Annotated in this window: 380 protein-coding genes, 10 tRNA genes, 1 other RNA gene, 11 pseudogenes, 3 riboswitches and 1 other annotated feature (2 of these 406 cut by a window edge); of the genes and pseudogenes, 169 read left to right on the forward strand and 233 right to left on the reverse strand. The window is 60.1% G+C overall.

Annotation, left to right across the window (positions count from 1 at the left end):
* The 26 genes from LAD35_RS12625 to LAD35_RS12750 form a co-directional block, all read right to left on the reverse strand.
* A protein-coding gene (locus LAD35_RS12625; RefSeq protein WP_224149408.1) for an ATP phosphoribosyltransferase regulatory subunit crosses the window boundary here: on the reverse strand, positions 1 to 1,054 show its 5' portion. 95 nt of this gene lie to the left of the window's left edge; only the first 1,054 of its 1,149 coding nucleotides appear in the window; the start codon lies at positions 1,052 to 1,054; the stop codon falls past the left edge of the window.
* Between the two features lie 196 nt (positions 1,055 to 1,250).
* The gene (gene hflC / locus LAD35_RS12630) at positions 1,251 to 2,135 is read right to left on the reverse strand and encodes a protease modulator HflC (RefSeq protein ID WP_224149409.1); all 885 of its coding nucleotides are present in this window, start codon (positions 2,133 to 2,135) and stop codon (positions 1,251 to 1,253) included.
* A 9-nt stretch (positions 2,136 to 2,144) separates the two neighbouring features.
* Positions 2,145 to 3,524, reverse strand: coding sequence for an FtsH protease activity modulator HflK (gene hflK / locus LAD35_RS12635; protein ID WP_224149410.1), 1,380 nt, complete (start codon positions 3,522 to 3,524; stop codon positions 2,145 to 2,147).
* A 58-nt stretch (positions 3,525 to 3,582) separates the two neighbouring features.
* A complete protein-coding gene (gene hflX / locus LAD35_RS12640; RefSeq protein WP_224152677.1) occupies positions 3,583 to 4,740 on the reverse strand; it encodes a GTPase HflX in 1,158 nt (385 codons plus the stop codon).
* Positions 4,741 to 4,837: 97 nt separating this feature from the next.
* Positions 4,838 to 5,089 (reverse strand): RNA chaperone Hfq, encoded by a 252-nt coding sequence (gene hfq, locus LAD35_RS12645; RefSeq protein ID WP_224149411.1) that lies wholly within the window; start codon positions 5,087 to 5,089, stop codon positions 4,838 to 4,840.
* A gap of 129 nt (positions 5,090 to 5,218) precedes the next feature.
* The gene (gene der / locus LAD35_RS12650; protein WP_224149412.1) at positions 5,219 to 6,559 is read right to left on the reverse strand and encodes a ribosome biogenesis GTPase Der; all 1,341 of its coding nucleotides are present in this window, start codon (positions 6,557 to 6,559) and stop codon (positions 5,219 to 5,221) included.
* Positions 6,560 to 6,583: 24 nt separating this feature from the next.
* Positions 6,584 to 7,741 carry an outer membrane protein assembly factor BamB gene (gene bamB / locus LAD35_RS12655; RefSeq protein WP_224152679.1) on the reverse strand — a complete coding sequence of 386 codons (1,158 nt, stop codon included), beginning with the start codon at positions 7,739 to 7,741 and terminating at the stop codon, positions 6,584 to 6,586.
* 28 nt (positions 7,742 to 7,769) lie between these two features.
* The gene (locus tag LAD35_RS12660; protein ID WP_224149413.1) at positions 7,770 to 8,414 is read right to left on the reverse strand and encodes a YfgM family protein; all 645 of its coding nucleotides are present in this window, start codon (positions 8,412 to 8,414) and stop codon (positions 7,770 to 7,772) included.
* Positions 8,415 to 8,462: 48 nt separating this feature from the next.
* On the reverse strand, positions 8,463 to 9,755 hold the full coding sequence (hisS, locus tag LAD35_RS12665; RefSeq protein ID WP_224149414.1) for a histidine--tRNA ligase: 1,293 nt from the start codon (positions 9,753 to 9,755) through the stop codon (positions 8,463 to 8,465).
* A 68-nt stretch (positions 9,756 to 9,823) separates the two neighbouring features.
* Positions 9,824 to 11,095, reverse strand: coding sequence for a flavodoxin-dependent (E)-4-hydroxy-3-methylbut-2-enyl-diphosphate synthase (gene ispG, locus LAD35_RS12670; RefSeq protein ID WP_224149415.1), 1,272 nt, complete (start codon positions 11,093 to 11,095; stop codon positions 9,824 to 9,826).
* Positions 11,096 to 12,025 (reverse strand): helix-turn-helix domain-containing protein, encoded by a 930-nt coding sequence (locus tag LAD35_RS12675; RefSeq protein WP_224149416.1) that lies wholly within the window; start codon positions 12,023 to 12,025, stop codon positions 11,096 to 11,098.
* A complete protein-coding gene (pilW, locus tag LAD35_RS12680) occupies positions 12,022 to 12,846 on the reverse strand; it encodes a type IV pilus biogenesis/stability protein PilW (RefSeq protein ID WP_224149417.1) in 825 nt (274 codons plus the stop codon). Before pilW ends, LAD35_RS12675 begins: the two co-directional genes overlap by 4 nt.
* 28 nt (positions 12,847 to 12,874) lie before the next feature.
* On the reverse strand, positions 12,875 to 13,999 hold the full coding sequence (gene rlmN / locus LAD35_RS12685; protein ID WP_224149418.1) for a 23S rRNA (adenine(2503)-C(2))-methyltransferase RlmN: 1,125 nt from the start codon (positions 13,997 to 13,999) through the stop codon (positions 12,875 to 12,877).
* A gap of 57 nt (positions 14,000 to 14,056) precedes the next feature.
* Positions 14,057 to 14,482 carry a nucleoside-diphosphate kinase gene (gene ndk / locus LAD35_RS12690; RefSeq protein ID WP_224149419.1) on the reverse strand — a complete coding sequence of 142 codons (426 nt, stop codon included), beginning with the start codon at positions 14,480 to 14,482 and terminating at the stop codon, positions 14,057 to 14,059.
* 79 nt (positions 14,483 to 14,561) lie between these two features.
* The gene (locus LAD35_RS12695; protein WP_224149420.1) at positions 14,562 to 16,049 is read right to left on the reverse strand and encodes a pseudouridine synthase; all 1,488 of its coding nucleotides are present in this window, start codon (positions 16,047 to 16,049) and stop codon (positions 14,562 to 14,564) included.
* Positions 16,039 to 16,956, reverse strand: coding sequence for an SMC-Scp complex subunit ScpB (gene scpB / locus LAD35_RS12700; RefSeq protein ID WP_224149421.1), 918 nt, complete (start codon positions 16,954 to 16,956; stop codon positions 16,039 to 16,041). Before scpB ends, LAD35_RS12695 begins: the two co-directional genes overlap by 11 nt.
* 140 nt (positions 16,957 to 17,096) lie before the next feature.
* On the reverse strand, positions 17,097 to 18,173 hold the full coding sequence (locus LAD35_RS12705) for an RluA family pseudouridine synthase (protein WP_224149422.1): 1,077 nt from the start codon (positions 18,171 to 18,173) through the stop codon (positions 17,097 to 17,099).
* Entirely contained in the window at positions 18,173 to 19,024 is an 852-nt protein-coding gene (locus LAD35_RS12710) for a peptidoglycan DD-metalloendopeptidase family protein (protein ID WP_224149423.1), read from the reverse strand. The genes LAD35_RS12705 and LAD35_RS12710 overlap by 1 nt, the downstream gene beginning before the upstream one ends.
* 11 nt (positions 19,025 to 19,035) lie before the next feature.
* The gene (locus LAD35_RS12715; RefSeq protein ID WP_377780223.1) at positions 19,036 to 19,794 is read right to left on the reverse strand and encodes a protein-L-isoaspartate(D-aspartate) O-methyltransferase; all 759 of its coding nucleotides are present in this window, start codon (positions 19,792 to 19,794) and stop codon (positions 19,036 to 19,038) included.
* 35 nt (positions 19,795 to 19,829) lie between these two features.
* Positions 19,830 to 20,609, reverse strand: coding sequence for a 5'/3'-nucleotidase SurE (surE, locus tag LAD35_RS12720; RefSeq protein WP_224149424.1), 780 nt, complete (start codon positions 20,607 to 20,609; stop codon positions 19,830 to 19,832).
* A gap of 280 nt (positions 20,610 to 20,889) precedes the next feature.
* Complete coding sequence (locus LAD35_RS12725; RefSeq protein WP_224149425.1) at positions 20,890 to 21,360, reverse strand: GNAT family N-acetyltransferase; 471 nt, start codon at positions 21,358 to 21,360, stop codon at positions 20,890 to 20,892.
* 8 nt (positions 21,361 to 21,368) lie between these two features.
* Positions 21,369 to 24,467 carry an efflux RND transporter permease subunit gene (locus LAD35_RS12730; protein ID WP_224149426.1) on the reverse strand — a complete coding sequence of 1,033 codons (3,099 nt, stop codon included), beginning with the start codon at positions 24,465 to 24,467 and terminating at the stop codon, positions 21,369 to 21,371.
* A complete protein-coding gene (locus LAD35_RS12735; RefSeq protein WP_224149427.1) occupies positions 24,467 to 25,636 on the reverse strand; it encodes an efflux RND transporter periplasmic adaptor subunit in 1,170 nt (389 codons plus the stop codon). Before LAD35_RS12735 ends, LAD35_RS12730 begins: the two co-directional genes overlap by 1 nt.
* Positions 25,629 to 27,101: an efflux transporter outer membrane subunit gene (locus LAD35_RS12740; RefSeq protein WP_224149428.1), complete on the reverse strand. Its 1,473-nt coding sequence runs from the start codon at positions 27,099 to 27,101 to the stop codon at positions 25,629 to 25,631. Before LAD35_RS12740 ends, LAD35_RS12735 begins: the two co-directional genes overlap by 8 nt.
* A gap of 6 nt (positions 27,102 to 27,107) precedes the next feature.
* Complete coding sequence (locus tag LAD35_RS22425) at positions 27,108 to 27,776, reverse strand: GbsR/MarR family transcriptional regulator (protein WP_377780228.1); 669 nt, start codon at positions 27,774 to 27,776, stop codon at positions 27,108 to 27,110.
* Positions 27,777 to 27,899: 123 nt separating this feature from the next.
* Entirely contained in the window at positions 27,900 to 28,763 is an 864-nt protein-coding gene (locus tag LAD35_RS12750) for a DMT family transporter (protein WP_224152683.1), read from the reverse strand.
* Positions 28,764 to 28,877: 114 nt separating this feature from the next.
* On the opposite strand from LAD35_RS12750, the gene LAD35_RS12755 reads away from it, so the two are divergent.
* Entirely contained in the window at positions 28,878 to 30,284 is a 1,407-nt protein-coding gene (locus LAD35_RS12755; RefSeq protein WP_224149430.1) for an aminotransferase-like domain-containing protein, read from the forward strand.
* Between the two features lie 387 nt (positions 30,285 to 30,671).
* On the opposite strand, the gene LAD35_RS12760 is transcribed toward LAD35_RS12755, so the two are convergent.
* Entirely contained in the window at positions 30,672 to 31,940 is a 1,269-nt protein-coding gene (locus tag LAD35_RS12760; RefSeq protein WP_224149431.1) for a D-amino acid dehydrogenase, read from the reverse strand.
* A 56-nt stretch (positions 31,941 to 31,996) separates the two neighbouring features.
* Positions 31,997 to 32,114, reverse strand: a riboswitch (glycine riboswitch).
* Positions 32,115 to 32,214: riboswitch (glycine riboswitch) on the reverse strand.
* 436 nt (positions 32,215 to 32,650) lie between these two features.
* On the opposite strand from LAD35_RS12760, the gene LAD35_RS12765 reads away from it, so the two are divergent.
* The 7 genes from LAD35_RS12765 (at position 32,651) to LAD35_RS12795 (ending at position 41,887) form a co-directional block, all read left to right on the forward strand.
* Entirely contained in the window at positions 32,651 to 33,856 is a 1,206-nt protein-coding gene (locus tag LAD35_RS12765) for a tyrosine-type recombinase/integrase (RefSeq protein ID WP_224149432.1), read from the forward strand.
* A 21-nt stretch (positions 33,857 to 33,877) separates the two neighbouring features.
* Positions 33,878 to 34,975, forward strand: coding sequence for a hypothetical protein (locus tag LAD35_RS12770; protein ID WP_224149433.1), 1,098 nt, complete (start codon positions 33,878 to 33,880; stop codon positions 34,973 to 34,975).
* A gap of 402 nt (positions 34,976 to 35,377) precedes the next feature.
* Positions 35,378 to 35,620, forward strand: a complete 243-nt coding sequence (locus tag LAD35_RS12775) for a helix-turn-helix transcriptional regulator (protein WP_224149434.1) — start codon at positions 35,378 to 35,380, stop codon at positions 35,618 to 35,620.
* Positions 35,621 to 35,630: 10 nt separating this feature from the next.
* Entirely contained in the window at positions 35,631 to 37,181 is a 1,551-nt protein-coding gene (locus tag LAD35_RS12780; protein WP_224149435.1) for a YfjI family protein, read from the forward strand.
* A 321-nt stretch (positions 37,182 to 37,502) separates the two neighbouring features.
* Entirely contained in the window at positions 37,503 to 38,453 is a 951-nt protein-coding gene (locus LAD35_RS12785) for a YagK/YfjJ domain-containing protein (protein WP_224149436.1), read from the forward strand.
* A gap of 845 nt (positions 38,454 to 39,298) precedes the next feature.
* Positions 39,299 to 41,011, forward strand: coding sequence for a sensor histidine kinase (locus tag LAD35_RS12790; protein WP_224149437.1), 1,713 nt, complete (start codon positions 39,299 to 39,301; stop codon positions 41,009 to 41,011).
* A 507-nt stretch (positions 41,012 to 41,518) separates the two neighbouring features.
* Positions 41,519 to 41,887 carry a hypothetical protein gene (locus LAD35_RS12795; RefSeq protein ID WP_224149438.1) on the forward strand — a complete coding sequence of 123 codons (369 nt, stop codon included), beginning with the start codon at positions 41,519 to 41,521 and terminating at the stop codon, positions 41,885 to 41,887.
* Positions 41,888 to 41,915: 28 nt separating this feature from the next.
* On the opposite strand, the gene LAD35_RS12800 is transcribed toward LAD35_RS12795, so the two are convergent.
* On the reverse strand, positions 41,916 to 42,173 hold the full coding sequence (locus tag LAD35_RS12800) for a hypothetical protein (RefSeq protein WP_224152866.1): 258 nt from the start codon (positions 42,171 to 42,173) through the stop codon (positions 41,916 to 41,918).
* Between LAD35_RS12800 and LAD35_RS12805 the strand changes: the two are divergent.
* Positions 42,064 to 42,995 (forward strand): annotated as a pseudogene (locus LAD35_RS12805) (IS5 family transposase). The gene LAD35_RS12800 and the pseudogene LAD35_RS12805 overlap by 110 nt on opposite strands.
* A gap of 380 nt (positions 42,996 to 43,375) precedes the next feature.
* Here the strand turns inward: LAD35_RS12805 and LAD35_RS12810 are convergent.
* Together LAD35_RS12810 and LAD35_RS12815 are read right to left on the reverse strand one after the other, a co-directional pair.
* The gene (locus LAD35_RS12810) at positions 43,376 to 46,264 is read right to left on the reverse strand and encodes an Ig-like domain-containing protein (RefSeq protein ID WP_224149439.1); all 2,889 of its coding nucleotides are present in this window, start codon (positions 46,262 to 46,264) and stop codon (positions 43,376 to 43,378) included.
* 360 nt (positions 46,265 to 46,624) lie between these two features.
* Positions 46,625 to 46,813, reverse strand: a complete 189-nt coding sequence (locus tag LAD35_RS12815; protein WP_224149440.1) for a hypothetical protein — start codon at positions 46,811 to 46,813, stop codon at positions 46,625 to 46,627.
* Positions 46,814 to 46,887: 74 nt separating this feature from the next.
* Between LAD35_RS12815 and LAD35_RS12820 the strand changes: the two genes are divergently transcribed.
* A complete protein-coding gene (locus LAD35_RS12820) occupies positions 46,888 to 48,426 on the forward strand; it encodes an IS3 family transposase (RefSeq protein WP_224148987.1) in 1,539 nt (512 codons plus the stop codon).
* A gap of 37 nt (positions 48,427 to 48,463) precedes the next feature.
* Here LAD35_RS12820 and LAD35_RS12825 read toward each other — a convergent pair whose 3' ends face one another.
* Positions 48,464 to 49,165, reverse strand: coding sequence for a YggS family pyridoxal phosphate-dependent enzyme (locus LAD35_RS12825; protein ID WP_224149441.1), 702 nt, complete (start codon positions 49,163 to 49,165; stop codon positions 48,464 to 48,466).
* Positions 49,165 to 50,406, reverse strand: a complete 1,242-nt coding sequence (locus LAD35_RS12830) for a benzoate/H(+) symporter BenE family transporter (RefSeq protein WP_224149442.1) — start codon at positions 50,404 to 50,406, stop codon at positions 49,165 to 49,167. The genes LAD35_RS12825 and LAD35_RS12830 overlap by 1 nt, the downstream gene beginning before the upstream one ends.
* 108 nt (positions 50,407 to 50,514) lie before the next feature.
* Here LAD35_RS12830 and pdxR point away from each other — a divergent pair, with 108 nt between their 5' ends.
* The 4 genes from pdxR to LAD35_RS12850 all read left to right on the forward strand — a co-directional run bounded on the left by pdxR (position 50,515) and on the right by LAD35_RS12850 (position 54,677).
* Entirely contained in the window at positions 50,515 to 52,014 is a 1,500-nt protein-coding gene (gene pdxR / locus LAD35_RS12835) for a MocR-like pyridoxine biosynthesis transcription factor PdxR (RefSeq protein WP_224149443.1), read from the forward strand.
* A 135-nt stretch (positions 52,015 to 52,149) separates the two neighbouring features.
* A protein-coding gene (locus LAD35_RS12840) for an IS5 family transposase (protein ID WP_224149444.1) occupies positions 52,150 to 52,961 on the forward strand; the annotation gives its coding sequence in 2 pieces (ribosomal slippage) (positions 52,150 to 52,486 and positions 52,486 to 52,961; 813 coding nt in all).
* A 250-nt stretch (positions 52,962 to 53,211) separates the two neighbouring features.
* The gene (locus LAD35_RS12845; protein WP_224149445.1) at positions 53,212 to 53,823 is read left to right on the forward strand and encodes a LysE family translocator; all 612 of its coding nucleotides are present in this window, start codon (positions 53,212 to 53,214) and stop codon (positions 53,821 to 53,823) included.
* Positions 53,824 to 53,837: 14 nt separating this feature from the next.
* Positions 53,838 to 54,677 carry a helix-turn-helix domain-containing protein gene (locus LAD35_RS12850; RefSeq protein ID WP_224149446.1) on the forward strand — a complete coding sequence of 280 codons (840 nt, stop codon included), beginning with the start codon at positions 53,838 to 53,840 and terminating at the stop codon, positions 54,675 to 54,677.
* A 301-nt stretch (positions 54,678 to 54,978) separates the two neighbouring features.
* Here LAD35_RS12850 and LAD35_RS12855 read toward each other — a convergent pair whose 3' ends face one another.
* From LAD35_RS12855 to LAD35_RS12870, 4 genes are all read right to left on the reverse strand, one after another.
* Positions 54,979 to 55,812, reverse strand: a complete 834-nt coding sequence (locus tag LAD35_RS12855; protein ID WP_224149447.1) for a hypothetical protein — start codon at positions 55,810 to 55,812, stop codon at positions 54,979 to 54,981.
* Positions 55,813 to 55,904: 92 nt separating this feature from the next.
* Positions 55,905 to 56,951 carry a PASTA domain-containing protein gene (locus LAD35_RS12860; protein WP_224149448.1) on the reverse strand — a complete coding sequence of 349 codons (1,047 nt, stop codon included), beginning with the start codon at positions 56,949 to 56,951 and terminating at the stop codon, positions 55,905 to 55,907.
* Positions 56,952 to 57,095: 144 nt separating this feature from the next.
* Positions 57,096 to 58,019: a DUF2628 domain-containing protein gene (locus LAD35_RS12865; RefSeq protein WP_224149449.1), complete on the reverse strand. Its 924-nt coding sequence runs from the start codon at positions 58,017 to 58,019 to the stop codon at positions 57,096 to 57,098.
* A 284-nt stretch (positions 58,020 to 58,303) separates the two neighbouring features.
* Positions 58,304 to 58,609 carry a zinc ribbon domain-containing protein gene (locus LAD35_RS12870; RefSeq protein WP_224149450.1) on the reverse strand — a complete coding sequence of 102 codons (306 nt, stop codon included), beginning with the start codon at positions 58,607 to 58,609 and terminating at the stop codon, positions 58,304 to 58,306.
* Positions 58,610 to 58,727: 118 nt separating this feature from the next.
* Between LAD35_RS12870 and LAD35_RS12875 the strand changes: the two genes are divergently transcribed.
* Positions 58,728 to 58,991, forward strand: coding sequence for a helix-turn-helix domain-containing protein (locus LAD35_RS12875; protein ID WP_224149451.1), 264 nt, complete (start codon positions 58,728 to 58,730; stop codon positions 58,989 to 58,991).
* Positions 58,992 to 59,075: 84 nt separating this feature from the next.
* On the opposite strand, the gene LAD35_RS12880 is transcribed toward LAD35_RS12875, so the two are convergent.
* The 5 genes and pseudogenes from LAD35_RS12880 to LAD35_RS12900 all read right to left on the reverse strand — a co-directional run bounded on the left by LAD35_RS12880 (position 59,076) and on the right by LAD35_RS12900 (position 63,614).
* Entirely contained in the window at positions 59,076 to 59,435 is a 360-nt protein-coding gene (locus tag LAD35_RS12880) for a hypothetical protein (RefSeq protein ID WP_224149452.1), read from the reverse strand.
* A 316-nt stretch (positions 59,436 to 59,751) separates the two neighbouring features.
* Entirely contained in the window at positions 59,752 to 60,891 is a 1,140-nt protein-coding gene (locus LAD35_RS12885; RefSeq protein ID WP_224149453.1) for a recombination directionality factor, read from the reverse strand.
* A 135-nt stretch (positions 60,892 to 61,026) separates the two neighbouring features.
* The gene (locus tag LAD35_RS12890; RefSeq protein ID WP_224149454.1) at positions 61,027 to 62,040 is read right to left on the reverse strand and encodes a YqaJ viral recombinase family nuclease; all 1,014 of its coding nucleotides are present in this window, start codon (positions 62,038 to 62,040) and stop codon (positions 61,027 to 61,029) included.
* Between the two features lie 238 nt (positions 62,041 to 62,278).
* Positions 62,279 to 63,275 (reverse strand): annotated as a pseudogene (locus LAD35_RS12895) (DUF932 domain-containing protein).
* Between the two features lie 15 nt (positions 63,276 to 63,290).
* A complete protein-coding gene (locus LAD35_RS12900; protein WP_224149455.1) occupies positions 63,291 to 63,614 on the reverse strand; it encodes a DUF3482 domain-containing protein in 324 nt (107 codons plus the stop codon).
* Positions 63,615 to 63,966: 352 nt separating this feature from the next.
* On the opposite strand from LAD35_RS12900, the gene LAD35_RS12905 reads away from it, so the two are divergent.
* Positions 63,967 to 65,601 (forward strand): hypothetical protein, encoded by a 1,635-nt coding sequence (locus LAD35_RS12905; protein WP_224149456.1) that lies wholly within the window; start codon positions 63,967 to 63,969, stop codon positions 65,599 to 65,601.
* Positions 65,602 to 65,712: 111 nt separating this feature from the next.
* Here the strand turns inward: LAD35_RS12905 and LAD35_RS12910 are convergent.
* Positions 65,713 to 65,991: pseudogene (locus LAD35_RS12910) on the reverse strand (tyrosine-type recombinase/integrase); the annotation flags it as partial.
* Here LAD35_RS12910 and LAD35_RS12915 point away from each other — a divergent pair.
* A pseudogene (locus LAD35_RS12915) lies at positions 65,977 to 66,769 on the forward strand (IS3 family transposase); the annotation flags it as partial. The pseudogenes LAD35_RS12910 and LAD35_RS12915 sit on opposite strands and share 15 nt — an antisense overlap.
* A 204-nt stretch (positions 66,770 to 66,973) precedes the next feature.
* On the opposite strand, the gene LAD35_RS12920 reads toward LAD35_RS12915, so the two are convergent.
* The 8 genes from LAD35_RS12920 to LAD35_RS12955 form a co-directional block, all read right to left on the reverse strand.
* Entirely contained in the window at positions 66,974 to 68,248 is a 1,275-nt protein-coding gene (locus tag LAD35_RS12920; RefSeq protein ID WP_224149457.1) for a cytochrome P450, read from the reverse strand.
* A gap of 30 nt (positions 68,249 to 68,278) precedes the next feature.
* The gene (locus LAD35_RS12925) at positions 68,279 to 68,503 is read right to left on the reverse strand and encodes an acyl carrier protein (RefSeq protein WP_224149458.1); all 225 of its coding nucleotides are present in this window, start codon (positions 68,501 to 68,503) and stop codon (positions 68,279 to 68,281) included.
* Between the two features lie 12 nt (positions 68,504 to 68,515).
* Positions 68,516 to 70,333, reverse strand: a complete 1,818-nt coding sequence (locus tag LAD35_RS12930) for an AMP-binding protein (RefSeq protein ID WP_317986746.1) — start codon at positions 70,331 to 70,333, stop codon at positions 68,516 to 68,518.
* The gene (locus LAD35_RS12935) at positions 70,227 to 70,892 is read right to left on the reverse strand and encodes a hypothetical protein (RefSeq protein WP_224149459.1); all 666 of its coding nucleotides are present in this window, start codon (positions 70,890 to 70,892) and stop codon (positions 70,227 to 70,229) included. Before LAD35_RS12935 ends, LAD35_RS12930 begins: the two co-directional genes overlap by 107 nt.
* Positions 70,889 to 71,674: a SapC family protein gene (locus LAD35_RS12940; RefSeq protein WP_224149460.1), complete on the reverse strand. Its 786-nt coding sequence runs from the start codon at positions 71,672 to 71,674 to the stop codon at positions 70,889 to 70,891. The genes LAD35_RS12935 and LAD35_RS12940 overlap by 4 nt, the downstream gene beginning before the upstream one ends.
* Before the next feature lie 20 nt (positions 71,675 to 71,694).
* The gene (locus tag LAD35_RS12945) at positions 71,695 to 74,013 is read right to left on the reverse strand and encodes an IPTL-CTERM sorting domain-containing protein (protein ID WP_224149461.1); all 2,319 of its coding nucleotides are present in this window, start codon (positions 74,011 to 74,013) and stop codon (positions 71,695 to 71,697) included.
* Between the two features lie 476 nt (positions 74,014 to 74,489).
* A complete protein-coding gene (locus LAD35_RS12950) occupies positions 74,490 to 75,878 on the reverse strand; it encodes a DUF6923 family protein (RefSeq protein ID WP_224149462.1) in 1,389 nt (462 codons plus the stop codon).
* A 207-nt stretch (positions 75,879 to 76,085) separates the two neighbouring features.
* Complete coding sequence (locus LAD35_RS12955) at positions 76,086 to 77,993, reverse strand: hypothetical protein (RefSeq protein ID WP_224149463.1); 1,908 nt, start codon at positions 77,991 to 77,993, stop codon at positions 76,086 to 76,088.
* A gap of 319 nt (positions 77,994 to 78,312) precedes the next feature.
* Between LAD35_RS12955 and LAD35_RS12960 the strand changes: the two genes are divergently transcribed.
* Entirely contained in the window at positions 78,313 to 79,170 is an 858-nt protein-coding gene (locus LAD35_RS12960; RefSeq protein ID WP_224149464.1) for a response regulator transcription factor, read from the forward strand.
* A gap of 479 nt (positions 79,171 to 79,649) precedes the next feature.
* Here the strand turns inward: LAD35_RS12960 and LAD35_RS12965 are convergent.
* The 7 genes and pseudogenes from LAD35_RS12965 to LAD35_RS12995 all read right to left on the reverse strand — a co-directional run.
* Positions 79,650 to 80,111, reverse strand: a pseudogene (locus tag LAD35_RS12965) (IS110 family transposase); the annotation flags it as partial.
* Between the two features lie 47 nt (positions 80,112 to 80,158).
* A complete protein-coding gene (locus LAD35_RS12970; protein ID WP_224149465.1) occupies positions 80,159 to 81,091 on the reverse strand; it encodes an IS5 family transposase in 933 nt (310 codons plus the stop codon).
* Between the two features lie 245 nt (positions 81,092 to 81,336).
* A complete protein-coding gene (locus tag LAD35_RS12975) occupies positions 81,337 to 83,379 on the reverse strand; it encodes an IPTL-CTERM sorting domain-containing protein (RefSeq protein WP_224149466.1) in 2,043 nt (680 codons plus the stop codon).
* A gap of 396 nt (positions 83,380 to 83,775) precedes the next feature.
* Positions 83,776 to 84,894: a hypothetical protein gene (locus LAD35_RS12980; protein ID WP_224149467.1), complete on the reverse strand. Its 1,119-nt coding sequence runs from the start codon at positions 84,892 to 84,894 to the stop codon at positions 83,776 to 83,778.
* Positions 84,895 to 84,993: 99 nt separating this feature from the next.
* Entirely contained in the window at positions 84,994 to 85,533 is a 540-nt protein-coding gene (locus LAD35_RS12985; RefSeq protein ID WP_224149468.1) for a hypothetical protein, read from the reverse strand.
* Positions 85,534 to 85,903: 370 nt separating this feature from the next.
* The gene (locus tag LAD35_RS12990; RefSeq protein WP_224149469.1) at positions 85,904 to 86,068 is read right to left on the reverse strand and encodes a hypothetical protein; all 165 of its coding nucleotides are present in this window, start codon (positions 86,066 to 86,068) and stop codon (positions 85,904 to 85,906) included.
* A 269-nt stretch (positions 86,069 to 86,337) separates the two neighbouring features.
* Positions 86,338 to 86,664: an FHA domain-containing protein gene (locus LAD35_RS12995; RefSeq protein ID WP_224149470.1), complete on the reverse strand. Its 327-nt coding sequence runs from the start codon at positions 86,662 to 86,664 to the stop codon at positions 86,338 to 86,340.
* A 249-nt stretch (positions 86,665 to 86,913) separates the two neighbouring features.
* On the opposite strand from LAD35_RS12995, the pseudogene LAD35_RS22470 reads away from it, so the two are divergent.
* Positions 86,914 to 87,081: pseudogene (locus LAD35_RS22470) on the forward strand (IS110 family transposase); the annotation flags it as partial.
* Between the two features lie 340 nt (positions 87,082 to 87,421).
* Here the strand turns inward: LAD35_RS22470 and LAD35_RS13005 are convergent.
* Entirely contained in the window at positions 87,422 to 87,715 is a 294-nt protein-coding gene (locus tag LAD35_RS13005; RefSeq protein WP_224149471.1) for an H-NS histone family protein, read from the reverse strand.
* Between the two features lie 407 nt (positions 87,716 to 88,122).
* Here LAD35_RS13005 and LAD35_RS13010 point away from each other — a divergent pair, with 407 nt between their 5' ends.
* Entirely contained in the window at positions 88,123 to 91,986 is a 3,864-nt protein-coding gene (locus LAD35_RS13010; RefSeq protein WP_224149472.1) for a DUF5979 domain-containing protein, read from the forward strand.
* A gap of 60 nt (positions 91,987 to 92,046) precedes the next feature.
* Here LAD35_RS13010 and LAD35_RS13015 read toward each other — a convergent pair.
* Positions 92,047 to 93,278, reverse strand: a pseudogene (locus LAD35_RS13015) (IS3 family transposase).
* Positions 92,884 to 93,000, reverse strand: a sequence feature (AL1L pseudoknot). (Overlaps the previous pseudogene by 117 nt.)
* Before the next feature lie 45 nt (positions 93,279 to 93,323).
* Between LAD35_RS13015 and LAD35_RS13020 the strand changes: the two are divergent.
* Positions 93,324 to 93,614: pseudogene (locus tag LAD35_RS13020) on the forward strand (IS3 family transposase); the annotation flags it as partial.
* Positions 93,615 to 93,751: 137 nt separating this feature from the next.
* On the opposite strand, the gene LAD35_RS13025 reads toward LAD35_RS13020, so the two are convergent.
* The 3 genes and pseudogenes from LAD35_RS13025 to LAD35_RS13035 form a co-directional block, all read right to left on the reverse strand.
* Complete coding sequence (locus LAD35_RS13025; RefSeq protein ID WP_224149473.1) at positions 93,752 to 95,962, reverse strand: IPTL-CTERM sorting domain-containing protein; 2,211 nt, start codon at positions 95,960 to 95,962, stop codon at positions 93,752 to 93,754.
* Between the two features lie 557 nt (positions 95,963 to 96,519).
* On the reverse strand, positions 96,520 to 97,470 hold the full coding sequence (locus LAD35_RS13030) for an IS481 family transposase (RefSeq protein WP_224149474.1): 951 nt from the start codon (positions 97,468 to 97,470) through the stop codon (positions 96,520 to 96,522).
* Between the two features lie 217 nt (positions 97,471 to 97,687).
* A pseudogene (locus LAD35_RS13035) lies at positions 97,688 to 97,807 on the reverse strand (IS110 family transposase); the annotation flags it as partial.
* A gap of 352 nt (positions 97,808 to 98,159) precedes the next feature.
* Here LAD35_RS13035 and LAD35_RS22430 point away from each other — a divergent pair.
* Complete coding sequence (locus tag LAD35_RS22430; RefSeq protein ID WP_224149475.1) at positions 98,160 to 98,432, forward strand: DNA-directed RNA polymerase subunit alpha C-terminal domain-containing protein; 273 nt, start codon at positions 98,160 to 98,162, stop codon at positions 98,430 to 98,432.
* Between the two features lie 81 nt (positions 98,433 to 98,513).
* On the opposite strand, the pseudogene LAD35_RS13045 reads toward LAD35_RS22430, so the two are convergent.
* The 7 genes and pseudogenes from LAD35_RS13045 to cysS all read right to left on the reverse strand — a co-directional run.
* A pseudogene (locus tag LAD35_RS13045) lies at positions 98,514 to 98,638 on the reverse strand (amidohydrolase family protein); the annotation flags it as partial.
* 195 nt (positions 98,639 to 98,833) lie between these two features.
* Positions 98,834 to 98,926, reverse strand: a tRNA-Ser gene (locus LAD35_RS13050).
* Between the two features lie 24 nt (positions 98,927 to 98,950).
* A complete protein-coding gene (locus LAD35_RS13055) occupies positions 98,951 to 100,231 on the reverse strand; it encodes an aspartate kinase (RefSeq protein ID WP_224149476.1) in 1,281 nt (426 codons plus the stop codon).
* Positions 100,232 to 100,308: 77 nt separating this feature from the next.
* Positions 100,309 to 101,289, reverse strand: coding sequence for a tRNA lysidine(34) synthetase TilS (gene tilS / locus LAD35_RS13060; RefSeq protein WP_224149477.1), 981 nt, complete (start codon positions 101,287 to 101,289; stop codon positions 100,309 to 100,311).
* 72 nt (positions 101,290 to 101,361) lie between these two features.
* On the reverse strand, positions 101,362 to 102,336 hold the full coding sequence (locus LAD35_RS13065; RefSeq protein WP_224149478.1) for an acetyl-CoA carboxylase carboxyltransferase subunit alpha: 975 nt from the start codon (positions 102,334 to 102,336) through the stop codon (positions 101,362 to 101,364).
* A 79-nt stretch (positions 102,337 to 102,415) separates the two neighbouring features.
* Complete coding sequence (locus tag LAD35_RS13070; protein ID WP_224149479.1) at positions 102,416 to 103,066, reverse strand: DNA-3-methyladenine glycosylase family protein; 651 nt, start codon at positions 103,064 to 103,066, stop codon at positions 102,416 to 102,418.
* A 61-nt stretch (positions 103,067 to 103,127) separates the two neighbouring features.
* The gene (gene cysS / locus LAD35_RS13075) at positions 103,128 to 104,513 is read right to left on the reverse strand and encodes a cysteine--tRNA ligase (RefSeq protein WP_224149480.1); all 1,386 of its coding nucleotides are present in this window, start codon (positions 104,511 to 104,513) and stop codon (positions 103,128 to 103,130) included.
* Positions 104,514 to 104,733: 220 nt separating this feature from the next.
* Here cysS and LAD35_RS13080 point away from each other — a divergent pair, with 220 nt between their 5' ends.
* The 5 genes from LAD35_RS13080 (at position 104,734) to LAD35_RS13100 (ending at position 108,354) form a co-directional block, all read left to right on the forward strand.
* Positions 104,734 to 105,321, forward strand: a complete 588-nt coding sequence (locus tag LAD35_RS13080) for a tetratricopeptide repeat protein (protein ID WP_224149481.1) — start codon at positions 104,734 to 104,736, stop codon at positions 105,319 to 105,321.
* Positions 105,322 to 105,479: 158 nt separating this feature from the next.
* On the forward strand, positions 105,480 to 106,043 hold the full coding sequence (locus LAD35_RS13085) for a peptidylprolyl isomerase (protein ID WP_377779656.1): 564 nt from the start codon (positions 105,480 to 105,482) through the stop codon (positions 106,041 to 106,043).
* Positions 106,044 to 106,115: 72 nt separating this feature from the next.
* Positions 106,116 to 106,622, forward strand: coding sequence for a peptidylprolyl isomerase (locus LAD35_RS13090; protein ID WP_224149482.1), 507 nt, complete (start codon positions 106,116 to 106,118; stop codon positions 106,620 to 106,622).
* Positions 106,623 to 106,653: 31 nt separating this feature from the next.
* Positions 106,654 to 107,514, forward strand: coding sequence for a UDP-2,3-diacylglucosamine diphosphatase (locus tag LAD35_RS13095; protein WP_224149483.1), 861 nt, complete (start codon positions 106,654 to 106,656; stop codon positions 107,512 to 107,514).
* Positions 107,515 to 107,517: 3 nt separating this feature from the next.
* On the forward strand, positions 107,518 to 108,354 hold the full coding sequence (locus LAD35_RS13100; protein WP_224149484.1) for a M90 family metallopeptidase: 837 nt from the start codon (positions 107,518 to 107,520) through the stop codon (positions 108,352 to 108,354).
* 10 nt (positions 108,355 to 108,364) lie between these two features.
* On the opposite strand, the gene LAD35_RS13105 is transcribed toward LAD35_RS13100, so the two are convergent.
* The 5 genes from LAD35_RS13105 to LAD35_RS13125 all read right to left on the reverse strand — a co-directional run bounded on the left by LAD35_RS13105 (position 108,365) and on the right by LAD35_RS13125 (position 112,910).
* Positions 108,365 to 109,033 carry an alpha/beta hydrolase gene (locus LAD35_RS13105; protein ID WP_224149485.1) on the reverse strand — a complete coding sequence of 223 codons (669 nt, stop codon included), beginning with the start codon at positions 109,031 to 109,033 and terminating at the stop codon, positions 108,365 to 108,367.
* Between the two features lie 115 nt (positions 109,034 to 109,148).
* Positions 109,149 to 109,706, reverse strand: a complete 558-nt coding sequence (locus LAD35_RS13110) for an NADPH-dependent FMN reductase (protein WP_224149486.1) — start codon at positions 109,704 to 109,706, stop codon at positions 109,149 to 109,151.
* 105 nt (positions 109,707 to 109,811) lie between these two features.
* A complete protein-coding gene (locus LAD35_RS13115; RefSeq protein WP_224149487.1) occupies positions 109,812 to 111,461 on the reverse strand; it encodes an ArnT family glycosyltransferase in 1,650 nt (549 codons plus the stop codon).
* 3 nt (positions 111,462 to 111,464) lie between these two features.
* Entirely contained in the window at positions 111,465 to 112,061 is a 597-nt protein-coding gene (locus tag LAD35_RS13120) for a phosphatase PAP2 family protein (RefSeq protein WP_224149488.1), read from the reverse strand.
* 129 nt (positions 112,062 to 112,190) lie between these two features.
* Positions 112,191 to 112,910: an ABC transporter ATP-binding protein gene (locus tag LAD35_RS13125; protein WP_224149489.1), complete on the reverse strand. Its 720-nt coding sequence runs from the start codon at positions 112,908 to 112,910 to the stop codon at positions 112,191 to 112,193.
* A gap of 97 nt (positions 112,911 to 113,007) precedes the next feature.
* On the opposite strand from LAD35_RS13125, the gene LAD35_RS13130 reads away from it, so the two are divergent.
* Complete coding sequence (locus LAD35_RS13130; protein ID WP_224149490.1) at positions 113,008 to 113,601, forward strand: arylesterase; 594 nt, start codon at positions 113,008 to 113,010, stop codon at positions 113,599 to 113,601.
* 64 nt (positions 113,602 to 113,665) lie between these two features.
* On the opposite strand, the gene LAD35_RS13135 is transcribed toward LAD35_RS13130, so the two are convergent.
* The 3 genes from LAD35_RS13135 to LAD35_RS13145 all read right to left on the reverse strand — a co-directional run bounded on the left by LAD35_RS13135 (position 113,666) and on the right by LAD35_RS13145 (position 116,991).
* Complete coding sequence (locus tag LAD35_RS13135) at positions 113,666 to 114,913, reverse strand: PLP-dependent transferase (RefSeq protein ID WP_224149491.1); 1,248 nt, start codon at positions 114,911 to 114,913, stop codon at positions 113,666 to 113,668.
* A gap of 189 nt (positions 114,914 to 115,102) precedes the next feature.
* On the reverse strand, positions 115,103 to 116,557 hold the full coding sequence (tadA, locus tag LAD35_RS13140) for a tRNA adenosine(34) deaminase TadA (protein WP_224149492.1): 1,455 nt from the start codon (positions 116,555 to 116,557) through the stop codon (positions 115,103 to 115,105).
* A 179-nt stretch (positions 116,558 to 116,736) separates the two neighbouring features.
* On the reverse strand, positions 116,737 to 116,991 hold the full coding sequence (locus LAD35_RS13145) for a hypothetical protein (protein ID WP_224149493.1): 255 nt from the start codon (positions 116,989 to 116,991) through the stop codon (positions 116,737 to 116,739).
* A gap of 270 nt (positions 116,992 to 117,261) precedes the next feature.
* On the opposite strand from LAD35_RS13145, the gene LAD35_RS13150 reads away from it, so the two are divergent.
* Positions 117,262 to 119,274, forward strand: a complete 2,013-nt coding sequence (locus LAD35_RS13150; RefSeq protein WP_224149494.1) for a peptidase U32 family protein — start codon at positions 117,262 to 117,264, stop codon at positions 119,272 to 119,274.
* A 162-nt stretch (positions 119,275 to 119,436) separates the two neighbouring features.
* On the opposite strand, the gene LAD35_RS13155 is transcribed toward LAD35_RS13150, so the two are convergent.
* Positions 119,437 to 120,786, reverse strand: coding sequence for an MFS transporter (locus LAD35_RS13155; protein ID WP_224149495.1), 1,350 nt, complete (start codon positions 120,784 to 120,786; stop codon positions 119,437 to 119,439).
* Between the two features lie 186 nt (positions 120,787 to 120,972).
* Between LAD35_RS13155 and cyoA the strand changes: the two genes are divergently transcribed.
* The 7 genes from cyoA (at position 120,973) to LAD35_RS13190 (ending at position 128,004) form a co-directional block, all read left to right on the forward strand.
* On the forward strand, positions 120,973 to 122,028 hold the full coding sequence (cyoA, locus tag LAD35_RS13160; RefSeq protein WP_224149496.1) for a ubiquinol oxidase subunit II: 1,056 nt from the start codon (positions 120,973 to 120,975) through the stop codon (positions 122,026 to 122,028).
* Between the two features lie 29 nt (positions 122,029 to 122,057).
* Positions 122,058 to 124,061, forward strand: coding sequence for a cytochrome o ubiquinol oxidase subunit I (cyoB, locus tag LAD35_RS13165; RefSeq protein ID WP_224149497.1), 2,004 nt, complete (start codon positions 122,058 to 122,060; stop codon positions 124,059 to 124,061).
* Positions 124,054 to 124,677 carry a cytochrome o ubiquinol oxidase subunit III gene (cyoC, locus tag LAD35_RS13170; protein ID WP_224149498.1) on the forward strand — a complete coding sequence of 208 codons (624 nt, stop codon included), beginning with the start codon at positions 124,054 to 124,056 and terminating at the stop codon, positions 124,675 to 124,677. The genes cyoB and cyoC overlap by 8 nt, the downstream gene beginning before the upstream one ends.
* Complete coding sequence (cyoD, locus tag LAD35_RS13175) at positions 124,678 to 125,097, forward strand: cytochrome o ubiquinol oxidase subunit IV (protein ID WP_224149499.1); 420 nt, start codon at positions 124,678 to 124,680, stop codon at positions 125,095 to 125,097.
* Positions 125,098 to 125,166: 69 nt separating this feature from the next.
* Positions 125,167 to 125,943 carry an SURF1 family protein gene (locus LAD35_RS13180; protein ID WP_224149500.1) on the forward strand — a complete coding sequence of 259 codons (777 nt, stop codon included), beginning with the start codon at positions 125,167 to 125,169 and terminating at the stop codon, positions 125,941 to 125,943.
* Positions 125,944 to 126,122: 179 nt separating this feature from the next.
* Positions 126,123 to 127,499: an ATP-binding protein gene (locus tag LAD35_RS13185; RefSeq protein ID WP_224149501.1), complete on the forward strand. Its 1,377-nt coding sequence runs from the start codon at positions 126,123 to 126,125 to the stop codon at positions 127,497 to 127,499.
* Positions 127,462 to 128,004, forward strand: a complete 543-nt coding sequence (locus LAD35_RS13190; protein WP_224149502.1) for a response regulator transcription factor — start codon at positions 127,462 to 127,464, stop codon at positions 128,002 to 128,004. Before LAD35_RS13185 ends, LAD35_RS13190 begins: the two co-directional genes overlap by 38 nt.
* 125 nt (positions 128,005 to 128,129) lie before the next feature.
* On the opposite strand, the gene LAD35_RS13195 is transcribed toward LAD35_RS13190, so the two are convergent.
* Entirely contained in the window at positions 128,130 to 129,029 is a 900-nt protein-coding gene (locus tag LAD35_RS13195) for a LysR family transcriptional regulator (RefSeq protein WP_224149503.1), read from the reverse strand.
* Between the two features lie 218 nt (positions 129,030 to 129,247).
* On the opposite strand from LAD35_RS13195, the gene LAD35_RS13200 reads away from it, so the two are divergent.
* On the forward strand, positions 129,248 to 130,366 hold the full coding sequence (locus LAD35_RS13200) for a YeiH family protein (protein ID WP_224149504.1): 1,119 nt from the start codon (positions 129,248 to 129,250) through the stop codon (positions 130,364 to 130,366).
* A 146-nt stretch (positions 130,367 to 130,512) separates the two neighbouring features.
* On the forward strand, positions 130,513 to 131,790 hold the full coding sequence (locus LAD35_RS13205) for an O-acetylhomoserine aminocarboxypropyltransferase/cysteine synthase family protein (RefSeq protein WP_224149505.1): 1,278 nt from the start codon (positions 130,513 to 130,515) through the stop codon (positions 131,788 to 131,790).
* 408 nt (positions 131,791 to 132,198) lie between these two features.
* On the opposite strand, the gene LAD35_RS13210 is transcribed toward LAD35_RS13205, so the two are convergent.
* From LAD35_RS13210 to purL, 6 genes are all read right to left on the reverse strand, one after another.
* Entirely contained in the window at positions 132,199 to 132,810 is a 612-nt protein-coding gene (locus LAD35_RS13210; protein ID WP_224152687.1) for an OmpW/AlkL family protein, read from the reverse strand.
* A 238-nt stretch (positions 132,811 to 133,048) separates the two neighbouring features.
* Positions 133,049 to 134,050, reverse strand: a complete 1,002-nt coding sequence (locus tag LAD35_RS13215; RefSeq protein ID WP_224149506.1) for a DUF808 domain-containing protein — start codon at positions 134,048 to 134,050, stop codon at positions 133,049 to 133,051.
* A 450-nt stretch (positions 134,051 to 134,500) separates the two neighbouring features.
* Positions 134,501 to 136,723: a D-(-)-3-hydroxybutyrate oligomer hydrolase gene (locus LAD35_RS13220; RefSeq protein WP_224149507.1), complete on the reverse strand. Its 2,223-nt coding sequence runs from the start codon at positions 136,721 to 136,723 to the stop codon at positions 134,501 to 134,503.
* Positions 136,724 to 136,906: 183 nt separating this feature from the next.
* Positions 136,907 to 137,815, reverse strand: a complete 909-nt coding sequence (locus LAD35_RS13225) for a GGDEF domain-containing response regulator (protein ID WP_224149508.1) — start codon at positions 137,813 to 137,815, stop codon at positions 136,907 to 136,909.
* The gene (locus tag LAD35_RS13230) at positions 137,812 to 142,572 is read right to left on the reverse strand and encodes a PAS domain S-box protein (protein WP_224149509.1); all 4,761 of its coding nucleotides are present in this window, start codon (positions 142,570 to 142,572) and stop codon (positions 137,812 to 137,814) included. The genes LAD35_RS13225 and LAD35_RS13230 overlap by 4 nt, the downstream gene beginning before the upstream one ends.
* A gap of 984 nt (positions 142,573 to 143,556) precedes the next feature.
* Entirely contained in the window at positions 143,557 to 147,579 is a 4,023-nt protein-coding gene (purL, locus tag LAD35_RS13235) for a phosphoribosylformylglycinamidine synthase (protein ID WP_224149510.1), read from the reverse strand.
* Positions 147,580 to 147,759: 180 nt separating this feature from the next.
* On the opposite strand from purL, the gene map reads away from it, so the two are divergent.
* Both map and LAD35_RS13245 read left to right on the forward strand, forming a co-directional pair.
* Positions 147,760 to 148,575, forward strand: coding sequence for a type I methionyl aminopeptidase (gene map, locus LAD35_RS13240; protein ID WP_224149511.1), 816 nt, complete (start codon positions 147,760 to 147,762; stop codon positions 148,573 to 148,575).
* Between the two features lie 167 nt (positions 148,576 to 148,742).
* Entirely contained in the window at positions 148,743 to 151,346 is a 2,604-nt protein-coding gene (locus LAD35_RS13245) for a [protein-PII] uridylyltransferase (protein ID WP_224149512.1), read from the forward strand.
* Between the two features lie 67 nt (positions 151,347 to 151,413).
* Here the strand turns inward: LAD35_RS13245 and def are convergent, their stop codons facing one another.
* Positions 151,414 to 151,953 carry a peptide deformylase gene (gene def / locus LAD35_RS13250; protein WP_224149513.1) on the reverse strand — a complete coding sequence of 180 codons (540 nt, stop codon included), beginning with the start codon at positions 151,951 to 151,953 and terminating at the stop codon, positions 151,414 to 151,416.
* Between the two features lie 107 nt (positions 151,954 to 152,060).
* Here def and LAD35_RS13255 point away from each other — a divergent pair, with 107 nt between their 5' ends.
* The 8 genes from LAD35_RS13255 to LAD35_RS13290 all read left to right on the forward strand — a co-directional run bounded on the left by LAD35_RS13255 (position 152,061) and on the right by LAD35_RS13290 (position 155,570).
* Positions 152,061 to 152,528: a YbaN family protein gene (locus LAD35_RS13255; RefSeq protein ID WP_224149514.1), complete on the forward strand. Its 468-nt coding sequence runs from the start codon at positions 152,061 to 152,063 to the stop codon at positions 152,526 to 152,528.
* A 49-nt stretch (positions 152,529 to 152,577) separates the two neighbouring features.
* Positions 152,578 to 152,653: transfer RNA gene (locus LAD35_RS13260), tRNA-Asn, on the forward strand.
* 47 nt (positions 152,654 to 152,700) lie between these two features.
* Positions 152,701 to 152,776: transfer RNA gene (locus tag LAD35_RS13265), tRNA-Asn, on the forward strand.
* Between the two features lie 49 nt (positions 152,777 to 152,825).
* Positions 152,826 to 152,901: transfer RNA gene (locus LAD35_RS13270), tRNA-Asn, on the forward strand.
* A gap of 54 nt (positions 152,902 to 152,955) precedes the next feature.
* Positions 152,956 to 153,031: transfer RNA gene (locus LAD35_RS13275), tRNA-Asn, on the forward strand.
* A gap of 135 nt (positions 153,032 to 153,166) precedes the next feature.
* Entirely contained in the window at positions 153,167 to 153,955 is a 789-nt protein-coding gene (gene aat, locus LAD35_RS13280; RefSeq protein WP_224149515.1) for a leucyl/phenylalanyl-tRNA--protein transferase, read from the forward strand.
* Positions 153,948 to 154,709 carry an arginyltransferase gene (locus tag LAD35_RS13285; RefSeq protein WP_224149516.1) on the forward strand — a complete coding sequence of 254 codons (762 nt, stop codon included), beginning with the start codon at positions 153,948 to 153,950 and terminating at the stop codon, positions 154,707 to 154,709. Before aat ends, LAD35_RS13285 begins: the two co-directional genes overlap by 8 nt.
* 63 nt (positions 154,710 to 154,772) lie before the next feature.
* Complete coding sequence (locus LAD35_RS13290) at positions 154,773 to 155,570, forward strand: IclR family transcriptional regulator (RefSeq protein WP_224149517.1); 798 nt, start codon at positions 154,773 to 154,775, stop codon at positions 155,568 to 155,570.
* A gap of 110 nt (positions 155,571 to 155,680) precedes the next feature.
* Here LAD35_RS13290 and LAD35_RS13295 read toward each other — a convergent pair whose 3' ends face one another.
* Positions 155,681 to 156,874: a serine hydrolase gene (locus LAD35_RS13295; RefSeq protein WP_224149518.1), complete on the reverse strand. Its 1,194-nt coding sequence runs from the start codon at positions 156,872 to 156,874 to the stop codon at positions 155,681 to 155,683.
* Between LAD35_RS13295 and LAD35_RS13300 the strand changes: the two genes are divergently transcribed.
* Complete coding sequence (locus tag LAD35_RS13300; RefSeq protein WP_224152867.1) at positions 156,795 to 156,974, forward strand: hypothetical protein; 180 nt, start codon at positions 156,795 to 156,797, stop codon at positions 156,972 to 156,974. The two genes, LAD35_RS13295 and LAD35_RS13300, sit on opposite strands and share 80 nt — an antisense overlap.
* Positions 156,975 to 156,991: 17 nt before the next feature.
* On the opposite strand, the gene LAD35_RS13305 is transcribed toward LAD35_RS13300, so the two are convergent.
* The 6 genes from LAD35_RS13305 to LAD35_RS13330 form a co-directional block, all read right to left on the reverse strand.
* Positions 156,992 to 158,530 carry a 2-isopropylmalate synthase gene (locus LAD35_RS13305; protein ID WP_224149519.1) on the reverse strand — a complete coding sequence of 513 codons (1,539 nt, stop codon included), beginning with the start codon at positions 158,528 to 158,530 and terminating at the stop codon, positions 156,992 to 156,994.
* A 118-nt stretch (positions 158,531 to 158,648) separates the two neighbouring features.
* Positions 158,649 to 160,388, reverse strand: a complete 1,740-nt coding sequence (gene leuA / locus LAD35_RS13310; RefSeq protein WP_224149520.1) for a 2-isopropylmalate synthase — start codon at positions 160,386 to 160,388, stop codon at positions 158,649 to 158,651.
* Between the two features lie 223 nt (positions 160,389 to 160,611).
* Positions 160,612 to 161,499 (reverse strand): CDP-diacylglycerol--serine O-phosphatidyltransferase, encoded by an 888-nt coding sequence (gene pssA, locus LAD35_RS13315; protein ID WP_224149521.1) that lies wholly within the window; start codon positions 161,497 to 161,499, stop codon positions 160,612 to 160,614.
* Between the two features lie 315 nt (positions 161,500 to 161,814).
* Positions 161,815 to 162,831 (reverse strand): ketol-acid reductoisomerase, encoded by a 1,017-nt coding sequence (ilvC, locus tag LAD35_RS13320; protein ID WP_224149522.1) that lies wholly within the window; start codon positions 162,829 to 162,831, stop codon positions 161,815 to 161,817.
* 354 nt (positions 162,832 to 163,185) lie between these two features.
* On the reverse strand, positions 163,186 to 163,677 hold the full coding sequence (gene ilvN / locus LAD35_RS13325; RefSeq protein ID WP_184707821.1) for an acetolactate synthase small subunit: 492 nt from the start codon (positions 163,675 to 163,677) through the stop codon (positions 163,186 to 163,188).
* A 143-nt stretch (positions 163,678 to 163,820) separates the two neighbouring features.
* A complete protein-coding gene (locus LAD35_RS13330; RefSeq protein ID WP_224149523.1) occupies positions 163,821 to 165,614 on the reverse strand; it encodes an acetolactate synthase 3 catalytic subunit in 1,794 nt (597 codons plus the stop codon).
* A gap of 308 nt (positions 165,615 to 165,922) precedes the next feature.
* Here LAD35_RS13330 and LAD35_RS13335 point away from each other — a divergent pair, with 308 nt between their 5' ends.
* The 6 genes from LAD35_RS13335 (at position 165,923) to LAD35_RS13360 (ending at position 169,744) form a co-directional block, all read left to right on the forward strand.
* Entirely contained in the window at positions 165,923 to 166,489 is a 567-nt protein-coding gene (locus tag LAD35_RS13335) for an RNA polymerase sigma factor (RefSeq protein WP_224149524.1), read from the forward strand.
* Entirely contained in the window at positions 166,486 to 166,935 is a 450-nt protein-coding gene (locus LAD35_RS13340) for a DUF3619 family protein (RefSeq protein ID WP_224149525.1), read from the forward strand. Before LAD35_RS13335 ends, LAD35_RS13340 begins: the two co-directional genes overlap by 4 nt.
* On the forward strand, positions 166,932 to 167,867 hold the full coding sequence (locus tag LAD35_RS13345) for a DUF3106 domain-containing protein (RefSeq protein WP_224149526.1): 936 nt from the start codon (positions 166,932 to 166,934) through the stop codon (positions 167,865 to 167,867). Before LAD35_RS13340 ends, LAD35_RS13345 begins: the two co-directional genes overlap by 4 nt.
* 22 nt (positions 167,868 to 167,889) lie before the next feature.
* Positions 167,890 to 168,438, forward strand: a complete 549-nt coding sequence (locus LAD35_RS13350; protein WP_224149527.1) for an RDD family protein — start codon at positions 167,890 to 167,892, stop codon at positions 168,436 to 168,438.
* Between the two features lie 236 nt (positions 168,439 to 168,674).
* A complete protein-coding gene (locus tag LAD35_RS13355) occupies positions 168,675 to 169,148 on the forward strand; it encodes a diacylglycerol kinase (protein WP_317986705.1) in 474 nt (157 codons plus the stop codon).
* Between the two features lie 2 nt (positions 169,149 to 169,150).
* Positions 169,151 to 169,744, forward strand: coding sequence for an LOG family protein (locus LAD35_RS13360; RefSeq protein ID WP_224152691.1), 594 nt, complete (start codon positions 169,151 to 169,153; stop codon positions 169,742 to 169,744).
* Positions 169,745 to 169,922: 178 nt separating this feature from the next.
* Here the strand turns inward: LAD35_RS13360 and LAD35_RS13365 are convergent.
* The 3 genes from LAD35_RS13365 to LAD35_RS13375 form a co-directional block, all read right to left on the reverse strand.
* Positions 169,923 to 171,181, reverse strand: a protein-coding gene (locus LAD35_RS13365; protein ID WP_396022749.1) for an IS3 family transposase whose coding sequence is annotated in 2 segments (ribosomal slippage) — positions 169,923 to 170,833 and positions 170,833 to 171,181 — 1,260 coding nt in all. Because the reading frame shifts where the segments join, the coding sequence is not laid out codon by codon here.
* Between the two features lie 133 nt (positions 171,182 to 171,314).
* The gene (locus tag LAD35_RS13370; protein ID WP_224149529.1) at positions 171,315 to 172,610 is read right to left on the reverse strand and encodes an MFS transporter; all 1,296 of its coding nucleotides are present in this window, start codon (positions 172,608 to 172,610) and stop codon (positions 171,315 to 171,317) included.
* A 117-nt stretch (positions 172,611 to 172,727) separates the two neighbouring features.
* A complete protein-coding gene (locus LAD35_RS13375) occupies positions 172,728 to 173,675 on the reverse strand; it encodes an ornithine cyclodeaminase family protein (protein WP_224149530.1) in 948 nt (315 codons plus the stop codon).
* A 206-nt stretch (positions 173,676 to 173,881) separates the two neighbouring features.
* On the opposite strand from LAD35_RS13375, the gene LAD35_RS13380 reads away from it, so the two are divergent.
* Positions 173,882 to 174,511: a helix-turn-helix domain-containing protein gene (locus tag LAD35_RS13380; RefSeq protein WP_224149531.1), complete on the forward strand. Its 630-nt coding sequence runs from the start codon at positions 173,882 to 173,884 to the stop codon at positions 174,509 to 174,511.
* A 168-nt stretch (positions 174,512 to 174,679) separates the two neighbouring features.
* On the opposite strand, the gene glnK is transcribed toward LAD35_RS13380, so the two are convergent.
* Positions 174,680 to 175,018: a P-II family nitrogen regulator gene (gene glnK, locus LAD35_RS13385; RefSeq protein WP_224149532.1), complete on the reverse strand. Its 339-nt coding sequence runs from the start codon at positions 175,016 to 175,018 to the stop codon at positions 174,680 to 174,682.
* Between the two features lie 103 nt (positions 175,019 to 175,121).
* Positions 175,122 to 176,777 (reverse strand): NAD+ synthase, encoded by a 1,656-nt coding sequence (locus tag LAD35_RS13390; protein WP_224149533.1) that lies wholly within the window; start codon positions 176,775 to 176,777, stop codon positions 175,122 to 175,124.
* A gap of 235 nt (positions 176,778 to 177,012) precedes the next feature.
* Here LAD35_RS13390 and LAD35_RS13395 point away from each other — a divergent pair, with 235 nt between their 5' ends.
* The 3 genes from LAD35_RS13395 to LAD35_RS13405 all read left to right on the forward strand — a co-directional run bounded on the left by LAD35_RS13395 (position 177,013) and on the right by LAD35_RS13405 (position 179,696).
* On the forward strand, positions 177,013 to 178,080 hold the full coding sequence (locus LAD35_RS13395) for a threonine aldolase family protein (protein ID WP_224149534.1): 1,068 nt from the start codon (positions 177,013 to 177,015) through the stop codon (positions 178,078 to 178,080).
* A gap of 46 nt (positions 178,081 to 178,126) precedes the next feature.
* Entirely contained in the window at positions 178,127 to 179,356 is a 1,230-nt protein-coding gene (locus LAD35_RS13400; RefSeq protein ID WP_224149535.1) for a GNAT family N-acetyltransferase, read from the forward strand.
* Positions 179,357 to 179,498: 142 nt separating this feature from the next.
* Complete coding sequence (locus tag LAD35_RS13405) at positions 179,499 to 179,696, forward strand: CsbD family protein (protein WP_224149536.1); 198 nt, start codon at positions 179,499 to 179,501, stop codon at positions 179,694 to 179,696.
* A 322-nt stretch (positions 179,697 to 180,018) separates the two neighbouring features.
* On the opposite strand, the gene icd is transcribed toward LAD35_RS13405, so the two are convergent.
* Entirely contained in the window at positions 180,019 to 181,275 is a 1,257-nt protein-coding gene (gene icd, locus LAD35_RS13410; protein ID WP_224149537.1) for an NADP-dependent isocitrate dehydrogenase, read from the reverse strand.
* Between the two features lie 213 nt (positions 181,276 to 181,488).
* On the opposite strand from icd, the gene LAD35_RS13415 reads away from it, so the two are divergent.
* Positions 181,489 to 181,965 (forward strand): DUF192 domain-containing protein, encoded by a 477-nt coding sequence (locus tag LAD35_RS13415; RefSeq protein WP_224149538.1) that lies wholly within the window; start codon positions 181,489 to 181,491, stop codon positions 181,963 to 181,965.
* 234 nt (positions 181,966 to 182,199) lie between these two features.
* Here LAD35_RS13415 and LAD35_RS13420 read toward each other — a convergent pair whose 3' ends face one another.
* Complete coding sequence (locus tag LAD35_RS13420; protein ID WP_224149539.1) at positions 182,200 to 184,431, reverse strand: NADP-dependent isocitrate dehydrogenase; 2,232 nt, start codon at positions 184,429 to 184,431, stop codon at positions 182,200 to 182,202.
* 339 nt (positions 184,432 to 184,770) lie between these two features.
* On the opposite strand from LAD35_RS13420, the gene arfB reads away from it, so the two are divergent.
* Positions 184,771 to 185,187, forward strand: coding sequence for an alternative ribosome rescue aminoacyl-tRNA hydrolase ArfB (arfB, locus tag LAD35_RS13425; protein ID WP_224149540.1), 417 nt, complete (start codon positions 184,771 to 184,773; stop codon positions 185,185 to 185,187).
* A 21-nt stretch (positions 185,188 to 185,208) separates the two neighbouring features.
* On the opposite strand, the gene LAD35_RS13430 is transcribed toward arfB, so the two are convergent.
* A complete protein-coding gene (locus LAD35_RS13430; RefSeq protein ID WP_224149541.1) occupies positions 185,209 to 186,225 on the reverse strand; it encodes an aldo/keto reductase in 1,017 nt (338 codons plus the stop codon).
* A 96-nt stretch (positions 186,226 to 186,321) separates the two neighbouring features.
* On the opposite strand from LAD35_RS13430, the gene LAD35_RS13435 reads away from it, so the two are divergent.
* Positions 186,322 to 187,230 (forward strand): LysR family transcriptional regulator, encoded by a 909-nt coding sequence (locus tag LAD35_RS13435; RefSeq protein WP_224149542.1) that lies wholly within the window; start codon positions 186,322 to 186,324, stop codon positions 187,228 to 187,230.
* Between the two features lie 94 nt (positions 187,231 to 187,324).
* On the opposite strand, the gene LAD35_RS13440 is transcribed toward LAD35_RS13435, so the two are convergent.
* From LAD35_RS13440 to LAD35_RS13450, 3 genes are all read right to left on the reverse strand, one after another.
* Positions 187,325 to 187,906, reverse strand: a complete 582-nt coding sequence (locus LAD35_RS13440) for a superoxide dismutase (protein WP_224149543.1) — start codon at positions 187,904 to 187,906, stop codon at positions 187,325 to 187,327.
* Between the two features lie 271 nt (positions 187,907 to 188,177).
* Positions 188,178 to 189,515, reverse strand: coding sequence for an exodeoxyribonuclease VII large subunit (xseA, locus tag LAD35_RS13445; protein ID WP_224149544.1), 1,338 nt, complete (start codon positions 189,513 to 189,515; stop codon positions 188,178 to 188,180).
* 264 nt (positions 189,516 to 189,779) lie between these two features.
* The gene (locus tag LAD35_RS13450) at positions 189,780 to 190,082 is read right to left on the reverse strand and encodes a hypothetical protein (RefSeq protein ID WP_224149545.1); all 303 of its coding nucleotides are present in this window, start codon (positions 190,080 to 190,082) and stop codon (positions 189,780 to 189,782) included.
* Here LAD35_RS13450 and LAD35_RS13455 point away from each other — a divergent pair.
* The 8 genes from LAD35_RS13455 (at position 190,072) to LAD35_RS13490 (ending at position 195,666) form a co-directional block, all read left to right on the forward strand.
* Positions 190,072 to 190,692 carry a MotA/TolQ/ExbB proton channel family protein gene (locus tag LAD35_RS13455; RefSeq protein WP_224149546.1) on the forward strand — a complete coding sequence of 207 codons (621 nt, stop codon included), beginning with the start codon at positions 190,072 to 190,074 and terminating at the stop codon, positions 190,690 to 190,692. The genes LAD35_RS13450 and LAD35_RS13455 overlap by 11 nt on opposite strands.
* A gap of 18 nt (positions 190,693 to 190,710) precedes the next feature.
* Positions 190,711 to 191,130: an ExbD/TolR family protein gene (locus tag LAD35_RS13460; RefSeq protein WP_224149547.1), complete on the forward strand. Its 420-nt coding sequence runs from the start codon at positions 190,711 to 190,713 to the stop codon at positions 191,128 to 191,130.
* A gap of 54 nt (positions 191,131 to 191,184) precedes the next feature.
* Positions 191,185 to 192,309, forward strand: a complete 1,125-nt coding sequence (gene lpxK / locus LAD35_RS13465; protein ID WP_224149548.1) for a tetraacyldisaccharide 4'-kinase — start codon at positions 191,185 to 191,187, stop codon at positions 192,307 to 192,309.
* Between the two features lie 8 nt (positions 192,310 to 192,317).
* Complete coding sequence (locus tag LAD35_RS13470) at positions 192,318 to 192,527, forward strand: Trm112 family protein (RefSeq protein WP_224149549.1); 210 nt, start codon at positions 192,318 to 192,320, stop codon at positions 192,525 to 192,527.
* 204 nt (positions 192,528 to 192,731) lie between these two features.
* Positions 192,732 to 193,364 carry a hypothetical protein gene (locus LAD35_RS13475; RefSeq protein WP_224149550.1) on the forward strand — a complete coding sequence of 211 codons (633 nt, stop codon included), beginning with the start codon at positions 192,732 to 192,734 and terminating at the stop codon, positions 193,362 to 193,364.
* Between the two features lie 99 nt (positions 193,365 to 193,463).
* Entirely contained in the window at positions 193,464 to 194,264 is an 801-nt protein-coding gene (gene kdsB / locus LAD35_RS13480; RefSeq protein WP_224149551.1) for a 3-deoxy-manno-octulosonate cytidylyltransferase, read from the forward strand.
* Between the two features lie 251 nt (positions 194,265 to 194,515).
* Positions 194,516 to 195,172 (forward strand): adenylate kinase, encoded by a 657-nt coding sequence (gene adk / locus LAD35_RS13485; RefSeq protein ID WP_224149552.1) that lies wholly within the window; start codon positions 194,516 to 194,518, stop codon positions 195,170 to 195,172.
* Positions 195,173 to 195,423: 251 nt separating this feature from the next.
* Complete coding sequence (locus LAD35_RS13490) at positions 195,424 to 195,666, forward strand: hypothetical protein (RefSeq protein WP_224149553.1); 243 nt, start codon at positions 195,424 to 195,426, stop codon at positions 195,664 to 195,666.
* A 407-nt stretch (positions 195,667 to 196,073) separates the two neighbouring features.
* On the opposite strand, the gene LAD35_RS13495 is transcribed toward LAD35_RS13490, so the two are convergent.
* The 4 genes from LAD35_RS13495 to LAD35_RS13510 all read right to left on the reverse strand — a co-directional run bounded on the left by LAD35_RS13495 (position 196,074) and on the right by LAD35_RS13510 (position 202,934).
* A complete protein-coding gene (locus LAD35_RS13495; protein WP_224149554.1) occupies positions 196,074 to 200,618 on the reverse strand; it encodes a beta strand repeat-containing protein in 4,545 nt (1,514 codons plus the stop codon).
* Between the two features lie 487 nt (positions 200,619 to 201,105).
* Positions 201,106 to 201,294 carry a hypothetical protein gene (locus LAD35_RS13500; protein ID WP_224149555.1) on the reverse strand — a complete coding sequence of 63 codons (189 nt, stop codon included), beginning with the start codon at positions 201,292 to 201,294 and terminating at the stop codon, positions 201,106 to 201,108.
* A gap of 171 nt (positions 201,295 to 201,465) precedes the next feature.
* Entirely contained in the window at positions 201,466 to 201,924 is a 459-nt protein-coding gene (gene gloA2, locus LAD35_RS13505) for an SMU1112c/YaeR family gloxylase I-like metalloprotein (RefSeq protein WP_317986706.1), read from the reverse strand.
* 11 nt (positions 201,925 to 201,935) lie between these two features.
* Positions 201,936 to 202,934: an asparaginase gene (locus LAD35_RS13510; RefSeq protein ID WP_224149556.1), complete on the reverse strand. Its 999-nt coding sequence runs from the start codon at positions 202,932 to 202,934 to the stop codon at positions 201,936 to 201,938.
* 115 nt (positions 202,935 to 203,049) lie between these two features.
* On the opposite strand from LAD35_RS13510, the gene lexA reads away from it, so the two are divergent.
* Both lexA and LAD35_RS13520 read left to right on the forward strand, forming a co-directional pair.
* Positions 203,050 to 203,778, forward strand: coding sequence for a transcriptional repressor LexA (lexA, locus tag LAD35_RS13515; protein ID WP_224149557.1), 729 nt, complete (start codon positions 203,050 to 203,052; stop codon positions 203,776 to 203,778).
* Between the two features lie 128 nt (positions 203,779 to 203,906).
* Positions 203,907 to 204,443, forward strand: coding sequence for a hypothetical protein (locus tag LAD35_RS13520; RefSeq protein ID WP_224149558.1), 537 nt, complete (start codon positions 203,907 to 203,909; stop codon positions 204,441 to 204,443).
* A gap of 305 nt (positions 204,444 to 204,748) precedes the next feature.
* Here LAD35_RS13520 and LAD35_RS13525 read toward each other — a convergent pair whose 3' ends face one another.
* On the reverse strand, positions 204,749 to 205,543 hold the full coding sequence (locus LAD35_RS13525; RefSeq protein ID WP_184707755.1) for a crotonase/enoyl-CoA hydratase family protein: 795 nt from the start codon (positions 205,541 to 205,543) through the stop codon (positions 204,749 to 204,751).
* A gap of 235 nt (positions 205,544 to 205,778) precedes the next feature.
* Between LAD35_RS13525 and LAD35_RS13530 the strand changes: the two genes are divergently transcribed.
* Together LAD35_RS13530 and LAD35_RS13535 are read left to right on the forward strand one after the other, a co-directional pair.
* Positions 205,779 to 206,762 (forward strand): Bug family tripartite tricarboxylate transporter substrate binding protein, encoded by a 984-nt coding sequence (locus tag LAD35_RS13530; protein ID WP_377780445.1) that lies wholly within the window; start codon positions 205,779 to 205,781, stop codon positions 206,760 to 206,762.
* Between the two features lie 40 nt (positions 206,763 to 206,802).
* Positions 206,803 to 207,591 carry an enoyl-CoA hydratase/isomerase family protein gene (locus LAD35_RS13535; RefSeq protein ID WP_224149559.1) on the forward strand — a complete coding sequence of 263 codons (789 nt, stop codon included), beginning with the start codon at positions 206,803 to 206,805 and terminating at the stop codon, positions 207,589 to 207,591.
* A gap of 73 nt (positions 207,592 to 207,664) precedes the next feature.
* Here the strand turns inward: LAD35_RS13535 and LAD35_RS13540 are convergent, their stop codons facing one another.
* Positions 207,665 to 208,090, reverse strand: coding sequence for a PaaI family thioesterase (locus tag LAD35_RS13540; RefSeq protein ID WP_224149560.1), 426 nt, complete (start codon positions 208,088 to 208,090; stop codon positions 207,665 to 207,667).
* A gap of 126 nt (positions 208,091 to 208,216) precedes the next feature.
* Here LAD35_RS13540 and LAD35_RS13545 point away from each other — a divergent pair, with 126 nt between their 5' ends.
* Entirely contained in the window at positions 208,217 to 208,714 is a 498-nt protein-coding gene (locus LAD35_RS13545) for a flavodoxin family protein (protein ID WP_224149561.1), read from the forward strand.
* Positions 208,715 to 208,784: 70 nt separating this feature from the next.
* On the opposite strand, the gene LAD35_RS13550 is transcribed toward LAD35_RS13545, so the two are convergent.
* A complete protein-coding gene (locus tag LAD35_RS13550; protein ID WP_224149562.1) occupies positions 208,785 to 209,657 on the reverse strand; it encodes a FapA family protein in 873 nt (290 codons plus the stop codon).
* Positions 209,658 to 210,137: 480 nt separating this feature from the next.
* Between LAD35_RS13550 and LAD35_RS13555 the strand changes: the two genes are divergently transcribed.
* Both LAD35_RS13555 and LAD35_RS13560 read left to right on the forward strand, forming a co-directional pair.
* Positions 210,138 to 210,608: a CopD family protein gene (locus LAD35_RS13555; protein ID WP_224149563.1), complete on the forward strand. Its 471-nt coding sequence runs from the start codon at positions 210,138 to 210,140 to the stop codon at positions 210,606 to 210,608.
* A gap of 116 nt (positions 210,609 to 210,724) precedes the next feature.
* Positions 210,725 to 210,874 (forward strand): hypothetical protein, encoded by a 150-nt coding sequence (locus LAD35_RS13560; protein ID WP_224149564.1) that lies wholly within the window; start codon positions 210,725 to 210,727, stop codon positions 210,872 to 210,874.
* Positions 210,875 to 211,119: 245 nt separating this feature from the next.
* Here the strand turns inward: LAD35_RS13560 and LAD35_RS13565 are convergent, their stop codons facing one another.
* The 11 genes from LAD35_RS13565 to LAD35_RS13615 form a co-directional block, all read right to left on the reverse strand.
* Positions 211,120 to 211,479: a PRC-barrel domain-containing protein gene (locus LAD35_RS13565; protein ID WP_224149565.1), complete on the reverse strand. Its 360-nt coding sequence runs from the start codon at positions 211,477 to 211,479 to the stop codon at positions 211,120 to 211,122.
* 242 nt (positions 211,480 to 211,721) lie between these two features.
* A complete protein-coding gene (locus tag LAD35_RS13570) occupies positions 211,722 to 212,417 on the reverse strand; it encodes an EthD domain-containing protein (protein ID WP_224149566.1) in 696 nt (231 codons plus the stop codon).
* Positions 212,418 to 212,450: 33 nt separating this feature from the next.
* Complete coding sequence (locus LAD35_RS13575) at positions 212,451 to 213,605, reverse strand: NADH:flavin oxidoreductase/NADH oxidase (RefSeq protein ID WP_224149567.1); 1,155 nt, start codon at positions 213,603 to 213,605, stop codon at positions 212,451 to 212,453.
* A gap of 101 nt (positions 213,606 to 213,706) precedes the next feature.
* Complete coding sequence (locus tag LAD35_RS13580; protein ID WP_224149568.1) at positions 213,707 to 214,900, reverse strand: MFS transporter; 1,194 nt, start codon at positions 214,898 to 214,900, stop codon at positions 213,707 to 213,709.
* Positions 214,901 to 214,939: 39 nt separating this feature from the next.
* Positions 214,940 to 215,899, reverse strand: a complete 960-nt coding sequence (locus tag LAD35_RS13585; protein WP_224149569.1) for an MBL fold metallo-hydrolase — start codon at positions 215,897 to 215,899, stop codon at positions 214,940 to 214,942.
* 224 nt (positions 215,900 to 216,123) lie between these two features.
* Positions 216,124 to 216,834, reverse strand: coding sequence for an ABC transporter ATP-binding protein (locus LAD35_RS13590; RefSeq protein WP_224149570.1), 711 nt, complete (start codon positions 216,832 to 216,834; stop codon positions 216,124 to 216,126).
* An 11-nt stretch (positions 216,835 to 216,845) separates the two neighbouring features.
* Positions 216,846 to 218,654 (reverse strand): branched-chain amino acid ABC transporter ATP-binding protein/permease, encoded by a 1,809-nt coding sequence (locus LAD35_RS13595; RefSeq protein ID WP_224149571.1) that lies wholly within the window; start codon positions 218,652 to 218,654, stop codon positions 216,846 to 216,848.
* The gene (locus tag LAD35_RS13600) at positions 218,651 to 219,574 is read right to left on the reverse strand and encodes a branched-chain amino acid ABC transporter permease (RefSeq protein ID WP_224149572.1); all 924 of its coding nucleotides are present in this window, start codon (positions 219,572 to 219,574) and stop codon (positions 218,651 to 218,653) included. The genes LAD35_RS13595 and LAD35_RS13600 overlap by 4 nt, the downstream gene beginning before the upstream one ends.
* Before the next feature lie 60 nt (positions 219,575 to 219,634).
* A complete protein-coding gene (locus tag LAD35_RS13605; protein WP_224149573.1) occupies positions 219,635 to 220,831 on the reverse strand; it encodes an ABC transporter substrate-binding protein in 1,197 nt (398 codons plus the stop codon).
* Positions 220,832 to 220,897: 66 nt separating this feature from the next.
* Positions 220,898 to 221,674, reverse strand: coding sequence for an SDR family NAD(P)-dependent oxidoreductase (locus LAD35_RS13610; protein ID WP_224149574.1), 777 nt, complete (start codon positions 221,672 to 221,674; stop codon positions 220,898 to 220,900).
* 28 nt (positions 221,675 to 221,702) lie between these two features.
* A complete protein-coding gene (locus LAD35_RS13615; protein WP_224149575.1) occupies positions 221,703 to 223,451 on the reverse strand; it encodes an FAD-dependent oxidoreductase in 1,749 nt (582 codons plus the stop codon).
* Between the two features lie 133 nt (positions 223,452 to 223,584).
* Here LAD35_RS13615 and LAD35_RS13620 point away from each other — a divergent pair, with 133 nt between their 5' ends.
* Positions 223,585 to 224,412 carry an IclR family transcriptional regulator gene (locus LAD35_RS13620; protein ID WP_224149576.1) on the forward strand — a complete coding sequence of 276 codons (828 nt, stop codon included), beginning with the start codon at positions 223,585 to 223,587 and terminating at the stop codon, positions 224,410 to 224,412.
* An 85-nt stretch (positions 224,413 to 224,497) separates the two neighbouring features.
* Here LAD35_RS13620 and LAD35_RS13625 read toward each other — a convergent pair whose 3' ends face one another.
* Positions 224,498 to 224,887 (reverse strand): nuclear transport factor 2 family protein, encoded by a 390-nt coding sequence (locus LAD35_RS13625; protein WP_224149577.1) that lies wholly within the window; start codon positions 224,885 to 224,887, stop codon positions 224,498 to 224,500.
* An 88-nt stretch (positions 224,888 to 224,975) separates the two neighbouring features.
* Entirely contained in the window at positions 224,976 to 225,638 is a 663-nt protein-coding gene (locus LAD35_RS13630) for a TetR/AcrR family transcriptional regulator (protein ID WP_224149578.1), read from the reverse strand.
* Between the two features lie 219 nt (positions 225,639 to 225,857).
* Here LAD35_RS13630 and LAD35_RS13635 point away from each other — a divergent pair, with 219 nt between their 5' ends.
* A complete protein-coding gene (locus tag LAD35_RS13635; RefSeq protein WP_224149579.1) occupies positions 225,858 to 226,517 on the forward strand; it encodes a siderophore-interacting protein in 660 nt (219 codons plus the stop codon).
* Between the two features lie 29 nt (positions 226,518 to 226,546).
* On the opposite strand, the gene LAD35_RS13640 is transcribed toward LAD35_RS13635, so the two are convergent.
* The gene (locus tag LAD35_RS13640; RefSeq protein ID WP_224149580.1) at positions 226,547 to 227,332 is read right to left on the reverse strand and encodes an AraC family transcriptional regulator; all 786 of its coding nucleotides are present in this window, start codon (positions 227,330 to 227,332) and stop codon (positions 226,547 to 226,549) included.
* Between the two features lie 106 nt (positions 227,333 to 227,438).
* On the opposite strand from LAD35_RS13640, the gene LAD35_RS13645 reads away from it, so the two are divergent.
* A complete protein-coding gene (locus tag LAD35_RS13645) occupies positions 227,439 to 228,245 on the forward strand; it encodes a sulfite exporter TauE/SafE family protein (protein WP_224149581.1) in 807 nt (268 codons plus the stop codon).
* Between the two features lie 595 nt (positions 228,246 to 228,840).
* On the opposite strand, the gene LAD35_RS13650 is transcribed toward LAD35_RS13645, so the two are convergent.
* From LAD35_RS13650 to ompA, 11 genes are all read right to left on the reverse strand, one after another.
* On the reverse strand, positions 228,841 to 230,100 hold the full coding sequence (locus LAD35_RS13650) for an IS3 family transposase (protein ID WP_224149582.1): 1,260 nt from the start codon (positions 230,098 to 230,100) through the stop codon (positions 228,841 to 228,843).
* Between the two features lie 86 nt (positions 230,101 to 230,186).
* Positions 230,187 to 230,858: a hypothetical protein gene (locus tag LAD35_RS13655; protein WP_224149583.1), complete on the reverse strand. Its 672-nt coding sequence runs from the start codon at positions 230,856 to 230,858 to the stop codon at positions 230,187 to 230,189.
* Positions 230,851 to 231,954 (reverse strand): recombination directionality factor, encoded by a 1,104-nt coding sequence (locus tag LAD35_RS13660; RefSeq protein WP_224149584.1) that lies wholly within the window; start codon positions 231,952 to 231,954, stop codon positions 230,851 to 230,853. The genes LAD35_RS13655 and LAD35_RS13660 overlap by 8 nt, the downstream gene beginning before the upstream one ends.
* 118 nt (positions 231,955 to 232,072) lie before the next feature.
* Complete coding sequence (locus LAD35_RS13665; protein ID WP_224149585.1) at positions 232,073 to 232,282, reverse strand: hypothetical protein; 210 nt, start codon at positions 232,280 to 232,282, stop codon at positions 232,073 to 232,075.
* 167 nt (positions 232,283 to 232,449) lie between these two features.
* The gene (locus LAD35_RS13670) at positions 232,450 to 233,988 is read right to left on the reverse strand and encodes an IS3 family transposase (protein WP_224148987.1); all 1,539 of its coding nucleotides are present in this window, start codon (positions 233,986 to 233,988) and stop codon (positions 232,450 to 232,452) included.
* Positions 233,880 to 235,829, reverse strand: coding sequence for a CHC2 zinc finger domain-containing protein (locus tag LAD35_RS13675; RefSeq protein WP_224149586.1), 1,950 nt, complete (start codon positions 235,827 to 235,829; stop codon positions 233,880 to 233,882). The genes LAD35_RS13670 and LAD35_RS13675 overlap by 109 nt, the downstream gene beginning before the upstream one ends.
* Before the next feature lie 542 nt (positions 235,830 to 236,371).
* Positions 236,372 to 237,613, reverse strand: a complete 1,242-nt coding sequence (locus LAD35_RS13680; protein ID WP_224149587.1) for a tyrosine-type recombinase/integrase — start codon at positions 237,611 to 237,613, stop codon at positions 236,372 to 236,374.
* Between the two features lie 204 nt (positions 237,614 to 237,817).
* Positions 237,818 to 238,195, reverse strand: a transfer-messenger RNA (tmRNA) gene (ssrA, locus tag LAD35_RS13685).
* Between the two features lie 12 nt (positions 238,196 to 238,207).
* Positions 238,208 to 238,888, reverse strand: a complete 681-nt coding sequence (locus tag LAD35_RS13690; protein WP_377779493.1) for an HAD-IA family hydrolase — start codon at positions 238,886 to 238,888, stop codon at positions 238,208 to 238,210.
* The gene (ubiG, locus tag LAD35_RS13695) at positions 238,888 to 239,598 is read right to left on the reverse strand and encodes a bifunctional 2-polyprenyl-6-hydroxyphenol methylase/3-demethylubiquinol 3-O-methyltransferase UbiG (RefSeq protein WP_224149588.1); all 711 of its coding nucleotides are present in this window, start codon (positions 239,596 to 239,598) and stop codon (positions 238,888 to 238,890) included. The genes LAD35_RS13690 and ubiG overlap by 1 nt, the downstream gene beginning before the upstream one ends.
* Positions 239,599 to 239,682: 84 nt before the next feature.
* Positions 239,683 to 240,339: an outer membrane protein OmpA gene (gene ompA, locus LAD35_RS13700; protein ID WP_317986707.1), complete on the reverse strand. Its 657-nt coding sequence runs from the start codon at positions 240,337 to 240,339 to the stop codon at positions 239,683 to 239,685.
* 227 nt (positions 240,340 to 240,566) lie between these two features.
* On the opposite strand from ompA, the gene gyrA reads away from it, so the two are divergent.
* The 9 genes from gyrA (at position 240,567) to LAD35_RS13745 (ending at position 255,205) form a co-directional block, all read left to right on the forward strand.
* Positions 240,567 to 243,278: a DNA gyrase subunit A gene (gene gyrA, locus LAD35_RS13705; RefSeq protein WP_224149589.1), complete on the forward strand. Its 2,712-nt coding sequence runs from the start codon at positions 240,567 to 240,569 to the stop codon at positions 243,276 to 243,278.
* 102 nt (positions 243,279 to 243,380) lie between these two features.
* The gene (gene serC, locus LAD35_RS13710; protein ID WP_224149590.1) at positions 243,381 to 244,484 is read left to right on the forward strand and encodes a 3-phosphoserine/phosphohydroxythreonine transaminase; all 1,104 of its coding nucleotides are present in this window, start codon (positions 243,381 to 243,383) and stop codon (positions 244,482 to 244,484) included.
* A 94-nt stretch (positions 244,485 to 244,578) separates the two neighbouring features.
* Entirely contained in the window at positions 244,579 to 245,679 is a 1,101-nt protein-coding gene (gene pheA, locus LAD35_RS13715) for a prephenate dehydratase (RefSeq protein ID WP_224149591.1), read from the forward strand.
* Between the two features lie 21 nt (positions 245,680 to 245,700).
* Entirely contained in the window at positions 245,701 to 246,594 is an 894-nt protein-coding gene (locus LAD35_RS13720; protein ID WP_224152700.1) for a prephenate dehydrogenase, read from the forward strand.
* A gap of 231 nt (positions 246,595 to 246,825) precedes the next feature.
* The gene (locus LAD35_RS13725) at positions 246,826 to 248,931 is read left to right on the forward strand and encodes a bifunctional 3-phosphoshikimate 1-carboxyvinyltransferase/cytidylate kinase (protein ID WP_224149592.1); all 2,106 of its coding nucleotides are present in this window, start codon (positions 246,826 to 246,828) and stop codon (positions 248,929 to 248,931) included.
* A gap of 189 nt (positions 248,932 to 249,120) precedes the next feature.
* The gene (gene rpsA, locus LAD35_RS13730; protein ID WP_224149593.1) at positions 249,121 to 250,803 is read left to right on the forward strand and encodes a 30S ribosomal protein S1; all 1,683 of its coding nucleotides are present in this window, start codon (positions 249,121 to 249,123) and stop codon (positions 250,801 to 250,803) included.
* Between the two features lie 125 nt (positions 250,804 to 250,928).
* Complete coding sequence (locus LAD35_RS13735) at positions 250,929 to 251,267, forward strand: integration host factor subunit beta (RefSeq protein WP_224149594.1); 339 nt, start codon at positions 250,929 to 250,931, stop codon at positions 251,265 to 251,267.
* Between the two features lie 240 nt (positions 251,268 to 251,507).
* Positions 251,508 to 253,157, forward strand: coding sequence for an alkaline phosphatase D family protein (locus LAD35_RS13740; protein ID WP_377779494.1), 1,650 nt, complete (start codon positions 251,508 to 251,510; stop codon positions 253,155 to 253,157).
* Between the two features lie 122 nt (positions 253,158 to 253,279).
* On the forward strand, positions 253,280 to 255,205 hold the full coding sequence (locus LAD35_RS13745) for a gamma-glutamyltransferase family protein (RefSeq protein WP_224149595.1): 1,926 nt from the start codon (positions 253,280 to 253,282) through the stop codon (positions 255,203 to 255,205).
* A gap of 94 nt (positions 255,206 to 255,299) precedes the next feature.
* On the opposite strand, the gene LAD35_RS13750 is transcribed toward LAD35_RS13745, so the two are convergent.
* Complete coding sequence (locus tag LAD35_RS13750; protein ID WP_224149596.1) at positions 255,300 to 255,770, reverse strand: cupin domain-containing protein; 471 nt, start codon at positions 255,768 to 255,770, stop codon at positions 255,300 to 255,302.
* Between the two features lie 106 nt (positions 255,771 to 255,876).
* Entirely contained in the window at positions 255,877 to 256,830 is a 954-nt protein-coding gene (locus LAD35_RS13755; RefSeq protein WP_224149597.1) for a LysR family transcriptional regulator, read from the reverse strand.
* 127 nt (positions 256,831 to 256,957) lie between these two features.
* Between LAD35_RS13755 and LAD35_RS13760 the strand changes: the two genes are divergently transcribed.
* The 4 genes from LAD35_RS13760 to LAD35_RS13775 all read left to right on the forward strand — a co-directional run bounded on the left by LAD35_RS13760 (position 256,958) and on the right by LAD35_RS13775 (position 261,590).
* Positions 256,958 to 258,433, forward strand: a complete 1,476-nt coding sequence (locus tag LAD35_RS13760) for an N-acyl-D-amino-acid deacylase family protein (protein ID WP_224152704.1) — start codon at positions 256,958 to 256,960, stop codon at positions 258,431 to 258,433.
* Positions 258,434 to 258,508: 75 nt separating this feature from the next.
* Complete coding sequence (locus tag LAD35_RS13765; RefSeq protein WP_224149598.1) at positions 258,509 to 259,918, forward strand: gluconate:proton symporter; 1,410 nt, start codon at positions 258,509 to 258,511, stop codon at positions 259,916 to 259,918.
* An 8-nt stretch (positions 259,919 to 259,926) separates the two neighbouring features.
* A complete protein-coding gene (locus LAD35_RS13770) occupies positions 259,927 to 260,751 on the forward strand; it encodes a serine hydrolase (protein WP_224149599.1) in 825 nt (274 codons plus the stop codon).
* 23 nt (positions 260,752 to 260,774) lie between these two features.
* Positions 260,775 to 261,590 carry a carbon-nitrogen hydrolase family protein gene (locus LAD35_RS13775; protein ID WP_224149600.1) on the forward strand — a complete coding sequence of 272 codons (816 nt, stop codon included), beginning with the start codon at positions 260,775 to 260,777 and terminating at the stop codon, positions 261,588 to 261,590.
* 35 nt (positions 261,591 to 261,625) lie between these two features.
* On the opposite strand, the gene LAD35_RS13780 is transcribed toward LAD35_RS13775, so the two are convergent.
* Positions 261,626 to 263,284 (reverse strand): acyl-CoA synthetase, encoded by a 1,659-nt coding sequence (locus LAD35_RS13780; protein WP_224149601.1) that lies wholly within the window; start codon positions 263,282 to 263,284, stop codon positions 261,626 to 261,628.
* A gap of 255 nt (positions 263,285 to 263,539) precedes the next feature.
* Between LAD35_RS13780 and dnaG the strand changes: the two genes are divergently transcribed.
* The 5 genes from dnaG to LAD35_RS13805 all read left to right on the forward strand — a co-directional run bounded on the left by dnaG (position 263,540) and on the right by LAD35_RS13805 (position 270,341).
* Positions 263,540 to 265,597, forward strand: coding sequence for a DNA primase (dnaG, locus tag LAD35_RS13785; RefSeq protein WP_224149602.1), 2,058 nt, complete (start codon positions 263,540 to 263,542; stop codon positions 265,595 to 265,597).
* A gap of 305 nt (positions 265,598 to 265,902) precedes the next feature.
* Positions 265,903 to 268,368: an RNA polymerase sigma factor RpoD gene (rpoD, locus tag LAD35_RS13790; protein ID WP_224149603.1), complete on the forward strand. Its 2,466-nt coding sequence runs from the start codon at positions 265,903 to 265,905 to the stop codon at positions 268,366 to 268,368.
* Positions 268,369 to 268,502: 134 nt separating this feature from the next.
* Positions 268,503 to 269,330, forward strand: coding sequence for a formate dehydrogenase accessory sulfurtransferase FdhD (gene fdhD / locus LAD35_RS13795; RefSeq protein ID WP_224149604.1), 828 nt, complete (start codon positions 268,503 to 268,505; stop codon positions 269,328 to 269,330).
* 243 nt (positions 269,331 to 269,573) lie between these two features.
* The gene (locus tag LAD35_RS13800) at positions 269,574 to 269,882 is read left to right on the forward strand and encodes a winged helix-turn-helix transcriptional regulator (protein ID WP_224149605.1); all 309 of its coding nucleotides are present in this window, start codon (positions 269,574 to 269,576) and stop codon (positions 269,880 to 269,882) included.
* Positions 269,883 to 269,987: 105 nt separating this feature from the next.
* On the forward strand, positions 269,988 to 270,341 hold the full coding sequence (locus tag LAD35_RS13805) for an FKBP-type peptidyl-prolyl cis-trans isomerase (protein ID WP_224149606.1): 354 nt from the start codon (positions 269,988 to 269,990) through the stop codon (positions 270,339 to 270,341).
* 226 nt (positions 270,342 to 270,567) lie between these two features.
* Here LAD35_RS13805 and LAD35_RS13810 read toward each other — a convergent pair whose 3' ends face one another.
* Together LAD35_RS13810 and LAD35_RS13815 are read right to left on the reverse strand one after the other, a co-directional pair.
* On the reverse strand, positions 270,568 to 272,628 hold the full coding sequence (locus tag LAD35_RS13810; RefSeq protein WP_224149607.1) for a VC_2705 family sodium/solute symporter: 2,061 nt from the start codon (positions 272,626 to 272,628) through the stop codon (positions 270,568 to 270,570).
* 15 nt (positions 272,629 to 272,643) lie between these two features.
* Positions 272,644 to 272,922 carry a hypothetical protein gene (locus LAD35_RS13815; RefSeq protein ID WP_224149608.1) on the reverse strand — a complete coding sequence of 93 codons (279 nt, stop codon included), beginning with the start codon at positions 272,920 to 272,922 and terminating at the stop codon, positions 272,644 to 272,646.
* 271 nt (positions 272,923 to 273,193) lie between these two features.
* On the opposite strand from LAD35_RS13815, the gene LAD35_RS13820 reads away from it, so the two are divergent.
* The 4 genes from LAD35_RS13820 to LAD35_RS13835 all read left to right on the forward strand — a co-directional run bounded on the left by LAD35_RS13820 (position 273,194) and on the right by LAD35_RS13835 (position 277,456).
* The gene (locus tag LAD35_RS13820) at positions 273,194 to 274,405 is read left to right on the forward strand and encodes an ABC transporter substrate-binding protein (RefSeq protein ID WP_224149609.1); all 1,212 of its coding nucleotides are present in this window, start codon (positions 273,194 to 273,196) and stop codon (positions 274,403 to 274,405) included.
* A gap of 222 nt (positions 274,406 to 274,627) precedes the next feature.
* A complete protein-coding gene (locus LAD35_RS13825; protein WP_224149610.1) occupies positions 274,628 to 275,653 on the forward strand; it encodes a hypothetical protein in 1,026 nt (341 codons plus the stop codon).
* 112 nt (positions 275,654 to 275,765) lie between these two features.
* Complete coding sequence (locus LAD35_RS13830; RefSeq protein ID WP_224149611.1) at positions 275,766 to 276,362, forward strand: sigma-70 family RNA polymerase sigma factor; 597 nt, start codon at positions 275,766 to 275,768, stop codon at positions 276,360 to 276,362.
* Positions 276,359 to 277,456, forward strand: coding sequence for a hypothetical protein (locus LAD35_RS13835; protein WP_224149612.1), 1,098 nt, complete (start codon positions 276,359 to 276,361; stop codon positions 277,454 to 277,456). Before LAD35_RS13830 ends, LAD35_RS13835 begins: the two co-directional genes overlap by 4 nt.
* Positions 277,457 to 277,625: 169 nt before the next feature.
* Here the strand turns inward: LAD35_RS13835 and LAD35_RS13840 are convergent, their stop codons facing one another.
* From LAD35_RS13840 to LAD35_RS13855, 4 genes are all read right to left on the reverse strand, one after another.
* A complete protein-coding gene (locus LAD35_RS13840) occupies positions 277,626 to 277,970 on the reverse strand; it encodes a DUF4148 domain-containing protein (protein WP_224149613.1) in 345 nt (114 codons plus the stop codon).
* A 240-nt stretch (positions 277,971 to 278,210) separates the two neighbouring features.
* Positions 278,211 to 281,369, reverse strand: a complete 3,159-nt coding sequence (locus LAD35_RS13845; RefSeq protein WP_224149614.1) for a CusA/CzcA family heavy metal efflux RND transporter — start codon at positions 281,367 to 281,369, stop codon at positions 278,211 to 278,213.
* 14 nt (positions 281,370 to 281,383) lie between these two features.
* Positions 281,384 to 282,754, reverse strand: coding sequence for an efflux RND transporter periplasmic adaptor subunit (locus LAD35_RS13850; protein ID WP_224149615.1), 1,371 nt, complete (start codon positions 282,752 to 282,754; stop codon positions 281,384 to 281,386).
* Positions 282,755 to 282,756: 2 nt separating this feature from the next.
* A complete protein-coding gene (locus tag LAD35_RS13855; RefSeq protein WP_224149616.1) occupies positions 282,757 to 284,094 on the reverse strand; it encodes a TolC family protein in 1,338 nt (445 codons plus the stop codon).
* 264 nt (positions 284,095 to 284,358) lie between these two features.
* Between LAD35_RS13855 and LAD35_RS13860 the strand changes: the two genes are divergently transcribed.
* Both LAD35_RS13860 and LAD35_RS13865 read left to right on the forward strand, forming a co-directional pair.
* Positions 284,359 to 285,048 carry a heavy metal response regulator transcription factor gene (locus tag LAD35_RS13860; RefSeq protein ID WP_224149617.1) on the forward strand — a complete coding sequence of 230 codons (690 nt, stop codon included), beginning with the start codon at positions 284,359 to 284,361 and terminating at the stop codon, positions 285,046 to 285,048.
* Positions 285,045 to 286,397 carry a heavy metal sensor histidine kinase gene (locus tag LAD35_RS13865; protein WP_224149618.1) on the forward strand — a complete coding sequence of 451 codons (1,353 nt, stop codon included), beginning with the start codon at positions 285,045 to 285,047 and terminating at the stop codon, positions 286,395 to 286,397. Before LAD35_RS13860 ends, LAD35_RS13865 begins: the two co-directional genes overlap by 4 nt.
* 111 nt (positions 286,398 to 286,508) lie before the next feature.
* On the opposite strand, the gene ppsA is transcribed toward LAD35_RS13865, so the two are convergent.
* Positions 286,509 to 288,902 carry a phosphoenolpyruvate synthase gene (ppsA, locus tag LAD35_RS13870; protein WP_224149619.1) on the reverse strand — a complete coding sequence of 798 codons (2,394 nt, stop codon included), beginning with the start codon at positions 288,900 to 288,902 and terminating at the stop codon, positions 286,509 to 286,511.
* Between the two features lie 305 nt (positions 288,903 to 289,207).
* On the opposite strand from ppsA, the gene ppsR reads away from it, so the two are divergent.
* The gene (gene ppsR, locus LAD35_RS13875) at positions 289,208 to 290,020 is read left to right on the forward strand and encodes a posphoenolpyruvate synthetase regulatory kinase/phosphorylase PpsR (protein ID WP_224149620.1); all 813 of its coding nucleotides are present in this window, start codon (positions 289,208 to 289,210) and stop codon (positions 290,018 to 290,020) included.
* 128 nt (positions 290,021 to 290,148) lie between these two features.
* Entirely contained in the window at positions 290,149 to 290,601 is a 453-nt protein-coding gene (locus tag LAD35_RS13880) for a hypothetical protein (RefSeq protein WP_224149621.1), read from the forward strand.
* Positions 290,602 to 290,660: 59 nt separating this feature from the next.
* Here LAD35_RS13880 and LAD35_RS13885 read toward each other — a convergent pair whose 3' ends face one another.
* The 5 genes from LAD35_RS13885 to LAD35_RS13905 form a co-directional block, all read right to left on the reverse strand.
* Complete coding sequence (locus tag LAD35_RS13885) at positions 290,661 to 291,587, reverse strand: ATP-binding cassette domain-containing protein (RefSeq protein WP_224149622.1); 927 nt, start codon at positions 291,585 to 291,587, stop codon at positions 290,661 to 290,663.
* Between the two features lie 10 nt (positions 291,588 to 291,597).
* Positions 291,598 to 292,611 carry a FecCD family ABC transporter permease gene (locus tag LAD35_RS13890; protein WP_224152705.1) on the reverse strand — a complete coding sequence of 338 codons (1,014 nt, stop codon included), beginning with the start codon at positions 292,609 to 292,611 and terminating at the stop codon, positions 291,598 to 291,600.
* 203 nt (positions 292,612 to 292,814) lie between these two features.
* Positions 292,815 to 293,813, reverse strand: a complete 999-nt coding sequence (locus tag LAD35_RS13895; RefSeq protein WP_224149623.1) for a heme/hemin ABC transporter substrate-binding protein — start codon at positions 293,811 to 293,813, stop codon at positions 292,815 to 292,817.
* A 10-nt stretch (positions 293,814 to 293,823) separates the two neighbouring features.
* The gene (locus tag LAD35_RS13900; protein WP_224149624.1) at positions 293,824 to 295,005 is read right to left on the reverse strand and encodes a hemin-degrading factor; all 1,182 of its coding nucleotides are present in this window, start codon (positions 295,003 to 295,005) and stop codon (positions 293,824 to 293,826) included.
* 63 nt (positions 295,006 to 295,068) lie between these two features.
* Positions 295,069 to 297,372 (reverse strand): TonB-dependent hemoglobin/transferrin/lactoferrin family receptor, encoded by a 2,304-nt coding sequence (locus LAD35_RS13905; protein ID WP_224149625.1) that lies wholly within the window; start codon positions 297,370 to 297,372, stop codon positions 295,069 to 295,071.
* Positions 297,373 to 297,800: 428 nt separating this feature from the next.
* Here LAD35_RS13905 and LAD35_RS13910 point away from each other — a divergent pair, with 428 nt between their 5' ends.
* From LAD35_RS13910 to LAD35_RS13925, 4 genes are read left to right on the forward strand one after another with little or no spacing between them, the layout of a single operon-like run.
* Positions 297,801 to 299,015, forward strand: coding sequence for an amidohydrolase (locus tag LAD35_RS13910; protein WP_224149626.1), 1,215 nt, complete (start codon positions 297,801 to 297,803; stop codon positions 299,013 to 299,015).
* A 48-nt stretch (positions 299,016 to 299,063) separates the two neighbouring features.
* Complete coding sequence (locus tag LAD35_RS13915) at positions 299,064 to 300,704, forward strand: ABC transporter substrate-binding protein (RefSeq protein ID WP_224149627.1); 1,641 nt, start codon at positions 299,064 to 299,066, stop codon at positions 300,702 to 300,704.
* On the forward strand, positions 300,694 to 301,641 hold the full coding sequence (locus LAD35_RS13920; RefSeq protein WP_224149628.1) for a MurR/RpiR family transcriptional regulator: 948 nt from the start codon (positions 300,694 to 300,696) through the stop codon (positions 301,639 to 301,641). Before LAD35_RS13915 ends, LAD35_RS13920 begins: the two co-directional genes overlap by 11 nt.
* Before the next feature lie 32 nt (positions 301,642 to 301,673).
* The gene (locus LAD35_RS13925; RefSeq protein ID WP_224149629.1) at positions 301,674 to 303,269 is read left to right on the forward strand and encodes a gamma-glutamyltransferase family protein; all 1,596 of its coding nucleotides are present in this window, start codon (positions 301,674 to 301,676) and stop codon (positions 303,267 to 303,269) included.
* Between the two features lie 162 nt (positions 303,270 to 303,431).
* On the opposite strand, the gene LAD35_RS13930 is transcribed toward LAD35_RS13925, so the two are convergent.
* The 4 genes from LAD35_RS13930 to LAD35_RS13945 form a co-directional block, all read right to left on the reverse strand.
* Complete coding sequence (locus LAD35_RS13930; protein WP_224149630.1) at positions 303,432 to 304,190, reverse strand: transporter substrate-binding domain-containing protein; 759 nt, start codon at positions 304,188 to 304,190, stop codon at positions 303,432 to 303,434.
* 276 nt (positions 304,191 to 304,466) lie between these two features.
* On the reverse strand, positions 304,467 to 305,000 hold the full coding sequence (locus LAD35_RS13935) for a glycine zipper 2TM domain-containing protein (RefSeq protein WP_224149631.1): 534 nt from the start codon (positions 304,998 to 305,000) through the stop codon (positions 304,467 to 304,469).
* A 68-nt stretch (positions 305,001 to 305,068) separates the two neighbouring features.
* Positions 305,069 to 305,518, reverse strand: a complete 450-nt coding sequence (dut, locus tag LAD35_RS13940; protein WP_224149632.1) for a dUTP diphosphatase — start codon at positions 305,516 to 305,518, stop codon at positions 305,069 to 305,071.
* 202 nt (positions 305,519 to 305,720) lie between these two features.
* A complete protein-coding gene (locus tag LAD35_RS13945) occupies positions 305,721 to 306,215 on the reverse strand; it encodes a hypothetical protein (protein WP_224149633.1) in 495 nt (164 codons plus the stop codon).
* Positions 306,216 to 306,494: 279 nt separating this feature from the next.
* Here LAD35_RS13945 and trxA point away from each other — a divergent pair, with 279 nt between their 5' ends.
* The 5 genes from trxA to LAD35_RS13970 all read left to right on the forward strand — a co-directional run bounded on the left by trxA (position 306,495) and on the right by LAD35_RS13970 (position 312,093).
* Positions 306,495 to 306,827, forward strand: a complete 333-nt coding sequence (trxA, locus tag LAD35_RS13950) for a thioredoxin TrxA (protein WP_224149634.1) — start codon at positions 306,495 to 306,497, stop codon at positions 306,825 to 306,827.
* Positions 306,828 to 307,150: 323 nt separating this feature from the next.
* Positions 307,151 to 308,413, forward strand: coding sequence for a transcription termination factor Rho (rho, locus tag LAD35_RS13955; protein ID WP_224149635.1), 1,263 nt, complete (start codon positions 307,151 to 307,153; stop codon positions 308,411 to 308,413).
* Between the two features lie 139 nt (positions 308,414 to 308,552).
* On the forward strand, positions 308,553 to 308,798 hold the full coding sequence (locus LAD35_RS13960; protein WP_224149636.1) for a type B 50S ribosomal protein L31: 246 nt from the start codon (positions 308,553 to 308,555) through the stop codon (positions 308,796 to 308,798).
* A gap of 191 nt (positions 308,799 to 308,989) precedes the next feature.
* Positions 308,990 to 310,702, forward strand: coding sequence for a hypothetical protein (locus LAD35_RS13965; RefSeq protein WP_224149637.1), 1,713 nt, complete (start codon positions 308,990 to 308,992; stop codon positions 310,700 to 310,702).
* A gap of 8 nt (positions 310,703 to 310,710) precedes the next feature.
* On the forward strand, positions 310,711 to 312,093 hold the full coding sequence (locus LAD35_RS13970) for an MATE family efflux transporter (RefSeq protein WP_224149638.1): 1,383 nt from the start codon (positions 310,711 to 310,713) through the stop codon (positions 312,091 to 312,093).
* 25 nt (positions 312,094 to 312,118) lie between these two features.
* Here the strand turns inward: LAD35_RS13970 and phoR are convergent, their stop codons facing one another.
* From phoR to pstS, 7 genes are all read right to left on the reverse strand, one after another.
* A complete protein-coding gene (phoR, locus tag LAD35_RS13975) occupies positions 312,119 to 313,471 on the reverse strand; it encodes a phosphate regulon sensor histidine kinase PhoR (protein ID WP_224149639.1) in 1,353 nt (450 codons plus the stop codon).
* 66 nt (positions 313,472 to 313,537) lie between these two features.
* The gene (gene phoB, locus LAD35_RS13980) at positions 313,538 to 314,245 is read right to left on the reverse strand and encodes a phosphate regulon transcriptional regulator PhoB (RefSeq protein ID WP_224149640.1); all 708 of its coding nucleotides are present in this window, start codon (positions 314,243 to 314,245) and stop codon (positions 313,538 to 313,540) included.
* 10 nt (positions 314,246 to 314,255) lie between these two features.
* Positions 314,256 to 314,957: a phosphate signaling complex protein PhoU gene (gene phoU, locus LAD35_RS13985; RefSeq protein ID WP_224149641.1), complete on the reverse strand. Its 702-nt coding sequence runs from the start codon at positions 314,955 to 314,957 to the stop codon at positions 314,256 to 314,258.
* Positions 314,958 to 314,981: 24 nt separating this feature from the next.
* Positions 314,982 to 315,773, reverse strand: coding sequence for a phosphate ABC transporter ATP-binding protein PstB (gene pstB, locus LAD35_RS13990; RefSeq protein WP_184708179.1), 792 nt, complete (start codon positions 315,771 to 315,773; stop codon positions 314,982 to 314,984).
* Positions 315,774 to 315,792: 19 nt separating this feature from the next.
* The gene (pstA, locus tag LAD35_RS13995) at positions 315,793 to 316,674 is read right to left on the reverse strand and encodes a phosphate ABC transporter permease PstA (RefSeq protein WP_224149642.1); all 882 of its coding nucleotides are present in this window, start codon (positions 316,672 to 316,674) and stop codon (positions 315,793 to 315,795) included.
* Positions 316,671 to 317,642: a phosphate ABC transporter permease subunit PstC gene (gene pstC, locus LAD35_RS14000; protein ID WP_224149643.1), complete on the reverse strand. Its 972-nt coding sequence runs from the start codon at positions 317,640 to 317,642 to the stop codon at positions 316,671 to 316,673. Before pstC ends, pstA begins: the two co-directional genes overlap by 4 nt.
* A gap of 114 nt (positions 317,643 to 317,756) precedes the next feature.
* Positions 317,757 to 318,794, reverse strand: coding sequence for a phosphate ABC transporter substrate-binding protein PstS (gene pstS / locus LAD35_RS14005; protein WP_224149644.1), 1,038 nt, complete (start codon positions 318,792 to 318,794; stop codon positions 317,757 to 317,759).
* A gap of 340 nt (positions 318,795 to 319,134) precedes the next feature.
* Between pstS and LAD35_RS14010 the strand changes: the two genes are divergently transcribed.
* Complete coding sequence (locus LAD35_RS14010; RefSeq protein WP_317986708.1) at positions 319,135 to 320,655, forward strand: Ppx/GppA phosphatase family protein; 1,521 nt, start codon at positions 319,135 to 319,137, stop codon at positions 320,653 to 320,655.
* Between the two features lie 113 nt (positions 320,656 to 320,768).
* On the opposite strand, the gene LAD35_RS14015 is transcribed toward LAD35_RS14010, so the two are convergent.
* From LAD35_RS14015 to LAD35_RS14040, 6 genes are all read right to left on the reverse strand, one after another.
* Complete coding sequence (locus LAD35_RS14015; RefSeq protein WP_263434656.1) at positions 320,769 to 321,728, reverse strand: 2-hydroxyacid dehydrogenase; 960 nt, start codon at positions 321,726 to 321,728, stop codon at positions 320,769 to 320,771.
* Between the two features lie 147 nt (positions 321,729 to 321,875).
* A complete protein-coding gene (locus LAD35_RS14020; protein WP_224149645.1) occupies positions 321,876 to 322,697 on the reverse strand; it encodes a GNAT family N-acetyltransferase in 822 nt (273 codons plus the stop codon).
* Positions 322,698 to 322,917: 220 nt separating this feature from the next.
* On the reverse strand, positions 322,918 to 324,252 hold the full coding sequence (glmM, locus tag LAD35_RS14025; protein ID WP_224149646.1) for a phosphoglucosamine mutase: 1,335 nt from the start codon (positions 324,250 to 324,252) through the stop codon (positions 322,918 to 322,920).
* A 136-nt stretch (positions 324,253 to 324,388) separates the two neighbouring features.
* Positions 324,389 to 325,240, reverse strand: a complete 852-nt coding sequence (gene folP, locus LAD35_RS14030) for a dihydropteroate synthase (protein ID WP_224149647.1) — start codon at positions 325,238 to 325,240, stop codon at positions 324,389 to 324,391.
* A gap of 87 nt (positions 325,241 to 325,327) precedes the next feature.
* Complete coding sequence (ftsH, locus tag LAD35_RS14035) at positions 325,328 to 327,250, reverse strand: ATP-dependent zinc metalloprotease FtsH (RefSeq protein WP_224149648.1); 1,923 nt, start codon at positions 327,248 to 327,250, stop codon at positions 325,328 to 325,330.
* A 238-nt stretch (positions 327,251 to 327,488) separates the two neighbouring features.
* On the reverse strand, positions 327,489 to 328,145 hold the full coding sequence (locus tag LAD35_RS14040; RefSeq protein WP_224149649.1) for an RlmE family RNA methyltransferase: 657 nt from the start codon (positions 328,143 to 328,145) through the stop codon (positions 327,489 to 327,491).
* Positions 328,146 to 328,176: 31 nt separating this feature from the next.
* Between LAD35_RS14040 and LAD35_RS14045 the strand changes: the two genes are divergently transcribed.
* Together LAD35_RS14045 and LAD35_RS14050 are read left to right on the forward strand one after the other, a co-directional pair.
* A complete protein-coding gene (locus LAD35_RS14045) occupies positions 328,177 to 328,647 on the forward strand; it encodes a YhbY family RNA-binding protein (protein ID WP_224149650.1) in 471 nt (156 codons plus the stop codon).
* Between the two features lie 28 nt (positions 328,648 to 328,675).
* A complete protein-coding gene (locus LAD35_RS14050) occupies positions 328,676 to 329,395 on the forward strand; it encodes a glycosyltransferase (RefSeq protein WP_224149651.1) in 720 nt (239 codons plus the stop codon).
* Positions 329,396 to 329,628: 233 nt separating this feature from the next.
* Here the strand turns inward: LAD35_RS14050 and LAD35_RS14055 are convergent, their stop codons facing one another.
* The 22 genes from LAD35_RS14055 to rpsB all read right to left on the reverse strand — a co-directional run bounded on the left by LAD35_RS14055 (position 329,629) and on the right by rpsB (position 352,174).
* Positions 329,629 to 330,513, reverse strand: coding sequence for a Kdo hydroxylase family protein (locus LAD35_RS14055; protein ID WP_224149652.1), 885 nt, complete (start codon positions 330,511 to 330,513; stop codon positions 329,629 to 329,631).
* A gap of 46 nt (positions 330,514 to 330,559) precedes the next feature.
* On the reverse strand, positions 330,560 to 331,000 hold the full coding sequence (locus LAD35_RS14060; protein WP_224149653.1) for a DUF4149 domain-containing protein: 441 nt from the start codon (positions 330,998 to 331,000) through the stop codon (positions 330,560 to 330,562).
* 31 nt (positions 331,001 to 331,031) lie between these two features.
* The gene (gene greA / locus LAD35_RS14065) at positions 331,032 to 331,508 is read right to left on the reverse strand and encodes a transcription elongation factor GreA (RefSeq protein ID WP_184708283.1); all 477 of its coding nucleotides are present in this window, start codon (positions 331,506 to 331,508) and stop codon (positions 331,032 to 331,034) included.
* A 184-nt stretch (positions 331,509 to 331,692) separates the two neighbouring features.
* Positions 331,693 to 334,938, reverse strand: a complete 3,246-nt coding sequence (gene carB, locus LAD35_RS14070; RefSeq protein WP_224149654.1) for a carbamoyl-phosphate synthase large subunit — start codon at positions 334,936 to 334,938, stop codon at positions 331,693 to 331,695.
* Between the two features lie 63 nt (positions 334,939 to 335,001).
* Positions 335,002 to 335,361: a hypothetical protein gene (locus LAD35_RS14075; RefSeq protein ID WP_224149655.1), complete on the reverse strand. Its 360-nt coding sequence runs from the start codon at positions 335,359 to 335,361 to the stop codon at positions 335,002 to 335,004.
* 65 nt (positions 335,362 to 335,426) lie between these two features.
* Positions 335,427 to 336,614 carry a glutamine-hydrolyzing carbamoyl-phosphate synthase small subunit gene (gene carA / locus LAD35_RS14080; protein ID WP_224149656.1) on the reverse strand — a complete coding sequence of 396 codons (1,188 nt, stop codon included), beginning with the start codon at positions 336,612 to 336,614 and terminating at the stop codon, positions 335,427 to 335,429.
* Positions 336,615 to 336,892: 278 nt separating this feature from the next.
* Positions 336,893 to 337,678 carry a TrmH family RNA methyltransferase gene (locus LAD35_RS14085; RefSeq protein ID WP_377779508.1) on the reverse strand — a complete coding sequence of 262 codons (786 nt, stop codon included), beginning with the start codon at positions 337,676 to 337,678 and terminating at the stop codon, positions 336,893 to 336,895.
* Positions 337,679 to 337,726: 48 nt separating this feature from the next.
* Positions 337,727 to 338,374: a ribonuclease HII gene (gene rnhB / locus LAD35_RS14090; protein ID WP_224149657.1), complete on the reverse strand. Its 648-nt coding sequence runs from the start codon at positions 338,372 to 338,374 to the stop codon at positions 337,727 to 337,729.
* A complete protein-coding gene (gene lpxB, locus LAD35_RS14095; protein ID WP_224149658.1) occupies positions 338,346 to 339,509 on the reverse strand; it encodes a lipid-A-disaccharide synthase in 1,164 nt (387 codons plus the stop codon). The genes rnhB and lpxB overlap by 29 nt, the downstream gene beginning before the upstream one ends.
* Positions 339,510 to 339,523: 14 nt before the next feature.
* A complete protein-coding gene (gene lpxA, locus LAD35_RS14100; RefSeq protein WP_224149659.1) occupies positions 339,524 to 340,324 on the reverse strand; it encodes an acyl-ACP--UDP-N-acetylglucosamine O-acyltransferase in 801 nt (266 codons plus the stop codon).
* Between the two features lie 6 nt (positions 340,325 to 340,330).
* Positions 340,331 to 340,771 (reverse strand): 3-hydroxyacyl-ACP dehydratase FabZ, encoded by a 441-nt coding sequence (gene fabZ, locus LAD35_RS14105; RefSeq protein WP_184708138.1) that lies wholly within the window; start codon positions 340,769 to 340,771, stop codon positions 340,331 to 340,333.
* 12 nt (positions 340,772 to 340,783) lie between these two features.
* On the reverse strand, positions 340,784 to 341,770 hold the full coding sequence (lpxD, locus tag LAD35_RS14110; RefSeq protein WP_224149660.1) for a UDP-3-O-(3-hydroxymyristoyl)glucosamine N-acyltransferase: 987 nt from the start codon (positions 341,768 to 341,770) through the stop codon (positions 340,784 to 340,786).
* A 12-nt stretch (positions 341,771 to 341,782) separates the two neighbouring features.
* A complete protein-coding gene (locus tag LAD35_RS14115; protein WP_224149661.1) occupies positions 341,783 to 342,304 on the reverse strand; it encodes an OmpH family outer membrane protein in 522 nt (173 codons plus the stop codon).
* Positions 342,304 to 344,544 carry an outer membrane protein assembly factor BamA gene (gene bamA / locus LAD35_RS14120; RefSeq protein WP_377779517.1) on the reverse strand — a complete coding sequence of 747 codons (2,241 nt, stop codon included), beginning with the start codon at positions 344,542 to 344,544 and terminating at the stop codon, positions 342,304 to 342,306. The genes LAD35_RS14115 and bamA overlap by 1 nt, the downstream gene beginning before the upstream one ends.
* A gap of 104 nt (positions 344,545 to 344,648) precedes the next feature.
* Positions 344,649 to 346,034 carry an RIP metalloprotease RseP gene (gene rseP, locus LAD35_RS14125; protein WP_224149663.1) on the reverse strand — a complete coding sequence of 462 codons (1,386 nt, stop codon included), beginning with the start codon at positions 346,032 to 346,034 and terminating at the stop codon, positions 344,649 to 344,651.
* A gap of 155 nt (positions 346,035 to 346,189) precedes the next feature.
* Positions 346,190 to 347,368 carry a 1-deoxy-D-xylulose-5-phosphate reductoisomerase gene (ispC, locus tag LAD35_RS14130; protein WP_224149664.1) on the reverse strand — a complete coding sequence of 393 codons (1,179 nt, stop codon included), beginning with the start codon at positions 347,366 to 347,368 and terminating at the stop codon, positions 346,190 to 346,192.
* Positions 347,369 to 347,376: 8 nt separating this feature from the next.
* A complete protein-coding gene (locus LAD35_RS14135; protein WP_224149665.1) occupies positions 347,377 to 348,231 on the reverse strand; it encodes a phosphatidate cytidylyltransferase in 855 nt (284 codons plus the stop codon).
* 52 nt (positions 348,232 to 348,283) lie between these two features.
* Entirely contained in the window at positions 348,284 to 349,000 is a 717-nt protein-coding gene (gene uppS / locus LAD35_RS14140) for a polyprenyl diphosphate synthase (protein WP_224149666.1), read from the reverse strand.
* Positions 349,001 to 349,017: 17 nt separating this feature from the next.
* Positions 349,018 to 349,578, reverse strand: coding sequence for a ribosome recycling factor (gene frr / locus LAD35_RS14145; RefSeq protein ID WP_224149667.1), 561 nt, complete (start codon positions 349,576 to 349,578; stop codon positions 349,018 to 349,020).
* A 45-nt stretch (positions 349,579 to 349,623) separates the two neighbouring features.
* A complete protein-coding gene (gene pyrH / locus LAD35_RS14150; RefSeq protein ID WP_224149668.1) occupies positions 349,624 to 350,343 on the reverse strand; it encodes a UMP kinase in 720 nt (239 codons plus the stop codon).
* A 77-nt stretch (positions 350,344 to 350,420) separates the two neighbouring features.
* A complete protein-coding gene (tsf, locus tag LAD35_RS14155; RefSeq protein ID WP_224149669.1) occupies positions 350,421 to 351,311 on the reverse strand; it encodes a translation elongation factor Ts in 891 nt (296 codons plus the stop codon).
* A gap of 110 nt (positions 351,312 to 351,421) precedes the next feature.
* Positions 351,422 to 352,174, reverse strand: coding sequence for a 30S ribosomal protein S2 (gene rpsB, locus LAD35_RS14160; RefSeq protein WP_224149670.1), 753 nt, complete (start codon positions 352,172 to 352,174; stop codon positions 351,422 to 351,424).
* A 370-nt stretch (positions 352,175 to 352,544) separates the two neighbouring features.
* Between rpsB and LAD35_RS14165 the strand changes: the two genes are divergently transcribed.
* Positions 352,545 to 353,801 carry an NAD(P)/FAD-dependent oxidoreductase gene (locus LAD35_RS14165; RefSeq protein ID WP_224149671.1) on the forward strand — a complete coding sequence of 419 codons (1,257 nt, stop codon included), beginning with the start codon at positions 352,545 to 352,547 and terminating at the stop codon, positions 353,799 to 353,801.
* 50 nt (positions 353,802 to 353,851) lie between these two features.
* Positions 353,852 to 355,468, forward strand: coding sequence for an NAD(P)H-hydrate dehydratase (locus LAD35_RS14170; protein ID WP_224149672.1), 1,617 nt, complete (start codon positions 353,852 to 353,854; stop codon positions 355,466 to 355,468).
* Positions 355,469 to 355,627: 159 nt separating this feature from the next.
* Here LAD35_RS14170 and LAD35_RS14175 read toward each other — a convergent pair whose 3' ends face one another.
* Both LAD35_RS14175 and rnr read right to left on the reverse strand, forming a co-directional pair.
* Positions 355,628 to 356,386, reverse strand: a complete 759-nt coding sequence (locus LAD35_RS14175) for an SDR family oxidoreductase (protein ID WP_224149673.1) — start codon at positions 356,384 to 356,386, stop codon at positions 355,628 to 355,630.
* 112 nt (positions 356,387 to 356,498) lie between these two features.
* Complete coding sequence (gene rnr / locus LAD35_RS14180) at positions 356,499 to 358,832, reverse strand: ribonuclease R (protein ID WP_377779518.1); 2,334 nt, start codon at positions 358,830 to 358,832, stop codon at positions 356,499 to 356,501.
* 19 nt (positions 358,833 to 358,851) lie between these two features.
* Here rnr and LAD35_RS14185 point away from each other — a divergent pair.
* The 4 genes from LAD35_RS14185 (at position 358,852) to LAD35_RS14200 (ending at position 359,630) form a co-directional block, all read left to right on the forward strand.
* Positions 358,852 to 358,936, forward strand: a tRNA-Leu gene (locus LAD35_RS14185).
* Between the two features lie 115 nt (positions 358,937 to 359,051).
* Positions 359,052 to 359,136 (forward strand) — tRNA-Leu (locus LAD35_RS14190).
* 154 nt (positions 359,137 to 359,290) lie between these two features.
* Positions 359,291 to 359,375 (forward strand) — tRNA-Leu (locus LAD35_RS14195).
* A 170-nt stretch (positions 359,376 to 359,545) separates the two neighbouring features.
* Positions 359,546 to 359,630: transfer RNA gene (locus LAD35_RS14200), tRNA-Leu, on the forward strand.
* 218 nt (positions 359,631 to 359,848) lie between these two features.
* On the opposite strand, the gene LAD35_RS14205 is transcribed toward LAD35_RS14200, so the two are convergent.
* Both LAD35_RS14205 and LAD35_RS14210 read right to left on the reverse strand, forming a co-directional pair.
* Entirely contained in the window at positions 359,849 to 362,611 is a 2,763-nt protein-coding gene (locus tag LAD35_RS14205; protein ID WP_224149675.1) for a DUF349 domain-containing protein, read from the reverse strand.
* Between the two features lie 254 nt (positions 362,612 to 362,865).
* Positions 362,866 to 366,999 carry a DUF748 domain-containing protein gene (locus LAD35_RS14210; RefSeq protein WP_224149676.1) on the reverse strand — a complete coding sequence of 1,378 codons (4,134 nt, stop codon included), beginning with the start codon at positions 366,997 to 366,999 and terminating at the stop codon, positions 362,866 to 362,868.
* 1,186 nt (positions 367,000 to 368,185) lie between these two features.
* Between LAD35_RS14210 and LAD35_RS14215 the strand changes: the two genes are divergently transcribed.
* The 3 genes from LAD35_RS14215 (at position 368,186) to nrdR (ending at position 371,231) form a co-directional block, all read left to right on the forward strand.
* Complete coding sequence (locus tag LAD35_RS14215) at positions 368,186 to 369,136, forward strand: lytic transglycosylase domain-containing protein (protein WP_224149677.1); 951 nt, start codon at positions 368,186 to 368,188, stop codon at positions 369,134 to 369,136.
* 118 nt (positions 369,137 to 369,254) lie between these two features.
* Positions 369,255 to 369,420: riboswitch (ZMP/ZTP riboswitch) on the forward strand.
* Positions 369,421 to 369,477: 57 nt separating this feature from the next.
* Positions 369,478 to 370,722 carry a serine hydroxymethyltransferase gene (gene glyA, locus LAD35_RS14220; RefSeq protein WP_224149678.1) on the forward strand — a complete coding sequence of 415 codons (1,245 nt, stop codon included), beginning with the start codon at positions 369,478 to 369,480 and terminating at the stop codon, positions 370,720 to 370,722.
* A gap of 20 nt (positions 370,723 to 370,742) precedes the next feature.
* Positions 370,743 to 371,231, forward strand: a complete 489-nt coding sequence (gene nrdR / locus LAD35_RS14225) for a transcriptional regulator NrdR (protein WP_224149679.1) — start codon at positions 370,743 to 370,745, stop codon at positions 371,229 to 371,231.
* A gap of 100 nt (positions 371,232 to 371,331) precedes the next feature.
* Here the strand turns inward: nrdR and aroC are convergent, their stop codons facing one another.
* Together aroC and LAD35_RS14235 are read right to left on the reverse strand one after the other, a co-directional pair.
* Positions 371,332 to 372,435, reverse strand: coding sequence for a chorismate synthase (gene aroC, locus LAD35_RS14230; RefSeq protein WP_224149680.1), 1,104 nt, complete (start codon positions 372,433 to 372,435; stop codon positions 371,332 to 371,334).
* Positions 372,436 to 372,618: 183 nt separating this feature from the next.
* Positions 372,619 to 374,130, reverse strand: coding sequence for a CoA transferase (locus LAD35_RS14235; protein ID WP_224149681.1), 1,512 nt, complete (start codon positions 374,128 to 374,130; stop codon positions 372,619 to 372,621).
* A 115-nt stretch (positions 374,131 to 374,245) separates the two neighbouring features.
* Here LAD35_RS14235 and LAD35_RS14240 point away from each other — a divergent pair, with 115 nt between their 5' ends.
* Positions 374,246 to 375,559 carry a citrate synthase family protein gene (locus LAD35_RS14240; protein ID WP_224149682.1) on the forward strand — a complete coding sequence of 438 codons (1,314 nt, stop codon included), beginning with the start codon at positions 374,246 to 374,248 and terminating at the stop codon, positions 375,557 to 375,559.
* Positions 375,560 to 375,657: 98 nt separating this feature from the next.
* Here the strand turns inward: LAD35_RS14240 and LAD35_RS14245 are convergent, their stop codons facing one another.
* Entirely contained in the window at positions 375,658 to 376,107 is a 450-nt protein-coding gene (locus tag LAD35_RS14245) for a CBS domain-containing protein (RefSeq protein WP_184710644.1), read from the reverse strand.
* A gap of 160 nt (positions 376,108 to 376,267) precedes the next feature.
* On the opposite strand from LAD35_RS14245, the gene LAD35_RS14250 reads away from it, so the two are divergent.
* The 4 genes from LAD35_RS14250 (at position 376,268) to LAD35_RS14265 (ending at position 379,865) form a co-directional block, all read left to right on the forward strand.
* Positions 376,268 to 377,566: an O-acetylhomoserine aminocarboxypropyltransferase gene (locus LAD35_RS14250; RefSeq protein ID WP_224149683.1), complete on the forward strand. Its 1,299-nt coding sequence runs from the start codon at positions 376,268 to 376,270 to the stop codon at positions 377,564 to 377,566.
* A complete protein-coding gene (locus tag LAD35_RS14255) occupies positions 377,566 to 378,006 on the forward strand; it encodes a GNAT family acetyltransferase (RefSeq protein WP_224149684.1) in 441 nt (146 codons plus the stop codon). Before LAD35_RS14250 ends, LAD35_RS14255 begins: the two co-directional genes overlap by 1 nt.
* 34 nt (positions 378,007 to 378,040) lie before the next feature.
* Positions 378,041 to 378,850 (forward strand): alpha/beta fold hydrolase, encoded by an 810-nt coding sequence (locus LAD35_RS14260; RefSeq protein ID WP_224149685.1) that lies wholly within the window; start codon positions 378,041 to 378,043, stop codon positions 378,848 to 378,850.
* Positions 378,851 to 379,013: 163 nt separating this feature from the next.
* On the forward strand, positions 379,014 to 379,865 hold the full coding sequence (locus tag LAD35_RS14265) for a PoNe immunity protein domain-containing protein (RefSeq protein WP_224149686.1): 852 nt from the start codon (positions 379,014 to 379,016) through the stop codon (positions 379,863 to 379,865).
* A 21-nt stretch (positions 379,866 to 379,886) separates the two neighbouring features.
* Here the strand turns inward: LAD35_RS14265 and LAD35_RS14270 are convergent, their stop codons facing one another.
* A complete protein-coding gene (locus tag LAD35_RS14270) occupies positions 379,887 to 381,191 on the reverse strand; it encodes a YihY family inner membrane protein (RefSeq protein ID WP_224149687.1) in 1,305 nt (434 codons plus the stop codon).
* An 80-nt stretch (positions 381,192 to 381,271) separates the two neighbouring features.
* Here LAD35_RS14270 and LAD35_RS14275 point away from each other — a divergent pair, with 80 nt between their 5' ends.
* Entirely contained in the window at positions 381,272 to 381,682 is a 411-nt protein-coding gene (locus LAD35_RS14275) for a DUF2069 domain-containing protein (protein ID WP_224149688.1), read from the forward strand.
* A gap of 61 nt (positions 381,683 to 381,743) precedes the next feature.
* Positions 381,744 to 383,168 (forward strand): FAD-binding oxidoreductase, encoded by a 1,425-nt coding sequence (locus tag LAD35_RS14280; RefSeq protein ID WP_224149689.1) that lies wholly within the window; start codon positions 381,744 to 381,746, stop codon positions 383,166 to 383,168.
* An 87-nt stretch (positions 383,169 to 383,255) separates the two neighbouring features.
* On the opposite strand, the gene LAD35_RS14285 is transcribed toward LAD35_RS14280, so the two are convergent.
* On the reverse strand, positions 383,256 to 383,735 hold the full coding sequence (locus LAD35_RS14285; protein ID WP_224149690.1) for a hypothetical protein: 480 nt from the start codon (positions 383,733 to 383,735) through the stop codon (positions 383,256 to 383,258).
* Positions 383,736 to 384,090: 355 nt separating this feature from the next.
* Here LAD35_RS14285 and LAD35_RS14290 point away from each other — a divergent pair, with 355 nt between their 5' ends.
* From LAD35_RS14290 to LAD35_RS14315, 8 genes and pseudogenes are all read left to right on the forward strand, one after another.
* A complete protein-coding gene (locus LAD35_RS14290) occupies positions 384,091 to 385,071 on the forward strand; it encodes a thymidylate synthase (protein WP_224149691.1) in 981 nt (326 codons plus the stop codon).
* 249 nt (positions 385,072 to 385,320) lie between these two features.
* Positions 385,321 to 385,530, forward strand: a complete 210-nt coding sequence (locus LAD35_RS14295; RefSeq protein WP_224149692.1) for a hypothetical protein — start codon at positions 385,321 to 385,323, stop codon at positions 385,528 to 385,530.
* A 119-nt stretch (positions 385,531 to 385,649) separates the two neighbouring features.
* Positions 385,650 to 385,775 (forward strand): hypothetical protein, encoded by a 126-nt coding sequence (locus LAD35_RS22300; RefSeq protein WP_263434657.1) that lies wholly within the window; start codon positions 385,650 to 385,652, stop codon positions 385,773 to 385,775.
* Positions 385,776 to 385,945: 170 nt separating this feature from the next.
* Entirely contained in the window at positions 385,946 to 386,095 is a 150-nt protein-coding gene (locus LAD35_RS22305) for a hypothetical protein (RefSeq protein ID WP_184749485.1), read from the forward strand.
* Positions 386,096 to 386,214: 119 nt separating this feature from the next.
* Positions 386,215 to 386,517, forward strand: a complete 303-nt coding sequence (locus LAD35_RS14305; protein ID WP_224149693.1) for a DUF883 family protein — start codon at positions 386,215 to 386,217, stop codon at positions 386,515 to 386,517.
* Between the two features lie 219 nt (positions 386,518 to 386,736).
* Complete coding sequence (locus LAD35_RS14310; RefSeq protein WP_224149694.1) at positions 386,737 to 387,141, forward strand: hypothetical protein; 405 nt, start codon at positions 386,737 to 386,739, stop codon at positions 387,139 to 387,141.
* Positions 387,142 to 387,187: 46 nt separating this feature from the next.
* Positions 387,188 to 387,316 (forward strand): hypothetical protein, encoded by a 129-nt coding sequence (locus tag LAD35_RS22310; RefSeq protein ID WP_263434658.1) that lies wholly within the window; start codon positions 387,188 to 387,190, stop codon positions 387,314 to 387,316.
* 129 nt (positions 387,317 to 387,445) lie between these two features.
* Positions 387,446 to 387,744, forward strand: a pseudogene (locus LAD35_RS14315) (transposase); the annotation flags it as partial.
* Positions 387,745 to 387,810: 66 nt separating this feature from the next.
* On the opposite strand, the gene LAD35_RS14320 reads toward LAD35_RS14315, so the two are convergent.
* Together LAD35_RS14320 and LAD35_RS14325 are read right to left on the reverse strand one after the other, a co-directional pair.
* Positions 387,811 to 393,405, reverse strand: a complete 5,595-nt coding sequence (locus LAD35_RS14320) for a putative Ig domain-containing protein (RefSeq protein WP_224149695.1) — start codon at positions 393,403 to 393,405, stop codon at positions 387,811 to 387,813.
* Complete coding sequence (locus tag LAD35_RS14325; RefSeq protein WP_224149696.1) at positions 393,405 to 394,085, reverse strand: hypothetical protein; 681 nt, start codon at positions 394,083 to 394,085, stop codon at positions 393,405 to 393,407. Before LAD35_RS14325 ends, LAD35_RS14320 begins: the two co-directional genes overlap by 1 nt.
* 695 nt (positions 394,086 to 394,780) lie before the next feature.
* On the opposite strand from LAD35_RS14325, the gene LAD35_RS14330 reads away from it, so the two are divergent.
* From LAD35_RS14330 to LAD35_RS14340, 3 genes are read left to right on the forward strand one after another with little or no spacing between them, the layout of a single operon-like run.
* On the forward strand, positions 394,781 to 397,099 hold the full coding sequence (locus tag LAD35_RS14330; protein WP_317986709.1) for a type I secretion system permease/ATPase: 2,319 nt from the start codon (positions 394,781 to 394,783) through the stop codon (positions 397,097 to 397,099).
* Complete coding sequence (locus tag LAD35_RS14335) at positions 397,096 to 398,463, forward strand: HlyD family type I secretion periplasmic adaptor subunit (RefSeq protein ID WP_224149697.1); 1,368 nt, start codon at positions 397,096 to 397,098, stop codon at positions 398,461 to 398,463. The genes LAD35_RS14330 and LAD35_RS14335 overlap by 4 nt, the downstream gene beginning before the upstream one ends.
* On the forward strand, positions 398,463 to 400,115 hold the full coding sequence (locus tag LAD35_RS14340) for a TolC family protein (protein WP_224149698.1): 1,653 nt from the start codon (positions 398,463 to 398,465) through the stop codon (positions 400,113 to 400,115). The genes LAD35_RS14335 and LAD35_RS14340 overlap by 1 nt, the downstream gene beginning before the upstream one ends.
* Before the next feature lie 403 nt (positions 400,116 to 400,518).
* On the opposite strand, the gene LAD35_RS14345 is transcribed toward LAD35_RS14340, so the two are convergent.
* The 9 genes from LAD35_RS14345 to thrS form a co-directional block, all read right to left on the reverse strand.
* Positions 400,519 to 400,595: transfer RNA gene (locus LAD35_RS14345), tRNA-Pro, on the reverse strand.
* An 18-nt stretch (positions 400,596 to 400,613) separates the two neighbouring features.
* Positions 400,614 to 401,048, reverse strand: coding sequence for a MerR family transcriptional regulator (locus LAD35_RS14350; protein WP_224149699.1), 435 nt, complete (start codon positions 401,046 to 401,048; stop codon positions 400,614 to 400,616).
* Positions 401,049 to 401,170: 122 nt separating this feature from the next.
* Positions 401,171 to 401,491, reverse strand: coding sequence for an integration host factor subunit alpha (locus LAD35_RS14355; protein WP_184710700.1), 321 nt, complete (start codon positions 401,489 to 401,491; stop codon positions 401,171 to 401,173).
* Positions 401,492 to 401,511: 20 nt separating this feature from the next.
* The gene (gene pheT, locus LAD35_RS14360; RefSeq protein WP_224149700.1) at positions 401,512 to 403,965 is read right to left on the reverse strand and encodes a phenylalanine--tRNA ligase subunit beta; all 2,454 of its coding nucleotides are present in this window, start codon (positions 403,963 to 403,965) and stop codon (positions 401,512 to 401,514) included.
* 162 nt (positions 403,966 to 404,127) lie between these two features.
* Positions 404,128 to 405,180 carry a phenylalanine--tRNA ligase subunit alpha gene (gene pheS / locus LAD35_RS14365; RefSeq protein ID WP_224149701.1) on the reverse strand — a complete coding sequence of 351 codons (1,053 nt, stop codon included), beginning with the start codon at positions 405,178 to 405,180 and terminating at the stop codon, positions 404,128 to 404,130.
* 115 nt (positions 405,181 to 405,295) lie between these two features.
* A complete protein-coding gene (rplT, locus tag LAD35_RS14370) occupies positions 405,296 to 405,655 on the reverse strand; it encodes a 50S ribosomal protein L20 (protein ID WP_184710706.1) in 360 nt (119 codons plus the stop codon).
* A 26-nt stretch (positions 405,656 to 405,681) separates the two neighbouring features.
* A complete protein-coding gene (gene rpmI / locus LAD35_RS14375) occupies positions 405,682 to 405,885 on the reverse strand; it encodes a 50S ribosomal protein L35 (RefSeq protein WP_105729206.1) in 204 nt (67 codons plus the stop codon).
* 230 nt (positions 405,886 to 406,115) lie between these two features.
* Positions 406,116 to 406,730: a translation initiation factor IF-3 gene (gene infC, locus LAD35_RS14380; protein WP_224149702.1), complete on the reverse strand. Its 615-nt coding sequence runs from the start codon at positions 406,728 to 406,730 to the stop codon at positions 406,116 to 406,118.
* Between the two features lie 79 nt (positions 406,731 to 406,809).
* On the reverse strand, positions 406,810 to 408,741 hold the full coding sequence (gene thrS, locus LAD35_RS14385; protein WP_224149703.1) for a threonine--tRNA ligase: 1,932 nt from the start codon (positions 408,739 to 408,741) through the stop codon (positions 406,810 to 406,812).
* A gap of 340 nt (positions 408,742 to 409,081) precedes the next feature.
* On the opposite strand from thrS, the gene LAD35_RS14390 reads away from it, so the two are divergent.
* The 3 genes from LAD35_RS14390 to LAD35_RS14400 all read left to right on the forward strand — a co-directional run bounded on the left by LAD35_RS14390 (position 409,082) and on the right by LAD35_RS14400 (position 412,111).
* Positions 409,082 to 409,834: a hypothetical protein gene (locus LAD35_RS14390; protein WP_224149704.1), complete on the forward strand. Its 753-nt coding sequence runs from the start codon at positions 409,082 to 409,084 to the stop codon at positions 409,832 to 409,834.
* A gap of 131 nt (positions 409,835 to 409,965) precedes the next feature.
* Positions 409,966 to 411,117, forward strand: coding sequence for an acetylornithine deacetylase (argE, locus tag LAD35_RS14395; protein WP_224149705.1), 1,152 nt, complete (start codon positions 409,966 to 409,968; stop codon positions 411,115 to 411,117).
* A 205-nt stretch (positions 411,118 to 411,322) separates the two neighbouring features.
* The gene (locus LAD35_RS14400) at positions 411,323 to 412,111 is read left to right on the forward strand and encodes an SOS response-associated peptidase (RefSeq protein ID WP_224149706.1); all 789 of its coding nucleotides are present in this window, start codon (positions 411,323 to 411,325) and stop codon (positions 412,109 to 412,111) included.
* Positions 412,112 to 412,230: 119 nt separating this feature from the next.
* Here the strand turns inward: LAD35_RS14400 and xerD are convergent, their stop codons facing one another.
* Together xerD and LAD35_RS14410 are read right to left on the reverse strand one after the other, a co-directional pair.
* The gene (xerD, locus tag LAD35_RS14405) at positions 412,231 to 413,166 is read right to left on the reverse strand and encodes a site-specific tyrosine recombinase XerD (protein ID WP_224149707.1); all 936 of its coding nucleotides are present in this window, start codon (positions 413,164 to 413,166) and stop codon (positions 412,231 to 412,233) included.
* A 151-nt stretch (positions 413,167 to 413,317) separates the two neighbouring features.
* A complete protein-coding gene (locus LAD35_RS14410; RefSeq protein WP_224149708.1) occupies positions 413,318 to 414,298 on the reverse strand; it encodes a tripartite tricarboxylate transporter substrate binding protein BugE in 981 nt (326 codons plus the stop codon).
* Here LAD35_RS14410 and LAD35_RS14415 point away from each other — a divergent pair.
* Positions 414,297 to 414,461, forward strand: coding sequence for a hypothetical protein (locus LAD35_RS14415; RefSeq protein ID WP_224149709.1), 165 nt, complete (start codon positions 414,297 to 414,299; stop codon positions 414,459 to 414,461). The two genes, LAD35_RS14410 and LAD35_RS14415, sit on opposite strands and share 2 nt — an antisense overlap.
* A 134-nt stretch (positions 414,462 to 414,595) precedes the next feature.
* Here LAD35_RS14415 and LAD35_RS14420 read toward each other — a convergent pair whose 3' ends face one another.
* Complete coding sequence (locus tag LAD35_RS14420; RefSeq protein ID WP_396022750.1) at positions 414,596 to 415,573, reverse strand: tripartite tricarboxylate transporter substrate binding protein BugE; 978 nt, start codon at positions 415,571 to 415,573, stop codon at positions 414,596 to 414,598.
* Positions 415,574 to 415,841: 268 nt separating this feature from the next.
* Here LAD35_RS14420 and LAD35_RS14425 point away from each other — a divergent pair, with 268 nt between their 5' ends.
* A complete protein-coding gene (locus tag LAD35_RS14425; RefSeq protein WP_224149710.1) occupies positions 415,842 to 416,771 on the forward strand; it encodes an AEC family transporter in 930 nt (309 codons plus the stop codon).
* 169 nt (positions 416,772 to 416,940) lie between these two features.
* Entirely contained in the window at positions 416,941 to 417,615 is a 675-nt protein-coding gene (locus LAD35_RS14430; RefSeq protein WP_224149711.1) for a GDSL-type esterase/lipase family protein, read from the forward strand.
* Positions 417,616 to 417,669: 54 nt separating this feature from the next.
* Here LAD35_RS14430 and queG read toward each other — a convergent pair whose 3' ends face one another.
* Positions 417,670 to 418,746, reverse strand: coding sequence for a tRNA epoxyqueuosine(34) reductase QueG (queG, locus tag LAD35_RS14435; protein WP_377780550.1), 1,077 nt, complete (start codon positions 418,744 to 418,746; stop codon positions 417,670 to 417,672).
* Between the two features lie 147 nt (positions 418,747 to 418,893).
* On the opposite strand from queG, the gene tsaE reads away from it, so the two are divergent.
* Positions 418,894 to 419,391, forward strand: a complete 498-nt coding sequence (gene tsaE / locus LAD35_RS14440; RefSeq protein ID WP_224149712.1) for a tRNA (adenosine(37)-N6)-threonylcarbamoyltransferase complex ATPase subunit type 1 TsaE — start codon at positions 418,894 to 418,896, stop codon at positions 419,389 to 419,391.
* Positions 419,392 to 419,495: 104 nt separating this feature from the next.
* Complete coding sequence (locus LAD35_RS14445) at positions 419,496 to 421,085, forward strand: N-acetylmuramoyl-L-alanine amidase (protein ID WP_224152715.1); 1,590 nt, start codon at positions 419,496 to 419,498, stop codon at positions 421,083 to 421,085.
* A 191-nt stretch (positions 421,086 to 421,276) separates the two neighbouring features.
* Here LAD35_RS14445 and LAD35_RS14450 read toward each other — a convergent pair whose 3' ends face one another.
* Positions 421,277 to 421,924: a VTT domain-containing protein gene (locus tag LAD35_RS14450; RefSeq protein WP_224149713.1), complete on the reverse strand. Its 648-nt coding sequence runs from the start codon at positions 421,922 to 421,924 to the stop codon at positions 421,277 to 421,279.
* Between the two features lie 111 nt (positions 421,925 to 422,035).
* Here LAD35_RS14450 and mutL point away from each other — a divergent pair, with 111 nt between their 5' ends.
* The gene (gene mutL / locus LAD35_RS14455; RefSeq protein ID WP_224149714.1) at positions 422,036 to 424,093 is read left to right on the forward strand and encodes a DNA mismatch repair endonuclease MutL; all 2,058 of its coding nucleotides are present in this window, start codon (positions 422,036 to 422,038) and stop codon (positions 424,091 to 424,093) included.
* A gap of 159 nt (positions 424,094 to 424,252) precedes the next feature.
* Here mutL and LAD35_RS14460 read toward each other — a convergent pair whose 3' ends face one another.
* The 4 genes from LAD35_RS14460 to LAD35_RS14475 form a co-directional block, all read right to left on the reverse strand.
* Positions 424,253 to 425,818, reverse strand: a complete 1,566-nt coding sequence (locus LAD35_RS14460) for a DHA2 family efflux MFS transporter permease subunit (protein WP_224149715.1) — start codon at positions 425,816 to 425,818, stop codon at positions 424,253 to 424,255.
* A gap of 52 nt (positions 425,819 to 425,870) precedes the next feature.
* Positions 425,871 to 427,112: an HlyD family secretion protein gene (locus tag LAD35_RS14465; protein WP_224149716.1), complete on the reverse strand. Its 1,242-nt coding sequence runs from the start codon at positions 427,110 to 427,112 to the stop codon at positions 425,871 to 425,873.
* 92 nt (positions 427,113 to 427,204) lie between these two features.
* On the reverse strand, positions 427,205 to 428,710 hold the full coding sequence (locus tag LAD35_RS14470) for an efflux transporter outer membrane subunit (protein WP_224149717.1): 1,506 nt from the start codon (positions 428,708 to 428,710) through the stop codon (positions 427,205 to 427,207).
* Positions 428,707 to 429,318, reverse strand: a complete 612-nt coding sequence (locus LAD35_RS14475; protein WP_224149718.1) for a MarR family winged helix-turn-helix transcriptional regulator — start codon at positions 429,316 to 429,318, stop codon at positions 428,707 to 428,709. Before LAD35_RS14475 ends, LAD35_RS14470 begins: the two co-directional genes overlap by 4 nt.
* A gap of 480 nt (positions 429,319 to 429,798) precedes the next feature.
* On the opposite strand from LAD35_RS14475, the gene gdhA reads away from it, so the two are divergent.
* Positions 429,799 to 431,145: an NADP-specific glutamate dehydrogenase gene (gene gdhA, locus LAD35_RS14480; protein ID WP_224149719.1), complete on the forward strand. Its 1,347-nt coding sequence runs from the start codon at positions 429,799 to 429,801 to the stop codon at positions 431,143 to 431,145.
* Positions 431,146 to 431,373: 228 nt separating this feature from the next.
* Complete coding sequence (gene miaA / locus LAD35_RS14485; protein ID WP_224149720.1) at positions 431,374 to 432,402, forward strand: tRNA (adenosine(37)-N6)-dimethylallyltransferase MiaA; 1,029 nt, start codon at positions 431,374 to 431,376, stop codon at positions 432,400 to 432,402.
* A gap of 249 nt (positions 432,403 to 432,651) precedes the next feature.
* Here the strand turns inward: miaA and LAD35_RS14490 are convergent, their stop codons facing one another.
* Positions 432,652 to 433,851, reverse strand: a complete 1,200-nt coding sequence (locus LAD35_RS14490) for an MFS transporter (RefSeq protein ID WP_317986710.1) — start codon at positions 433,849 to 433,851, stop codon at positions 432,652 to 432,654.
* 183 nt (positions 433,852 to 434,034) lie between these two features.
* On the opposite strand from LAD35_RS14490, the gene LAD35_RS14495 reads away from it, so the two are divergent.
* Positions 434,035 to 434,481: a winged helix-turn-helix transcriptional regulator gene (locus tag LAD35_RS14495; RefSeq protein ID WP_224152719.1), complete on the forward strand. Its 447-nt coding sequence runs from the start codon at positions 434,035 to 434,037 to the stop codon at positions 434,479 to 434,481.
* Between the two features lie 54 nt (positions 434,482 to 434,535).
* On the opposite strand, the gene cysE is transcribed toward LAD35_RS14495, so the two are convergent.
* Both cysE and LAD35_RS14505 read right to left on the reverse strand, forming a co-directional pair.
* The gene (cysE, locus tag LAD35_RS14500) at positions 434,536 to 435,315 is read right to left on the reverse strand and encodes a serine O-acetyltransferase (protein ID WP_224149721.1); all 780 of its coding nucleotides are present in this window, start codon (positions 435,313 to 435,315) and stop codon (positions 434,536 to 434,538) included.
* Between the two features lie 40 nt (positions 435,316 to 435,355).
* Entirely contained in the window at positions 435,356 to 436,168 is an 813-nt protein-coding gene (locus tag LAD35_RS14505) for an RNA methyltransferase (protein WP_224149722.1), read from the reverse strand.
* A 162-nt stretch (positions 436,169 to 436,330) separates the two neighbouring features.
* Here LAD35_RS14505 and LAD35_RS14510 point away from each other — a divergent pair, with 162 nt between their 5' ends.
* The 3 genes from LAD35_RS14510 (at position 436,331) to LAD35_RS14520 (ending at position 441,078) form a co-directional block, all read left to right on the forward strand.
* Positions 436,331 to 437,248, forward strand: a complete 918-nt coding sequence (locus tag LAD35_RS14510; protein WP_224149723.1) for an inositol monophosphatase family protein — start codon at positions 436,331 to 436,333, stop codon at positions 437,246 to 437,248.
* 351 nt (positions 437,249 to 437,599) lie between these two features.
* Positions 437,600 to 440,257 carry a DNA mismatch repair protein MutS gene (mutS, locus tag LAD35_RS14515; protein ID WP_224149724.1) on the forward strand — a complete coding sequence of 886 codons (2,658 nt, stop codon included), beginning with the start codon at positions 437,600 to 437,602 and terminating at the stop codon, positions 440,255 to 440,257.
* Positions 440,254 to 441,078 (forward strand): proteasome-type protease, encoded by an 825-nt coding sequence (locus LAD35_RS14520; protein WP_184711166.1) that lies wholly within the window; start codon positions 440,254 to 440,256, stop codon positions 441,076 to 441,078. Before mutS ends, LAD35_RS14520 begins: the two co-directional genes overlap by 4 nt.
* Before the next feature lie 46 nt (positions 441,079 to 441,124).
* On the opposite strand, the gene LAD35_RS14525 is transcribed toward LAD35_RS14520, so the two are convergent.
* The 7 genes from LAD35_RS14525 to LAD35_RS14555 form a co-directional block, all read right to left on the reverse strand.
* Positions 441,125 to 441,931: an IclR family transcriptional regulator gene (locus LAD35_RS14525; RefSeq protein WP_224149725.1), complete on the reverse strand. Its 807-nt coding sequence runs from the start codon at positions 441,929 to 441,931 to the stop codon at positions 441,125 to 441,127.
* A gap of 110 nt (positions 441,932 to 442,041) precedes the next feature.
* Positions 442,042 to 442,767 (reverse strand): SDR family NAD(P)-dependent oxidoreductase, encoded by a 726-nt coding sequence (locus LAD35_RS14530; RefSeq protein WP_224149726.1) that lies wholly within the window; start codon positions 442,765 to 442,767, stop codon positions 442,042 to 442,044.
* 146 nt (positions 442,768 to 442,913) lie between these two features.
* Positions 442,914 to 443,894: a tripartite tricarboxylate transporter substrate binding protein gene (locus LAD35_RS14535; protein ID WP_224149727.1), complete on the reverse strand. Its 981-nt coding sequence runs from the start codon at positions 443,892 to 443,894 to the stop codon at positions 442,914 to 442,916.
* Between the two features lie 34 nt (positions 443,895 to 443,928).
* Positions 443,929 to 444,672, reverse strand: coding sequence for an SDR family NAD(P)-dependent oxidoreductase (locus tag LAD35_RS14540; RefSeq protein ID WP_224149728.1), 744 nt, complete (start codon positions 444,670 to 444,672; stop codon positions 443,929 to 443,931).
* A 3-nt stretch (positions 444,673 to 444,675) separates the two neighbouring features.
* Complete coding sequence (locus LAD35_RS14545) at positions 444,676 to 445,203, reverse strand: 2,4'-dihydroxyacetophenone dioxygenase family protein (protein ID WP_224149729.1); 528 nt, start codon at positions 445,201 to 445,203, stop codon at positions 444,676 to 444,678.
* A gap of 231 nt (positions 445,204 to 445,434) precedes the next feature.
* Positions 445,435 to 446,262 (reverse strand): undecaprenyl-diphosphate phosphatase, encoded by an 828-nt coding sequence (locus tag LAD35_RS14550; protein ID WP_224149730.1) that lies wholly within the window; start codon positions 446,260 to 446,262, stop codon positions 445,435 to 445,437.
* Positions 446,263 to 446,413: 151 nt separating this feature from the next.
* Complete coding sequence (locus LAD35_RS14555) at positions 446,414 to 447,046, reverse strand: ABC transporter ATP-binding protein (RefSeq protein WP_224149731.1); 633 nt, start codon at positions 447,044 to 447,046, stop codon at positions 446,414 to 446,416.
* Positions 447,047 to 447,127: 81 nt separating this feature from the next.
* Between LAD35_RS14555 and LAD35_RS14560 the strand changes: the two genes are divergently transcribed.
* Positions 447,128 to 447,493: a hypothetical protein gene (locus tag LAD35_RS14560; protein WP_224149732.1), complete on the forward strand. Its 366-nt coding sequence runs from the start codon at positions 447,128 to 447,130 to the stop codon at positions 447,491 to 447,493.
* A gap of 831 nt (positions 447,494 to 448,324) precedes the next feature.
* Here LAD35_RS14560 and LAD35_RS14565 read toward each other — a convergent pair.
* Positions 448,325 to 448,591: a hypothetical protein gene (locus LAD35_RS14565; protein WP_224149733.1), complete on the reverse strand. Its 267-nt coding sequence runs from the start codon at positions 448,589 to 448,591 to the stop codon at positions 448,325 to 448,327.
* A gap of 196 nt (positions 448,592 to 448,787) precedes the next feature.
* Here LAD35_RS14565 and LAD35_RS14570 point away from each other — a divergent pair, with 196 nt between their 5' ends.
* On the forward strand, positions 448,788 to 450,068 hold the full coding sequence (locus tag LAD35_RS14570; RefSeq protein WP_224149734.1) for an IPTL-CTERM sorting domain-containing protein: 1,281 nt from the start codon (positions 448,788 to 448,790) through the stop codon (positions 450,066 to 450,068).
* Between the two features lie 32 nt (positions 450,069 to 450,100).
* On the opposite strand, the gene LAD35_RS14575 is transcribed toward LAD35_RS14570, so the two are convergent.
* Positions 450,101 to 451,411, reverse strand: coding sequence for an IS4 family transposase (locus LAD35_RS14575; RefSeq protein ID WP_224149735.1), 1,311 nt, complete (start codon positions 451,409 to 451,411; stop codon positions 450,101 to 450,103).
* 346 nt (positions 451,412 to 451,757) lie between these two features.
* Between LAD35_RS14575 and LAD35_RS14580 the strand changes: the two genes are divergently transcribed.
* Entirely contained in the window at positions 451,758 to 452,942 is a 1,185-nt protein-coding gene (locus LAD35_RS14580; protein WP_224149736.1) for an IPTL-CTERM sorting domain-containing protein, read from the forward strand.
* Positions 452,943 to 453,138: 196 nt separating this feature from the next.
* Here the strand turns inward: LAD35_RS14580 and LAD35_RS14585 are convergent, their stop codons facing one another.
* Positions 453,139 to 453,963, reverse strand: coding sequence for a TOBE domain-containing protein (locus tag LAD35_RS14585; protein WP_224149737.1), 825 nt, complete (start codon positions 453,961 to 453,963; stop codon positions 453,139 to 453,141).
* Positions 453,964 to 454,062: 99 nt separating this feature from the next.
* Here LAD35_RS14585 and modA point away from each other — a divergent pair, with 99 nt between their 5' ends.
* The 3 genes from modA to modC all read left to right on the forward strand — a co-directional run bounded on the left by modA (position 454,063) and on the right by modC (position 456,897).
* Positions 454,063 to 454,818 (forward strand): molybdate ABC transporter substrate-binding protein, encoded by a 756-nt coding sequence (modA, locus tag LAD35_RS14590; RefSeq protein WP_224149738.1) that lies wholly within the window; start codon positions 454,063 to 454,065, stop codon positions 454,816 to 454,818.
* Positions 454,819 to 455,074: 256 nt separating this feature from the next.
* On the forward strand, positions 455,075 to 455,773 hold the full coding sequence (gene modB, locus LAD35_RS14595; RefSeq protein WP_224149739.1) for a molybdate ABC transporter permease subunit: 699 nt from the start codon (positions 455,075 to 455,077) through the stop codon (positions 455,771 to 455,773).
* Positions 455,770 to 456,897, forward strand: a complete 1,128-nt coding sequence (gene modC / locus LAD35_RS14600) for a molybdenum ABC transporter ATP-binding protein (RefSeq protein ID WP_224149740.1) — start codon at positions 455,770 to 455,772, stop codon at positions 456,895 to 456,897. The genes modB and modC overlap by 4 nt, the downstream gene beginning before the upstream one ends.
* A gap of 122 nt (positions 456,898 to 457,019) precedes the next feature.
* Here modC and LAD35_RS14605 read toward each other — a convergent pair whose 3' ends face one another.
* Entirely contained in the window at positions 457,020 to 457,670 is a 651-nt protein-coding gene (locus LAD35_RS14605; RefSeq protein WP_224149741.1) for an OmpA family protein, read from the reverse strand.
* 454 nt (positions 457,671 to 458,124) lie between these two features.
* On the opposite strand from LAD35_RS14605, the gene LAD35_RS14610 reads away from it, so the two are divergent.
* The 3 genes from LAD35_RS14610 to LAD35_RS14620 all read left to right on the forward strand — a co-directional run.
* On the forward strand, positions 458,125 to 458,754 hold the full coding sequence (locus tag LAD35_RS14610; protein WP_224149742.1) for a TRAP transporter small permease subunit: 630 nt from the start codon (positions 458,125 to 458,127) through the stop codon (positions 458,752 to 458,754).
* Between the two features lie 20 nt (positions 458,755 to 458,774).
* Complete coding sequence (locus LAD35_RS14615) at positions 458,775 to 460,649, forward strand: TRAP transporter large permease (protein ID WP_224149743.1); 1,875 nt, start codon at positions 458,775 to 458,777, stop codon at positions 460,647 to 460,649.
* A gap of 115 nt (positions 460,650 to 460,764) precedes the next feature.
* A protein-coding gene (locus tag LAD35_RS14620; protein ID WP_224149744.1) for a phytanoyl-CoA dioxygenase family protein crosses the window boundary here: on the forward strand, positions 460,765 to 461,373 show its 5' portion. Its footprint extends 93 nt past the window's final position; only the first 609 of its 702 coding nucleotides appear in the window; it begins with the start codon at positions 460,765 to 460,767; its stop codon lies off the right edge, out of view.

Genomic DNA, 461,373 nt, shown 5'->3' on the forward strand with positions numbered 1-461,373 from the left:
AAACAACGGTTTCGCCCGCTCGCCGCAAACGCTGGATCACCTGACGCATGTCTTCCCGGTCCACCCAGGGTGCACGGATGGCAGCCTTGAGTGGGCGCGGCTGCACCACGGGCACGAGTTGCTTGATGTCAAGGCTGAAACCGACCGCTGGACGGCTACGCCCGAACGCGGCCCCCACTTCGTCGTATCTGCCGCCACGCACCAGCGCATCCGTCACGCCTTGCGCATAAATGGCAAAGCGCATGCCGCTGTAGTAGGCATAACCGCGCAAATCCGCCAGATCAAAGGTGATGGAAGGACTGTCCACGCGTCCAGCCAATTGGCGCAATTCGACCAGGATGGGTGATATGCCTGGAATGGCAGCGAGTGCCTTTTCGGCTTCGTCCAGCACCGCCACATCGCCATACAGATTCAACAATGCACGCAGTCCGTCGCGTTGCGCCTGCGGAAAATCCTTGGTCAGCAGCGCAAGCTCCGATGCGTCTTTCACCGCCAAAGCGGCATGCACACGGCGCAAGGTGGGTAAATCCACCAACAAGCCCGCCAACAGACGCTGCACGATACGTACATCTGCCAGATCCACCGAAAAATCATGCAGTTGCGCTACACGCAGTGATTCGGTTGCCAAGGTGATGATTTCCACATCGGCCTCGACGCCGGCGTGGCCGTAGATTTCCGCCCCAAACTGCAGCTGCTCGCGAGTTGCATGGGGGCGATCAGGCTTGGCATGCAAGACCGGGCCGCAGTAGCACAGGCGCGTTACACCCTTGCGATTGAGCAGATGCGCGTCAATGCGTGCCACCTGCTGGGTGGTGTCGGGACGAATACCCAGGGTGCGGCCAGAGAGCTGGTCCACCAGCTTGAAGGTCAGCAGATCCAACGCCTCACCAGAGCCGGAAAGCAGAGAATCCAGATGCTCCAGCAGCGGCGGCATCACCAATTCATAGCCATAGCCACAGGCTGCATCAAGCAAGCCGCGACGAAGCTCTTCGATGTGCCGTGCTTCGGACGGCAGCACATCGGCAATGTGATCCGGAAGGATCCAAGCAGACATGGGAAATTGGAGAGGCTGTTAAAAACGCAATTCTACAGGGATGCATAAAGGCGTAAGCAATAACCTGCCCGAACCACTGCGCCATTGATGCATTTGTGCAGGCGGCGCCGGCCTGCGATGCTATAAGGAGCGCAAAAAAAGACGCCGCACGGCGATTGTCGTGCGGCGTTTCGGTTTTGATCGCAAACAGCGCTTACTACTTGGCCGTTGGCGAGCGATAGCTTTTAAAGAAATCGGAAGATGATGGGTCTACCACAATGACATCCGATTTCTTGTTGAAGCTGGACTTGTAGGCCTCGAGGCTGCGGTAGAACTGTGCAAACTGCGGGTCCTTGCCAAAGGCTTCGGCATAGACTTTCGCCGCTTCCGCATCGCCCTGCCCCTTGAGTGCCTGCGCATCGCGGTAGGCATTCGCAATCGTCACTTCGCGCTGGCGGTCCGCATCGGCGCGGATCTTTTCCCCGACTGCGCCACCAGTCGAGCGCAATTCGTTGGCCACGCGCTTGCGCTCGGCCTCCATGCGGCTGTAGACCGACTCGGTGATCGCTTCAACGTAATCGACACGCGTGATGCGCACATCGACAATGTCAATACCCCAAGGCTTGCTGCCTTTGACCGCTTCCAGCACTTCTCGCTTGACGTCAGCCATGGTCTGCTCGCGCTTGGTCGAGATCAACTCCTGAACCGTGCGACGGTTCACCTCTTCCTGGAAGGCATTGCGCACCACCCGATTGAGCTGCATGGCACCCGCTCCTTCGCTGGTGCCTACATTACGGATGTATTCCGATGGCTCCGTGATGCGCCAGCGCACGTACCAGTCGATCACCACGCGCTGCTTTTCCGCAGTCAGCATGGATTCGGTATCGGTACTGTCCAGAGTCAGCAAGCGCTTGTCCAGATAGGTCACATTCTGCAGCGGCGGAGGCAGCTTGAAGTTGAGCCCGGGCTCAGTGATCACTTCCTTGATCTGCCCCATGGCGTACTTGATGCCGAATTGGCGCTGGTCGACCACAAACACGGTGGAGCTGAGCAACGCCAGGACCACCAAAACGGTTGAAGCAAAAAATCCCATTCGATTCACAACTCACTCCTAGCGCGACTCGCGGTCACGGGTTCGGCTGGTGTCACGGGCGCGCGCGTCTGGAACAGACGGTGCAGCCACCGGCGTATTGTTGGCAGGAGCGGCCGATGGGGCTGCAGCCTCACTACCAGACGCATTGGCGCCGGCACCTTGGGTTTGCTGCATGATCTTGTCGAGCGGCAGATACAGCAGGTTGGATCCCTGCTTGGAATCCACCACTACCTTGGTCACATTGCTGTAGACATGCTGCATCGTCTCCAAGTACAGGCGGTCACGCGTCACCGCTGGAGCCTTCTGGTACTCGGTGTAAATCGACGAGAACCGCTGCGCATCACCTTGCGCCTGCGCGACGATGCGCTCCTTGTATGCGGATGCCTCTTCCATCAGACGCGATGCGGTCCCCTTGGCACGCGGCACCACATCGTTGGCATAGGCTTCAGCTTGATTCTTGGTACGCTCACGCTCCTGCGCAGCCTTGAGCACGTCGTCAAATGCCGCCTGCACCTGCTCGGGCGGACGCACGCCACCTTGCTGCAGATTGACGCCAACCACTTCGACACCGATCTTGTAGCGATCCAGAATGGTCTGCATCAACTCGCGCACACGCGGCGCGATCTGGTCGCGCTCATCGGCGAGCGCGGCGTCCATCTTCATCTTGCCAACCACTTCACGCACAGCAGTTTCTGCCACCTGGATGACGGAGTCTGCCGGGTTCTTGCTTTCAAACAACCAGGCACGCGCATCGTTCAGGCGGTACTGCACCGCAAACTTGATTTCAACGATATTCTCGTCTTCCGTCAGCATGGCTGACTCGCGCAAGCCTGTGCTCTTGACAATGCTGTCGCGCCCGACGTCTGCAGACTTGATCTGAGACACATAGACCAGCTCATGCCGCTGAATCGGATACGGCAGGCGCCAGTTGATGCCGGCATTCACAGTCTTATGGAATTTGCCAAACTGAGTGATGACCGCCTGCTGACCTTCCTGCACGATGAAAAAACCCGTGCCCATCCAGATCAGCACGGCAACACCTGCAATCAGGCCGATGCCAATGCCCGCGCCCTTGAACTCAGGCTGTGGACCGCCAGCATTGCGACCGCCTCCACCATTGCCCTTGCCACCGAACAGACCGCCCAGCTTTTTGTTCAGGTCCTGCCAAAGCTCGTCCAGATCAGGAGCTCCACCATTTCCTGGCCGCTGCGACGGACGGTTGTTATTTTCGGGAGGCGTATAAGGCGGGCGGGCCGGTGGCGGCGGCTCCTGACCACCATTGCCGCCTGCGCCATTACCGTCGTCTCCGCGCCCCCAGCGCGGGTCGTTCAGATTGAACATTCCGCGTATGCCTTGCGGTAGCAAAGCCAGGCGCGGAAAGCGTGAATGAAATTTCATTAGCGATGTCTCTATGAATCAGCGTTACAAAGCGCTTGCAGACAGCCATTGTGGCAGTCTAGTGGGCATTTCCCAATAATTCGTCATCAGCGTCTGGGGCTATCTCAACAGCCTCAACCTTTTCCAAAGCAGCCTGATGCGTAAGAACTGCCTCGGCCAAGTGTCCGCGAATAGCATCCAGCCCCATCCCTTTGGCAGCACTGACGAAGAAACGAGGAACCTGCACACCGTCCAGCTCATAGCTGTCGGCAAGCACTGTGGGCCGCTGGGCTGGATCCATTGCATCCAGTTTATTGAAGATCAACACCTGCGGCACATCGTCTGCACCAATTTCCCGAAGAACCTTTTGGACTTGTTGTATTTGTTCCGGGTGGGCAGGATTCGAGGCATCGACCACATGCAGCAGCAGATCTGCATCGACTGCTTCCTGTAGCGTTGCCTCAAAAGCATTGACCAGACCATGCGGCAGGTCACGAATAAAGCCAACGGTATCCGAGATCGACACCGATTTCTGGGCCGATTCCAGATACATCTGGCGTGTGGTGGTATCCAACGTGGCAAACAACTGGTCCGCCGCATAGGCCCGCGCCTTGACCACCGCATTGAAGAAGGTGGACTTGCCCGCATTGGTATAACCAACCAGCGAAACATTGAATGTGTCGTTGCGCTCACGCTGGCGGCGCTGCGTCGCGCGCTGCTTCTTGACCTTGCTCAAGCGCTCTTTAGTGCGCTTGATTGCGTCATTGATCATGCGGCGATCCAGCTCGATCTGCGTTTCACCAGGCCCGCCGCGCGTACCAATGCCGCCGCGTTGGCGCTCCAGGTGAGACCATCGGCGCACCAGCCGTGTGCTGAGGTACTGCAGTTTGGCCAGCTCCACCTGCAGCTTGCCTTCATGGCTGCGTGCTCGCTGGGCAAAGATCTCGAGAATCAGCAAGGTGCGGTCATTGACCGGCATCTGCAGGCTGCGCTCCAGATTGCGCTGTTGCGCGGGGCTCAGCGCCTGGTCGAACAGCACCTCCTTGGCGCCATAGGTTTGTGCCACCATGCGAATTTCGTCAGCCTTGCCACTCCCAACAAACAAGGCCGCATCAGGCACCTTGCGCTTGCAGGTAAGGCGCGCCACGGGGTCAAGCCCTGCGGTTTGTGCGAGCAAACCCAGCTCTTCCAGCTCGGAATCGAAGTGCGGAAAACCAAAATCCACCCCGACCAGCATGACCGGGGTGGATTTCTTGTCGTGATTTATTTGGTGATTACTCAATGATGTAGAGCTCTTGCCCGTGCCAAACACAGGCATATTGCTATCAAAATCGTTAGGCTGCAGCGTCGCTGTCTTGCGACTCGGACGCGGAGAAATTGACAGCGCGACCGGGAACAATGGTGGAAATGGCGTGCTTGTACACCATCTGGGTCACCGTGTTGCGCAGCAGCACAACGTACTGGTCAAAAGATTCGATCTGGCCTTGAAGCTTGATACCGTTGACCAAATAGATGGAAACGGGAACATGCTCGCGGCGCAGAGCGTTGAGGAAGGGATCTTGCAGAAGTTGGCCTTTGTTGCTCACGATATTCTCCGTGTTCAGACAATGTTGTTGTAAAACGCCACCTTACCACAGTGGCGACGTAACTGATTGATAAAAGGCTTTTTTCGTGCAATGGACCGGTTAAGCCCGCCCCATCTCACTTTTTCGCTATCAATCTTTATCAGCGTATGGGTTATGTGAGGTCTTGAATTCAATCCGCAAGGGGGTGCCCACCAAATTAAATTCCTTGCGGAAGCGACCTTCCAGAAAACGCTTGTAGGCATCGGTCACATGCTCCAGCGAATTGCCGTGGATCACGATCACCGGCGGATTCATGCCGCCTTGGTGTGCATAACGCAGCTTGGGACGATAAGGCCCCACTTTCTTGGGCGTCTGAAACTGTACCGACTCCAGCAGCAGGCGGGTGAGCACAGGCGTTGGCATCTTGCAGGTGGCAGCCTTGTGCGCCTGGATCAACGAAGTCCACAACGGCCCCAGGCCCTGGCGCTTTTTGGCCGAAATGAAGTGCATGGGAGCAAACTTCATGAACGACAGACGCATCTCAATCGAGCGCTCAAGCATCTGGCGCCCATAGTCATCCAGGGCATCCCACTTGTTGATGGCAAGCACCACCGCACGCCCGCTCTCCAGAATGTACCCGGCAATGTGCGCATCCTGATCCGTGACACCTTGCGTGGCATCCAGCAACAACAGCACCACATTGGCGCCTTCAATGGCCTGCAAGGTCTTGACGACGGAGAATTTCTCGATGGCCTCGAACACCTTGCCCTTGCGGCGCAGGCCGGCGGTGTCGATCAGCTCGAACTGCTGCCCATTCTTCTCAAAAGGCACCGAGATGGCATCACGCGTCGTGCCAGCCATGTCAAAGGCGACCAGCCGCTCTTCACCCAGCCATGTGTTGATCAAGGTCGACTTGCCCACATTGGGGCGACCAGCAACCGCCAACCGAATGGGCTGAGGGCCATCCGCATCGCCCGCGTCTTCTTCCTCATCGGGCCACTGCACTTTGTCGAGGGCCATGTCGACCAGGCTGCGAATACCCTGTCCGTGCGCTGCAGAGACGGGATAGACTTCACCGAGCCCCAGCTCATAGAACTCGGACAGTTGCGAGCCATCCTTCATTCCTTCGGCCTTGTTGCCCACCAACATGGCGGGCTTGCCCAGGCGACGCAGGTAACCTGCGATTTCGTGGTCCTGCGCAGACAGCCCCAGACGCACGTCCACCACAAATACCACGACATCCGCCTCGGCCACAGCCTGGCGGGTCTGTTTGGCCATCTCCTTGAAGATGCCGCTCGATGCATCGGGCTCAAAGCCACCCGTATCAATCACGATATATTCGCGCTTGCCCTGCCGGCCCTGGCCATAGTGGCGATCACGGGTCAAACCGGCGAAGTCGGCCACGATGGCGTCGCGCGACTTCGTCATGCGGTTGAACAAGGTGGATTTGCCCACATTGGGGCGACCCACCAAAGCAATAACTGGCTTCATTCCTGACTACTTTTTCTTTTTCTCTCAATCGGGCTGAAAGCCGTACACCGCACCGTCGTTGGTCTGCACCACCATGGTGTTCCCTGCGATGACCGGCGCGACAGAGATGCCCGAGTTGTTGGTTGCAAAACGGTTCAACGGAGAACCATCCTTTTTGGACAGCATGTGTACCACGCCATTGCCGTCACCAAAGATCACCGAGCGGCCCAGCACCAGCGGCTGGCTCAGCTTGCGGTACTTGAGGCGGCTGCTTGTCCAGGCCACACTGCCCCCATCACGTGCCCATGCGGTAATGACACCATTGCCATCGGCACCCGCCACCACCTCGTCATCGCCCGAGACTCCATTAAGGCCTTCGGCGCGCACGGTCCAGCGCAGTTGCGCGGTATCGGCATCGATGCAGCCCACGGCCATCTGGTATGCACGGGTGCACAGCACCGAACCCACGCGCGATACGCCGCCTACCAGCTCCACGAGCCGTTCCACATCATTGGTGCCACGGGGGCTGGCGATGGGAACCTCCCAGCGCAGCGAGCCGTTGTTGGGATCAATCCCCACAAAACGCCCCGATACGCCAGTGACCAAGGTGTCCTTGTAAGCCATCAGCACGCCGCTTTGGCGCAGCACCAGCGATTCACCAGTCTTCGACTGGCTCCACAGCGGGTTGCCGGTTGCTGCGTCATAGGCACTGACGGAGCGATCCGCACTTTGCACGAAGACACGGGCGCCCGCCACCAGCGGCGCCGTATAGGCGCGGTTGCTCAGGCGCTTGCGCCATTGCTCCTTGCCCTGCGACAGCACCACCAGATCACCACCTTCGGTGACCACCGCAGCCCATTTACCGTCGCTACCGACACCAGCTGAAAGCTTTTGCCCCACGTTGGCGCGCCACAGTTCAGCGCCGGTATCTGCATTCACCGCCGCCAACTGGCCATCGGCAGACCCCATGGTCACCACATTGCCACTCACATTCATGACCAGGGTCGGGTTGGCCTTGCCGATACGCTGCGTCCAGGTCTGCTTGACGCCAATCAACGCCACATTGGGCTCCAGTTCGACAGGCTTGCGCTTGTCGGACGAGAACAACGAACAGCCAGCCACAGCCAGAGCCACGGCGGATACGGTCAAGACCTTCGCTGCAGCAGTTGCTGCAGCAAATGATGGTAGTGCTTGGTGTTTCATGCTCATGCGCACAGCCTCTCGCTATCGATTACTTCACGTCCTCGCCCAGCGCATTGAGCTTGACGGAAATGACATTGCGGTATTCCACACCAGGAGCGGTCTTCTGGTAGGCCGTGCGATACGCTTCGATTGCCTTGGCCTTGTCACCCTTGGCAAGATAGGTGTCGCCTTGGTGATCCGCCACCACGGCGTCAAACTCCGTGGGCATCTTGGCATCAAGTTGCTTGAGCGCCTCGTCGTAGGACTGGCTGCCCAGCAGCACTGCTGCAAGGCGAATGCGCGCTGTGGCCTTCAAGCCATCGTCCGCCGCATTGTCAGCCACCCAGGTGAGCGCAGCCTTGGCGTCATCCATCTGCCCCTTGTCACTGGCGGCCTTGGCCACCAGCAAACCTGCATGAGCCGCCTGCAAGGTGCTGCCGTAGTTGCTGCGCAGGTCGCCAAAGGCCTGGTCAATACGCGTCTTGTCGCCGGAATTGACCGCGGCTTCCACCGCAGAGCTCAGTGCACTGGCCTGCTGGCCCTGGCGATTCTGCCAGTACTGGTAGCCATTCCAGGCGGCAAATCCGCCCAGCACGATAACCAGCACCGTGGTGATCAGCGTGCCCCACTTGTTCCAAAAATGCTTGATCTGATCAAGCTGTTCCTGTTCTTCCAAGTCCAGATGCGTTGCCATAGTTGTTCTAGTTCAGGGTTGCGAAAATTGTTTTGAATAAAAACGGCTTCAGGCGCGTAGCAGTTCTGCCCAATTTGCTACATTTTCAATAGCGTATTCTGCCTGGGCACCTGCGCCATCGCGCAATTGCTTGACGGTGATCATGCCGCGCTGCATCTCATCGCCGCCAAAAATCAGAGCGCAATGCGCGCCACTGGCATCTGCCTTCTTGAACTGCGACTTCATGCTGCCCATGCCCTCTGCCGTGGCCGCGCCGTGCATCTGCACACGGATACCTGCACTGCGCAAGACTTGCATCACGCGCATGGCCTGCGGCAGAAGCGATGCGTCCGGCAGGATAGCGTAGGCGTCAATAGACGGGCGTTGCCACTGGATATTCAGTTCCTTGATCAGCTCGAGCACGCGCTCGATCCCCATGCCCCAGCCTACGGCCGGAGCGGGCTTGCCGCCGATCTCTTCAATCAGGTAATCGTAGCGGCCGCCACCGCAGATGGTGCCCTGCGAGCCGAGCTTGTCGGTGATGAATTCGAACACCGTGAGGTTGTAGTAATCCATACCCCGCACCAGGCGTGGATTGACTGACCAGACAACACCGTTGGCATCCAGAATATCCTGCACGGTCTTGAGGTGTGCCTTGGAAGCATCGCCCAGAAAGTCGAGCAGCTGAGGCGCCGCATTGACCATCGCCTGCATCGCCGGATTCTTGGTATCGAGCACCCGCAGCGGATTGCTGTGCATACGGCGCTTGGCCTCTTCATCCATCACATCCGTGTGCTGCTCGAAGTAGGCAATCAGCGCATCGCGGTGCGCCTTGCGCTCCGCAGGTTGCCCCAGGCTGTTGAGCTCCAGGCGCACGCCGTCAATGCCCAACTCTTTCCACAACTGGTGCGCCAGCAGAATCACTTCCGCATCCAGCTCAGGGCCGGCAAAGCCCAGCGCCTCGACTCCGACCTGGTGGAACTGGCGGTAGCGACCACGCTGCGGGCGCTCATGGCGAAACATCTGGCCGATGTAGAACAGGCGCTTGCCGCCGTCATATAGCAGGTTGTTTTCCACCACGGAACGCACCACGCCGGCCGTACCTTCGGGGCGCAGGGTCAGGTGCTCGCCATTGAGCTTGTCTTCAAAGGAATACATTTCCTTCTCGACGATGTCGGTCACCTCGCCCAGACCGCGCACAAACAGCGCGGTAGGCTCGACGATCGGGGTGCGGATGTTGCGGTAGGCGAAGCGACCCATCAGATCGCGCACCTTGGACTCAAACCATTCCCACATGGCCGAATCAGGCGGCAGGATATCGTTCATGCCTTTGATGGCAACCAGCTTTTCATTCTTGCCCATGGGCTTTCAATCTCTATAGTCAAAACAAGCGCCAGCGCATACCTAACATGCGCTGACAGCTATCAATTTTATACCTTGGCAGTGCCGTAACGGCGCTCCACATAGGCCTGCACGATATCGTGAAACTCCTGCGCGATGCGGTCGCCGCGCAAGGTCATGGCCTTTTCACCGTCGATGAATACCGGTGCTGCAGGCGACTCGCCCGTGCCCGGCAGGCTGATGCCGATGTCCGCATGCTTGCTCTCGCCAGGGCCATTGACAATGCAACCCATGACCGCCACCTTCATCTTTTCGACACCAGGATATTTGACGCGCCAGACAGGCATTTGCGAACGCAGGTGTTCGTCGATATCCTTGGCCAGCTCCTGGAAGGTGGTGCTGGTGGTGCGGCCACAACCCGGGCAGGCAGTGACACTGGGCACAAAACTGCGCATGCCCAGGGCCTGCAGAATTTCGCTGGCAACCACCACTTCCTGCGTGCGCGCTTCACCCGGCTGGGGCGTGAGCGAGACGCGAATGGTGTCGCCAATCCCCTCCTGCAGCAGAATGGACAGCGCAGCGGCGGAGGCTACCGTGCCCTTGGTGCCCATGCCGGCTTCTGTCAGACCCAGGTGCAAGGCGTAATCGCAACGTGCAGACAGGCCGCGGTACACCGCGATCAGATCCTGCACACCACTCACCTTGCACGAGAGGATGATCTGATTGCCATCCAAGCCCATTTGCTCGGCGCGCTGTGCTGACGAGATGGCGGAGGTGATCAGGGCCTCATACATCACCTGACGACCATCCCAAGGTGCAGAGCGGCGGCTGTTCTCATCCATCAGCTCGGCCAGCAGTTCCTGGTCGAGGCTGCCCCAGTTGACACCGATGCGCACCGCCTTGTCATACTGGATGGCGGCCTCGATCATCTGGCCAAACTGCTTGTCCTTCTTGTCGCCTTTACCGACATTGCCGGGGTTGATGCGGTATTTGGACAGCGCCTTCGCGCAATCAGGAAACTCTGTGAGCAGCCGATGGCCGTTGTAATGAAAGTCACCCACAAGCGGCACATTCTCGCCCATGCGATCGAGTTGCTCGCGGATATAGGGCACAGCCGCAGCCGCCTCCGGAGTGTTGACAGTAATGCGCACCATCTCGGAGCCCGCCTGCGCCAACTCCTTGACCTGGATCGCAGTCTCGACGGCATCTACCGTGTCGGTATTGGTCATCGACTGGATACGTACCGGGGCATCACCTCCGACAGTCACGATACGGTCATCCCACACCACGCGGGCCTGACGGCTTTTGCGACCGGCAGGCGCCACCAATGGCACGGGAGACAGCTTGTTGTCTTCTTGCACTTAATTCACCTCGAAACGGGCCGTGCTGCCCTTGGTCACTTTTTTCAGATCAAAAGCAGCCCCGCGCAATTGCAGTTCGGCACCAAGGGCATTGCCCACCACCACCTTGAGCGGCGGCTGGGCCGTGATGCCCTGCTCACTTCCAGCCTTGAGTGTCTTTTCAAACACCACTTTGCCATCTGCTGACTTGACCTGAATCCAGCTGTCTTGCGACACCTTGAATTGCAGAATGGGAGCCTCAGCCGCAAGAGCCGCTGGTTCTGCAGCCGGCGGCGATAGGGCCGGCCCAGTTGCCGCCACGGCAGTTGCATTGGGCATGCCCGGGGATCCATTGGCTACCGCATCACCACCTTCGGCGCTCGCACCCAGGGCTACCGAATCATTGGCACCAGCCTCACCTGCAATGGTATTGGCGCGACGAGGCGCCTCCGGCTTGGAAGCCACCTGCTTTTTATACTGCTCTGCCAGTTGCGGGTAAAACAGTACTCCTGCCGTAGCCACCACCAGCAGCAGCACCACCGCCATCCAGGGAAACGGCTTGCTCGACGAGAAATCGCTACTTTTGGCAGGTACTGCGCCCCCCGAAACCTTGGTGTTGATGCCTTCACTCACCTTGCGCAGGTCCTGCCCTGGTGCCCTTGGCAGCAATGCAAGAACTGGCTCTGCATCCATCTTGAGCGCGCGGCACACCGCCGACGCCAATGCACGGGTGAACACTACATCTGGAAATGCGTTCCAGTCATTGGCTTCAAGTGCCTCCAGCTTGCCAACCGTCACCTTCAGATTGGCCGCCAACGCAGGCAGGCGCAGGCCTGCTTGCTCTCGCGCCTCGCGCAGCATACCGCCTGCGGTCAAACCAGCGTCATTGCCATTTGGCTGGAGAGCCGCAGCATTTTCCGTGCCCTGCTCATGCACATCAGACTCGATCAAAGCACGCCTCCATTGGCCACACGGGCCCATTCCTTGGAATCCGGAAAACGCTTTTGCAACTGATTGGCCAATTGGCGCGCTGCGGTGCGGTCTCCAAGCGCCTGTTCGATCTGGATACCCAGGAAGAGCGACTCCGAGTTGGCAAGCTCGCCATTGTTGAGTCGCCGGATGTAGAACTGCGCGCGCTTGTCATCACCACGCTGACGCATCAGCTTGGCCAGGTTATAGGAAACAATGGGATTGCCTGCGTCGTATTCGTAGGCCTTGATCAAGGTGGCTTCGGCTTCGGCCATTTTTCCCGCAGCTTCATAGCACAGGCCCTGCGCCATCAAGGTTCGGGACTGCTGGTAGTACTGGCGCTGCGCCAAGGCCTGATTGAAATAGCGGTCGGCTGCCTCGAATTTCTTTTCCTGACACAGCAACCATCCATGGTTGTGCATGATGTTGGCATCGCCAGGCTTGAGGGATTGCGCCTTGGTAAAGCTCTCGGCGGCAATATCGGGATCGCCCAATTGCATATAGATCAGACCGCGCATGTTGTAGGCATCGCCACTGGACGGATCAAGCGCCAGTACCTGTTTGATCTCATCCAGCGCAATGGTGGGCTTGCCAGTCTGGAAGTAATTGGCCGCCAGTTCCATGCGGATGCGAGCACGGCGCTGCACCTCGGTTTCGTCCGACTGGGTAACGATGGCGGCATCTTCGCGTGCGGCGGTATTGGTTGCGCAGCCCATCAGCACATTGCCCAAAGCCAGCCCAAGGAAAGCTGCGCCGATCAGACGGGGGAATCTTCGTTGTCCCAACCTCAAGGTCTCTGCCATGCACACCCTCCCATTCAATTTTTACCGTCTACAAAGCCTGTGTCAGCGGAATCACCCGATTCTTGGCCATGCGCTCTGCTGCACGCGTTCGGTCTTTCACGTCACCAGCCAGCTGTCCGCAAGCCGCGTCAATGTCATCGCCACGGGTTTTTCGCACCGTCGTCACCACACCGGCATCCAGCAGTTGCTTGGCAAACTCCGAAACCCGGGCAGCGGGGGATCGTAGCAGACCCGATGCAGGGAATGGATTGAACGGGATCAAATTAAATTTGCACCACGCACCGCCAGCGCCTGCAAACTCGCGCACCAGCGCTATCAATTCCTGCGCATGTTCGGGCTGATCATTGACACCGTCAAGCATGCAGTACTCAAAGGTGATGAAATCGCGCGGCGCAAACTCCAGATAGCGGCGGCAGGCAGCCATCAGTTCCTTGAGCGGGTATTTCCTGTTGAGCGGCACCAATGCATCGCGCAATGGATCATTAGGTGCGTGCAGCGAAACGGCCAGCGCAACCGCACAATCCTGCGACAGGCGATCCATCATCGGCACCACACCAGAGGTAGACACCGTGACCCGGCGGCGCGACAAGCCATAGCCATGGTCATCGAGCATGGTGCGCAGCGCTGGCACCAGCGCCGAATAGTTCTGCAGTGGCTCGCCCATGCCCATCATCACCACATTGGAGATGACGCGCTCATCCGTGCCAAAGCGCTTGCGCAGCGCGTGTTCGGCAAACCACAGTTGGGCAATGATTTCGCCCGTTGTCAGGTTGCGGCTGAAGCCCTGATGCCCTGTCGAGCAAAAGCGACACCCTACCGCGCAGCCCGCCTGTGATGATACGCACAGCGTGCCACGATCATCTTCTGGAATGAATACGGACTCCACTGCATTGCCATCACCCACGTCAAACAGCCATTTGACGGTCCCATCGGCAGATACATGCTCGGTAATCACCGGTAATGCAGTAATGTGGGTCGCACCCTTCAGTTTCTCACGCAACGACTTGGCCAGATCGGTCATCTGGTCGAAGTCGGACGCTCCGCGCTGGTGAATCCAGCGAAAAAGCTGAGTGGCCCGGAAGCGTTTTTCTCCCAGCCCTTCGCAAAAGGCGGTCAAACCAGCCAAATCAAAATCAAGCAAATTGGTGGTCATAGAAACACGCTCGGGCCACTTACACATGCTGCACGGCGGCTGCCGTGCAGAATTCCATTAACGGGAATAAACGTTCATGCCAGGGAAGAAGAATGCCACTTCCACGGCAGCCGTTTCAGCAGCGTCGGAGCCATGCACTGCATTGGCGTCGATGCTATCGGCGAAATCAGCGCGGATCGTGCCCTTGTCAGCCTTCTTGGGGTCGGTAGCGCCCATCAGTTCACGGTTCTTCAGGATGGCGTTTTCGCCTTCCAGCGCCTGGATCATCACGGGGCCGGAGATCATGAAGTCGACCAGATCCTTGAAGAAAGGACGCTCCTTGTGCACAGCGTAGAACTGTTCGGCTTCCAGGCGCGACAGGTGAGCCATCTTGGAAGCAACAATCTTCAGGCCAGCAGCCTCAAAACGGGCGTAGATTTGACCGATAACATTCTTAGCCACTGCATCGGGCTTGATGATCGAGAGGGTACGTTCGATTGCCATGTTGAATTTTCCTGTTGGTTGATTTTTGCCGTAAAAGCAAACCTTTGATTGTACGGTGTCCGGGAAGTCAGTGGCGCGACTACGACCTTCCGCCCCGCTTGAAGCCACCGTTTTTGCGCTGGCGCATCAAACTGTCGTGGCCAATGTAGCCAAGTGAAGTCTTCATCGGATCGGGCTGGCTGCTGCGCTTTTCCGGCGCACGGCGCAAGCCACCACCCCGGGTATTCTTGGCGGGCCCCGTCGAGGGACGGGGGCCGTTTTGCTGGGGGCGGTTGTCATTGCGACCACGGCCACGGCTGTCCTGGGCATTGCCGCGCGGTTGACGCACGGGCGCGCCAGCGGCAGCAGTCAAGGCCTGGATATCCCGCTGATCGAGCTCCACCCAGTTACCTCGCTTGAGCCCGCGCGGCAGCACCATGGCCCCGTAACGGATACGGATCAGCCGACTGACTGCATGACCCACGGCTTCGAACATGCGGCGCACTTCGCGATTGCGGCCTTCGGAGATGGTAACGCGGTACCACTGGTTGGCACCTTCACCGCCGCCATCGTCAATCGACCCAAAGCTGGCCATGCCATCTTCCAGGTTCACGCCCGCCAGCAGTTGCTGCTTTTCTTCGGCAGTCAACGCTCCCAGCACACGCACGGCGTATTCGCGCTCCAGGCCAAAACGGGGGTGCATCAGGCTGTTGGCAAGTTCCCCGGAACTGGTGAACAGCAGCAAGCCTTCGGTGTTCAAATCCAGGCGACCGATCGACTGCCACTTGCCATGCATCAACCTGGGCAGCTTGCGGAACACCGTCGGACGGTTTTGAGGATCGTCATGCGTCACCACTTCACCCACGGGCTTGTGGTAGGCGAGTACGCGGGCAGGCGGCGGATCAATGCGGAAATTGATCAACTTGCCGTTGACGCGGATCTTGTCGCTATATTGAATGCGCTGACCAACGTGTGCCGGCTCATTGTTGACCGAAATACGGCCCTCGAGAATCAGCCGCTCCATCTCCAGGCGCGACCCCATTCCAGCCTGCGCCAACAGCTTGTGCAGCTTGGGCGTCTCCACATGCGGCTGCAGCACGCGCTTGGGCGGCAGGTTCGCATCCGAGGCCTCGGCAGCCTCCAGAGCACCGGCAACCACATCCTCAAACGCATAACCGGCCTCATGGGTGGCATCAACATTGCGCGCAGGCGCTGCCGGGTGTGCAGCATCTGCGCGACCCTCCGCCTGCATGCCACCAGCTTCTGTACGCGGCTGACCATCCCGCTCGCGGAAGCGCCGCGCACGCGCAGGATAACGGCTTACCCGCTGCTCACCATCACGGCGGACACGCGTGGCGCCGTCACCGGACACCTGATCTGCAGGCGCCTGCCGCTCGGGCGCAACCTGTGAGCCATCGCCTTCTGGCATATCGGCAACCCCCAGTTGCGCCGATGGCTCCGCGGCATTTTCCGCGCGCGCCTCAGCCACTGCAGGCTTACGCGGCGCACGGCGTTTGGGCTTGACCGGCTCTGCCGACATACCCTCTTCACCGGGTTGCGAATTCAAATCGCCGTTTTCACTCATCATTTTTCTGCTTCTCATTGCCACTATCAGCAGCGGCGTCATCATTTCGTTGGGGCTCAGCGCCCGTCTCGCGCACATCATTGCCTGGCAGCAAATCCACATGCGCCTCATCTTTATTGTCCTGAAGGGCGACGCCTGAAGCCGATTCATCGGCTTCACCAGGCCCATCAACCCTCGGGCTGGCCGAGGACTCCAGGGTCGGATCCTGCCCCCCGTCTTCGAGGGGTACAGACTGCACCTCCAACCCGGACTCGCCAACCAGAACAAATTCCTCACCCTGCTCGACAGCAGTGCCACCCACAGGTGGGGGCACTTGTTCGGCTGCCTCACCAGCATCGTCACCAGCCGCTACCGGCTGCTCATCCAGCGGCAGGCTTTCAAATATCGTCGCCTGTTGATTGCTGTCATCCAGCGCAGGCAACTGATCCAGCGATTGCAATCCCAGGTCGTCCAAAAACTGCCGGGTGGTTGCCAGCAATGCCGGGCGGCCCACGGTTTCGCGATACCCAATCACCTCCACCCAGCCGCGATCTTCGAGCTGCTTGATGATCAAGCTGTTGACCGTCACACCACGAATGTCTTCGATATCGCCCCGCGTGACAGGCTGGCGATACGCAATGATCGCCAGCGTCTCCAAGGTTGCCCTTGTGTACTTGGGTGGCTTCTCGGGGTGCAACCGGTCCAGGAATTCACGCATCTCCGGTCGGCTTTGAAAACGCCACCCCGAGGCAACCTGCACCAATTCCACCCCTCGATGCGTCCAGTCCAGCTGCAACTCCTGCAACAGCACTTTCAAGGTGTCCGTTCCCAACTCGTCCGCAAACAAGCTGCGCAATTCACGCACGGTAATTGGCTGGGGAGCGCAGATCAGCGCAGTCTCCAACACCCGTTTCGCTTCCAAAGTCTGCATGCGAAGAATCCCTGTAAACACGTTCGCGCTATGAATGGCGACGGCTCAAAAGAAAGGATTGCAAGTCAAAGAAAGCCGCATTTCTGTCGCGCGGCATCAAGATCACGGACGAGGGAATAAGCGCCCTGCGCCGTTGGCACTCAGGCCAGTTCCTGCAAATTATACCGAATATCCCAATTTTCCATGGCTTGCACCATATCCTGGGGTGGCAAAGCAAACCACGACATGTCCTGGCCAGTGACCGGATGCACAAAAGCCAGGCGCAAAGCATGCAGGCCTTGGCGCTCCAGACCTGCCGCCATGGAGCCGCCATACAGCGCATCGGCCAGCAATGGATGACCAAGCGATGCCATATGCACACGAATCTGGTGGGTACGGCCCGTGTGCAGGCTGCAGTACACCAGACAGCCTTCGGCCGCGTTGGCCAGCAGACGGAAATCCGTTCTGGCAGCCTTTCCCGGGTGTTGCGCCAGATCCACCACAGCCATGCGCAGACGATTGCGGGGGTCTCGCCCGATTGGAAGCGCTACTGTTTTAGCGGCCGCACCACTCCATGCTCTGTGTGCCAACGCCACATAATTGCGATGCACGTCACGCGCTGCAATCAACCTGACCAGGGCATCCATGGTTTGGCGTTCACGGGCCACCACCATCAGGCCGCTGGTGTCCTTGTCCAGCCGGTGCACGATGCCCGCCCGCGGCAACTGGGCTGCCTTGGCATCGCGTGCCAGCAACGCATTGAGCATGGTACCGCTCCAGTTGCCTGGCGCAGGGTGCACCACCATGCCGGCCGGTTTGTTGATGATGCACAGATGGGCATCTTCATACACCACGTCCAGAGGAATATCCTGTGGCAAAAAGGCCTGGCTCTGCTGTGTAGGCCGCAACTCGACGGCCACTGCATCGCCCGCCTTGACCTTGGCACTCGCCTTGGCGCCCACCTTTCCGTTGACCAGCACCGCCCCCTGCTCAAGCAGGGCCTGCAGATAGCTGCGCGAAAACTCCGGCACCCACCTGGCCAGCGCCTTGTCCAGGCGCAGCCCATGGTCAGCCATGTCTGCGGTGATGGCGCGACTCTCCCATTCGCTGATGGCAATGTCGGCAGTCGTATCCTCGCCTGCATCATCGCCATCGGGCAACAAATCCTGGCGGCCATGAACAAAGCCGACGCTGCCAGCTTCAATCGGCAGCGTCGGCCCTTGGGTCTTATCGGGCATCAGCGGGAGGGTAGATAGCGAGATGGGTCCACCGGCTTGCCTTGGCGGCGCACCTCAAAGTGCAACTTGACGCGATCTGCATCGGAGCTGCCCATTTCCGCGATCTTCTGCCCCTTGCGCACGACCTGGTCATCCTTGACCAGCAAAGTCTGGTTGTGCGCATAGGCCGTCAGATAGGTGTTGTTGTGCTTGATCAAAATCAAGTTGCCGTAGCCACGCAGGCCTGCACCCGCATAGATGACGCGGCCATCAGCCGCCGCAACCACGGGATCACCCGCCTTGCCGCCAATATCCAGGCCCTTGTTGCGCGAATCGTCAAAGCCGGCGATGACCGTGCCCGACGATGGCCAGATGAAGCCCACATTGTTGTCTGCCGCTGCAGGCGCTTCCGCAGCCGCAGGGGCTGGAGAAGGCACAGGTGCCGGTGTCGCAGCAGCGGTAGACGCACTGCCAGAGACAGCAGGGGCCGCAGGGGCTGGCTGTGTCACGACCGACGAGGTTGGAGGCACCACACGCAGCACCTGCCCCACTTCGATCACATTGGGGTTTTCCAGATTGCTCCAGCGAGCAATGTCTTTCCAGCTCTGGCCATGCTCCATGGCGATGCGCATCAAAGTCTCACCAGGCTTGACGGTGTAGTAACCCGGCTTGCCTGCATTTTCCGCGCCCGGCAACGTTGCCGGATCCACCTTGGCGGTGCCAGTAGCACTGGTGGTTGCCGATGGACGACCAGCAGACGACCCCCGGTCTTCGACCGGAGCCTTGTTCAGCGATGTGCTTCCACAACCTGCCAGCACTGCCGCTGCCACCAGACTGGTTCCCCACGTCAAAAGACCACGTGAATCCAACATACCTATCCTTATTAACCTAGCCCCGATTTTAGGGGTACGAAATGAACATGCTCCAGCACCGTACGCTGAAATCCATCAGCAGTACGATCCACCACGAGCAAAACCTGTTGTCCGCCAGCGCCCAGAATCGGCGCCACCAGGCGGCCACCCTCAGCCAATTGATCACACCAAGCCTGCGGCAGTTCCTCACCACCAGCGGCCGAAATGATGCCCGCGTACGGCGCGCCACTGGCAAAACCAAGCATGCCGTCGCCCAGGATCAGGTGCACATTGGCAAGACGCAACGGGCGCAAATTCACCCGAGCCTTTTCATGCAACGCACGCAAGCGCTCAATGGTATACACCTCTTTGGCAATCAGGCTGAGCACGGCAGCCTGGTAACCGCAGCCGGTTCCGATTTCCAGCACACGCCCGAGCCCCGATTGCGCTGCCGCCGACTGCGCCAGCAACTCGCACATGCGCGCAACAATGCTGGGTTTGGAGATGGTCTGGCCCAGGCCAATCGGCAGGCTTGTATCCTGGTAGGCCTGCACCGCCAAGGCGCTGTCCACAAACTGGTGACGCAGGACCGAATTCATCGCCTTGAGCACACGCGTGTGCTCAATACCCGAAGCTGCCAGCCTCTGCACCATGCGCAAACGCGCCGAGGTGAAGTCTACCGTCTCTACGCCCAGGGTTTCGCGCACTGCCATGGGTACCGGTGCCAGGTCTGCAGGCAACCGCATCCATTCACGGTGCACATTCGACTGCACCTTGGTGGTTGCAGGCATGGCGCCACGCGCGGGGAATCCTGGTTTGCGCAAACTCACCCAGCCACCTCGGCATCTGCGCTGCGCAAGGCAGTCGCCGTTTGTGACCAGTACACCAGATTCTGGTGGTCTGTCAGATCCACCTTCAGCGGTGTGATCGAGACATGCCCTGCAGCCGTGGCGTGGAAATCAGTGCCTTCGGCATCATCCAGCACCGATCCGGCGTTGCCGATCCAGTACATCGTTTCACCCCTGGGGCTGATCTGCGTGATGACCTTTTCCGCGGCATGCCGACGTCCCAGCCGACACAGCTTGACGGGTTTGATCTGCGCGAAGGGTAAATTGGGAATATTGATGTTCAACAGCCATGGCTTGTCCGTCACCAGACGCGCCCGGTCAAACTGCTGGATCAGCTGCGCGGCTTTTTGCGCCGCAGATTCCAGCTCCCCCCAGCCTTTGTCGATCTGCGAGAACGCCATGGCTGGAATGCCGAACAGGTACCCCTCCATGGCCGCACCCACCGTGCCGGAATAGATCGTATCGTCACCCATGTTTGCACCGTTGTTGATGCCGGAGACGACCAGATCAGGCCGGTAACCCAGCAAGCCGGTCAGCGCAATGTGCACGCAATCGGCAGGCGTGCCATTGACATAGCGAAACCCATTGGCGGCCTGGTGCACATACAAAGGCGCATTCAGCGTCAGTGCATTGGATTTGGCGCTGTTGTTGTGCTCCGGGGCAACCACTTCCACATCAGCTACCGCCTTCAACGCATCATGCAGCGCCACAATGCCGGGCGCCTGATATCCATCATCGTTACAAAGCAGTATCTTCATGTAATTGAACCAGTTACACCGCATTGTAGAGGTGAAGGCGCACATCCCACCAGATGTGGCAGCAATACGACCGCAATCCTTGTTCAACAGCGGCTGACAGAATCCATGGCGAACGCATCGATTGTAGTGAGCGGAAAAAGATATCCCAGGCATCCGGCCCGCCTGCAACATTAATTTACGTCAACACCCAAACCGACCCAAACCTCTTGGAACCAAGACAGCATCCTGTCGACATGCTGCTGAAGCAGAGCAAAGCCCAACCCATCCAATCTATTAAGCACTACGTGGCGTCGGTGGACAACAGCTCCAGAACATGATCGCCCGCATCGTCGCATTCGCCGGTATGAACCCAACCCAAGTGGCGGTAAAAACCGTAAGAGCGCACGGCTGGATCGCTGGAGCAGGCCAGAAACAAGCGGCGCCAGCCCAAGCCATGCAAGGTATTGACTGTGCGCCCCAGCAGTTCTCGCCCCCAGCCCCTGCCCTCATACTGAGGCAGCAAGGCCAGCACCATGATCTCGCCGCTTTCTGCGTTGCCAAAACAGTAGCCTGCCATGCGCCCCTGCGCCCAGGCAATCCAGCCCGGCAGCAGGCCCGAGCGAATGCCATCCGCCCAGGTCTGTCCGGTAATACCCAGCTTCTGCAGGTCTGCCACAGTGAAAGCGTTCTCACGCGTCAGCCCTCGCAAGCGCAAACACTCGGCAGCGTCCTCGGGCCGTGCAACCGCCATGAAGGGGGATGACGAAGTCATGGCATTCCTCATTGTGGAGAAAGCGGATCGCCCGTCTGCAGCAAATCGCGTTGATCCTGCGCCGACGGCACGGTCACCAGTCTGACAAGCCTTGGTTTCAGCCAATTTTCCAGATCGTCCATCACCGCATACACCACCGGCACCAGAATCAGCGACAGCGCCGTTGACGAGACCAGCCCGCCAATCACTGCAACAGCCAAAGGCTGTCGGAACTCCGAGCCACTGCTGACACCCAATGCCGTAGGCAGCATCCCCATGGCCATGGCGATCGTCGTCATGACGATGGGTCGCGTGCGCTCATGCGCCGCTTCCAGCAAGGCTTCTGTCTGGCTCTTTCCCATGCGTTCGGCCTCTACGGCATGCTCCACCAGCAAGATGGAGTTCTTGGCAGCCAGCCCCATCAGCATCAGCAGACCAATCAGCACCGGCAGGTTCAACTCGCCTCCCGTAGCCAGCAGGGCCAGAAAAGCGCCAGCCAACGACAGAGGCAAGGCAGCCAGAATGATCACCGGCTTGATGAAGCTGCGAAACAGCAGAATCAGCACGCCGAAGATCAAGCCGATTCCAGCCATGATCGCCAGCCCAAAGCTGGCAAACAGCTCCTGCATGCCTTCAGCATCGCCATACAGCGGCCGCGAAACCCCAGCAGGCAGGTTCTTCAGAAATGGCAAGGCCTCCACTGCGGCATTGGCCTGGCCGAACGATGCACCATTGACCTCGGCCTCCAGCGTGATGCGGCGCTCCCGGTCAAAGCGGTCGATGTGCGATTCGCCCACCTGAAAATGCATATCAGCCACTGCAGACAGCGGAACCGTACCGCCACCGGTGGTTGGCACCCGCAGGGCGCCGATGCTGCCCACATCCTGCAACGCCCCTTGCGGCAGACGTACACGCACCGACAGGCGCTGGCGCCCGGTATTGAACTTGGAGGCGGTAGCATCGAGATCGCCCACGCTGGCCATGCGCGCCACCTCGGCCACCACATCCGGTGTCACACCCAGACGAGCGGCTTCGTCAGGCTTGAGACGGATCACCAGTTCCGGGCCAGGGTTCGGCGCCACCTGATGCACGTTCTCGAGCATCGGCAGACTGCGTAACTCCCGCTCAGCATCACTGGCCGTGCGCCGCAGCAGCGCGCCGTCATGGCCGCCCAGGATCACCTGCAGGGTCTGCGTACCCCCTCCCTCGCTTTCGCTGTAGCTCAGCCGCACATCCGGCACACGCAACAGCAGGGGGCGTACATGGTCCTGAAAAGCCTTGGTGGTCATGGACCGCTGACTCTTGAGCTGGACGATCACCGCGCCTTTGCGTGGATCTCCATCGCGCTGGCTGCTGCCCACGCTGACAAACACATCCCGGACATCGCCCTGCTCCCGCAGCAGGCGCGTCAAGGTTGCCGCAGCAACCCGCATGTCCTGCGTGGTGGAGCCGGGTGCGCCCTGCATGCTGATCTGCACCGTTCCGCTGTCGCCCTTGGGGGCAAAGCCGGTGGGAAGCAGACTCGCAAGCAGCAGTGATCCCACAAAAATCAGGACACCCGCCCCCAATGAGATCCAGCGGTGCGCCAAGGTCCACTCCAGCAGGCGGCGGTACCGCCCGGCAAATGGCTTGTGCGCCTCGGGCTGCGCCGAAGGCTTGAGCAGATAGGCGCACATCAGGGGCGACAGCAGGCGCGCCACCAGCAAGGAGAACAGAACCGATACGGCCACCGTCACACCAAACTCACGGAAATACGGCCCTGCGTAGCCACCCATGAAGGCAACCGGCAGAAACACCACCGCAATCGCCAGGGTGGTGGCGACCACTGCCAATCCAATGGCATCGGCACCCTCCATCGACGCACGCCATGGCGAAGCACCGGCCTGCACGCGCTTTTGGATGTTCTCCACCTCGACGATCGCATCGTCGACCAGCACACCAATCACCAGCGTCAAAGCCAGCAGCGACAGCATATTGAGCGAATAGCCCAGGGCATGGATCACGGCAAAGGTCGGAATCAGCGATATCGGCATCGCCACAGCGGCAATGACCGTGGCACGCCAGTCGCGCAGAAACATGAACACCACCACCGCAGCCAGCAACATGCCTTCGAGCAAGGTGTAGACCGTGGCATCAAAGCTCTCGCGCGTATTCTTGGCGCCCGACGAGACCAGTTGAAACGTCACACCGGGATATTCCTTGGCCAGCTTGGCTACTGCCTGCGCCACGGCCGACTCCACATTCACGTCGGAAGCAGCCTTGGTCTTCATCACCTGAAAGCCGACCACGGCCTCGCCATTCAGCACGGCAAAGCCACGCCGGTCGCTGGCGCCACTGGCCACGGTAGCAACGTCGCTCAAACGCAGGTGACGGCCGTCGCGGGTTGCGATCACCAGTTCCGCCAGCGACTCCACGGATGGCGCTGCGGCCAGCACACGCACCTGCTGCTCCTGGGCGCCAATCTGGGCGCGGCCGCCTGACGCATCCAGATTGTGGGAACGCAGCGCATCGTTGACCGCGACTGCAGTCAGCCCCAGCGCCTGCAGCCTTGCCGGATCCAGTGTCACCGTAATGTCGCGGCCCACGCCGCCTACCTGTGTGACCTGCCCCACGCCACCAAGCGCCACCAGCCTGCGTGCCACCACGTCCTCAATGAACCAGTTCAGCTCCACATCATCCATGCCCTGCGCCGACACCGCATAAGTCAACAGTGGCATGGCATCGAAATCCAGGCGCTCGACAATGGGCGGCTCGATGCTGGCCGGCAGGTTGGCCCGCACCCGGTCAATGGCAGCACGCACCTCATCCACCGCACGCTGCGGATCCAGGCCAATCTCGAACTCCACAAAGGTCACAGACATGCCCTGGGTCACTGTCGAGATCACATGCTTGACCCTGGCGACATTGGCAACGCCGTCCTCCACTACCCGGGTCACCTGGGTTTCGACCTCTGTGGCAGCAGCGCTGGGCAATGCCACGGCCACCTGTACGATCGGAAACGAGACATCCGGGTACAGTTTGATCGGCATCGCCCGATAGGCCAGAAGGCCAGCCACCATGATGGCCAGGAACAGCACCACCACCGGAATGGGGTTCTGTATGGACCAGGCGGATATTCGCATCTTCATTACTGACCTCCACCACTGGCAGGGGCGGACGCAGGATTCAAGCTGGATGCAGGCGCAGCAGCTTCCGCCATCGTTTGCTCCTTGACCTGAACCCTGTCGCCATCCAGCACAAAGGCCCCGCCCCCCAAGGCCAGGCGCGTCCCCACAGGCGGGCCATCACGCAACACGACCCAGCCTTGTGATCGCGCCCCCAGAGTCACCGGCAGCTTGCGAATACGGTCATCTCCATCGATGGTGGCCAGTTGCGGACCGCCTGCCTCGAAATGAATGGCTTTTTCCGGCACAGCGGCCACAGGCTCGGCCGCATGCAGAAAGTCGGCGCGCGCAAAACCGCCCGGGCGCAGATCGGTGCGTACCGGCAGGCCTATCCGCACTTGGGCCAGCTTGGTCTTTTCGTCCACCCTGCGCGACAGCAGGCGCACTTTTCCCGGCAAGGCAATACCCGAGGACAGCGTCACCTCTACCTTGTCACCCGGGTGCACACGGTCCACCTGGTCTTCCGGTACCTCGGCAGCCAACTCCACCATGCCGTCACGCGCCAGGCGGAACATGGCCTCCCCTCCCGGGCTCGCTACATCGCCCCGGCGCACATTGCGCTGCAACACCACGCCCGCAACCGGTGCGCGCAAGGTCATGCGTTCGGCCTCCTCCTTGAGGCCGGCCAGATTGGCTGCGGCCACATCGGCGTTCGCATTGGCGCTGGCAGCGGCCGTGCGGCGCTGCTGGATCTGCTCGTCGGAAAGCACCCCTTGGCCATCCAACCCGTCGACGCGTGCAGATTCTGCCTGCGCCTGCCTCGCCTGCGCGCGTGCCTGGATGAGACTCGCCTCCGCCTGCCGGACCCTGGCCTGCAGCAACCCGTCATCGAGCCTCGCCAGTGGCTGGCCAGCACGCACGCTGTCCCCCTCGTCGGCCAACAAGGCTGCAACCCGATAGCCGCTCAGCTCAGGGCCTACTGCCACCTCCTCGCGCGCCACCAGCAGGCCAGACGCCTGCTGAGCCATGCCCATCGCACGCAGCTCGACCCGCGCCATGCTGACCGCGCGCACGGCCTCGGCAGGAGCCGCCTGCGTCGTCTTGTCGGCATTACTCCTCGAACACCCCGACAGCACCACCAGTGCCACAGCCACGGCGCTCAGCGCCATCCAGTTTCCAGCGCGTTTAGCCATCGATTCCCTCGCCATTACTTTCTGCCTCCTGCGCCTTTGCGCCTCTGGCCCAGCCACCGCCCAATGATTGAAGTACCTGTACGGCATGTGTGAGCGCCTCTGCCCGGGCATTGGTCAGCGCCACACGGGCTTCCCGATAGACAAGCTCCGAATCAAGCACCACGATCAGATCAAAGAAGCCAGCGCCATAGCCCTTGACAGCAGCCTCATAGGCCGCCCGAGCCCTTTGCTGCGCCTGCTCGAGCGCCGCAATTCGCCGCTCATCAGGCGCCATGCGCAGCAAGGCTTGGTCTGCCTCGGAAAATGCCCGCTGCACCACCTGCTCATAGGCAATCACGGCCTGCTCAGCCCGTGCGCCTTGAGCACGTGCATTGGCCAGCAATCGAGGCCTGTCGAGTACAGGCAGTACCGCATTGCCTGCCAACGACCAGAAACCAGTGCCAAGCGATGCTGCTTGCTTTTGCCAGTTCAGCCCGATGCCTGGCGTGAGGGTCACACTGGGCAACAGTGCCAGCCGCGCCAGATCCAGGCCACCGGCAGCAGCCTGCATTTGCGCGCGCGCCTGTAGCACATCGGGGCGACGTGACAACAGCTCTGCGGGCATAGCCTGAGGCAAGGCCGGGGGCCGGGTCTGCTCATGGCCCAGGTCCAGGGCGGCGAGCGGCTCATCCCCCATGCCAACTAGCACCAATAACGCGCGCCGCGTTGCGTCAAGCTGAGACTGCAGCACCAGCGCGTTGGCTTGCGCCGATAAAAGGCCTGCATCTACGCGCGCAGATTCGGACACCGGCGCCAGCCCGCGCTCCACTTTGCGCGCGAGCACCTCCTGCAGCCGCGTCTGTATGGCTACCGTGGCCTGGGCATCGGCCAGCGCAGCAGTCAAGCGCTGGGCTTCGAACCATGTGCGTGCAACCTCCGCTACCAACGCTGCCCGTTCTGCATAGGCACCATAGATAGCTGAACCAAAATCACCATCTGCCTGGCGCTGCAGCGCGTCTCCCCGGCCAAATAGATCCAGTTCCCAGGACACCAGCAAATCCAGGTTGGCACTGCTCTGCGCACCCGCGCCAGCCCCTTGCATATCCAATGCAGAAGACCGATGTCCCAGATTGCGGCTGCCCCGCCTCTCACCACCGGCACGCAATCCGCCCTGCGGGCGGTATTGTGTCAGCGCCGCCTCACGCATCGCCCTTGCCTCACGCACACGCGCGATGCTCATACGCGCCTCGGTGCTCGCTTGCAGGGCCTGCGTGACCAGCCGATCCAGCAGGGGCTCATCAAACAGTTTCCACCAGGTATCCAGCGCTTGCGGCGCCGCTGTTGCACCATCACGTGCCACACCATCGGGCATGGCAGAGTACTGCTGGGCAATCAATGGAAAAGGCCTGGGTGCATCGGGTACCGAGGCGCATCCAGACAGGGCCAGCAGCCAGGCTGGAGCCGACCAAAAAAAGACGTTCTTCATGAAAACTCAGGTTTTGCGTGGCACTCTGCCGCGCGCTGAAGTTCGGGCCTGCAGACTTGCAGGTGGCTTGGCCTTGACAGGCCTTGCTGCCAAGGGCCGGGCTCCGGTCGGCTCCGGATCGGAAAGCTGTTGCGTCCGCTCTTCTGAGGACTTGCGGGCTGTTCGGCCCGCGCCTTCAGCTTCGGATTTCGCTTGTACCGTGTCTCTGGAATGCGCCCAATTGTTGCGTGTCAGCGTAGCCAACAAACCCTGCATGGTTTTGGCCGTGACCTCATGAAAAGACTGCGCCTGACGCAGCCGCTCAATCGCATCCTCGTCCAGCTCGGCGCTGACCAGCAGTTCTTCAACATACTCGGAGAAGCGCTGGCATTGCTCGATGCTTTGCTCAATGGCCAGCGCAAACGGATTGGCTCGCAGACTGAAGAAATCCTGGCGCTCTCCGCGCAAAGCCACGCGCTCGATGATTCCCAAACGCTCAAGCAAGCGCGTATTGGTACTGACGCTTGCCCGGCTGGCCTGCATGCGCTCTGCCAGATCGGAAAAACTGATCGGGCCACCGTCCAGCAAAAAGATGCCGATGAGGCGACCGGCAATCCTTGGCAATCCGCCAAGCTCTGCCTGGATCGCATTGCGCTCAATAAACAGTTCGCGCGCCTTCTCGCCAGCATCTGCCATTTCATCCACCAGAACACCTCTTCATTCAAATTGTTCAGCCATCACTGAACAATTCTAATACAGGTTCATGGATCCAGAAAATGACAAGATGGACCAGTCCTTCAGGATGGCAAAGTGGGAGGCCTAACGTGCGTACTTCTTGGCTCCCGCAACACATGTGACCGCGACCAGGGTTACCGCCAGCATGGCCCAGCTCACCTGCTCGTGCAACAGCACCGCAGCGAGCCCCAAGCCCATGAATGGCTGCAACAGCTGCAATTGACCCACTGCAGCAATGCCACCCTGCGCCAGGCCGTGATACCAGAAGACAAAGCCGATCAGCATGGAAAACACGGAAACATAGGCCAGACCTAGCCAGGCGGGCATTCCCACAGAGGCAAATGAAGGAGGCATGCTGAACCATGCCAGCGGCAGCATGACCGGCAGGGATAGCACCAATGCCCAGCAGATGACCTGCCAGCCGCCCAGGGAGCGTGACAATCGCGCGCCTTCGGCATAGCCCAGACCGCAGACAATGATGGCGGCAAGCATCAATAGATCTCCGTGCAAAGAGCCAGCTGCGCTACTAACCGCCGCATACCCTGCCACCATGACAGCCCCGAGCACCGAAAACATCCAGAACAGGGGGCGAGGACGCTCACCTCCTCTCAGCACGGCAAAGACAGCAGTGCTCAGCGGCAGCAAGCCGACGAAGACGATGGAGTGCGCCGAGGTGACGTGCTGCAATGCCATTGCCGTCAACAGCGGAAAACCCACCACACCGCCAATGGCAGTCAGAATCAAAGAGAACAGATCTTCCCTACGCGGCCTGGCTTGACGCAACAGGACCAGCAGAGCCAGCGCAAGCCCCCCCGCGATCGTCGCCCGCGCAGCTGTCAGGAAAATCGGATCGAAATCTGCAACCGCCACCCGCGTTGCAGGCAGAGAGCCTGCAAAAATCGCCACACCCATCAGGCCATTCACCCAGCCCTTTGTCATTTTGTCCATCAAACACTCCTTGCTAGGTCTCCAGTAGAGCATTGGCAAGCTAGTTGATTCCATGGACAATACAGCACAATACAAACAAACTGTACTGGTATATTTTCCGTACAGATCAGTGATATGGCACGCAACAACACCCGAATTCATGCCGTGATGCACGAGATTCAGTCGCGCATCGCAGCTCGTATCTATGTGCCGGGCACACGCCTGCCATCGGTGCGCTCCCAGGCACAGGTCATGGGTCTGTCGGTATCCACCATAGTCGAAGCCTATGAGCGACTGATGGCAGAAGGCGTCGTCACCTCTCGCCCAGGCTCGGGCTTCTATGTGGAAGGACCGGCCGCCCCTCTGGCGCTGACGGAGATCGGTCCCAAGCTGGATCGTGCCGTCGATCCACTCTGGGTATCACGACAGACACTCGAAGCTGGCGCTGCCATGCTGCGCCCCGGTTGCGGCTGGCTGCCACCCAACTGGCTTTACGAGAGCGGAATGCGGCGGGCCCTGCGCACGCTGGCTCGGGCTGATACCTTGGAGCTCTCAGAATATGCATCCCCCCAGGGACAGTTGCCGCTGCGCCAATTGCTTTCGAGGCGCATGCTGGCCCATGATATTGAAGCGCCGCCTCAGCAGATCATGCTCGCCGAATCGGGTACCCAAGCAATAGACCTCATCTGCCGCTTCCTGCTGGAACCCGGCGATACCGTGCTGGTGGATGACCCTTGCTACTTCAATTTTCACGCCCTTCTCAAGGCCCACCGGGTACACGTGGTTGGGGTGGCTTATACACCGCAAGGTCCGGACATCGAGAAGTTCGAGGCAGCACTGCAAGCGCATGCACCTCGTCTCTACATCACCAATTCCGGCATACACAATCCCACCGGAGCGACGCTGTCAGCAGTCACCGCCCACCGGCTACTCAAGCTTGCCGAACGCGCTGGCCTGATCATCATTGAGGATGACATTTTTGCGGATTTCGAGGACAGCCCTGCACCGAGGCTGGCCGCACTGGATGGCCTCGCCCGCGTCATACACATCGGCAGCTTTTCCAAAACCCTGTCGGCCTCGCTGCGCTGCGGCTTTGTGGCGGCGCGCCCCGACTGGATAGACAGCCTGGTTGACCTGAAGATCGCCACCAGCTTTGCAGGAGGCAGGCTGGCCGCCGACGTCACTCATATCGCATTGACGGACAGCGGCTACCGCAAACATATGGATACCCTGCGCACCCATTTGGCCCAGGCCATGCATGCCACACGTTCGCAGCTGGCCAAGCTCGGGATTGAGCCCTGGCATATTCCCAAAGCGGGCATGTTCATCTGGTGCCGTTTGCCCGATGGCGTAGACTCCGCGGCCCTGGCCCGCCGCTGCCTGCAAGAACAGGTTGTGCTGGCGCCTGGCAACGCCTTCAGCCCCAGCCAGAACGCAGGTAGTTTTCTACGCTTCAACGTGGCGCAATCGACGGATGAGCGCGTATTCAGCGTACTGGCACGTGCATTGCACGAAGAACAGGCAACAGCCTCTCGTCAATAAAACGCGCCAAGCAGTTGATGGAAGCGAATGCGCTCCGTATCAGCCGCCTGCAACTTCACCCACCATCGCGCAAAAAGGCATGCCAACTGGCAGGAAAGACAGCTCCGCCGCCTGGACCAAGGAAGATCGATCCATAGAAATCGAGGTATCCGTTGTCATATCAGGTCGGCAGCATAAGCTGCGTCGGCACCTGTGCACTCCGTCATCTCCCGCTGATCGCGCCCGATCCTACCTGGAGACATAGTGCCCACCCCGAATGGCACAAACACGCCCCCAAGCCAGCAGTACGGCAACGATTGCCAGTGTCTGAGCGCCGAGAAGACTAACTCATGGGAGGGCACAGAATCTGCGCCCCCGGTCTTCAGACAAGAGCCTTGCAAGCAGAAATCAAATTCCGGCCTGGGTCAAGGCCACCGGTCTGGACACAATGGGTGACTTGTCCAGAGTCTGCTGCACGATATCCCCTATCATGGTTGCGGTGACTGCAGACAGAGTCCAGCCCAGATGCCCATGGCCCGTGTTATAGAAGACACAGGGCTTCTTGCCTCGCCCTACGCGCGGCAGCATGTTCGGCATCATTGGACGCAGCCCTGCCCAGGGCACGACACTACGGGTGCTGACACCCGGAAAGCATGCCTGCACCCAATCGATCAGCGGGCGAATTCGGTCGGCGCGAATGTCTTTGTTGTATCCGTTGAACTCTGCAGTACCAGCCACACGAAAACGATCATCTCCCAATCGGCTGGTGACCAACTTGGTCTCGTCATCCAACAGGCTGACCAGCGGAGCCGAGGCCTGGCTGTCTTTATCCAGTAAATTGACCGTGATCGAATAGCCTTTGACGGGGTAGATGTTGACCCGGTCTCCCAATGAGGCCGCCAGCGCGCGACTGGCCGTGCCAGCGCAGACGACAATCCCGTCAAAAGCCGTGGTAACAGGGCCATCTGCCTGCTGCACGGTCACGCTGGCCTGACCGCCATTGGCCGCCACAGACAACACCTGCTGGCCGTACAGGCAATTCACGCCCATGCGAGAGCAGGCTGCAGCCAGACCGCTTGTGAACTTGTGGATGTCACCTGTCGAATCGCTCTCGGTGAAGTAGCCCCCATAAAAGGACCCTGACAAGGTTGGCTCGATGGCCCGCATTTCCTGCGGCGTTACCGCGCGTCGTTCCAGACCACCTTGTGCGAGCAGCCTGGAGACCTTGCCCGCATGTTCGAAGCCCGCCTGGTTGCGGTAGATATGGAGAATCCCCTTCTGTTTCAGGTCAAAATCGATGCCCTCTTCCGCAGCCCATGCAAAGAGGTGTTCCCGAGCCGCAATGGCCAGCCGCGCCGTTTCAACCGTGTTGCGCTGGTAATGCGGAATGGCCGCCAGGAACTCGCAGAACCACGAAAGCTTGTGCCAACTCGGCTTTGGATTGATCAGCAACGGAGCATCGCTCTTGAGCATCCATCGAAGACCCTTGAGAATGGTTGACGTGTGGTTCCAGACTTCTGCATTGGAAGCGGAAAGTTGTCCCCCATTGGCGAATGAGGTTTCCATCGCGGCATACCGCTGCTTCTCGAACAAGGTAACAGAAAAACCTCGTTTGGCCAGAGCGTAGGCGGTGGTCACGCCCGTAATACCGCCACCGATAACGGCGATTGTTTTCATGATGAATCAGGTCCTGAAACGTCGAGGGGTGGAGCCCGGGCGCAATATGCACACCGGACGCCCCCTCTGTTCTGGACCTGAGAGATTCACGAACCACCGCAACAGAGCGACGATCGCTTGCTCCTTCGGTATGCCCGCGGACGATGGCGCGGGACATTCTTCAGAGTGAATGAATGAGTGGTACCGATCCTTTTGCCTGAGAGTTTCCGGGGCGGTTGCTCCTTCGGCGCCGCGTGCCATCTTCGATGCACGCAGTCTCTCTCGACACCACTTGGCTGAAAGCCTGGAGACGAAATTTAGAGTTATCTCCAGGGTTTGAATATACGCGTTTTCCAGAAGGGCCCGGCCAGCTTGCCGTACAAAGCGCCTTCTTTTTCATCCGACGCGGGGACTGCTTCATTCGACACCCATGCCCTCGTTGCCGAACGCATGGATCTTTCAAACTCAGGCCATTATCCCGAAAAAAGAGCCAATCTACGAAGTAAAAGCACCCAAAAAAAACCCCTGAATGCGAACACTCAGGGGTTTGATTCTTGGCGGAAACGGAGTCCTCCAAGATAGCGTTTAATCGAGTTCAATATAGTTCAATAGCCAATTGATTTTTATTGATTTTTTTATCAGCGATTGTTCATTTCAGTCCAACAACGTTTCGTTGAATCCAGCACTCTATGTGGGCATAATGTGGGACAGATCTATTGCAAAATCTCCCCATGCCCAAGATTGCCAAACAACTCTCTGACCGTGCCGTGGCGGCCCTCAAGACAGAGGGCCGCCACGCTGTAGGCGGTGTTGCAGGTTTACACCTCCGTATCTCTGCTGGTCACCGCGGCTGGGTACTTCGTGTCAAAGTTGGAGATGCCCGAAAAGACATCGGACTTGGCGCCTATCCTATCGTGGGTCTAGCAGAAGCCAGAGAACGTGCCTGGAAGGTTCATGAGAGTATTCGCGAAGGTCGGGATCCAGTCGCGCCTCGTCGCCAGCAGCGCCAAGCACTTTTGGCACAGGCCTCAACAGAGAAGACATTCCGCTGGTGCACAGAAGAGTTTCTCAAGGCCAAATCATCAGAGTGGAAAAACGCCAAGCATCGCCAGCAATGGGAAAACACGCTGGAGAACTATGCAATGCCATACCTAGGGAAACTTTCCGTTTCCCTGATCGATCTGCCGCACGTACTCACGTGCCTCGAACCCATCTGGAGCACCAAGAACGAAACTGCCAGTCGTTTGCGTGGCCGCATTGAATCTATTCTTGATTGGGCAACAGTGCGCAAATACCGAGCGGGTGACAATCCCGCGCGTTGGAAAGGCCACCTCGACAAGGTGCTAGCCGCTCCATCGAAGATTCAGAAGGTAGAACATCATCGCGCTTTGGCTGTGGATGATATGCCCCCATTCATTGCCACGCTCAGAACTCACCCCGGCATCGCAGCAAGGGCTCTAGAATTCGCCATTTTGACAGCGGCGCGGTCCGGCGAAGTTAGAGGAGCTATTTGGGGAGAAGTCGACTTTAAGAACGCAATTTGGACTATTCCAGCTGAACGGATGAAGGCAGGAGCCGAACATCGTGTACCGCTATCTACATCTGCGCTCAAACTGCTCCAATCCCTCCCTCGTGTTGCTGATTTGGAACTATTGTTTCCCGGAACCAAAGGGCAAGTTCTCTCTGATATGACAATGACTGCGGTCATGCGACGCATGAATGTAGCGGCAGTACCTCATGGATTTCGCTCTACCTTTAGAGATTGGGCAGGGGAAAAGACCAATTTTCCAAGAGAATTGGCTGAGCAGGCTTTAGCACATACGCTGGAAAGTAAAGTTGAGGCTGCATATCGCCGAGGTGATGCGCTGGATAAACGTCGTGGCATGATGAATTCTTGGGCAGATTTTATTGAAGGCAAGCAGCCTCCAACCGCCTAAACTCTCCTTCCCAGTTGCCTCATGAGCCTTGCGAATCAATTCACGAAGCTAGAAGCTCTTGCCCAAGAGCTAGAAAACTCAGCGACTCAACTGTTGGACTTTGCCCTCCAAAACGGCATCCATCCTGTGGTAGCCATTGAACCCAACTGGCGAATAGGACTCGTGTGCTTTTCTGCGCTGTCCAACAGGGACGAACTCTCCAGCCCTTTACTGCCTAAAACAAAGATCTACCCAGTCGAAGATGTGGAGTGTATCCAGCTAAGCCACAATGACTACACAAAATTGCGAGATGATGGAATTATCCAGATCAAAGTCTTCGATATTATTCATTTAGGGGGAGTAGGTAAAAAAACCTGGGTTATACAGACAGCTCGTCAAAGGCAAAAGGCACATGGCTTAGATCATTGGCAAACCGAATCTTTTGACAAACCTCTCGCTCCTCCTATTTTATTCCCTTGCTTTACCATTATCGACAGCCAGGGTGCTCGATGGGATGACCTGACCATTGAAGATTTTCGACGTCATGCTGGTATTCTTGTTCGACTTGGCAACCTACGTTTGCAACCAGCCGATGAAGCTAGGCTCCGTGATCTGCTAAGTCAACCACAGGCCCCCACCAAAGCGCCGACACAAATGCCCGTCACCGGAGATCACATATCTCCTCAGCTAGGTCAATTGCTTCAAGTTTTCAATGAATTGCAAATCTGGATTGAAGAGAGACAGCAAGAGAATCCTCCCTTGCATTCGGATGAGGTCAAGACGTGGCTGCATCAACAGCTAAAATCCAAAAATTCAACTGACTGGAAAAGTCCAAAACTGCGTGACATCGCAATCAAGCTGATATACCCGCCCCAGGATGGTCAGAGGACCAAAAAGCGCAAGGCTTATAAAGATGGGCTGCCTGTCGTCTTGGATCACCTTGTCAAACAACTGCAGGAAGATCTTTCCCACGTTAGGCAGTTCAAGACTAGCAGCGATTATGAGAGCTGGCTTGTCAAGCTACAGATCAAGGAATCTCCAGTCGCTGGCAAACTTGGCCAATTGATTACAGAAACTGACGCAAAGTCCATCTCCACCATCATTCGCCTGACGCCGTCTCAGCGAGGCGGCCGCAGGTAAAGCCAGGTAGGCTCCCTCCCAGAACATCTTCTCCTCAATGGCTTAGTTCAAGTCATTGATAGGCCCGCTCTAGCCGCATCGCCCCCCCCCCAACCGACCGTCAGATTGCTTGTTTGTCTAGCTCTTCTTATGCCAAAAACCGCGTTTTGGGGATCGGTTGTAGCCGCTTTTGCGTGGCGACGTAGCCAAAGTAGCCAGTAGCCCGGAGAGTTCGCCACACAAAACCTCCTAGTGTTTGCCTGTTTTTGTCCTTGCACAAACCCAGCAAAAAATCACGTAGGGTCAATCACTTATCGATGACGCGCTCTCAGCCACAAGGACAACAAGCAAAGAGTGCAATCGACTGGCATTTGGAGCCCCAGCAGCATGAAGCCTTCCTCCATTCACCAAGAAAGGTTTCGTATGCAATCCCCCAATCACACCGAATTTGCGCCCAATGCGGCGTGCCGCTTAAAGGACGTCATCCGCATCACGGGTCTGAGCCGCTCCACCATCTATGGTCGTCTCAACAAAACGAGCTCGCAGTACGACCCTACCTTCCCCAAGCCTTTCCCTCTCTATGGCGGCACTCAACTCCGTGGCGCCAAGGGCTGGCGTCTGCATGACGTCGATGCGTGGCTGAACGCCCAATCGGCAAAGCAGTAAGGAGTTAGCGATGTTCAATAACTCACTTCCCGTCACTGACAGCTACCCCGCGCATCAATTGCCGCCACTCATTTTGGACGCGGTGAATGATGTGCGCCGCCTGACCCAAGCCTCCACCCCATTGATCGCAGCCTCTGCGCTTTGCGCTATGGCAACGGCATGCCAGGGCTTAGCTGATGTGAAACGCCCTAGCCTTCCCGGGGTCACGCCAATCTCCCTGTACTTTCTCACTCTCGCCGACTCGGGAGAGCGCAAGACTGCTGCCGATGGATTCTTTTTCGAGCCCATCCGGCGCTTGGAAAAAACCATGCGACAGCAGTACACCGAGGGTTCGGCCAATTTCGAATTGGATGAAAAAATCCGGCTCGCAAAAGTCCGAGGCTTGACACAGCGGCTGGAAAAAAATGCTAAGGCTGGCCGTGACAACACAGCCACGGAAGAAGAGCTGAGCCAGCTCACGCGAGCTGCTCCCCTGCTCCCCGCCCGTATGCGCTTCATGCTGTCCGACATCACCCAGGCGGCACTGTACTCGGAGCTGAGCGTCAACCCCTGCACGGCAGTTCTCCATTCGAACGAAGCGGCTGATTTGATCAAAGGCCGCACCATGAGCAACCTTCCCGTGTTCAACCGAGCCTGGGATGGTCAAACACTCGAGATGGACCGCAAGGATCCGGCCGCCAGCCAATGGGTCGAAGGCGCGCGCCTGAGCTCGGGCCTTGCTGTACAGCCCCATGCTTTGAAATTCCTTTGCGGCAAGAACCGTAACTACGCACGCGAAGTCGGCTATCTTGCTCGTACTCTCGTCGCCTTCCCCAAATCCACGGCAGGTCAGCGGTTTGTCGACGGGAGTGACAACAGCGATTCGTTGCCATCGGGTATTTTGACTTTCCAATCCCAAGTTCATCAGCTTCTGTTGAAAGCCGTTGAGCGCCATCGCAATGGCGAGGCCCGGCGTGTTCTGACTTTTGAACCTCAGGCAAAGCACCGTTGGGTGACTTTCCTCAATCAAATCGAGAAACTCCTTGATCCGCAATTCGGTCGCCTGTCCCCCATCAAGGACTTTGCCTCCAAAGCGGCGGAGCACGCAGCGCGCATGGCCGCCATTTTCGAAATGGCACAAGGCGATGCACAAACCATTTCAGAAGACTCCGTACAGCGAGCCCTTGCCATCATCGTATGGTATCTGGATGAGTTTGATCGCCTGTTTGCGAAGTCCCCCGAGGAGAAGAACATCGGAAAACATGCCGAGAAGATTCTGGCATGGATGCACAGCAAGAGCCCTTTCACCGGATTCGGCACCCGGAGAACCTTCACCCGTCGTGAAATCCAACAATCCGGCCCTCGCCCCCGTGACCCTGAATCTGTCGGCTTGGTATTGCAGTACCTTTTGACTCATGGACATATCCAGTTAGTTTTTGGCAGCGATAAAGAATTCCAATTGAGCAACACCAACAATACCTTGTCCAACTTGGAAAGCATAAATCACTCCAAGGAATTTACCAATAACCGAGGTCTCCTTAGCTCTGACACTACGGGCACCTTCAAACGTTCTCTCATTTAGCGATTTAACTTATTCAAGCAATTTATACAATCAATACAACCAAACCAACAGAAAGCTGGTCATTAATCACTCTATTTAATACAAGAAAAACATGGATTGTATATTATTGGTATTAATATTACTTAAAGATATATTAATAAATAGCCAGCATAGGCACCTATCAATATACACCTCCTTAGAGTGATAAATCACTATTCAACAAACCAATAACTACATATCAACCAATCATCGCGAACAATACAAAGCCGCACACTATTCAGAATGATTTAAATGCAAAAATCGCATACTCATCTTTCAGCACTCATTCAGGTGAGAACTTGCATGAAAGGGATTCAACATGAAATAAAGAGCACGGAGTGGAAAAAGGCTCTCACCAAGAAGAGCCTTCAAAAGCAACTTGCTCAAGTGTGTGGCTTGATGTCACCTTATGCCCACGCGCCAGTCCTGCGCAAGCTGATTGAGAGCAAGGACCCCTGGCTTTGGCTGGCAGGCCATTGTTTTATTGGCATTGACCCTTCCAACCATGAAGGGCAATTCAATGCGTTGTTTAGTGAGGATCAACACCCAGACAACTACATCGATCAGGCTCAATTCCTTGAGAGCCTAGATCAATGGGTGAAATCATCTGCTTTTCAGAAGATCTATAAAAACTATGTTCGCCAGGAGCAACAACTGGAGCATTCTCTTCTCAAGCACATCAAAGACTTGAACAAGATTTACTCCAAGTTGATGGTCATTCGACTCGACCTCTCCTACGGAGAGATTTATACCGATGACTGGGAGCCAGAGCTCAGAGTATTGAATGATTGGGAGTTATTTCATGCTTATACAGCCAATAGCTTCAAGGATAGCTTTATTGGCTACGCATCCAAGTTTGAGTACGGAGCTGACAAAGGCATCCATATTCATACGCTTCTGTTCTTTGATGGCTCTGCTGTTCGACAGGATGTGACCATAGCCAAGCATTTGGGTGAGCACTGGAAAAACATCATCACCCAGGGTGCTGGGATCTACTTCAATGCGAACACGCTGGAGTACAAGGTGCGTATGAAGCACTGTGCGGTGGGTGTTTTCAAGAGGAATGATCCGGATTTCCTGGTAGGTGCCAAGGAGATCGCCAAGTATTTCGCGAAGAAGGATCCCATCGTGCGCCTGGCAGTGCCTGGATTGACACAAACATTGCGCAGGTCATCGCTCACGCTTCAGCAGAAAGCAATGCTGGAGAAGTGGCTTGCCAGCGAGGAACGAGACGCCATGAAGTCGTCCGGCTAGAGACTATCCGTTCTACGGATACTTGGGTTCGATCAATGCCGGCTTTGCAGCGACTGCTGCCCTTCGGTCGCAGCAGTTGGCGGCACCTTGTTGGCCTCTGTCCCGTCGTTGCTCCATCCGCTCAACGCCTGAACGAACGCCCGGTCCGAGAGGTGCTGCCGTCATTCGTGGCAACATGACTCCCTCCGGGGATTGACCCTGTAGATGACTGCTGCCGACAACGGAGGGCTCACGCTACCGACCCGTTGCCGTCATGCGACGAGCTGTGATCAACGACTGGTTGGCAACGGACGCTATCTGTCGTAGTGAATTTCTGAATTCATAGTAGTGACGTACAACCTCCCTCCAGCTATCAGAAGCTTGACTTCCCTTGCGCGGCGGCTTTTCAGGATGAGCATGCTTCTGCCTCCTGATGCCTGACCGCTTCGCCGTCAAGGTAGACACGCCACGAATGAGCGTTCCTCAGCAGATATAACGGGAGTCTTGAGGTCGTGGGGCTGTCAGAGCAGACTCAATTAGGGAAATGCCCATTTAGGCAGGCTGCATCGGCCCAGCGACAATCGAACGTTGTCAGCAACCAGAACAGTCATGCCCCTCGTGATCACTGAAGCAGCCTTCCATCGAGTCATCCAAAGGGAGAAGACTCAGGGCAATGAGTTGGTCACGGTCAAGCGGCGAGCAAAGGGGCTGCCAGATGCTGAAGTCTTACGACATCTGTACGCAAGGCTCGTGACGATGTACGTTCAACCCCAAGATCAGTTCTGCGCTGGCCATGGATCCCAGCGCCACGCAATAGCCATTGGTCTTTTCGAATAAGTTGAGGGTAATCTGACAGCGAGCTCAAGATGACCACCATTAACTACAATCTATTCTTTGCTACGTCGGCCTTTGTTTCAGGGCTTGTACTGATTCCTCTGCTTCTGTCGAATCATATTCGTCAGATTGGCATCAACAGAATTGGTCTTTACACACTGGGATTTTTTATCGCCACTTTGGCTGTGTGTTTGTATGCCGGATGGTTTAATAACAACCCAACAATCTACTCCTATTCATCCATTGGGAATCATCTATTGACGCTGGGTGTGGCTGTGCAAACGCTTGGCATTAGAAAATTCTACAGTCAGCCCTTGATGCGGTATTTAATTATACCTTGCACTGTGATCTCTGAGGTTTTGGTTTTTTGGTTCATGTGGGGAAATCCAAATTATCCATATCGGCTGATGAGCTTTACCTCTTTTTTATTTGTTTTTGTATTCATTCAATTCATTACTGTCATTCGATACGGCGATAAGTCTTTCATTAATCGCCTGCTCTCGACTTCACTGGCCATCGAATGCTTGGTCTACTTGATCCGCTTCACAACCTTGTTCATCCCTGATCTGGTGCCTACCGGCCCCACAGGATCTTCTTACATTCAAATCGCTTACGTTTTTGTCTTTTCTGCAGTCATGCCCATTACCGCCATCTGTTTGATGATCAATGGGAATTATTTATTGCAGCAAAAATCGCTGGCCGATGCCAAGGTGAAAAACCAACAAAAGACAGAAACCTTGGGTTTTATCAGTCATGATCTGCGCGCACCCCTGGCGACTATCTCCGGATATGCTGAACTATTACTCAATGATGCCACTGACGCGCAAAGAAAGGCCTTGATATCAATTCAGGACAATATTAAATATCAACTAAGCTTAATAGATGAGTTGCAGGATTACTCTACGCTGGAATTGTATCCGCTTGCCCTGAAGCCCACAACAACGGAACTACTTCCTTTATTGAATGATATTTCGGGGTATGCGCTCGCTTTATGTTCAAAACAGAACAACTGCTTTCGCTGTCAACTGCCCCAGAGAATCCCCAGGTTGATGTACCTGGATGGTAATCGCCTGCGGCAGGTGCTGCTCAATCTGCTCTCCAACGCAGCAAAATTTACACGTAACGGAGCGATAAACCTGTCTGTCACTCTGGAGTCTGAAGAAAAAGGGTACTCCCTGCACTTCGCTGTGAGCGATACGGGAGTTGGAATCGACTTGAATTCCAACATCGATATATTCGGCGCCTTTCAGCAGGTTCAGGCCACAAGCGGAAGCACGGGGTTGGGCTTATTCATTGCACAGCGCATTCTTTCAGCCATGGGCAGCACCCTGCACGTCACCAGTACCGTTGGTCAAGGCTCCACCTTTTCTTTCGCGTTGTCCGTTCCTGAGTTCAGTGACGCTGATTCGAATTGGTCTATTGTCCCTCCGAGCATGGCATGCCATGGCGAACCGCCGCAAGATCTGGACTTGCCCGGGCAGGCTCTACCGGAAAAGGCGGCCTTGGATGAGCTTGCCAACCTGGCATTGCACGGTCGTCTCACGGATATCGAAAGCTGGATCGAATTTCATTGCCAACGGTCCAGTCATGCGCCGTTCACTGCCCTACTCAAAGAAATGTTGGAGAGGTTCGATTTTTCCGGCATACATACACTGGCATTGCGGAGCAAGGAGCGCGCAATGGACAGCCATAGCGCGCTCCCGATTGAAGGCCTTGGAGCATTCAGCGCGACAACAACGGGCTAAATAGAGCGCCCCGGTCCTTGATGTGGTGCAATTAGGGTCGCTTGTATGTTTACAGGTGTTGGCGTGAAGGCCTAGGGAAGGTCTGCAAAACCCCATTCGCGAGCCCAGCACAGCCCGATGTTGAACGGATGGTCGCCTGATTCCTGCGCAATCCGCTGCTTAGGCCCGATAGAGTCGAGGAGATGGTGACTGTCTTTAGGGAAAATTTTACAACCCTTCCCAAATCAGTCTAACCAGCAATTCAGGAGCCTGCAGTGTTTTTATAAAAACAAAAAAGTCAGTAGTAAGCAAAGATACATCTAGTGACGCGGATCAACCACCCTCTGGCACTCGAGCGCCATTTGACTCAACCAACCCAACATAGAACCAATAAAAAAGTATAGGCAATTTATAATTTCAATTATTTAATAACAATTCAATGAAATTAATCCTCTAGCAGATCAGAGACCACATATCACATCATGACATGAACAAAATTCAAAAAAAAAAAAAAACCGCAAAATTAAAATGAGCAAAACATTCAAACCAAAACACATAAAAAGCAATGATACACCTTCAATATCAAAAATTAGCAATTCAATAGAACAACTAGATGATTTAATTCAGGCTCTTCTTGAAATTTTGCCTCAGATTGAGCCTTGGCAGCTCGATTTAAGAATGCAACTCAATAAGGCCAAGAATGATATTAAAGCTCTCCGCTCGATGATTTTTTCACAAGAAAAAAAAGAGCAATTCAATGAGCTTTCAAATTTGCTGAACGAGAATTTATTTCTATCTTCCAGTCAGATTGAAAGGAGCTACATTGACAATACAACCAAGAGTGCAATGAGATTAGCCAGAGCACTTGCTGCAAATATTTTTCACATAAAATATTAGCCTATTCTATCTATAACTAACCTCAACCCTATTGGTCAAATATCGGCGAAAACAGCACTCTCGGCGTTACGCGTACGCGGTGGCCGCCTTTTCTTCGCATCTGCCCCACCCACTCGTTCTCGACCGGCGGGGCTTTGTTGCACAAATCCGGGCCGCAGCGGTAGTAGGCTCGGATGATGAGTGAGACGAACTGGGGTCGGCGCAAGTACCGCACCACAAACTGGAAGGCGTACAACGCAGCACTGAAGGCTAGAGGCGACTTGAGCATCTGGCTGGATAAAGACATGCAGTGGCTGGCTCCTGCGAGCGGCAAGCGTGGGCGCAACCAGACGTTCTCTGATGCCTCCATCCAGTTTTGCCTGACCATCAAATGCTTGTTTGGCCTGCCTCTGCGTCAGACATTAGGGCTGGTGCAGTCGCTGCTCAAAATGGCTGGCCTACCTTGGGCAGCACCCGACTACAGCACGGTGTGTCGCAGACAAAAGGTATACATGTTCAGGTGCACTACCGCCCAAGTGGCAACGGCTTGCACATGCTTGCCGACTCCACAGGGATCAAGTTCTTGGGTGAAGGCGAGTGGAAAACAAAGAAGCACGGCGCCGAGCGGCGCCGTCAGTGGCGCAAGGTGCACCTTGGCATAGATGCAGAAAATATGCAGATACGGGCCATGGTGGTGACCACCAATGAAGTTGGTGATTCACCAGTAGCTGCAGGGCTACTGGGCCAAATACCAAACCATGAAATAGTTGCCAGCTTTACAGGCGATGGCGCGTACGACACAAAAGACGTGCATGAAGCCTGCCACCACCGCAAAGCCATCCCCGTCATTCCTCCTCGCAAAGGCGCAAGGTTGCGGAAAGGTCTGGCATTCGCGCATCGCAACGAAGCGGTCAAAGCGTGCAAGAAGTTGGGCCGTACTATTTGGAAGCGCTGGAGCGGCTACCACCGACGGTCCTTGGTGGAGACGAAGATGAATTGCTTCAAGCGCCTAGGCGAGAAGGTGATGGCCAGGACGTTTGAGCGACAGGTGGCCGAGCTCAATATCCGGGCATCCATCCTCAATCGCTTCACCGAGCTGGGCACGCCCCAAACGGTGGCCGTGGCATAACTACATCTGGGGTTTGGGGAGACTCAGTCTCAAACCGATTTATGCAACAAGGCCCTTCCGAACTAAACCTTACGAGGCTTGGTTGGTTTTACATCAAGATTTGGCGCACACAGCCAGGGTCCGTGTCGTCGTTGAAGCTATTACATCGGCTTTCGCGAATTAAACGTCAACTGTGGGCATGTGACTGGACCGCCCCCTAGTCAGGGGCAGTCCAAAGCATCGTGCACGATGCAGGCTTGGTGCCCAGCTCTCTAATTTATCCCACAGAAATTGCATTTACTCTCATGTGAATGGTTTTAACCTCCGGCAAGTATCTGCAAGACAAAACTACAGCCCAGTTTCCCCTAGGCTGTTCTATTTTTGTAGAATTGAGTTAGGGCCTATGCTTTACCACCTACATGCCTTCGCGCAAACCATAGACCCAGCGAAGTCATAAATACAATCAGAGCAGCAAACATACCGCCACCCAGTACAGGAACAGGTGTCGCGGAGGGTTGACCAACAAAAACTGTGACGATGGCGCCCTTACATACTGCAGCATTTGGAGCAGCCAAGCAAACCTCATAGGTGTAGGTATCGGTTCCAGTGAAACCTGGGTTTGGTGTATACGTGCACGCGCCTGCAGAGCAACTGACCGTACCGTTCGCTGGTGGTTGGGTTCCTGTAGGTTTTACGCTGGCTGGATCAATGCTTCCACCTCCCAACGCCGTATCGTTCGTCACAACTGGCGTTGAGATGGGTGTCCCGACAGGTGTGGTGGCCGTATCAGGATTGGCTTGGATGCTCGGAGAGGCAGCAGTGATCGTCACAGTTACCGAGGTTTCGCCACATACCGCGGCGTTAGGAGCAGCAAGACATACCTCATAAGTGTAAGTATCGGTGCCAGTGAACCCCGGGTTTGGTGTATACGTGCACGCGCTCGCAGAACAGCTGACCGTACCGTTCGCTGGTGGCTGGGTACTCGTGGGCTTTACGCTGCCTGGGTCAATGCTTCCACCCCCCACGGGCATATCGTTTGTCACAACTGATGTTGATACGGGTGTCCCAACCGGGGTGGTAGCCGTATCAGGATTCGCCTGGATGCTCGGAGAGGCGGCAGCGATCGTCACAGTAACCGAGGTCTCTCCGCATACCGTGGCGTTAGGAGCAGCCAAGCACACCTCGTAGGTATAGGTATCGGTACCAGTGAACCCCGGGTTTGGCGTATATGTGCACGAGCCCGCAGAACAACTGACAGTACCGTTCGCTGGTGGCTGGGTGCTCGTGGGTTTTACGCTGGCTGGATCAATGCTTCCACCTCCCAACGCCGTATCGTTCGTCACAACTGGCGTTGAGATGGGTGTCCCGACAGGTGTGGTGGCCGTATCAGGATTGGCAACAACTGCTGAACTTACCACGCCGACACGATGATCCTCGATTTCGCCGTCGGCGGCAAAGCCTAAAGCTCGAGCATCCTCACCTCCCCGAATCGTCACATTGGCTGCGGGAAACAGCTCATTGTATGGACTGGATCCAGTCTTGGTCGTGATGCGCAGGCGAATGTAGCGATAACCCTCGGTCAAACCGCTGACGGCAGGCCATGTAAGCGTAGCCGACTCGCTGACTCCTGCCGCAGCCGGGGTGCTGGCGTATTCACTGGTTTCAAAAATCCCGTTGTCGTTCCAATCCACCCAAGCATGCACCACCGCGGCTGTGCCAGTCTGATTGGTATAAGCCACCTGCATTGTGTAGGTCGTCTGAGTGTTCAGAATAACTGGTAGATCGCCACCGGCCGTGGTCACGGCTGTCATAGTACCCATAGGTCCAGTGGCTTGGGTTATCCCGTCTTCTTCCAACGTGAGTGGCGAAGCAATGAAGTCTCCGTTCGCCCCCACATTGGCGGCTCCGCTTACTACATTTTTTGGTAGATCATCACTCGCCTGCGGCGGCAGAGCACCCAGGAACAGGATGTTGTTGGTATAGGCGTGCATGGCTTGGTTGCTTCCGCCACCGTTTTCATAGACGCTTGGTGCATCCCCATTGTCAAAGCCCGTTGCGCCGCAAATATTTACCACGGGAGTCTGGCTGCAGTTGAAGGCGTTTTGGGTCGCACCTGCGATTACGCCATCCCCCATGCTCCCATTGACTTGGTGACCGACATAGCAAAACTGCGCACTGTCTTTAGGGAGATAGACCATGGTATGTCCACCAACTTCGACCAACCGAGCAGGAAGCGCCCCCCCGCTGGTAACCGGTTGCCCTAAATGAAAGATCGTGTTTGCGCCCACACTAACCCCACCCGTGGTTGTCGCGCGGCCGATCATACCGTTATGGTTACTTCCCCACGTATAGACCGTGTCGTTAACTGTGATCAAAGCACCCGCCGCGCCACCACTAGAGGCAGTGGTGCCCGAATCGTGTTCCTGCACGCTGAAAGACTTTACTTTGCCGCGCCACGTGGCTTCCGCCTCCCCAAACCCATGCACCACCTGCCAGGTAGTCACCTCGGGAGTGGTTTCAGGCAGGTTAGCGCCCAATTGACGCTGGTTATTGGCGCCTACCGAATACAAGGTGCCCGTGGAGGAGAGTACGAACATCGTGTTGGAGACAGCATTGCCAGTCACACCAATCATCTTCGGACTGATATTCGTCCCTCCCTCTTGTGGCAGAGTCATCAGTGTTGCAAAGGGCGTGGGCGTGGCTGTGATGCCGTTACCGAAGTAAGGCTTGTTGCCCCAGGCATAAAGCTTGCCATCAGCCGTCTGAGCCATCATTGCACCCAAGGTTGTAGGGCTGCCTGATAATCCGCCCACTTGGCCTCGGACAGCCACTACATTGCTTAAATCGGTGACAGAGTCGATCTTGACGCGATGCCATTTGTTGTTGCTGGCCGTATCCATCGTGCCATCGCCACGCAAATTGGTAAAGCCCGCCTCAGCATGGTTGACCAGTACCCATAACTGTCCACCATGTGCTTGCTTGGTGACAACGGCCAACATGCGATAGCTGCCAAAAAGTTGGGACACGTCTGTTGGGCTGACGCCCGGTGGCAACCCATCCGCCTTGCCATCTACGGCAAAGGCTGCGGCCCGGGTGGCACTTTTAACTGAGGAGTTAAGAATTAAGGGGAAACCCCAGGAAAACAAACCTTGCGTTGTCAGTGCTACGGTTTGTTCCGTGGCGTTGGCGCTAGCCACTGTGATCAGTAGCGGTTCGCCAACTAAGCCTACTTGGCCGCTCGGCCAGTTGCCTCCGGCGGCCTCCCATGTGCTGCCCGCCTTGATATCCAAGGGGCGTGGCACCGACCGGCCATCGTAGGTAGTCCCAGTCGCTCCAGTCGAGCCTAGAGAACCCATGGTAGCGCCCCAGCCAGCCCAAGAACCGTCAGTGCGTTGGACGGCTGTTTGGTGAAAAGAACTAACGATATGGTCGTAAGACTTGTCAGGTTCGCAGGTCTGCGCAAAGGCTTGCGATCCAACTACCAATGTCACTGCAACGGCCCAATTCGTCCAGGATATATGAGACCGTTGTATCGAAGATATGTCTTTAAAGGTCATTAGATCTTTCAGAAGAAGAGGAAATGGGTAACACTCGCGTACCACGCACTGAAAATTAGCGGAGCAAAAAGCAAGCTCGAGTCACTACCTGCATCATTCTTTGCTATCTAATTTACGCTCAAACAAGACGTAAGCCCTTAGCGCCAAAGCTTGTGCGGGGCCAATACAACCACTTGCAAAGCAAATAGCCTCCAAGCTCCCTTTTAATTGAAAGCAGGAACCAATTACTTTGGTTTTTTTAAAAATTATTTGCTTAAATTGCTTTTGTGAAGAAAATTTCATATGACTGTTGATTTCCACGCAAACCTGACCCACCGGGGATGCGGACGAAAACTTGGACTACCAGGAGGTAGTTCATGTATTCCTACGAAGATCGAATCCGAGCCGTTGAGCTCTACATCAAGCTGGGCAAGCGCGTCAGGCCCACCATCCGGCAGCTGGGCTATCCGACGAAGAATTCTTTGAAGGGTTGGTACAACGAGTACCAACTCAAGCTCGACTTGTCCGCTGGCTACGCAGGCCGTGAACCGAAGTTCTCGCAGGCGCAGAAGGCCGCAGCCATCGAGCACTACCTCACCCATGACCGATGCATCGCGGCCACCATGAGGGCGCTGGGCTACCCCGGTCGTGGAACGCTTACCAAATGGGTGCGTGAGGCATTCCCTGAGGCCAGAAGGGCTCTGGTTAGCAGTGTGGGTCAACGAAGGTATCCCGAGAGCTTGAAGCAAGCGGGAGTCATGGAGCTTTGCACTCGGCAGCAAAGTGCGCAAACAGTGGCTGATAAGTTCGGCGTATGCCGGCCAACGTTGTACAACTGGAAGAACCAGCTGCTGGGACGTGAGGCACCCGCATCAATGAAACACACCGATCAATCACCGCAGGAGCGAGAGCGCGAAGAACTCGAGCGCCAGGTTGAGATACTGCGCCGCGAAGTCAGGCAACTGCGCCTTGAGCAGGACCTCTTGAACAAGGCCAATGAACTGTTAAAAAAAGGTCTGGGCGTCGATCTGCAGCTCCTGTCCAACCGGGAGAAGACACTGCTGATTGACGCCCTCAAGGAGCACTACCGCCTGCCAGAGCTCCTCGCACAGTTGGGTCTTGCACGCAGCTCGTACTTCTACCATCGGTCCCGCACAGTGGTCGGCGACAAGTACCTTGTGGTGCGCCAGTCCCTTACCGAGATCTTTGAGTCCAACCACCGCTGCTACGGCTACCGCAGGCTGCAAGCCTCTCTGGCCAGAGAGCAAGGCCCGATCTCCGAGAAAGTGGTGCAGCGGCTGATGAAGCAAGAGAATCTGGTCGTCGCAAAGCCCAAGCGGCGCAGGTTCGCGTCCTACCTCGGCGAGATCAGCCCGGCACCAGATAACATCATCAACCGTGACTTCCAGGCGGCCACCCCAAATGAAAAGTGGCTCACGGACATTACAGAATTCCAGATCCCAGCAGGCAAGGTGTACCTGTCACCCATCATCGATTGCTTCGACGGCATGGTGGTGAGCTGGACCATTGGAACGAGCCCGGACGCAGAGCTGGTCAACTCAATGCTGGATGCAGCTATTGAGACAGTGGCAGACACAAGCGATCGTCCAGTGGTCCACTCTGATCGTGGTGGCCACTACCGTTGGCCAGGCTGGCTCTCTAGGATGAGCGAGGCGAACCTCACCCGCTCGATGTCTCGCAAGGCCTGCTCTCCTGACAACGCGGCTTGCGAAGGCTTCTTCGGCCGCCTCAAGAACGAGTTGTTCTATCCTCGGGACTGGAAGGGCACGACCATCGAGCAGTTCATTGAGGTGGTCGACTCGTACATCCGCTGGTACAACGAGAAGCGGATCAAGATATCCCTTGGCTCTCTCAGCCCTGTTGAATACCGGGCGAGCCTTGGACTTGCGGCGTAAACCAGTCCAAGTTTTTATCCGCATCCCCTCCCGGGGCTTACTGGGTCATTTCTGCGTGGAAATCAACAGATAGTTCATCCAGTGTGACGCTTGCGGGTGCGCTCTGGCGCAATCGGTCACGCAAGCTGCGCAGCAGCACGAAGCACTGGCGCACTCGCTCAGCCTCGCTTGAAAACAGTGCTAGCGTCATCAGTCCGCGCACGCGCAGCGCCGAAAATGCCGGAAGCGCTCGGATGAAGGTCGGCACCTCCTCGGGAGTCAGGCCGTACTTGCTGGCCTCGCCTGAGGTATTGACCTGCACGAACACATCCAGCACGCGGCCCTCGGCCTGCAGGCGCCGCTCCAACGCCTCGGCCACACGCAGGCTGTCCAGTGCTTGAAATTCGCTGGCGAAACGGGCCACCAGTTTAGCTTTGTTAGTTTGCAGGTGACCGATTACTGACCATTGCAGATCAGGCAAATCCTGCATGGCCTCCCATTTACAGTAGGCTTCCTGCACCTTGTTTTCGCCTAGCATGTGGCAGCCCGCAGCATGTGCCAAGCGCAGGCGGGCTTCAGGTTTGGTCTTGCTGACCGGCAGGATGCGCACCGTTGCCGGATCGCGCCCTGCCCGATGGCAAGCTGAGTTGATGCGCGCTCGCACCATCGCCAGATTGCGCTGGACGTCCTCGACCGTCGAGGCCTCAGGATAGCGGCCTTGCTGCTCATGGCCGGTTTTTGTATCGAATGACGCAGGCATCAGCTCGTCCCCTTGTTGAGCGCCGTGGCGACCCTGGCAGTTGCGGCTGCGTTTTGCGGCAACCGACCATTGAGCACCGCAGAAGCGAGCAGCCCTATCACCAGGCCCCAGAACGCGCCCCCGATGCCAAGCAATGTGATGTTTGCTGCCGAGGCCAAAAAGGTGATTAAAGACGCTTCGCGCGTCTTTACATCGGTTAAGGCAGTGGCCAGGCTTCCGCCGATGGTGCCCAGCAGTGCCAATCCCGCAAGGGTGGTAATGAAGGTGGCCGGGAAAGCCATGAAGACTGCGGCGAGCGTCACGCCAAACAAGCCCACGAGGATGTAGCACACGCCTGCAGCGATGCCCGCAATCCAGCGCTTGGAAGGATCTTCGTGCGCCTCTCGGCCCGTGGCGATGGCCGCCGTGATGGCGGCAATGTTGAAGGCGTGCGAACCAAACGATGCCATCAATAACGAGCCGAGCCCTGTGATGGTCACGATGGGGTTGGCACTGGACTTGAAGCCGTCATTGCGTAGTACCAGCATGCCGGGCATGTACTGTCCGGTCAAGGTGATGAGGAACAGCGGAAGCGCCACGCTCAACAAAGCGTTGAGAGAAAAGGCGGGCATGGTGAATACTGGCGTAGCGAGCTTTAGTTGTAGCCCCGACAGATCGACTCGCTCCTGAATCAGGAGGAAGGCCAGCCCCAGCACCAGAATTCCCACTACCGCATAGCGTGCGGAGAATCGCTTGAACACAGCATAGGCAAGGATCAGCAATCCGGCTAAAAGTGGGTCTATGCTCATGCCGCCGAAAGCCCTGATGCCAAACTGCAGCAGGATGCCTGCCAACAGCCCGGCAGCAACACCTGGTGGGATCAGGCGGATGACGCGCTCGAACCAACCCGACAGCCCTAGCGCCACAAAAGCGGCTGCCGAGATTAGGTAGGCCCCCACGGCTTCGGCATACGGCGTTGCTACCAGGGCGGTTACCAGGAACGCCGCCGCAGGCGTGGACCATGCAGTAATGATCGGCTCGCGAGACATCCAGCTCAGAATGATTCCCGTCACGCCAACGCCGATAGAGATCGACCACACCCAGGAAGCCGTCAATTCTGGACTCAGGCCCGCGACCTTAGCGGCCTGAAACACCAGGATGAATGTGCCGCCGTAGTTGACGATGACCGAGATCAGGCCCGCCACAACGGGATGAGTGAGATCGTTCCAGCGAACGGAAGAATTTAGAGGTTTTGACGACATGGCTAAACAGCGGCTCCTGAAACCTGGGATGAACACGTTGAGACATGTATTTATAGTTTTAGAATGGATGGATGTTCCCTGCCACTTTTTGACAGACATACCAACCAATTGTTCAAGCACGCTCTACTTGAATCCGTTAAAGCCTGGGTCAGCGACCCGACGCAAGGCGCCTTGCCAATGCACGCTCGAGTTCAGCGAGCTATCCGACAATTGATTCTTGATGGTGCGTTGGACGTGGGCAGACCATTGCCCTCGTCTCGGGCCTTGGCGAAGTCGCTGGAGGTGTCCCGCGATACGGTTGAGTCCGCCTATAGCCAGTTGCACTCGGAAGGTTTCATCGAACGGCGTGTGGGCAGCGGCAGCTTTGTTTCTGAGCGGGTTCAGCGGCTGCCTGGGCGGAGCAGATCTCGGCGGAGCAGCGTCGAAGACAAGACAACACTGCGCCTCAGCCGACGCGGCAACGCCATATTCCAAAGTGGTGGCGTGCGTGACTTTCTGACACCACGCCCATTCGCACCTGGTGTGCCTGAGACACGCAGTTTTCCGCTGCAAACCTGGGAGCGATTGGAACGGCAGGTGCTGAAAGAATACGGCACGCTGGCATTACTCCACAGCCCGCCGCAGGGTATGGAGCCGCTGCGCCGGGCTATTGCCGCTTATGTCAATCTCGAACGGGGCGCACGCGCCACTCCTGAGAATGTGTTGGTGCTGACCAGCTCCCAGCAGGCCTTGGCTCTGTGCTCCACTGTACTGCTAGATGCTGGCGACCGAATCTTCATCGAAGACCCTGTTTATCACGGCGCCAGTAAGGCGTTCGGCGCTGCCGGGCTGGAATGCGTGCCCGTGCCCTTGGATGCAGATGGCCTACGAGCGGAGTATTTGGCTGAGGTAAACAAGATGCCGGGAGAAGGGCCTAAGGCAGTGTTCTTAACGCCTTCGCACCAGTTTCCCACAGGAGCAACACTGTCGCTGGATCGGCGCTTGGCTATCATCGAATGGGCCAGACAGCGCCAGGGCTGGATCATCGAGGATGACTACGACAGCGAATTCCACTACGCGGGTAAACCCACTGCATGTGTGCAGGGCCTCGATCCGAATGAACGGACGATCTATATCGGCACCTTCACCAAATCTCTATTTCCTGGCCTGCGCATCGGCTACATGGTGCTGCCATCACAACTTGTCGCCCCCATGACTGTGGCCCGTACCTTGTTAGATGGGCACAGCGCACCGATACCACAATTGACGTTGGCGCGTTTTATTGAAGGGGGCCACTTTGGCGCCCATGTGCGAACCATGCGTGCCGTCTATGCTGAACGGCGCGACGTATTGGCACGACTGGTGCGCCAGCATCTAGCGGAATTCGTGGAACCCCAGGTGCCTTCCGGGGGAATGCAGATGCCCTGTGTTTTCATCCGAGACATCCCCGAGCGCGAGGCCGTGGAATCCGCTCGCCGGGCCGGCATTGACTTGTTGGGGCTGACCACGCTGTATACCTCGAGCAAGCACAAAGCAGGCTTCCTCATGGGATTTGCCGCCCACGCTCCGCATGAGTTGGATGTCGCTGTCAAGGAACTAGCCAACGTGCTGCGTGCGTTGCGCCACTGATCTCGGCGCGGTTTCACACGAAAACGCTTTTTGTCAATCTAGACAGGCGTTATACATGGCCTACCAAATGAAAGGCTTTAGAGCGGCTAACAAAACCATGTCATCGTCAAACACCTGATCGGCGTTTGACGCTGCATGGGTCGAAACAAGAACAAAGAGATCGGCGCCGCGTTGTTCAAGAAGATCGCACCGCTGTTGCCGGTAGTCGCAGCCTCGGCCAAGGGAGGCCGCCCGCGGGTGAGCGATGAGATGGCTCTGAACGGCATCCTGTTCGTGCTGCGCACCGGCATTCCTTGGGAAGAGTTGCCCCAAGAACTGGGCTTCGGCAGCGGTATGACCTGCTGGCGGCGTCTGCGTGACTGGCAAGCCGCAGGCGTGTGGCATCGCCTGCATCTGCTGTTGCTAGGTGAGTTGCGCGGCGCCGGCAAGCTGGACTTCAGCCGAGCCAGCATGGATGCGGCCAGCGTGGCCAGCCCCCGGGGGGCCAATACACCGGCCCCAACCCGACGGACAGGGGCAAGCTCGGCAGCAAGCGCCACATCATTACGGACCGCCAAGGCATCCCGCTGATCTTCTGCGTCACGGGCGCCAATCGGCATGACTCGGTGGTGTTCGAGCAACTGGTCGATGCCTTGCCGACGGTGCGCGGCCGCCCTGGTCGGCCCAGACGCTGGCCGCACAAGTTGTATGCCGACAAGGGCTATGACTTTGCGCGTTGCCGCGCCCACCTGCGCAAGCTGGGCATCACGGCGCGTATTGCCCGGCGCGGCATCGAGCTCAATGATCGGCTCGGGCGTCATCGCTGGGTGGTCGAGCGCACGCACGCCTGGTTGGCCGCCTTCGGCAAGCTGCGTACTCGCTTTGAACGCCGCATCGACATTCATGTCGCGCTGCTTTCTCTGGCTTGCTGCATCATCTGCGTTCGCCATCTCACACCGTTTTGTTAGCCGCTCTTAGTGACTGACAGCTTCGGGTCGAGCAGCAACAGTCATGCGCCGCCACTTGGAGCTGCTGGTACGATCCCTCAATTCGGCCAGAAGCCGACTGTGAACCATGATTCTCCTTGGCGAACATTTGCGATACCCTGCGAGTCGATGATCGCGGCCAATTGCGATCATATTTACCGCAATTCTGTTCAATACATCATTGTGCAATCTGAGCACACTGCTGCACATCTAGCAGATGACTCAGGAAGGCATGTCCGTGATCAATCCAATCGTTGCAATGGCAATTTTCGCCTTGATTGGCTCCATCACGCCGGGTCCGGTCAATATCCTCGCCATCCGCCATGGCTCTGATGGCAAGGCCAGCGCAGCGTTGGCCTACGTGTTGGGCGCCAGTCTGAGCTACACCCTGGTCGTCTGGCTCATGGGCAAAGGCGGCGAGCACTTGCTGGGCAATCAACTTCTCATGCAGACCATGAAATGGGCTGGGGCAGCCTACCTGCTCTATCTTGCTTGGCGCATCGCAACTGCCCCCCCCACCGAATTGCAAGGATCTGATGCGCCTCAAAGGGGCACTGCCATTAGGGCGTTTGTCGATGGCTGCCTCACACAGTCCCTGAACCCTAAGGCATGGATGGTCGCCTTGTCTGGGGTGGGCTTGTTCATACTGCCCCAAGCAGATGTGCAAGCCGCGCTGTGGCTGTTTTGCAGCGTGTCGCTGTTGGCTTGCGGTTTCGGCGTGGGCTGCTGGGCTATCGCCGGCAGGCTATTGACACAATGGCTGGCCGTGTCTAAACGTCAGAAGATCTTCAGCCAAGTGATGGGCTTTTTGCTCGCAAGCAGTGTCGTCAATATGGTGCGATGATCAGGAACAGCCCTATGCCATCCAGCAGTCATCACCGCATCCACCGTCACCCCGCCGCCCCTTGGGCAGAATTGCGCATCAGCGTCAATACGCGCAACTGTTACAGGCCCCACGCACACGCGGAATATTCTGTGGGCATTGTGGACGATGGCTGCGCGACTTTTTACCATCCAAGCGGGCCAAACAGCGTCAAGGCGAGGTCGGTAGTTTTGATTGAGCCCAATGTCGTTCATTCCTGCAATCCCCTGCACGGGCACATCTGGTCCTATCGGATGATGTTTATCGAAGCGGCTTGGCTACATCATGCGGTCGCGCGTATTTGGGGGCTTGCCACACCACCGGATGATTTGGAATTGATGTCACGTTGCGTTCAAGACCCTGACATGACTTTATTGGTTGACCAGTTATGCCAGCCAGTTGCTTCAGAGGCTGCTGCAAATGCCTTGACCATGGACTTGCCGGCATGGATCGCCAGTTTGACCCGTGCGGGTCGACCCACGGATTGCGCCCATGCGCCTTCAGATCTGGCACCAGCAATGGCCATCATGCAAACTCAATCCGGGGGGCGCATCACGGTCAAGGAACTGGCCGATGTCTGCGCGATGAGCAGCTCACAATTCATCCGGCGTTTCCAGGCAGCGTTGGGTATGACGCCAGGTTGTTACTTACAAAATCTGCGCATCAATGGCGCCAGACAGCTGTTGTCGCAAGGCATGCCACTGGCTGAAGCGGCGCACACCATGGGTTTTGCCGATCAGGCGCATATGCAACGCGCTTTCAAGGCACATCATGCCATGACACCTGGTGATTATAGAAATGTGAGTTCGCGAGTACCCAAGGTGCACAACAATTGAGTTGTCTGAATCCGGCCTGATCGGGTGTCCGCTTTACAAACGGTTCAATGGCTCCAATGAGTCGAAAGCGCCACTTCATCGCTCTTGAAAGCGCACCTTGGGATGTTTCTGTTTGCAGCGGCGGCTTTAAGGTGTAGTGCAGACCTACAAGGATGACTCATTGCAGTGACTGCTCTGGGCGCCACCAGTCATCGAACTTGTTGAGTTAACGCGCTGCAATCAGCCTAAACCGCCCCCACAGCGCAGTCTGCACCTTTTTGCAGCCTTCTCAGAGAGAGTCATCGGCAGTATGGGCAGGTCACTACCTTCCCAATGCCCCTGTAAATAGAGCCAGACCAATCCCGCGCATGTAATCCAGGATCTTGCTCTCCTGCGCCTGCGCCGCCACATTGAGCATCGCCTCCGGCCGGTTGTACTTCATCAGCGTCTGCTCTCGCCCATTGGCATCCACCGCCTGGATCTCGCCATAGATGAGGGCTGCCTGCCCTTCCCCGTTCACGATCCACTGAAAGATCTCTGAAGCCTCCTTGTAAACAGGGTGCCGTGCGAAGGCCTCTTTCTTCAAGGTCTCGGAATCGTTCCTCTTCTGGGCACTCACAATGCCTTGCTCCGAGGACTCCAACTCGCGCTGAGCATCACGCCGCCTCTCGCCCAGAACCCGTTCTATTTCCTGTATCTGGAACAATCGGCCATCTATTTGCTCCTTCTCGGTCAGCCCTTGCTTAGGCATTGCCCGAAACCTCTCGATCCCCCTTTGCAAGCGCTCAATGTTTCCCCGGGAGTCGGGATAGTCTTCTTCAATTCGTCGCACGATGCTGTCACGCTCCCTCACCGCACGCCTCAAAGCAATCTCCGCATCTTTGGTTGTGCGCTCCAGATAGTCGTCTCTCCTCTCCTTCAAGAAGTCATTGCCATCTGCGATGCTGCACTTGTACTGCACCACCACACGGCCCCTGTCATCCTTGAAGCTATCCCAATGGGTACTTTTGCACAGTGGCCGCTTGTTCAGACCGTTGGCAACTGTCGTGGTACGAGCACCATCGATATAACTGGACTTGACGATGTCAACGGGGCTTTTGCTGCAAGCAGAAAGAGCAATGGTGGAGCAAGCCACAACGAGGGAGAGATTTTTCATAGGTGTGTGAAAGGTGAATGGGGCCACTGCCGCGGCCCATGAAGCGAAGCCATGGAGAGACTTCCAAGAGGAATCGCTGGCGTGCTTGAGACCTATCCAGCCTCCCAAGCACTGCGATAGGTGACCGTCGAACCAGGCAGTACCGTATTGCCTGGTGCGGGCGTGATGCGGTAGGCGCATCCATAGCCCTTGAAGTCTTCGTCCTCAGGTCCATGGATGGAGACCTCGTTCGCTTTGAGGCCTGCAGCACGTAGCCGTTTGTCGTAGTCCATGTCGCAGTCCATGTCGCACTGTCCTGATGGCTGCGGGACCACGACCATGCCGGTGGGGACAGCCGATGCTCCAGCCTTCGGTCCCCTATTTGATGCCCCCTCTGCCGCTGGACATTTGGGAAGCTCCAACTCGTCCCCAAAGCTGAAGAACTCGGGTTTGAGACTGCGCAGCGCCTGCGCTGCCACATCCCGGTATTTCTGAGGCTGGCAATTGAATCCCAAATCTCTCACCACCCAGTCTTCGGATTCCTTGGCCACCATGGCGTCAGCCCACTGCCCTACCGCCTCAATGGCCGGATCCGTTGCCAGTTCAGTTGTGAGCATTACCTGCCTGAACTGCAACGCCCTGCTCCCTTGCGCTATCAGGTAGACGTTGGGAACATAGGCATTGCCGCAGTCCCGAAGACAGTCTGCCAGGTACTGCCCTGAGCCCGTGGCTTCATCAAACGCCCCAAAGTTCAGTGCATTGAGTGGTTGCAGCCGGGACATGCCCAACAATCCACCAATATCCACATCACACCCCGGCGAGAGTGCCACCTGGACCGAGCGTATGGCTCTGTCCTGCCCATCACTCCTCAGCACCAATTGGCAGCCTTGGACCATGTAGTGATGCCGGTGGTCTTCGGACCGAATGGCGGGACCTGCCCTTTGCTGCACATATGCCAAATTCATGCCGATGGCATCCCAGGAAATCAGTCGGGTGAGCAAGTCCGGCGTCGCTGGCGCTGGCGCTGGCTCTTTGGTGTACTCGGAGCCAAGGGCCGATTGGACGCGCTCGACCAAAGAAGAGACGCGATCTCTTGCACGGTCCGTGCATCCCGCCAGGGCTACGGCCATGAGTAAGGCGGCGCATGTTGTCTGTTTCATGGAGGATTCAGAGATGGATATTGGTGGTCAAAGGAGCCCGGCGGATCCAACGCACTACGGAAGATGGGAATCGGGGAATCGGAGAACCATGGAAGTCGCATAGGTTGATCCGATCCACCAGGGCGGTTTGCTGGATCAGAGGGGTCAACCTTCCGCAATGACGCCGATCATTCCGAGCAAGACAAGCAGCGCGGCCACAAAGCCGACGGCTGCGCCAATGTTGGTGCCACCCTGCCGGGCCAGTTCGATGCGGGCCTGCTCTGGTGCGTGGGATGCCAGGATCTGGTTCACCCGTTGATTCACATACTGCTGGTACCAGGCATTGCCTTTGAGGCCAAAGCCAATCGCAATACCGAGGTTGATGCTGCTCGTAATGGAGCTGGGAACGCCAATGACAAGTTCTGCAATCAGTTCTGCAACGACTACGCCAATGAAGATCCAGGAGTAGAGATACATCTTGCGATACCCCATCCAGCCAAATCCCACCAGAAAGGCAGCCCAGTTCCAGGACAGCTGGTGCTTGCGCTGCGCTGCCTCCTTCCACTTGCGCTCGAAGTAGCCATGGTTCTTGCCAACAAAGATCTGGATGGCCTCCTGGCGGGGCAATGAAGAAGCTGAGGCAGATCGTGGTTGCACCGCCGGTGCAGAGGTCACGGCTGAAGGTGCAGCATGAGCAGATGCAGGAGTGGATACCGCTGCGGGTGCTTGTATGGCGTCAGCAGCAACTCCAGAAGCAATCTGCACTCCAACTCCACCAGCAGAAACGTATGGCGATGAAGATACCGGAGTAGGAGCAGCCGAGAGAACAGGCACCACATCAAAGTCCAACGGTGCTTCCTGAGGAGCCAGCTGGATGATGCATTGGGCGCCCGTGCTCTCAATGGCCCGCTTGTACTTGTCAGCAACATCTGCCGTCACATCCTTCTTGACCACACAGGCTGGTTGCGACAGCAAGCGCCCTGCCTGCTCGGGCGTGCACTTAAAGAGGGTCGCGAGCTTTTGCGCCACCTGGTGGGCATCTGCTGCAGGGTGTCTTCCGCTTAGGACAACGTTGTATTTCTCTTGCATGGTGTGGCTCTTCCTCTTGTCGTTATTGGTGACGCCGTAGAAGGACATATCCGGCAGCGGTCTGGCCTCTACAGCCCTAAAAGTGAAGCAAACTCATCAAACCAGAACGCACGAAGGCCAAGACTGGAGCAAGCAGTACATCCATTCAGCGGCTTATCAGGGGTGATTCAGTGGAAATGCGCCAGGGATGAAACTGGCAATGAAGCTGGGATCCGGCGACTCACAGATGGAAAGTCAAAGGCTGTTGCTGATCGCACCATCAGATCCATGACCTCATCCATGTTTCAGCTCAAATCAGAGCCGCAGTGCTTGCACTTTCTGGCCTTGGCCAGAATGGGTTCTGCGCAATAGGGACAGTCCTTGGTCGCTTGCGCCATGGACTGGAAGACAGGGTGCGAGCCGCCTTGCTGGGGCTGCGCACGACCCAGGCCTCCAAAGATCATCTGGAACCAGAACTTCCAAAGCTTGATGAAGCCCCATACCAGGATGGGCAGAAAGATGATCAGACCCAGGACGATGCCTCCCCCGCCACCACCTGCCATGGCGATATTGGGCATCAACACCAAAGGCAACAGACGCTCCAAGCGCATGCGCGCACTCCTTTTCTTGGTATTCGGCACGGGGAGATGCCAGATTGGGTTTCTTCCTGCATCAATATGTGAAGCAAACTCCGTAGATGTAAATGTATCAGAAACGGATGCTGGGAGGGTGTCTGCCAAACCCACTCCCCCTACTCATCTTCCCGATCCCGACAACCTGCGCGATGTGTTTGCGTACTGGGTGCGTCTCAAACGCGTGGAGAAAGGCTGGTCGCAGGAGCGCCTGGCCCTGGAATGCGAATTGGACAGGACGTACGTGTCAGCTGTGGAACGGTCCCGCTGGAATGTGTCGCTGGCCAATATCGAGCGCATAGCGCAAGCGCTGGATGTGAAGGCCTGGACATTGATCAAGCCACCCGACACCCACCGGTAGCATCGGCATTGCCATCTCCGCCAAAGAAAAAAGAGAATCAGAAAGGATGAACCCGGCGCTAGCCGGGTTCATCCTTTTCTTTTCTCACGTCGCATGTTGCGAATGCTTGGGCACGATGGTCACAACCTCCGCACATCGGCCTTGCAAGCGCACTCCGTCCACGGAGCAGAGAATGCATTGCCCAAGTGCATCCCATGACACGCGAGCACCAAACCCGCTGCCCCACGGCGCGCTCCATGCATGGCTGACGACCAGTGCCGCCCTGATGGCATGGCTTGACCGAGGCTTGCTTCCATCTACCGTTTCAGGCAGCGCCTGCGTCTCCACACCCACCACCCAGACCCAGCTGACGGAGTCCTCCAACTGGCCATATTGCCTGCGATGCAATACCAGCTTGAGCAGTGCGCAGCCACCATGCTCCAGAACAGTTCCTAGACAGTTCATCGACTCGGTTCCGATGGCATTGAAACTCCGGATCTCGCATCCCGGAAACAGTGCGATCCACCCATGGTGGTCATCTATGGGTGAGCTCAATGACCGAGAGACAGCAATGCCGCGAAGAGGCCGTTGCGTCATCACTGCCGCACTGCGCCTCAGGCACCATTCCAGTCCTTCCGGATCCGATACCCTGCCGCGATCTGTATCTGGAAACATGTAGCTCCAGCGCCTGCGCCCCGATGGGCTGACCACCCGGTATTCACACGGGCCATCAAACCGGATGCCATGCATGTAGCGGTGGATGAGTCCCTTGTCTGCAGAGTCAGCCATGTTGCCTGCCCCCCCCTCTTTCGGGTTGACGCATCTCCTGCATATGCATCCCCTGCCCCGTGGGCTCTGCTGCCTGCGGATAGAACTCCTGCACGATCTCCGTCGCCTCCTGCTCCAGTTCCTCAAACAGGCCCAGCGCATAACCATCTCTCGCAGCTTGCTCCAGCGCTTCCTGGTCGTGGCCGACCTTCTGCGCATATTCCGCAGCCTGCGCTGCCTGGCTGATGGCTGCGTCGAGCGGCATGCCATTGCGGATACCCAGGTCCACGTAGTAGATGGGTGTACGGTGCGACATGGCCGTGGACTTGGCGCGCAGGCGCAGCTCCAGTGGGAGATATGCCAGCAATCCACCACTGGCCGCTTGCAGGTATTGCATACGGGTCATCAAGGTGCGCAGGGAGTTGATCCCGGTGGTGCGCAGCACAAAGGTGCTCATGGCGTCTGCCTGGTTGTCCGGATGGTCAATGCGCATGTGGAATCGGCCAAACGGTTTGCACCCGCCTTCAATGGCGAGCGCGCACAGGTCCGGGCCTTCGCAGGGGCGTGCCTCAACGCCCTTGGCGGTCATGCGTTTGCAGGTCTGTCCATCTCCCACACAGAGGGGCCGGGCTGTGGCCCGGTCGAACAAGGTGTAGTTAGCCCGCAGGTTCAGCGCCGGGTCGGTAAAGAGCAAACGGATGGGGATGCTGCGCAGCTTGGGTCTGGCAGCGTGGGCATTGGCTGGAGCATCGTTCCCGGCTGGATTGACAGCCTCCGCTATCGTTTTCTGCGCCGGGTTGACGCCCTGCTCGCCATCTCCCTTCGTGGTCCGCGATGAATTTGCCGTCCTCGCCCGCCTGGCAAGCTTGTCCTGCAAGGTCTGCTTCGGTTGTTGCGCTGCACCTTCGAATTCTGGCGGTAGTGTCTGCAACTCTGTCACTTCCACGCCTGTTGTCATCAATGCTCGGTCGGTGATCTCTGCGCGCAGGATGGCATCCATCGGATGCAGCACCCAGCCCCTGCGGCTTTGGACCTGGGTGGTGATGGTGAATTCGTCATCTTTCTCCGGCAATCGCTTGCCATTGCGTTCGATGACCTTGCCGATGGAGATGCGCCCAACCACAGGGGGCGTCATCATCAGTCCTTTGATCATGGTGTTTCTCCAGAAATGCAAAAGCCCCTTGCTCCAAAGAAGAGGCAAGGGGCGAATGGGTTGAATTGCTGACCGCTGATTGGCGATCGGATATTGGTGGCCAGTGATTACGGGGCGTTGAGCTGAACTGCAAGCTCAGCCCGACTCCTGCAGCAGGAACCGCCGTGATCCGGCTTTGGCGCTCGTATAGGCCTTGGCCAGGTCCGGATGGTCTTTCTCGAATGCAATGGTGTTGAAGGCCTTGCCATCCTTGGAGCGTTTCCAGCTCACCGAGCCGCCGGGGAAGTTCGCGTACGATGCCGCCCCCATGCGCTGCTGGATCTGGTGTTTCAGCAATGCCTCCTGAGCTTCCCAGTCCTGCAGGAGCTTTCGAACGTGAAGCAGTTTGTTGAATGCGCTGCAAGCACTCCCGTCCTCGGACAGGTCCACGGTGTCGCCACTGTCCTGTGAATACAGGCTGCGTAGCGCGGTTGCTGTACTGTCCGACGCATCGGCTTCAGGCGGCTGCCCGGATTGCACCCTCTCCCAGAACTGCGCCTCCAGGGCCATCAATTGGGTGATCATGGTCTCGTCGCGCTCGATCCGATGGATTTGCAACTCCTGTCCGCAGATCAGGACAGCCACATCGGCTGCCTGCTTGCCCGTCACTGCCAGTTGGTGCATGACCTGCAGTTGGATGTATTCCGGAACGCCCTCTCTCCAGAGCCTGGCGCCATTGATACCTGCAGTCTTGCATTCCAGGATCTGGACATCAGAAGCTCCCACCACCTCCCGGTCGATATTGGCAAGCATCCAGGGAATCTGGGGATGGCCCAGGACCGCATTGACCCGGCGCACCTTGTTGCCAGTGCGTTTGGTGTAGTGGGCGGCGACGATGGGTTCGAGCAAAGTGCCCCAATACATGAGGCTGGTCTCGTCGTTGGGGTCTGTTGCAGGCAAGAGATGGCCTTTGCCGGTCTTGTGCATCCATAGCTCGAGTTGGGACTGGTAGGGATTGAGCCCTACGGCAGCGGCCGCATCTGAGCTGCCGATGCCTTGGCGGCGCACATCCAGCCAGGTCTCACGCGGCATGTCCCGGGTGGAAACCAGGCGCAGCGCGGGGCGTCTGGACTGTGAGGGTGGTGCAGGTATTGAAACAGGTGTCGGCATGGTGCCTCCAGTGAAATGGGTTAAAGAAATAGACAAAGAAACAGGCAAGGAAAGACCCATACAGGGGACTGCCTTCCTTCTCCAGTCCCCTCCCTCAAAATCTCGAAAGCCCAAAGCACAAAGCCCTCACTGCAGTGGTGAGGGCCTATGCCGTTGAAACGCTTTAAATGAGAACGAAAGGGGCAGAGGAAGAAGACCGAGGGCCGAAGGGCGAAGGACGCGCCGCAAGCCCGTGGATTCAAGCCACCAGTTGCAAGGCATGCTCCAGTGCCCGCTGCTTGACCGCAGCCCCCACACCGAACCAGGCACTATCCAGTCGGTTGTCCTGGCTGCGGGCCCGGCGTTCGTGGTCCACGTACTCGGTGATGGAACAGAGCAAGCCCCAGGCCGTGCCCTGGGCTGCGGACAAGGTGGCACCGCGCCCATGGCCGTCAAAGAGCATCTGCGCCTTCTGCAAGGCCCGCTCATTGGTCAAACCTGTGGACTGCCCTGCTCCGCCGATACCGGGTTTGTCCGATGTGCACAGCACCTTCAGGAAGAAGTTCATGGCCTCGTGGCTCTTGACCTTGCGTTCTGCCAGGGTGCGCATCTGGTACATGAAGGAATCCCATTGGCCGACGGCAATGCCCAATTGGCGCTTGACGGCCTGGGCATCGAAACGGGTGGAGTGGGAGACCTTCACGGCATTGGTTGCTCCCTGCAGGGCAATCGCCAGGGTGTTGTTGCAAACTACCCGCACGGTGGTGGGCATGGCGACCGTGGCCAGGGTGCCATCACAGGATGGTTGCCAAGAGCAGGTAACCGTTGACGACGTCATCGCCCTTGAGGGCCGCTGATTTGCCAGTCCGGGCCAAGGCCCAGAACTTGCGACCTGCCTTGAGCACACCGGCCGTCTCGAGCTCATAACCCGCGACCTCCGTAAGATCCCGGTAGAACTCCAGCACATCCCGTGGCTGCACCACCTGGTAGCGGTTGCTGACGACCGACAGCAGTGCCTTGGTGTCACTGCGGTAGAGCACCTTCTGGTCCGGGAACTCCATGGGCTCGGCATACATGGCAGAAGACGCTTCCGAGCTGTCAGCCGCCAGATAGCGCACGGGCGTTTCGAGGATCTGCCACTGCATGCCTGCGGCCTGCGCCCAGACATCGAGGGACTGTTTGCGAGGCAGATTGTTGCCCAGTTGGTGCCAGGGGGTCTGACCTGCATAGGCCATGGTTTCAACGAGATGGGACATGGTGATCTCCTTGCATCAAGCCTTGAACGAATTGCCACAGCTTTGGCACTCGTAGTTGTCCAGATAGGTCTCGTCGATCTGCTCGCCGATACGACCACCGACTTCGTGACCCACGGTGCCGCCGAGCACACCACCGATGATGGCGCCGAGCAGGGAACCGAGGACGCCACCTACGGGGCCAGCAACGAACCCAACAGATGCACCGGTCGTGGCGCCTTGCATGGCGCCGGCAATGCCCGTGGCCGTACCAGCGGCAGAGCCAACACGCTGGCCCAGTTCCTTGGCGACGCCCTTGGCGCGCACATTCAGAGAGTGGCAATGGGGACATTGGATAGACATAGAAACTCCTGACGTAAAGAAAAGCGCCCCGGGCTCGAAAGCCAGGGGCGCTGAATAGATGGAAGATAGACGAAATCAATGCGAAAAAGCTCGCTTCGCAGCAAACCGCTACCGCATCACGTCAGGGATATATGACTGAAAAGATTTGGGATCGTAAGGATGAGCTACCGCTTCAGGCTGATCTGCGTAATTCGCGCCCAGGTTTCTGAGCGACAGCAATCACCAGCACCAGCCGTTGGGTGCGCTGCTTCATCCTCAAGACCGGTCGCCCGATTGCGTGGATCGTCGTGCCTCTAGACGAAGGACCGCTTCCGCGTGCCCCGACAGGCTTGTGTCGACCCATAGCAGACACTTGGGTTATAAAAAGACTTCAATCTATACTGATAAAAAATCGGGAGAGAAAATGCAAATCTCAAGTGGAATTCGTTTTTTACGCTCCGCTATCGTAGTCTCGTTAGCAGTTTTTTCTTGCACCGCCAGTTGGGCAGCTCGCGACTTCACTCCACAAGCTGGCACCTGGGTCGTCTCCGAAGAGCTGGACGGCAAACCCGGTCGCGGCCTGGCCATTGATGTGCAAGGCAATACCCTCTTCATGCAAGTGTTTGGCTACGAGAAGAATGGCGATGCGACGTTCTACACCGCAACGGGTCAGATGAAGGGCAACACTGTCACGGCGCCGTTGATGCAGTACCAAGGCGGGCGCAGCTTTGGTGGAGACGCACGGGATGCTGTGGAACTAGGATCGCCGGGCAACGTGACGGTGAGTTTTGCCAACGGACTGCAGGGTACGGTGCAGTTTCCGGGAGAGGGGCCTGTAGCAATGGAGCGATTCATTGCAATGAGCGAACAGTTCGTGGTTGGTGAGTTATCCCCTCGAAAGGTAGGACGTCAGCTGAAATTGGTTGGCTTGGACGAGGCCGGGCAACCGGCAATTGCCTGGGATGCCATGTTAGGACGTGAGAATTTGGGTCTGTTCCAGATAACCGGAAAACCCAGTAGCCGGCGATTGGAATGCTCAGAACTCCCCCAACTGGAGGCCTACATCTGCCAAGGGCAAGAGCCTGAGGACGGAAGCGCCTGGGTTGCTTCGGCACAACTGCGTGTTGTAGGCATTGATATACAAGGCCAGATCGAGATGCGTGAAGGTGAAACCAGCCGCCGCTATGCGTTGATAGGTATGGGAATCTCCGCCGGGGGAGCTGGCATACCGGAATGCCTTCAATACCAGCAGATCTATGTGCAAACCGGGCCACGATACTGCAGCGGCCCTCCGGTTATTACGCCGTCCAACGGCACCTGGATCATCACAGATGAGCTGTCGGGTAAACCAGGGCGCGGTATAGCCGTGGATGTGCAGAACGGCCTGGCAATTGCCCAGGTCTTTAATTACCTGGCTGATGGTCGCTCTAGCTTCCACATGGGTAGTAACGACTATGCAGGCATTACCACTACGATGGCGCTTACTCGGTATGCGGATGGCCGCTATTTTGGTGGGCCACAGCGCTCGGCTCGAGCGGTAGAGCCAGTGGGTGAAATGCAATTGCAGTTTGCCGAACTCAATCAGCAGCGCCTGGATGCAAACCGCGTGGCTGGCACGGTGCAGCTCCCTGGGGAGCTGCCCCAACGCATGCAGCGCCTAGCGCTGGAGCCCGAGACCAGTAGCCACCAAGGCTTGCTAGGCCAATGGATGCTGCTTTTTTTAGGCCCGGATCACACCAAACCATCATGGCAGGAAACCCGCTTCATTACGCTAAGCCGCGATCTTGGGGATGCGGCGGCCAGTGAAGACGGCTCAGTGCAATGCAAACGCCAATCTCTGGAAGGGCACTGGCTTCAGGGAGTAGTCTGTGAATGGTGGCGGAACGACCGCTCCGAGTTGTGGAAGAGCAGCTTCGCGCAGCAAACCAATAACCGTAGCGCAAGCGCCATGCAGATCCGCGACCGCCACGGCAATCTACTGGGCTTGGGCGACATCCCCCTAGATTGAGACTTAAGACAGCTCTTGGCCGGGAGCGTGAGCGAAGCCGGGTGCCAGACAGCAGCCTGTCGTGTCCTGCAGCCACAGCGCTCGGGCCGGGGCTGCAGGACCTTCACTATGTCAGATTTCCGTCTGCTCGGAGATCTCAAGGGCCTCATCTACCTCAATGCCGAGATACCTCACGGTCGATTCCAGCTTGGAGTGTCCCAGGAGCAGTTGCACGGCACGCAGGTTTTTGGTGCGCCGATAGATCAGCGTCGCCTTGGTCCTTCGTATCGAGTGCGTCCCATAGTCGGCGCGGTCCAGACCGAGTTCATCGACCCAGTGGCCGAGGATCCGTGCGTATTGCCGCGTACCAAGGTGTGGTGAGCCGTGAAGCCGACTCGGGAAGAGGAAGTCTACCATCGGTCCCGCACAGCGGTCGGCGACAAGTACCTTGTGGTGCCGCCAGTCCTTTACCGAGATCTTTGAGTCCAACCACCGCTGCTACGGCTACCGCAGGCTGCAAGCCTCTGTGGCCAGAGAGCAAGGCCCGATCTCCGAGAAAGTGGTGCAGCGGCTGATGAAGCAAGAGAATCTGGTCGTCGCAAAGCCTAAGCGGCGCAGGTTCGCGTCCTACCTCGGCGAGATCAGCCCGGCACCAGATAACATCATCAACCGTGACTTCCAGGCGGCCACCCCAAATGAAAAGTGGCTCACGGACATTACAGAATTCCAGATTCCAGCAGGCAAGGTGTACCTGTCACCCATCATCGATTGCTTCGACGGCATGGTGGTGAGCTGGACCATTGGAACGAGCCCGGACGCAGAGCTGGTCAACTCAATGCTGGATGCAGCTATTGAGACAGAGGCAGACACAACCGATCGTCCAGTGGTCCACTCTGATCGTGGTGGCCACTACCGTTGGCCAGGCTGGCTCTCTAGGATGAGCGAGGCGAACCTCACCCGCTCGATGTCTCGCAAGGCCTGCTCTCCTGACAACGCGGCTTGCGAAGGCTTCTTCGGCCGCCTCAAGAACGAGTTGTTCTATCCTCGGGACTGGAAGGGCACGACCATCGAGCAGTTCATTGAGGTGGTCGACTCGTACATCCGCTGGTACAACGAGAAGCGGATCAAGATATCCCTTGGCTCTCTCAGCCCTGTTGAATACCGGGCGAGCCTTGGACTTGCGGCGTAAACCAGTCCAAGTTTTTATCCGCATCCCCACTGGGTCATTTCTGTGTGGAAATCAACAGTCTGTTCCTCGTTTCAAGCACCTGGATCGTCTTGGCAGACAGGCCAGTCAAAAGTTAATGACCAGCGCTTGCATTGACGGGAAGTCCCTGTAATGCAACAAAGCCCTCCCTCTCTATTGATGAAATAGTGAATAATTTTTCTCAATTCATTTTCTGACAGACGAGGTAATACGATGGCCTCCCTTCCTCCGCATTTGGCCTACCCATTCACACTCTATAGGTAGATTCTCGGACAATCCGAAATGCAATTCAGCGATCAGAAAACTCAATATGGTCGTCAATTCCAGCAGGGCAAAGCTCCGCCCCCCACATACTCTCGCGCCCCATGTGAAACTAGAGTTGATGCCGGTTCCCATTCCCACGCCCTCGCGCGCTGCAGCATCGATATCCGGAACCCACGGATCCGGTCGTGCCATCGCCTTACGGTTCACTCCGATGAGGGAGACGATCACGACATCGCGCGCATGCACGTCGATGTTTGATAGGCGGTCATCAGCCTTCGCCACGCGGGTCACGAAGGGCAACGGCGAATGCAAGCGCAGCAATTCAGAGATAAAGGCCTTCAAGTCCTGATCGGCAAGGATTGCCCTGCAACGCTCAGTACCATCAGGCAAGGACGTATGGATGGCTCGCTGCCCCGTGTGCAGACGCTCCTGCAATTCAGGGTAGCTCGCCAGCAAATGCAACGCCCAACCAGTGGAGTTCGAAGCAGTGTCGGCCCCGGCGACGAAAAGTGTCGTCATTTCCTTTTCAAACCGGAAGTCATACCCTGGCACTGCCTCGGCCGCCAGCATCCTGCGCATCATGGCGCTGTCGTAGGCATTTCCGTCGCGCAGGCATTGCATGCTGCCAAAAACCTGCCGACGTGATTCGAGGATCTGTCGGATATGGTCCTTGGTGTGTGCATCCTGGCCTTGCCCGCGATGGATGCAGGTGTACTTGGATGCAAGCTCGATCAATCGCGAAGGGCCATCATGCGCTATGGGTATTTTGTCGAGCTCCACGTCCAGGAACATCTCGGTGAAAATGGACAAGATACAGTGATGAATCACATCCTCATCCAGTAGAGGCACCTTGGTGTTGGCCGCAAGAAGGCCGGCCATTCGCCGCGTCTGCTTGGCGCTGATCGCGTAACCTCGGTCATGGTCGTATCGACTGAACGAGGGCTGCGACAGCTCTGAACGAAAGCGCCACTGATCTCCATCCTCGGTCAACCGCGACTGTCCTCCCACCTGGGCAAACCATTGCAGATTCTTAGGATAATTGGCGAGGCGCTTGCGCAGCACGATATCAGCATCGTCGAGGTCCTGCACGACTACTACCCGGAGACCGTCATGGATCACCTCGGCGTTCCGGCCGGGCTCCTCACGCGCCAATTCGTACATACGGGCCCAGAAATCATCGGAAAACGGCTGGCTCATGGGTAGCGCCTACTCCTGTCATTCCATCGCTCACAGCAACTTTGCAAGGTCACCCACCGTCCGGAGATCGAACATGTGCATGGGTTCGATAAGCTTTCCAGTCTCGGTTTCGATAGCGACAATGATCATCTCAAACGACAGACTGTCGATGTTTTTTAGCTGTGCTATTTCGCTATCCACATGGATGTCGCTCTGTGGAATCAGCAGGGTTTCTGCAATCAGCCGACGGGTGATTTCTAAGGAATCTTGGCTCATAGTTCGTAATCTTCAGTGAAACAATGCTGGCAACTTCATAATCGTCCCGTTTAAGAATTGTTCGCGCGTAGCAGCTCGGGCTTTTTTCCCAGACGAGGTCCGCTCAATACTGCCATTGGTGACCACATGCACTACAGGAATAGCACCCAACAAACTTGCAGCCCTCGAAGCGATGGCCTCATGCGCATTTTGCTGAGCAGATTGGCGCACGGCCTTCTCGTGCACCAGCAGAAACAGGTCTGATTCCGGCGGTGCCTCCTGATCCTGGAACAACAAAATATCGTCCACCTGTGAGTTAAGAATCTCCGCAACGGCCTGCTCGACGTCCTGTGGCCAGACGTTCCTACCTCGCACGATCATGACGTCCTTGCGGCGGCCAGTGATGAACAAGTCTCCATCTACGCTGAGAAAACCTACATCACCCGTGGCAACTCCATCGGCGGGCTCCACGAGTTGCAGATGGCCCTGCTCGAAGGTGCCAGACATCTGTGCAGAGCCGCGGACCACGACATCACCCATGGCGCCGTGAGGAAGCGACTCACCATGTGCATCTCGCACCAACACTTCCCAGCTAGGCAGGGGCTTGCCGCAATTGACGAATTCCCGAGCTACATCGCCCTTCCCAGCCTCTGCATATGTCACCAGGCCCGCATAGTCCACAAGGAAATGTCTGTGTGCCTGAGCCCACGGAAGATCGCACACAGTTACGGCGAGAGTCGCTTCCGCGAGTCCGTAGCTGGGCCTGAACGCATCGGAATGAAAGCCTGCTTTGGCATACCGGAGAGCAAAGGCCTGCAATTGAGACGGGATGATCCGGTCCCCCCCGACTCCAGCAACGCGTAAGAACTGCAAATTGAGGGAAGCATCATCCTCGACGGCAGAGCGACTGGCCGCGAGCGCGTATCCGAAAGCGGGGGCATAGGTGATGGTGCTGGCCCGGCGCCCCATCAGTCGCGGCCAAAGATATGGCCTGCGCACGAAAGCTGACGGGGCAAGGTAATCCACACAGACCTGAGCGCATAGTGGTGCCAGCAGCATGCCAACCAGCCCCATGTCGTGATAGAAAGGCAACCACGAGAATGCCCGGTCGGATGTGTGCAACTGCATGCCGGCACGCAGAATGTCGTCAATATTTATCATCAACGCACGATGGGAAATAGCGATTCCCTTGGGTTGCGCCGTAGATCCCGAGGAAAACTGCACGTAAGCAATGTCACGTGGAGACGGCGCTACAGATGGAAATTCATATATCTGATCAGTGAGCCCCTCAATGGCTTCAATTGCCGCCTCATACGCTAGACATGGAAAGAGTGTCTGCAGGGCATCCATCTTCAACAATGCAAGCATCGACTGAGGTGCCATCAAAAGCGACATGCCAGCCGCATCCAGCATACCCTGCAGCACCCGTTGGTAGCGCGCGTTGCCTTGCAGCGCAAATGGCAAAGGGAGCGGGCACGGTATCCAGCCCAGAAGCTGACAGGCCAAGAAATGCGCTATGAAGTCCGGTCCAGTCTGTGCAATGAGACCAATCCTCGCACCCGCCGGCAAGGGCTTGCTGCGCCGCAAATATTCTGCCAACTGCCGGGCCATCTGCCATAGCCGTGCATAGCTAAGGAACACATGCTGCTGACCGACTCCATCGAAGAAAGTCATGCCCCGATCGGGAAAGCATGCCGCGTACGCGGCGGCCTCCTGCAGGCTTGCGAATCCGCCAATTAGTCGATCAGGCATCGGATGCATGGCTTGCCGAAGCGATGCCTTCTGGACGCCGAAGCGGGCGTTTAGGCGGACGTAGTGCTGGATCCTTGAAGCATGCAATGGCGAGCACATCCAGGCGCTTGCCATTCACGCCAAGGCACTCCTGCCGCAAGAGGGCCTCTGGTACGAAGTGCTCGTTGTTGGCCAAGGCAAAAAGTACCCTGCGGTTGCTAGCCAGCACACGCGCGGAAATCTTCTCGATGTCGGAGCGAGAGAACATCTCGTCGAACAGTGGCTCCGAGACCTCCCATAATATCTGCCGTGCCATCTGCGTATGAGGCGCCATGCCCATGGTGAGCGTGGCCACGCGGTGCGTGCGATTGACCGAAAAATTGTAGAACCCCTGGAGGTTTTGGCTGCGCTTGTCCAGCACACCGATAAAGTAATTGTCCAGATTGTTGAAGCTGGCAACAAAGGCCCTGAGCCCTTCCACGGAAAAATGCAGCGCGGGCAGGTTGAGGCCCTGCAGCATCAGCGCGTCGTCGAACCATCGCGCAAATCCGGGCGTCACATCGGCTGCCGTGAGACTGCGCACCACGAAGTTGCTGGTTTCCACGCGCACCGGACCGCCCTGCAGCGCTTTCTGCACAGGTTGCATGGGTTGCTGCAGTGAGATTGAGAATGCACTCATGCAGGCTCCGTCTGTGTCAGCGGTGATGACGTCTGCTGCTGATGCAGCGCTAGCAGGTGCTGCCAATTGTGCGTCATCGACCATTGGTGCACCGCGATTAGCGCCGCGTAGCCCTGCCGCACCCAGTCGGCAAGTGTGGCATCGGGTAGCCGGTGGTAAGCATCCATGTCCACCACACGAAAGCCGCCGAGTTCGTAGTACTGCCCAGGCGCAAGTTCGATGTGTGCCTGTCGTTGCACCAGCAAGCGTTCACGCTCCAGGGCCGCCATGAAGCGCTGCGTCATCTGCTCATCCTGCAGACACTGTCGGCAGAAGTTCACGATCTCGCCGAGCGCAGTGTTGGGCTGCCCCCGGAAGTCGAATAAAGGCCGTGCCGTGGCATCGCACTCGAGGGGCACAATTTTTTCCGCATACGGATCGAAGAAAAAGCTGGCACTACGCCCCTCGTCGTCCACACGCATCCAGAACGGATAGCGGCGTAAATAGCCCGGGATATAGGTCTCGGGCAACCACTGGCCATCGGCATCCACGAATAGGTTTTGCCCCTCCACCAATGCAGTCACCGCCACGGGAATTCCTGCGCTCACCGCAGGCCCGAAAACGATCGGATAGCTGCGCGCGGCCAATGCGAATTCGCTAATCCCCAGGGGCACGGCATTCGCTTTGGCCACTGCACTGAAATTCGACACGCCTCGCACGCCAAAGCCCCAGTGTCGCTTGGGCTCCAGCGACTGCAGCCCGCGATAGAACATAGGGAGAGATGGCATGGAAAGCGTGTTCATGTACCTTTACCTGCCAGGGGTCAAGCCTGTTCGCGCCGACGGCCCATAAATCCCGCTGCAGCCACCATCAGGCCCACGAGTGCTCCCAGTCCTGCGGCACCCAGCGTGGGGACCGGCGTCACATTGTCCGGGTTGGTGCCGCCATTCCCTCCAGTGCTGCCGACCTTGATCAAATTGTTGTGCATCGTGAGCGTCTGTGACCCGCCGACCGGCATGGGGGTGCCCGCAGGGCCGTAGGCAGGCGCTTCCCACTTGTATCCTGTCACACTAGGCATGGCCGTGCCTTGGACAACGGAGCACTGACTACCGGCCGCGACGGTGATGGGGCTTGACGTGCCCGTATTGTTGGTCACCGTGATGTTGCCACTGTATTGGTAGCTGGGTGTCGTGCAATTCAGCGTGAAGGGAATGTTGCCGCTAAATGCTGGGGTACCTCCCGGGGGAGTCACCGTCTGCTGGATGACGATCGTCCCCGGAGTTTCAGTGGATTTGAGATACCAGTTGCCATTGCCCGCCCTCACCAATTGATACTGGTATCCACCTTGGGCAATGGGACCGCCATCAAGCACAAATGTGCCTGCACCGCTAGCTGCCGACGCGTCCACGACGAGAATGCCGTCACAACCACTGGTTGCTGCACCGGGTCCGTTCGCATTGCTGATCTTTAGCCGGGTCTCACCTGAAATGGCACCGGTGATGACCAGCTTGTCACTCGCGCTACCGCAAGCACCTAGCACCGTGTCGAGCATTACGGTTCCGCCACCGCTCCAGTTACTCGCCTTGCTCATATCGCTGGTACTCTGGCCGTTGTCGGTCAGCTGCAAGATGCCGTTGGCACTCAAAGTCACCTGGTTCAAGGTCTGATCCGTGCCGCCTTGCATCAAGGTTCCGCCCGTCACCGTGAAGGACTGTGCATTGCTCAGTACATCGTTTGCCGGCAATACCAAGGTGCCACCTCGAACCTCTACCGGGCCCGTAAAGGCCAGCTGATCGCTGGGGTGCTCGATAGCAGGAGCGCAACCGCTGTTCACAGGAAAAGCAGGTAGCGGGCTTGGCTGTGCCATGCTCGTCGTACCAGCTTGCTGCACCAATTGCCCCATCCCTTTCAATGGAACATTGAAGCTGAGATTTCCGGTGTGGTTCAAGTACAGCCCACTCACGGAGTCAGACAGAAATATGAGCGAAGCATCAATGCTGCCGGGTGCCGTAGGGGTTGAGGTCTCGGAGCCGTAATAGACCGACCCGCCTCCTTCAACATTGACAGGTCCGATACCGTAGGTCCCGTACGTAAGCGGAATGCCGCCACCATACCCTCCTTGAAAATTCCAGATTTGTGCAGTCCCGACCTTGACCGAAGCTTGCTCACCTGCCACCAGTTTTCCATTACCGCCGATCTGAATCTTCCCAATGTGATAGTCGTGAATATCAAGCTGCGAGCTCTGCGACTGGCTTGTGTCCATGACATAGTTGCCATTCACGAACAGATCCGCACCAACGCCGCTTAGTTTGACCAAACCCACACCTGAACCGCCAATTTGTAATGACGCCGGCGCTTGTGCTGCATTCCGACAAGCCGAGGATACCGCCCCATGGCTTACCGAAACCTTACCAGCGCCCAATACGTCCAGGTTGCCCTGCCCGCCTGCGGATCCCACCGCCAAACCATTGGAAAAGTGTGCAATGTTACGAGCGCCAGCCGCAGGGTCGTGCAAAGTGACGACACCAATGCCCCCGTCTTTGCCAATAAAGCCACGCGTCAATGCAGAGAAAGTTGGGTCGGCCTCGGAGCCATCAGCAGCCCCCAGCTTGCCTCCGTGAAGAATATCGACCTTTCCAATGCCCCCACTTACTCCAATAGCGAGACTGGGAACGCTATCGATCGTGTCCGAAGGGTTCGCCGGAGAGTACGCATAAGCCAGCCCTGCACCATCCAGATTCAATGTTCCTTTACCCCCCTGACCTCGGCCAACAACTCCATTCCGTGGAACCTGTAAGAATCCAACCAGATTAGGGTCATCGCCGGTGAGCGGATTGGAGACAATACCCGCACCTTTTGCAGTCAAGACACCCGTACCCTCTGTTCCGACACCCAGCCCTGCGGAAGTGATAAAAACTCGCGGGTATACCTGAGGATTCAGGGGCTGAACCATTAAGTCAATATCTACCGCACCGACTCCTCCTTGATCGCCAACACGCACCAATGGCTCCAAACCGCCGAGTGCGCTGTAAATTGACATATTCAATCGGTCCTGCGCAGGATCGACTTTGACGCCAAGGCTGCCCGTGGTACCGCTGCCATTTCCTACCAGCAACTCACCGCTGAAGTTGAGCCAGTTCATGGCCGCAGAACCTTCCAGGAGCGGTGGAGTTCCTGCACCGTTGATATACACGGAGTCATTGAAATTTGGTCCTGTGTGGGCAGGATTCCAATTGTTCGAGGCTCCAAAGTCCGCTGAATCCGCCCCAGTCCATGTGATTCCTGCGGCATTTGCACCGCCTGCGAGTGCCACACCCAATGCAAGGGCCAATGTGTTCTTTCTGAAAGAACGCAGTTCTCTTCGCAGCACACCACGCTGCAAGGTAGCGGATTTTGATGAACAAATGGATGACAGACTTAACGGCATAGTTCTGCTCTCGTAGGCTGAAAACATGAAAAACTAAACACTCAGCAACTCTTTCTTAGCCAGTACGATCCGCAGCAGCACTACCTTTTATCCTGCAATGCATACAAAACCGGCCACAAAAAGAATCAGTGCCCCAACGCAACTGGCGCCTTGGGATACTGCCCAACCAAACAGCGCTAAAGCAAGTCCGGCTAAGCAGCAGCCCTAATAAATTTGCTTCTGCAAACGCCGCGCAGTCGTAACGCGACAAATCCGGCCAGCACTGCAGAAAGCACCATCGAGGTCCATTCGCCTAACGTAGGGACAGGCGTTGCTCCCACACCACCAGGAGTTGTTGGCACCTTCGGGGTATCAGTGTCTGTAGCGGAGTTGTTGTTAGGTACCGGGTCTGTATTAATAACGCTGGCACCGGTACTTGCATCGCCAAACGCCACAGTAGCAATGTTTGCAAGGTTCCCGGTAAGACCACTCGGTACGCTCATGGTCAGCGTATAGATTGCGACAGCACCCTTAGGTAAGTCGATGGTGTCGGAGATGCCTCCCGTGCCACTGGCGGTGCAAGTTCCACCGTTTGAGGCTGTGCAAGACCAGCTAGCAGTGGTGATGCCACTAGGCAAGGCATCCACAATCTTTGCGCTCTGCGCTGCGAAGGGCCCGTTGTTAGTGACCTGAATGGTGTAGGTTACATCGGTCCCCGGCGTGTAGATGCTCTGATTGTTGGTCTTGGCGATGCTCAGGTCTGCGGGAAATGTAATGGGTGCATGCGGATTGTTGGCGCCGTCATTAGTGCTCGATCCTGGGGCTCCGGATATCAGCGTCTTCTTGCCTGTGGTGAGATCGATCTTGTAGAACCCGCTGCCATCGTTGGCAGATCCAAACAGCCCATTGGTGCCTCCAAATTGCGCGCCTAGCACGCCGCCCGTGGGATCGGATGTACCAATGGGGGTGACGTGGCCATCCAATCCAATGGAATAGAGCTGCCCATCGTCGTCAACCGCGTACAGTCCGCCCGTCGGGCCGCCCACCCAGGCCATGTCAGAAATAGAAATTAATGGATTGTCGAGGAAGATCCATGTGGCGGTTCTTTTTATCGTGTCGATGACATAGATCATGTTGCCATAACCAGACGACCTGACGTAATACATGCCATCGCTGCCCACGGTGCCGGCGTTGTAGTCGAGAGTCCCCAGGACGAAGAAGTCGGGATAGTCGTCATGGGTGACAGCGCTCTCACCAATAACGGCCCCAGTGGCTGGATCAATTGTCAGCAGGCTGTTTGTGCTAGATATTGCATACAGCATGCAAGTATTCGGTGAATACGCCAAGGCGTTGTATGTTCTGCCAGCCACAGTTCCTCCGATGGGCGAGAATGTCAACGGAGTGGTAGCTGTGGAGATGCTACTAAGCTGCGTCGGCCCATTTTGCGACAGAAACATTCTGTCATCACATGACGCTGCCATGGCTAAAACCGGCGCTACTGCTGCCAGCATGGTCAGCGTCCGCAACACGCCGCCGATGTTTTTGGCAGATTGACGCAGCCAAATAAAGAACTCAGAAAGAGCGCAAACATGCGATGTCATAGAAGCTACCTTGTGATGTTGTAATGGAAAGTTCTCGACAAAGCACAGAGGCTAGCCAAGTCGAAGAAAGCCCATCGCCCACAACAAGAAAACAAATGGATAAGGGAAGAAAGCTCTTTGCGGCTAAGGTTTAGCGCTGTAGGCGCTTTGCCCAAAAAAGGGAATTGCTTGATCTTGCAACTCCCTTTTTCACTAAGCCTTATTCCATCAAGACCGCTGACGGCGGCGCAGTGCAAAGCCACCGAGGCCAGCGCTCAGCAGGCCCAGCAAACCCAGACCGACAGCTCCCAGCGCTGGCACAGGGGTTGCAGAGGAGGCAACTGGAGCGTTTTGCAACATCACGCTTCGCACTACACGCGCTGCGGCGTTATAAACAGTCGTACCAACCGTGCCACCAGCCTGGTCAGCTGCAATCTGACACTCACCAACGGCCACCGGAGTAACCGTGGTGCCTGATACCGTGCACACATCAGGCGTCAGGCTGGTGTAAGTAACGGGTAGCGTCGAGCTGGCGGTGGCAATCGGGCTAAGGGCGAACACTCCATCAGCCACCTTGCGCGGGCTGGTCTGCGCAGGGAAAGTAATGGTCTGGTCCGAAGGAAGAGCCGGGGCCTCACCTGTGCACGCTGCCGTCACATAGAAGTCAGCAATGGCAGCCATCGCGCATGTCCCCCCGGCGCAATCATTAGTAGATTGCAGCCCGTCCAGCATCAACCCAATGGTGTTCTGGCCACGCGCGAAACCTGGAATAGCAGGTGTCGTGGCGGTCTGGAACGAGCCATACCCATTAGGCATATATAGGCCAGAGTTGTCGAAAACCGGCGCTCCACTCGCAGGCTGCACAAAAACGGAATTACCGTAGTCGTCAAACCCAAATCGTCCATCCAGCTTGATGGAAGCCAGATCAACGTTGTTGCCCACAGTAATAGGCTGATTCATCACAAATACAGAGGCGTGGTAACCCGCTTTCGCCTGACCAGTAGCCGCTGGATATGGAACCCCTGGGATATCGCCTGCGCTCGGATCGGTTGTGCCAGGGCTGATCCAGCGGGCGGTGGTTTCTTGGCCAGCCGGCAATGTGGCGGGATTGAAGTAACTGCGGTACAAGTAACTATCAAACAAGGGCTGCTCAACATTCTCCAGCGCATTACCTGCCGCATTGGTGCGCCAGAGCCACTTCCAATCACGAGCGTTGGTGGTGAATGGGCCAACACGAACGATATCACCAGCCACGTTACCAGCGGGGCACATCAGGCTGGCTGTGGGCGGCGGTGGCGTATCCAAGCAATCTGCCGTGATGGTGAAATCAGCGGTTAGCCCCGTTGGGTTTCCTGAACTGGTCGTCGATGCATGGAAGGCGTTCTCCACCGCAAAACTAATGGTGTTGTCACCATAGTAAAAACCCAGACCATTGGCCCCGCCATTGATCGACAGCGTCTGCAGGGCACCCCAGCCAGAGCCGGCATTCTGAGTCTGGATCCAGTTGGTTGCACCCGATGGAGTGGTTGCAGGCCGCACCACGAATAATGCGTTGTCATCAAGGCCGCCTGACCCTTGAATCTTGATGGTCGAAAGATTGACGTTGGAGCCGATGGTGATCGGCTCGTTGTAGGTGTAGGACACACGATGAGACACCAGTGCGCCGTTGGCGGTATCGCCATCAGTGATCACTGCCGGATAGGGCTGAGTACCCGTCGCATAAGAGCCCGACGTGGTATTACCCGCGTTGGTCTGACCGACAGTGAAACTCGAATCGCCAAAGGACAGCCAGTCACCGGCATAGGGCTGACCGTTCAAAGAACCCGCGCTGGCTCCATGTACAGCAGTCGTCTTGTTAAACCAGCCACTCCATTGGTAATCATCAACGATCGCAGCGGGGCTCCCCGCAGGGGCGCTCACGTAGCGCGCATCCGTAGACCAAGTGGCTTTCGCGGTAGTAATACGCAATGGCGAACTGGCTGGCCCGCACACAAGTTGGGCTGCCTGCGCGCCGCTGACTGCACCTAGGCCCATAACTGCGGATGAAAGAACCAGCGCCCTATTCAAACCAACCGAACGTAATGCCGCTGTAGACAAATACTTCACAAACACCTCCGATATAAAAAAGCTATCCAAAATTAGAATCGATATAGACTGATAAACAATAGATCTTCTATTGCATTTCTATATAAAAGCCAATTGCGAAAAGGAGGAATCAATCTCCAAGACTGTCAGTACATTTTTTATATCACCTACCCCGGCCATTTATTTGGTTAATTTAAAATATTTTTGGTTAATTTAAATTTGTATGTTTTTTTTCAAAAACGTTACATGAAAACAACAAGCGAGATGCACAAGACTTCTCTATAAATTTAATTGATCATAAAATAAGTTACGCAAAAATCTCCATAAGATACATATAAAGATCACCATTTTTTAAAATTATGGAAAAACCGTGCCAGAAACAAACAGCGAGAACAATAATTATCCCGCACCTCATATACTGATAGTAGATGATGACCCGGATCAGCTTCGTCTTTTGATTTCTGCTCTGCGAAATACGTCATACCGTGTAAGCGTAGCTCTTAATGGTGATCAAGGATATGCGCGAGCAAGCATACTTATTCCCGACTTAATTCTATTGGATGTTCGCATGCCCGGGCGAAATGGGATTATGATTGCCCGTCTGCTGAAGAAAAATCCCCTCACCCAGCATATCCCCATTATTTTTCTTTCTGCCATGGCAGAAAAGGATGAGCGACTAGAAGGCCTAAGAGCAGGAGGCGTAGACTATATCGGGAAACCATTTCATCTTGAAGAGGTATTGGAAAGGATCCGAATTCACCTAGAAATTTCTCAAAGCAAAAATACATCGAAAACGAGCTCAATTGATGTCAATGACCCTCTTGTCAATGACAGCAATTCACAGAGCTCATCATCGGTTAATCTAGCACTGAAGCAGGTGGCAATCGAATATATATTTAATCATATTCAAGAACCATCTTTAAAAAGCACAGACATCGCCCTCCACCTCAAAATATCACTGCACCGCCTAAATGCAGTTTTCGAGGCTTTCAATCACATATCAGCATTTGAATTCATCCGACAGGAACGAATGCACAGAGCCGCTTTACTGCTCGGTCAAAGCACATTGAACATTGCGAAAGTGGCGATGGAGGTAGGCTATCCTAATCCGGCCAATTTTTCCACGGAATTTAAAAAATATTGGAAAAAATCTCCAACACAGCTGAGAACAGAATATCAAGCCAATCCTGATACCATGCAGAAATTCATTTCATCCAAGCTTAAATAAAAGAAATTCGTGAGAACTGGATAGTCTTCACTTCTTAATCAGAATTAATTTGAACTCATTTTCATTAGCCAATTCTCTACTGTTGGCTATGAACATCATTAATTACAAGATTTCCCGCACCTAGGTCATCAAGCGAAGACTTCGAAATGGATTTGAGTTTAGTCACCACTGCAGTTCGGCTTTGTTGCATTACAGGGACTTCCCATGAATGCAAGCACTGGCCGGAATTCTTTTGACAAACAGGCATGTCCCGTCAGTCAAGACGATCAAAGCGCGTAAAACGAGGAACAGACTGCACATCTACAGACGGGGTTCAGCACAGATGTGCGCCCCAAGAAACAAACCGCGCAGCAAGGCTCCATTCAAATCCCGTGATGTCTTGCGACTCACAATGCAACAATCGAGCTTGCTTGCTGCTGGTCTGACCTGTTCATTGCATCTTTGATTTCACGTCTGGCATGTTGAATCCATCGTTTGGCTTATGCGCCAGCAAATAGGGGTTGCGTTGGGCGCGTGCTGATATGTGCAGCCTCGTAAGGGCGCTCATGGACCATGAGAGCCCACAGGATACGAGCATTCTTGTTGGCCAATGCAACGACGGCCTTTTGCCAGCCGCTGCGCTGCCTCAGGGCAATAGCCCATTGTGAGATGGGGTCCTGATTGTGTTTGCCCGTGAGCACTGCAGCCTTTGCGCCTTGCACCAGCAAAGAGCGTAGATAACTGTCGCCGCGCTTGGTAACGCCTCCCAGGTTGGATTTCCCGCCACTGGAATGTTGGCGGGGAGTCAACCCCAGCCAGGCCGCAAACTGTGCACCATTTTTGAACTGCTTGAAGTCACCAACGGTTGCGACAATGGCTGATGCCGTGAGTGGTCCCAAGCCTTTGATGGAAGCAGCGCGCTGCACCTGCTCATCTTGTTTGTTGTGCGCGGTAAGTCCTTCGTATTCAAATCGGTTCGAGGCTGAGCCTCCCCAAACCCCAGACGTAGTTATGCCAGGGCCACCGTCTGGGGCGTGCCCAGCTCGGTGAAGCGATTGAGGATGGATGCCCGAATGTTGAGCTCGACTACTTGTCGCTCAAACGTCCTGGACATCACCTTCTCACCCAAGCGCTTGAAGCAATTCATCTTCGTCTCCACCAGTGATCTGCGGTGGTAGCCGCTCCAGCGTTTCCAGATGGCACGACCCAATCGCTTGCATGCCTTGACTGCCTCATTGCGATGGGTGAATGCCAGTCCTTTGCGCAGCCTTGCTCCTTTGCGCGGCGGGATGACGGGGATGACTCCCCGCCTGTGACAAGCCTCATGTACGTCCTGCGTGTCATACGCTCCATCACCCGTAAGGCTGACCACAGTTTCATGGCTGGGGATTTGATTCAGTAACTCGGCACCCACTGGCGAGTCACCGACTTCATTGGTGGTCACAACGATGGCCCGGATCTGCATAGTGTCGGCATCAATACCCAGATGCACCTTGCGCCATTGACGGCGCCGCTCTGCACCATGCTTCTTGGTTTTCCACTCGCCTTCGCCCAGGAACTTGATGCCCGTGGAGTCAGCAAGCATGTGCAAGCCCTGGCTGCTTGGACGGTAGTGCACCAGCGCATTCTGACTCTTTTGCCTACGGCACACCGTGCTGTAGTCGGGCGCAGCCCAAGGCAGGCCCATCAATTTGAGTAACGACTGCACCAAGCCCAAGGTTTGCCGCAGAGGCAAGCCGAACAGACATTTGATGGTCAGGCAAAACTGGATAGCAGTATCTGAGAAGGTGCGATTGCGGCCACGCTTGCCGCTTGAAGGGGCCAACCACTGCAGTCCAAAGTCCAGCCAGATGGTCAAGTCGCCTCGGGCCTTCAATGCTGCGTTGTACGCCTTCCAGTTTGTGGTGCGGTAACGCTTGCGCCCCCAGCTCGATTCACTCATCTGGCGAGCCTACCGCACTGCAGAGCTGGAGTTGTGCAACAACGCCCCGCCGCGATGCTGCTGGGTGTAGGCCGAATCCAATGGTTCCATAACCCCTTCATCAAAGTCAGGGCGTAGAGCACGCTCACATAAAGCCTACGCATCCCGAGACAATTCCTATCGTTGGCACGATTCGAACTCCTGCAGATATGCATAAAAAGGCCAGCGCACGGCTCGCCCGAGGTTGAGAGACAGTGAACACATTCCTAGCGGCGATCAGCTACCTGTGCCTTGCGGCGGCGCGTGGCAATCGCCAATGCGCCCAGGGCGACAGACAGCGCTGCCAGCGCACCGGCGCCCAGGGTGGGTACGGGCGCGGCGCCATTGACGGGCGGCACTGACCCCTGCGCGGTGATGCTGGTTTGCGCGGTGTTGTTGAGCAGCGCAGCGTCCACCTCACCGGTCACGCCCGTTACGACTGCATCCACGCTGTAGGTGCCAGGCGCTGAAACGGTCACGGGGATGTTCAATGGCCCCAGGCTGGCGCCGGGTGCAACCGGGCCGCCCGCAAGCGCCAGGTTACAGGCAATCTGCTGGGGCGTTGTCGCCGTGCAGCCAGCAGGCAGGCTGGCGCCTCCGGTCACCTGCACATTGGCGGGTAGCGTGACGGTAAGCGTGCCATCAGTCACATCGCCAGCAGCGCCGTTGTTGGCGACCTGTACCGCCAGCACCTGGGGTGTGCCCACGCCAAAGGGCGCTGCAGGCCCGCTGATGGCAGGGACGGCGTCCGGCGCCAGGGCCAGCGCGGTGATGCTGGTCTGGGCCGTGTTGTTGAGCAAGGCAGCGCCGGTCTCGCCGGTCACGCCCGCCACGGTCACATCCACGTTGTAGGTGCCGGGGGCCGAAACAGTGACGGGAATGCTCAGCGGTCCCAGGTTGGCGCCAGGGGCAACCGGGCCCATGCCTGCGGCAGCCAGGTCGCAATTGATCTGCTGTGGTGATACGGCGGTACAGGCGGCTGGCAGGCCGCTGCCCGCCTGCACATTGGCAGGCAGGTTGATGGTGAGCGTGCCGTCGGCCACATTGCCGCTGCCGCCCTGGTTGGCCAGGTTGACGGCCAGTGTCTGCGGGGTGCCTACATAGAAGGGGGCGGCCGGTCCGCTGACGGCGGGAACGGCATCAGGCGCCAGCGGCTTGGGGCAGCCTGCGACGGTCTGCGGCAGGCCCCAGCGGCTGGTTACGCCCGCGGGCAATGCGATATTGCCCCGTGCAAATCCAATGTTGGCAACCAGCGCTTCGTCTGGATTGGCAATGCGGGTGAGCGATGGGTTGTTTGCCTCGTGAGCGATCCACATGGCACCATCCGGCCCACGCCGCACATGGCCGCCGCCCCGAATATCCCCGGTAACGCCGACGGATTCTTCACTGGCCTTGATCGTCGCAGCATCCCCGGAGCTCACGTCATAACGGTACAACTGGCCCGGGTAGATGTTCGATACGTACAGGTATTTGCCGCTGGGCGAAAAATCGGCTGCATACGCCGAGCCTGTGGTGCCTGCGTGCCAGCTGGCGATTTCGGTGGCCTGACCGGTTTGCGCATTGAAGCGCATGGTCCGGACGATGTTGCTGGAGTTTGAACCCTGAACACTGGTTGCAACAGCGAACTGTGTCAGATCCTTGTTGAAATAGATGCTACCAAAGAGGTTGCCAACGTCTTCCGACAATGTGGAGACCACTGGAGCGCCCACAGGCCCGTTGCTGTCAAACAGTTGCGCAACCAGGTTTCGGGTGCCATAGCTGGTCGTCAGCACCCAATAGCCGGTGCCGTCGCTGTTGGGCACGGCAGAAAGGGTTTCGTTGCTAGAAATGCCGCCGGGAACGGTGATGTTCTTGCTGGTAACCGCGCCCAGGCCGCCATTGGCGGTCATATCCACTATCGAGTACAGCAGGGTGCCAGGAATGCCAGCAGCCGCCCCCGAAGTAGCGACCACGAAGTATTTGCCCGGTACATCTGGCGCGGCAAAGGCCACCACCACCTGTACAGCGCTCAGGTTGCCAGTGATGCCGCTGCCATTGGCCATGACTACCTGGTTGCGGTTGTAGACACTGCCTTCACCGACCCAGAACTGCAAGGTGCCATTGGCATCAGTTACGACGGTGGAGCCTTCCTGCACGTTGGACACGGTAGCTGGGCTGGCCGTGATGGTAGGCAGCGCAGTGCCGGACACACCAAAATCCATTGCGATCTTGTTGCCGGCAAACCAGTAGCGCTCTGTTGCGCGTACCTGTGTGGGTGTGCAGCTCTGCAAGGGGTTAGTGCTAGTCTGGGCCAAGGCTTGGTTAGCCGCCAATGCTAGTAGGGCGAGTGGCAGGGCTTTGCGCAATAGTGTCATGAATCCTCTCCAATTGAAGCGACTGGCCGATCTGAATACCCAGATTGGCAGCGCCCAAGTCGTTGAAATAGTTGCAACCAAAGGTATTAGGCTGAAATAATATACTTATATATTTGAACAATACAAACGGGCGCACCTTCGAATAGAAAGTTAAAGGTTGTTTACACAAAGCACGGAGACGTGACAATACACAACATACTCCGCAACGATCTCAGGACTGACCTCCACAGCGCCGCCACGGCTTAATCCCTAGACGAAAAAACAGCCTCCCGGGCGTAAATGACACCTGGGAGGCTTTCTTGCCTTGGCGATCTATGCTGAGCGCCTGCGGCTTCTAATGAGACCAAGCGCAGCTAAGAGTAAAGACAGTCCGGTCAGGCCCCATGTGCTCAACATAGGAACGGGCGTTGGCGTTACCGACGAAACTACAGCAGGTCCTGCTGCACGAGAACATACCTCCAATCCCGGCGTGGCGCCTGTTTGCGCAGCGGGCGTTACACAGAAATAGAGGTATTGATTCAAATCTGCGGGTTGCAAAGTGTAGGAAACTGTCTTGGTGTCGCCACCTGTCGAACCGCTGGCGACCACGGTCCCTTCGTTTGAATGAGCAATGGTTGGACTGGGGCTGGTGACGAATCGATAGGTCGTGCCGCTTGGGTCTTCGACATCTGCGTCGTTGTCTGCATAGGTATAACTACCGGTCACAGGAGATCCGACTCGGGGCGTGCCCGTGATAGCAGGCTCAGCAAGCGGTACGGTATTGGGCGGGGCTTTCTCTATCAGTGCGACCATATGTTGATATTTCGGATCGCGGTTGCGGAACAGATCCATGGTGTATTTACTGGAGCGATACGTTGTGCGTAGAGTGGGTAGATTTGCTCGCATTGCCGCATACAGAGTTGTGTAAGCATCGACAAACGCTGCTTGGTCGCTACCTCCATACTGCGTGACATCCTCTAAGCTGGGACGAGATGAGCCTCGTGCAATGTCGATGCTGGCGGCAGTGCCGTCATAGTCGTTGCCAATCTCCCATAACGCATATTGCAGGGCGCGTCGCTTCTCTACGCTGCTTTTGTAGTACTCCTCGTAGTATTGGTCGAGCAGCCAGTAGATAGCTGCTTCACCAGCTGCGCCGGACGAGCCTTTGATGGCACTGGCGCCCGCCTGAGTATCGAATTGAGCAGCAGGGGTTTCATAGGTGAAGGGGGGATTTGTCCCATGATCGATACAGATCAGCAATACCGATAAATCGCTATAGGGTGACCCGTCGGCGTCATAGGTCAGGTCTTTCGATGTGCCTGAATAGATCGAGCTGAATTCGTAAGTTACTGGGCCAGATACGAAAGCGGCCATCGATAGGCCGGGAATCATCAAGCAGAACGCAAACAGGAGGCCAGAGATTGCTTTCTTCATCGCATCGTCCTTTTTCATTTGTAGTAACTTGATACTAAATATTTTGACGTGAATCAAGAATTTAGACAAGGGTAGCGCTACGTTATTCCCAGCGCTGTAGCGCCGGGAAGGCTCGTTCTATTTGGAGCAGCAGGCCCGATCGCCCACATCAGCGTTCAATCCGCACTCGATGTTCACCTGGTCGCACAGCGCTGCTACTTCAGCGTCTCGCTGCTTAAGAGCGCCTCCGAGTTCCGCGACCACTCCGATGCCTTCTGCAAGCTGGCGATCGAGGGCTGAGGCTTTATCTGCAAGAGCGCTGCAGGCAATGGCGTCGGATTCGGCTTGCGCGCGATAAGTGGCGGCTCGACTGTCGGCGCTGAGCTGCAGCCGGTGAGCGCGCTCAAGCTCGCCGCGCACATCAACAGCAATGCCAGTCTTGAGGCTGGCCAGCTTGTCAGCGTTATAGATCGTGTTTTGTGCATGTTTGCTCTCCAGTTTTGCAGTGTTGGATTCATCGGCTCGGGCGGCTTCGGCGCGGGTGGCTACACCCTGGGCCTGCTCGGTCTTGCAGTCGGCCACTTTCGATGCGCCACCCCAGCCGTTGACTATCCAGCCACCGCCAAATGACAAGGCGGCCACCAGGGCCGCTATCGCTAGTTGAATCTGCAGGGTCATGGCTCACCTCATGAGGAAATGCAGGAAGACATGCTGAGCACAGCAGGCGTGATCGCCTCTGGCTTGGTTGCATAGATCGCTCGCAGCAGCGCCTGGGAATTTGGCGATTGGCCTTGCTTCATGGTTCCGCTCATGGCTTTCTCCCGCAGCAGTGGAACAGGCAGGGCTTGATGCCTCCGCCATAGATAGGGTGAATTGCATTGAAGTGGATGGTCTCCCGATCTACCGAACCCTTGTGATTCAGTCGCAGCGGCTGCTTGGCAACCACTACCGATCTAGTCTCTGTGTTCACCATGAGCACCTGCTTGAGCTGCTTTGGTGTCCACGTCATAGACCGTTGCGCGGTCAACATTGCATGGAGTGAATTTCATCAGGCCTCGCGCACGTCAACCCGGAGCGCCTTGCTCACCAGCCAGTCGATAGCTCCCAGATTCGGAGGTTGACCAGCCAGCCAGCAGGCGAAGCCCACCAGGTACACAGCCGGGACCATCCACCAGGCAAACTGCGCTGATAGCCGCACATTGATATTGGTCATGGCTTGCTCCAAAAGAAAAGGCCAGCACTTGGCTGGCCTTGTGGGAATGCATAGTTGCGAGATCTACTATTCGAGTAGTCGTTTTCACCTATAAAAACGTGACATTCAACAGATGATAGTTACATAGGCATGGGGGCAAACATGAAAAGACGCTTGCAAATGGGGCTGAGCACACTTGGCCTTGCTATCGGGCTCTCGGCGGTCTGTGTAGTTCTTGCGCTTGCTGTCTACTTCAGAGGGGGACACTAGCCTGGTAATGCTGTACAGAATTAGGCAGCGCGCAGTAACTCTTCACCAAAGTCCGATCCGATCTTGATTGCAATATCGAACTCACCAACCTTCACCGCGTCGCCTGAGTACAGCACCTGACGCTTGACCCGAATGCCGTTGACAAACGTGCCATTCGTACTGCTGTGGTCCTCAATCACCAAGACGCCCAGGTGGTAAACGAATGCACCATGATCACGGCTGATGCTGAGATCATCCAAGCAGATTCCGCATTCTTTTGCTCTGCCAATGAGGGTTGCACCCTTCTCCAGAACAATGGTGTAGGGTGTTGATTTTGATGGCGATTTAACAAAAATTTCCGGCTGCATACTCACCTCCAAATTTTAGAAGGCAAACTCTCAATCGCTAAGAGGTAGTTGAGCGGATGCGGATTATCCAGTCTTTGAGCTACGTCAAAATTCAACAATTGACAAAAGTAAAGTTACCGTGGTTCGCTCTTCCAGTTTGTGGTGCGGTAACGCTTGCGCCCCCAGCTCGATTCACTCATCTGGCGAGCCTACCGCACTGCAGAGCTGGAGTTGTGCAACAACGCCGTGCTCACCGGTAACTACAACCTAGACCCCATCTCGCAGTGGGCCATATCCCTGAGGCAGCGCGCTGGATGGCAAAAGGCCGTCGTGGCCTTGGCCAACAAAAATGCGCGAATCCTTTGGGCACTAATGACACACCAGCGCCGCTATGAAGCGAGCCACATTAGCTCAAGGCCATTAGCGGTCTTGGCTTAAAAATTCTCTGAACTTGCCATACGTGAAATCAAAGATGCAATGAACAGGTCAGACCAGCAGCAGGCGAGCTCGATTGATGCACTGTGAGTCGCAAAACATCACGGGATTTGAAAGGAGCCCTGCTGCGCGGTTTGTTTCTTGGGGCGCACACCAGGTGCACAACCTCGTCTGTAGATGTGCAGTCTGTTCCTCGTTTTACGCCTCTTGAACACCACGGCATTCAGGTCTATCAAAAAGAAAACCATCAGCGCTTGCTTTTATGGGAAGTCTCTGTAGTGCAACAAAGCCTCTCTATTGCATACTTTAAAAAGCCTGCCGAAGCAGGTTGCCTTTATTAAATTCATTCCTTGATTGCAAACTTCTCCCGATCCTGTCCCTCGATCCATTTAGGTGCTTTTCCCCTGCCAGTCCATGTTGATCCTGATACAGGGTCGCGATATTTGGCGGCGACTTTAGTTCTGGTCGTAGCTAAACGGTGACGGGTCGGCGGAAAAACATCTGCGCTGCTCAAGCCATATTCAACGACCAGCGAGCGAATTTTACCAATTACGCTCTTTAACTCGTTTTTCCGAATCTCTTCACGTTGTGCTAGCAGAGCATCCAACTGGGCATCGATCTCCTTCAAAGTAGCCATTTCTATCTTTCTAAAAACAAGAAGAGGATAGTATATCGAGCACGGCGATTGATAGATACCTGAATGACTACTTTGCCAGGGGTGGCCCCGGAAATCTGAGCTAGCCGACAAGTGTGGAAACTGCTCCCAAGGGGAGGTCATCGCCAGTGGCGATAGAAGTGGAGATAAGCAGAAGATCTCAGCTGGACTGCCCCGGGTCAGGTTTGCGTGGAAATCAACATGACGACTAATAAGCGCCTTTGTTGTAATTTCGAGACATTTGAACTCATTGAAACTTTGCTAAATTTAAATTATTTTTGATTAGATTCACAACAATATTTAATCCACTCAGACATGTAAAAAAAATCTCACTAATACATATTTTTAATGAAAATATCGGCACAACAACTAACCATCATGGAGGTAATGTGTTTGTTGATCGATTTGCCGTTATTAGGGCTACCAGAAACAACTCACCTAACAAAATCAAGCTCTTATGTGCGAGCTTGCTTCTAGCTTCCACACCAGCATTGAGCTGGGCACAGTCCGCAGATTTGGTTGCTAACAATGCGGGGCCGACGACCTCAGCAGCTGGCGCGCAGTTCACCTATGTGGTAAAGCTCTCCAACAATGGACTTGGAGGGGCGGACGGTGCAACCTTCATAGACACTCTGCCCACGGGCGCCACTGGAGTAAGTGCCACATGTACGGCTGCTACCGGCGGAGCCCAATGCCCCAGCGGAGCAAATCTGGTCGCTACCAATACGCAAATCAGCGGCAATATTCCTAATTTTCCGAATCAAGGTGCAGTGGAAATCACCATTACTGGTAACTATGGCGTGCCCAGCCCCACGTCCGTCTCCAGCACCGTCAACCTCACACCGCCTGCGGGCCTGACGGAGACACATCCAGAAACTAACGCCAGCACAGTCAACACTACGCTGATCACCGATGCAAAGCTGATTGTCAACAAGACACAGTCTACGGTGGGTGGGACGACCATCTACACTATCACGCTCAAAAATGAAGGAAATGCGGCAGCGGACGGTGCAATATTTCGTGATTACCTGGGAACCTCAGTAACCGGTACCAACGCCGGTTATCGTGCTAGTGTTGACATTAACTATGAGTCGTGCAGCGCAACTGGCGGCGCTCAGTGTCCAGCCGCTGGGGCCTTTACTAGTTTTACTGGGGCTACCAACAATTACCAGCGTAGTTTGTTCAACACTTCCGTACCTAAGTTGCCATCGGGCAGCAGCGTCACCGTTGTCTATAGCGCCTCCATCACACCTAGTGCGCAATGTGGCTTGACGACGGCGAACCTTAGCAATGTTGCAACAATCACGCCGCCCAATGGTATTACTAATCAGTTTGGCACTGCATCTTCTACTGCAAACGTTTCCGTGCCCGGCACTGACGCCTGCCCACCCACTCCTGCGTGGAACTATGACTTGACCAAGACTCAGGCCAAGGTTTTACCCGATGGAACGATCATCCCCATTGGTTTGGGCACCAGCTACGCCTACACCTACGGCGATACCATTCGCTACACTGTTACCGTTGTCAACAATGGTTTGGTGGCTGCAGATGGCGCTAAGCTGCGTGATTGGACTAATTCAGTTAGTGGCAGCGCCCAATATGCCAATCTGAAAGCGCACTATGTACCATCCTGCATAGCTGAAAACGGTGCGGAATGTCCGCTAGATAGCAGTTTTCCCACCGTCGATCGCGGGGGAGCTACTAGCGGAAGCAGTGGAAACGTCCTAAACGATGGTGATCTGTTCAATGTTGCAATCCCCAAATTTCCGGTAGGTGGCAAGATCACTGTTGTTTACGATGCGGTATTGACTCCTAGCGCATTCTGCGGATTGGCTGCGAGTACTTTCCGCAACTCCGCGAGCATCCAAGCGCCGCCCGGTAGTACCGGCTTTACGGGTAAAGAAACCGGCTACGTAAATATGTCCGTACCCGCGACCTCTGCTTGCCCGGATATCCGGGTGACCAAAACCCAAAGTACGGCCTCTCCGCAGCCAGGCGTACCCTTCACGTATGAAGTGGTCATCACCAATCCTGGGCCAGATGCAGTAGATGGCGCTCAGTGGCATGACTATATGCACACCTCCGGGTTCGCGCAAAACTTGAAGGCCAAGATCGCATATGACGGGTGCGTCGCTGAAGGCGGTGCTCAATGTCCTGCAGATAGCCAGTTTGCAGCATGGGATTCTCAGTCACTGTCTTCCTTCAACTATTTGGTCAAATCCGGAACCACCATTCCCAAGCTTCCTGTGCAGGGAAAGATCATCTTGCGCTACCGGGTAACGCTGGAGGAGCTGAGTGCCGCTAGTTGCTCCAGCGCTAGCGGAACGATCACTAACTTCACCCAAGTCACACCGCCCAATGGGAGGTTGGGCAAATCGGCCTCTGTATCCATGCCGATCATCTGCGCAGACGTAGGTATCACTAAGACTGTAACCCCTATCTTTGTGAAGGCAGGCGAGCCTATGACCTACACGGTGGTGGTATCCAACGCTGGCCTGGGTGCAGCGCCCAATGTGTTGTTCTCCGACCCGCTGCCCAGTATTTTTGAGTACGAAAGTGCCGCATGCGAAATGATCAAGGAGTCGGCCCCTCCTTTACCTCATCCTCGTACCGAATGCGGCGCGAGCGTTGATTACGACTCGGCAACCCGCACACTGAGCAGCACCATCAAATCGATTGGGCAATTAGGTGAGATCAAGTTCACCATTAAGGGTAAAGCCGGGGTGATACCTGGCACCTACAAGAATGAAGCCCTGGCAACTTTACCTCCTGGCTTGTTCGATCCAATCATGGCGACTAACAAGACCGATGTGAACGTCCAGATTGCCAACACCCAATCGGCCATCACGGTCAAAAAGCTGGTGACAGGTCTTGAAGCAGCGGGACTGCCAGCGCCGATGACTTTTACGGGCAATGTGACCTGTGGTGTGCAACCTTCGCAGTCTTGGTCCATCATGGTGCCAGCGGGGGCGAGCAGCGGTACCAGCGCGCCACTGACGTTCTACGATACCGAGGCCTGCACGGTCACAGAAGACACCCCTCCTCTAGCCCCTCCTGGTTACGAGTGGGTGGGGTCGCCTACTATCGTCAACTCCACAGATCCATTGGGTCCTCAAACGCCCCGCGAGGTTCCCGTGACCAACACTCTTAATAGGCAGACCGCAAGCCTCGCACTCACCAAGGTGGTGACCGGCACAGCCGCAGCAGTGGCCAAGGTCAACGGCAGCTTTGAGTTCGCTCTCAACTGCGGGACCGATGGTAGCTTTTCTACAAGCGTGGTAATAGCCAACGGAGCCAGCAACAGCAACACGATCAGTGGCATCCCCACCGGTGCAACTTGCGTGGTCAGTGAAACGAAGAAAGCAGATGCCCCTGCTGGATACCAATGGTTGGCACCCGTCTTCGAGACGAATCCTGTTGTCATTCCTGGCGTGGGTGGTACGGTTACGTTCAAAGCTACCAACCCCCTTGAGCGCAACGTGGCGGGCTTGACCATCACCAAGCGCATCACTGGACCAGATGCGGGAATCAAGGCCGTCAATGGCAGCTTCGCGTTTGCTGTCAACTGCGGTGCTGACGGCGTGTTCAATACCACGGTAGCGATTATCAATGGTGCAAGTGGCAGTGTAACCATCAGCGGTTTACCTGCTGGAGCTACCTGCCAGGTCAGCGAAACCAGTAAGGCCACTGCACCCACAGGCTATGAGTGGGATGCCCCTGTTATCAGCCCTGACTCCATAGTGATTCCTAGTGCTGGCGGCTCAGTAACCGTAGGAGCCAACAACCCGCTCAAGCGACAGGCCGCAAGCCTGACGTTGACAAAGCTGATCTCTGGCCCGGACGCAGTGGTACAGAAGACAAGCGGTAAGTTTGCCTTCGCCATTGACTGCGGTGTTGATGGCAAATTCGACACGGAGGTTGAGATCGCCAATGGTGCGAGCAACAGCGTAACGATGGACAATCTGCCGTCTGGCGCTAGCTGCCAGATCAGCGAGACCTTGGCCGCTAACAGCCCTTCCGGCTATACCTGGGACAAGCCGGTGTATGAAACGAACCCGGTGCTGGTTCCAGCAAAGGGCGCAATGGCAACCTTCAAGGTCACCAATGTGCTCAAATCGGGAACTCCCACCACGATTGAGCCGGTGCCAGCGCTGGGCGGCCCGCTCTTGAGTGCGCTGGTCACTTTAATGTCTATGTTGGGAGTCTGGCTTACCCACAAAAGACTGACTTCTACGGCAGATGCGTCGCGGTAAAGCGGATTCTCGAGTAAGGTCTGAATCGCCCCGGGATTCGCGGAGGCTGTTTGGTTTAAGTCAGGCCACCACCTCGGTGTTATGGCTGGCGAGTTGCCGGTAGTAGTTTGCCTCGGCTTCTGCTGGCGGGATATACCCGATGGGTTCGAGCAGGCGATGGTGGTTGAATCACGACACCCATTCGAGCGTTGCGAACTCCACGGTCTCCTTGGTTTTCCAGGGTGCTCGGCGATGAATGAGTTCGGCCTTGTAGAGTCCGTTTATGGTCTCGGCCAAGGCGTTGTCATAGCTGTCGCCCTTGCTTCCCACTGACGGTTCGATGCCCGCTTCTGCCAGTCGTTCGGTGTAGCGAATGCTGACGTACTGCGAGCCCCTGTCGGAGTGACAGACCAGGCTTCCATCGCGTTCAGGCTGCCGGGCGTAGAGAGCTTGCTCCAGCGCATCAAGTACGAAGTCCGTTCGCATTGAGCTGCTCACCCGCCAGCCGACGATGCGCCTGGCAAACACATCGATGACGAAGGCCACGTACAGCCAGCCCTGCCAGGTCGAGACGTACGTGAAGTCGCTGACCCACAACTGGTTGGGCCGCTCGGCACGGAACTGCCGGTTCACCCGGTCCAACGGGCATGGCGCCTTCGCATCGCCGACCGTGGTGCGCACGACCTTGCCGCGCATCACGCCACGCAGTCCGAGCCTGCGCATCAATCGCTCGACCGTACAGCGGGCCACGACAACACCTTCGCGTGCCAGTTGCCGCCACACCTTGTCGGCGCCGTAGACCTGCATGTTGGCCTGCCAGACACGTTCAATCTGTGGCATCAGCATCTCGTCGCGATGAGCCCGGGCACAGCGCTTGTGGGGCTCGCGCAGCAGCGCCGCATGCCTTCGATATGCCGACGGGGCGACCTGCAAGACCTTGCAGAGCGGCTCGACCCCGAAGGCATCGCGATGTTTGTCGATGAAGTCCTTCAGGACTTGAGCCGGCGGCCCGTCTCCGCCTGCGCGAAAAACGCGCTGGCCAGCTTCAATATCTCATTGGCCCGGCGCAGTTCCTTGACCTTTCGCTCCAGTTCCTTCATCCGCTGGGCCTCACTGGTCGTGACGCCTTCGCGCACGCCGGTGTCGACTTCGGCACACTTGACCCATTCGTTCAAGGTCTGCGGCACACATCCAATCTTCGGTGCGATGGACTCGATGGCCGCCCACAGCGACGGGTACTCCCCTCGGTGCTCCTGCACCATCCTCACCGCACGCTCACGCTCCTCGGGTGAGAACTTGTTCGACTTGCTCATGACTCAATCCTCTCAGAGTGTTGAGCCTCCTCAAAACCCGGGGCGATTCATTCCGATCAAGGGAGCCAATACGGCAGTGATGACTTCAAGCGATTTTGCAAAACCCATGGACTGCTACCGAGCATGAGCCGCAGAGGGAACTGCTGGGACAATGCGGTCATGGAATCGTTCTTTAGCAGCCTGAAAAAAGAGCGTATCCGCAAACGTATCTACAAGACCCGGGAGATGGCTCGGGCCGATGTCTTTGACTACATCGAAGTGTTCTACAACCGGTCGCGTCGCCACAGCCACCTGGGCGGAGTCAGCCCCGAGGCGTTTGAGCGCGCCCGGGAGTGAGGCTGGGGTTTGTCTACTAGAGCGGGGGCAGTCCACGCCAGAGACTCGCATGCCACATCTATGCCGATATACCGAAATCGCGGGCATGAAGAAAAAGCCCGCCGGGCTATGGGCGGGCTTTACATATCGAGAGCCAATTAGCTGGTACGTCTTAGGCTTCGCGCGAGCCCGAACATCCCGAGTAGCGATGACAGAGCGATCAGGCCCCATTCGCCGAGTGTTGGCACGGGAGTGGCAGCAGGAGCAGGCGACGCAGTGACTGATACAGATTGGCTCACAGGAGTTGCTGCAGTGAAGTAGTCATTGCCGAGCTGATTTGCCTCAATGATGCAGGAGCCAGTGGCTAAGACTCGCACAGCACTTCCTGCCACCGTACATATGTCAGGAGTGAGGCTTGTATAAGTAACTGCTAAGCCAGAAGTGGCAGTGGCCACGGGAGCCAAATTAAATGAGCTTCCAGTGACTACGCTTTGCGCGGTTTGAGCCGGAAAGCTAATGGTTTGTGCACTTTGCACTGTCACGTTCTGGGAAACCTGGGGTGCGGCATTGAATGCTACGGCGCCCACCGTGCCTCCAGACTGATTGGCTGCGATCGTGCAGAGACCTCCAGCTACTGGGGTTACGGTGGTACCCGACACTGTGCAGACGGAAGGGGAAAGACTAGAATAAGTTACGGGTAATGTCGAGCTTGCAGTAGCAAGAGGATTGATGCTGAATGTTCCACTTGCCACGTTCCGTGGCGTAGTTTGTACTGGGAAGGTGATGCTCTGATCTGGCGGCGCATCGATTTGCATGCTTTGCCGCACGGGAGTTGCTGCGTTGACGTTATAGGTAGTTCCGCCGATCACTTGCGTTCCCGCGACTGCATTTGCCTCAATCGTACACAAACCAGAAATTGCTGGGGTGACTAGAGTTACTACACCGGTCGATGCGTTTACGGTGCAGACAGATGCTGTCAAGCTACTATACGTGACCGGTAGACCAGCACTGCTGCTGGTAGGTGGAGCAGTTGTCCAGGTTACAGTGGCGCCGTTCATTGCTGAATAGACGGCTGGATCTGGTTGAACAAAGTTGATGACTTGAGTCGTGGGATCAAGCTCCTTCAGGCGCGCAATGCCATTGCGCGCCATGCCAGCCACGCTGGTAAACGCGCCACCTAAATAGACCGTCCCATCACTATTGGGCAGCACGGCCCATACTGGTAAATTGGTGCCATTGGACGTATCGAAATCCGCGTCCACAGTCCCATCGGCATTGAAGCGGGCAATGCCGTATCGCACAACGTCCGTGCCGACAGTAGCATCGGTCGCAACATCACGCTGACCCACTACGGTGAAGCGGCCGCCAGCGAGAATCTTCTCCTCACTCCCTACCGTTTGCAGTGCAATAGAGTAGCCCCAATCATTGATGAATGGATTGAAGGCGGTATCGGGTGTTCCATTGGCGTTCAGCCGCACCACGCCGCGATGCCACTCGTCGGCAAATTTAAGTGGTCCCCCGTTGACCACAATTTTGTTGTCCGCCTGGATTGCGATTTGGTACACGGGGAACAATCCACCAGAAGAACCATTAGGGGCCGATGGTGCGTTTGCATTTGGCACAAAGGTTGTATCCAGCGTGCCATCGGCGTTCAAGCGCGCTACTCCGCGAATGGTGGTGCCTTGCACCTGCGTGAACGATCCGGCAATCACGACCTTGCCATCAGCTTGCAGCTTTACATCCTCAACGCCGTCGTTCGCCCCAGGCCCTACATTGAAACTTGTGTCTAATGTGCCATTGGCGTTTAGACGGGCAATACGGTTGATAGGGGTACCGTCGATGGCGTTGAAATAGCCTACGATGACAATCTTGCCATCTGGCTGCACAGCGATACTGCGCACGTTGCCATTGGCCTTGACTTTCCCTGCCGGCGCATTTTGAAAGCTTGGGTCCAGCGTGCCATCAGCATTTAGACGAACAATTCCCCAAAAGGGAGTCCAGGTCGAAGCCCCTGTCGGGATAACGGCGGTAAAAGCGCCGCCGATCAAGATCTTCCCATCAGCCTGCACCGCGATAGTTTTTACAAATAAATTGGTGGCCACCTTGAGAGAGGTATCCAGCGAGTCATCTGTATTGAATCGCGCCAACCCCTGATAGCCCGCCTGACCTTGTACTGTTGTGAAGGCTCCGCCCACAACCACTCGGCCCGAGTTATCCTTGACCATTGCGTAGGTTTCAAGATTGGTGCCACCTGCAGAAGCAAAATTATCCGGAGTGTAAACAGCACCATATGCTATGCCTAGCGAGCACGCCATGGCGGTCGCTGCCAAATTCTTAAGGACAGTTTTGGTTTGGCGTACGTGCGTCAAACAAGCATGCATAGAATTACTCCAATTTGTAGGGATGAGACTTTTCCAAAGAAATTATGTTCAATCTTGGCTTTATGTGAATTTGCTTTATGTATATTTATTTTGGTTTTTTACCGTGATAAAAAGAGAACTTATGAAGATATATCATTACTAAAAACTAATTAAATGATTGCAATGATAGAATTAGCCAAGAGTGCACTAGGTTTTTCAATTGACGCAACTACATTTGCGATAGGTCGGCTCCGCGGGAGGCGCTTGCAGCGAGAAGTTCCAAAGTTGATGGGATGCATAATGTGGCCAGGGGCGCTTCCGGAAGCCACCGAGAAATATCTGGGAACCTACCTACTTGCTCGAGTTAAATATCTCGCTTCTCCAGCCAGTAAGTTTTGGGTCCGTACGCCTCATTGCCTGCATCCAGGATGATGTAAAGTGCGTATCGGTTCTCTTCGGTATCTGGATGCCAGAGGCCCGTCTGAATCGATTGAGGCAAGAGATGCGCCTCTGACCGTACGATCTATGAGACGCAGATTTCCTGGAGCTGTTTTATTGCAGGTTGACTAGGTGTTCAGTCCCGGCATTTGATGGATCGGATCTATCCTGAACCGTTCAGGTTCGGATGTCCACTGTTTGCAGATGAATTCGTAGGGTGTCAGGCCTTTGAGGGTCTTGAGCCTGCGGCCGAAGTTGTATGCATCGATGAAGTTGGCGAGGTGCTGCCGCAACTGCGCGTGATCGTCATAGTGGAAGCGCTTGACGGTGGCTTCCTTGATGGTCCGGTTCATTCGCTCGACCTGCCCATTGGTCCACGGATGCTTGACCTTTGTGAGGCGATGTTCGATACCGTGTTCCTCGCAGACTCGACCAAAGATGTGCTGGAAGGCGTACCGGTCTGAACTGCGGTTGGCAAACTGAATGCCGTTATCGGTGAGCACCGTATGGAGGGTGTACGGCACCGCTGCGATCACATTGCGCAAGAACTGCGCCGCAGTCATCTTGTCAGCCGAGGGATGGAGTTCGGTGAGTGCGAACTTGGACGTCCTGTCGATGGCCACGAAGAGATAGAGCTTGCCCTCGGCTGTTTGCACTTCAGCAATGTCGATATGGAAATAGCCAATGGGGTAGCTCTTGAACCGCTTCTTGGCTGGCTTATCGCCCTGCACCTCGGGCAGCCGCGAGATACCGTGCCGCTGCAAGCAGCGGTGCAGAGACGAGCGCGTCAGATGCGGGATAGTCGGCTGCAGCGCGTAGAGACAGTCGTCCAGCGGCAGCATGGTATGCCTGCGATAGGCGACGATCGCTGCCTCATCCTCAACGGACAAAACGGTGGAGCGCGGCTGCCTGGGCCCTGTCGGCAGATCGGTGACCGAAGGCCGATTCTTCCACTTCGCCACCGTCTTCTGATTGATGCCATAGCGTGCAGAAAGCGCTCTCAGGCTCTCTTGACTATGTTGTATCGCTCGACTAATCGCCTCTGTCATTGTGGCGCTGCCGTGCAAAACCTGGCCCATAGTGCCTCCTTCCATTCATGAGAAAAGATTGCACAATCAAAATCTGGGACCATACACCTAGAGGCGAAAACCACGATACGACCCATGGGCACGTGATGAGGGGAAGCACAAAAGCCGTCAGTTACGGCGGCCAAGTGCGGGACAGATCTGTCGAGGATGAGCGAACGAATGTTTGCAGCGATAAGGGGTCTACCCAAATGACTACCAGTCGCGACGTAGTGCTCACGTCCACGCTGTGAAGCTGGAACACGCTCTTGGCAATGTCTAGCCCAATGACCTGAAGGCCTCCCATCTGGCCGATGATTTGCCCCGCAATTTGTGCAGTATGACGATGCATGATGAATCCTCGCTGGTATTGTGAAGACCTTGGTCTATCACGTAATGGGCGTAATTTGATGCCGTATCAGTCGAGGATTCAGCTCGCCTAATGGACGAGCCACACTCCCACAACGGTCACGCGGTTCATCTCTGCACTCCAGCGGCGTTTGTGCTGCCCGTAAGCAGGGAGGAGGTATCCATTACATCTCCGGTTTCATTTTCCACCTTAACAAGGTGTCTTTGAAACCGGCAGCAGCCCAGTCTTAGGTTTTCTATTCCATGATTGGCCTAAGGCAGCCCCTATTGCGGGACTTAATGAACTACGAAATACTTGTTACAAGTATTGATCAATCAGCCTTGATAGCTATCCCATGACCGAAGTTTCCGACCTTAAAAAGTTATCAACTCGCACTTTGAATGCACTGGCACAGAATGGTATTCATTCGGTTGACGAGATCATGGCGAACTATCCCATAAGACTTTTGCGCCTAACAGGATTTGGAATACATGCCCTTCGAGAGGTGGAGGCTGCATTCTTTCCAGGATTCAAGTACGAACCACGTTCCCGCAAAACGAAGAGGCAGTCTAGTGTGGAACTGCTTAATTACCTGCGATCCACTCTACCGCCTCCCTCAAAAAAGTAGCTCGGCATTCATAACGTTTTCGCCGGTTAAAGCGTGTCCTTCTGCTCGGTCGGTTCAGGTTTCATCTAAGCTGCGTACTTCTTAAATACCCAGCAGGCGCACCGCGTTGCCTTGAGGATGCCGGGCATGACCTCGGGCTTGAAGCCCGCCTCCTCGAAGTCCTTCATCCAGCGCTCGGGGGTGATCAACGGGTAGTCACTGCCGAACCCCGAACAGGTCAGCCTCACATGCGAGCGGCAGCAACCGCTGCATAGACGACATGTGTCCACTCAATATCTCACATAGGCCAAGCTGGAAAAACAAAAGGCTGCAAACCAAAGTTTGCAGCCTTTGCTCTTTGTGGTACTTTAAGTGGTACAAAAATCAAATAATCTCGCAAGTCATTGATTTTTAAGCCATCTTGGCGGAAACGGAGGGATTCGAACCCTCGATGAGGCTCTACACCCCATACTCCCTTAGCAGGGGAGCACCTTCGGCCACTCGGTCACGTTTCCAATACAGCTATTGTAACCTGAAAATCAGGCCATTTTGGAAACTTCGGCAGAATCCAAACCGAAAGCGGTATGCAGTGCGCGCACAGCCAGCTCGAGGTACTTCTCATCGATCACGACCGAGGTCTTGATTTCGGAGGTGGAGATCATCTGGATGTTGATGCCCTCTTCGCTCAGTGCGCGGAACATGGTCGATGCCACACCCACGTGGCTGCGCATGCCGATGCCGACGATGCTTACCTTGCAGATGTTGGAGTTGCCGATGACTTCGTCGGCACCCAGCTTGGGCAGAACCACTTCACGCAGCAGCTCCATCGTGCGGTTGTAATCACCCTGGCTCACGGTGAAGCTGAAGTCGGTCTTGCCGTCTTTGCCGATGTTCTGCAGGATCACGTCCACATCGATGTTGGCCTCGGCGACAGGCCCCAGGATCTGGTAGGCGATACCAGGGGTGTCGGGTACACCGCGTACAGAGATTTTGGCTTCGCTGCGGTTGAAAGCGATGCCGGATACGACGGCCTTTTCCATCTTTTCGTCTTCCTCAAAAGTGATCAGAGTGCCCGACTTGGCCTCTTCGTCCAATGCAATATCCCAGGGCGTGAAGCTTGACAGCACACGCATGGGCACTTTGTACTTGCCAGCAAATTCCACCGAACGGATCTGCAGCACCTTGGAGCCCAGGCTCGCCATCTCGAGCATTTCTTCAAAGCTGACGGTCTTGAGGCGCTGTGCCGCAGGCACTACGCGAGGATCGGTCGTGTAGACGCCATCAACGTCGGTATAGATCAGGCATTCGGCCGCTTTCAGGGCGGCGGCCACTGCCACGGCAGACGTATCGGAGCCGCCGCGCCCCAGTGTGGTGATGTTGCCAGTAGGATCGATCCCCTGGAAACCTGTGACGATCACTACACGGCCAGCGTCGAGGTCGGCCCGCACACGCTTGTCGTCAATCGACTCAATGCGCGCCTTGGTGTAGCTGTCGTCGGTACGCACAGGTACTTGCCAGCCGGTGTAGCTGACAGAAGGCACGCCTTCGGCCTGCAGCGCAATGGCCAGCAAGGCGGACGATGCCTGCTCACCAGTCGCCGCCAGCATATCGAGCTCGCGATAATAGGATTTGTCCGCTCGGCTGGGGGCCAGTTCACTGGCCAGGCCCAGCAGGCGGTTGGTTTCGCCACTCATGGCGCTAGGCACCACCACCATCTGGTGGCCAGCCCGAGCCCACTTGGCGACGCGTTTGGCGACATTGCGGATACGCTCCGTGGAGCCCATCGATGTGCCGCCGTACTTATGAACGATCAGTGCCATTGAATATCACGATGACGAAACACGAAACTCGGCGTTGATGCAAAGTGTTTTGGCACGCCGTCGGATTCGTACATTAGTCAGACCAAAACCGACGGATTGTACCAATCGATCACCCCACCCCGGCGTTCTACGGTTCCACGCCCCACTTTTAGATGGATTTGGTGGCCACGTGTGGTGCAATGCTGCAACTGCTGCACCAGTTGCGCAAGCTGCGCCGCACTCGGGGTTTGGCCATACACAGTACGCAGCCAGTAACGCAGCACATTGCCCATGCGCGCCACAGACAAGGCCTGCAGCACCTTGATGGCTGGCGGGCTGCCTGTTGCCTGCAAATCCATGTGCGCCAATTCATCCAGCAACTCTGCCGCCTGCGCGGCATTGGCAGCGCTTCGCGCCAAGGTACTGGCAAACTGCGGAAACGCCTGTGCCAATGCGGGCGACACCTGGGCGCGGATGCGATTGCGGGTCAGATCCTGATCGGTGTTGGTCGGGTCCTCCACCCAGGCGATGCCAAGCGCCCGCAGATCGGCACGGATTTGCGCGGCGCCTATTTGCGCCCCCCCTGCTGCCAGATAAGGCCGCTCCCAGCTCAAGCCGTTCCGCTCCCAGGCTGGCCGCATGCCTGCCAGCCCGGCAACACCGGCACCACGCGACAGCGCCAGCACCACGGTTTCCACCTGGTCGTCCGCATGCTGCGCCAGCACTATTGTTTTGATAGCAATTTGCGCAATAGCCGCCTGCGCCAGCCGCTCCAAAGCCTTGTAGCGTGCAATCCGGGCCGCATCCTCCGGGCTCTGCCCGGGGGCATGGTGCGCTGCCACCTTGGCGATATGCAGTGGAATGCCCCAGGCCGCACACTGTTGCTGGCAGTGCGCTTCAAAATCAGTAGCCGCAGCCTGCAACCCATGGTTGATGTGAAAGGCGACCACCTGGCCTGGAAATCGCTGCGCACATGCCCACAGCAGCGCGGTTGAATCTGCACCACCGCTGTAGGCAACTGCCAGTGGCAAAGCAGGCTGCCAGCCCCTCAACACCGACAGGATGCGCGCCTCAGCCATGGCTGGCCTCCCATAGCAAAAAGCCTCCACATCGGGAGGCTTTTTGCATGCTGTACGTACGCGCGGGCAGCATCAATTCTCTGCCTTGGTGTCTGTGAATCGGCCATAGCTTTGCAGGCGTTCATAGCGGCGATCCAGCAGATCCTTGGTCTTCAGATCGGCCAGTTGGCGGTATGCATCGCTCAGGCCACGCTTGAGCAAGGCTGCCATCTGCTTGTGGTCGCGGTGCGCGCCACCCACGGGTTCATGGATGATCTTGTCCACCAGACCCAAAGCCTTGAGGCGGTGTGCGGTAATGCCCATGGCATCGGCAGCTTCCTGGGCTTTTTCGCTGGTCTTCCACAGAATGGATGCACAGCCTTCGGGGCTGATGGTCGAATACACCGAGTACTGCAGCATCAGCACTTGATCGGCCACCGAAATTCCCAGGGCACCACCCGAGCCACCTTCACCGATGATGGTGGAGATGATCGGAACTTCCAGTTGCGCCATCTCAAAGATGTTGCGGCCAATGGCTTCGGACTGGCCGCGTTCTTCAGCGTCAATCCCGGGATAAGCGCCAGGCGTGTCGACAAAGGTGAACACCGGCAGCTTGAACTTCTCGGCGGTCTTCATCAGACGCAGCGCCTTGCGGTAGCCCTCGGGTTTGCTCATGCCGAAGTTGCGCAGGGTGCGCTCCTTGGTGTCGCGCCCCTTCTGGTGGCCCACCACCATGCAGGGGTTGCCATTGAAGCGCGCGAGCCCTCCCACAATGGACTGATCGTCCGCAAAGTGGCGGTCACCATGCATTTCGATGAAATCGGTGAAGATTTCACCGACGTAATCCAGCGTATAGGGGCGCTCGGGGTGGCGGGCAATCTTGGTGATCTGCCACGGCGAGAGCTCGCTGTAGATGTCCTTGGTCAGTTGCTGGCTTTTCTTGCTCAGCTGGTCGATTTCTTCCGAGATATCGACTGCGCTCTCACTCTGCACATAGCGCAGTTCATCAATTTTGGTTTCCAGCTCCGCAATCGGTTGCTCGAAATCCAGGAATGTTCTTTTCGCCAAAATGATTCTCCTCGAGGGCAACTGCCAGGCAGCCAGCCTCTAAACGACCGACAGTGTAACCGCACGCGGCCACCGCCAGTCAATCCGTATTCAAGGCCATCGGCATGGCATTCTGAGAGCGCCAGATCAACCAGGCACCCACGCTGCTCCACGGCTGCCAGGCTTGCGCCACCTCGCGCACATCGCTACGACTGACCGGGTCTCCCGAAAAATAATGTGTACTGATTCCCGCCTGAAGGGCCGCATCATCCAGCGGCAGCACATTCGGCCGACCCAGGTGAAAGATCAGGAACATCTCCGCATTCCAGCGCCCGATACCCCGCAGCCCCAGCAAGGTGCCAGCCACGGCATCGTCGTCATCCCCCACCCAGCTCAAGGCATCCTTGGGAGAGGCTGCAAACCATTGCGCCAGGTCTTTCAGGTAGCTGATCTTGCGCTGCGGCAAGCAAATGGCCTTGAGCGCCTCGTCGCTAGTGGAGAGCAGCCCGTGCGCAGTGCAAGCGCCCGGTAGCGCCAGATAACGCTTCCACAGCTGCTGCGCGGCCGATTCGGACAGCTGCTGCCACACTACGCTGCGCACCAGCAGGGCAAAACCGTCTGCATCGCGGCGCAGCAGTTGGCCCGCGTACTCGGGAATCAACCGCCGCAACACCCGGTCCTTGCGCGCCAGATGTTTGCAGGCAGCCGACCAGTCATCCGCCGACAGCGGCTTGTTTGCTATACCAGCCATAGCTACCAGCGCTCTTCAGCCGTTGGCAAACCGAAGTTTTCAGTCAAATTGCGGCAGCTCATCAAGACACTGCCTGCACCACGGTCCAGGTCGTACCCTGGGCAGAATCCTTCAACTCCACGCCTTTGGCAAGCAGGTCTGCCCGGATGCGGTCCGATTCTGCGTAGTTTTTGGAGGCCTTGGCAGCCGCGCGCAATGCGATCTGCTCTTCAACATAGGCCGCATCCACCATAGCGCCAGCCTGCAAAAATGCCGCAGGATCCGCCTGCAACAAGCCCAGGGTGCCTCCCAATGCCTTGAGCAGGCCAGCCACCTCGGGGGACTTGCTGCGGTTGACCTCGGCGGCCAACTCAAACAGCACGGCAACGGCCTCTGGCGTGCCAAAGTCCTCATTCATGGCGGCCTGAAAGCGCGCCGCATGGGTATTGGCCCAATCGATCTGCGCCTCTACCGCAGGCACCAGACTCAGCGCCGTGTAAAGCCGCTTCAAGGCACTGCGGGCATCATCCAAGTGCACATCGCTGTAGTTGAGCGGGCTACGATAGTGGCTGCGCACGATGAAGAAACGCACTGTCTCGGCGTCATATTCCTTGAGCACATCACGAATGGTGAAGAAATTGCCCAGCGACTTGGACATCTTCTCGTTGTCCACGTTGATGAAGCCGTTATGCATCCACAACCGCGCCAACTGCTTGCCATGCGCCCCTTCGCTCTGGGCAATTTCGTTTTCGTGGTGGGGGAACTGCAGATCCGCCCCGCCCCCGTGAATGTCAAAGGTCTCGCCCAGCAGTGCGCAGCTCATGGCAGAGCATTCGATATGCCAGCCCGGGCGGCCCACGCCGTAGCTGCTGGGCCACTTGGCCTCGTCGGGCTCGGTGGGCTTGGCGCTTTTCCACAGTACAAAATCCAGCGGGTCGTCCTTGCCGTCCTGCACCGCGACGCGCTCGCCCGCCTGCAGCTCGTCCAGCGACTTGCCCGACAGCTTGCCGTAGCCGGGAAACTTGCGCACGGAATAGTTCACATCGCCATTGCCTGCACGGTAGGCCAGCCCCTTGTCCTCCAGCTGATTGATGATGGTGAGCATCTGCGGTACATACTCAGTGGCACGCGGCTCATGCGTGGGGCGCTCGATGCCCAGCGCATCCGCATCCTGGTGCAGCGCGTCGATCATGCGATCAGTCAGGCTTCGGATGGTTTCGCCATTCTCGATCGCACGCTTGATGATCTTGTCCTCAATATCAGTGACGTTGCGCACATAGGTCACCTGGTAGCCACTGGCCCGCAACCAGCGCTGCACCACATCAAACGCCACCATCGAGCGAGCATGCCCCAGATGGCACAGGTCATACACGGTCATTCCGCAGACATACATGCGGACATGGCCCGGCTCCATCGGGATAAAGGACTCCAGCGCACGCGATAGCGTGTTATAGATACGCAGACTCATGAAAAACTAGCGTGATAATGGTTGGAAAGATTGCCAGGCGGCAATCCGTGGCGCCTCAGGAAACGCCCCTGGCCCGGCATTTTATGGTAGCCGATACCCATGTCTGCGCGGCAGCAAACCGTTGCCAGCGGCGGGCCGGAGGCGCGGCGCCCCTCAGCTACAATGCGCTGCAGTATAAGCCTGCAGGCTCCAGATTGCGCGTGCTCCGCGCTTGAAACCTATGAAGTTAGTCAGTTGCATTCCCTCCTTCGTGTTGCCCCGCGCTGCGGTTCTGGCGCTGGCCCTGTGCGCCGGCGTGGCCCATGCCGACCAGTATTCAGCCGTGGAAAAGCTGATCCAGTCCGGCCAGTCGGCACTTGCGCTGGAACAACTGGACGCCAAGATCAAGGATGCGCCGCGTGATCCACAATGGCGCTTTCTACAAGGTGTGGCCCATATGAATGAAGGTCATGCCGCGCAGGCGACCGCCACCTTTGAAAAGCTGGTGCAGGAATACCCCGAACTGCCCGAGCCCTATAACAACCTGGCCGTGCTCTACGCACAGGGCAACGAACTGGAAAAGGCGAGCCGCGCGCTGCAAGACGCCATCCGCGCCAATCCCGGTTACGCTACAGCCTATGAAAATCTGGGCGATATCTACATCCGACTTGCAGAAAAAGCGCTGAGCCAGGCTGGAACCCTGGCTCCAGTAGAGCAGACGCGGCTGCAGCCCAAGATCAGCGCATTGCGCCTTCTGGTAACGCGCGCTCAACCGGCCAATGCCGCTGGAGCCATCGCGCCCACGACGGCGCCCGCAACAAAAAAATAGCTGTTCCAGCTTGAATCCTGCGGACATTGCCCTTATGTCGATGCAACGCAGGCCTGTTCAACCATGTTTGCATGGTGCTGCGCTGTCGGCGCCTGTAGCGTTCTTCACTGACCCTTGAAAGGATACAGATGCCCAACAAACGGCAAACCCTCTCCATCATGGCCCGCGCAGGCGGCATGGTGTTGGCAAGCACCTTGTTCCTGGCCAGCCATGCGCAGGCTGCAGACAATCCCAAGGTAAAGATCGCGACCTCCATGGGAGACATCGTGGTCGAGCTGAATGCGGAAAAGGCCCCCAAGACCGTGGCCAACTTTGTGCAGTACGTCAATGACAAGTTCTATGACGGTACCGTCTTTCACCGGGTCATCAACGGCTTCATGATCCAAGGCGGCGGTTTCACGCCGGAGATGCAGCAAAAGCCCACACGCGCACCGATTCCGCTCGAAGCATCGAATGGTCTGAAGAACGACACCTACACCATTGCCATGGCGCGCACCGGCAATCCGGATTCAGCCACCTCGCAGTTCTTCATCAACGTGAAGAACAATGACATGCTCAATGCACCCAGCCCCGACGGCCATGGCTACGCTGTATTTGGCAAGGTGATCAGCGGCACCGACGTGGTGGACAAGATCAAGGCAGTGGAGACAGGCAACGCGGGCCCGCACCAGAATGTACCCAAGGCTCCGGTCGTCATCAAATCGGCCACCATCGTCAAGTAACGTACAGGTTTGCACAGGTTGCATCCTGCGGCCTGCCCCCTCCCCTCTTTCTCTCTTATAGGAAACCATACCATGAGCAATCCCCAAGTCGAACTGCACATCAAGGACTACGGCGTGATCACGCTGGAGTTGGACGCAGACAAGGCCCCAAAATCTGCCGAGAACTTTCTGGCCTACGTCAAGAGCGGTCACTATGACGGCACGATCTTTCACCGTGTGATCAACGGTTTCATGATTCAGGGCGGCGGCTTTGCCTCCGGCATGGACCAAAAGCCTACGCAAGCTCCCATCCAGAACGAAGCCCAGAACGGCCTCAAGAACGACCAGTACACCATCGCCATGGCCCGCACCAGCGATCCGCACTCGGCTACTGCCCAGTTCTTCATCAACGTGGCCAAGAACGATTTCCTGAACCACACCTCGCCCACGCCCAGCGGCTGGGGCTACGCCGTTTTCGGCAAGGTGGTCAAGGGCAACGACCTGGTTGACAAGATGAAGGGCGTGAAGACCGGCTCCAAGGGCATGCACCAAGACGTGCCCAAGGACGAAATCGTGATCGAAAAGGCTGTTGCCCTGTAAACCAGGCTCCAGGTCACACCGCCAGGCCCGCATGGATAGTTCCCCCCCCTCGCCCTCCGCAAGCGCTGCCGCCGTGCGTGCTGCGCTGGCGCAAACGGCTATCGGGGACCTGGTGGCGCCTTCTTCATGGTGCAGTATCGAGTTCATCTCCGACCTGCATCTGCAGCCCCAGCTCCCAGCGACGAATGCCAGTTGGCAGCAGTATCTGCAAGCCAGCACGGCAGACGCGATCTTCATGCTGGGCGATCTCTTTGAGGCTTGGGTGGGCGATGACGCACTGGATGAGCCGGGCAGTTTTGAAGCCCGGTGTGCCTCAATCCTCCACCAGGCAAGCGCCAAGCGCTCTCTTTTTTTTATTCACGGGAACCGTGATTTTCTGGTGGACTCGCATTTTTCCCAGCGCAGCGGCATGCAATTGCTGGCCGACCCCACTTGCCTGGACTTTGCGGGCCAACGCTGGCTGCTGAGCCACGGCGACGCGCTGTGCGTGGAAGATGCTGATTACCAGCGCTTTCGCACGCTGGCCCGCAGCCCTGCCTGGCAGCAGCAACTGCTGGCCCAGCCCCTGGCGCAGCGGCGCCTGTTGGCCGGCAGCATGCGCAGCGAGAGCGAGGCGCGAAAAATGCGTGAAGTCATCACCGCCGATGTCGACCATGCTGCAGCATTGGAGTGGCTGCAGCGTGCAAACGCCTCGACCCTCATCCACGGCCATACGCACCGCCCAGCCATTCACGCACTGGATGCGGCCCACCAGCGAGTGGTTCTGACCGATTGGGACACGGATCTGGAGCCGGCGCAGGCACGCGCCGAGGTGCTGCGTATTGATGCATCCGGCCTGCAACGCCTGCCTCTGGCAGACTATCTGGCGCACCCGCCAGGGCGCCCGAACTAAGCGATGGGCTGGTGGCGACGCACCTGGTTGAAGCTGCGCGCACGGGTGCGCCCCGTGCCCGAGATTCCCTCATCCCTCTGGCTGCATGTGCTGCAGCGCCATCCTTTCTTGCAGGCCCTGTCGCTGGAAGAGAAGTCCAAACTGCGGGCGCTCAGCGCCTTGTTTCTGCACAACAAACGATTTTCGGGTGCGAATGGCCTGGTGGTGGACGACCGCATGGCCTTGACCATTGCAGCGCAGGCCTGTGTGCCTTTGCTGTACCGTGGTGACGCCAGCCGGGCCATCGCGCTTTATGACGATTTTGTCGGCATCGTGGTACACCCCGGCACCATGGTGGCAACCCGCGACGTGCATGAAGACGCAGGACTGGTATCGCAGCGCCGCATGATGCTCGAAGGTGAAGCCATGGAACGCGGCCCCGTCACCCTCAGCTGGGCGGCCATCGACCAAAACCCTGCCATGCAGGCAGAGCGTGGCACCAGTGTCGTGATTCACGAGTTCTGCCACAAGATCGACATGCGCAATGGTGGCGCGGATGGCTATCCGGCCCTGCCTGCCGGTTTTTTGGGCATCCCCGCGGCAGCAGAGGCGCGCAAGGCCTGGGAGCTGACCTGGACCCAGGCCTTTGAGCATTTTCGCCAAGCCATCACCAAGGCCGAGCGTTTTGGCGAACCAGCCCCCTGGCTCGACGCCTATGGCGCCACGGCTCCTGCCGAATTTTTTGCAGTGGCCTGCGAGGCATTCTTTGTCAACCGCGTACGCTTTGGTCAGGAGTGGCCGCAGCTCGATCGCATGCTCGCAGGCCTCTTTCACTGGCCCGAGCCACCACGTCCCTCATAGGCGCCTCACCTCAAGGTGCTACCCCTTCCGCCAGCGAGCGGAGCCACTGCATGCTGTCCTGCAGTTCCGCTGGGTGCAGATTGTGCTGGCAAGGGTACTCACGGTAGACCAGATCCACCGGTGTGGCCTGCAGATGTGCGCGAATGGCATGGGCCTGCTGCAAGGGGATAACGTTGTCGGCACTGCCATGGCTCACCCATGCATGGTGCCCGGCCAGTGCGGCTGCGGCAACCTCCTCACCGGCAATCTCCGGCAACAGGCGGCTGTGCCATACCAGAACCGCTTTGAGCAACGCGGGCTGCGTCAGCAGCACGGACAGGGACATGATGCCCCCCTGGCTGAAGCCTCCCACGACCACCCGCTCCGCAGGCACCTGCAGCTGAGCACAGGCTTCACGGCAGGTCTGCTCCACCAGCGCACGGCTGGCGCGCTCCTGCGCTGCATCAATGGTGCGACTGCCATCAGGATTGACGCCGAACTGGAACCAGGCGTACATTTGCTCAGCCATCGTGTAGGGCGCGCGCAGGCTGAGTACGTGGAAGGCCTGCGGCACGAAGTCTGCCAGGCCAAACAGGTCCTGCTCATTGCTGCCCACACCGTGCATCAGCACCAGCAGCCATGGTTGAGGTACCGAAGGATCGGCCGCGCGGTACAGGTGGGAGAGTGGCAAGTTCAGCATGACAGGTATCCAGCAATCGCAAAGTTCCCGGGAAGGCACCGCGTCAAAGCAGTGACGCAGACGCAAAAAAGTGGCTGCATGGTATCAGCAGCTACCGCTCATCCATTGCAGGCGCTTATTTTTTCTGGTGCAGCGCCACCCAGGCCAAGAACTTGTCCATGTAGCTGCCCAGAAAATCCCTGCTCGCAGCTGCGACCTGCCCCTGCGCATCCACCAGGCCGTCCGTCCAGCGGATGAAGCCCTCTGGCTGCGCCATGGCTGGCATATCGAGAAAAACCAGGATATTGCGCAAATGCTGCTGCGCCATCGCAGTACCAGGGCCGCCAGGCGATGTACCGATAACGCCCGCAGGAATGCCTGCCCAGGCGCTGGCACCATAGGGACGGCTTGCGCCATCGAGCGCGTTCTTCAGATATGCCGGCACAGAACGATTGTGTTCCGGCGTTACCAACAAGATGCCGTTCTTGCTGCGGACCTTGTCTTTGAATGCCGTGAACGCAGCCGGGTAGCTATCAGCATCGCTGTCCCGGTTGTAGAAAGGCAAAGCACTCAGATCGAGAAACTCGAAATCCGCTTTGTCTTTTGACAGATTCACAAGGCCATGCGCCAGTTGCTGGTTGATCGATGCCTTGCTGTTGCTGCCAACGATCACGCCGATTTTCAGTTTTTCCACGGTCATTCTCACTTTCCAGACATGCAGAGGGTGAAGTCTTGTGGTTATACCCCTTGTTTGTGACCCGCCGTGTAGGCAAAAGCGAGCAGAGCGACCGGCTTCACCTCAGCCGCTGATGCCCCCTCTCTGCAGACCGGTGCATGCCCTGCCACCGTCCATCCGCCACACCTGCGTGCCGCCCAGGACCAGGGCCGCCGACTCATCATGCAAGGATCGCCACTGCCGCTGCACAGCCTCTGCCGTGCCGAAGACCCACAGACGCTGCTGCGGATGGGCGCATGCGTAGGCCTGCAATGCCCGTGCATCCAGCAGCACCGTGCTGCCATGCTGCGGATCGAATTCAGCAGCATCCGTCAACTCCTTCTTCCAGTTGTCTGCCTGACTACCCTCGCCAACCTTCCAATCGTCGATCACCAGAGGCGGCTGCATGGCAGGCAGGTAAAAGGGAACCTCGTAATACAGGTGCTCCAGCATCACCAACCGGTCTGCCGCCTGCACCGGCAAGGCGCCCAGGGTGTGCCACCGGGCTTTGGCAGGAACAGCCACGGTTCCCAAAACCAGGCTCAGCGCCACACAGAGCACGGCAGCCAAGCCAGCAACAGGCCGTGCATGCCGCTGCCAGCCAGCAGCCTGCACCACACGTACCACGGCGTAGGCCAAGGGCGGCAATGCTGGAAGCACATACCCCACAATCTTGCTGTTCGGCACGGAGAAAAACACCACCACGACGGCAAACCACACCAGCATGAGCCTATCCAGGCTACGGACAGCAGCGGATGGAGACATGGCGGGCTGGGTACCGTGCACCGCTGCAGAAAGACCCACGAGGCGGCTCCGGGCCATCCCGCGTCCGCGCCTCCAGCAGCGCCAGCCGGCAGTCAGCGCCCACCCAGTCCAGGGCAAGGCGGCCAATGCAATCACGGCACCATAAAACCACCAGGGCTGCGGGTTGTTGAAGGTGGTACCGGTGTAGCGCTGGAAGTGCTGCGTGACAAAAAAGTAGTGAAAAAAGCCACCATGGCGCTGCTGTGCCAACCACACCCAGGGCCCTGCAATCAACAGTACCGGCAACCATGCAGCCGCATGCAGTGGCAGCCACCATTGGCGCCAGCGCCTCTCCCATACGAGCCAAATGGCCCATACCATGCCCGGCAGCACCAGGGCAATGAGACCTTTGGCCAGAAAACCCAATGCAGCCCAGATACCGGCGCCCATCAACCAGCCCATCCAGAGCCGCCGACCGGCTCCGTTGCGCGCTTGCAGCGTGGCAACGGCTGCGCAGCCTATGCATGCCGTCATGCATCCCGCCAGCAGCATGTCCATGTTGGCGTATTGCGCCGCCAGATAGGCATAAGGCATGGTGACCAGCACCACAGTCGCTGCAATAGCAACAGACTGGTTTGCGCAGCGCTTGAGCAAGGTAAACAAGGCCATGGCAGCCACCCAGGCACCAAGCAAGGAAGGCAGGCGTGCCACCCATTCATGCACGCCTGCAACCTGAAAGCCCAGCGCTGCAAGCCAATAGTAAAGCGGAGGCTTGTGAAAGAAAGGCAAGCCATTGAGCGAAGGCGTTATCCAATCACCTCTGCGGAGCATCTCCAAAGCAGCTACGGCATAACGCCCTTCATCCGGATCGCTGAGCGGCCGCACCCAGGCCAGAGCAAACAGCCAGACGCCGATCCACAAGCCCATCCTGGTCTCAGTGGTCCATGCAAAGCGGGCAGGCACCGCCCGCGTCGTAAAGAGGCTGTCCATGGCCTATTCCGCAGAGGCTGGCATCGAAGATTGCACAAGTGGCGCATGGCTCTGCAGCCCCTCGCCTCCCTGCCCCAGCAGCGCAGGATTTGCATGTCGCCACACCCATCCGTAAATGCCAGCCAATGTGAAACCGAGCACCGCTCCAGCGGCAATGTCCAGTGGAAAATGCACACCGCAGTACACCCTGCCCCAGCTCACAGCCAGGCCGGTTATCAGGATTGCCGCACCTGCAAGGCGCAACTGCCGCAGTCCCAACAGACAAAAACCGATGGTAAAGAGCGCACTTGCATGGGCACTGGGCAGGGAACCACGGGCTGCATGGTCAATATAGGCAGGGCTGAGCCCCATGACAAATGGGCGAGGATGGCCGATCCATAGCGCCAGGCGGTGCGCCAGCAATACGGCGGCGGCGCAGCATACCAGGCTACCCACCACGTAAAGGCGATTTGCTGGGTACTTCCACCAATCCCATACCAACACAGCGGCTGCCAGCAGCACGCCATAGGTGCCCAGCCATCTGGCAACCACCAGCACCCAGGCTGTTGGCGCAACACCTCCTGCCATCCACGCAAACCAGTGCAGATTCATCTCTTCCATTGCAGCCCTCTGAGGCAGAAGGCCGCCCTGGATGGGCATTCACCCGGCAGCAGCGCTTTCCGCAGGAAGGCACTGTGGCGTCATGAACTTACCGATGTCTTAATGCAAGAAATATCCAGTGGAAAGCGGTTAGAGAACCGTACTGCTGTCCTGCACCACAGCACCCGCAGCAATCGTGATGGCGCGGTTGCATTGCGCGGCGATGCTGCGGTCGTGCGTGACCATCATCAAGGTAGTGCCGAACTCCCGATTCAGATCCATGATCAGCCGCATCACGGACTCGCCAGTGGCAAAATCAAGGCTACCCGTCGGTTCGTCGGCCAGCAAGACCGCAGGCTCCACCACAAATGCCCGCGCCAGCGCCACACGCTGCTGTTCGCCGCCCGAAAGCAGCTTGGGATAATGCGACAGGCGCTGGCCCAGACCTACGCGCTCCAGCATCTGCGCGGCCAGTTTGCGCGCATCGCGCCTGCCCGCCAACTCCAGTGGCAGCATCACATTCTCGATGGCCGTCAGGTTGCCCATCAGCTGGAAGTTCTGAAACACAAAGCCCATACTGCGTGCGCGCAGCGCCGCCCGCTCGTCTTCATCCAGCGCGAACAGGTCTTCTCCGCCCACCATCACCGTGCCCGTCGTCGGTGTATCGAGGCCGGCCAGCAAGGACAGCAAGGTGCTCTTGCCCGAGCCCGATGCACCCACGATGGCGACGGTTTCACCCCGTGCGATACTAAAGTCCACATCGTGCAGGATCGTCAAGGTGCCGGTGGAATCGGTGACCGATTTACCCAATCGGCGGGCCTCAAGCACCGTGGCGACTCCCTGTGTCTGCGAAAGCAATGCGTCATTCATGAAAAACAGCTTTTCTCCATCCAGTTTCGGCACGCGCCTTGGCAGGCGGCGCTTCGTTCGTACCATCGTAACGGTACCCCTGATGTCCTGGGCTGCTATGGGTTTTACAATCGCAGGCGCCCAGCCATCTGCGCCAGCGACGATTCTGGTCGTCGGAGACTCCATCAGTGCAGAGTACGGCATCGCCCGCGGAAGCGGCTGGGTGGCGCTGCTGCAGAGCCGGCTCGCACAGCAGAAAAACCCGGCCTACCAGGTGGTGAACGCCAGCATCAGCGGAGATACAAGCTCTGGTGGCCGCGCTCGCCTGGCAGGCCTTCTCAAGCAGCACCGGCCGAAGATCGTAGTGATTGAACTGGGTGCCAACGACGCCCTGCGCGGCCTGCCCCTGACCAGCACGCAGGCCAATCTGGCTGCGATGGTGGACGGCGCGCAGCAATCGGGCGCCAAGGTGCTGTTGCTGGGCATGCAGGTGCCGCCCAACTACGGTGCACGGTATACCGCCGATTTCGCCAAGGTCTTCACCACACTGGCTGCAGACAAAAAGACCGGCCTCGTTCCCTTCTTGCTGCAAGGCGTGGCCGATGTACCCGATGCCGGCAAGAACTTTCAGGCCGACCGCATCCACCCACTCGCGAGCGCCCACCCGACCTTGCTGGCCAATGTGTGGCCTCAGCTGCAAAAGCTGATGTAGCGCGCAGAACAGGTTTTCACTTCAAAAACCTGAACAACGGGCGCTACACCGCTTCACGCTTCGCTCAGCCGAACGCCTTCTGCAGCGCCTGCGCCAGGTCTGCCTGCAGGTCTGCCGCGTCTTCCAGCCCAATCGAGAAGCGCACAACCGTGCCTGGCTTCAAGCTCTCTTCCGGCAGCGAGCGCATGCTGCCGATCTTGTAGGGCACTACCAGGCTGATGGGGCCACCCCAGCTGTACGCCAGCTTGAACCAGCGCAGGCTTTCGCAGAACAGATCAATCTGCTGTTGGGTGTAGCGCGGATCGATCACCACGCTGAAAAGACCCGCCGCAGCGCCTTCGAGCCCATGCGGACCGTTTTTTCCGCCGCACTGCGCCTTCCAGTACGCGTGACCGGGCGAGCCCTCCAAGGCAGGGTGCAACACCTGCACCACTGCCGTCTGCTGCGCCATGAAGCTGGCCAACTGGCGCGCCGCCGCATCGTGCGCGTAGTAGCGCAGGGACATGCTGGGCAGGCTGCGCAGAATCGTTTCCACATCGTTGACGCCCACACCAAAACCCATGTGCATATGCGTGGCCTGCAGGCGGCGATGGATGGCCGGATCGCGCGAGGTGATGGAGCCCATCAGCACATCGCCGCCGCCACTGGGGTATTTGGTGAGGGCGTGCGCTGAGATATCGACACCCAGGCGGTGAGAGCCATCGCCGTCCAGATCAAACACATTGAAGGCGAGGCCAGCACCCCAGGTGTTGTCGATAGCAGTAGGAATACCTTTGTCTCTGCACAGCTGCACCAGGGCACGGAGGTCAGGAAACTCCATGCTCACCGAGCCTGCGGCTTCGAGCCAGACCAGGCGGGTATTGGGCTGGATCTGGCTGGCACAGTGCGCCACATTGAGCGGCTGGTAATAGCCCACGCTCACGCCGTAACGCGCCAACTCGCTTTCGGCAAAGCCCTTGCTCGGGCCATAGACGTTGTCGGGCAACAGCACATGGTCGCCCGCACGGAGCATGGCAAGGCCCACCACAGAAATCGCTGCGAGGCCGCTTGTCACCAGCAGGCAGTGCTTGCCGCCTTCCAGCGCGGCAATGCGCTCTTCCAGAATGTAGGCAGTGGGCGTGCCATGCAGACCATAGGTGAAGGCACTCTTGTCTTTCCAGTCCCAGCTGCGCATGGCCTGCACATTGGGGAAAAAGATGCTCGATGCCTTGAACACACCCGGCTGGGGCGCAGAAAAAGGCGCGGTCGGCGCGTAAGGATGGTGAATCAGGTCGGTCAGTGCCGATGGGGCTGGTGTACGAGGCTCGGTCATGGCAAAACGTGTGGAAGCAAAAACAATGAGGGCCTGCGCGGACAAGGGACGACAACGGGCATCTTCATGCGAACCATGCCGGGCCCGAGCACCATCTGCGCAAAACGCTACAACTTCTGGTCAGCAGCCATTGTGCAGCAGGGCAGACGCGATGGCACGCCCAGGCGGGCAAGCACAGTCACATTGTCATCACTGCTGCAGTGTGGAACGGAAAAAAGCGGCGTGCTCCAGCAATGCCTGCGGATTTTGCAACGGCAGCCAATCTCCACCTGAACACAGGCGCGGAACTGTCTCCAACGACGCCAGCACAGGCCACGGCCACCATTGGGCGCTCTCGCCTGCGCTCACCAGACTGGCGTCCGGCAGCTCCAGCGGAGCATTCATGCTGCCCGCCTCCGCATCCACCCATGCCTGGGCATCACGCGCCCAGGCACGCAGCCCGGCACGATGCCCCCGGTCAGGGAACTGCGCCTGCCATTGCGCGATATCTGCAGCAGGCAGCCCATCCAATGCACTGCTCTGTAGTGCTTGCGCTACATCCAACGCAGGTTTGCGCTGCACCTGCTCCAGCCATTGGCGGTAGGCCGGTGTGGCATGGCGCGGCAGTGCGGGGTTGATGAGCCACAGCCCCATGCGCGCAAGCGGCACGCCTGCCTGCGCGAGCAGCCGGTACAGCGCCAGGCCCAGACGGGACGCATCTCCGTGTGCGGCAATCACCAGCTTTGCCGGAGCTTCTGGCTGCGCATCTGGCCGCGCGTCCGGCAGCATATCGGGCTGCAGTTGCAAGTGCTCGGCCAGCGCCTGCAGCGTCGCCAGGTGCAAGGCGTCATTCACTCCCGCATCCTTTTTGGGCCTGTCGCTGCGGCCCAGGCCAATCCAGTCCGGCACCACCACGCGGTCACCCAAAGCTGCCAGGGCCTGAGCCAGTGGGCGAAAAAGCCCCTGGTGGGCCGGGCTGGCGGACAGCATCAGCCAGCGCATGGCGGCCGGTGCGTCAGCGCCATTCGCATGGCTGTCCTTGACATGCAGGCGCAAACCCGCCAGTGGCGGCCAATCACTATAAAAACAGGAGCTACTTGCGCAGTCACAATCGGCGTGGAAGATCTTTTCATCCACACGAAGCGCATCGTCGCGCAAGGGGTGTGCAGCCCGGGCTGCCACTTGCTGTGCCTGCCGGCGTTCCGCGAAAAATCCGGTCAGCAAGGCAGCCGCGTCTTCGGCCAGCACCCCCGCAGTGGTTTGCGTATGGTGGTTGAGCTGGGCATTGGCAAACAGGTTGATCACCGAGCCAGCCGCCCCGGTGCGGGGCTCCGCAGCGCCCCACACCACTCGGGCCATGCGTGCGTTCAGGATGGCGCCGGCGCACATGGCACAGGGCTCCAGCGTCACATAGAGCGTGCAATCTTCGAGCCGGTAGTTGCCCGCATGCTGCGCCGCATCGCGCAGCGCCTGGATTTCTGCATGGGCGCTGGGGTCGTGCAGACCGACAGGCCGATTGCACCCACGGCCGATGATGACCCCACCTTGCACCACCACAGCGCCCACCGGCACTTCGCCAGCCTGCGCAGCCGCCTGCGCCTGCTGCAGCGCTGCACGCATCCAGTGCGCATCGTCTTCAAAAGGGGGAATGGAGTCCGCTGTCATGGGTTGGAGGCAGTTGGATAGGGGTGCACCATGCCCATCATCTGAAATGGACATCGCACCGATTGCAGTTGAACAAACTTTCAGACGCCGAAGTTATGACAGAAACGCTTCAAAGCCCGCTGCACGCACTCACAAAAAATAGCGATCATCAATTTAAGGGAAAACGCAGAAGGCCATTTTCATTCCGCATCCTTTGCGCGGTCTGCGCCCTGCTGCAAGGCCTGGTTCAGCTCCGTCTGCACCTGCTGCTGAATCTGCTGGCTCTGCTCCCGCACATTCTTGCTGGTATCGACCTGCGGCACCTTGACACCCTCCACCGTCGCCGGAGCACTCGCTCCACTGGTGCTTCGGGTGGCCTGCAGATTCTGCTTCATCAGGATGGCAACAATGGCCATGACCACCAGGATACCGACGAGACCAAAAACAGCGCGCATACGTCCCTCTACAACCGGTTGTGATGGCGCGATTATCGCGCGGCAAGGCCGAGCATCCTCAGACCGGCACCTGCGCGCACCACCAGTGAAGCGCACGCCCCGCGAAGCCACTGAACCTGAATCAGGCGTCAATCCGGTTAAAATTGACAAAAATCAACCACTTGCTTCTCCCGGATATCGCAGACGCCCTGCCGTCAATGGCAGAAGGATCGCTGCGGCATTGGGCTGCAGGCCATCCTGCAGACACGAAGCAAGCACCACCGCGCCCCTATGTCCCTCCTGCCCCACCAGCTCGAACTGCTTTCCCCGGCCCGCGACGCCGATATCGGTATTGAAGCCGTCAACCATGGCGCCGATGCCGTCTACATCGGCGGCCCCGCCTTTGGCGCGCGCGCAACTGCCGGCAACGATATCCGTGAGCTGGAACGGCTGATCACCCACGCCCATCGCTTTGGCAGCCGCATCTTCATCACGCTCAACACCATTTTGCGCGACGACGAACTGGAAGCAGCCCGTCAGATGGCCTGGCAGATCTACAACGCTGGAGCCGACGCGCTCATCATCCAGGACATGGGACTGCTGGAGCTCGATTTGCCGCCTATTCAGCTACATGCGTCCACGCAGTCGGACATCCGCACCCCAGAGAAAGCCCGATTTCTGCAGGACGCAGGCCTGTCGCAGATCGTGGTGGCGCGCGAGCTGGATCTGCGACAGATTGCCGCCGTGCGTGCGGCCACTGATCCGGCACGCACCACCATTGAATTCTTTGTGCACGGCGCGCTGTGCGTGGCCTATTCGGGCCAGTGCTTCATCAGCCACGCCCATACGGGCCGCAGCGCCAACCGTGGCGACTGCAACCAGGCTTGCCGCCTGCCCTACGAAGTGCTGGACGGCAGCGGCCGCATCATCGCCCACGAGAAACACGTACTGTCGATGAAGGACAACAACCAGAGCGACAACCTGCGCGCACTCATTGATGCAGGCGTGCGCAGCTTCAAGATCGAGGGCCGCTACAAGGACATGGGCTATGTGAAAAACATCACCGCCCACTACCGCAAGCTGCTCGACGAAATCATCGAAGAGCGCGAGTTCTCCGACGCACCGCTCGCGCGCTCGTCCTCGGGGCGCACCACCTTCAGTTTCGAGCCCGACCCGGACCAGAACTTCAACCGCGAGTTCACCGATTACTTCGTCAACGGCCGCAAGGATGACATTGGCGCTTTCGACACGCCCAAGACGCCGGGCCGTGCCATTGGCTGGGTGACGCAAGTGGGCCAGGCGGGTGACAAATGGTTTGAGCTGGAAGTGAGCGACAAGACCGCCGTGCTTCACAACGGCGACGGCCTGTGCTACTACGACCTGCAAAAGGAACTGGTGGGCGTGCACATCAACCGCGCCGAATGCGTCAACGCCAAGAAAGGCATCTGGCGCGTGTTTCCCAAGAATGAGATCGCCGAATTCAAGGACCTGCGCAAGGGCCTGGAGATCAACCGCAACCGCGACATGGACTGGATACGCACGCTGGACAAAAAATCCAGCGACCGCCGCATCGGCCTGTGGGCAGAGCTGCGTGAAACTGCCGACGGCTTTGCCCTGCAGCTGACCGATGAGGACGGTTTCACCGGCAGTGCCACCATCGCCCAAGTCCATCAGACAGCTACCGATACCGTCAAGGCCGAAATCTCGCTGCGCGAGCAACTGGGCCGCTTTGGCGCCACGGTCTTTGCCGTGCACGACATCAGCCTGCAGCTTTCGCAGCCCTGGTTCGTGCCAGCCTCGGCGCTCAACCAGCTGCGCCGCGATGCCGTGGCCGCACTGGAAGAAGCCCGCGCCAAGGGCTTCGTGCGCCTGCCGCGTGCCGAGCCTGTGGAGCCGCCTGCTCCTTTCCCTGAAGACACCCTCACCTACCTGGCCAATGTGTTCAACCACAAGGCACACGACTTCTATGTGAAGCATGGTGTGAAGGTGATCGACGCCGCCTACGAGAGCAAGGAAGAGGAAGGCGAAGTCTCACTGATGATCACCAAGCACTGCGTGCGCTTCTCGATGAGCCTGTGCCCCAAGCAGGCCAAGGGCGTGATCGGCGTCAAGGGAACCATCAAGGCCGAGCCGCTGCAGCTCATCAACGGCAAGGAAAAGCTCACGCTGCGTTTTGACTGCAAGCCCTGCGAGATGCATGTGGTGGGCAAGATGAAGAAATCGGTGATGAACCAGCACTTCAAGGAGATGCAGGAGTTTCCGATGCAGTTCTACCGCACACGGCCCGCAGTAGTACAGAGCTGAAGCCCCTGCCCCATCCATAAAAAGAAAGAGCTGCCTTCAAGCAGCTCTTTTTCTACCAAGGCGGAGACCGTCAGGTCAATCCACGGCTCCAGTCTTCAATAGACCATTCCCTGATAAAACCGGATCGCCGGATCGCCGGATCGCAAGATCCCGGATCGACGCTCAATCAGCACTGGAGGGTTCCCTCGACTCCAGCGCACGGTTGATGCCCAGGGCTACCAGCGTGCAGACGGCACCAGACAGCAGATACAGGCTCACTGCGATCAAACCGAACTTGGCAGAGAGCCCCAGTGCCACTACAGGCGCGAAAGCAGCCCCTACCAGCCAGGCCATATCGGTCGACAGGGCAGCCCCCGTGTAGCGGTACTGAGGCGAGAAGTTGGCAGTCACGGTACCGGAGGACTGACCATAGGACAGGCCCAGCAGCACGAAGCCGACAATGATGAAGATGTCATGGCCGATGACGCCACTCGACAACAGCATTGGCGTTGCCAGGCTGAACAGACCGATCAGCACGGCCATGGCACCCAGGGTATTGCGGCGGCCAAAACGGTCGGCCAGCTTGCCCGATGCCACGATGGCGAACGCTGCACATACAGCACCCACCATCTGCACCAGCAGCACCTCGGTGATCGACTGGTCGGAGTACAGCAAAATCCACGACAGCGGGAATACCGTCACCAGATGGAACAGCGCAAAGCTGGCCAGGGCGGCAAAGGCGCCGATGGCAACGTGGCCCCCTTCTTCATCGATCAGGCGGGTGACGCTCACGGGCTCCAGCTCGCGTTCCTGCATGGCCTGGGTGTAGGTGCGACCCAGCACGAGCTGCAGACGGGCAAACAGCGCCACCACGTTCAGTGCAAACGCCACAAAGAAGGGATAGCGCCAGCCCCAGCTGAGGAACTCGCTCTCGCTCAGGGTGCCGTACAGGTAGGCAAAGAGGCCTGCCGCAATCACAAAGCCCAACGGAGCGCCCAACTGGCCGATCATCGCGTACCAGCCGCGCTTGTCGGTTGGTGCGGTCATGGCCAGCAGCGATGGGAGGCCATCCCATGAACCACCCAGTGCCAGGCCCTGGGCGAAGCGGAACAGGGCCAGCAGCACGATGGCCGTTCGACCTATCGATTCATACCCGGGTAAAAATGCGATACCAACCGTTGCAACGCCCAACAGAAACAGGGCGATGGTCATCTTGGCAGCACGCCCCCAGCGACGCTGGATGGCCATCGAGATGGCAGTTCCCACGGGACGGGCGAGGAAAGCTATAGAAAATATAGCAAACGACAGCAGCGTGCCATTCAACCTGGAAAAGTGAGGAAAGAAGACTGTCGGAAAGACCAATACCGACGCTATGCCAAATACGAAAAAGTCGAAATACTCCGACGAACGGCCGATAATAACGCCGACCGCAATTTCGCCAGGTGTGACGTCATCATGCACAGCGGACCGTGTATGTTGATCAGCGCTGTGATTGCTGCCGACAGGAGATGCTGCGTAACCGAGACTACTCATACAAAAGCTCCTTCCTCAAGCTGTAACAGGCCTGTTACGACCGTACCCATTCAGGAGCCTAGCAGGGTACTTTTTGAGAGGACGTAGGACAAAATGTCCAATCGACAGGCCTGCCTCTAGCATTTACATTTGGCGGGATTTTGCAATCCATGTTTCTACCTAAGCGCGCTTGCCGTGCCTTTTCGCATGCCTGATCTCAAAAAACTTCGCGGGCCCTCGCGGCTCGTCGCGGCGTTACTAGCCGCCGCCAGCCTTGCGGGCTGCAATACCGTTGTGCTCAACCCCGCCGGGGATGTTGCTGCCCAGTCCGGCAATCTGGTGATCATCGCCACCTTGCTGATGCTGATCATCATCGTTCCGGTCATGGTGCTGATCCTGCTGTTTGCCTTCAAGTACCGCGAATCGAACGAGCCCGCTGATTACGACCCCGAATGGCACCACTCCACGACCCTGGAGCTGGTGATCTGGTCGGTGCCGCTCTTGATCATCATCGCGCTGGGCTCCATCACCTGGATCTACACCCACAAGCTCGACCCCTATCGTCCGCTGGACCGCGTGGACGCCAACCGCCCCGTTCCGGCCGATGTCAAGCCGCTGGAGGTGGAAGTGGTCGCCATGGACTGGAAGTGGCTGTTCATCTACCCCGAGCAAGGCATCGCCACCATCAACGAACTGGCGGCTCCCGTGGACCGTCCGATCCGCTTCAAGCTGACCGCCACCACCACGATGAATGCGTTCTATGTTCCTGATCTGGCCGGCATGATCTACGCCATGCCTTCGATGCAGACGCAGCTCAACGCCGTGATCAACAAGCCTGGCGTGTACAAGGGTATGAGCTCGCACTACAGCGGCGCAGGCTTTGCCGGCATGACCTTCAAGTTCCACGGCCTCGCCGACGGCGACTTCAACGCCTGGGTGCAGAAGGCCAAGACCGAAGGCGCCACCCTCGACCGCGCTGAGTACGTGAAGCTGGAAAAGCCCAGCGAGCGCGATCCCGTCCGCCTGTTCGGCAATGTGGACAGCACCCTCTACCACGCCATCGTCAACCGCTGCGTGGAAGCGGGCAAGATGTGCATGGACGACATGATGGCCAAGGACGCCATGGCCAATATCAATGCCCGCACCAAGGCAGGCAAGAGCGTTTCGCTGCTGCCGCAGGATGACGTGTGCACGGCCGCCAATGCCACGCAAGTGGTGGCAGCCCTGCGTGTGGACGAGATCGCCCCCACCGTGGCGCAATAACCCATCGCGAATTTTCAAAGAGACTCAATATGTCCGTAGCTACTAACGCAAGCCATGACCCGCTTCTCGGGCGGCTGACATGGAATGACATACCGATGGTGCATGAGCCCATCGTGTTGTGGACCTTTATCGCCGTGGTCCTGGGCGGCCTCGTCGTCGTTGCCGGTATCACCAAGTTCAAGCTCTGGGGCCCGCTGTGGAAGAACTGGATCTGCTCCATCGACCACAAGAACATCGGCATCATGTACATGATCCTGGGCCTCGTCATGTTCCTGCGCGGCTTTGCCGACGCCGTGATGATGCGCGGCCAGCAGGCCCTGGCTGCCGGCGATGCCATGGGCTACCTGCCCCCGCACCACTACGACCAGATCTTCACCGCCCACGGCGTGATCATGATCTTCTTCGTGGCCATGCCTTTCGTGACGGGCCTGATGAACTATCTGGTGCCGCTGCAGATTGGTGCGCGCGACGTGGCCTTCCCGTTCCTGAACAACTTCAGCTTCTGGATGACCACCTCTGGCGCTGTGCTGGTGATGGCTTCGCTGTTCGTGGGTGAGTTCTCCACGCTGGGCTGGCTGGCACTGTCGGGCCTGGGTGAATACCACCCTGGCGTGGGTCTGGACTACTACATCTGGGCACTGCAGATTGCCGGTGTGGGCACCACGCTCTCGGGTATCAACTTGATCGTGACCATCATCAAGATGCGCGCCCCTGGCATGAACCTGATGAAGATGCCCATCTTCACCTGGACCTCGCTGTGCACCAACGCCCTGATCGTGGCTTCGTTCCCGATCCTGACCGCCGTGCTGGTGCTGATGACCCTGGACCGCTATGTCGGCACCAACTTCTTCACCAACGAGCTGGGCGGCAACCCCATGCTGTACGTGAACCTGATCTGGATCTGGGGCCACCCAGAGGTCTACATCCTGATCCTGCCCGCTTTTGGCGTGTTCTCCGAAATCGTCGCCACCTTCTCGCGCAAGCGCCTGTTCGGTTACACCTCGATGGTGTACGCCACCGTGTGTATCACCATCCTGTCCTGGCTGGTGTGGCTGCACCACTTCTTCACCATGGGCTCCGGCGCCAGCGTGAACTCGTTCTTCGGCATCACCACGATGATCATCTCGATCCCGACCGGCGCCAAGATCTTCAACTGGCTGTTCACCATGTACCGCGGCCGCATCCGCTTCACCGTTCCCATGCTGTGGACCGTGGGCTTCATGCTGACCTTCACCATCGGCGGCATGACCGGTGTTCTGCTGGCCGTTCCTCCTGCTGACTTCGTGCTGCACAACTCGCTGTTCCTGATCGCCCACTTCCACAACGTGATCATTGGCGGCGTGGTGTTTGCCGTGTTCGCCGGCATCAACTACTGGTATCCCAAGGCGTTCGGCTATCGCCTCGACGAGTTCTGGGGCAAGGCATCGTTCTGGTTCTGGTTCGTTGGCTTCTGGGTTGCCTTCACGCCGCTGTATGTGCTGGGCCTGATGGGTGTGACCCGCCGCGTCAACCACTACGAAGACACTTCGCTGCAGATCTGGTTCATCATCGCTGCTTTCGGCGCCGTGCTGATTGCACTGGGCATCGCCTGCTTCTTCATCCAGTTGTTCGTGAGCTACCTCAAGCGTGACCAGCTGCGTGATGTGACCGGTGACTGCTGGAACGGCCGTACCCTGGAATGGGCCACTTCCTCGCCTCCTCCCCAGTACAACTTCGCCTTCACGCCAGCCGTGCATGACAGCGATGCCTGGTGGGATATGAAGAAGCACGGTTTCAAGCGCAAGCTCGACGGCTTCGTGGAAATCCACATGCCCAAGAACACCGGCGCCGGCTTCGTGATCTCGATGATCGCCCTGGTCTTTGGCTTTGCCATGATCTGGCACATGTGGTGGCTGGCTGGCCTGAGCTTTGCCGGTATCGTGCTGGCCTCGATCATCCACACCTTCAACTACAAGCGTGACTACTACATCCCTGCAGCGCAGGTGGAAGTCACCGAAGAAGCCCGTACCCAACTGTTGGCCCGCCATGTCTAATCACAATACCCTCGCCGGTGCGACCGGTACCCGCGACTACTTCCTCAAGGAAGAACCGCACGTCGAAAACGGCACTGCTCTGGGCTTCTGGCTCTACCTGATGAGCGACTGCCTCATCTTTGCAGCCCTGTTTGCCACCTATGGCGCCCTGGGCCGCAACTATGCTGGCGGCCCTGGCGGCGCCGAGCTGTTTGACCTGACCCTGGTGGCGATCAACACGGCCTTGCTGCTGCTGTCGTCCATTACCTTCGGCTTCGCCATGCTGGCCAAGCAAAAGGGCTCGGTCAAGGGCACGATCACCTGGCTGATCATCACCGCCCTCTTCGGTGCAGGCTTCCTGGGTGTGGAACTCTATGAGTTCCACCACCTGATCCATGTGGGCGCCGGCCCGCGAAGCAGCGCTGCCATGTCGGCCTTCTTTGCACTAGTGGGCACCCACGGTCTGCACGTGACTTTCGGCCTGGTGTGGCTGGTGGTTTTGTTGCTGCAGATCGGCAAGCATGGTCTGACCCATGAAAACAACCGCCGCCTGATGTGCCTGTCGATGTTCTGGCACTTTCTGGACGTGGTCTGGATCGGCGTCTTCTCCTTCGTATATTTGATGGGAGTGCTGTAAATGAGCGCACAACACAATCACGCAGCACACGGCCACGATGACCACGGTCATGACGATGGCCCGCACAGCACCTTCTCGGGCTACATGATCGGTTTCTTCCTCTCGATCATCCTGACGGCAATCCCCTTTGCCGTGGTGATGGGCGACGTGTTCGAGAACCGCACCACCACTGTGGTGGTGATTGCCTTCTTCGCTGTGGTGCAAATCATCGTTCACATGGTCTATTTCCTGCACATGAACGGCAAGATCGAAGGCGGCTGGACCTTGATGTCCACCATCTTCACCATCGTGTTCGTGGCAGTGACGCTGGCTGGTACCTTGTGGGTCATGTACCACATGAATGCCAACATGATGCCTGGCCACAAGCACACTGCGCCTGCAGCTGCTACGCAACCTGCACAGGACCACGCCAACCACTGAGCTGTTTTGACCAACGAAACGCAACGGAACGCGGATGTAAAGCCCCCGCGTTCCGCCCTCTTCCAGGCGATGCTTGCATGTGTAGGCATCGCCTTGTTTTTAGGCTTTTGCGCATTGGGCACCTGGCAGGTATACCGCCTGCAATGGAAGCTCGATCTGATCGACCGGGTGGAACGCCGCGTCCATAGCGCGCCCCAGGCCCCCCCTGCTCCATCCACCTGGCCCCGGCTGGATGCCAAGGCGCAGGAATACCAGCCCACTACCCTGCATGGCCAATGGCTGCCAGCCCAGACCGTGCTGACGCAGGCCACCACCGCACTGGGTGCAGGTTTTTGGGTGATGACACCGCTGCAGCAGCCTGACGGCACTCAGGTGCTCGTCAACCGCGGTTTCGTGCCTGACGGCCTGCGCAGCAACTGGAGCGATGCGGCGCAGCTGGCAGCGGCAACACCGACTGGCAACGTCACCGTCACCGGTCTTCTGCGCGCCACCGAGCCCAAAGGGGGCTTTCTGCGCAGCAATGATCCGGCAGGCAACCGCTGGTACTCACGCGACGTGCAGGCGATTGCACAGGCGCGCGGACTGGCGCAGGCTGCTCCGTTCTTTGTCGATGCAGGCCTGCCGGACGACGGCCCCACCGTGGTGGGCGAAACCAAACGCAGCAGCAGCGCAGATCTGCAAAGCCAGCAATGGCCGCAGACCGGGCTCACGCAGATCCGCTTTACCAACAACCACCTTGTCTATGCCCTGACCTGGTATGGCCTGGCCCTGATGGTGGCGGGTGCCGCGTGGCTGGTGGTGCGCCACCAGCGGCGTGCTGACAGCGGTCATGGAGGCGTGGATTAAAAATTCATAGCATGCCACGCTACAGCTTGCTGCATTTCGGGCATAAATGCATTGAAAATCCATCAAAGAGAGCGCATGCTGCTCTCTTTTTTATTGCACCGGGGCGAAATGCAGCGGCGTTTCATGGTGCGGCCACCTGGGCGGCAGCTGTGACACCGGGGCTCAGGCACAATTGACGGGTGTCATTTCCTGCAGACTCCCTTTTCCGCGTCACCCATACCACCGACCGCCAGAACATGCAGTTGCTCATACAACTGCGCTGGCTGGCCGTAGTGGGCCAGGTGGTCACCATCTCGCTGGTGCACTGGGGCCTCGATATCCATTTGCCGCTCACCGAGATGCTCTCCGTTCTGGCGGGGCTGGTCATCATCAACCTCGCCTGCATCTGGTGGCTGCGCTGGCGCCAGCACGATATATCGTCAGCAGACCTGTTTGTGGCGCTGCTGGCCGATGTATCCGCGCTCAGCATGCAGCTGTACCTGAGTGGTGGCGCCAACAACCCCTTCATTACGCTGTTCCTGCTGCAGGTCACCTTGGGGGCCGTGCTGCTCAAGCCCTTCTATGCCTGGGCGATTGTCGGGGTCACGGCATGCTGTGCAGTGGCGCTGGCGTTCTTCTCCCTTCCGCTGCAGATCATGTCGAACCGGGGCGGCTCCATGCACACGCTGTACCTGATCGGCCTGCTGATCAGCTTTGGGCTCAATGCCACTTTGCTGGTGGCATTCATCAACCGCATCATGGCCAATCTGCAATTGCGCGATGCGCGCCTGGCCGACCTGCGCCAGCGTGCCGCTGAAGAAGAGCACATCGTGCGCATGGGCCTGCTGGCGAGCGGCGCCGCGCATGAGCTGGGCACGCCGCTGTCCACGCTGGCCGTCATCCTGGGCGACTGGCAGCGCATGCCGGCCGTTTCCCAGGACAGCGAGTTGATGGACGACCTGCACGAAATGGAGCAACAGGTGCAGCGCTGCAAGTCCATCGTCACCGGGGTACTGCTGTCTGCCGGCGAGACGCGGGGCGATGCGCCACAGACAACCAGCCTGGTGCGCTTTCTGGACCGGGTGGTGGAACAGTGGCGCAGCCACCGCCAGCCCGCCAATTTCGAGTTCCGCAAACAGCTGGCGCGCGATGTGCCCATCATCTCGGATACCGCGCTGCAACAGATGATTTTCAATGTACTGGACAATGCACTGGAGGCATCGCCCGGCTTTGTGCAACTGTGGGCCACCTGCCCCGCAGATGGATCGGACGACGAGAACGGCCACGCCCTGCTGGAGCTGGTGGTGACCGACAGTGGCCCGGGTTTTCGCAGCGACATCCTTGCCCAGCTGGGCAAGCCATACCAATCCACCAAGGGACGGCCTGGCAGCGGTCTGGGCCTGTTTCTGGTGATGAATGTTGCCCGCTCGCTGGGCGGCCATATCGAAGCCCGTAACCGGGAGCAGCATCTGGGCGGCGGCGCTCTGGTACGTATCCGCCTGCCGCTGGCTGCCATTGCCCTGCATGACGAACAACACCATGACGCAAACGCAAGAACGCCTGTTACTGCTGGTTGAAGACGATGCAGCTTTTGCCCGCACCCTGCGCCGCTCGTTTGAGCGCCGCGGCTACCGCGTGCTGCACGCCAGCAGCGCCGATGAGGTGCAGGCCCTGCTGCAGACCGAGCAGCCCCAGTATGCGGTGATGGATCTGAAGCTGGCCGGCAATTCGTCGGGCCTCTCGTGCGTGCAGTTGCTGCATGCGCAGAATCCCGATGCATTGATCGTGGTGCTGACCGGCTATGCCAGCATTGCCACTGCGGTGGAAGCCATCAAGCTGGGCGCCTGCCACTACCTGGCCAAGCCGTCGAACACCGACGATATCGAAGCCGCATTCGGCCGCATTGAAGGCACGACCGAGGTCGATCTGCCCCAGGCAACCACGTCGATCAAGACGCTGGAGTGGGAAAAAATCCACGAGACCCTCGCCGAGACCGGCTTCAACATCTCGGAAACCGCACGGCGCCTGGGCATGCACCGGCGCACGCTGGCACGCAAGCTGGAAAAGCAGCATGTGCGGTAGCGCTGCAGTGCTGGAAGCTGCTATCAAAAATCATAGCATGCTGCGCTTTCTGCTATTGGACTCTAGATAAAAAACCTCATAAGACTGGGCAACGCAAAGCGCTAGTAGCTCTGCAATTCATAGCATCACGCGGCATCCAGGCAGGCTTGCACCAGAGCCTGAAGCACGGGCGAGCGCTTCTTGCCACGACGCTGCAGCAGAGAAAACGGCCGCTGCATGGCAGGCAGCTCGGTCGCCAGTATCGCCAGCTCTCCCCGGTCCACCCAGGGCTGCGCAATCACCCGCGAGAGGCAGCTGATGCCTGCACCGCGCGCCACGGCCGTGCAAATCGCCTCCGAGCTCCCCAGCACTGCCACCACCGGCCATTCATGCAGGTGCGACAGCACGGCAAACTCCACCGCCTCGCGCGTGCCCGAGCCCTCTTCGCGCAGCAGCCAGCGGCAGGCGCGCAGCTCCTGTACCGAGAGGGGCGCCTGCCGGGCGTGTTGCACCAGCGCATCGCCCGCAGCAGCAATCAGCACCAGTTCGTCGTCGCGCCAGGGCTGCACTTCCAGCTCCGTCCAGTGACTGGCTCCCTCGATGAAGCCCAGGTCCACCCGCGCATCTGTCACCGACTGCGCCACCTCGCGCGTATTGCCGATCACCACATCAAACCGAACCTGCTCATAGCGCTGCATGAAGCCTGCCAGGATGGGCGGCAGCACATGGTTGGCAATGGTGGTGCTGGCCGCCAGCCGCAGCTGCACAGGGGCGGCAGGGGCCGTGGCCCGCGTCGCCTGCTCCAGCAACTGGGCCTGCTCCAGCAGCGCCTGTGCCTCGGGCCACAGGCTGCGGCCCAGGTCGTTCAGGACAAGACGCTTGCCCGTACGCGCAAACAACTGGGCGCCCATGCCGGTTTCAAGCTGCTGCAAGGCCGCACTGACTGCCGATTGTGAGAGCCCCACGGCATTCGCCGCAGCCACTGTGCTGCCGCTTTGGGCGATGGCGCAAAACACTTCCCATTGGCGCAGGCTGAGGTGAAGCATGGATTCCTCGCAGGTGAACAGGGATCAGACACCGTTGCGTACCACCACGATGAACCAAAGCAACGGTTTATTTTTGTGACAATTACCTATTTTATAGGTAAATGATACATAAACAATTAGTTATACGAATATAAGAAAAATTTCTATAGTGGCGACATTCCCGCTCTGGCGGTGCCTGCTCGGGTCATCTTGAGACAGTACCGGCCTCGCCCCATTTCATGTCACAAGCCACTTCCTCCCTCTCCCCAGCCGGCAGCCATTCGTGGTTGTCCGCCGGCAAACAACTGGTTCCCGGCCTGCTGCTGTGTGGAGCCATCACCTGGGTTGCCAGCGACCTTGCAGCCCTGCCCTGGTTCAGCAGCAAGGGCCTGTCTGCACTCACGATCGCCATCGTGATCGGCATGCTGATCGGTAACACCGTCTATGGCTGGGTACAGGCGCCCGCCGATGCTGGCGTAGGTCTTTCCAAACAGAAACTGCTGCGCCTGGGCATCATCCTCTACGGGCTGCGGCTGACATTTCAGGACATTGGCGCGCTGGGCATCCATGGCGTGCTCATCGACGCCATCGTGCTGACCAGCACCTTTGTCCTGGCCCAATGGCTGGGCAAGCGCTGGCTGGGACTGGATCCACGCACGGCCATACTCGTGGGCGCGGGCAGCTCAATCTGTGGCGCTGCCGCTGTTCTGGCCACGGCCCCCGTGGCCAAGGCGCGTGCCGACGATGTGGCGGTTGCCGTTGCCACCGTGGTGGTGTTCGGCACCATTGGCACCTTTCTCTACCCTGCCTTTTACCAATGGAACCTGACGGCGCAATGGTTGCCATTGCCTGAATCCACCTATGGTCTGTGGGTAGGCTCTACGGTACACGAGGTTGCGCAGGTGGTGGCTGCAGGCGAAGCCATCAGCAGCAGCGCTGCGGACATGGCCGTGGTGGCCAAGATGGTACGGGTGATGATGCTGGCACCGTTTCTCATCATCCTGTCAGCCTGGCTGGCCCGGCACGAGTCGGTAGCGCCAGCAGCACCAGGCAAACCCAGCATCGGCAGCACTGCAGATACCGAGAAAAAACCATTGCTGGCGCGCATCACCATTCCCTGGTTTGCTCTGGGATTCATAGCGGTTGCAGGAATCCATTCGCTGGGCATCATCCCACAGGCGGCGCTCACCGCAGGTGTCCAGCTGGACAACGTTCTGCTCACCATGGCCATGGCGGCTCTGGGGCTCACCACCCATGTGCGCGCCGTCAAGGCGGCGGGTGTCAAGCCGCTGCTGCTGGCCCTCATCCTGTTTGTCTGGCTGGTGGGCGCAGGCCTGGCACTCAACAGCTGGCTGTAGCACGCATGCTTCATGCAGCCATGGCATCGCTCCACACATACATGGAACCAATGGCTTCATAAGCAAATGCGAACAATGTATTTGCCCGCCTGGGCAAAGCTGTTACAACCATTGCTTTTGCCAAAACGATTCTGGAGCCACCCGCCATGCGCATTGAAACCCTTGCCGTCCACGCCGGCTATTCGCCCGATCCCACGACCAAGGCTGTGGCCGTGCCCATTTACCAGACGGTAGCCTACGCGTTCGACAGTGCCCAGCATGGCGCCGACCTGTTCGACCTGAAGGTTCCAGGCAATATCTACACCCGCATCATGAATCCGACCACCGACGTGCTGGAAAAGCGCGTGGCGGCCTTGGAAGGCGGCATTGCCGCACTGGCCGTGGCATCGGGCATGGCGGCCATCACCGCCGCCATCCAGACGCTGGCCGAGGCGGGCGACAACATCATCAGCGCCAGCACGCTCTATGGCGGCACCTACAACCTGTTCGCACACACGTTCCCGCAGCAGGGCATTGAAGTGCGCTTTGCCGACCCGCGCGATCCCGCCAGCTTTGACAAGTTGATCGACGACAAGACCAAAGCCGTCTTCATCGAATCCATCGGCAACCCGCTGGGCAATGTGACCGATATTCGCGCTCTGGCCGATGTGGCCCACAAGCATGGCGTACCACTGATCGTGGACAACACCGTACCCTCCCCCTATCTGTTGCGGCCATTTGAATTTGGCGCCGACATCGTCGTGCACTCGCTCACCAAGTACCTGGGCGGCCATGGCACCAGCGTGGGTGGCGCCATCGTGGACAGCGGCAAGTTCCCCTGGGCAGAGCACAAGGCTCGCTTCAAGCGCCTGAACGAGCCAGACGTGAGCTACCACGGCGTGGTCTATACCGAGGCCCTGGGCCCTGCGGCCTTCATCGGTCGCGCCCGCGTGGTGCCGCTGCGCAATATGGGGGCAGCCATCTCGCCGCAGAATGCCTTCCAGATCCTGCAGGGCATCGAAACCCTGGCACTGCGCATGGACCGCATCTGCGAGAACACCCAGAAAATTGCCGAGGCCCTGCAAAACCATCCCAAGGTGGAATGGGTGCGCTACGCAGGCCTGAAAGACCATCCGGACCACGCCATCGTGCAGAAGCAATCGGGTGGCCGCGCCTCGGGCATTCTGTCATTCAGCCTCAAGGGCGATGAGGGACGAGCCGCCGGTGCGCGCTTTCTCGATGCGCTGCAACTGTTCACCCGCCTCGTGAACATCGGCGATGCCAAATCGCTGGCCACGCACCCCGCATCTACGACCCACCGACAGCTTGACGCGGCTGAACTGGCCAAGGCTGGCGTGACCGAAGGTATGGTGCGCCTGTCAGTCGGCATCGAACATATCGACGACCTGCTGGCTGATCTGCAGCAGGCGCTCGCCCAAGTTTAAGAACGTGTTTACGATCTCCTCGCGCCGCGACAGCGGCTTTGCGGGAGTGGATGCTAGGCGCAGTGCGCAGCCAATAGCCAGCTATTGGCAAGCGCTGCAACGACGCAGACCGTCCCTAGCCGGGCGCCCCTGACCGGGCGCCCCCAAACCCACTGTCCCTACGGGTTGGAGTGAAATCGGGCGATTTCTGTGCGCTGGCCCTTGCTTGCACCCCGGTGCAAGCTGCGGCCCATCGCTCCGAACTCATCCCGATTGCACTCCAACGCGGCTGCGTAGAGATCGTAAACACGTTCTAAGACTCAAGGAAACCTGTAGCGCCCAACTGCAGAGCGCATTCAGCTACATTTTCCATAGTAAAAAGGCATGCCAATGATGGCATGCCTTTTTGCATGGAAATAAAGGTGATGGTCAGAAGCGATAGCCTACGCCCACACCCACGAGCCAGGGATCCACCTTGAACGAGCCAACCTTTTTGCCAGTCGAGCTGACATCGGTCTTGATGTAGACCTTTTTCACATCAAAGTTGATCGACCAGTTCTTGTCGAGCATGTAGTCAAAGCCCACCTGCATGGCAGGGCCAAAACTGTTCTTCTTGATCGACGGATCGAGCGCCGCCTGTACGGCGGGGTCAAAGCGCACATTCGAAAAGCGCGTGTAGTTGATACCCGCGCCCACATAAGGCTTGAACGCGCCCATGCCGGTGAAGTGATACTGCGCCAGCAGTGTAGGAGGCAGGTGCTTGAGCGAACCGATCTTTGCGCCGTTGGAGCGCAGATCATGCTTCTGTGGGTATGTCAGCACCAGCTCTGCTGCGATATTGGGAGTGAAGAAGTAAGACACATCCAACTCAGGAATGGTCTTGTCATTGATCGACAGGCCAAGCCCGGTGGAGTCCTTGTTGGCGCTGTCCAGATTGACGGCACGCACGCGCACCATCCAGGGCCCTTCAGCCTGCTGCGCCATGGCCGTGCCGGCCGTCAGCGCACAAACAGCCAACGCTGCCATCATTGCTTTCTTCATCATCATTGCCTTCGCTGCGACTTCTGTCGCATAGATTGAGAATTGACTGAAAGCCCCGTGCACCGGCAGCACCCCGGAGAAAAAGTCCGCTGCCGAAATGGGGCGTTTCCATGGCAATAGATGATCACCAATTCTCGCATTGGCTGCTTTGACACAGATCAGGCCTCATGCCCGGCACCATCAAAAACGGCCGGGAATCCCCGGCCGTATCATCGTGAACCCAGGGTTCGCGCTCGCGTCAGTGACCGCGCAGCTTGTGCCACCCCTCCATGCACAGCACCACCACGCCGCCAATGATGGCGCCAACCACCATATGCACCAAGGTAGGACCGACAACTGCGGCGACCCCACCCAATGGTTCGATGCTGTCCTTGATCCAGTGCTCGATCGGGCCGATACCATGCACCAGCAGGCTGCCACCCACCATGAACATGGCAGCCGTGCCGACAATGGACAGCCCGCGCATCAGCCACGGCGTGAACGCGATCATGCCGCGGCCAAAGGCCTGCGCTGCAGCGCTCTTCTTGGCCATCAGCCAGCTACCCACATCGTCCATCCGCACGATGCCGGCCACCAGGCCATAGACAAACACGGTGATGGCAATCGCCACGGTGACCAATACGGCAGCCTGCTCCCAGATGGGTTTGGTCGACACCGTGCCCAATGCGATGGCCATGATCTCTGCAGACAGAATGAAGTCAGTGCGGACCGCGCCCTTGACCTTCTGCTTCTCATACTCCTGCGGGTCCATCTGCTTTTCGTGCGCAGCACGCACGGACGAAGGTGCAACACCGGTCTTCTGCGCCTCGGCAGAATCGGCCAGCACCGTCTTCACATCGTGTTTTTTCTGCTTGTGGAAGATGTCCAGAATTTTCTCGACACCTTCAAAACACAGGAAAGCCCCACCGACCATCAAGAGCGGTGTGATCAGCCATGGCGCAAAGGCACTGATCAGCAATGCTGCCGGTACCAGAATGGCCTTGTTCCACAGGGAGCCCTTGGCTACGGCCCACACCACGGGCAGTTCGCGGTTTGCCTTGACGCCGGTCACCTGCTCGGCATTGAGCGCCAGATCGTCCCCCAACACACCCGCCGTTTTTTGCACGGCTACTTTGGTCTGCGTGGCCACGTCATCGAGGATGGCCGTGCTCTTGCCCGCTGACGTTTTCGTCATCAGGGCGACATCGTCCAGCAGCGTGGCGATATCGTCCAGCAGCATCAATAGTCCAGCACCAGCCATTCAAGACTCCGTGTATGAAAAGGTGGCAAATCATAGCCATTTCGGCCATCGCTGCATTCACAAATCCCGCAGCTCTGTACGTTTTGTTGAACACTATTCACAAAACTTTATACAAGCCCCGTCAACCAACACGCCTGCCCACCCGTTGAACACCCATCTCCACCAATCAGGTGAAAGGAAGTGAAATGAATACCGTGTTTGCTGTATGGCCTGAAGACGAACGTGACCGCAAGCGTGCTCCTGCCCGTTTCTGATTTTTCTATGTGTGTTGCTGGCAGGTGAGAATTCGTCTTAGAGCCATTTAGCTCCGATCTACCGCGAAGCCATCACACTTTCAAAAAACTAGTCCCGCAGCGCAAGCTGGCGGGACTTTGTTTTTGGCGTCCGATCTCTACAGACTGGAGGAGCAGAAGCCTTTGCGCTTCACCGTAGTCCAGTCGAGACGCCGGTTCAGTTCGGCAAGGTCACCATGGGGATCGATCCCGTCACTGTGATCGTGTCCCCTGCCCCCGGCGTGGCCTTGAGAGGCGGTACATTGCTTGCAGCAATCGGATTGGCTGCACCAGGTGTACCGCCTCGCGGCGTGGTACGCACCACCTGGCTGGCAGGCAAAGCGGTACCCTTGGTCACGTTGGCCCACACGGCATCCATGGCCTGGTTGAAGTAGGTATGCAGTGGCACAAACCGCGTATCAAACCCCGCAAACGGCAGGAAGGCATCAAAGTGCTGGGCATTCGTCACTTCGATGTAGCGCAGCTTGCTCTGCGCCCCTTCGACACCACCGTTCAACGCTGTGTAGGCGCGCGCATTCACATTCACCGGAATCAGCGCATCGCTGCGCCCTGCCACGATGATGGTGGGCTTGCCGCGCAAATTGCCGGTCACTTTCACTTCCTGCATGCCTGCACGCACCGCATCGCTTTGGGCTTGAGTGGGCACACTGGCAGCAGACAGGGACTTGCCTGTCACCGGATCTTGCCCTGATGCAAGAGCATATTGGCACAGTGCGTTGTCCAGCCCCAGGTCCGCCTTGCCGGTCGACGGCGACACCGTCATCAGCCATGAACGGGCCCCCCCGACCGAATCGTTGTACACCACGGTCGCAGGCGAGCCATTGGCTGTGCCGTTGGCCACCGCCGCACTCTGCGCCAGTGCTGCAGGCGTGGCAGCCATCACCTCGCCGGTTGCACTGGCAGCTGCAAAGCTGGTGTTGCACAGATTGGCATCTGCACCGAAGCGCCCGTACGCCATGGTGTACATGGCAGAAAGTATCGGACCATTGCCCAGCCCATAGTGGGCGTTGTGCATCTGGTCATGCTCTTTGGTCCAGCCCTTGGCGTGCAGTTTGCTCAAGGCGTCTGCCGCGCGTTCTGCCGTGGTAGCGCCTGTCACCAGGCCTTTGGCAGCCAGCCCTTCGCAGCGCGCTTCGGCCCGCGTCTTCATCGCCGCAAGGCCGATGTAGTTGAAGATTGATGTCTCCGAGAGTGCTGCGGCGTCAGCCAGGGCGGCGCAAGGCTGGTAGAGATTGCCCCAGGTGGTGTACTCGGCCAGCGCGGTTCCACCCATGTTGTATGACGTGACGTTGTCGCTCTCCGTGCCTTGCCTCACATAGATGGGCTTTCCTGCCGGGATCTGCGTCACCGGCTCGCTTGCAACGACTCCGTCCACAAAACCGTCGCCGTCCAACTCTGCCGCCCTGAGGACTGCTGCGCCACCATTGGATGCAGAACCCGCAATCACTACCGTGTTGTTCCTGTCGAAAGGCACAGGATCATCCTTGGTGCCGTACTTGGCATTGAGCACGTACATCGCGTAATGGCCAGCCGCCAGCGTATCGCCGCCCCAGTCCTTCTCGGGATTCTGCTGCGAATGCGCATGCTTGATGGCGATGCGGTTGGGAAAGGCCACGTTGTACGCGGCACGCGCGGCATCGGTCAGGTTGGCCGCGAAGAAGGACAAGGCACCGGCATCCTTGCGTGCAGCGCGGGAGCCATCGACCTTGTTCACCGTGTCGTCGGCCAGATTGTGCAGTCCCACACCCTTGCCTGCATCGGTCAGCGCCACGGCGCAGCCCTTCTTCAAACCCCACTCACCGGCCGTGCCAATGGCGCCATAGACGCCGCGCGAACCAGACGAAGGACCCAGCACCAGGCAGGGTTTGGATGCACTGAAGCTGTCAGGCACCATCACCGCAATCACAGTCTGCTTGCGGCCAGTTCCGTTGTCCAGCACCGCCAGGTATTCACTGCCAGGGATCAGACCTTCACCGGTTGTCACCGCACCGTCTGCGGTAATGTTGGGGCCATACAAGGAGCCATAACCACCGCCTGCGGTGTAATCCAGAATTCCCCGGTAGTTGGAGAACAGGGCATTGCGCCGCAGCTCCGCCACCGTCGGATTGGCCGGGTCGGCATATGCGGGCGCTGCAGCCGCACCCAGCCCGGTCTTGCCGAGGCCGCCCGTCAGCAGGTCCTGCATCGCTGCGGTGCTGCCGGCCCCTGCCGTGGTGGCCGGATAGCTTGTCTGGCTGATTTCCGTGATGCCCTGCGGCAATTCATTCCTGGCCGATGAACCACCACCTCCACCACACGCTGCCAGCGCAGCGCCCGCCAATGCAGTCATCGTCCAGCGCATGCTGCGGCACAATGCGCCCGTGCACCTTGTTCGGTCCATGTCGTCTCCTCTTGTTTGTTGTAGGCCGCCGATGTACCGCGTATGTGGCGATGCACACCAGCCCCGCAACACTAACGACAGTGCCTCCAACCGACAAGGCCCACAGGCTAGGTGAAACACCAATAACGTGAAACTACTTACTGGTTTTCAAGCCTTGCCACAGAGCCGATTGCCGAGCACCACTCAATGGAGGTCGTGGACGATGGCTCGGTTGCGGCCTGCATTCTTGGCCTGATAGAGGATTTCATCGCAGCGTTCAAGCAATTGCTCGGGCCGCCTGGCGCTGTCATGCCCGGCCACCACTCCACCGCAACTGATGGTGAGCATGGGACTGACCTCCGACTGCTCATGGGGAATGGCCAGCGCCTGTACGGCCTCACACAGCCGGTTCAGCACCAACTGCAACGCAATGCTGGAAGGCAGCATCAGCACGAACTCCTCCCCGCCGTAGCGCGCGATCATGTCATAAGGCCGCTGCGCCGCCTTGCCCAGGGTCTGCGCCACGCGGCGCAGCACGTCGTCACCGGCACCATGGCCATAGAGGTCGTTGAAGCGCTTGAAATAGTCCACGTCGATCATCGCCAGACCCAGCGGCGTGCCATTGCGCACCGTATTGCCGCAGGCCCGCATGAAAGCCTGGTTGAAAGCGCGACGGTTGCTGATGCCTGTCAGCGCGTCCTGCAAGGACAGGCGCTCCAGCTCTTCGCGTTGGCGGGCCAGTTCCAGGTGGTTTCGCACGCGCGCCTTGACCAGGAGCGGCCGCACAGGCTTGGCGATGTAGTCCAGCGCTCCCAGTAGCAGGCCGCGCTCCTCATGCGCCTCCTCGATCTGGCCAGTCACGAAGATCACACCGATGTTGGCGGTCTTTTCATTGGATTTGAGGCGTCGCAATACCTCGTATCCGTCCATATCAGGCATTGAGGCATCGAGCAGGATCAGGCTGACCTGTTCCTCCGCCACGCGCTGCAGCGCGGAGACGCCGTCCTTGGCCAAGACTACCCGGCATTCGTCCTTGAGCAGTTCGGCAAGCGCCGTGCGATTGATACGCTCATCATCCACGATCAACACCGTGGGCAGGTTGACCGTACTCATCCCTGATCCTCCACTGCGGCATCTTTCGCGAGGCCCAATAGCTGGCGCAACTGCCCCATGGCCGTCAATGCATCGATCAATTCAATATCCTCGTATAGCACCCGCGCCTCTTCGAGCTTGGCGGATGCAGGGTGGCCTTGCAGTTCATGGGCCAGATCGGTCAACAGCGCTGTGGCGGCATAGTCGCCCCTGCGCATCAATGGCTCGGCCTTGTCGATCAGGGCCAGTGTCTTCTGAGCATCGGTGCCTGCCACTGGCTGGAACTGCTTGGCAGCCGCATCGGCCAATCGCCTGAGGCGATCACTGATGGCTTCAAGCACAGCAGTCAGGTCGGCGCGGAAGGTAAAAGCCAGGCGCTCCATGGCAGCGGCATCTCCACGGCCGGCCTGCCGCTCCAATGCGTCTGCCGAATGGGTCAGCGCCTTGGCCTGCACGTAGCCTGCTGCTCCCTTGACCAGATGGGCCAGCGCCTCCAGATTTTTGTGGTCCTGCGCAGCCACCGCAGCATCGAGCCGCTGCGGCACATCGGCAAAGTCACGCAGGAAACCATGCAACAGGCGCCGCATGCGTTCGGGGTTGTCGCCCATCCGGTGCAGCGCTGCATCAAAATCCACGGGCCCTTGCTGCGACAACGCATGGCGGATAGACACAATTTCTCCGCCCGATCCTTGCGAGCGCGCCAACTTGCCGACGTGGGAGTGATCGCCGGTGAAAATATCGACCAAGGTCTGGTAGAGCAGATGCTCCTCGATCGGCTTGGACAGGTGCGAAGTCATGCCCGCTCGAATCGTCGCTTCACGGTCCTCGGTGCGTGCCTGCGCTGTCAGCGCGATGATGGGCAACGCCTGCCAGGCAGGATTGCGGCGGATTTCGCGCGTGGCGGTCACGCCATCCATCTCCGGCATATGCATATCCATCAGCACGGCGTCATAGGCCTTCATCTCCAGCAGGCGGATGGCCTGCAGACCATTGACAGCCGTGTCTACCTGCACGCCGGCCAATACGAGAAAATCGGTAGCCACTTCGAGATTGAGCGCGTTGTCGTCCACCACCAGTACCTGTTTGCCATTGAGCATGCGGCGCATCGATGGCGTGAGCACGCTGCGCACCTGCCTTGAAGTACTGAAATGCTGGGCATGCATGCGCGGGCCCGCCAACACATCCTGCACGGTATCGAACATCACAGACTCAGTCACCGGTTTGACCAGAATTCCTTGCAAATCCGCCGATGTGACCTGGTTCAGTATTTCGTCGCGTCCGTACGCCGTGACCATCAGCACCGCAGGCACGTGCTCCTGCCCCCTTTCCTGCCGTATGCGGCGCGTGGCTTCAATGCCGTCCATCTCGGGCATCTGCCAGTCCATCAGCACAAGGTCATAGGATTTGCCCTCCTGCGCCACCGCTTCAATGCGCGCCAGCGCATGCAACCCGGAATCGACACAGTCGGCCTGCATGCCGAAACTGCTGATCATGCCTCCCAGGCTTTCGCGCGATGTGGCGTTGTCATCCACCACCAGCACACGATAGCCATGCAGCGACTTGGCACGCAGCGCCATGTCGCTCGACGGCAGCCCAAGGGCCACCGTGAACGAGAACAGGCTGCCTCGCCCTGGCTCGCTTTCCGCACGGATGCCTCCACTCATCTTCTCCACCAGCTGCTTGCAGATGGTCAGGCCCAGGCCCGTTCCTCCATAACGGCGCGAGATTCCGCCATCTGCCTGGTGGAAAGGCACGAAGAGGCGACCCAGCGCCTCCTGGCTCAGGCCAATACCGGTATCACGCACACTGAACTGCACCAGATCGCTGCCATCTTCGCGCGATTCCAGCACATTGGCGGACACGACTACCTCGCCGGCATCGGTGAACTTGACGGCATTGCCCACCAGGTTGATCAGCACCTGCGACAGGCGCAGCGGATCGCCACGGAAGGCGCGTGGTACGTCCGGCGCTATTGCATAGACAACCTCCAACCCCTTTTCGTCAGCACGCAGCGAGGTGGCGTTCGAGACCGCTTCGAGCACCTGCTCCAGGGCAAAGTCCGTATCATCGAGTTCGAATCCGCCGGCTTCTATCTTCGAAAAATCCAGAATGTCGTTGATGATGGCCAGCAGCGCACGGGTGGAAATATCGATCTTCTCGAGATAGTTCTTCTGGCGTGGTGACAGATCAGTCTGCAGCGCCAATCGCGTCATGCCCAACACCGAATTCATCGGCGTGCGGATTTCATGGCTCATGTTGGCCAGAAAGTCAGCCTTGGCCCGCTCTGCCCGCTCTGCTGCATCCTTGGCCTGGCGCAGCGCCGACTCCACTTCATGCTGGCGCGTGATGTCGAGGATGATGCCGTCCCATATCCAGCCACCCTTGACCTTGCGCGGTGCCGAGCGGATACGCAGCCAGATCAGCGAGCCATCCGGTCGGCGCAGGCGAAAGTCGCACTCAAACAGGCTATGGGTCGCACTGGCGTCGCGCGAGGCACTCAAAAATGGAGCCCGATCCTCCTCGTGCACCGCGTTGAACAGCAAGCCAGGATTCTCCTGTAGCTGTTGCGCCGAGATGCCAATCAGTGCTTCGATACCCCCGCTGATGTAATTGAGATGCAGATCTCCTCCATCGACAGGGCCAGCAAGACCCAGCTCGGGGTTGACATAGCTCAGTTGATAGAGCGCGCCGCTGGGCAGGCGATCCGCCAGCGAGGCCAGTTGCGCACGCGCTTCTTCGCGTTCGCTCACATCCTGCACGGTACCCGTCACGCTTACCACCTGGCCGCTGTCGTCCCGGATACCCTGTGCCCGCACTTCAGCAGCAAAGGTGCTGCCATCGGTACGGTAGTGCTCAAACGCCATGGTAAACGCGCTGCCATTGGCAACACAGTCTTCCAGCCCGGCCTTGACTTTCTGATAGTTCTCTTCCGACATCACCGAAGTAAGACGGCTGAGCGATACCTCTTCATCGCAGGAAAATCCCACGATCTCCCGCAGCATGTCGGAGACCGCGAAAACCTGCCGTTGAATGTCCAGGGTCCAGGAGCCCATGCGCGACAGACGCTCGGCCTGCTGCAGGCTCTCAAAGCTGTTCTTGAGCTTGCGTTCGGCCTGATGGCTTTCGGTCACATCCACCATGACGCACACCAATCGATCAGAAACCTGCCCCTGACCAGCCACAAAACGCGCGGCAGCCGACACCCAGCGCACGGCGCCATCCGGCTGGACGACACGCAGTTGCACCCGCTGCGGGCCAGCACCCGAGCGAACCTCATTCAGATGGTTGTCCCAGGCGGTCCGGTCCTGCACATGAATGAGCCGGTTCACAAGCCCCAGCGCCAACCCATCGCCCCCCTGCAGGCCAAGAATCTCCAATCCCTGCGCATTGCAGAGCACCGCATCTGTGTCCAGGTTGACGTCCAACACCCCCAGAGCCCCCACGTCGATCGCCAGGGCCATGCGCTGGCGCTGCAACTGCAGCTCCAGCTCCACCTGCTTTCGCTCGGTGATGTCATGGGCCACGCCCATCACCGCGTGAATACGGCCATGCTCGTCACGCAATGGGCTGCGGGTCGTCAGCATGGTGCGCACACCCTGCGCCGAAAGCACCTTTTCTTCCAACGTCAGACTGTCCTGCGCCTGCAGCACCTGCTGGGTTGCACGCATGAAGACCGCAGCCATTTCTGGTGGAAACAAATCCGAATCGGTGCAGCCGATCACCTCGTCCGCACTGCGCCCCAGGAAGCGCTCGCCCGCTGGATTGAACAGCAGGTAACGCCCGCCCAGATCCTTCACAAAGATGATGTCCGCCGCGCTGTTCAACACCCCTTGCAGCTTGCCCGAGAGATCCTGCAGCTCCGCGGTACGCAAGGCGACGCGGCGCTCCAGGTCGGCATTGACCTCGCGCACCATCCGCTCTGCCCGCTCGCGCTCGGTGATGTCGCGCGCCAGCCCCATGAACAGCTTGCGCCCATCGATTTCCACGCAGGTGATCACCACCTCGACCGGAAACATGCTGCCGTCCTTGCGGCGATGGTGGCTTTTGACCACCTGGGAGCTGCCCGGCGAGGCGTCCCGGAACAGCTGGTGCCGCTGATCCGCCGTCACGCCGAAGGCCACATCCCCCACTTCCATGGTGAGCAGCTCGGCTTGTGAATAGCCCAGGCTGCGGCAGGCGCGCTCATTCACGTCGATGAAACGGCCCTGGTCATCATGCAGAAAATAGTCGTCGCCAGCGTTTTCCACCAGCAGGCGAAATCGCTCCTCACTGGCCTGCAGGCGCTCGCGCGTCTCGTGGTTGGTTACCAGGTCTGCGCGGTTGCCATGCAGCAGCACAAGGTGATCCTCGATGTCATCGCGGATCTGCACCAACAGACGCCGCTCGGCGTCGGTGAACTCCCTGGGAGCATCGTTGAGCGCATCCAGAACACCGAACAGACTGCCGCTGGGCCAGTAGACCGGTATGCCGACGTAGCTCTGCGCGATGTGCTTTCGGTCTTGATGTTTCAAGATGAAAGTAACATCGCTCAATGATTCACGACATACCAGCCTCTGGGCGACCACCAATTCGCCCGCAAACGGCGGCTCCTGCGTGACCACCGGACCGTTCTCCAGGCGATCGGCTGCCGGGCCTGCAGCCGACATCAGATGCCAGACCCCATGCTGCAGACGCAGTACCCGCGCTACGGACAAGTGCAACAGATCGGCATAGTTCCGCAACAGCCCGTGCCATCGGTCCAGCAGGCCCGAAGGGATTTCTGGAAAATCTTCGTGCATGCATCAACTCCTGGATAACAGTGAAATAGCCGCGAGCCAGCGACAGCAGCACATCACCGCCTTCATGCATCTCTCCACCGAATATGTGAATTTATAGCGCGATTTGATACATATATATACACTATCAGGTGCGCAATTTATGAAGAATTTTAAAAAAGGTAATTTTTGGTATCGATACCACATTCAAGCCTTTGGAGATGCAGACAATGACGCCCGGGTCCCCGCCTGGCAAGTGATGTGGATACTTAAATTCCCCTCTTCTACGCCTTCATTCGCGCAGCATTGCCACTTTGTGTCGCCAGAGCGGAAATGGCATCGACCTGCGAGACACCCAGAGCCCCTCCGCCCAACGCTCGAAAGCACCGGCAGTGGCATTCATTAGGTTTGAGACCCCCTCAAGAACCCACGGGAAAACAGGACCGGGGACGGAAACAGAAGCGAAGGGCTGATCCATGCCCCTCAAGAAAGATTGGGCCTGGAGGAGCGACACGACAGACTCGCACAATGCTAGAACGTGTTTACGATCTCTACGCAGTCGCGTTGGAGTGCAGTCGAAATGAGTTCGAAGCGAGGGTCCGCAGCTCGCACCGGGGTGCAAGCAAGGGCTAGCGTGCAGAAATCGCCCGATTTCACTCCACCCCGTGGGGACAGTGGGTTTGGGGGGGTGCCCGGTCAGGAGCGCCCTGCAAAGCCGCTTTCGCGGTGCGAGGAGATCGTGAACACGTTCTTGAGGCAAACGCAGCAGTTGCCTGCCCATGAGGGAGGCGATTCCCTGGAGGCAACGGCTATTGGATGGAGGGGAGTGCTGCCAGGCACGCACCGATCCGAGCTTTCGCTTCATCCACCGCACTTGAAGTGCAGTGGAATCACTGGTGCGTTCATAAAACTGGCGGCCAAAGCGGGCCTCTGGCCGGAAAATTGACAGCAACCGATACCGCAGCAGCAGATGCACTGCGGTATCGATTGCTGAACCAGCCTAGGGCATCAACCCAGCCACTTGCGCGCATTGCGCCAGACGCGCATCCAGGGGCTGAATTCAGACTTGCCGCCCACCTTCTCGTAGTCCACCCAGCTCATCTGCACATTGCGGAACATACGCTCGGGGTGCGGCATCATGGCCGTGAAGCGTCCGTCGGCGGTGGTGACGGCAGTCAGGCCGCCAGCCGAGCCGTTCGGGTTGAACGGGTACTGCTCGGTAGGCTGGCCATGGTTGTCCACAAAACGCATGGCCTTGACCACCTGCGCTTCATTGCCACGGAACCTGAAGTTGGCATAGCCCTCGCCGTGTGCCACGGCAATCGGCAGACGGCTGCCAGCCATGCCTTGCAGGAAGATGGAGGGCGACTCCAGCACCTCGACCATCGACAGGCGTGCTTCAAAGCGGTTGCTCTGGTTCTGCGTGAAGCGTGGCCAGTCCTGCGCGCCGGGAATGATGTCTGCCAACTCGGCAAACATCTGGCAGCCGTTGCAAACGCCCAGACCGAAGGTATCCGTGCGCCCGAAGAACTGCTGGAACTGCTCGGACAGGCGATCATTGAAGGTGATGGAGCGTGCCCAGCCAATACCGGCACCCAGGGTGTCGCCGTAGCTGAAGCCGCCGCAGGCCACCACGCCCGCAAAGTCCTTGAGCTGTGCGCGGCCCGTCTGCAGGTCCGTCATGTGCACATCCACCGCATCAAAGCCTGCCTCGGCAAATGCATAGGCCATTTCCACATGCGAGTTCACGCCCTGCTCGCGCAGCACTGCCACGCGAGGCTTGGCCGCCACGTTGAGGAAAGGTGCTGCCACGTTGTCCTGCGGATCGAACGAAAGCTGAACGTGCATGCCTGGGTCGGCAGGTTCACCGGCTGCGGCATGTTCGCTGTCGGCGCTGGCAGGATTGTCACGCTGCTGGACGATCTTCCAGCTCACTGCGTCCCAGACCTGGTGCAGATCGGAGAGCGTTGCGCCAAATACCTTCTTGGCATCCCGCCAGACCTGCAGTTCGCCCTTGCCCATGTCCATGGTGGACGACTCGGGCCGGGTCTTGCCGATGATATGGCTGCAGGTGGCCAGGCCGTGTTCGCGCAGAATCTGCAGAACCTCGTCGCGGTCGCCGGTGCGAATCTGGAGTACAGCGCCCAGCTCCTCGTTGAAGAGCGCACGCAAGGTCAGGTCTTCGCGGCGTCCCGACACCTGGGTGCCCCAGTTCTTGCCTTCGCCACTGTCCATGCGGCTGTCGGAGATACCGTCTCCTTCGGTGACCAGCATGTCCACATTCAGCGCCACACCCACATGGCCAGCAAAAGCCATCTCGGCCACGGTCGCCAGCAGGCCGCCGTCGCCCTTGTCGTGGTAGGCCAGGATCTGGCCCTTGGCACGCAACGCATTCACGGCGTCCACCAGGGCAATCAGGTCCTTGGCATCGTCGAGATCAGGGGTCTCATTGCCGCTTTGCCCCAGCACCTGGCCCAGAATGGAGCCACCCATGCGCATCTTGCCCCGGCCCAGGTCCACCAGCACCAGTGTGCTGTCGTCCTCCTTGGCGTCGAGCTGCGGCGTGAGCGTGCTGCGCACATCGTCGATCGACGCAAAGCCGGTGATGATCAGGCTCACCGGCGAGGTGACTTTCTTCACCTCGCCACCCTCGCTCCACTGCGTGCGCATGGACAGCGAATCCTTGCCCACGGGAATCGAGATGTTCAGCTGCGGGCACAGCTCCATGCCCACGGCCTTGACCGTTGCATACAGCGCGGCGTCTTCGCCTGCTTCGCCGCAGGCCGCCATCCAGTTGGCCGACATCTTGACCTTGGAGAGTGCAATGGGCGCCGCCAGCATATTGGTAATGGCTTCTGCCACAGCCATGCGGCCCGAGGCCGGGGCGTTGATGGCGGCCAGCGGCGTGCGCTCGCCCATGGCCATGGCCTCACCGGCAAAGCCCTTGAAGTCTGCCAGGGTCACGGCCACATCGGCCACGGGCACCTGCCAGGGGCCGACCATCTGGTCGCGGTGGGTGAGGCCGCCCACTGTGCGGTCACCAATGGTGATCAGGAAGCGCTTGGAGGCCACGGTGGGGTGGGCCAGCACATCGATCACCGCCTTCTCCAGCGGCACGCCGGTCAGGTCGATGGCAGGCAGCTCACGCGTGACGGTGGCCACATCCTTGTTCATCTTGGGCGGCTTGCCCAGCAACACATCCATGGGCATGTCCACGGGGAACTTCTGGTCTCCCGACGCGACAGCCGTGTCCTCCAACACCAGTTGGCGCTCACCGGTGGCGGTGCCGATCACGGCAAATGGGCAGCGCTCGCGCTCACAGAACGCCGTGAACTGTGCCAGCGACTCAGGCGCGATGGCCAACACGTAGCGTTCCTGGCTTTCGTTGGACCAGATTTCCTTGGGGGCGAGGCCAGACTCCTCCAGCTTGACGGCCCGCAGGTCAAAGCGCGCGCCACGGCCCGCATCGTTGGTCAGCTCGGGGAAGGCATTGGAGAGGCCGCCAGCACCCACGTCGTGAATCGCCAGGATCGGGTTGCCCGCGCCTTGCTGCCAGCAATGGTTGATGACTTCCTGCGCACGGCGCTCGATCTCGGGGTTGCCACGCTGCACCGAATCAAAATCTAGCTCGGCGGCATTCGTGCCGCTGGCCATGGAGCTGGCGGCGCCGCCGCCCATACCGATGCGCATGCCGGGGCCACCCAGCTGGATCAGCAGCGTACCTGCGGGAAATTCAATCTTCTTGGTCAGCTCGGAATCGATGATGCCCAGGCCGCCGGCGATCATGATGGGCTTGTGATAGCCGCGGGTGATGTCACCCACCTGCTGCTCGTACTCGCGGAAATAACCCGTCAGGTTGGGACGACCGAACTCGTTGTTGAATGCAGCGCCACCCAGCGGGCCTTCAATCATGATCTGCAGCGGGCTGGCAATGTGCTCGGGCTTGCCCACTTCGCTGCCCCAGAGCTTGGAGACGGTAAAACCGGTCAGACCCGCCTTGGGTTTGGAGCCCCGGCCGGTGGCGCCTTCATCGCGGATCTCGCCGCCTGCACCGGTCGAGGCGCCTGGGAAGGGAGAGATGGCCGTCGGGTGGTTGTGCGTTTCCACCTTCATCAGCACATGGTTGATGGCGCTATTTTTTTGATAGCTTGGTGCGCCTTCTGTTCCGGCACTTGCATCGAATTTCGCCACAAAACGCTCGACAGCGTGGCCTTCCATGATGGAGGCATTGTCGGCATAGGCCACAATGGTGTGCTGGGGCGAGACCTGCTCGGTGTTGCGGATCATGCCAAAGAGCGATTTCTCCTGCGCCACGCCATCGATGGTGAAGCTGGCGTTGAAGATCTTGTGGCGGCAGTGCTCGGAGTTCGCCTGAGCGAACATCATCAGCTCCACGTCGGTAGGGTTGCGTCCCAGGCCATTGAAGGCCTTGACCAGGTACTCGATCTCGTCATCGGCCAGAGCCAGGCCCCATTGCTTGTTGGCAGCCTCCAGCGCGGCCGCGCCGCCACCCAGCACATCCACAAACTCCATGGGCTGCGCCTGCAGCGCAGAAAACAGTTGCTCGGCCTCGGCGCGGGAGGCAAAGACCGATTCGGTCATGCGGTCATGCAGCAGCGCGGCGATCTGGGCGGATTGCTCTGCATTCAGCTCTGGCGCGCCGCCCAGCAGGCCGGATTTGAGGCTCACCCGGTATTCGGTGATGCGCTCCACGCGGAACACGTCCAGGCCGCAGTTGCGCGCGATATCGGTCGCCTTCGACGCCCAGGGCGAGATCGTACCCAGGCGCGGCGTAACGACAAAAGCCAGGCCTTCGTCATTGCCTGCGTAGGGGTCGCCATAGGTCAGCAGGGCCGCCACGCGCTGTGCATCTGCACCAGCCAAGGGCTGATTGGTGGCCACCAGATGTACAAAACGGGCAGCAATGCCCGTTATTTTTGGATGGATTGCCGTCAATGCGGTCAGCAGTTGTTGGGCGCGGAAGGAGCTCAGGGCGTTACCGCCGGCTAGCTGGGTCAGGTGCAGTGTCACGTGGCAGCCTATGTGGGACTAGGAGGATGGAGGAAAGCACACATGCGCCTTGCTCGCACCACAGGCTGGCTGCAGCAACGGATGCAAGGGCGGGGTTAACCCGGGATTTTACTGTGCGTTGACAGGGTACGTAGCCGCATGGTCAACAGGCCAATGGGTGCAGTGGGATAATCATGGGCTATGACCATCAAAATCAATACCGAAGAAGACATTGCACAGATGCGCATCGCAGGCCGCCTGGCCTCGGAGGTTTTGGACTACATCACCCCCCACATCCAGCCAGGCATCACCACCAAGCAGATCGACCTGCTGTGCGCCGAAGCCATGGAAAAGCAAGGCACCAAATCCGCCTGCCTGGGCTACCAGCCCCCCGGCATGACACCCTACCCCGCCTACGTCTGCACCTCGGTCAACCATGTGGTATGCCACGGCATTCCCAATGACAAGCCCCTCAAGAAGGGCGATATCGTCAACGTGGACGTGACCATCATCACGCCAGAGGGCTACTTTGGCGACAACAGCCGCATGTTCATCATCGGCGAGGGCACCATCGCCGGCAAACGCCTGTGCCAGCTCACCTTCGAGGCCATGTGGCACGGTATCGTGCAGGTCAGGAACGGCGCACACCTGGGCGATGTCGGCCACGCGATTCAGAAGTTTGCCGAAGGCCACGGCCTGTCGGTGGTGCGCGAATACTGCGGCCACGGCATCGGCAAGGTCTTCCACGACGAGCCTCAGGTGCTGCACTATGGCCGTCCTGGTACAGGCGTGGAACTGAAGACCGGCATGATCTTCACCATCGAGCCCATGCTCAACCTCGGCAAGAAGGACATCAAGGACCTGGGCAACGACGGCTGGACCGTGATCACCAAGGACCACAGCCTCTCCGCCCAGTGGGAAGTGGAAGTGCTGGTGACCGACACCGGCTACGAGGTGCTGACCCTGTCCGATGGATCCCCCGCGCTGCCCGACTTCGTCAAGACGACCAAATGCTGAGAGGTTAACCCTGCGCTCTCACCCAGGCGGCACTGCGCACAGCATGCCGCCTTTTTCTTTGCCATCGGGCTCTGGCGGCAGCAGATGAAGGCTGGCACAGCACATGCTTATGGGAATCACTGGTTTTCCGCTATGGCACACTGCCATGGACCGCTTTGACTTGCACCATGAACGATCCCCGCATTCCGCAGCTGCGCGAGCAGTACCAGGCCCGGCGCGCCACCCTGTTCGAGGCCATCATGGCCGGAGGCAGCAGCACGCGCGGCATCCAGACGCAGCTGCGCAAGCTGTCGAACCTGGCCGATGACCTGCTGCGCGACCTGTGGCATCTGGCCGGCCTGCCCGACCACCTCAGCCTCGTCGCCGTAGGCGGCTTTGGCCGGGGCAAGCTGTTTCCGCATTCCGATATCGACGTGCTGGTGCTGCTGCCCGATGGCACCGATCTGGAGCATGAGGCCCCCTTGCGCACCAGAATCGAGCATTTCATCGGGTCATGCTGGGATGCGGGACTGGAAATCGGCTCCAGTGTGCGCACCGTGGTGCAGTGCATCACGGAAGCCAGGGCCGACGTCACCGTGCAGACAGCGATGCTGGAGTCGCGCCGCATCACCGGCTCTGCGCCGCTGTACAGGCAGTTCCAGAGCGCGCTGGACCAGGCCATCAGCCCGGATGCCTTTGTGGTGGCCAAGGTGCTGGAGATGCAGCAGCGCCACAACAAGTACGAAAACACCGCCTATTCCCTGGAGCCCAACTGCAAGGAATCACCCGGCGGCCTGCGCGATCTGCAGACCATCATCTGGCTGGGCCGTGCCACGGGCCTGGGCGACAGCTGGAAGGCGCTCGCCGGCAAGGGCTTGGCCACCATCTACGAAGTGCGCAACCTGCAGCGCAATGAAGACCTGATCTGCCTCATCCGCGCGCGGCTGCACATTGTGGCCCGGCGACGCGAAGACCGCCTGGTGTTCGACCTGCAGACACCAGTGGCCGAATCCTTCGGCTTCAAAACGGAAACACCGGCCGGACACCGTTTCCCCAAGCGCGCCAGCGAGGAGCTGATGAAGCGCTACTACTGGGCGGCCAAGGCGGTGGCGCAATTGACGCAGATTCTGCTGCTCAACATCGACGAGCGCCTGCACCCGGGCAGCCACGCGCTGCGCCGCATCGATGATGAGTTTTACGAGAAGGCAGGCCTCATTGAAGTCGCCGACGACGAAGTGTATCTGCGCAACCCGCACGCCATCCTGCGCACTTTCCTGCTGTATGAAACAGAGCCTGGCCTCACCGATCTGTCGGCCCGCACCTTCCGCGCGCTTTACCATGCACGCCGGGTGATGACAGCCGGTTTCCGCCAGGATCCCGTCAACCGCGCCACCTTCATGCAGATCCTGCAGCAACCGCAGGGCATCACCCATGCCATGCGTCTGATGAACCAGACCTCGGTACTCGGCCGCTACCTATGGCCCTTCCGCCGCATCGTGGGGCAAATGCAGCACGACCTGTTCCATGTCTACACCGTCGATCAGCATATCCTGATGGTGCTGCGCAATGTGCGGCGTTTCTTCATGGCAGAGCATGCCCATGAGTACCCCTATTGCTCACAACTGGCTGCGGGCTGGGACAAGCCGTGGATTCTGTATCTGGCAGCGCTCTTTCACGACATCGGCAAAGGGCGCGGCGGCGATCACTCGGAAATTGGCGCCGCCGAGGTCAAGCGCTTTTGCCGCGACCACCGGGTTGCCAGGGAAGACGCCCTGCTGGTGGAGTTTTTAGTGCGCGAGCACCTCACCATGAGCCAGGTGGCGCAAAAGCAGGACACGTCCGATCCCGAGGTGATAGCAGTCTTTGCCAAGCGCGTGCACAACGAACGCTACCTCACGGCCCTCTACCTGCTGACCGTAGCCGATATCCGCGGCACCAGCCCCAAGGTGTGGAACGGCTGGAAGGGCAAGCTGCTGGAAGACCTGTACCGCGCCACCCTGCGCATGCTGGGCGGGCGGGCGCCCGACCTGGCGGCGCAGGCCGAAATCCGCAAGCGCGAAGCCCTGGTGATGCTCGCGCTCTCGGCCCAGCCGCACGAGTCGCACAAGGCCCTGTGGGACACCCTGGGGGTGGATTACTTCATGCGACAGGAGGCAGCCGACATTGCATGGCACACCCGTCACCTCTCGCGCCATGTGGGGAGCAGCACGCCCATCGTGCGCGCCCGCCAATCGCTCGCTGGCGAAGGCCTGCAGGTCATGGTGTATGCGCCCGACCAGCCCGACCTGTTCGCCCGCATCTGCGGCTACTTCGACCGCGCCGGCTTCTCGATCCTGGATGCCCGGGTGCACACAGCGCTCAACCGCTATGCGCTCGACACCTTCCAGGTGATCGCCACCAATGCACCGCAAAGCTACCGTGAACTGATCAATCTGGTGGAGAGCGAACTGAGCCGCACGCTGGCGGAAGCCAAGCCACTGCCCGAGCCGGTGCAGCGCCGCGTTTCGCGCCGCGTCAAGAGCTTTCCGGTTGCGCCGCGCGTGCTGCTGCGGCCCGATGACAAAGGCCAGCGCTGGCTGCTGTCCATTTCTGCCGCCGACCGTGCAGGCCTTTTGTACACCGTGGCACGCGTCCTGGCCCGCCACCAGCTGAGCGTGGAGCTGGCCAAGATCAGCACCCTGGGGGAGCGGGTGGAAGACAGCTTTCTGCTGCAAGGCCCGGAGTTGCAGAACAATGTGAGCCAGATTGCCATCGAAACCGAACTGCTGTGGGCGCTGGCCGCTCCGGCGTAAGCAGTTACTGGCTATAAAAACCAGTTCCTGGGCTTTTCCATCAAGCGCCGATTGCTATTATTTTTGATTAATCGTCTTCGGCCGCGCTGATATCGGGAAACAGCACCTCGGTAAAACCGAACTGCGTGAAGTCGCGCATCCGCATGGGATAGAGCTTGCCCCACAGGTGATCGCACTCATGCTGCACCACGCGGGCATGGAAGCCCTCGGCCACGCGGTCGATCGGATCGCCATACTGGTCGAAACCGGTGTAGCGGATCTTCTGCCAGCGCGGCACCAGCCCTCGCATACCGGGCACGGACAGACATCCCTCCCAGTCACTGGCTTCTTCATCCGACAAGGGTGTGATGACCGGGTTGATCAGCACCGTTGGCGGCACCAGGGGGCGATCGGGGTAGCGCGGGTTGCGCTCGCTGGAGCCAAAAAACACCACCTGCTGGTCAACCCCAATCTGCGGCGCCGCCAGTCCTGCCCCCTGCGCAGCGCGCATGGTATCGAGCAGGTCCTGCACCAGTTGGTGCAGCGCGTCGGTGTCGAATGCAGCGACGGGCTGCGCCGTGCGCAAAAGCCGCGCATCGCCCATTTTCAAGATTGGATGAATTGCCATGTCGGCATGGTAGCGCAGTGCGTACCGGCTCGGTAGCGCCCCCTCTCTCCCAATATCACTTGCCCGGCATCTGCACATTGTCTTGCTGGCAGATGCACAATGGCGCCATGCCCGAGCCCCGTGCGCCCGCCCCGCCCCTGCATGGCAATGCGCCTCCTGTGTACTGCCCTATCCGCAGCCCGCTGCTGCGATGGCTGCTGCTGCTTGGCGCGGTGGCCAGCCTGTGCATGGGCGTTGTGGGCATCTTTGTTCCCGGGCTGCCCACGACCGTATTCATCCTGATTGCCGGGGCCTGCGCCGCGCGCAGCTCGGAACGCCTGCATGGCTGGCTGTGGCGGCACAGGCTGTTTGGCGGCATGCTGCGCAACTGGGCTGCAGGCGGCTTTGTGAGCCGCCGGGCCAAATGGAGCGCAACGGCCACCATGGCGGTCTGCGCCCTCATCATGCTGGCGGTACCCGCACCGGTGTGGGCCAAGGCCTTGTCCATCGGCTGCATGGCCTGCGTCCTTGCGTGGCTGTGGTACCGGCCGGAACCGGCCAGCGACGAAGCCCAGGCCCGAAATCCCAAAAAATGACTGCTTCACTTTTTGAAGTCTGAAATTCGTTCTATAATTGCGGTCTTGTTCCTCAATAGCTCAGTTGGTAGAGCGCCGGACTGTTAATCCGTAGGTCCCTGGTTCGAGCCCAGGTTGAGGAGCCAAAGATTTTTTCGGCTTTGCAATCGAACAAAGCCTTGTTGACCGATATTCCTCAATAGCTCAGTTGGTAGAGCGCCGGACTGTTAATCCGTAGGTCCCTGGTTCGAGCCCAGGTTGAGGAGCCATCACACAACGCCCTGCAATCGCTCAGGGCACACTGTCAAACCGACATATTCCTCAATAGCTCAGTTGGTAGAGCGCCGGACTGTTAATCCGTAGGTCCCTGGTTCGAGCCCAGGTTGAGGAGCCAAGACAGGGCACCTTGCAATTGCACAAGGCCGCCGCCAAAAATTTGTACCAATATTCCTCAATAGCTCAGTTGGTAGAGCGCCGGACTGTTAATCCGTAGGTCCCTGGTTCGAGCCCAGGTTGAGGAGCCAGATCAAAACCCATATGCCATGGCATATGGGTTTTTTCTTTGTGGGCTGTGCGCCATCAAAAGCCAATCCAAGGCTGTACCCGAGGCCGATTTCCCGCACAATGCAGTGAGATTTTTTCATCGAGAGACTGCCAACGTGCCGCGCCCCTTGCCGCCACTGCCCTGGCTGGAGCCAGACGACCCCTTCCCCCCAGTGGAGCAAGCCTGGGGAGCCAACACCCCCCATCCCGGCCTGCTGGCCGCTGGCGGCAGGCTTGACAGCCGCCATCTACAGCGCGCTTACCGGCATGGCATCTTTCCCTGGTTCAGCGGAGATTCACCGATCCTCTGGTGGTCCACCGATCCGCGCATGGTGCTGCAGCCCGCGCACTTTCGCCTGCACCGCTCGCTCAGGCAAGCCATCCGCAAGGCCATGGCAACGCCGGGTTTTGCACTGCGCATAGACAGCGATTTCCCGGCCGTGATCCGCGCCTGCAGCCAGATCAGCAGGGACGGGCAGAACGGCACCTGGATCGTGGACGACATCCAGGCTGCCTACACCCAACTCCACCGCGACGGCTTTGCCCACAGCGTCGAGGTATGGATGAATGGAGAGCTGATGGCAGGACTGTACTGCGTAACCATAGGCCACGCCGTATTTGGCGAATCCATGTTCACCACCATCAGCAATGGCTCCAAGATCGCCCTTGCCGCACTGGTGGCGCTGTGCCGGCGCGAAGGTGTGACAATGATCGATTGCCAGCAGAACACCGGCCATCTGGCCTTCATGGGAGCGGCGGAAATCCCCCGTGCGCAATTCGTGGCCCATGTCGCAGAGCAGACGCAGCAGCCTGCAATGTGCTGGGAGTTTGCAGCAAGCGATTGGGCTGACATAATCCCACTATCTGAAACGACATTTCCACATACGGCACATACGGATGAGTAGGCTCAACGAACTTCCGTTGCATTCCCTGCAGTTCTATGCAACGGCACCCTACCCATGCAGCTACCTGAGCGAGCGCATGGCGCGCTCGCAGGTGGCCACGCCCAGCCATGCGATTCAGAACGATGTGTATTCGGAGCTGATCCAGCAGGGCTTTCGCCGCAGCGGCCTGTTCACCTACCGCCCCTACTGCGACGGCTGTCAGGCCTGCGTGCCACTGCGCGTAGCGGCGCTTGACTTCAAGCCCAAGCGCCACCAGCGCCGCGCCCTCAAGCAGCACCAGAGTCTCGAAGTTCGCGTACTCCCCCTGGGCTTTCTGCGCGAGCATTACGAGCTGTACCTGCGCTATCAGGCTGCACGCCACACGGGCGGCGGCATGGACGAGGACAGTGTCGAGCAGTACTCGCAGTTCATGCTGCAAAGCCGCGTCAACAGCCGCCTGGTGGAGTTCCGGGCGCCCAGTACCGAACCCCAGCAGCCCGGCGCGCTCAAGATGGTGTCGATCATCGACATCCTCAACGACGGGCTCTCCGCCGTCTACACCTTCTACGAACCCGAACCCCACACCAGCTACGGCACCTACAACGTGCTGTGGCAGATTGCACAGTGCCGCACCATGGGCCTGCCCTACCTGTACCTGGGCTACTGGATCGAGGAAAGCCGCAAGATGCAATACAAGGCCGACTACCAGCCCTATGAGGTCTATGTGGACCAGCGCTGGCAACCTGCCCGTTTTGCTATACATTCTGCAGCTTGATGCGCCTGTCCATCAGGAGCTGCATTCTATTTTTGCCTTTGCCCTTACACCGCCACCCGACGCATGACCAAACCACAACACGACACCGCCGCCAAACCCAGCGTGCAAGTGCTAGAGCGCATGTTCACACTGCTGGATGTACTCGCCTCGCGCGAGGAGGCGGTGTCGCTGAAAGAGCTGAGCGAAATCACCGGCCTGCACCCATCCACGACACACCGCATCCTCAATGACCTGACCATCGGCCGCTTTGTGGACCGACCCGAATCGGGCAGCTACCGCCTGGGCATGCGCCTCTTGGAGCTGGGCAACCTTGTGAAAGCCCGCATCAACGTGCGCGAAGTAGCCCTGCTGCCGATGCGCCGCCTGCATCTGGCCACGCAGCAGGCCATCAATCTGAGCATGCGCCAGGGCGACGAGATCGTGTACGTAGAGCGCAGCTTTTCCGAGCGTTCGGGCATGCAGGTGGTGCGCGCCATCGGCGGCCATGCACCGCTGCACCTCACCTCCACCGGCAAGCTCTTTCTGGCGGCCGAAGAGCCCGAACGCGTTCGCGCCTACGCCATGCGCACGGGTCTGGCCGGCAACACCAAGAACAGCATCACCAATCTCGCCGTGCTGGAGCGCGAGCTCTCCAAAACCCGCCAATATGGCCTCGCGCGTGACAACGAGGAGCTGGAACTGGGCGTGCGCTGCATGGCAGCGGGCATTTACGACGACCAGGGCCGCCTGGTTGCTGGCCTGTCCGTCTCAGCCCCTGCAGACCGGCTGGACGACAACTGGACGAGCAAGCTGCAGGCTACTGCCACCGAAATCTCTGCTGCGCTGGGCTTCGAAGAGCGCAAATCGGCGGCGACCCGCTGAATCTCCAGCACCGCCTCTCTCGTCCTCTCCATAAAAAAACCTGCCGCTGGCAGGTTTTTTTGAGCAGTGGATTGCCGGCGTATAGGCAATCCATGGGCAATCCGCAGCAATCAGTGCTTGGCCAGCAGCCGCCCGCCCGAGCCTTCCACCCAGTGGCGCACGCGCTCGGCATCCGCCAGACGACTGAAGCGGCCTGCCGAATCCAGGAACACCATGATCAGCTTGCGGCCGGATACCTGGGCCTGCAGCACCAGGCAGCGGCCCGCTTCCGAGATATAGCCCGTCTTTTGCAGGCCGATGTTCCAATCAGGGTTGTGAACCAGGCGATTGGTATTGTTGAACTGCACGGTGCGCGCACCCACTTCGACCTGGTACGAGGGCGAGGTGGTCAGCTCGCGCAGCAAGGGATCGGAGTGCGCCACATTCACCAGGGTCGCCAGATCATGCGCGCTGGATTGGTTGGAACTGGACAGCCCGGTAGGCTCCACATAGCGGGTATCGGCCATGCCCAGCATCTTGGCCTTCATGTTCATCTGGCCCACGAACGTCGGCATGCCACCGGGGAACGTGCGGCCCAGTGCATGGGCAGCGCGGTTTTCGCTGGACATCAGCGCCAGATGCAGCAACTCGCCGCGCATCAAGGTGGTGCCGACGCGCAGGCGCGAGCTGCTGTGCTTTTCAGTGTCCACATCGTCCTGCGTGATGGTGATCTCTTCATCCATCGGCAAATTGGCCTGGGAAATGATCAGACCCGTCATCAGCTTGGTGAGCGAGGCAATCGGCAGCACCGCATGGTCGTTCTTGGACAGCAGCACTTCATGCGTGTCCTGGTCCAGCACCAGCGCTACGCTGGACTTGAGTGCCAACGGGTCCATGACATCGTGCAGTCCGGCCATCTGGCCAAAGGACTGGCGAGCTGGAGCAGCTTCCACAGCCACCAGTGCCGCCGCCGCTGCTGCAGCGGCGCGCGCATGGCGCCTGCCACCCTTGTCGGCCTTCTCCGCCTTGCCAGCCTTGGCTACTACCGTCTTGCCCTTGGCACCCTTGCCCGCCGATTTGTCTGCTACCTTTTTGGAAGCACCCTTGGAGGCAACTACCTCTTTGTGCGCGCGGCCATTGCGCTCACCCTTTTGGACAGCAGCAGCTTGCTTCTTGCCAGCCTTGGCTTCGACATGGGCCTTGGCAGGGGCAGCTTTCTTTTTGGTAGCGGCGTAGGCATGCGGCATGCCGACACCAATTGCCAACGCACAGATTGCAAAAATGTGTGAAAAACGACGCAAAACACTGCGGTTGGATGGCGCCATTATTCTGCTCCCTACAAAAACGATAGCTGAGGATGAAATTCGAAATTTAAAAAATCGCGCAATATCATTGACTTACGCGATTCTTCAATTATTTAAGTGAAATTATATTCCGAAGCCTCATCCTTGTGCAGCCACCTTCTCTGTAGGATTTTGTAACTTGTTGAGTGCAGCGATGTAAGCTTTCGCTGACGCGACCACGATATCCGGGTCAGCGCCCACACCATTGACGATACGGCCGCCCTGCTGCAAGCGCACGGTCACCTCGCCCTGACTCTCGGTGGAACCACTGATGGCGTTGACCGCATAGAGCACCATTTCGGCGCCACTCTTGGCCTGCGATTCGATGGCCTTCATTGAGGCATCCACCGGGCCGTTACCCGTGGATTCGCCCTTGACTTCCTTGCCGTGGGCCATCAGCACCACAGTCGCCTTGGGCTGCTCACCGGTCTCGCTTGCCTGGGCCAGCGAAACAAAGCGGAAAGCCTCGTGGTTGCTGTGACCGCCTTCGGTATTGACCAGCGCGAGGATATCCTCGTCGAAGATCTCGCTCTTGCGGTCCGCCAGATCCTTGAAGCGGGCAAAGGCGGCATTGATGTCGCTCTCGCTCTCCATCACCACGCCCAGCTCCTGCAGGCGCTGCTTGAAGGCATTGCGGCCCGACAGCTTGCCCAGCACGATCTTGTTGGCGCTCCAGCCCACGTCTTCCGCGCGCATGATTTCGTAGGTGTCGCGTGCCTTCAGAACGCCATCCTGGTGAATGCCGGAGGCGTGGGCAAACGCATTGGCGCCCACCACGGCCTTGTTGGGCTGCACGACAAAGCCGGTGGTCTGGCTTACCATCTTGCTGGCAGCAACAATATGTTGCGTATCGATATTGACATCCAGCCCAAAGTAGTCACGGCGCGTCTTGACGGCCATCACTACTTCTTCGAGCGAGCAATTGCCCGCGCGCTCGCCCAGGCCATTGATGGTGCATTCCACCTGGCGCGCGCCGCCAATCTTGACGCCTGCCAGCGAATTGGCGACCGCCATGCCCAGGTCATTGTGGCAGTGCACCGACCAGACCGCCTTGTCGCTGTTGGGAATGCGCTCGCGCAGGTTCTTGATGAAGTTGCCGTACAGCTCAGGAATGGCGTAGCCCACGGTGTCAGGCACGTTGATGGTAGTAGCGCCTTCGGCAATCACCGCCTCGATCACGCGGCAGAGAAAATCAGGGTCGCTGCGGTAGCCGTCTTCCGGGCTGAATTCGATATCGCCCACCAGATTGCGGGCAAAGCGCACCGACATCTTGGCCTGCTCGAACACCTCGTCAGGCGACATGCGCAGCTTTTTCTCCATGTGCAGCGGGCTGGTTGCAATGAAGGTGTGGATACGCGCGCGGTTGGCAGGCTTGAGCGCCTCTGCAGCACGAGCGATGTCACGGTCGTTGGCACGGGCCAGCGAGCACACGGTGGAATCCTTGATGATCGACGCAATGCTCTGCACACAGTCGAAATCACCATTGGAGCTGGCTGCAAAGCCCGCCTCGATCACATCCACCTTCAGGCGTTCAAGCTGGCGGGCAATGCGCAGCTTCTCGTCCTTGGTCATCGACGCGCCAGGCGATTGTTCGCCGTCACGCAAGGTGGTGTCAAAAATAATCAGTTGATCGCTCATCGTGTTCTCCATGGCATGGGTTTGCAGGCAGCGCTTGTGGCGCCACCTCTGTTATTCAATGCGCAGCACGTCGCAGCCGGGCTCAACCTGACAGTGTACGTGCTTTGCCTGCATTTGCTTACGCGGCAACCGTGTCGCCCGCTGGCGTATTCACACGGGTGACAGCACCGCTGCGCGCCAGGGCGCTCATCACGGCGCGGAAGGCCGCCTGGGTGATGTTGCTGTCCATGCCTGCACCGTACAGGGTCTGACTCTCATTTACCCGCAACTCCACATAGGCTGCAGCCTTGGCGTTGGCACCATTTTGGCCTCCGGCACCCACCCCAAAAGCGCCATCAGCTACGGAATGCATAGCATGCTCGCTGTAATCCAACACCCGCACCGGCACGCCGGTGGCGCTGCTGATGGCGTGGACAAAGGCGTCGATAGGTCCGTTGCCCTGCCCTTGCAGCGAAATGGACTGGCCCGCAATCTGTACCTTGCCGGACACCCGCACCTCACCATCGTTGCTGCCCGCAGGCTCCACGCGGCATTGGGCGACGGCATAGTTGGCGTCCAGCTGGTATTCGCGCTCAAAGATCCGCCACAGGTCTGGCGCTGTGAACTCAGTGCCCGCCACATCCATGGCGCGCTGCACCACCTGGCTGAACTCGATCTGCAGGCGCCGCGGCATGGTGAGTCCGTATTCCTCTTCGAGCAGATACGAGATACCGCCCTTGCCCGACTGGCTGTTGACGCGGATCACCGCTTCGTAGCTGCGCCCCAGGTCCTTGGGGTCGATGGGCAGGTACGGCATCTCCCACACATCGCCTTCGTTGCGCGCTGCAAAGGCTTTCTTGATGGCGTCCTGGTGCGAGCCCGAGAACGAGGTATAGACCAGATCGCCTGCGTAAGGATGGCGGGCAGGTACGGGCAACTGGTTGCAGTGCTCGACCTCGGCACGGACCGCGTCGATATCCGAGAAATCAAGCCCGGGCGACACACCCTGCACATACATGTTGAGCGCCACGTTGACGATGTCGAGGTTGCCGGTGCGTTCGCCATTGCCGAACAGGCACCCTTCCACACGGTGCGCCCCTGCCAGCAGCGCCATTTCGGCGCTGGCGGTGCCAGTGCCACGGTCGTTGTGCGGGTGCACGGACACCACGACTTCCGGGCGCCCCTTGAACTGGCGCACCATCCACTCGATCTGGTCTGCAAACACATTGGGGGTGGTGTTTTCCACCGTGGTGGGCAGGTTCAGGATGATGTCGCGGCCCGCACCCCAGGCGGCGATCGCGGTTTCGCAGGCCTGCAGCGACACATCCAGCTCTGCCAGCGAGAAAGTCTCGGGCGAATACTGCAAGATCCACTCGGTGCCGGGCTGGGCGTCGGTCAAGGCCTTCAGGTGGGCCACCTGCGATTGCACGAGCTCCATCACCTCGGGCACGCTCATGCCAAACACCACCTTGCGCCACACCGGAGCCACCGCGTTGTAGATGTGAACGATGGCGCGCGGAGCGCCTTGCAGGGCTTCGACGGTGCGGGTGATGAGCTCGGGGCGGGCCGGGGTCATGACCTGGATCGTCACATCGGCGGGAATCCGCTTTTCCTCAATCAACTGGCGCACGAAATCGAATTCGATCTGCGACGAGGCCGGAAAGCCGACTTCGATCTCCTTGAAGCCGATCTTGACCAGCATGTCGAACATCCGCAGCTTGCGCGCCAAGTCCATGGGCTCGATCAGGGCCTGGTTGCCGTCGCGCAGATCGGTGGACAGCCAGATGGGCGCCTGGGTGATCTGGGCATCGGGCCAGGTGCGGTCCTGCAACTGAACGGCTGGAAAGGCGCGGTACTTGCTGGCGGGGTTCTTCAACATGGTTGTCTGGTCTTTCTCATCGAAACAAAAAGTTCGGGGGGTGGAAACCAGCAACCTGCAAAAACAGAATCGGCCCGTTGCTGGTGCAAACGGGCCGATGGATGTAGGGTGAAAACTGTGCGCGCTACTCTACCTGCCCGTTGGACATTAGTAGTAGAGCTAGGGACAGGTTTTGCATGTGGGCTACTCTAACACAGGTTTTTCGGCCTGTGCAACAGATTCTTCAATCGTGGTGCAGGCCGCGCTCGTCAGGCTCGTCGGTCGAAGTGGCCACAATCGAGACCTGCTGGCCCTTGGCGCGGCGCCATGCATAGATGATGTAGCCCGAGACGGAGTAGGCCACGAAGATGAGGAACAGCATGGTCGCAGGCTCAATGCTCACCAGCGCCAGCACCAGCACCACCACCACCAGCGAGATGAACGGCACGCTCTTGGCCATGCCCGCATCCTTGAAGCTGTAGTACGGGATGTTCGTCACCATGGTCAGGCCCGCAAACAGAGTGATGGCGAACATGATCCACGACAGGTCTTCACGGCTCGCCGGGTGGCCGCCGAACAAGGCGATCACCTCGCCAAAGATCGGCACATCGCGGTGCGACACCAGCAGCGCGCTGGTCAGCCAGATGAAGCCCGCCACCAGGGCCGCAGCCGCCGGCGAAGGCATGCCCTGGAAGTAGCGCTTGTCCACCACGCCCGTATTGACGTTGAAGCGCGCCAGACGCAGTGCGGCGCACGAGCAGTAGACGAATGCCGCAATCCAGCCCCAGCGGCCCAGCGGGCGCAGGGCCCACTCGTAGGCGATGAGCGCAGGCGCCGCGCCGAAGGACACCATGTCCGAGAGCGAATCCATCTGCTCGCCAAAAGCGCTCTGGGTGTGCGTCATACGGGCCACGCGGCCGTCCAGGCTGTCGAGCACCATGGCGCAGAATACGCCCACGGCAGCGGCTTCAAAGCGGCCGTTCATCGCCATCACAATGGCGTAGAACCCACCAAACAGCGCCGCCAGGGTGAAGGAGTTGGGCAGCACATAAATGCCTTTGCGCCACCTGCGTTGCGCAGCGGCCGGGCCTTCTGCGCCCTGCCTGGGCTTGGTTTCGTTGTTATCCAGCATTCAATTGAACTCCAGCGCTTGCTACAACAGCGCAATCAGCTATTCATTTTATAGTTCTCGACAAGGCCAGCGCCTTGTAACGCAAGGTTCACAGTGTACCTTTACCGGTATGGCGTCCGGCCCAAGAAAACACCGCGCCAGCGTATGCGCAGGCGGGATACCTGCCGCTCAATGCCCCCAGGCTTCATCGCGCACGCAACCAACTGTCAGAGGGCGCTTTCGCGTCCACCCCGACCCACAATAAAAAAGGACTGCCGAAGCAGTCCTTTGGGAGCACAGACTGCAGCCGCCTGCGCGGCCGCAGCCATACACCGATCAGTTGCGGGTCTGGTCCACCAGCTTGTTCTTGGCGATCCAGGGCATCATCGCACGCAGCTGGCCACCCACCTTTTCGATCTGGTGATCGGCAGTGTTGCGGCGGCGGGCGGTCATGCTGGGGTAGCCCAGGCGGCCTTCCGAGATGAACATCTTGGCGTATTCGCCGTCCTGAATGCGCTTCAAGGCATTGCGCATGGCCTTGCGCGATTCTTCGTTGATCACTTCAGGGCCGGTCACGTATTCGCCGTACTCGGCGTTGTTGGACACCGAGTAGTTCATGTTGGCGATGCCGCCTTCGTAGATCAGATCCACGATCAGCTTGAGCTCGTGCAGGCACTCGAAGTAGGCCATTTCGGGCGCGTAGCCGGCTTCCACCAGGGTTTCGAAGCCCATCTTCACCAGTTCAACCGCGCCGCCGCACAGCACGGCCTGCTCGCCGAACAGGTCGGTCTCGGTTTCTTCCTTGAAGTCGGTTTCGATGATGCCGGCCTTGCCGCCACCGTTGGCCATGGCGTACGACAGCGCCAGGTCACGGGCCTTGCCGGACTTGTCCTGGTGCACAGCGATCAGGTGTGGCACGCCGCCGCCCTGGGTGTAGGTGTTGCGCACGGTATGGCCAGGGGCCTTGGGAGCGACCATCCACACATCCAGATCCGCGCGGGGCACGACCTGGTTGTAGTGCACGTTGAAGCCGTGAGCGAACACCAGCGAAGCGCCTTGCTTGATGTTGTCCTTGACGTTTTCGGTGTAGACCTTGGCGATGTCTTCGTCAGGCAGCAGGATCATGACCACGTCAGCAGCCTTGACCGCATCATTGACTTCCATCACGGTCAGGCCGGCCTTTTCGGCCTTGGGCCACGAAGCGCCGCCCTTGCGCAGGCCGACGATGACCTTCACGCCGCTGTCGTTCAGGTTCTGTGCGTGGGCGTGGCCTTGCGAGCCATAGCCAATGATGGCGACAGTCTTGCCCTTGATGAGGGACAGATCACAATCCTTGTCGTAAAAAACTTTCATGCTTCGCTCCGTTGGTATCAGTCAAAAAATCAGAAATTCAAACAACCACTTGTCAAGAATCTGCATCGTCAGGGGGCCTTGCGGTGTTTCCTGAAGCCAGCAAATAAGCTCCCGCTACAAAAGCGCCCAATCCTACTATGAGTACTAGCCAGGGGTTGGTACGCTGTGAAGCGTTTTCGTCGGGCTCGCCAGAGGCGCCATCACACAAACGTTGCTGCGTGAAAAGGTCTTGGTACAAGCTGCAATCCGGGTCATCCGTCTGCACCCATGCCACCACCAGCACAAGCCCCACCAGCAACAACCCCATGCCCGCAATCTGGCGGGAATGGCGCCGCAGCCGGTGCCACCAGCGCATTACACGCGCAAGATGCGTTCGCCACGACCGATGCCACTGGCACCGGTGCGGACGGTTTCGAGAATGGCCGAGCGGTCAATCGCGCTGAGGAACGCATCGTTCTTCGATTGGTCGCCGGTCATCTCGATGGTGTAGCTCTTCTCGGTCACGTCGATGATGCGGCCACGGAAGATGTCCGCCATGCGCTTCATCTCCTCACGCTCCTTGCCCACAGCGCGCACCTTCACCATCATGAGCTCACGCTCGGTGTAGGCGCCCTCGGTCAGGTCGACCACCTTCACCACCTCGATCAGGCGGTTGAGGTGCTTGGTGATCTGCTCGATCACGTCATCCGAGCCCGCCGTGGTGATGGTCATGCGCGAGAGCGATGCGTCTTCGGTCGGCGCCACGGTGAGCGACTCGATGTTATAGCCACGGGCCGAGAACAGGCCCACCACGCGTGACAAGGCGCCTGGTTCGTTCTCCAGGAGAACCGCAATGATGTGTTTCATGGGATGAGATTCCTCTTTTCGCTGCCCTCCCCCTGCACCGGTAAGTGCAGGGCTCGGCAGTCAATAGATTCGTCAATAAGGGGATAAGCTATAAAAAAATGAGCTAACGGCGCACTGTAGGTGTGCGCTAATACGCAAATTTCCTATAGATCTTCAGCGCCCAGCAGCATTTCGGTAATACCTTTACCGGCCTGCACCATGGGGAAGACGTTTTCGGTCGGGTCCGTGCGGAAATCGATGAACACGCTCTTGCGCTCTTCACGCGCAATGCGGCGTGCTTCGCGCAACGCGGGCTCCACGTCTTCGGGCTTTTCGACCAGAATGCCGGCGTGACCAAAGGCCTCGGCCAGCTTCACAAAGTCGGGCAGCGAATCCATGTAGCTGTGGCTGTAGCGACCGGAGTATTCGATCTCCTGCCACTGGCGCACCATGCCCAGGAAGCGGTTGTTGAGCGCGCAGATGATGATCGGCGTCTCGTACTGGCGGCAGGTGGCCAGCTCCTGGATGTTCATCTGCACCGAACCTTCGCCGGTGATGCAGAACACTTCGGCATCGGGCTTGGCCAGCTTGATGCCCATGGCGTACGGAATGCCAACGCCCATGGTACCCAGGCCGCCCGAGTTGATCCAGCGGCGCGACTCCTCAAAACGGTAGTACTGCGCAGCCCACATCTGGTGCTGGCCTACGTCGGAGGTGATGTAGCAGTCCGCATTCCGGGTCATATTCCACAGGGTTTCGACCACGTACTGCGGCTTGATGACTTCCTTGTTGTCGCGGTCGTAGCGCAGGCAGTCGCGGCTGCGCCAGCCTTCAATCGTCTTCCACCAGGCTTCCAGCGCGGCGGCATCAGGCTTGGTCTGGGCTTCGCGAACCATGGCAATGAGCTCGGTCAGCACTTCCTTGCAGTCGCCCACGATAGGCACATCGACCTTGACGCGCTTGGAAATGGACGATGGATCGATGTCGATATGGATGATCTTGCGGTCGGCCACCGACATGAAGTGCTTGGGATTGCCGATCACGCGGTCATCAAAGCGCGCACCCACCGCCAGCAACACATCGCAGTTCTGCATGGTGTTGTTGGCTTCAATCGTGCCGTGCATGCCCAGCATGCCCAGGTATTTCTTGTCGCTGGCCGGATAGGCGCCCAGCCCCAGCAGGGTGTGGGTGACGGGGTAGCCCAGCAAGTCGACGAGCGTACGCAACTCCTGCTCGGCACCGCTCAGCAGCACACCGCCGCCGGTATAGATATAGGGGCGCTTGGCAGCTAGCAGCAACTGCAGTGCCTTGCGAATCTGGCCGCTGTGGCCCTTCTTGACCGGGTTGTATGAGCGCATTTCCACGGTCTGTGGATAGCCGCTGTACGCCACCTTCTTGAAGGACACATCCTTGGGAATATCAACCACCACGGGGCCTGGTCGGCCGGTGCGGGCGATGTGGAAGGCCTTTTTCATCGTCATCGCCAGATCGCGCACATCCTTCACGAGGAAGTTGTGCTTGACGATGGGACGGGTGATACCGACGGTGTCGCATTCCTGGAACGCATCGGAGCCGATGGCCGTGGTCGAGGTCTGCCCCGAGATCACCACGATGGGAATGCTGTCGGTGTAGGCGGTGGCAATGCCGGTCACCGCATTGGTCAGGCCCGGGCCGGATGTGACCAGCGCCACGCCTACTTCGCCCGTGGCGCGTGCATAGCCGTCAGCGGCGTGCACGGCAGCCTGTTCGTGGCGAACCAATACGTGGTTGATGGTGTCTTGTTTGTAGAGCGCGTCGTAGATGTACAGAACAGCGCCGCCTGGGTATCCCCACAGCTGCTGAACGCCTTCCGCCTGCAGTGCCTTGACCAGCACTTCGGCGCCCATGAGATCTTGTGCTTTTTGTGCGGACTGATTGGCCGCTTGTGCCGAGTTTTGTTCGGCCTTGGACATTTCCATGATCAACCTTTGCGAATTTCTCTAACGAAAAACCTCTGGTGCCCCTTGCCCAGCTCTTGTGGAGCCTGCTCGGAACTTGAGGCCAACGGACATGGGCGAGATGCTTGCGACGCCGGACCGTGACCCTTTTGCCTTGATGTGACTTGAAAACATTATCGCACTGCAACATTGGTTTGCGACAAAGCGCAGAAAAAAATTGCATACGATGCGATAATCCTGCGTTTAGCGCGGTGTTTTTTGCCACACGACAGGGTTTACCCAGGTATAAACCACCTGATTGCGCGAATAACCATGGTGTTGGGTACGATTTGGCAACAGAACGAGAACTGTCCGATTTTCTGAAAAGCGTTGAAAAGCGAGCTTTCAAGCGCTCGCTTTTTCATGTGCGCGACGAAGAAGCGGCCCTCGACATCGTGCAGGACAGCATGATGAAGCTGGCTGAACATTACGGCGACAAACCCATTACCGAACTGCCCATGCTGTTCCAGCGTATCCTGTCCAACAGTACGCTGGATTGGTTTCGCCGCCAGAAGACCCGCAACGCGCTCTTTACCAATATGAGCGCCTTCGAGGGCCCTGACGACGAAGGCGGCGATTTCGACCTCCTGGAAACCTACAACGCCCAGCAAGGCGAGTCCGAACAGAGCGCCGAAGACCACACCAACCGCAAACAAACACTTGCATTGATAGAAAAAGAGATACAAGAGTTGCCCGCGCGTCAACGCGAAGCGTTTTTGATGCGTTATTGGGAAGAGATGGACATTGCAGAGACTGCAGCGGCCATGGGTTGCTCGGAAGGCAGCGTGAAAACCCATTGCTTCCGAGCCATCCAAACCTTGAGCAAAGTGCTCAAGGCCAAAGGAATCGTGCTATGAACCGCCCAAACACCGCCCAACAAGTTGCCCACGCCGAAATCTTTGCCCGCCGCGTCACCGCCCGGCTGAGCGAAGCTGAGGCCGATCTGGACTATGACATCACCGAGCGCCTGCGCGCTGCGCGTGAACAGGCACTGGCGCGTCGCAAGGTGGTAGCCACCCCGGCAATTGCCCGTCACCCCGAGCAGGAATCTGCCGCTGCGGCTGCCTCTTCCGGTAAACGCAACTGGTGGCGAGCGGTGGTGTCTGCGGTTCCCCTGAGCGCCATGGTAGCTGGCCTGACTTTCTTCAATGGCGTGCAGGCAGACGAAGGCGCGACAGAAATGGCCGAGTACGACGCCACCCTGTTGGCTGACGAATTGCCGCCAACCGCCTATACTGATCCTGGTTTTACCCAGTATCTGAAGATCGCTGCCCAACAAAAGCAGCCCACCGACAAGCATTGAGACACGATCACGACTTTGACGAGGTGGCCGCCAAGGCGCCCACCTCCTCCCTCCCCACTCTCGCAGCCAGCATTTTGCTGGCTGCTTTTGCTGTAACTGGTATCTACGCCAGCACCCAGGCCCGCAATGTGTACGGTAGCGCGCCCAGCGATCTGGTCAGTGCCGGCGGCAATACGCGCACCGTTACACCACGTAATGAAGGCCCCAACTGGGACAGTCTCGATACCGACCAGCAGACCACACTGGCTCCGCTGCAGGAGCAATGGTCCTGGCTGACGGAGCAGCAAAAGCGCCGCTGGCTCCTGATTGCCGATAGTTTTGACGATTTTTCGCCCGACGAGCAGTACCGCATCGGCGAACACATGAAGGAATGGGCCAAGTTCAGCCTGGTGGACCAGAGCCAGGCGCGCCTGAACTACTCCAACACCAGCAATCTGTCTGCCGAGGAAAAGCGCCAGCTCTGGGAGGATTACCAGGCCCTGAGCGCCCGCGAGCGCAAACGGCTGGCCCAGGGCGGCGCCCTGCGCCCCGGAGGCGTTGCCCTGGCCCTACGCCCCAACAGCAAGACCAGCGGACGCCTGGTCAAGGTACCGGCTGCGGCGGTCAACCCCAACCGCGCCAACCCGCCCAAGATTCTGCCGCCGCCCGAGATTCGCGTGCAGTCGCGCGGCGTGGTGACGCCTGTAGAAGTCGGCCCGCTGCAAGGCCCTTCTGCAAACCCCAACAACGTGCCCGGCCCAGGCGGTGTGAGCCCCACCAGCATCACGCCCCCTCCAGCGACAACCCCCCCGGCAGAGACCGCGCCGGTGCAGGTGCCTTCGCCAGTCACCTCATCGCCCCTGCCGCCATTGGACAGCCGCCCGGCCCCGGTTGCGCCCGCCGGTGAGCCACAGTCGCGCCTGGGCGATAGCCCGGTCCATCCGCCTGCCTGACACCGGCACCATGACTGGCAACATGCCTTCCTCACACGCCACCACTGCCCCCGATCAGCCTGCCCCAGCCCCCCTTTTACAGGCACCCACCCTCCGAAGGCGCATGGCATGCTGGCTGTACGAGGGCATGCTGATGTTCGGCGTGGTCTTTATCTCGGGCTATCTCTACAGCACCCTGAGCCAGACCCGCAATGCGCTGGACAACCGGCATGGACTGCAATTGTTCCTTTTCATCATCTTTGGCATCTACTTTGTGTGGTTTTGGTACAAAGGCCAGACCCTGGCGATGAAGACTTGGCACATCCGTGTGGTGGATGCCATGGGCCAGCCATTGAGCCAGCGCCGCGCGCTCGTGCGCTATGCCTGCAGCTGGCTGTGGTTTCTGCCACCACTGGTCGCTACCCTACCGTTCCACCTTCCGGTGACAGAGGTTTTGGTGCTGCTGACAGGCTGGATCGCCGTCTGGGCCCTGGCCAGCCGCCTGCACCCGCAAAAACAGTTCTGGCATGACGCACTGGCTGGTACACGCCTGATCAGTAGCGAGCCCCCCGCGACGCGCAACAAGGCCTGAGCGGGCAGGATCAGCGCGCCTGGGCAGAAAACCATGTCCATCGCAAGACTGCCATGCGCCATCAGCTCTGTTTTGCATAGCAAATACAAGCGTGCTGTGAACCCATTCCTGCATCGCTTCCCCGGCCTGCTGCAGTGCAATATGGTTATAGTGACGGCTTGCGCTGCCCCCTTGCCTGGGCCACACGCAGATAGCCTGCTCCCAGATCTCACCCCCGCTCACCATTGGCCCGCTCCATGACCGAACCGCTTGCACCACGCCCCCGGCAAGAATCCGCTCCGACGCAACAGGCGCAGCAAGCGCACCAGGACCCGGCCTCAGAGGCCTTTCTGCAGATCAACCCCCACAAGGCGCGCAGCGGTTTCAGCCGGTTGAGGCATGCAGCCGGCTACTCGCTGCAGGGCCTGCGCGCTGGCTGGGGGGAAAAGGCCTTCCGCATGGAAGCCTTGCTGGCTCTGGTGCTGCTGCCTGCCGCCTGCTGGCTGGCAAGGGACTGGCGCGAATGGGCACTGCTGATCCTGCCCGTGTTTCTGGTGCTGATCACCGAATTGCTCAACAGCGCCATTGAAGCGGCCATTGACCGCTTTGGCCCCGAATGGCACCTGCTGTCCAAAAAGGCCAAGGACATGGGCAGTGCTGCCGTGTTTCTGGCCCTGGTATTGTGCGCCGCCGTATGGCTGGCGGCGCTGTATGAAAGATGGTTGAAATGACGATGACTTCCCCTGCTTTTTCGATGTGTGTGTACTGCGGCTCGCGCCCAGGCAAGGATGAGGCCTTTGCTGCCACGGCAGAGGCCGTGGGCACCTGGATTGGCCGCCACGGAGGCCAACTGGTCTATGGCGGCGGCAAATCGGGGCTGATGGGCATGGTGGCGCGCGCCACCCGCGAGGCGGGCGGTCGGGTGGTCGGCGTCATTCCCAAGGCGCTGGTCGATCGCGAACTGGCCAACGAACTGTGCGACGAATTGCACGTGGTGACCACCATGCACGAGCGCAAGGCGATGATGGCAGAGCGCAGCAACGCCTTTGTCGCCATCCCCGGTGGCATCGGCACGTTTGAAGAGCTGTACGAGATCTGGACCTGGCGCCAGCTGGGCTACCACGACAAGCCCATCGGCATCCTCAACACCCAAGGCTATTACGACGGCATGCTGCAGTTTCTGCAGCAGTGCGTGGGCCAGGGCTTCATGGACGAGTGGCAGATGGGCCTGGTGCAAAGCGGAAACGACCACACCACACTGCTGGCCCGGCTGGTGGAAGAAGCCGGTCTCTCGCGCCAGAAGGATGCCCTGCGGGACGTGATCTGAACGCGCAGCCTGCCAGGCCGTTTTCGGTACCGATCAAACGGCCATCAAAAATATGAGCACAGAGCGCAAGCCACCGTTTAACTGCAGATTACTTTTAATCTGAATACCAATACCCGACGGCGCATATCGCTTCCGTTTTGATAGCAAACAAGTGACTCGTCCTGTCATAGGTTGACACCTATTCGCGACTAATCTCCAGCCCAAGCTGGTTGGCGAGAGACGCCCGATGTACTGCATCGGGCGTTTTGTATTTTAGGGACAGGTGCGGCCGGCGCTCGTTGTACAGCCGTACCGATTCGCCCACCATGGTGCGGGCCTGCGAGAGATCGGCAGGTCGTTGCAACAAGTATTCCATCTTGAGGATTCCATTGACCCGCTCAGCCAGAGCGTTTTGGTAGCAATCGTAGCCATCGGTCATGGAGCAGGTGATGCGGTGGCGTGCATGGATGCGCTGGTATTGAGCCGAGCAGTACTGAACACCTCTATCAGAGTGGTGTACGAGCGGCTGATCTGTTCGCCGCTGACGCAGTGCCATCTTCAACGCTTGGCTGACCTGCTTGGTCTCCAGACTATCGTGCACGTGCCAGCCCACGATCTTGCGCGAGTAGGCATCGGTCACCAGGCTCAGATAGGCAGTCTTCTCCTTGGTGGGTAGATACGTGATGTCAGCGACCCATAGCTGCTCACAACCACTTGCCACTGTTTTGGTCGGGCCCTCCTTGAGTAGATTGGGGTGCCTGCGGTAGTGATGATGGCTATTGGTGGTCTTGTGGTACGCATGCCGTGGCAGCACCAGCATGCGTGCTTGGCGCAGGACAACGAACAGTGCATCGCGCCCGATCTGGATTCCCGCCTGTTCAAGCGGCGGCTTGAGCAAGTGCAGCAGTTTGCGCGTGCCAATGCGTGGCTGATGGCGCCTCTCTTCACTGGCCAACTCCACCACCGCCTTGTCCCGCTCGCTGCGTGCACGCTGGCAGACCAGGCGCTTGTAGTGCGCTTGGCGGCTGATTCCCATGTAGCGGCAAGCCCTCGTGACGCTTAACCCTTTGACGAGCTTTTGCGTGAGGACTTGCCCGCAGGCTTTTTTGTGACTTGGACTCCGTAGTCGCGCTTGAGCACGTTCACTACCGCTTCAAAGAAGGCCGCTTTCTCGCGGGCTTCTTTCAGCTGCACTTCCAGCTCCTTGATGCGCTGCTCTGGAGTCAGCAGCTTGGGCGATTCAGGCATCTTCTGTAATCCTTTGCCCCTTGATGATGCAGCTTTCCAGTCCTGCCGTCCGTGCTTGCGAAGCCACACCAGTACAGTTGAGGCGCCCTGGATTCCGTACCGCTCATGGGCCTGCCGGTAGGTCAGCTCACCTCTTTCTACTTGATCGACTACTGCGAGTTTAAAAGCCAGCGTGTAGTCCCGTTGCGTTCTCTTAACCCACTGTTCCATTTGACTTTCCTTTCTGTTCTTCAGAAAGGTGTCAACCCAATTCAGGACGGGTCAAAGTGACAAAAAAAGGCGACTGCTCTTACCAGCAGTCGCCTTTTTGCTTCCGGGTCGCGCCCGGACGCGTACCAAGGTGTCAGTCGTTGTCTGCCACGGTCTTGGCAAAGGCGATGCCGATCAGCGAAATCACCGCCGTGCCAACGATGTACCAGGCCACGGGCACCCACGAGCCGTCATAAGTCTTGAGCAGCCAGGTGGCCAACAGCGGAGCCGTGCCGCCCGCCAGGGCTGCGCCGATCTGGTAGCCCAAAGTGATGCCGGTGTAGCGCACGCGGGTCGAGAAAATCTCCGAGAACAGGGTTCCCAGCACGGCCGTGATCGGCGCCCACACGAGGCCCAGGCCGATGACGGTGGCAATTACCAGGGTCGCGGTGGTGCGCTGCTCCAGCAGCATGAAGTACGGGAAGGTGAATACCGCCATGATGACCGTGCCCGCCACAAACATGCGCTTGCGGCCCACCGTGTCGGAGATGCGACCCATGATCGGGATCATCAGGGTCGTCACCAGGGTGGCCAGCGTCACGGCATTGAGCACCGAGATACGGTCAAAGCCCAGGCTGCTGGTGGCATAGCTGACGATGAAGGTCGAGAAGATGTAGAACGGCGCCGTTTCGACGAACTTGATCGCCACCGCCACCAGCACGGCGCGCCAGTGGTAGCGCAGGGTTTCCACGAGCGGCATCTTGGCCACATTGCCGCTGGCCTTGGCCTGCTTGAAGGCGGGCGTCTCGTCAATGCCCTTGCGAATCCACAGACCCAGGAACACCAGCACCGCGCTCAGCAGGAAAGGCACGCGCCAGCCCCAGGCGAGGAACTGCTCATCCGGCAAGGTGCTCATCACCGTGATGGCCAGGGTTGCGAGCAGCATGCCGATGGTCACACCCATCTGCGGCACGCTGCCGAACAGGCCCTTGCGGTTTTGCGGCGCGTATTCGTAGGCCAGCAGCAAGGCACCGCCCCACTCTCCGCCGATGCCCAGGCCCTGGATCAGGCGCAGCACGATCAGCAGGATGGGCGCCCAGATGCCAATCTGGTCATAGCCGGGCAGCAGGCCGATGAGCACCGTGGCACCACCCATCAGCGACAGGGTGATTACCAGGGTCTTCTTGCGCCCGATGCGATCACCGATGTGCGAGAAGATGAAGCCGCCCAGCGGACGGATGAAGAAGGTCAGCGAAAACGTCAGGTACGACAGCATCAGCCCGACGACCGGGTCGCTGGTGGGAAAAAACACCTTGCTGAACACCAGTGCAGCCGTGGTGGCATACAGGAAGTAGTCGAACCACTCGATGGAGCTGCCCATGAGGCTGGCCATCAGTACGCGCTTGTTCGTGGCCGCGCTCGCCGCGGGCATGGTTGGGGTTGGGCTCATGAAAAGAGAGGGGGATGAGGTTGTAGAAAACAGCCCAAGCCGCCCGCGCAACACCTTGGAGGGCGGCTGCACGGGCAGAAAGGATGTCAGAAAGTCATGAAACGATGGTGGGCGTAATCAGGCAGTTGCCATGAACGCGTCATAGGCGAGCGATGCCGCGGCCACATCTTCGAGCGCCGTGCCCACAGCCTTGTAGACCGTGATTTCTTCTGCGCTGCTGCGGCCAGCGTGCTTGCCTCGGCACAGGTCTTCCAGGGTAGCGGCCAGGCGCGCCGCCTCCCAGGCACCGCTGGCAATCGGCTCCAGAATATCGCCCGATTTCATCAGCGCTTCGCTGGTATCGACAAACACCGTGCCGCGCGCAAAGCAGGCATCGTCACTCTCGCGCATGGCAGGCGTAAAGCCGCCGATCAGATCCAGGTGCGTGCCCGGCTGCAGCCACTCGCCGCGAATCAGGGGCGCCGTGGACAAGGTGGCGCAGCTGATGATGTCCGCCGCGCGTGCCGCCTGCTCCAGATCAGTCGCCACACTGGCATCCACCCCCTGCCCCTGCAGGCGCTCCACCATGGCTTGCGCCGCCTCCGGGCGAATATCCCACACCTGCACGCGGGTGATGTCACGCACGCAGCGGTAGGCGCCGGGCAGCAGGCTGGCGACGCGGCCTGCGCCCACCACCAGCAGCCTGCGCGCATCGGGGCGGCTGAGCCAGCGCGCCGCCAATGCCGATGCAGCCACCGTGCGGCGCGAGGTGATCGTGTCGCCGTCCAACACCGCCAGCGGCACGCCGGTGGTCGCGTCGTACAGGATGAACACCGAATGCAGCCCCGGCAGGCCCTTGGCCTGGTTGCCCGGGAAGATGGAAACGGTCTTGATGCCGATGCGCTTGCCACTCTGCCATGCAGGCATCAGCAGCACGATGCCATCTTCAGCAGGCGTGCTGCCCGCAATCTTGTGGTTGTGGCGCAGCGGCACTTCGCAGCCTTCGATGAACATCTGCTCCAGGCTGTCGATCAAGGGCCCAAAAGGCAGGTGCTGTACGGTGGTGGTCTGGTCAAGTATCTGCATGCGGGTACGGGTGTTTCAAAAATCTACTAAAGAGGAATAAATTTCGTATAGGAAATTTTATGTAGAATTGTTCACGGGTTTTCCCGAGCGGCACCGGTTTTTTCCTAGGGTTTACCCCTGTGAACGGAAAGATAGATGACCTGCGCCTGCGCTCCAAAGGCGCGTGCCGGGCCCTACACTTGCTGGCGCCCAGAAGAACACGAGACATGCCCCATTCCACGACCGCCACCCCTGCCCCACCCCAAGGCAGTGCCAATGCCGACGCCACCACCGATGTGCTGGCCCACAAGCTGCGCCTGCTGCGGCGCAATGCGGGGCTGACCTTGCAGCAGCTCAGCCAGCGCTGCGGCATCTCGGCCTCGGCGCTGTCGAAGGTGGAGCACGGCCAGCTCTCGCCCACCTACGAAAAGATCGCGGCACTGGCGCGGGGACTGGAGGTCGATGTGGGCGAGCTGTTCAGCCCTGTGCAACAGCCTGCGCTGCGGGCGCGCCGCAGTGTGACGCGCGCGGGCGACGGCCTCGCGCACCGCACGCCGCAGTATGCATACGAATTGCTGCATGCCGATCTGGCGGACAAGCGCTTCATTCCCCTGCTCACCACTATCAAGGCGCGAGAGCGCACGGAGTTCCCACAACTGCTGAGCCACGACGGGGAGGAGATGGTCTACGTGCTGCAAGGCAAGGTGGTGATCCATACCGACTGCTATGCGCCACTGGAGCTGGCGGCCGGTGACTCCTGCTACTTCGACAGCGCCATGGGCCATGCCTGCATCTCCGGCGGCGACAAGGACGCGCAGGTGCTGTGGATCTGCTCTCACATCACCATCAAACCATAGCTACAGGCGCCCGGCCCGCGCCATTTTCAGATAAAGACTGATCTGAAGAGCGCACGAAGTAAGCGCTAAGCACTTCTATTTTCATAGCATCCGCCAATAAAAAAGCGCCTTGCAAGCAAGGCGCCTTTCACTTCACGGTGCAGCCAAAGGGTCAGTTGCGCATGCGCATCAGACCGCAGCCTCGTCCATATCGCCGGTGCGGATGCGGATCACGCGCTCGACTTCGGTCACAAAAATCTTGCCGTCGCCAATCTTGCCGGTGCGGGCAGCATTCACGATGGCGTCGACACAGCGGTCCACGTCCTCGTCCTTCACGGCCACTTCGATCTTGACCTTGGGCAGAAAATCGACCACGTACTCCGCACCACGGTACAGCTCGGTATGGCCCTTCTGGCGGCCAAAACCCTTGACTTCGCTGACCGTCAAACCCGTCACGCCCACATCGGCCAAGGCCTCACGCACCTCGTCCAGCTTGAAGGGTTTGATAACGGCGGTAATCATTTTCATAGGTCACTCCTCGGATCGGCCAAACATACACCGCGTGTCACGGCCACACGGCAACTGCAGCTATTGTGCGTCAAGAACTCCGCGCCCACATGGGCGGGCAGATTCAACCGCGAAAACCGTTCGTGATCGGGTAGCGCCAGTCGCGGCCAAAGCCCCGTGCCGACAGGCGTGGCCCCACGGCAGCCTGGCGGCGCTTGTATTCGTTGACGCGGATGAGCCGCACCACGCGCTCCACATCGGCACGCGCGTAGCCAGCGGCCACGATGCTGTCGATATCGGCGTCCTGCTCCATGTAACGCACGATGATCGCATCGAGCACCTCATAAGGTGGCAGGCTGTCCTGGTCCTTCTGATCGGGACGCAGCTCGGCGCTGGGCGGGCGGGTGATGATGCGCTCAGGAATCGGCTCGCGCCCCGTGCCGAAGGGATCGTTCGCATTGCGCCAGCGTGCCAGCTCGAACACGCGGGTCTTGAGCACATCGCGGATCACGGCAAAGCCGCCTGCCATGTCGCCATACAGGGTGCAGTAGCCAGTGGCCATTTCGCTCTTGTTGCCGGTGGTCAGAACGATGGAGCCGAACTTGTTGGACAGCGCCATCAGCAAGGTGCCGCGAATGCGCGCCTGCAGGTTTTCCTCGGTCGTGTCCTCGGGGCGACCCGCAAAATCCTGCGCCAGCGCCGCCTTGAAGCTCTCGAACATCGGCGCGATCGAAATCTCTTCGTACTGCACGCCCAGCCGCCTGGCCATGTCGCACGCATCAATCCAGCTGATGTCAGCGGTATAGGGAGAAGGCATCATCACCGTGCGCACCTTGTCCGCGCCGATGGCATCCACCGCAATGGCCAGCACCAGCGCCGAATCAATGCCGCCGGACAGGCCCAACACCGCACCGGGGAAGCCGCTCTTGCCCAGGTAATCACGCACCGCCAGCACCAGTGCATGCCACAACTGCTGGTTGGTATCGCCCTGCGGAGCGATTTCACCAGACAATTTGATAGCAGGCCCCGAAGTATCGACAGTGGTGAGCAGCAGTTTTTCGTCAAAACCCGGCGCGCGTGCCGCCACGCTGCCATCGGCATTCATCGCAAACGAATGGCCGTCAAACACCAGTTCGTCCTGCCCGCCAATCAGGTGCGTGTACACCAGCGGCAAACCGGTTTCGCGCACACGCTCGGCCACCACCTGCTCGCGCTGGCCTACCTTGTCCATCTGGAAGGGCGATGCATTGATGACCACCAGTACCTGCGCGCCTGCTGCCCGGGCAGCGCGTGCGGGCTGGCTGGCCCAGGCGTCTTCGCAGATCAGGAGACCCACCTGGGTGCCCGCCACGTCGAACACGCAGGTCTGCGCGCCTTCGACAAAATAGCGCGTCTCGTCGAACTCGCGGTAATTGGGCAACAGCTGCTTGCGGTAGCTGGCCAGCAACTGACCGCCGCGCACCACGCTGGCGACGTTGTAGCAGCGGCCATGCGGCGCATGCAGGGCGGCCTTGGGGTGGCCCACGACGATCGTCAGCTCCGGCCACTGGCTGGAGGCATCCACCACCGTCTGCAGCGCCACTTCACAGGCAGCCAGGAACGAGGGGCGTTGGAACAGGTCTTCGGCCGCATAACCGCAAATGGCCAGCTCGGGTGTCAGCAACAGCTGCGCACCCTGGGCCACGGCCTCGGCTGCCGCGTCAATGATCTTGCGGGCGTTGCCCTGCATATCGCCCACAACGAAATTGAGCTGGGCGCTGGCGATGGAAAAGTTGGACATGGTGCTTTATGAACCTGGTGCAGCGAATAACGTGCCTGCCTGTCTCCGCGCCGCCGCATTCGCGTTGCGGCGCGATGAGAGCATTGATATGTTCTATGAGTCTAGCGCGAAAACCAGTCGCAACCTGGCTCGTTGGCTGCAGTCAGGCAAATCAGCCAAGGCAGGCCTGTCAGGCAGGTGCGCCCCGAAATGGGTTTACCCAGGCAAAATCACAGCCTTCCCCGGCAAAACCCTGATGACAATGAACTTTGGCAGCGACAACCAGGCCGGCGTCTCCCCGGCCATCCTGCAGACCCTGGTGCAGGCCGCGAGCGGCATCCAGTCCGCCTATGGCAACGACGACTGGTGCGCGCGCGCCGAGCAGATGCTGTGTGAGGCCTTCGACACACCACTGAAAGCCTTTTTCGTCGCCACCGGCACCGCCGCCAACTGCCTGGCGCTCTCTACCATCGCCCAGCCCTGGAACGCGGTGGTCTGCCACGACATGGCCCATATCGCGGTAGATGAGAACAGTGCGCCCGAATGGTTTACCGGCGGCGCCCGCCTCCTGCCGCTCGCCACCGGCAGCGGCAAGGTTCTGGCTGACGATCTGGACCGCTTTCTGACCAGCTACCCGGCCAGCCCGCCGCACAACATGCTGCCCAGCGCAGTGAGCATTTCGCAGGTGTCGGAAAACGGCTTGGTCTACCGGCCGCACGAGGTGGCCGCCCTTGCCGCCAGCGCCCACACCAAGGGCCTGCGCCTGCACATGGACGGTGCACGCCTGGCCAATGCGGTGGCCGCCCTGGGCTGTCACCCGGCGGACATCACCTGCAAGGCAGGGGTGGATGTGCTCAGCCTGGGGGCCTCGAAAAATGGCGCGCTGATGGCCGAAGCCGTGGTGTTTTTTGACGACGCGCTGGCCGAGCATTTCCGCATCCGCCAGAAACGCGCCGGGCAACTGGTGTCCAAAAGCCGGCTGATCGGAGCGCAATACTGCGCCTGGCTGCAGGACGGCCATTGGCTGCAGTTGGCCCGCCAGGCCAATGCCTCTGCGCGCAGCCTGGCCGATGCCCTGATGGCAACCCAGGCGGCGCGCCTGGCCTGGCCCGCCGAGGCCAACGAGGTGTTTGCCATTCTGCCGCGCGCGCTGCATGCACAACTGGTCTCCCACGGCGTGCGCTGCGCCGACTGGTACGACACCAGCGTTCCGCCCGGCACGGCCCTGGCGACCGACGAGATGGTGGTGCGCTTTGTTGCATCGTGGTCGTCCACCAGCGACGAGGTACAGGCGCTGGCAGACCTGGTGCGGCGCCTCGCCTGATTTCCGCACCCCGGCGCAGGCACAGCACAGCCGCCACAATCGGGCCATGACCCTTTCTTCGCCCGCTTCCCTGCAACTGAAAGTGCTGCACCAGATGGCCGATGTGGATGCCGCCGCCTGGGATGGCCTGCTGGCCCTGCAGGCCCGGCCCACCCCCTTCATGCGCCACGCCTATCTGCAGGCGCTGGAGGACAGCGGCAGCGCCACGACGGAAACAGGCTGGCAGCCCTGCCACATCACTCTGTGGGAAGGTGACGCCCTCGTAGCCGCCTGCCCGCTGTACGCCAAAACCCACTCCTACGGCGAGTACGTGTTTGACTTCGCCTGGGCGCGGGCCTATGCCGACCACGGCCTGCACTACTACCCCAAGGCCGTGGCTGCGGTGCCCTTCACCCCGGTACCCGGCAGCCGCTTGCTGGTGGTACGCCCTGCGCTGCGTGCCACGTTGCTGCACGCGGCGACTGCCTGGTGCCGCGAGCAAGGCCTGTCTTCCCTGCACCTGCTGTTTGCCGATGCCGCCGATCTGCAGGCCGCGCAGCAGGCAGGCCTGATGCAGCGCGAGACCGTGCAGTTCCACTGGCACAACCGCCATGCACGCAACGCGCAAAATGACGGCGCTGCGCCCTATGCCGATTTCGACGACTTTCTGGCGGAGCTGCAGCAGGAAAAGCGCAAGAAAATCCGCCAGGAGCGGCGCAAGGTGCGCGACGCCGGCGTAACGTTCCGCCACGCAACGGGCCGCCAGATCACTGCCGCCGACTGGGCATTCTTCTACGAATGCTATGAGCGAACCTACTTGGAACACGGCAACGCGCCCTACCTGACCCCCGCCTTCTTTGAAGCGATGCGCAATGCCATGCCCGAGCATTGGCTGCTGTTCGTCGCCGAACGCGACAACCGGGCCATCGCCTGCAGCCTGGTCGCCATCAGCGGGCTGCAAGGCTGCACCAGCGGGCCGCTGGAGCCTACCGCCTATGGCCGCTACTGGGGAGCCATCGAGCGCGTGGACAACCTGCATTTCGAGGCCTGCTACTACCAGCCGCTCGAATGGTGCATTGCCAATGGCTATCTTCACTTTGAAGGCGGCGCCCAGGGCGAGCACAAGATGGCACGCGCGCTGTTGCCACTCTCAACGCCCAGCGCGCACTGGGTGGCTGAGCCGCAGTTTGCCCGCGCCATTGCCCATTACCTGCAGCAGGAATCCGCCCACCTGCAGGCCTACCAGCAAGTGCTGCAGAGCCACAGCCCGCTCAAGTGCAATTCGCCACCCGCGTGAAAGGCTCCGCGCCCGCCCCATTTGTAATTAGTTTTAACGATGTCGGCCATCCCGCACAGCCATGTGTTGGCATGGCTGACATGGCCTGCGCCCCCGCCAACCCACAATGCAATCCATCCCCAACGCATCTGAAGGAGTTTGCATGAACAAGGATCAAGTGGTCGGCAAGATCAAGGATTTGGCGGGCGAAGCACAGGCTGGCATTGGCAAGGCCATCAACAGCCCAGAGCAGATTGCCAAAGGCAAGGCACTGGAGACCGAAGGTGAACTGCAGAAGGCCGCAGGCGATGTGAAGCAGGCCGCCAAGGATGCCGTCAAGGAAGTGAAAAAGAACCTCTGATAGTCAGCCTCCTCGCTTGTAACAGCCAAGCAAACGATAGTCACCAACTTAAACAAATTTGGCTGCACTGCCCTGCCGATTTCGGGCATCATGCCTTCATCGGTTTTCACAGAACCCCTCCTTGGCCAGCCTCAGTGCTGGCATTTTTTTGCCCGCATCTGTGGTGCCACCGAGCCTCGGGCAGGCATGCCATACAGCAGCGCTTGCATACCCTGGCGCTGGCAGGGCGCAAAAAAAAGACGCCCGCTGCGTGTGCGGGCGCCTTTGGTTCTTCAAGCTGGCTCACAGGGGCACATGGCGAAGGCGCTCGCTACCCCATCCCTCACATATTGGCAATCATCTCATCGCCAAAGCGCGAGGTGCTCACCTGCGTGGCGCCATCCATCAGGCGCGCGAAGTCATAGGTCACGCGCTTGGACTCGATGGTGGCCTCCATCGAGCGGATGATGAGATCGGCAGCTTCGGTCCAGCCGATGTGGCGCAGCATCATCTCGGCCGACAGAATCATCGAACCGGGGTTCACATAGTCCTTGCCCGCATACTTGGGCGCCGTGCCGTGGGTCGCTTCGAACACGGCGACGCTGTCCGACATATTGGCGCCCGGCGCAATGCCGATGCCGCCAACCTGCGCCGCCACTGCGTCCGAGATGTAGTCGCCATTCAGATTCAAGGTGGCGATCACCGAGTAATCGGCCGGGCGCAGCAGCACCTGCTGCAGGAAGGCATCGGCAATCACGTCCTTGACGATGATCTCCTTGCCGTTTTTGGGGTTCTTCAGCCGCAGCCAGGGGCCGCCGTCGATGGGCTCGGCACCGAACTCCTTCTGCGCCAGTGCATAGCCCCAGTCGCGGAAGGCCCCTTCAGTGAATTTCATGATGTTGCCCTTGTGCACCAGGGTGACGCTGGGCTTGTCATGGTCGATGGCGTACTGGATGGCCTTGCGCACCAGGCGCTCGCTGCCTTCGCGCGAGACGGGTTTGATGCCGATGCCCGAGGTCTCGGGAAAACGGATCTTCTGGCTACCCACCTCCTTGCGCAGGAACTCGATCAGCTTGACGGCCACGTCCGAGCCTGCGGCAAACTCGATGCCAGCGTAGATATCCTCCGAGTTCTCGCGGAAGATGACCATGTCGGTCTTCTCGGGCTCGCGCACCGGCGACGGCACGCCCGCAAAATAGCGCACCGGGCGCAGGCAGACGTAGAGGTCCAGCGTCTGGCGCAAGGTGACATTGAGCGAGCGGATGCCGCCGCCCACCGGCGTGTTCAGCGGGCCCTTGATGGCAACGAGGTACTGGCCGATGGCGTCCAGCGTCTCCTGCGGCATCCATTGGTCTGCACCGTACACCTGCGTCGCCTTCTCGCCTGCGAACACCTCCATCCATGCAATGCGGCGGGCTTCGCCATAGGTCTTGGCCACTGCAGCGTCGACCACCTTGCGCATCACCGGGGTGACATCACGGCCCACGCCGTCGCCTTCGATGAACGGAATGATGGGCTGCGGCGGCACCTGCAGCGCATGGCCCTCGCGCGCAGTGATGGGCTGGCCGCCGTCAGGCAGGCGGATGTGTTGGTAAGACATGGAACCTCTCTCCAGAATCATCAGGAACCGTGAAGCGCTGCATGCCATGGCGCACATGCAGCGGCGTTGCTGCGATGGATTCTATCGACAATGGCCACCTCTGCTGTCGCGCACATCGGGCCTGCGCATCTCGTTCAACGATGCAGCCAGATCGTGTATAAAACCCCCACGGCGCCTTGCGCTGCCCGTTTTTTGAGAAGGCCCTGTTTCCCTATGTCCTGCCTGAATTTTCTTGCCCGCACCTCCACCGTCGCCCTGGCCCTGGGTCTGTCGGCACTCAGCTTTTCCGCCACGGCCCAGACGGCTGGCGAGCCGCAGATGAATCTGCAGCGTACCGAGTTGTCGGCCGGCATGCACCGCATCCATGCCCAGGTAGCCCAGACCCCTCGCCAGCGCGAAGTGGGCTTGATGCATCGCAAGGAAATGCCTGCCGCCGAAGGCATGTTGTTCGTGTTCGAACAGCCCGCCATGCAGTGCTTCTGGATGAAGAACACCTTGCTGCCACTGACCGCCGCCTTTGTGGCCGACGACGGCACCATCGTCAACCTCGCCGACATGCAGCCCATGACCGAAGACTCGCACTGCTCGCGCAAGCCGGTGCGTTACGTGCTGGAGATGAACCAGGGCTGGTTCAAGCAGAAAGGCATTGCCGAAGGCGCGCAACTGCGGGGCAAGCCGTTCAGCCAGTAAGGGCTCGGGCGCTGCAAGTTTGGCGGGCGCCAGCCTCCGCATACCCATAGATGAAATACCTGTAGCGCCTGATGGTAGAGCGTCAATCGCTATAGAAAATATAGCGAAAAGAAACACTTTACCCACTTCAATGGCTGAGTGCATAAAAAAACCGCAGTCCGAAAACTGCGGTTTTTTTATGGAGGCCCCTGCCTTGTGCAGGACACGGGGCTTGTCAGACCTTATTCACAGGTCTCAGATTTCTGCAACCACCTTGTTGAAAGTGGCGCTGGGGCGCATCACGGCGTCCAGCTTGGCGGTATCGGGCTGGTAGTAACCGCCGATGTCCACGGCCTTGCCCTGCACGGCCTTCAGCTCGGCAACGATCTTGGCTTCGCCATCGGCCAGTTGCTGGGCAATAGGCGCAAACTTGGCAGCCAGCTCCTTGTCTTCGGTCTGGGCGGCCAGCGCCTGGGCCCAGTACAGCGCGATGTAGAACTGCGAACCACGGTTGTCCAGCTCGCCGGTGCGGCGCGATGGCGACTTGTCCAGGTCCAGCAGCTTGCCGGTAGCCTCGTCCAGGGTCTTGGCCAGCAGCTTGGCGCGGTTGTTGTTGTTCTTGATGCCCAGCTCTTCGAACGACACAGCCAGCGCCAGGAACTCGCCCAGCGAATCCCAGCGCAGGTGGTTTTCTTCCACCAGTTGCTCCACGTGCTTGGGCGCAGAGCCACCGGCGCCGGTTTCGTACAGGCCACCGCCCTGCATCAGAGGCACGACAGACAGCATCTTGGCCGAGGTACCCAACTCCAGGATCGGGAACAGGTCGGTCAGATAGTCGCGCAGGATGTTGCCGGTCACCGAGATGGTGTCCAGGCCACGGGCGGCGCGCTCCAGCGTGTAGCGCATGGCGCGCACTTGCGACAGGATGTAGATTTCCAGGCCGCTGGTGTCGTGCTCCTTGAGGTACTTGTTGACCTTCTGGATCAGCTCGGACTCGTGCGGACGGTAGGGGTCGAGCCAGAACACGGCAGGCATGCCGGAGTTGCGGGCACGCGTGACGGCCAGCTTCACCCAGTCGCGGATCGGTGCGTCCTTGACCTGGCACATGCGCCAGATATCGCCTGCTTCCACGTTCTGGCTCATCAGCACTTCGCCGGTGGCGATGTCCACAATGTTGGCCACGCCGTCTTCGGAGATTTCGAAGGTCTTGTCGTGCGAACCGTATTCCTCGGCCTTCTGCGCCATCAGGCCCACGTTGGGCACGGTGCCCATGGTGCGGGGGTCGAAGTTGCCGTGCCACTTGCAGAAGTTGATCACTTCCTGGTAGATACGGGCAAAGGTCGATTCAGGCATCACGGCCTTGCAATCGTAGGGCTTGCCATCGGCAGCCCACATCTTGCCGCCGCCGCGGATCATGGCAGGCATGGAGGCGTCCACGATCACATCGTTGGGCGAATGGAAGTTGGTGATGCCCTTGGCCGAGTCGACCATGGCCAGACGCGGACGGTGCTCCTGGCACTTGTGCAGGTCGCGGATGATCTCGTCGCGCTGCGACGCGGGCAGCGTGTCGATCTTGGCGTACAGATCGGCCATGCCGTTGTTCACGTTCACGCCCAGTTCGTCGAACAGCTTGCCGTGCTTCTCGAAAGCTTCCTTGTAGAAGATCTTGACGCAGTGGCCGAACACGATAGGGTGGGACACCTTCATCATCGTCGCCTTGACGTGCAGCGAGAACAGGATGCCCGATTCGCGGCAGTCTTCGATCTCGCGCTCGTAGAAAGCCAGCAGGGCCTTCTTGCTCATGAACATGGAATCGATCACTTCTGCATCCTGCAGCTTGACCTTGTCCTTGAGCACGATGGTCTTGCCGGACTTCGTCTCCAGCACCATCTTCACATCGCGGGCCTTGTCCAGGGTCATGGACTTTTCGCCGTGGTAGAAATCGCCCTCTTCCATGTGCGAGACATGGGTCTGCGACCACTGCTTCCATTCACCCATCGAGTGGGGGTGCTTCTTGGCGTAGTTCTTGACGGCGGCAGGCGCGCGGCGGTCCGAATTACCTTCACGCAGCACGGGGTTCACGGCCGAGCCGATGCACTTGCTGTAACGCGCCTTGATGTCCTTTTCTTCCGGCGTGCCGGGGTTCCCAGGATAGTCGGGCAGCTTGTAACCCTTGTCCTGCAGCTCCTTGATGGCTTCCTGCAACTGGCCCACCGATGCCGAGATGTTGGGCAGCTTGATGATGTTGGCGTCTGGCGTCAGCGTCAGCTTGCCCAGGTCTGCCAGGTTGTTCGGAACGCGTTGTGCCTCGGTCAGGAACTCAGGGAACTCACCGAGAATGCGGGCTGCCAGCGAAATATCACTCTCGGCCACATTGATGCCTGCCGCGCCCGCGAAGCTGCGCACGATGGGCAGGAACGACGCGGTCGCCAGGCGAGGCGCTTCGTCGGTCAGGGTGTAGATGATGGTGGGTTGCTGGGTAGTCATCTGGTCTTTCAAGTGGCAAAAGTTCAGGGGAGCGTTGCTGCTGAAGGCAGTGGTCTCGTCTGCCTCTATATACGTAAACGCCCGCGTGAAGCCATCTTATGACGCGCACCGCAACCAGCTCTGGGTAATCCCATAAATGGCGCAATGCAATATCACAATACGGAATTCAACAGGAAAGGATTGTCGCTGGTTTTTAAGTCTTATACAAGAGTTGACCCAGCGAATTGATCGCCCAAGGCGTCCGCATGTGCACACCCCTGTGCTGTCACAAACCACGCCGCCTTCATAATGCACGCTGCCTGCTGCACATTTGTGAATCCCCACAACGACACACCCACCATGACCAACCCACGCCCCGCTGCACTTGAGCTGCTCGAGTCCGATGTGCAGTGGACCGCCGTGCGTGCTCAGGGGCCAGGGGGACAGAACGTCAACAAGGTGAGCAGCGCCGTGCACCTGCGCTTTGACATCCGGGCATCGCGCCTGCCCGAGGATGTGCAACAACGCCTGCTGGCCTTGAGCGATAGCCGCATCACGACCGAAGGCGTGATCGTCATCAAGGCCCAGCAGTACCGCACGCAGGAACACAACCTGTGGGATGCCCTGCAGCGCCTCAACGCCCTGGTCGCGCAGGCTGCTGCCGTGCCCCGCAAGCGCCGCGCCACCAAGCCCACATGGGGGTCTCAGCAGCGCCGCCTGCAGGGCAAAAGCCTGCGCGCCAATGTGAAGGCGCTGCGCGGCAAGGTGGTGGACTAGAACGTAGAACGCACCCGAAGCTCAGCGGTCCACCAGGGCCAACGCCGCTTCGGTGTACCGGCCACCCCGTACGCGCGCAGGGTCCATCGCAGCGCCAATCTCGCGCAGCTCCGCATCGCTGAGCACCACGTTGGCCGCGAGCGCGTTTTCGCGCAGGTGCTGCTCACGCCGCGCGCCGGGAATCGGCACGATGGATGGCGACTGCGCCAGCACCCATGCCAGAGCCAGCTGCGCTGCCGAGAGGCCGCGCTCTGCCGCCATGCGCTGCAAGGTGGCCACCAGCGACTGGTTCGCACCCCAGGCCTCGGCCTGAAACCGTGGCAGGCTGCGGCGGAAATCATCCTCGGACAACTCGCCCGGCGCAGGCAGCTTGCCGGTCAGTGCGCCGCGCCCCAAGGGGCTGTAGGGCACAAAGCCGATGCCCAGTTCGGCGCATGCGGGCAGCACCTCCGCCTCAGGCTCGCGGCTCCAGAGCGAATACTCCGACTGCACGGCCGAGATGGGGTGCACGGCATGCGCCTTGCGCAGCGTGGCCGCCGACACCTCCGACAGACCTAGAAAGCGCACCTTACCTTGCCGCACCAGATCGCCCATGGTGCCAACCACCTCTTCTATCGGAACAGCCGGATCGACCCGGTGCTGGTAGAGCAGATCGATGGCCTCGATCCCCAGCCGCTCAAGCGACGCTTCGACAACCGCACGGATATGCGCGGGGCGGCTGTTCACCCCCACCATGCGCTGCGCCCCGCGCTGCTGCGGCGTCTCGGGGGCAATGTCAAAGCCGAACTTGGTGGCCACCACGACTTCATCGCGGCGCCCTTTGAGCGATTGCAGCGCCCGGCCAATGAGCTGCTCATTGGTGAATGGCCCGTACACCTCTGCCGTGTCCCAGAAATTCACACCGAGATCGAGCGCACGGTGCAAGGTGGCAATGGACTGCGCGTCGTCGGCATCGCCATACGCAAAACTCATACCCATGCATCCCAGCCCGACTGCCGACACCTGCAAACCCTGTGAGCCCAGTTTCCTCATTTGCATTTCAGATCCTTTCAATGAAACGGACCCAGTGTGCGACAGCAGACTGTATTTGATAATCCATATAATATTTAATGAATCATTGAGCAAAATTCATAAATGAAAAATCTCTCGGAGACCGGCGAAGCCAGCCTCGACGCCCTTGCCGCCTTCGTGCGGGTGGCCCAGCTGTGCAGCTTCAGCAAGGCGGCCCGCCAGTTGGGGGTGACGCCATCGGCCCTCAGCCACAGCCTTCGGCAGGTCGAAGAAGTGCTGGGCACGCGCCTGCTCAACCGAACGACGCGCAGCGTGACGCCAACCGATGCGGGGCAACTGCTGCTGCAGCGGCTCTCCCCCGCGCTGCAGGACATCCAGGGAGCGCTGCGCGAGGTGCGCGAGCTGGGGGGCACGCCATCGGGTACGCTGCGGCTCAATGTTCCCAGGCAGGCGGCCCGTCTGGTGCTGGCGCCGCTGCTGGCGGCGTTCCACGCGCGCTGCCCCAAGGTGCTGCTTGAGATCGTCACGGACGACCGCATGGTGGATATCGTGCGGGACGGGTTTGATGCCGGCATCCGCTTCGGCGGGCGTGTGGCAGCAGACATGGTGGCACTGCCGCTGCGGCCTGCACCCCGCTTTCTGGTGGTGGCCACGCCCGCTTACCTTGATCTCCATGGTCGCCCCAAGCACCCACGCGACCTGGCGGCACATGCCTGCATCAACCGCCGCTTTCCCGGCAGCGCCCCCTACGCATGGGAGTTCGCCAAAAAAGGACAGTCCATGGAAGTCCCCGTGAACGGCCCCTTGACGCTGGACGACGACCAACTGGTTCTGCAGGCCGCACTGGACGGCATGGGTCTGGCCTATGTCTATGACGGCATGGTGGGCGAAGCACTGTCGTCGGGCCGGCTGGAATGCGTCCTGCAGGACTGGTGTCCGCAGACCGAGGGGTTTTACCTCTACTATTCAAGCCGCCGCCATGTGCCCGCTGCACTGCGCGAGCTGATACGCCTGCTGCAGGCATCGTCCTGAAGCGCCTGCCCGTCATTGAAAGGGGCAAAAAGAAAACGCCTCCTTGCGGAGGCGTTCGTGCTTGCCGGAAAGCAAGCCGCTGTGCGCCGGACGATCAGGCGAAATTGGCTTCGGCAAACTTCCAGTTCACCAGGCTTGCCAGGAAGGTCTCGACAAACTTGGGACGCAGGTTGCGGTAGTCGATGTAGTAGGCGTGTTCCCACACGTCCACCGTCAGCAGGGCCTTGTCGGCGGTGGTCAGCGGCGTGCCTGCGGCACCGGTGTTGACGATGTCGACCGAACCGTCAGCCTTCTTCACCAGCCAGGTCCAGCCCGAGCCGAAATTGCCCACGGCCGATGCCTGGAAGGCCTTCTTGAATTCGTCGAAGCTGCCCCACTTCTTGTTGATGGCATCTGCCAGCGCGCCGCTTGGAGCACCGCCGCCATTGGGGGCCATGCAGTTCCAGAAAAAGGTATGGTTCCAGATCTGGGCTGCGTTGTTGTAGATACCGCCGGAAGACTTCTTGACCACGTCTTCCAGTTCCATGTTTTCGAACTCGGTGCCCTTTTGCAGGTTGTTCAGGTTCACCACATAAGCGTTGTGGTGCTTGCCATAGTGGTACTCCATGGTTTCCTTGCTGTAGGCAGGGGCCAGGGCGTCAAGCGCGTAAGGCAGGGGTGGCAGAGTGCGTTCCATCGTCGTTTCCTCGTGGTTGGTATGGTTGCAAAATGGGCAGCAGCGTGCGCTCCGCAAAGGGCGCCGCGCTTTCGCTGGCATCGGTCGATTGTAGAAAGGAAAATCGACCTGATGACCAATAGGGTTCAACAGAAATTCATATGGCCACCATAGCATGCAGACATGGCAGCATGGGGTCAGCGGTTGCCGACAATCCACCACACCCAAACACCGGCATGCCTCGTTCGGATCTGGCCTGCACCGTTACACGACAAAGCCGGCAGCCCCACACTCACACCAGCAAGCGCTGGGTAGCCACTACATCCACACTGCCATCGGCCAGTTCCGCATGCATGGCCTTGCCCGGTGTCGCCTGCGTTACTGAGTGGATGACCTGGCCATCCATGCCGGTGAGCAGTGCATAGCCGCGCGAGAGTACCTGCCTGGGATTGAGCAACTCCAGCCGCGCCCCCAGGCGTTCGACATGCTGTTCCTGCCGCTCCAGACTGCGAGCCACGCTCACCGGAAAAGTACTGGCCAGATGCTGCACGCGCTTGTCCTGCCCATGCAGCTGGCTTTGCACCGCTGCCTGCAGGCGCTGCGCGTTGCGATCGAGCCCCTGCTGCTGGCGGTGCACCAGGCCTGAGGGCCGGGCGATCTGGCGTGCAGCCATGTCCAGGCGCTGCAATTGGCGGTCAATATGCCGCTCGACCGCGTCGTCCAGGCGCTCCTGTACCAGATCAAGCGCGCCCAGCCACACGTCCCGGGGCTGGCACACCAACTCGGCTGCCGCCGTTGGCGTGGGTGCGCGCAGGTCGGCACAGAAGTCTGCGATGGTGAAATCCGTCTCGTGCCCCACGCCGCTGATGAGCGGCACCGGGCTTTGCACAATGGTGCGCGCCAGTTGCTCGTCGTTGAAAGCCCACAAGTCTTCCAGCGATCCGCCGCCGCGCACCAGCAGGATGGTGTCGATGGCCGCTGCCGGAACCTCATCCGTCAAGCCTGCATCCAGCGCAATCTGCGCATCTGCCAGCCGGTACAGTTTCTGTAGCGCATCCACCATCGATGGAGCCGCCTGCCCCCCTTGCACCAACGCAGGCACCAGCACCACAGGCAGTTGCGGCACACGGCGGCGCAAGGCGGTCACCACATCGTGCAGCGCTGCCGCACCCAGCGAGGTGACGATGCCAACGCCGCGCGGCATCAGCGGCAGCGGGCGCTTGCGGGCCGCATCGAACAGGCCTTCGGCTTCCAACTGCGCCTTGAGGCGAAGAAACTGCTCGAACAAGGCGCCCTGCCCGGCACGGCGCATGTCCTCCACCACCAGTTGCAGGTCGCCGCGTTGTTCATACACGCCGAGCTTTCCCACCACTTCCACCAGTTCGCCATCGCGCGGGGTAAATCCAAGCGACTGTGCCGCACGCTTGAACATGGCGCAGCGGATCTGGCCGTTCACATCCTTGAGATTGAAGTAGCAGTGGCCGCTGGCCGCCCGTGAAAAGCCGCTCAGCTCTCCCCGCACCGCCACCGGGTTGAAGCGGGCTGACAAGGCATCGCCCACCGCACGGCACAACGCGCCCACTTCCCAGATGCGGGGAGCAGCGGTGGGAGAGGTGTCGAAATCATTCATAAATTGCCTCTAGCGCCCAATCAACAGGCGCAAACAGCTACATTTTCAATAGCATATTCACCGATACCACACAGAAAGATCGGCCCGGCCACCACCATCCAGCGCCAAAAAGCAACATTGCACGCCATCACGGTTGGTTTTGTTCGCAACTTCTTCGATGCCCGCCCTTCCGGCCCCCGTCCAGACGACCTGCCGTCCAGTTCCGCACAGGAGCCAGGGCAGTAGTCCACAGCAGGCAAAGCGCCAGGGTGCGTCATCTCACCGTCATAGTCTGTAGCGCAAAGCGCCGAATACAGGTGCAACAAGTTGATTTATATATATTTTTATCAGCTTATTTTTTAAGCAATCTAAGAAAAACCCCGTGCTTTCAGCAATTTTTCCGGCTGATGACAGATTGCCCACAAAGTTATCCACACATTCTGTGGAAGACTTGGCCCCTGGCGCCACCAATGCCCGTACCCTGTTGGCTACAGGCCGCGTCCGCCATGATTTTAGGCTGACAGCAAGCCACGTTGCGCCATAATGCATTGCTGAAAAGAACGAGCGGAGAGAGATTTTGTTTTCCATTATTCAAGCCGCAGGCTGGCCGATCTGGCCGCTGATCGCCTGCTCCATCCTGGCCCTGGCGCTGATTGTTGAACGGTTTCTGGCACTGAAGACGGCCAAGGTAGCTCCCCCCAATCTGCTGCAGGAGGCGATTTCCGTCTCCTCCACCAGCGTGCCCAGCGCGGAAGTGGTGAACCAGTTGGGACAGAATTCGGCCCTGGGCGAAGTGCTGGCCAGCGGCTTGCGCGCCATCAACAGCGAGCCCCGCATCTCCGAAGCCGATCTGCGCGCCACCATGGAAAGCGCAGGCCGTCGTGCTGCACAGAACCTCGAGAAATACCTCACAGCGCTTGCCACCATTGCGTCAGCCGCTCCTCTTTTAGGACTGCTGGGAACCGTGATCGGCATGATCGAAATCTTCGGCTCGCAAAGCGGCGGCGGCAACAACCCCACCCTGCTGGCCCACGGTATCTCGATCGCGCTGTACAACACGGCCTTCGGCTTGATCGTCGCCATTCCTGCGCTGATTTTCTGGCGCTATTTCCGCAGCCGCGTCGATGGCTACCTCCTGACGCTGGAGTTGTCGGCTGAACAGTTCCTGCGCCACCTGAACAAGCTGCGCCGCGGCTGATCGCGTCAGGAGCCGCGCATGAACTTTCGCCCCCGCACCAAGGAAGAGCCGGAGATCAACCTGATCCCCTTCATCGATGTGCTGCTGGTGATCCTCATCTTTCTGATGCTCTCGACCACCTACAGCAAGTTCACCGAGCTGCAGCTCACCTTGCCCATCGCCAATGCAGAGCAGTTGCGCGACCGCCCCAAGGAAATCATTGTGGCCGTGGCGGCTGATGGCCGCTATGCCGTCAACAAGACCGCTCTGGAAGGCAAGACCGTGGCCGATATGGCAGCCGCCCTGCGCAGTGCTGCCACTGCCGGCAAGGACAGCGTGATCATCATCAGCGCCGACGCCATGGCGCCCCACCAGGCGGTCGTCTCTGTGATGGAGGCCGCACGCCGTGTGGGCCTGAACCAGGTCACCTTTGCCACCCAATCGGCGGCAGGCAAATAAACGGCGCTGCAGGTCTTCAGCAACGAAGCCCTGCAGTGCTAGCATGCAGCCTGCATGACTGCCCCCCCGCCACACGCATCCCAGCCCCTGTCCAGCCGCCCCCTCTCTGCCCGCATCACCGATGCTTGGCAGCGCAAGGGACTGCTGGCTTGCGCACTGCTGCCACTCTCATGGATCCATGCCGGCCTGGGCGGCCTGCGCCGCAGCCTCTACCGGGCGGGCGTGCTCAAAAGCTGGCATGCGCCCGTGCCGACCGTGGTGGTGGGCAATGTGATCGCAGGCGGCTCGGGCAAGACGCCCGTCACCATTGAGTTGGTGCAGGCCTTGCAGGCCAGGGGCTGGCGGCCGGCCGTCATCTCGCGCGGTTATGGGCGAACCACCTCGGGCAACCCTGCTGCACTGGAAGTGACCGCGCTCAGCGATCCGCGCGAGGTGGGCGATGAACCCCTGCTGATTGCCAGCCGCACCACTGTTCCTGTTTTTGTAGCAAAAAAACGTGCAGATGCAGCGCAGGCAGCACTTTCGGCACATAAAGATATTGATGTACTCATCTGCGACGATGGTCTGCAGCACCTGGCTCTGGCGCGAGATCTGGAGATTGCCGTGTTCAACCGCCAGGGCGTGGGCAACGGCTGGCAACTGCCGGCCGGCCCGCTGCGCGAGCCCTGGCCGCGCCCGCTCGATATCGCCCTGTATGCAGGCGCCCCCCCCGCCAATCTGTTGCGCAGCGGTGCTGCAGCCTGGCCTGTAGAGCGCCAGTTGGCCGATTTCGCCATTGCCAAGGACGGCCGCCACATTCCCCTGGCCAGCCTGCGCGGGCGCCGCATCCACGCAGTGGCCGCCATTGCCTACCCACAGGAGTTCTTTGCCATGCTTCATGCGGCCGGACTGCCGCAGGCGCGCAGCGACGCCCTGCCCGACCATGCCGACCTGACCGATCCCCAACTGCTGACCCGGCTGGGGCTGGCAGATTCCGCAGCAGCCGGTGCAGCACCTACAATGGAGGAGCCCGTGTTGCTGTGCACCGAAAAGGACGCAGGCAAGCTGTGGCACATCGCGCCGCAGGCCCTGGCTGTGCCACTGCAGGTGGCGATTGCTCCCGCCTTTGCCCAGCACGTGCATGAGCGCCTGCTGACCTTGCCAACCGCTCCGCACACACCCCAACCACAGAAGGATTGATTGCCGTTATGGACCCGAAACTGCTCGAACTGCTGGTGTGCCCGGTTACCAAAGGCCCCCTGCGCTACGACCGCGAACGCCAGGAGCTGGTATCGCGCAGCGCCCGCCTGGCCTACCCGGTGCACGACGGCATTCCCGTGATGCTGGAGGTGGAAGCCCGCCCGCTGACCGACGATGAGATCGATGCCATCGCAGCAACCCCTGGCGAAAGCGCCTGACCCGCGTTCACCGCCCCTGGTAAGCAGGCACTTGCCACTGCTGCTTCATAGGCCAATCAACGGCCTGCACCCATGCGGGAGCGTGGCTCCGGAAAATCCCTAATACACAGTTTCTTTCAGTTGGTCACAATTCGTTGACATTTTCGTGACACATCCAACCGCCCACTGATGGCGGGATGGCTTTTTCACCGACAGCGAATTGCCATGCAAACCCTCATCCTGAAAAAGACCGACAAGGGCCTTGAGGCGCTACGGGCACGCGACCCAGCCCTGCCTCCGCGCATGCGTACAGCTTTCATCCTGTTCGATGGCAACAAAAGCGTCGAACAGGTCATTGAGCTGCTCCCCGGCAACACGGGCCGCCTGCAACTGCTGGAAGATATCAAGCTGCTGATCCAACAGGGCCTGCTGGAACTGCTGCGCCCGGCCCAGGCGGGTGAAGTGGGCGGCTGGCTCAACCATCCATCCGAAACACCCGGTGCCGCCCATGAGCCCGTTGCCCCGGCCTCTGCGGCCCCTCCGCCCTCCTTGGCTGAAGAGCGCCAGCAGGCAGCACGCCACACCATTGCACCGGCACAGGTCAGCGACCCGACAGACCGCTACATGAAAGCCTATCCAGTCGCCAGCCAGTTGGTGAGCGAGCTCGGGCTCAAGGGTTTCCGCCTGCAACTGGCCCTGGAAAAAGCCCAGGGTTATGAAGGGCTGGTGGCTTTGCTGCCGCGCCTGCGCGAGGCCATCGAGGCCAAAAAGCTGCGCGCGGTCGAAAAAATCCTGCTGGCACCCGATGCCGTGAGCGTGCCCGCGAGCAATGCGCCCACGCCGGCAATCATTCCCTGATAGGAGCGCTGCCTCCGTCGCTACAATGGCCTTTCGCCTCTGGGTTGCATCCGTCGGGTGCAACCCTTTTTGTTTTGCTCCTCTCCAACCCGGCACACCATGGCAACCGTCTCCACACCTGCGCCTTTCACCGTTCTGATTCCCTCGCGCATGGCGTCATCGCGCCTGCCCGGCAAGCCTCTGGCTGATATTGGCGGTCTGCCCATGGTGGTGCGGGTGGCCCAGCGCGCGCAGCAAAGCAATGCCCAGCGCGTGGTGGTGGCCGCCGACGATGCACGCATTCTGGAAGCCTGCAAGGAACATGGCGTGCAGGCCGTGCCCACATCCGCAGACCACCCCAGTGGCAGCGACCGGCTGGCCGAAGCCTGCCAACGGCTCGGCCTCACGGGGGACGACATCGTCGTCAACGTGCAGGGCGACGAGCCATTGATCGCACCCGGACTGATCGATGCCGTCGCACAGCTGCTGACCGACCGCCCCGAAGCCAGCATGGGCACCGTGGCCCACCCCGTGGCGGATCTGGAATCGCTGCTCAACCCCAACGTGGTCAAAGTGGTGCTGGATGCCAAGGGCCTTGCAGCCTATTTCAGCCGGGCGCCCATCCCCTGGGGGCGCGAGCACGTCAATGCCAGCTGGTGGAAGAACCCCAATGCCACCGGTACACCCGGCTTCTCCCCGCTGCACCATATGGGCCTGTACAGCTACCGTGCCAGTTTCCTGCAACTCTTTCCCACGCTGGCCCAGGCGCCGACCGAGCAGATCGAAGCGCTGGAACAATTGCGCGCCCTCTGGCACGGCTACCGCATTGCCGTGCACACCACGCAGGGGCAGCCCGGAGCAGGTGTCGACACCCCCGAAGACCTGGTGCGCGTACGCCAGTTCTTTGCCTCCCAGATGTGATCGGGCGCAAGCCCCTGCGGACAGCCCGCAGCACCAGACACCCCGGATGCAAGCGCCTCGTAAGCAAGACGGTGCATGCTGAGAACCCGTTTCAAGGCAGGGTAACATTGCACATTCGGAGACACTACATTAGCTTGCATTTTGGTGACAATCCCCTGATGCGTGATATGCTCAAGCCCAGTTTTTTTGTGTAAAAGCGGGCTTGGCGGCCCGCTTTTGCCGTGCAAGTTTTCTAATTTCCAAGGACCGTCATGAAACTGATTCTGTTGGGAGCGCCCGGGGCCGGCAAAGGCACGCAAGCCGCGTTCATCTGCCAAAAATACGGTATTCCCCAAATCTCCACCGGCGACATGCTGCGTGCCGCCGTCAAGGCCGGCACCCCGCTGGGCGTGCAAGCCAAGGCGGTGATGGATGCAGGTCAACTGGTCAGCGACGAGTTGATCATCAACTTGGTCAAGGACCGCATCGCCCAGCCCGACTGCGCCAACGGTTTTCTGTTTGACGGCTTTCCCCGCACCATTCCCCAGGCAGATGCCATGAAGGCGGCCGGTGTCAAGCTCGACTATGTGCTGGAGATCGATGTACCGTTCGATGCCATCATCGAACGCATGAGCGGCCGCCGCAGCCACCCTGCATCGGGCCGCACCTACCACACCAAGTTCAACCCTCCCAAGGTGGCTGGCAAGGACGATGTGACCGGCGAAGACCTGGTGCAGCGCGACGACGACAAGGAAGAAACCGTCAAGAAGCGCCTCGATGTCTACAGCAACCAGACCCGCCCGCTGGTCGATTACTACAGCAACTGGGCCCAGCAGGACCCAGCCGCCGCTCCCAAATACCGCGCCATCAGCGGCCTGGGCAGCGTCGAGGAAATCACCCAGCGCGCCATTGCCGCATTGGAAAACTGATTTCATGCCGCCAGCGATGCGAAACGTGGCGCCATAGATTTTTAAGCCCGCAGCATCCATGCGATAAGCGCAAGCTACTATCTTTTTGATAGTGGCTTTTTTGATTGCCCTGTGTGATTGCAGCTACGCTGCGGTCTGCTACTGGCTCCGACGCCGCCCGGTTTGCATTGCTATCTGTTTCAATAATTCCGGTAAATCTGGGCAGAAATGCTGCCTGCCCCATTCAATTCACATAACAAGGACGCAATGGCATGAAGTGGATCGTCACAGCCTTTCTGGCATTGGTGTTTGCGGTGCTGTCATTCAATGCCTTCATCGGCAACAAACTCGGCACGCACAGCGGCAATCGCATCATTGGCCTGCTCTCCGAAATCTACGGCTGGTTGATGACCACCATTGGCGGTATTCCGACAGGTGTTCTTTTTGCAGCCTGCGCCGTGGGCATCGTGGTAGCAGCCGCACGCGATGGGCGTTCCACTTCTCAAGCGGAGTAAATGCCACCTCGGGGATGGCAGGGCAGTTTTGGCCTGCCCATGCCTATTGTTCATTACCGCGCTGCAAATCATCAGCAAGCAAATCGAAAGCCGCACGCTTGGCTCTGAATCCGCCGTTGCTTTGCATGGGCGCCTGGTCAAGAGCGCTTAGTCAGGAGTCCCTGGCTGTCTAGCCATGGGCATTTAACCGGGCCACGCCTTCTCCGAAGCTTGTCCCACCTGTCTGCATCTGCACTTCGTTTGGCGCAGCCCGTGCCTCGTTTTCGTGGCACATCCGCTTTCTGGCAGGCTTGGTGAACAGTTTTGAGCGCCTTTCAAAAAGCGCTTGCCAAAATAAAACTACCGGTGCTTGCAATACAAGCACCGGTAGCTATTTCAGTTCTGAACTGGGTTCAGATCGCTTTCAGTTACACCTGACGGCGGCGCCAGGCTCCCAGCAGACCCAGGCCCAAGCCCATGATCAGCAGCGCAGGCAGACCCAAGGCAGGCACACCCGTGATCACGCCACCAGCCACGGAGGAGGTAACCTTACCGCTACAGCGTGCAGCCGCTGGGCAGAGGCTATCGCCACCGCCGGTAGCCGTTGCCGTATTGGTCACAACCGCGCTGGCAGAGGCATCCACGGCCACAGCGATGGTGATGGCAGGTGCGCTGGCACCCGCTGCAATTGCTTGTGTGGTGGTGCAGGTCACCGTCTGGCCAGCAATGTTGCAAGTCCAGCCAGTGCCCGTGGCAGAGGTAGGCACGATGCCGTTAGGCATTGCATCAGTGACCGTGACGGTGCCCTCGGTGGAAGCCACCTTGGCCAAGTTGGCCAGTGCCAGCGTGTAAGTGCCGGTACCGCCTACAGCCAGTGGGCTGGCAGTCTTGGTGAGAGCCAACTCAGGCATTACACCACCAGTAATAGTGGAAACGTCCAAGCCGGTGCAGGCAGGGTCAGCCGGGCAGTTACCGCCACCACCGCTCGCCGTAGCACGGTTGGTCACGTTTGCACGGGCTGTCGGGCCCACATTCACAGCAATGGTAATGGCCGGCGCGCTCGCACCTGCGGCAATGATTGCCGTAGTAGTACAGGTCACGGTCTGGCCTGCAATGGAGCAAGTCCAGCCAGCACCCGTGACAGAGGTAGGCACCAGGCCAACAGGCATTTCATCGGTAACGGTGATCGTGCCATTGGACGGAGCCACCGTAGCCCGGTTAGCCAAAGTCAGCGTGTAGGTACCTGTGCCACCCACAACCATGGGGCTGGGGCTTGAGGCCTTGGTCAACGCGAGCGAAGGCAGTGCACCTCCATCAACAGTAGAGAGATCCGTGCCAGTGCAGCGGGCAGCCGCCGGGCAGTTGTCATCTCCACCACCAGTCACTGTGGCGTTGTTGGTCACAACTGCGCTGGCAGTCGGGCCTACATTCACAGCAATGGTAATGGCCGGTGCGCTCGCTCCTGCCGCAATGACTTGCGTGGTGGTACAAGTCACAGTCTGGCCTGCAATGTTGCAAGCCCAGCCGGTGCCGGTCGCAGAGGTTGGCAGCAAGCCCGTAGGCATTGCATCTGTGACCGTGATCGTGCCACTGGTGGATGCCACCGTAGCCTGATTGGCCAAAGTCAGCGTGTAGGTACCCGTACCACCCACAACCATGGGCCTGGGGCTCGAAGTCTTGGTGAGCGCCAATTCAGGCAACAAACCGCCAGTCACACGGTGGGTAGACAAGCCAGTGCAGCGGGTAGCAGCCGGGCAGCCGTCGTCACCGCCACCCGTGGCAGTTGCCGAGTTGGTGACAGTTGCGCTGGCCGTGGGGCCCACGCTCACCGCAATGCTGATGGCCGGAGCAGTAGCCCCTGCAGCGATGACTGCCGTAGAGGTACAGGTCACCCCCTGGCCTGCAATGGTGCAAGTCCAGCCCGTGCCAGTGGCAGCGGTTGGCACAATACCGGCAGGCAGAGTGTCCACGATCGTAATCGTGCCATTGGTGTCAGCCGCCGTAGCCGTGTTTGCCAACGACAGCGTGTAGGTACCCGTACCACCCACAGTCATGGGGCTGGGGCTAGCGGTCTTGGTCAGCGTCAGCTCAGGCAGCAAACCGCCAGTCACACGGTGGGTGGTTGGGCCTTCACAGTTAACATCAGCCGGGCAATTGCCACCACCGCCACTGGCTATGGCGCGGTTCGTCACGGTTGCGCTGGCCGTGGGGCCCACGTTCACTGCAATGGCAATGGTCGGAGCAGTCGCGCCTGCGGCAATGACTGCCGTCGTGGTACAGGTCACATCCTGACCAGTAATGGAGCAAGTCCAGCCCGTGCCAGTGGCAGAGGTTGGCACAAGACCGACAGGCAGCGTGTCCGTGATCGTGATGGTGCCGCTGGTGGAAGCCACCGAAGCCCGGTTGGCCAGCGACAGCGTGTAGGTACCCGTACCGCCCACAGCCATGGGGACGGGGCTTGCATTCTTGGTCAGCACCAGTGAAGGCGCAGGATTACCGCCGGTCACAAGGTGGGTGGTCGGACCTTCGCAGCCTGGATCAGCCGGGCAGTTGCTGCCACCACCGCTGGCTGTAGCACGGTTCGTCACGGTTTCGCTGGCCGTGGGGCCCACGGTCACAGTGATGGCAATACTCGGTGCGCTCGCACCTGCAGCGACAACTTGCGTGGTGGTACAGGTCACAGTCTGGCCTGCAATGGTGCAGGTCCAACCCGTGCCTGCGGCAGCGGTTGGCACAATACCGGTCGGCAATGTATCTGTAATCGTAATGGTGCCATTGGTAGGGGTTGTCGAAGCTACGTTGGCCAGTGCCAGCGTATAAGTGCCCGTGCCACCCACAGCCATGGGGCTGGGGCTTGCTGTCTTGGTCAGCAGCAATGAAGGCGCTGGAGTGCCGCCAGTCACACCGTGGGTGGTTATACCTGTGCAGGTAGGGCCAACCGGGCAACTGCTGCCACCACCGCTGGCCGTGGCACGGTTCGTCACGGTTTCGCCGGCGGTAGAGCCCACGCTCACAGCAATGGCAATGTTCGGTGCACTCGCACCTGCAGCAATGACAGCCGTGGAGGAGCAGGTGACAACCTGACCCACAATATTGCAAGTCCAGCCCGCGCCAGTGGCGGTGGTTGGCACAATACCGATAGGCAGGGTGTCCACGATCGTGATCAGGCCACTGGTAGCCGCCACAGCAGCCGTGTTGGCCAGGGCCAGCGTGTAGGTGCCTGTACCACCCACAGCCATGGGGCTGGGGCTCGCGGTTTTGGTGAGTGTCAGCTCAGGTTTTGGAAGGCCTGTGATTGTAATAGTGCTAGAGCCATTGCAACGGGCAGTTGCGGGGCAAGTAGAGTCGCCACCACCATTGACAGTCGCGGTATTGGTAACGCTCGCGCTAGCGGTAGGCTGCACGGTCACCGCAATATTGATAGCCGGTGCGCTTGCACCTGCAGCAATAACTGCCGTGGAGGTACAGGTGACGGTTTGGCTTGCGATATTGCAAGTCCATCCCGTGCCAGTCGCAGCAGTTGGCAGCATGCCGGTGGGCAGCGTATCGGTTACCGTGATGGTGCCGCTGGTAGGTACCAGGGTCGATTGGTTGGCAAGCGCCAATGTGTAGGTACCGTTACTACCCACAGCCATGGAGCTGGCGCTGGCGGTCTTGGTGAGCGCCAACTCAGGCATTGCACCGCCACCGGTCACATTGTGCGTTACCGTGCCTGTGCACCGGGTAGCCCCCGGGCAAACCGTGTCGCCGCCGCCAGTGGCTGTGGCCGTGTTGGTAACGGTTGCGCCCACGGTAGGGGCCACATTTACCGCAATACTGATAGGCGGCGCACTGGCACCGCCAGCGATGGACAGCACATAGGTGCAAGTGACAGTTTGACCGGCAATTGAGCACGCCCAGCTTGTGCCAGTAGCAGCGGTAGGCGTCATGCCAGCAGGCAGCGTATCAGTGATAGTGATAGCACCGCTGGTAGGCGCCGGCAGAGACTGGTTGCCCACTGTCAGCGTATAGGTACCTGTGCCGCCTGCCGTCATAGGCGAGGCAGCCTTGGCGACCACCAACTCAGGCGGTACAACCGGCAGACTTGTAAAATTTAACGCAACGAATGCAGGGTCGCTGCGCCCAGACAGATTCTGGCGGAAGCGGGTAATCTGCCCGGCATTGGCAGCCGTGATACCCAGGTCTGCAAAGTCGAAGGCAAGCATGCGAATGTCGCGCACGCCATTGAGGGTGAAGTGCTCGGTCCCCGATGTCTCATAAAACGCCCATTGCTGCTCCCCTACCGGCAGGACGGTGCTAAAAGCCGCAGTAACCGGAGTACCAACTGGATTACCCGCCGCATCATAAAAGCCAAATGTGTCGCTCAACCCTGGCAACCCCATCTGCGTGACCAGAATGTCAGGAATGCCGTCGCCAATGAATGCAGGGTTGATTGCCGCACCGTTGACCGCCACTCTCGGGTCGTTGCCAGGAAGATCCGGTATATTGAAGATGCCGGTTGCCAACTCCAAGCCTTTGCTGCCATCATCCAGGTAATATGACCAGGGATAGCCGGAGTTCGCTGGCACCTCGCCGCCAGGATAGGCTGCAGCTTGATCTACACCGCCCCAATTGCTACCAATGCCAATATAGGTAGTGGCGTCCGATGCGGTCAGACCAGCCATGCTCAACGCACGGAAGTCTTGTGGCGTAAATGTTACGCCATTGGCCGTGAGGGCAGCATTGTTTATGCCAGTCCCATAGGTGACGCCATTTACCGTAAAACCCAACAGCAGATTGCTGCCATCGGGCTGTATGGGGTTGAGGGCCAAATCGGACGAAGCCCAATACCCGCCGTAGCTACCGTATACGCCCGTTACCGACGCTGCCTGCGCCTGCGGCGCCAGCCCGGCCAAGCCCAGCAGCCAAGCGGCGCAGGCAGTGGCCCAAGCGGCGCGGTGGGGCGCTCGTTTTGATGAAAGCGGTAATTGCATTACTCCTCCTTGAATCGAGAATCGAATCAATCTATCAACGCCATTTGAAGGCTGTTGAACTTGCAAATCCTTGCTTCCGCATACCAACAAGGCTTGCCCTGATTTACCAGTAATCGATTCTCACAGATTCTTCATCTACAACATGCAAAAACCAAGATGCCTTCAACACTCAAATAATGGCGCTTCCATTACTCATGTATATTTTTATAAAAAAGTAAAATTAAAAATTAGTATACATTGTGTGGATTTTAAAAAATCCAAACGAAAAACAAATCAACTTCCCCTTTTTTGAAAATATAAAAATCAATATCTTCCAAATACTTGCATACTTTCAACGCTATAAATCTTCAATTACCCCGGTAAAATTTTCACAACACCGATCCATCATTCATTAAAATTTTTATCGATGTAGAATATTTTTTAAATTAATAATATTAGAAAATTGATATAGGAAGTTTATTAATAAGAAATCACCGCGAGGATTCGCTCAAAATACCAGCAAGGATTGCGGCGCTTGAAGCCATCGATTCACACGAATGCTGAATCCGCAATACATAAAGGCTGAAGGGAGTGAGAGGTTCAATTCATGGCCGATGACCACGTCTTTTTCGTCCTGCACGATCAGAGACGCCATCTGCTCTGGCCTTGAACGCGCCGCAGCAGTGAATGCAAACAACAGGCTACCGGCTATGCACTGCGCCTGATAGCTCGTCCTCCAAAATCGCTGAGGTGGAACGAAGAGCTTAAGGACACGCTCTTGAGGCGGGCAAACACATCGTTGGTGCAACGTTATGCGCGGGTGCGCCTGGTCTGCTGGGTAGGTACGCTAGCGCTTCGATGCCTACCCTCACCTCTCATAGACTTCCAGCGGCAACCCATCCGGGTCGCTGAAAAAGAAAAACCGCTTGCCTGTCACCTCGTCCAGACGAATCTCTTCGCACATCACACCTTGCGAAACCAGATAAGTGTGCGCAGCCTTCACCGCCTGCACGGCAATGGCGAGGTGGCGCAGGCCGCAGGCCTCGGGCCGGGACACGCGCGGTGGCGGCGATGGAAACGAGAACAGCTCCAGCTGCCCGCCGCCGGGCACGGCAAGATCCAGCTTCCAGGAATCACGGGCAGCGCGGTATTCCTCGGCAATCACCGTGCAACCCAGGGTATGGGTATAGAACGCCTTGGAGCGGGCATAGTCCGATGCAATCAGGGCCACATGGTGCAGGCCGCTGGCCCCCAGAGGATTGCTGATATTTGCTGAAAATTGGCTTGCAGCGCCCAAAGAACAAGCGCCAACAGCTTCCTTTTTCATAGCAAACCCTATCAACGCAAAGCGCCCAGCAAGGCCAGTTGCAGGCTGACGCGTGCTTTGTAAGGGTTGAGTGCCACGGCAAGCTCTGCCCCCAGGTCGGCATGCACCGGCAGCCTGCCGCCGCTGATCACGCCTTCACTGCAACGGCTGCTGCGCCACACGGGCACGCCCTGGCTGCGGGCACGCGCCAGGGCCGGTTGCAACGCTTCGTGCACCGTGCCGTCCCCGGTGGTTGCCACCACCAGGCCTTGTACACCCTGCGCCAGCAGGGCATCCACAGCAGCAGCTCGCGCGCCTGCGTGGCTGGTGATGATTTCTACCCAAGGCCAGGCCTCTGGCGCAGGCAAGCTGGGCACAGCGAGAGATGCCTTGGCAGTCGTCAAGCCGCCGGGCACCTGACCGTCACGCAGGCGCACCCCCTCACTCCCCACCCAGCCGATAGCCCCCTGCTCACCCGATGAGAAGGCCATCAACCGGTGTGGATGCGCTTTTTGCAGCCATTGGGCGCTGTGCAACTCGCCGCCACCCGTGATGGCAACCACTTCTGTCAGCAAGGGCGCACCGGCGGCAGTGCGTGCGGCGGCGGCAAGCACTGCATCCTTGAGGTTTTGGGGGCCGTCCGGCATCAGGGCATTGGCCGGTCGCATGGCGCATGTCAGCACCACAGGCTTGGGCAGGCGCCCCAGACAACTGTGCAGAAACCATGCGGTTTCCTCCAACGTGTCCGTACCATGGGTGATGACGATGCCTGCCACGGCATCGTCGTGCAGTGCCTTGTCGCATGCATGCAACAGCGCCAGCCATACCGTGTCGTCCATGTCCTTGCTATCGATTTGCGCAAGCTGCTGCGCATCCAGGCTGCCACCAGCAGCCTTTTCAATGCCAGGGATCGCTGCCGCCAAGGCTCCGATGGAGAGCTGCGCCGCACGGTATTTACCAGGGTGCTCGGCATCTTCCGCCATACCTGCAATGGTTCCGCCAGTGCCCAGGATCAAAATTTTTTGCTGCAAGGCTTGCCTCTCCGAAAAAACTGGTTAAAAATACAGTTACTGGATTGATGTACAGGTGTTTGAATGCACAGCCCACCGGCAGTGCACCTGGCACCACAGATCACACGGAGATCTTATGCGAGACCACCCCAAACTGACCGCGCGCCAACAAGAAATTCTGGACCTGATCCAGACCGCCATCTCGCGCACCGGTGCTCCCCCTACCCGTGCCGAAATCGCCAGCAAACTGGGCTTCAAATCCGCCAACTCGGCAGAAGACCATTTGAAGGCCCTGGCCCGCAAGGGAGTGATCGAACTGGTCAGCGGTACCTCGCGCGGCATCCGCCTCAACAATGACACGGTGCGCTCCATCAATGCGGCGCGCGGCACGCGGTTTTCTTCGCCGCTGGCCGGCCTCTCCGCAGGGGTTTCCAGCATGGCAGCGAGTGTGGGCCGCATCGTGCAGGAGCTGGCGCCACTGTCGCTACCCCTGATTGGCCGGGTCTCGGCAGGCTCGCCCATTCTGGCGCAGGAGCATGTCGACCAGACCTACAGCGTGGAAGGCAGCCTGTTCCAACAACAGCCCGATTACCTGCTCAAGGTGCGCGGCATGTCCATGCGTGATGCAGGCATCATGGATGGCGACCTGCTCGCTGTCAAATCCACACGCGAAGCGCGAAACGGCCAGATCATCGTGGCCCGGCTGGGAGACGATGTCACCGTCAAGCGCCTGCAGCGCACCAAGGACGGGATCGAGTTGCTGGCTGAAAACCCCGACTACCTGCCCATCGTCGTGCAGCCCGGCGAGCCTTTCGAGATTGAAGGCATCGCCGTTGGCTTGATACGCAACACGATGCTGATGTAGACAGCACGTCTGCCGTAAAAATGTGACCCAGCTTCAGGTAGCGGGCGCCGTGGGAACCATCTCACTGCCCTGAGGTCGGCGTCTGCCATGAGCAATCCTGCTGTCGTTCCCGTACACAAGGAGTCCCTATGCTCGTCGCTGCAGCATTGCGCGCCCTCGCGCCCTTTTCTCTCGTCGCTGGCTCGCCCATCTTCCACATGGTCAGCCGCACCCTGTCCACTCTGCCAGTGCGCCGTGGTCGCAAGGCCCACCGTGGTGCAGCCAATGATGGCCAGCATGCAGCCCAGGTGCACTGCTTTCTGTCTGCATCGTCTGCCGCCCAGCGCAGCACCACAGGACAGATGAGCCTGCTGGACGCCCCGGACGACAAACCTGTCGCTCCGGTGCAAGGCCCTGTTGATCGCCCTATTGACCGTATCCGCCTGCCGCGCAAACCCGCCAGCCGTCGCCGCACCCAGACAACCGCAGAGGCCGCCAGCGATATCTTTCTGTCGGTGCAACGCTGCAGCGCCCAGGCCGCCAATGATGCCTCCATCAAACGCTACTGGGCCAAGCCTGCCAGCCTGCAGCGCGAGCGTGGCATGCGCTGGGCGATGACCGGCTCTATGGCTGATATCTGCGCAGAATTGGAGCGACTGGAACGGCTGGAGCGCCAGCACTGCTGAGAGGCGTTGCACAGCACCCAGGAGCCTGCCAAACGCAGACCAACCGCGACACGAAAAGCCTGCTGGCGGAGTTGCGTTCGCTTGCGCTGCATGGCGTGCGGCCACCCCGCACATGAAGCCGGTTTCGAAATTGCTGCATAACCGGCTCTGCGGCCAGGCCACAAGCTCTGGCTGCACGCCGTTCAGTCGCTCTATACCCAAGAATGTAGACGGCAGCGCAGATGGCCGCATTGAGCGGCCATCTGTTTGCTATTCCTGCTTAATTTGCTGTGCCCGGTATTGCGTATTGCATTTGCCGGGCTGCTTCAACCCTTGAAATCCGGCTTGCGCTTTTCCAGAAAGGCGCTGACCGCTTCGCGGTGATCTGCGGTCTGGTGGGCCAGCGCCTGGTAGGCGGCCGACAGCTCCAGAATGGATGCCAGGCTTTGGTGCATGCCTTCGCGCATGAGCTTTTTCGTCATGCGGGTGACCTGCGGCGGGTTGGCGGCAATTTCCTCCGCCAGCGCGCGGGCAGCAGGCATCAGTTCGTCATGCGGTACCACCTGTGACACCAGTCCCCATTGCAGCGCGGTAGCAGCGTCGATCATGCGGCCGGTCAGCGACAACTCGGCTGCACGCGACATGCCGATCACGCGCGGCAGCAGCCAGGCGCCACCGTCGCCCGGAATGATGCCCACCTTCACAAAGCTCTCGGCAAACTTGGCCTTGTCCGACGCCACACGCAGGTCGCACATGCAGGTCAGATCAAGGCCCGCGCCCACAGCAGGGCCGTTCACGGCGGCAATCGTCGGCACCTCCAGATTGAACAGCGCCAGCGGCAGGCGCTGGATGCCCTGGCGGTAGTCCTCGCGGATGCGCATACCGTCCACGTCGCCAAACGACTGCTCCTGCATGGTCTTGATATCACCACCAGACGAGAATGCCGGGCCCTCGCCCGTCAGGATCACGGCACGCACCGTGCTGTCGGCACGGATTTTCTCGATGGCGGCGAGAAACTCCTCCACCGCCGTGTTACCGGTCAGCGGGTTGCGGCGCTCGGGTTGGCACATGGTCAGGGTGACCACATGGCCGGATTGTTCGTACTTCAAGAATGCGCTCATGGCTTGCTCCTCATGCATCGTTTGCCAGCAAGCATACGGGCAAAGCCACTGTTGCATTACATATCAGCTGAGAGCAATTTGATATTGGACGCGACTGACAAAACGACCTAGTGTGGTTGCAGGTGCAGTAGCCGCTGCGGCCTTCACCACCAAAAGAGCAGACCACTGCCAGCGCTACATCATGCATAGCAGACAGGAGACAAACATCGTGCCCAACAACCATTTTCGGAGCCGTTTGCGGCGCCATTTTCTGCACCGCGCTTTCTGCTTTGCGGCAGGCGCTGCCATTGCCGCAACGGCGCTGCACAGCCAGGCCGCCGATGCCCCGCTGCGCTGGGTGGTGCCCTACCCCGCTGGCGGCGCTGCCGACCAGATTGCCCGCATTGTGGCCCAGGACGTGGGGCAGGCCAGCGGCCAGGCTATCGTCATCGAAAACAAGGGTGGCGCCGCAGGCATGATTGCTGCAGAAACCGTACTGCGCGCCCCCGCCGATGGCCAGACGTTTTTCGTCGGATCGAACGCCCCACTCGTCATCAACAGCGCCATCTACGCCAAGATGAACTACGACCCCGCCAAGGATTTTGTGCCGGTAGCGGGCCTGGGCAAGGCGCCACTGCTGCTCGTCACCCGCAAGGATCTGGGTGTGCAGGACGCCAAGGGTTTGATCGCCAGGGCCCAGCAGGCGCAAAAGGAGGGAAAGACGCTCACGATGGGATCGGCCAGCAGCGGCAACATCACCCATCTGGCAGGCGAATTTGCCAGCGACCGCATGGGCTTCAAGGTAACGCATGTGCCGTTTGCGGGCAGCGCCCCGGCCATCACCAGCATGATGGGCGGCAATGTGGACATCATGTTCGACGCCCTACCCTCGTCGATGCAGCAGGCCATCAGCGGCCGCATTGTGCCGCTGGCGGTGCTGGATAACCAGCGGTTTCCGCAGATACCGAATGTGCCCACACTGGCCGAGCTGGGCTTTGCGGGCACCGAGGCAAGTGCCTGGTTCGGCCTGGTGGCACGCCAGGGCACACCGCAGGCCGCCATCGACCGGATGAACCAGGCTGTCAACCAGTCGCTCGCCAAGCCCGATGTGCAGGAGAAGCTGCGTCGCATAGGTGCCCAGCCGATTGCCGGAAGCGCCACAGAATGGGGCCAGTTCATCACCGCCGAGCGCGAGCGCTGGATTCCCGTTGCCAAGCGCCTCGACATCAAGGCGGAATGAGCCTGCACACCGCAGCCGTTTTTTCTCTCCAAGCCACGCCATGACATCCTTGACCCTCACCATGCACGGCAGTACTGCCGTGCTGACCATGAACCGCCCCGAAGCCCGCAATGCGCTTGACCAGAGCATGCGCGAAGAGTTCACCCGCCTCGTACCCCAGATCCGTGACGACCGCGCCATCAAGGCCGTGGTGCTGACCGGCGCAGGTGGCCATTTCTGCGCGGGTGGCGATATCAAGAGCATGCAGGCCACGGTGGCTGGCAAGCAGGATGTGTTTGACAGCCGCAACCGCATGCTGGGCCTGCACCGCTGGTTTGACGAGCTGCTCGATCTGGAAAAACCGGTCATCACCGCCGTGCAGGGCAGCGCCTTTGGTGCGGGCCTGTCGCTGGCCCTGGCAGGCGATTTCGTGCTGGCTGCGCCCAGCGCCAAGTTCTGCTGCGTATTTGCCAAGATCGGTTTCGTGCCGGACCTGGGCGCCATGCATCTGCTGCCGCGCCTGGTGGGCTTGCAGACCGCCAAGGAACTGGCCTTTACCGCCCGCGTGGTGGGTGCCGAAGAGGCGCGGCAACTGGGCATGGCCTACCGGGTGACGAGCGAGGATGTGCTGGCCGATGCCATTGCCTTTGCGGAGCGCTTTGCCAGTGCACCTACCGAAGCCATTGGCTACACCAAGCGCGTGATGAACCATGCCTTTGAAAGCCAGCGCGCCGAGGTGTTCCAGCAGGAGGCGCTGGCCCAGACACTGTGCCGCGAAAGCGCCTTTCACCAGGAGGCCATCCAGCGCTTTGTCAGCAAACAGCCCGCGCTGTACCAGTGGCAGGATTGAGCCTCAATCACTATGAAAACAATAGCTACTGGCGTTTGACAGATAAGCACCAGCAGCCTTTTTTCTATCGAGCTCAGTATTTCACGTTCACGATGGTTGCCTGCATCAGCGCCACCACCTTGGGAGCGGCGTCGATGTCTGCGGTGTAGGCGAGCAATTCGCCGGTGCACACGGTCAGCAGCTTGCCAGCGTTCTGCACCTTGCCCACCGCCACAAAGTGCTCGCCAATGGCCGGGCGCAGCAGATTGATCTTGAATTCGGCGGTGACCACCTCGTACCCCGCAGGCGCCTTGGTGAGCGCCGCGTAGCCAGCGGCGCTGTCAACCACACTGGTCACGGCACCCGCATGCAAGAAACCGTGCTGCTGCGACAGGGCCTTGCTATAGGGCAACGCAATCTGCACCTCCCCATCGCTCACCTGCCGAAGACTGGCCCCCAGGGTGTGCATCAGCCCCTGGGCATGAAAACTGGCGGCAACGCGGTCAAACATTTCGCTCATGGAAGTCGGTCCGAAGGAATGAGAGGGCCAATCTACCATGCGCTACCACGCAGACGGCAACACCGCGTCGTGCACATGACAAGGCACGGGCCATGCCGGCGCCAGCTTTGCCGCTATGCTTGCGCCATGGCTGCTCCGCAATTGCTCATCGTCTACCACACCCTCACCCAGGGCACGCTCCAGATGGCGCAGGCCGCGTGCGACGGCGCTCTGGCAGAAGGCGGCGTGGATGTGCGCCTGCTGCACGCGCAGGCCACCCAGCCCTCCGATGTGCTGGCCGCCAATGCCTATGTGTTTGCCACGCCGGAGAATCTGGCAGCGATGAGCGGCATGATGAAGGATTTCTTTGACCGCTGTTACTACCCGGTGCTCGATCGCATCAATGGCCGTGCCTATGCAAGCCTGGTGTGCGCGGGCAGCGATGGCCACGGCGCCGCGCGCCAGATCGAGCGCATCGCCACAGGCTGGCGGCTCAAGCCGGTGGCCGAGCCGTTGGTCATCTGTACCCATGCACAGACGCCCGAAGCGATATTGGCCACCAAGCACATTCCCGATACCGATCTGCAGCGCTGCCGCGAACTCGGCGCAGCACTGGCGGCAGGCCTGGCGCTTGGCGTTTTCTGAACCGGCTTCTATATTTTCCATAGCAGCCTGCGCACATCCATCCAGCGCTACAGGCAGTTTCCGCTCAGATTCACAGCAGGCTGGGGCCGATCCAGAGCCCACTGCGCAAGCGCGCGGGCGGACTGGGCGCCCAGACCTGGCCGCTCACTTCCCAGCTGTCCTCCTGCACATTGAGACCTGCAAACACGCCGTAGCCATCGCCTGCGCAGATGGCGTCACCTGCGGCCAGGCTCTCCCCGGCCTTGATGGCGCCACTGGCGTGGATGTGTTCGCCCGCACGAATACCCCAGCCGGCATCAATATGCGACACCCCTTCAATCGCGCCGCCCACTGCAATACCATGACCCGCGCGCAGAGGGCCCGCCCCGGTCAGATGCCCGCCCACCCGCAGGTTTTTCTCGCAATGGAGGCTGCCCTTTGCAATCACATCCTGCCCGACCATGGCCGAGCCGCGCACGCTGATCGCACCATGCGCCACCAGATCCCAGGCCACGCGCAGATCGCCGCCGACAGTCACGCCCTGCTGCACATCCACGCCCCAATCGGTGCGCAGATGGCCGCCGCACTGCAGCCTGCCCCCCGCAAAGATGTTGGCACCCGCACGGATGTCCTCACCCACCACCAGATCGCGGCCACAGCGCACGCCTCCCCCCGCCTGCAGGGATCGGCCTACGTGCACCGCACCATCCACCTCCACGCCACCACGCACCTGCACGCTACCGGCAAACACGATGGCATCGGCCTCCAGCCGGTCCAGTTGCAGCACGGCATTGGTGGGGCCAAAATTGTTCAACAGCCATAGCGCATCGTCCACGCGGCCAGCGGCCACCAGGGTGTCCAGCGCCTTCTGGTAACTCACGCCATCTTCGATGTTGCGCACGAACCAGCGAAAACCCATTGCACAAGGGCTCTTGGAGCGTAGAAACTGCTTGGTAAATTCCATGGTTTGGTCCATGACGGTCTTCCCCTTCCGTGTGACGGCGCAGCGCGTGGTCACGAGCTTGTTCCATGGCCGGGCGCCTGGCAGGCGAGCAGCCGCGATCGCGCGGGATAGAAGCCCGGCGATACTGCGTTTGCGCAAATGAGTGTGGGGTTATCGCCGGGCGGGGGAATGTGCGACGGGCTTGTAATTCATCCCGCGCAGCACGGCGCCTCCAGGCAGGGCAACTGGCGCGTGCAGGCAGTGCGTGGAGGCAGAAGACAACATGCGGCGCATGGTAGCAGCCAGCCAGAGCGCCAGCAAATGCCCGCAGCCATGTCGCACGATGCAGCGTGGTCTTTGGCCAGACAGGTTCTGCCCTCGTCCGCCCTGTTTTCGCCTGGGACTGCAGACAGCCTGCATGACTAAACGATCAACAGCTCAACAGACAAGGCAGGTACGATACAGGCCAACGTCCGTCCTCCTATTCCTATACCGCCCCCTATGATTTACATCATTCTCAAAACGCTTCACCTGCTCGCCCTCATCGTCTGGCTGGGTGGCATGGCATTCGCCCATTTCTTTCTTCGGCCTGCAGCAGCGCAGTTGCCGCCGCCCCAGCGCCTGCCGCTGATGCGCGATGTGCTGCAGCGCTTTTTTGCCGCCGTTCTGATTGCCATCGTGCTGATTCTGGTCAGCGGTCTGGGCATGATTGGGCTGGTGCACCAGATGGCCGCACAGGCTGGCGCCAAGGCACCCATGCCGGTATCGTGGATTGTGATGGCGGTGCTGGGACTTGTGATGATGGCGGTGTTCGGCCATATCCGATTTGCACTGTTCAAGCGGCTCAACGCCGCCGTGGACGCCAAGGACTGGCCGGCTGGAGGCAAGGCCATGGACCAGATCCGCAAATGGGTGGCCTTGAACCTCGCCCTCGGCACTGTGATTGTGGTGACTTTACGACTCCCTTTTTGAGAGCCTTTTCATACGCTGTAGGTGCAGTCCCAGCCCGGATTGCGGCAAATACTGATGGGCAAGCCGTTCCTGATAGGTGACAGTAGGCATTGCAGCCTATTCTCTCAGGAGGCCCTATGACACCGATGCTCACCATGCCAAGCCGCCCCTTGCTTGCCAAGCCGGGCGAAAAAAGTCTGCGTTACACCAACAAAGACAATACGGACATCCGCAAGACCTTCGAGAAGGCAAGGCGTGTGCTGGCACAGCAGCACAGCAAGCATTGAAGGCGCTGGCGCCCCTCGTCCTGCAAAAGCCTGACCTCTTTGCCTGTCCCCCTACGCCGCGCCCTCTTGCGCGGCGTTTTTCCGGGCGCGCCTCCACTGCAAAAATCATTGATTCAAGCTTTGGGCGCTTGGCTGGTCTGCGCAGACCGCTATCAAAATAGGATCTACACCGCAGAAAGCGGTACCCATGAAAAAGCCACCCGAAGGTGGCTTGCGCTCTGCCGAAATGGGCGATGGACGTCAGATCAGTAGATCCAGGGCACGCCGTAGTAATCGTGCACCTTGCGGCCGTATTCATCAGAGTAGTCCTGCGTCGTCTCTCGCCCATAACGCGGCGCGCCTTCCAGTTGCTCGCGCGTCAAGGTCACCACATAGCCACCCAGGTCGGTGTCGTACTTCAGGGTTTCCCAGGGCAGTGGGTAGACATCGGTGCCCATGCCCAGAAAACCACCAAACTCCATGACGGCGTAGCGAACCTTGCCTGAAAGCTTGTCAAGCACCAGAGACTCAATCGAGCCCAGCTTTTCTCCATTGGGATTGAACACGTTCGTGCCATGAACCTTGTCCGAAGAGATGACGCTGGATGCGGTGTGAACGGTATCCATGTTGTCCTCCTTTTTGGGAAGCGTTGAACAAAAGACAAAGCATTGCGGGCCTTGCGGCCGCTGCAGTCAAAACCATTGCTTTGCCCTGGTATCCATGCTACGTGCCTGTGTGGCACGGCGGGGTAGTCGAGCCTGTTGCACACGGGTAGGACATGCCGCGCAACGGTCAAGACCTGCTACACAAACATACGTTTCCAAACAGGCGACTGGAATCGAGCGGCGCTGCTCCAGCCGCTCTTTCGCTAGAGAATTTTCCGCTCGCCCACCACAAACGCGGTGATTTGGGACAGAAAGGTCTTTGCATGCGCCATCGTCTTCCTGCCCGCTTGGGAGTTGAATGCTGCTTCGAGCGTTGCCGCGTCCTTGAACCATAGCTCGACGATACCGTCCATGGGCAATTCGTCGTAACTGCAGGGCAGCCCTTTCACGCGCTCCCGACCCACGATGACGTTCTGGCGATAGGCGCTCACACCGGCCATGCGCCGTACCAGTTCGCCATGGATCGTCCACTCCCGGCGAAAGTCTTCCTCGCTCACCGAGGGCAAGCGGGTGATGATCGACATTCGTTTCAACAATGCCGAGCGATCCTGTTGCGCAGGTATCGCGATGACCACGGTTGGCTCGGCGGTGACGATGTGCAGACCATCCAGAAAGTACTGCTCGTCCTGGAGGAGTTCGGCTGCGAGAGCGCTGCCATCGAATGCCTGCGCAGACTGACTGGCGTCGTCAAATCGAAGCTGCGAAATGCCGTCCAGCTCCCACGGTCCTCTGTCGAATTCAATGCCGCGTTGCAGCCTGTCGAGAACCAGGTTCTGCCAGTACTCCCGCAACTGCGGCGCCCGCCGGGCCAAGGAGCCATGGCTGGCATGCCAATAGGCGTCGAAATCCTCCAACGTCCAATCTGCCTTCTTGCGGATCAATCCCATACGCACGGTCATGGATGGCCTCCTTTCGTCAAATGGGTGGTGTGGTCATTGAGTGGCTTGCGCACGCGCCTTCTCAAGCCCGGGGGCGCGCTTGGCCAGCCACACGCCGTGGCGAACGGGCCAGCGCTGAAAGCCCGGGTCCACGCCCAGCGCAACTGCGGCGTGGTGCGCCCAGTACGGATCGAACAAAGCTTCCCGGCCCAGGGCGATGAGGTCTGCCTTGCCCTCCTGGAGCACCGCCTCAGCCTGGTTCGCGTCCACGATCATGCCAACCGCCTGGGTGCGTACTGCAGCCTCTTGCCGGATGCGCTCGGAAAACGGCACCTGAAATCCCAATCCGCGCGGAACGGGTAGCGCCTTTGTCTCTTCGGTCAGGCCACCAGAAGAGCAATCGATGACATCCACACCCAGTTGCGCCAGCGCACGGGACAACACCACCGAATCATCCAGGCTCCATCCTTCGGCGCTGCCATCTACAACGGAAAGCCTGCAAAACAGGGGCTTGCCAGCCGGCCAGACCTCGCGCACCCGCGCTGCAAGCTGCAAGGCCAGCCGCATGCGGCCATCGCGACTTCCTCCCCATTCATCGCTACGCAGGTTCGAGTTCGGAGACAGGAAACTCGCCACCAGATAACCATGGCCAAGGTGCAGTTCCACCACGTCGAACCCGGCCCTGTCGGCACGCCTGGTGGCCTCGACAAAGCGCACGATCGTGTCTTCAATGTCCTGCGCACTCATGGCTTGCGGGCTGGACCAGCCAGGCCCTGCAGCCAATGCGCTGGGCCCCAACCGCCGCCACGGTTCGGCGTCGCTGGCCATCTCTGCCTCGCTGAGCGCTGCCCCGCCCTCCCACAGCGGCTGGCTGCCCGCCTTGCGCCCGGCATGGGCCAACTGCACGCCTGCGGCGGCTCCGTTGGCGTGGATGAAATCCACCACGGCCTTGAGCGGCTCAATCTGGTCATCGTTCCACAGGCCCAGGTCAGCAGTGCCGATACGGCCGCGCGGGTCGACCGCCGTGCTTTCGGTGAGAATGAGGCCCGCACCCCCGAGGGCAAACTTCCCCAGGTGAACCAGGTGCCAGGGTGTGGCGCACCCCCGCTGCGCGGCGTGCTGGCACATGGGAGAAATCACGATACGGTTCTTGAGTTCAAGCGATCGCAGTCTGAGCGGCTGGAAAAGCAAAGGAAGCGTAGAGGTCATCTTGAGAATCAGAACTCCTGGGTTTCAGGCAATGTCGGCCCGTGTCGGTACCCCGTACAGGCATGTTGGCGCCATGGCAGCGCGGAGGGCTCACTGCAGGTTCATGGAGGGCCTTGCCGCTGAAGCAGCATGGCAAACACGGCACCCACCATGAAAAGGCCTGCTCCGCAGACCGCAAATACCGCAGATGCACCCAGGTGGTCTACGACCCAGGCCGCCCCAAAAATCCCGGCAGACTGTCCGAGAAAGAGGCTGCAGGCAAAAAGCGAGACTGCCGTGCCACGGGCTGCTGGCACCATCTGTGTGGCATTGGCCTGCAATGTGTTGTGCAGTGCATAGAACCCAAAGCCGGCCAGCAGGCAGGCAGGAGGTATGAAGCTCCAATGGGGAGCCAGCGCCATGGCGGCGAATGCCACGCCGATGCAGATGCCTCCGGCTCTTGCCAGCTCCGGCTCGCGCCAGCGCGCAAGCATTCTTTTTGCCGCACGGCTGTACACCAGGCCGCCAACACCATACAGGGCCACCAGCCCGCCAGCCACAGGCATCGACAGCCCGAAGCGCAAATGGAGGTCACTAGGAATGAATGCCAGCGCGCTGAATGCAAACGCTCCCTCCAGCGCGGTCACCAGGAGAACCACCCTGGCCCAGGGGTTGCGCAGCACCGATTGGAATCCTTCCACCAGCCCCGCTGGAGTGCTTTGCACCCTCGGTTGCGCCGCCGCAAGCTGCCGGGTCAGGAACATGCCAGCACAGCAAAAAAGCAAAGCCAGTACCCAGAACGCAGAACGCCAGCCCCATGCGTGTGCAAGAGCGCCGCCCACCCACTGTCCACTGATCATGCCGAACACGGTAGCGCCCAGCAGTTGTGCCAGCACAGCCTGACGGCCCTGGTAAGGCACTGTATCGCCGATCCAGGCCATGGCCAATGGAATGATTCCGGCAGCGGCACCGCCTGACAGCACACGTGCGGCAACCAGCCACTCCATGCTCGGCGCCATGGCCGCCAGAACGCTTCCAACGGTGCAGGCCAGGGTCGCCAGTCCGATAACCCGGGTTTTTCCAAAACGATCGCCCAAGGGGCCATAAAGAAGCTGAAGCACCCCGTAAGCCAGGGCGAATGCGGAAATCGCACCCGCAGCCCGACCCTGCGTCACGGAAAAATCCTGGGCAAACGCGGGCAGCATGGCATCACAGATACGCATGGAAGCCATGCTGGTGAACGCGCAACTTCCCACAAGCCAGAACTGGGCAGGCCTTTGGGGTAGCACAGCCGATTGCGGCTTCTGCACGGACATTTCGCTGGCGGAACGGGTAAAGAGCGATCGGGCCGGGCTTCAGCCTTCCAGCGTCTTCCACATCTCAATGTCACGCTCGGCAGTCCAGATGCGCGGATCCGCGTACTGGGTGGCCTCGTCATAGCAGCGGGTCACGTCGAACGGCATGCAGTGGTCAAAGATGACCCAGTGCCCATACCTGGGCCGCAGCGCCGCATAGGTCTCCTTGTAGACAGCATTCAAGTCCTTGCCAGCGGCCACACCTTTTTGCACGCTCAGGTACACATCGGCAATGAAATCGCGGGTCTCGCTCAGCCCTCTGCTCACGTCTTCGGGGGTCGTGAGTGCTGCACCACGGCCAGGCACAAGCGTCTTGGGTTTAAGTGCCGCGAGATTCTCCAGCGTCCGGGGCCAGTCCTTGAAGTAAGCATCCCCCGCATAAGGTGTGGCGCCGAATTCCACCAAGTCGCCCGAGAGCAATGCGCCCTCTCCCGGCAGCCAGACAATGGTGTCTCCCTTGGTGTGGCCACGGCCCAGTTGCAGCAGCTGGACTTCGAGCTTGCCAAGCCATAGCGTCATCTTGCCGGTGAAGGTCATGGTCGGCCAGGTCATTCCGGGAGGCACGGTCTCGACATTGCTGAAGAGCCGGGGAAAGCGGCCGATTTCACTGGCCTTGTCCTGTTCGCCACGCTCCACGATCAGGTCATAGGTGTCCTGGCTGGCGATGATTTCCTGCGGCTGGTAGGCACTCGCCCCCAGTACGCGCACGGCGTGGTAGTGCGTCAGCACCACGTACTTGATCGGCTTGTCGGTCACCTCCCGGATGCGCCGGATCACATCGGCTGCCATCGCTGGAGTGGCCTGCGTATCGGCAACCAGCACTGCGTCGTCACCGATGATGATGCCGGTATTGGGGTCTCCTTCTGCCGTGTAGGCCCAGGCATGTTCGGAGATCTGGCTGAAAGTGACTTTTTTCTCTTCCAGGTCAGCCTGGCTGGCGAATTTCTTGGTCTGGGTCATGGAGATCTCCTTGGAATGGTTCGATAGGTTGAAAAGAAGTATTCAGAGCCGTTAACACAACCCAGCAAATCGCAGATTTGCGGTTGAGACGAGGCGCCGGGCCGCGTCAGGCCGGGCCGCGCTAGGCGAAGCCGCAGGCAGTACAGACGTACGACAAGGCTGGGCGCCCCCGGTTAGGCGCCCCCGACGAAGCAACGACATATCAAGGGTTGTGTTTGCGGCTCTCAGTGCGCCCCCAGGTAGGCTGCCTTGACCTTGGGATCATTCAGCAGTTCCCTTCCCGTGCCTTCCAGGGTGATCAGCCCTGTCTCCAGCACATAGGCGCGGTCGGCCACGCCAAGGGCCTGCTTGGCCATCTGCTCCACCAGCAGAATGGTCAGGCCCGAATGGCGCAGTTGCCGGATGGCATCAAAGATGTCCTTGATGATCAGAGGAGCAAGCCCCAGAGAGGGCTCGTCGAGCAGCAGCAGTTTCGGCTCGCTCATGAGCGCACGGGCAATGGCCAGCATCTGCTGCTCTCCTCCGGACAGGGTGCCCGAGAGCTGGTGCTGCCTCTCCCGCAAGCGGGGGAAGCGGTTGAACTCCCGCTCCATGGCGTCTTCAATGGCGCGCGGCGCTCCTCGCCGCGAATAGGCCCCCAGCATGAGGTTCTCGCGCACCGTCTGGTCTGCAAACACGCCGCGCCCTTCGGGAGACATGGCAACGCCAAGGCCGACACGCTGGTGAGGGGCGACCTGGCTGCAGTCCTTGCCGCCAATAACGATCTTCCCATCCTTGAGTGGCTCCAGCCCGGCGATGCTCTTGAGCAAAGTGCTCTTTCCTGCGCCATTGGCGCCGATGATGGTCACCACCTCGCCGGCACGGACTTCAAGATCTACGCCTTTGACGGCCTCAATGGCGCCGTAGGACACCTTCACGGAATCAAGTTTCAGCATCTCTTCGTCCTTCAGATGGCGACATGTGCATCGCAGGTCTCACGGGCCTCAATGTCGTCTTCGTCGTCGACACCAAGATAAGCCTCGATGACACGTGGATTGCACTGAACCTCCGCCGGCTTGCCTTCCGCGATCTTGATACCGTAGTCCAGCACGATGACGTGGTCGGAGACGGACATGACGAGATCCATGTGGTGCTCCACCATCAGGATGCTGACACCGCACCGGCCTATGCGCAGCAGCAGTTGCCCCAGCTCGGCCGTCTCATGGGGGTTGAGACCCGCCGCAGGCTCGTCCAGAAGGAGCAACTGGGGCTCGGTGGCAAGTGCACGGGCCAGCTCGGCCCTGCGTTGGAGGCCATAGGAAAGGCTGCCCGCCGGCTGATGGGCGAGATGCGCGAGGCCCACCAGTTCCAGAAGCTCCAGTGCGCGCGCCCGGGTTCCCGCTTCTTGCCGGCCTGCAACGGGTAGCCCCATCAACGATGAGAAAAAACCATTGCGCATCCGCGTATGGCGGCCCAGCATGACGTTGTCCAGCACCGAAAGATCGGAAAACAGCCGCAGGTTCTGAAAGGTTCGTCCCATGCCCATGTTGCATATCAGATGCGCAGGCTTGCCTGCAATCTCCTGGCCCAGGAACCGGATGGAGCCGGAAGTCGGTTTCACAACGCCAGTCAGCATATTGATCATGGTGCTCTTGCCTGCGCCATTGGGGCCGATCAAGGCATGGATATGGCCTCGCTGGAGCCGGAACGACACGTTCTGCGCCGGCGTGATGCCACCATATGCCTTGGTCACCCCTTCCACCGCAAGCAATTCGCCCTCTCCTGCCGGCCCGATGCGCGTCGCCTTGGGCGGCTCCACAGGCCTCTCGCCCGCTTCTGCTTCGGCGCGCCCTTTGAACAGCGCCCTGAAAACACCGGCTACGCCGCCCGGCATCACATACAGGGCAAACAACAACAGAAAGCCATAGAGGAAATGCTGTGCCGAAGGCCACCGGGCCAGGGCCGCGTCGACAGTCGTCAGAATGACTGCTCCGATCAAAGGCCCGTACATCGAACCGGCCCCACCAAAAAGCACCAGCAGCAAGATGAAGATCGAAAGATGGAAGGTGATGAAGTCGGAGTTGATGTATTGGTTTTGCTGCGCAACCAGTGCTCCGGCAATGCCGCAGGTCACGGCCGCCACCACGAAGGCGATGACCTTGGCCCGGTAGACGCGCACCCCCACCGACGCAGAGGCGATCTCGTCGGCCTGCAGCGACAGCAGTGCGCGACCGAAGCGCCCCTGCAGAAGATTGCGCAGCAGAAGATGCGCGAGCGCACACAGCACCATGGCAAACCAGACCCACTGCTGTGAGGTCAGGGGCTGGTCATTCCAGGTAATGGGACGGATGCCATAGATGCCTTGCGCCCCACCGAAGACCTCCGTCCACTCCCCCACCAGCTTCTCCACCACGATGCCGAAGGCCAGCGTCACCATGGCCAGATAGGGACCTTTGACGCGCAGCGAAGGTAGTGCGATCAGAACGCCACAGACGCCTGAAATGGCCGCAGCGGCAATGAGCGCGAGCCAGGGGCTGATTTCGGTCTTGGTGGTCAGGAGCGCCACCGCATATGCGCCCGCAGCAAACAGCCCCGCTTGCCCCAGAGATTTTTGACCAGCAAACCCCACCAGGACATTCATGCCTGCAGCGCAGAGGTAGTACACGCACATCATGAAAATGATGCGCAGGTAGTAGTCGTTGCCCACCAGGGAGGTCACCCCGATCACCGCTGCGGCGGCAGAGGCGACACCGATGAAGTGTTGAGCGCGCTTCATACCTTTTCCACCATCGGCTTGCCGAAGAGACCTGTTGGCCGGAAGGCCAGCACCAGAATGACAAGGGCAAACACCGCAACCTCACGCCACTGCGCCTGCCACAGATTGACGAGGGATTCCAGCACCCCGAGCGCAAAGCCGCCGATGACGCAGCCGCGCGGGTTGCTGAGCCCACCAATCATCGCCCCCGAGAAACCTTTGAGCCCGACGGCAAGCCCCATGAAAAGCGATGCCTGGGCAATGGGCGCCAGAAGAAAACCGGAAAGGCCCGCCAGCGCGGAACTGACGACGAAGGCGCCCACCATGATCGCGTTGGTATTGATGCCCATCAAGCTGGCAACGCTCCCATTGGCGGCCACGGCACGCATCGCCTTTCCCACCATGGTGCGGTTCATCACCCAGTCGAAAACAAGCATGATGGCGATCGCCACGGCCAGCATCAGCATCTCTTGTGGCCGTACCCCGATTCCCAGGATCCGGATGACCGAATCTCCGACGGGCCCAGGCACCACTACAGGCTTGGGCCCCCAGATGGCCAGACCAATGCTCTGCAGGATGACACCGAATCCGAGCGTGCTCATCACCCATGCCATGCCAGGGCGCCCGGCGAACGGGCGCACTCCCACCAGGTAAAGCACCCATCCGAGCAACCCCATTACGCCCAATGCCGCAGCCAGCGCCAGCAATTGCGCGCCCGCGCCAGGCAGGACCGAGCCAAAGGTGGTGGAGCTGATGGGAAGACCCAGCATCAGAAAGAGCGCGCTCATGCCAATGAAGGCGCCCGCCGACACAAACTCGCCATGCGAGAAATTCAAGGTCTTGGTCGTCGTGAAAGTGATGCTGAATCCCAACGCCACCAGCGCGTATGCACCACCCACGGCCAAGCCGCTGAGAATCGCCTGTAAGAGCGCCTCTGTCATGATTGTCTCCAAGTGAACGGGCAGAGCCGCGCTGTGCGGCCCCATCCTGCGCCGCGTGCGTTATTGTTTGAAGTCGGCGGGCGAGAGCGAGCCCACGATAGGGTCCGTGTAGGGCTGGAGCTTGCCATCCTTCCAGCGGATCCACACCAGGTCCTTGGCCGTCAGCGCTTCGTGATTGGCCTTGCTGAACGGCTTTTCGTAGGTTTTCAGAACGCCTTGTACCGGCGCCTTCAGGTCTTCAAGCGCCAGGCGCACGGCATTGCCGTCAACGCTGTTGGCCTGCTTGACGGCAGCCGCGTAGAGCTGGATGGAGTCATAGCCGTGCAGTGCAAAGGAGAAGGAGCCCGGCGCCTTGAGCTTGGTGCCGATGCGGTCAAACAGCTTTTGCTGGGCGGGCGTGCGGTTTTCGCTGACCGTACGCATGAAGATGGGTTTTTCCGCCAGCGCCTTGCCCGCCGCATCATAGAAGGTGATGTTGTCTGCAGCCCAAGAGGTCAACACCAGGGGAAAGTAATTGATCTTCTCCATGCTGCGCACGAGCTGGGCAATCGGCGTTCCCTGGGCCCACACCACGACCGTGTCCACGCTGGCCGATTTCATCTTGCTCAGCTGAGAGGTCATATCCGTATCGCCCACGCCGAACTTTTCGGTGGCTGCAATCCTGATGCCCTGCAGCTTGGCAATCTCCTCCATGTCCTTGAGACCGCCCTGCCCGTATCCAGTGGTCTCGGCCATGAGGCCCACCACCTTCGATGTATCTCCGTTCTTTTTGACATAGGCCATGAGCGCTGCCACTTGTTCGCGGTCCACCATGGAGACGCGGAACATGTAGTTGTCGGCGCCCGCGCTCATGGGTTTGGTGATGTCGGTTCCCGAGCCCACGTTGCCGATGACTGGAATCTTTTTCTGGTTGGCAATGTGCTTCCAGGCCATGGCATTGCCGGAGTTGGTCGGCCCGAAGACGGCCGATACCTTTTCGCTGTCCACCAGTTCGCTCATGTTCTGGATCGACTTGGGAGGCGCCGAGATGTCGTCCCGCGTCACAAGCACCATTTTCCGGCCCAGCAGCCCGCCACCGGCATTGATGTCTGCAATGGCTGCCTCCATGCCCAGGACAGCGGCCTGACCGCTTTGGGCAGACGGCGAAGCGGACAGGTCGCCGTTGTAGCCCACCTTGATGTCCTGTGCACTTGCAACGGCAGCAGCCAGCAGGCCCGCCGTCAGGATGACGTTCTTGATGAACGAAGGATGATTCATGGTTGTCTCCATTTTTTAGTGATTGAACCCATCGAGTTCCAGGTTGCAGTCGCGGAAATACCCCTCTCAGGCGGCCAGAAAACCTCCATCGATGGGAAGCGTGACGCCGGTGACATAGGTAGCCATGCTGGAGGCGAGAAACACGACCGGGCCGACGAGTTCCTCGGGCTGGCCCACGCGTGCCATTGGCGTGCGAAGCATGAACTTGTCCAGGCGTTCGGGAGCCTCACGTGTGTAGGAAGTCATGGGGGTTTCGATGACTCCGGGCGCAATGGCGTTGACGCGTATTCCGTCCTTCGCCAGCTCGACGGCCAGCGCCTGGGTCAGCATCTTGACTGCACCTTTGGATGGCGAGTATCCGACCACATTCGGAATACCGGTGGTCGACGCAATGGAGCCCACATTGATGATGACGCCCCGGGTCCTTCTCAACGATGGGAGCCACGCATGCGTGGGATGAAACGTTCCCATCACGTTGACATCGAGAGTCCGCTGAAGATTGGCAGCCACTTTCTGGCTGTCCACCCCTTCGCGGATGATGACCCCTGCGTTGTTGACCAGGATGTCTATGTCACCGACCTCATTGCCAACGTCCTCCGCCAGTGCATCGCACTCAGTGGATGAAGTCACATCAAGCCGGTATGCAAAGGCCTTTTCCCCTGCCTCCTGAATCTCTCCAACCACCGATTTCGCATTGGCCTCGTTGAGATCGGTGACGATGACAGTGGCTCCAGCCTTGGCCAGGCCCTTGGCGATGGCTTTGCCGTTTCCCTGCCCCGCGCCCGTGACCAGCGCGACCCGCCCGCTCAGCAAACGAGGCGCCATCCATTCCGTGATTTCCATGTTAATTCCCTGGTTTTGGCTATACGGATCACGCAGCGTGCACGGGCTCGGCGATCTGCGTGTGTGGCGTGCTGGACAGGTCTGGCTGCCCGGCGAGGGTCTTGCCCGCAACGTAGCCAAAGGTGAGTGCCGGGCCCAATGTGATGCCCGCTCCCGGGTAGTTTCCGCCCATGATGCTTGCGGCATCGTTGCCAACCGCGTAGAGGCCAGGCACTGCCTTGCCATCCTTCGTCAGTACCTGGCAGTCCGCATTGGTTTCCAGTCCTGCGAACGTGCCAATCTCGCCGACCACCACCTTGACCGCGTAATAAGGCCCCTGGCGTATGGGCGCCATGCATGGATTGGGCGTCACCAGCGAATCCCCCTGGAAGCGGTTGTAGGCGGTGCTGCCCTTGTCGAATCGACTATCCCTGCCGCTGCCGGCGTCGCGGTTGAAGGCTTCCACCTCTTCTTGCAATGCCGCATAGGGAACACCAATGCGCTGGGCGAGCTCCTGCAGGCTGCTGCCCCGTTGAAGGTAACCGCTGCGAATGTGCTTTCCGATAGGAAGCGGAAACGGAGCCACGGCACCCAGACCGTATTCACGCAGATGTTTGTGATCGCAGATCAGCCAGCAGGAGACTTCGCTCGAACCAGCGCATGCCTTGACCAGATCCTGGATGAAGTCGTGATAGGACAGCGCCTCGTTGGTGAACCGGCGGCCGCGAGCAGTCACCGCGATGACACCGGGTTTTGCTCGATCGATGAAGTGCGGCATCACGCCTTGGGAGCCATCCTTGCGCCGGGTGACAGAGGTCGGACACCATGCGGCGGCATTGGGAATGGATGGATCCACCCAGCCTCCAACCGATTCTCCCAGGCGCAATCCATCTCCCGTATTCAGCGCAGGGGACGGGGTGAAATGCTCATGCCCGGTGGGCGCGTGAGGAAACAATTGCTTGCGGCGCTCGATGTCATAAGGGAACCCGCCACAGGCCAGCACCACGCCCTTGCGCACCCGAACGTTCACGGGCGATCCGCCATTCACGACTGACGCACCAACCACGACGCCATTTTCGACAATCAGGCCCTGGACCGGCGAATCAAGCCAGACGGATACGTTCAGATCCATGCCCGCCTTGGCCAGACGCCCCGCCAAGGCGTTGCCGTTGGTCAAGGTCATGCCCCGGCCGTGGCGCACGACGTCGGCGAGATGGCCGCCAAACCGCTTGGTGACATACCAAAAGGATTCCAACGATTTGAATGCGCGCAGAAAGTGCCACAGCTCCTTGCCAGAGCCCAGCATCATTCCAAAAACAGTGAGTTCCGGAACTGGCGGCGCCAACTGCTGAATGCGCGCTCCCAACTCCCGGGCATCGAAAGGCCTCGTGACCATGGAGCGGCCACCCGGCTGGCCGCCCGGTGCTTCCGCGTGGTAGTCCGGGAACACGGGAGGCATGTCGAACTGAACGCAGGTCTTGCTGGTGAAAAAGTCGATCGCCTTGGGGCCGTTTTCCAGAAATGCATCGACCCTTGCCGGGTTGAAGTGCGTCGTGGCCTCATGCTGAAGGTAGGAGCGCGCGGCTCCGGCGGGCTCATGGATGCCCTGCTCCTTGGCCAATCGGGTGTTGGGAATCCAGAGCCATCCACCCGATCTCGCCGTCGTGCCGCCATACAAGGATGCCTTGTCGACCACCAGCACTTTCAGACCTTCGTACGCAGCAGTGATTGCCGCCGACATTCCGGAGGCACCAGTGCCGACCACCAGCACATCAAATTCGGTTTCCCGCTTGCTCATTGACCTTTGCTCCTTCGCAGAGACTGCATTCGCTTGCTCTTTTGCGTTAGTATTACGCTAATGCTTATGTTTAATACTAATGATTTACCCTAATCTAATCCTGTAGTTAAAATTAAATCGTTAGGGAGATTTCATGAACACACTTGATACAGAAGTCGGAGACAGTGGCTCCGAAAAGGAACGGCGCGGCATCCAGTCGATCGAAGTCGGCGGTCAACTGCTGCTTGCACTGGGCGCCCAGGGGCGCCCCATGCCGCTGAGAGAGCTGGCAAAAGCGGCAGACATGGCGCCGGGCAAGGCACATCCCTATCTGGTCAGCTTTGCCAAGCTGGGGTTGGTCACGCAGGAAGCATCCACGGGCTACTACTGGCTTGGGCCCACTGCCATGCAATTGGGTCTGGTGACGCTCAGAATGCTCAACCCGGTGCGGGAAGCCACCCCATTTGCAGAGGCACTGGCAAGGGAGACCGGGCACAGCGTTGCACTGTCGGTCTGGGGCAACCAGGGCCCTACCATCGTGTTCCTGTTCGACGCGATTTATCCGCTGCACACCAACATCCGCACGGGAACCGTCATGTCGCTGGCAGGCACCGCGACGGGGCGCCTTTTTGCAGCCTACCTGCCCGCCAAGCTCATCGAGGAATCGCTGCTGGAAGACGAACGGCGCCTGGGGCCCGATATTGCGGCCTCGATTGACCGGGACGAGTTGCAAACGGTGGTGAGCGAAATCCGCAAGCACGGCACTTCTCGCACCATCAACAACCCGACGCCCGGCGTTTCGTCCTTCGCGGCGCCCGTCTTCGACTACTCGGGCAACATTGTTCTGGGTATCACCCTGATGGGTCGCACCCGCTCTTTCGATACCGACTGGGAGGGCAAGGAGGCTGCCGCAGCCAAGGCTTGCAGTGAAGAGGTTTCTCGCCGGCTAGGCCACCATCGCGCCAGCGTGCTCTTTCGCTGATACCCGGACGACAGTGCCGAAAAGGAAAAAGGCGCCCCGGCCATGAAGCCGGAGGCGCCTTCTTCCATACACCCGCTGCCCGGAGCTATGCACGCGGCAGGTATGTCTCTTTCCAGAGCGCAACCTTGCCCTTGTCGTCGAACCGCATCAACAGCATTGCAATGAAATGCTCCTGGCGTCCGTCGGTATGGGCAATCTGCACAGCCATATCGAACACCACCGCGTCATCGTCGGCCACGGTGTGAATGATCTGGTACTCGATCCCTGCCATCGACGCCCGCATTCCATTGAGGAACTCCAGGTAGTTGCTGGCGTTGGCCTGGTAGTGTCTGCCATTGGGTTCGACAATGAAATCCTCCCCAAAGCACTGACTGACCGTCGCCTCGGTCAGTGATGCATCGTGTCGCAGATAGGTTCGGTTCCAGTCCAGCACTGCATGGGCCAGCTGGATGTTCTTCTCTCGTTTTTCACTCATTGCCAAAGAATACAGCACCGGCACATCCATTGCATGCAGACATGAAGATCTCCGCCGGTATGCCTTGGCCATGGGCTCGGCCAGGATGCTATGCGTCCCGGCAAGAGTCAGGTGACTTGAGCCTAGGCCGCTCCCCGCTGCTGCCATGGAGGTAGCCAGCCAGCATGTCGATGATGGCCTGCTCGGTCTTCTCGATCGGATGTGGGGCGCCTGGCGGAACGACCGCAGCATGGATCAGTGATTCCATGCTCTGCAGAATTATCCAGGTTGCGAGATGCAGATCCTGCGGCACCAACTCGTTCCGGTGGTCTTCCAGCAACTGGCGAACGCACTTATGAATGCTTTGATCGGCGGGGCTCTGGTCCGACGGTGCATCGAAGAATGGAAACTCCTTCTCCAGCACGCGATGCAACTCTGGCGCCACCTGATGAGCCGCCACCCATGCGCGCACGATGGCGGCCAACTGCGCTCGCAAACCCAGCGATGGCGTCCTTGCCAGCACTGTCTCCATTGCCGCGTGCATTTCTACAGCATGCCGCTCATGCAGTGCGGTGATCAGCGAATCCTTGTTCGGGAAGTACTGGTACACGGAACCCACGCTAACACCTGCGCGCTCGGCGACCAGATTCGTGTTGGTTCCGGCATAGCCACGTTCGCTCAAAACGCGAGCCGTTGCCTCCAGAATGGAATCCACCAAGGCGCGAGAACGGCTCTGGCGAGGAATACGCCGGGGTTGCGGCAAGTCAGGCATGGCGCTCTCCAAACGCGAGTTTTCAACATGAGCTATCACTCATATTATTTCATATATCGAGCAAATGCTCATATTTGGAGTAATCGATGCTGAACCGCATCCATGCCACCGACAACAACCTCTCGCATGCAGGAGTACGCCATGCTTGAGACTGCTTCCAAGCCAAACACCAAAAAAGCCCTGGGAATTGTGCAGGCCGTCCATTCCATTACGCCACATATGCAACGAATCACGGTGGGTGGCGAAGGAATGGCCGAGCTTCTCGACACCGAGGGCATCAACGACCCTGCGGCCTGGGTCAAGGTCTTTCTTCCTTCTGGCGAGGGGCGCGCCTACACCGTGCGAAGTATTGATTTCGCAGCGGGCACCCTGGATCTGGATTTTGTACTGCATGGCGCAGATGCCAACTCCGGCCCCGCCTCTGCCTGGGCCTCTCACGCATCGGTTGGCGAACACCTGGGGATTGCCGGGCCACGCAGCGGCGGGTTCCTTCTGCCTGGCAATGCAAGCTGGGTCATGCTGGCGGGAGACGCAACCGCCCTGCCCGGCATTCAGAGCATTGCCAGCCGATTGCCCGCTGATATCAACGTAAAGATCTATGCGGAGGTGTCTTCGCCAGAAGATCAGCAGCCAATCGACAGCCCGGCCAAACTGCGCACCCAATGGATCCATGCACAAGCGGAGCACGGCCTCGCCCTGTGCCAGTCGCTGTTGCACCGCCCATTGCCAACAGGGGCCGGTTATATCTGGATAGCGGGAGAGTCGGCTGCCATCCGGAGACTGAAAATGCACTACCTGCAGGAGCGGGACATTCCTCGCCACTGCCTTAGCGCCAAGGGATACTGGAAAGCCGGAGAGGCCGATCACCGAGACGTATAGCCGCAGCGACGCCGCCCGCCCCCTGGAGCTCACGGATTCGGGTCTGAAGGTGCCGACCGGATGAAATCGCTCGGCACCCGCCCGAGCCGCTTGCGGAACATGGTCGAAAACGCACTGGGACTGTCGTAACCCAGATCAAGTGCTACCTGCGTAACCGATTGCCCCGCCGTCAACCTGGGCAGAGCAGCAAGCAAACATGCCTGCTGCCTCCAGGCACCAAAGCTCATTCCGGTCTGCAGCCTGAACAGCCTCGTGAAAGTGCGCAAGCTCTTGTGCAACTGATCCGCCCATTCCTGTGGCGCCACCTGAATGCACGGAGATTTCAGGAACGCCTTGCACATCCCGGCAAGCGCCCCATCCTGTGGAATCGGTGCATATAGCGGCATGGTCTGTGCCAGACGCACCTCGTGCAAAAGCAGTTGGGCCAATGCGCCGTCTCGCCCCTGCTCGTCATAGAGTGCAGGCATGGCAAGCGATGCCAGGAGCAGCTGATGCAGCAGCGGAGTGATCACCAGGGCCTCACAACGCGCGCCCGCTCTCGGGGCGGCACCAGGCTCGATATAGAGGCTGCGCGTGCTAACGCCCTGCATGCGTACCCGATGCCGCTTGCCCGCTGGAATCCATACCCCGCTGTAGGGCGGAATGACCCACGCGCCATCGTCGGTTTCCACCTCCATCAACCCTGACATCCCATAAAGCACCTGCGCACGACGATGGGTATGGGTGTCCAGCAGCGTGCCGGGCGGATAGTCAGTGCCAATAGCCAGCAAAGGCCGCGCCACTGCATCCACAGAATCAAGAGGAATGTTGTGCATCGGAACAGTCTGGCTTAAATGCGAGGGTCATTGGCTCATTATCGAATGCCAGCCAAGCCACTTCTTTCTATCGTGGAGCTTTGCAACATCTCGATGACTGCCTCCCATGTATTTTCTGCTCTTGTTTTTTGGTGTGCTCGCTGGCGTTACTACCGTCTTGTTTGGTTTTGGAGGCGGCTTTGTCGTCGTTCCTGTCTTGTACTCGGTACTCTTGGCTGTGTATGGCGCCGATAGCGAAATGGGCCGGGCCGCCATGCATGTCGCCGTCGCCACCTCTACCTGCGTGATGGTTTTCGGGGCTGGAATGGCTACGCTGCGGCACCACAAGGCACGCACCGTGCCATGGAGGCAGGTGCGCCCACTCATGGGCTACCTCGCCCTTGGCGCGGTGCCCGGCGCCATTGCTGCGCTTATGCTGAGCGGTAGCTGGATGCGCTGGGCGTTCATCATTTATCTAGGGCTGACCATTCTCGACAGCCTCCTTCGCCCCGGCTTCACCCGGGGTGCCGCACTACAGATTCGCCCTCTGGAAAAATCCGTGGCGGCCATGGCCGGCCTGTCGATTGGCGCAATCGCGGCGTTTCTGGGTGTGGGCGGAAGCGTGATGACGGTTCCGCTGATGCGCCGCCGCGGTGCCAGCATGACGGCAGCAACAGCTGCCGCCAATCCACTGTCGCTGCCGATGGCCATCGTTGGCTCGGCCACCTATGCATTGCTCGCATGGCGTGCAGCTGCGCTGGGAGCATGGCATGTCGGTTATATCGATGTGCGTGCATGCATGGCTTTGGTACTGGGTTCGTGGGTTGGCATTCGGCTGGGCTCGCTATGGATCGGCAAGATTCCCGACAGCATCCACGCCAAGGTCTATGTTGCCTTGCTATGCACGGTTCTCCTGGTGATGTTGGCAAGCTAGCTCGGTGTGCAGCAGCCAATGGGACTACGGAGACAAATCCCTCTGCCGCCCCTCCTTTGCCGAAGAAACTCCCGCAGCCTCTGTAAGCGCCGAACTTCCCCAAAACTCCCCAAGAGCCCCAGGCTCACCCACCTTCCCCCCGGTATTGTTTGTAACTATCGATGATACAAACGCAGAGCCATCCTCTATACTGGAGTCTCTTCATGGACAGACTTTGGCCCGCTTCTGGCGGGCTTTTCTTCGTTCCAAGCCACTTTCTGACGCAGAGCTTACAGCTTACTTTTGTTAAAACAATTGCCAACATGCATCGATAGAAATCATTTATGATTTCCACGCTTCCGAGGGAAAAGAGGAAGAAGCATTTCTGAGCTAGTCCATCACTGTGCCCGCATTGCGCGGGCTCTTTTTTTGTCAATTGATGACATATTTCTCTTTGACCCCGCTTATCGGGTACCGAAGAAGCGATAAGATGAACCTAACGGTTTGTGCCGAGTTCGTGCCTCTCCTCCCTCCCTCTCTTTATTTGCACGAGATCCTTGAGTGATCAAGGTCGGCTTTTTTCTAGTGAGTGACTCGTCCTGTCATAGGTTGACACCTATTCGCGACTAATCTCCAGCCCAAGCTGGTTGGCGAGAGACGCCCGATGTACTGCATCGGGCGTTTTGTATTTTAGGGACAGGTGCGGCCGGCGCTCGTTGTACAGCCGTACCGATTCGCCCACCATGGTGCGGGCCTGCGAGAGATCGGCAGGTCGTTGCAACAAGTATTCCATCTTGAGGATTCCATTGACCCGCTCAGCCAGAGCGTTTTGGTAGCAATCGTAGCCATCGGTCATGGAGCAGGTGATGCGGTGGCGTGCATGGATGCGCTGGTATTGAGCCGAGCAGTACTGAACACCTCTATCAGAGTGGTGTACGAGCGGCTGATCTGTTCGCCGCTGACGCAGTGCCATCTTCAACGCTTGGCTGACCTGCTTGGTCTCCAGACTATCGTGCACGTGCCAGCCCACGATCTTGCGCGAGTAGGCATCGGTCACCAGGCTCAGATAGGCAGTCTTCTCCTTGGTGGGTAGATACGTGATGTCAGCGACCCATAGCTGCTCACAACCACTTGCCACTGTTTTGGTCGGGCCCTCCTTGAGTAGATTGGGGTGCCTGCGGTAGTGATGATGGCTATTGGTGGTCTTGTGGTACGCATGCCGTGGCAGCACCAGCATGCGTGCTTGGCGCAGGACAACGAACAGTGCATCGCGCCCGATCTGGATTCCCGCCTGTTCAAGCGGCGGCTTGAGCAAGTGCAGCAGTTTGCGCGTGCCAATGCGTGGCTGATGGCGCCTCTCTTCACTGGCCAACTCCACCACCGCCTTGTCCCGCTCGCTGCGTGCACGCTGGCAGACCAGGCGCTTGTAGTGCGCTTGGCGGCTGATTCCCATGTAGCGGCAAGCCCTCGTGACGCTTAACCCTTTGACGAGCTTTTGCGTGAGGACTTGCCCGCAGGCTTTTTTTTTGACTTGGACTCCGTAGTCGCGCTTGAGCACGTTCACTACCGCTTCAAAGAAGGCCGCTTTCTCGCGGGCTTCTTTCAGCTGCACTTCCAGCTCCTTGATGCGCTGCTCTGGAGTCAGCAGCTTGGGCGATTCAGGCATCTTCTGTAATCCTTTGCCCCTTGATGATGCAGCTTTCCAGTCCTGCCGTCCGTGCTTGCGAAGCCACACCAGTACAGTTGAGGCGCCCTGGATTCCGTACCGCTCATGGGCCTGCCGGTAGGTCAGCTCACCTCTTTCTACTTGATCGACTACTGCGAGTTTAAAAGCCAGCGTGTAGTCCCGTTGCGTTCTCTTAACCCACTGTTCCATTTGACTTTCCTTTCTGTTCTTCAGAAAGGTGTCAACCCAATTCAGGACGGGTCAAGGCACGTTGACAAGATCTGCAAAAACTCCCTTTATTTCGGAGAAATTCTGACCACGCAGCTCACCAAACCGCTCCAAGCTTGACCATCCACGCTGCGAACCGACCAACTAGTATCCTCTTCGCAAATGGCCTTGACCCCATAGCCGGATGCCCATGAAGGCTCAAGTCCACGTCCAACCAGCAAAAGCGCTGGGGTTTTGGGTGTTCCCTGAGCACCAAGAGCGCAATGCGCAACAGGTCGCAACTCTACTCCCACGATCCACATCCAGCTTAGCGGTATCTGCCGCACTTCAGAAGTACGCCTTAGTCGCACAAGCATGCTGCCACCGGCCTTGATAACTTTTTCGACGTCTTGAACTACATCCTGGCCTGTACCAAGCTGCATATTGACTTCGAATTTTGGCAACAGCTCCCGCAATGCAGACGCCACACTAGCCGGATCACCCGTTGGAATAGGCGAATTTTGCATATGCGTCAGCGACACAGGTCGCTGTCCCAAAACAGAGGCGCAGCAACGCACGCACCATCCTGCACCTTCCGGGTCATCTTCGACCGCCCATGGATACGCGGCTGACCCCAGATCCAAATGAGCCCAACTTTTACGCCCCTTTCGTGAGCGTGTTTGGTAGTCCCACATGGCGTCGAAGCACAGGCCATGCATGTAGTGGTGTTGCACGCCTCCAGTGTGCGCACCATCATTCATGACTGACCTCCCGCTGGCGCATTCTGGGTTGAACGTCTGCTGGAACGTCTGCCGCGGCAGGTTCGTCGCTCGGTGGATAGAACTCCTGGACGATCTCGGCAGCTTCTGCGCTCAACTCCTCGAACAACCCCAAGGCATAGCCCGTTCTTGCCGCTTGTTCGAGCGCATCCTGATCCCGCCCGGTTTTGCAGTCATGCTCTGCAGTCGATATGGCTTGGCCGATAGCGGCATCCAAAGCGATTCCATCTCGAATACCGAGATCCACATAGTAGATGGGTGTTCTGCGGGACATGGTGGTGGACTTGGCGCGCAGACGAATCTCCAATGGCAGAAAGCTAAGCAAACCACCACTCACTGCCTGTAGATACTGCATGCGTGTCAGCAAGGTGCGCATGGAGTTGATACTCGTCGTTCGCAGCACAAAAGTACTCAGTGCATCCGCCTGACATTCCGGATGATCAATGCGAACATGGAAACGACCGAAGGGCTTGCATCCGCCGTCGATCGCCAAGGCACAGAGATCCGGGCCTTCACACGACATCGACTCAATGCCTTTGGCGGTCACGCGTTTGCAGGTTTGACCATCGCCCACGCAGATAGGCCGTGCCGTTGTACGGTCAAACAAGGTGTAGTTCGCACGAAGGTTCAGATCGGGATCGTTGAACAAAACCTTCACCGGAATACTGCGCAACTTGGTTCTCGCTGTCGACGTTTTGGAAAATGCATCCTCAGGCACGTTATCGGGCTCAGCGTTAGAACTGCTCGATGCAACTGCCTGGGTTTTCTTGGCATCGGTCGCTCGCTTCGCCAGCTTGGAGCGAAGCGTTGCAGGCGCTTGTGCCGGTGCAGAAAGCTCTTCAGGCAAATACGCAAGCTCTTTGACTTCAACTCCATTGGCCATCAACTGCCGATCTTCCAGCTCCCTGCGCAGAATGCCATCCATGGGATGGAGCATCCAGCCATTGCGGCTTTGCACCTGAGTGGTGATGGTGAACTCGTCATCCTTTTCCGGAAGACGCTTGCCATTGCGTTCCACGACGCGGCCAATCGAAATACGCCCTACCACGGGCGGGGTCATCATCAGTCCTTTGATCATGGGTTTCTCCATTCATAAATGCAAAAGACCCGTCTGCCTGGTTTGGCGGACGGGTCTTATGCGTTGGGTTAGTAAATTGCTGGTGTGGTGTGATTTGGTGTGACGTGATGTGCGGTGCTCAGTTGGCCAAGCTCTCTGCATGAAGCACAAACCGCCGGGATCCTGGTTTGCTGCCCATGTAGGCCTTGGCAATCTCAGGCCACTCTTGCTGCAGCAGCGCTGCATTGAAGACCTTGCTGTCCTTGCTGCGCTTCCAGCTGACTGTCCCTCCTGCAAATCGGGCAAAGCTGGCGGCGCCCATGCGTTGCTGGATCTGGTGTTTGAGCAAGGCTTCTTGAGATTCCCAATCACTGATGAGCTGGCGAACGTGACTGAGTTGCGCAAAGGCACCAGATGCCGCCTCGTCTTCTGACAGATCAATGTCCTCTGTTGATTTCCACGCAGAAATGACCCAGTAGCCCCCGGGAGGGGATGCGGATAAAAACTTGGACTGGTTTACGCCGCAAGTCCAAGGCTCGCCCGGTATTCAACAGGGCTGAGAGAGCCAAGGGATATCTTGATCCGCTTCTCGTTGTACCAGCGGATGTACGAGTCGACCACCTCAATGAACTGCTCGATGGTCGTGCCCTTCCAGTCCCGAGGATAGAACAACTCGTTCTTGAGGCGGCCGAAGAAGCCTTCGCAAGCCGCGTTGTCAGGAGAGCAGGCCTTGCGAGACATCGAGCGGGTGAGGTTCGCCTCGCTCATCCTAGAGAGCCAGCCTGGCCAACGGTAGTGGCCACCACGATCAGAGTGGACCACTGGACGATCGCTTGTGTCTGCCACTGTCTCAATAGCTGCATCCAGCATTGAGTTGACCAGCTCTGCGTCCGGGCTCGTTCCAATGGTCCAGCTCACCACCATGCCGTCGAAGCAATCGATGATGGGTGACAGGTACACCTTGCCTGCTGGGATCTGGAATTCTGTAATGTCCGTGAGCCACTTTTCATTTGGGGTGGCCGCCTGGAAGTCACGGTTGATGATGTTATCTGGTGCCGGGCTGATCTCGCCGAGGTAGGACGCGAACCTGCGCCGCTTGGGCTTTGCGACGACCAGATTCTCTTGCTTCATCAGCCGCTGCACCACTTTCTCGGAGATCGGGCCTTGCTCTCTGGCCAGAGAGGCTTGCAGCCTGCGGTAGCCGTAGCAGCGGTGGTTGGACTCAAAGATCTCGGTAAGGGACTGGCGCACCACAAGGTACTTGTCGCCGACCACTGTGCGGGACCGATGGTAGAAGTACGAGCTGCGTGCAAGACCCAACTGTGCGAGGAGCTCTGGCAGGCGGTAGTGCTCCTTGAGGGCGTCAATCAGCAGTGTCTTCTCCCGGTTGGACAGGAGCTGCAGATCGACGCCCAGACCTTTTTTTAACAGTTCATTGGCCTTGTTCAAGAGGTCCTGCTCAAGGCGCAGTTGCCTGACTTCGCGGCGCAGTATCTCAACCTGGCGCTCGAGTTCTTCGCGCTCTCGCTCCTGCGGTGATTGATCGGTGTGTTTCATTGATGCGGGTGCCTCACGTCCCAGCAGCTGGTTCTTCCAGTTGTACAACGTTGGCCGGCATACGCCGAACTTATCAGCCACTGTTTGCGCACTTTGCTGCCGAGTGCAAAGCTCCATGACTCCCGCTTGCTTCAAGCTCTCGGGATACCTTCGTTGACCCACACTGCTAACCAGAGCCCTTCTGGCCTCAGGGAATGCCTCACGCACCCATTTGGTAAGCGTTCCACGACCGGGGTAGCCCAGCGCCCTCATGGTGGCCGCGATGCATCGGTCATGGGTGAGGTAGTGCTCGATGGCTGCGGCCTTCTGCGCCTGCGAGAACTTCGGTTCACGGCCTGCGTAGCCAGCGGACAAGTCGAGCTTGAGTTGGTACTCGTTGTACCAACCCTTCAAAGAATTCTTCGTCGGATAGCCCAGCTGCCGGATGGTGGGCCTGACGCGCTTGCCCAGCTTGATGTAGAGCTCAACGGCTCGGATTCGATCTTCGTAGGAATACATGAACTACCTCCTGGTAGTCCAAGTTTTCGTCCGCATCCCCGGTGGGTCAGGTTTGCGTGGAAATCAACAGTGAGGTCCTCTGGTCTCGGCATCATCTTGAGCCGTGGGTCTGATCCCCCGAAGGTTCTAGGAACCCAAACTGCGTCATAGGAACCCACTGGCTCGGTATTTCGGCTTCTCAAGCGCTCTACCAGAAGCGCATTGAACGCCGTCGCAGCGATGTCAAGACGCTCCCAACGTGGCTCATCACAAGGAAGCTCGCCTCGCTTCGAGCCCATGTAGGCCAGAAGGCGAGCATGGTTCAGTCGGGCCCGAGCGTCGTTGAGAAACTCTTCTGACAACGAGCCATGCGCGTCCGCCTTGGCTTCGGCTAGGTGAGCCGCCCAGTCCATTAGAGCTTGAACGCTGTGTGGGCTCCCCTCGGTCGGACTGCCGATCTGGATGAGCGAAGCGGCATCTTTGCCGGCAACTCGCCTCAGTTGCCCTGATGCACGCGTGAAGGCACGCATCCTTCGCGAGCGAGGCGCCGCTAGCCATGTCGAGTCATTGAGCGTGTCGTCTGCGGTTGTGCCGAATGCGAATGCAAGAATTGCCAGCGATGCGTTGTACGTAGAGCGCTTCAAAAGATCAGTCGCCATCCCAGCAGATAGCGCTGCAAGGTAGTCGTTCGGATCCTTGGCGTGTTCTGTTGGCACGCCCACTTCATCCAATCTCGCATCGGTCGGCCAACAGAAATTGCAGTCCAGACCGGCCGCCAACAGCTTCAAGCATGCGTCGGCGGCGCCCCTCAGGCCGGCTTCGTCTCTATCGAAGCAGACGTTCACGGTCACCGTGGTCGCCTGACCAGGCAAGCTATTGCACAAGAACTTGATCAGTTGGACTTGCTGCTCGCTCAGCGCGCTACCCATGACGGCGACCGCATCGAGACCGACACTTTCTAGCCTCAGCGCGTCCAGAAACCCCTCGCACAGATAGAGCGACTGCTCCTTCTTTCCCTGCTTTGCACCTTGTCGTAGCATTTCAAAGGCGTGCTCGGCGCGATAGAGGACTCGCGCCTTCGCGAAGCCGCGGGTGAACTGGTACTTCGGGCTGACTGATCCGCCGGGATCGCCTACAGATCTAGCCCCCAGGCCGACCAGTTGCTTCTGGTCGTCGTACAGCGGAAAGACGACACGCTCACCAACGAAGAAATCGCTGTACTTGGTCGACGATGCGTCGCCCGCGTTGAGCGGCAGATGCAGCGCCGCTTTGACGCCTGGGAACAGTCGCCTTATGAGATAGGCGTCCTCCAGAAGTCCTGCTCGTTCGCGCCTTCTAGATCCATCCTTCTCCGCATCAAGTCGTCCGGACAGGAAGTTGCTGCTCGCATGTGCGAAGCCGGCCCGCCGAATGATCGCTGGGTCGAGATTCCGCTCAGTTATCCATGCGTCAAGGCGTTCAGCACTAGAGCCGCGTTGATACATGCTCAGTGCCAGCTCAAGGCCCGAACTGGCCTCTAATCCGCTACTACTCTTCGACCGGCGCGTGTTTGCAGGCTTGCCCGTCGAGCCGATTGCAAAGCCGCTGGACAGCCACTCTACGGCTTCTCTGAAGCCGACATTGAGACGTTCCTTGACTAGGTCAATTGCATCGCCGTGTGCGCCGCAGGCGAAGCAGTGGAAGTGCTGTCGGCCGTGGTCTCGGCTTGAGTCGATGAGCAAAGACGGCGTCTTGTCATCGTGGAATGGGCATAGAGCCTTCGCCTTTGTGCTGGTTTCAACGCGTAGCTCCATGCCTAGACGCTTCGCAACTTCATCGATTGGAACGCTGGCAAGAAGCCTGTCGTAGTCGATTCTTGGCACTTTTTTCCTCCCTTGTTGGCGCGTTGACCTCGGCCTGCTCTGCCACGGATTGTTTGGCAACTTCGCTCTTTATCGGAGCCCCCACAAACGTGCCGCCGACGGTCAAGAACGATCCATGTAGATAAAGTTTAGCTGCGGGGCACCCATGTAGATTCGTGCATACCCGCTAAGGTGCGAGTTGCCGTCAGGCGTAGCGGGGGCAGCGAGTGGACGGACTACCAGCTTGTAAGCCGCCGAGGCTGGCGCGGCGACGATGGTGTCATCGAGTCGAGCGCCGACGCTCATGGCCGAGTACCAGTGGCCACAAGTGGCTGCTTACGGGTGCCTGAGGGCAAGGCGCCGTTGTCATGCAGCTTTGGTGCGCCTTGACTGGCTGCAACGGGTCGGTAGCGGAACCTGGCCGCATTCATACCGGCTTAGCCCGTGCCTGAAGCGCCGAATGTCCGATATCTGACCCACACCGATCATTCAGTGCACGACGACAGACGTCTGCACCCACTGCATACCAATCCATCGCCAGCAGCACGCCATCCGCCCCATCTTCACGCCTGTCGCACCAGAGGAACAACCTCGGCGCCTAAACGCAGCCGGTCAAGGTAATCTGCCCACATCTGGACTTGATCATACCGCTTTTTTAGATACTGAGTCCGGTTATAGCTGCGCCCGTTGGAGTCTTTGACCGCGTGAGCCAGATTGGCTTCGATGGCCAAAGGATCAAGATCTAACTGGTCAACCAGCATCGTCCGAGCGCTGGCACGAAAACCATGCCATGACTGCTCCGTTCCAAACCCTAGCGAATACAGAGCACTGCGAACAGAGTTATCGGACATCGGCCTTTCATGGTCACGCTGCCCTGGGAAAGCATAAATGCCACGCCCCGTAAAAGCTTGCAGGTTTCGCAACAGCTCTACAGCCTGCGTCGGTAGCGGAACCACATGTGGCTCTCCCTGCTCCTTTTCTACCTTCGTGCGCTTCATCTTCATGCTGGGAATTGTCCAAAGCGCGGCATCAAGGTCCACTTCTGCCCATTCCATCGTGCGAAGGTTTCCAGGACGCTGGTATAACAAAGGTGCCAGCAAAAGCGCCGTTCGCACGGTGTGACTGCCTTTGTAGACATGCATTGCGCGCAGCAATTCACCAAACCGCTTTGGCTCAACAATTGCGGGGAAGTTTGTTCCCCGGTACGGAGTCAGTCGGTTCTTCAATCCGACCGTGATATCACGCTGGGTGTTCCCTGCTGTAGGCAACCAGTAGCGCCAAATCTGACGACACAGCATCAGGGCACGATCCGCCGTTTCCAAGGCACCACGCTCTTCAATTTTTTGCAGTGTTGCGAGCAACTCCATTGGCTCAATATTGGCCATTTGCCGCTCACCAATCCAGGGAAACAGGTCACGCTCCAATTGGCGCTTCGTACGCCCTGCATGGGCGTCACTCCATTGATCAACCTGCCTGCCATGCCATTCGAGGGCAATGGCCTGAAAGGTATCTCCATCACTTCGGGAGCCCTTCAGTTTTTCAAGCTTGCGTTCTTGAATGGGATCAACACCATCTGCCTTTTTCAATTTGGCGATATCGCGAGCTTTACGCGCATCAGCCAGGCTCTGAGCAGGATAGCTCCCCAGCGCCATTCGCCCTTCCTTGCCATCAAAGTACGTTTTCCAAAACCAGCGCTTGGAACCCGATGGACTTACCTCCAGGTACAGGCCAAGCGAGTCGGTGAAGCGCGCTCGCTTCTTATCTGGTGGGCAGGTGGCGTTCTTGCATTGTTTGTCAGTCAACATGTCCAAGGCTCCAAGTGGGGAACAGGTAAACCGGGGAACAAACCCCGTTACGCACACTTTACAGGGTTTTGTTCCCCGATACGTTCCCCGGTCAGCACTTGGCTGCCATGGGACACCATTGGACTAGATTGGATTGCAAACCATTGATTTCACAAAGAAAAAAGGCGTTCACTGGACTTCAGTGAACGCCTTTGGACAGTGTAATGGTGGAGCTGGCGGGAATTGAACCCGCGTCCGTAAGCCTTCGTCGAGCAGATCTACATGTTTAGCGTTCTGGTTTGAATCTCACCTGCTATATCGCGCAGACGCACGCTACATAGTAAGCCAGTACCCTATTTTCTTGTCATCTGCCAAGGCACCCGGCAGACGACCAGCTGATGAAAATTCCCTTGCAGCCTGGAGGTATTGCTACCCCCTTGCCCAGCCCATCAGCGTGCTGTTGCAAGGCTCACCGGATTTAAGCGGCGAGTGCGAAACGTTCGTCGTTTGCAGTTAGTTTTTTGAATGGAGATTTACGAGCGTCACTCAAGCTCGACATGCACCACACCGATCCCGAACCCACGTCGAAACCAGGACAGCCCCATGGCGTCTATTTTAGGACAGATTCAGCCGTTTCAAGAGCTCGTGGGGAGATTCGATGACATCATCTGCCTGCCAATGGGCAACAGATTGCTTTTCGCCCAGGTAGCCATAGACAGCAGCCACGGTATACATGCCTGCCGCCTTGCCTGCCAGGATGTCGCGCTCATCGTCGCCCACGTATACACACGACTCAGGCGCAACACCAATACGGCGAGCCGCTTCAAACAAGGGTTCAGGATGTGGCTTGGCGTGCGGCGTGGTGTCGCCACTGACGACTGCCCCCGCCGTCGCAAACAGGCTCATCTGCTGGGACAAGGGCTCCGTAAAACGCTTGGACTTGTTGGTAACCACGCCCCACTGCAATTGGCGTGTCACGATATTTGCCAACATTTCTGAAACACCATCGAAAACCGTGGTGTCCTGCGTCATACGGCGTTCGTAGTTCTGAAAGAACTCTTCACGCATGACGGGGAATTGCTCATCTTCCGGGTGCAGACCAAAGGCAACACGCAGCATTCCTCTTGCGCCTGAGCCTGCAAAAGGACGGTAATCCGCCATAGGCAGCGAGGGCAAGCCACGCACCACGCGCATCTGGTCCGCCGCAGCCCCCAGGTCAGGGGCACTGTCGATCAAGGTACCGTCAAGATCAAACAAGATGGCTTGGATGGAATTTTTCAGGCGGCCGAGCGACATCAGACTGGCTTTCGGGTTGCAATCATGTAATTGACACTGGTATCGTCATCAAGCCAGTAGCGCTGCGTAAGTGGGTTGAACTGCAAGCCCTTGCTGTGCTCCAGCACCAAACCTGCATCGCGGCAGTAGCCAGCCAATTCTGCCGGGCGGATGAACTTGGCATACTCGTGGGTTCCTTTGGGCAGCATCTGCAGCAGGTATTCGGCCCCTACGATTGCCAGCGCAAAGGCTTTGGCATTGCGATTAATGGTGGAAAAAAACACCCACCCCCCAGGCTTGACCAAGTCGTGGCAAGCTTTGGCCACCGAAGCCGGGTCGGGTACATGTTCCAGCATTTCCATGCAGGTCACCGTATCAAAGCTCTCGGGTTGCAGCATCGCCAGGGCTTCGACAGCGATTTCCTTGTAAGCCACATTGGGTGTCTGGGCCTCCAAAGCGTGCAGTTGCGCAACACGCAAGGCCTTGGCGGCCAGATCGATACCCGTGACAGTTGCACCCTTGCGCGCCATGGAATCACTCAGAATGCCACCGCCACACCCTACGTCAAGAACTGTCTGACCTTGAAGGGGACTGTAGGTGTTGATCCAATCCAGGCGCAAGGGGTTGATCTGGTGCAGAGGTTTGAATTCACTGTCCGGATCCCACCAGCGCATGGCGAGCTCGGAAAACTTGGCCAATTCGGCCGGATCGGCGTTCACTGTCTGGTTCATGGCCTCATTGTCCACCATCTGCAAGTCGGTGAAGGCATAAAAAAAGCCCCATTGCTGGGGCTTTTTTGCGAATGGGCAAGAGAATTACTTCTGGGTGCCCACCACTTCGATTTCCACGCGACGGTTCTTGGCGCGGCCAGCAGCAGTCTTGTTGTCTGCCACAGGTTGCTTTTCGCCCTTGCCTTCGGTGTACACGCGGCTCTTGTCGATGCCCTTGGACACCAGGTAAGCCTTCACAGCTTCAGCACGGCGCACAGACAGCTTCTGGTTGTAAGCATCGGTACCGATGGAGTCGGTGTGACCCACAGCAATGATGACTTCCAGGTTGATGTTCTTCACCTTGCCGGCCAGATCGTCCAGCTTAGCCTTGCCTTCTGGCTTCAGCACCGACTTGTCGAAGTCGAAGAATGCGTCAGCAGCGTAGGTAACCTTTTGGACGGTTGCAGCTGGAACAGCAGCTGGAGCAGGAGCTGCGCCAGGGGCTGCAGCAGGAGCTGGAGCCGCAGGAGCTTCAGCTGCCTTCACCAGAGCGCCATCGCAACCTTCAGCTGCGGTAGCAGGCGTCCAGTTGGCATCACGCCAGCACAGTTCGTTGGTACCGTTCTTCCACACCAGCTCGCTGGTGCCGTTTTGCCAGTTATCAACAACTTTGCCGCCGTCAGCAGCCTTAATTTGTGCTCCAGCGGCGGTTGCAAGCGCTGCAGAGGCAAACAACATCGCCACTTTGTTCAGTTTCTTCATGGTTCTCCTCTTGGGGAAAAAGCCGCAGCCGCGCTGCGAATCAAGACGTCGTCAGTGACCATCACCAAAAACGTTCTTACTTATTGTGCCATAGGCGTACCGGATCGCCATAGTTATCTGTAGCACCAAGGGTAAGACAAAAGCGCATTGGGCCTAGAATGTTGCCAGCATGCAACATCAGCTTGCGCCTAAAATGCCTGTTGTACTTCGTCACTCATGTCAGATCTATGACCCAGTTTGCAAAAGAAACTCTGCCCATCAGTCTCGAAGAGGAAATGCGCCGCAGTTATCTCGATTACGCGATGAGCGTGATCGTTGGCCGCGCACTCCCCGATGCACGCGATGGCCTGAAGCCAGTGCATCGCCGGGTTCTGTATGCGATGCACGAACTCAATAACGACTGGAACCGTCCCTATAAGAAATCGGCGCGTATCGTCGGTGATGTGATCGGTAAATACCACCCGCACGGCGACCAGTCGGTGTATGACACCATCGTGCGGATGGCCCAAAACTTCTCCATGCGCCACATGCTGGTGGATGGCCAGGGCAACTTCGGCTCGGTCGATGGCGACGGTGCCGCCGCCATGCGATACACCGAAATCCGCCTCTCCAAGATCGCCCACGAGATGCTGGCCGATATCGACAAGGAGACCGTGGACTTCGGCCCCAATTACGACGGCAGTGAGAGCGAACCACTGGTGCTGCCCAGCCGCCTGCCCAATCTGCTGGTCAATGGCTCCGGCGGTATCGCGGTCGGCATGGCCACGAATATTCCACCGCATAACCTGAATGAAGTGGTGGATGCCTGCCTGCACCTGCTGCACCATTCCGATGCCACTTTGGATGATTTGATGGAGATCGTGCCTGCGCCAGATTTCCCGACCGCAGGCATCATTTATGGCATCAACGGTGTCAAGGAAGGCTACCGCACCGGCCGTGGCAAGGTGGTGATGCGCGCCAAGGTGCATTTTGAAGACATCGACAAGGGCCAGCGCCAATCCATCATCGTTGATGAACTGCCCTACCAGGTCAACAAGAAGACCTTGCAGGAGCGCATGGCCGAGCTGGTGCACGAGAAGAAGATCGAGGGCATCAGCCACATCCAGGACGAGTCGGACAAGTCTGGCATGCGCCTGGTGATCGAGCTCAAGCGCGGCGAAGTGCCCGAGGTGGTGCTGAACAATCTGTACAAGCAGACCCAGCTGCAAGACACCTTCGGCATGAACATGGTGGCGCTGATCAATGGTCAGCCCAAGCTGTGCAATCTGAAGGACCTGATCAAGGTGTTTCTGGAGCACCGCCGTGAGGTGGTCACCCGTCGCACCGTATTCGAGCTGCGCAAGGCACGCGATCGCGGCCATGTGCTCGAAGGTCTTGCCGTGGCACTGGCCAATATCGACGACTTCATCGCCATCATCCGCAACGCGCCTACACCCCCTGTGGCCAAGGCCGAGCTGATGAACCGCAGCTGGGACAGCCAGTTGGTGCGCGAGATGCTCACCCGCACGCGCGCCGATGGAGGCGTCGTCAACGCCGATGACTACCGCCCCGATGGCCTGGAAGTCGAATTCGGCATGCAGCAGGATGGCCTGTACCGCCTGTCGGAAACCCAGGCCCAGGAAATCCTGCAGATGCGCCTGCAGCGCCTCACCGGCCTGGAGCAGGACAAGATCGTGGCCGAATACAAGGAGATCATGGCGGTCATCGAAGACCTGCTGGATATTCTGGCCAAGCCCGAGCGCGTCTCCACCATCATCGGTGAAGAACTGGTAGCACTGAAGACCGAATTTGGCCAAACCAAGCTGGGCGCCCGCCGCAGCCTGGTGGAATACAGCGCGCAGGATCTGTCCACCGAAGACCTGATCACACCTACCGACATGGTTGTTACGCTCTCGCATACGGGCTATATCAAGAGCCAGCCCTTGTCCGAGTACCGTTCGCAAAAGCGTGGCGGCCGCGGCAAGCAGGCCACCGCCACCAAGGAAGACGACTGGATCGATCAGCTTTTCATCGCCAATACGCACGATTACCTGCTGTGCTTCTCCAACCGTGGGCGCCTGTACTGGCTCAAGGTCTGGGAAGTTCCTGCAGGCTCGCGCGGATCGCGCGGCCGCCCTATCGTCAACATGTTCCCGCTGCAGGACGACGAGAAGATCAACGTGGTGCTGCCCCTCACCGGCGAATACCGCAGCTTCCCCGCCGACCACTATGTGTTCATGGCCACCAAGATGGGTACGGTCAAGAAGACCTCGCTGGATGAATTCAGCAACCCTCGCAAGGCCGGCATCATCGCAGTGGGCCTGGACGACGGCGACTATCTGATCGGCGCGGCGCTCACCGACGGCAAGCACGATGTGATGCTGTTCAGCGATGGCGGCAAGGCCGTGCGTTTCGACGAAAACGATGTGCGCCCCATGGGCCGCAACGCCCGCGGCGTGCGCGGCATGAACATCGAAGACCACCAGAGCGTGATCGCCATGCTGGTGGCCGATGCCGAATCGGCCGATGCCATGCTGTCCGGCGACGTGGAAGCTGCCGCGTCCTCCAGCGCCCAAAGCGTACTGACTGCTACGGAAAACGGCTATGGCAAGCGCACCCACATCAGCGAGTACACGCGCCACGGCCGTGGTACCAAGGGCATGATTGCGATTCAACAGTCCGAGCGCAACGGCAAGGTCGTGGCTGCCACCCTGGTGAGCCCGGATGACCAGATCATGCTGATCACAGACACCGGTGTACTGGTGCGCACCCGCGTGGCCGAGATTCGCGAGATGGGCCGCGCCACCCAAGGCGTCACGCTGATCAGCCTGGACGAAGGCGCCAAGCTCAGCGGCCTGCAGCGCATCGTCGAAAACGATGCGCAGGCCGATGAAAACGCGGAAGGCGCCGACAGCGAGGGAAGCGAAGGAAACGCAGACGACACGCCCGCAACCGAGTAAGCCCTGAACAAGCCATGTTGCGACATGGCTTTTTCTTCGATTAATTTGCTCCTTTTTATATAGCTACTACCGCCCCATGGTTGGGCGCAAGAGGCCTTTTTGATGCAACGCCCCTATAACTTCTCGGCCGGACCGGCCGCCATCCCTGAAGAAGTGCTGCAGACGGCAGCCGCCGAAATGCTGAACTGGCATGGTTCGGGCATGAGCGTGATGGAAATGAGCCACCGTGGCAAGGAGTTCATCTCCATCGCCGAGAAGGCCGAAGCCGATTTCCGCAAGCTGCTCGCCGTTCCCGATAACTTCCACATCCTGTTCATGCAAGGCGGTGGCCTGGCGGAAAACGCCATCGTGCCGCTGAACCTGTCGCAAGGCGGCGCGGTCGATTTTGTGGTGACGGGCAGCTGGAGCCAGAAGTCCGTCAAGGAAGCGGGCAAGTTCTGCGATGCGCAGACGGCTGCGAGCGACGAGGCGCAGGGTTTCACCCACATCCCCGCTGCGGCAGGCTGGAAGCTGCGCGACGACGCGCAGTATGTGCACATCTGCAGCAACGAAACCATCAACGGCGTCGAATTCCAGGATCTGCCTGATCTGGCTGCACTGGGCAGCAAGGCGCCGCTGGTGATTGATTTCTCGTCGCACGTCGCATCGCGCCCTGTGGAGTGGAGCCGCGTTGGCCTCGCCTTTGGCGGCGCGCAAAAGAACCTGGGGCCTGCGGGCCTCACCCTGGTGGTGGTGCGTGAAGACCTGCTGGACCGTGCCATGGCCGCATGCCCCAGCGCCTTCAACTACCGCCTGGTGGCCGACAACCAGTCGATGTACAACACCCCGCCCACCTGGGGCATCTACATTGCAGGCTTGACCTTTGACTGGATTTTGCGCCAACGCGAAGGCGAGCTGACCGGCGTAGCTGCGCTGGAGGCCCGCAACCAGGCCAAGGCACAGTTGCTGTACCGCGCGATCGACGGCTCACAGCTGTACGAAAACCGCGTGGCGCATGACTGCCGCTCGCGCATGAATGTGCCCTTCTTCCTCAAGGATGAATCACGCAACCAGGCATTCCTGGATGGCGCCAAGGAGCGTGGCTTGCTACAGCTCAAGGGCCACAAATCGGTAGGCGGCATGCGTGCCAGCATCTACAACGCCATGCCGCTGGCCGGCGTGCAGGCTTTGGTTGATTACATGCAAACTTTCGAAAAACAGGCTTGAGTTACAAGCCCCAGGCTTTTACCCGGAGACATTCCTGAGCTATTCTTGCAGGCTGGCGCACGCGCCCTGCGTGGCCTGACCTGCACCAGTACCCATGAGCAACCAACCCCAAGCGTCCCCCGAACTCGCCGCACTGCGTGTACAGATCGACAATCTGGACACCCAGCTTCTGACCTTGCTGAACCAGCGCGCCCTGGTGGCCGAACGCGTTGGGGAGCTCAAAAAGCGCGAAGGCACGCCCTTCTTCCGCCCCGACCGCGTCGCCCAGGTCATCCAGAAGATCGAAAACGCCAACCCCGGCCCGCTGAAGAATGCGCATGTCTCAGCCATCTGGCGCGAGATCATGTCGGCCTGCCTGGCACTGGAATCTCCCCAGCGCGTGGCCGTGCTCGGGCCTGCAGGCACCTTCTGCGAAGAAGCTGCCATCCAGTACTTTGGCGGTGCCGCCGACATCAAGTACTGCAACAGCTTTGAAGAGGTCTTCCACTCCACCGCTGCTGGCAGCTCGCAATTTGGCGTCGTGGGCGTGGAAAACTCCAACGAAGGCGTGGTAACGCGTTCGCTGGACATGTTCCTGCACACGCCCTGCCACGTGGTCGGCGAGGTCAGCATGCTGATTCGCCACAACCTGATGCGCACCAGCAACTCGCTCGAAGGCATCGAAGTGGTCGCAGCCCACCCCCAGGCGCTGGCGCAGTGCCAGGGCTGGCTGTCCAAGCACCTGCCCAACGCCGAGCGCCGCCCGGTCGAGAGCAATGCCGAAGGCGCGCGCCTGGCCGCGCTCAACCCCAACTGGGCCGGTATTGCCGGTGAGCGTGCAGCGCAGCAGTTCGGCCTGCATATCGTCAGCCACGCCATCCAGGACGACGCATACAACCGTACGCGCTTTGCCATCATCTGCCTGCCGCACACGCTGACCATGCCGCAACCCTCGGGCAAGGATTGCACAAGCCTGATCGTCTCGGTACCCAACCGCCCGGGTGCAGTACACGACCTGCTGGTGCCGCTGTCCAAGCATGGCGTGTCCATGACCCGCTTCGAATCACGCCCTGCCCGCACCGGCCAGTGGGAATACTATTTCTACATTGATCTCGACGGCCATCCCGCCCAGCCCAATGTCGCCAAGGCCCTGGAAGAGCTGCGCGAGCTGTGCGCCTTCTTCAAGATGCTGGGCGCCTACCCTGTGGGAGCTTGATTGGTGAAAAAGTTTGAACACATGGCGCTGATCGGCTGCGGGCTGATGGGCGGCTCGTTCGCGCTGGCCGTCAAGAGGGCGGGGCTCGTCAAACGCGTTGTGGGCTACAGCAAGTCGCCCTCCACCACCAGCCGCGCGCGCCAGATGGGCGCCATCGATGAAGAGGCCAGCTCGGCCTTGATCGCCGTATCGGGCGCCGATCTGGTGGTGCTGGCGATTCCGGTCGCATCGACCGAGCCCACCTTGCGCACCATCAAGCACCTGATCCAGCCCAGCACCCTGGTCATGGATGTGGGATCGACCAAGGTGGATGTGGTGAACGCCGCGCGCAGCGCGCTCAAGGACCGTTTTGGCTGCTTTGTGCCTGCGCACCCCATCACGGGCAAAGAGGTATCGGGCGTCGACCATGCAGACGTCAACCTCTACAACGATGCCCAGGTGGTGCTCACGCCAACCGAGCTGACCAAGGTGGCCCAGTTGCGCCAAGCCGAAGCCCTGTGGAAGGGGTTGGGCACGCACGTCACCAGCATGTCGCCGGAAATGCACGATGCCGCCCTGGCTGCCAGCAGCCACGCGCCGCACCTGATCGCCATGGCCTATATGAATGCGATCCTCGCGCAGGAAGACGGCCACCGCATCCTGTCGCTGGCGGGCCCCGGTTTCCGCGATTTCACCCGCATTGCCGCTGGCGAGCCCAATATGTGGCGCGATATCTTCAGCGCCAACCGCACCGAGATCCTTCAGCAGATCCACTACCTGCAGCACATGCTCGGGCGCTATGAAGCGGCCCTGATGACGGACAACCAAGCCGCCGTCGAAAGCCTGATCCGCAGCGCCTCGGACACCCGTGCGCAATGGAAGCCAGGCAAGCTGTATACGCCAGAATCGCTGTCCAAAACCAAGCCCACGGCCTGAGCACCTTGACGCCTGCAACCACCGCAGGCGGTCAGCCGACAATGGGCGGAGTGGCAGCTTGTCGCAACGCCGCCTTCGCTGGCAACGCTGGGGCAAGCAAGGGGTTGTGGAGCGAATTTTGAATATTTTCAGGCAGCCGCTGACTGGGTCAGTCGCCTAAATCATTTTGAATAAAATTGGCCCCCAGCGCCCGCCATCTGTGCGCAATAACTCCTAAAAGCAGAGCAAATCATGTTCACCACCGCTTTTCTTGACATCCCCGCACTGCAAAGCGCCAATGGTGAAGTGCAGTTGCCCGGCTCCAAAAGCATCTCCAACCGCGTGCTGCTGCTCGCTGCGCTGAGCCAGGGCACCACCACCATCCACGACCTGCTCGACTCCGATGACACCCAGGTCATGCTCAAAGCCCTGGAGCAACTGGGTTGCGCCGTGGTGCGCAGCACCGATCCGGCGCACCTCAACAGCTACCACGTCACCGGCCTGGGTGGTCATCTGGCACCCGCGACGGCAGCACGCACGCTGCAGCTCTTCCTCGGCAACGCTGGCACCGCCATGCGCCCACTGACGGCTGCGCTGGCACTCCTGGGCGGCAATTTCGAGATGAGCGGCGTCGCCCGCATGCACGAGCGCCCGATTGGCGACCTGGTCGACGCACTGCGCCAGCTCGGCTGCAGAATCGACTACCTGGGCAACGAAGGCTACCCGCCACTGCGCATTCACCCGGTGACAACAGCCCAGTTGCACCTGCAGGCGCCCATTCCTGTGCGAGGCGATGTATCCAGCCAGTTCCTGACAGCCCTGCTGATGGCGCTTCCGCTGGTGGCGCGCCAGCAGGATGTGACCATCGAAGTGGTGGGAGAGCTGATCTCCAAGCCCTACATCCACATCACGCTTGAGTTGCTCCAGCGTTTCGGCATTGCTGTCAAAAATGATAGCTGGCAGCGCTTTACCATTCCCGCAGGTAGCCATTATCAGTCGCCACGCGAGATCCATGTGGAGGCCGATGCCTCGTCGGCCAGCTACTTCATCGCGCTGGGCGCCATCGCCGCAGGCAAGAGCAGCAAGCCCGGCCCCAACAACTCCACCATCCATATCGACCGCAGCGTCAAGGTGCTGGGCGTGGGTGCCCAATCGATCCAGGGTGACATCCGCTTTGTCGATGCCGCGCGTGCCATGGGTGCAGCCATTACCAGCGGCCCCAACTGGCTGGAAATTCGCCGGGGCACCTGGCCATTGCAGGCCATCGACATGGACTGCAACCACATTCCCGATGCTGCCATGACCCTGGCGGCCATGGCGCTGTATGCCAACGGCACCACCACCTTGCGCAATATTGCCAGCTGGCGCGTGAAGGAAACCGACCGCCTGGCCGCCATGGCCACCGAGCTGCGCAAGCTCGGCGCCACCGTCGAGGAAGGCGCCGACTACATCAGTATCACACCGCCCGCGAATCGCGAAGCCTGGAAGCCCGCCAGCATCCACACCTATGACGACCACCGCGTTGCCATGTGCTTCTCGCTCGCAGCCTTCAACCCGGCGGGCGTGTCAGTACGCATTGAAGACCCCAAGTGCGTGGCCAAGACCTTTCCGAGCTATTTCGAAGCACTGTTTTCTGCCGTGCGCCCCGTGCCCGGCAGCGTGCCCGTGATCTGTGTGGATGGCCCCACCGCCTCGGGCAAGGGCACTGTGGCATCTGCCGTGGCTGCCGCACTGGGCTACCACCTGCTCGACTCGGGCGCGCTCTACCGCATCACCGGCCTGGCTGCCACGCGCGCGGGCATCCCCATCGATGCCGACCACGCCGGCCAGATCGCTGCGCTGATTGCCCAGCTGGACATCACCTTCACATCTGACCAGCGCGTGCTGCTCGATGGCGAAGACATCAGTCTGGCCATCCGCTCCGAAGAGGCTGGCATGAACGCGTCACTCGTCTCCGCCCTGCCCGCCGTGCGCCAGGCACTGGTACAGATGCAGCACGATTTTCGGCAGCTGCCCGGCCTTGTGGCCGACGGCCGCGACATGGGAACCGTGATTTTCCCCCTCGCCCCACTCAAGGTCTACCTGACGGCGAGCGCCGCCCAGCGCGCGCAGCGCCGTCATAAACAGTTGATAGAAAAAGGAATACCGGCTACAATAGCCGACCTTCGTGCTGACCTTGAGGCGCGCGATGCGCGCGACATGAACCGCGCCACCGCCCCGCTGCAAGCTGCACAAGATGCTCTCCTGCTCGACAACTCCGACATCACGGTTGAAGAAGCCGTGGCCCAGGTGCTGGCGTGGTGGGAAAAGCGCCAACCGTTTGCCGCAATGGCGGCCCACTCCCAGGCCAGCGCCTGATAGTGTGTTTTTTGCCCTGATGCAGGCGGTTTGCAAGGCCCCGGTCGCCTTCCACTGGTGCGTTCCATACCGCCATGGGTAGCCGGGTTGTTTAACTTTTAACCTGCGGAACCTCCGCAACCTGCATAGCCAGCCTTAAAAACGATAGCAATAGTGCTAACGGAAACCTGACTATGTCTAAGGAAACACATGTCTGAATCTTTTGCCGCCCTTTTTGAAGAGTCGTTGACACGCACCGAAATGCGTCCTGGCGAAGTCATCACCGCTGAAGTCGTGCGCGTTGAGCACAACTTTGTCGTGGTGAACGCCGGCTTGAAGTCGGAAGCCTATGTGCCAATCGACGAATTCAAGAACGACCAGGGCGAAATCGAAGTCCAAGTGGGTGACTTCGTGTCCGTGGCCATCGGCTCCATCGAAAACGGCTACGGCGACACCATCCTGTCGCGCGATACCGCCAAGCGTCTGGCCTCGTGGCTGTCGCTGGAAAAGGCGCTGGAATCGGGCGAATTCGTGACCGGTACCACCTCCGGCAAGGTCAAGGGCGGTCTGACCGTTCTGGTCAACGGCATCCGCGCATTCCTGCCCGGTTCGCTGATCGACACCCGTCCTATCAAGGATCTGACCCCTTACGAAAACAAGACCCTGGAATTCAAGGTCATCAAGCTCGACCGCAAGCGCAACAACGTGGTGCTGAGCCGCCGCGCTGTGGTGGAAGCCTCGATGGGCGAAGAGCGCGCCAAGCTGATGGAAACCCTGAAGGAAGGCTCCATCGTTCAAGGCGTGGTCAAGAACATCACCGAATACGGTGCGTTCGTGGATCTGGGCGGCATCGACGGCCTGCTGCACATCACCGACATGGCATGGCGCCGCGTGCGTCACCCATCCGAAGTGGTGACCGCTGGCCAGGAAATCACCGCCAAGATCCTGAAGTTCGACACCGAGAAGAACCGCGTGTCCCTGGGTCTGAAGCAAATGGGCGACGATCCATGGCTGGGCGTGTCGCGCCGCTACCCATCGAGCACCCGTCTGTTCGGCAAGGTCACCAACATTGCCGACTACGGCGCGTTCGTGGAACTGGAACCAGGCATCGAAGGTCTGGTGCACGTTTCCGAAATGGACTGGACCAACAAGAACGTTGCTCCTTCCAAGCTCGTGTCCCTGGGCGACGAAGTCGAAGTCATGGTTCTGGAAATCGACGAAGACAAGCGTCGCATCTCCCTGGGCATGAAGCAATGCAAGGCCAACCCATGGCAAGAATTTGCACAGAACACCAAGCGCGGTGACCGCGTGAAGGGCCCGATCAAGTCGATCACCGACTTCGGCGTGTTCGTGGGCCTGGCCTCGGGCATCGACGGCCTGGTGCACCTGTCCGACCTGTCGTGGAACGAAACCGGCGAAGCCGCTGTTCGTAACTACAAGAAGGGCCAGGAAGTGGAAGCCATCGTGCTGGCCGTGGACGTGGACCGTGAGCGTATCTCGCTGGGCATCAAGCAGCTCGACAGCGACGCCTTCACCACGTTCGCTACCGTGAACGACAAGGGCCAGATCGTGACCGGCAAGGTCAAGTCTGTGGATGCCAAGGGCGCTGAAATCGACCTGGGCGACGACATCGTCGGCTACCTGCGTGCTTCGGAAATCTCCCAAGACCGCGTGGAAGACGCTCGCTCGGTGCTGAAGGAAGGCGAAGAAGTGACCGCCGTGGTGATCAACGTGGATCGCAAGAGCCGCAGCATCTCCCTGTCGATCAAGCAGAAGGACCATGCTGAGCAGCAAGAAGCCATGGCTTCCCTGTCGCACCAGTCGTCCAAGGAAAATGCTGGTACCACCAGCCTGGGCGCTCTGCTGCGCGCCAAGCTGGACGCCGACAAGTAATTGACGGCCCCTGCTACCGACATACCTTGCGCAGCTTGGTATAGTCGGTAGCCAGCATTCAAGGTGGGCGCCCAGTGCGCCCATCTACGTTTTGCGTATATAGATTACTGAAGATTCCCATTCGTATGACCCGATCCGATCTGATTGAAGAGCTTGCCGAACGTTTTCACCAGCTGACCCAGCGGGATGCGGAGCAGGCTGTCAAAACGATTCTCGAGGCCGTCGAAGATTCCCTCGTGCGCGGCCAGCGCATCGAGATCCGTGGTTTTGGCAGTTTCACCATCACCCACCGCCAGCCGCGCCTGGGCCGCAACCCCCGCAGCGGCGAAGCCGTGCAGGTACCAGCCAAGCGCGTTACGCATTTCAAGCCAGGCAAGGCGCTGCGTGAAGCCGTGGACGACCCCGCCAACATCCTGGCATCGGCCAGCAACCCGCAAGCCCAGTCGCAGAACGACGACGAATAAGACAGCTTGCGCCGTGGCAAGCCACGCACCTGATCACTAGATGGATCACGATCAACAACGCTCCCGATGGAGCGTTTTTTTATTGCTCGTCTGTTCCAGAGCAATAAACATTCAGGATACCCAATGGCGTCCGCGGTTTCGGGTGCTTTTTGCGCCCTGTTTTACAGATGTGACAAACCGGCATGCCGCTGACGCGCTATGCTGGGGCGGTACTGTAAAAATTCATAGCAATCCACGCATATGCACCAAGCGCAAAGCAGTATTTTCACCAATATCTCCCGCCGCCAATGGCTGCAGTGGCTCGCTGCCACAGGCCTGGGCAGCATGTCACTCGCTGGTCAGGCCGCCTTGGCGATTGCTGCCTGGCCGGTCAGCGAGCAACTCTTTGGTCTGGGCGTAGCCAGTGGCGAGCCCGCCAGCGACGGTGTGGTGCTGTGGACCCGGCTCCTGCCCAGCCCGCGCATGCCCTTGCTTGCGCCGCAAGCGGTACAGTGGGAAATCGCGCACGACGCGCAGTTCCAGCACATCGTGCAAAAAGGTGAAGCGCTGGCCTCGCCAGACTGGGGCCACAGCGTGCATGTACTGGCAAGCGGTCTGGCACCTGACCGCTGGTACCACTACCGATTTCATTGCAATGGCCAGACCAGTGCCGTTGGCCGCACACGCACAACACCCGCAGAAGGCGCACCCGTGCAGCGCATGCGACTCGTGTTTGCCTCCTGCCAGCGCTGGGAACACGGCTACTACGCGGCTTGGCGCCATGCGCGGGCGGATGATCCTGACCTGGTGGTCTTTTTGGGTGACTACATCTACGAATACGCATCTCCCAAGGCCAACGCCACCGACGCAAAAACCCAGGCGCTGCTCTCCGAGCTGGCGCGCCTGCAACCGCTGCCCTACCCGCGCAGCCTGCAGGACTACCGTGACCGCTACGCGTTGCACAAAAGCGACCCAGACCTGCAGGCCATGCACGCCCACTGCCCCTGGGTCATGACCTGGGATGATCATGAGGTGGAAAACGACTACGCAGGACTGGATGGCGTGGGCAATGCCACCGCCTTTGCCGCCAAGCGCCTGGCAGCCTACCAGGCCTTTTACGAAAACATGCCGCTGCGCGCTGCCGTAGCCGCCAAGGCCGACGTCCCAGTCAGCTCGGCCCTGCGCCACATGCAGGTCTACCGCCGGTTCAGCTGGGGCAATCTGGCTGATCTGATGGTGCTCGACGCTCGGCAGTACCGCGACATACAGGCTTGCCGCACGCCCGGCGAGAAAAGCAACGGCGCCGTCAACGCAGCCAATTGCCCCGATCTGGCCCGCAACGCCCGCAGCTTTCTTGGGTGGGAGCAGGAACGCTGGCTAGCCGAAAATCTCAAAAACAATAGCGCTTCGCGCCCATCCAGCAAACGCTGGAGCGTGATTTGCCAACAAACCCTGTTTGCCCCGCGCCACTACCCCAATGGCCGCACCAGCACCGACAGCTGGGACGGCTACCCCGCTGCGCGCCAACGCCTGATCCGTGCCATCGACCAGGCTGCACTGCGCAACACCGTGCTGCTGGGCGGTGACATTCACCAGAACTATGTCTGCCGCATCGACAACCCCGAAGCCGAGGGCCGCGCGCCCCGGGTGGTGGCGAGCGAATTCTGCGGCACCTCCATCACATCGCACTCCGGCACTACACAGGCCCGGGTCGATGCCGTCGTTGCACGCAACCCACACGTCCTGTTTGCCCGCTGCGATGAACGCGGCTATGGCCTGTGCGATATCACCCCCACGCTCTGGACCACGCAGTTGCGAGCCGTCGATGACCCGCTGCGCCCGGACAGTGGCGCCCGCACCCTGGTGCGCTTTGCAGTGGAAGACCGCGTGGCCGGGCCGCAACTCGCCTGAAGCAAGCCCCAGGGAAATCGTTTACATCTGGATGCGTGTGTCGGTGCAGTCCCGCAATGGCTTATCCGGCAGAGCAGGTAGGATGCAGCATCCCACTACAGATATAGAGAAGGAACACCGCCATGGCACACCAGACACCACAGAATCTTGAAGCCAGAAGCAAGGCACGCCGACCGATCACACGAGGCGCGCGGCATGCGTTGCAGATCAGCACACTGGCGGCGGCCGCCCTGCTGGCTGCATGTACCAGCACCCCTTCTCTCCACTACACGCCCCCTGCCGCAGCCGACCAGCCCGAAGGCAGCTCCGGCTGGACCGACAAGCCCGGCTGGGCCAACGAAAAGTACGCCGTGGCTGCGGCCAACCCGCTGGCAACGGATGCAGGCTTTCAGGTTCTCAAGGCCGGAGGCAGCGCCATTGATGCCGCCATTGCTGTGCAACTGGTGCTCGGCCTGGTCGAGCCGCAGTCCAGTGGCATCGGCGGCGGCGCCTTCCTGCTGCATGCCCAGGGCAGCAAGGTCGAGGCCTATGACGGCCGCGAAGTCGCCCCCATGGCCGCCGACGAAAACCTGTTCATGAAGGACGGCAAGCCCATGGTCTTCCACGATGCTGTCGTGGGCGGCCGCTCGGTAGGTGTGCCCGGCGCCATCCGCATGCTGGAGCTGGCGCACAAGGAGCATGGCAAGCTGCCCTGGGCCACCTTGTTCGAGCCCGCCATCAAGCTGGCAAGCGACGGCTTCAAGGTCAGCCCTCGCCTGAACGCACTGACTGCACAGGAAAAATTTCTGGGCCAGGATACGGTTGCCAGCAGCTATTTTCTCGATGCCAACGGCAAACCCTGGCCCGTAGGCCATGTGCTGAAGAATCCGGAGTACGCAGCGGTTCTGAAAGACATTGCCAAGAACGGCTCCAAAGCCTTGTTGGAAGGCCCCGTGGCGGAGGCAATCGTGCGCAAAGTGCAAGGCCACGCCACCAACCCCGGCAAGATGACGGCAGCCGATCTGGCCGCCTACCAGCCCGTCAAGCGCGAGGCGCTGTGCAGCGACTACAGTCCGCAGGCCCCAGGCAATGCGGTTGGCAACCCTGCGTCTACACGCAGCTACCGGGTGTGCGGCTTTCCTCCACCCAGCTCTGGCGCCATTGCGGTGGGGCAGATCCTGGGCATACTGGGCAACACCCCGGCCAAGCAAATGGTGCTGGGCGCCGATGGCCTACCCACTGCCGACTGGCTGTACCTGTACGCCGAAGCGTCGCGCCTCGCGTTTGCAGACCGTAACCAGTACGTGGCCGACCCTGCTTTCGTAAAAGCCCCGGGCGACGACTGGCACAACATGCTGCGCCCGCAATACCTGGCCGAGCGTGCCAAGCTGATCGGTGCGCAAAGCATGAAGCAGGCTCAGCCCGGCCAGCCCGGCGCCGTGAAGATCGCCTACGCCACCCAGCCCTACCAGATGGAATATGGCACCAGCCACATCAGCATCGTCGATGCCTATGGCAATGCGATTGCAATGACCACCACCATTGAAGACCAGTTCGGCTCGCGCCAGATGGTGAACACCGGCCGGGGCCTGTCCGGCGGATTTCTGCTGAACAACGAGCTGACCGACTTCAGCCTGGCACCGCGCGATGCCCAGGGCCAGCCCATCGCCAACCGGGTCGAGCCCGGCAAGCGCCCTCGCTCGTCAATGGCGCCTACGCTGGTGTTCGACAAAGCCACCGACAAGCTTGTAGTGAGCGCCGGTAGCCCTGGCGGCGCCTGGATCATCCACTACACCGCCAAAACGCTGTACGGCATGCTCAACTGGGGCCTGATGCCGCAGCAAGCCATCAACCTGCCCAATTTCGGCAGTCTGAACGGACCCACGGTGCTGGAGGAAAAGCGCTTCCCTGCCGCAACGGTGGAAGCCTTGGCCAAGCGCGGCGCCGAAGTCAAGGAGCAGAACCTGACCAGCGGCCTGCAAGCGATATCGCGCGGCGAGGCCCATGGCAAATCGCTGTGGTTCGGCGGCGCAGACCCGCGGCGCGAAGGCGTGGTGATGGGGCAGTAAGGCCTCGGCGCCCTGCATGAAAAAGGAGCCTGCGTGGCTCCTTGTCTATTTCAAGCGCATGGATATACGCACCGATACGTGCACCACTATGCCGTCACTGCTCGGCAATCACATCAATGAACACGAGTGGCTCCGTGCCCGTTGCCGTCAGTCCATGCGATTCGCCCTTGCGCACGATGGTCACGTCGCCCGCCTTCACCGGCACGTCCTTGCCGTCCTTGTCCTTGAAGACGCCGGTGCCCGAGACGATGATGTAGGTGTCCTCGTTCGTGGTGTGCGGGTGGTAGCCGATGGAGTCGCCCGGCTTCAAGCTCAGCCAGCTGATTTCCTTGATCGCCTCGTCCTTTTTGGCCTTGTCGCGGGTGAAGGCATATTCGCCCACCAGCACGCCCTGGCCGCCACCGGCCTTTTCCTTCTGCGCCTTGATCATGCCTTCCTTGGCGTACACCTCGGAATGAGCTTTTTCGCCCAATAGCAGAGCGCCAGCAGCTATCAAAACAGAAGCACTCAGCCACAACGTGCGGCGGTGCGAGATACGAGATGCTGTGCTTGGGGTGTGGTGCATGGCCTGTGTCCTTGTCGATGGAAATGTGAATGAACCAGGCCACTCTAGGCACTGAGCCCCACCTGGGCCATTGCGGCAAACCCGAGCGGCAGACACAACGCGGCTTTCAGCCAACACCACGCGGCATGCAGCCCGGCGGCAGGGCAAGCGCTGCCGTGGTGGTACGCACCATGGTTTCAAAGATGCGTGCAATATCGGTCAATGGCACATCACTGCGCCTGACCGTACAGATATTGCGCACCACGGTGGGAGCCTTGAGCAAGGCAAAGCGCAGGCGTGGCTCCAGCACCCGGTGGGCCGCCAGGGCCGGCATGAAGGCGATCCCCATGCCCTGGGCAACCAGGGCAGCCTGGGAAGTGGTGCTCGATGCCTCGTAGAACGGGGTAGACGCATTGGCAGGCAAGTCCGTCCGCGACCGCAGCAGCGCCAGAATTCCGGTTTCATCGACCACGCCGACCGACTTGCAGGCGGCCAGGCTTTTCCAGGTGACGTAGCCTTCGCTACCGGGAACCACCTGCGGGTCGTCAGCGCAGTAGAGCACGCCAAACGCATCGTCTACGAGCGGATCGAATTGCAGCCCCTGCGAGTCAGCCCAGCGGCTGGTGATACCAAAATCCACTTCGCTGGCAAGCACCTGGCGCTGGATGCGGCCAGAGTTGTCATCGCGCAGGTACAGCCTCACCGCCGGATAGAGGCGTGAGAACTCCGAGGCTGCAGGTGCCACCAACTCGGTAATGGCCGAAGGTGCTGCCGAGATACGCACCTTGCCAAACGACTGGCCACCATAGCGCAGCACGTCTTCAAGCACCCCGTCAAAGTCGGTCAGCAGGCGCATCACCCGGGGCAGCAGATCGCGCCCCACTGGTGTGAGCCCAACCTTGCGGCTGCTGCGCTCGAACAGCCGGGTACCCAGCGCCGTCTCCAGCTGATGCACCAGCGTGGTGACGGAGGACTGGGTCTGGAACAGGCGAGCCGCCGCCTGGGTGAAGCTGCTCTCCTGCGCCACCATGGCAAAGGCATGGAGATGCTTGAGGGTGATGTGCTTGGGCAGCCTATTCATTTCAAAAAACGATAGATCAATTACTTTAAAAAATTATTGTAATGAATGCTGCGATTTGATAATCGCCCCCATGAGTATGAATACGACAAACGACGGGGCCGCAGCGTCCTTCAAACCGATGGATGAGATGCAGCCCGGTGGCGCGGCGGGCAGAGTCGCGCTGGATCTGGTCATTGAAGGCGGCTGGGTGGTGGATGGCAGTGGCGAGCCGCGCTTTCGGGCGGACATTGGCGTCCTGGGTGGCCGCATTGCAGCCATCGGCGATCTGCATCAGCACATAGCCACGCGGCGCATCGATGCCCGCAACAAGCTGGTGGCGCCGGGTTTTATCGACGTGCATGGCCATGATGACCTGATGTTCATCCAGAAGCCCGGCCTGCCCTGGAAGACCAGCCAGGGCGTGACCACCGTGGTGGTGGGTAACTGCGGCGTCAGTGCTTCGCCTGCGCCACTGCCCCACAACACGGCAGCATCGCTGGCGCTGCTGGGCGATATTCCACTGTATGCAGACATGGAGCGCTACCTCGCCACCCTCGAATCGCTGCAGCCGCTGATCAATGTGGCGGCCCTGGTCGGCCACGCCAACCTGCGGCTGGCCATCATGCAAGACCCTACGGCCGAGCCTACGCCGCAAGAGTTACAGGCCATGCAGGGTCTGCTGCGCCAGTCGCTGGCAGCAGGCGCGGTGGGCTTCAGCACCGGTCTGGCCTATGAGCCTGGCTGCTACGCATCGCAGGCCGAATTGGAGGCGCTGGCCCGCGTGGCCAAGGAATTCGAGGCGCTGCACACCAGCCATATCCGCAACGAAGGCGACGAGGTGGAGCAGGCGGTGGAGGAAGTGCTCAGCGTCAGCCGCCACAGCGGATGCGCCATGGTGATCTCGCACCACAAATGCATGATGAACGCCAATTGGGGCAAGAGCGCGCGCACCATCGCCAATATCGACACCACGCGCGCGCAGGGCACGCAGGTCGCCATGGACATCTACCCCTACTCCGGCAGCTCCACCATCCTGATCCCCGAGCGCACGCACCGGATCGATCGCATCAAGATCACCTGGAGTACGCCGCACCCCGAGTGCAACGGCATGTATCTGACCGATATCGCCGAGCAGTGGAACTGCGATAAAGAGGAAGCCGCACGGCGCCTGCTGCCCGCTGGCGCCATCTACTTCGCGATGGACGAGCAGGAAGTGCAGCGCATCTTTCAGCATCCCTGCTGCATGGTGGGCTCGGACGGGCTGCCCAACGATGCCAACCCACATCCGCGCCTGTGGGGCACCTTCACCCGCATTCTCGGGCGCTATGCGCGCGAGGAGCGTCTGGTCAGCATCGAGCAGGCCGTGCGCAAGATCACCAGCCTGCCGGCCTCCGTCTACGGCCTGGCTGAGCGCGGCCAGATACGCCTGGGCTACTGGGCCGATCTAGTGGTGTTCGACCCCGAAACCGTCATCGACCGCGCCACCTGGGACGAGCCAACGCTGCCGTCCGAGGGCATCGAGCTGGTGGCGGTCAACGGCCAGATCGTCTTTCTCTCATCTGATGCCGTCCCAACCCCAGGCATACGGCCTGGTCAGGTACTGAGGCGCCAGTTGCCAGCCTGAAGGCGCGTGCGGCATACCCACCCCATAAAGCCCGACCCCACGGGCCATCGATAGATCACAAGGAGAAACAACACCATGTCTGCCACCATTGATGCCTCGCCAGGCAAACGCAACGCGGCCATTGCCGTCTTCCTGCTCGGGCTGGCCATCGCCATCACGACCCACTTCACCATACCGGGCCAGACCAGTCTCTGGGGGCTGACACCGGTGGTGGTGTTCGCCGTCATTGCCTTGCTGGGCGTGGACATCGTGCTGTCCACCATCGGTGCCATCGTGCTTGGCGCCATCATGACGGGAACCACACCCATTGGCATGGGCAAGCTGCTAGCCGAGTCGCTGGGCTCGTTCATTGCCGTGGTCGGCCTCATCATCGTGCTGGGCGCTGGCGTGGGCGAAGTGGCGGCACGCACGGGTGCTGCCGAGCAGATGGTGCGCGCCATCGTGCGCAAGATCGGGCTGTCCAACCAGTTGCGCGTGCGCCTCGGAATCATGGTCACCTCGGTGCTGATCTGCGGCGCCCTGGGTACCCTGGCTGGGGGCAACGCCATCATCGCAGCGGTGGTGATTCCCATCGCAGCAGCAGTGCGCCTGTCGCGCCCCACGGTGGCGGCGCTGTTCCAGACCGCAGGCTCGGCTGGCCTGGTGCTTGGCCCCTTCACTCCCAATGTGGTGACCGTGACCGGACTCACCGGCCTCAGCTATGGTGAATACCTGCTGGTGGCGGGGCTCCCCATGGCCGCAGCCACATTGCTGGCAGGCTGGTTCATGGCGGGGCGCATCCAGAAGATGAGCGAGGCTGATTTTCAGTACGAAGAAGCCAGCCTGGGCCAGGCCGCCTTCGACATGGACAAGAAGGCCGAGCCCTCAGCAGTGCGCGCCGCCTGGGGCTTTTGCATCACCATCGTCAGCCTGGCGGTGGTCGGTGTGCTGGCCAAGGCAGGCTTTGCATTTGCCATCGTGGTGATGGTGGCGCTGGGCGCGGTGACCGGCCTGGCAGGCGGCATGCGTCCCACCCAGATTCTGCAGGCCATGTATGCCGGCGCGGGCAAACTGATCTGGATCTTCTTCCTGTTCTGGCTGTTCAACCCGGTGCTGGTGCTGGTGGACAAGCTCAACGCCTACCATGCCCTGCTCGACACGGTGCAACCTTATCTGGTGGGCGTGAGCGGCGCCGCGCTGTGCGTGATCATTCTGTTGTTCAACGTGATCGGCCATATTCCCGGCGCTGCCGTGGCGCAGATGACATTCACTGCCAAGATCTTCGGCCCCGTGCTTGCCGCAGCAGGTGTGGGCCCGGCAGGTACGACGGCGGTGATTCTGGGCAGCTCGCAGATCGACTGGTTCGGCCCCTTCCCCAGCTCCGACATGTTCGGCCAGATGGGCCTGGCGCGCTCGAACCAGCTCAAATACATGCTCTACAACGGCTGGGCGGTGATGATCGTCAACATCGTCGTGCTCTCGGCCGTGTTCTACCTGATCGTGTAAGGATGCCCATGGAGCTCACTCACACCCAACTCGAAAGCCAGATACTTGCCCTGGCCCGGCAGCGGCTCAAGGCGGATGCCGCCGGTCTGTCGCTGTGCCTCATGACCGCCGAGGGCGACGAGGTAATCGCCATTCGCGCCGATCAGGCAAAGCCGTCTGCCAGCACCATCAAGATTGCCATCCTGCTGGCCTTGCTGGAGCAGGCGGATGCAGGGCATCGCCAATTGAGCGAGCGCATCGCCATCACGCCCGGAAACTGCGTCGGCGGCACCGGTATGCTGCACGCACTGCCGAGCGTGGAACAGCTCACGCTCGCCGAGCTGTGCGGGCTGATGATGGTGGTGAGCGACAACACCGCCACCAACCAGCTCATCGACCTGCTGGGCTTTGATGCCATCAACCAGTACCTGCAGGCCGCAGGCCTTGCGCACAGTGCGCTGCGCCGCAAGATGATGGACAGCGAAGCGCAAAAGGCCGGCCGCGACAACACCACCAGCGCGCGCGACCTGTGCCTGCTGATGCACCGCCTGCAGCAAACAGGCCCGCTCGGTGTCGCCATGCAAGGCTTTGCGCTGGATCTGATGGCCACCGAGCGCCACCAGCCCCTGCTCTGCGCAGCGCTGCCAGCAGGCGTGCGGGCGAGCAACAAGACCGGGCAACTGCCCGATCTGCGCAACGACGCAGGCATTTTTTGCAAAGGCAATCACTCGCTCGTCCTGGCCGTGATGGCCACCGGCTTCCAGGACCCAGTGACCAGCGCCAGCATCCACGGCGGCCAGGGAGAGCTGCTGCTGGCCGATATCGGCACGTTGGTCTGCAACACCTGTCTATGACTGCCAACGCAGAGGAGACTTTCATGCGTATTCGAATCGCCGTATTGCAGATGAACAGCGGCACCGACTGGGAGGCCAATATCCAGGCCCTGGAGCAAGGTGTGGCCGCAGCCGCCCGCGATGGCGCGCAGTTTGTGGTGAGCCCGGAATACACCGATATCCGGGGCGATGCCGCCACCATTGCACGCCACGCCCTGCCGCCGGACGGCGCCCTGGTGCCACGGCTTGCGCAGCTGGCCAGCCGCCACGGCGTGCATCTGCATGTGGGCTCGGTGCACGAAAAGGTCACCGCACAGAACAAGCTGGGCAACACCGGGCTGACCTTTGGCCCCGATGGCCGCTTGCTGGCCACCTACCGCAAACTGCATCTGTACGATGCTGAGGTGGGCGGCCTGCCGTACAAGGAATCGGACGACTTTTTGCAGGGAGACGCCTTGACCCTTGTAGACATGCTTGGCATGCGCGTGGGCATGAGCATCTGCTACGACCTCCGCTTTCCCGAGCTGTTTCGCAGCCTGCGCGCACAAGGCGCCAATGTCATCGTGGTGCCTGCGGCCTTCAATGTGCGCACGGGGCGCGATCACTGGGAGCTGCTGCTGCGCGCTCGCGCAGTGGAAAACCAGTGCTACGTTGTCGCCGCAGCCCAGATCGACGGACCCGGCCCGGCGCTGCCCTGTCTGGGCCGCAGCATGGTGATCGACCCCTGGGGCACGGTCATTGCCTGCATGCCCGATACCACCGGACACCTCTGCGCAGACATTGACCTGGGGCGCATTGCCAGCCTGCGCGAGGCGCTGCCCGCCTGGAGCCACCGCCGCATGGATATCTACAGCGCCTGACGCCAGCACGCCTCGGCGGCCGCAGCCACCAGGTATCACACATCGATGGCGTCTGCAGACCCGGCCTGCTTGCGCAGCTCGAATTTCTGGATCTTGCCGGTGCTGGTCTTGGGCAGGTCGCCAAACACCACGGCCCGTGGCACCTTGAACCCCGCCAGATGCTTCTTGCAGTGGGCCACAATGTCTTCGGCCGTCACCGCCGCGCCGGGTTTGACCTCGACAAAGGCGCAAGGGGTTTCGCCCCACTTGGCATCGGGCTTGGCCACCACGGCAGCGGCAAGGACGGCGGGGTGGCGGTAGAGCACATCTTCCACCTCGATGGACGAGATGTTCTCTCCGCCGGAGATGATGATGTCCTTGCTGCGGTCCTTGATCTTGATGTAGCCATCTGGGTACTGCACCGCCAGATCACCCGTGTGGAACCAGCCACCGCGAAAAGCCTCGTCCGTGGCGGTCGGGTTCTTGAGGTAGCCTTTCATGGCGATGTTGCCGCGCAACATGATCTCGCCCATGGTTTCGCCGTCTTCCGGCACAGGCTCCATGGTGTCGGCGTTGATGACACGGGCTGAGCGCTGCAGGTGGTAGCGCACCCCCTGGCGGGCATTGAGTCGGGCACGCTCGCCCACGTCCAGCCCACTCCAGCTGTCCTGCTTGGCACAGACGGTGACAGGGCCATAGACCTCAGTCAGGCCATACACATGGGTCAGGTCAAAGCCCATCTGCTCCATGCCTTCAATCATCGATGCCGGCGGCGCCGCGCCAGCTACCATGCACTTGACGCCTCCCTGCGGCAGGTTCTGCATGCCCTCCTTCATGGCCTCAGGGGCGTTGACGAGCAGGCTGTGCACGATGGGCGCGCCGCAATAGTGGGTCACACCATGGCTTTTGATGGCATTGAAGATCGCCTGCGCCTCCACCCGGCGCAGGCAGACGTTGACACCCGCCCGCAGCGCCACGGTCCACGGAAAACACCATCCATTGCAGTGAAACATGGGCAGGGTCCACAGGTAGACCGCAAACTTGGGCATGTCCCATTCCAGCACATTGCTGGTGGCGTTCACCGCCGCGCCCCGGTGGTGGTAGACCACGCCCTTGGGGTTGCCGGTGGTGCCGCTGGTGTAGTTGAGCGCAATCGCATCCCACTCGTCACCCGGCAGGGCCCATGCAAAGTCTGCCCTGCCCTGCGCCAGCAATTGTTCGTAGGTAAGCGCTCCCAGGCGCTCGCTGGCCTCGCCGTAGATGGCGTCTTCCACATCGATCAGCAGCAAAGGCGCAGTCGATTGACGCAGCTGCAGCGCCTTGGCCACTACACCGGCAAACTCCGGATCCACGATCAAAGCCTTGGCTTCCCCGTGGTCGAGCATGAAGGCAATGGTTTCGGGGTCGAGGCGGGTGTTGAGCGCGTTCAGCACGGCGCCTGCCATCGGCACGCCAAAGTGCGCCTCCACCATCGGCGGCGTATTGGGCAACATCACCGCCACCGTGTCGTTCTTGCCGATGCCCTGCTGCTGCAGGCTGCTGGCCAACTGGCGGCACCTCGCATAGGTTTGCCCCCAGGTCTGGCGCAGATCGCCATGGATGATGGCCAGGCGCTCGGGGTAGACCTCGGCTGCGCGCTCGATGAAGCTCAATGGGGTCAGCGGGGCATGGTTGGCCTCATTGCGGTCCAACCGGGTGTCGTACATGCTCGTCATCGGTCTTGTGTCTCCTTGGAAACCACTGTGCCACAGATGGCTGACATGGAAATTGCAATGGCCGATGGGCTCTCACCAAGAAGACGGATCGGTGAATATGGTAAAAATGACTGCTAGCGCCCGCCCATTGGTCATCATCAATCCTTTTTTCATAGCAATCCATGCCTGCTTGGCAAGCAACCGGTCAAGCCGAGTGCCGCAGCAATTTGCCCATGCAGCACCCGGGCATGGCTGCGCTTGGGCGACAATAGAACGGTGTCCATCCCCCAGTCATTCATCCAGGAACTGCTCTCCCGCGTCGATGTGGTCGATGTGGTGGGCCGTTATGTACAGCTGAAAAAAGGCGGCGCCAATTACATGGGGCTGTGCCCTTTCCATGGCGAAAAATCGCCCTCGTTCAGCGTCAGCCCCTCCAAACAGTTCTACCACTGCTTTGGCTGTGGCAAAAACGGCAACGCGATCGGCTTTCTGATGGACCATACGGGCATGGGTTTCCGCGAAGCGGTGACCGAGCTGGCCCAGAGCACCGGCCTGCAGGTGCCCGAAGACGATGTCTCCCCCCAACAGCGCGAGCGCGCCGCGCAGGCGCGCGAAAAGCAGGCAACGCTCACCGATATCCTGGAAAAGGCGGGCGAGTCCTACCGCAAGCACCTGTCGCAGTCGCAAAAAGCCATCGCCTATCTGAAAGGCCGCGGCGTCTCTGGCGCCACAGCCAAACGTTTTGGCCTGGGTTACGCGCCCGAGGGCTGGCGCGGCCTGGCCAGTGTCTTTCCGGCTTACGACGATGCCAAGCTGGTCGAAACGGGTCTGGTGATCGAGTCCGAAGACGACAAGGGGGGCGAGGCCAAGCGCTACGACCGTTTCCGCGACCGGGTGATGTTTCCGATCCGCAATGTCAAGGGCGAATGCATCGGCTTTGGCGGGCGCGTATTCGGCGACGAAAAGCCCAAGTACCTGAATTCGCCCGAAACACCGGTTTTCCACAAGGGCCGCGAGCTGTATGGCCTGTTTGAGGCGCGCACCGCCATCCGCGAACACGGCTACGCGCTCGTGACCGAAGGCTACATGGACGTGGTGGCGCTAGCGCAGCTGGGCTTTCCCAATGCCGTCGCCACTCTGGGGACCGCTTGCACGCCCGATCACGTGCACAAGCTCTTCCGCTTTACCGAAACTGTGGTATTCAGCTTTGATGGCGACGCCGCCGGGCGACGGGCCGCCCGCAAGGCGCTCGACGGCGCACTGCCCTATGCCACCGATACGCGCAGCATCAAATTCCTTTTTCTGCCTGCCGAACACGACCCGGACAGCTTTGTGCGCGAATATGGGGCCGATGCCTTTGCCCGCCATGTGCATGACGCCACCCCGCTGTCGCGCTTTTTGCTGGAGGCGGCCAGCGAAGGCTGTGATCTTGGGCAAGCTGAAGGCCGTGCGCGTATGTCCAGCAACGCCCGGCCGCTATGGAATCTGCTGCCAGACGGCGCCTTGAAGCGCCAACTGCTGGCCGAAATTGCCGACAAGGCCCAGTTGCCCGCCACAGAGCTGGACGGGTTGTGGCAGAAAACCACTGCGCTGGAGCAGGCCCGCCACGGAGGTGCAGGCCGCGCGCACCCCACCGGCGCAGAACCCCCCCGGTCCGCAGCGCCATGGAACGCGACAACCGAGTCGCCCCCCCCGTACGGTGACGCGCCCCCCTGGGACGGAGAGGGTGGCATGGACCGCTACCCCGGCCAGCGCAGCGATGGCTACAGCCCCCAGCAAGGCGGCAACTTCGGCCACGGCGCAGGAGGGGGCAATGCCTATGGCAAGCGCAGCCCCGGCGAATGGAAAGGCAAAAAGGGCAACTGGCAGCCACGCCCGGCGCCGCAGCCCCCCATGCCCTCCGTGGCAGTCACGCGGGAAGACCAGGCCGCACGCCTGCTGCTGTCGCACATGGCTTTTCTGGAGAACTTTTCCCCGGAAGATGCCGCCACCCTGGCGCAGCTGGATGCACCTTACGGCAGCCTGTTCGCCTGGATCGAGCAGCAGTTTCTGGCACACGGTGCGCAGTCATGGGCCGTGTTGCGGGAGCACATGCGCGGCCATGTGATCGAAGAGTTCGCCACACAGCTGATGCAGGGGCACCACGCCCAGATCGACGGCCCGCTCGACGAGATCCGCGACGAACTGCGTGATTCCCTCAGCCGCATCGTGCTCGGCCACCTTGAGGAGCAGAACCGCCAGCTCATCACCCAGGCCTCGGACCCCAAGGCCCTGCGACGCTACCAGAGCAATTTCCACCGTATCGGCCTGCTCAAGCGCCAAGTCAACAAATAAATCGCGCAAAGCCCTTGACATTCACCAAAAAGGTATAATATTTGTTGCATCGGCAAGAGCGACAGCAGCACCTCCGGACCGGGCCCGCGTAAAGACTTACGTGATTTGCCACCAGCGCAAGCGCCCAACATACCGCAAGGACTGCACCCCAAATGATCGCCCCAACATCTTGCCAAGAGGTTCCGCACCTCGTATAGCCCAGCTGCCCATTGCACCTGTTGCAGGCAGACGCTGTATTTTTTGTATGCGCCGGTAATGGCGCTTGCCAGTTTTCTTTGTGTGTTTTCTTTGATCTGAGGGTGTACATGCCTGCTACAAAGTCCGCGAAGTCGTCCGTCAAGTCGCCAACCAAAGCCAGCGCTGCCAAAAGTGCCAAGGCTGCAACCGTGACCAAAGCCGCAAAACCTGCGGCTGCCAAGGCACCTGTTGCAGCAGGCAAAACCGTAAAAGCCAGTGCTGCCGCCCCCTCTCCCTCCAAGGCAGCGACGAAGAAGGTTAGCTCCGTGTCCGAAAGTAAACAACGCCTGTCTCAAGCAGAATTGCTCAAGGCAGCCGACGCCCTGCTCAACGCAGGCGCCCCCAAGAAACGCGCCACCAAGAAGGTGGAAGCCGAAGAAGCGGAAACCCCGGTAAAGGCCAAGGCCGCCGCAAAGACCGCAAAACCCAAAGCCACCAAGGCTGCCGCAGAAGAAAAGCCCAAGGCCCCCAAGAAGACGGCTGCCAAGGGCAAAGCCAAGGCCAAAGGCAAGAGCGAAGAAGACATCGATGATGATGCCGATTTCTCCGACATCGAGGAAGATCTCGAAGGCGAGGAAACGGTAGAGGCCGAGGTCGCACCCGATTCCCCCGTCGAGAAGGTCAAGCCGCTGCGCATGAAGGTCTCCAAGGCCAAGGAACGCGCGCTGATGAAGGAATTCGGCCTGGACGAAGCCGTCCTGACCGAAGAGGAAATGTCTACCCGCCGCCAGCGCCTGAAGGCCCTGATCAAGCTGGGCAAGACCCGTGGCTACCTGACCAACGCCGAAATCTCCGACCACCTGCCCGACAAGCTGGTCGATGCCGAAACGCTGGAAGTCGTGATCTCCATGTTGAACGACATGGGTGTGGCGGTGTACGAGCAGACCCCGGACGCAGAAACCCTGCTGCTGAACAACACCGGCCAGTCCGCCACGACGGAAGAAGAAGCGGAAGAAGAAGCGGAAGCCGCCCTCTCGACCGTGGATTCCGAATTTGGCCGTACGACCGATCCCGTTCGCATGTACATGCGTGAAATGGGCACGGTCGAGCTGCTGACCCGCGAAGGCGAAATCGAAATTGCCAAGCGCATCGAAGGCGGCCTGCAGGACATGATGCTGGCCATCAGCGCTTCGCCTGCCACCATCGCTGAGATCCTGGCCATGGCCCAGGAAATCCGCGAAGGCAAGGTGGTCATCTCCACCATCGTGGACGGCTTCTCCGATGCCGACGAAAACGATGACTATGTGGCCGAAGAAGACTTCGACGAATACGACGAAGAGGACGACGACGACGGCAAGGGCGGCTCCAAGGCCATGACCCGCCGACTTGAAGAACTGAAGAACGAAGCGCTGTCGCGCTTTGACAAGCTGCACTCGCTGTTCGAGCAGCTGCACCAGGCCTACGACAAGAACGGCTACAGCTCCGCCCAGTACAAAAAGGTGCAGGATCAGCTGTCGGCCGAGCTGATGACCATCCGCTTCACCGCCAAGACCATCGAGAAGCTGTGCGACATGCTGCGCGAGCAGGTGGACAGCGTGCGCCAGAAAGAGCGTGCCCTGCGCAAGATCATCGTGGAAAAGTGCGGTCTGCCGCAGGAAAAGTTCATCCAGCTCTTCCCAGCCAACCTGCTGAACCTGCAATGGATCGAGAAGGAAGCCCAGGCTGGCAACAGCTGGAGCGCCATCATGGGCCGCAACATCCCGCCCGTGCAGGAGCTGCAGCAGAACCTGATCGACCTGCAGGCCCGCGTGGTCGTGCCGCTCGATGAGCTCAAGCTCATCAACAAGCGCATGAACGACGGCGAGCGTGCTTCGCGCAATGCCAAGAAGGAGATGATCGAGGCCAACCTGCGCCTGGTGATCTCGATTGCGAAAAAGTACACCAACCGTGGCCTGCAGTTCCTTGACCTGATCCAGGAAGGCAACATCGGCCTGATGAAGGCGGTGGACAAGTTCGAGTACCGCCGTGGTTACAAGTTCTCGACCTATGCGACCTGGTGGATTCGCCAAGCCATCACGCGCTCGATCGCCGACCAGGCCCGTACCATCCGCATCCCGGTCCACATGATCGAGACCATCAACAAGATGAACCGCATCTCGCGCCAGCACCTGCAGGAGTTTGGCTTCGAGCCCGATGCGTCCATCCTGGCCGAGAAGATGGAGATTCCTGAGGACAAGATCCGCAAGATCATGAAGATCGCCAAGGAGCCGATCTCGATGGAAACCCCCATCGGCGATGATGACGACAGCCACCTGGGCGATTTCATCGAAGACAGCGCCAACACGGCGCCCGTGGATGCTGCGATGCAGGCCGGCCTGCGCGACGTGGTCAAGGACATTCTCGATGGCCTGACCCCCCGCGAAGCCAAGGTGCTGCGCATGCGCTTCGGCATCGAGATGAGCACCGACCACACGCTGGAAGAAGTGGGCAAGCAGTTCGACGTGACGCGCGAGCGCATCCGCCAGATCGAAGCCAAGGCGCTGCGCAAGCTCAAGCACCCCAGCCGCTCGGACAAGCTGCGCAGCTTCATCTAAGCGCCTCAACGCCCCGTGCAAACCCCGCCCCGAGCGGGGTTTGTTTTTTCTGTCGCCCTTTTCGCTATCGAAGCAATAGCACTACGCACTCCAGGGGTGCGCGCGGAATGCTGTTTTGGTTCAGAATTGCGCCTATGGAAACCACCCTTCCCACTGCCATCGAGACCCTGCCAGCCACCGTGCTTACCCCAGCGCTGAGCACGCTGCGCATGGATGCCGTGGCCTCCGAGGTTCCGGTTGCCCTCGTGTTCAATGGCATATCCCACGCAGTGATGATGTGCACTCCGCAGAATCTTGAGGCCTTTGCGCTCGGCTTTGCGCTGTCGGAAGGCATCATCGACAGCGCCGAGGATTGTTACGGCATCGAAGTTGCGAACGCCCCTGCATGCGGCGGCGGTATCGAGTCGCCCGGCATCCAGGTGGAGATCACCATTGCCAGCCGCTCTTTTGCCCGCCTGAAGGACAAGCGCAGGACGCTGGCCGGGCGCACGGGCTGCGGCATCTGCGGCATTGATTCGCTGGATGCGCTGGACATGGTGTCCGAGCCGCTGGCGCTTGCGGCCTGGGCGCGCGGCATCGGGTTGGAGCAACTGCAAAGCGCCTTCAGCCAGTTGCCTGCACTGCAGCCCCTGAACCAGCAGGCCGGCGCCATCCACGCCGCGGGTTGGGCCACCGCAGACGGTCAGTTGCAACTGGTGATGGAAGATGTGGGCCGCCACAATGCGCTCGACAAGCTACTGGGCTGCATGGCGCAGCAGCAGTTGCTCCAGCAAGCCGGTTTTGTGGTGATGACCAGCCGCGCCAGCTACGAACTGGTGCGCAAATGCGCCCGCCTGGGGCTGCCGGTGCTGGCGACCATTTCTGCCCCCACCACCCTGGCCATCCAGGTGGCGAACCAGGCCGGCATGCGCCTTTTTGGCCTGTGCCGGGGTGACAGGGCCATTGCCTATACAGCCAATTGATAAAGACCACTTTCTGCCCCGCAGCGCCCCACAGATGGCCCTGAGGCACTCAAAAAACGTAGCATATCAGCAACACTTATCGCGCCATCGCCCCAGATTCGGGTACTGCGCCTATACATTGCGGATCAAGAGCTATTAAACTTGTAGCAGATATTTCTCGCGACTATGGTCGCGCCCAATATTGTGGATTTGAATGCGAAAGCGCCGCTTTCGCTCCTCAACATAGCGCAAGGAGAACCATACATGAGCGCCAAGGAAAATACCGCCATCAACCAGCTGTTCGAGCGGTTGGAATGCCGATACGCTTTGCGTGTGCTGTGGGCACTGCGTGACGGCCATCCACAGACCTTCCGACTGCTGCAGGACAGTGTAGGCGGCATCACTCCCAATACCTTGAACACCCGTATCAAGGAACTGCGTGAAGCGGGTTTCCTCGACCACAACAGCGATGGCTATACCGTCACCCCTTCGGGCCAGGATCTGCTCAAGCGCCTGTCGGACGTGCAAGCCTTTGCCACCCGCTGGGTAGCAGCCGGCCAGGCCAAGAAATAAAACACCCCAGGCCCGACAAAACCATGCCAAGCCCGCCCCGTGCGGGTTTTGTGCTTTATGGACAGGTATGATTGCCTGTTGCAAGAACATTCTCAAAGGATCACCATGGCATTCACTACCACCCCATCGGGCCTGCAGTACGAAGACACCGAAGTCGGCACGGGCGCAGAAGCAGCCAAGGGCCAACAGGTCACCGTGCACTACACCGGCTGGCTGTATGCCGATGGCCAGCAGGGCAGCAAGTTCGACTCCAGCAAGGACCGCAACGATCCGTTCGTGTTCCCTCTGGGCGCCGGCATGGTCATCAAGGGCTGGGACGAAGGCGTGCAAGGCATGAAGGTGGGCGGCAAGCGCACCCTCATCATCCCCGCAGAACTGGGCTATGGCGCACGCGGTGCAGGCGGTGTAATCCCTCCCAACGCCACGCTGAAGTTCGATGTGGAACTGCTGAAGGTATAACCCCGGGCAACCCAATGGGGAAAGACTGCCCGATGTCTGGCGCCCGATAGCAAGCAATCGCTGCAGCGCCACAAGAGGTGTTTCTCCCTTCAATGCCATCCCCGGCAGGAACTGCACCGCGCGCAAGCCCGGTGCAGTTTTTCTTTTCACTTTGCCAGCGACTGGCAGGCGAATCCGCAAAGCGTGGGTGTGGCTCCCATGAAATGAAACAGGCACCGGGGCATTTCTAAGGCTGCCGCTCCGTTGATGCCATCGCCGCCCCGGTTTTGCGGCGAGTGAGGCAACTCACCCCCCAGATCACCAGCACCCCCACGGGCACTCCGAAAACCGCTGCCAGCGTGGGCTGTATACCCCACCACAGATGGGAAGGCGGGGCCGATTGCCATCCCGCCGCACGCGCAGGCGATGTGTTCGCGACCATGTAATACAAAGTGATGCCCAGGCCTGCCAGCATGCCCCAGACGGCCCCCTGGCGTGTTGCTCCCTTCCAGTACAGGCCCAGCAGCATTGCAGGAACAAAGGCTGAGGCGGCTATCGAAAAGGACGCAGACACCAGCACCAGAATGCCGGAACTGCGTACCGATGCCACAGCGGCTGCCGCCAGCGCCACCATCAGCAAGGTGAATTTGGAGAGAATCACCCGCTGCTGTGGCGTCACGGACTTGCCCCGCTCCACCAGGTACAAGTCGCGCACCAGGGCATTGCTGATGGTCAGCAGCAGGCCATCAGCGGTTGACAGCGCCGCAGCCAGCCCGCCAGCAGCCACCAGGCCCGAGACCACAAACGGCAGCCCGCCCAGCTCCGGTGTGGCCAGCATGATCAGATCGGCACCCAGCCGTATCTCGCCCCACTGCACAATGCCGTCGCCATTCACGTCTTCGATCGACAGCAGCGAGCCGTCCACCCGCGTCCACTGGGCAATCCAGGTGGGCAGGGCATCGAAATGGCTGCCCACCAGGGTCTGCATCACCTGCAGCTTGACGAGCGCCGCCAGCGCGGGCGCACTGGTGTAGAGCAGCACCACAAAAAACAAGGTCCAGGCCACCGAGCGGCGTGCCGCGGCCGGTGTGGGCAAGGTGTAGTAGCGGGTCAACAGATGCGGCAGGCCCGCAGTGCCCAGCATCAGACAAAACATCAAGGCCAGAAAATTGCGCCGCGACACATCTTCCTGCACCTGCGCAGCCTCTGCCACACCGGGAATCACCGCATACGGCACCGTATGCTGCGGCATCCCGCCCAGCGGCTGGGCGCGGGCGTAGTTTTCATGCATGGCAGCCGTCCACTGCTCGCGCGCAGTGGCTTCGTCCTGCGGCAGAGCCGCCAACTCACGCCCCGCTGCCAGCACCTGGCTCAGGTCGGCATTGCTGATGCGCAACTGGTGCACCAGCTCACGCAGCCGCTCGCGCTCGGCTTCAAGCGCAACAGGAATATTGCGCAGCCGCGATTCATACACCATGCCGCGCTGCAGGTAGACCAGCTCCACATCGCGCTCGGCCGGATCACTCAGCAGGGTTTTCTCGTACTCTGCAATCTTGCCCAGCTCCTGCGTATAGACGGCCACTGCCACCGGGCTGCCCAGGCGTTGGTAGGCGAGCCAGGACACAGGAATCAAAAATGCCAGGAGAATCATCACGTACTGCGCCACCTGCGTCCAGGTGATGGCGCGCATGCCCCCGAGAAACGAGCAGACCAGCACCCCGCCCAGGCCCAGCATGATGCCGATCTCGAACTGCACGCCGGTCAGGCGCGAGGCAATCAGGCCCACGGCATAGATCTGCGCCACCACATACGAGAACGAGCACATCACTGCCGCGAGCGCTGCAATCACGCGCGGCCAACGGCCACCATACCGCAGCTGAAAGAAATCCGGCAGGGTATAGAGATTGAGCGCCCGCAACTGCGGGGCAATCAAAAGCGCCACCAGCACGAAGCCGCCCGTCCACCCAAGCAGATAGGCGAGCCCCCCCGGCTGCTGGCTGGTACCTGCAAAGCCCTGCAGGTACAGCGCCCCCGACAGGCTCAGAAAAGAGGCCGCGCTCATCCAGTCCGCCGCAGTGGCCATGCCGTTGTAGATGGGCGGAATGCGGCGGCCCGCCACGTAGTACTCTTCCGAATCGGCCGTTCGCCCCCACACGCCAATGGTGGCGTACATCATCACCGGCACAAACAGGAAGATCGGCCCGATCCATTGGCGCGACAGACCGGCATGCTCTGCCCAGCCCACCAGCCCGATGAAACAGGCCAGGCCCAGCAGATACAGTGCAAACAGCTTGTGAATTCGTTGCATGGGAGCTGTGCTTGCTTACTGCACGTCCTTTTCCGGGTGCAGCCGCAGATACAGAAGATATGCCACCACCAGCACCACGTACAGAACCGGCAGGCCCGAGGCAGCATAGCGGTAAGCCGCGCCCGCTCCCCAGACGGCATCGAGCTGCGGCGCCCAGTACAGGCAGGCGAAGGTGCTGAGCACCAGCACAAGCAACACCCACAGATGGGCCGCGTTCAAGCGCATCGAATCAAACGCGGCCAAGGGATCGGGCGAATTCACCTCGGGGCTGGTTCTTTCGTTGGCGGTAGTCATTGGCAATAGGCGGAAGCTGAGGCTGGGACGGTCATCAAAGTCCTTGGAGGATGGCTGGCTCTGCGAGGCTCTTCATTCTGCGCAGCCACCGCACCGCCATTTTGTCGCAGATGGGACTGGTTTGCGCCCTCTCTAGGGGGAAGCACGGTGCAGCGCCCTCCGCCTGGTTTTGATAATTCAGCCTGAATCGGCTCTGCAAGCCATGCGGTGGCCAGCCGCGCCCGTCGCGCAGCGCTTGCGCATACAACAAGCATTTTGGAGACAAACAGCCATGACCCATCTCACAACCTCTGCAGTTGCCGCCATGCTGGCCTGCGCCAGTCTGGCAGCACAGGCAGCCGGCATTTCGGACGACAAGGTCAAGATCGGCGTGCTCACCGACATGTCGGGCCAGTATGCCGACTCGGGCGGCAAGGGCTCCGTCGAGGCAGCCAAGATGGCGATCGAAGACTTTGGTGGCAAGGTGCAAGGCAAGCCCATCGAGCTGGTGTTTGCCGACCACCAGAACAAGGCTGACATCGGCGGCACCAAGGCCCGCCAGTGGTGGGACGCCGAAGGTGTCGACATGATCATGGACCTGAACAACTCGGCCATTGCCGGCGCCGTGTTCACCCTGGCCAAGGAACGCAACAAGGTTGCCATCAGCACCGGCGCGCTGTCCACGGGCCTGACCAACGAGTTCTGCGCCCCCACCACCGTGCACTACACCGTCGACTCCTACTCGCTGGGCAAGTCAGCGGTCGAGAGCATCATGGCGCAGGGCAAGAAGGACTGGTTCATCCTGGCGGTCGACTATGCCTACGGCAAGGTGACTGCGGCCACGGTGACCGACTTCGTCAAGGAAAGCGGCGGCAAGGTGCTGGGCACCGTCTACCACCCGTTCAATGCCAGCGACTTCTCGTCCTTCATGATGCAGGCGCAGGCCAGCAAGGCACAGGTGGTGGCACTGGCCAATGCCACGCAGGACACCGTCAACTCGATCAAGACGGCGCGCGAGTTCGGCATGACCAAGAACATCACCTTTGTGCCACAGCTCATCTACATCAACGATGCGCACGCCATGGGCCTGGAGCTGGGCCAGGGCCTGACCTTCGCCACCGCCTTCTATTGGGACCGCAATGACGAATCACGCGCCTGGTCCCAAAAGTACCAGGCTCGCATGAAGAAAATGCCGTCAATGAACCAGGCCAGCGTCTATTCCGCCGTCACCCAGTACCTCAAGGCCATCGATGCCGCGGGCACCGACGAAGGCTTGGCGGTGACAAACCAACTCAAGAAGATGAAGATCAACGACGTGTTCTCGCAAAACGGCTACGTGCGCGAAGACGGCCGCATGGTGCATGACATGTTCCTCGCCCAGATGAAGTCGCCCAAGGAATCCAAGGGCCCCTGGGATTACTACAAGATCCTCGACACCATCCCGGGTGACAAGGCCTTCCAGCCCCTGTCCAAGAGCACCTGCTCGCTTGTTGCAAAAAAGTGAGCATCTGGCGCGCATTGGGTATATGCCAGCGCCTGATTTCACATAAAAAAAACCTTTGTGGCCGAGCCCGGCATCCGCCGGGTTTTTTCATGCACACAGGGACAGGAGGCGCAGCACCGCCATTGAAAATTACAAAAACGTACAAATTACGCAGGGTGGCTTAACCCCGGAAGGCCAACTGCTTCGATTCAGCAGGTATCACAACCTGTCGGAGCATGCACCATGCCTACCACCGCCCCTTCTCGCTCGGCCCATTCTCGCTGGGTTCGTTGGTCACCACTTTTCTCGGCCTTGCTCACCCCTTGCCTGCTGGCAGCAGGCATGGCCACCGCCTATGCAAGCCCATCCACGCCGCGCGGCAGGCTGGCCGATATCAAGCTGGTGGACCGCACGACGGGCCAGCCCCTGCGGCTGTACCAGCACCAGGGCGAATACTGGGTGGCGGGCCGCCCTGGCGCCAGCTATGCCGTTGATATCACCAATCGTACTGGCAGCCGCATTCTGGCGATCATCAGCGTCGATGGCGTCAATGCGCTCGACGGCAAGACGGCATCGAGCGCACCGGATGATGGCTACGTCCTCAACCCCTGGCAAAACTGGGCCATCACCGGCTGGCGCAAAAGCCAGTCCCAGGTTGCGGCCTTCTACTTTTCGGAAAGCGAGGCGTCATACGCCAGCCGCACAGGCCGCCCTCTGGACGTAGGCGTGATCGGCGTCGCCCTGTTCCGCGAGCGCGTGCCCGAACCGGTGCGCCCGCCACCGATTGCGCGCCGCAACCCCGTGACTGAAGAACGTGCGCCAGCCCGCCTGAATGAATCGGAAAAATCCACCGCCGATGCTGCGGCCACGGCACCGCTGCCTGTGCCGCCATCCGCACCGCAGGCCTCTCCCACCGCCGTGCCGCCGCCCTCTTCACCTGCCGCAGAAAGCGCAGCCGAGACCTCTCCCGCACCCTCGTCTGCAGAGAGAGCCGCCAAGCGCGCGCCTTCAGCCACCGCCAACGCCGAGCCACGCTCACCAAGCCTTGGCACCGGCCACGGCGCACTGGAAACCTCGCACACCCGCACGGTGGATTTCGACAGCGCCACGCAACGGCCCGAGCAGATCGTCCGGATTCGCTACGACAGCTACGCCAACCTGGTGGCCAAAGGCGTGATCCGCGAGCCTCGCCCTGCGCCTGAACGCCGCCCCGATGCCTTTCCCGCCGATGCCGAGCGCAGCTATGTGCCCGACCCACCTCGCTATTGATTGTGGGCAGCCATGCGCCCCGCCCTGGCACGCACCAGCCTGGGCATGGGTTGCTGTGCGATTTTCTCCACATCGGCTCGCACTGCGCATCCGGCTTTGCATAATGGGCCCGATGGTGGACGAACAACAACCCGACGAAGCGCTGATGCTGGCCTACGCCCGCGGCCATGCCGCCGCGTTTGAGCCCCTCTACGCCCGCCACAGCCAGCGCCTGTGGCGCTATTTTTTCCGCAACACCGGCAATGCAGCCCTCGCCGATGACCTGGCCCAGGACACCTGGTTCGCCGTGGTGGATGCCGCGCCCGGCTACGAGCCCAGCGCCAAGTTCAGCACCTGGGCATTCACCCTTGCACACCACAAGCTGGTAGACCACTGGCGCCGCCACAAACCCCATGCCAGCCTCGATGAGGAAACCAGCGAAGGCATGGCACTTGCCGAGACCCTGTTTGCCAATTCCGGCTTTGATCCCGAGCGACTGCAAGGCCGCAAGGACATCGCCCGCGCCCTGCTCCACGCCCTGTCCCAATTGCCGCCCGAGCAGCGCGAAGCCTTTCTGCTGCAAGCCGAGGCCGACATGGCTGTGGCCGATATTGCCGCCGCCACCCGTGTGACCCAGGAGACCGCCAAGAGCCGCCTGCGCTACGCACGCGCCAAGCTGCGCCAGGCCCTGAGCGCGGGCGACGAAGAACCGCAAAAGGTGCCCGCATGACCGACCGCACCACGCCCCACAACGCAGCCGTGCCAGCGCCCGGCACGCCACCGGATGATCTGGTGCAGCGCTACCATGCAGCCAGCGCGGAAGACGGCAGCCCACGCGGCCCCAGCCCCGAGGCCAGTGCCCGCGTGCTGGCCTATGCCCGCGAGCAGGCCGCCCTGCGCGCCGCCAGCGACGTGCCACCTGCTCTCATGCCCGCACCAGACGCAGGCACCAATTTTGGAGGAGAGCCCGCCAATGACCGCCGCTGGCTGCGCCATGCGCTTGGCAGTCTGGCCGCCATCGGCCTGGTGGGCTGGCTCACCCTGCATCATTTGGACGAGCCCGGCGCGCCACAGCTCGACAGCCCCGCACCGGCTTCTTTGGGCGAATCCGCTCCCACGGCTTCACCATCCCCGGCAACTCAGCCCATGGCCAACGACACCATGGCAAGCAGTTCGGCAAGTGCCAGTCTGGAAGAAAAAGCGCCAACAGCGCCCACTCCAAGCGCGCCGTCAGCTGCCAAATCAGAAGCAAAATCGATGGAACGTGTAGCGCCTCCGGCTGCAAGCACCCCATCTGTGGCAGCTTCTGCTGGCGGAGGTAGTGACGGTGGTGTTGGGGCTGCAGCCTCCGCAGGCAAGGTGCAGCAGCATGCCCCTGAGCGCTCCCCTGCCATGGCTGACAGACACGCTGCCACAGCTTCAGCGACGCCCGCGCCCCCTTCAGCCGCCATGCCCGCCCCGGCAGCTCCTGTGGCGATGGCCCCACCTCCACAGCTGGAACGCCGCGCCCGGGTGAAAGAGGCAGAATCCTCCAGCAGTGCAAGTGCAGATGCCAGCATGAACGCCGACACGGCGGCAACCAAGCGCATGGCAGAAGCTGCGCCCCCGGCTACTGCGGAACACCGCGCTGCCAATGGCAAAGCCAAACCGTTGCCCTACTGCAACCCAACCATGTCCGCCGCAGCACAGGCCGAACAAGCGCGCCGTATCAAAGCCCGCGAAGACGCCCAGGCTGCGGGCAAGCCCTTGCCCGATCCTGCGCCGGTTTGCAAGCCGCTGCAGAACCCAGCAACGCCGCAGATCGAGCCTCTGGACAGCCGCTAGCCCCTATGCGGTGCAGCCTACGCCAACACGGGGTAGCCAACGGAAAAAGCCGCCCTGGTCTCAAAGCCAGGGCGGCTTCCCATGCGCAATGCATGGAGTCTTCAGCAACCTGCGCACCATCAACAGAGGCAGGGCTTGCATGCCGGAGGCGTGTTCTGCCTCCCGGGAATCAACCCCTGTAAAGGGCTTCCAGCGCCTTGCGCTCCTGCGGAGTCTGCGAGCGGAACTCGTTCACGACCTGCTCACGGGTCTTGCCGGAGGCCACGCTGGTGTCACGCGGCGGGAAGTTGCCGCCACGGAACGCGTCGGAGCCGCCCTGCTTCACAAACGCAGCCGCTTCGGCCTGCACTTCAGCCCGGGTTCTTTCGCTCTTGAAATGCTCGGGATAGGTGACATAGCCCTTTTCCGTGGTGGTCTGGTGGATGTAGCTGTTCGCAAAAGCTGCATTGCCTGCCAGCAGCGCTGCGGCAAAAACAGACACGGCGGCGATCAGGGAAGTACGGTTCTTTCGCATGAGGAAGTGCCTTTCAAAGGTTTGTAAACACCTCGAAGCGAGTGCATTCGAGATGACTCCATTCTGAAAAAAACACCCTGACGGATTGCCCACCGGAAGATGACATTCTCGCCACCTGCGTGTTACAAAAAGAATATACAAACCATAGCAGCCAGCACTTTCCCGGTAAACCCTGCGCCCCTTCCGATGCAGAATAAAAAACGCCATGCCGGGTTGGGCATGGCGTTTTTCATGGTGCCATCAGGCCACCGGTTCTTGCTCCTTCAATTCGTCTTCCGACGGGTCACTCTTGTGCACCATGCGGTACAGCAGTGGCAACACCAGCAAAGTCAATATCGTTGATGAGAGTATCCCGCCGATCACCACGGTGGCAAGCGGGCGCTGGACCTCCGCCCCTGTGCCGGTGGCAATCGCCATCGGCACGAACCCCAGCGATGCCACCAGCGCCGTCATCAGCACAGGGCGCAGGCGAGAGAGCGCGCCGCTGTGCACGGCCTGCGGAACGCCCAGCCCTGTCTCGCGCAGGGCGCGGATCGACGAGATCATCACCAGGCCATTGAGCACGGCCACCCCCGACAGCGCGATGAACCCGATGGCCGCAGAGATTGACAGCGGAATGTCTCTCAGCCACAGCGCCAGTATTCCGCCCGTCAGCGCAAAAGGAATGCCGGTGAAGACGACCAACCCGTCTCTCACGTTGCCAAACATGGCAAACAGCAGGGTGAAGACCAGGAGCAATGCAACGGGCACCACGATCTGCAGGCGCTGCTGAGCCGACTGCATGTTCTCGAAGGTGCCGCCCCACCGCGTCCAGTAACCCGCAGGCAAGGCAATCGCATCCAGCTCGCGCTGCGCCTGGGCGACGAACGAGCCGATGTCCCTTCCCCGCACGTTGGCACTGACCACGATGCGCCGCTTGCCGTCTTCACGGCTGACCTGGTTGGGACCCGGAGACAGGTTGAAGGAGGCCACCGAAGACAGCGGCAGGAAAGCCTGCCGGCCACCTGCCTGTTGCGGCAGTGCAATGGGAAGACGCTCCAGAGCCGCCAGATCATTGCGAATGGATTCCGGCAAGCGAACCTGGATATCGAAACGCCGGTCGCCTTCGAAGATCGTGCCCGCCTCCTGGCCACCAATGGCCGTGGCAATGGTTTGCTGCACATCGCCCAGGTTCAGTCCATAGCGCGATGCCTTCTCGCGGTCCACCTGCACGGTCAGCATGGGCAGGCCGGTGGTCTGCTCCACCTTGACTTCCGACGAGCCCGGCACTTTCTGCAGCATGGCAGCAATGCTCTGCGCGGTGCGCTCCAATACCTGCATGTCATCGCCAAAGATCTTCACGGCGACATCGCTGCGCACGCCCGAGATCAGCTCGTTGAACCGCAGTTGAATGGGTTGCGAAAACTCGTAGTTGCTGCCGGGAATCTCTTCCACCGCTTCCTGAACCGCAGCCAGCAGATCATCCCTGCTGCGGTTGGGATCGGGCCACTGTGCTTTTGGTGTGAGCATGATGTAGCCGTCCGAAATATTGGGCGGCATGGGGTCGGCCGCAATCTCGGCCGTACCGGTGCGTGCAAAGACGCGGTCGATCTCCGGAAATTTCTCCTTGAGCGTGCGCTCCAGCTGCATCTGCATGTCGAGCGACTGGGTCAAGCTCGTTCCCGGCACGCGCAGCGCCTGCACCGCAAAATCCCCTTCGTTGAGGTTGGGCGCAAATTCGCTGCCCATGCGAGACGCCAGCACCAGGCTCAGCACCACCGCCACCACGGCACCGGCAATGACGACGATGGGCATGCGCATTACGCCCCGCAGCAGCGGCTCATAGGCACTGCGCGCCCACGACATCAGGCGGTTCTCCTTCTCCGCCACCCGCGCTCCGATAAAGAGGGCAATGGCAGCGGGGATGAAGGTGATGGAGAGCACCATGGCACCGGCCAGCGCCAGCACCACCGTCAGCGCCATGGGGTGGAACATCTTGCCCTCCACCCCGGTCAGCGCAAAGATCGGCAGGTACACCACCATGATGATGAGCTGACCAAACAGCAGCGGCCGACGCGATTCCTTGGCGGCTGCAAACACCTCCTGAAAGCGCTCGTTGCGCGTCAGCAGCCGCCCCTTGTGCTCCTGGGCATGCGCGAGACGCCGCACGCAGTTCTCCACGATGACCACCGCCCCGTCAATGATGATGCCGAAATCCAGCGCGCCCAGGCTCATCAGGTTCGCGCTGATGCGGTAGTGCACCATGCCGGTGAAGGTAAAGAGCATGGACAGCGGAATGATGAGCGCCGTGATCAGAGCCGCGCGTATGTTGCCCAGAAAGAGGAACAGGATCACCACCACCAGGGCAGCGCCTTCCAGCAGGTTCTTCTTGACCGTGGCGATGGCCTTTTCCACCAGGGTGGTGCGGTCGTAGACCGTGACAATCTTCACGCCTTCGGGAAGGCTCTTGCGGATCGACTGCATCCGCTCGTCCACCGCCTTGGAGACCACGCGGCTGTTCTCGCCAATCAGCATGAAAACCGTGCCGAGCACCACCTCGCGCCCATTGTCCGTGGCAGCCCCGGTGCGCAGCTCGCGCCCCAGTTCCACATCGGCCAGATCGCGGATGCGTATGGCCTGGCCTTGCGCCGTGCCGACGATGATCTCCTTGAGATCATCGATTCCCTTGGCCTGGCCAGGGGCGCGGATCAGGTACTGCTCACCCTGCCGCTCGATGTAGCCCGCGCCGACATTGGTATTGTTGTTCTGCAGCGCCGCCACGATCCGGTCCATGGAGATGCCGTAGGACCCCAGCTTTTCCGGTGAAGGGGCCACCAGGTACTCTTTCGAGAACCCGCCAATGGAATTGATTTCGGTAACGCCAGGCACGTTTCTCAGCTGCGGCTTGATGACCCAGTCCTGTATCTCGCGCAGGTCCATGGGGGTATAGGGCGTGCCGTCCGCCTTCTTTGCACCCTCTTCGGCTTCCACGGTCCACAGGTAAATCTCGCCCAGGCCTGTGGAGATGGGCCCCAGGCTGGGAGAAATGTTGGCCGGCAGCTTCTCCTTGGCCTCCTGGATGCGTTCATTGACCAGTTGCCGGGCGAAATAGATGTCGGTACCGTCCTTGAAGATGACGGTGACCTGGGACAATCCATAACGCGACAGTGAGCGGGTCTGCTCCAGCTGCGGCAGGCCCGCCATCACAGTCTCTATCGGGTAGGTGATGCGCTGCTCGGTCTCCAGCGGAGAATAGCCGGGCGCCTGGGTGTTGATCTGTACCTGCACATTCGTGATGTCAGGCACTGCGTCAATCGACAGCTTCTGGTAGTTGAAAACGCCGAGAACGGCCATGGCTGCAGCGGCTACGAGAACCAGCCAGCGCTGCTCGATGGCAAAGCGGATGATGCGCTCAAACATGTGCTCTCCCCCGTTCAGTGCGCGTGCTCGGCAGAGGCCTTGCCCATCTCTGCCTTCAGCATGAAGCTGCCGTCCCTGACATACGCCTGCCCGGCTTTCAGCCCTGATTTGATTTCGACAAGGCGACCATCCGAGCGCCCCACCTGCACCACCTGCGCCTTGTAGCCGTCATCGGTGGGTACAAACACCACGCTTTCCTTGCCATCGGGCTGCTGGATCGCCTTGGCATCCACCGCAACGGGTACCTGCGATTCTTCCGCCAGCACCTTCACATCGACAAAGAGACCAGGGCGCCACACACCTTGCGGATTGGCAAGCGCAATGCGAGCGGGAGCGGTACGCGTCTGCTCGCCGATCAACGCGCCCACATAGGCCACGCGCCCCTCAGCACTGGAGTCGAATGCCGTCGCACGCACCGTGACGGGCGAGCCCACGCGCACAAAAGGCAGTTGCGGTGCAGAGACATTCATCTCGGCCCACACCGAACTCATGTCCGAGATGGTGAAGGAGGCGGTGTTCTCCGCCACCGACTCTCCGACCGTGAGGTGCTTCTCGACCACCACACCGGCGAGCGGCGCCCTCAGTTCATAGCGGCTGAAACCGCCAGCACCGCTGCCACCTGCGCCAGCACCGATGGAAGACAGTTTCTGGGAGGCATTGGCCACGGCGATCTCGGCTTCCTGCAAGGATGCTCTGGCCTGCTGGTAATCCTGCTCGGCAGAGATGCGCTCCTCCCACAGCTTTTTCTCGCGGTCGTAGGTCGTTCGCGCCAGCGACAGGCGCTTTTGTGCGGTCTGCAGCTCGCTGCGCTGGTCCGAAACCGCCGCGCTCTGCACTACCGCCAGCAACTGCCCCTTGGCTACCCGCTCGCCCAGTTGCGCATGCACCGACGCCACCACGCCCGGCACCCGGGGCACCACGTGCGCGGTGCGGTCCTCGTCAAAGCGGATTTCGCCCGACAGCACCATCTCCTTGCGGATGGATGCCGCATCCGCCTGCGCCACCACAATGCCTGCCGCCTTGGCCTGCACGGCGCTGAGCTTGACATGCCCTTCCTCCTCCTTTTCACCATGGCCCGCTTCTTCCGGCTGGGCGTTGACCGCCTGCGTGGCCTTTTTCGCGCCTCCTTCATGGTGCTCGCCATCCTGGTGCTGGTCCGCATCCTGGTGGGCGTTTTCGGCAGCGGGCCGCTCCCCGTGGTGTTCACCATCGCCATGTGCGTGGGATTCGGCGTGCCCTGCCTCCTGCGTCTGCGCCGGAGAAGATTTTGCTGCCGGCCGCAGAATGAGTGCGCCCCCCACCATGCCGGTGGCAAGGATTGCGGCAACCGCTATCCATTGCCTGGAGGACGAGAGAGAGGCGTCGAATTTGGTTTTTTCGGACATATTCAGATTCCAGTGACTGCAAGATCCACGGTGGGAGAACCCAGAAGACGGTCGATTTCCGCGCGTGCCTTGTGGGAGGCGCTGAGCTGCTCCAGCAATTGGCGCTGGCTGTCGAACAGGGTGCGCTGCGCATCCAGGGCGTCCAGAAAGCTGAACTTGCCCAGGCTGAAGCCGCGCACCGCCAGCTCGTACGCCGACTGCGCCGTCGGCACCACCTGGCTGCGCAGCAGCTGAACCTGGCTGTTGCTGCTGAGCAATTGCTGGCGCGCCGCAAACACCTGGGTCTGTATCTGCAGCCGCACGTCCTGCAGGTGTTGTTCCGCCTGGTCCACCTTGCGCAAGGCCTGCAGCTGGTTACCCTCGTTGCTGTCGAACAATGGCAGTGGAATGCTGACGCCGAACACGATCTGGTTGCGTCCCACTTCTTTGGCCCGCTTGACCCCCAGGCTGACAGTCAGATCCTGCACACGCTTGCTGCGCTCCAGGTTGGATGCTGCGCGGCTCTGCTCCAGCGCGAGGCGGGCCGTTGCAATGCCGGGGGCGCTGTTCAAAAGCGCGTCGATGTCATCAAAGTTGGGTGGCTCGGCAACCGCGGAAAAATCGCCCGTCGCCACGCCCACCTCCCGGGCCTGCCCACCCCACAGCGCGGCCAGATTCTGCTGCGCCACCAGCACATTGGAGCGCGCCTGGTTCAGCTCCAGCAGCGCATTGGCCTGCGCCACCTGCGCACGGCTGGCTTCCAGCGGAGGCACCTTGCCTGCCTCCACACGCCGGGCTGCAGCGTCTGCCGATTGCTGCGCCAGCGCATGCGTTTTGGCAGCGTAATCCACCCGCTGCTGGGCCAGCAGCAACTCATTGAACTGGCTCACCAGCTGAAACCTCAGCGCCACCTTGGCCTCCAATACGGCGCTGTTGGCAACATCCCTTTCCCGCTCGGCTACCTGGATGCGCGCCTCGCGCTTGCCGCCCAGCTCGACCAGCTGGTTCAACTGCACCGTGCTCGAACGCGACGACGAGCGGGTGTCTTCCTGGCTGTAGGCCAGTTCGGGGTTGGGCCGTGCCTGGCTTTGCAATACAGCGCCACTGCTGGCTTCTGCGCCATGGCGTGCGGCCTGCAGTCCAGGGTTGGCAGCCAGTGCCTTGCCCCAGGCTGCAGAGAGCGTGGTTTCTGCCCGGGCCACGACAGCCGCCCCGGAAGCGCGTGCAGGCGCCTCTGGCGGAGAGGCCCAGCCAGATGCAGCTTGCGCGGGATGAACGAAGGCTGCCGCTACCAGGACGGCAAGCGAGAGCGTTTTGATATGCATTGGGCCTATGAGCCGGCCATAGAGCGGGGTCGCCATGTGAGCTTCTCCAGAAATCGAAGTTCGCGCACACACGCCCTGCACTTGCGCGTCCTGCCTGCACCAAAGTGCCGCTCGGACGCCCAGACGGTCTCATGCATTCGCCATGCAATCCCAGACGGGCGCACTGTGACGTGCACTACGTCGACGAGGGTCAATGCGCGCTTGCAGGCACTCTATGAATTCGACGGCGACACGAAGCCGTCAGGCAGATTACAAATTTGTAATCTGCATTTCTGTTTCAAATGCCAGACAATCTGCTGCATGAGATTGCTTTTGATTGAAGACGAAGCGAAGCTGGGAGAGTACCTGCGCAAGGGCCTCTCCGAGGAAGGCTATACGGTCGATACCGCAATCAATGGTGTGGATGGCCTCCACATGGCGATGGAGCTGGAATACGACCTCATCGTTCTGGACGGCATGCTGCCCGGTATTGACGGGTTTGCCGTGCTCGCCGCGCTGCGGCAGTCGAAAGCCACCCCGGTTCTGATGCTCACCGCCCGCTCCGATGTGGAAGACCGGGTGCGGGGCCTGCAAAGCGGCGCCGACGACTATATGGTCAAGCCCTTTGCGTTTTCCGAGCTGGTGGCACGCATTCAGGTACTGCTGCGCAGAACCTGCATGCACCAGCAGTCACCGGAGCCCACCATCCTCAGTGAAGGCGATCTGGAACTGGATCTGATCCGCCGCAAGGCCACGCGCGCTGGCACCCGGCTGGACCTCACGGCCAAGGAATTCAACCTGCTGGCGCTGCTGCTTCGCCGCAAGGGCGAAGTGCTCTCACGCACGGAGCTGGCATCGCAGGTGTGGGACATGAACTTCGACAGCGAAACCAATGTGGTGGAGGTCGCGGTGCGTCGCTTGCGCATGAAGGTAGACCATCCGTTTGGCACCCCACTGATCCAGACCGTGCGCGGCATGGGCTATGTACTGGAGGCCAGGGCCGTCGGATGAACACTGCCGCCCCTGTTCCCCACCTCGGGAAATACCTTTTCCGCTGGCTGGCCATACTTACCATGCTCGGGCTGGGGGCTGTGAGCCTGGCGGTCTATCTGGTCTTTGACCATACGCTGTCCGTGCGGCAGCAGGAAATGCTGGACCAAAAGCAGGCCTCGCTCACCCATGTGCTTGCAGACGATCTGAAAGAGCACAGAACCAAGTCGCTGCAGCACATGCTGATGGATTTTCTGGCAGGCCACGGAGACTATGCGGTCTACATCAAGGACGATGCCGGAAACACCCTGTTCGACAGCCGCACTGCATCCTTTCCTGCGCACCACTCGATCGAGCGCTCATTCAGGGTGTCCTTCTATTCAGAACAATCCGAGCAACTGCTGAGCGCAAATGCCACTCTGGTGATGGATCGGCGGCCCGATGACGCGCTGCTCCGGTCACTGGCCTGGACGCTCCTCGCCTCCATGGTGGCAGGCTCGCTCATCCTGTCCCTGTTCGGCAGACTGCTGGTGAGAAAGAGCCTGCGGCCGATCAAGGCACTCGTTGCTCAGATTGGCGACATCACTGCCAAGGATTTTGAAAAGCGCCTGGATGGCAGCGCCTTGCCGCAGGAGCTCCATCCGCTGGTGACACAGTTCAACGCCTTGCTGGACCGGCTGGCCGATGCCTACCGCCAGCTCGAATCCTTCAACGCCGATGTGGCGCACGAGCTGAACACCCCGCTTGCCACCTTGATCAGCAGCTCGGAAGTGGTACTGCGCAAGCCCCGCCCCGTGGAAGAGATGCGGGAAGTGCTGGAGTCGAACCTGGAAGACCTGCGCCGCATCGCCAGCATTGTGGGAGACATGCTTTTTCTCTCCAGAGCCGACCGGGGCGCTGGTGCGCGGGAGAAGAAAAGCGCACGCCTGGCGCCCGTTGCTTCGGAAGTGGCCGATTTCTACGAAGCGGTGGCGCTGGATGCCAATCTGCGAATCGAAATCGATGGAGATGCAAGCGCACCCATTGATGCGCCCTTGATACGCCGCGCCCTCTCCAACCTGCTCAGCAACGCAACGCGCTATGCCCGCACAGGCTCGGCGGTCGTGATACAGCTTCGCAACCGGCAGCAAGCCGACCACCAGGAGGCAGTGATCACCGTATGCAATGAAGGCGCGGGTATCGAGGCCACACACCTGCGTCATCTGTTCGAGCGCTTTTACCGCGCAGATTCATCACGCCACAATGCCGACCACAACCATGGCCTGGGGTTGGCCATTGTTCAGGCGATTGCCAAGATGCATGGCGGCTCGGTGTTTGCCGAGTCCGATACCAGCGGCACGCGGATTGGCATCATTCTTCCTGCCAGCTAGCAATACTTTTGCAAACTCAGCCCCGCAAGCGGCAACAAAAAAGCCAGTCAGGCAACTGACTGGCTTTCGATCTTTCGCTCTTGCGATGTGAACGGCGCAGGGCCGGGCCGCTTACTTGGCAGCCAGGCGCTGCCAGGTGTCGATCACGCTGTCGGGGTTGAGCGAGATCGAGGCAATGCCCTGATCCGCCAGCCACTGGGCAAAGTCGGGGTGGTCCGATGGGCCCTGGCCGCAGATGCCAACGTACTTGTTCTGCGCACGGCAGGCACTGATGGCACGCTCCAGCATCTTCTTGACTGCAGGGTCACGCTCGTCAAAATCGGCAGCCAGCAGCTCCAGGCCAGAGTCGCGGTCCAGGCCCAGCGTCAGCTGGGTCAGGTCGTTCGATCCGATGGAGAAACCGTCGAAATATTCGAGGAACTCATCTGCCAGGATGGCGTTGGACGGCACTTCGCACATCATGATCAGCTCCAGCCCGTTGTCGCCGCGCTGCAGGCCATTGGCGGCCAGCAGCTCGGTCACGCGCTGTGCCTGCTGGAGCGTACGCACGAACGGGATCATGATCTTCACATTGGTCAAGCCCATATCGTTGCGCACGCGCTTCAATGCTTCGCATTCCATCTTGAAGGCTTCGCCGAAGTCCTTCGAGATGTAGCGCGCAGCGCCACGGAAGCCCAGCATCGGGTTTTCTTCATCGGGCTCGTAGCGGCTGCCGCCGATCAGCTTGCGGTACTCGTTCGACTTGAAATCGGACATGCGCACGATGACAGGCTTGGGATAGAACGCTGCAGCAATGGTGGCCACGCCTTCGGTGATCTTGTCCACGTAGAAGGCGCGGGGCGATGCATGGCCGCGCGCCACCGATTCAACCGCTTTCTTCAGATCGGCATCGACCGCTGGGTAGTCCAGGATCGCCTTGGGATGCACGCCGATATTGTTGTTGATGATGAATTCCAGACGGGCCAGGCCCACACCGTCATTGGGCAACTGGGCAAAATCAAACGCCAGCTGGGGGTTGCCCACGTTCATCATGATCTTGGTCTTGATGGGCGGCATTTCACCCCGCTTGACCTCGGTCACCTCAGTTTCGAGCAAGCCGTCGTAGATCTTGCCGGTGTCGCCTTCGGCGCAGCTGACGGTCACCAGGGTTCCGTCCTTGAGCAACTCGGTGGCGTTGCCGCAACCCACCACGGCAGGAATGCCCAGCTCGCGCGCAATGATGGCCGCGTGGCAGGTGCGGCCGCCACGGTTGGTGACGATGGCCGCCGCCTTCTTCATCACCGGCTCCCAGTTGGGGTCGGTCATGTCGGTCACCAGCACATCGCCGGCCTGCACCTGGTCCATCTGCGAGATGTCGGACACCAGGCGCACGGGGCCGGTGCCGATCTTCTGGCCAATGGCGCGACCTTCGGCCAGCACGGTGCCGCTGCCTTTGAGCTTGTAGCGCTGCTCGGCCTGGCCCTTGGACTGGCTCTTCACCGTTTCGGGGCGGGCCTGCAGGATGTAGAGCTTGCCGTCGGTGCCGTCCTTGCCCCACTCGATGTCCATTGGGCGGGCATAGTGCTTCTCGATCACCAGCGCGTAATGTGCCAGCTCCTGCACTTCGGCATCGGTGAGCGAGTAACGGTTGCGCAGCTCGGCTGGCACATCGGTGGTCTTGACCAGCTTGCCCGAAGCAGCCTTCTCCTCCGGCGTAGCAAAAACCATCTGGATCAGCTTGCTGCCCAGGTTGCGGCGGATGAGCGCCTGCTTGCCTGCCTGCAGCATGGGTTTGTGCACGTAGAACTCGTCAGGATTGACGGCGCCCTGCACCACGGTTTCGCCCAGGCCGTAGCTGGAGGTGATGAAAACCACCTGGTCAAAGCCCGATTCGGTATCGATGGTGAACATGACGCCTGCGGCGCCCTTGTCCGAACGCACCATGCGCTGCACACCGGCGGACAGCGCCACCACATCGTGGGCAAAGCCCTTGTGCACGCGGTAGCTGATGGCGCGGTCGTTGTACAGCGACGCGAACACTTCCTTCATCTTGTGCAGCACATCGTCGATGCCCACCACGTTGAGGAAGGTTTCCTGCTGGCCAGCAAACGATGCGTCGGGCAGGTCTTCTGCCGTGGCCGACGAGCGCACGGCAAACGATGCCTGGTCATTGCCCGCCTGCAGGGTCACAAAGGCTTCGCGGATGGCTTTTTCCAGGTCGGCAGGGAAAGGCTGGCTCTCGACCATGGCGCGGATTTCCGCACCCACTTGCGCGAGGGCTCGCACATCGTCCACATCCAGCGCCGCCAGTTTGGCGCTGATCTTGCCAGCCAGGCCCTCAAAGGCCAGGAATTCGCGGAATGCGTGGGCCGTGGTGGCAAAGCCGGTGGGGACGCGCACGCCTTGCGGCAATTGCGAGATCATTTCGCCGAGCGAGGCGTTCTTGCCGCCTACGACCTCGACATCGGTCATTCTCAGGTTCTCAAACGGTACGACCAGGGCGGTCGCGCTGTAGAGGTTGGACATGATGGAGCTCCGGAAGTTAAAAACTGTGATATCTGGCAGAGGCGTCCACGGCCGCAGATCAGGCGGTGGCACGCACGCAGGTACTCCATCCGGGCCATGGCTGGCGCGGGCGTCTGGCTTTGTATTTGTACTGGTAGGCCGGAGTACATGCGGGAAATGTGAATAATGGGCGTCATTGTAGGCGTGCCGCTGCCGTTTTGCTTGTGACTTGGTTAACACCAGGGTCAAGAATGACGAAGGCGCAGCAGACGGGCCGCTGCCTGCTACAAAAATAGTTTCCTATCGCTTGAAAACACGCAGTCGCTATGCACCAACGCACGATTTTCTTTATCTCTGATGGCACCGGCGTGACAGCCGAGACCTTTGGCCGCGCCATCATGAAGCAGTTCGACATCACCACGCGCGCCGTGCGCCTGCCCTTTGTCGACACCGTGGACAAGGCCCACCAGGCGGTGCGCCAGATCAACCACACCGCCGAGCAGGAAGGCAAGAAGCCCATCGTCTTCACCACCCTGGTTGAGCCGGACACCGTGCAGGTGGTGCACGACCACTGCAAAGGCCTGGTGATGGACATGTTCTCCACCTTTGTGCAGCCGCTGGAAGACGAGCTGGGTGCCAAATCGCACCACCGCATCGGCCGGTTCACCGACATCAGCGAAAGCAAGGAGTATTTCGAGCGCATGGAGGCGATCAATTTCAGCCTGGCGCACGACGACGGGCAGACCAACCACGACCTGGCTGGCGCAGATGTGATCCTGGTGGGCGTGAGCCGCAGCGGCAAGACCCCTACCAGCCTGTACCTGGCCATGCAGTTCGGCCTGAAAGTGGCCAATTACCCGCTGATCCCCGAAGATTTTGACCGCCAGCAGCTCCCGCCCGCCCTGCTGCCGTACAAGAAGAAGATCTTCGGCCTCACGATTGCCCCCGAGCGCCTCAGCCAGATCCGCAACGAGCGCCGCCCCGAGTCGAAGTACGCCAGCCTGCAGAACTGCCGCATGGAAGTGGCCGAAGCCGAATCGATGATGCGCCGCGCCGGCATCCAGTGGCTGTCCACCACACACAAATCCATTGAGGAGATTGCGGCGGTGGTGCTGCAGGAGCTCAAGGACGAGGATTGAGCGCTGCGGCCATCGCCGCATCCGGGGCCCGCGCATTCCGTCACACAGCTTTACACCGGCTATACGCCATGCCAGGCCCGGCTTGCTATAACGGATGAAATTCTTTACACGTCAAACAGCCCTCGATCATGCATTCATTGCGTTTCCACCTTGCCGGCTGCTGCGCCAGCGCCCTGCTGCTGTGCGGGGCCGCGCAGGCCGCCCAGCCAGGTGCCTTTTCCGTCACCGAAACCAAATCCGCCGTCGGCAACAAGGCGGCCAAGCCACCGCGCACCAAAGACCGCTGTATCGGGCCGGAGCTGGTGGACAAGGAGGGTTTTCTGTACCCCGACATGATCCTGTCGCAGCATTTCAGCCAGTGCCGCATCAAGGACAGCAAGCTGGTGGGCAAGAACCGCAAGGAATGGACGGTGGCCTGCGGCAAGATGCTGACCGCCCAGGCCTACCAGGTGAACACAGGCGCAGACTTTCGCCTGCACATCAATGCCCAGTTGCTGGGTGGCGCGATGAAACAAACGCTGGACTATGAAGCCACCTCGCTCCAGCGCGCCTGCACGGCAGACGACAGCCCCCTGGAATGAAAATGCGGCTTGGCGCACGGCTGTAAAGCGCCAACTGCTATAAAAACAATAGAGATTGCCTACCCGCCAACGCCTGCGCCTGCAAACAGGTATTGCTGCGTTCCGTCCGGCGCGGTAGTGGCAAAGCAGCCCACCCCCCACACGTCGCGCATGGTTTGCGGCGAAAGCACCTCGGCCACCGGGCCGTGCAGGCAGCCACCGCCGTGCACCAGCAGCGCGTCATCCGCATAGCGCAGCGCCAGGTTCATATCGTGCACAACGACGACCACGCCCACACCCCGCACCTGCGCCCAGTGCTGCAGCAGGTCCATGGAACGGTGCTGCCAGGCCAGATCCATGGCGGCGGTCGGTTCATCGAGCAGAAGCCAGCGCGCCTGACCGCCAGCAGGTGGCTCCCACACCTGTGCCAGTGCGCGCGCCAGATGTGCGCGTGCACGCTCCCCGCCTGAGAGGCTGCGTACGCTGCGGCCTGCAAAGCCCTCCATCTGCGTGGCAGCCATGGCGTCGCCAACAATGGCGGCCTCGTTGCGACTGGGTTGCAGGCGGTGGGCATAGCGGCCCAGTTCCACGACTTCCTGCACGGTAAAGTCAAAGGCCACCGAGCCGTCCTGCACCATCATGGCGCGGCGCCGGGCCAGATCGGCAGCCGACCACCTGGAGAGTGGCAGGCCATCGAGCAGAACGCGGCCCGCATGGGGCGCCCACTGGCCCGTCAGGGTGGCCAGCAGGCTGGATTTGCCAGCGCCATTAGGCCCCACAATGGCCGTGAGCCTGCCGGGCGCAATGTGGGCATGCAGGCGCACCAGCACATCGCCACCGGGCACGCCAACTTCCAGCCGATCCAGCTGCCAGCCACTGTCCTTGACAGACGGACTGTCACAAGCGTCCTGCGCCACCATTTTTGCTACCTTGTTGATAGCTATCTGCGCTTCATGGTCAGGCACCTGCGTGCTGGATTCTCTGAAAACCTCGAATGGTTTGAACATGCACTCCTCCCTACAGTTGCCGCCGGAACTGGCGCAGCATGGCGAGGAACAGCGGAACCCCGACCAGCGCCGTCAGCACGCCCAGCGGCAGTTCAGCCGGAGCAACCACTGTGCGCGCAAACGCATCGGCAAACACCACCATGGCCGCGCCCAGCAAGGCAGATGCTGGCAGCACCACGCGGTGATCCGGCCCGGCGATCAACCGCACCCAGTGCGGCGCCACCAGGCCAATGAAACCAATCATGCCGCACGCTGCGGTGATGCAGCCCACCACCAGCGCCGCCACGATGACGGCCAGGCGCTTGGTGCGCTCCACCGCCACACCCATCAGGCTGGCCTGCGCCTCGCCCAGCGCAATGGCGTTGAGGGGCTGCGCCAGGCGCTGCGCCACCAAGGCACTGGCAGCCACCACGGCGCACGCCACGATGGCCACCGGCCAGCGCGCGCCACCCAGGCTGCCCATCAACCACAGTTGCAGGTTGCGCAGTTGCTCGTCGGTCGACAGAAAACTGAGCAGGCCCAGGCCCGCCATGGCCAGCGCATTGATGGCCACACCTGCGAGCAGCATGACACCGATACGGGTGCCGCCACCTGCCTGCGCCAGGCTGTAGATCAGGCCCGTGGTCACAAGACCACCCGTGAAGGCGCACAGCATCAGCGGCCAGCTGCCCAGGCTGCGTGGCACCGAGGGAAACCACAGCGCGCCCATCACAATCAGTGCCGCCGCCGCCAGCGCAGCGCCGCTGCTCACCCCGATCAGGCCCGGGTCGGCCAGCGGGTTGCGAAACAGCCCCTGCATCAAGGCGCCCGCCAGACCCAGGCCGGCGCCTGCCGCCAGGCCCAGCACCAGACGCGGCGCGCGAATGGCGGCGAACACCTGTTGCTCGGTACTGCCTGCGTCCGTGCCGCCCTGCCACCAGTGCTGCAGCGCGCTCCAGGCAATGGCGGGAAGCCGGGCCGCGTCGATGGCAAAAGCCCCCTGCCCGGCCGCAAATACAAAGGCGGCCAGCACCAATAAAGCCATCAGGCCGATGGTGTGGGCCTTTTTCAGTCGAAAAACACCCTTCTGGCGCCTGGGTTGGACGCCTGACGCTATTAAAATTGAAGGATCACTTGATACACCCTGCCGCCCGGCACGTGGCGAACCGGCGGATTGCAATGGAGACTGGCGCTCGGTACCCGGCGCCAGGCGCGAGCCCGCGGCGCCAGTTGCAGTCACGGCATCGCTCATGCCTGCACGGCCTGCAAACCCTGGTGCAGGGTACGTACCGCCAGTGGCAGGCGCGGGCCAAAGCCGAGCAGCTGGCTGGCTTCCAGGGCGATCAAGGCCTTGTTCCTGTAGGCGGGAGTCAGCGCAAGTTCCGGGCGCGCCCAGAACTTGGCCTCTCCACCCACCGCCTCCACGCCCTGTGTAGTCGTCACGATCACCTGGGGCGCAGCCTGCGCCATGGCTTCTGCCGTCAGCGGCCGGTAACCGCCAAAGCCTTGCATGACATTGCTGGCCCCACCCATGCGCAGCAGCGCATCGCCCGCCGTGCCCTGGCCCGCCACCTGTGGCGTTCCGCTGTGCGACAGCACAAACAGGGCGCGCGGCAAACGGTTCGCTGCCACCGTGGTGCGTACCAGGGCCTGCACGGCGTCCCACTCCTTCTGCAAATCCTGGGCCATCTGCGCGGCCTGCGCCTGTCTGCCAGTGGCCTGCCCCACCAGCCGGATCTTGCGCAGTACCTCATCCCAGCTGTGGTCCGACTGCACCAGGGCAATGGCCACGCGGGTCTGGGCGATCTGCTGCAGCACCACGGGAGGGCCCGCTTCGGTGGTGCCGATCACCACATCGGGCTTGAGCGACAGCACGCCTTCGGCGGCCAGCTGGCGCACATAGCCCACCTTGGGCATGCGGTTGGCCGCTTCGGGGTAGTTGCTGGTGGTATCGCTGCCCACCAGCAGGGACTGCGCGCCCAGCTGGTAAACGATCTCGGTCAACGCACCACTCAGGCTGATGAGGCGTGTTGCCGCAGGCGGCTCAACGCCTACATAGGGCAGCAGCGCCGCCTTGGCGCCGCCATCCACTGCATTTGCTACATTTTTAGAAGCTGCTGGCGCAGACTGGGCAAGCGCCAGGGTGCCAAAGGGCATCAGGGCTGCGCCGCCAGCGGCCAGCAGCCACGCGCGGCGGTTGGCATGGGGGCCGTTGCTGCGCTGGCCCGCGCGAGAGAAATCATCCATGGCCGCCTCCTTACGCCGCAACCGCCTGGGCGTCCAGGCGTGGCAGGCTGGTTGCCAGCGCACGCCAGGGGGCCAGTTCGGGCTTGCCGGGCTTGCGTGCGCCAAAGAACATGGCCATCAGATCGCCATAGGCGTCAAATACTTCCACCGATGTCACGGTGCCATCGCTGGTGGGCTTTTCCACGAGCCAGACATTGGCAATCATGTCGGTGCGCATGTGCAGGTTGAAGCCTGTGTCGAGCACATTGATCCATTCGGCAGTCGGCGTTGTCATGGGTTCCACGCGCTGCACCGGGCCGCTGTGGATCTGGATGCAACCGCCGCTGCTGACGAACACCATGATGGGCGTGCCTGCAAAACTGGCCTCGTTCAGGAGTTGGGTCACGCTGTCCTTGGCCAGCGGCCAGGCAAAGCGCTCCTGCACCAGGCGGAAGGACTGCTGCCGCTCGGCGCCTGCATTCTTGATGACGCTGAAGAACTCGTGCGTATCCTGCATGGCAGCCCAGGCCGCTTGCAACGCCGGTACATCCACGCTGCTGTCAGGCGGCACGCTCACGGCCTTGCGTGGCGCAGGGGCATCAAAGCCGGGCAAAGCGGCCACATCCACATCCGCTGCGCAGGCAAAGCGCGCCACCAGCGCGCCCCAGGCGGCCAGGTCGGTCACCTCACGGGCAAACACCTTATGCACAGCGCGGCCCGCGCGGTTGTAGAACTGCAGGCTGCGCAGCACGGTGCTGCCGCCATGGGCAGACGCCTCCTGCACCGCGTAGGCTGCGTGCCAACCGGCAAAGAAGAGGCGCAGGTCAATGTCCTCCCCCACCGCCAGCCCCACCTGCATGCCCGGCTCGCCACTGGCGCTGAGCTGGGTGTAGATGCCGGTCTTCTCATGCACGGTACTGGCATTGCGTGTCAGCGCCATCACGGGTCCACAGGGCTCCAGTGCCTTGAGCACCTCGATCCATCCGCCCTGCGGGGCCTGCAGCGGCTGCACCTGCAGCGTGCTGGTCTCGTGGGCATCTGCGGCCAGCAGTTGCACGGCATGCGCTGCAATGGCCTCGCCTTCACTGCTGCCAGCGGCCTCTGCCGCATCCTTGGCGCGCAGGCCCTTGGCACGTTGCACGGCATAGGCCTCGCGGACCTGCGCGGCGCGGTCGCTGGTCAAGGCGGCAGGTTTGGTTTTCGTGGTGATCATCGGAATGCTCCTTTTTCAATAGCTAGTGGCGCTTATTACGAAAGCGCCATCGGCTCATTTGGCTTAAAACTCTGCCACCAGGGTGATCTTGGCGGACCGTCCGGGCTGGGTGTATGCATCGATCACCGCCAGATTGGAGGCAAGACCCCTCACGTCCGACCAGCGCCAGACCTTCTTGTCGGTCAGGTTGTAGAGACCGACGTTCAGGCGCAGATCCTTGCGGATGCGCCATTGCGCAGTCAGATCCACCACGGTGGCCGACGGGTTCAGGAACTGGGTGCCGCCCGAAGGATTGACGGTGTCCTTGGCCTTCTTTCCCTGGGAGTAGTTCAGGCCCAGCTGTGCTGTCCACTGGGCGGCATCGGCGCGCAAACCCAGGGTGAGGCGCTGAGGATCGATGGACGAAAGCGGCTCGCCGCTGGTGGTATCGTGCCCCTGGGTACGGCCCCATGCGAAAGGCGTGCTCCAGCCGATGCCCGCATAGCGCCCCCAGTCGGCACGGCCCTTGACCTCCAGCCCGCTGATATTGACCTTGCCGCGGTTGATGGCCTGGTAAATACTCGGATCGCCTGGCTTGCCCGTACCACCCACCTGCACGAGGTCGTCGATGAAGTCCTTGTACCGGCCGGTGAACGCGGCCACATCGAGCGAGACATTGGCAAGCCGGCCCCGTACGCCCACCTCGAGGTTCTGGCTCGTCTCAGGCTTCAGATTGGGGTTGGGAATGGTCTTGTAGTTGCCGACCGGGTTCTCAAAAAACGCATTGACCTGGCCCGCGTTGGGCGCGCGGAAGCCCTTGGCGTAGTTACCAAACACACGCCAGTCGGAATTCACCTGGTACATCACGCCCAGCTTGGGCGATGTGGCATTGCCCGACAGCGACACCGCCTGCGCGTTGAAGCCCGCCTGGTCGGCTTTGATGCGGAAATGGTCGTAGCGCAGCCCCGGCGTGATCGTCCAGTTGCCAAAGCTGATCTCGTCCTGCCCGTACAGCGCCCAGCTCGACTCGGTGGTGTCGGGAAAGCGCTTGAGCGGAAAGGTCTCGCCCACGGGCGGCGTCACGCCGGTCTGCAGGTTTTCTACATCGGTGCGCACATAGTCCAGGCCGTAGGTGAACTGCTGTGCCATGCTGCTGCCGCTCTTGATGAGCTTGCGCGCCTGCACGTTGGCCTGGAAGGTCTTTTCCTGGTAGGTCACATCGCGCGTGCGGTCTGCAGCAGTGAGGCGGTCTTCGTAGATGAACTCGCGCGAATCGGCGTTCTGGTAGCTCAGCGATGCCTTTACATCATCCAGCACCGGAGCATCAAAATTGCGCCACTCGCCCGCCCAGGTGCCGCGCGTACGTTTCATGTCGGTGGTGGATTCCGAATCGATCACAGCAGTGGAGGCCGTGGCCGGCGGCGCAGTGCGTGCCGTGTAGAGCTGGTAATCCACCTTTTTGTCGACATGCTCGGCCGTGAAGGTGTGTTTCTGGTCGGCTGTCGGGCGCAGCACCACCTTGCCGAGCAGGGAGGCATCCTTGTCATGCTGCGGATTGGGCAGGGTGCGGCGGCTGTCGATGGTGTCGATATCACCCATGTTCTTGAGCTCGCGGCTGCGCCCCAGGTTGACGCCCAGCAGCCATTCCAGGGAATCGCTGGGCTTGCCAGCCACCGTCAGGCCCAGGGTTTTGCCGGTGTTTTCGCTGTCATAGCCAATGCTTGCACGGCCGCCAAAGGTCTTGCCGTCCTTGAGCAGGTTGGACGGATCGGTGGTGATGAAGTTGACCAGGCCCGCCATGCCGTCCGAGCCGTACAGCGCCGAAGTGGCGCCACGCACCACCTCCACGCGCTGCACCAGGCCCACATCCAGATAATCGCGCCCGAAGGCGTTGGCGCTGAACACATAGCTGCGCGGCAGGCGGATGCCATCGACCATCATCAGCACCCGGTTGCCATCCAGGCCACGGATGTTGAAGCCCGCATTCTGATCACGCCCGGTACTGCCCGATGCCAGCGTAAAACGCGCCGGGCTGCGCTTGACGGACACGTTGGGCATGTCTCGCGCCACATCCCGGATGTCGCGCACCTGTTGCTCCTCCATCTGCTGGGCATTGAGTACATCAATGCTCATCGGCAACTCGTCAGGGTCCTGCTCGTGGCGCGATCCGCTGATCACCATTTCCTTGAGCACGGGGCCATCGGCTGCAGCAAGCTGAACAACGGCCGGGTTGGCAGCGGCAACCGTGGTACTGGCGGAAGTGTCCGGCGAGGTTTGGGCTCCGGCCGCTTGCGCGGCACATAGCAATGCGGCCAGCGCCAGCGGTTGCAACACCAGCACCTTGCCGGGCTGGCCACCTGCAAATGCGCAGGATTCAGACGAAGGCATGCAGCGCATGCCGAAAAGAGGTGAAGCAGCCACGGACCGAGCTTTCAGACAACAGAGGTTGAACAGGGAAGCTGGCTGGGACGCGTGAGCACAAAGCGTTGCAGGGCGCGGTCAATCCGCGCTGGTCCGAGGCTGGCAGTTGCACAAATTATATGCGAATAGTTCTCATTTGAATCAAATTGAAAACATGTGGAAATGGCGGGTCTTGTGAGGCAACGCCTCTTTTGGTGCCAGGCGCTCGCCCTGTTCGCCTGAAAACGTGACGAAAGCCGGCCCGGCAACGCCCCTGCAGCCGTCTCTGCCCACCTGCAAGCCAAGCACAAACAGCTCAGGTGTCCCCTTGGTGAAAACAATTAGAAAGAAAGTTTTCTAAAAATATATTTTTATGTATTAATTGAAAATTAAATTACACACCCACCGGAGACGCCATGCCAAATCCTCTCGCCAATCCCGTCCTCGAAGCCTTGCGCCAGCCCGGCGAACACGCCCATCTGACGCAGCTGCGCCAAGATTTCCATCGTTGGCCCGAGATGGGCTTTGAGGAAAACCGCACCGCTGACCGCATTGCCATGGAACTGGGCCTGCTCGGCATTCCGTTTACCCGTGGCGTGGGCCGCACCGGCATCGTGGCAGTCATCGAGGGCGAGCGCACTGACAGCGGCCGTGGCGTTGGCTTGCGCGCCGACATGGATGCGCTTGCCCTGTGCGAACTCAACCGTTTTGGCCATGCATCGCAAAACCCTGGCGTGATGCACGCCTGCGGCCACGACGGCCATACCGCCATGCTGCTGGGAACTGCGCGCTTTCTGGCCAGAAACCGCCAGTTCAACGGCACCATCCACCTGATCTTCCAACCCGCGGAGGAAGGCCGGGGCGGCGCGCAGGCCATGCTGGCCGACGGGCTGTTCGAGCGCTTTCCCTGCGACGAGATCTATGCGCTGCACAACTCGCCCGTGCTACCCGTGGGTACCGTGGCGGTGGCGCCCGGCGCCTGCCTGTCGTCGGCAGACATGTTCACCCTGCGCATCATCGGCAAAGGAGGCCATGGCGCCCACCCGCACCTGGCAGCCGACCCGGTGGTGGCGGCCAGCCACGTGATCTCGGCACTGCACCACATCGTGCCGCGCAATGTGCCGCCCATGGAAAATGCCGTGCTCAGCATTTGCGCCATCCGTGGTGGCGACATGGAGGCACGCAACGTGATTCCGGATTTTGTCGAAATCGGCGGTACCGTGCGCACCTTCTCCAAATCGGTGCAGGACCTGATCGAGCGCCGCATAGCAGAAATCGCAGAGCAGACCGCAGCCGCCCATGGCGCGCGCGCCGAGCTGGAGTACTCGCGCCTGTTCCCGCCCACCGTCAGCACCGAGCGCGAGGCGGCCTTTGCCGCCCAGGTCGCCGCCAGGCTGGTGGGTGCAGAGCATGTGATCACCAAGCCCATGCCATCGACGGCGTCCGAAGACTTCTCGTGCATGCTGGAAGCGCGACCCGGCGCCTACCTGCGTGTGGGCCAGGGCGGTGCAGAACAGGGCCGCACTCTGCACAACCCCAACTACGATTTCAACGACGAAATCCTGCCACTGGGTGCAGCGCTGCTGGCCAGCTTGGCACTGGATGCGCTGCCGCTTCACACCAACCGCTGAGCAGCCGGACAGGCATCCAAGCAAGATAACAATCCAGGAGACAAAGCCATGCTGACCCACCGCCCCGCCACCCCCAACTCCCCGATTGCAACGCGCCATGCACCCTGCCCCTCCCGATTGCTTGCCAAGGCAAACGCGCTGGCCATTGCCGCAGCCGCGCTGCTGAGCCTGACTGCCAATGCCCACACCCTGCGTCTCGCCAACCAGGGCGATCCGATGTCGATGGACCCGCATTCGCTGCAGGAATCGTTCCAGCTGTCCTTTCTGGGCAACATCTACGAGCCGCTGATTGGGCGTGACCGCAATTTTGCGCTGACGCCGATGCTGGCCACCGCCTGGGAGGCGACTTCGCCCACCATCTGGCGCTTCAAGCTGCGCCAGGGCGTGAAGTTCCATGACGGCTCGGCGTTCACGGCCGACGATGTGATCTTCAGCTACCAGCGCACGCAGTCGGAATCGTCGGACACCAAGCTGTACGTGGCGCCGATCAAGGCCATGCGCAAGATCGACGCCTACACGGTCGAGATGGAGACGGCGCAGCCCATGCCCATCCTGCCCGACCTGCTGTCGGGCTGGCTGGTGATGGGCAAGAACTGGGCCGAGAAGAACAATGCCGGTGTTCCCGCCGATGTGCGCAAGGGCACGGAAAACCATGCCAGCCTGAACGCCAACGGCACCGGCCCGTTCCAGCTCAAGCAGCGCCAGCCGGGTGTGCGCACGGTGCTCAAACCCTTTGACGGCTGGTGGGGCCAGAAGGAGCACAACCTAACCGAAGTGGTTTTCACGCCGATCGCCAACAACGCAACGCGGGTTGCGGCCCTGGTCTCGGGAGAGGTCGACCTGATGGAGCCCGTGCCGCTGCAGGACATTCAGCGCATCCAGTCGAGCGCCAACCTGCAGGTGCTGCAAAAGCCCGAGTTGCGCACCATGTACCTGGGGCTGGACGTGGGCCGCGATGAGCTGCTCTACAGCAACATCAAGGGCAAGAACCCGCTCAAGGATGTTCGCGTGCGCCAGGCGCTCTACCAGGCCATCGATATCGAGACCATCCGCAGCAAGATCATGCGCGGCGCGGCCCAGCCTGCGGGCATCATCGTTGCACCCGGCGTGCGTGGCTACGAGGCATCGCTGGACAAGCGCCTGCCCTACGACCCCGCAGCCGCCAGAAAACTGCTGGCAGAGGCGGGCTACCCCAACGGTTTCGAACTGGGCCTGCACTGCCCTACCGACCGCTATGTGAACGACCAGGCCATCTGCCAGTCCGTCACCGCCATGTGGACCCGGGCGGGCATCAAGACCACCTTGTATGCAGAAACCAAGGCGCTGTACCTGCCGCGGGCCTTCAAGCGCGATGTTTCGGCCTTTCTGCTGGGCTGGCAGCCCGCCAGCAACGACGCGCAGAACACGCTGTGGGCCCTGCTGAACACGCCCGCCAACGACGGGCGCGGCCGCTTCAACCTGGGTGGGTACGCCAACCCCAAGCTCGATGCGCTGACGCACGACATCGGCGTGGAGATCGATCCTGCCAAACGCCAGGGCCTGATGAAGGCGGCCTGGCAGATCGTGCAGGACGACATTCCAGTTCTGCCACTGCACAACCAGAATCTGGCCTGGGGCGTCAAACGGAACATCGACGTGGTACAACAGCCGGATAACAGCCAACCGCTTCGCTATATCCATGTGCGCTAAACGCCAGCAGCCTGCCAACGACCCGACCGTTCCTCCCGCCTATACGCCGCAGGCACAGGATGCGCCTGACCGCATCCGTGTGCACTACGGCAGCCTGACGAGCAGCCAGAGACAGGTGGCAGACTACCTGCTTGCGCATCCTTTTGAAGCTGCCACCCTGAGTATCGATGCCATGGCCGCCGAATGCACAGTCTCGGTGGCCACCATGAACCGCTTTGCCAGCGCCCTGGGCTACGGCAGTTACAGCAGTTTCCGCAACCACTGGCAGCAACTGCTGCAGCCGGGCATGGCACCGCTCGACAAGCTGCAGCAGCAGCGCAACATGCCCAGCACCGCCCACCGGCGCCTGCAATCCACCCTGCACAACGGCGCCGCGCAGGCGCAGACTGCAGCTGCCCTGCTCGACCCTGCAGCCACCGACGCCATGGGGCACCACATTGCCAAAGCCCGCCGCATTGCGGTGCTGGGCAGCGATGTGAGTGCCTATATCGCGGGGTACTTTGCCAGCTACGCCAGCCTTTTTCGCCCAGATGTGGAGTGCCTTCCCCAGGCCGGAGGCCCCAGCGAAACGCAGCGCAAGCTGATGTCGCTGGGGCAGGACGATCTGCTGCTGGCCATCTCGCTGCCTCGCTATTCCAGCCAGACGCTGGAGCTGTGCGCCCTGGCGTACGCACGGCAGATTCCCATCATCGCCATCACTGACCGCCCGGACGCCCCCATTGCCGCGTACACGCAGCAGATATTGCTGGCCCCGGCCCAGCACCCCATGCTGCCTGCATCAGCCATGGGCGTGCTGGGTCTGCTTGAAGGGCTTTGCACCGTGCTGGCTGCCAGCAGCCCCTGGAGCGCGGAAGACATGCGCCAGCGTGCGCAGCTGGCCGATACGTTCCATGTGGACACCGGCCCGCGCGCCCGTGCGGCACGCAAGACCCCCTGAAACCTTCCCCTTCGCCCGCCTCTGCCCTGCCCATGATCACGTTCTCATCCGAGCTGCCCTATGCCAGCACCCGCCAGCCCGTGTATGGCGACGACGTAGCAGCCACTTCCCAGCCCCTGGCGGTATCGGCCGCAATGGCACAGTTTGCGCAGGGTGGCAATGCCATCGATGCCGCGCTGGCCGCCGCCATGGCATTGACCGTGGTGGAGCCCACCAACAATGGCCTCGGAGGCGATCTTTTCGCACTGGTCTGGGATGGAGCGCAACTGCACGGGCTCAATGCATCGGGCTGGGCGCCGCAAGGCTGGACGCCCGAGCGCTTTGCCGGGTGCGAGCGCATGCCGTATGAAGGCTGGGACAGCGTGACCATTCCTGGCCAGTTGCGCGGCTGGCAAGCCTTGCACCAGCGCTTTGGCTCACAGCCCTGGGCCAGCCTGCTTGAATACGCCGAGCACTACGCACGCTCCGGCTTCATCGTGCCGCAAGGCGTGGCCAGCAAATGGGGCCTGCATGTCCCCCGCCTGCACAACCAGCCCGGCTTTGCCGAGACCTTTCTGCCCGGCGGACGCGCGCCCCAAGCTGGCGAGCGGTTCACCAACCTAGCGCTGGCAGACACGCTGGCGCGCCTGGCCACGCACGGCGCCGATGAGTTCTACGAAGGCGAAACCGCGCAGCGCCTGCTGGCCCACGCACAGCAGCACGGCAGCGCCTGGCAGGCCAGCGATCTGCGCGACTACCGGCCCCAATGGGTACAGCCGCTGGCCCAGCGGGTGTGGGGAGATTGCTGGGTGCATGAATTGCCGCCCAATGGCCAGGGCATTGCCGCGTTGCAGGCCCTGGGGATGCTGAACGTCCGCAACCACGAGCTGCCCGCCGAAGTAGACAGCGCTGCTGGCGTGCACTGGCAGATTGAAGCCACCAAGCTCGCGCTTGCCGACCTGTACCCTCACCTGGGCGATCCTGCCAGCATGTGCATTCCGCCGCACGACTGGCTCTCTGACGCCTACCTGCGCCAGCGCGCCGCTCTGATCGATCCGCAGCGCGCGCAGCACCCTGCATCGGGCCTGGGCGGACATGGCACGGTATACCTCTGCACCGCAGATCGGCAAGGCCGCATGGTGTCGCTGATCCAGTCCAACTACGATGGCTTTGGCAGTGGCGTGGTGCCCACGGGCACAGGTGTGGCGCTACAGAACCGGGGGGCAGGCTTCAGCCTCCAGGCGGGCCACCCCAACCGGGTGGGGCCGCGCAAACAGCCGTTTCACACCATCATTCCCGGCTTTGTCACACAAGGCGGGCAGCCCTTGATGGCCTTTGGCGTGATGGGTGGTCCCATTCAGCCGCAAGCCCATGTACAGGTGCTCACCCGCATGCTGCGCCATGGCCAGAACCCCCAGGCGGCACTCGACGCACCCCGCTGGCGCATCGAGCCCGGTAAGGGCATCTATACCGAGCCCGGTTTTCCGCCCGGGCTGCGCGATGGCCTGCAGGCGCTGGGGCATCCGTTGCTGCCGGTGACTGACCCGACCATGGAGTTTGGCGCAGGTCAGGTGATCTGGCGCCTGCCCCACGGCGGCTATGGCGCGGCATCGGACGGCCGCCGCGATGGCCACGCAGCAGCTCGCTAGCCCGCCGGGCCGTTGATTTTGCTATTGAATCAGGAGTAAAGGCGCAGATGCATCAAGCGCTGGAGGCTGATTTATCAATATGAAATACGGGCACCAACAAAAAACCCATCTGCAGCAAAACAGGTGGGTTTACGCCGGGGCAGGCGCCGGCTCAAGAGCGGCTTATTTGAGCCACTTTTGCGATTCCTGCTGCAACACGCCACGCAGCGCCAGAACATCCCAGGTAAATTGCATCACACGGCTGTAATCAGCGTCATCGGCGGGCAGCATGAAGCCCAGTTGATTGACGGGAGTCAAGGGCTTATCCAGATACGCCGCATGCAAGCGCGGATCGGCCTTGCTGTAATGCAGCGCTTCGTAGGTCTCGGTGATCATCACGTCGCCCTTGCCTTCGGCAATCAGCGCGGGAATCTCGGCATTCTTGTCGTGGGTAGCAATCTGCGCGTTCTGCATGTTCTGCAGCACATAGGCCTCGTTGGTGCCGCCCGGATTCTTGATGACGCGCACACTGGCCTGGTTCAGCGCCTCGGGCGTGGTGAACTTGTCCTTGTCAGCTGCCCGCACCAGAGCCACCTTGCCAAACGGCGCGTAGCCCGGCAGCATCTGCACCTTGCTGATGCGTGCCACATTGCGGGTGATGCCGCCCACAGCCACATCAAACTTGTTTTCCTGCAGGTCCGCCATGAGCTTGGGCCAGGTCGTATCCACATACTGCACCTTGACGCCCATCTCCTTGGCCATGGCCTCGATCACTTCGATGTCATGGCCCGCATATTTGCCATCGGCCTTCATTGCAAAGGGGCGGTAATCGCCGGGCGTACCCACCCGTAGCACCTTGGCCTGCATGATGGCATCCAGGCGCGGTCCCGCATGCGCCGAGGCAGAGGAAAATATGGTCACTACGCCTGCCGCGCTGAGCATGGCAGCTATCAATTTTGATCTATTGCTTTGCAATTCTTGCTCCTAGGTCTTCATTCGCCACATATACAGCGTGGCCCGTCTACAGCCTACCGCGCAACTGCAGTAGCCCCCTTCGAGGAAAGCGCATTCCATGCTGGCAAGACCTGCCCATGAAAAGAGAACAGCGTGTACCCATTGCTGTGTACACGCTGTTTGTCACACGCCGAGGCCATTGTGATCCTGTGCGGCGCAGATGCCCATCAGTGCTTCACCCAGGAAGCACGGGTACGGTCACGGTCAGTAACGCGATATCTGGCCCTGGTTGATCTGCACGCGGTCGCCCGGACGCAGATCGCCTGGATGCGGCACATCAAAAACGCGCTGCCCACCGTTTTGCAGATTGATCACGATGCGATAGCCACGCGTCTGGTTGCGGTTACCGTTCTGCTCGATCGCATTGCCCGCCAGCGCGCCTGCACCGGCGCCTGCTGCGGTGGCAGCAGCGCGGCCAAAGCCGCCACCAATCTGGTTGCCCAACACACCACCAATGACGGCACCCAGGATGACGCCCACACCCGATGTGCTGCTGGACTGGCCGCGCAGCTCTTCGATGCGGCTGACTGAGCCGTACTCCACGCCGTAGCCGCCTTGCTGCGGCTGCTGCTGCGGATAGTTGCCCTGCTGGGGATAGCCGCCTTGCGGATACCGGTTGTCATAGCGAGGCGGCGCCTGGACACAAGCTGCCAGCACCGATGCGCTGGCCGCCACCACGGCCAGTTTGCCCGCTTTGCGCGCCAGCGCGGTGCGCCAGCCAATATTGCGTTGAGCCATTGCTCTCTCCTTTAGCATTCGTGCCTGACACTGCAGCGTATTGCCACCGTACGGCGTTTGAACTTTGCCTACTTGGTTCCCGTCGATCCGTAGCCGCCTGTGCCGCGCTCGGAGACTTCACCAAATTCCTGCACCACATTGAACTGCGCCTGCAGCACCGGAACGATCACCATCTGGGCAAGGCGCTCCATGGGCTGCAGAACGAAGGCCGTGTCGCTGCGGTTCCAGGCGCTCACCATCAACTGGCCCTGGTAATCGCTGTCGATCAGCCCGACCAGATTGCCCAGCACAATGCCGTGCTTGTGGCCCAAGCCGGAGCGCGGCAGGATCATGGCCGCATAGCCAGGATCGCGCAAATGGATGGCCAGTCCCGTGGGAACCAGTTGCCAGGCATTGGGTGCCAGGTTCAAAGGCTTGTCGAGACAGGCACGCAGATCCAGGCCCGCACTGCCGGGCGTTGCGTACTGCGGCAACTGATCCTGCATGCGGGGATCCAGAATTTTGATATCAACAATCATGGTTTGGTTTTGTTTCTCGGGATGGGCGAGGCTAGCACAGCCCACTCCACCTTAACGCAAGGACCGGGCCCAGGTGCACCTGGCCGGTCGCGGAAAACCGGAGGGAGCAGCAAAAATTCATGGATTTGTAACGGTGCTCGCAGGTTTGCGGCCTGCAGATGTAACTGCGAGATCGGATTTGCAAAGAGCTTCGCGCTACTTTTCACTTCTTTGCATTGTCCATCGCCTTTTTGATGACCCCGACCAGCATCACCAACCCCAATGGCGGAAACGCGACACCGATCACAGCCATGACGATCCAGCCGATGAGCTTGAAAATATTTGTCTGCTGACCATCAGCCTGCTTGCCGGTAGCCGCCGGCGCAGCAGGAGAAAACACATCTCCGGCCCTGTCGGCCTGCGCGCTGCCGCCTTGGCGCCTGGACTCCAATTGGCGAATGCGCTCAAGCAAGGCGTCTGCAGCATTCGAAGCCGAGGTTTTGTGCGTCGCAGCAGAGGAAGCGGCAGATACGGAAGCCTTCGCCTGGCGCTTCGAGGCCTTGGCAGAGGTGCTCGTCGACGTCATGACCATCTGCGAAGCTGTCTGGTGCGCATGGCCCAGCGACTGCCGCGCCAACAGTCTTTCCACATAGCGGACAAAATCGCCACCCGGCGGAGTCTGATAAATGCTGTCCGTTGCAAAATCATGCTTGGCCATGGATGGCACACCTCTCCTGCCTGTCTGGAATACCGAGCACCGCTACGGCTCTTCTGCGCTGCAATGGCTCAGTGATTGATAGTTTCAAAGTCGACCATAGTATGCATCGATATGCATGGCAGCACGCCTCTGGCGTGCAAGAACAGCATCCATGCTGACGGTACTGACGACCCATGGCGCGTACAGCGCATGGGCTTGCTTTCTGTCACAATGGCCCCAACTTTGAACACGGCGGTCGCTGAACCTCCACGACATTTGAAATTTAACAAGGAACCTGCCATGTCGGACTCCCTGATCAAGCATACCAACGAAGCCAATTTTGAAGCAGATGTACTGCAGCCGAACACCAATGTTCTGGTGGATTTCTGGGCCGAATGGTGCGGCCCCTGCAAGATGATTGCTCCAGTGCTCGAAGAGGTATCGGTCAGCTACAAGGAAAAACTGCAGATCGCCAAGGTAAATGTGGACGAAAACCGCACCATCTCCGCCAAGTTCGGCATTCGCGGTATTCCTACACTGATGCTGTTCAAGAATGGCCAACTGGCAGCCACGAAGGTGGGTGCGCTCAACAAATCCCAGCTGACGGCGTTCTTGGACGAGCAACTCGCCTGATATTGCGCCTTCGGATGCACCCGAGGGGCACCATGCCTCAAAAAACCAAAGCGCGGCCTGCAAGCCGCGCTTTTTTTACGAAATCGGGCACAAACGCTGACCTCTTGAGGGGCGAGATCAGCACTTTTCACCCCAAAGATACATATAGTTGATCATTTAAAGGGGGTGTTTTCCTACACCCTGTTTATAATACGGGTCCAGATCATCGATCTCCCTTTCTAAGAATAGATCACATCTGATCTCCGGCTTGGCGGTTTCCCGCTTGTTGCACCGGCTCTGCATTCCCCCTCCATCTAACAGTTACTCCGTTCTGGAGTCCATTCATGCACTTAAATGAGCTCAAGGCACTGCATGTGTCTGAAGTCCTCAAGCTGGCAGACGAGCTTGAGATTGAAAATACCGGCCGCATGCGCAAACAGGAATTGATGTTTGCGATTATCAAAAAGCGGGCCAAGGCCGGTGAACAGGTGTTTGCCGACGGCGTTCTGGAAATCCTGCCCGATGGATTCGGCTTTTTACGCAGCCTCGACACGAGCTTCACTGCCAGCACCGACGATATCTACATCTCCCCCAGCCAGGTCCGTCGATTCAACCTGCATACGGGTGACATGATTGAAGGTGAAGTACGCACGCCCAAGGATGGCGAGCGCTACTTTGCACTGACCAAGCTCGACAAGGTCAACGGCCTGCCCCCCGAGCAGAACAAGCACAAGATGATGTTCGAGAACCTGACGCCCCTGTTCCCCAAGGAACAGATGCGCCTGGAGCGCGACATCAAGGCCGAGGAAAACATCACCGGCCGCCTGATCGACATCATCGCCCCCATTGGCCGTGGCCAGCGCGCGCTGATCGTTGCCCCGCCCAAGAGCGGCAAGACGATGATGATGCAAAGCATCGCCCACGCCATCACCGCCAACTATCCGGATGTGCACATGATGGTGCTGCTGGTGGACGAGCGTCCGGAAGAAGTGACCGAGATGCAGCGCTCGGTCAAGGGCGAAATCATCGCATCCACCTTCGATGAGCCTGCGGCCCGCCACGTACACGTGGCCGAAATGGTGATCGAACGCGCCAAGCGCCTGGTCGAAATGGGCAAGGACGTCGTCATCCTGCTCGACTCCATCACGCGTCTGGCCCGCGCCTACAACAACGTCGTGCCTTCGTCGGGCAAGGTGCTGTCGGGTGGTGTGGACTCCAACGCACTGCAGCGCCCCAAGCGCTTCTTCGGTGCCGCGCGCAATGTAGAAGAAGGCGGCTCGCTCACCATCATCGCCACCGCGCTGGTCGACACCGGCAGCCGCATGGACGAAGTGATCTTTGAAGAATTCAAGGGCACCGGCAACAGCGAACTGCACCTGAACCGCCGCCTCTACGAAAAGCGCGTGTTCCCGGCCATTGAGCTCAACAAGAGCGGCACACGCCGCGAAGAGTTGCTGCTGTCGCCGGAAATCCTGCAAAAGACCCGCATCCTGCGCCAATTCATGTACAACATGGACGAAATCGAATCCATGGAAATGGTCATCAAGAGCATGAAGGCCACGAAGAACAACACCGAATTCTTCGACATGATGCGCCGGGGCGGCTAAACAGCGCACTGATTTGCCACACACCCTTCGTTTATGCAATAATGGAGGGCTTTTATTGCGGAAAGTACGCTCAGCTTATTGCGGTACAGAGGTTGTATCCGGCTTGGCACGGCTCCCGCACTTGACCAAAGGAAAGATCATGAAAGAAGGCATTCACCCAGAGTACCGCGAAGTATTGTTCGTGGACCTGTCCAACGGTTTCAAGTTCGTGACCCGTTCGTGTGTGAACACCAAGGAAAACGAAACCTTCGAAGGCAAGGAATATCCTCTGTTCAAGCTGGATACCTCGTCGGAGTCGCACCCCTTCTACACCGGCACCCAAAAGTCGGTGGACAACATGGGCGGCCGCGTGGAGAAGTTCCGCAACCGTTTCGGCAAGAAGTAATTTGCGGTTTGCCTCTGCTGTGGCCTTCGGGGCCACGGTTTTCTGGCAAAGCAAAGGCAGTGCGGATGACGTACTGCCTTTTTTGTTTGCAGGTCGCATACCTGGAATCTTTCTGAGGCAACCGCAAACCTCCTAGATTTCGCTCGCGCGCTCTGCTATCTTTGCTTGTTTGCTCCATTCGGTCTCTTACGGTGAATTTTCCAACCCCAGCGATTGTTCCTCAGGCTGCCGTGCGCCCCCTCCCCAGGGCGCTGCTGCTGTTGCTGTGCCTGGCATACGTCGTGCCAGGCTTCTTTGGTCGGGCACCCTGGAAAGCGCTGGATATCACCACCTACGGTTACTCGCTGGAGCTGGCACAAGGCAAGACATCCTGGCTGGCACCTTCCATCCTGGGCCTGAATCCGGACGCCGAGGGCCTGCTGCCCTATTGGCTGGGCGCCTGGGCCATCCAGGCCTTTGGCAGCGTGATCCCCGCAGACATGGCAAGCCGCCTGCCCTTTGCAGCCCTGCTGTGGCTGGCCTTGATGGCGACCTGGTATGCCGTGTACTACCTGGCCCGCAGCCCAGGTGCCGGCCCCGTGGCCTTTGCGTTCGGTGGTGAGGCGTCGGAGATCGACTATGCGCGCGCCATGGCTGATGGCGGCCTGCTGGCCCTCATTGCATGCCTGGGCCTGGCGCAGCCATCCCATGAAGCCAGCAGCTATGTGGTGCAGCTCACAGGTGTCTGCTTTGTCTTTTTTGCTGCAGCCTGCATCCCCAACCGGTTTGCACTTCCCCTCACTGTAGGAGGAATCGGGCTTCTGATCCTGGCGCTCAGTGGCGCCCCCACCTACAGCGTATTGATGGGCCTGGGCGCTGCCCTGATCCTTGCACTCACCCCCGTCAATACCGCACAGCGCAACAAGAGCCTGCAGGCCTCCATTGCTTTCGCGGTGATGAGCGTGCTGGCCTTGCTGCTGGCAGTCTATCTGCACCAATGGCAGTGGCGCATTCTGCCTGCGCAGGAATTCCGCCAGTTCCAGTCCTTGCTGGAGTTGCTGGTCTGGTTTGTATGGCCTGCATGGCCCCTGGCGCTGTGGTCGCTGTGGATCTGGCGCCGCCAGATTGCAGACTGGCGCTTTGTGCATCGCCACCTGTGGCTGCCGATACTGCTGGGTGCTTTGGCCCTGATCAATACCGTCACCACCAATCCAGGTGACCGCGCACTGCTGTTGGGTCTGCCCGCATTTGCTGCCTTGGCGGCGTTTGCACTGCCTACATTCCGCCGTGCGATGGCTGCATTGATTGACTGGTTCACCTTGCTGTTCTTCAGTGCCGCAGCCATCACCATCTGGGTCATCTGGCTGGCCGTCTACACCGGTGTACCGGCCAAGCCAGCCGCCAATGTGGCCCGTATTGCGCCAGGCTTCGTAGCCAATTTCTCGCTGCCGCTTTTCCTCGTGGCCTTGCTGGCCAGCCTGGCGTGGTGTGGCCTGGTGTTCTGGCGCGCCAGGCGCAACCGCCCGGAGATCTGGCGCAGCCTGGTGCTGCCCGCAGGCGGCACGGTGCTCAGTTGGATACTGCTGATGAGCATCTGGCTGCCCATGCTGGACTATGGCCGCAGCTACACGGCGCAGGTCGAGGCATTGGCCAAGGTACTACCCACTCCGTCGCAGGCCGGCTGCGTCGCCATCGGAAACCTGGGCCGTGCCCAGATCGTTGCACTGCAAGCGCAAGGCGGCTGGCAACTGACTCCAATGCACACGGATACCGCCAATACCTGCCGCTGGCTGGCGCTGCCCATCGAAGGGGCAAGATCCGCACACAGCCATGGCATCGATGAAGACTGGGAGCCATACGCGGTCGTTCCGCGCCCCACGGACAAAAACGCTGAAATTGTTATTTACCAGCGCAAGCAAGATTAGGAGCAGCCATGCTGAGCGCTGTGCGCCGCGTGTTTTCACGCCGCGATTTCGATGTGGTTGCCAAACACGCAGCAACGGTATTTGTAGGGCAGATTGCGGTGATGGGTTTCGGCGTGGTCGATACCATCGTTGCAGGCCGCCATGCCGAAACGTCATTGGCCGCGCTATCCGTGGGCTCCGCCATTTTCGTGACGGTTTATGTCTCGCTGATGGGACTGCTGCAGGCGCTGCTGCCCATCTGGTCCGAGATGCATGGCGCCCGCAGGCACGCAGACATCGGGCCATCGCTGCGGCAGTCGCTCTACATCTGCGTGGCAGCAAGCGCCGCTGGCATGGCTGTGCTGTTCCATCCCGCGCCGATACTGCGCTGGACTGAAGTACCAGCAGATCTGCAGCCCCTGGTGGAAAGCTATCTCGCCATTGTGGGATGGAGTCTGCCCGCAGCCCTGCTGTTCCGGATCTTCAGCACGGTGAGCCAGGCACTGGGTAGGCCGCAATTGGTCACCTGGCTCCAGGCCGTGTCGCTGCTCGTCAAGTTGTCGCTGTCCATCTGGTTCACCTTTGGCGGCCTGGGGTTGGCCCCCATGGGCGTGATCGGGTGCGCGTGGGCCACCTTTGCCGTCAATTTCTTCCTGTGCGGTGTGGGATGGATGCTGCTGCGCACGCAATCCTTGTACGCCCCTGCACAAATCTGGCGCAAGCTGGAGCGGCCTCACGGCCCCACATTGCTCCAGTTCACGCAGCTTGGTGTACCTGCCAGCCTGTCGATCCTGGTAGAAATCACCTCGTTCACCCTGATGGCCCTGTATGTTGCACGCATGGGCACGGCAGCCTCCGGTGCACACCAGATTGCCGCCAACGTGACGGCCTTGATGTACATGGTGCCCCTGTCGCTGGCCATTGCCACCAGCGCGCGCGCCAGTTACTGGCGTGGCGCTGGCGACGAACTCCGTGCGCGCCATGTCGTGTTCATGGGGCTGCTCTCGGCCATGCTGCTGGCCACTGTCTTGTCTTGCGTGGTGCTGATCGGCAGATCCTGGATCGTACCGGTCTATACCCACACCCCGGAGGTGGCAGCCATTGCCGTGGGCCTGTTGGCCTGGGTCAGCGTCTACCACCTGGCAGATGCCACGCAGACCGTATCCATCTTTGTGCTGCGCAGCTACCGCATCACCTTTGCTCCATTGCTGGTGTACTGTGGCCTGTTGTGGGGCATGGGTCTGTGGGGCGGCTTTCAGCTGGCCTACAAGGGGCTGGGCAGCATGGACGCCCTGCGCTCACCCATTGCATTCTGGATGTGCGCCGCAGGCGCTCTGGTGCTGGCCGCCGCCTGCTTTGTAGCCCTGCTGCAGCAGGTTACCCGCAAGGCCGTGCAGCGCAGCATGGCCTGACCTGCATCGCAAGCACCGGCTCGCGCTATACCAGCGCCTCCGTATCTGCGTTTCGCATCCGTGACGCCGGAAATACCACCACGAATTCCGACCCCTTGCCCAGGGTACTGCGGATCTGCAGCTGCGCGCCATGCCGCTGCAGGACGTGCTTGACAATCGCCAACCCCAGCCCGGTGCCACCAGTGTCGCGCGAGCGGCTGCGATCCAGGCGATAAAAGCGCTCGGTCAGGCGAGGAATATGCTCCGGTGCAATGCCCGGGCCTGTATCCACCACGCTGAAGCGGCCCGTGCCGTCTGCCTGGCGCACAAACTGCACCGTGATGTCTCCGCCTGCGGGCGTGTAGCGCACCGCGTTGTTGACCAGGTTCGACAGAGCGCTTTGCAGTTCGTTGCCTGCGCCAGCCACCTCCAGCCCAGCTTCATCGAGCGACTGCATCTGCGGAAAATTCAGACGCAGAGGCTTGTCTCCATCCTTGGCGATCATGCGTGCGAGGCCATGCGCATCCTCCTCGCAGCGGCGCATCAGGCTGCGCACCCCCACCCATTCGTTCAAGCTGGGCGGAGGATTACCCTCCAGGCGCGAGAGGGTCAGCAAATCCGCCACCAGGCTTTGCATGCGCTGCGCCTGGTTGGACATCAAGGCCAGGTACTGCGTGCGTTCCTCGCTGCTGAGCGGCAGGGTCTGCAGGGTTTCGATAAAGCCTGTCAGCACCGTCAGCGGCGTGCGGATCTCGTGCGATACATTGGCAACGAAATCGCGCCGCATGGCATCGGCCAGTTCGATCGATGTCACGTCGCGCGAGAGCAGCAGCTTGCGGTTCCCTTCGTACGGGAACATCTGCACGGACAGTTTCAGCGGGCTGGTGGCGCGCACCACCGGGCTCATCAGCACCACATCCCTGCTGAAATCATTGGCAGCAAAATAGCCTGCGAATTCCGGAGCGCGCACCAGATTGGAGATGAGCTGCATGTGGTCGCGCTGCAGATCAAAGCCGAAATGCTCGCAGGCAGTCTGGTTGCACCATTCGATATGGCCTTGTGCATCCAGAAGCACCACACCGTTGGGGGATGCCTGCAGCGCGGTCAGCACCTGCTGCAATTGCGCCACCGCCTGCTGCGCCTGCTTCTCATGCTGACGCAGCAGCCGGCGCGCCCGGTCCACCGCCTCTCCCCACACGCCATACAGCTGCGGAGGACGCTGCAGGTCACCTTGCTTGAGCCAGGAAACCACCTTGTTGCCACGCCAGAGGTCTGCAACAAACCAGCACCAGGCCCCCACCAGGGTGGCAACGAGTGCACCGGGCATCTGCCCCAGCCACCAGCCCAGCGATGCGCCGACGATCTGGAACAACAGAAAACTGACAATGCGAAACAGCATGCAGACCTAACTCAAAAAAGAAAAGCTGCGACAAGCGCAGCATACGAGAAATGGCAAGCCCGCGCATCAAGCGCGTTGCAGGGCCTGCGGTTGTGCAGTGATGCGATAGCCCGCGCCCCGCACCGTCTCCACCATCACGTTCGCAACGCCCAGTGCTTCGCGCAGGCGCTTCACATGCACATCCACGGTGCGCTCCTCAATGAACACGTGGTCACCCCACACCTTGTCGAGCAACTGCGAGCGCGAATGCACGCGCTCGGCATGCTTCATCAAGTAATGCAGCAGCTTGAACTCCGTCGGCCCCAGCTTGAGCAGCTCGCCCTGGAAGGTGACACGGTGCGTTGCCGCATCCAGCACCAACTCGCCGATCGTCACGCTGTCGTTGACCTGCTCGGGAATGCGGCGGCGCAGCACCGCACGGATGCGTGCCAGCAGCTCCTGCGTGGAAAATGGCTTGGTGATGTAGTCATCCGCACCGGCATCGAGGCCCGCGATCTTGTCAGGCTCATCGCCACGGGCGGTCAGCATGATGATCGGGATGCCTTTGACACGGGCATCGGCGCGCCATTTGCGTGCCAGCGACAGGCCGCTTTGGCCCGGCAGCATCCAGTCCAGCAAAATCACGTCCGGCAGCACGGCATCCAGCTCACGCTGGGCGGCGTCGCCATCTTCCGCCCAGATCGGCAGGCAGCCGTTGTGCCGCAGGTTCACCGCGATCAGCTCGGCAATGGCCGGCTCGTCTTCGACAATGAGTACGCGTGGCAATTTTTTCATACGTCAAACTCTACAAAACACTGGATTCGATTTCGTCCATCGTGGTGTGACGCACATCGATCCCCTTGACCAGGTAGATGATGAGCTCTGCCACGTTCTTGGAGTGATCGCCGATGCGCTCAATGGCCTTGGCCAGGAACAGCAGGTCCAGACTGGGAGAGATCTTGCGGGGATCTTCCATCATGTAAGTGATGAGTTTGCGGACAAAACCATCGAACTCGGCATCAATCAGATCGTCTTCCTTGAGGATCGAGACGGCGGCAGCGGTATCGAGGCGCGCAAACGCATCGAGCGTCTTGCGCAGCAGGCCCGAGGCAAGATCGGCCGCCACACGCAGATCGGTCGTGGGCAGGGAGCGCGCAGCGCCACTTTCGATGATGGAGCCCACCATGCGCGCCATCTTGTGGGCCTCGTCGCCCATGCGCTCCAGGTTGGCGGTCGCCTTGGAGAACGCGATCAGCAGGCGCAGGTCACGTGCCGTTGGCTGGCGCCGGGCGATGATGGTCGACAGTTCATAGTCGATGTCGACTTCCAGCTGGTTCACGCGCTTTTCAGCCTCGTCAACACGTTGCACGGCCTCCATGCTGAATTGCGAGAGCGCATAGATCGCCTGCTGAATCTGCGATTCCACGAGCCCGCCCAACTCCATCACGCGGGAGGAGATGTTGTTGAGTTCGCTGTCAAATTGTGAGGATAGGTGTTTTTCAGTCATGCGACTCTTTCCAATTCTGGCCAATTAGCCGAAACGGCCCGTGATGTAATCTTCTGTTTCTTTGCGCTGGGGCTTGAAGAACATTTGCTCGGTGGCGCCAAACTCCATCAGGCTGCCCAGATACATGTAGGCAGTGAAGTCACTGCAGCGCGCAGCCTGCTGCATGTTGTGGGTCACGATGACGACGGTGTACTCGTCCTTGAGCTCGGCGATCAGCTCTTCCACCTTGGCGGTCGAGATCGGGTCCAGTGCCGAGCAGGGCTCGTCCAACAGCAGCACTTCTGGCTTGATGGCAATACCGCGGGCAATGCACAGACGTTGCTGCTGACCGCCCGACAGGCCGGAGCCGCTCTGGCCCAGCTTGTCCTTGACCTCGGACCACAGCGCGGCCTTGCGCAGCGCCCATTCCACACGCTCTTCCATGTCACTCTTGCTCAGGTCCTCGAACAGCTTCACCCCGAAAGCGATGTTGTCGTAGATCGACATTGGAAATGGCGTGGGCTTCTGAAACACCATGCCGACCTTGGCGCGGATCAGGGCCACATCCTGCTTGCTGGTGAGCAGGTTTTCGCCGTCCAGCACGATCTGGCCTTCCGCACGCTGCTCGGGATAGAGCTCATACATGCGGTTGAAGGTACGCAGCAGGGTCGATTTTCCGCAGCCCGAGGGGCCGATGAAGGCAGTCACCTTCTTTTCCGGAATCTCCAGATTGATGTTCTTGAGAGCGTGGAACTTGCCGTAGTAGAAGTTCAGGTCGCGCACCGAAATCTTGGAGTTCAGTGCACTGGCATTGGCTGCATTGGTTTTCGTCAGCATGATGTTCATCCATCCGTATTTATTTTTGACGTGCGAAGGTGCGCGCCAGAATGTTCAGGCCGAGCACGGCGAGCGTGATCAGGAAGACGCCGGCCCAGGCCAGTTGCTGCCAGTTTTCATAGGGGCTCATGGCGAACTTGAAGATGGTCACCGGCAGGCTCGCCATCGGCTTGGACAGATCGGTATTCCAGAACTGGTTGTTCAGCGCAGTAAAGAGGAGCGGAGCGGTTTCGCCAGCGATACGCGCCACGGCCAACAGCACACCGGTGATCACACCGGCACGGGCAGCTCGCAGGGTCACCATGCTGATCACCTTCCACTTGGGTGTGCCCAGGGCATAGGCCGCTTCACGCAGGCTGGATGGCACCAGTACCAGCATGTTCTCGGTCGTGCGGATCACCACAGGAATCACGATCAGCGCCAGCGCCATCACACCGGCGTAACCGGAGAAGCTCTTGAGCTTGATCACGATCACGGTGTAGACAAACAAGCCGATCACGATGGATGGCGCAGACAGCAGGATGTCATTGACAAAACGGGTGACCGAAGCGAGCCAGCCGGTCTTGTTGTATTCGGCCAGGTACACACCAGCCATCACACCGATGGGCGTGCCTACACAGGTCGCCATGAACACCATCACCAGCGATCCCCAGATCGCGTTGGCAATACCGCCCGACTCATTGGGCGCAGGCGTCATTTCGGTCAGCAGGGCTACGCTCAGGCCACCAATGCCCAGGCGCAGGGTCTCCCACAGAATCCAGACCAGCCAGAACACACCAAAGGCCATGGCCGCCAGCGACAGACCGATCGCGATCTTGTTGATGCGATTGCGGCCACGGTATTTGGCTGCGCGGATGGTTGCAAGATCCGAAGCCTTGATCAAACGTTCTCCCGTGGTCATGCGCGGGCTCCTTCATTCTTTTGCAGACGGCTGAGCAGCAGCTTGGAGCAGGCCAGCACAATGAACGTGATGAAGAACAGCGCCAGACCCAGGTAGATCAGCGATGCCTGGTGCAGGCCTTCGCCCGCTTCCGCAAATTCATTGGCCAGGGCCGAGGTAATGCTGTTGGCCGCCTCAAACAGTGACAGAGAATTGAGTTGGTTCATATTGCCGATCACGAAGGTGACGGCCATGGTCTCGCCCAGTGCGCGGCCCAGTCCCAGCATCACGCCGCCGAACACGCCGGTCTTGGTGTAGGGCAATACTACCTTCCACATCACTTCCCAGGTGGTTGAACCCAGGCCGTAAGCCGATTCCTTGAGGAGCGCGGGCGTGACTTCGAATACATCGCGCATCACCGAGGCGATGAAGGGGATCACCATGATCGCCAGAATGACACCGGCGGAAAAAATGCCGATGCCCACAGGAGGGCCGGACACCAGGCCTTCCAGCACTGGAATGCCCTTGAACAGGGTTTGCAGAGGCTGCTGCACATAGGTGGCCAGCAGCGGGCCGAACACCATCAGGCCCCACATGCCATACACGATGGAGGGCACGGCGGCCAGCAATTCAATGGCCGTACCCAATGGCCGCTTGAGCCAGACGGGCGACAGCTCCGTCAGAAACAGGGCGATGCCAAAGCTCACGGGCACCGCAATCAGCAAGGCAATGGCCGATGTGGCCAAGGTGCCGTAGATCATCACCAGGCCACCGTACTGGTTCTGCACCGGATCCCATTCGCTGCGGAAGAAGAAGCCGATTCCATACTCACGGATAGCGGGCCACGCACCCACGACCAGGGAGCCCATGATCGCCAGCAGCAAAGCCAGGGTCAGCACTGCCGCGCCGCGCGCCAGCAATGCGAACAGGCCGTCGGCGACAGAGTTGGAAAGCCAGGGCTTTCGCGAAGGAGGCTGGCTGGACTGCATGTCTGCTTTATCCCCCGCGACCGCGCTGTTTTGTACTGGAAAAGATGTCGACACTTGTGAATTCCATGGAAGGTGGAAAAGGCCGCTACCCGAGCGGCCTGTGATGTTTGCGACTTACTTGGCTACAACAGCCTTGCCGCCGCTGTCCTTGATGTTGTTCCAGGACTTGTAGATGATGTCCTTCACGCTCGCAGGCATCGGCACATAGTCCAGGCCATCTGCCGTCTGGTCACCCGACTTGTAGGCCCATTCAAAGAACTTCAGCGAAGTGGCAGCCTGCGCTGGCTTGTCCTGGGTCTTGTGCATCAGGATGAAGGTGGCGCTGGTGATGGGCCACGAATCCTTGCCTGGCTGGTTGGTCAGAATCTGGTAGAAGCTCTTGGTCCAGTCGGCACCGGCGGCGGCGGCCTTGAAGCTGGTGTCATCGGGGCTGACAAAGTTGCCTTCTGAATTCTTCAGTTGGGCAAAGGTCATCTTGTTCTGCTTGACGTAGGCGTACTCCACATAGCCGATGGAGTTGGGCAGGCGGCCCACATACGCTGCAACACCTTCGTTGCCCTTGCCGCCGGCACCCGTAGGCCAGTTCACGGCAGCGCCTTCACCAACCTTGTCCTTCCACTCGGTGTTGACCTTGGAGAGGTAGTTGGTGAAGCCGAAGGTCGTGCCCGAACCGTCAGCACGGCGCACCGGGGCAATGGCAGCGTCAGGCAGTGCCACGCCAGGATTCAGGGCGGTGATGGCAGGGTCGTTCCACTTGGTGATCTTGCCCAGGTAGATATCGCCCAGCACTTGGCCCGACAGCTTCAACTGGCCCGGATTGATGCCCTTGATGTTGACCACGGGCACAATGCCACCGATCACGGTGGGGAACTGCACCAGGCCCTTCTGGTTCAACTCATCGTCCTTCAATGGCATGTCGGAAGCACCGAAGTCCACCGTCTTGGCATCGATCTGCTTGATACCAGCGCTGGAGCCCACGGACTGGTAGTTGATCTTGACGCCAGTTGCCTTGTTGTAATCGGCTGCCCACTTGGAATACAGCGGAGCGGGGAAACTTGCGCCCGCGCCAGTGGCTTCTTCCGCCTGAACCTGGGCAAATGCACCCGCAGCAACCAAACCAGCAACCAGCACTCGAATCGCGGACAGTTTCATGAAAACTCCTGTTGGTAATGAAACGCAATGGAGTGGACTGTAAAAAACCTTTATGACATTGATATGACATATTCCGTCATATTCCCCATGGAAATCAATCGATGCCCCTGAGCAACAAAGAGGCAATTGTCATATTTCAGTCATGCAAAAGACTTAATTTCAAAGCTTTGTCAGCATAGGGAATGGCTTTGCAATGGACAACGGTCGCGGTGCTATGCTCCCTGCCCTGGAGTGCTTTTGCTGGATCGCACATCTGGCGGACATGGTGTGCTGGTGAGGCCCGCCACGCCGATTTCCTTGCAATTTGTAAAGCGCACTCCTATTTTTGCAGACTTGATTGATGACGACACCTATGCTCGATGGAACCCTGCTTGCCGCCGTGGATCTGGGATCCAACAGTTTTCGCCTGGAGGTTGGGCGCTACGCATCCGGCCATATCGAACGCGTGCAGTATTTCAAGGAGATGGTACGCCAGGGCGCGGGCCTCGACGAAGCGGGCAACCTCTCGGTGGAGTCCATGCAGCGCGGCTGGGATTGCCTGGCGCGCTTTGCCGAACGCCTGAAAGGCTTTCCGCCCGCCCAGGTGCGTGCCGTGGCCACCCAGACCCTGCGCGAAGCCAAGAACCGCGACATCTTCATCCAGCAGGCCAACCAGATCCTGGGCTACCCGATCAGCGTGATCTCCGGCCCCGAGGAGGCCCGGTTGATCTACCAGGGCGCCGCCCATTCGCTGCCGCCGTCCGACGAGCGCCGGCTGGTCGTGGACATCGGCGGGCGCTCGACCGAGTTGATCCTGGGCCAGCGCTTTCTGACCGAGCGTGTGGCCTCCTACCCCGTGGGCAGCGTGGCCTGGTCGCTGCGCTATTTTCCCAATGGCGAATTCACCAAGGCCAGCCTGAGAACGGCGCACATTGCTGCGCAGGCCGTCATGGAAGAGGCCGCCCTGCACTTCGCCCCCAACAGTTGGGACATGGCTTACGGCACATCAGGCACAGCCAATGCAATTGCGGATGTGCTGGCGGCTTATGGCGGTGAGCCCGATGTGGTGCGCCGCGAGCAGCTGTACTGGCTGTGTGAACAGTTGCTGGCCGCAGGCAACGCCGCAAACATCAGGCTTGAAGGCCTGAAGGAAGAGCGCCGCGCGGTGATTGGTGGCGGCGTGACCGCGCTCTGCGCCATTTTCGATCTGCTGCAGATCGATGAATTGCGCATTGCCAGCGGAGCACTGCGCCAGGGTTTGCTGCGCGACATGGTGCAGCACGAGGAATATTCCGATATCCGCAACCGCACCATCAGCACCTTGGTGGAGCGCTACCAGGTCGATGGCGCGCAAGCGGCCCGCGTTCAACGAACCGCCGCCATGCTGTTTGAACAGGCCAGACGCTACACCGGCGTGACCGACCCAGTGAAACTGAAATCCCCCATGCTGGACTGGGCCAGCCAGTTGCATGAGATGGGCTGCCTCATCTCGCACAACGACTACCACCACCATGGCGCCTATGTGCTGAGCCACAGCGATGTGCCGGGCTTTACCCAGACCGAGCTATCGCACCTCGCCGCCTTGGTGCTGGCCCAGCGCGGCAAGCTGCGCAAGGTCGAGGGCTTCTTGCAGAACCCTGAGTTTGCACTGGAGCTGTTGTGCCTGCGCCTGGCCACCGTGCTGTGCCACGCCCGCCGCAATCCAGAGCTGGAACAGCTGAATCTGCGCGACAAGCCTGAGAAATGGTCGCTCAAGGCCCTGGCCGGCTGGTCGGAGCAGTTTCCACAATCCGCCTATCTGCTGGGCGAAGAGGTGCTCGCCTGGCAGAAGACCCCATACGTGTTCCAGTTCAAGCAGGCAGGCAGTATTCTTGCAAAGTGATTGACCATTGCATATAAAAATAGCCGATGGCGCTCATTCATCAAGCGCAAGAAGCTATTATTTATATAGCAAATAATGAACCATCGGGATGCAGGTGAATATGCGTTGATGCATCAGCCCAGGTCTACCGGTGCCACAGCGCCACGACCAGAGAACACCCCGGTCAGGTTGCCAATGAACTGATCCACACTGGCCTGCGTCGCCTCGGGCGACCAGCCGGCAACATGGGGCGTGATCAGTATATTGGGCAGGTCGATCAGCGGCTCGGGCCGGTGCGGTTCACTCTCGTACACATCAATGCCCGCACCTGCAATACGGCCTTCCTGCAGTGCAGCAGCCAGTGCTTCGGTATCCACCACCGAGCCGCGCGCGATATTGATCAGATAGCCCTGCGGACCCAGCGCCCGCAACACCTCCGCATTGACCAGATGGCGCGTGCCAGCACCGCCCGGTGTCGCGCACACCAGCACATCAGCCCAGGCAGCCAGCGCCAGTACCGAGTCAAAGTACGGCTGCTGCACATCGGGCTTGGGCTTTCGGTTGTGGTAGCCCACCGGCATGTCGAAACCCGCAGCGCGTCTGGCGATCTTGAGGCCGATGTGGCCCAGACCGATGATGCCCAGCTTTTTGCCCGATACGCCCGGCGGGTGCGGAATCGTGAAACGATCCACCCCGGCCCTCGCCTGCTGGTCCAGCGAGCGGAAATTACGCATCGTGGCCAGGATGAGGCCAAAGGTGTGGTCGGCAACGCTGGTGTCGTTGGTGCCCGCCCCGGTGGCCACGACGGCGCCGCGCGCCTTCAAGGCATCCAGCGCCAGCCCTTCATAGCCCGCGCCCAGGGTGCAGGCCAGGCGCAGGCGTGGCATGCGGGCCACCTCGTCGGCGCTCAAACCGATGGAGCCGATGGTGAGCACCGCATCCACCTCGGCCCCCTGCTCTGCGACAGCCTGCGCACGTTGCGCCGCCGTGGGCGCGTAGATGACCGTCGCATGCTGGCGAATCTGGTCCAGATGCTGCTCGGCCATGGGATTGAAGACCAGCAGCGTGATCGGGGAATGCGAGGACTGGCTCACCACAACTCCTTCATTGATAGCAAAAGAGCCGCTTGCAACGTATGCAAGCGGCTCTTTTGATTATGAAGGCCTTTTGACGACAGGGTTGTTCCCTGCCACACCATAGCCAGAGCCCCCTGGCAGGGCAGTTGCCGCATGCAGCGGCCATCAACCCAGAAAGTGCTTGCGATAGCGTGCCGGCAGGCGATCAAGCTGCATCAGCATGGGCAGATCGGCAGTGTTGAAATCCGGATCCCAGGCTGGCGCGCCGATCACCTCGGTGCCCACGCGCAGATAACCCTTGATGAGTGCTGGCGGCTCCACTTCGACCTGGTCATCCAGTTGATCCAGTGGCAGCGGCAGGCGTGGCGTGACCGCGTACTCCGTCGATACCTGCCTCTTGGCCTGCAGCTGGCGCCAGATGCTCGCTGCCGCATCGCCGCTGACGATGCCGTTGTGCCACATCGGAATGCTGGCGCAGCCCATCATGACATCGAGCTTGTTGCGCTGCATGAAGCTGGCCAGAGCCCCCCACAGCGCCATGATGACGCCACCCTGGCGGAAATCGGCATGTACGCAGCTGCGTCCCAGCTCCACCATGCGCGGGCGCAGCGCATCGATGGCAGTGAGATCAAATTCGCCATCGGAGTATGTACGCCCGGCACGCAGGGCCTGGGCGGGCGTGAGCAGGCGGTAGGTGCCGATCACCTGCTGCGTGCTGCTGTTGCGCACCAGCAGGTGCTCGCAGTAATCGTCAAAACCATCCACATCGTGGCCGGGCGTAGTGGTTTGCAGCTGCGCTCCCATTTCACCGGCAAATACCTGGTGGCGTAGGCGCTGGGCTTCGCGCACTTCGTCCAGATGGCGCGCCCAGGAAACCTCGATATCAGCCAATACCGCTGCAGCGGGCAAGGCAGAGGCATGCTTGGCAGCAGCCGGGCTGGAGACCAGGATGTCGGCTGCGCTGGAGAATTCGGGCTTGTTGTGCATGGCAGGGCTCCTCAATCGCTCTGCCGCCCTTTGCTGCACACCAGCCGCTATGCCGCGCCTCGTGCCCACACCGGGCTATCACAGAGCCCCGCCAGTTTCTCGCCGCCGCATGACAGTGCGATGTGCAAATCATGACGCTTGCATGACATGGCACCTATGCAACACCTTCAAAAGAGGGCTGCCTGCACGGGTCTGTACAGGTACAGACCAGTCACTCCGCTCAGGACTGGCGCGCTACTTCCGCCAGCTGTTCGGCGCAGCGGCTCGCCTGGGCAGCATCAAAGGCTTCCACCATCACACGCAGCAGCGGCTCGGTGCCGCTTGCGCGGATCAGCACACGCCCCTGGCCCGCAAAGCGCTCGGTGATGTCGCGCTGCAGATCGGCCAGCTTCTGGTTTCGGCTCCAGTCCTGTCCCGGCTGCAGGCGCACGTTCAGCAGAACCTGCGGGCACAGGTCGACGCCCTTGAGCTGCTCGGCAATGCCCTGCTGGCGACTCACACAGGCTTGCAGCACCTGCAGCGCGCTGATGAGGCCGTCGCCCGTGGTGTGCTTGTCCAGCGCCAGCAGGTGACCCGAGCCTTCACCGCCCAGTATCCAGTTGCGACGTTGCAGCTCTTCCAGCACATAGCGGTCGCCCACCTTGGCACGCACCAGCTCGATGCCTTGCGCACGCAGGGCCGCCTCCACGGCCAGATTGGTCATCAGGGTGCCGACAACGCCTGCTATCTTTTCGCCACGGTGCAGGCGATCCATGGCCATCAGGTAGAGCAATTCGTCGCCGTTGAACAGGCGGCCATTGGCATCCACCAGTTGCAGTCGGTCGGCGTCGCCATCCAGCGCCACGCCGACGTCCGCATTGTTGGCGCGCACGGCACGCACCAGTGCTTCGGGGCGGGTAGCGCCCACGCCCTGGTTGATATTGAGACCATCGGGGTTGCAACCGATGGTGATCACATCGGCCCCCAGCTCGTGGAAGACCTTGGGCGCTATCTGGTAGGCAGCGCCATGCGCCGCATCCACCACCACCCGCATCCCGTGCAGAGACAGCTGGTTGTCGAAGGTGCTCTTGCAAAATTCGATATAGCGGCCAGGGGCATCATCGAGACGGCGCGCCTTGCCCAACTGTGCAGACTCCACCCACACCGGGCTTTCGGCCAGCGCGGCCTCTACCGATTCCTCCCAGGCATCGGGCAGCTTGGTGCCTTCCGCGCTGAAGAACTTGATACCGTTGTCCTCGAAAGGATTGTGGCTGGCACTGATGACCACGCCCAGGCTGGCACGCAAGGCCCGCGTGAGGTAAGCCACACCGGGCGTGGGCAATGGCCCAAGCAGCACCACATCAACACCTGCGGAGTTGAAGCCCGATTCCAGCGCACTTTCCAGCATGTAACCCGAGATGCGCGTGTCCTTGCCGATCAGCACCGTCGGGCGATCCTCGCCCCGCCGCAGCACACGGCCTACGGCGTGACCGAGGCGCAGCACGAAATCAGGCGTAATGGGCGATTTACCGACCGTGCCGCGAATTCCATCGGTTCCAAAATACTGGCGTGGCATATTCTTTGTTTCCGTAGCAAGAAAGTAAGCACCCGCCTTGGCAATGGCAGGTTTTGGCGACCATTCAGACGCTCAGGTGAAGTGTAACGTTTGTGCCACGTTTCCAGTTGAAAGCGAGGCTCCCGCTTGTCATTCGTTAAAGATGCAAGGCCTCGGGCCGCCGCATGGCGCCCAGCACGGCCAGCGCATCGGCAGTTTCGCGCACATCATGCACGCGTACCACGGCCGCCCCATGCTCTGCCGCCAAGAGCGCCGCCGCAATGCTGGCAGGCATGCGCTCGCCCACCTCGCGCCCCGTGACCTTGCCCAGTGAACCTTTGCGCGACCAGCCCGCAAGCAGCGGATACCCGGCCGCAGCCAGCACGGGCTGCTGCTGCAGCAAGGCAAAGTTCTGCTCCACGGTTTTGCCAAACCCGGTGCCAGCATCCCACACAATGCGGTCCTTTTGCACACCCAACGCGCATAGTTCAAGCGTTTGCCGCTGCAAAAACTGGAGCACTTGCGCTGTCACGTCCTGTGCCGCGTCCATGTGCTGCAGGTGCATGGTCTGCGGATTGGCATGCATGTGCATCAGGCATATGCCGCAACTGGGGTGGGCAGCCACTGCGGCACGGGCTCCCGGCTGTCGCAGTGCCCAGATGTCGTTGATGATGTCGGCTCCGGCATCAAGCACTGCCTGCATCACTTCGGGCTTGTAGGTATCGACCGAAATGGGTACCTGCAATGCCACCGCTGCCTCCACCACCGGCAGCACACGGCGCAGTTCCTCATCCAGCGGCACAGCGGGGCTGCCCGGGCGGGTGGATTCGCCACCGATATCCAGAATGTGCGCTCCATCGGCCAGCAGCTTTTCTGCGTGCGCCATGGCGGCCGCAACGCCCTGGTGGCTGCCTCCGTCTGAGAAGGAATCGGGCGTGACATTGACGATGCCCATGATCCGGGGCTCAGTCAAGTCAATCGCAAAGCGGCTGGTTTGCCAGATTGGCATGGGTGAATCCTTTGCAAAAGAGAAAAGCGCTCCAGGAGCGCTTTTCGGTGTGGTGTTTCGATTCAGCAGAGAATCAGGCAGGCCCCATCAGGCGGCGTTGGGCGCATGGTCGGTCACCACGGAGGTACCGCCACCAGTGCTGCCACCATCGTTGTTGGACGGCGGGTTACGCGGCGTCCAGTCCTTGGGTGGACGCGGCTCCTTGCCAGCCATGATGTCATCGAGTTGCTCGGCATCAATGGTTTCCCAGTCCAGCATGGCCTTGGCCATGGCATGCATCTTGTCGCTGTTGTCCTCGATCAGCTTGCGTGCCAGGTGGTACTGCTCGTCGATGATGCGGCGCACTTCGGCGTCGACCTTCTGCATGGTCTCTTCGCTGATGTTGCTGGGCTTGCTCATCGAGCGCCCCAGGAAAGGCTCGCCCTCCTGTTCGGCATACACCATGGGGCCCAATGCATCGGTCATGCCGTAACGCGTCACCATGTCGCGGGCAATCTGGGTTGCGCGCTCGAAGTCATTGGAGGCGCCGGTGGTCATCTGGTTCATGAACACTTCTTCGGCAATGCGGCCACCAAACAGCATGGCGATCTGGTTCAGCATGAACTCCTTGTCATAGGAGTAGCGGTCCTTCTCGGGCAGGCTCATCGTCACGCCCAACGCACGGCCACGCGGAATGATGGTGACCTTGTGCACCGGATCGCACTTGGGCAGCAGCTTGCCGATCAGCGCATGACCTGCTTCGTGGTAGGCCGTGTTGCGACGCTCTTCCTCGGGCATGACCATGGATTTGCGCTCGGGGCCCATGATGATCTTGTCCTTGGCCTTCTCGAAATCCTGCATCTCGACAGTGCGCGCATTGCGGCGTGCTGCCATCAGCGCAGCTTCGTTGCACAGGTTGGCCAGATCGGCGCCGGACATGCCGGGGGTGCCTCGGGCGATCACGCCTGGGTTCACATCCTGGCCAACAGGGATCTTGCGCATGTGCACATTCAGGATCTGTTCGCGGCCACGAATATCGGGTAGCGTGACATAGACTTGGCGGTCAAAACGACCCGGGCGCAGCAAGGCTGCATCCAGAATGTCGGGACGGTTGGTGGCTGCCACGACGATCACACCAAGGTTGGTCTCGAAACCATCCATCTCGACCAGCATCTGGTTCAGGGTCTGCTCGCGCTCGTCATTGCCGCCACCCATGCCCGCACCGCGCTGGCGGCCGACCGCATCGATTTCGTCGATGAAGATGATGCAAGGTGCATTCTTCTTGGCGTTTTCGAACATGTCGCGCACGCGGGCCGCGCCCACGCCAACGAACATTTCCACGAAATCAGAGCCCGAGATACTGAAGAAAGGCACCTTGGCCTCGCCAGCAATCGACTTGGCCAGCAAGGTCTTGCCCGTGCCGGGAGGACCGACCAGCAGCAGACCACGAGGAATACGACCACCGAGCTTCTGGAACTTGTTGGGATCCTTCAGGAAGTCCACCACTTCCTTGACTTCTTCCTTGGCCTCGTCGCAACCGGCCACATCGGCAAACGTGACGGTGTTGTTGTTCTCATCGAGCATGCGCGCCTTGGACTTGCCAAAGCTGAAGGCGCCGCCCTTGCCACCGCCCTGCATCTGCCGCATGAAGTACACCCACACCCCGATCAGGAGCAGCATCGGGCCCCAGCTGATCAGCAGGCTCATCAGCAGCGAACCTTCTTCGCGCTCCTTCACGTCGAACTTGACGTTGTTGTTGATCAAGTCGCCAATCAGGCCGCGATCCATGAAGGTGGCGGTGGTCTGCAGTTTGCGGTCGTCACCGGTCGTGGCCAGAATCACCGTTCCAGAAGGACTTTCCTGCAAGGTGGCGGATTTGACGCGGCCATTGCGCACGTCCTGCAGGAATTCGGAATACGGCACCTTGGTCGCGCCAGCGCCTGCACGGTTGTCAAATTGCTTGAACACCGTGAAAAGCACCATGGCGATGACCAGCCAAACGGCAATCTTAGAAAACCACTGATTGTTCAAGGGGGCTCCAGTAGTAGGAAATCAGGGCATGACTTGCGCAAATCCGATTCAGCCAGGATATTTGCCCGGGGCAAATATCCTGTGTGCATCCTTGTTTGCATAAGCCTTGCAGGAAAGACACAGGAAACTGTTGTGTCATGTATGCGCTATTTTAGGACTTTCAAGGGCTCAATCCCCTGTTTGCCCCTTGGCTCCAGGGCGGAATCCCGGAAATGGGGCCGTGACTGACAGTGAAAGCCTATTTCTTCAAACGCATGCCAAGCAGATAAGTTTCCGACGATTTGTCGCGCGAAGCCTTGGGCTTGTAGGGTTTGACCACCTCGAAGGTCTGCTTGAACAAATCCACCAGTTGCGAATAGCCGCTGCCGTGGAACAGCTTGACCACCAGCGTACCTTCGGGCTTCATGTGTTTGATGGTGAAATCGACGGCCAACTCGATCAAGTGCGAAATGCGCGCAGCATCCACATTTTCTACCCCGGATAAATTAGGTGCCATATCGGAGATCACCACATCCACCTTGCGCTCGCCCAGAATCTCTTCCAACTGAACAAGCACCTCGTCTTCCCGGAAATCGCCCAGAATGAAGTCCACGCCCTCGATCGGCTCCATCGGCAGCATGTCGAGACCAATGATGGCGCCATTGAGTTCCCCCACCGCCGCGCCATCAGGCGAGAGGCGACGGCGGACGTACTGGCTCCAGGCGCCCGGAGTCGATCCCAGATCGACCACGACATCACCGGGGCGAATCAGCTTGAAATGTTCGTCGATTTCCTTGAGCTTGTAGACCGCGCGGGCGCGGTAGCCGTCTTTTTGCGCTGCGCGCACATAGGGATCATTGACGTGCTGGTTCAGCCACGCCTTGTTGATCTTCTTGCTTTTAGTACTTAATTTCATGTTTACTCCAAGGAACCCCGATAATACGGGTATGCCCCAAATACAACTCACCCCCGCCCAACGACGCGAACACCGCGCCGAAGCCCACCATCTTGACCCTGTGGTGTTGATTGGCGGCGACGGCCTGACCGAAGCCGTTCAGAAAGAGGTCGATCTGGCCCTCAATGCGCATGGTCTGATCAAGATCCGCGTATTCTCCGACGACCGTGCAGGCCGCGAAGCCATCTATGCAAAGCTGGCCGACGAGCTGAACGCCGCCCCCATCCAGCACATTGGCAAGCTGCTGGTGCTGTGGCGCCCCAAGGCCGCCAAGGAAAAGCAGCACGATGAAGACCGCAAGCCCGGCCCACGCGAAGTCAAAGTGCTCAAGTTCAGCAAGAACAGCTGGCAAAAGCCCGAGGTCAAGCAGATTCGCATCCTCGGCAACCAGCGTCTGACCTCCGGCGGCCAGATCAAGCGTGCCAAGCCCAAACAGAAGTCCGTCAAAAAACAGCAGGGCTGATAGTGTGACCGATCGCCACATCCTTTGCATGAAATGGGGTACCAAATATGGCCCCGAGTACGTCAACCGGCTTTATGCGATGGTCCGTCGCCACCTTCGTGGCGATTTTCGTTTTGTATGCCTGACGGACGACACCCAAGGCATCCGCAGCGAGGTGGAGTGCTTTCCCATCCCCGATCTGAACATCCATCTGGCCCCCGGCCAGCGGGATGGCGCGTGGAAGAAACTCACCACCTTCGAGCGTGACCTCTACGGCCTGCAGGGCCAGGCCCTGTTTCTGGATCTGGATGTGGTGGTTGTGGGCAGCCTGGATGATTTTTTTGCCCTGCCCGGCGAATTCCGCATCATTCACGACTACCCGCGCTTCTGGCGTTTTGGCGAGCGCATTGTCGGCAACTCGTCGGTCTACCGGTTCACCCTGGGTGCGCACGCCGATGTGCTGGAACACTTTCGCAGCAATACCGACCAGCTGCGTGCCCAGTACCGCAACGAGCAGGAATACCTGTCGCACTTTCTGCACCAGCAAGGCAAGCTGCAGTACTGGCCTGCACCATGGTGCCCGAGCTTCAAGTACTACTGCATTCCTGCCTGGCCCAGCAATTACTGGAAGGAGCCGGTGCCGCCCTCCGATGCGCGGATCGTCATCTTCCACGGCGAAGTGAATCCGCCCGATGCACTGGAAGGCCGCCGCAACAAGCGCTTTCACCATATTCAACCGGCAAAATGGATCGAGAAGGCCTGGGGTTGAGCAGCAGAACTTGCCAATTCTTCAAAAACCATAGCAGACAGCGCCCATCTTAGAACCGTTGGATCCGCAAAAGATATTCAGGCCCCCATGAATAGCGGCAATCAGCTCTTGTTGGTTTGTTGGCATTAAAGGCGTCGATACAAAGACAAAAGGCGTTGGTCTCTCGATCAACGCCTTTTTCCATGCCAATGTGCAGCAGATACACGCTTGGCTATGAGCCTCTCATGCGCCTGCTAACGCTGCGCTGCGTCTACCAGCGGGTGGCCCTTCATGCGCGTCAATATCGACAGCGGGCTGGCCGCAGGATCGTACTCGCTGCCAGGCGGCAGGAACAGGGTCTGCTCCAGCATGTACTGGCCAGACATCACGGCATGCACCGCCTGGTCCGAAAAGCACACCCAGGTGGAGCCTGCGGCGAAGGGCACGGTTTCCTGCGGTGCATTCTTCTGGTAATCCAGATCGCCCTTCATTCCATCATGCAATTGCAGCATCAGGTGGTCGTATTCGCTGCGGTGGGACTTGGTGACGTGCAGCAACTCCAGCGCCTTGGCCTGCCAGGCACTGTAGGGCTTGGCGCGGGGCAAGAATTTCTTTGCCACATCTTCAAATGGCTCCCCTACCCGCCATACGCGCGGCTGGCCATCGGGGTTCACATTGGTGAACACGCGTAGAATCCGCTCGCCGTAATTGGGGCGTGAGGGAAAGGCATCGACATGCATGCGCTTGTCGTCTGCGCGCCAGGACTGGGCGCGTGTTTCCACCTGGGATGGGCGGTAGCTGGTGGGCGCCATTCGCACCACAGGCATGTACGCCGGGAAAAGCCCGGCAATCAGCGCCGTAGCCTGTTCGCGAAAGCGCGCAACCATGGCGGCGACCGCTGCCTGCGTGGCGGCGTCACCGGCAACGCCTTTAATGGAGCCATCCACGTTCAGGCTGATATTGCGGGTCTTGGGATCGCGCACATCCGGGCGCAGCAGCGTTTTCTCGTGGTCTGACAGTGCAAAGCGCAGTTGCGGGAAATACAGAACCTTGCCGGCCTCGACGGCCGCCGTCCATTCATCGCAACCGTGGACCTGGTTCCAGTCCGTTGCGTCGATTTTGAGGATTTGAGATTGCATGGCGGCTCCAGTGTACCCTGGTCACCTGCCACTGTTTTGGCGCAGGTCAAGCCTTCTGGTCCATCGAGGCCGCCCCTTGTACACGGCCAGATACGTGCCATAGGACGATGGCAGCACACAGCCATTGCAGTGCGTACATGAGCGTGCCCAGGCTGTGCCAGAGCTTGAGGTTCTGGCGCGCCACAATTTTGGGCGAGATGCCGTACTGCACCACCAAGGCCAGCAGCATGCCGGCCAGAACGAAACCGATGGCAGCCCGCGCCCACGGATAAAGCGCATTGGCCTGCTTGTCCTTGGCCATCACCAGAAGCAGCAAGGTGCAGGCGACCGACACCCAGGTCTGCGCCGCAAACAGTTTGGCGGCCATGAAGCCAGCCATCGCAGCCAGTGGCAAGCTGGCAAACAGCATGGGCACCGCCATGAAGCCAATGACCGACAGGCTACCCCACCACAGTGCGGCGGCAAAAATCGGCAGGCGTTCTTTCATGCTGGCAATCATGGGCATGGTCTGCTCTGGCTCAGAGGTAGCGCACGCCCACCACTTCGTAGCGACGCACGCCACCCGGTGCCTGTACTTCTGCGGTGTCGCCCTCTTCCTTGCCGATCAGCGCGCGGGCAATCGGGCTCGATACATTGATCAGGCCCTGTTTCAGGTCTGCCTCATCTTCGCCCACGATCTGGTAGGTCACGGGGTCACCACTCTCTTCGTCTTCCAGATCCACGGTCGCGCCAAACACGACCTTGCCGCCGGCATCGAGCTGGCTGGGGTCGATGATCTGCGCTGCCGACAGCTTGGCCTCCACCTCCTGGATACGGCCTTCGATGAAGCCCTGGCGGTCCTTGGCGGCATCATATTCGGCGTTTTCGCTCAGGTCGCCGTGCGAACGCGCTTCGGCAATCGCAGCGATCACGCCCGGGCGCTCTACGGTCTTGAGGCGCTGCAGCTCTTCCTTGAGCTTTTCTGCTCCGCGCTTGGTAATCGGAATAGTGGCCATTTCGGTCTCCACAAACATGTTCAATGCCAGCATTTGCTGGCATGTGGCATACATACGCCCCGCACGGCGGCGGGTGGTTCAAAAGCAAACCGCCGCGCTGGGAGCGCGGCGGTTGCGAGTCAGTCCCTATTATGCCGATTTTTGTGCTCCGGCACAAAATCGGCGCACAGGCTGGCAGCAGGAATCAGGACTTCAAGCTGGCATGCAGTTCCTGCACGGAATGAACATCAAGGTTGTCCATGTTGCGCAGGCCTTCCACAGCAGCTTCAGCACCAAAAATGGTGGTGAAGGTCGTCACCCGGGCCAGCAAGGCGCTGGTACGGATGGCACGCGAATCGGCAATCGCGTTGCGACGCTCTTCCACGGTGTTGATGACCATTGCAATTTCATTGTTCTTGATCATATCGACGATATGTGGGCGGCCTTCAGTAACTTTGTTTACTGTTTGCACCTCGACGCCAGCTTCGGCAATTGCCGCAGCCGTGCCACGGGTGGCACACAGGGTAAAGCCCATGGCAGCCAGTTCCTTGGCGATCTGCACGGCGCGCGCCTTGTCAGCATTCTTCACAGTCAGGAACACCTTGCCCGAGCGCGGCAGCTTGGTTCCCGCACCCAGCTGGCTCTTCACAAAGGCTTCGCCAAAGGTTTTGCCCACGCCCATCACTTCGCCGGTCGATTTCATCTCGGGGCCGAGGATGGTGTCCACACCAGGGAATTTGACAAACGGGAACACGGCTTCCTTCACGCTGAAGTAAGGCGGCGTCACTTCCTGGGTAATGCCCTGCTCTTGCAGGGTTTCGCCCACCATGCAGCGCGCGGCCACCTTGGCCAGTTGAATGCCTGTGGCCTTGGAGACAAATGGCACTGTACGCGAAGCGCGCGGGTTCACTTCCAGCACGTAGATGATGTCCTTGCCGTCGCTTTCCTGAATGGCGAACTGCACATTCATCAGGCCAACCACGTTCAGGCCTTCGGCCATTGCTGCGGTCTGGCGCTTGATTTCATCGACCGTTGCCTTGGAGAGGTAGTACGGTGGCAGCGAACAGGCCGAGTCGCCGGAGTGCACGCCGGCCTGCTCGATGTGTTCCATCACACCGCCAATGAAGACCTTGCCGGTGCGGTCACGCACGCAGTCCACATCGCATTCGATGGCGTTCGAGAGGAAGTGGTCCAGCAGCACCGGCGAGTCGTTGCTCACCTTCACGGCTTCGCGCATGTAGCGCTCGAGATCGCGTTCCTCGTGCACGATTTCCATCGCACGGCCACCCAGCACATAGCTGGGGCGCACCACCAACGGGTAGCCCAGCTCGCGCGCATGCTCCATGGCCTGCGCCTCGGTACGTGCCGTGGCATTGGGCGGCTGGCGCAGGCTCAGCGATTGCAGCAGTTGCTGGAAACGTTCGCGGTCTTCGGCCGCGTCGATCATGTCCGGCGAGGTGCCGACGATAGGCACGCCTTCGGCCTCCAGCGCCAGAGCCAGCTTCAGAGGCGTCTGGCCACCGTACTGCACAATCACGCCAGCGGGCTTTTCGACAGCAACGATCTCCAGCACGTCTTCCAGCGTCACTGGCTCGAAGTACAGGCGGTCGCTGGTGTCGTAATCGGTCGAGACCGTTTCAGGGTTGCAGTTGACCATGATGGTTTCGTAACCATCTTCGCGCATGGCCAGGGCTGCGTGCACGCAGCAGTAGTCGAACTCGATGCCCTGACCGATACGGTTGGGACCGCCGCCCAGCACCATGATCTTTTTCTTGTCGCTTGGTTGCGCTTCGCACTCTTCGTCATACGTCGAGTACATGTAGGCGGTGTTGGTGGCGAACTCGGCTGCACAGGTGTCCACGCGCTTGAACACGGGGCGCACGTTCAGGGCCTTGCGCGCTTCGCGCACCGCCTTATCGGTGGTGTGCAGCAGCTTGGCGAGGCGACGGTCCGAGAAGCCCTTTTGCTTGAGGCCGCGAAGGTCTTGCGCCGTCAGCGACGAAAGCGCCTTGTCGCCCTGCGCTTCGGTGTGCTTGTCAAGCGCCAGCTCCAGCTTGACGATTTCTTCAATCTGCACCAGGAACCACTTGTCGATCTTGGTGATGCTATGCACCTCGTCGAGCGACCAGCCGGCAGCGAAGGCATCGCCCACGTACCAGATGCGGTCGGGGCCGGGCTCTCCCAGTTCCTTTTCCAGAATCTCGCGGTCCTGGGTCTTTTCGTTCATGCCGTCCACGCCCACCTCCAGGCCGCGCAGGGCTTTCTGGAAGGATTCCTGGAAGGTGCAGCCAATGGCCATCACCTCGCCCACGGACTTCATCTGCGTGGTCAGGCGGTTGTCGGCAGCAGGGAACTTCTCGAATGCGAAACGTGGAATCTTGGTGACCACGTAGTCGATGGTGGGCTCGAACGATGCAGGCGTCTTGCCGCCGGTGATGTCGTTCTTCAATTCATCCAGGGTGTAACCCACGGCCAGCTTGGCAGCGATCTTGGCAATCGGGAAGCCCGTGGCCTTGGAGGCCAGCGCCGACGAACGCGACACGCGCGGGTTCATCTCGATGACGATCATGCGGCCATCCTTCGGATTGACCGAGAACTGCACATTGGAGCCGCCCGTGTCCACGCCAATCTCGCGCAGCACCGCGAGCGAGGCGTTGCGCATGATCTGGTATTCCTTGTCGGTCAGCGTCTGGGCAGGCGCCACGGTGATCGAGTCGCCAGTGTGCACGCCCATGGGGTCGAGGTTCTCGATCGAGCAGACGATGATGCAGTTGTCCGCAGTGTCGCGCACCACTTCCATCTCGTACTCTTTCCAGCCGAGCAGCGATTCCTCGATCAGCAACTCGTTGGTAGGCGAGGCTTCGAGACCGCGCTTGCAGATGGTTTCGAACTCTTCGGGGTTGTAGGCGATGCCGCCGCCCGTGCCTCCCAGGGTGAAGCTGGGGCGAATCACGGTGGGGAAACCCACGTTCTTCTGCACTTCCCAGGCCTCTTCCATGCTGTGGGCGATGCCCGAGCGTGCCGAGCCCAGGCCGATCTTGGTCATCGCATCCTTGAACTTCAGGCGGTCTTCGGCCTTGTCGATGGCTTCAGGCTTGGCGCCGATCAGCTCGACCTTGTACTTGTCGAGCACACCGTTCTTCCACAGATCCAGCGCGCAGTTCAGCGCGGTCTGGCCGCCCATCGTGGGCAGGATCGCATCGGGGCGCTCCTTGGCGATGATCTTCTCGACCGTCTGCCAGGTGATGGGCTCGATGTAGGTGACGTCGGCGGTGGCCGGGTCGGTCATGATCGTTGCAGGATTGCTGTTGATCAGGATGACTTTGTAGCCCTCTTCGCGCAGTGCCTTGCAGGCCTGGACGCCGGAGTAGTCGAACTCGCAGGCCTGGCCGATGATGATCGGGCCAGCGCCAATGATAAGAATGCTTTTAAGGTCTGTGCGTTTAGACATAGGGCTCGCCTTGCAATCGCGCACGCTGGAACGCTATATTTTGTATAGCTACCAGCGCTTTATTCATACGCGGTCGGTATCTAATTTATTCAAAATGGCTTGCACGCGGGCTTCGGGCAGGTTCTTCTGCATCAACTGCAGCAGACCATCGCCCTGCACCATGGGGCGCAGCACTTCAGCTTCGGCTTCGTAGAACTTGGCATCCCACTCCGCCATCACCTGGTTGAATTCCTCGTCTTCCATGGTCTTGCACTTGGCCACGATGGTGACCAGAGGCAAGGCCTTGTTGTCGAGGAAGGATTTCTTGTAGGGCTTTTGCTGCCAGCGCGCCATGAACCATTCCTTGTGGTCTGGCGACAACGTCATGATGCGCTTGCTGATGGCTTTTTCTAGCGTTGCGACTGGAAAAGAAAACAGTTTCATGGCAGCAAAATCCCTCTCTTATTCAAAATGATCAGGCCCGGCTGATTGCCTTTTTATGCCTGTGTTTACACCTTCTTGTGCTTGCGCATGAGGTTCACAAAACGGTCGAACAGATACGACACATCATGTGGCCCCGGCGATGCCTCTGGGTGACCCTGGAAGCAGAAGGCAGGCTTGTCGGTACGCTCCATGCCCTGCAAGGTGCCATCAAACAGGCTGACATGCGTGGCGCGGGCGTTGGCGGGCAAGCTGGCTACATCGACCGCAAAGCCATGGTTCTGGCTGGTGATGCAGACGCGGCCGCTGTCCAGATCCTTGACCGGATGGTTGGCGCCATGGTGGCTGTTCTGCATCTTGAAAGTCTTGGCTCCCACGGCCAGGGCCATGATCTGGTGGCCCAGGCAGATGCCGAACGTGGGGACGCCGCTGTCCATGATCTCGCGCGCCGCCACGATGGCGTAATCGCAGGGCTCTGGGTCACCAGGGCCGTTGGACAAGAAGACACCGTCGGGCTGGTACTTGAGCACGTCAGCGGCAGAGGTCTGGGCAGGCACCACGGTCACACGGCAGCCGCGCTCGGCCAGCATGCGCAGGATGTTGCTCTTGACGCCGTAGTCGTAGGCGACCACATGGAATTCATGGTTCTGCAGCTTGCCGTAGCCCGGCGTGCCGTCGGCACGGGCCAGTTGCCATTCGGTCTGCGTCCACTCGTAGGCCTCGGCAACACTCACCACCTTGGCCAGATCCAGGCCTTTCATGCTGGGCGCGGCCTTGGCTGCGGCGATGGCTTCGTCAATGCGTGCCTGCGATACGGTTTCGCCCTCCGCCAGGCCCACGATGGCGCCGTTCTGCGCACCCTTGTCGCGCAGCAGGCGGGTGAGCTTGCGGGTATCGATGTTGGCGATGGAAACGGTCTTGGTGCGCTTGAGGTAGGCAGACAGCGTTTCGGTGCTGCGGAAGTTGCTGGCCAGGAGTGGCAGATTCTTGATGATCAAGCCTGCAGCATAGACTTTGTCGGACTCAATATCCTCAGCGTTGATCCCGTAGTTGCCGATGTGCGGATACGTGAGCGTCACGATCTGCTGGCAGTAGCTGGGGTCGGTAAGGATTTCCTGGTAACCGGTCATGGCGGTGTTGAACACCACCTCACCGGTCGTGGTGCCTTGCGCACCAATCGAGTTGCCAATAAAGACCGTGCCGTCTGCGAGCGCCAGGATGGCGGGGGGAAACGCGCCCTGTTGAGACAAAAACACTGGGTTCTCCGGATGGTTACGGGTCGCCCGGAGCCTTCGGCGGATCTTTGATCCGCCAATGAAGACTGTGCTTATGAGAGATTGCTTTGAGTGCAGCCGGGCGACGTGATTACTTGAAAGCCACCCATTGTAGCGTGGAAGCTGCATCCTGAGTCAGCAGAGGTGCCGATTGCAGGGGTTTTCGGGCAAAAATTACACACTCTGCGCAGTTTTTAACCTACACATTGCGTATACATCGTAATTTTAAAACGCAAAGCGCATATCCGATACTTGATGCATTATTTTGCGCGCGCGGCGGCGCTCGCATGCAGGCAAATGGCTGCGGCAGCACCCACGTTCAGCGATTCCTCACCACCAGGCTGCGTGATACGGATGTGCTGATGGGCTCCTTCCTGCAGCGCGACAGACACTCCCTGCCCTTCATGGCCCATCACCCAGGTGCATGGCCAAGGCAAGGTTGCCTTGTGCAGCCAATCACCCTGGTGAGAACTGGTGACCAGCAACGGCTGCTGCAGCGCCAACACATCCTCGACGGAAGCGTTTTCCACCAGATGCAGCGCAAAATGCGCCCCCATGCCTGCGCGCAGCACCTTGGCACCCCACAGCGCCGCACTACCCTTGATGGCAATCACCTGACCAAAGCCGAAGGCCGAAGCACTGCGCAGGATGGAGCCCACATTGCCTGCATCCTGCACCCGATCGAGCACGACAGCTGCCTTGCCATGCACTGCAGAAACAGCCTCTGCTGGCAAATCCATCAGAAACCCAAAGGGTGCAGGCGATGGCAGCGGCGACAGGCCGGCATATAAGGCGTCTTCGATGACTATGTTTTTAGGAGCAGCTCGCGTATATTCAACGGGCGCTGTCTGCCAGAATTTCTCGGAAAAGACTGCCACGGAGGGCTGCTTGCCGCGTGCCAGTGCCGCTCGGCACAAATGATCGCCTTCAATCCAGACCCTGCCCTGCTTGCGATAGGCTGCGCCATCATCCATCAAGCGGCGCAGCTCCTTGACGAGCGCATTGTCGCGGGACTGGATGTAAGTTGCCTGTTTGTCAGTATGCACAGCTCTTCCTTTGACCCGGCAAGCCGGCAGGCTCGCTCAGGCATGTATTCATTTGGCCAGACCGCTGGCACCTTGTTTCATGGCCAATACCTGAGCCACCGGCGCAAAGGTGCGGCGGTGCTCGGGGCATGCACCATAGGCATGCAAGGCAGCCAGGTGCAAAGCTGTGCCATAGCCCTTATGCGCAGCAAAGCCATATTGCGGATGGGCGCGATCAATCTCTTCGCACCAGCGGTCACGATGCACCTTCGCCAGAATGGATGCCGCCGAAATCGCAGGTACCAGTGCATCGCCTTTGACGATGGCCTCTGCTGGAACATCGAGTTGAGGTAGCCGGTTGCCATCCACCAGAACGCACACGGGCTTGAGCCGCAACCCAAGAACCGCGCGTTGCATGGCCAGCATGGTGGCCTGCAGGATGTTGAGGGCATCCACCTCTTCCACCGTGGCCAGAGCAATCGAGCAGCACAGCGCCTTGGCGCGGATTTCGTCGTAGAGCTTTTCGCGCTTGAGTGCCGTCAATTTCTTGGAATCTGCCAATCCTTCAATCGGCGCGCGCTCATCCAGAATGACTGCGGCAGCCACCACCGGCCCGGCAAGCGGTCCTCGCCCGGCTTCATCCACCCCCGCAACCAGGCCTGGCGGATGCCATGGCAAAGGAGCCTGGTCAGGCAGCAAGTATTTTCTGGATGGCATCGGTGGCAAGCTTCGGTGTATCCCTGCGCAATTCTAGGTGCAGGTCGTAAAAACGCTGCTCCAGCAAAGCGAGTCGTGACGGATCGCGCACAGGCGCATCCAGCCACTGCGCAACCGCATCGGCCAGTGCCTGCGGCGTCGCCGCATCTTGCAGCAACTCGGGCACCACGAAATCTTGGCACAGAATATTGGGCAAGCCCACCCAGGGCTGCAATTGCTTGCGCTTCATCAGCCGCCAGCTGATGGGGTGCATGTGGTAGCTGATGACCATCGGGCGCTTGAAAAGCGCCGCTTCCAAGGTGGCAGTGCCGCTGGCAATCAGGGTGCAGTTGCAGGCTTCCAGCGCCAGGTGCGACTGGCCATCAAGAATCTTGATGCGATCCAATATCCCGCACTCAGCAGCCAGTGCGTCAATACGCGCACGCAAAGCCGGAACAGCAGGGACCAGGATTGTAAGCGAAGGGCGTGCTCGCAAAAGCATAGCCGCCGCCTGAAAAAACGGCTTGGCGATGTAGCCGACTTCCGATGCCCGGCTGCCTGGCAGCACCGCCAGAACTTCGCCCTCTTCGGCAAGCCCGAGCTTGCGACGGGCCGCACCGCGATCAGGCTCAACCGGAATCACATTGGCCAGCGGGTGCCCCACATAGGTTGCCGCAATACCGTGCTGCGCGAGCAAGGCCGGCTCGAATGGAAAGATGCAGAGCACATGGTCTGCTGCGCGGCGGATCTTCTCCACCCGCTCAGGCCGCCAGGCCCAAATGGAAGGGCAGACGAAGTGCACGGTCTTGATGCCATTCGCTCGCAAGCGCTCTTCAACGCCCAGATTGAAGTCGGGTGCGTCGATTCCCATGAACAGCTGTGGCTTCTGGGCCGTCAGGCGCTGCACCAGTTGCTTGCGGATGCGCAGGATTCCCCAGATGCGCCTGATCAATTCGGCGCTATAGCCATGCACGGCAAGGCGCTCGCTCGGCCACCAGGCATCAAAACCATGGGCCACCATTCGCGGACCGCCAATACCAGCGGCATGGAGATCGGGAAAATCGGCCTGCAGACCTTGGAGCACCAGGCTCGCCAACAGGTCACCAGAGGTTTCCCCGGCGACCATGGCCAGAAATGGATGAGACGGAGCTTGCATGGCAGCCTTGCGCTCTAGCGCACAATGCCGCGCGTCGATTGCGCCAAAAAGTCGAGCATCAGTTGCACATCGGCCTGCGCCTCAGGCTCGCAACTGCCATGCAGATTCTGCAAGGCGTCCACGGCGGCCTGCAAGGTCAGGCCGCTGCGGTACAAGACCCGATAGACCTGCTTGATGACGGCCAGGCGCTCGGCACTGAAACCACGGCGGCGCAATCCTTCCAGATTCAGCCCGCGTACAGCCAGCGGATGACCATCCACCATGGTGAAGGGCGGCACATCCTGGCTGATATGGCTGGCAAAGCCCGCCATCACATGAGCGCCGACCTTGCTGAACTGGTGCACACCGGTCAGCCCGCCAATGATGGCCCAGTCTGCCACCTGCACATGGCCTGCCAGCGTTGCATTGTTGGCGAGGATGGTGTTGTTCCCCACCTGGCAATCATGGGCAATATGCACATAGGCCATGATCCAGTTGTCATCGCCGATGCGGGTCACACCCTGGTCCTGCATGGTGCCCGTGTTGAAGGTGCAGAACTCTCGGATGGTATTGCGGTTGCCGATTTCCAGGCGGGTGGGCTCACCTGCATATTTCTTGTCCTGCGGTGCACCGCCCAGGGCTGCGTGCGAATGGACCTGGTTCGACTCACCGATAGTGGTGATGCCATCGATCACGCAATGGGCGCCAATGCTTGTGTGGGCGCCGATACGCACCTGTGGGCCGATAACAGCATACGGCCCAACCGTCACCGTAGGGTGAAGCTGGGCCGCAGAGTCAACAATCGCGGTGGGATGAATGGAACTGACAGCCGTCATCGACGGTCATTCCACGTGACGCATGGTGCACATCAGCTCGGCTTCGGCAGCCACTTCACCGTCCACGCTGGCGACGCCTTTGAACTTCCAGATACCGCCGCGCACGCGGTCGATCGTGATTTCCAGCACGAGCTGGTCTCCAGGCACAACCGGCCGCTTGAAACGCGCCGAGTCGATACCGACAAAGTAGTAGATATTGTTCTCGTCAGGAACCTGCCCCATGGCGTCGAACGCCAGCAGGCCTGCAGCCTGTGCCAGGGCTTCGAGGATCAGCACGCCGGGCATGACAGGGCGGCCAGGAAAATGGCCAGTGAAAAACGGCTCGTTGAACGTGACGTTCTTGATCGCCCTGATGCGGGTGTTGCGCTCCAGCTCCTGCACACGATCCACCAGCAAAAATGGGTAGCGGTGGGGCAGTTGCTTGAGAATTCCTTGAATATCCATCATAGTGAACTCGGCTTAGCCGTTTTTCTGTGTTTGCTCCAAGGCCTTGATGCGGTCCCTCAATGCATGGAGATGTTTTAAGGTGGCGGCGTTCTTTTCCCAGCGGCCATTGTCGTCGATAGGGAAGAAACCGGTGTAGTGCCCTGGCTGCTTGATTGAGCGGCTGACCACGGTCGCCGCCGAAATATGCACATTGTCTGCGATTTCGAGGTGACCCAGGATCATTCCAGCCCCTCCGATCGTGCATTGGCGCCCGATCTTGGCGCTTCCTGCAATGCCGACGCAGCCCGCCATGGCCGAATTCTCGCCAATCTCGACGTTATGGCCTATCTGCACCTGGTTGTCGATCTTCACACCGTTCGCAATCACCGTGTCTTGCAACGCACCACGGTCAATGCAGGTGTTGGCGCCGATTTCCACATCGTCACCGATCCGCACGCCACCCAGCTGCTCGATCTTGACCCAGCGCCCCTTGTCGTTGGCAAAGCCAAAGCCATCGCCGCCGATGACAGCACCGGGCTGCACCAGCACACGGCAGCCAAGCACGCAGCCAGCGCCCACGGTCACACGCGAGGTCAATACCGTCTCTTCACCGATCACGGCACCACTGGCCACATGGCACAGCGGCCCGATGGACGCCGTTGGGTGCACCTGGGCGCCCTCTTCCACCACAGCAGAGGGATGCACGCCAGCGGGCGCGGGCCTGAGCTGGTGATGCCTGCGCCACAACTGGGTCAGCCGGGCAAAGAACAGGTAGGGATCATCCACCACCAGATAGGCACCAGGGCGCTTGCGCGCCTCTTCTTCCATACGTGGGCCGACTGCCACGCAGCCTGCACGCGATGCCTGCATTTGCAGGTGCAGCTTGGGGTTACTCAGAAAACTGATGTCCTGCGGGCCCGCATCTTCCAGCGAGGCAATGGCATCAATCTGCAGATGCCGGTCACCATTTTCCAGGCGTCCGCCCAGGGCATCAACAATCTGTCCCAGCTGCAAGCTCACACCGCCCCCTGCTTACTTGGCAGCAGGAGCGCCGTTCAAGGCCTTGAGAACCTTTTCGGTGATGTCGTACTTGGGATTGATGTAGACCGCCTCTTGCAGCACCACATCATACTTTTCCTGCTCGGCAACCTGCTTGACGACCTTGTTGGCGCGCTCCAGCACGGCAGCCAACTCTTCGCTCTTGCGGGCGCCCAGGTCTTCCTGGAACTCACGACGCTTGCGCTGGAATTCACGGTCCTGATCCACCAGCTGGCGCTGGCGCGTCACGCGCTGGCTCTCGGACATGGTGGGCGCTTCGCGTTCGAACTTCTCACCGGCAGCCTTGAGGGAATTGCCTTGATCGAGCAATTCTTTTTCGCGCTTGGAGAACTCGGCTTCCAGCTTGGTCTGCGCTGCCTTGGCGGCATTGGCTTCGCGGAAGATGCGGTCCGTGTTCACAAAACCAGCTTTGAACTCTTGGGCCTGTGCTGCAGCGCCAAACGACAGGGCAGCTGCCAACACAACCAACGGAAAGGGACGAGAAAGGGTTTTCATTAGAAGGATGTTCCGATTTGGAATTGCAATTTCTGGATTTTATCGCCGGTAAATTTACGCACCGGTTGAGCATACGCCAATCGCAGCGGCCCCAGTGGGGAAATCCAGCTCAATCCGATACCAGCAGATGCACGCATTTCATTCAGTTTCAGATCTTGTTCATCACCCCAGACGTTGCCGGCGTCCACGAATGCGAACCAACGGAAGGTACGGTCATTGCCGGTACCAGGCATGGGGCCGATGAACTCTGCGTTCAAGGTGACCTTCTTCGGACCACCCAAGGTGGCGCCCGTCACGTCACGCGGGCCCAGCGTATTTTGCTCGAAGCCGCGCACTGAGCCCAGGCCACCGGAGAAGTAGTTCTTGAACACAGGGAATGCCTTGCCGCCCATGCCCTTGCCCCAGCCCACCTCGCCATTGAGCGCAATCGTGTAGCGCTTGTTCAGAGGCAGGTACTGCTGGATCTGGTAATTGGCCTTGAGATAGCGGGCATCACCGAACAGCGACCATTCTGAATTGAGCTTCTGGAAACGTCCCGAGTTTGGCGCCAGGGCGCTGTCACGGCTATCGCGCGACCACCCCACCGTCAGCGGGAAGTTCAGGCTGGTATTGCCATAGCGCATGGCGTAATCCAGGTAGGCAGCGGGCATGTTGGTGCCCAGCTTGATCTTGGTGTGTTCCAGACCGCCACCCACGTATACCGTGTCGGATTCGCTGAAAGGAATACCAAAACGCACGCTGCCACCCGTCGTCACGATCTGGTAATTGCCACCCTGCTCGTCATACGGGCGGTCGGTGCGGTAGTACAGGTCGTAGGTACGCGAGATACCGTCCTTGGTGAAGTACGGATCGGTGGTGCTCACCACCAGGGTTCGGTGGAACTTGCTGGTGTTGACGTCCACGCCCAGGTAATTGCCGGAACCAAACACGTTTTCCTGCTTGATACCGAAGGTGAGCGAGACCTTTTCGGCGCTGGAGTAGCCAGCACCCAACTGCAGCGAGCCGGTCGGCTTTTCCTGCACGGTCATGTTCACGTCCACCTGGTCCGGCGCGCCGGGCACTTCCTGGGTGTCGACCGAGACATCGTTGAAGAAGCCCAGGCGGTCCACGCGGTCACGCGAGAGCTTGATCTTGTCCGAGTCGTACCACGAAGCTTCGTACTGGCGGATTTCGCGGCGTACCACTTCATCACGGGTGCGGTTGTTGCCTGCAATGTTCACACGGCGCACATAGGCACGGCGCGATGGTTCTGCCTTCAGCACCAACTCGACTCGGTTGTTCTCGCGATCGATCTCCGGCACCGCCTCAACGCGTGCAAACGCATAGCCAAAGCTACCAAAATGGTCGGTGAAACGCTTGGTGGTCTCGGTCACGCGGTCGGCGTTGTAGGGTTCGCCGGGCTTGATGGACACCAGCGATTTGAACTCATCGTCGCGGTCCAGGTAATTGCCTTCCAGCTTGACGCCGGAGACTACAAACTTGGGGCCTTCATGCACCTGCAGGTTGATCGAGATGCGCTCCTTGTCCGGCGAGATCGACACTTCGGTCGAGTCGATGCGGAACTCCAGGTAGCCACGCGACAGATAGAACGACTTCAGCGTTTCCAGATCGGCGTTGAACTTGGAGCTGGAATAGCGGTCGCTCTTGGTATACCAGCTGAGCCAGCCACCGGTATCCTGGTCGAACAGATCCGTCAGCGTCGATTCCTTGAAATCGCGGTTACCCGAAATGTGGATTTCCTTGATCTTGGCAGCTTCGCCCTCGGTCACCGTGAATGTCAGGTTGACGCGGTTGCGCTCGATCGGCGTCACCGTGGTCACCACATCCGCGGCGTACATGCTCTTGTTGATGTACTGGCGCTTAAGTTCCTGCTCGGCGCGGTCGGTCAAGGCCTTGTCGTACGGGCGCCCTTCTGTCAGGCCCACATCACGCATGGCTTTTTTCATCGCGTCCTTGTCAAATTCCTTGGTACCCAGGAAATCGACGTTTGCAATCGTGGGACGCTCTTCCACCACGACCACGAGAACGCTGCCGTTGGCTTCCAGGCGCACATCCTTGAAAAGGCCGAGCGCAAACAGCGAACGAATGGCTGCCGAGCCTTTTTCGTCGTTGTAGTCATCTCCCACATGCAGGGGCATGGAGGCAAAAATGGTTCCAGGCTCCACACGTTGCAGGCCTTCGACGCGAATATCCTGAATGGTGAACGGGTCCAGCGCCCAAGACAGCTTGGCAATCAGCATCAGCGCAGCCGCGGCAGTGGTCTTGCGAAGAAGCGATGTAGGAATGGAATATGTCATTTGTGATAGCAACAAGAGCCGCCCATTATGCAGTAGAGCCGCGAATTTCAGCCCAATAGCCGAGACAAATCGTTAAAGAACGCAATGCACATCATGAGCAGCAGGACAGCGACACCGCCTTTTTGCAAGCGCTCCAGCCATTGCGCAGTAGGTGGCTTGCCGGTGATGGCTTCCCAAAGATAATACATCAGGTGTCCGCCATCCAGAACGGGCAGCGGCAGCAGGTTCAGCACACCCAGGCTGACACTGATCAATGCCAGAAAAGCAATGTATTGCGTCAAGCCGATCTGCGCAGACTTGCCTGCGTATTCGGCAATCGTCAATGGACCGCTGATGTTCTGCAGCGATGCCTGACCGATGACCATCTTGCCCATCATCTTGATGGTGAGCGCAGAAACCTCCCAGGTTTTCTGCACGCCTTTGGCAAAACCTTCCCAAGGCCCGTAGCGCACATTCACCATGGCGACGGGCGCTCCGATGTAGGCGCCCAGGCGGCCAATCCGGGCGCCACCGTCTTCACTCTGAACCAGTTGCACCGGGACATGGATCTGCGCACCATCACGCAAGACCAACCAGTCCTGCAAGGCAGGCACCTGATCCTTACCCGAGGCACGAATCATGCTGCGCAGTTGACCACCATCTCCAACAGCCACCCCATCAATCGCCAGCACCTCGTCGCCCTTGCGCAGTTGCGATTTCTCTGCGGCACTGCCGGGCTCCAGATCGCCCAGCACCGCCTCGGTCCACGGATGGGTCAGGCCAATCTTTTCGAGCAGTTTGGCGTCCGCGTCCGCAGCATCCAGGCGAGACAGAGGCAGCCGGTACTCACGCTGCGCACCACCAGCGCGTGGCGCAACGCCCGCCCCCATACCCGGCACAATGCCCAGCACTACATCCTTGCCGTTCAGCGCCGCCTGGGCCACAAACCAACGCAGATCTTCCAGCGAGCGCACAGGCTGCTGCTCCTCACCATCCAGAGCCATCGCCACAACCTTTTCGCCACCTTGCACGCCCGCCTGCGCCAGCAAGCTGGCAGGAGGTGGTGCACCAACGATGGCAGCTGGCTCACGCACCCCCATCCAGTTGACACATGCATACAAAACGATGGCCAGCAGCAGGTTGGCCAGAGGCCCTGCGGCAACAATGGCGGCACGCGAGCGCAGCGGCTGCGTGTTGAAAGCGAGGTGGCGCTCTTCGGCGGCCACAGGCGCTTCGCGCTCATCCAGCATCCGCACATAGCCACCCAAGGGGATAGCACCAATGACAAATTCGGTATCAGCGCCCTTCTTCTGCCAGCGCAGCAAAGGCTTGCCAAAGCCGATGGAAAAACGCAGCACCTTCACGCCGCAGGCGACTGCCACCCGGTAGTGGCCGTACTCATGCACGGCAATCAGAATGGCCAGTGCAACGACAAATGCAACAACGGTCAACATTGCTCAAGTCCTTGCTGTCAAAGTATAAAAATCATAGCTTGCTGCGCAACCCTTCACTCCATTCCAGGCATAAAACATATTGAAACCTGGAGATATCAAGCGCAAGCTGCTCTCTTTTTTATAGAGACGACCTCAGTCTCGTCGGGCATTCTCGCTCATGCCGCGCAAGCGGTGATGACACCTTCAGCGTAGGAGCGCACTTCAGCATCCAGCGCCAGCAAGCCCTCCACGCAATCGGGCGACTGCGGCTGCATACCTTCCAGCACCTGCGCGTTGACATGGTAGATCTGGTCGAAACGCATGCGTCCACCCAGAAACGCAGCAACCGCCACTTCATTGGCAGCGTTCAATACGGTAGTCGTGCCCTCTGGAGCCCGCAATGCCTGCCATGACAGGTGCAGCCCCGGGAAACGCTGCGCGTCCGCCTCCTCAAAGGTGAGCGCTGCCAGCTTCGAAAAATCCAGCGGCGCAGCACCGCTCTCCACGCGCTCGGGCCACGCCAGGCCACAGGCAATGGGCACACGCATGTCAGGCGTACCCAGTTGCGCCAGGATCGACGCGTCATTGAACTGCACCATCGAATGCACGATCTGCTGCGGATGGATCACCACCTTGATCTGCTCGGGCCGCATGTTGAACAGCCAACGCGCCTCGATCACCTCCAGCGCCTTGTTCATCATCGTGGCCGAATCGATGGAAATCTTTCTGCCCATCGAGAAATTGGGGTGGTTGCATGCCTGCTGCGGGGTCACATCCCGCAGGCTGGAAGGCTCACGGGTGCGAAACGGTCCGCCCGATGCGGTGAGAACGATGTGATCCACGCGTTGCGGCCACACGCTGGCGTCTTCTGGCAGGCACTGAAAAATGGCCGAATGCTCGCTGTCGATCGGCAGCAATGTTGCGCCACCCTGGGCCACTGCATCCATGAAAACCTGGCCGCCAACAACCAGAGCCTCCTTGTTGGCCAGCAGCAGCCGTTTGCCCGCCCGGGCAGCAGCCACCGCAGGCCGCAGGCCAGCCGCACCCACAATGGCAGCCATCACGGCATCAACATCGGGATGAGAGGCAATCTGCTCCAGGGCATCGATCCCGTCCAGCACCTCGGTCCGGCAACCTGCCTGGGCCAGACGATCACGAAGATCCCGGGCATGGAACGCGCTGGTCATCACCGCAAAACGCGGCTTGAACTGTAGGCACTGCGCCAGCAGCAAATCCACCTGGGAATGCGCGCTGAGCGCAAACACCTGATAGAGATCCGGATGGCGCGCAACCACATCCAGAGTATTGGTTCCAATCGAGCCCGTCGATCCGAGGACGGTTACTTGCATGGTCATTGCGGAATTCACTTATCCAAAAATTGCAGCAGCATCATTGCCAGCGGCAGCGTAGGCAGCAGAGCATCAATGCGGTCCAGCACACCACCATGGCCAGGCAGCAGATTGCTGCTGTCCTTCATGCCAGCACTGCGCTTGACCAGGGACTCCACCAGATCGCCCGCCACGCTCATTCCAGCCAGAAACACGCAGGCCACCACCATCAGCCAGGGCGAGAATGCCCACAGGCGCGAATACAGGCTCGGTACTGCTGCACCAAAATGGCGATCCGCCACGCACCACAGCCCTGCCAGAACCAGCACGCCAAGCGCTCCGCCCCACACACCCTCCCAGCTTTTACCGGGGCTGATGGCCGGAGCCAGCTTGCTCCGGGTAAAGCGCAGCCCAAAAGCACGGCCTGCAAAATAGGCGCCAATATCAGCCACCCACACCAGCGCAAAGACTGACAGGAGGAAGTTGACTCCGATCCACTTGGCCTGCGCCACCGCAAGCCATGCGGCCCACAGGGCCAGTACGCCGACGACAATCCGGACGGAGCGCGCAATATGCGGCCAACCGGCCACGCCCGCCTTGAGCAGATAGGCGGCCATCAGTACCCACACAGCGCCAGCGGCCAGCCACAGCGCAGGCAAAGCAGCCTGCGTCCAGCCCTGTTGCCAGGCAAGCCCACATAGCGCCAGACAAGCTGCGGCTACTGCATAGCTCGCCCCCCCCTTCAAGCCATTCAAGCGCGCCCACTCCCAGGCTGCAGCCCCCATGGCCAGCAACATCAGGGCGGCAAATGGCAAAGGACTGCCTGCAAAAATCGCCGGAATCAATACCAGCAAGAGAACGATGGCGGTGATGACGCGTTGCTTGAGCAAATGGCTTCTCCAGTAAAAAAGCGGTGGCAATCCACCGCTCACGATCACACTGTCACACTGCCTGCACCGGGGAGACTTGTTCGGAAGTCTTGCCGAACCTGCGTTCACGCTGGTTGAACTCGGCAATCGATGCATCCAGAGCCTGTTCATCAAAATCAGGCCACCACTTGTCACTGAAAATCAGTTCCGAGTAGGCCGCCTGCCACAACAGGAAGTTGCTGATGCGCATCTCTCCGCCGGTACGGATCAGCAGATCCGGATCAGGCACATGGGCCAGGGCCATGGCCTGCGCCATGGATGCCTCGGTGATCGCAGCGCCTGCCACCTGCAGCTTGGCTGCAGCCTGCGCAATATCCCAGCGCCCGCCATAGTTGAAGCAGACGTTGAGCACCATGCGGTCATTGCTGGCGGTGGCCGCTTCCGCCTGAACGAGACCCGCTTGCACCTTGGCGGAAAGCGAGGCTCGCTCCCCCACAAAAAACAGGCGGATGCCATCGCGCGCCAGCGAGGGAACTTCCTTTGCCAGCGCACCGGCCAGCAACTGCATCAGGCCATCGACCTCATCGGTCGGCCGGTTCCAGTTTTCCGACGAAAAGGCAAAGACCGTGAGCACCTTCACACCACGCTCTGCGCATGCCTTGGCGCAGCGGCGCAGCGACTCCACCCCTTGCTTGTGGCCGGCCAGACGTGGCAGAAACCGGCGCTTGGCCCATCGCCCATTGCCATCCATGACGATGGCAATATGGTGCGGAATGACAGCAGACTTCATGCGATACGCACCAAGGCTTAGACCGCCATGATGTCTTTTTCTTTTTCCACCACCAACTGGTCAATCAGCACAATGTGCTTGTCAGTGATCTTCTGCACATCGGCTTCCGAGCGTTTTTGATCGTCTTCCGACGCTTCCTTGTCCTTGACCAGCTTCTTGACGCCTTCATTGGCATCACGACGCAGGTTGCGCACAGCGATCTTGGCGTTTTCGCCTTCGGCCTTGACCAGCTTGGTCATTTCCTTGCGGCGCTCTTCGCTCATCGGAGGCATGGGAACGCGGATCAGGTCACCCATGGCAGCAGGGTTGAGGCCCAACTCGCTTTCGCGGATAGCCTTTTCGATCTTCGCCGCCATGTTCTTTTCCCATGGCGTGACGCTGATGGTGCGGCTGTCGATCAAGGCCACATTCGCGACCTGCGACAGGGGAACCATCGAGCCGTAGTAATCGACGTGGATGGTGTCGAGCAGCGCAGGATTGGCGCGGCCAGTGCGGATCTTGGTCAGATTGTTTTTGAAGGCCGCGATCGACTGGTCCATCTTGCCTTCGAGATTCTTCTTGATTTCAGCGATTGTCATTCTCTACTCCTCAATACCGCGCATGTTCAGAACAGCGTACATCCATTACGCGTAAACGAGCGTACCCTCATCCTCACCCATGACCACGCGCTTGAGCGCGCCGCTCTTGACGATCGAGAAGACGCGGATCGGCAGTTTCTGGTCGCGGCACAATGCAAAAGCAGTCGCATCCATGATGCCCAGATTGCGGCCCATGGCCTCGTCAAACGTCAATTGAGTATAGCGGGTGGCCGTTGGATCCTTCATCGGATCTGCGGTGTACACACCATCGACCTTGGTGGCCTTGAGCACCAATTCTGCGCCAATTTCAGCACCACGCAATGCCGCTGCGGTATCGGTGGTGAAAAACGGGTTGCCGGTACCAGCAGCAAACACCACCACCTTGCCTTCTTCCAGATACTGCAGTGCCTTGGGGCGCACATAAGGCTCCACCACCTGCTCGATACCAATGGCCGACATCACCCGCGCCGTCAAGCCCTGCTTGTCCATGGCATCGGCCAGTGCCAGCGCGTTCATTACCGTGGCCAGCATACCCATGTAGTCGGCAGTTGCACGGTCCATGCCGACCGAGCCACCCGCCACGCCACGGAAGATATTGCCACCACCGATCACCACCGCCACTTCCACACCCAGGCGAGTGACTTCCGCGATCTCTTCGACCATGCGGACGATGGTGGCACGGTTGATACCGAACGCGTCATCACCCATCAGGGCCTCACCAGAGAGTTTGAGAAGAATGCGCTTGTGGGCTGGGCTGTTGGACATGGTGAAAGCTCCGGAAGGTGGTGGTATGCAAAAACGACAGGTGAAACAAAGGGGCCTAAGCCCCTTTGTCAGGATGATTACTGGCCCTTGGCAGCCGCAACCTGTGCGGCCACTTCAGCGGCGAAGTCATCAACCTTCTTCTCAATGCCTTCACCCACCACGTACAGCGTGAACGAGCTGATCTTGGTGTTGGCAGCCTTGAGCATCTGTTCCACGGTTTGCTTGCCGTCAGCGGCCTTCACAAACACCTGGTTGTACAGCGAGACTTCCTTGAGGTACTTCTGCACCGAGCCTTCAACCATCTTGGCAGCGATATCTGCTGGCTTGCCCGATTCCTGGGCCTTGGCCAGCGCCACGCTGCGCTCTTTTTCAATCAGGTCGGCAGGCACGTCGTCCGAGCTCAAAGCCACTGGCTTCATCGCAGCCACGTGCATGGCCACATCCTTGGCAGCCTGGGCGTCACCTTCGTATTCGACCATCACACCGATACGGGTGCCGTGCAGGTACACAGCCAAGTTGCTGCCCGAGAAACGCTTGAAGCGACGGAAGGACATGTTCTCACCGATCTTGCCGATCAGGCCCTTGCGCACGTCTTCCAGCGTAGGGCCAAAGGTGTCCTGTTCGTAGGCCAGAGCGCCCAGTGCTTCCACGTCAGCAGGATTCTTTTCCGTCACCAGCTTGGCCGCTGCGTTGGCCATGGAGATGAAGCTGTCGTTCTTGGACACGAAGTCGGTTTCGCTGTTGACTTCGATCATGGCGCCTTCGTTGCCATTTACGAACGCGGCGATCACGCCTTCTGCAGCAATACGCGAAGCAGCCTTGCCAGCCTTGGTACCCAGCTTGACGCGCAGCAATTCTTCAGCCTTGGCCATGTCGCCATCAGCCTCGGTGAGTGCCTTCTTGCATTCCATCATGGGCGCGTCGGTCTTAGCGCGCAGTTCTGCCACCATGCTTGCGGTAATTGCCATTTTGATTCTCCGTATTCAGTTCAATTGGATGATTGGAAACGTAGGTAAAAAAAAGGGGGCCAGTGAGGAGCCCCGCTTTTCATTCGCGACCCTGAGGGCAGCCCTGTGGATCAAGCAGCGGAATTTTCCACTTCCACAAACTCGTCGCCTTCTTCGCCGGAAACAGCCTTGACCACTTCGGTCACGGCGTTCGCACGACCTTCCAGGATCGCGTCAGCGATACCGCGGGCGTACAGTTCCACAGCCTTGGCAGAGTCATCGTTACCAGGGATCACATAGTCGATGCCTTCTGGGTTGTGGTTGGTATCCACCACACCGATCAGAGGAATGCCCAGCTTCTTGGCTTCGGCGATCGCAATCTTGTGGTAGCCCACGTCGATCACGAAGATGGCATCAGGCAGAGCGTTCATGTCCTGGATACCGCCGATGTCCTTCTCGAGCTTTTCCAGTTCGCGCGAGAACATCAGCTGTTCCTTCTTGCTCATCGATTCCAGACCGGCTTCCTGCTGAGCCTTCATGTCCTTCAGACGCTTGATCGAGGTCTTCACGGTCTTGAAGTTGGTCAGCATGCCGCCCAGCCAGCGCTGGTCGACATAAGGAACGCCTGCGCGCTGAGCTTCAGCAGCCAGGGTTTCGCGCGCTTGGCGCTTGGTGCCAACCATCAGGATGGTGCCACGGTTTGCCGACAATTGCTTGACGAACTTCTGGGCTTCCTGGAACAGGGGCAGGCTCTTTTCCAGGTTGATGATGTGAATCTTGTTGCGGCTACCGAAAATGTACTGGCCCATCTTGGGGTTCCAGAAACGGGTTTGGTGGCCAAAGTGGACGCCGGCTTCCAGCATCTCGCGCATCGTAACGGACATAGTCTTCTCCGAAGGTTAGGTCTAAAATCCCGTCCAACAATTGCATGCACCGCAAGCGGCTTAGCAACACCTTGGCGGACGGGTTTGCGATTTGTTTCGCCAAAAACACAGGCACACCATGTGCACGGCATTCGGCAAAACCCTAGGATTCTAGCATATTCCTAGGAAGCGCCGAGAAGCCCGTTCCGAGCCACCCCCTTCGATTGTGAATTTCAATGAACAATCCATCCTCGCTTGATTTGGATGACCCAAAATCTGGGCACAATCTGGTAGTGGAATGCACCAATGTTGCAATTTCTTGCAGCCGGCGCGCATTCTGAGAACGTAGGCACGCTCCCAAAAAATCGAACCGGCCGGTCTATTGGCATCTATGAAAATTGCAGTCGTTGGTGCAGGCATAGCGGGTATTGCTACCGCTTTTGAACTGATGGAAGCCGGAAACGAGGTCTGCATCTACGAGCAGCACCGTACTGCTGGCGAGGAAGCGAGCTTCGCCCCGTCCGGCCTCATGTGGCCCTGTGTGATCAACCCTTGGGGCGCCACCGCCTTCCAGCACGTCTTGCGCCTGGGGCTGCACCGGCCCGTATTTGCCGAGCTGGACGTCCACGGCAACCTGCTGTCCGCGAGCCGCCGCTGGGCTCGCAAATACCAGTCCATCGCAAAGAAGCACATCGACATCGAATCCATCGACGCCCTGCAAGCGCTGGAGCTGCTGTCCATGCAGCGCCTCCAGCATGCGCAGGAACTGTTCGATATCGAAGCCCAGTTCAATGCCGGCCTGTTGCTGCCGCTGCGCAAGGAGCCCAATGCAGCCGCGCTCTATGAGCTGACACGACGCCTTTCGGCCGCGCATGTGGATTACAAGCAATGCACCGAAGCCGAAGCCCGTGCACTGGAGCCCGGGCTCGCCACCGAGATCCGCATGACAGGGGCCCTGCACCTGCCCCAAGCCTGGGCCGGCAATGGGCGGCTGTTCTCTCAAGGCCTTCTGCAGGCGCTGCAAGGCCATGGACTGCAGTTGCTCACGCAACATGCCATCACCCGCATCCAGCCGCAGAACCAGGGAGTGCGCCTGATCACCAGCGCTGGCGAGCACGACCATGACGCCGTGGTTCTGTGTACGGGCGAGCACACCACGCAGTTGCTGCAGGCAGTTGGCATCCGCCTGCCAGCCGCGCCCATCCATGGCTACAGCGCCAGCATCCAGATTGCCGAGCAGTCGCTGGCACCGCGCGGCTCGATCATCGATCTCGAAAACAGCATGGTATTGACCCGGCAAGGCACCCGTCTGCGCATCAGCGGCGGTGCCGAGCTGGGCTGCCAGGGCAGTCCGGAGCGCACCGAGGAAGCCCGTCACCAGCTCATCAGCGTGCTGCTCGAATGGTTTCCCGGCAGCATTCAGCGCAGCCAGTCGGTGCTGCAGATCTGGCGTGGCGCTCGCATGACCGTTCCTGACGGCCTGCCGGTGATGGGCGCCGCTGGCGCGCCAGGTGTCTGGATCAACGCAGCGCATGGCGGCTATGGCTGGGGACTGTCCATGGGCTGCGCCCACCACGTGCGTCAGCTCGTCATGGGGCAAGCGACCTCGGTCGATGCCGCGACCTTTGCACTAGGCCGTTTCGACTGAAGCCTGGACGGGCTCACACCCGACCACCCGGTGCCGCGCTACGATAGTGCATGGCACCCACCACACAAGCTGCCCCTTCCTGCCTTGACGGCAGTTATCCAACGCTACTGAATGCGGAGCAAACTCGCATTGCCGAGCAGGCCCTGGCAGCGCATCTGCCACCCTATACCTTGATGCAGCGTGCTGGCGAAGCCACTGCCCGCCTCGCGCTGGCCCTGGCTCCGCATGCCCGAACCATCTGGCTCGCCTGCGGCCCCGGCAACAACGGCGGTGACGGACTGGAGGCAGCAGTGCATCTGGCTGCTGCAGGCAAGGTCATTCATGTCACCTTGTTGCAGGCAGAAGGCAAGACCCTGCCAGAAGACGCCACACACGCCTTGCAACGTGCCCGCGCAGCCGGGCTGGCCATCAGCAGTGAACTACCGCCCCACTACGACCTGGCAATCGATGCCCTCTGGGGCATCGGGCTGCGCAGTGGCATGGAACTACAGCCCGACTCAACCGCCGCGCGCTGCGTGCATACCCTGCTCCACACCAAAAGCGATGTGCTGAGTGTGGACACGCCGTCCGGCCTGCTGTGCGATACCGGCGCACTGGCCCCCGCATTTGCGGCGCTTGCGCCGTCTGCGCCACGGGGGCGGCGTTTTACGCTCAGCATGCTCGGCCTCAAACCAGGGCTGTTCACCCACCAGGGCCGGGATTGGGCAGGCGAAGTCTGGGTCGCGCCATTGCGGGGCGGCAGTAATGCTATAAAAATTGACAGCTCTTCGCCCAACAGATATGCCCCGGCGGCCGATTTGGCATGCAGCACTCCCTCTGCTTACCTAGTGACCCACAATCGGCAAAGCCCACAGGCACAGAACACCCACAAAGGCCAGTTTGGCGATGTGGGCGTGCTGGGAGGGGCTCCAGGCATGGAAGGCGCCGCCCTGCTGGCCACCAGTGCTGCCCTGCACAGCGGAGCAGGCCGCGTGATGCTGCATCTCATTGGCAGCACGGGCGCCTGCCCAAGCACTCTGGCCCCCGACATCATGGTGCGCGGCCTGGATGGGCTGCTGGCCCAGCGCGGCGCGCTGGCCTGCGGGTGCGGCGGCGGCACGGCCATTGCAGCCGTGCTGCCACAGGTTCTGGCGCGCAGCGGGCCTGTGGTGCTGGATGCCGACGCGCTCAACGCCATCGCGGCCTCTCCTGCGCTACAACAGGCACTGGCGGCGCGCACCGCCCGTGGCGCCACCGTGCTGACCCCCCATCCGCTGGAATTGGCACGGCTGTTGGCCTGCACGACTGCCGCCATCCAGGCGGACCGGATCAATGCAGCGTGTCGGGCCGCACGGCAATGGCAATGCATCGTGGTACTCAAGGGCAGCGGCACCGTGATTGCCACGCCTGATGGAAGCTACGCCATCAACCACAGCGGCAATGCCCGACTGGCCATCGGCGGCACCGGCGACGTACTGGCCGGGTGCATCGCCGCACAGCTTGCCGGCCTGGAAAGCGAAGCCTACAAGACCCAGAACCCTGCGTGGCAGCACGCCTGGCAACGGGTTCTGAATGCAGTGTGGCTGCACGGCCATGTGGCAGACACCTGGGATCTTCACCACCCCACACAACCCACGCTGACCGCTTCTCGCTTGGCAGAGGCACTGCCCCGCCAGTCTGGATCTTGAGTTGCGTCAAGCGCTATTGAGAGCATGAAAAAATCATAGCTGCCAGCGCTTTCCCCACAATGATTTCAAAGGTAAAACGCACTGAATCCCAATACCAGAAAGCGCCAATAGCTCCTGTTTCAGACATTCAGCCCAGGGCTCACCCCGCCCAATCACCTCTCAACCACGCCCCACGAAAGGCATCTTGGTTGCCATCACGGTGTGGAAGAGCACATTGCATTCCAGCGGCAGATTGGCCATGTACAGCACGGACTGCCCCACCACATCCACATCCATCAACGGCTCAGGCGCAATCTCGCCGTAGGCCTGCATCACGCCTTGTGTCATGCGCATGGCCAGCTCAGTGCCTGCATTTCCCACATCGATCTGGCCCACGGCGATGTCGTACCTGCGGCCGTCGAGCGATGCAGTCTTGGTCAGCCCCGCCACCGCATGCTTGGTCGATGTATAGGCAATCGACATGGGGCGCGGCGTGTGCGCCGAGATGGAGCCGTTGTTGATGATGCGCCCACCCATGGGCGATTGGTGGCGCATCACGCGGAAGGCCTGCTGCAGGCAGTAGAACATGCCGTTCAGGTTCACATTCACCACATCGTTCCAGGTCTCGACGGGCAACTCGTCAATGGGAACGGCCGGTGCGCCTCGGCCAGCGTTGTTGAACAGCATGTCCACCCGGCCAAAACGCTCCACCGCAGCATCGAACAGCGCCTTCACCGCCACCGGGTCCGCTACATCGGTCGGCACTACCAGCACCTGATCGGCATCCTTGGCGTGGCTGGCTACCTCTTGCAGCGGCTCGGGGCGGCGGCCCGCCAGCACCACGGCCCAGCCATCGTTCATCAAGGCCAATGCGGCAGCGCGGCCAATACCGGTGCCTGCACCGGTCACCACGGCAATCTTGCGGGTTGGGTTGGTCATGGTCTTGTACTCCTTGTTGTTGTCTATTCAATAAAAGCAATAAAAAAGCCAGGTCACCTCCAATAGGTGACCTGGCTCGCATCATAGTGGCGCACACGCTGCGCTCAGCGCATCAGCGCCGGCCTTTGCGAGCCGCTTTTTTGGCAGCCTGCTTGGTGCCGGCATTGCGCTGATCCTGACGGCGCGCATTGCCCGCTTCGCGCGAGGCCGCCTTGGATCGCTTGACCCCGGCCCGCTGGGCGGCGTAAGCCTCGTCACTGCCGCTGCGCAGGCCACGGCCTGGTTGCCCTTCTGCAGCAGCATCGCGCTGGCGCGCCTTGGCCGATTTGGTAGATTTGGCCGAACGCGGCGCAGATGCCGCTGCGTCTTCACCCTCATGCACAAGGCGGAAGTCGATCTTGCGCGCATCCAGATCCACACGGCTGACCTGGATCTGCAGGCGGGTGCCGATGGTGTAGCGGATGCCGGTGCGCTCACCGCGCAATTCCTGCCGCATTTCATCGAAGCGGAAGTAATCACCACCCAGTTCGCTGATGTGGATCAAGCCCTCCACATACAGCTGATCCAGCGTGACGAACAGGCCAAACGTAGTGACTGCCGAGACCACGCCACTGTATTCCTCGCCCAGATGCTCGCGCATGTATTTGCACTTGAGCCAGGCCTCTACATCACGGCTCGCCTCATCGGCACGACGCTCGTTGGCGCTGCAGTGCAGGCCGGCCGCCTCCCAGGCCTGCGTTTCGCGCGAAACGCGCTGCGTGCGCTGTGCCAGCTGCTTGGTGGGAGCGGCCACCCGCGAGGCCAGGCGCTTGGCCAGCTTGGCTTCGGCCTCGCCCGGCGTCGGCAGCGCCGGTAACTGGTAGCGCTTGCCCGCCAGGATGGATTTGATGACCCGGTGCACCAGCAGATCCGGGTAGCGCCGGATCGGACTGGTGAAATGCGTGTACGCCTCGTACCCCAGGCCAAAGTGGCCGCTGTTGATCGGCGTATAGATCGCCTGCTGCATGGAGCGCAGCAGCATGGTGTGGATCTGTTGCGCGTCCGGGCGGTCCTTGGTGGCCTGCGCAATGGCCTGGAATTCGGCAGGCTGCGGATCATCGCTGATCGACATGCCCACACCCATGGCCTTAAGGTAGCCGCGCAGAATGTCCTGCTTCTCCGGAGTCGGGCCTTCGTGCACGCGGAACAATCCCGGCTGGCCGCTTTCCTGAATGAAATCGGCCGCGCAGACATTGGCCGCGAGCATGGCTTCTTCGATCAGGCGGTGCGCCTCGGTGCGCGTGCGCGGCACGATTTTTTCGATACGACCGCTCTCATCGCAGACGATCTGGGTTTCCGTCGTCTCGAAATCCACGGCACCACGGCGTCCGCGCGCAGCGAGCAAGGCCTTGTACACGTCGTGCAAGTTCAGCAGATCCGGTACGCGCTCCTGGCGCTTCATGGCTTCCTGTCCGCGCGTGTTGGCCAGGATGGCCGCCACCTCGGTATAGGTAAAGCGTGCATGGCTATGCATCACCGCCGGGTAGAACTGGTAGGCATGGATATCACCACCGGCAGTAACCACCATGTCGGCCACCATGCACAGGCGCTCCACATCCGGATTGAGCGAGCACAGACCATTGCTGAGCTTCTCGGGCAGCATCGGAATCACGCGGCGCGGAAAGTACACACTGGTAGCGCGGTCGTAGGCATCCACATCGATGGCATTGCCGGTCTGCACATAGTGGCTGACATCGGCAATCGCCACCAGAAGGCGCCACCCCTTGGTGCGGCCGATGCGCATCGGCTCGCAATAGACGGCATCGTCAAAATCGCGCGCGTCCTCACCATCGATGGTCACCAGCGGAATATCAGTCAGGTCGACCCGGTCCTTGCGGTCCGCCGCGCGCACCTTGTCGGGCAGCTTCTTGGCAAGAGCCAGGCACTCGTCCGAAAACTCATGCGGCACGCCATACTTGCGCACGGCAATTTCGATTTCCATGCCGGGGTCGTCGATCTCGCCCAGCACCTCCACCACGCGTCCCACGGGCTGACCGAACAGCGCAGGCGGCTCGGTCAACTCGACCACCACGACCTGGCCGGTCTTGGCTGCGCCGATGGCACCGCCGGGAATGAGGATGTCCTGCCCGTAGCGCTTGTCTTCAGGGGCAACCAGCCACACACCGCTTTCCTGCAGCAGACGGCCAATGATGGGGTGCGGGGGACGCTCGATGATTTCTACAATGCGGCCTTCCGGACGGCCTTTGCGATCAGTGCGCACGATACGGGCGCGGACCCTGTCGCGGTGCAGTACTGCGCGCATTTCGTTGGCCGGTATATAGATGTCGCTCTCGTTGTCATCCCGGATCACGAAGCCGTGGCCTTCACGGTGGCCTTGGACTACACCTTCAATTTCTTCTGACAAATTATCTGCTCCTGTGTTGGCAGCCGTTTTTTTGATATACAATCGCATTCTTTCCTGAAATGCCCAGGTGGCGGAATTGGTAGACGCACTAGTTTCAGGTACTAGCGGGTAACTCCGTGGAGGTTCGAGTCCTCTCCTGGGCACCAAGTTTAACGACAAGTAATTACTTGTTTTGTGAAAACGGTGAAATATCGGTCTTCACTTACCAAACAAACAGCGGTTTTCAGGAAAGTTGACGAAGAGCCTGGCTCTGAATCACAAGCCCAGGTGGCGGAATTGGTAGACGCACTAGTTTCAGGTACTAGCGGGTAACTCCGTGGAAGTTCGAGTCTTCTCTTGGGCACCAACATACAAGCCGTTGCACGCAAGTGCAGCGGCTTTTTCTTTACCCGCCCACACCCCGGGCCATGCCCCTGCCAGCGCAAGTTACCCGCTCGCATAATTTCCGGTTTTTCTGCTGCAGTGCCAAAAAATCACTCTATAATTCAGCCTTCCTGAAAGCCCAGGTGGCGGAATTGGTAGACGCACTAGTTTCAGGTACTAGCGAGTAACATCGTGGAAGTTCGAGTCTTCTCCTGGGCACCAAACAGCAAGCCGCTGCACACACCGTGCAGCGGCTTTTCTGCTTGTGGCACTGCTCCTTTTGACCAGTGGCGCACAGCCAGCAAGCGCCACCAGCTATCTTTTTTGAAAAATAATTGGGGTTTTGTCCAAAACCGCCTTCGGTGCACCGCTATAATTCATGCATCCTGAAAGCCCAGGTGGCGGAATTGGTAGACGCACTAGTTTCAGGTACTAGCGAGTAACATCGTGGAAGTTCGAGTCTTCTCCTGGGCACCAAAACACAAGCCGTTGCACGAAAGTGCAGCGGCTTTTTGTTTGCCCGATGCACGGCGGGAGGAAATAGCATCGCCGGGAAAGCAAGCACTGCGCTGATGTCAAGCGCCTCAACGGCCCGCCCCACCTCGCCCCTCTTTGCAACCAGCGCCTCCCTCATGGCAAAGAAAAACGCCCCGGCCATTGACGCGGGGCGTTTGTGCGCTCGGGCGCAGAGAGGCTTACTTTTTCAGGAGCGACTTCAGCGCATTCTGCAGGCGGCGGGCAGATGCCTCGTCGCTGCCTGACTGCAGCACCTTGGCCACGTCCTGCTGCCAGGTCTCCTGCGGCGACGGATCGTTGCGGCGAGTGAGCAACTGCAATTGCAGCGCGCGGCGTGCATCGATGTGGTCAGCCGGAGTGGGCACTTCGGCGGCCATTTCCAGGCGCAGCAGCGCTTCGCGTGCATCACCCGCAGCTGGCGCAGCGATAGCCTGGCCCCAGGTGGCGCGCACGGTGCCGGGCATACGACCCAACTCCTGCGCAGCCGGCAGCAAGGCAGCGTCGCGCTTGCTCCAGGCATCCATCATCTGCGTCAATGCCTGGCCATGGGCCTGGCTTGCCAGCTTGCGCAATGCGGCCTGTGCGTGGTCGAGCGCATCGCGCTGCGCACGGAAAGCGGCATCTCCCAGGCGTGGGCCACGATCTTCTCGCGACGCACGGTCAAAACGGTCGCCACGACCAAAGCGGTCGTCACCACGGCGCTCATTGCGATCACCACGCGGGGCACGGCTGTCGCGCCCATCACGTCCGTCGCGCCGGTCGCCCGGCTTGCCGCCACGGCCCGCAACCACGGGCGCATCGCGCTTCATGCCTGGGCGGTCATCGCCGCTGCGCTGGGCGATCACCGGCTTGGGAGCCGGTGCGGCAGGCGCCGGGGCTGGTGCTTCTGCAGCATCGGCACCGTCCTCTGCCGCCGCAGCCTCCGTTTCTGGAGCTGCTTGGGCGTCGGCAGGCGGAGCGTCTGCAGAAACCTCCACTGGTGCTGCTGCAGGAGCCGGTACGGCCTCTGGAGCAACCTGTGCCTGTTCGCGCTGGGCCTTGAGCGCCTGCTGCAGAGCTTCGATGGCGCTCTGGATCTGCTGCGCGTCGCCGCTGTGGTTGGCGGCTTCCAGTGCCTTGGAGGCATCCAGAACAGCCTGGTCACGGGCACTCAGTTGCTGAGCCACGCGCTCGCGTTGCTGGGTCTTGCGTGCAAAGGCTTCGTCAAGCGGCTTGCGGAAGGCATCCCAGAGCTTCTGTTCATGGCGGCGGTCCATGGGCACGCCCTGCGCTTCCGTCTGCCATTGGCGCTGCAGCTCACGCACCGCGTCAATGTTCAGGTGCGGCGCAGCAGCCAGCTCGGTGGCCTGGGCAATCATGGCTTCGCGGCGGGCGATGCTGGTCTTTTGCGCGGTGTGCAAAGGCGCAGTGGCTTCGTGGTGCGCAGCCTTCCAGGCCGCCTGCAGCTCGGCATAGGCCTTTTCGCCCACATGGCCGCTGGCGCGCCAGCGATCGCCAAACTGGAATAGATCGCGCTGCATGGCCTTCCACTCGGTCGAGGCCTTGTGGGCTTGCGTCCACGCCTTGAGCTCGGCAATCAGCGCCTCGCGCTCGGCGCGGTGCTTGGCGCCCTCTTCGCGCACCTTGCCGAGCCATACCTCGACATGCTTGTAGGCCGCATTGCATGCGTCGTCGAACTTCTTCCACAGCGCATGGTTGGTCGGTCCGCTCTGGTCGGCCTTTTTCCAGTCTTCGCGCAGCTGGCGCAGGGTTTCCTGCAGTTTTCGGCCGCCCAGTTCCTGCCCTTCGGGACGCGCGAGCAGACCCTGGGCCTTGGCCAGCAATTCCTCGCGCACCTTGTCGGCACTCCAGCGCTGCCAGCCTTCCAGCTCGCCTGCAGCAATCAGTGCTGCGTTGACTTGCGATTCCAGTTCGGCATCGATCTGCTTGCCATGTTGCTTGAGCACGGCACGCAGCTGTTGCGCGGCGCCCGATGCACCCTTGCCATGGCCTTCGGCAGTCTCTTCCTGCAGCTTTTTCAATGCCTCCTGCACTGCCTGCTTGGCGCGCTTGGCCTCCTGCGGGTCGGCAGCCGGCTTGCCTGCCGGCTTGGCAGCAGCACGGGCTGCGGCCTGTTCCGCCTCGGTAGGCAGTCCTCGGGCAGCACGCAGCTCGTCTGCCCACACGGGGACAGCTGGCAATGGCGCCTGCGTGTCTTCGGCCGCCTTGAGCGTTTGCTGCAGCGCGGACTGGAAGGCCTCCCATACCACGAGCAACTGGCTCTTGGACGTGTCGAGCATCGTGGGATAGCGCGCCTCCACACTGCTCCAGCTGGCATCGCTCTCCAGGGCGGCGGCCTGGTCCTGCCAGTGCTGCACATCGGCTGCCAAGGCACTGTCGGCGGCCTGTGCGTCCTTGTACGACTTGGTGGACAGCACTTCGACGCGCTGGGCCAGCAGCACGGCCGCCTCGCGCTGCACCTGCACACGGTGCTGCAGGTCTTCGATGGTCTTGACGCGTTCGGCCAGCTGGGTCTTGAGCGACGCCAGCGGCTCCTTGGACAGGGGTGCGCCCGCCTTGGCGGCATCGCGCTGCCAGGCCAGTGCGTCGGCAATGTTCAGTTTGGATGCAGCCAGCAGCTTGCCTGCCTTGTCAGCCCATTCGGCGGCAATGGCCTCCTGGCCCTTGGCACGGCGCAGCTCTTCAATGCGCTCGCGAATGGCCTTGGCGGCGCCCTTGTCGCGGGCCGACAGTTCCTTGAAGACCTCTTGCAGCTGCTCGGCGCCCGGGTTGGTGGCCAGCCATTCGCGCACTTTGGCCGCGCGCTCGCCCGATGTGGCAGCCGAAAAGGCGCCACCCGTCAGGCCGTCAAGCGGATGCGGTGCAGCAGCAGCCTTGGCCGGTGCGGGGGTAGGCTCGGGAGTTTCGGGCGTCTTGTTGCGCGAGAGGAAGGAGGGAAACATGGCTCAGCTCAGTGTAAATACGGCCTGCACTGCCTCGGTGCGCTTTGCAATCCTGGACAGTGCAGCCATTGGCACAAAATAAAAAAGGCGCCGGCGGCATTCCGCCCGCTGCCAGGGTTCTATTTTGACCGGGTTTGGCAAGGTCTCCAAGCAAGCAGGAGGCAGAAACCGCTTTTACCTTTGCTGACCCGGACAAAAAGAAGGGCGGGATGCCATTCCCGCCCTCGATTCACTGGTTTCAACGATGCACCCGCTTACCGGGGTGCCAGGCTCAGTTCTGCACGCGGCGTCCAGTCCTTGTCCTGGCCTTCGGTCTTGACATTGCCCAGGAACAGGCGGTCGAGTTTGACGCCCTGCCCGGCCAGGTAATCGCGCACCGCTACCCCGCGCGCCAGCGCCAGCTCGCGCATGGCGCTGTCAGGCACATCCACGCTGGTGATGAGCAGGGTTTCCATCTCGGCCTGCGGGATGTCCGAGGCCAGGCCAATCATGTTGCGGGGCTTCTTGATGTCAGCGCGCTTGTAGACATCCTTGAGCAACGCCGGGTACTCGGCCGCACTGACCGCGGCCACATCGTCGGCCTTGCCACCGACGCGGATGGCGGCGCGGCGCTTCTGCGCCAGCACCATGTCGTTGATGCGTGCCTTGCGCCAGCCGTCCTTCTCCTGGGTCAGGTCGGACTGGCCGGTCACCGTCATCTGCAGCGCAGGGCGGTCCTGCAGAGCCTTGGCAATCTTGTCCAGATTGGCCTTGCTTGCATCGTCCAGTACAGCGCTGCCAGGGGCAAATGCCACCTGGCTGGCTTCTGCCCCGCCACCAAAAGCGCCTGAAAGCAGCGCAAAGGGCGATGTGACCGCCTTCATGATGAGGTTGCCGATCACCTTGAAGATGATGGGAGCAAGCTTGAACTGCGGATCATTGAGCGAGCCGCTGATCGGCAGGTCCAGATCGATCACGCCATTGCGATCCGCCAGCAGGGCCACTGCCAGCTTGACGGGCAGGCTCGCCGGTGCGCCCTGCACCGCATCGCCAAACTGCAGCTGGTTCAGTACCAGCTTGTTGGTGGCGGTGAGCTGGCCGTCAGGCTGCACGTCGTATTGCACGTCCACACTCATCTTGCCGCGCTCGATACCGTGGCCCGCATATTTGATGCTGTAGGGTGAGAGCGGCGAGAGCTCCAGATCGCGCACCTTGCCGTGGATATTGAGCGCCAGCGGCTTGGCCAGCGGGTTGAGCTTGCCGGTGATGTCGAGCGAAGCCGTGCCTTCGGCCTTGCCGCGCAGCTCCAGATCGGCGAGCTGCGGCGGCGAGCCAGGAGCCGCCGGCTCGGACGAGAAGGCGCTCATGCGGCCAGCCAGCTCGGACAGGTCGGCCGAGTAGTTGGGCCGGATGAAATGGTCACTGAACTTGACCGTGCCTCCCGCCAGGGTGATGGGGCCCATGTCGATGATGGGGCCAGCCGCCGAAGAAGCGGCATCCGCAGCGGGAGCCACCACCGCAGCCGGTGCCGGAGTCGCTGATGCAGCCGCCTTGGCTGCAACAGGCTCCTTGCCATCCTTGCTGCTATCGGCGGCGGCGCCTGCAGGCGCGCCTTCGCTGCCACCCAGGTCCTGCAGATTGAGCTTGCCGTTTTCCTGCACGATCAGACGGGCATAGAAATCGGACAAGGCCGTCTCACCTACCTTGACCTTCATGCGCTGGCCGGGTGCCATCTGCACGTCCAGGCCGCGCAGGCTCAGCACCTTCCAGTTGAGCAGGTCATCGCTGGCGCCGATCAGGCCGGAGCCCAGACCGCTGCGAGTCGCTGCACCCGTTGATTTTTCAGAGGTTTTCAGGGCCTTAGCGCCCGATACATCTGCGCCATCCGCTTCCTTTTCGATAGCATCAACAGCACCATCGCCTGCTTTCAGCGTTCTGGCAGCCGCCAGCGGCCGCACGCGCACGTCATCCAGCCCGGCATCGCCCTTGACACTGAGAACCGGCCCCTTGGGCGATTGCACGAAGTCGATGTTGCCCTTGAAACTGGCATCCGCCCGCATCAATCGCACCGGCAGCGCCGCCTCCGCGTAGGAGACAAAGGCATGCACCGGCAACTGGCTCAGGTTCAGGCGCCCTGCAGCCGACAGCGGGCTCATGCCCAGGCTGCCATCCCACACCAGCCGCCCTGGCTCGGCGCGGCCCGTGGCAATGCGGCCCGATACCTTCAACGGCGATGGCTTGGCCTTGACCGCCAGCGGTGCGTAATCCCGCAGTTCCACATCAAAATCCGCCAGCCGCACTGCCACCTTGCGCGGTGTGGATTCGTCCTGGTAGGCAACACTGGCGCCCTTTACTGCAATGCGCGAGAGCTGCACATCCCACGGCTTGTCTGCCGTGGCGTCCTTGGCGGCGGGCTTTTTCGCGTCCTTTTCCAGTTTTTCTGATTTTTCTGCCTTGGCCGCCTTGGTGGCGGGCAGCCAGTCTTCGAACATCATGCGGCCGCTCTTGTCACGCGACACGCCCAGTACGGGCTTGAGCAACTCCACCGAGCCCACCACGACCTGCTGCTTGGCGGTATCGAGCGTGGCGTCCTTGACCAGAAGCTGCTGCAGCTCCAGCAGGTTGTCCTTGCCCTTGAGGCCCACAGCGGGGCCGTGGAGCGCTGCGCAGTTGGCCTTGCTGTTGCATTGCAAGGCAACGTCCGACACGGTGAGTTGCGCCAGCGTCAACTGCACAGCCTCGCCCAGCCAGTGCAGCTGCATTTCGCTGTCGATACTGCCCAGCAGGCCCGGCTCGATCACGCCGGTCAGGTAGGACGCGCCCAGTTGCAACGGCAGTGCGGTGGTCTTCACCTCCACCTCGGCGGCCTGGTCGGTGGCCTTGCCGCTGAAGGCAATGTGCCCCGATGACGGAACACCCTTGTCACCCGACAGGCCCGATTCGCCCTGGAAGGCAAACGGTTCCTTGAAGGGCCAGGCAATCTTGCTGGCCGTCATTGCAAAATCATTGAGCTGGACGCGCGCTGGCACAGGCACGCTCTCGTCCACCCACAGGCCTTGCACATGCTTGAGTTGGACCTCGTCCACCACCACATTCCATGCGGGCTTGCCTGCGCCACCCGGGGATGCGGCGGCCTTGGCTACCTTGGCAGTCTTCGACGGGCTGGCAGCTTCGCCTGCAGAACTGGCCTGCGCTGCGGGCTCTGCAGCAGATGTACTGGCTGCGACCGCTTCAGTGCCAACCGGCTTCTCGGTCGTACTTTTGGCATCTTTTATGCCATTTTCTCGCGTTGGCGCTGCGCCATCTGCTACTTTTTCAGTAGCATTCTTGGACTCATTCGCCGTTGTAGCCTTGGCCTCCAGCGGCTCGCCTTGCGCATCCAGCAGGCGCAGCTTGCCATCCTTGCCGCGCTTGAGCGAGAGTTGCGCACCATCCAGCGCCACCTGGGCGATGTGTACCTGCCCGGCCAGCGGCTGCACGTCGGCCAGTTGCACATCCAGTTGCTTCCAGGCCAGCAGCTCGTCGTTGCTGGCGTCATGCACCTGCACGCCGGAGGCATGCACGTCACCACTCAGCTTGACGGCAGCCTTGTCCGTCTGTTCAAAGGCCACTTTCAGATTGGCATTCAGCACGCCGGATACCAGCTTGACGGGAACGGAAGCCGGGATGTAGCCCAGATACGGCTTGAGATCGAGGTCCTTGATCGCAAAGCTCGCGTCGGTCTTGCGATCGTCGGTAAACGGCGTCGATTCGGCCTGGCTGGCAAACTGGCTGCCATTGAGACCAAAGGAGAGCTGCGGCACCACCTTGATCTCACGCTTGGATTCCAGGTTGCTGACGAACGGAATGCCCAGGTGCAGGCTGCTCAGGTCATGGGTCTGGCCCACGGTGTCATCGCGGAACAGCACCTGCCCGTCCTTGAGCTCGATGTTGTAGAGCGCAAAGTGCGCGGTCTTGCCATCATCGGGGGGCGAATTCGGGTCCTTCAGCCTGGCAACGATGTCGTCAAAGTCGAACTTGCCGGGCGCTGTCTGCGCCACGCGCACCACGGGCTTGTCGATCTGGATGGCATCGAGCACGGGAGCCAGACGGAAGACCGACTGGATATCGGCATCGACATACACGCGGTCCACAGCGAACTGGGGTTCGCTGCCTGGCGCGGGCCCCGCAACCTGCAAGTCGCGCACCGTCAGCTCCAGAGACCAGGGTTTGAATTCCACCGCACCGATATGCACCGCGCGGCCCAGCTTTTCGGAGGCGATCTTTTCGCCTTGGGTGCGCAGCAGCCACGGCAAGGCCAGCCATGACAGCGCCCACAGCGCCAGAAGCGCCACCACACACCACGCGAGGCGGCGCAGCCAGCGCAGGCCTGCGCCCGTTTTCTTTTGGGATTTTTGTTGTTCGCTCACGGCGAAAGTCCTCAATCAGGGTCGACACCCGCATTGTGCCCAAAGAACCATCTAAATAGATAGCAGCACAGCGAATCAACGCCAGCGCGAGCCACCTTTTCACAATCGTTCAAAGCATCAGGGCCCATCCTCGCCTCTCCCAGGAGAAAGCTATTCGCTCCTCTATATATAGAGGGACGGACAAATACCTTGGGAAAGACCAGCCCTCCCGCCATGCGCCACAAGGCTCCCGCGGGCTCCCGGATTCCCACCGAACCGCTACCAACCATTTACCACTGTTACATCAGAGGCACTCCCATCGCATCTTCTGCCCATTTTTTGTCGATGAACAGCGTTGCATAAGCCATTTTTTGGACAAATGGCAGCCTTCCACCGCCCCGCAAGCCCGCCTTGATGCGTTCAAACCTTGAATTTACCCTGGCAAAATAACCTATAGACCCGAGAAGGCAACAGGTTATTGGGTATTTTTACCCATAATTTATAGCAAATATGCGCTTACCAAACATGGTTTGCAATCGCCATGGAAGGCGCTGCAAGGGCCACTCGCTGGCTACAGGCTGCTCACGAAACCTCAACCCGGTGCCGCCAGGCAACCGTGCCTCTTTTCCAACATCAACTCCGGAATACATCGGCGGGCAGGCCGTGCAGACTTTGGCCTTCACGCACTCATAACTTCATAGCATCCAAGCAAGAAACTTTATATGGAATATCGAGGTTTCAAATGATTGCTTATGCCAATGAAAAATAACCAATCTTATGGTTTATGGCTATGACCCGCCAAAAGCTGCCCACAACGATTGCGGCCACAGATGCGGGTTTTTACTAGGCTGTGGAGACCCAATCCACCCTGCCCTACCGTGCACATGGGTCCGCTGCGGCGGGTTGCTATACACGTTTTTTTACTACTTTTTTGTCTTAATTTTGAATTCTATAGTGTTGACTGTTTATTAAGCGAGCTTCTAGAATTCGTCCCATTGCATTTTTTGCTGAATTTTTAGTCACACCCACGTGGTGTTTTGATCGTAGCCCCTGACACGCAAGCAGCGTGCATGAAACGACAAGGGTCGCCTGCAAAGCAGCGGGCAGCCTGATTGGTGCCACACAGGACGGTGTTGCGCCACCTGCCAGTCTTCAACCCCACCACGGCGGTGATCGGGACGGCAGGACAGAGAAAGGAATCATTGGTATGACGGCTTCCGCGAAAGTGGCTGCCGGTGCGCGCTCTTTGGGCAGCACCTTAGCCCATGGCATTGTGGCCATGGCCCACAACAGTTTGGCATTGGTTGGTTTGTTGGTGGCGTTCTGTGCGCTCACCCTGTTTTCGCGCGCAGATCTGCGCAATGCAGGGGAAGACTACCTGCGCACCTGGCTGCAGGCACGCCAGGAAAGCGCAGCCGATGCCGTGGCCGACAGCACCGGCAGCACGGATGCCAGCATCATTGCCGCGGTGGACCGCGCTACGGCCACCAACCCACAGCAACTGCCTAAGAACCAGGCAGCCGTGGCCTACTGGCTGGCCAAAAAGTACCGTGTGGCGCCCGAGCCACTGGCAGTGCTGGTCTCCGAAGCCTTTCAGGTCGGCAAGGAAACCAAGCTCGACCCGACCCTGATCCTGGCCATCATGGCTGTGGAATCGAGCTTCAACCCCTTCGCGCAAAGCTCGGTGGGTGCCCAGGGCCTGATGCAGGTGATGACCAAGATCCACACCGACAAGTACGAACACTTTGGCGGCCACTTTGCCGCATTCGACCCGGTGACCAACCTGCGCGTGGGCGTGAAGGTGCTGCAGGAATGCATTCAGCGCGCCGGCTCCCTTGAAGGCGGTCTGAAATACTATGTGGGCGCTGCCAACCTGCCCGACGACGGCGGCTACGCTGCCAAGGTGATGGCCGAGCACTTCCGCATCAAGCAGGTGGCCAATGGCCGCAGCAACCCTGCAGAGCCCGCAGCCAAGCCATCGTTGTCTGCCAAGGCGAGCGTACCGGCCGTCACCATGCCTGCAGTGCAAAACAAGGCCCCAGTGCCTGCAGCACCAGCAGACAGCGCTACTGCAACTGTAGCATTGGTGGACAAGGCTGGCGCCGCTACGGCACAGCCTGCCAAGACCGAGTCCACGACCGTGGCCATGGGCTCCTGATGGCCGGTGCGGCCACTGGACAGCTCTGGATATGAAACGGGCACCCTGCGGGGTGCTTTTTCTTTGCCCGGGCATTTAGTCCAGTAGAAGTTACAGTCTGCCAAGCCTCGGCTACACTAGCCGGGTACGCGACTGGCGATAGACATCTGAGCAACCAGATTGTTGACGTGGAACGCAGGCCTGCCCTGCAGCAACCACCGGGGAGCGTACCGTGCGAGGGACTACGGTGCCACGATCACCGCCTGTGTCTTGCCACGTGTTAGCCGTGCGCCTGGGCAGCCCTTGCTTTCTATCGCCAGCTTCTGGCGGGCAGGGGGTTACTTCTGACTCAACCGACCGTCATGTACCACCGTAACATTCTTGTCGAACAGACCGACGCCGAACTCTTTGCGGCCATCCAGGCCGAAAACCAGCGCCAAGAACAGCACATCGAGCTGATCGCCAGCGAAAACTATGCATCGCCCGCCGTGATGTGGGCCCAGGGCACCCAGCTGACCAACAAGTACGCAGAAGGCTATCCCGGCAAGCGTTACTACGGCGGCTGCGAGTATGTGGACATTGCCGAGAAGCTGGCCATCGACCGCGTCAAGGAACTGTTTGGCGCAGAAGCCGCCAACGTGCAGCCCCATTGCGGCGCCTCGGCCAATGAAGCCGTGTTCCTCGCCTTCCTCAAGCCCGGCGACACCATCATGGGCATGAGCCTGGCCGAAGGCGGCCACCTGACGCACGGCATGCCGCTCAATATTTCGGGCAAGTGGTTCAACGTGGTCTCCTACGGCCTCAATGAGAAGGAAGAGCTGGACTACGACGCCATGGAGAAGAAGGCGCACGAGACCAAACCCAAGCTGATCATTGCCGGTGCTTCGGCCTACTCGCTGTCCATCGACTTCGCTCGCTTTGCCAAGGTCGCCAAGGACGTGGGCGCCATCTTCATGGTGGACATGGCCCACTACGCCGGCCTGATTGCCGCTGGCGAGTACCCCAACCCTGTGCCCCACGCCGATGTGGTGACCACCACCACCCACAAGAGCCTGCGCGGCCCCCGTGGCGGTGTGATCCTGATGAAGGCCGAGCACGAAAAGGCCATCAACAGCGCCGTGTTCCCCGGCCTGCAGGGCGGCCCGCTGATGCACGTGATCGCAGCCAAGGCCGTGGCCTTCAAGGAAGCGCTGCAACCCGAGTTCAAGCAGTACGCCCAGCAGGTCAAGACCAATGCCCGCATCGTGGCTGAAACGCTGACCCAGCGTGGCCTGCGCATCGTCTCCGGCGGCACGCAAAGCCATGTGATGCTGGTCGATCTGCGCGCCAAGGGCATTACCGGCAAGGAAGCAGAAGCCGTGCTGGGCGCAGCCCACATGACGATCAACAAGAACTCCATCCCCAACGACCCTGAAAAGCCGATGGTGACCAGCGGCGTGCGTATCGGCACCCCCGCGATGACGACCCGTGGCTTCAAGGACGAGGAAGCGCGCCTCACGGCCAACCTGATTGCCGACGTGCTGGACAACCCGCGCGATGAAGCCAACATCGCCGCCGTGCGCGCCAAGGTGAACGAGCTGACCGCCCGCTTCCCTGTGTATCGCTGATTGACACACCGCCAGCGCCTATGAAATGCCCCTTCTGCAACCATCCCGACACCCAGGTGGTCGAAACCCGTGTGGCAGAAGACGGCGGCTTCATCCGGCGCAGGCGTCAGTGTGGCAACTGCGAGAAGCGCTTTACCACCTATGAGCGGCCGGAAGTGAGCTTCCCCGCCATCGTCAAGAAGGATGGCCGCCGCATCGACTATGACCGCAGCAAGCTGCGCGGCTCGTTCAGCCTGGCGCTGCGCAAGCGCCCGGTCAGCATCGACAAGGTGGACATGGCGCTCGAACATGTGGAAGACAAGCTGCGCAGCCTGGGCGCCCGCGAGGTGCAGACCCATCTGATCGGCGAGCTGGTGATGACCGAGCTGCAAAAGCTCGACAAGGTGGCCTACATCCGCTATGCCAGCGTCTACCGCAGCTTCGAGGATATTGACCAGTTCAAGTCCATCGTCGATGAGGTGACCAAGCCGGCGACGGGCAAGAAGGACACGGGCAGGAAAAAGCCCTGAGCCCCCTGCTTTCAACCCTCCAACAAAAAAGCGAACCCTCGGGTTCGCTTTTTTCATAGCAGCAGGCGTACAGCTGGCGGGCTTCTAAGGCTCTTTTCCATCAAACCTCAGGGGCCTGCGCGGCAATCGGCCCAAAGCCCACCACCACATCGGCATTCTGCGCGCGGTGGCGCAGGACATGGTCCATCAGCACCATGGCCAGCAAGGCCTCGGCAATGGGTGCAGCGCGGATGCCCACGCAGGGGTCATGGCGGCCCTTGGTGATGACTTCGGTGCTGTTGCCGTCGACATCGATCGACTCGCGCGGGCTGATGATCGAGCTGGTGGGCTTGATTGCGATGCGGATCTCGATGTCCTGCCCGGTGCTGATGCCACCCAGAATGCCGCCCGCGTTGTTGCTGCGAAAACCCTGGGGGCTGAGCGAATCACCATGGGTGGTGCCGCGCTGGGCCACGCTGTCAAAGCCCGCGCCAATCTCCACGGCCTTGACGGCATTGAGGCCCATCATGGCGTAGGCGATGTCCGCATCGAGCTTGTCGTACAGCGGCTCGCCCAGGCCCACGGGCACGCCGCTGGCGTTGACGCGAATCAACGCGCCGCAGGAATCGCCCGATTTGCGCAGCGCATCCATGTATTCCTCGTAGCGCGTCACATCGGCCACGGGGGCAAAGAACGGGTTGTCAGGCACATGCTCCCAGCTCTCGAACGGCAGGGCCACCTCGCCCACTTGCAGCATGCAGGCACGGAACTCGGTGCCAAACTTCTCCCTGAGCCACTTCTTGGCCACAGCGCCTGCCGCCACCGTGGGCGCGGTCAGGCGCGCAGACGAGCGGCCGCCGCCACGCGGATCGCGGATGCCGTACTTGTGCCAGTAGGCATAGTCGGCATGGCCAGGGCGAAAGCTCTGCGCAATATTGGAGTAATCCTTGCTGCGCTGGTCGGTGTTGCGGATCAGCAGCGAGATCGGCGTGCCGGTGGTCTTACCTTCGTAGACGCCCGAGAGAATCTCGACCTGGTCAGGCTCGTTGCGCTGCGTCACGTACTTGCTGGTACCGGGGCGGCGACGGTCCAGATCGTGCTGGATGTCTGCTTCGCACAGCGCCATGCCCGGGGGGCAGCCATCAATCACACAGCCAATGGCCGGGCCGTGGGATTCGCCGAAGTTGGTGACAGTGAATAAGGTGCCGAAGGTATTGCCGCTCATAGCCCGCCATTATGCGGGCGAAAGCAACGGCCACCAGAGAGACCGGGCAAGCCGCCAACGCAACTTGCCTGCATGCAGCACCATCTACGCCCTCCAAACGCAGGTTTTTTGCATGAAATGAGCCTTTCTCGCCCTGCCAATGCGCAGCAGTGCATCAAAACCATAGCAATCACTGCACACAGATCAAAACCACTGCGGCGCAGCAGTGCCCGGCGGCATGGACGGGTAGCGCCACGGCATGGCCACACCACCCAGCACGCCGCTGTGGCGTACCGCAGTCAGTACGCCGAAACCGCTGGCCAGCGTTTCGAGGTAAGGCGCTACTCGGGCTGCATGCCCTCCCTCGGCCGTATCGCCAAGCCCTTGCGGCAGCACAGGCCGCTGCCCCAGTTCCCGGAGCCACTGGGCCGTGCGCGCCAGCGATACCTGCACATGCCAGCTCCCCCCTTGCGTGGCCTGGCGGTACAGCGCGGCCTGGATGCCGAAGGCCAGCCAGAAGCCTGCGGCGTAATCCAGAATCTGCATCGGCAGCGCACGCAGGCCGCCACTGCCACCACTGGCGTTGCCGCCTGCAATGCCCTCAAAGGCCTGGCCTTCCGCCCAGTTGATGCCGCTGGCCGTCTGCACCAGCGAATCGAACCCGCGCCGGTCTGCCCACGGCCCGCTGCGCCCATAGGCCGACAGGCTGGCGTACACAATGCCGGGGCGCAACTGCACCGTCTGTTGCGGGCCAAAGCCCAACGCATCCAGGCTGCCGGGATGGTAGCCCTGCAGCAGCACGTGTGCGCCGTCCAGCAGGCTGGCAAACTGGGCCTTGCCAGCGGCGGACTTCAAATCGAGCAAGGCCGAGCGCTTGCCCCTGCTCAGATCGGCAATGGCACCAATGTTGGGCAGGCCCGGGCCGTTGATCATCAGCACATCGGCGCCATGCGCAGCCAGCGTTCGCGCGGCTACCGGGCCTGAGAGGATACGCGTCAGGTCCAGCACCCGAATGCCCGAAAGAAGCCCTGCACTCTGCAGCGCAGGCCAGGCACGCGGCGACGCTGGCTGCCCGGCATCCAACTGCGTGATCTGCACCAGCGGCTGCGCGGCCACAGCAGCGCTTTGCGGGTGGGCTGCCCATTCCTGCGGGGTGCGGGCAGCCGCCACTACCAAACCGCGCTCGGCCGCTTGCGTTTCAAAATCAATAGCATCCCACGCATTCAATGCCTGCGCTACGGCCTGTTTTGGCGTCGAGGCCCCGATGGGCAAGCCCAACAGCTGCAATGCGCCATCACGGTGGTGGTCAAAATTGGCGTGGATGCGCACCCAACCCGGCTGACCCACCGCCGCACCGCAGGGGTACAGGCCCGAGATGGGCGACCACAGATCGGGCTGCACCCCGTCAAGGGTGAAGTACCCCGTGGTTTCTGCCAGGGCATGCGGCACCTGCACACTGGCGCAGGCAAGCGCACTGCCACTGCGCAGGCTGCCCAACTGCGCCGCTGCCAGCGTGGCTGCTGCGACGGAAGCGCCTGCGGCCACATCTACCGCAAAGCTGGAGGGGTAGCCGCTGCCATCGCCACCCAGTTGCAGCCCCTGTGCATCGAGGGCGGGGGCCCCCAACAGGCCTGCCGCATGCCACTGCTGCTGCACGGCTTGGCGAATACGGTGATGCAGCGCATCTGCAGGCGGGGTGGCGAGGGACATTTGCATTTCTGGCTCCATGGGCGAGGGCGCACGCGAATCGGTCGTGCTGGCCGCCATTGCACGCGCTGCGCCCTGCCCCGTCAATCTTGATTGGGCCAATCCATGTGGGCTAGCATGGCGCATGCCTCGCCCATCTCCCGCCGCTCATGCCCCTCTCGACGACTCCCCCTGGTTGAGCAGCCAGCAGGCCGCCGCCGTGCTGGGTGTACAGCGCGCCAGCCTGTACAGCTATGTCAGCCGTGGCCTGCTGCGCGCACAGACCCAGTCCGGCCAGCGCGGCCATGTGTATGCCCGAGCCGATGTGCAGCGCCTCGCCATCCAACGGCAATCGGTACGCAACCCGGCACGGCTCGCCCAGTCCACGCTGGATTGGGGGACGCCGGTACTGGCATCCGCCATCACCCAGGTCGAAGGCGGCCAGCTGTACTACCGGGGCCATCTGGCGGCCTCGCTGGCCGCGCATGCGAGCCTTGAGGAAGTGGCGGCACTGCTTTGGGATCAGAAAATGCCTGTCGCGCTGGATGAAGAAGCGCCACCAGCTCACAAAGTGATAGCAAACTGGGACCTCCCACGCGCTCCTGCCCGGGCGCTGTCGGCCTGGTACGGTGGCGCAGAAGTCCTGGAGGCCGAGATGGAACACGCCACGCTCTGGCCGCTGGCCCTGCTGCAGTGCATGGCAGAAATCCTGGCCGGGCAGCCTGTCACCAGCGCAGCGCAGCAACTGCATTTGCTACAAAAAACAAAGCGCCTGCGCCCACTGCATAAACGCCTGGGGCAGATATGGCAGACAAGCCCGGCCCATGCCAACATCCTGCGGCAAGCGCTGGTGCTGTGCGCCGACCATGAACTCAACGCCTCCAGCTTTGCCACGCGCGTGGTGGCATCCACCGGCGCCAGCCTGCATGCAAGCGTGGGCGCGGGCCTGGCGGCGCTGTCCGGCCCCCTGCATGGCGGCATGACGGAGGTGATCGCCAGCCATTGGGAAGACTGGCACCGCGCAGGCCGCATGGGGCTGGCTCCATCGCTGCGCAGATTGCTGGCAGACACCCGCCTGGGCACCACGCCGCACTACTGCGCAGGTTTTGGCCACCCGCTCTATCCGGCGGGCGATCCGCGCAGCCTGCACCTGCTGGCGCTTTTGGCACCCGATGCGGCGCGTGAGCAGTTGCTGCGCCAAGTGTACGAAGATACCGGCCTGCACCCCAGCCTGGATTACGCGCTGGTCGCCATCCAGCGCAGCCTGGGCCTGCCAGCGGGCGCGGCGTTTGTGCTGTTTGCCCTGGGCCGCACCGCCGGCTGGATTGCCCATGCGTTGGAGCAGCGTGCAAGCGGCCAGTTGATTCGCCCCCGGGCACGGTATGTGGGCCAGCCGCCCATACACAGCAGCGGTACACATGCTGCACAGCGCCCTCCCGGCCGCGTCATCCGCTTCTGAGTGCGCAGGCCGGGCTGCAAACAGGCATGAAAAAGCGGCCTTGCGGCCGCTGTCTGGCTGAATGCTGCGGGTGAGCGGACTGTTGCCGCGCCACAACGTCAGTCGGCTTCGCCTTCCACCGGCCAGTCGCGGATATAGGCCTTGAGCATCTTGTTCTCGAAGTTCTGGCTGTCCACCACGGCCTTGGCCACATCGTAGAAGCTGATCACGCCCATCAGCATTTTCTTGTCCATCACCGGCATGTAGCGCGCATGGCGGTCCAGCATCATGCGGCGTACCTCGTCCATGTCGGTCTCCATGGTGCAGGTCAGCGGCGCATCATCCATCACGCTACGCACCAGAGTGTTTCCAGCGGAACCGCCGTTGCCCACGATGGCAACAATCACTTCGCGGAAAGTCAGCATGCCCACCACGTCACCGTGCTCCATCACCACCAGCGAACCAATGTCTTTCTCGGACATGGTCTGGATGGCGTCGGAGAGCGGGTCATTCACGCTTGCGGTGTAGAGGGTATTGCCTTTGAGGCGCAGGATGTCACTGACTTTCATGCTCGTCTCCTTCAAGATCTCCAGCAGATGCATGCCCTGGCTGGCGCTCGGTGGAAGTGGATGCGGCCACCCAACGCTTGCGCGACAGGGCTGCCAGCAATGGTTCGTTAAATATAGCCGACAATCCCCACCCAGAATGACAATCTGATGGAGATCTGCCATGCCCGGCTATTCAGACCCCGGTTTTGACACCCTGAGCCTGCACGCAGGCGCCCAGCCCGATCCGGCCACCGGCGCACGTGCCGTGCCCATCCACCTGACGACCTCGTTCGTCTTCGAATCCAGCGACCACGCCGCCAGCCTGTTCAACCTGGAGCGGCCCGGCCATGTCTACAGCCGCATCAGCAACCCGACCAATGCCGTGCTGGAGCAGCGCGTGTCTGCCCTCGAAGGCGGCGTGGGAGCCATTGCCGTGGCCAGCGGCCAGGCTGCGCTGCATCTGTCGATTGCCACACTGATGGGCGCGGGCAGCCACATCGTGGCCAGCACCGCCCTGTATGGCGGCTCGCAGAACCTGCTGCACTACACGCTGCGGCGCTTCGGCATCGAAACCACTTTCGTCAAACCCGGCGACATCGACGGCTGGCGCGCCGCCATTCGCCCCAATACCAAGCTTTTCTTTGGCGAAACCGTGGGCAACCCGGGGCTGGATGTGCTGGACATTCCGACCGTGGCGCAGATTGCCCATGAGGCGGGCGTGCCGCTGCTGGTGGATTCCACCCTCACCTCGCCGTGGCTTATCAAGCCCTTCGCACATGGTGCAGACCTCGTCTACCACTCGGCCACCAAGTTCCTCTCGGGCCATGGAACGGTGATTGGCGGCATCGTCGTGGATGGCGGCAGCTTCGACTGGGAAAAGAGCGGGCGCTTCCCCGAATTGACCGAGCCCTACGACGGCTTTCACAACATGGTGTTCACCGAAGAAAGCACGGTGGGCGCCTTCTTGCTGCGCGCGCGCCGCGAAGGCCTGCGCGACTTCGGCGCCTGCATGAGCCCGCACACCGCCTGGCTGATCCTGCAAGGCATCGAGACCCTGCCGCTGCGCATGGAGCGCCACATGCGCAACACCGAAAAGGTGGTGCAATTCCTCGCCAGCCACCCGTTGGTAGGCCGCGTGGGCCACCCGATGCTGGAGTCGCACCCCTCCCATGCGCTCGCGCAGAAGCTGCTGCCGCGCGGCGCGGGCTCGGTGTTCAGCTTCGACATTGCCGGCAACCGCAACCAGGGCAAGAAATTCATCGAAACGCTCAAAGTCTTCAGCCACCTGGCCAATGTCGGCGACTGCCGTTCGCTGGTCATTCACCCGGCCAGCACCACGCATTTCCGCATGACCGACGAAGCGCTGACCCAGGCGGGTATCGGCCAGGGTACGATCCGCCTGTCGATCGGGCTGGAAGATGCAGACGACCTGATCGACGACCTCAAGCGCGCCCTCAAAGCCGCAGAAAAGGCTGCTTGATGGAAATCAAGCACGCCCTGCAGATCCGCAGCTTTGCAGCCACTGATACCGAGGCCGTGATCGGCCTGTGGAACGACTGCGGCCTGACCCGCCCTTGGAACGACCCGCACAAGGATATTGCGCGCAAGCTCAGCGTGTCGCCCGATCTCTTTCTGGTCGGAACCGACGGAGCCGGGCAATTGATTGCCAGCGTAATGGTGGGCTACGACGGCCATCGCGGCTGGATCAACTACCTGGCCGTTCACCCCGGCTGCCAGCGCCAGGGCCATGCGCGCCGCCTGATGGAGCGGGCCGAGCAATTGCTGACCGAGCGCGGCTGCCCCAAGCTGAACCTGCAGGTACGCGAAGGCAACGAAGCGGTGATCGCCTTTTACGAAAGCCTGGGCTACAGCAATGACAAGACCGTGTCGCTGGGCAAGCGGCTGATTGCGGATATCTGACCACGAGATACCGCACAAGAATCTGGAGACCGAAATGCATATCCAAGTACAGGGCGCAGACATATATGCCTATACCGGCGGCAAGGCGTTCGACGCCGCCAGGCCCACCGCCATCTTCATCCATGGCGTGCTGTGTGATCACAGCGTGTGGGCCCTGCAAAGCCGCTATCTCGCCAACCACGGCTGGAACGTGCTGGCCATTGATCTGCCGGGCCACTGCAAGAGCGGCGGCAAGGCGCCTGCCAGTGTGGAGGAAGCCGCCACCTTCATCGGCCAGATGATGGACGCCGCAGGCCTGCAGAAGGCCGCCTTGATCGGCCACAGCTGGGGCAGCCTGATTGCCATGCAGGCAGCTGCCCAGTTGGGCGCGCGGGTCAGCCACCTCGTATTGGTAGGCACCGCTGCCCCCATGAAGGTATCGCCCGTACTTCTGGATCTGGCGCAAAGCGCGCCGGACCAGGCCATTGCCATGGTGCAGACCTTCTCGCGCGCCACCTTGTCGCCACCCAACGGCGCGGGCAGCTGGGTGTTCGGCGCGGGCACGGCACTAGGCCGCCGCGTGCTGGCCAGCAATGGTGACACCAATCTGCTGCATACCGGTTTTGTCGCCTGCGACGGCTACAGCGGCGGAGAAGCTGCCATGACGGCCGTCAATTGCCCTGTTCTGTTTGTGCTGGGTGAGCAAGACCAGATGACCCCTCCCAGGGCGGCCAAAGGCCTGATCGATGCAGCCAAGGCGGCTGGCAAGTCCGTGCAGGTGCGAACGATTCCCAACGGGCACAACCAAATGATGGAATCTCCCGATCCAACGCTGTTTGCAATTCGGGATTTCCTTCAGTTTTAAGCAATAATTTTGATAGCGAGATACCACACCTGTATCGGCGGTAAGCAGTGGTAAGGAGAGCCATTTTTTAGAGCGCAAATCGCGCAGAATGCGCTAGCCTATGGCTTATCGCTGCATCGGGGCGCAAAGCGCATGCCACAACGCAGCACGAATGCCACCAGCCATGCTTGATACCGCCCTTCCCAGTCTTTTGCAGCACTGTCACGCCCTGCCGTGGCATCTGCTGCAGCCTCGCCAGCCCGTGGACACCGAGCGCTGGAACGAGGCCTGGGCAGATGCGCTGGGCCAGTTGCACGAATTCGCCAGCCACGGTTACTACGGGCTGGACATGCAGGACCTGGCCCCCGGCAGCCAGCAACAGGCCTGGGATGACTGGCGCGATGCCGTGCGCCAGGCGCTGCGCCTGCCCGAGCTGGCCTACACCCGGGGCCTGTCTCTCACCAGCCTGGAAGCCCTGTTCGAACACGTGCTGCATTGCTGCAATGAATTTGCCAGCATGGCACGCAGCGCTAACGAGAAGGGCCTCGCCCACCACCACACACTGGAGGTCGCGGGCCAGGATTACGCCAGTGCGGTTCAACTGCTGGCTTTTCCGGTGCTGCTGGAGCGCCAGGAACTGATTCCGCCCATCGTGCAGCGCCTGCTGGACAACCAGTGCGACCGCCTGCTCGATTACCTGAGCGCCGCCGCCTGCGACAAGACCGAAGCCGTGGAAGCGCTGTTCTGCCCCGAGCCTTACGCAGCCCTCACACCGTTCTTCGAACAGTTGGAGGTATACGGCGCGCCCTTGCAGGCCTACCTGCAACAGGCCTATCCAGCCACGGCAGATACCCTGTCACCCGCCTCGTGGACCGACATTGCCAACCACCACTGGGCCTGGGAAGTTGCGGCCCTGGTGGTGCTGTACGACCTGAACGACAATGCCTTTGCGGCGCACCCGCGCTATCCGGCCGACATGGTGGCATTTGCGCGCCAGCGGCTGGATGCCAGCTACCCGCAATTCTTGCGCGCCTGATTTTTTCCGCTTTCGCAAATTTCAGGCTGCTGCGCGCTCTGCCTCCTGCACCTCTCGCGCCTCCAGCGCACCGGGGCGGCGCTCCAGCAGATCGATCAGCATGACGTGATCGAGCCCGCAGTGCCACCACAGGGGCTCGGTAGCTTCGTTGCAGTCCAGCAGCAGCGCCGTCATCAGCGGCTGCGCACGCGTGGCAGCGGGCTCCACCAGCAGCACGTAGCGGGCATCGCTGTCGCTGCTCTGGCCCTGCTGTTCTGCGCTGGTGACGCGGCCCTCCACATCCACCACGGCGCCCACCCAGTCCAGCTGGGCCAGCACATCCAGCGCGCGGTGCAGTTGCACATCCTCCACCTTCAACTGCGCAGCCAGCTGGTGCAGGTACAACCCCTTCTCGGGCTGGTAGCGCATGGGATTGAGGGCGTGCAGGCACTCGATGGCGAGCTGAAAATCCCAGCTCTGCGCCGTGGGCAGGCGGGCCACGCCCGCCAGCAGGCTGGGCAGATAGGCAGCCACCACGGCGCCCAGCAGCACGATCACCCAGGCCACATAGATCCAGATGAGCAAGATGGGCAACGTAGCGAAGGTGCCGTAGATCGTGGAGTACGTGGGCACGTTGGCCAGGTACAGGGCGAGAATCTTCTTGGCCAGCTCGATCCCGATCGCTACAAACACGCCACCAGCCAATGCGTCGCGCCAGCGCACATGGGTATTGGGCACATAGCGGAACATGGCTGTCACCCCCGCCGCCAAAAGCACGAACTCCAGCGAATCGAAAGCGAGGCGAATCAGGTACGGCAGCTCGCCCATGGCACTGCGCGAAGCGGCCATCACCGACGACGTCAGCGCCAGGCTGGCGGCCAGCAGCAGCGGCCCCAATGTGATGGCAGCCCAGTAGATGAGCACGCGCTGGCCTAGCGGCCGGAGCTTGCGCACCCGCCAGATGTTGTTGAGCGTGCGGTCCATGGTGAGAATCAGTGCCAGCGCCGTGGCCAGCAGGAAACTCAGGCCCGCCATGCCCAGGCGGCTGGCCTTGCTGGCAAACTGGGTGATGTAGCCCAGCACCTGGCTGGCGATGCTGCTGGGGATCAGGCTCTCGACCAGCCAGCGCTGCAGTTGCGCCTCCATCTGCGAGAACATCGGAAACGCGGTGAACAGCGCCAGCGCCACCGTCATGAACGGCACCAGTGCCAGGGTGGTGGTAAAGGTCAGGCTGCTGGCCGTCAGACCCAGGCGGTCTTCGCCAAAACGCCTGCGCAGGGTATCGACCGTATTGCCCCACGGAAAATCAGCCAGCGCCTGCCACCAGCGCTCTGGCCTGGTGGCCATGGAATCCGTCGCCCTCGATGCCGTGTTTTTCTCTTCTGTGCCGTACATGCCGATATGATGCCAGTTTCACACCACGCACCATGCCTTCCGCACCTTCGAATCTGCCTGATTTGGTAACGCCCGCCGCAGCGCCTGGCGTGGCGCAGCTGTCTCGCACACTTGCAGTGGTGTCGCTCCTGGGTCTCGTGGTGCTGTCCGTGGCGTGGGAGTTGTGGATCGCGCCGCTGCGCCCCGGTGGCTCGTGGCTCGTCATCAAGGCGCTGCCGCTGTGCATACCGCTGGCAGGGCTGCTCAAGCACCGCATGTACACCTACCGCTGGGTCAGTCTTCTGGTGTGGCTGTACTTCACCGAAGGTGTGGTGCGCGCATTTGGTGATGCGCCGCCCAGCCGCTGGTGCGCGATGGCCGAGATCGCGCTGTGCCTGCTGCTGTTTGCCGCCTGCGTTCTGCATGTCAAGGGTCGCCAGAAAGCCGTGCGGCCTGCCGAATAACCGGGCGGGCCATCGTCCCGCTGAACGCATTTTGTTTTTGGATATTTGTTGAGACCAAGCCATGACCGATCTGATTGCCAGCCTGCGCCGCATTGTGGGCGAAAACCATGTACTGACTGATGGCGACCTGAGCGCCTACGAACAGGACTGGCGCCGCCGCGAGCACGGCAAGGCCCTGGCCGTGGTGCGCCCCGGCTCCACCGAGGAAGTGGCTGCCGTGGTCAAGGCCTGCGCCGCCAATGGCACCGCCATCGTGCCGCAGGGTGGCAACACCGGCCTGGTGGTGGGATCAACCCCCGATACATCCGGCACGCAGGTGGTGCTGAACCTGGGCCGCATGAACACCGTGCGTGCGCTGGACAAGGACAACCTGACGATCACAGTCGATGCGGGCTGCATTCTGCAAAGCCTGCAGGAGCGCTGCGAGAAAGAAGGCTTTCTCTTCCCGCTGTCGCTGGCAGCCGAAGGCAGCTGCACCATTGGCGGCAATCTGGGCACCAATGCAGGTGGCACGCAGGTGGTGCGCTACGGCAATACGCGCGAGCTGTGCCTGGGCCTGGAAGTGGTCAACGCCCAGGGAGAAATCTGGAATGGATTGAAAGGCCTGCGCAAGGACAACACCGGCTACGACCTGCGCAACCTCTTCATCGGCAGCGAAGGCACCCTGGGGGTGATCACGGCCGCCACGATGAAGATCTACCCCATGCCCGCCAGCCAGCTCACCGCCTGGGCCGCACTGCCGTCGTTTGAAGCGGCAGTACAGCTGCTGGGCCTGGCCCACCAATACCTGGGCGCGGGTCTTACAGGCTTCGAGGTGATGAACCGCTTTGCACTGACCCTAGTGGACAAGCACATGCCGCAGCTGCGCGTGCCCTTTATCGACAACCCCGATTTCCCATACGCCGTGGTGCTGGAGAACTCCGACAGCGAATCCGAGGCACACGCCCGCGCACGCTTTGAGGCGCTGATGGAGGCCGCGTTCGAGCAGGAAATCGTGCTGGACGCCGTCGTGGCCGAAAACCTGGGCCAGGCCCACAACCTGTGGCACATCCGCGAGAGCATTCCGCTCGCACAGGTGGAGGAAGGCCTGAACATCAAGCACGACATCTCGGTGCCAATTTCACGCATTCCAGCCTTTGTGGAACACGCCACCGCCGTGCTGGCGCACAAGGTGCCGGGCATGCGCCTGGTGAACTTTGGCCACCTGGGAGACGGCAATCTGCACTTCAATGTGCAGGCCCCCGAGAGCATGGACCCCAAGGCATTCCTTGAGGCGCGCGAGCACGAGATCAACCACATCGTCTACGACGCCGTTGCCAAGTTTGGCGGCTCCATTTCGGCGGAGCATGGCATTGGCACCTTGAAGGCAGCCACCCTGCCGGATTACCAGTCGCCGGTTGCGCTGTCCATGATGCGCGCCATCAAGCAGGCGCTCGACCCGCACGGCATCATGAACCCCAACTGCATGCTGGCCCGGCAGTCTTGATTCGCACCAATAACCCAGCAGGAGCGATGGCGCATCGCCGGGTATTGCCCTGCATGCCCCGTCCTCATTGGGCAGCGGGCATGCGGATTAGGAAGCCGGCGCACTCAGCGCGTTGGAGATCATGGTGTTGACATCCTTGGGCCAGAGAAAGGACGCACCGGGGTCTTGCACCACACGCGGCTGACCATCCTGCAACCACCAGATGCGCATGGTATTGGTCTGCGCGTCCAGCGCCACGGCGGCGGCGTTGCTGCCGCCCTCATGCTTGCGATTGCCGGTAATGAAGTAGACCGATCCTTCCTTCTGCAAGGGGCCCGCCACCTCCAGATTCCGCATGAAAACCGGCGCCTGCGTACCCAGCAGGTGCTGCAGGCGCGCCGCCATCACGCCACGCTGCAAAAATGGCGCATCGCTTTGGTACTTGCCCACCTGGCCCTGCAACTGCCCGTAGGCCTGCTGGCCATCGGTCGCCTGGGCAGCGGGCGCCCCTCCCGGCCCGCTCTGGCAGCCCGCCAACGCAAGTACAGCCGCAAAACCCCATGCCCTATACCCGATGTGCCCTTGCATCCACATACCTCGCCTTTCAAATGCTTTTCACAAATGTTCTGGAATTCCAGCGCTTGTCCAATCAGCGCTTGAAGCTATTAAAACAATAGCAATGAACTTGTTCGAGCTCAAAGCCGCGCCAAATCTGCATGCCTGCAGCCGGGCAACAGGCCTGAACAGAGAAAACTGGCACACTATACGATTAGTTGTCTATGTAACCAACTATGGCCTTCCTGCACTGCATAGCTGCAGGGGAAAGCGGCCATCGCGTAAAGTACGGGCATTGTGCCCAGGCCTGCATGGTGCAGCACCCGGCCATGGCCCCTGGGCCAACCGCTGAAACCATGCCCGGGCCGGCAACCCTCTTGAGAACCGAATGAAGCAATACCTCCAACTCGTGCAGGACATTCTGGACCACGGTTCGTGGCAGAACAACCGCACCGGCATCCGCACCCTCAGCATGCCAGGCGCCAGCCTGCGTTTTGACCTGCAGCAAGGCTTTCCCGCTGTCACCACCAAAAAGCTGGCGTTCAAATCTGCCATTGGCGAGATGGTGGGTTTCATGCGCGCATGCCGCAGTGCTGCGGATTTCCGGGCGCTTGGCTGCAAGGTCTGGGATCAGAACGCCAATGAGAACAAGGCATGGCTGGCCAACCCCTATCGCCTGCAGGAAGACGACCTGGGCCCCGTGTACGGCGTGCAATGGCGTCAGTGGCCTGCCTACAAACTGATTGATCTGGCTCAACCCCAGGGCGCCGTACAGATTGCCGATGCCTTGGCCAAGGGTTACCGCCAGATTGGGGAAGTGGACGAAGGCGGTGTGCCGCATGCCGTGCTCTACAAGGCCGTTGACCAGTTGCGCCAGTGCCTGGACACCATCATGAACGACCCCGGCAGCCGCCGCATTCTGTTCCACGGCTGGAACTGGGCGCAGCTGGAGGAAATGGCCCTGCCGCCCTGCCACCTGCTCTACCAGTTTCTCGTCAACCAACAGGCGGGCGAGATATCGCTGTGCCTCTACATCCGCAGCAACGATGTGGGCCTGGGTACGCCTTTCAACCTGACCGAGGGCGCAGCGCTGCTGCACCTGGTGGGACGCCTGACCGGCTACAAACCGCGCTGGTTCACCTATTTCATCGGTGATGCCCACATCTACGAAAACCACCTGCCCATGCTGCAGGAACAACTCCAGCGCGAGCCCTTCCCCGCGCCACAGCTGGTGTTGTCCGACCGCATTCCAAGCTATGCAGAAACCGGCCGTTACGAGCCAGAATGGCTGGAGAAAGTGGAGCCCGGCGACTTCCGCCTCGAAGGCTACCAGCACCATGCGCCGCTGACGGCGCCCATGGCGGTATAGGCCTTTTCAGCGCCAATCGCATTCACCCCGCTGGTTGACAGGACCTTCGGGGTTTTTCATTTCTGCACCGCCTCGCAAGCCCTGGCCTCTGGGGCCGGGCGGCCTGAGCGGCCCGCCATACCACGTACTTTTGCGATACGGATTGCAGGCATGGAGGCGCGCGTCCTACAGCCAGCAAGACACCATGGCGTCACCCTTTGGGTTCATACACCGCAAGGAGATCTGCCAATTTTGATGGAAGGAGCAAACATGAACAGCGCCCTTTTCATGGCGACCAAGCCGCAGCCCGAAGACGAGGAAATGGACCCCGTGGGCGAGCCCGATCCGGTACAGGAGCCAGCCTTGCCCGCAGACGGAGACGACCCGGCCCATCCGCCCTTTTCGCCAGACCGCGAGCCCGATATTCCGCAGGATCCGGAGTCCGAGCGGGTGGTGCAACCTGAACCGGTGGGGCCATGACTGCATGACAGCGTGGCTGCCGATGGCGGATGTTCAGGCTCTGCCCACGAGGCCGACGCATCAACCCCAAGGCGTGATGAATCACGGCAGTATCAACCCGATAACTGGAAAGTGCACCTATGACCGAACCCAGCAAACCATCCAACCCCAAGACAGGTTTTGGCCAATTAGCCAACAAGCGATTCGCCATCCTGCTTGCCATCGTCATCGCATTTCTGATGGTTGCGATCTGGGTGCCGTTCTGATCGCGCCTGCCTTGCCGATGCCTATTCTTGTCGTGTGACCTGGATCCGGGCTTTGTCGAACAGTCCGTCAACAGCCTTGGCTGCAACGCCCATGGGCCCGAAGACGCTGGACATCCGCCCGGAAGGGTCAACACCGTCAACACCACCACGGCAGCCAGGAGGAAATAGCCATGCCAACCCCCATCGCACCACCGCAGCCACCGGTACCGCCTCCCATGCCGGAGCCGGCAAAACCTGAGCCCATTGACCCGCCCGACAGTACCTTGCCTATCGAAGAGCCCCAGAAAGCGCCGCCTGTGAAAGACCCCGAACCCGTGTAGCGGGCCATGAAGCGTCTTCGCCATCCGTTCCATTTGGTATCCGGGCCACGCTCCTACACCCAGTCGCCGCGAAGCGCCGTACTGTAGTTCCAATCTCGTTATTTACAAAAAGGAGTCCCATGTTGTTCAAATCCAAACAGCCTAGCCTGTCCGCAGTGCAAGACGATCTGGCCAAGCTGGTCGATGATGTTCGAGCCTTGCTCTCTGTCAAGGAATTGGATGCCATTCCCGAAATCAGAGGCGTGCGCCAACGCATCGATGAAGGGCTCGCGAGCGCCAAGGATTCTGCCGAGCAGGTGCTGCAGCAAACCCGGCACGCCGCGGCCTGTGCAGACCAGTACGCGAAGGATGAGCCATGGCGGATTGCCGGTGCGGCACTTGCGGTGGGGGCATTGGTCACCTATGTCATGTGCCGACGTTGACGCATTTCTACGCGCAGGTGCGGACTCCTTGCAGAGCAGGCACCTGAAGACTGTTTTCCGTGGACGCACGCCGGTTGGCTCCGCGTCCGTGGATGAATGCAGCCCCATGCGGGGCATGTGAGAAGCACAAACTTCGCAACTTCTCGGAGGAGCCGACGATAGGCTGGTGGCGCAGACAAGCATGTGCACCATCAACGCTTTGAGCACAAGGAGGCTGCCATGCAGACCTTGACCGTAACCCCCAAGATGCGCGCCTTTTTAGGCGGCGCATTCTACCCAACAGGTTTCTCGCTTGTCATGTACCCATCGGAAGATGAGGCCTTGGAGATTGCACGCCGGCTTACTGACCACCTGTTTCGCATCGACGATATTTTTCTGGTACCGCCCCAGGTTGTGCTGCAGGAGATCGCACCCACGGTAGATGCGTCCGACAAACCGTTGCCATCGATGGGCTCGGACGGCTCCATTGCGCGCAGCCTGGTGGAGCTTGCCGAGCAAGGCCATGTCGGCCTGCTGATACGCACAGCGAATGACCAGGAGATCAATGCATTGCGCGGAGTGATTGCCAACAGCAACTACTCCTTTGCCAAGGCATACCACTCGCTGGCCATTGAGGATTTGTAGCCTTCGCGGAACTTCATTTGGCATTTCACGCAACAGGAGAGAAGCGATGAGCCCCATCTTCATCGGCATACATGCGCTGGGCAGCAAACAATCGCCCATACCCCGCACGCCCAAGAAGCCCAAGCCCGGAGGAAGCCCCCCTGCAGACGATGACCCGTCCCAACTGCAGATTTGAAACGCACCCGCCGATGATGGGCACCAGGCACTGAGCGTTGGCATTGAGTATTTCGATACGAAATGACCAGACGCTGTTGCGAAAATTCGTGTCGCAGCTACGGTAGGCGGGCCGCAGGTTTGGCCAAACCTGCGCAAAGCGCTGGAACTCGTGCAGTCGCTATTGCGGATGGCCAGCCTACCTTGGAAAGCGCCTTGCTACAGCACGGTGTGCCGTAGGCAAACAAGCTAGGATGTACGCGTGCACTCCTCGTGCAGGCGGTCAGGGCTTGCACATGCTCGCAAACTCCATCGGAATAAAGTTCTTGAGTGGAAAACCAAGAAGCACAGCGCTGAGCGACGTCGCCAGTAACGCATGGTGCATCTGGGTATCTAGGCCTGACAGTACAGATTCAAGCCATCCCCGTGACCATTAATGATATGAGTGACTGAATCGACCAGTGAAACACCGTCCCCCTGGTCGATTCAGTCACGTTACTTAGTCGCCAGTTCTACTTAGGCGCCAGTAGCAGCCAAGGAAAGCGGCTGCCTGTTGAGCAGATCGTAGGCCTGCCCCAGTGCTGGGGCAATTGATGCTGCCGCACTTGCATCGGCACTTGCCGAGAAAGCCGACATCGCTTCAATGAGGCGATCCGCCTGCCCACTGCTTTCTGTGGAGCCCGGCAACCTTTGGGTCAGCAAGGCAGACAGCGATGTGGACATAGTGCCGCCCCCTGCAGCATCCAGACCATTGCTCGCGAGTTCGCCGAGCACGCTGTCCGTCCCGTCCAGTCGCAGAGGCTTGAGGTACATGGGCGTACTTTCGGCATCCACGGTATACGGTTTTGGCATTGGAATGGCGCCATCGGTCGCTCCCGCCTTCTCGCCCCCTGCCTGCCGATTCTGTGCTGTCTCAATGTCACCCACAATGCCGAGCTGGGTCGCAATATCAGAGGCGAGCAGCACCACATCGTCCTTGAAGTGAATTTCTTCTATGGCTGCTGCATCCGTTGCGAATTGGTCCCGAATCATGATCACATCCGAGCCAATCGTGATGTGAAGGTCGTCTCCGACGCGGCTCAAGGTGTAGGCATCCGTGGAGGCTATGTCTCTGAGTTGGACGATGTCGGTTGCATTGGTGTCTGTGCTTTCTTCTACGATCAGGTCTTCTCCGTCTCCGCTGAAGAATACGTAGAGATCGTCTCCCGTGCCTCCATAGTGTTCGTCATTGCCAACTCCACCAGACAGGATGTCACCTCCTTCTCCTCCCACCAAGATGTCATGGCCTGCCTCTCCATATAGCTGGTCGTTGTCAGCCCAGCCATAAAGGATGTCATCACCTTCGCCCCCGTGGAGTATGTCGTCGCCTTCGTCTCCATTGAGGGTGTCGTTATCGGCCCAGCCGTACAGCTCGTCATTGCCAAGGCCTCCAAACAGTTGATCCTCGCCTGCGTCTCCGTTGAGTTGGTCGTTGCCGTCCCAGCCATACACTTGGTCGTTGCCCTCGCCCCCATACATCAGGTCGTTGCCGGCATCGCCATGCATGGTGTCTGCTCCGCTCCAGCCAAACAACTGGTCGTCCCCTTCTCCTCCATACAAGGTGTCGTCGCCATCTTCGCCATTGAGCAGGTCATCGCCCGCCCATCCGTAGAGCTGGTCACTGCCTTCCCCGCCATACAAGGAGTCGTTGCCTTCATCGCCATGGAGCGTGTCATCTCCTTGCGCTCCAAAGATCTGGTCGTTACCTGCTCCTCCGGATAGGGTGTCGTTGCCCTCCAAGCCATTCATCACGTCGTCGTAGGCGGTGCCCACCAACACGTCTGCATCTATGGTTCCGACGATGTGCTGCCCTTGGCTGCCAGTATTTCCGGGGTCCTGGATGACGAGGGTCAGCAGCTGGCTGATGCTGGCTCCTGCCTGGTCGGTCGCGGTGACCGTTATTTCCAGGTTTTGGGCGCTGCCAGCGGGTGGCGTGCCAGTGAAGACGCCTGTGGCAGGGTCAAAGCTGAGCCAGCCTGGGATGGCCGCGCCACCTGCGCCTGTGGCGCTGAGGGTGAGCGCGTCACCTTTGTCAATGTCCACAAATGCATTGGAGCCAACGATGTAGGAGAAGGCCGCGCCTTCCACCACTTCGTAGGGCTGCAGCGGCGCGCCAACTTCTGGTGCGTCGTTGGTGTTGGTGATCTCCAGCGCAAAGGTTTGGTTGGCCGTACCGCCCTTGCCATCGCTGACGGTAACCTGCAGTTGCAAGATGCCCACGGCCTGGTTGTCCGGGGTTCCGGAGAATGTGCGTGTTGCCGCATCGAAGCTCAGCCATGATGGCAGCGCCGAGCCATCAGCCAGGCTTGCGCTGTAGCTGAGCGGGTCTCCATCGGGGTCACTGAATGCAGCAGCCGGGATTTGCAGGCTTACCGCACTGTCTTCTTCTACGCTTTGGGCTACTAGTGCTTGGCCCACCACTGGTAGTTGATTTTCAGGTTCTACTGGAACATAAGCTGGCAGTTTCAGGCCCAGAAACTCTTCTTGGCTGAAGAAGTTCTTGACCACCACTTTGCCGGAGACAGTGAGGTCTCTGCTGCGAAGGACAAGATCTCCCCCCTCCTTGGACATGATGCAGAGCCCAGAGGAAGCAGACCAGCTATCTTCAGAGAGCGCTTGAACGTTGTCCGCCGTCAACAAGTCGCCGTCAAAGTACAAACGACCAACACCACTGACATCAGTCAGGGTCGTGATGGTCCCCGCTTGCAGGCTGTCGTAGTTGATGAAGTAGGTGTCGTCGCCACCGAGGTCCATGATGGTGTCGCTACCACCGCTGGTGTGGTAGATGTCATCTCCATTGCCGCCTTCAATGGTGTCGTTGCCTGCGCCTCCGTATAGTTGATCGGCACCAGCGCCGCCCAGCAAGGTGCTGCCATCGCTACCTGCATAGAGCTCGTCACTGTCATCGCCTCCGTCGAGGATGTCATGTCCTGTGCCACCTACCAGCGTGTCGTCTCCAGCTTCGCCATACAGCTTGTCTTGGGATCCATCGTCATCCTGGCTTCCCAGCAGATCATTTCCCCCACCGCCGTGCAGAATGTCCGCCCCCTGTCCGCCAAACAGCTGGTCGTTGCCTTCTTGGCTACCGGCAGGCAGCGCAACCGCATCATCGCCATAGAGAATGTCGTTGCCTGCGCCGCCCAAAATACGGTCATTGCCGGTCTGCCCTGCGATCCAGTCGTCGCCTTCGCCACCATCGATCAGGTCGTCACCGCCCCCCGGAGCCACACGCACCTGACTCAAGAAGGTGATACCTGAAGCCAAGGTGATACCGAAGTCACTCTCTGCTCCACTCCAGCTCCAGTTGTGGATACTGCCATTGGGAATAACTACGGGGTCCAGGCCATAGTCATACTGGTTCAGCGGCCCCTTGATGGTGCCATCGGTGTTCCAAACGAATGATTGCGTGGAAGGAGATGCATAGTCCAGCGCAACTGTGCGGCTGCTTACCGAATATTGCCCGTCACCCAAAATCAGGTCGTTCCCGGCACCGCCCAACAAGGTATCGGCGCCCGCACCACCAAAAATCATGTCTTGCGAGTGGCTGCCGGCGATGAAGTCATTTCCGCCTTCGCCACTGAGCCAATCACCGCGCTCACCACTGTCGGTAGCCGTCGCCAAGTATTCCGTGTTGGCGGTGTTGCCCCAAATCAGATCCTCGCCCATGCCTCCATACACCATGTCGGTGCCTGCACCGGCTTGCACGGTGTCGTTGTCGTCAGCACCAGTGCCATTGGCGCCTGCACGAATGTATTCGCGCCCGCTGCCGCCCAGAATAAAGTCGTTACCGCCCTGGGCCATGACGTAGTTACCCAGCCCGTCTCCTGTGCTGATCACATCGCTGTAGCCGCTGCCCGTGAAGGAGTCGGACTTGGTTCCGCCTTCCATCACGACGCCTACTGTGGAGCGTGTGGCATTGAAGTTCATGTATGCCACGCTATTTGGGTAGGACAATCCCATGGTGGGCAATGCCTCGCCCAACTGGCCACCATTGAGGTTGATGCCCAGTTGCCCATCTTGCCAGTCCTGCAATTGGGCAACCAAGGTGTAATCGTTACCCGATTTAGCGAACAGGCGCCATTCATTGGCACCTACCTGGCTGAGCTTGTATTGGCGATTAGCGTCATTGCTGTAGTAGTCTGGTCCACCTACCGCGCCACTCAATTGGCCAAAGCTGCCGGAGATGACTACATCGCCCAGCTTGATCTGGCCGCTACCATCGCTATCAAGAATGGTGTCTACGCCACTCTCGCTCAGATTGAGAACATAGATGTCGCTGCCAGCCCCCCCCACAAGGGTATCACTGCCTGCGCCGCCAATAAGGGTATCTCCACCTGCGTCTCCTTGAAGGTAGTCATCGCCCTCCAAACCAGTCAAGGTGTCGTTTCCTGCACCTCCGTATAAATGATCACCCAGTTTGTTATCGCTTCCCATCAACGGATCCGCATCCGCTCCACCGAATGTAATCACTTGATGTGCTACGGGTTGAAGCACACCGCCTTGGCGACTGGCATTTTCAGCAATCAATGACTGACCAGCGCCATCGGCATTTATCCATTGCAATTCGTAGGCCCGGTCACTGGGCAAGGTACCGCTGTATGCTAAATCTGTACCGTCCTTGGCATTTCTTGCCATAATGGCTTCAAGCAATATGGCCCGATCCTGAATCCATTGGTCGGTAAAGGTATTGGGTACTACAGAATTCTGGTCGGCTTGCCAAGCGGCGTAATCGGTCGCTCGATTGGATTGCCAGAGATTGGAGAGCTGGGCAGTGACAGTCGCATCGATGCCTTTCACAACAATTGGCAAGAGCTCTTGCAGAGCAATCAAGGCAGAAAAATCAGTGCGTGCTTGGTTTTGCAGGTCGATGCCAGCTCTAGTAATTCTGAGTTTACCTGCGAGGTTATGTGTTTCGAGTGCCTGTACATTTTCGTATAAATCCACTCGCTTGGCATCGCCCGCTCCCGAAGATACTGGCGTCATCTGAATGGATGCATCCACAAGCATTCTTCTCAGACTGTCGACGAGATTTTCATAACTTGGTGCAGCCGTATTGGCCGATGCACGGATGAGGTTGGAGAAGTATGCTGCATCGTCCGCATGGCTAGGATCAAGCTTGGCCAGCATCGACATAACATACAGCGAGTCGACCCCATTAACGCTAGAGTGATTACTCGAAAATGCAGCAGCTGGGCCCGGATTATTTTCTTGCGCAATGCTAACTACCGAGCCAAAACTAATGTTACCTAGGACATGAACACCATCGCCATCGGCTTCAATGCGCGTGACGCGATCACTGATGTTGATCGAATAACCCAACAGATCGAGAAAGGCATCTCCTTGCGAGAAAAAAGTCGGGGCATTGAGCGTAACAACCTGATCAACACTGTCAGGAAAGATCCGAGAGAATAATAAAGCCAGATGGCCCCCCAGGCTGTGGCCGGTGACGTTAACTTTCTCTCCCGGCGCAATCACCGGCTGCCCAACAACGCCAGAATCAATGCCAACATCGCTTCTCATCCCATCAGCAAAGGCAATGTACCCGGCGGAGGCGAGAATCGTTGCACCAGGCAACGTCAAGAGAGATCCTCCCAAAATTGGGCCGAGCTTGAGCGCATACAGCTTAATGAGCTCGGCATCTGTATAGTTGACTGATTGTCCACCGACAGTACAGAGCTTCTTCCAGTAACGGCACATCTCCAGGCCCTGCAAATTGGCATAGCCGGAGACCCCAATGCCCAGCGCGTCGGCCACCCCTGCATCCGTTCCGATTTGTCCCCAACCTTGCTCAAATTCAGTGCCACGCAGCGCCAGTACTTTTTCATGAGTCTGTTTGTCTTCGAAAATCGATGCACTAAAGCCGTTCAGATCAACGTTAGGCTGCGTGGAAAGTAATGCATAGTGGGAAGTAAAGTTCTCCGCTTGTATGGGGGTGAAATTTGCGCCAATTTGTGACTTTTGGAGCTGGTCTGCCAATAATTCATCATTAATCCCATTGGCATCTAAATATGCATAACTTGCAAGACTAGTTTCTGCAAGATCATGTAATTTCTGTATGCTAAAAACTGACATTACTTACTTCCTCTCTCGGTTGGATAAAATGCTGGCTGAAGCTCTTTAAATTCAAAAAAAACAAGTTTCGAACCTAAATCAGAGGGTAGAACAGAACTGCATGAAGTTCCTGAACTAGGCCCCCATTCGAAATTAAAAATCTTATGCGTGAAATTTTTATGAACAGCCATCACTTGACCGCTTTCAATATCAATCGCACTTACTTCAAAAAGAACCGTTCGTTTCAATTCAGGGATTTCCTCTACACTCTTCTTATAAATATAAAGTGGCTGCCTAACTCCATCTGATGGATATGAGCGGAGTCCATTGTCATAACGATCTTTTTTCTCATTTGTTCGTACCAAATCAAAAGCTATATGCTTTTCATTCTCATAACGAACAAAAGCAATCTCTGGATAATTATATAAAATGCTACGAGAATAAATATTGGAGGACGTCCATCCCACATCACTCTCCAAGAATCTATAAACTTTCAAACCTGCTTCTCTATCACAAATTTCTTTGAATTTATAATAATCAAATATATTGGTAGAAAAATAGACTAGCAATAGTGAGAAAATAAAAACAGAGCGCACCGAAACTCTAAGCCCTCTCGACTTTATTCGGGAGGTAATAAGGCCGCTTAACCAAATAAGAAAAATTGCTATAATTAAAGCAAATCCCAGTACAAATATTCCCATAATAATTTATGCAACTCTCTTATTTCAATACCATGGTTTGGAGCAAAGCAATACTCACCCGAGCATAGATGAAGGGAATATTTCGAAGGGATCATTGATTTGCAGCTATTAAGGAAAATAAATAGCCATATATATAAATGAACGAGCCCCTCACCTTTCGATTCAAAGCTATTTCTATATATCTTAATTTTTTTAACAGGTATTCACCTCATTACGACCTTCTAGCAAAAATAGCTAGGATATAGAAATCTTATTAAAAGATTAATTGCAGTTTGTTTTTGGCATGTATTCTGATTTTCTCGAGAAAAATAATCTCACTTGAGCCAATTCGAATGCTGGCCTTCAAAAGGAACATCCCATACCCGCGCATCTGTTGCTTAAACCAGGACTAAATGCGTGGCACATAGCACACACACTCCTGTCATTGTGTTGCTCACTGCTCTCGCTAAAAACGCAATCAGTCATCGTCTGCATCAAGACGAAGTGAAAGCATTGCCGCACGCGTCCCAGAAAAACAACAATTCAAATTTGTTTATTCGCATTTCTATCACCATTTCATTAACGATAGATTCAATTGATACAAAACACACATGTGTTTCAATTTGAATTATTTTCAATGCGACCTATTGAAATATATTTTTACATAGCCTCTATGCATCATAATTGGAGGAGTCAATGAACACTATTTGCCTCGAATGACCACCAATTCAGCTCTGCAATGCCTGGTAACCGCTGCGCAGTTGCACCATCTACCGATCGACGCAGCACAACTACAGCACCAGTTCGGAGACCATTGGGATACGCAGACGCTATTGCTTGCAGCCAAGTCTGTGGGCTTCAAGGCCAAGTTGCATCACCTGCACTCGGATCGTCTGCCCAACACACCTGTGCCAGCCATCTGCCCTTCAGTCGATGGGCTTTTTTTCGTTTTGGCACAGGTAAAATCATCTGGTTACTCCACAAACGAAGCGCATTCCTCAACAAACTCCGCCGGCAGCCTCAAGCTGCTGATTCAAAAAACGGGGGAGCCTCCCAGTGTTATCTCCGGCACTGAGTTCTTGGCTTGCTCGACCGGTGAGGTGATTTTGTTGACGAGCCGAGCCACCTATGAAGGTGACGTTGCTCGGTTTGATTTTTCCTGGTTTATTCCAGCCCTGGTCAAGTACCGCAAGCTTTTGGGAGAGGTGCTGCTGGTATCGCTGGTTCTCCAATTGGTGGCACTTATCACGCCTTTGTTTTTTCAGGTGGTGATGGACAAGGTATTGGTCAATCACGCCATGCAGACTCTGAATGTGATTGCCATTGGTTTGCTGGTGGCCACTGTTTTTGAAGTGTTGATGACGGGAATCCGCAGCTATGTGGTCGCACATACCAGCAGCAAGATGGATGTGGAACTCGGGGCTCGGTTATTTCGGCATTTGCTGGGATTGCCTATGGCTTATTTTCAAAGCCGACGCGTAGGTGACTCTGTCGCCCGCGTGCGGGAGCTAGAGAGTATTCGTGCGTTTTTGACCAGCCAGGCGATGACCGTTTTGCTGGACGTGATGTTCTCCATCGTCTTTATCGCCGTGATGCTGTGGTACAGCGTGGACTTGACACTTGTGGTTCTGGCATCCATTCCCGTGTATTTCACGCTTTCGCTTTTCTTCACGCCGGTTTTGCGCGCCCGGCTCAACGAGAAATTCAATCGGGGAGCGGAGAACCAGTCGTTCCTGGTTGAGTCCATCGCTGGCGTCAATACCATCAAGGCCATGGCAGTCGAGCCACGCTGGCAGGAGCGGTGGGACAGGCAATTGGCGGGCTATGTGAGCGCCGGTCTTTCTACCGCCAATATTGCCAATGTGGCTGGTAACGCCGTCATGCTGGTCAGCAAACTTGTCACCATCGGAATTTTGTGGATTGGTGCCAAGCAGGTTCTTGAGGGCAATCTGACAGTAGGTCAGCTGATTGCGTTCAATATGCTAGCGGGTCAAGTCTCTTCCCCCATTATTCGCTTGGCGCAGCTGTGGAATGACTTTCAGCAAGTGGGCATCTCCATGGCACGGCTGGGTGATATTTTGAACAGTCCAACCGAGGTATCCGGCAACCGCGCACGCCTGCCCGCACTTGCAGGCGCCATTGAATTTGACCAAATCTCGTTTCGCTACCGGCCGGATGCTGCCGATGTACTCAGGGCAATCAGCCTCAAGGTGGCACCTGGCGAAGTGATTGGTATTGTGGGCCGCTCTGGCTCCGGCAAGAGTACTTTGACAAAGCTGGCTCAACGTCTCTATGTGCCAGATCGGGGGCGGGTATTGGTAGATGGGCAAGATATTGCTATTGTGGATACCGCCTCGCTGCGTCATCAGATTGGGGTAGTGCTGCAAGAGAACATTCTGTTCAACCGCTCAGTGCGGGACAACATTGCGCTAGCGAACCCCTCATACCCGATCGAAACCATTATGCATGCGGCCAAACTGGCTGGCGCGCATGAATTCATCAGTGAGCTCGCTGAAGGGTATGACACGATTGTTGGGGAGCACGGAGCCAATCTCTCAGGCGGGCAACGCCAGCGCATTGCAATTGCCAGAGCACTACTGGGTGATCCCCGTATCCTGATTTTTGACGAGGCCACCAGCGCACTGGACTATGAATCCGAGAAGATCATTCAGGACAATATGCGCCTGATCTGCCAAGGCCGAACAGTTCTTATCATTGCTCACCGTCTTTCTGCCGTACGCCATGCCAACCGCATTGTGGTCATGGAGCGCGGAGAGATTGCAGAAATTGGCTCACACGAGCAGCTTTTGCAGAATCCGCAAGGCATCTATACGCACCTGTACCGTCTGCAACAAGGCGCCGAGCAAAGCGATACGGCGTCCATGCCACACACGAGAACACCTGCTGCGCACGCCGAGGATGCACCGGGCAAAGTGGTGGTGGTTCGCCGGGCTGTTTCACCCAATGCCATATCCAATAGAACCGCCAATAGAACACCAATGACTCCTCAGCCAGGCGCTGGAGATGCATCATGAGCGGGCGTCATTACCTGGGTGCATGGGCGAGTTTGGTGAAACGCTACATGATGGTGTTCTCGTTTCACTGGAGGCGCCGTAACGACCGCCCTTCGGGTCTGTTTACCGAAGACGAGGCAGAGTTTCTGCCTGCTGCGCTTGCGGTGCAAGAAAAGGCGGCTTCCCCTACATTGAGGTTGATCGCATGGCTGTTGATGCTGTTGGTGCTATCGGCCTTGCTCTGGTCCATTTTCGGGCGCATGGACATCGTCGTACAGGCTGAGGGGAAGGTGGTGCTCAGCGAGCGCACCAAAACGGTGGCATCGGTAGAAACTGGCAGAGTTACAGAGCTAAAGGTGTCCGAAGGTCAATTTGTGCATGCGGGTGATTTGCTACTGCAACTCGATACGCGCATGGTGGACGCGGATCACAAAAAGGCCTTGAAAGAAATGAATCAGGCGGTACTGACGATTGCACGGAACAATGCCTTGCTGGCTGCTCTGGATGGGCACGGAATGCCTAGTATCACAAGCCTCGTGGCGCTGAACCGAAATAGCGGAGCCTCCATCACCGAGGAAGACCATCTATCTGCCCAGCGCCACGTGCAAGCCCAATATCAGGATGTAGTGGCCAAAAAACGTCGCTTTGAAGATGAGCTTCGGATACAGAATCGGGCCCTGCCGCTGGCGACAAGCCAGGAAAAGCGCTATAGAGAGTTAGCGCTGACACATGATGTTTCGCAAGACGCGTGGCAAGAGCGAGAGCAAGCGGTACTGGCGATCGAGACGAAACTGTCGGAGGCGACCAACCAACGGCGGGTTCTACTGTCTGAAACCCGAAAACAGGCCATGGATGAGATCGCGCAAGCCAGGCGTGTGGCAGATGCATCCAGACAGGATGCCCAGCGCACTGCTGCCAGTAGTGCGCTGTTGCAGATTACCGCGCCGGTGGATGGCACGGTACAGCAACTGACAGTTCACACCGTTGGCGGGGTAGTGCCTGCAGCACAACCGATCATGCAGATCGTGCCAGATCGCGGCCCTATTGAAGTAGAAGCTTTTGTGGCCAACCATGATGTGGGCTTTGTCCATGAAGAACAGGCCGCTGCACTCAAAGTACAAGCATTTGAGTACACGAAGTACGGCACGATTCCCGGCAAGGTGCTGCATATCTCGCGCGACGCGATTCCTGATGAAAAACGAGGCCTGCTATACGCGGTGCGCATTGCCATGAACCAACAGACGCTGCATGTGAATGGAAAGCAAACACCTGTTGCGCCTGGCATGGCCATCACTGCCGAGATCAAGACTGGAGACCGCCGTGTTATCGAGTATGTCCTCAGCCCTCTGCTGCGCCACGCCAATGAAGCCATGACGGAGCGCTGATGCAAAATCAATCCATCAGACTTTCTGGCGTACTCCGCCTTGGCTCATTAGCTTTTGCGTGTCTGCTCAGCTGTTCTCAGGTTTCTGCCGCAAAGGGTGAAGAGACCAACAGACCGTCCGTTACATGGAGTCAATGGGTTGCACCATTTGAAGATCCACTTAAGACGCAATCTGACGGGCACAAAGGACCTTTGGGGTATGACTTGACGGCACCGCCGCAGTTGTCCGATTTGCGGATTCAATCCAAGCGCAACGTACCCTCTCAGCTGGGAGAGCTGTCTTGCGCAAATGCACACTATGCATTTAATGAAGCGCGATCCCGCTATCTCACTGAACAAGCCAATGCCACGAAGAGCCCCCCTTTGCCGTTGACGCTTGGCGGTGCACTCGGTCTGGCGCTGTGCTTGAACCCTCAAGTGCGTTCCAGTTGGGCGGGGATACAAAAGGCCAGCACAGAGTTGGGCTTGGCGCGCAGCAGTTTTTGGCCCCAGGCATCGCTAGGCGTCATGCGTCAACATAGTCGAACTGGCGGATCAGATACTCAAGGTAGCTCGTCAATCAAAGCCACTTCAGAGAGCTTCACGATATCTTGGCGAGTATTTGACTTTGGCGCGCGCGATGCACGCGAGCGAGCCGCACAAGCGCAGTTGCGGGCGGCCTTGGCTGGGCAGAACCAATCCGTTCGAGACATTGCCTGGGCTGTCATGGATACTTATGTGCAGGCCCAGGCATTGCAGGCTCAGTTGAAACGTCAAAAAGAGATTTCTGAGCTGGGAAAATCTATTTTTTCCTCCTCTGAGCGCCGCTATGCACAAGGTGCAAGTGCTCGAAACGCCTTTTTGCAAGCGCAGGCCACCTTAGAGCGCAATCGATTTGAAATCGAAAAAACACGCTCAGAACTGCTGGTGGCTGAGCAGAAGTTACGGACGCTGTCAGGTATAGCCCCACTCCAGTCTGTCGACCTTGACCCCATACCGGATGAAGTCACAGAAATGGCAGCGCAAGGCCCCTTGGAAAAAAATGATCTCTCAGGCCCCAACTCTGTTGGCAACCAATTGCAAGATTTTGTCCCTGCCGATACGCTGCGTCTCGATGAGTGGCTGCGTGGCGCTCGTGAAATCAGCCCTGCAGTGATTGCCGCTGCAGCTAAGCTGGACGCAGCAGCGGCCACCGTTCAAGCCGTCGCCTCAGATGCGATGCCTAAACTCGATGTTAACTATAGCTATTACCGCAATGGCAGGCCTACGCAATCGCTCACGAGCAGCCGTAGCAATGAGCGAACCGCAGGCGTTACCTTGACGATTCCTCTATTTGAGGGATTTTCTTCCACCTACCGAATTCAGAATGCCGAAGCTTCACGCCAAGCGGCACACATTGAACTGGACGCTGCACGCATGCAATCTGACCAAGAACTGCTGGACGCCTATACCCAGGCGCAAGCAGGTATCGGTATGTTGAATGCCGCGTTCAAGCTGTATGAGACAACACAGCAGCTAGTTCTGTCGAATGAAAAGTTGTTTCAACATGGAGTGCTTGACGCTGTTGAGGTCAATCGCGGTTTGCTTGACTTACAAAACGCGAACTTGGAATTGACCAAAGCGCAAGCACAGTGGCTGCGCGCAAAGCTGCATCTCTGGCTACTGTCTGCGTAATGATTTGTTGATTTCTATCGGCTGGGTGTTGTTGCACAGAGACTTCCCATCAAAGCAAGCGCTGATGGATTTTCTTTGGTAGTCCTGTCTGCCGTGGTGATCAAGGGGCGTAAAACGAGGAACAGGCTCTACTTCTGCAGACGGGGTGCACTTGGTGTACGCCCCAAGAAGCAAACCGCGCAACAACGCTCTTCCCATATCCGGTCATCCTTAATCTGGAGTTGGGCGGCTTCGAGTTGTTGATCTGACCTCTTTCTGACGAACTCATTTGAGAACAGGTAGCCGAGTGAACTGTGCCGGGCGGTGATGGTTGTAGTCATGTTGCCATGCTTTCAGCTTTTAACGCAAACCACTGAATACAAATGAAAAAACCCGTATGCCGAAGCATACGGGTTTGTATCATTGGTCGGAATGGCGGGATTCGAACTCGCGACCCCTTGCACCCCATGCAAGTGCGCTACCAGGCTGCGCTACATTCCGAAGACTTGAATTATATACCTAGTTTTCAGGCTCTCCAGAAAGAATGCGACGAATTTCCTGCAATTCGATAGCGGCCTGTTGCCAGGTGACCGGCTCTGCAGAATTGAACGCACTTGCCTCATCCAATGCAGCTGGGTCCATTCCATTCAGTGTGAACGCAGCGTCATCTGCCAAAGCCTCCAGCATGGCGTGGCCACGAGGCAGGGTTTGCAACTGGTTGCGCGCGCCGCTGATGGTGAAGCCACGCTCATACAACAGCTCTCGAATGCGGCGAATCATCAACACCTCGTGGTGCTGGTAATAGCGCCTGTTTCCCCGGCGCTTGACGGGACGCAGCTGTGTGAATTCCTGCTCCCAATACCGCAGCACATGCGGTTTGACATCACACAGCACCGCGACTTCACCGATGGTGAAATAACGTTTGGCGGGGATGGAGGGAAGCTGTTTTTCCATGGGCAAATTGTAAACAGCCGCTAGTGCGGCCGTGTTGCATACTGGCGATGCTGCCAGACGGGCGGTAGGCCATGTCTGCGGATGGACAATCTCAATCCATCAGCGCATCGCCACCTTCAAGTCTAGTCTGCCGGAGCCTGCACCGAATCCTTGAGCTTGCCACTGGCATGGAAGGTGACGACCCGGCGCGCCTCGATAGGCACCTCTTCGCCAGTGCGCGGATTGCGGCCCGGACGGGCTTTCTTCATGCGCACCTGGAAATTGCCAAAGCTCGACAGTTTCACGTCTTCGCCCTTGATCAGGCTTTCGGCGATCAGGTCGAAAAACGCATCCACCATGTCCTTGGCTTCACGCTTGTTCAACCCGATGTTGTCAAACAGCATGTCGGCGAGCTGCGCCTTGGTCAGCGCAGGTTGCTCCAGACTTTCTACTGTAAATTCCATAGCAATATCCGCAATATAGATCAGCGCAAACGCGCATTAACGCTCTGCTTGAGCTGTTCAAGCACAGCTTGCATGGCAGTCTCGATTTCGGTCTCTTCCAGTGCCCGCTCGTCATGACCCAGGGTCAGGCGTACTGCCAGGCTCTTCTCATCCTGCGCCAGGCTGCCTGGCGCGGCTTCTTCACCGGCCTTGAGCTTCTTGGGGCGGAACACATCGAACAGTACGGCATTGCGCAGGATACCGCCACTGTTGGCGGCACGGATGGCATTCATGATCTGCGCGTGCGTCTCGGCTTCCTTGACCACCACGGCAATGTCACGCTCCACAGCCTGGTGCTTGGCCACAGGCTTGAACACTGCCACGTTGCGGGCCAGCACGGCATCGAGCTCCAGCTCGAATAGGGTGGGCGCTTGCGCCAGATCCCATTCCTGGCGCCACTGGGGGTGCAGCTCTCCTACAAAACCGATAGCCTTGCCATTGAGCAGCACACGAGCGCAGCGGCCGGGGTGCATGGCCGGATGCTCGGCAGCCTCGAACACAGGCACCAGAGGCGCCAGCAGCGCTTCCACATCGCCCTTGACGTCGTAGAAATCGACCTTGGTTTCGGTGCTGCCCCATTGCAGTTGGTCGGCTGCGCCATAGGCGAGGCCAGCTACGCGCATGGGCTGGTAAAAGCCCTTCACGGTGGTGTCGGAATCGACGACCGATACATCCTTGAAGAATACACGCCCCAATTCGAACACGCGCACGCGCTGTGCCTTGCGGTCCACATTGAACTTGAGCACCTGCAGCAGCGAGCCCAGCAACGACGAGCGCATCACGCTCAGATGGCTGGCAATCGGGTTGAGCAGCTTGATGGCATTGCTGTTGCCCGCCAGCTCCTGCTCCCACTTTTCTTCGACAAAGCTGAAGTTGATGGTTTCCTGGTAGCCCAGGGCTGCCAGTTCACGGCGCACGGCAAACGGGCTGCGCTGGTTCTCGGCACGCAGCTTGGGCGAGATGGGCGCCAGCGGCTTGGAGGTTGGCAGGTTCTCGTAGCCCACCATGCGGGCCACTTCCTCGATCAGATCCTCTTCCAGGTTGATGTCGAAGCGGAAGGTGGGAGCAGTCACGCTGATCACGCCCTCGGCAGCCACCACAGCCGGCAGGCCCAGGCCATTCAGGGCATCCAGGCATTGCTGCTGGGTGACGGGCATGCCGATGACCTTGGCAGCCCGCGCCACGCGCAGCTGCACGGTCTTGGGCGCAGGCATATGAGGCTTCTGGTCGTCCATCGGGCCGCACTGGGTCTCGGGCGTACCGCAGATCTCCAGCACCAGCGCTGTGATCCGCTCGATGTGTTCCACCGTGTGCTCGGGATCTACACCGCGCTCGAAGCGGTGGCCGGCGTCGGTCGAGAAGTTGAAGTGGCGCGAGCGGCCCGCCACTGCCTTGGGCCACCAGAACGCAGCCTCGATGTAGATGTTCTTCGTGTCGTCGGACACAGCCGTGGCGTCGCCGCCCATGATGCCGGCCAGGGATTCGACTTCCTTGTCGTCGGCAATCACACCGACCTGAATGAAATCATCGATCTTGATGGTGTTGCCGTTGAGCAGCTTGAGCGTCTCGCCCTCCTTGCCCCAGCGCACGCTCAGGCCGCCATGGATCTTGTCCAGATCGAAGATGTGGCTGGGTCGGCCCAGCTCGAACATCACGTAGTTGGAGATGTCCACCAGCGGCGACACGGAGCGCTGGCCGCAGCGTGCAAGGCGATCCACCATCCATTGCGGCGTCTTCACCTGGGTGTTGACGTTGCGCACCACGCGACCCGAGAAGCGGCCGCACAGGTCGGTGGCTTCAATCTTCACGGGCAGTTTGTCCTGCACGGCAACGGCAGCCTGCGGGAAGGACAGTTGCTTGAGCGGCGTGCCGGTCAGTGCCGACAACTCGCGCGCAATGCCATACACCGACAGGCAATGCGCCAGGTTGGGAGTGAGCTTGAGCGTGAACAGCGTGTCATCCAGATTCAGGTATTCGCGCACGTTCTGGCCTAGAGGCGCGTCCAGCGGCAGCTCCAGCAGGCCGCCGTGGTCGTCGGCAATGCCCAGCTCCTTGGCCGAGCACAGCATGCCAAAGCTCTGCACGCCGCGCAGCTTGCCGATCTTGATCTTGAAAGGCTGGCCATCTTCGCCCGGGGGCAGCTCAGCGCCCACGGTGGCACAGGGAATGCGGATGCCCACGCGCGCATTGGGTGCGCCGCAGACGATGTTCAGCAGCTCTGGGCCGCCCACATCCACCTGGCAGACGCGCAGACGGTCGGCGTCGGGGTGCTGCACGGCCTCCTTGATTTCACCGACCACAATGCCGGTGAAAGGCGGGGCCACGGACTCCATCTCTTCGACTTCCAGGCCGGCCATGGTCAGGGTATCGGCCAGCTCTTGGGTGGTCAGCTGCGGGTTGCAGTATTCGCGCAACCAGGATTCAGGAAATTGCATAGTCAGACTCTTTGGCGTTCAGGCTTGTTGGCAGTGCTTGCAAACAGGCCAAGGCGTTCTTGCTTTCAAAACAGGAGCTGTTTGCGTATGGCTGGCGGTCATCTTCAGACACTTTCTTCTTTAAAGCCAGGCAGGATGCACGCAAACTGCTCACTTTTTCAATTACTGAAACTGCGACAGGAAACGGATATCTCCGTCGAAGAACAGGCGCAGGTCATTCACGCCATAACGCAGCATGGTCAGGCGGTCGGGGCCCATGCCAAAGGCAAAGCCGATGTATTTTTCGGGGTCAAGGCCCATGTTGCGCACCACATTGGGATGCACCTGTCCGGCACCCGACACTTCCAGCCAGCGGCCAGCCAGCGGGCCACTCTGGAACTGGATGTCTATCTCGGCCGAAGGTTCGGTGAACGGGAAGAAACTGGGGCGGAAGCGCAGCACCAGATCGTCCTGCTCGAAGAACGTCTTGCAAAAATCGGTGAACACCACCTTCAGATCCTTGAAGCTGACGTTCTCGCCGATCCACAGGCCTTCGCACTGGTGGAACATGGGCGAGTGGGTGGCATCGCTGTCCACGCGGTAGGTGCGGCCCGGCGCGATCACGCGGATCTCCGGCATCGTCTGGCCTGCGTCGATCAGGTTGCGGTACTTCTTCACATGCTGTACGGCATGGCGCACCTGCATGGGGCTGGTGTGCGTGCGCAGCAGATTGGGCGCGTGCTGCGTGCCGCCTTCAACGTAGAAGGTGTCGTGCATGGAGCGCGCGGGATGGTCTTCCGGCGTGTTGAGCGCCGTGAAGTTGAACCAGTCGGATTCGATCTCCGGGCCTTCTGCCACGTCGAAGCCCATGGAGCCGAAGATGCCCTCGATACGCTCCAGCGTCAGCGAGACGGGGTGCAGTCCGCCTGCGCCACGGCGGCGGCCAGGCAGCGTCACATCCAGCACTTCGGCTTTCAGGTGGGCCTGCAGTTCGGCATCGGCCAGGGCCTTGCGGCGGGCCGTGAGCAGCGACTCGATGGCTTGCTTGGCCACATTGATCGCCGCACCGCGCGACTTTTTCTCTTCGACGGAAAGCTGCGCCATGCCCTTCATGAGCTCGGTCATCTTGCCCGACTTGCCCAGAAACTGCGCCTTGGCATTTTCCAGATCCGCGGGGGTATGGGCCTGCGCAAACAGTTGCTGCGCGCTCTCGACCAGAGAATCCAACTCGTTCATATCGACTCTTTATCGATTCTTAAAAAGAAACAAGGGCTAGTGCCTTTTCAAGCCCTAGCCCTTGCTGTGTATGCACCAGCAGCTACTGAATCAGGAGTAACTACTGATCGTGACCTCAGGCAGCCAGCTTGGCCTTGACTTGGTCGACGATAGCTGCAAAAGCAGCCTTGTCGTGCACGGCGATATCGGCCAGCATCTTGCGGTCGATTTCAATTGCAGCCTTCTTCAGACCGTTGGCGAATTGGCTGTAGGTCAGGCCCAGTTCACGTGCAGCAGCATTGATACGAGCGATCCACAGTTGGCGGAACACGCGCTTCTTGTTGCGACGGTCACGGTAGGCATACTGACCAGCCTTCATGACGGCTTGCTTGGCAACGCGGAATACGTTACCACGGCGGCCGCGGAAACCCTTAGCAAGGGCCAGAACTTTTTTGTGGCGGGCGCGAGCCGTTACACCACGTTTGACGCGAGGCATGTGTTTTCTCCTTGTTCGTCAGTGAATTACAGGCCCATGCCGGGCAGCATCTGTGCCATGTGACCCATGTTGGTCTCATGCACGTTCACTGCACCGCGCAGGTGGCGCTTGTTCTTGGTGGTCTTCTTGGTCAGAATGTGACGCTTGAAGGCTTGACCGCGCTTGACGGTGCCACCTGGACGAACGCGAAAACGCTTCTTCGCGCTGCTCTTGGTCTTCATTTTGGGCATGTGAATGCTCCTTATGGATTGTGCTCGTGAGGCGTTCAGACCACTTGGCTGAACTTGTTGGCCCCGAGCCACTTTTGCGACAGACCGGAAACCCTATCTATCGAAGAAAAGCCGCTGCCAATACAAACAGCGGCCCAGATTCTGAACCCCTGAAGCACAAGCAATTGCCCTTCATAAAAACCGAAGGCGGCTATGCGCCGCCATCGGAATTCAGTATTTTATGCGATTTTTCAAGCCGCTGCCACTGGCGCCTTATCACCTTCGGCAGTTTTACCACCAGCAGCACCTGGTTTTTTGCGCGCAGGCGCCACCATCATGATCATCTGGCGACCTTCCAGCTTGGGGAACTGCTCCACCTGAATGGTATCGGCCAGCTCGTCGCGGATGCGGTTGAGCAGGTCCATGCCGAGGTTCTGGTGGGTGATTTCACGACCACGGAACCGCAAGGTCACCTTGACCTTGTCGCCCTCTGCCAAGAAACGCTTGATATTGCGCATCTTGACGTTGTAGTCGCCATCATCGGTACCGGGACGGAACTTGACTTCCTTGATATCGATGACGGTCTGCTTGGCCTTGGCTTCTGCCGCCTTCTTCTGTTCCTGGTACTTGAACTTGCCGTAGTCCATCAGACGGCACACCGGCGGCACAGCCGTGGCGGCAATCTCGACCAGGTCAACGTCCAGTTCGCCCGCCATGCGCAACGCTTCCAGCACAGGCACGATACCCAGAGGTTCATTGTTAGGACCGGACAGACGCACTTCAGGAGCCTGGATCTCACGATTCAGACGGTGTTTGCGCTCTTCACGGTGGCGGCGATCACGAAATTCAGTAGCTATGGCTTTCACCCTAAAAATTTAAAAGCTACGACAGCGTAGCTGCTCAAAGCACAGTCCACGCTGTCCAAAGCTCATCTACCAGAGGGTTTTATGCTTTAGAGGCAATGTCCTTGGCGATCAGTTCTGCGAACGCATCGACGGACATCACACCGAGGTCTTTGCCGCCTCGGGCGCGCACTGCTACGGCTCCAGCTGCCTTCTCCTTGTCACCCGCGACGAGAATATAGGGCAGCTTTTGCAACGAATGCTCCCGTATTTTATACGTAATCTTCTCGTTGCGCAGGTCGGTAACCACACGCAACCCTTGGTGCGGCAAGGCCTTACGCAATTTGTCGGCAACCTCCTTCACATATTCCGCCTGCGCGTCAGTGATGTTGAGGATCGCAACCTGGGTAGGCGCCAGCCAGGTGGGCAGCGCGCCGGCGTGCTGCTCGATCAGGATGCCGATGAAGCGCTCGAGCGAGCCCACGATGGCGCGGTGCAGCATGATGGGGCGATGGCGCTCGCCATCTTCGCCGACAAATTCTGCGTCCAGGCGCTCTGGCAGGTTCGGGTCCACCTGGATGGTGCCGCACTGCCATTCACGACCCAGCGCATCCTTGAGGGTGTACTCGATCTTGGGACCGTAGAAGGCACCTTCGCCAGGCAGGTACTCGAAATCGCAGCCCGATGCGCGCAGGCCTTCGGCAAGCGCAGCCTCCGCCTTGTCCCAGCTCTCTTCCGTGCCGATGCGCTTTTCAGGGCGGGTGGACAGGCGGTAGAGGATGTTGGTGAAGCCGAAATCCGCATAGACCTTCTGCAGCAGCGCAGTGAAGGCCGTCACTTCGGCCTGAATCTGCTCGGGCAGACAGAAGATGTGGCCGTCATCCTGCGTGAAAGCGCGCACGCGCATGATGCCGTGCAGCGAACCGGTGGGCTCGTTGCGGTGGCAGTTGCCGAATTCACCAAAGCGCAGCGGCAGATCACGGTAGCTCTTGATGCCTTGCTTGAAGATCAGGATGTGGCCCGGGCAGTTCATCGGCTTGAGTGCGTACTCGCGCTTTTCCGATTCGGTGGTGAACATGTTTTCGCGGTACTTGTCCCAGTGGCCGGTCTTCTCCCACAGGGTCTTGTCCAGAATCTGCGGTGCCTTCACTTCCTGGTAGCCGTTGTCGCGGTAGACCTGGCGCATGTACTGCTCTACCTCCTGCCAGATCGTCCAGCCCTTGGGATGCCAGAACACGGTGCCGGGCGAGTGCTCATCGATGTGGAACAGATCAAGCTCGCGGCCGAGCTTGCGGTGGTCGCGCTTTTCCGCCTCTTCCAGCATGGTGAGGTATTGCTGCAACTCGTCCTTGCTGGCCCAGGCCGTGCCGTAGATGCGTTGCAGCATCTCGTTGTTGTGGTCTCCACGCCAATAAGCGCCAGCCACCTTCATCAGTTTGAAATGCTTGAGCTTGCCGGTGCTGGGAACGTGGGGGCCACGGCACAGGTCTTCAAAGTTGCCTTCGCGGTACAGGCTCACATCCTCATTGCTGGGGATGCTGGCAATGATCTCGGCCTTGTAGTCTTCGCCAAGGCCCTTAAAGTAGGCCACGGCTTCGTCGCGCGGCAGCACGCGGCGCACCACAGGCTCATCCTTGTTGGCAAGCTCGGTCATGCGCTTTTCGATGGCAGCCAGATCTTCGGGGGTGAAGGGGCGCTTGTACGCAAAGTCGTAGTAGAAGCCGTTTTCGATCACCGGGCCGATGGTGACCTGCGCCTCGGGAAACAGCTCCTTGACGGCATAGGCCAGCAAGTGGGCGGTGGAGTGGCGGATCACTTCCAGGCCATCTTTATCCTTGGCGGTGATGATGGCGAGCGGCGCATCCTGCTCGATCACGTGGCTGGTGTCCACCACCTTGGCGTTATCGCCAATACCGACCTTGCCGGCCAGCGCGGCCTTGGCCAGGCCCGCGCCAATCGATGCCGCGACATCGGCCACCGATACCGGGCCGGGATAGTCGCGCTTGGAGCCGTCGGGGAGCGTAATTTGAACCATAAGAATTCCTGTAATCGTGGTGATGGATGGGCAGATGCAAGTCCGCGCAGCGCCAAAAAAGCAAAAAGCGCGAAACTGGTCCGCGCTTTGGAAGGGAGAGGAGGAGGACGATGACAATCGTGCAGGCGCGAACCACCGGCCTTAGCGGCCAGTCAAACCTCCAGAGGTCGTCGTTCGCGGTGTCATAACCGAATGTGCCTTTCTCGCTCTTGTGCAGGGTTAGAAAACTGATAAACATCGTCATTTTCCCACACTCTGATGCAATCTGCCGCTGTTGTGGCAATCCGCAACGCCACAAGCTTGCCATAATGAAAACGATAGCAGACCCTGACGATTTGATATGCCCTGTCGCACCGCCCGATCTGTAGGAATTTCCGCATGCCTGACTGCGTTATTGCTGCTGGCAGGCTGCAGCAATGCACCTACCACGCGCGGCAAGGTGCCGGATCGCGACATGGAAGCCAAGGAATGGGGGCAGTCCGACGTCAACCGCATGGCCACGCTCAGCATACAAGCCAATTTGCAAAGCCTGTACACCCTGATGGACAAGCTTTACCGCCGCAATCCGCAGGAATGGCGCAAGGGAGGCTTTGACAGCCGCGAGCAGGCCATGAAAGCCGTCAAGGAGGCCATCGAGAACCAGCAGCCCTGGCCCGACCTGATGGACCAGCGCGATATCGACGGCATGAGCATGGCGCTGGCGCCCGAGTTTTCCAGCGACCGCGTGGCCGCCTTTACCTGGGCCACAGCCGACATGCTGATCACCGCCTACGGCGGCCGCACCACCCTGTATCTGATTCACGGCCTCGATGCGCAGACGGTCTACAACGCCTCGCGCAACCTGGAAATCGCCAACTGGATGCTCACCCACCGCAAACTTGCCAATGGCCAGCCCATGCTGCTGACCAACGAGATCAACACCAGTGAGCGCAACCTGAGCTTCGAGCGCGAGTTCGGCAAGATGATTGCGCGCAACGATCTGATGGCCGATGTAGTGTCCGAGAAATACCGCCGCGCCGTGATCGGCTATGTGCAGGGTCTGGCTGGCGGCAGCCTGCTGCAGTTTTTGCCGGTGCAGGCGGTGGCGCACTAGACAACACCCCCTCCAACGAAGCCAGGACGTACCAAGGGCTGTGCATTGCGCTCTAATGCACACCCCACCACCAAGGCTTCGCGATCCTCCTACACTCGGTCACTTGCGATTTAACTCTCGAGTGACTGCGTATGAATACCCGTTCCTGGCTGGAAAAGCTGGTGGCCTTTGACACCACCAGCCGCAACTCCAACCTTGCCCTGATCGAAACCGTGCGCGATGCGCTGGCCGGGCAAGGCCTCAAGGTGGAGCTGATCCATTCGCCCGAAGGCGACAAAGCCAACCTGTTTGCCACCCTGCCCGCCGATGACGGCAGCACCCAGGGCGGCATCGTGCTGTCGGGGCACACCGATGTGGTACCGGTCGATGGCCAGCAATGGGACACCAACCCATTCGCGCTGACCGAAAAGGATGGCAAGCTCTTTGGCCGCGGCAGCGCAGATATGAAAGGCTACATTGCCGCATCGATTGCGCTGGTGCCTGAATTCATCGCCATGCCGCGCAAGAAGCCGCTGCACATTGCCTTGTCGTACGACGAAGAAGTGGGCTGCGCCGGCGCGCCGGTGATGCTGCGCGCCCTGCAGGCGCGCGGCCAGGTGGCCGATGGCTGTGTGGTGGGCGAGCCCACCAGCATGCAGGTGGTGGTGGCGCACAAGGGCATCAACCTGTACCGCTGCAGGGTGCATGGCAAGGCCGCGCATTCGTCGCTCACGCCCAAGGGCTGCAACGCCATCGAGTACGCCGCACGGCTGATCTGCCATATTCGCGATGTGGCAGACCAGTTCAAGGCCAATGGTCCGTACGACGAGTTCTACGACGTGCCCTTCACCACGATGACGACCAACCAGATCTCCGGCGGCATCGCGGTCAACACCATCCCCGAGCTGTGCGAATTCAACTACGAATTCCGCAATCTGCCAGGCATGACGGCAGAGAGCATCCAGGCCAAGGTCGAGAGCTATGTGCGCGACGAACTCCTGCCGCGCATGCAGCGCGAGTTTGCCGATGCCCGCATTGACATCGAAACCGGCCCCTACGCCCCGCCGCTGGAAGCGAGCGAGCAGGCGGCCATCACAGCCCTGGTGCGCGCACTGACTGCCGACCGAGCCACGCGCAAGGTGGCCTATGGCACCGAAGCGGGCCTGTTCCAGAACGTGGGCATCCCCACGGTGGTGTGCGGCCCGGGCAATATCGAGCAGGCCCACAAGCCCAATGAGTTTGTCGAGATCAGCCAGCTCGAAGCCTGCGAGCGCTTCCTGCGCAAGCTCGGACAATCGCTGTAAAACCGGCCGTCTGCATCCAGCGCCCAACCCGTCCAGGGATGGGCGCTGTTTTTACACTCCCTCCCCTTTGCCCATCGTTCGGTTTTAGAGAAATATGCTTCGGCGCCCAACAGCAAAGCGCCAGCAGCTTCATTTTTTATAGCAATCTCATCTCGAAGGCTCAGTCCGGTAACCAACCGTCTGCCAGCCACGTACCATCTCGCCCATGAGCACCCAATACGAAGCCCTCAAAAACGCCGACCTGTACTCCACCGCTTTTCGCGTGGAGCCACCCACCGAGCTGGGCGAGCGCAAGATGACGCCGCGCAGGCCAGGCTTTTTCATCACCCGCAGCCTCAGTGGCGCAACCGATGCAGAAAGGGCTGCACTCAAAACTGCTACAGCCAGCCAGGTCGAGCCCCCAGCGGCAAACCAGGCACCGGATGGCAGTGCGCCAGCCCCTGCCGCAGAGCCCGCCTCCACATCGCGCCTGCTGGTACCCGCACAATGGGGGCTGGTGCCGCATTGGGTCAAGTCCGCATCCGACGGCAAGCTGCGCGCAACCAAGCTGGTTCACGTCAAATCCGACAACGTAGGCACCAGCACCGCCTTTCGGGATGCCTGGCTGAACAACCAGCGCTGCATCGTGCCGATGCAGGCCTTCATCACCGACGACTACCGCAGCGGCGGAAAGCCCAAGCCCACACGCATTGCCCGCGTTGATGGCCTGCCCATGGGTGTGGCAGGCATCTGGGCGCGCTGGCAAGACGAGGATGGCAGCGAACTGCTGAGCTACGCCATCATCACCATCAACGCCAATGCGCATGGACTGATGAATCGCTACCAGGCACCTGGCAGCGAAAAGAGCATGCCCGCCATCCTGAACGAAGGCGCCTACGACGCCTGGCTCGGCTCCTCCGCAGCCAAGGCCAAGGAGTTCTTGCGCGCCTACCCGGCGCAGAAGCTGCTGGCCAATCCGGTGGAAAAGGGCCGCAAGAATCCGCTGGGGATCTGATTTGCTAACAGGAAGCGCGCAGCCCGGTAGTGCTTCCAGCCAAAAACCATTGACACATCTTGGCGGGCAACCGCTTTCTGCCCTCTTTTAAAGGTGCTCTTTCCATTGAGCTGCACCCACTACCCACGCGGATGGTGCTGCCCGTGCAGTACCTTGAGCCGCTCGCGGGCCACATGGGTGTAGATCGTGGTGGTCGATATGTCGGCGTGACCCAGCAAGAGCTGCACCACACGCAGGTCGGCTCCGTGGTTGAGCAGGTGGGTGGCGAAGGCGTGGCGCAAGGTGTGGGGCGACAGCGGCGCCGTGATGCCTGCCAGCTGGGCGTGTTTCTTGACGATCATCCAGAACGCCACGCGCGTCATGCCACTGCCGCGCTGGGTCACAAACAGATCAGGGCTTTGGCGCCCGGCCAGTATCACGGGCCTGCTATCGCTCAGATAGCGCTCCAGCCATTGCTGTGCCACCTGCCCGAACGGCACAAGCCGCTCCTTGCTGCCTTTGCCCATCACGCGCAGCACGCCTTCGGCCAGGCCTACCTGCACGCTTTGAAGCTCCACCAGCTCCGACACACGCAGGCCGCTGGCATACATCAGCTCCAGCATGGCTCGGTCGCGCAGGCCCAGGGGGCTGCCATCGTCTGGCGCCTCCAGCAAGGCTTCGACCATTTGCGGCGTCAGTGTCTTGGGCACGCGCAACGGCTGCCTGGCAGCCAGCATGCGGATGGTGGGATCGGCCGTGATGAGCTGCTCGCGCAGCGCCCAGTGAAAGAAGCGCCGCAGCACCGTCAGGCGCCGATTGGCCGTGGTGGCCTTGTCCCCAATCTTGGCGGCAAAAAAAGCCTGCAGCTGCGCTTCGCTACTGTGCTCTATGGCCGTGCCTGAGTGTTCTTGCGCCAGCCATTGGCCGTACAGCGTGAGGTCTCGGCGGTAAGCGGCCAGTGTATTGCGCGCCAATCCGTCTTCCAGCCATACAGCGTCTATGAAGCGATCTATCGCCGGGTGCAGTGACGCTGCGGGTTTGCTGGGAGTGTTTCGCGTGCGGTTGACGGGAGCCATGTCCGATCATGGCATGAAATGAGGCCTCCCTCCCCGTCTTCCCGAGGTGCCTCAGGCACCGTTCCTGGAAGATCATTTTTATTGCGATGCGGCCCTGCAACAAAAAAGCCGCCGGCTTGCGCGGGCGGCTTGGTAGGCGCAGATGCCGGAATCAGTCCAGCTTCAGATCCTGCTTTTTCACCACGTCCTTGTAGACGGCGAATTCGGCCTTGATCTGCTCGGCAAACTCGGCAGGCGTGTTGCCAACCACCAGCGAGCCGGTGTCTTCGATGCGCTTTTTGACGGCAGGGTCGGCCAGCACCTTTTTCGTGGCGGCGTTGATGCGGTCCACCACATCCTTAGGCAGGTCCTTGGGCCCCAGAATGCCGTAGAAGGCCATGCGGTTCACCGGCTCCAGGCCCACTTCCTTGAAGGTGGGCACATTGGGCAGCACCGCCAGGCGTTCAGGCGCGGCCACCACGATGGGCACCAGGCGGTTGTCCTTCACGAATGGCAGGGTCGAAGGCAGATTGTCCAGAATCATGTTGACCTGGCCCGCCACGGTGTCGTTGAGCGCCGGGCCCGCGCCACGGTAGGCGATGTGGGTCATCTGGATGCCGGTCAGGCTCTTGTACAGCTCCATCAGCATGTGCTGGATGCCGCCGGTGCCGGACGACGAGTAGGCGTACTTGTTGGGGTTCTTCTTGAGCTCGGCTTCAAACGCCTTGTAATCCTTGGCGGGGAACTTGGGGTTCACCGCAATGATGTTGGGCGTGGCAGCCACGTTGATGATGGGCGTGAAGTCCTTGATCGGGTCGTAGGCGATCTTGGGGTTGATGGCCGGGTTGGTCGCCACCGTGGAGACGGTGGCAATGCCCAGGGTGTAGCCGTCAGCGGCGGCGCGTACGGTTTCCACCGCACCAATGGTGCCACCTGCACCACCCTTGTTGTCCACCACCACGGGCTGGCCCAGTTCCTTGCCCAGCGGATCGGCGATGACGCGGGCGATGATGTCGGTGGTACCACCTGCAGCAAATGGAACGATCAGGCGGATGGGCTTGTTAGGATATTTGGAATCCGCCAGAGCGCCCGCGCTGAAGGTGGCTGCTGCTGCAGCGATCAGGGTCAGGCCCACAATAGAGCGACGTTGCATGAAAAATCTCCTCTTTGAAGTAGTGCAGCCATACCTGCAATGCGAACGGATGGTCCGCATTCCCGGCGGCTGCGCAATGCTGTTTGGCACAGCGCGTTTTATACCGGATAAATGCTGCCGCAACGATGCCGATATCACACCAAAAGATGGTGATTTGCCCTAACCGCTCAGTCAAACCGGCAGCAAATACGGCGCATGGCACGCATCTTTGAGAGTATGGACTCGGGCACGCTGAACGTGAAAAAGCGGCGGGTGTTGCCACCCACCGCTTTGCACCTGTTGATTGATATCGGTCAATCAGTCGAGCTTGAGGCCCTGCTTGTCCACCACCGCCTTGTAGGCAGCGTATTCGTCCTTCATCTGCTGGGCAAACTGTTCGGGTGTGTTGCCCAGGATGACCGAACCGGTTTCGGCAATGCGCTTTTGCACGTTCGGGTCTTCCAGGGCCTTGCGGGTGGCCGCGTTCACCTTGTCGACAATGTCCTTGGGCAGGTTCTTGGGGCCCACGATGCCGTAGTAGGCCGAGCGGTTCACCACGGGTGCGCCCACTTCCGCAAAGGTGGGAATGTCGTCCATGCCCGCTACGCGGTTGGGCGCAGCCACCACAATGGCGCGCAGGCGCTTGTCCTTGATGAAGGGATAGGCCGAAGGCAGATTGTCGAAAATCATGTTGACCTGGCCTGCTACCGTGTCGTTCAGGGCCGGGCCGCCGCCACGGTACGGAATGTGCACAACGCTCACGCCGGTCTCGGCCTTGAGCATTTCCATCAGCAGGTGGGCAATGCTGCCGGGGCCTGGCGTGGCGTAGGAATACTTGCCGGGATTCTTCTTGAGTTCGGCAATGAACTCCTTGTAGTTGTTGGCCGGAAAGCTCGGGTGCACAGCAATCACGTTGGGCGTGGCAGCCACATTGATGATGGGCGTGAAATCGCGCTGCACGTTGTACGGCATCTTGGCGTTGATGGCTGGGTTCGTCGCCGTGGTCGATACCGTGGCAATGCTCAGTGTGTAGCCATCAGAAGCGGCGCGCGCGGCTTCCGCAGCGCCTACGGTACCGCCCCCGCCACTCTTGTTGTCCACCACCACGGGCTGGCCCAGGGCTTTGGCCAGCGGCTCGGAGATGACGCGGGCAATGATGTCGGTGGTGCCGCCTGCAGCAAACGGCACGATCAGGCGAATGGGTTTGGTCGGATAAGCATCTGCGGCGATGGCACCGGTGGTGGCGGTGGCTCCCAAAGCCAGTGCCATGGCCAGGCACAGTCGGCGGTTGATCATTTCTTTCGGTCTCCTGGGTCTGGCCATTGGCGGGCTCTGCACGCCCGGGCCAGGTTCAATACAGCGAAAAGAGCCACCTGCGCAGCCCCATTCGTATTCGTAGCGCAATGCTAGCGGCATTGGCTGGCCATTTCGGGTTGCAGGCAAGGCTCGCGAGCCAGTGTTTTCCCGTAGCCGTGCTGTGGGGCCGGACCTTGTCTGGCTGGAAACCACGACCAGCCCCCAGCCTATGCGACAGCCCGGGCGTTGCGCCCGCACCTGATCCGCTATGCTTGCGGGCGTGAATTACGCCCAACTGCTTTTCCCCGATTTCTCGCTGATCCTCATCGGCTATCTGGTGTGCCGCTACACGGCGCTGAACCGTTCCGTATGGCAGCCGGTGGAAGGCCTGGTGTACTACTTTCTGTTCCCTACCCTGCTGTTCTATTCGATCATCCGCAGCCCGATCGACTGGCAGGGCACCTCCAGCCTGATGCTGGCCGGAGTCGGCACGGGCCTGAGCGCCGTGCTGCTGACCTATACGCTGCCGCACTGGCCCTTCATCGGCAAACGGGTCAATGCGCGCGACGCCGCCGCCAGCGCGCAGGTGGCGTTCCGTTTCAACTCCTTCATTGGCCTGGCGCTCGCCGAACGTCTGGCGGGCCCCCAGGGCCTGCAACTGATATCGGTGCTGATCGGTGTGTGCGTGCCGATGTTCAACATTGCCGCCGTCTACCCCATGGCCCGGGGCTCGCAGGCAGGCTTTGTGCGCGAATTGCTGCGCAACCCGCTGATCGTGGCCACGCTCACCGCGCTCATCTGCAACCTGCTTGGCCTGCGGCTGCCGAGCGTAGTGGAGCCTACGGTGGCCCGCATTGGTCAGGCATCCATCGTGCTGGGGCTCATGTCTGCCGGTGCCGGCATGCAACTGGGGCTGCTCGCACAAGGCAAGCTGCTGAGCACATCGGTGCTTGCCATCCGCCATTTCGTCACCCCGCTGATCGCGCTGTGCGCCGCGCACTGGCTGCGGCTGTCGCCACAGCAGGCATCCATTCTGCTGATCTTTTCCGCGCTGCCTACCGCATCCACCTGCTACGTGCTGGCCGCACGCATGGGCTATAACGGCGCCTACGTTGCCGGGCTGGTGACCTTGTCCACCATCTGCGGCATTGCGAGCCTGCCTTTTGCATTGAGCCTGCTCGACTGGTGGCCGATTTAGAGCAGCTAACACAACCCTTGATACGTCGTTGCCAAGCCTTGTCGTACGTCTGTACTGCCTGCGGCTGGGCGCCTAGCCTCAACCGCAAACCTTTGGTTTGCTGGGTCGTGTTAGCGGCTCTTAAGATGCCGCAAGGAAATCAGCGTGTACTTTCCGCTGTATCTGCACCATGAAAACCCTGCCCGACGCCAATCGCCGTCACGCCATACAGCGCCTGCTAGCTATCACAAGCATAGCTAGCAGCGCTTTGTGGATCAGCGCTTGTGGCAGAAAACTGCCCAAGGCCGCAGCCATTCCCCCTGGTGCCACGGTGCTGGCGCTGGGTGATTCGTTGACCCGAGGGGTCGGCGCCTCGGCTGCGCAGGCCTACCCGGCCCTGCTGGCCGAGCACACGGGCTGGAAGGTCGTCAACGCCGGGGTCTCTGGCGAAACCAGCAGCCAGATTGCGGCACGCCTGCCCGAGTTGCTGCAAACGCAACGGCCCGCGCTGGTGATCCTGTGCGCAGGCGGCAACGACTGGCTGCGCCGCAACAGCGCGCAGGCGGCGCAGGCCGAAATCACCCGCATGCTGCAGTTGTGCAAGAGCCAGAGTGTGCCAGTACTGCTGGTGGCGGTGCCCGAGCTGAACCTGACCGCCGCCCTCACTGGCCGCATGAAGGACCACCCCATCTACGAAGCGCTGGCCAAGGAGGAGAAAGTGCCGTTGCTGGCGGATGCCTGGAGCGAGGTGCTGGGCGATGACGCGCTGCGCGCCGACCAGGTGCATGCCAACGCCGACGGCTACGCGCGCTTTACCGAGCTATTGCAGGCGCAGTTGAAGGCATCGGGTTTTCTGCCTTCCTGAATTGATTTCAAATTGCTATTTATTTGATAGCTAAATGCGCTTGATGGACGAGCGCTATCCCTTGTTCTGGCCTAAGCCCCAGGCCACATGTTCGCGGACCAGAGCGCTGGCGTCGTCGGCACGCGCAGCCAGGGCCTGGGCATAACGCGCATCGCCGGTCGCACGCCAGGCATTGCCCAGGGCCACGGCCACATTGCGCAGCCAGCGTTCGTGCCCGATGCGGCGGATGGGACTGCCTTCGGTAATGCGCAGGAATGTGGCCTCGTCCCAGGCAAACAGGTGCGGCAGTTGCTGATCGAGCAATGCACCGCGCGCATCAAAATCGGGAAGACTCGCGCGCTGGGCAAACTTGTTCCAAGGGCAGGCCAGCTGGCAGTCGTCGCAGCCGTAGATACGGTTTCCGATGGCCGCGCGAAACTCCTCGGGGATAGCGCCATGCAGCTCGATCGTGAGGTAGGAGATGCAACGCCGCGCATCGACCGAATGCGGCTCCACGATGGCGCCGGTCGGGCACACATCGATGCAGGCGCTGCACTGGCCGCAGTGCGGTGTCACCGCTTCGGTGGGCGGCAGCGCCAGATCGACAAAGATTTCACCCAGAAAGAACATCGACCCCGCGTCGCGACTCAGCACCAGCGTGTGCTTGCCACGCCAACCCTGGCCGCTGCGGCTGGCAAGCTCCGCCTCCAGCACGGGGGCAGAATCGGTGAAGGCGCGGTGCTGCATGGCCCCCACAGCCGCATCGATGCGCTCGGCCAGCTTCTGCAGCCGGTTGCGCAGCACCTTGTGGTAATCGCGCCCCCGGGCATAGATGCTCACCACGCCCTCGCCAGGACGGGCCTGGCGTTGCCATTCGATCTGTTGCCAGCCATCGGGTGTGCCCTGCGGCAGATAATCCATGCGCGCGGTGATGACGCTGACGGTTCCTGGCACCAATTCAGCCGGGCGCGCGCGCTTCAACCCGTGCGCGGCCATGTAGGCCATCTCGCCATGGAAACCTTTTTGCAACCACTGCATCAATCCGGGTTCAGCAGCCGACAAATCCACGCCGGCCACGCCGATTTGGGAGAATCCCAGCTCGCGCGCCCATCCGTCGATCTGCTCAAGCAGCTGTTGATTGGCCTGTTCCATGACTTTCCACATTTCCCCGATGGACGCAAATTCGAATCAAGCAAGACATTTCACGGAGGAAGATGCCTGTTGTGCATCCTTTTTTGCGCAAGTCCTGGTTTCCATGGGTCATCATTGTAAAAAATTTCAAATCATTGGATCGCCAGCATGAGCACCGACACCACCGCCAGCCCCCGCTTTCCCAGCCATGCATGTGTCTGGCGTGACGAATCCGATACCGCCGCCTTTGCACAGACGCTGGCTGCGCAGCCAGCCCTTGCCAACGCCTATATCACCCTCCACGGCGACCTGGGCGCGGGCAAGACCACGCTGGTGCGCCACCTGCTGCGCGCGCTGGGGGTGCAGGGCCGCATCAAAAGCCCGACCTATGCCGTGGTGGAGCCGCACGAAGGCGCAGGCTTTCCCATCTCGCACTTCGACTTCTACCGGTTCGACGATCCCCGCGAGTGGGAAGATGCGGGCTTTCGGGATATTTTTGCAAGCCCTGGCCTGAAAGTGGCAGAATGGCCGGAAAAGGCTGCAGCGGTAACGCCTATTGCAGATGTAGCTATCAGTATTGAAGCGATTGATGAATCAGAAAGGCGTGTGACGCTGCAAGCGAACACCGCCACTGGCGCATCCATTCTCCAAGGGTTTTCAGCGTGAGCGACACCCCAAAATTTGTCCCGACTCCATCCCTGTCCGCCAGTCCTCTCCACCATGATGTGGGAGGCAATGCTGCCTATGACGCCGCCGTATCGCGCGGAACAATGCAGTCCGGCCTGGCGCGGCCCGGCCTAGCGCGGCTCGGCCTCTCCCGCCGCAATCTTCTGCGCGGTGGCGGCAGTCTGGTCATGCTGCTGGGCAGCGGCCAGCTCGCATTTGGCGCCAGCATCGTGGCCGTGCGCGTCTGGCCCGCCAAGGATTACACCCGCGTCACCATCGAGTCTGATGTGCCGCTCAAGACGGAGCAGCGCTTCGTGCCCACACCGCCGCGCCTGGCGGTCGACATCGAAGGCATCGACCTGAACCCTGCGCTGCGAGAACTGGTTGCCAAGGTGCGCTCCGACGACCCGAACATCGCAGGCATCCGCGTCGGGCAGAACTCGCCCCAGGTGGTCCGCCTGGTGATCGACCTCAAGCACGATGCCTCGCCGCAGGTGTTCACGCTCAAGCCATTTGCGCCTTACCAGCATCGCCTGGTGCTTGACCTGTATCCGGCAAAGCCTGCCGACCCGCTCGAGAGCCTGATTGCAGAGCGCCTGCTGGAAGGGCGCAGCACCGCCGTGGCGGCCGCGCCCGCGCCCATGCCTCCCCAGCCATCCACCGTGGCGCCATCGGTAGCAGCCGCGATGGCGGGCGATCCGCCGATGCCCGCAGTGACCGGAACCATCGTGCAGACTCCACCGCCTGCCACCGTGGCGGCAGCCCCGGAGGTGGACCCGCTGGGCGAGCTGATCGCCAAGAGCGGCAACCGGCCTGCCACGCCGACGCCTCCCCCCACCGTGGTGGCCGTGGCGCCTCCTCCGGCCCCCGTGGCACCGCCGCCCCCCAGACCCGCGCCTGTGCCCAGCCCTGCGCCCGCGCCCACTCCGGCCCCGGCCCGCAATCGGCCTGCTTCGCGCACCGACCGGCTCATCATCGTGGCGCTCGATCCCGGCCACGGCGGTGAAGACCCGGGCGCCACCGGCCCGAGCGGCACGCGCGAAAAAGACATCGTGCTCAAGATCGGCCACATGCTGCGCGAGCGCATCAACAACTCCAGCGTCGGCGGCAATCCCATGCGCGCCTTCATGACGCGCGACGCCGATTTTTTCGTGCCGCTGGGCACCCGCGTCGAAAAGGCTCGCCGTGTGCAGGCCGATCTGTTCATCAGCATCCACGCCGATGCGTTCACCAAGCCCTCGGCCAACGGCGCCAGCGTGTTTGCGCTCAGCGAGCGCGGCGCCACCAGTTCAGCCGCGCGCTGGCTGGCCAACAAGGAAAACCAGTCTGACCTGATCGGAGGCCTGAACGTGGCAGGTGTGGGCGATGCGGATGCCCATGTGCAGCGCGCCCTGCTCGACATGAGCACCACCGCGCAGATCAACGACAGCCTCAAGCTTGGCTCTCACGTGCTGCAGCAATTGGGCGGTTTTGCCCGCCTGCACAAGCCGCGTGTGGAACAAGCCGGTTTTGCCGTGCTCAAGGCGCCCGATATCCCCAGCGTGCTGGTCGAGACAGCCTTCATCTCCAACCCCGAGGAAGAAGCCAAGCTGCGCACCACCGCCTACCAGAACCAACTGGCCGATGCGATGATGCGAGGCATTCAGGCCTACTTTGCCAAGAATCCACCGCTCGCGCGCAACCGGACGGTCTGACAAGGCATAAAGGCCGTCGGCCTTACCACGAAAAAGGAGCCATTTGGCTCCTTTTTGCATTTCACGTTTTCGCTATTAAAACAAGAGCGTTTAGCGCCTTCTAGCATTCGATTCTCAGCATATTCATCGCTGCAACCCAAGGCTGGCGTGCGCTGCGTGCTCTGCTGTTCATGCAGCCCGAAGGCAGCGCTTCAAGCGGTTTGCTCGTTCTTGCCGGCGCGCCAGGCACCAAAGATGGCCAGCAGGCCAGGAATCAGAATCAGGCCCCAGATGATTTTTTCCAGGTTGGCCTTGACCCAGGGCATGTTGCCGAAGAAGTAACCCGCCGTGCAGATGCCAAAGACCCAGATGACGGCGCCCAGCAGGTTGTAGGCAACAAACTTGGCGCGGTTCATGCGCGCCACCCCGGCGACAAACGGCGCAAAGGTGCGGATGAAGGGCATGAAGCGCGCCAGAATCACGGTGATGCCGCCATAGCGTTCATAGAACGCATGTGCCTTGTCAAAGGCCTTGCGGTTGAACCAGCGCGAGTTTTCCCACTGAAACACCTTGGGCCCTAGGTGGTGGCCAATCTGGTAATTGCACTGGTCGCCCAGAAAAGCCGCCGCAAACAGGATCGCCGTGGCCAACGGATAGCTCATGAGCCCCGCACCGCACATGGCCCCCACAATGAAGAGCAGCGAATCGCCCGGCAGAAACGGCATCACCACCACGCCGGTCTCGACGAACACGATCAAAAACAGCAGTGCATACACCCACATGCCGTAGGTGGTTACAAAAGCTTCCAGGTACTTGTCGACATGCAAAATGAAGTCGACCAGATGCATCACGATTTCCAAAACACGTCCTTCAGAGCGATCAGATAAGGCAACAGTTGCCAGCGCTATGACTTGGATAGCACAGCGCGCACTTTACCGCGAATGGTGGCGCCAGCTTCTTAAAATCCCTTTATGACTGCAGAAACGAACGAACAGACGCTGGAAAGCCAGGATGCGCCCACATTGACCGGCACCACGGTACAGCCGCGCCGCCAGATCCAGGACCTGCCAGACGAGCTGGTCAGCCAGATTGCCGCAGGGGAAGTGGTGGAACGCCCGGCCTCCGTCGTGCGTGAGCTGGTGGACAACGCGCTCGATGCGGGCGCCACCAGCATCACGGTGCGCCTGCTGGCGGGCGGCGTGCGCCTGATCACGGTGGAAGACGACGGCTGCGGCATTCCCCGCGAAGAACTGCCGATTGCACTGCGCCGCCACGCCACCAGCAAGATCCGCAACCTGCACGATCTGGAATCGGTGGCCACCATGGGTTTTCGGGGCGAGGCGCTCGCCGCCATCGCCTCGGTGTCGGAGATGGCGGTGCTCTCGCGCCCGCAAGACCAGGACACGGCCTACATGCTCGATGCCCGCAGCGGCGAACTGCGCCCGGCTGCCCGCAATCCCGGCACCACGATGGAAGTCAAGGAACTGTTCTTCAGCACCCCAGCGCGCCGCAAGTTCCTCAAGACCGATGCCACCGAGCTGGCCCATTGCATCGAGGCCGTGCGCCGCCATGCGCTCACCCGCCCATCGGTCGGTTTTGCCATCTGGCACGAAGGCAAGCTGGTGGAGCAATGGCGCGCCACGCTGGGCGCTGCCGACCTCGATGCCGCGCCCGATGCCGATACCCGTGAGCAACTGGTGCAGCAGGCGCTGGACAAGCGGCTGGCCGATGTATTGGGCCATGACTTTCTGGAGCAATCGGTGGTGGTGCACTACCGCGCCGGCCATGTGCTGGTGCGTGGCCGGGCAGGCGTTCCCAATGCAGCCCGCTCCCGCGCCGACCAGCAGTTCTGCTACGTGAACGGCCGCTTCGTCCGCGACAAGGTGCTCACGCACGCTGCGCGTGCCGCGTATGAAGACGTGCTGCACGGCAACCGCCAGCCGGTGTATGCGCTCTACGTCAGCATCGACCCGATGCGCGTGGATGTGAACGTGCACCCCACCAAGATAGAGGTGCGTTTTCGCGACAGCCGTGAAGTGCACCAGGCGGTGCTGCATGGCGTGGAAAACGCCCTTGCCGCACCACGTGCGCACCACCTTGCAGATGCGCAGCCCACACCTGCGGCAGCAGCCGCTGCTGACGCCGGTGGTTTGGAGCCCCAGCGCCCTTCAGCGCTTTCCCCTCAAGCGCAGACTGCTATATATTTTGAAGCAACCCCTCGCATCGATGGCGCCCAGGCACTGCAACAGGCCGCCGTGCTGTGGGGCCAGGCAGACCGGGCACCTGCAGGTTTACAGTCTCCATCGTCCACAATGCCGCCCCAGACTGGTACCCCGCCCGCGTGGCGCGCACAGGAGGCATCGACCGCATGGGCCGTACAGCCCGCCAGCCCGCAACTGGTCCCCACGCTGCCGCCGGAATCTGCCGAAAACCCCTGGCCGCTGGGCCGCGCGGTGGCGCAGATCCATGGCGTCTACATCCTGGCGGAGAACGCCCAGGGCATGGTAATCGTCGACATGCACGCCGCGCACGAGCGCATCGTGTACGAGCGGCTCAAAAGCCAGCTGGATGACGGTGATGCCAGCAGTGCCATCTCCAGCCAGCCGCTTTTGATCCCCGCCACCTTCTCGGCCACCCCCGAAGAAGTGGCAACCGCCGAGGAAAACGCCGAAACACTGGCACAGCTGGGCATGGAGATCGTCCCCTTTTCACCCAAGACGCTGGCCGTGCGCGCAACGCCCACCACATTGGCGCAAGGCAACCCGGTCGAATTGGCCCGCAGCGTGCTGGCAGAACTGGCCCAGCACGACGCCAGCACCGTGGTGCAGCGGGCGCGCAACGAAATCCTGGGCACCATGGCCTGCCACGGTGCTGTGCGTGCCAACCGGCAGCTCACCATCGACGAGATGAACGCCCTGCTGCGCGACATGGAGCGCACCGAACGCTCCGACCAGTGCAACCACGGGCGGCCCACATGGCGGCAATTGACGATGAAGGAGCTGGACGGCTTGTTCTTGCGGGGACGTTGATCTGGAATGCCTTGAGCTTGCTCAAGGCCCTGCGCTGACCGCAAGCGCCTTTCTTTCCGCACAAGCCCCAAAAAACGAAGAGCGCCGTCGGCGCTCTTCGTTGCTTATTGCAGCCCTGGTGCCGATCCGGTCAGCACCATTGCCGTCGGCATTACCGCATCAGTGCGCAGCCGCTGCAGCATCTGCGCCACCGCCGCCGTGGCCTTTGGGGCCCTTGGCCAGCCATACAAGCGGTATCAGCAGCAGGAACAGCACCGACGACGCCCAGAAGATATCGTTGGCCGCCAGCATGAAAGCCTGCTGGTTGACCATGCGGTCCACCTGCGCCAGCGCTTGCTGCAGGCTCAGCCCTGTAGCCTGCAGACCCTGCACCACCTGCGCCGTCGGGCCATCGCCCAGCGTGATGTGCTCCACCAGCTGCGCATGGTGCAGGCTGGCGCGGCGCTCCCACAGCGTGGTTGAAATCGAGGTGCCGACCGCACCGCAAGTGATACGCACGAAGTTCGACAGTCCCGACGCGCTGGGCATCTTCTCGGGCGGAATTTCGCTGAGCGTGATCGTCATCAAGGGAATGAAGAAGCCCGCCATGGCAATACCCTGCACGATGGTAGGAATCATGATGGTGGTCAAGTCGACCTGGGTATTGAAGCGCGCACGCATCCACATCACGATGCCGAACACCAGGAACGACGCGGTCGCATAGCGGCGCGGATCGACCTTGTGGATCGTCTTGCCCACCACGGGCGACAGCACCATCGCCAACAAGCCCACCGGCGCCATCACCATGCCCGCGTCAGTTGCGGTATAGCCCATGAACTGCTGCAGCCACAGCGGCAGCAGCACCACATTGCCAAAGAACAGGCCGTAGCCGACCGAGATGGCCAGCGTGCCCGCCCAGAAGTTGCGGTTCTTGAACAGGCGCAGATCAACCACCGGATGCTTGTCGCCCAGCTCCCAGATCAGGAAATAGGCAAACCCCACCACGGCAGTCACCGCGCAGGCCACCACCATCGGCGACTGAAACCAGTCGTGCTCCTTGCCGATGTCGAGCATGATCTGCATGGCCGAGATCCACACCACCAGAAGCCCCAGGCCAATGGCGTCGATGGGCAGCGCCTTGCGCGGCGTATCTCGGTGGCGGAAGATGAGCCAGGTGGCGAATACCGCCAGAATGCCGACGGGCACGTTGATGTAGAAGATCCATGGCCAGCTCATGTTGTCGGTGATCCAGCCGCCCAGCAGCGGCCCCATCACCGGCGCGATGAGGGTGGTCATCGACCAGAAGGCCATGGCCGTGCCCGCCATGGCACGCGGGTAGCTGGCCAGCAGGAGCGACTGCGACAGCGGAATCATGGGCCCTGCCACAAAGCCCTGCAGCACGCGAAAGGCGATCAGCGAACTCATGTTGGGCGCCAGGCCGCACAGCCACGACGAGATCACGAACAGCACCACGCTGAGCATGAACAGCCGCACCTGGCCAAAGCGCATCGACAGCCAGCCAGTGAGCGGCACCGAGATCGCATTGGCCACGGCAAAGCTGGTGATCACCCAGGTGCCCTGGTTGGCGCTGACGCCCAGGTCGCCCGCAATTGCAGGCAGCGACACATTCGCAATCGAGGTGTCGAGCACATTCATGAACACTGCAGCCGACAGTGCCAGGGTGCCAATGAGCCGCGCCGAGCCTTCGAGCGGCGGGTGCGGCAATGTGGGATTGGAAGTTGCCATAACGCATCCTCGGGCTGCCCTGCGGGCCGCCCCTAGTCAATCAATGGCGCGCTTACAGGTGCTTGCCGGCGTTGTTGGTGATGACTTCTGCAATCACCGCGTCAGCGCCCTTGTCCTGCACGTCATACACATTGGTCTGCACCAGCGGCTCCTTGCGCGGCACTTCGGCCAGCAGCTTGCCATCCTGGTTCTGGATATCGACGTCCACCAGCATCGACAAACCTACGCGCAGCGGATGCGCTTCCAGCTGCTTGGGATCGAGCGCAATGCGCACCGGCACGCGCTGCACCACCTTGATCCAGTTGCCTGTGGCGTTCTGCGCAGGCAGCAGCGAGAAGGCCGAGCCGGTGCCCACGCCCAGGCCTTCCACCGTGCCGGTGTATTCGATCTTCTTGCCATACAGGTCGGCCGTCATCTTGACGGGCTGGCCCAGGCGCAGGTTGCGCAGCTGGTTTTCCTTGAAGTTGGCTTCCACCCACAGCTGGTTCATCGGCACCACGGTCATCAGCGGCGTGCCGGGCGCCACGCGCTGGCCCACCTGTACCGAGCGCTTGCCGACCACGCCCGAGACGGGCGAGACCAGCTCCACCCGCTGCATGGCCAGGTAGGCCTCGCGCACCTTGGCAGCCGCTGCCTGCACATTGGGGTGCTCGTTCACGCTGATGCCTTCAGTCAGCGACTGGTTGCTGGCCAACTGCTCGCGCGCAGTGCTCACGGCAGCCTGCGCTGCGGTAACGGCGGCCTGCGCCGCATCCACCTGGCTTTGCGCATGGCTCAGCTCTTCCTTGGACACGGCGCCGTTGCCGGTCAGCGCCTGGCGGCGCTTGAGGTCGTTCTGGGCGCGGGCCAGATCGTTCCTGGCCTTGGAGACTTCGGCCTGGCGCTGCGCGATCTGGGCGGTGTACGAGCCGTTGTTCACATACAGCGTGCGCACCTGGCGCACGGCCTGGGCGAGGTTGGCCTTGGCCTGCTCAAACGCCACCTTGGCGTCTGCCGGGTCCAGGCGCACCATGATCTGGCCTTCCTTCACATAGTCGGTATCGTCGGCCATGATGGACTGCACCGTGCCTGCCGTCTGCGGCGCGATCTGCACGATATTGCCCTGTACGTAGGCGTTGTCGGTTTCCTCGAAATGGCTGTTCACCATCCAGTCGTAGATGCCGTAGGCGGCGCCCAGCACGACGACGAGGCCGGTCAGGCGGAACAGCCATTTCTTGCGAGGGCTGGAAGATGCGGTGACCGGTTCGGCCTGTGGTGCGGCGGTCTGGGAAGCGGGAGCGTTGGTGTTTGACATGGTGTTGCGTTGCGGTTTTGGACCGGGGGCTCACCCCGGTATTGCTTATGGGTGCGGTACGCGGTATCGATATCGCTGTTATCCGGACGGGATCAGCTGGCTTTCTTCTGGCTGGCTGCGGTGTCGATGGCGGCTGCTGACGGCTCCGGATCGCTGTAGCCACCGCCCAGCGCCTGGGCCAGCGCAGCGTTGGTCTGCAGGATGCGTGCCTCGATATCGACCGACTGGCGGCGCTGGGCCAGCACATTCGTTTCGGCCGACAGCACGTTCAGATAGGTACCCAGCCCTGCGGCGTAGCGCTGGTTGGCGATGTCGAGCGCGCTTTGCGCCGCGTCGGCTGCCTTGCGCTGCTCGGGCAACTGGGCATAGGCCGACTTCGCGGAGGCAATCTGGTCGGCCACATCGTGCACGGCATTGATGACGGCCTGGTTATAGCCCTCCACCGCCACGTCGTAATCGGCCGACTTGCCGCGCAGGTTGGCACGCAGCAGGCCTGAGTCAAAGATCGGCAGGCTCAGCGCCGGGCCCACGCCCCATTCACGTGCATTGGTCTTGGCAAAATTGTTGAAGCCGATGCTCGACAGGCCGATGAAGGCCGTCAGGTTGATGTCCGGATAGAACTCCGCCTTGGCCTCGGCAATGCTCCTGTCTGCGGCTTCCACGCGCCAGCGCGCAGCCACAACGTCGGCGCGGCGGCCCAGCAGGCTGGCAGACAGCTGCTGCGGAAACTGCGGCAGTTTCAGGCTGGCAATCGGGGCCGCCTGCAGGTTCTGTCCGTTTCCGGGCTGGCCCACCAGCGCCGCCAGTGCGTTCTGCGCCAGGTGCTTTTGCTCGCGCACCTGTTCCAGCTGCACGCGCGCCTCGGGCACGCCGCTTTCACTCTGGCGCACTTCCAGGGTGGTATCGAGGCCTGCGCTGTAGCGGTCGCGTACCAGCTTGAGGGTATGTTCACGCTGGGCAATGGCCCGTTCGGCCACCGTTTCCTGCGCCTGCCAGCGCGACAGTTGCACATAGGCCTGCACCACGTTGCTGGCCAGAAGCACGCGGGCGGCATCCCGATCGGCCTGCGCTGCGCGGGCAGAGCCCACCGCAGCGTCCAGCGCCGCGCGGTGCTTGCCAAACAGGTCGAGCGACCAGCTTCCGTTGATCCGCGCCTCTGCAGTGCTGTAGTTGTGGCCGGCAATTGGCGGCGGAATCAGGCCGTTGGCCGGTGCATGGTTGCGGTTGGCCGTGGCCTGGCCGTTCACCTGCGGGCCGTCGGCTGCGTCGCTCACCTGGGCCATGGCCCAGGCCTTGCGAATGCGGGCCTCGGCAACCTTGAGGCTCGGCCCGTCTGCCAGCGCCGTCTCCACCAACTGGTTCAGGTGCGAATCGCCCAAGGCCGTCCACCACTGTGCATCGACCGGCGCCACGGCTGCGGCCTGGTCGGCAGCAGACGGCTCCACCACCAAGCCCAGCGACTGCGGAGAGCGCGCGGAGGCTTCGGTGTGGATGCCACCCATATCGGCGCATCCAGCTATGAAAGTAGTAGCTGCAAGCGCAATGGCAGAAAGCGCTAGTTGGCGATTTCGTGCATAAAGAGGAAAACTGCGATTCATAAGGCCCTCTCCTTGCCGGGCGTGCTGGGGGTATCGGTGGTGGTGTCTGCTGCGGCGTGGCATGGGCCGTTGGCGTCGGGCAGGCACATCTCGCTGTTCAAGGTCTGGGGCATGGCTTCATAGATGCGGCGCAGATAGCTCTGGAACTGGGCCAGCTCATCAGGTGCCAGCGGGCTGAGCGCCGCGTGATTGACGCTCTTGACGATGTCAGGCACCTGCACCGCAGCACGCATGCCTTCTTCGGTGAGCCGCAGGCGCACCACGCGGCGGTCGTCGGTGCTGCGTTCGCGTTCGATGATGCCTTTTTCCACCAGGCGGTCCACCAGGCGCGTCATGGCTCCCGGTGTCTGCATGGTGCTGCGCGCCAGATCAGCTGCAGTCTGCGCCTCGCCGCTCGCCAGACGCAGAACGGGAATCCACTGCGCCTGGGTCAAACCCAGCGGCTCCATGCGGCGATCCACTTCGGCGCGCACCACCGTAGAGATGATGCGCATCAACCAGCAGGGGAAATTGGCGGCCTTGATCGGCTCGATCGACGGACAGCCCGCCTCCAGCGAATCGCCATCGCTGTCATCCGGGCCGTGGTCTTGCACGCGAGGATCGGACATGCGCAAACCTCTTTCATATGAAATTATTTACAACGCAATGATTATGCAATCATTCATTGCCTAGGCAATATCATGTCTTGTGAAAGACCCTGGCCGGATATCAGACTTGTGCAGCGCAGCATCCGCCTTTCTGACGACCTGCGGCACATCGGCGACAGCACCTGCTCTGGGTTCGCGCCAGCCAGCTCCATGCCCCACCCATCCAAGCCCTGATCACCCGGAATGCACTGTTTCAGGGCATTTCCAGCCATTGAGCAGCGGCAAGCACCGCCCCACCAAACCCCGCAAAGCGTAGTGATGCCTTCATTTGGCGCCCCGGTTTCCATACGCATTGCGCAGGACACTTTTTACTTTATGCATCAGTGCATGCAGATTCGGCATAATGTCCGTTTTAGTGCGATGACGCACCATCGCTGTGCATACCTCCGGCAACCGTACGAAAACGGTGCACTCCGGCCTTAGCCCTTGAAAGATCTGTCCATGCAACACCAGTCCCTGGAGCAATTTCTCGCCTACGTCGAACAGCGCAACCCCGGCCAGCCCGAGTTCCTGCAGGCCGTCACCGAAGTGATGGAGAGCCTGTGGCCCTTCATCCAGAAAAACCCACGGTACGCCGAACACAGCCTGCTGGAGCGCCTGGTCGAGCCCGAGCGCGTGGTGAGCTTTCGCGTGAGCTGGGTGGACGACCACGGCAAGGTGCAGGTCAACCGCGGCTACCGCATCCAGCACAGCATGGCCATCGGCCCCTACAAGGGTGGCCTGCGCTTTCACCCCTCGGTCAACCTGTCGGTGCTCAAGTTCCTGGCGTTTGAACAGACCTTCAAGAACGCGCTGACCACCCTGCCCATGGGCGGCGGCAAGGGCGGCTCCGATTTCGACCCCAAGGGCAAGAGCGAAGCCGAAGTGATGCGCTTCTGCCAGTCCTTCGTGTCGGAGCTCTTCCGCCACGTGGGCGCCGACACCGACGTGCCTGCAGGCGACATCGGTGTGGGTGGCCGCGAAGTGGGCTTCATGGCAGGCATGTACAAGAAGCTGGCCAACCGTGCCGACTGCGTCTTCACCGGCAAGGGCCTGTCGTTTGGCGGCTCGCTCATCCGCCCCGAAGCCACCGGCTTTGGCACGGTCTACTTTGCGCAGGAAATGCTCAAGACCCAGGGCAAGGGCTTCGAAGGCCTGACCGTCTCCGTCTCGGGCTCGGGCAATGTGGCGCAGTTCGCCATCGACAAGGCCATGGCACTGGGCGCCAAGGTGGTGTCGGCATCCGACTCCAGCGGCACCATTTACGACCCCGCAGGCTTTGACGGCGACAAGCTGATCAAGTTGATGGAAGTCAAGAACAAGCACTATGGCCGCGTGGCCGACTACGCCAAGCAGGTTGCCGGTGTGCAGTACTTTGAAGGCAAGACGCCCTGGTTCATCAAGGCTGATGTGGCCCTGCCCTGCGCGACGCAGAACGAGCTGCACCTGGCCGACGCGCAGGAGTTGATCAAGAACGGCGTGCTGTGCGTAGCCGAAGGCGCCAACATGCCTTGCACGATCGAAGCTGCCAAGGCTTTCGAGAAAGCGGGCGTGCTGTACGCTCCCGGCAAGGCATCCAACGCTGGCGGTGTTGCCACCTCGGGCCTGGAAATGAGCCAGAACGCCCTGCGCCTGGGCTGGCCCGCCTCGGAAGTGGACGCACGCCTGTTCCAGATCATGGAAGGCATCCACGCGGCGTGCGTGAAGTACGGCAAGCGCGAAGACGGCACCGTCAGCTACATCGACGGCGCCAACATTGCCGGCTTTGTGAAGGTGGCCGACGCCATGCTGGCGCAAGGCGTGCTGTAAACCACAGCTCACTGCCCAGGGCGCATCGCCCGAAGGCAGCCACTTGCTCAATGCCCCCGGCGCCCTCCAGCGCCGGGGGCATTTTGCTGTTCAACACCGCAGGCCCTAAGGCAGTATCGCTTTGGGCTCCATTTTGGCTCTACACTGGCGGTTCCGCCTTACTCACGAATTGATAGCTGCCTGCGCTCGCACCCAGTGCGTCGGCAATCTTTTTCTTGCCGATCCACCGTGCCAATCGCTGCTGACTCCCCTCTGTGCCTGGGCCTGGCTGGCCCTACCGCTTCTGGCAAGACCGGTGCCGCCATTGCGCTGGCGCAGCAACTGGCTGGCGTGCGGCCGGTCGAGATCATCAGCGTCGATTCCGCCCTCATCTACCGGGGCATGGACATTGGCTCGGCCAAGCCCAGCGCCGAGGAACAGGCCGGTATCCCGCACCACCTGCTCGACATCCGCGACCCGCTGGATTCCTACAGCGCTGCCGAGTTTGTGCGCGATGCGCTGGCGCTGATTGCGCAGATTCACCAGCGCGGCGCCGTGAGCCTGCTGGTGGGCGGCACCATGCTGTACTTCAAGGCGCTGATGGACGGCATCGACGACATGCCTGCAGCCGACGCCGCCGTGCGCGCCGCACTGGATGCCGAAGCCGCCGCGCACGGCTGGCCGCACATGCATGCACTGCTCGCCCAGGTAGACCCCGCGACCGCGCAGCGCCTGGCCCCCGGCGACAGCCAGCGGGTGCAGCGCGCGCTGGAAGTGTGGCGCATCACGGGCAAACCGCTCTCCTATTTCCATGCGCAGGAAAAACGCCCTTCGCCACTGCTGCAACTGGCTCCTGGCTTTCAGCTCTTCAGCCTGGAGCCCGCCGAGCGCGCCTGGCTGCACGAACGCATTGCCCTGCGCTACGACCAGATGCTGGCACAGAACTTTCTGGCCGAAATGCTGCAGTTGCGCGCGCGCGGCGATCTGCACCTGAATCTGCCATCGATGCGCTGCGTAGGCTACCGCCAGATGTGGGAAATGCTCGACTCCTGCGCTGCGCAGGGCATCAGCGTGGCCACCCAGGCTGATGTGCCGCCCGCATTGTGGGCGGACATGCGCGAGCGCGGTATCGCCGCCACCCGCCAGCTGGCCAAGCGGCAAATCACCTGGCTGCGCAGCATGCCGCAGCGCCACACCATTGCCTGCGACACCCCCGATGCGCAGGAGCAATGGCTGGCAGCCGCACGGCAGCAGCTCGCTTCATTCGGCAGGATTTAGAGCCGCTAACACAACCCAGCAAATCGTAGATTTGCGGTTGAGACGAGGCGCCGGGCCGCGTTAGGCGAAGCCGCAGGCAGTACAGACGTACGACAAGGCTGGGCGCCCCCGACGAAGCAACGACGTATCAAGGGTTGTGTTAGCGGCTCTTAGAAAAAATGCCTCATGGCGCTTATGCAGCAAGCGCGCGGTATTCAAAAAATATAGCACTGACTGCTTGCAGCCCCCTGGCCAGAGAACCAGCAGGCATCAGCCGACCGCCTCCACCTCCATATACCGCCGCGTCAGCCACCAGAACATGAGCGCTGCGGCGCTGACTGCAGCGCCCAGCATGCACACACCGCGCCAGCCAGCATGCGCGTAAATGGCAGTGGCGCTGATGGCGCCCAGGCCACTGCCTACGGCATAGAACAGCATGTACGCGGCCACCAGGCGGCTGTGCGCGCCAGACTGGCGGCGGAAGATCAGGCTCTGGTTGGTGACATGCAAGGCCTGTCCACCCAGGTCCAGCAGCACAATGCCCAGCACCAGCGCCCACAGTGCCCAAGCGGAGCCAGGCGCCCAGCCCAGAGCCCCCAACGGCAGCCACGCCAACAGCAGCACCACCAGCGCGGCTGCGGAACTGCGCTGCGCAAAACCCTGGTCTGCCCAGCGCCCTGCCCGCGCGGCAGCGAGGGCCCCCGCTACTCCGGCCAGCCCGAACATACCGATGATCGTGTGCGAATAGCCAAAGGGCGCCGCCCGCAGTGGCAGAACCAGGCTGCTCCAGAAGATGCTGAAAGCGGCAAACATCAACATCGCGAGCATGCCCCGCACCTGCAAGACCCGGTCGCGGCGCAGCAGACCGCCCATGGATGCGATCAATGGCAGATAGCCGAGCGGATTGGGCTTGAGGGGCAAGGAAGGCAGGCGCCACCACAGTGGCAGGCCAATGACCACCATCATGGCTGCGGAACTGAAATAGACCCCGCGCCAGCCCGCTGCATCGCCCACCGCCCCGGCAAAGACGCGCGCCAGCAGCAAGCCGATAAAGACCCCGCCCTGCGCGCTGCCCACCACGCGGCCCTGCTCGTGGGGCTGGGCCGCGCTGGCGGCATAGGCGATCAGGCCCTGCGTCATGGCGGTGCCGAGCAAGCCGACGGCCAGCATGCCAGCCATCAACATTGCCGAAGTCTGCGCAGCGCCTACCACCAGCAGGGCCATCACCAGGCCTGCCAGCTGCCAGGCCATCAGTTGACGCCGATCAAGCCGGTCACCCAACGGTACCAGCAACAGCAAAGCCAGCGCACAGCCCAGCTGCGTCGCGGTGACCACGCCGCCCACAGCGGCGTAGCTGATGTGGAACTCCTCCGCCAGCGCATCCAGCAAGGGCTGCGCGTAATAGACGTTGGCAACGCTCATGCCGCTGGCCACCGCAAAAAGCAGCACCAGGGCAGCAGGCATGCCCATAGGTTGATCGCATGTCTGCGGCACTTGCCCCGCGGAAAACTGGTGAGGCTGGCAAGGCTGAACTTTCATCTTGCACCACTCTTTCAAAAATCTAGTTTCAAAACAAAACCAGATGCATTCTATGCAGAGTAGTTTTAAAATGCAACTACAAAGCCCGAAGCATTGCAACCCATCGAAGCGCCCATGCCCACCACTGCCCTCCCAAACCAAGAAACCTGCCCGGTTGCGCGCGCACTGGATGCCGTGGGCGACCGCTGGTCGCTGCTCATCGTGCGCGATGCTTTTGATGGCGCGCAGCGCTTCGGAGACTTTCAGCGCAGCCTGGGCGTTGCGCGCAATATCCTGTCCGACCGGCTGCGCAAGCTGGTGAATGCCGGCATCCTGCAGACGCAGCCCGCGTCAGACGGCAGCGCCTACCAGGAATACGTGCTGACGGACAAAGGCAAGCGCCTCTTTGCGGTGGTGGTGGCGCTCAGGCAATGGGGGGAGAGCGAGCTGTTCGCGCCCGGCGAGGCGCATTCCGTTCTGGTGGAAAAAAGCACGGGCGCGCCCATTCAGCGCATGGCGCCGCACCTGGAGAGCGGCCAGGAACTCCTGCCGGACGATGCAGTGGTGCGCAAGCCAGGTTAAGGCACGCCTCCCCCGGCAAGCAATGCCTGGCCTGAAATGGGACGGCAGCGCCCCTTACTTGCCCACCAGGTCGCTCAGCTTCTTGGCCTCGAACTCGGCCTCGCGCTGGGCGTCGCACGGCACACAGTCGCCCACCTTGCTTTGCACCGACAGCTTCTCGATGGCTGCCCAGAGCATGGTGATCTGCTGCTCATGCCCGGCGGCGCTGTCGATGATGCCGCGCATGGCCTTGGAGAGCGGGTCGTCTTCCTGCGTCACGCCGTAGGCGGCAAACTTCCGGTCTGTCGGGGCTTCGGTCACATCGGCGCTGGCGCCTTCCTTGGACGGGATGATGCGGGCAGGAATGCCCACAGCCGTCGCCCCTGCAGGCACCGGCTTGATGACCACGGCGTTGCTGCCGATCTTGGCGCCGTCGCCCACCTCAAAGCCGCCCAGCACCTTGGCGCCAGCAGCCACCACCACATCCTTGCCCAGCGTGGGGTGGCGCTTGGCACCCTTGTAGAGCGTAGTGCCACCCAGGGTCACGCCGTGGTAGATGGTGCAGCCATCGCCCACCACGGCCGTCTCGCCAATGACGACGCCCATGCCGTGGTCGATAAAGACATTGCGACCGATCTGCGCGCCAGGGTGGATTTCGATCCCCGTGAACCAGCGCGCCAGATGCGAGATGAAGCGCCCCGTCCACTTGAGGCCATGGTTCCAGCACCAATGCGCGGGGCGTTGCAGCCAGATGGCATGCAGGCCGGGATAACAGGTAATGACCTCCCAGCGGCTGCGGGCCGCAGGATCGCGGTCCAGGATGCACTGAATATCGGAGCGCAGGCGGTCAAACATGGAAGCGTGGAGTCTGTTTTTGTAGGGGAAGTCCCGCAGTCTAGCGGCTTGCGGCCTCTGCCGTGCGCAGCATGGCCTTGGCAACACCACGCAGTATGTGGATTTCCTCCTGGGTCAGTTGCGCGCGGTTGAACATCTGGTTGAGGCGCGGCATCAGCTTCTTGGGCGCATCGGGATCGAGAAAGCCAACCTCGACCAGAGCCTGCTGCCAGTGCGCCAGCATGCCGGCCACCTGTTGCGCATCGGCACGCTCGCCGTGCACGGCTGCATCCTGCACGGCATAGCCGCCCAGGGCCTGGCGCCAGTCATAGGCCACCACCTGCACGGCCGAAGCCAGATTGAGCGAGCCGAAATCGGGGTTGGTCGGAATCGACAGCGCCACGTGGCAGCGATACACATCCTCATTGGCCATGCCATAGCGCTCGCAGCCGAACAGAAAGGCAATGCCGGTCTCGCCGCTCAACCCGGCTGAGGGCTCACCTACCGCATTCGCTGCAGGCAAGACAGGCTGCTTTCCGCCATCCTGCTGCGCCACCAGCTCTCCTTTCAATAGCATCTCAAAATGCGCACGTGGAGTACGGGCGGGCGGGCCAAAGTCGCGCGGCGTCATCGCAGTGGCGCACAGGTGGCTCATGCCCTCCAGCGCCTCCTCCACCGTCTCCACGATGCGGCAGTTGGCCAGCACATCCAGGGCACCACTGGCACGCTGAATGGTTTCTTCCTTGCGCAGCACATTGCTCCAGCGAGGGCGCACCAGCACCAGGTCGTCAAAACCCATGGTTTTGATGGCGCGGGCAGCAGCGCCCACATTGCCAGCGTGGCTGGTTTCGATCAGGACAAAGCGGGTTTTCATAGAAATCGGAATCCAAATTCGGTCGTCCCAAGCGCGATTTTTTGCGCACGGGTACAATTTGCCCCCTATTGTCGCTGCCGCATCGTCGGCGCCGATCACCGATTGCTCTTGCCCCAGCGTCCCGCAGCGTCTTTGCTGCCACCTACTACGCCCACACAATTTATGTCGTCTTCCTCCCTGCACCCCATGCTCAATATGGCCATCAAGGCCGCTCGCGCCGCAGGCGCCATCATCAACCGTGCCGCGCTTGACGTGGAAGCGGTGCGGGTGTCGACCAAACAGGTGAACGACTTTGTGACCGAGGTGGACCAGCAGGCCGAGCAAGCCATCATCGAAACCCTGCTGACCGCCTACCCCGGCCACGGCATCCTGGCCGAGGAATCGGGCAACGAGTACGGCAACCGCAATTCCGACCACATCTGGATCATCGATCCACTGGACGGCACCACCAACTTCATCCACGGTTTTCCCGTGTACTGCGTAAGCATCGCGCTGGCGGTGAACGGCCGCATCGAGCAGGCCGTGGTGTACGACCCAACCCGCAACGACCTGTTTACCGCTACGCGTGGCCGTGGCGCCTTCCTCAATGAGCGCCGCATCCGCGTCTCCAAGCGCACCATGCTGCGTGACAGCCTGATCTCCACCGGTTTCCCCTACCGCCCTGGCGACAACCTCAAGCAGTACATGGCCATGCTGGGCGATGTGATGCAACGCACCAGCGGCGTACGCCGCCCTGGCGCTGCAGCACTGGACCTGGCCTACGTGGCTGCCGGTTTCAGCGACGGCTTCTTTGAAGCCGGCCTCAGCATCTGGGACGTGGCGGCAGGCTCTCTGCTCGTGACCGAAGCCGGCGGCCTGGTCGGCAACTTCACCGGTGAAGCCGACTTCCTGGAGCAACGCGAAATCCTGGCGGGCTCCCCCCGCATCTACGGCCAACTGGTGCCCGTGCTGACCAAATACAGCAAGTTCGCTGGCGCTGGCGACAAGGCCGCTGTACGCCAGTCGCTGGAAAACGACACTGCAGAAAGCGCTCCGCAAACCGAAGAAGGCCAGGCCCAGGAAGACGGCAAGGCCGAATAAGCCTTCGCACCGACTACAACATAACGACAAAAGCCCACAGGCCCTGCATTGGCCTGCGGGCTTTTTTCATGCGGTTGCCATAGGCCGCGCAGTTGCCAAACAACAATTTGCGCACGCGCGCCAGAGGCAATGCCCCCCTGCAAGCGGCCGCTGCCATTCGGAATCTTGCGGGCGCACACTCACATTCATCACTTTGCAGCGCTGAATGGTGCGGCCTTGCGGGTACGGTAAGATGCGCGTTTGGCCGAGGGCAGGCACGGCGGCAGACTGGCTGTGGCCGCTGCCTGGAGAGCGCAGACGCGTGCGCGTTGCCCCGGCATTTTGCAGACCCTACCCGCACCGCTCCAGACAATGGATTCAGACACCGAGAAAAATCAAACCGCCGCCAAGAAGGGGGATTTTTCATCACACACGCCAATGATGCAGCAGTACCACGCTGCAAAGGCTGACCACCCCAACACCCTGCTGTTCTACCGCATGGGGGATTTCTACGAGCTGTTCTATGGCGATGCCGAAAAGGCCGCTCAACTGCTCGACATCACGCTCACGCAGCGCGGCCAGTCGGCCGGCCAGCCGATCCCGATGGCGGGCGTACCCTTTCATGCGCTGGAGAACTACCTTGGCCGCCTGATCAAGCTGGGCGAATCCGTGGCGATCTGCGAACAGGTGGGCGAAGTTGGTGCCAGCAAGGGCCCGGTGGAGCGCAAGGTGGTGCGCGTCGTCACCCCTGGCACGGTGACCGATAGCGAATTGATGAGCGACAAGGCCGAGGCCATGTTGCTGGTGGTGCACCAGGCGCCACGCGCGCGCTGCGGCCTGGCCTGGCTCAGTGTCACGCAGGGCAAGATCTTCATGGCCGAGTGCACCAACGAAGACCTGGCCGGCTGGATGGCACGCATCGCGCCCAGCGAAGTGGCCTACAGCGCCGGTGCCACGCAGCGCTTTGAGCAAGAGCTTTACCAGATGCGCAGCAGCGGCGCACTGACCTGCCCGCTCACCCTGCGCCCCGATTGGCAGTTTGACGAAAAGCTCGGCGAACGCAAGCTGCTGGAGCAGTTGGGGGCTGCCAGCCTCCAGGCCTGGAATGCGCAAGAGTTGTACGCGGCCCACGCCGCAGCCGGTGCGCTGCTGCAGTACGCCGAACACACGCAGGGCCGCGCGCTGCCCCATGTGCACAGCATCCACGTGGTGCGCGATGATGCCCTCATCAACCTGCCCGCCACCACGCGTCGCAATCTGGAGCTGGTCAAAACCCTGCGCGGTGAAGACAGCCCGACCCTGTTCTCGCTGCTCGATACCTGCCAGACCGGCATGGGCAGCCGCCTGCTCAAGGCCTGGCTGCTGGAGCCCAGCCGCGACCGCAGCGAAGCCAGCGCACGCCTGCAGGCCATTGGCGTGCTGCGCGGCGACAGCGGCGCTGCCTCAGCCGCGCCCTGGCAGATTCTGCGTACCGAGCTCAAGGGCGTCTCCGATGTCGAACGCATTACAGCCCGCATCGCGTTGCGCCAGGTGCGCCCGCGCGAATTGGTGGCGCTGGGACTGACACTACAAAAAGCAGAGCAACTGGCGCGCAATGGTTCTGCGCCAGCACCGCTTTTGAACCAGATTTTTGATGCATTGCAGCCTCCACGCGATGCAATGGAACTGCTCATCCGATCCATCGCGCCCGAGCCTGCGGCGCTGGTGCGCGACGGCGGCGTGATCGCCAACGGCTTTGATGCCGAACTGGACGAGCTGCGTGGCATCCAGACCAATTGCGACGAGTTCCTGCTCGACCTGGAAACGCGTGAGAAGGCGCGCACCGGCATCACCAACCTGCGCGTGCAGTTCAACAAGGTGCATGGCTTCTATATTGAAGTGACCAGCAGCCATGTTGGCAAGGTGCCTGACGACTACCGCCGCCGCCAGACGCTGAAGAATGCCGAGCGCTTCATCACGCCCGAACTCAAGACCTTCGAAGACAAGGCCCTGTCCGCGCAGGAGCGCGCGCTGCAGCGCGAAAAATGGCTGTACGAGCAGGTGCTGGACCAGTTGCAGCCGCATGTCGCCCAGCTCAGCAAGGTGGCGCAAGCCATCGCGTCGCTGGATGCACTGTGTGCGCTCGCCGAACGCTCGCTCACGCTGAACTGGTGCGCCCCGCAGTTCGTGCCCGAGCCCTGCATCGACATCGATGGCGGCCGCCACCCGGTGGTGGAAGCCCGCCTGGCAGAAACCTCCAACGCCTCGTTCATCGCCAACAACACGCGCCTGTCCACCCACCAGCGGCTGCAGATCATCACCGGCCCCAACATGGGCGGTAAATCGACCTATATGCGCCAGGTGGCGCTGATCGCCCTGCTTGCCAGCATGGGCAGCTACGTGCCAGCCACGCGCTGCCTGCTCGGGCCCATCGATGCCATCCACACCCGCATTGGCGCGGCCGACGACCTGGCCAATGCGCAATCGACCTTTATGCTCGAGATGACCGAGGCCGCGCAGATTCTGCACAGCGCCACACCCAACAGCCTGGTGCTGATGGACGAAATTGGCCGCGGCACCAGCACCTTCGATGGACTGGCGCTGGCCAGCGGCATTGCCACGCACCTGCACGACAAAACCCGCGCGTTGACGCTGTTTGCCACGCACTACTTCGAGCTGACCGAGCTGCCTGCCAAGGCCAGACACGCCATCAACATGCATGTGGCAGCCACCGAAGCGGGCAGCGACATCGTGTTTCTGCACGAGCTGCAGCCCGGCCCTGCCAGCCGCAGCTATGGGGTGCAAGTGGCCAAGCTGGCCGGCATGCCCGCGCCGGTGCTCACCCACGCGCGCCATGCATTGGCGGCGCTGGAATCGCGCCAGGCCGCCAACGACACGCAGGTCGACCTCTTTGTAGAACCTGCGTCGACCGACGTACCCACGCCCAGCGCGGTGGAGGCAAAGCTGCGCGAACTGCAGCCCGACACCCTGACACCGCGCGACGCACTCGATCTTCTCTACTCCCTCAAAAGACTCGCAGACAAGTCATGACCTACTGTGTAGCGATCAAACTGAACGCCGGATTGGTGTTCCTCTCCGACTCCCGTACCAATGCGGGCCTGGACCATATCAGCACCTTCCGCAAGATGATGGTGTACGAAAAACGCGGCGAGCGCTTTCTGGTGCTCCTGTCAGCCGGCAACCTGTCGATCTCGCAATCCGTGCGCGAGATCTTGCAGACCCAGCAGCTGGAAGACGAAAACGGCGGCCCGCCGATCACGATCTGGAACGCCAAGAGCATGTTCGAGGCCACGCGCGTGCTGGGCGCGGCCGTGCGCCATGTGTATGAACGCGACGGCAAGGCGCTGGAGCGTGCCGGTGTCGATTTCAACTGCAGCCTCGTGTTTGGCGGTCAGATCGCTGGCGAGAGCCCGCGCCTCTTTCAGATGTACTCGGCCGGCAACTTCATCGAGGCCACGGCCGAGACGCCCTATTTCCAGATCGGCGAAGCCAAGTACGGCAAGCCCGTGCTTGACAGGGTGCTCACGCCCCGCACGCCCTTGAACGAAGCGGCCAAATGCGCGCTGGTGTCGATGGACAGCACCCTCAAATCCAACCTGTCGGTCGGCCTGCCGCTCGATCTGGTGGTGTACGACACCGATGCGCTGCAGTGCGACAACATTGCCTGCATTGACGAGCACAACGCCTACTTCCGCATGGTGCGCAGCACCTGGGGCGACAAGCTGCGCCAGGCCTTTGACAGCATCGACGACCCGCGCTGGGACCATGGCAACGCTGCGGACTCGATCCAGCCGACGCACAGCCACGCCAAGCCGGTCAAGAAAATCACCGATTCGCAGACGATGCTGTAAGCGGCAGGGCCTGCGAATTCGCTGCGCTCACGAACCAACGTCTTGCTCAGCCATGCACGAGGTTCGGGTTTTGCGCGAGTTGCTGCGCAATGCTGCGGCTCGCGTGCAGCAGCGGCTGGATATAGGCCGCCTGCACGTCCGCCTTCTGGCGGAACAGCAGGGTGCTGACGCTGATGGCTGCCACCGGGCTGCCATCGGGGCCCAGCACGGCCGCGCCAAAGCAGTAGATACCTTCCTCATTCTCCTGCGCGTCGGTGGACCAGCCCTGTGCGCGCACCGCATCCACCTGCACCTGCAGCGCCTCGGCATTGCCTACCGTTTGCGCTGTCAGCGGCTCATAGGCAAGCTGCGCCATCAAGGCGGTCGCAGCTTGCGGGGCCAGTGCGGCCAGATAGGCCTTGCCGACAGCGGTGGAATACAGGTTGACGCTGGTACCAATGCGCGAGGACATCTGCACCGCACTGGGGCTTTCCAGCTTTTCGATATAGACCATGCTCTGGCCTGAGGGCACGGCAAAGTGGATGGTCTCGCCAGTGGCATCGCGCAGCGCGCGCAGTGCATCGACTGCAGCCATGCGCAGACCGGAGCGGCTCCAGCTGCGGCTGGCCAGTTGCACCAAGCGCGGGCCCAAGGTCCAGCATCGGGTATTGCCCACCTCCACCACCATGCGCTCAGCCTGCAGCGCCGCCACCATCCGGTGCACCGTGGGGCGCGGATAGCCGGTGGCACGGGTCAACTCGGCGATGCCAATCGGCTCGGGGCTGTCGGCCACCAGCTGCAGCACGCGCATGAATTTGGAAAACGCCGCCGTGCCGGCGACGCTGTTTTCAGCCTGGGAAGAAGGTGCTGCCATGTGTCCATCCAATCGAGCGCAAAGCATACCGCAGGCCCGGCATGTTTCCCACGACTGCTGCAGCGCTCCTTCGCAATGCAGCAGCGCAAGCCGTGCCGAAACGCCGCCAACTAGCTGACCATGTAGCCGCCATCGACCGGCAGGATCACCCCCGTCATGAAGCTGGCTGCGGGCGTGCACAGAAACACGGCTGCCTGCGCCACATCCTGTGGGGTGCCCCAGCGGCCCAGTGGCGTGCGCGCGAGGATGGGCCCTGCGCGCGCCGGATCATCCTGCAGCGCCTGGGTGAGCGGCGTGGCAATCCACCCTGGTGCAATGGCGTTGACGCGGATGCCATCGGCCGCATAGGCAATCGCAAGCGACTTGGTGAGCTGCCCGATACCACCCTTGCTGGCCGCATATCCCGGCACCAGGCCCCCACCAAAGAAGGTCAGCATCGATGCGGTGTTGACGATGCAGCCGCGCGTGGCCTTGAGCTTGCCACGCACCGCAGCGCACACACGCATGGTGCCGGTCAGGTTCACTTCCAGCACGCGCTGGAAAACCTCGACATCGTGCTCTTCTCCGCGCTTGATGATGCCCGCGCAGTTGAACACGATATCGAGCGTGGGCAGATCCGCCAGCACGCGGTCCAGATCGTCCTGCTTTGTCACATCGGCCTCGCGCATTTCCACAGCGGGCGACAGGGTGCCGTCGCCCTGCCCCAGCCCCAGCGCCACCACGCGCGCGCCCATGGTGGCCAGCTGGTTGGCGATCACCGCGCCGATGCCCTGTGTGGCGCCTGCCACCAAAGCGGTTTTGCCTGCAAACAGGTCTTGCTGATACGTTGTACTCATCACTTGCTACTTCTGCTACTTGCTGCTTCTGCTACTCGCCAGCTTCGTGGTGCACGCCATGGCACAAGCGAAGGCCTGCCCAAAAGAACCGGGAGGCCGTGCCTTCGCCAAAACCAACGGAGTGATCGTTTGATTCAGTGTCCTGATCAGTTCTTCATGTCCAGCAGCTTGATGAGGTCGGCGAAATACGTCGCGTCCTTCATCATCTGGTCGCGGAATGCCGCGCCGTCACGGTAGACAAAGCCCAGGTTCTGCTTGGACAGCACTTCCTGGAAGGCAGGCTCGTCAATCGTCTTCTTGGCGGCAGTCTTGAGGTAGTTCACCACCTCGGGCGACATGTTCTTGGGGCCTGCAATGCCGCGCCAGGTACCAATGCTCAAGTCGATGCCCTTTTCCTTCAGGGTTGGCACCTTGTCAAAGTTCTTCACACGCTGGTCAGCCATCACCGTCAGCATCTTGAGCTTGCCCGCCTGCAACTGCTGCGCCACTTCGGCCGGGCTCACGGCCACGGCATCCACATGCCCGCCCATCAGCGCCAGCACCGCAGGGCCCGCGCCCTGGAAAGGAATGTGATTGAACTTGATGCCCGTCTTGTCGCCCAGCGCCGTTGCGGCAAAGTGCCAGATGGAGCCATTGCCGGCGTTGCCCACGCCCATCTTGCCGGGCTCCTTCTTGGATGCGGCAAGAAACTCTTCGATCGTGTTCCAGGGCGCATCGGCCCGCACGGTGATGGCGGCCGGGTCGGCATTGAACTGGATGATCGGCGTCACGTCGTCGTACGAGAACTTGGCCAGGCCCATGGGCTTCAAGGTCACCAACTCCACCGTCACCACGGCCAGCTTGTAGCCGTCAGGCTTGGCGTTGATCATGTCCGTCCAGCCAATCGCGCCGCTGGCACCGGGCTTGTTCAGCACCACAATGCTCTGCGGAATGTGCTTGCGCGCCGCCTCGCCAAAGGCGCGGGCCACGCCGTCGGTGCCGCCACCGGGCTGGAAAGGCACGATCAGCTCGATCTGGCGCGTGGGAAAATCTGCCGCCGGCGCTGCGCCGCTCAGGGCCATCAACACGGCACCGGCACCTGCCGCAGCAAGCCGGAGCGCGCCACGGCGCGTTGGGTTCAAGTTCATACGGTCTCCTCTGGTTGTACTTTGTCGTGCTGTTTCAATAGGTCGCACGGCCACCTGATGCATCAAAAACCGCCCCGGTGCTGAAGCTGCAGGCATCCGATGCCAGCCACAGCACCTGCGCGGCAATCTCCTGCGGCTCGCCCAGGCGCCCCATCGGGCTCTTGGCCACCATGGTGGCCACATGCTCACGCGACATCTGCTCCAGGATCGGGGTGCGCACTGCAGCAGGCGCCAGCGCATTGACCAGTACGCCCGTGCCCGCCAGTTCCTTGCCCAGTGATTTGGTCAGCGCCAGCACACCCGCCTTTGCCGCGCTGTAGGCCGACGCATTGGGCGTGCCTTCCTTGCCCGCAAGCGATGCGATGTGCACCACGCGGCCATACCCCTGGCTGCGCATGACGGGCACCACGGCCTTGCAGACGTTGTAGGTTCCGATCAGATTGACGTCGATCACGCTTTTCCACACCGCATCGTCAAACGCATCGAGCGCCATGGTCGGGCCGGTCATGCCCGCGCTGTGCACCAGAATGTCCACCCGGCCATACCGCGCCAGGGTCTGCGCCAGCGCAGCCTGGATGCTGGCCGGGTCGGTCACGTCAGCAGCGCATCGCAGTGGCTCGCCACCCTCGCCCCCTACACGGCCTGCGCCGGACTGCAGATCCCAGACCGCCACCTGCGCATGGGCGGCTTGCAGCGCCTGCACCACGCAGGCACCGATGCCGCTGCCGCCCCCTGTCACGACGGCCACACGGCCGGAAAAATCGTAGCTGCAGTCCATGGCCTAGCGGATGAACTGGTTGACGTAGTCGGCGCCCAGGCCCACGGCTTCAAAGTGCTTGCGGCACATGTCGATCTTGGTGAACACGTCCTCAAAGCCCATGCCCTTGCCCCAGGGGTCGGTGTAGTACATCACGCCATTGACCTGGAAGTAGGTGATCATCTCCTCGCAGTCTTCGGGCACGTACAGGGTGTGGGTTTCTCCCGGTGGTTCGAACACATAGCTGCCCTCCTTGGCCCACCAGTCATGTTCCAGGTACTTCCATTTACCCTTGAGCACAAAGCCGTGCACCGCCTGCGGATGGCGGTGGCGGCTCAACACGCCCGATTTGCGCACCTTCAGCAGATTCATCCAGTAGCCCTGGCTGGCATTGAGACACAGCGGGCGAAACCACACATTCTCGGCCTGCGGCACCCACAGGCGCTCATCGGTAGGAATGGCACTTTCCACCACGATCTCGGGCAAGGCATCCGGAGGATTCGGGTACTGGTAGGGCATCAAGGGGGTCTGGTCTGTGGTTTCTACTGGCATTTATCCACCATATGGACATTAATTTATAATATGGACAATTATAAAAGCCACAGACATACGACATCCCCCTGATAAACCCGTATCCCCCGACACCAGGAATGCTGCATTCTGCAAAGGCGGTTCATTGTTGTCTGACAACCCATCCATCACCACCGCGTTTTCACCAACAAAAAAAGCCCGGCTTGTGCAAGCCGGGCTTTGGTGTTCAACGGGATGTGCGGGGACGCTGCGTCAGTTGTCTGCCCAAGTGACCACGCCCGTAGCGGCCGTCACCAGCACGATGATGCCGAACACAATGCGGTACCAGGCAAATGGCACAAAGCTGTTGCTGGCGATATAGCGCAGCAGCCAGCGCACGCACAGCCAGGCGCTGATGAACGAAAAGATTAGGCCGACGGCAAACAGCGGAATATCAGCCATCGACAGCAACGCACGCTCCTTGTACAGGCTGTACACGCCAGCGCCGATCAGGGTGGGAATGGCGAGAAAGAACGAAAAGTCCGTCGCCGCCTGGCGCGACAGGCCCATCAACATGCCGCCGATGATGGTGGAGCCGCTGCGGCTGGTACCGGGCACCATGGCCAGACACTGCACCAGGCCGACCTTCAGGGCGTCCAGCGGCGTCATCTCATCGACCGACTGCACGCGCACATGGCCCACCTGGCGCTTTTCTGCCCACAGGATGATGAAGCCCCCCAGGATGAAGGTCGTTGCAACCACCGTGGGCGTGAACAGATGCGCCTTGATGTACTTGCCAAACAGCAGGCCCAGCACCACGGCAGGCAGAAAGCCGATGAGGACATTGAGCGCAAATTTCTGTGCCTGGCGGCTCGATGGCAAGGCCACCAGGGTCGAACGGATCTTTTGCCAGTACACCAGGATCACCGCGAAAATCGCGCCGGTCTGGATGGCAATGTCAAACACCTTGGCCTTGGCATCGTCAAAGCCCAGCAGGCTGCCCGCCAGGATCAAATGGCCGGTAGACGAGATCGGCAAAAACTCCGTCAGCCCCTCCACCACGCCCATGATGGCTGCTTTGATCAATAACAAGGTGTCCACAATCGTCCTCTAAAAATCGGTTTTACGGATTATCCAGTGCCCTCCTGCCACTGGGCAGCGGGAAACGTGCAAGGCACCAAATTTTACAAAAATTGATAGCAACTGGCGCTCACCAGACAAGCGCCAGAGGCCTAAAAAGCTTAAAAATCGCTTAACACGGCAGTTCCAGTACCTGTACGGCAGCCCCCGCACCGAGCAATGGCTCGTAGTGCGCCACCACCAGGTAGCGCCCGCTCTGCGCAAAGCGCTGCGCAGCAAGCTGCAATGCCTGCGGCACAAAGGCCAGCGCAGGCTTGTCCAGTCCGGACAGCGGCTCGTCCAGCAGCACCAGTTGGGCGCCGCTTGCCAGGCCCAGTGCCATTACCGCCTTGCGCAGGCTCCCAGTCGATAACGCCAAAAGCGGCTTGTGCCAGTGCTGTACCAGATCAAAGCCCTGCTGCAGCTCGGCGAGCGCCACATCGTCCCAATACGGAAAATGGGCCCGCAGGGCATCGGTCCACTGCGCGAGTGTCGTGGTATCGGGCGGCATGGTGTCCGGCCTGCGTGGTTCGTGCCAGAACAGCGCATGCGCGGCCTGTAGCTGAGCCGGCGTCCGGCCATCCACCAGCACGCCACCACCACGGGCAGCCAATTGGCCTGCCAGCAGTTGCAAGGCGGTGGTCTTGCCCACGCTGTAACCATCCACCAGTTGCACCAGCCCGGGCTCGGCCTGCCATTGCCAACCCGCCAATATCGGCCCCGATCCTGGGTATGAAAACTCCAACGCCGTCCATTGCAATGCCATGTTTTTGCTTACCTGTTCTGAAACGATAAACTCCTGAAAACATAGCATAAAATCGTTGATCAATCTGCGACGACCTCGAATATGCTCAACTACCTGGACTTTGAAACCAGCGATGATGGCGAAGGAATCACCACCTTCGATGCCATGGCCTACGCCACCGCCGAGCGCTGGCCTGCGCTCCAGGCCGAGGTCGAGCAGGTGCTGGGGTGGTGTTCCGCGCAATTCGGACAGCCCGGCTCGCTGGAGCACGGCCACCCTTGGGATCTGGACTTGCAGCTGCAAAGCAAGGCAGGCCACGCACTGGCCGTGCACTGGGACGTGCAGCAGCGCAGTCTGGTGGCACCGGATGCAGCGCTTTGCGAAGCAGCGCAGCTGAGCTTGACAATCAGCGGCAATGCATCATTCGCCCACAGTCTGGAATCGGAATTTCTGAACAACGACGCGTGATCGGCCACCGATGCATGCCGTTGACCGGTATGCAGCAAATGCAGAACTCCATCTCTGGCCCTCCGCCATCCGTCCACGCATTCCATCTCATCTCGATTTCCGAGAAGGCGCGGGCCTTTTGAATAGATGGACTCCCCGGCCACGAAAAAATCCTCAAGTCCAGCGCAGCACTGGGTTTTTGGTGACGCTCTCCGGGCAAAGTACGGCGCCACCCGCTCGCCAGAATACCGGCACCCCCACTCCGAAAGCGCCCTGCCAGTTGCCACGCAGCCAATCTGGCCCCTTCTGAAAAGCGGAACCGTGAACTATTGTGAGCAAACATAAGGCTTCACTTTGGCTATCTAGCTGATATATAGACGATTTCTAATATTTAATTTAGACTGATATGATGAATTTGATAGCTTTTTTCTAATTCTAGAGCATCAAATCTCCTCCGCGTCGTGTGGCAGGCATTCACAGGGAGATGCTTGCTACATCCAGACACAGTCAAGTCAAGCTCACAAACATGGCTTCCCGGCACCTGTGGCTGCGTGGCTTTGCGAGTGAAATCGGTTTCAAGGAAGATATGCGAACTTCTATACGCTTTGTGGGGCTCATCCTCACAGCCGTGCTGCTCTGGGGCGGCTCACAAATGGCATTTGCCCAAAAGGTGTTGATGCTGACCACCAATATCGCTGCGCCCAATGCAGAGCGGGCAGATGCCATAGGAGCCTTCGATAACCTGCAAGCTGAATTCGCAGCAGTTGTGGGCGCATCGAATATCACTCGTATGAGCGTCCTCAGTAATGCCAATGCCATCTCGCAGAGCACCTTCACGGGGGGATCTGGTCCCTACGACATCGTCTTGATTGCCAGTGCATACAGCCTTATCGACAACAGCAATTGGACGGTCCTCCAAAACGCCGTGGCAAACCGATGGGCAAACTCCATTGTCTTTTTCGTGGACGGATGCTGCGAGGCAATCAATGGCGGGAATGCAGCCAAGATGGTCGCGGCGCTGAACGGTGGTGCAGCAACTTCGTTTGCACTGGGCGGCGGGTCATCAGGATTTGCCTCGTTTCCATTGAATACCAACTCACCTTTTGCATCCTCTTTCACGGGCCTGAATCCTTTTGTTGGTGGTGATATCACCTATATCAACAATGTGCCCGCCAGCAATGCCCTTTACCTGGCGACTGGCACGCCACCAGCGAGCTTTCCCCCTGCTGGTTCAACAGCTGTGAATAGCGTGTATGGGCTGCTAGTACCAACCGCACAGTCAAACAGGGGCAATGGGGCATGCGTCTTTGCCGTGGTGGATGCTTCTCCATTCATTGGCCCTGGCTGGGTAGCCAATCAAGGCAAGGTAGGGCCTGCATTCATCAACGCCGCCACCTCAGAAAACGGCGCTTGCGGCCTGCCCAAGGTGGCCAAGTCTTTCGACAAGGCCGATATCTATCTGGGCGGCACGGACAATACCGCTACATTGACCATCCAGATCTCCAACGGCACGCCCGTGGCCATCTCCGGTGTCAACCTCACCGACAACCTGCCCGCCCCCCTGCAGATTGGCTCAGGTGCAGTCTCCAATACCTGCACCGGCGGCACGCTGGCCGCTGCGCAGGGCTCCAGCGCAGTGAGCCTGACCGGTTTTGGCATTCCTTCGGGTGGCTGCTCTGTCACGGTGCCCGTGGTCTGGCCCAATACCGATGCCGGTCGCCAGGCCTGTGTGAACACCCCATCCGTGACCAACACCATCACCCCAGGCACGGATTTCGTCTCGCCCACCGGCCAGGTCAATACACCTGCCACCGCGCCCCTGACCTGCCACGCTGGCCTGTTGAATCTCTCCAAGCTGGTGGTCTGGCCTGCCAATGTGCCACCGGTTGATCTGACTGGTGCGAGCTTTCCCGTCACCGTGGCCTGTACTGGCACCGATGGCGTTGTGCTGCCCCCCATCAATACGTCGATCGTACTGAGCTCCGCCACCCAAGGAACTGTTGCAACCACGCCGGTCATATCCAGCGGCTCGTGCACAGTCACCGAAACCTCCCGCTCCACGGCGCCCGCCAACTACATCTGGGTGGAGAATCCCCTGCCCAGCGCAACGGCCAGCCTCGTTGCGCCGCCTGCTGCCGCCAGCGTCACGCTGACCAATACCCTCGCGCGCGCCAACAGCGACATCACGGTCAACAAGACTGTGAGCGGCGGCCCCGCCACCGGCGTTTCGGGGGTCTTCAAATTCACGGCCAACTGCGGTGCAGATGGCACGTACCAGACGGCCGTCACCCTCAGCGGCGCTAGCACCGGTGCCATTGCCATCACCAATGTTCCACAAGGCGCAAGCTGCACGATCAGTGAAGACGCAGCACTGCCAGCGGCTCCTGCGGGCTATGCCTGGAGCGCAGACCTGCCCCCTGCCGTGACACTGGTGACATCGGGCAGCGGCAATGTCGCGGCATTCGTGAACAAGCTCACCAGCACGGCGCCGCCTACCCCTGCACCTGTCCCCACCCTCAAGGAATGGGGCGTGACGGCCCTGTCACTGGTTCTGGTGGCAATGGGCGCGATGCAGTTACGCAGACGCCAGAGCTGATGCAAAGCCACCTTCGGGTTAATGCCAGTCAGTTAAGTGCTGACTGGCATTTTCTTTGTGGGGAACTTGCTGCGAGAGCGCTTGACCTCTCGCGGGAATGATCGCCCGCTACGGCGAGGCGGGAGCACGAAGTAGCGGGCTTGCTTCAACAGCTGCTGCAAAAGCGCAGGCAAAGTGCCGGTGCGCGCCAGGTGCACCGCGTTGATCGTCCCCACAATAGCATGGCGCGCTGTATGGAAGCTGATGCGGGTCGGCTCGACACCCGCGTGCTGGGCCATCAGGCGCATCCATCGGCGCAGCAGTGTGTGGGCAATCAAGATACCCCAGATCTCCTGCCTGACCAGTTCGGGCTGCTTGCTGCGCAACACGGCTTGACCTTGTTGCAGTGATTGCTTTATCTCCCGAAACCCCAGTTCGATCTCCCAGCGCTGGCGGTACAACTGCGCCAGTGACGCTGCGGCAAACCGCTGAAGATCGAGCATCGAGGTGATGATGCGCCTGATCTTGCCGCCAGCGCTGACCTCGATCAGCCGGGCCTGCCAATGACTGGGCAGTTCTGTGTGCAGCTTCCTGGCACGCGGCGACACGGGCATGCGGATCAGCCAGTCACCTTCGCCTAAGGTCTGTGCCACCTCATAGCGCAGGTTGTCCTTGGCACGCATGAGCCAATGGCGTTGCTCGCCCGCTTGGCTCCAGGTCAGCAGGAAGGAGGCGCTGAAATAGGCCCGGTCGAACAAGGTGATTGAGTGATCCAGACCGCGCAGACCGCTCGCCAGCGTCAGCTCACCACAGCCATAGTCCCCCAATTGGGCATCCAGCAGTTCATGACTGTCGGTGTCCAGCAGGCATACGGCGCGCACCATGGGCCAGGGCTGAGGCCCGTACTGGGTCTGGCCACTGCCCAGTACCTGCCTGTTGTCCACGCTCTCCGGAGCCGACCAGACCACGCCATCGACCGCCAGCACTCGCAAAGTTTGCTCGTGCACCGGGTGGGCTCGCCCCCAGGCCTGGGTGAGCAACTCAAACAGATGCGCCAGTGGCTCGGGCCCCAATCTCTGGCGCGCCTGCACGCTGGCGCTGGGCACGGGCAACTCCTGCCCGTCCAAGGTCAGCGCCATCTCTTGCACGACTTGCCACAGCGGCATCTGACGGAACAAGGCCAGACCAATCACCAGCCACACGGCATGTTGGGCCGGCAGCTTACGGCGCCGTATCGAAGCCCTGCCCGTGGCCTGCAGGGCTTGTTCGATCCAGTCCGGGTCGATCAGTGCGCTCAACTGGGCTATCCCATTGGCAGGCAGTGCCTCCAATGTCTCGTTCAGGGTGGTTTGCAGCAGGCTCAAAGCAAAAAGGGAACGTGGTTTACACGTTCCCTTTTTACCCGCCTTCAGCTTCGCTTGGGCTTATCTGACTGGCATTGACCTTCGGGTGGCTTTTTCTTGGCAGTTGCCTGGGCACGAAGCGGTCAGCTCGGCGTATTCAGCATTCGGTGAGAAATTGTTGTATCACCACCAGCGTCGACGAAACAAATTGAGACAACTTCATCGAGTCCCGCTATCATCCGAGCTCATCCGGTATCCTGTTCCAGGATGACATATGCAGCGCCATGAGCGCTATTTCGAGAAGCCATTGAGGTCAAGACGCATGCTCCCACGGTCACCTTTTTTCCGTCAGTTCCTTTGCACCTGGTTGTTTGCGCTCCTTGGACTCATCGGGCTCATTCAGCCCGCCAAGGCACAGACCCAGATTTTCCTGGACCAGTTGCAGACCTGCGCCCTGGGGCAGAACTATGCTTCGCCGGTGACAACGGGTATTGGCTTCGTGAGCATGTTCTATCCCTATGCCACACCGGCAACGCAATATGGGCAACCCGCATGCGGCGGTACCTGGGAGTTTGATGGTGCGTCCTATCTGGTCACCCCCTATGGAGCTACCGTATTCCCCGGCGGGGCATCGAAGGCTGCCTGGTTGAACGAGGCCTTTTTTGACAGTGTCATGGTTACACCCCGTCCCAAGGGCGAGATGCGTCGCAACCTGACTGGTTTGACCGTCGGCCAGGTGTATCGCGTGTCGGCAGATGCCTGGCATGACGATTCTCCCGGCGCTACAGCACTGGGCCTGGATTTTGGCCCGGCGACTGCCAGACTGGATATTCCGGATGACAATGTTTCGCGCTCCATTTCCGCCACGGTGTGTGCCAAAAGCGGATCGCTCTCCATGCGTCTGTACGAAGCAGGAATGACTGGCGCATCCCCTGTTGTCACGAACATCAAGCTCGAAGACATGGGGCAGTCGTGCTTGCTCACCGTGGATTTTGTCAGCAATGGCGGCTCAGCCGTGGCCCCACAATCCGTCTACCCCGATGATCTGGCCACCGATCCATCCGCCCCCACCAGGCCCGGATACAGCTTTACCGGCTGGTTCCAGGACGCAGGCCTCACCCAGCCCTATGACTTTGCCACGCCTGTGACTCAGAACATCACGCTCTATGCAGGGTGGACAGCCAATCCCTATCATGTCAGCGGCACCGTCGTCGGGCTGGATAGCGGCAATACATTGACCTTGATTAACAGCAATGGGGACCAGGTACAAATTACGGCCAGTGGCCCCTTCAACTTCCCCCAATCGCTGTTGGGATCGGACAGCTATGCGGTGACCATCCCCAGTCAGCCTGCCACACAGACCTGCTCGGTAACGCAGGCCCAATCCGGCCCGATGAACAATTCGGATGTGACCAACGTCGTTGTGACCTGCACGACCACGCCAGCGCCCAGCCCGACCGCCGTACCCACCCTGGACCAGTGGGCACTCATGGGCCTGTCCTCCGCGCTGGCCTTGTTCGCCCTGGTTCGAATCCGGAGACGCGCCCGCTGAACATCCAAGCCACCTCAGGGTGGCTTTTTTTCATCCTGCAAGCTGGCACGGTATGCGCCCGCCCCTGTTGGCACCGAGCCGCCACCCCAGCGTCTGGGCGGGCAAGACGGTGGCTGAACTGTGCAGTGGCCCTTCCATCCTGGCACATGCCTGCAAAGCGCGAGGCCATGTCTGCCTCCCTCTGCCCGGGTTTGGTTCACTCCCCGCTGAGCGCAATCACAACGGCAGATGGCTCCACCACGACCTGCACCCGGGCACGCGCGCGTAACCCGGCAGCCTGCTGGCTGAAACCGACCAGTTGCACGCCCGCAGCCAGCCGCACGGCGACTTCCTGCACCGATCCGCCCCGGGTTGCGCGGGTGGCTGTGCCCTGCCAATGATTGGCAGCTGGCTGCCCCGCCTCGCCTGCCGGCACCACCGTCACTGCGGTTGCCTTGCACATGGCCAGCACGGGCAGGCCGGGCCTCAGGCCCAGCAACTGTGCGCTTTCATTCGTGATGTGTGATCGCACCTCGAACTGCTGCGCACCCGCCTCCGCGCCATGCATCTGCACAACCACCAGCGGCCCGTCGGCATGGAGGCTTTGCACGACGCAGGGCCACTGGTTGCGCATGCTGGTCACCACCTGCAGTCGCGCCAAGGTGGTGGCCACGGAGATGCCTGCACGCGGAGCATCTCCCTTGGCGTGGCTTTGCGCCTGCTGCAACTGCGCCTGCTGCAACTGCGCCTGCAGCTGTTCGCGCGCCTGCCCCATGGCATCGGCCGCCTCCAGCAACAAGAGAGCATCCGGCGTCAGCACCGCGCCGCCGCCGCCCCGGCCGCCGACGCTGCGCTGCACCAACTCCACCCCGGCCAGATTGGACAGGGTATCGAGCGCCTGCCAGGCCGCCTTGTAACTGATTCCGACCTGGCGCGCAGCTTCCGAAATGGAGCCACTCGCCTGTATGCGGCGCAGCACCTCGATGCGGCGGTCGGAGCGCTGCTCTGCCAGCGCGGCGGTAAGGGATGCTTTACGGATCATGGCACGCATCTTCGCATGAAGCCGCAGATATTTGGCACCTGCAACAAATCAGATTACACTCGTTATTCCTATTAAGAATAGCGTAACCTTTGGACACCCATGAATTGCCTGCGCCCAACCTCTATCGCCCTGGTACTGTCAGCCGTCTTCTGCGCACACGCGCAGGCAGACGAGGTCGCCGTGGCCGTCGCCGCCAACTTCACTGCGCCCATGCAGAAGATTGCCGCCCAGTTTGAAAAGGACACGGGCCACAAGGCGACCTTGTCATTCGGTGCAACGGGCAAGTTCTACGCACAGATCAACAATGGCGCTCCATTCGGCATTCTGCTGGCTGCCGACGACACCACGCCAGAAAAGCTTGCCAAGGAAGGCAAGGCGGTGGACGCCAGCCGCTTCACCTACGCCATTGGCCAACTGGTGTTGTGGAGCAAACAGGCCAATTACGTGGACGACAAGGGTCAGGTGCTCAAAACCGGTGACTACCAGCACATCGCCATTGCCAACCCCAAGCTGGCTCCCTATGGACTGGCAGCCATGCAGACACTCGACAAGCTGGGCCTCACCGCGCAGGTACAGCCCAGGGTCGTGCAGGGCGAGAACATTGGCCAAACCTACCAGTTTGCCGCCAGCGGCAATGCCCAGTTGGGCTTTGTAGCGCTGTCCCAGGTGATGGAGGGCGGTCAGTTGCGCGAAGGCTCCGCCTGGATCGTCCCTGAAGCCATGCACGAGCCGATCCGCCAGGACGCGATTGTGCTCAACAGCGCCAAGGACAATCCCGCAGCCAAGGCATTGATGGAATACCTGAAGGGCGACAAGGCGCGCGCAGTCATCAAGAGCTACGGCTACGCTTTCTGAGAACGTGTTTCCCAAACTGACGGCCTGCAGCCAGAACGCGGCTCGTGGCTGCTACCAGGCGGTGGGCCCGGTGCGCCAATGGTCCACCTGGGCACATTGGCTGCGGACGCACCGTCTACCCGCCCTTGCAGCGCATATGTTTTCATAGCAGCCTGCAATTGCCATACGGGGTTTTCCGCTTGAAGAAGCATAAAGAACCGCCCACCATATGCGCATGCCGCTTCCTTTTATATAGCGCACTGCCGCCCGCACGCCATTGACCTCCGCCCTCCTCCGCCCCGAAGACTGGGCCGCCATCCGGCTGACGCTGGAGCTGGCCAGTACGACCACCCTATTGCTGCTGGTGCTGACCACGCCGCTGGCGTGGTGGCTTGCGCACACCCGTTCGCGCTGGCGCGGGCCGATTGGAGCGGTGGTGGCGCTGCCGCTGGTGCTGCCACCCACCGTGATCGGGTTTTACCTGCTGGTCACCATGGGCCCGAATGGGCCGATTGGTCATCTGACACAGTCGCTCGGGCTGGGGCGCCTGCCCTTCACATTTGCCGGCCTCGTGGTGGGCTCGCTCGTGTACTCGCTGCCGTTTGCCGTGCAACCGCTGCAGCGTGCGTTTGAATCAATTGGCAACCGCCCGCTGGAAGTGGCCGCCACCCTGGGCGCCAGCCGTATCGACACGTTCTTTACCGTGGCACTGCCGCTGGCATTGCCCGGCTTCATCACCGCAGCGGTGCTGAGCTTTGCCCACACCGTGGGCGAATTCGGCATCGTGCTGATGCTGGGCGGCAATATTGAAGGCGTGACGCGCGTGGTGTCCGTACAGATCTACGACCATGTGGAAGCCATGGAATACGCCCGTGCCCATTGGCTGGCTGGCGGCATGGTGGCCTTTGCCTTTGTGGTGCTGGTGGCACTGCAGTGGCTGCAACCGCGCGACCACCGCAACGCCACGCCGTTATGAACCCAAACACCCACGCCCAAGGCATCACCGCGCGCCTGCAGTTGCAGCGCAGCGATTTCATGCTCGACGTGGATCTGCAACTGCCCGGCCAGGGCGTGACAGCCTTGTTCGGGCCTTCGGGCTGTGGCAAGACCAGCCTGTTGCGCAGCATGGCAGGGCTGGAGCGTGCGCGCGGCGCGGTCTCCGTCAACGGCCACGTCTGGCAGGACGATGCCACGCGCCACTGGCTGCCCACCCACCGGCGCGCGCTGGGCTACGTGTTTCAGGAAGCGAGCCTCTTTCCGCACCTCACGGCAGAAGGCAACATCCGCTATGGCCTGCGCCGCGCGCCGCCAGCACGCCAAAACGTTGCGCTGGAGCAGATCATCGATCTGCTGGGCATTGCGCCCCTCCTGCCACGCAAGCCCGCAACGCTCTCGGGCGGCGAGCGCCAGCGCGTGGCCATCGCCCGTGCGCTGGCCACCAGCCCGCGCGTGTTGCTGATGGATGAACCGCTGTCCGCACTGGACGCCGAGCGCAAGGCCGAGGTGCTGCCTTACCTGGACAAACTGAGTGAGCGGCTGGCATTGCCCATTCTCTATGTCAGCCACTCCATCGACGAAGTCAGCCGCCTGGCCGATCGCATGCTGTTGATGCAGGCGGGCCGTGTCGTGGCGCAAGGCGATGTGGCCGACGTACTGACCCGGATGGATGCGCCTCTGACGCGCAGCCTGCCCGGCGAGCAGCAGGCCAGCATCGTGGAAGGCCGGGTCTGCGCCCATGACGCGCAAGACCATCTGTGGTCCATGCAGATCGGCGCGCAGGCAGCCCACCAGTTGCATTGGACCGAACCCGATGCCCATTACCAACCAGCAGAACAGGTTCGCCTGCGCATCCTGGCGCGCGATGTCAGCCTGTCGCTGGCACCACACACCGGCAGCAGCATCCTCAACAGCCTTCCAGCCACGGTGACGGCCGTGCAGGCCAGCGGCCCCGGGCAGGTGCTGGTGCAACTGCGTCTGGAGCCTGGCGATGCAGGTACCTATCTGCTGGCACTGGTGTCTGCGCGTTCGGCAAGGGTGCTGCAGATTGCACCTGGCATGGCGGTGCATGCGCAACTCAAAAGCGTAGCGGTGCTCCGCTGAGCTGAATATCGACAAGAGCCGCTTCCAGCGCTTGCATACCAAGCGCTAGCAGCTATTAAATCAGAAGCAACAGACGTAAAAAAGCCCGGCATGCAGCCGGGCTGTTTGCAGCAGATGCTGGCTTATTTGGCGAGCACCACTTCCACACGGCGTGCTTCGGCGTTGTTGCCCGCGTTTTCCACCGCTTCGGGCTTCTTCAGGTCCAGCTTGTCTTCCGCCACGCCCAGGGCCACCAGCGCATCGCGCACGGCAAAGGCGCGCTGCTTGGCCAATTCGGCGTTCTTTTCAGCGTCGCCCGTGGAATCGGTATAGCCCGAGATCACAGCGCGTTGGCCCGCCTTCACGCCAGCGACCACATCCACCAGCGCCTCGTTGGCGCCAGGAGCCAGATCGGCCTTGGCGGTGGCAAAGTAGAACTTGACGATGCCGTTTTCGATCAGCACGCGGGCTGCGTCGTCTGCAGCAGCACCGGCCTGGGCCGCAGCGCCGCTGGCCGCAGATGCCGAGGCACCGGCAGCAGCACCCGCCTGAGCAGCAGCGTCACCCGCGCCAGTGGCTGCTGCAGATCCTGCTGAAGCAGTGCCGCCCAGCACGGCGCCCGAAGCGCCCGGTTGCAGCTTGGCGGCGACCACGCCACCCTTGGCCGCCTTGGCACCATGAATGCCCTTGTATGCACCAAACCACAACACACTCAACACCACCAGGGTGATCAGGGCGAAAACCAGGCCCAGGGCAAAGCGCTCATCACTGTCATTGTTTTGCGAGGAACTCACTGTGAAACTCCAAACACCGGTGGTGCATTAACTATGAACAAGAAAAAATAGATCCGATCCGCCGCCAAGGTCAGACCACGCACGCAATCGGGCCCAGACATACAAAGCACGGAATTCGAGCGCGATTGTAACCAGAACGCCCGGCAAGCGCTGTAGCACCACGCAACATCGATCTCTCGCGCCATCAGCAGCCGCATGCCCAGATGTTTGAGAGAACGCAAAATCCATAGCAATTCAGGCAAGCAGTATCAGCACCAGCCTAGTATTTACCCTAGATTTCGTCATTTAGACCAGCTATTTTCCTTGTGAACGCAACATTCAACACTTTCACGGGTTCAAACTTATTCCTGAGGAAGCGTAGCTATTCGTAAAATCGATGCTTTTTGACGATGCGTACGCCCGCTTACCGGCAGACCAGCGCACGACACGGGACTAGCCAACCATTGGAGACACCATGCAGGCTTTACTTGCCCTATCCAGGGCTATCGACAGGCTGAACGCCTTTGTCGGCAAATATTCCATCTGGCTGATTTTTGCCGCCACCTTCATCAGCGCCGCCAACGCCATTGTTCGAAAGGCATTCGACACCAGCTCGAATGCCTTTTTGGAAGTGCAATGGTATTTGTTTGCCTGGTCTTTTCTGATCGCGGCCGGTTACACCCTGCTGCACCGCGAACACGTGCGCATCGATGTGGTCAACTCGCGCCTGTCCAAGAAGGCCCAGGTATGGATCGACATCATCGGCTTCGCCTTCTTCCTGACCCCGCTGTGCGTCACGATCCTGTGGCTGTCCATGCCCGTCGTGATCCAGATGTACCAGTCAGGCGAGATCTCGGGTAACCCAGGCGGTCTGATCCGCTGGCCGGTCTGGGCCGCAATCCCTGTAGGCATCACCCTGCTGCTGCTGCAGGGCATCTCGGAGCTGATCAAGCGCGTTGCCTTCCTGACAGGCGACGGCCCCGATCCGATGGGCAAGCTCAGCGACAAGAGCGCCGAAGAAGAACTGGCCGAAGCATTGCGTGCCGAAGCCGAGCGCAAGCAGGCCGAGGCCCTGGCAGCGCAAGCCAGCACCCACAAAGCCTGACGGTAGCGGGAGAAAAACACATGGAATTTATCGCTACCAACTACGCCCCGATCATGTTCGCGGGGCTCATCGTCTTCCTGCTGCTGGGCTTTCCGGTTGCGTTCAGCCTGGGGGCTGCGGGCCTCACCTTCGGCTTCATCGGCATCGAAATGGGCGTCTTTCCGTCGTCCGTCATGGCCTGGCTGCCCCAGCGCCTGATCGGCATCATGGCCAACGACACCTTGCTGGCCGTGCCGTTCTTTACCCTGATGGGCCTGATCCTGGAGCGCTCCGGCATGGCCGAAGACCTGCTGGATACCGTGGGCCAGGTGTTTGGCCCCATCCGCGGCGGTCTGGCGCTGGCGGTGATCTTTGTGGGCGCCCTGCTGGCAGCCACCACCGGCGTGGTTGCTGCATCGGTGATCTCAATGGGCCTGATCTCGCTGCCCATCATGCTGCGCTACGGCTATGACCGGCGCCTGGCTTCGGGCGTGATTGCAGCATCCGGCACCCTGGCGCAGATCATTCCGCCCTCGCTGGTGCTGATTCTGATGGCAGACCAGTTGGGCAAGAGCGTGGGAGACATGTACAAGGGCGCCTTCATCCCAGGCTTCATGCTGATGGGGCTGTACGTGGTCTGGGTCATGTTCCTGGCCATCTTCAAGCCCAAGATGGTGCCAGCCCTGCCCGTCGAGGCACGCATCTACCGTGAAGCCAATGGCAACGCAGGCTATACCTCGCTGATTGTCGTGATGGGTATTTCGACCGTGGTGGCCCTCTTCCTGGCCAGCCACATGGCCGACATCCACACCTGGTGGCAAGGCAAGGAAATCACCGAAGTCGCCACTGACGAAAAGATCGTTACCGCCATGTGCGGCGGCACCTTCATCGCCTTCGTGCTGGCATCGTTCAACCGCATCTTCAAACTGGGCCTGCTGTCCAAGCTTGCAGAGCGCGTGACCTTTGTGCTGATTCCCCCGCTGCTGCTCATCTTCCTGGTGCTGGGCACCATTTTCCTGGGCATCGCAACGCCTACCGAAGGCGGTGCCATGGGTGCGATGGCAGCCCTCATCATGGGTTTTGCCCGCAAGCGTCTGAACATGACCCTGCTCAAGCAGGCGCTGGGCTCCACCACCAAGCTGGCCAGCTTCGTGATGTTCATCATGATTGGCGCTACCACCTTCAGTCTGGTCTTCCAGGCGGCCGACGGCCCCAAGTGGGTGGAACATCTGCTGACCAGCCTTCCCGGCGGTCAGACTGGGTTCTTGATCGTGGTCAACATCATGATCTTCTTCCTGGCCTTCTTCCTGGACTACTTCGAGTTGTCGTTCATCGTGGTGCCGCTGCTTGGTCCCGTGGCCGAAAAAATGGGCATCGACCTGATCTGGTTCGGCGTGCTGCTGGCCGTCAACATGCAGACCTCGTTCATGCACCCACCATTCGGTTTTGCACTGTTCTTCCTGCGTTCGGTGGCACCTGACAAGCAGTATGTGGACCGTGTGACGCACAAGGTGATCGAGCCGGTGACCACCATGCAGATCTACAAGGGAGCCGTTCCCTTTGTGCTGATCCAGCTGGTGATGGTGGGCGTTCTGATCGCGTTCCCCGGCATCGTGACGGGCGCTGTCGACAAACCAGTGGCCGTGGACATGAACAAGGTCAACGCAGAAATGATGGAGCAGTTGAACGACGCCGGTGCTGGCTACGGGGCAGAGAACCCGTTTGCAGCCCCTGGCGGCGATGGCGGCTATGGTTCGGACGCGCCCAGCATCAACGGCGAGCCTCCAGCGCCTGGGGTCGCTGCTCCGGGAGCCATCGCTCCTGCCGCACCTGCTGCTGACGGCAGCTACGGCTCGGACGATCCCGCCAAGCTCTTGCAGGACGCAGCCTCCAGCGCTGCACCTGCAAGCAAGTAAGCTGGCCTGCACCTTCCCGCCCTGGCACATGCCGGGGCTTTTTTATGGGTGCTTTCAAAGCCGTTGACGGCTTTCACCCACCCCACAAGAGTCCTTTTCATCCCTGCACTGCCCCATGACCGCTGCCCGCCATTCACCGCTTTCCACTAGTGAGCAAGAGCAACTCCACAGCAACGGCTTTGCCCTGCTGAGCCAGGCAGTCCCCCAGGACTGGCTGCCGGATCTGTGCGCCAGCTTCGACAGTAACATTGCCGAGTCTGCGCTGTGGCCGGTGCCCCGCGCATCGAGCTGGAACCACGCCATGGTCGACCTCCTGCCACAGGTGCAAGCAGTGTGCCGGTTGCCCGCCCTGCTGGCAGTGGTGGGGGCCTTGATTGGCGAGCGCTTTTTCCTGGCCCAGGTCGAGGGGCGAGAACCACGCCAGGGCGGAGGCCACCAGCAACTGCACCGCGATCTGTCCTCGCAGCGGCCGGGCGACAACATCAGCGTGCTCATTTTTCTCGACGACTATGGGCCGCACAATGGAGCCACGCGCATCGTGCCGGGCAGCCACCGGGCACGGCCTCAGGAAGCGCCATTCGACTTTCTCGATGAATCGCGCTCATTGCAGCTGAGCGGCCACGCAGGCGATATTCTGGTATTCGACGCCGATCTGGTGCATGGCGCCTGCATCAATCCATCGGGCGCGCGGCGCCGTTCCTTCCTTGTCAGCTACTTTGCCGAG

This window comes from Comamonas odontotermitis (genome assembly GCF_020080045.1).
In the GTDB taxonomy this organism is placed as follows: Bacteria; Pseudomonadota; Gammaproteobacteria; order Burkholderiales; family Burkholderiaceae_C; genus Comamonas; species Comamonas odontotermitis.

Bases quoted from the DNA above. Each gene is read 5' to 3' on its own strand.
- lexA (WP_224149557.1), top strand. From the start codon at position 203,050: ATGCGAGACCACCCCAAACTGACCGCGCGCCAACAAGAAATTCTGGAC.
- LAD35_RS13055 (WP_224149476.1), bottom strand. From the start codon at position 100,231: ATGGCACTGATCGTTCATAAGTACGGCGGCACATCGATGGGCTCCACG.
- ispC (WP_224149664.1), bottom strand. From the start codon at position 347,368: ATGACCATGCAAGTAACCGTCCTCGGATCGACGGGCTCGATTGGAACC.
- LAD35_RS14170 (WP_224149672.1), top strand. From the start codon at position 353,852: ATGGCACCCACCACACAAGCTGCCCCTTCCTGCCTTGACGGCAGTTAT.
- surE (WP_224149424.1), bottom strand. From the start codon at position 20,609: ATGAAGATACTGCTTTGTAACGATGATGGATATCAGGCGCCCGGCATT.
- cysS (WP_224149480.1), bottom strand. From the start codon at position 104,513: ATGAGTCTGCGTATCTATAACACGCTATCGCGTGCGCTGGAGTCCTTT.
- gloA2 (WP_317986706.1), bottom strand. From the start codon at position 201,924: ATGAAAAAGGAAGCTGTTGGCGCTTGTTCTTTGGGCGCTGCAAGCCAA.
- LAD35_RS13220 (WP_224149507.1), bottom strand. From the start codon at position 136,723: ATGGACCGAACAAGGTGCACGGGCGCATTGTGCCGCAGCATGCGCTGG.
- LAD35_RS13355 (WP_317986705.1), top strand. From the start codon at position 168,675: ATGACCGAACCGCTTGCACCACGCCCCCGGCAAGAATCCGCTCCGACG.
- LAD35_RS12970 (WP_224149465.1), bottom strand. From the start codon at position 81,091: ATGAGTGAATCGAGCTGGGGGCGCAAGCGTTACCGCACCACAAACTGG.
- LAD35_RS12800 (WP_224152866.1), bottom strand. From the start codon at position 42,173: ATGTCTTTATCCAGCCAGATGCTCAAGTCGCCTCTAGCCTTCAGTGCT.
- ubiG (WP_224149588.1), bottom strand. From the start codon at position 239,598: ATGAACCAGACAGTGAACGCCGATCCGGCCGAATTGGCCAAGTTTTCC.
- LAD35_RS14165 (WP_224149671.1), top strand. From the start codon at position 352,545: ATGAAAATTGCAGTCGTTGGTGCAGGCATAGCGGGTATTGCTACCGCT.
- LAD35_RS13600 (WP_224149572.1), bottom strand. From the start codon at position 219,574: ATGACAGAGGCGCTCTTACAGGCGATTCTCAGCGGCTTGGCCGTGGGT.
- LAD35_RS14270 (WP_224149687.1), bottom strand. From the start codon at position 381,191: ATGGCCACCAGGCCAGAGCGCTGGTGGCAGGCGCTGGCTGATTTTCCG.
- LAD35_RS13435 (WP_224149542.1), top strand. From the start codon at position 186,322: ATGAAAAATCTCTCGGAGACCGGCGAAGCCAGCCTCGACGCCCTTGCC.
- LAD35_RS13745 (WP_224149595.1), top strand. From the start codon at position 253,280: ATGGCACACCAGACACCACAGAATCTTGAAGCCAGAAGCAAGGCACGC.
- LAD35_RS13390 (WP_224149533.1), bottom strand. From the start codon at position 176,777: ATGTCCAACTTTTCCATCGCCAGCGCCCAGCTCAATTTCGTTGTGGGC.
- xseA (WP_224149544.1), bottom strand. From the start codon at position 189,515: ATGAATGATTTCGACACCTCTCCCACCGCTGCTCCCCGCATCTGGGAA.
- LAD35_RS13295 (WP_224149518.1), bottom strand. From the start codon at position 156,874: ATGGCGCCATCCAACCGCAGTGTTTTGCGTCGTTTTTCACACATTTTT.
- glnK (WP_224149532.1), bottom strand. From the start codon at position 175,018: ATGAAAATGATTACCGCCGTTATCAAACCCTTCAAGCTGGACGAGGTG.
- LAD35_RS13635 (WP_224149579.1), top strand. From the start codon at position 225,858: ATGCAACGAATCACGGTGGGTGGCGAAGGAATGGCCGAGCTTCTCGAC.
- LAD35_RS14420 (WP_396022750.1), bottom strand. From the start codon at position 415,573: ATGATCAACCGCCGACTGTGCCTGGCCATGGCACTGGCTTTGGGAGCC.
- LAD35_RS13905 (WP_224149625.1), bottom strand. From the start codon at position 297,372: ATGCCTTCGTCTGAATCCTGCGCATTTGCAGGTGGCCAGCCCGGCAAG.
- LAD35_RS13210 (WP_224152687.1), bottom strand. From the start codon at position 132,810: ATGAAGAAAGCAATGATGGCAGCGTTGGCTGTTTGTGCGCTGACGGCC.
- cysE (WP_224149721.1), bottom strand. From the start codon at position 435,315: ATGTTTGACCGCCTGCGCTCCGATATTCAGTGCATCCTGGACCGCGAT.
- gyrA (WP_224149589.1), top strand. From the start codon at position 240,567: ATGACCCAGTTTGCAAAAGAAACTCTGCCCATCAGTCTCGAAGAGGAA.
- LAD35_RS12890 (WP_224149454.1), bottom strand. From the start codon at position 62,040: ATGCCGACACCTGTTTCAATACCTGCACCACCCTCACAGTCCAGACGC.
- LAD35_RS14240 (WP_224149682.1), top strand. From the start codon at position 374,246: ATGCCTCGCCCATCTCCCGCCGCTCATGCCCCTCTCGACGACTCCCCC.
- LAD35_RS13255 (WP_224149514.1), top strand. From the start codon at position 152,061: ATGCCCGAGCCCCGTGCGCCCGCCCCGCCCCTGCATGGCAATGCGCCT.
- LAD35_RS13370 (WP_224149529.1), bottom strand. From the start codon at position 172,610: ATGAGCCCAACCCCAACCATGCCCGCGGCGAGCGCGGCCACGAACAAG.
- LAD35_RS14215 (WP_224149677.1), top strand. From the start codon at position 368,186: ATGACGGCTTCCGCGAAAGTGGCTGCCGGTGCGCGCTCTTTGGGCAGC.
- tsf (WP_224149669.1), bottom strand. From the start codon at position 351,311: ATGGCAATTACCGCAAGCATGGTGGCAGAACTGCGCGCTAAGACCGAC.
- LAD35_RS13415 (WP_224149538.1), top strand. From the start codon at position 181,489: ATGTCCTGCCTGAATTTTCTTGCCCGCACCTCCACCGTCGCCCTGGCC.
- LAD35_RS13610 (WP_224149574.1), bottom strand. From the start codon at position 221,674: ATGGAAATCACGGAATGGATGGCGCCTCGTTTGCTGAGCGGGCGGGTC.
- phoU (WP_224149641.1), bottom strand. From the start codon at position 314,957: ATGACTGAAAAACACCTATCCTCACAATTTGACAGCGAACTCAACAAC.
- rho (WP_224149635.1), top strand. From the start codon at position 307,151: ATGCACTTAAATGAGCTCAAGGCACTGCATGTGTCTGAAGTCCTCAAG.
- LAD35_RS12995 (WP_224149470.1), bottom strand. From the start codon at position 86,664: ATGCAGCCGGAAATTTTTGTTAAATCGCCATCAAAATCAACACCCTAC.
- LAD35_RS13735 (WP_224149594.1), top strand. From the start codon at position 250,929: ATGACCCGATCCGATCTGATTGAAGAGCTTGCCGAACGTTTTCACCAG.
- LAD35_RS13650 (WP_224149582.1), bottom strand. From the start codon at position 230,100: ATGGAACAGTGGGTTAAGAGAACGCAACGGGACTACACGCTGGCTTTT.
- LAD35_RS14615 (WP_224149743.1), top strand. From the start codon at position 458,775: ATGGAATTTATCGCTACCAACTACGCCCCGATCATGTTCGCGGGGCTC.
- LAD35_RS13460 (WP_224149547.1), top strand. From the start codon at position 190,711: ATGAACTTTCGCCCCCGCACCAAGGAAGAGCCGGAGATCAACCTGATC.
- LAD35_RS13030 (WP_224149474.1), bottom strand. From the start codon at position 97,470: ATGGGCCAGGTTTTGCACGGCAGCGCCACAATGACAGAGGCGATTAGT.
- cyoC (WP_224149498.1), top strand. From the start codon at position 124,054: ATGTCTAATCACAATACCCTCGCCGGTGCGACCGGTACCCGCGACTAC.
- LAD35_RS13430 (WP_224149541.1), bottom strand. From the start codon at position 186,225: ATGCAAATGAGGAAACTGGGCTCACAGGGTTTGCAGGTGTCGGCAGTC.
- LAD35_RS12740 (WP_224149428.1), bottom strand. From the start codon at position 27,101: ATGAAGAACGTCTTTTTTTGGTCGGCTCCAGCCTGGCTGCTGGCCCTG.
- LAD35_RS14585 (WP_224149737.1), bottom strand. From the start codon at position 453,963: ATGATCCGTAAAGCATCCCTTACCGCCGCGCTGGCAGAGCAGCGCTCC.
- LAD35_RS13970 (WP_224149638.1), top strand. From the start codon at position 310,711: ATGCTGAGCGCTGTGCGCCGCGTGTTTTCACGCCGCGATTTCGATGTG.
- LAD35_RS12985 (WP_224149468.1), bottom strand. From the start codon at position 85,533: ATGACCCTGCAGATTCAACTAGCGATAGCGGCCCTGGTGGCCGCCTTG.
- LAD35_RS14510 (WP_224149723.1), top strand. From the start codon at position 436,331: ATGTCGTCTTCCTCCCTGCACCCCATGCTCAATATGGCCATCAAGGCC.
- nrdR (WP_224149679.1), top strand. From the start codon at position 370,743: ATGAAATGCCCCTTCTGCAACCATCCCGACACCCAGGTGGTCGAAACC.
- mutL (WP_224149714.1), top strand. From the start codon at position 422,036: ATGACTGCAGAAACGAACGAACAGACGCTGGAAAGCCAGGATGCGCCC.
- rpoD (WP_224149603.1), top strand. From the start codon at position 265,903: ATGCCTGCTACAAAGTCCGCGAAGTCGTCCGTCAAGTCGCCAACCAAA.
- pstB (WP_184708179.1), bottom strand. From the start codon at position 315,773: ATGCTGACGAAAACCAATGCAGCCAATGCCAGTGCACTGAACTCCAAG.
- LAD35_RS13845 (WP_224149614.1), bottom strand. From the start codon at position 281,369: ATGTTTGAGCGCATCATCCGCTTTGCCATCGAGCAGCGCTGGCTGGTT.
- hisS (WP_224149414.1), bottom strand. From the start codon at position 9,755: ATGGGCAAGAATGAAAAGCTGGTTGCCATCAAAGGCATGAACGATATC.
- LAD35_RS12730 (WP_224149426.1), bottom strand. From the start codon at position 24,467: ATGAAGATGCGAATATCCGCCTGGTCCATACAGAACCCCATTCCGGTG.
- LAD35_RS12765 (WP_224149432.1), top strand. From the start codon at position 32,651: ATGCCCAAGATTGCCAAACAACTCTCTGACCGTGCCGTGGCGGCCCTC.
- LAD35_RS12710 (WP_224149423.1), bottom strand. From the start codon at position 19,024: ATGTTGGATTCACGTGGTCTTTTGACGTGGGGAACCAGTCTGGTGGCA.
- LAD35_RS13585 (WP_224149569.1), bottom strand. From the start codon at position 215,899: ATGACCCAGACCAAGAAATTCGCCAGCCAGGCTGACCTGGAAGAGAAA.
- queG (WP_377780550.1), bottom strand. From the start codon at position 418,746: ATGGAACAGGCCAATCAACAGCTGCTTGAGCAGATCGACGGATGGGCG.
- phoB (WP_224149640.1), bottom strand. From the start codon at position 314,245: ATGAAAAAATTGCCACGCGTACTCATTGTCGAAGACGAGCCGGCCATT.
- LAD35_RS13340 (WP_224149525.1), top strand. From the start codon at position 166,486: ATGAACCGCCCAAACACCGCCCAACAAGTTGCCCACGCCGAAATCTTT.
- LAD35_RS13100 (WP_224149484.1), top strand. From the start codon at position 107,518: ATGGGCTGGTGGCGACGCACCTGGTTGAAGCTGCGCGCACGGGTGCGC.
- LAD35_RS14430 (WP_224149711.1), top strand. From the start codon at position 416,941: ATGAAAACCCTGCCCGACGCCAATCGCCGTCACGCCATACAGCGCCTG.
- LAD35_RS13575 (WP_224149567.1), bottom strand. From the start codon at position 213,605: ATGACCTCTACGCTTCCTTTGCTTTTCCAGCCGCTCAGACTGCGATCG.
- LAD35_RS13670 (WP_224148987.1), bottom strand. From the start codon at position 233,988: ATGTATTCCTACGAAGATCGAATCCGAGCCGTTGAGCTCTACATCAAG.
- LAD35_RS13835 (WP_224149612.1), top strand. From the start codon at position 276,359: ATGACCGACCGCACCACGCCCCACAACGCAGCCGTGCCAGCGCCCGGC.
- LAD35_RS13590 (WP_224149570.1), bottom strand. From the start codon at position 216,834: ATGCTGAAACTTGATTCCGTGAAGGTGTCCTACGGCGCCATTGAGGCC.
- LAD35_RS13890 (WP_224152705.1), bottom strand. From the start codon at position 292,611: ATGGCTTTATTGGTGCTGGCCGCCTTTGTATTTGCGGCCGGGCAGGGG.
- LAD35_RS13090 (WP_224149482.1), top strand. From the start codon at position 106,116: ATGAGCAATCCCCAAGTCGAACTGCACATCAAGGACTACGGCGTGATC.
- LAD35_RS13190 (WP_224149502.1), top strand. From the start codon at position 127,462: ATGACGCAAACGCAAGAACGCCTGTTACTGCTGGTTGAAGACGATGCA.
- leuA (WP_224149520.1), bottom strand. From the start codon at position 160,388: ATGTTGAAGAACCCCGCCAGCAAGTACCGCGCCTTTCCAGCCGTTCAG.
- glyA (WP_224149678.1), top strand. From the start codon at position 369,478: ATGTACCACCGTAACATTCTTGTCGAACAGACCGACGCCGAACTCTTT.
- lpxB (WP_224149658.1), bottom strand. From the start codon at position 339,509: ATGCAAGCTCCGTCTCATCCATTTCTGGCCATGGTCGCCGGGGAAACC.
- LAD35_RS14465 (WP_224149716.1), bottom strand. From the start codon at position 427,112: ATGTCAAACACCAACGCTCCCGCTTCCCAGACCGCCGCACCACAGGCC.
- LAD35_RS13495 (WP_224149554.1), bottom strand. From the start codon at position 200,618: ATGCAATTACCGCTTTCATCAAAACGAGCGCCCCACCGCGCCGCTTGG.
- LAD35_RS13380 (WP_224149531.1), top strand. From the start codon at position 173,882: ATGCCCCATTCCACGACCGCCACCCCTGCCCCACCCCAAGGCAGTGCC.
- LAD35_RS13910 (WP_224149626.1), top strand. From the start codon at position 297,801: ATGCCAAATCCTCTCGCCAATCCCGTCCTCGAAGCCTTGCGCCAGCCC.
- LAD35_RS13205 (WP_224149505.1), top strand. From the start codon at position 130,513: ATGCGCATTGAAACCCTTGCCGTCCACGCCGGCTATTCGCCCGATCCC.
- LAD35_RS13560 (WP_224149564.1), top strand. From the start codon at position 210,725: ATGACACCGATGCTCACCATGCCAAGCCGCCCCTTGCTTGCCAAGCCG.
- LAD35_RS12725 (WP_224149425.1), bottom strand. From the start codon at position 21,360: ATGACTTCGTCATCCCCCTTCATGGCGGTTGCACGGCCCGAGGACGCT.
- LAD35_RS13195 (WP_224149503.1), bottom strand. From the start codon at position 129,029: ATGCTTCACCTCAGCCTGCGCCAATGGGAAGTGTTTTGCGCCATCGCC.
- LAD35_RS12950 (WP_224149462.1), bottom strand. From the start codon at position 75,878: ATGACATCGCATGTTTGCGCTCTTTCTGAGTTCTTTATTTGGCTGCGT.
- LAD35_RS12715 (WP_377780223.1), bottom strand. From the start codon at position 19,794: ATGCCTGCAACCACCAAGGTGCAGTCGAATGTGCACCGTGAATGGATG.
- ndk (WP_224149419.1), bottom strand. From the start codon at position 14,482: ATGGCAATCGAACGTACCCTCTCGATCATCAAGCCCGATGCAGTGGCT.
- rpmI (WP_105729206.1), bottom strand. From the start codon at position 405,885: ATGCCCAAAATGAAGACCAAGAGCAGCGCGAAGAAGCGTTTTCGCGTT.
- LAD35_RS13245 (WP_224149512.1), top strand. From the start codon at position 148,743: ATGAACGATCCCCGCATTCCGCAGCTGCGCGAGCAGTACCAGGCCCGG.
- LAD35_RS22425 (WP_377780228.1), bottom strand. From the start codon at position 27,776: ATGGCAGATGCTGGCGAGAAGGCGCGCGAACTGTTTATTGAGCGCAAT.
- LAD35_RS12750 (WP_224152683.1), bottom strand. From the start codon at position 28,763: ATGGACAAAATGACAAAGGGCTGGGTGAATGGCCTGATGGGTGTGGCG.
- pstA (WP_224149642.1), bottom strand. From the start codon at position 316,674: ATGACCACGGGAGAACGTTTGATCAAGGCTTCGGATCTTGCAACCATC.
- LAD35_RS13900 (WP_224149624.1), bottom strand. From the start codon at position 295,005: ATGATCACCACGAAAACCAAACCTGCCGCCTTGACCAGCGACCGCGCC.
- icd (WP_224149537.1), bottom strand. From the start codon at position 181,275: ATGTCTTACCAACACATCCGCCTGCCTGACGGCGGCCAGCCCATCACT.
- glmM (WP_224149646.1), bottom strand. From the start codon at position 324,252: ATGCCACGCCAGTATTTTGGAACCGATGGAATTCGCGGCACGGTCGGT.
- tsaE (WP_224149712.1), top strand. From the start codon at position 418,894: ATGAGCACCGACACCACCGCCAGCCCCCGCTTTCCCAGCCATGCATGT.
- LAD35_RS13360 (WP_224152691.1), top strand. From the start codon at position 169,151: ATGACTTCCCCTGCTTTTTCGATGTGTGTGTACTGCGGCTCGCGCCCA.
- LAD35_RS12785 (WP_224149436.1), top strand. From the start codon at position 37,503: ATGAAAGGGATTCAACATGAAATAAAGAGCACGGAGTGGAAAAAGGCT.
- LAD35_RS13130 (WP_224149490.1), top strand. From the start codon at position 113,008: ATGGGTTTTACAATCGCAGGCGCCCAGCCATCTGCGCCAGCGACGATT.
- LAD35_RS13935 (WP_224149631.1), bottom strand. From the start codon at position 305,000: ATGGCTCAACGCAATATTGGCTGGCGCACCGCGCTGGCGCGCAAAGCG.
- pyrH (WP_224149668.1), bottom strand. From the start codon at position 350,343: ATGTCCAACAGCCCAGCCCACAAGCGCATTCTTCTCAAACTCTCTGGT.
- LAD35_RS14410 (WP_224149708.1), bottom strand. From the start codon at position 414,298: ATGCAACGTCGCTCTATTGTGGGCCTGACCCTGATCGCTGCAGCAGCA.
- LAD35_RS13895 (WP_224149623.1), bottom strand. From the start codon at position 293,813: ATGGATGATTTCTCTCGCGCGGGCCAGCGCAGCAACGGCCCCCATGCC.
- LAD35_RS13395 (WP_224149534.1), top strand. From the start codon at position 177,013: ATGACAATGAACTTTGGCAGCGACAACCAGGCCGGCGTCTCCCCGGCC.
- LAD35_RS14245 (WP_184710644.1), bottom strand. From the start codon at position 376,107: ATGAAAGTCAGTGACATCCTGCGCCTCAAAGGCAATACCCTCTACACC.
- LAD35_RS14355 (WP_184710700.1), bottom strand. From the start codon at position 401,491: ATGGAATTTACAGTAGAAAGTCTGGAGCAACCTGCGCTGACCAAGGCG.
- LAD35_RS14250 (WP_224149683.1), top strand. From the start codon at position 376,268: ATGCCCGGCTATTCAGACCCCGGTTTTGACACCCTGAGCCTGCACGCA.
- pstS (WP_224149644.1), bottom strand. From the start codon at position 318,794: ATGAAACTGTCCGCGATTCGAGTGCTGGTTGCTGGTTTGGTTGCTGCG.
- LAD35_RS13180 (WP_224149500.1), top strand. From the start codon at position 125,167: ATGCTTGCATGTGTAGGCATCGCCTTGTTTTTAGGCTTTTGCGCATTG.
- LAD35_RS13440 (WP_224149543.1), bottom strand. From the start codon at position 187,906: ATGGAACGCACTCTGCCACCCCTGCCTTACGCGCTTGACGCCCTGGCC.
- LAD35_RS12940 (WP_224149460.1), bottom strand. From the start codon at position 71,674: ATGAACACGCTTTCCATGCCATCTCTCCCTATGTTCTATCGCGGGCTG.
- LAD35_RS12865 (WP_224149449.1), bottom strand. From the start codon at position 58,019: ATGCAAGAGAAATACAACGTTGTCCTAAGCGGAAGACACCCTGCAGCA.
- modA (WP_224149738.1), top strand. From the start codon at position 454,063: ATGAATTGCCTGCGCCCAACCTCTATCGCCCTGGTACTGTCAGCCGTC.
- bamB (WP_224152679.1), bottom strand. From the start codon at position 7,741: ATGAAACACCAAGCACTACCATCATTTGCTGCAGCAACTGCTGCAGCG.
- LAD35_RS13660 (WP_224149584.1), bottom strand. From the start codon at position 231,954: ATGATCAAAGGACTGATGATGACCCCGCCCGTGGTAGGGCGTATTTCG.
- LAD35_RS12980 (WP_224149467.1), bottom strand. From the start codon at position 84,894: ATGAAAAAGGACGATGCGATGAAGAAAGCAATCTCTGGCCTCCTGTTT.
- phoR (WP_224149639.1), bottom strand. From the start codon at position 313,471: ATGCTGTTTCGCATTGTCAGTTTTCTGTTGTTCCAGATCGTCGGCGCA.
- LAD35_RS13300 (WP_224152867.1), top strand. From the start codon at position 156,795: ATGCCGACACCAATTGCCAACGCACAGATTGCAAAAATGTGTGAAAAA.
- mutS (WP_224149724.1), top strand. From the start codon at position 437,600: ATGGATTCAGACACCGAGAAAAATCAAACCGCCGCCAAGAAGGGGGAT.
- LAD35_RS14535 (WP_224149727.1), bottom strand. From the start codon at position 443,894: ATGAACTTGAACCCAACGCGCCGTGGCGCGCTCCGGCTTGCTGCGGCA.
- LAD35_RS13470 (WP_224149549.1), top strand. From the start codon at position 192,318: ATGGACCCGAAACTGCTCGAACTGCTGGTGTGCCCGGTTACCAAAGGC.
- LAD35_RS14255 (WP_224149684.1), top strand. From the start codon at position 377,566: ATGGAAATCAAGCACGCCCTGCAGATCCGCAGCTTTGCAGCCACTGAT.
- LAD35_RS14175 (WP_224149673.1), bottom strand. From the start codon at position 356,386: ATGACCAACCCAACCCGCAAGATTGCCGTGGTGACCGGTGCAGGCACC.
- LAD35_RS13840 (WP_224149613.1), bottom strand. From the start codon at position 277,970: ATGCGAAAGAACCGTACTTCCCTGATCGCCGCCGTGTCTGTTTTTGCC.
- LAD35_RS13655 (WP_224149583.1), bottom strand. From the start codon at position 230,858: ATGAATGATGGTGCGCACACTGGAGGCGTGCAACACCACTACATGCAT.
- LAD35_RS13630 (WP_224149578.1), bottom strand. From the start codon at position 225,638: ATGCCTGACTTGCCGCAACCCCGGCGTATTCCTCGCCAGAGCCGTTCT.
- LAD35_RS14040 (WP_224149649.1), bottom strand. From the start codon at position 328,145: ATGAAATTAAGTACTAAAAGCAAGAAGATCAACAAGGCGTGGCTGAAC.
- adk (WP_224149552.1), top strand. From the start codon at position 194,516: ATGAAACTGATTCTGTTGGGAGCGCCCGGGGCCGGCAAAGGCACGCAA.
- LAD35_RS13290 (WP_224149517.1), top strand. From the start codon at position 154,773: ATGACCAAACCACAACACGACACCGCCGCCAAACCCAGCGTGCAAGTG.
- LAD35_RS14330 (WP_317986709.1), top strand. From the start codon at position 394,781: ATGACCACCAATTCAGCTCTGCAATGCCTGGTAACCGCTGCGCAGTTG.
- lpxK (WP_224149548.1), top strand. From the start codon at position 191,185: ATGACTGCCCCCCCGCCACACGCATCCCAGCCCCTGTCCAGCCGCCCC.
- LAD35_RS13820 (WP_224149609.1), top strand. From the start codon at position 273,194: ATGACCCATCTCACAACCTCTGCAGTTGCCGCCATGCTGGCCTGCGCC.
- LAD35_RS14530 (WP_224149726.1), bottom strand. From the start codon at position 442,767: ATGAGTACAACGTATCAGCAAGACCTGTTTGCAGGCAAAACCGCTTTG.
- LAD35_RS13070 (WP_224149479.1), bottom strand. From the start codon at position 103,066: ATGGCTGGTATAGCAAACAAGCCGCTGTCGGCGGATGACTGGTCGGCT.
- LAD35_RS14285 (WP_224149690.1), bottom strand. From the start codon at position 383,735: ATGCAAGGGCACATCGGGTATAGGGCATGGGGTTTTGCGGCTGTACTT.
- LAD35_RS13720 (WP_224152700.1), top strand. From the start codon at position 245,701: ATGGCGCTGATCGGCTGCGGGCTGATGGGCGGCTCGTTCGCGCTGGCC.
- uppS (WP_224149666.1), bottom strand. From the start codon at position 349,000: ATGAAGTCTGCTGTCATTCCGCACCATATTGCCATCGTCATGGATGGC.
- LAD35_RS14290 (WP_224149691.1), top strand. From the start codon at position 384,091: ATGAAGCAATACCTCCAACTCGTGCAGGACATTCTGGACCACGGTTCG.
- der (WP_224149412.1), bottom strand. From the start codon at position 6,559: ATGAAGCCAGTTATTGCTTTGGTGGGTCGCCCCAATGTGGGCAAATCC.
- LAD35_RS13285 (WP_224149516.1), top strand. From the start codon at position 153,948: ATGAGTAGGCTCAACGAACTTCCGTTGCATTCCCTGCAGTTCTATGCA.
- LAD35_RS13865 (WP_224149618.1), top strand. From the start codon at position 285,045: ATGAACACTGCCGCCCCTGTTCCCCACCTCGGGAAATACCTTTTCCGC.
- LAD35_RS14555 (WP_224149731.1), bottom strand. From the start codon at position 447,046: ATGGCATTGCAATGGACGGCGTTGGAGTTTTCATACCCAGGATCGGGG.
- LAD35_RS12920 (WP_224149457.1), bottom strand. From the start codon at position 68,248: ATGAGCCAGCCGTTTTCCGATGATTTCTGGGCCCGTATGTACGAATTG.
- LAD35_RS13545 (WP_224149561.1), top strand. From the start codon at position 208,217: ATGGCTGCTCCGCAATTGCTCATCGTCTACCACACCCTCACCCAGGGC.
- LAD35_RS13490 (WP_224149553.1), top strand. From the start codon at position 195,424: ATGAAGTGGATCGTCACAGCCTTTCTGGCATTGGTGTTTGCGGTGCTG.
- LAD35_RS13625 (WP_224149577.1), bottom strand. From the start codon at position 224,887: ATGAGTGAAAAACGAGAGAAGAACATCCAGCTGGCCCATGCAGTGCTG.
- fabZ (WP_184708138.1), bottom strand. From the start codon at position 340,771: ATGATGGATATTCAAGGAATTCTCAAGCAACTGCCCCACCGCTACCCA.
- LAD35_RS14525 (WP_224149725.1), bottom strand. From the start codon at position 441,931: ATGGCAGCACCTTCTTCCCAGGCTGAAAACAGCGTCGCCGGCACGGCG.
- LAD35_RS13960 (WP_224149636.1), top strand. From the start codon at position 308,553: ATGAAAGAAGGCATTCACCCAGAGTACCGCGAAGTATTGTTCGTGGAC.
- LAD35_RS13350 (WP_224149527.1), top strand. From the start codon at position 167,890: ATGCCTTCCTCACACGCCACCACTGCCCCCGATCAGCCTGCCCCAGCC.
- LAD35_RS12775 (WP_224149434.1), top strand. From the start codon at position 35,378: ATGCAATCCCCCAATCACACCGAATTTGCGCCCAATGCGGCGTGCCGC.
- LAD35_RS14610 (WP_224149742.1), top strand. From the start codon at position 458,125: ATGCAGGCTTTACTTGCCCTATCCAGGGCTATCGACAGGCTGAACGCC.
- ompA (WP_317986707.1), bottom strand. From the start codon at position 240,339: ATGAAGAAACTGAACAAAGTGGCGATGTTGTTTGCCTCTGCAGCGCTT.
- map (WP_224149511.1), top strand. From the start codon at position 147,760: ATGACCATCAAAATCAATACCGAAGAAGACATTGCACAGATGCGCATC.
- LAD35_RS12935 (WP_224149459.1), bottom strand. From the start codon at position 70,892: ATGAGTGCATTCTCAATCTCACTGCAGCAACCCATGCAACCTGTGCAG.
- LAD35_RS14075 (WP_224149655.1), bottom strand. From the start codon at position 335,361: ATGAAACTGTTTTCTTTTCCAGTCGCAACGCTAGAAAAAGCCATCAGC.
- LAD35_RS13580 (WP_224149568.1), bottom strand. From the start codon at position 214,900: ATGTCCGTGCAGAAGCCGCAATCGGCTGTGCTACCCCAAAGGCCTGCC.
- rpsB (WP_224149670.1), bottom strand. From the start codon at position 352,174: ATGTCCGTTACGATGCGCGAGATGCTGGAAGCCGGCGTCCACTTTGGC.
- LAD35_RS13150 (WP_224149494.1), top strand. From the start codon at position 117,262: ATGTCCCTCCTGCCCCACCAGCTCGAACTGCTTTCCCCGGCCCGCGAC.
- LAD35_RS12780 (WP_224149435.1), top strand. From the start codon at position 35,631: ATGTTCAATAACTCACTTCCCGTCACTGACAGCTACCCCGCGCATCAA.
- LAD35_RS13565 (WP_224149565.1), bottom strand. From the start codon at position 211,479: ATGGATACCGTTCACACCGCATCCAGCGTCATCTCTTCGGACAAGGTT.
- LAD35_RS13535 (WP_224149559.1), top strand. From the start codon at position 206,803: ATGACATCCTTGACCCTCACCATGCACGGCAGTACTGCCGTGCTGACC.
- LAD35_RS12790 (WP_224149437.1), top strand. From the start codon at position 39,299: ATGACCACCATTAACTACAATCTATTCTTTGCTACGTCGGCCTTTGTT.
- scpB (WP_224149421.1), bottom strand. From the start codon at position 16,956: ATGCAGACTTTGGAAGCGAAACGGGTGTTGGAGACTGCGCTGATCTGC.
- LAD35_RS13570 (WP_224149566.1), bottom strand. From the start codon at position 212,417: ATGACCGTGCGTATGGGATTGATCCGCAAGAAGGCAGATTGGACGTTG.
- LAD35_RS13230 (WP_224149509.1), bottom strand. From the start codon at position 142,572: ATGCACGAAGATTTTCCAGAAATCCCTTCGGGCCTGCTGGACCGATGG.
- LAD35_RS13770 (WP_224149599.1), top strand. From the start codon at position 259,927: ATGGAGCTCACTCACACCCAACTCGAAAGCCAGATACTTGCCCTGGCC.
- LAD35_RS14445 (WP_224152715.1), top strand. From the start codon at position 419,496: ATGCAGTCCGGCCTGGCGCGGCCCGGCCTAGCGCGGCTCGGCCTCTCC.
- LAD35_RS14390 (WP_224149704.1), top strand. From the start codon at position 409,082: ATGCCCTGTCGCACCGCCCGATCTGTAGGAATTTCCGCATGCCTGACT.
- LAD35_RS13120 (WP_224149488.1), bottom strand. From the start codon at position 112,061: ATGGAAGAGATGAATCTGCACTGGTTTGCGTGGATGGCAGGAGGTGTT.
- LAD35_RS14400 (WP_224149706.1), top strand. From the start codon at position 411,323: ATGAGCACCCAATACGAAGCCCTCAAAAACGCCGACCTGTACTCCACC.
- folP (WP_224149647.1), bottom strand. From the start codon at position 325,240: ATGCCAATCTGGCAAACCAGCCGCTTTGCGATTGACTTGACTGAGCCC.
- greA (WP_184708283.1), bottom strand. From the start codon at position 331,508: ATGGCCACTATTCCGATTACCAAGCGCGGAGCAGAAAAGCTCAAGGAA.
- pheA (WP_224149591.1), top strand. From the start codon at position 244,579: ATGAGCAACCAACCCCAAGCGTCCCCCGAACTCGCCGCACTGCGTGTA.
- LAD35_RS13750 (WP_224149596.1), bottom strand. From the start codon at position 255,770: ATGCACCACACCCCAAGCACAGCATCTCGTATCTCGCACCGCCGCACG.
- LAD35_RS14495 (WP_224152719.1), top strand. From the start codon at position 434,035: ATGCCCACCACTGCCCTCCCAAACCAAGAAACCTGCCCGGTTGCGCGC.
- LAD35_RS13145 (WP_224149493.1), bottom strand. From the start codon at position 116,991: ATGCGCGCTGTTTTTGGTCTCGTCGGTATCCTGGTGGTCATGGCCATT.
- LAD35_RS12815 (WP_224149440.1), bottom strand. From the start codon at position 46,813: ATGAAATTTTCTTCACAAAAGCAATTTAAGCAAATAATTTTTAAAAAA.
- LAD35_RS12820 (WP_224148987.1), top strand. From the start codon at position 46,888: ATGTATTCCTACGAAGATCGAATCCGAGCCGTTGAGCTCTACATCAAG.
- LAD35_RS13115 (WP_224149487.1), bottom strand. From the start codon at position 111,461: ATGGACAGCCTCTTTACGACGCGGGCGGTGCCTGCCCGCTTTGCATGG.
- LAD35_RS13450 (WP_224149545.1), bottom strand. From the start codon at position 190,082: ATGGAAAACAAAATCTCTCTCCGCTCGTTCTTTTCAGCAATGCATTAT.
- LAD35_RS12705 (WP_224149422.1), bottom strand. From the start codon at position 18,173: ATGCCCGATAAGACCCAAGGGCCGACGCTGCCGATTGAAGCTGGCAGC.
- LAD35_RS13680 (WP_224149587.1), bottom strand. From the start codon at position 237,613: ATGTTGACTGACAAACAATGCAAGAACGCCACCTGCCCACCAGATAAG.
- LAD35_RS13305 (WP_224149519.1), bottom strand. From the start codon at position 158,530: ATGAGCGATCAACTGATTATTTTTGACACCACCTTGCGTGACGGCGAA.
- rnhB (WP_224149657.1), bottom strand. From the start codon at position 338,374: ATGCCATCCAGAAAATACTTGCTGCCTGACCAGGCTCCTTTGCCATGG.
- cyoB (WP_224149497.1), top strand. From the start codon at position 122,058: ATGTCCGTAGCTACTAACGCAAGCCATGACCCGCTTCTCGGGCGGCTG.
- LAD35_RS13105 (WP_224149485.1), bottom strand. From the start codon at position 109,033: ATGCTGAACTTGCCACTCTCCCACCTGTACCGCGCGGCCGATCCTTCG.
- LAD35_RS13005 (WP_224149471.1), bottom strand. From the start codon at position 87,715: ATGGCTACTTTGAAGGAGATCGATGCCCAGTTGGATGCTCTGCTAGCA.
- LAD35_RS14415 (WP_224149709.1), top strand. From the start codon at position 414,297: ATGAAAAATCTCCTCTTTGAAGTAGTGCAGCCATACCTGCAATGCGAA.
- rpsA (WP_224149593.1), top strand. From the start codon at position 249,121: ATGTCTGAATCTTTTGCCGCCCTTTTTGAAGAGTCGTTGACACGCACC.
- LAD35_RS14045 (WP_224149650.1), top strand. From the start codon at position 328,177: ATGCCCCAAATACAACTCACCCCCGCCCAACGACGCGAACACCGCGCC.
- LAD35_RS12825 (WP_224149441.1), bottom strand. From the start codon at position 49,165: ATGCCTGCGTCATTCGATACAAAAACCGGCCATGAGCAGCAAGGCCGC.
- LAD35_RS12855 (WP_224149447.1), bottom strand. From the start codon at position 55,812: ATGAAAAATCTCTCCCTCGTTGTGGCTTGCTCCACCATTGCTCTTTCT.
- pheT (WP_224149700.1), bottom strand. From the start codon at position 403,965: ATGCAATTTCCTGAATCCTGGTTGCGCGAATACTGCAACCCGCAGCTG.
- LAD35_RS13525 (WP_184707755.1), bottom strand. From the start codon at position 205,543: ATGAGCGCATTCTTGAAGTACGAACAATCCGGCCATGTGGTCACCCTG.
- LAD35_RS22310 (WP_263434658.1), top strand. From the start codon at position 387,188: ATGAGCCCCATCTTCATCGGCATACATGCGCTGGGCAGCAAACAATCG.
- LAD35_RS12760 (WP_224149431.1), bottom strand. From the start codon at position 31,940: ATGAAAACAATCGCCGTTATCGGTGGCGGTATTACGGGCGTGACCACC.
- LAD35_RS12880 (WP_224149452.1), bottom strand. From the start codon at position 59,435: ATGAACTGTCTAGGAACTGTTCTGGAGCATGGTGGCTGCGCACTGCTC.
- rplT (WP_184710706.1), bottom strand. From the start codon at position 405,655: ATGCCTCGCGTCAAACGTGGTGTAACGGCTCGCGCCCGCCACAAAAAA.
- LAD35_RS12860 (WP_224149448.1), bottom strand. From the start codon at position 56,951: ATGAAACAGACAACATGCGCCGCCTTACTCATGGCCGTAGCCCTGGCG.
- LAD35_RS13725 (WP_224149592.1), top strand. From the start codon at position 246,826: ATGTTCACCACCGCTTTTCTTGACATCCCCGCACTGCAAAGCGCCAAT.
- LAD35_RS13080 (WP_224149481.1), top strand. From the start codon at position 104,734: ATGAAGTTAGTCAGTTGCATTCCCTCCTTCGTGTTGCCCCGCGCTGCG.
- LAD35_RS13595 (WP_224149571.1), bottom strand. From the start codon at position 218,654: ATGAAGCGCGCTCAACACTTCATCGGTGTCGCCTCTGCCGCCGCAGCG.
- pstC (WP_224149643.1), bottom strand. From the start codon at position 317,642: ATGCAGTCCAGCCAGCCTCCTTCGCGAAAGCCCTGGCTTTCCAACTCT.
- LAD35_RS13555 (WP_224149563.1), top strand. From the start codon at position 210,138: ATGATTTACATCATTCTCAAAACGCTTCACCTGCTCGCCCTCATCGTC.
- LAD35_RS13740 (WP_377779494.1), top strand. From the start codon at position 251,508: ATGCACCAAGCGCAAAGCAGTATTTTCACCAATATCTCCCGCCGCCAA.
- thrS (WP_224149703.1), bottom strand. From the start codon at position 408,741: ATGGTTCAAATTACGCTCCCCGACGGCTCCAAGCGCGACTATCCCGGC.
- LAD35_RS13540 (WP_224149560.1), bottom strand. From the start codon at position 208,090: ATGAGCGAAATGTTTGACCGCGTTGCCGCCAGTTTTCATGCCCAGGGG.
- LAD35_RS14115 (WP_224149661.1), bottom strand. From the start codon at position 342,304: ATGAAAACCCTTTCTCGTCCCTTTCCGTTGGTTGTGTTGGCAGCTGCC.
- LAD35_RS14280 (WP_224149689.1), top strand. From the start codon at position 381,744: ATGACCGATCTGATTGCCAGCCTGCGCCGCATTGTGGGCGAAAACCAT.
- trxA (WP_224149634.1), top strand. From the start codon at position 306,495: ATGTCGGACTCCCTGATCAAGCATACCAACGAAGCCAATTTTGAAGCA.
- LAD35_RS12735 (WP_224149427.1), bottom strand. From the start codon at position 25,636: ATGGCTAAACGCGCTGGAAACTGGATGGCGCTGAGCGCCGTGGCTGTG.
- LAD35_RS14260 (WP_224149685.1), top strand. From the start codon at position 378,041: ATGCATATCCAAGTACAGGGCGCAGACATATATGCCTATACCGGCGGC.
- aroC (WP_224149680.1), bottom strand. From the start codon at position 372,435: ATGAGCGGCAATACCTTCGGCACCTTATTCACTGTCACCAACTTCGGC.
- LAD35_RS13405 (WP_224149536.1), top strand. From the start codon at position 179,499: ATGAACAAGGATCAAGTGGTCGGCAAGATCAAGGATTTGGCGGGCGAA.
- frr (WP_224149667.1), bottom strand. From the start codon at position 349,578: ATGACAATCGCTGAAATCAAGAAGAATCTCGAAGGCAAGATGGACCAG.
- fdhD (WP_224149604.1), top strand. From the start codon at position 268,503: ATGGAAACCACCCTTCCCACTGCCATCGAGACCCTGCCAGCCACCGTG.
- LAD35_RS13135 (WP_224149491.1), bottom strand. From the start codon at position 114,913: ATGACCGAGCCTCGTACACCAGCCCCATCGGCACTGACCGACCTGATT.
- LAD35_RS12845 (WP_224149445.1), top strand. From the start codon at position 53,212: ATGTCCGTGATCAATCCAATCGTTGCAATGGCAATTTTCGCCTTGATT.
- LAD35_RS12900 (WP_224149455.1), bottom strand. From the start codon at position 63,614: ATGTCTATCCAATGTCCCCATTGCCACTCTCTGAATGTGCGCGCCAAG.
- LAD35_RS12870 (WP_224149450.1), bottom strand. From the start codon at position 58,609: ATGCGCTTGGAGCGTCTGTTGCCTTTGGTGTTGATGCCCAATATCGCC.
- LAD35_RS12990 (WP_224149469.1), bottom strand. From the start codon at position 86,068: ATGACCAATATCAATGTGCGGCTATCAGCGCAGTTTGCCTGGTGGATG.
- LAD35_RS14545 (WP_224149729.1), bottom strand. From the start codon at position 445,203: ATGCCAGTAGAAACCACAGACCAGACCCCCTTGATGCCCTACCAGTAC.
- LAD35_RS13215 (WP_224149506.1), bottom strand. From the start codon at position 134,050: ATGGCTGGTGCTGGACTATTGATGCTGCTGGACGATATCGCCACGCTG.
- kdsB (WP_224149551.1), top strand. From the start codon at position 193,464: ATGGCAACCGTCTCCACACCTGCGCCTTTCACCGTTCTGATTCCCTCG.
- LAD35_RS14055 (WP_224149652.1), bottom strand. From the start codon at position 330,513: ATGCAATCTCAAATCCTCAAAATCGACGCAACGGACTGGAACCAGGTC.
- LAD35_RS13225 (WP_224149508.1), bottom strand. From the start codon at position 137,815: ATGAGTACGGTCAACCTGCCCACGGTGTTGATCGTGGATGATGAGCGT.
- LAD35_RS14490 (WP_317986710.1), bottom strand. From the start codon at position 433,851: ATGGGCATGCCTGCTGCCCTGGTGCTGCTTTTTGCGGTGGCCAGCGGC.
- LAD35_RS14275 (WP_224149688.1), top strand. From the start codon at position 381,272: ATGCCTTCCGCACCTTCGAATCTGCCTGATTTGGTAACGCCCGCCGCA.
- cyoA (WP_224149496.1), top strand. From the start codon at position 120,973: ATGCCTGATCTCAAAAAACTTCGCGGGCCCTCGCGGCTCGTCGCGGCG.
- LAD35_RS22300 (WP_263434657.1), top strand. From the start codon at position 385,650: ATGACCGAACCCAGCAAACCATCCAACCCCAAGACAGGTTTTGGCCAA.
- cyoD (WP_224149499.1), top strand. From the start codon at position 124,678: ATGAGCGCACAACACAATCACGCAGCACACGGCCACGATGACCACGGT.
- pssA (WP_224149521.1), bottom strand. From the start codon at position 161,499: ATGCTGGATAACAACGAAACCAAGCCCAGGCAGGGCGCAGAAGGCCCG.
- LAD35_RS13095 (WP_224149483.1), top strand. From the start codon at position 106,654: ATGGATAGTTCCCCCCCCTCGCCCTCCGCAAGCGCTGCCGCCGTGCGT.
- LAD35_RS13855 (WP_224149616.1), bottom strand. From the start codon at position 284,094: ATGGCGACCCCGCTCTATGGCCGGCTCATAGGCCCAATGCATATCAAA.
- LAD35_RS14010 (WP_317986708.1), top strand. From the start codon at position 319,135: ATGACGACACCTATGCTCGATGGAACCCTGCTTGCCGCCGTGGATCTG.
- hflK (WP_224149410.1), bottom strand. From the start codon at position 3,524: ATGAAATTTCATTCACGCTTTCCGCGCCTGGCTTTGCTACCGCAAGGC.
- hflX (WP_224152677.1), bottom strand. From the start codon at position 4,740: ATGCTGGTCGGGGTGGATTTTGGTTTTCCGCACTTCGATTCCGAGCTG.
- LAD35_RS13375 (WP_224149530.1), bottom strand. From the start codon at position 173,675: ATGCAGATACTTGACCAGACCACCACCGTACAGCACCTGCCTTTTGGG.
- lpxA (WP_224149659.1), bottom strand. From the start codon at position 340,324: ATGACGGCTGTCAGTTCCATTCATCCCACCGCGATTGTTGACTCTGCG.
- tilS (WP_224149477.1), bottom strand. From the start codon at position 101,289: ATGGCTGAGGCGCGCATCCTGTCGGTGTTGAGGGGCTGGCAGCCTGCT.
- LAD35_RS14320 (WP_224149695.1), bottom strand. From the start codon at position 393,405: ATGTCAGTTTTTAGCATACAGAAATTACATGATCTTGCAGAAACTAGT.
- LAD35_RS14425 (WP_224149710.1), top strand. From the start codon at position 415,842: ATGCTTGCGGGCGTGAATTACGCCCAACTGCTTTTCCCCGATTTCTCG.
- LAD35_RS14505 (WP_224149722.1), bottom strand. From the start codon at position 436,168: ATGAAAACCCGCTTTGTCCTGATCGAAACCAGCCACGCTGGCAATGTG.
- LAD35_RS12695 (WP_224149420.1), bottom strand. From the start codon at position 16,049: ATGATGAGTGAAAACGGCGATTTGAATTCGCAACCCGGTGAAGAGGGT.
- LAD35_RS13765 (WP_224149598.1), top strand. From the start codon at position 258,509: ATGTCTGCCACCATTGATGCCTCGCCAGGCAAACGCAACGCGGCCATT.
- arfB (WP_224149540.1), top strand. From the start codon at position 184,771: ATGACCAACCCACGCCCCGCTGCACTTGAGCTGCTCGAGTCCGATGTG.
- bamA (WP_377779517.1), bottom strand. From the start codon at position 344,544: ATGCTGATTGCCAAGCTGTCTTGGGCGCTGGACCCGTTCACCATTCAG.
- LAD35_RS14560 (WP_224149732.1), top strand. From the start codon at position 447,128: ATGCTCAACTACCTGGACTTTGAAACCAGCGATGATGGCGAAGGAATC.
- def (WP_224149513.1), bottom strand. From the start codon at position 151,953: ATGGCAATTCATCCAATCTTGAAAATGGGCGATGCGCGGCTTTTGCGC.
- LAD35_RS14235 (WP_224149681.1), bottom strand. From the start codon at position 374,130: ATGCAAATGTCCCTCGCCACCCCGCCTGCAGATGCGCTGCATCACCGT.
- LAD35_RS13850 (WP_224149615.1), bottom strand. From the start codon at position 282,754: ATGTCCGAAAAAACCAAATTCGACGCCTCTCTCTCGTCCTCCAGGCAA.
- LAD35_RS13800 (WP_224149605.1), top strand. From the start codon at position 269,574: ATGAGCGCCAAGGAAAATACCGCCATCAACCAGCTGTTCGAGCGGTTG.
- LAD35_RS13640 (WP_224149580.1), bottom strand. From the start codon at position 227,332: ATGCACAACATTCCTCTTGATTCTGTGGATGCAGTGGCGCGGCCTTTG.
- LAD35_RS14265 (WP_224149686.1), top strand. From the start codon at position 379,014: ATGCTTGATACCGCCCTTCCCAGTCTTTTGCAGCACTGTCACGCCCTG.
- LAD35_RS13815 (WP_224149608.1), bottom strand. From the start codon at position 272,922: ATGACTACCGCCAACGAAAGAACCAGCCCCGAGGTGAATTCGCCCGAT.
- LAD35_RS13615 (WP_224149575.1), bottom strand. From the start codon at position 223,451: ATGAGCAAGCGGGAAACCGAATTTGATGTGCTGGTGGTCGGCACTGGT.
- ppsR (WP_224149620.1), top strand. From the start codon at position 289,208: ATGCACCAACGCACGATTTTCTTTATCTCTGATGGCACCGGCGTGACA.
- LAD35_RS13775 (WP_224149600.1), top strand. From the start codon at position 260,775: ATGCGTATTCGAATCGCCGTATTGCAGATGAACAGCGGCACCGACTGG.
- LAD35_RS13475 (WP_224149550.1), top strand. From the start codon at position 192,732: ATGCAAACCCTCATCCTGAAAAAGACCGACAAGGGCCTTGAGGCGCTA.
- LAD35_RS14540 (WP_224149728.1), bottom strand. From the start codon at position 444,672: ATGGACTGCAGCTACGATTTTTCCGGCCGTGTGGCCGTCGTGACAGGG.
- carB (WP_224149654.1), bottom strand. From the start codon at position 334,938: ATGTCTAAACGCACAGACCTTAAAAGCATTCTTATCATTGGCGCTGGC.
- LAD35_RS14295 (WP_224149692.1), top strand. From the start codon at position 385,321: ATGAACAGCGCCCTTTTCATGGCGACCAAGCCGCAGCCCGAAGACGAG.
- LAD35_RS14310 (WP_224149694.1), top strand. From the start codon at position 386,737: ATGCAGACCTTGACCGTAACCCCCAAGATGCGCGCCTTTTTAGGCGGC.
- tadA (WP_224149492.1), bottom strand. From the start codon at position 116,557: ATGACAGCGGACTCCATTCCCCCTTTTGAAGACGATGCGCACTGGATG.
- LAD35_RS13945 (WP_224149633.1), bottom strand. From the start codon at position 306,215: ATGGCCAAGCATGATTTTGCAACGGACAGCATTTATCAGACTCCGCCG.
- LAD35_RS14350 (WP_224149699.1), bottom strand. From the start codon at position 401,048: ATGGAAAAACAGCTTCCCTCCATCCCCGCCAAACGTTATTTCACCATC.
- LAD35_RS12755 (WP_224149430.1), top strand. From the start codon at position 28,878: ATGGCACGCAACAACACCCGAATTCATGCCGTGATGCACGAGATTCAG.
- LAD35_RS13930 (WP_224149630.1), bottom strand. From the start codon at position 304,190: ATGCTCAGCGCGGCAGGCGTAGTGACCATATTTTCCTCTGCCTCGGCG.
- LAD35_RS14305 (WP_224149693.1), top strand. From the start codon at position 386,215: ATGTTGTTCAAATCCAAACAGCCTAGCCTGTCCGCAGTGCAAGACGAT.
- LAD35_RS13155 (WP_224149495.1), bottom strand. From the start codon at position 120,786: ATGAGTAGTCTCGGTTACGCAGCATCTCCTGTCGGCAGCAATCACAGC.
- LAD35_RS13200 (WP_224149504.1), top strand. From the start codon at position 129,248: ATGTCACAAGCCACTTCCTCCCTCTCCCCAGCCGGCAGCCATTCGTGG.
- ilvC (WP_224149522.1), bottom strand. From the start codon at position 162,831: ATGAAAGTTTTTTACGACAAGGATTGTGATCTGTCCCTCATCAAGGGC.
- LAD35_RS13645 (WP_224149581.1), top strand. From the start codon at position 227,439: ATGTATTTTCTGCTCTTGTTTTTTGGTGTGCTCGCTGGCGTTACTACC.
- pheS (WP_224149701.1), bottom strand. From the start codon at position 405,180: ATGAACGAGTTGGATTCTCTGGTCGAGAGCGCGCAGCAACTGTTTGCG.
- LAD35_RS14470 (WP_224149717.1), bottom strand. From the start codon at position 428,710: ATGAATCGCAGTTTTCCTCTTTATGCACGAAATCGCCAACTAGCGCTT.
- pilW (WP_224149417.1), bottom strand. From the start codon at position 12,846: ATGGCAGAGACCTTGAGGTTGGGACAACGAAGATTCCCCCGTCTGATC.
- LAD35_RS12930 (WP_317986746.1), bottom strand. From the start codon at position 70,333: ATGTGCTCGCCATTGCATGCTTCAAGGATCCAGCACTACGTCCGCCTA.
- dut (WP_224149632.1), bottom strand. From the start codon at position 305,518: ATGATTGTTGATATCAAAATTCTGGATCCCCGCATGCAGGATCAGTTG.
- modC (WP_224149740.1), top strand. From the start codon at position 455,770: ATGAACCCAAACACCCACGCCCAAGGCATCACCGCGCGCCTGCAGTTG.
- LAD35_RS14475 (WP_224149718.1), bottom strand. From the start codon at position 429,318: ATGTCCGATCCTCGCGTGCAAGACCACGGCCCGGATGACAGCGATGGC.
- LAD35_RS22305 (WP_184749485.1), top strand. From the start codon at position 385,946: ATGCCAACCCCCATCGCACCACCGCAGCCACCGGTACCGCCTCCCATG.
- LAD35_RS22430 (WP_224149475.1), top strand. From the start codon at position 98,160: ATGACCGAAGTTTCCGACCTTAAAAAGTTATCAACTCGCACTTTGAAT.
- serC (WP_224149590.1), top strand. From the start codon at position 243,381: ATGCAACGCCCCTATAACTTCTCGGCCGGACCGGCCGCCATCCCTGAA.
- LAD35_RS13760 (WP_224152704.1), top strand. From the start codon at position 256,958: ATGCAGCCCGGTGGCGCGGCGGGCAGAGTCGCGCTGGATCTGGTCATT.
- LAD35_RS13125 (WP_224149489.1), bottom strand. From the start codon at position 112,910: ATGAATGACGCATTGCTTTCGCAGACACAGGGAGTCGCCACGGTGCTT.
- LAD35_RS13690 (WP_377779493.1), bottom strand. From the start codon at position 238,888: ATGTCGCTCGGCCGCCTGAAAAATTCCATCCAAGCCATCTTGTTTGAT.
- LAD35_RS12925 (WP_224149458.1), bottom strand. From the start codon at position 68,503: ATGAGCCAAGATTCCTTAGAAATCACCCGTCGGCTGATTGCAGAAACC.
- xerD (WP_224149707.1), bottom strand. From the start codon at position 413,166: ATGGCTCCCGTCAACCGCACGCGAAACACTCCCAGCAAACCCGCAGCG.
- LAD35_RS12660 (WP_224149413.1), bottom strand. From the start codon at position 8,414: ATGGCAACGCATCTGGACTTGGAAGAACAGGAACAGCTTGATCAGATC.
- LAD35_RS13915 (WP_224149627.1), top strand. From the start codon at position 299,064: ATGCTGACCCACCGCCCCGCCACCCCCAACTCCCCGATTGCAACGCGC.
- LAD35_RS13830 (WP_224149611.1), top strand. From the start codon at position 275,766: ATGGTGGACGAACAACAACCCGACGAAGCGCTGATGCTGGCCTACGCC.
- LAD35_RS13825 (WP_224149610.1), top strand. From the start codon at position 274,628: ATGCCTACCACCGCCCCTTCTCGCTCGGCCCATTCTCGCTGGGTTCGT.
- LAD35_RS12830 (WP_224149442.1), bottom strand. From the start codon at position 50,406: ATGTCGTCAAAACCTCTAAATTCTTCCGTTCGCTGGAACGATCTCACT.
- LAD35_RS14050 (WP_224149651.1), top strand. From the start codon at position 328,676: ATGAAATGGGGTACCAAATATGGCCCCGAGTACGTCAACCGGCTTTAT.
- LAD35_RS13920 (WP_224149628.1), top strand. From the start codon at position 300,694: ATGTGCGCTAAACGCCAGCAGCCTGCCAACGACCCGACCGTTCCTCCC.
- gdhA (WP_224149719.1), top strand. From the start codon at position 429,799: ATGCAACACCAGTCCCTGGAGCAATTTCTCGCCTACGTCGAACAGCGC.
- LAD35_RS14335 (WP_224149697.1), top strand. From the start codon at position 397,096: ATGAGCGGGCGTCATTACCTGGGTGCATGGGCGAGTTTGGTGAAACGC.
- LAD35_RS13550 (WP_224149562.1), bottom strand. From the start codon at position 209,657: ATGGAATTTACCAAGCAGTTTCTACGCTCCAAGAGCCCTTGTGCAATG.
- LAD35_RS13620 (WP_224149576.1), top strand. From the start codon at position 223,585: ATGAACACACTTGATACAGAAGTCGGAGACAGTGGCTCCGAAAAGGAA.
- LAD35_RS12795 (WP_224149438.1), top strand. From the start codon at position 41,519: ATGAGCAAAACATTCAAACCAAAACACATAAAAAGCAATGATACACCT.
- LAD35_RS14060 (WP_224149653.1), bottom strand. From the start codon at position 331,000: ATGAAAGAACGCCTGCCGATTTTTGCCGCCGCACTGTGGTGGGGTAGC.
- LAD35_RS12850 (WP_224149446.1), top strand. From the start codon at position 53,838: ATGCCATCCAGCAGTCATCACCGCATCCACCGTCACCCCGCCGCCCCT.
- LAD35_RS13805 (WP_224149606.1), top strand. From the start codon at position 269,988: ATGGCATTCACTACCACCCCATCGGGCCTGCAGTACGAAGACACCGAA.
- LAD35_RS13400 (WP_224149535.1), top strand. From the start codon at position 178,127: ATGACCCTTTCTTCGCCCGCTTCCCTGCAACTGAAAGTGCTGCACCAG.
- LAD35_RS13420 (WP_224149539.1), bottom strand. From the start codon at position 184,431: ATGACTACCCAGCAACCCACCATCATCTACACCCTGACCGACGAAGCG.
- LAD35_RS14205 (WP_224149675.1), bottom strand. From the start codon at position 362,611: ATGTTTCCCTCCTTCCTCTCGCGCAACAAGACGCCCGAAACTCCCGAG.
- LAD35_RS13520 (WP_224149558.1), top strand. From the start codon at position 203,907: ATGCTCGTCGCTGCAGCATTGCGCGCCCTCGCGCCCTTTTCTCTCGTC.
- LAD35_RS12885 (WP_224149453.1), bottom strand. From the start codon at position 60,891: ATGATCAAAGGACTGATGATGACGCCCCCTGTGGTTGGGCGCATCTCC.
- rseP (WP_224149663.1), bottom strand. From the start codon at position 346,034: ATGTTGACCGTTGTTGCATTTGTCGTTGCACTGGCCATTCTGATTGCC.
- LAD35_RS14520 (WP_184711166.1), top strand. From the start codon at position 440,254: ATGACCTACTGTGTAGCGATCAAACTGAACGCCGGATTGGTGTTCCTC.
- LAD35_RS14460 (WP_224149715.1), bottom strand. From the start codon at position 425,818: ATGGCAACTTCCAATCCCACATTGCCGCACCCGCCGCTCGAAGGCTCG.
- LAD35_RS13780 (WP_224149601.1), bottom strand. From the start codon at position 263,284: ATGACGAGCATGTACGACACCCGGTTGGACCGCAATGAGGCCAACCAT.
- LAD35_RS12770 (WP_224149433.1), top strand. From the start codon at position 33,878: ATGAGCCTTGCGAATCAATTCACGAAGCTAGAAGCTCTTGCCCAAGAG.
- LAD35_RS13755 (WP_224149597.1), bottom strand. From the start codon at position 256,830: ATGAATAGGCTGCCCAAGCACATCACCCTCAAGCATCTCCATGCCTTT.
- ppsA (WP_224149619.1), bottom strand. From the start codon at position 288,902: ATGTCCAACCTCTACAGCGCGACCGCCCTGGTCGTACCGTTTGAGAAC.
- LAD35_RS14020 (WP_224149645.1), bottom strand. From the start codon at position 322,697: ATGCACAACAAGCCCGAATTCTCCAGCGCAGCCGACATCCTGGTCTCC.
- LAD35_RS14340 (WP_224149698.1), top strand. From the start codon at position 398,463: ATGCAAAATCAATCCATCAGACTTTCTGGCGTACTCCGCCTTGGCTCA.
- argE (WP_224149705.1), top strand. From the start codon at position 409,966: ATGAATACCCGTTCCTGGCTGGAAAAGCTGGTGGCCTTTGACACCACC.
- LAD35_RS13605 (WP_224149573.1), bottom strand. From the start codon at position 220,831: ATGAATCATCCTTCGTTCATCAAGAACGTCATCCTGACGGCGGGCCTG.
- ilvN (WP_184707821.1), bottom strand. From the start codon at position 163,677: ATGAAACACATCATTGCGGTTCTCCTGGAGAACGAACCAGGCGCCTTG.
- LAD35_RS13885 (WP_224149622.1), bottom strand. From the start codon at position 291,587: ATGTTCAAACCATTCGAGGTTTTCAGAGAATCCAGCACGCAGGTGCCT.
- LAD35_RS13810 (WP_224149607.1), bottom strand. From the start codon at position 272,628: ATGCAACGAATTCACAAGCTGTTTGCACTGTATCTGCTGGGCCTGGCC.
- LAD35_RS13880 (WP_224149621.1), top strand. From the start codon at position 290,149: ATGCATTCATTGCGTTTCCACCTTGCCGGCTGCTGCGCCAGCGCCCTG.
- rlmN (WP_224149418.1), bottom strand. From the start codon at position 13,999: ATGACCACCAATTTGCTTGATTTTGATTTGGCTGGTTTGACCGCCTTT.
- LAD35_RS13925 (WP_224149629.1), top strand. From the start codon at position 301,674: ATGATCACGTTCTCATCCGAGCTGCCCTATGCCAGCACCCGCCAGCCC.
- LAD35_RS12945 (WP_224149461.1), bottom strand. From the start codon at position 74,013: ATGAACTGGCTCAACTTCAGCGGTGAGTTGCTGGTAGGAAATGGCAGC.
- LAD35_RS14325 (WP_224149696.1), bottom strand. From the start codon at position 394,085: ATGGGAATATTTGTACTGGGATTTGCTTTAATTATAGCAATTTTTCTT.
- LAD35_RS13330 (WP_224149523.1), bottom strand. From the start codon at position 165,614: ATGGAAATGTCCAAGGCCGAACAAAACTCGGCACAAGCGGCCAATCAG.
- LAD35_RS13085 (WP_377779656.1), top strand. From the start codon at position 105,480: ATGGCCCGCGCAGGCGGCATGGTGTTGGCAAGCACCTTGTTCCTGGCC.
- LAD35_RS13860 (WP_224149617.1), top strand. From the start codon at position 284,359: ATGAGATTGCTTTTGATTGAAGACGAAGCGAAGCTGGGAGAGTACCTG.